Annotated in this window: 331 protein-coding genes, 11 tRNA genes and 3 pseudogenes; 140 read left to right on the forward strand and 205 right to left on the reverse strand. The window is 41.0% G+C overall.

Features of this window, described 5'->3' with window-relative positions:
* Nucleotides 1-118 precede the first annotated feature (118 nt).
* The 6 genes from PR725_RS01970 (at nucleotide 119) to PR725_RS01995 (ending at nucleotide 4,794) form a co-directional block, all read left to right on the forward strand.
* Nucleotides 119-970 (forward strand): MurR/RpiR family transcriptional regulator, encoded by an 852-nt coding sequence (locus PR725_RS01970; RefSeq protein ID WP_109912662.1) that lies wholly within the window; start codon nucleotides 119-121, stop codon nucleotides 968-970.
* 187 nt (nucleotides 971-1,157) lie between these two features.
* Entirely contained in the window at nucleotides 1,158-1,589 is a 432-nt protein-coding gene (locus PR725_RS01975) for a PTS sugar transporter subunit IIA (RefSeq protein ID WP_004907889.1), read from the forward strand.
* A 9-nt stretch (nucleotides 1,590-1,598) separates the two neighbouring features.
* Entirely contained in the window at nucleotides 1,599-2,072 is a 474-nt protein-coding gene (locus PR725_RS01980) for a PTS system mannose/fructose/N-acetylgalactosamine-transporter subunit IIB (RefSeq protein WP_109912664.1), read from the forward strand.
* A gap of 46 nt (nucleotides 2,073-2,118) precedes the next feature.
* The gene (locus PR725_RS01985) at nucleotides 2,119-2,910 is read left to right on the forward strand and encodes a PTS mannose/fructose/sorbose/N-acetylgalactosamine transporter subunit IIC (protein ID WP_004907885.1); all 792 of its coding nucleotides are present in this window, start codon (nucleotides 2,119-2,121) and stop codon (nucleotides 2,908-2,910) included.
* Nucleotides 2,907-3,737: a PTS system mannose/fructose/sorbose family transporter subunit IID gene (locus PR725_RS01990; RefSeq protein WP_004907883.1), complete on the forward strand. Its 831-nt coding sequence runs from the start codon at nucleotides 2,907-2,909 to the stop codon at nucleotides 3,735-3,737. Before PR725_RS01985 ends, PR725_RS01990 begins: the two co-directional genes overlap by 4 nt.
* A gap of 13 nt (nucleotides 3,738-3,750) precedes the next feature.
* Entirely contained in the window at nucleotides 3,751-4,794 is a 1,044-nt protein-coding gene (locus PR725_RS01995) for a tyrosine-protein phosphatase (protein ID WP_272567344.1), read from the forward strand.
* 194 nt (nucleotides 4,795-4,988) lie between these two features.
* On the opposite strand, the gene araD is transcribed toward PR725_RS01995, so the two are convergent.
* A complete protein-coding gene (gene araD / locus PR725_RS02000) occupies nucleotides 4,989-5,687 on the reverse strand; it encodes an L-ribulose-5-phosphate 4-epimerase (RefSeq protein ID WP_115168011.1) in 699 nt (232 codons plus the stop codon).
* A gap of 455 nt (nucleotides 5,688-6,142) precedes the next feature.
* Between araD and PR725_RS02005 the strand changes: the two genes are divergently transcribed.
* The 7 genes from PR725_RS02005 to PR725_RS02035 all read left to right on the forward strand — a co-directional run bounded on the left by PR725_RS02005 (nucleotide 6,143) and on the right by PR725_RS02035 (nucleotide 14,228).
* Nucleotides 6,143-6,955 carry a DeoR/GlpR family DNA-binding transcription regulator gene (locus PR725_RS02005; protein WP_004907878.1) on the forward strand — a complete coding sequence of 271 codons (813 nt, stop codon included), beginning with the start codon at nucleotides 6,143-6,145 and terminating at the stop codon, nucleotides 6,953-6,955.
* A 209-nt stretch (nucleotides 6,956-7,164) separates the two neighbouring features.
* Nucleotides 7,165-8,157 (forward strand): substrate-binding domain-containing protein, encoded by a 993-nt coding sequence (locus PR725_RS02010; protein ID WP_036958239.1) that lies wholly within the window; start codon nucleotides 7,165-7,167, stop codon nucleotides 8,155-8,157.
* Between the two features lie 157 nt (nucleotides 8,158-8,314).
* A complete protein-coding gene (locus tag PR725_RS02015; protein ID WP_004907876.1) occupies nucleotides 8,315-9,832 on the forward strand; it encodes a sugar ABC transporter ATP-binding protein in 1,518 nt (505 codons plus the stop codon).
* On the forward strand, nucleotides 9,825-10,814 hold the full coding sequence (locus tag PR725_RS02020) for an ABC transporter permease (protein ID WP_004259203.1): 990 nt from the start codon (nucleotides 9,825-9,827) through the stop codon (nucleotides 10,812-10,814). The genes PR725_RS02015 and PR725_RS02020 overlap by 8 nt, the downstream gene beginning before the upstream one ends.
* Before the next feature lie 13 nt (nucleotides 10,815-10,827).
* Nucleotides 10,828-11,862: an ABC transporter permease gene (locus PR725_RS02025; protein ID WP_004259206.1), complete on the forward strand. Its 1,035-nt coding sequence runs from the start codon at nucleotides 10,828-10,830 to the stop codon at nucleotides 11,860-11,862.
* Between the two features lie 18 nt (nucleotides 11,863-11,880).
* Entirely contained in the window at nucleotides 11,881-12,744 is an 864-nt protein-coding gene (locus PR725_RS02030) for an L-ribulose-5-phosphate 3-epimerase (RefSeq protein WP_109912666.1), read from the forward strand.
* An 11-nt stretch (nucleotides 12,745-12,755) separates the two neighbouring features.
* The gene (locus tag PR725_RS02035) at nucleotides 12,756-14,228 is read left to right on the forward strand and encodes an FGGY-family carbohydrate kinase (RefSeq protein WP_272567348.1); all 1,473 of its coding nucleotides are present in this window, start codon (nucleotides 12,756-12,758) and stop codon (nucleotides 14,226-14,228) included.
* A gap of 63 nt (nucleotides 14,229-14,291) precedes the next feature.
* On the opposite strand, the gene PR725_RS02040 is transcribed toward PR725_RS02035, so the two are convergent.
* Nucleotides 14,292-15,638 (reverse strand): phosphoethanolamine transferase, encoded by a 1,347-nt coding sequence (locus PR725_RS02040; protein ID WP_109912668.1) that lies wholly within the window; start codon nucleotides 15,636-15,638, stop codon nucleotides 14,292-14,294.
* Between the two features lie 473 nt (nucleotides 15,639-16,111).
* On the opposite strand from PR725_RS02040, the gene PR725_RS02045 reads away from it, so the two are divergent.
* Genes PR725_RS02045 through ghrB form a run of 4 tightly spaced genes read left to right on the forward strand, consistent with a single transcriptional unit; the run spans nucleotide 16,112 to nucleotide 20,158 of the window.
* Nucleotides 16,112-16,894 (forward strand): sugar phosphate isomerase/epimerase family protein, encoded by a 783-nt coding sequence (locus PR725_RS02045; RefSeq protein ID WP_272567350.1) that lies wholly within the window; start codon nucleotides 16,112-16,114, stop codon nucleotides 16,892-16,894.
* Nucleotides 16,895-16,898: 4 nt separating this feature from the next.
* Nucleotides 16,899-17,879, forward strand: coding sequence for a sugar kinase (locus PR725_RS02050; RefSeq protein ID WP_272567352.1), 981 nt, complete (start codon nucleotides 16,899-16,901; stop codon nucleotides 17,877-17,879).
* Between the two features lie 13 nt (nucleotides 17,880-17,892).
* A complete protein-coding gene (locus tag PR725_RS02055) occupies nucleotides 17,893-19,173 on the forward strand; it encodes an MFS transporter (protein WP_272567355.1) in 1,281 nt (426 codons plus the stop codon).
* A 10-nt stretch (nucleotides 19,174-19,183) separates the two neighbouring features.
* Nucleotides 19,184-20,158 (forward strand): glyoxylate/hydroxypyruvate reductase GhrB, encoded by a 975-nt coding sequence (gene ghrB / locus PR725_RS02060; RefSeq protein WP_115168017.1) that lies wholly within the window; start codon nucleotides 19,184-19,186, stop codon nucleotides 20,156-20,158.
* Nucleotides 20,159-20,210: 52 nt separating this feature from the next.
* On the opposite strand, the gene PR725_RS02065 is transcribed toward ghrB, so the two are convergent.
* From PR725_RS02065 to dsdC, 3 genes are all read right to left on the reverse strand, one after another.
* Nucleotides 20,211-20,678, reverse strand: a complete 468-nt coding sequence (locus PR725_RS02065) for a hypothetical protein (RefSeq protein ID WP_109912673.1) — start codon at nucleotides 20,676-20,678, stop codon at nucleotides 20,211-20,213.
* Nucleotides 20,679-20,803: 125 nt separating this feature from the next.
* Nucleotides 20,804-21,844: a LacI family DNA-binding transcriptional regulator gene (locus PR725_RS02070; RefSeq protein WP_109912674.1), complete on the reverse strand. Its 1,041-nt coding sequence runs from the start codon at nucleotides 21,842-21,844 to the stop codon at nucleotides 20,804-20,806.
* A 43-nt stretch (nucleotides 21,845-21,887) separates the two neighbouring features.
* Nucleotides 21,888-22,859, reverse strand: a complete 972-nt coding sequence (dsdC, locus tag PR725_RS02075) for a DNA-binding transcriptional regulator DsdC (protein ID WP_051128906.1) — start codon at nucleotides 22,857-22,859, stop codon at nucleotides 21,888-21,890.
* Between the two features lie 216 nt (nucleotides 22,860-23,075).
* On the opposite strand from dsdC, the gene dsdX reads away from it, so the two are divergent.
* Together dsdX and PR725_RS02085 are read left to right on the forward strand one after the other, a co-directional pair.
* Complete coding sequence (gene dsdX / locus PR725_RS02080; protein WP_109912675.1) at nucleotides 23,076-24,413, forward strand: D-serine transporter DsdX; 1,338 nt, start codon at nucleotides 23,076-23,078, stop codon at nucleotides 24,411-24,413.
* Between the two features lie 12 nt (nucleotides 24,414-24,425).
* Nucleotides 24,426-25,760: a D-serine ammonia-lyase gene (locus PR725_RS02085; protein WP_272567364.1), complete on the forward strand. Its 1,335-nt coding sequence runs from the start codon at nucleotides 24,426-24,428 to the stop codon at nucleotides 25,758-25,760.
* Between the two features lie 69 nt (nucleotides 25,761-25,829).
* Here the strand turns inward: PR725_RS02085 and PR725_RS02090 are convergent, their stop codons facing one another.
* From PR725_RS02090 to PR725_RS02115, 6 genes are read right to left on the reverse strand one after another with little or no spacing between them, the layout of a single operon-like run.
* The gene (locus PR725_RS02090; RefSeq protein ID WP_267751107.1) at nucleotides 25,830-26,891 is read right to left on the reverse strand and encodes an osmoprotectant NAGGN system M42 family peptidase; all 1,062 of its coding nucleotides are present in this window, start codon (nucleotides 26,889-26,891) and stop codon (nucleotides 25,830-25,832) included.
* 4 nt (nucleotides 26,892-26,895) lie between these two features.
* Complete coding sequence (locus PR725_RS02095; protein ID WP_109912678.1) at nucleotides 26,896-27,666, reverse strand: FadR/GntR family transcriptional regulator; 771 nt, start codon at nucleotides 27,664-27,666, stop codon at nucleotides 26,896-26,898.
* Nucleotides 27,667-27,696: 30 nt separating this feature from the next.
* Nucleotides 27,697-28,500: an ABC transporter ATP-binding protein gene (locus tag PR725_RS02100; protein ID WP_004907854.1), complete on the reverse strand. Its 804-nt coding sequence runs from the start codon at nucleotides 28,498-28,500 to the stop codon at nucleotides 27,697-27,699.
* Nucleotides 28,500-30,314, reverse strand: coding sequence for a dipeptide/oligopeptide/nickel ABC transporter permease/ATP-binding protein (locus PR725_RS02105; RefSeq protein WP_117162588.1), 1,815 nt, complete (start codon nucleotides 30,312-30,314; stop codon nucleotides 28,500-28,502). Before PR725_RS02105 ends, PR725_RS02100 begins: the two co-directional genes overlap by 1 nt.
* The gene (locus PR725_RS02110) at nucleotides 30,311-31,258 is read right to left on the reverse strand and encodes an ABC transporter permease (RefSeq protein WP_004907851.1); all 948 of its coding nucleotides are present in this window, start codon (nucleotides 31,256-31,258) and stop codon (nucleotides 30,311-30,313) included. The genes PR725_RS02105 and PR725_RS02110 overlap by 4 nt, the downstream gene beginning before the upstream one ends.
* A gap of 55 nt (nucleotides 31,259-31,313) precedes the next feature.
* Nucleotides 31,314-32,873: an ABC transporter substrate-binding protein gene (locus PR725_RS02115; protein ID WP_117162589.1), complete on the reverse strand. Its 1,560-nt coding sequence runs from the start codon at nucleotides 32,871-32,873 to the stop codon at nucleotides 31,314-31,316.
* A gap of 163 nt (nucleotides 32,874-33,036) precedes the next feature.
* Between PR725_RS02115 and PR725_RS02120 the strand changes: the two genes are divergently transcribed.
* The 8 genes from PR725_RS02120 to PR725_RS02155 all read left to right on the forward strand — a co-directional run bounded on the left by PR725_RS02120 (nucleotide 33,037) and on the right by PR725_RS02155 (nucleotide 42,317).
* Entirely contained in the window at nucleotides 33,037-33,699 is a 663-nt protein-coding gene (locus PR725_RS02120; RefSeq protein ID WP_109912682.1) for a DUF1028 domain-containing protein, read from the forward strand.
* Nucleotides 33,700-34,620: 921 nt separating this feature from the next.
* Nucleotides 34,621-36,039 carry an NAD(P)/FAD-dependent oxidoreductase gene (locus tag PR725_RS02125; protein WP_004907849.1) on the forward strand — a complete coding sequence of 473 codons (1,419 nt, stop codon included), beginning with the start codon at nucleotides 34,621-34,623 and terminating at the stop codon, nucleotides 36,037-36,039.
* Nucleotides 36,040-36,162: 123 nt separating this feature from the next.
* Nucleotides 36,163-36,663: a RidA family protein gene (locus PR725_RS02130; RefSeq protein ID WP_004259262.1), complete on the forward strand. Its 501-nt coding sequence runs from the start codon at nucleotides 36,163-36,165 to the stop codon at nucleotides 36,661-36,663.
* A gap of 242 nt (nucleotides 36,664-36,905) precedes the next feature.
* Complete coding sequence (locus tag PR725_RS02135; RefSeq protein WP_109912683.1) at nucleotides 36,906-37,877, forward strand: LysR family transcriptional regulator; 972 nt, start codon at nucleotides 36,906-36,908, stop codon at nucleotides 37,875-37,877.
* 164 nt (nucleotides 37,878-38,041) lie between these two features.
* Nucleotides 38,042-38,512, forward strand: coding sequence for a CYTH domain-containing protein (locus tag PR725_RS02140; protein WP_109912684.1), 471 nt, complete (start codon nucleotides 38,042-38,044; stop codon nucleotides 38,510-38,512).
* A 10-nt stretch (nucleotides 38,513-38,522) separates the two neighbouring features.
* On the forward strand, nucleotides 38,523-39,155 hold the full coding sequence (locus tag PR725_RS02145) for a hypothetical protein (protein ID WP_117162591.1): 633 nt from the start codon (nucleotides 38,523-38,525) through the stop codon (nucleotides 39,153-39,155).
* A gap of 90 nt (nucleotides 39,156-39,245) precedes the next feature.
* A complete protein-coding gene (locus PR725_RS02150; protein WP_109912686.1) occupies nucleotides 39,246-40,814 on the forward strand; it encodes an SLC13 family permease in 1,569 nt (522 codons plus the stop codon).
* Between the two features lie 39 nt (nucleotides 40,815-40,853).
* Nucleotides 40,854-42,317, forward strand: a complete 1,464-nt coding sequence (locus PR725_RS02155; protein WP_109912687.1) for a hypothetical protein — start codon at nucleotides 40,854-40,856, stop codon at nucleotides 42,315-42,317.
* A gap of 253 nt (nucleotides 42,318-42,570) precedes the next feature.
* On the opposite strand, the gene PR725_RS02160 is transcribed toward PR725_RS02155, so the two are convergent.
* From PR725_RS02160 to PR725_RS02290, 27 genes are all read right to left on the reverse strand, one after another.
* On the reverse strand, nucleotides 42,571-43,329 hold the full coding sequence (locus PR725_RS02160) for an iron ABC transporter ATP-binding protein (RefSeq protein WP_102138091.1): 759 nt from the start codon (nucleotides 43,327-43,329) through the stop codon (nucleotides 42,571-42,573).
* A gap of 1 nt (nucleotide 43,330) precedes the next feature.
* The gene (locus PR725_RS02165) at nucleotides 43,331-44,314 is read right to left on the reverse strand and encodes an iron chelate uptake ABC transporter family permease subunit (RefSeq protein WP_109912688.1); all 984 of its coding nucleotides are present in this window, start codon (nucleotides 44,312-44,314) and stop codon (nucleotides 43,331-43,333) included.
* Entirely contained in the window at nucleotides 44,301-45,263 is a 963-nt protein-coding gene (locus tag PR725_RS02170) for an ABC transporter permease (RefSeq protein ID WP_004907840.1), read from the reverse strand. The genes PR725_RS02165 and PR725_RS02170 overlap by 14 nt, the downstream gene beginning before the upstream one ends.
* Nucleotides 45,264-45,266: 3 nt before the next feature.
* Nucleotides 45,267-46,235, reverse strand: a complete 969-nt coding sequence (locus tag PR725_RS02175) for a siderophore ABC transporter substrate-binding protein (RefSeq protein ID WP_004907838.1) — start codon at nucleotides 46,233-46,235, stop codon at nucleotides 45,267-45,269.
* Nucleotides 46,236-46,603: 368 nt separating this feature from the next.
* Nucleotides 46,604-46,873 carry a helix-turn-helix domain-containing protein gene (locus tag PR725_RS02180; RefSeq protein ID WP_004907837.1) on the reverse strand — a complete coding sequence of 90 codons (270 nt, stop codon included), beginning with the start codon at nucleotides 46,871-46,873 and terminating at the stop codon, nucleotides 46,604-46,606.
* 14 nt (nucleotides 46,874-46,887) lie between these two features.
* On the reverse strand, nucleotides 46,888-47,730 hold the full coding sequence (locus tag PR725_RS02185; protein WP_004907835.1) for an MrpH family fimbial adhesin: 843 nt from the start codon (nucleotides 47,728-47,730) through the stop codon (nucleotides 46,888-46,890).
* A 17-nt stretch (nucleotides 47,731-47,747) separates the two neighbouring features.
* The gene (locus PR725_RS02190; protein ID WP_004907834.1) at nucleotides 47,748-48,278 is read right to left on the reverse strand and encodes a fimbrial protein; all 531 of its coding nucleotides are present in this window, start codon (nucleotides 48,276-48,278) and stop codon (nucleotides 47,748-47,750) included.
* Entirely contained in the window at nucleotides 48,278-48,763 is a 486-nt protein-coding gene (locus PR725_RS02195; RefSeq protein ID WP_227024197.1) for a fimbrial protein, read from the reverse strand. The genes PR725_RS02190 and PR725_RS02195 overlap by 1 nt, the downstream gene beginning before the upstream one ends.
* Before the next feature lie 10 nt (nucleotides 48,764-48,773).
* Nucleotides 48,774-49,328, reverse strand: coding sequence for a fimbrial protein (locus PR725_RS02200; protein WP_004907830.1), 555 nt, complete (start codon nucleotides 49,326-49,328; stop codon nucleotides 48,774-48,776).
* Nucleotides 49,321-49,902, reverse strand: coding sequence for a fimbrial protein (locus PR725_RS02205; protein WP_004907828.1), 582 nt, complete (start codon nucleotides 49,900-49,902; stop codon nucleotides 49,321-49,323). The genes PR725_RS02200 and PR725_RS02205 overlap by 8 nt, the downstream gene beginning before the upstream one ends.
* A 13-nt stretch (nucleotides 49,903-49,915) precedes the next feature.
* The gene (locus tag PR725_RS02210; RefSeq protein WP_109912689.1) at nucleotides 49,916-50,668 is read right to left on the reverse strand and encodes a fimbria/pilus periplasmic chaperone; all 753 of its coding nucleotides are present in this window, start codon (nucleotides 50,666-50,668) and stop codon (nucleotides 49,916-49,918) included.
* Nucleotides 50,669-50,703: 35 nt separating this feature from the next.
* Nucleotides 50,704-53,394 carry an outer membrane usher protein gene (locus tag PR725_RS02215; RefSeq protein WP_004907825.1) on the reverse strand — a complete coding sequence of 897 codons (2,691 nt, stop codon included), beginning with the start codon at nucleotides 53,392-53,394 and terminating at the stop codon, nucleotides 50,704-50,706.
* Between the two features lie 20 nt (nucleotides 53,395-53,414).
* Complete coding sequence (locus tag PR725_RS02220; RefSeq protein WP_109912690.1) at nucleotides 53,415-53,966, reverse strand: fimbrial protein; 552 nt, start codon at nucleotides 53,964-53,966, stop codon at nucleotides 53,415-53,417.
* A 79-nt stretch (nucleotides 53,967-54,045) separates the two neighbouring features.
* Nucleotides 54,046-54,576, reverse strand: coding sequence for a fimbrial protein (locus tag PR725_RS02225; protein ID WP_004907820.1), 531 nt, complete (start codon nucleotides 54,574-54,576; stop codon nucleotides 54,046-54,048).
* Between the two features lie 1,484 nt (nucleotides 54,577-56,060).
* The gene (locus PR725_RS02230) at nucleotides 56,061-57,218 is read right to left on the reverse strand and encodes a sugar diacid recognition domain-containing protein (RefSeq protein ID WP_109912742.1); all 1,158 of its coding nucleotides are present in this window, start codon (nucleotides 57,216-57,218) and stop codon (nucleotides 56,061-56,063) included.
* Between the two features lie 175 nt (nucleotides 57,219-57,393).
* Nucleotides 57,394-58,539, reverse strand: a complete 1,146-nt coding sequence (locus tag PR725_RS02235; RefSeq protein WP_004907817.1) for a glycerate kinase — start codon at nucleotides 58,537-58,539, stop codon at nucleotides 57,394-57,396.
* Nucleotides 58,540-58,619: 80 nt separating this feature from the next.
* Complete coding sequence (locus PR725_RS02240) at nucleotides 58,620-59,942, reverse strand: MFS transporter (protein ID WP_272567382.1); 1,323 nt, start codon at nucleotides 59,940-59,942, stop codon at nucleotides 58,620-58,622.
* Nucleotides 59,943-60,077: 135 nt separating this feature from the next.
* Nucleotides 60,078-61,580, reverse strand: coding sequence for a xylulokinase (locus PR725_RS02245; RefSeq protein WP_109912745.1), 1,503 nt, complete (start codon nucleotides 61,578-61,580; stop codon nucleotides 60,078-60,080).
* Between the two features lie 20 nt (nucleotides 61,581-61,600).
* Nucleotides 61,601-62,641 (reverse strand): zinc-dependent dehydrogenase, encoded by a 1,041-nt coding sequence (locus tag PR725_RS02250; protein ID WP_004907811.1) that lies wholly within the window; start codon nucleotides 62,639-62,641, stop codon nucleotides 61,601-61,603.
* A gap of 36 nt (nucleotides 62,642-62,677) precedes the next feature.
* A complete protein-coding gene (locus PR725_RS02255; RefSeq protein ID WP_196718271.1) occupies nucleotides 62,678-63,487 on the reverse strand; it encodes a class I fructose-bisphosphate aldolase in 810 nt (269 codons plus the stop codon).
* Nucleotides 63,488-63,517: 30 nt separating this feature from the next.
* Entirely contained in the window at nucleotides 63,518-64,477 is a 960-nt protein-coding gene (locus tag PR725_RS02260) for a D-2-hydroxyacid dehydrogenase (protein WP_272567387.1), read from the reverse strand.
* A 243-nt stretch (nucleotides 64,478-64,720) separates the two neighbouring features.
* The gene (locus PR725_RS02265) at nucleotides 64,721-65,974 is read right to left on the reverse strand and encodes an amino acid deaminase (protein WP_272567389.1); all 1,254 of its coding nucleotides are present in this window, start codon (nucleotides 65,972-65,974) and stop codon (nucleotides 64,721-64,723) included.
* Between the two features lie 21 nt (nucleotides 65,975-65,995).
* Complete coding sequence (locus tag PR725_RS02270; protein ID WP_004907804.1) at nucleotides 65,996-67,447, reverse strand: sodium:solute symporter family protein; 1,452 nt, start codon at nucleotides 67,445-67,447, stop codon at nucleotides 65,996-65,998.
* Between the two features lie 24 nt (nucleotides 67,448-67,471).
* Nucleotides 67,472-67,864: a RidA family protein gene (locus PR725_RS02275; protein ID WP_004259329.1), complete on the reverse strand. Its 393-nt coding sequence runs from the start codon at nucleotides 67,862-67,864 to the stop codon at nucleotides 67,472-67,474.
* A gap of 13 nt (nucleotides 67,865-67,877) precedes the next feature.
* Nucleotides 67,878-69,314, reverse strand: a complete 1,437-nt coding sequence (locus PR725_RS02280; protein ID WP_272524006.1) for an N-acyl-D-amino-acid deacylase family protein — start codon at nucleotides 69,312-69,314, stop codon at nucleotides 67,878-67,880.
* 18 nt (nucleotides 69,315-69,332) lie between these two features.
* Nucleotides 69,333-69,959, reverse strand: a complete 627-nt coding sequence (locus PR725_RS02285) for a 2-dehydro-3-deoxy-6-phosphogalactonate aldolase (RefSeq protein WP_272567393.1) — start codon at nucleotides 69,957-69,959, stop codon at nucleotides 69,333-69,335.
* A 33-nt stretch (nucleotides 69,960-69,992) separates the two neighbouring features.
* The gene (locus PR725_RS02290; protein WP_042851494.1) at nucleotides 69,993-70,988 is read right to left on the reverse strand and encodes a 2-dehydro-3-deoxygalactonokinase; all 996 of its coding nucleotides are present in this window, start codon (nucleotides 70,986-70,988) and stop codon (nucleotides 69,993-69,995) included.
* 245 nt (nucleotides 70,989-71,233) lie between these two features.
* Between PR725_RS02290 and PR725_RS02295 the strand changes: the two genes are divergently transcribed.
* On the forward strand, nucleotides 71,234-72,016 hold the full coding sequence (locus PR725_RS02295; RefSeq protein WP_226538021.1) for an IclR family transcriptional regulator: 783 nt from the start codon (nucleotides 71,234-71,236) through the stop codon (nucleotides 72,014-72,016).
* A 115-nt stretch (nucleotides 72,017-72,131) separates the two neighbouring features.
* Here PR725_RS02295 and narI read toward each other — a convergent pair whose 3' ends face one another.
* The 5 genes from narI to PR725_RS02320 form a co-directional block, all read right to left on the reverse strand.
* Nucleotides 72,132-72,809 carry a respiratory nitrate reductase subunit gamma gene (gene narI, locus PR725_RS02300; RefSeq protein ID WP_196719632.1) on the reverse strand — a complete coding sequence of 226 codons (678 nt, stop codon included), beginning with the start codon at nucleotides 72,807-72,809 and terminating at the stop codon, nucleotides 72,132-72,134.
* Nucleotides 72,806-73,531 carry a nitrate reductase molybdenum cofactor assembly chaperone gene (gene narJ, locus PR725_RS02305; protein ID WP_267751103.1) on the reverse strand — a complete coding sequence of 242 codons (726 nt, stop codon included), beginning with the start codon at nucleotides 73,529-73,531 and terminating at the stop codon, nucleotides 72,806-72,808. The genes narI and narJ overlap by 4 nt, the downstream gene beginning before the upstream one ends.
* Nucleotides 73,528-75,069, reverse strand: a complete 1,542-nt coding sequence (gene narH, locus PR725_RS02310; RefSeq protein WP_109912751.1) for a nitrate reductase subunit beta — start codon at nucleotides 75,067-75,069, stop codon at nucleotides 73,528-73,530. The genes narJ and narH overlap by 4 nt, the downstream gene beginning before the upstream one ends.
* A complete protein-coding gene (locus PR725_RS02315; protein WP_272567400.1) occupies nucleotides 75,069-78,830 on the reverse strand; it encodes a nitrate reductase subunit alpha in 3,762 nt (1,253 codons plus the stop codon). The genes narH and PR725_RS02315 overlap by 1 nt, the downstream gene beginning before the upstream one ends.
* 67 nt (nucleotides 78,831-78,897) lie before the next feature.
* A complete protein-coding gene (locus tag PR725_RS02320) occupies nucleotides 78,898-80,298 on the reverse strand; it encodes a NarK family nitrate/nitrite MFS transporter (RefSeq protein WP_102138107.1) in 1,401 nt (466 codons plus the stop codon).
* Between the two features lie 331 nt (nucleotides 80,299-80,629).
* Between PR725_RS02320 and narX the strand changes: the two genes are divergently transcribed.
* Together narX and narL are read left to right on the forward strand one after the other, a co-directional pair.
* The gene (gene narX / locus PR725_RS02325) at nucleotides 80,630-82,372 is read left to right on the forward strand and encodes a nitrate/nitrite two-component system sensor histidine kinase NarX (protein ID WP_102138108.1); all 1,743 of its coding nucleotides are present in this window, start codon (nucleotides 80,630-80,632) and stop codon (nucleotides 82,370-82,372) included.
* 21 nt (nucleotides 82,373-82,393) lie between these two features.
* Entirely contained in the window at nucleotides 82,394-83,050 is a 657-nt protein-coding gene (gene narL, locus PR725_RS02330; protein WP_004907776.1) for a two-component system response regulator NarL, read from the forward strand.
* A gap of 12 nt (nucleotides 83,051-83,062) precedes the next feature.
* On the opposite strand, the gene PR725_RS02335 is transcribed toward narL, so the two are convergent.
* The 7 genes from PR725_RS02335 to PR725_RS02365 all read right to left on the reverse strand — a co-directional run bounded on the left by PR725_RS02335 (nucleotide 83,063) and on the right by PR725_RS02365 (nucleotide 92,016).
* Nucleotides 83,063-84,217, reverse strand: coding sequence for a CdaR family transcriptional regulator (locus PR725_RS02335; protein ID WP_004907773.1), 1,155 nt, complete (start codon nucleotides 84,215-84,217; stop codon nucleotides 83,063-83,065).
* A gap of 14 nt (nucleotides 84,218-84,231) precedes the next feature.
* A complete protein-coding gene (locus tag PR725_RS02340) occupies nucleotides 84,232-85,407 on the reverse strand; it encodes a glycerate kinase (protein ID WP_123382221.1) in 1,176 nt (391 codons plus the stop codon).
* Nucleotides 85,408-85,440: 33 nt separating this feature from the next.
* Nucleotides 85,441-86,781, reverse strand: coding sequence for an MFS transporter (locus PR725_RS02345; RefSeq protein ID WP_123382220.1), 1,341 nt, complete (start codon nucleotides 86,779-86,781; stop codon nucleotides 85,441-85,443).
* A 123-nt stretch (nucleotides 86,782-86,904) separates the two neighbouring features.
* The gene (locus PR725_RS02350; RefSeq protein WP_109912755.1) at nucleotides 86,905-88,089 is read right to left on the reverse strand and encodes a thiolase family protein; all 1,185 of its coding nucleotides are present in this window, start codon (nucleotides 88,087-88,089) and stop codon (nucleotides 86,905-86,907) included.
* A 9-nt stretch (nucleotides 88,090-88,098) separates the two neighbouring features.
* Nucleotides 88,099-88,836, reverse strand: a complete 738-nt coding sequence (gene fabG / locus PR725_RS02355) for a 3-oxoacyl-ACP reductase FabG (protein WP_272567403.1) — start codon at nucleotides 88,834-88,836, stop codon at nucleotides 88,099-88,101.
* Between the two features lie 26 nt (nucleotides 88,837-88,862).
* Entirely contained in the window at nucleotides 88,863-90,431 is a 1,569-nt protein-coding gene (locus tag PR725_RS02360) for an acyl CoA:acetate/3-ketoacid CoA transferase (RefSeq protein WP_272567405.1), read from the reverse strand.
* Nucleotides 90,432-90,498: 67 nt separating this feature from the next.
* Nucleotides 90,499-92,016, reverse strand: a complete 1,518-nt coding sequence (locus PR725_RS02365; RefSeq protein ID WP_117162604.1) for a class I adenylate-forming enzyme family protein — start codon at nucleotides 92,014-92,016, stop codon at nucleotides 90,499-90,501.
* A 497-nt stretch (nucleotides 92,017-92,513) separates the two neighbouring features.
* Here PR725_RS02365 and yghU point away from each other — a divergent pair, with 497 nt between their 5' ends.
* The 13 genes from yghU (at nucleotide 92,514) to PR725_RS02430 (ending at nucleotide 102,887) form a co-directional block, all read left to right on the forward strand.
* Nucleotides 92,514-93,353, forward strand: a complete 840-nt coding sequence (gene yghU / locus PR725_RS02370) for a glutathione-dependent disulfide-bond oxidoreductase (protein ID WP_272567407.1) — start codon at nucleotides 92,514-92,516, stop codon at nucleotides 93,351-93,353.
* A gap of 586 nt (nucleotides 93,354-93,939) precedes the next feature.
* Nucleotides 93,940-94,206, forward strand: coding sequence for a helix-turn-helix domain-containing protein (locus tag PR725_RS02375; RefSeq protein ID WP_109912759.1), 267 nt, complete (start codon nucleotides 93,940-93,942; stop codon nucleotides 94,204-94,206).
* Between the two features lie 38 nt (nucleotides 94,207-94,244).
* Complete coding sequence (locus PR725_RS02380) at nucleotides 94,245-94,508, forward strand: helix-turn-helix domain-containing protein (protein ID WP_272567411.1); 264 nt, start codon at nucleotides 94,245-94,247, stop codon at nucleotides 94,506-94,508.
* Nucleotides 94,509-94,644: 136 nt separating this feature from the next.
* Complete coding sequence (locus tag PR725_RS02385) at nucleotides 94,645-95,181, forward strand: fimbrial protein (protein WP_109912761.1); 537 nt, start codon at nucleotides 94,645-94,647, stop codon at nucleotides 95,179-95,181.
* A 131-nt stretch (nucleotides 95,182-95,312) separates the two neighbouring features.
* Nucleotides 95,313-95,786 (forward strand): fimbrial protein, encoded by a 474-nt coding sequence (locus PR725_RS02390; RefSeq protein ID WP_228367289.1) that lies wholly within the window; start codon nucleotides 95,313-95,315, stop codon nucleotides 95,784-95,786.
* A gap of 89 nt (nucleotides 95,787-95,875) precedes the next feature.
* The gene (locus PR725_RS02395; protein ID WP_162598846.1) at nucleotides 95,876-98,398 is read left to right on the forward strand and encodes an outer membrane usher protein; all 2,523 of its coding nucleotides are present in this window, start codon (nucleotides 95,876-95,878) and stop codon (nucleotides 98,396-98,398) included.
* Between the two features lie 105 nt (nucleotides 98,399-98,503).
* Nucleotides 98,504-99,292 carry a fimbria/pilus periplasmic chaperone gene (locus PR725_RS02400; protein WP_109912762.1) on the forward strand — a complete coding sequence of 263 codons (789 nt, stop codon included), beginning with the start codon at nucleotides 98,504-98,506 and terminating at the stop codon, nucleotides 99,290-99,292.
* Nucleotides 99,293-99,322: 30 nt separating this feature from the next.
* Complete coding sequence (locus tag PR725_RS02405) at nucleotides 99,323-99,925, forward strand: fimbrial protein (RefSeq protein WP_110731624.1); 603 nt, start codon at nucleotides 99,323-99,325, stop codon at nucleotides 99,923-99,925.
* Nucleotides 99,926-99,934: 9 nt separating this feature from the next.
* Nucleotides 99,935-100,450 (forward strand): fimbrial protein, encoded by a 516-nt coding sequence (locus PR725_RS02410; RefSeq protein WP_227024196.1) that lies wholly within the window; start codon nucleotides 99,935-99,937, stop codon nucleotides 100,448-100,450.
* 13 nt (nucleotides 100,451-100,463) lie between these two features.
* The gene (locus tag PR725_RS02415) at nucleotides 100,464-100,946 is read left to right on the forward strand and encodes a fimbrial protein (RefSeq protein WP_227024195.1); all 483 of its coding nucleotides are present in this window, start codon (nucleotides 100,464-100,466) and stop codon (nucleotides 100,944-100,946) included.
* Nucleotides 100,946-101,461, forward strand: a complete 516-nt coding sequence (locus tag PR725_RS02420; RefSeq protein ID WP_110731623.1) for a fimbrial protein — start codon at nucleotides 100,946-100,948, stop codon at nucleotides 101,459-101,461. Before PR725_RS02415 ends, PR725_RS02420 begins: the two co-directional genes overlap by 1 nt.
* Before the next feature lie 77 nt (nucleotides 101,462-101,538).
* The gene (locus PR725_RS02425; RefSeq protein WP_227024194.1) at nucleotides 101,539-102,003 is read left to right on the forward strand and encodes a fimbrial protein; all 465 of its coding nucleotides are present in this window, start codon (nucleotides 101,539-101,541) and stop codon (nucleotides 102,001-102,003) included.
* Nucleotides 102,004-102,041: 38 nt separating this feature from the next.
* A complete protein-coding gene (locus PR725_RS02430) occupies nucleotides 102,042-102,887 on the forward strand; it encodes a hypothetical protein (protein ID WP_109912767.1) in 846 nt (281 codons plus the stop codon).
* Nucleotides 102,888-103,020: 133 nt separating this feature from the next.
* On the opposite strand, the gene PR725_RS02435 is transcribed toward PR725_RS02430, so the two are convergent.
* Nucleotides 103,021-104,763: a lysophospholipid acyltransferase family protein gene (locus tag PR725_RS02435; RefSeq protein ID WP_272567420.1), complete on the reverse strand. Its 1,743-nt coding sequence runs from the start codon at nucleotides 104,761-104,763 to the stop codon at nucleotides 103,021-103,023.
* 580 nt (nucleotides 104,764-105,343) lie between these two features.
* Here PR725_RS02435 and PR725_RS02440 point away from each other — a divergent pair.
* From PR725_RS02440 to PR725_RS02455, 4 genes are all read left to right on the forward strand, one after another.
* Nucleotides 105,344-106,750 (forward strand): cytochrome-c peroxidase, encoded by a 1,407-nt coding sequence (locus PR725_RS02440; protein WP_272567422.1) that lies wholly within the window; start codon nucleotides 105,344-105,346, stop codon nucleotides 106,748-106,750.
* Between the two features lie 308 nt (nucleotides 106,751-107,058).
* Nucleotides 107,059-108,330: a nucleoside permease gene (locus tag PR725_RS02445; protein ID WP_004907714.1), complete on the forward strand. Its 1,272-nt coding sequence runs from the start codon at nucleotides 107,059-107,061 to the stop codon at nucleotides 108,328-108,330.
* An 85-nt stretch (nucleotides 108,331-108,415) separates the two neighbouring features.
* Nucleotides 108,416-109,435, forward strand: coding sequence for an ADP-ribosylglycohydrolase family protein (locus PR725_RS02450; protein ID WP_004907711.1), 1,020 nt, complete (start codon nucleotides 108,416-108,418; stop codon nucleotides 109,433-109,435).
* Nucleotides 109,422-110,405 carry a PfkB family carbohydrate kinase gene (locus tag PR725_RS02455; protein WP_210782432.1) on the forward strand — a complete coding sequence of 328 codons (984 nt, stop codon included), beginning with the start codon at nucleotides 109,422-109,424 and terminating at the stop codon, nucleotides 110,403-110,405. Before PR725_RS02450 ends, PR725_RS02455 begins: the two co-directional genes overlap by 14 nt.
* Nucleotides 110,406-110,437: 32 nt before the next feature.
* On the opposite strand, the gene PR725_RS02460 is transcribed toward PR725_RS02455, so the two are convergent.
* From PR725_RS02460 to PR725_RS02600, 29 genes are all read right to left on the reverse strand, one after another.
* Complete coding sequence (locus PR725_RS02460; protein ID WP_004907708.1) at nucleotides 110,438-111,184, reverse strand: GntR family transcriptional regulator; 747 nt, start codon at nucleotides 111,182-111,184, stop codon at nucleotides 110,438-110,440.
* Between the two features lie 109 nt (nucleotides 111,185-111,293).
* A complete protein-coding gene (dmsD, locus tag PR725_RS02465; RefSeq protein WP_240105582.1) occupies nucleotides 111,294-111,932 on the reverse strand; it encodes a Tat proofreading chaperone DmsD in 639 nt (212 codons plus the stop codon).
* A 61-nt stretch (nucleotides 111,933-111,993) separates the two neighbouring features.
* On the reverse strand, nucleotides 111,994-112,845 hold the full coding sequence (locus PR725_RS02470) for a DmsC/YnfH family molybdoenzyme membrane anchor subunit (protein WP_196719623.1): 852 nt from the start codon (nucleotides 112,843-112,845) through the stop codon (nucleotides 111,994-111,996).
* 1 nt (nucleotide 112,846) lies between these two features.
* Nucleotides 112,847-113,464, reverse strand: a complete 618-nt coding sequence (locus PR725_RS02475; protein ID WP_004907698.1) for a DMSO/selenate family reductase complex B subunit — start codon at nucleotides 113,462-113,464, stop codon at nucleotides 112,847-112,849.
* Nucleotides 113,465-113,475: 11 nt separating this feature from the next.
* Nucleotides 113,476-115,920, reverse strand: coding sequence for a DMSO/selenate family reductase complex A subunit (locus tag PR725_RS02480; protein WP_109912774.1), 2,445 nt, complete (start codon nucleotides 115,918-115,920; stop codon nucleotides 113,476-113,478).
* A 408-nt stretch (nucleotides 115,921-116,328) separates the two neighbouring features.
* A complete protein-coding gene (locus PR725_RS02485; RefSeq protein ID WP_109912775.1) occupies nucleotides 116,329-117,069 on the reverse strand; it encodes an SDR family NAD(P)-dependent oxidoreductase in 741 nt (246 codons plus the stop codon).
* Between the two features lies 1 nt (nucleotide 117,070).
* On the reverse strand, nucleotides 117,071-117,322 hold the full coding sequence (locus PR725_RS02490) for an acyl carrier protein (protein ID WP_004907686.1): 252 nt from the start codon (nucleotides 117,320-117,322) through the stop codon (nucleotides 117,071-117,073).
* A 19-nt stretch (nucleotides 117,323-117,341) separates the two neighbouring features.
* The gene (locus tag PR725_RS02495; RefSeq protein ID WP_272567434.1) at nucleotides 117,342-118,151 is read right to left on the reverse strand and encodes a MaoC family dehydratase; all 810 of its coding nucleotides are present in this window, start codon (nucleotides 118,149-118,151) and stop codon (nucleotides 117,342-117,344) included.
* Nucleotides 118,148-119,401, reverse strand: coding sequence for a beta-ketoacyl-[acyl-carrier-protein] synthase family protein (locus PR725_RS02500; protein WP_109912777.1), 1,254 nt, complete (start codon nucleotides 119,399-119,401; stop codon nucleotides 118,148-118,150). The genes PR725_RS02495 and PR725_RS02500 overlap by 4 nt, the downstream gene beginning before the upstream one ends.
* Nucleotides 119,398-120,810, reverse strand: coding sequence for an efflux transporter outer membrane subunit (locus tag PR725_RS02505; protein WP_109912803.1), 1,413 nt, complete (start codon nucleotides 120,808-120,810; stop codon nucleotides 119,398-119,400). The genes PR725_RS02500 and PR725_RS02505 overlap by 4 nt, the downstream gene beginning before the upstream one ends.
* A gap of 2 nt (nucleotides 120,811-120,812) precedes the next feature.
* Nucleotides 120,813-122,786, reverse strand: a complete 1,974-nt coding sequence (locus tag PR725_RS02510; protein WP_109912778.1) for an ABC transporter permease — start codon at nucleotides 122,784-122,786, stop codon at nucleotides 120,813-120,815.
* Nucleotides 122,786-123,967 (reverse strand): efflux RND transporter periplasmic adaptor subunit, encoded by a 1,182-nt coding sequence (locus PR725_RS02515; protein WP_004907670.1) that lies wholly within the window; start codon nucleotides 123,965-123,967, stop codon nucleotides 122,786-122,788. The genes PR725_RS02510 and PR725_RS02515 overlap by 1 nt, the downstream gene beginning before the upstream one ends.
* A complete protein-coding gene (locus tag PR725_RS02520; RefSeq protein WP_109912779.1) occupies nucleotides 123,964-126,168 on the reverse strand; it encodes a peptidase domain-containing ABC transporter in 2,205 nt (734 codons plus the stop codon). Before PR725_RS02520 ends, PR725_RS02515 begins: the two co-directional genes overlap by 4 nt.
* Before the next feature lie 6 nt (nucleotides 126,169-126,174).
* Nucleotides 126,175-127,131 carry an ABC transporter gene (locus tag PR725_RS02525; protein ID WP_272567440.1) on the reverse strand — a complete coding sequence of 319 codons (957 nt, stop codon included), beginning with the start codon at nucleotides 127,129-127,131 and terminating at the stop codon, nucleotides 126,175-126,177.
* Entirely contained in the window at nucleotides 127,128-127,814 is a 687-nt protein-coding gene (locus tag PR725_RS02530; RefSeq protein WP_231136532.1) for a thiol:disulfide interchange protein DsbA/DsbL, read from the reverse strand. The genes PR725_RS02525 and PR725_RS02530 overlap by 4 nt, the downstream gene beginning before the upstream one ends.
* A gap of 79 nt (nucleotides 127,815-127,893) precedes the next feature.
* Nucleotides 127,894-128,091 carry a DUF4762 family protein gene (locus tag PR725_RS02535; protein ID WP_004907658.1) on the reverse strand — a complete coding sequence of 66 codons (198 nt, stop codon included), beginning with the start codon at nucleotides 128,089-128,091 and terminating at the stop codon, nucleotides 127,894-127,896.
* A 110-nt stretch (nucleotides 128,092-128,201) separates the two neighbouring features.
* Nucleotides 128,202-129,872 carry an O-antigen ligase family protein gene (locus tag PR725_RS02540; protein ID WP_110731618.1) on the reverse strand — a complete coding sequence of 557 codons (1,671 nt, stop codon included), beginning with the start codon at nucleotides 129,870-129,872 and terminating at the stop codon, nucleotides 128,202-128,204.
* Nucleotides 129,873-129,882: 10 nt separating this feature from the next.
* Nucleotides 129,883-130,446: a fimbrial protein gene (locus tag PR725_RS02545; RefSeq protein ID WP_004907651.1), complete on the reverse strand. Its 564-nt coding sequence runs from the start codon at nucleotides 130,444-130,446 to the stop codon at nucleotides 129,883-129,885.
* An 8-nt stretch (nucleotides 130,447-130,454) separates the two neighbouring features.
* Entirely contained in the window at nucleotides 130,455-131,576 is a 1,122-nt protein-coding gene (locus PR725_RS02550; RefSeq protein WP_004907648.1) for a fimbrial protein, read from the reverse strand.
* A gap of 2 nt (nucleotides 131,577-131,578) precedes the next feature.
* Complete coding sequence (locus PR725_RS02555; protein WP_110731617.1) at nucleotides 131,579-132,193, reverse strand: fimbrial protein; 615 nt, start codon at nucleotides 132,191-132,193, stop codon at nucleotides 131,579-131,581.
* Nucleotides 132,194-132,203: 10 nt separating this feature from the next.
* On the reverse strand, nucleotides 132,204-132,956 hold the full coding sequence (locus PR725_RS02560) for a fimbrial biogenesis chaperone (protein WP_109912784.1): 753 nt from the start codon (nucleotides 132,954-132,956) through the stop codon (nucleotides 132,204-132,206).
* Between the two features lie 41 nt (nucleotides 132,957-132,997).
* Nucleotides 132,998-135,475 carry a fimbria/pilus outer membrane usher protein gene (locus PR725_RS02565; RefSeq protein WP_110731616.1) on the reverse strand — a complete coding sequence of 826 codons (2,478 nt, stop codon included), beginning with the start codon at nucleotides 135,473-135,475 and terminating at the stop codon, nucleotides 132,998-133,000.
* A gap of 74 nt (nucleotides 135,476-135,549) precedes the next feature.
* Nucleotides 135,550-136,089 carry a fimbrial protein gene (locus PR725_RS02570; protein ID WP_004907638.1) on the reverse strand — a complete coding sequence of 180 codons (540 nt, stop codon included), beginning with the start codon at nucleotides 136,087-136,089 and terminating at the stop codon, nucleotides 135,550-135,552.
* Nucleotides 136,090-136,172: 83 nt separating this feature from the next.
* The gene (locus tag PR725_RS02575; protein ID WP_004907632.1) at nucleotides 136,173-136,715 is read right to left on the reverse strand and encodes a fimbrial protein; all 543 of its coding nucleotides are present in this window, start codon (nucleotides 136,713-136,715) and stop codon (nucleotides 136,173-136,175) included.
* A gap of 197 nt (nucleotides 136,716-136,912) precedes the next feature.
* Entirely contained in the window at nucleotides 136,913-137,233 is a 321-nt protein-coding gene (locus tag PR725_RS02580; RefSeq protein ID WP_004907630.1) for a helix-turn-helix domain-containing protein, read from the reverse strand.
* 866 nt (nucleotides 137,234-138,099) lie between these two features.
* Nucleotides 138,100-138,711, reverse strand: a complete 612-nt coding sequence (locus PR725_RS02585) for a sulfite oxidase heme-binding subunit YedZ (protein ID WP_109912787.1) — start codon at nucleotides 138,709-138,711, stop codon at nucleotides 138,100-138,102.
* Nucleotides 138,711-139,721, reverse strand: a complete 1,011-nt coding sequence (gene msrP / locus PR725_RS02590; RefSeq protein WP_181937062.1) for a protein-methionine-sulfoxide reductase catalytic subunit MsrP — start codon at nucleotides 139,719-139,721, stop codon at nucleotides 138,711-138,713. Before msrP ends, PR725_RS02585 begins: the two co-directional genes overlap by 1 nt.
* Nucleotides 139,722-139,806: 85 nt before the next feature.
* Entirely contained in the window at nucleotides 139,807-141,171 is a 1,365-nt protein-coding gene (locus PR725_RS02595; RefSeq protein ID WP_272567450.1) for a heavy metal sensor histidine kinase, read from the reverse strand.
* Nucleotides 141,168-141,839, reverse strand: coding sequence for a heavy metal response regulator transcription factor (locus PR725_RS02600; protein ID WP_109912788.1), 672 nt, complete (start codon nucleotides 141,837-141,839; stop codon nucleotides 141,168-141,170). The genes PR725_RS02595 and PR725_RS02600 overlap by 4 nt, the downstream gene beginning before the upstream one ends.
* 430 nt (nucleotides 141,840-142,269) lie before the next feature.
* Between PR725_RS02600 and PR725_RS02605 the strand changes: the two genes are divergently transcribed.
* The 13 genes from PR725_RS02605 (at nucleotide 142,270) to PR725_RS02665 (ending at nucleotide 152,326) form a co-directional block, all read left to right on the forward strand.
* Entirely contained in the window at nucleotides 142,270-142,818 is a 549-nt protein-coding gene (locus PR725_RS02605) for a tyrosine-type DNA invertase (RefSeq protein WP_004907617.1), read from the forward strand.
* A gap of 400 nt (nucleotides 142,819-143,218) precedes the next feature.
* Entirely contained in the window at nucleotides 143,219-143,533 is a 315-nt protein-coding gene (locus PR725_RS02610) for a helix-turn-helix domain-containing protein (RefSeq protein ID WP_004907614.1), read from the forward strand.
* Between the two features lie 10 nt (nucleotides 143,534-143,543).
* Nucleotides 143,544-143,774 carry a helix-turn-helix domain-containing protein gene (locus tag PR725_RS02615; RefSeq protein WP_109912789.1) on the forward strand — a complete coding sequence of 77 codons (231 nt, stop codon included), beginning with the start codon at nucleotides 143,544-143,546 and terminating at the stop codon, nucleotides 143,772-143,774.
* 163 nt (nucleotides 143,775-143,937) lie between these two features.
* Nucleotides 143,938-144,474 carry a fimbrial protein gene (locus PR725_RS02620; RefSeq protein WP_004907609.1) on the forward strand — a complete coding sequence of 179 codons (537 nt, stop codon included), beginning with the start codon at nucleotides 143,938-143,940 and terminating at the stop codon, nucleotides 144,472-144,474.
* A gap of 67 nt (nucleotides 144,475-144,541) precedes the next feature.
* Nucleotides 144,542-145,078 carry a fimbrial protein gene (locus PR725_RS02625; protein ID WP_004907606.1) on the forward strand — a complete coding sequence of 179 codons (537 nt, stop codon included), beginning with the start codon at nucleotides 144,542-144,544 and terminating at the stop codon, nucleotides 145,076-145,078.
* A 92-nt stretch (nucleotides 145,079-145,170) separates the two neighbouring features.
* Nucleotides 145,171-147,840 (forward strand): outer membrane usher protein, encoded by a 2,670-nt coding sequence (locus PR725_RS02630; RefSeq protein ID WP_272567458.1) that lies wholly within the window; start codon nucleotides 145,171-145,173, stop codon nucleotides 147,838-147,840.
* Nucleotides 147,841-147,909: 69 nt separating this feature from the next.
* Nucleotides 147,910-148,686, forward strand: a complete 777-nt coding sequence (locus PR725_RS02635; protein WP_228367295.1) for a fimbria/pilus periplasmic chaperone — start codon at nucleotides 147,910-147,912, stop codon at nucleotides 148,684-148,686.
* 39 nt (nucleotides 148,687-148,725) lie between these two features.
* The gene (locus tag PR725_RS02640; RefSeq protein ID WP_109912791.1) at nucleotides 148,726-149,334 is read left to right on the forward strand and encodes a fimbrial protein; all 609 of its coding nucleotides are present in this window, start codon (nucleotides 148,726-148,728) and stop codon (nucleotides 149,332-149,334) included.
* A 10-nt stretch (nucleotides 149,335-149,344) separates the two neighbouring features.
* Entirely contained in the window at nucleotides 149,345-149,881 is a 537-nt protein-coding gene (locus PR725_RS02645) for a fimbrial protein (RefSeq protein ID WP_226538001.1), read from the forward strand.
* 10 nt (nucleotides 149,882-149,891) lie between these two features.
* Nucleotides 149,892-150,389 (forward strand): fimbrial protein, encoded by a 498-nt coding sequence (locus PR725_RS02650; RefSeq protein ID WP_004907589.1) that lies wholly within the window; start codon nucleotides 149,892-149,894, stop codon nucleotides 150,387-150,389.
* A 2-nt stretch (nucleotides 150,390-150,391) separates the two neighbouring features.
* Entirely contained in the window at nucleotides 150,392-150,904 is a 513-nt protein-coding gene (locus PR725_RS02655) for a fimbrial protein (protein ID WP_042851490.1), read from the forward strand.
* 18 nt (nucleotides 150,905-150,922) lie between these two features.
* Complete coding sequence (locus tag PR725_RS02660) at nucleotides 150,923-151,453, forward strand: fimbrial protein (protein ID WP_004907582.1); 531 nt, start codon at nucleotides 150,923-150,925, stop codon at nucleotides 151,451-151,453.
* A gap of 6 nt (nucleotides 151,454-151,459) precedes the next feature.
* Entirely contained in the window at nucleotides 151,460-152,326 is an 867-nt protein-coding gene (locus PR725_RS02665; RefSeq protein WP_004907580.1) for an MrpH family fimbial adhesin, read from the forward strand.
* A 317-nt stretch (nucleotides 152,327-152,643) separates the two neighbouring features.
* On the opposite strand, the gene dcuC is transcribed toward PR725_RS02665, so the two are convergent.
* A complete protein-coding gene (gene dcuC / locus PR725_RS02670) occupies nucleotides 152,644-154,014 on the reverse strand; it encodes a C4-dicarboxylate transporter DcuC (protein WP_004907576.1) in 1,371 nt (456 codons plus the stop codon).
* Between the two features lie 34 nt (nucleotides 154,015-154,048).
* Nucleotides 154,049-155,224, reverse strand: coding sequence for a cystathionine beta-lyase (gene metC / locus PR725_RS02675; RefSeq protein WP_272567465.1), 1,176 nt, complete (start codon nucleotides 155,222-155,224; stop codon nucleotides 154,049-154,051).
* 392 nt (nucleotides 155,225-155,616) lie between these two features.
* Here metC (PR725_RS02675) and purB point away from each other — a divergent pair, with 392 nt between their 5' ends.
* Nucleotides 155,617-156,984, forward strand: a complete 1,368-nt coding sequence (gene purB / locus PR725_RS02680) for an adenylosuccinate lyase (RefSeq protein WP_110731613.1) — start codon at nucleotides 155,617-155,619, stop codon at nucleotides 156,982-156,984.
* Nucleotides 156,985-157,061: 77 nt separating this feature from the next.
* Complete coding sequence (locus PR725_RS02685) at nucleotides 157,062-158,441, forward strand: MmgE/PrpD family protein (RefSeq protein ID WP_004907570.1); 1,380 nt, start codon at nucleotides 157,062-157,064, stop codon at nucleotides 158,439-158,441.
* A gap of 63 nt (nucleotides 158,442-158,504) precedes the next feature.
* Here the strand turns inward: PR725_RS02685 and PR725_RS02690 are convergent, their stop codons facing one another.
* Both PR725_RS02690 and PR725_RS02695 read right to left on the reverse strand, forming a co-directional pair.
* Nucleotides 158,505-159,389, reverse strand: coding sequence for a dihydrodipicolinate synthase family protein (locus tag PR725_RS02690; RefSeq protein WP_117162619.1), 885 nt, complete (start codon nucleotides 159,387-159,389; stop codon nucleotides 158,505-158,507).
* A 14-nt stretch (nucleotides 159,390-159,403) separates the two neighbouring features.
* Nucleotides 159,404-160,294 (reverse strand): LysR family transcriptional regulator, encoded by an 891-nt coding sequence (locus PR725_RS02695; protein ID WP_004907568.1) that lies wholly within the window; start codon nucleotides 160,292-160,294, stop codon nucleotides 159,404-159,406.
* Nucleotides 160,295-160,534: 240 nt separating this feature from the next.
* On the opposite strand from PR725_RS02695, the pseudogene PR725_RS02700 reads away from it, so the two are divergent.
* From PR725_RS02700 to PR725_RS02720, 5 genes and pseudogenes are all read left to right on the forward strand, one after another.
* A pseudogene (locus PR725_RS02700) lies at nucleotides 160,535-160,741 on the forward strand (hemagglutinin repeat-containing protein); the annotation flags it as partial.
* A 125-nt stretch (nucleotides 160,742-160,866) separates the two neighbouring features.
* On the forward strand, nucleotides 160,867-161,046 hold the full coding sequence (locus tag PR725_RS02705) for a hypothetical protein (RefSeq protein ID WP_272567470.1): 180 nt from the start codon (nucleotides 160,867-160,869) through the stop codon (nucleotides 161,044-161,046).
* A gap of 580 nt (nucleotides 161,047-161,626) precedes the next feature.
* Nucleotides 161,627-165,136 carry an AAA domain-containing protein gene (locus PR725_RS02710; RefSeq protein WP_272567471.1) on the forward strand — a complete coding sequence of 1,170 codons (3,510 nt, stop codon included), beginning with the start codon at nucleotides 161,627-161,629 and terminating at the stop codon, nucleotides 165,134-165,136.
* Nucleotides 165,137-165,385: 249 nt separating this feature from the next.
* On the forward strand, nucleotides 165,386-165,721 hold the full coding sequence (locus PR725_RS02715) for a hypothetical protein (RefSeq protein ID WP_272567474.1): 336 nt from the start codon (nucleotides 165,386-165,388) through the stop codon (nucleotides 165,719-165,721).
* Nucleotides 165,708-165,851, forward strand: a pseudogene (locus PR725_RS02720) (site-specific integrase); the annotation flags it as partial. The gene PR725_RS02715 and the pseudogene PR725_RS02720, both read left to right, overlap by 14 nt.
* Before the next feature lie 122 nt (nucleotides 165,852-165,973).
* On the opposite strand, the gene PR725_RS02725 reads toward PR725_RS02720, so the two are convergent.
* The 7 genes from PR725_RS02725 to PR725_RS02755 form a co-directional block, all read right to left on the reverse strand.
* Nucleotides 165,974-166,423 (reverse strand): IrmA family protein, encoded by a 450-nt coding sequence (locus PR725_RS02725; RefSeq protein WP_272567477.1) that lies wholly within the window; start codon nucleotides 166,421-166,423, stop codon nucleotides 165,974-165,976.
* 77 nt (nucleotides 166,424-166,500) lie between these two features.
* Nucleotides 166,501-167,019 (reverse strand): hypothetical protein, encoded by a 519-nt coding sequence (locus PR725_RS02730; RefSeq protein WP_272567479.1) that lies wholly within the window; start codon nucleotides 167,017-167,019, stop codon nucleotides 166,501-166,503.
* Nucleotides 167,020-167,350: 331 nt separating this feature from the next.
* Entirely contained in the window at nucleotides 167,351-168,034 is a 684-nt protein-coding gene (locus PR725_RS02735; protein ID WP_272567481.1) for a helix-turn-helix transcriptional regulator, read from the reverse strand.
* A 211-nt stretch (nucleotides 168,035-168,245) separates the two neighbouring features.
* Complete coding sequence (locus PR725_RS02740) at nucleotides 168,246-169,082, reverse strand: DUF932 domain-containing protein (protein ID WP_115164608.1); 837 nt, start codon at nucleotides 169,080-169,082, stop codon at nucleotides 168,246-168,248.
* 13 nt (nucleotides 169,083-169,095) lie between these two features.
* The gene (locus PR725_RS02745) at nucleotides 169,096-169,521 is read right to left on the reverse strand and encodes an antirestriction protein (RefSeq protein WP_272567483.1); all 426 of its coding nucleotides are present in this window, start codon (nucleotides 169,519-169,521) and stop codon (nucleotides 169,096-169,098) included.
* A 91-nt stretch (nucleotides 169,522-169,612) separates the two neighbouring features.
* Complete coding sequence (locus PR725_RS02750; RefSeq protein ID WP_272567486.1) at nucleotides 169,613-170,485, reverse strand: GTPase family protein; 873 nt, start codon at nucleotides 170,483-170,485, stop codon at nucleotides 169,613-169,615.
* Nucleotides 170,486-170,546: 61 nt separating this feature from the next.
* Nucleotides 170,547-171,479 (reverse strand): hypothetical protein, encoded by a 933-nt coding sequence (locus tag PR725_RS02755; RefSeq protein WP_272567487.1) that lies wholly within the window; start codon nucleotides 171,477-171,479, stop codon nucleotides 170,547-170,549.
* Nucleotides 171,480-171,916: 437 nt separating this feature from the next.
* Here PR725_RS02755 and PR725_RS02760 point away from each other — a divergent pair, with 437 nt between their 5' ends.
* From PR725_RS02760 to dsr2, 8 genes and pseudogenes are all read left to right on the forward strand, one after another.
* Complete coding sequence (locus PR725_RS02760; RefSeq protein ID WP_213637531.1) at nucleotides 171,917-172,504, forward strand: inovirus Gp2 family protein; 588 nt, start codon at nucleotides 171,917-171,919, stop codon at nucleotides 172,502-172,504.
* Between the two features lie 105 nt (nucleotides 172,505-172,609).
* Entirely contained in the window at nucleotides 172,610-172,819 is a 210-nt protein-coding gene (locus PR725_RS02765; protein ID WP_154602982.1) for a helix-turn-helix transcriptional regulator, read from the forward strand.
* A gap of 95 nt (nucleotides 172,820-172,914) precedes the next feature.
* Nucleotides 172,915-173,442, forward strand: a pseudogene (locus PR725_RS21845) (hypothetical protein).
* Nucleotides 173,443-173,698: 256 nt separating this feature from the next.
* Nucleotides 173,699-176,140, forward strand: coding sequence for an EcoAI/FtnUII family type I restriction enzme subunit R (gene hsdR / locus PR725_RS02775; RefSeq protein WP_272567492.1), 2,442 nt, complete (start codon nucleotides 173,699-173,701; stop codon nucleotides 176,138-176,140).
* A 71-nt stretch (nucleotides 176,141-176,211) separates the two neighbouring features.
* Nucleotides 176,212-177,684, forward strand: coding sequence for an N-6 DNA methylase (locus PR725_RS02780; protein WP_272567494.1), 1,473 nt, complete (start codon nucleotides 176,212-176,214; stop codon nucleotides 177,682-177,684).
* Nucleotides 177,684-179,453, forward strand: a complete 1,770-nt coding sequence (locus PR725_RS02785) for a restriction endonuclease subunit S (protein ID WP_272567496.1) — start codon at nucleotides 177,684-177,686, stop codon at nucleotides 179,451-179,453. Before PR725_RS02780 ends, PR725_RS02785 begins: the two co-directional genes overlap by 1 nt.
* A 47-nt stretch (nucleotides 179,454-179,500) precedes the next feature.
* Nucleotides 179,501-180,664: a DUF4268 domain-containing protein gene (locus PR725_RS02790; protein ID WP_272567498.1), complete on the forward strand. Its 1,164-nt coding sequence runs from the start codon at nucleotides 179,501-179,503 to the stop codon at nucleotides 180,662-180,664.
* 310 nt (nucleotides 180,665-180,974) lie between these two features.
* Complete coding sequence (gene dsr2 / locus PR725_RS02795) at nucleotides 180,975-184,592, forward strand: anti-phage defense-associated sirtuin Dsr2 (protein WP_272567501.1); 3,618 nt, start codon at nucleotides 180,975-180,977, stop codon at nucleotides 184,590-184,592.
* A 43-nt stretch (nucleotides 184,593-184,635) separates the two neighbouring features.
* Here the strand turns inward: dsr2 and PR725_RS02800 are convergent, their stop codons facing one another.
* Nucleotides 184,636-185,889, reverse strand: a complete 1,254-nt coding sequence (locus PR725_RS02800) for a tyrosine-type recombinase/integrase (protein WP_272567504.1) — start codon at nucleotides 185,887-185,889, stop codon at nucleotides 184,636-184,638.
* A 188-nt stretch (nucleotides 185,890-186,077) separates the two neighbouring features.
* Nucleotides 186,078-186,162: transfer RNA gene (locus PR725_RS02805), tRNA-Leu, on the reverse strand.
* 413 nt (nucleotides 186,163-186,575) lie between these two features.
* Between PR725_RS02805 and ampH the strand changes: the two genes are divergently transcribed.
* From ampH to PR725_RS02820, 3 genes are all read left to right on the forward strand, one after another.
* Nucleotides 186,576-187,799, forward strand: a complete 1,224-nt coding sequence (gene ampH / locus PR725_RS02810; RefSeq protein WP_004907539.1) for a D-alanyl-D-alanine-carboxypeptidase/endopeptidase AmpH — start codon at nucleotides 186,576-186,578, stop codon at nucleotides 187,797-187,799.
* 202 nt (nucleotides 187,800-188,001) lie between these two features.
* On the forward strand, nucleotides 188,002-188,445 hold the full coding sequence (locus PR725_RS02815; protein ID WP_123382204.1) for a hypothetical protein: 444 nt from the start codon (nucleotides 188,002-188,004) through the stop codon (nucleotides 188,443-188,445).
* A gap of 124 nt (nucleotides 188,446-188,569) precedes the next feature.
* The gene (locus PR725_RS02820; RefSeq protein WP_272567507.1) at nucleotides 188,570-189,067 is read left to right on the forward strand and encodes a hypothetical protein; all 498 of its coding nucleotides are present in this window, start codon (nucleotides 188,570-188,572) and stop codon (nucleotides 189,065-189,067) included.
* Nucleotides 189,068-189,127: 60 nt separating this feature from the next.
* On the opposite strand, the gene lptG is transcribed toward PR725_RS02820, so the two are convergent.
* Nucleotides 189,128-190,204 (reverse strand): LPS export ABC transporter permease LptG, encoded by a 1,077-nt coding sequence (gene lptG, locus PR725_RS02825; protein ID WP_004907535.1) that lies wholly within the window; start codon nucleotides 190,202-190,204, stop codon nucleotides 189,128-189,130.
* A complete protein-coding gene (gene lptF / locus PR725_RS02830) occupies nucleotides 190,204-191,301 on the reverse strand; it encodes an LPS export ABC transporter permease LptF (RefSeq protein WP_004907533.1) in 1,098 nt (365 codons plus the stop codon). The genes lptG and lptF overlap by 1 nt, the downstream gene beginning before the upstream one ends.
* A 339-nt stretch (nucleotides 191,302-191,640) precedes the next feature.
* Here lptF and pepA point away from each other — a divergent pair, with 339 nt between their 5' ends.
* From pepA to PR725_RS02850, 4 genes are all read left to right on the forward strand, one after another.
* Nucleotides 191,641-193,152, forward strand: coding sequence for a leucyl aminopeptidase (gene pepA / locus PR725_RS02835; protein WP_004907531.1), 1,512 nt, complete (start codon nucleotides 191,641-191,643; stop codon nucleotides 193,150-193,152).
* A gap of 339 nt (nucleotides 193,153-193,491) precedes the next feature.
* A complete protein-coding gene (locus PR725_RS02840) occupies nucleotides 193,492-193,941 on the forward strand; it encodes a DNA polymerase III subunit chi (RefSeq protein ID WP_110731595.1) in 450 nt (149 codons plus the stop codon).
* Nucleotides 193,942-193,978: 37 nt separating this feature from the next.
* Nucleotides 193,979-196,849, forward strand: coding sequence for a valine--tRNA ligase (locus PR725_RS02845; RefSeq protein WP_196718329.1), 2,871 nt, complete (start codon nucleotides 193,979-193,981; stop codon nucleotides 196,847-196,849).
* 161 nt (nucleotides 196,850-197,010) lie between these two features.
* Nucleotides 197,011-197,514 carry a GNAT family N-acetyltransferase gene (locus tag PR725_RS02850; RefSeq protein WP_110731594.1) on the forward strand — a complete coding sequence of 168 codons (504 nt, stop codon included), beginning with the start codon at nucleotides 197,011-197,013 and terminating at the stop codon, nucleotides 197,512-197,514.
* Between the two features lie 68 nt (nucleotides 197,515-197,582).
* Here the strand turns inward: PR725_RS02850 and rraB are convergent, their stop codons facing one another.
* A complete protein-coding gene (gene rraB / locus PR725_RS02855) occupies nucleotides 197,583-197,996 on the reverse strand; it encodes a ribonuclease E inhibitor RraB (protein WP_004907524.1) in 414 nt (137 codons plus the stop codon).
* 169 nt (nucleotides 197,997-198,165) lie between these two features.
* On the opposite strand from rraB, the gene argF reads away from it, so the two are divergent.
* Nucleotides 198,166-199,191, forward strand: coding sequence for an ornithine carbamoyltransferase (argF, locus tag PR725_RS02860; RefSeq protein ID WP_004907523.1), 1,026 nt, complete (start codon nucleotides 198,166-198,168; stop codon nucleotides 199,189-199,191).
* Nucleotides 199,192-199,236: 45 nt separating this feature from the next.
* Here argF and phnX read toward each other — a convergent pair whose 3' ends face one another.
* Both phnX and phnW read right to left on the reverse strand, forming a co-directional pair.
* Nucleotides 199,237-200,046 carry a phosphonoacetaldehyde hydrolase gene (gene phnX, locus PR725_RS02865; protein ID WP_004907521.1) on the reverse strand — a complete coding sequence of 270 codons (810 nt, stop codon included), beginning with the start codon at nucleotides 200,044-200,046 and terminating at the stop codon, nucleotides 199,237-199,239.
* 9 nt (nucleotides 200,047-200,055) lie between these two features.
* Nucleotides 200,056-201,159: a 2-aminoethylphosphonate--pyruvate transaminase gene (gene phnW, locus PR725_RS02870; protein ID WP_004907520.1), complete on the reverse strand. Its 1,104-nt coding sequence runs from the start codon at nucleotides 201,157-201,159 to the stop codon at nucleotides 200,056-200,058.
* A gap of 138 nt (nucleotides 201,160-201,297) precedes the next feature.
* Here phnW and phnR point away from each other — a divergent pair, with 138 nt between their 5' ends.
* From phnR to phnV, 5 genes are all read left to right on the forward strand, one after another.
* On the forward strand, nucleotides 201,298-202,017 hold the full coding sequence (gene phnR / locus PR725_RS02875) for a phosphonate utilization transcriptional regulator PhnR (protein ID WP_109912108.1): 720 nt from the start codon (nucleotides 201,298-201,300) through the stop codon (nucleotides 202,015-202,017).
* A gap of 127 nt (nucleotides 202,018-202,144) precedes the next feature.
* Entirely contained in the window at nucleotides 202,145-203,158 is a 1,014-nt protein-coding gene (locus PR725_RS02880) for a 2-aminoethylphosphonate ABC transporter substrate-binding protein (protein WP_272567515.1), read from the forward strand.
* Between the two features lie 6 nt (nucleotides 203,159-203,164).
* Nucleotides 203,165-204,274, forward strand: a complete 1,110-nt coding sequence (gene phnT / locus PR725_RS02885; protein WP_109912109.1) for a 2-aminoethylphosphonate ABC transport system ATP-binding subunit PhnT — start codon at nucleotides 203,165-203,167, stop codon at nucleotides 204,272-204,274.
* A 1-nt stretch (nucleotide 204,275) separates the two neighbouring features.
* On the forward strand, nucleotides 204,276-205,136 hold the full coding sequence (gene phnU, locus PR725_RS02890) for a 2-aminoethylphosphonate ABC transporter permease subunit (protein WP_272567517.1): 861 nt from the start codon (nucleotides 204,276-204,278) through the stop codon (nucleotides 205,134-205,136).
* Nucleotides 205,137-205,138: 2 nt separating this feature from the next.
* Entirely contained in the window at nucleotides 205,139-205,936 is a 798-nt protein-coding gene (phnV, locus tag PR725_RS02895) for a 2-aminoethylphosphonate ABC transport system, membrane component PhnV (RefSeq protein ID WP_004907512.1), read from the forward strand.
* A gap of 61 nt (nucleotides 205,937-205,997) precedes the next feature.
* On the opposite strand, the gene PR725_RS02900 is transcribed toward phnV, so the two are convergent.
* Nucleotides 205,998-206,354 carry a hypothetical protein gene (locus PR725_RS02900; protein ID WP_036958764.1) on the reverse strand — a complete coding sequence of 119 codons (357 nt, stop codon included), beginning with the start codon at nucleotides 206,352-206,354 and terminating at the stop codon, nucleotides 205,998-206,000.
* Nucleotides 206,355-206,630: 276 nt separating this feature from the next.
* Between PR725_RS02900 and PR725_RS02905 the strand changes: the two genes are divergently transcribed.
* The 6 genes from PR725_RS02905 (at nucleotide 206,631) to nrdG (ending at nucleotide 211,797) form a co-directional block, all read left to right on the forward strand.
* Entirely contained in the window at nucleotides 206,631-206,762 is a 132-nt protein-coding gene (locus PR725_RS02905) for a hypothetical protein (protein ID WP_255456629.1), read from the forward strand.
* 34 nt (nucleotides 206,763-206,796) lie between these two features.
* Nucleotides 206,797-207,732 carry an aspartate carbamoyltransferase gene (gene pyrB / locus PR725_RS02910; RefSeq protein ID WP_004907510.1) on the forward strand — a complete coding sequence of 312 codons (936 nt, stop codon included), beginning with the start codon at nucleotides 206,797-206,799 and terminating at the stop codon, nucleotides 207,730-207,732.
* 13 nt (nucleotides 207,733-207,745) lie between these two features.
* Nucleotides 207,746-208,210, forward strand: coding sequence for an aspartate carbamoyltransferase regulatory subunit (gene pyrI, locus PR725_RS02915; RefSeq protein WP_004907509.1), 465 nt, complete (start codon nucleotides 207,746-207,748; stop codon nucleotides 208,208-208,210).
* A gap of 162 nt (nucleotides 208,211-208,372) precedes the next feature.
* On the forward strand, nucleotides 208,373-208,759 hold the full coding sequence (gene ridA, locus PR725_RS02920) for a 2-iminobutanoate/2-iminopropanoate deaminase (RefSeq protein ID WP_004907508.1): 387 nt from the start codon (nucleotides 208,373-208,375) through the stop codon (nucleotides 208,757-208,759).
* 430 nt (nucleotides 208,760-209,189) lie between these two features.
* Nucleotides 209,190-211,328: an anaerobic ribonucleoside-triphosphate reductase gene (nrdD, locus tag PR725_RS02925; RefSeq protein ID WP_109912112.1), complete on the forward strand. Its 2,139-nt coding sequence runs from the start codon at nucleotides 209,190-209,192 to the stop codon at nucleotides 211,326-211,328.
* Between the two features lie 4 nt (nucleotides 211,329-211,332).
* Complete coding sequence (gene nrdG, locus PR725_RS02930) at nucleotides 211,333-211,797, forward strand: anaerobic ribonucleoside-triphosphate reductase-activating protein (protein ID WP_004907505.1); 465 nt, start codon at nucleotides 211,333-211,335, stop codon at nucleotides 211,795-211,797.
* Here nrdG and PR725_RS02935 read toward each other — a convergent pair.
* Nucleotides 211,794-212,231: a YhbP family protein gene (locus PR725_RS02935; RefSeq protein WP_109912171.1), complete on the reverse strand. Its 438-nt coding sequence runs from the start codon at nucleotides 212,229-212,231 to the stop codon at nucleotides 211,794-211,796. The genes nrdG and PR725_RS02935 overlap by 4 nt on opposite strands.
* 306 nt (nucleotides 212,232-212,537) lie before the next feature.
* Nucleotides 212,538-212,789, reverse strand: a complete 252-nt coding sequence (locus tag PR725_RS02940) for a DUF1471 domain-containing protein (RefSeq protein WP_004907501.1) — start codon at nucleotides 212,787-212,789, stop codon at nucleotides 212,538-212,540.
* 270 nt (nucleotides 212,790-213,059) lie between these two features.
* On the opposite strand from PR725_RS02940, the gene PR725_RS02945 reads away from it, so the two are divergent.
* On the forward strand, nucleotides 213,060-213,398 hold the full coding sequence (locus tag PR725_RS02945) for a GIY-YIG nuclease family protein (RefSeq protein ID WP_004907500.1): 339 nt from the start codon (nucleotides 213,060-213,062) through the stop codon (nucleotides 213,396-213,398).
* On the opposite strand, the gene PR725_RS02950 is transcribed toward PR725_RS02945, so the two are convergent.
* Both PR725_RS02950 and ubiT read right to left on the reverse strand, forming a co-directional pair.
* Nucleotides 213,371-213,874, reverse strand: coding sequence for a GNAT family N-acetyltransferase (locus tag PR725_RS02950; RefSeq protein WP_209101674.1), 504 nt, complete (start codon nucleotides 213,872-213,874; stop codon nucleotides 213,371-213,373). The two genes, PR725_RS02945 and PR725_RS02950, sit on opposite strands and share 28 nt — an antisense overlap.
* On the reverse strand, nucleotides 213,868-214,392 hold the full coding sequence (ubiT, locus tag PR725_RS02955; protein ID WP_004907497.1) for a ubiquinone anaerobic biosynthesis accessory factor UbiT: 525 nt from the start codon (nucleotides 214,390-214,392) through the stop codon (nucleotides 213,868-213,870). Before ubiT ends, PR725_RS02950 begins: the two co-directional genes overlap by 7 nt.
* Before the next feature lie 514 nt (nucleotides 214,393-214,906).
* Between ubiT and ubiU the strand changes: the two genes are divergently transcribed.
* The 3 genes from ubiU (at nucleotide 214,907) to PR725_RS02970 (ending at nucleotide 217,119) form a co-directional block, all read left to right on the forward strand.
* The gene (ubiU, locus tag PR725_RS02960) at nucleotides 214,907-215,902 is read left to right on the forward strand and encodes a ubiquinone anaerobic biosynthesis protein UbiU (RefSeq protein WP_004907495.1); all 996 of its coding nucleotides are present in this window, start codon (nucleotides 214,907-214,909) and stop codon (nucleotides 215,900-215,902) included.
* A gap of 17 nt (nucleotides 215,903-215,919) precedes the next feature.
* Nucleotides 215,920-216,795, forward strand: coding sequence for a U32 family peptidase (locus PR725_RS02965; protein ID WP_238562580.1), 876 nt, complete (start codon nucleotides 215,920-215,922; stop codon nucleotides 216,793-216,795).
* A 90-nt stretch (nucleotides 216,796-216,885) separates the two neighbouring features.
* Entirely contained in the window at nucleotides 216,886-217,119 is a 234-nt protein-coding gene (locus PR725_RS02970; RefSeq protein ID WP_226537978.1) for a hypothetical protein, read from the forward strand.
* Here PR725_RS02970 and PR725_RS02975 read toward each other — a convergent pair.
* Genes PR725_RS02975 through PR725_RS02985 form a run of 3 tightly spaced genes read right to left on the reverse strand, consistent with a single transcriptional unit; the run spans nucleotide 217,116 to nucleotide 220,398 of the window.
* Nucleotides 217,116-218,270, reverse strand: a complete 1,155-nt coding sequence (locus tag PR725_RS02975) for an ABC transporter permease (RefSeq protein ID WP_004907491.1) — start codon at nucleotides 218,268-218,270, stop codon at nucleotides 217,116-217,118. The genes PR725_RS02970 and PR725_RS02975 overlap by 4 nt on opposite strands.
* Entirely contained in the window at nucleotides 218,270-219,415 is a 1,146-nt protein-coding gene (locus tag PR725_RS02980) for an ABC transporter permease (protein ID WP_109912115.1), read from the reverse strand. Before PR725_RS02980 ends, PR725_RS02975 begins: the two co-directional genes overlap by 1 nt.
* Nucleotides 219,416-219,426: 11 nt before the next feature.
* Nucleotides 219,427-220,398, reverse strand: a complete 972-nt coding sequence (locus PR725_RS02985; protein ID WP_004907488.1) for an HlyD family secretion protein — start codon at nucleotides 220,396-220,398, stop codon at nucleotides 219,427-219,429.
* Nucleotides 220,399-220,941: 543 nt separating this feature from the next.
* Here PR725_RS02985 and PR725_RS02990 point away from each other — a divergent pair.
* Both PR725_RS02990 and btsR read left to right on the forward strand, forming a co-directional pair.
* Nucleotides 220,942-222,627, forward strand: a complete 1,686-nt coding sequence (locus PR725_RS02990; protein ID WP_004907485.1) for a sensor histidine kinase — start codon at nucleotides 220,942-220,944, stop codon at nucleotides 222,625-222,627.
* A 19-nt stretch (nucleotides 222,628-222,646) separates the two neighbouring features.
* On the forward strand, nucleotides 222,647-223,363 hold the full coding sequence (btsR, locus tag PR725_RS02995) for a two-component system response regulator BtsR (RefSeq protein WP_109912117.1): 717 nt from the start codon (nucleotides 222,647-222,649) through the stop codon (nucleotides 223,361-223,363).
* A 248-nt stretch (nucleotides 223,364-223,611) separates the two neighbouring features.
* On the opposite strand, the gene PR725_RS03000 is transcribed toward btsR, so the two are convergent.
* The 16 genes from PR725_RS03000 to rlmE all read right to left on the reverse strand — a co-directional run bounded on the left by PR725_RS03000 (nucleotide 223,612) and on the right by rlmE (nucleotide 241,913).
* Entirely contained in the window at nucleotides 223,612-225,537 is a 1,926-nt protein-coding gene (locus PR725_RS03000; RefSeq protein WP_109912118.1) for a DEAD/DEAH family ATP-dependent RNA helicase, read from the reverse strand.
* Between the two features lie 170 nt (nucleotides 225,538-225,707).
* Nucleotides 225,708-226,625, reverse strand: a complete 918-nt coding sequence (nlpI, locus tag PR725_RS03005) for a lipoprotein NlpI (RefSeq protein WP_004907480.1) — start codon at nucleotides 226,623-226,625, stop codon at nucleotides 225,708-225,710.
* Between the two features lie 93 nt (nucleotides 226,626-226,718).
* Nucleotides 226,719-228,842 (reverse strand): polyribonucleotide nucleotidyltransferase, encoded by a 2,124-nt coding sequence (gene pnp / locus PR725_RS03010; protein WP_004907477.1) that lies wholly within the window; start codon nucleotides 228,840-228,842, stop codon nucleotides 226,719-226,721.
* Nucleotides 228,843-229,244: 402 nt separating this feature from the next.
* Nucleotides 229,245-229,514, reverse strand: coding sequence for a 30S ribosomal protein S15 (gene rpsO / locus PR725_RS03015; protein WP_004905890.1), 270 nt, complete (start codon nucleotides 229,512-229,514; stop codon nucleotides 229,245-229,247).
* Between the two features lie 112 nt (nucleotides 229,515-229,626).
* A complete protein-coding gene (gene truB / locus PR725_RS03020; protein ID WP_272567535.1) occupies nucleotides 229,627-230,580 on the reverse strand; it encodes a tRNA pseudouridine(55) synthase TruB in 954 nt (317 codons plus the stop codon).
* Complete coding sequence (rbfA, locus tag PR725_RS03025; RefSeq protein WP_004905894.1) at nucleotides 230,580-230,990, reverse strand: 30S ribosome-binding factor RbfA; 411 nt, start codon at nucleotides 230,988-230,990, stop codon at nucleotides 230,580-230,582. Before rbfA ends, truB begins: the two co-directional genes overlap by 1 nt.
* Before the next feature lie 85 nt (nucleotides 230,991-231,075).
* Nucleotides 231,076-233,814, reverse strand: a complete 2,739-nt coding sequence (gene infB, locus PR725_RS03030) for a translation initiation factor IF-2 (RefSeq protein ID WP_109912120.1) — start codon at nucleotides 233,812-233,814, stop codon at nucleotides 231,076-231,078.
* A gap of 23 nt (nucleotides 233,815-233,837) precedes the next feature.
* A complete protein-coding gene (gene nusA, locus PR725_RS03035) occupies nucleotides 233,838-235,346 on the reverse strand; it encodes a transcription termination factor NusA (protein WP_004905898.1) in 1,509 nt (502 codons plus the stop codon).
* 23 nt (nucleotides 235,347-235,369) lie between these two features.
* Complete coding sequence (gene rimP, locus PR725_RS03040; protein ID WP_004907471.1) at nucleotides 235,370-235,822, reverse strand: ribosome maturation factor RimP; 453 nt, start codon at nucleotides 235,820-235,822, stop codon at nucleotides 235,370-235,372.
* 252 nt (nucleotides 235,823-236,074) lie between these two features.
* Nucleotides 236,075-236,151, reverse strand: a tRNA-Met gene (locus tag PR725_RS03045).
* Between the two features lie 59 nt (nucleotides 236,152-236,210).
* A tRNA-Leu gene (locus tag PR725_RS03050) sits at nucleotides 236,211-236,300 on the reverse strand.
* 115 nt (nucleotides 236,301-236,415) lie between these two features.
* A complete protein-coding gene (secG, locus tag PR725_RS03055) occupies nucleotides 236,416-236,760 on the reverse strand; it encodes a preprotein translocase subunit SecG (RefSeq protein WP_004905902.1) in 345 nt (114 codons plus the stop codon).
* Nucleotides 236,761-236,980: 220 nt separating this feature from the next.
* Nucleotides 236,981-238,318, reverse strand: a complete 1,338-nt coding sequence (glmM, locus tag PR725_RS03060) for a phosphoglucosamine mutase (RefSeq protein WP_004907470.1) — start codon at nucleotides 238,316-238,318, stop codon at nucleotides 236,981-236,983.
* Between the two features lie 4 nt (nucleotides 238,319-238,322).
* Complete coding sequence (gene folP, locus PR725_RS03065; RefSeq protein WP_004907467.1) at nucleotides 238,323-239,159, reverse strand: dihydropteroate synthase; 837 nt, start codon at nucleotides 239,157-239,159, stop codon at nucleotides 238,323-238,325.
* 66 nt (nucleotides 239,160-239,225) lie between these two features.
* A complete protein-coding gene (ftsH, locus tag PR725_RS03070) occupies nucleotides 239,226-241,235 on the reverse strand; it encodes an ATP-dependent zinc metalloprotease FtsH (RefSeq protein ID WP_004907466.1) in 2,010 nt (669 codons plus the stop codon).
* Nucleotides 241,236-241,283: 48 nt separating this feature from the next.
* Nucleotides 241,284-241,913, reverse strand: a complete 630-nt coding sequence (gene rlmE, locus PR725_RS03075; protein WP_004905912.1) for a 23S rRNA (uridine(2552)-2'-O)-methyltransferase RlmE — start codon at nucleotides 241,911-241,913, stop codon at nucleotides 241,284-241,286.
* 135 nt (nucleotides 241,914-242,048) lie between these two features.
* Between rlmE and yhbY the strand changes: the two genes are divergently transcribed.
* A complete protein-coding gene (yhbY, locus tag PR725_RS03080) occupies nucleotides 242,049-242,342 on the forward strand; it encodes a ribosome assembly RNA-binding protein YhbY (RefSeq protein WP_004905914.1) in 294 nt (97 codons plus the stop codon).
* A gap of 118 nt (nucleotides 242,343-242,460) precedes the next feature.
* On the opposite strand, the gene greA is transcribed toward yhbY, so the two are convergent.
* Nucleotides 242,461-242,937, reverse strand: coding sequence for a transcription elongation factor GreA (greA, locus tag PR725_RS03085; protein WP_004907463.1), 477 nt, complete (start codon nucleotides 242,935-242,937; stop codon nucleotides 242,461-242,463).
* Nucleotides 242,938-243,183: 246 nt separating this feature from the next.
* On the opposite strand from greA, the gene dacB reads away from it, so the two are divergent.
* Nucleotides 243,184-244,632, forward strand: coding sequence for a serine-type D-Ala-D-Ala carboxypeptidase (gene dacB / locus PR725_RS03090; RefSeq protein WP_164529235.1), 1,449 nt, complete (start codon nucleotides 243,184-243,186; stop codon nucleotides 244,630-244,632).
* Between the two features lie 60 nt (nucleotides 244,633-244,692).
* On the opposite strand, the gene cgtA is transcribed toward dacB, so the two are convergent.
* From cgtA to rplU, 3 genes are all read right to left on the reverse strand, one after another.
* On the reverse strand, nucleotides 244,693-245,868 hold the full coding sequence (gene cgtA, locus PR725_RS03095) for an Obg family GTPase CgtA (RefSeq protein ID WP_004907460.1): 1,176 nt from the start codon (nucleotides 245,866-245,868) through the stop codon (nucleotides 244,693-244,695).
* Nucleotides 245,869-246,033: 165 nt separating this feature from the next.
* Nucleotides 246,034-246,291: a 50S ribosomal protein L27 gene (gene rpmA / locus PR725_RS03100; RefSeq protein WP_004905922.1), complete on the reverse strand. Its 258-nt coding sequence runs from the start codon at nucleotides 246,289-246,291 to the stop codon at nucleotides 246,034-246,036.
* 19 nt (nucleotides 246,292-246,310) lie between these two features.
* Entirely contained in the window at nucleotides 246,311-246,619 is a 309-nt protein-coding gene (gene rplU / locus PR725_RS03105) for a 50S ribosomal protein L21 (RefSeq protein ID WP_004905925.1), read from the reverse strand.
* A 334-nt stretch (nucleotides 246,620-246,953) separates the two neighbouring features.
* Here rplU and ispB point away from each other — a divergent pair, with 334 nt between their 5' ends.
* Nucleotides 246,954-247,925 carry an octaprenyl diphosphate synthase gene (gene ispB, locus PR725_RS03110; RefSeq protein WP_004907459.1) on the forward strand — a complete coding sequence of 324 codons (972 nt, stop codon included), beginning with the start codon at nucleotides 246,954-246,956 and terminating at the stop codon, nucleotides 247,923-247,925.
* A 40-nt stretch (nucleotides 247,926-247,965) separates the two neighbouring features.
* Here the strand turns inward: ispB and PR725_RS03115 are convergent, their stop codons facing one another.
* Nucleotides 247,966-248,328, reverse strand: a complete 363-nt coding sequence (locus PR725_RS03115; protein ID WP_004907457.1) for a DNA-binding protein — start codon at nucleotides 248,326-248,328, stop codon at nucleotides 247,966-247,968.
* Between the two features lie 131 nt (nucleotides 248,329-248,459).
* Nucleotides 248,460-248,807, reverse strand: coding sequence for a DNA-binding protein (locus PR725_RS03120; RefSeq protein ID WP_109912123.1), 348 nt, complete (start codon nucleotides 248,805-248,807; stop codon nucleotides 248,460-248,462).
* A 516-nt stretch (nucleotides 248,808-249,323) separates the two neighbouring features.
* Between PR725_RS03120 and PR725_RS03125 the strand changes: the two genes are divergently transcribed.
* Nucleotides 249,324-249,596: a helix-turn-helix domain-containing protein gene (locus tag PR725_RS03125; protein ID WP_004907453.1), complete on the forward strand. Its 273-nt coding sequence runs from the start codon at nucleotides 249,324-249,326 to the stop codon at nucleotides 249,594-249,596.
* A 93-nt stretch (nucleotides 249,597-249,689) separates the two neighbouring features.
* Here PR725_RS03125 and metC (PR725_RS03130) read toward each other — a convergent pair whose 3' ends face one another.
* Both metC (PR725_RS03130) and PR725_RS03135 read right to left on the reverse strand, forming a co-directional pair.
* A complete protein-coding gene (metC, locus tag PR725_RS03130; protein WP_110731587.1) occupies nucleotides 249,690-250,862 on the reverse strand; it encodes a cystathionine beta-lyase in 1,173 nt (390 codons plus the stop codon).
* Between the two features lie 25 nt (nucleotides 250,863-250,887).
* Nucleotides 250,888-252,075: an amino acid permease gene (locus PR725_RS03135; RefSeq protein ID WP_227024203.1), complete on the reverse strand. Its 1,188-nt coding sequence runs from the start codon at nucleotides 252,073-252,075 to the stop codon at nucleotides 250,888-250,890.
* 260 nt (nucleotides 252,076-252,335) lie between these two features.
* On the opposite strand from PR725_RS03135, the gene PR725_RS03140 reads away from it, so the two are divergent.
* Nucleotides 252,336-253,310 carry a LysR family transcriptional regulator gene (locus PR725_RS03140; RefSeq protein ID WP_004905935.1) on the forward strand — a complete coding sequence of 325 codons (975 nt, stop codon included), beginning with the start codon at nucleotides 252,336-252,338 and terminating at the stop codon, nucleotides 253,308-253,310.
* A 72-nt stretch (nucleotides 253,311-253,382) separates the two neighbouring features.
* On the opposite strand, the gene mdh is transcribed toward PR725_RS03140, so the two are convergent.
* On the reverse strand, nucleotides 253,383-254,321 hold the full coding sequence (gene mdh / locus PR725_RS03145) for a malate dehydrogenase (RefSeq protein WP_004905937.1): 939 nt from the start codon (nucleotides 254,319-254,321) through the stop codon (nucleotides 253,383-253,385).
* 492 nt (nucleotides 254,322-254,813) lie between these two features.
* Between mdh and argR the strand changes: the two genes are divergently transcribed.
* The gene (gene argR / locus PR725_RS03150; RefSeq protein ID WP_004907450.1) at nucleotides 254,814-255,284 is read left to right on the forward strand and encodes a transcriptional regulator ArgR; all 471 of its coding nucleotides are present in this window, start codon (nucleotides 254,814-254,816) and stop codon (nucleotides 255,282-255,284) included.
* 87 nt (nucleotides 255,285-255,371) lie between these two features.
* Entirely contained in the window at nucleotides 255,372-255,824 is a 453-nt protein-coding gene (locus tag PR725_RS03155; RefSeq protein WP_232799074.1) for a DUF6122 family protein, read from the forward strand.
* A 5-nt stretch (nucleotides 255,825-255,829) separates the two neighbouring features.
* Here the strand turns inward: PR725_RS03155 and mpl are convergent, their stop codons facing one another.
* Nucleotides 255,830-257,212, reverse strand: coding sequence for a UDP-N-acetylmuramate:L-alanyl-gamma-D-glutamyl-meso-diaminopimelate ligase (gene mpl, locus PR725_RS03160; RefSeq protein WP_109912127.1), 1,383 nt, complete (start codon nucleotides 257,210-257,212; stop codon nucleotides 255,830-255,832).
* 163 nt (nucleotides 257,213-257,375) lie between these two features.
* On the opposite strand from mpl, the gene fbp reads away from it, so the two are divergent.
* Together fbp and ppa are read left to right on the forward strand one after the other, a co-directional pair.
* Complete coding sequence (gene fbp / locus PR725_RS03165) at nucleotides 257,376-258,383, forward strand: class 1 fructose-bisphosphatase (RefSeq protein WP_004907443.1); 1,008 nt, start codon at nucleotides 257,376-257,378, stop codon at nucleotides 258,381-258,383.
* Nucleotides 258,384-258,589: 206 nt separating this feature from the next.
* The gene (gene ppa / locus PR725_RS03170) at nucleotides 258,590-259,120 is read left to right on the forward strand and encodes an inorganic diphosphatase (protein WP_004905951.1); all 531 of its coding nucleotides are present in this window, start codon (nucleotides 258,590-258,592) and stop codon (nucleotides 259,118-259,120) included.
* 142 nt (nucleotides 259,121-259,262) lie between these two features.
* Here the strand turns inward: ppa and PR725_RS03175 are convergent, their stop codons facing one another.
* Genes PR725_RS03175 through tamA form a run of 3 tightly spaced genes read right to left on the reverse strand, consistent with a single transcriptional unit; the run spans nucleotide 259,263 to nucleotide 265,129 of the window.
* Nucleotides 259,263-259,610 (reverse strand): gamma-glutamylcyclotransferase family protein, encoded by a 348-nt coding sequence (locus PR725_RS03175; RefSeq protein WP_004907442.1) that lies wholly within the window; start codon nucleotides 259,608-259,610, stop codon nucleotides 259,263-259,265.
* Between the two features lie 3 nt (nucleotides 259,611-259,613).
* Nucleotides 259,614-263,390, reverse strand: coding sequence for an autotransporter assembly complex protein TamB (gene tamB / locus PR725_RS03180; protein WP_110731585.1), 3,777 nt, complete (start codon nucleotides 263,388-263,390; stop codon nucleotides 259,614-259,616).
* A complete protein-coding gene (gene tamA / locus PR725_RS03185; protein ID WP_004907439.1) occupies nucleotides 263,387-265,129 on the reverse strand; it encodes an autotransporter assembly complex protein TamA in 1,743 nt (580 codons plus the stop codon). The genes tamB and tamA overlap by 4 nt, the downstream gene beginning before the upstream one ends.
* 133 nt (nucleotides 265,130-265,262) lie before the next feature.
* Between tamA and msrA the strand changes: the two genes are divergently transcribed.
* Nucleotides 265,263-265,904, forward strand: a complete 642-nt coding sequence (msrA, locus tag PR725_RS03190; RefSeq protein ID WP_109912129.1) for a peptide-methionine (S)-S-oxide reductase MsrA — start codon at nucleotides 265,263-265,265, stop codon at nucleotides 265,902-265,904.
* A 253-nt stretch (nucleotides 265,905-266,157) separates the two neighbouring features.
* A complete protein-coding gene (locus PR725_RS03195) occupies nucleotides 266,158-267,525 on the forward strand; it encodes a hemolysin family protein (protein ID WP_109912130.1) in 1,368 nt (455 codons plus the stop codon).
* 75 nt (nucleotides 267,526-267,600) lie between these two features.
* Here PR725_RS03195 and PR725_RS03200 read toward each other — a convergent pair whose 3' ends face one another.
* The gene (locus tag PR725_RS03200; RefSeq protein WP_109912131.1) at nucleotides 267,601-267,807 is read right to left on the reverse strand and encodes a DUF1107 domain-containing protein; all 207 of its coding nucleotides are present in this window, start codon (nucleotides 267,805-267,807) and stop codon (nucleotides 267,601-267,603) included.
* A gap of 290 nt (nucleotides 267,808-268,097) precedes the next feature.
* Between PR725_RS03200 and PR725_RS03205 the strand changes: the two genes are divergently transcribed.
* On the forward strand, nucleotides 268,098-268,658 hold the full coding sequence (locus PR725_RS03205; protein ID WP_196718305.1) for a YtfJ family protein: 561 nt from the start codon (nucleotides 268,098-268,100) through the stop codon (nucleotides 268,656-268,658).
* Nucleotides 268,659-268,827: 169 nt separating this feature from the next.
* Here PR725_RS03205 and qseC read toward each other — a convergent pair whose 3' ends face one another.
* Both qseC and qseB read right to left on the reverse strand, forming a co-directional pair.
* Nucleotides 268,828-270,189 (reverse strand): quorum sensing histidine kinase QseC, encoded by a 1,362-nt coding sequence (gene qseC / locus PR725_RS03210; RefSeq protein ID WP_164529382.1) that lies wholly within the window; start codon nucleotides 270,187-270,189, stop codon nucleotides 268,828-268,830.
* Nucleotides 270,189-270,851 carry a quorum sensing response regulator transcription factor QseB gene (gene qseB / locus PR725_RS03215; RefSeq protein ID WP_004907431.1) on the reverse strand — a complete coding sequence of 221 codons (663 nt, stop codon included), beginning with the start codon at nucleotides 270,849-270,851 and terminating at the stop codon, nucleotides 270,189-270,191. The genes qseC and qseB overlap by 1 nt, the downstream gene beginning before the upstream one ends.
* A 180-nt stretch (nucleotides 270,852-271,031) precedes the next feature.
* On the opposite strand from qseB, the gene PR725_RS03220 reads away from it, so the two are divergent.
* From PR725_RS03220 to mqo, 4 genes are all read left to right on the forward strand, one after another.
* A complete protein-coding gene (locus tag PR725_RS03220) occupies nucleotides 271,032-271,436 on the forward strand; it encodes a YgiW/YdeI family stress tolerance OB fold protein (protein WP_042851727.1) in 405 nt (134 codons plus the stop codon).
* Nucleotides 271,437-271,550: 114 nt separating this feature from the next.
* Nucleotides 271,551-272,138, forward strand: coding sequence for a GDP-mannose pyrophosphatase NudK (gene nudK, locus PR725_RS03225; protein WP_110731584.1), 588 nt, complete (start codon nucleotides 271,551-271,553; stop codon nucleotides 272,136-272,138).
* Between the two features lie 319 nt (nucleotides 272,139-272,457).
* Nucleotides 272,458-272,847 carry a cupin domain-containing protein gene (locus PR725_RS03230; RefSeq protein ID WP_004907427.1) on the forward strand — a complete coding sequence of 130 codons (390 nt, stop codon included), beginning with the start codon at nucleotides 272,458-272,460 and terminating at the stop codon, nucleotides 272,845-272,847.
* 8 nt (nucleotides 272,848-272,855) lie between these two features.
* Nucleotides 272,856-274,349 (forward strand): malate dehydrogenase (quinone), encoded by a 1,494-nt coding sequence (mqo, locus tag PR725_RS03235; protein ID WP_117162647.1) that lies wholly within the window; start codon nucleotides 272,856-272,858, stop codon nucleotides 274,347-274,349.
* A 44-nt stretch (nucleotides 274,350-274,393) separates the two neighbouring features.
* Here mqo and cysQ read toward each other — a convergent pair whose 3' ends face one another.
* Entirely contained in the window at nucleotides 274,394-275,134 is a 741-nt protein-coding gene (gene cysQ / locus PR725_RS03240) for a 3'(2'),5'-bisphosphate nucleotidase CysQ (protein ID WP_004907423.1), read from the reverse strand.
* 124 nt (nucleotides 275,135-275,258) lie between these two features.
* On the reverse strand, nucleotides 275,259-275,879 hold the full coding sequence (locus PR725_RS03245) for a peptidylprolyl isomerase (RefSeq protein ID WP_004907421.1): 621 nt from the start codon (nucleotides 275,877-275,879) through the stop codon (nucleotides 275,259-275,261).
* 218 nt (nucleotides 275,880-276,097) lie between these two features.
* Between PR725_RS03245 and PR725_RS03250 the strand changes: the two genes are divergently transcribed.
* Nucleotides 276,098-276,697: a LysM-like peptidoglycan-binding domain-containing protein gene (locus PR725_RS03250; protein WP_109912135.1), complete on the forward strand. Its 600-nt coding sequence runs from the start codon at nucleotides 276,098-276,100 to the stop codon at nucleotides 276,695-276,697.
* A gap of 124 nt (nucleotides 276,698-276,821) precedes the next feature.
* On the opposite strand, the gene rplI is transcribed toward PR725_RS03250, so the two are convergent.
* From rplI to tsaE, 16 genes are all read right to left on the reverse strand, one after another.
* Entirely contained in the window at nucleotides 276,822-277,271 is a 450-nt protein-coding gene (rplI, locus tag PR725_RS03255) for a 50S ribosomal protein L9 (RefSeq protein ID WP_004907418.1), read from the reverse strand.
* A 38-nt stretch (nucleotides 277,272-277,309) separates the two neighbouring features.
* The gene (gene rpsR, locus PR725_RS03260; protein ID WP_000135199.1) at nucleotides 277,310-277,537 is read right to left on the reverse strand and encodes a 30S ribosomal protein S18; all 228 of its coding nucleotides are present in this window, start codon (nucleotides 277,535-277,537) and stop codon (nucleotides 277,310-277,312) included.
* Between the two features lie 4 nt (nucleotides 277,538-277,541).
* Nucleotides 277,542-277,859 carry a primosomal replication protein N gene (gene priB, locus PR725_RS03265; RefSeq protein ID WP_004907414.1) on the reverse strand — a complete coding sequence of 106 codons (318 nt, stop codon included), beginning with the start codon at nucleotides 277,857-277,859 and terminating at the stop codon, nucleotides 277,542-277,544.
* 8 nt (nucleotides 277,860-277,867) lie between these two features.
* Nucleotides 277,868-278,263 carry a 30S ribosomal protein S6 gene (gene rpsF / locus PR725_RS03270; RefSeq protein WP_004905988.1) on the reverse strand — a complete coding sequence of 132 codons (396 nt, stop codon included), beginning with the start codon at nucleotides 278,261-278,263 and terminating at the stop codon, nucleotides 277,868-277,870.
* Nucleotides 278,264-278,418: 155 nt separating this feature from the next.
* A complete protein-coding gene (rlmB, locus tag PR725_RS03275; RefSeq protein WP_004907412.1) occupies nucleotides 278,419-279,168 on the reverse strand; it encodes a 23S rRNA (guanosine(2251)-2'-O)-methyltransferase RlmB in 750 nt (249 codons plus the stop codon).
* 84 nt (nucleotides 279,169-279,252) lie between these two features.
* Entirely contained in the window at nucleotides 279,253-281,721 is a 2,469-nt protein-coding gene (rnr, locus tag PR725_RS03280) for a ribonuclease R (RefSeq protein WP_198635113.1), read from the reverse strand.
* Between the two features lie 42 nt (nucleotides 281,722-281,763).
* Nucleotides 281,764-282,186: a nitric oxide-sensing transcriptional repressor NsrR gene (nsrR, locus tag PR725_RS03285; protein ID WP_004907407.1), complete on the reverse strand. Its 423-nt coding sequence runs from the start codon at nucleotides 282,184-282,186 to the stop codon at nucleotides 281,764-281,766.
* Between the two features lie 329 nt (nucleotides 282,187-282,515).
* Nucleotides 282,516-283,817: an adenylosuccinate synthase gene (locus tag PR725_RS03290; protein ID WP_004907406.1), complete on the reverse strand. Its 1,302-nt coding sequence runs from the start codon at nucleotides 283,815-283,817 to the stop codon at nucleotides 282,516-282,518.
* Between the two features lie 280 nt (nucleotides 283,818-284,097).
* Nucleotides 284,098-285,099 (reverse strand): protease modulator HflC, encoded by a 1,002-nt coding sequence (hflC, locus tag PR725_RS03295; protein ID WP_109912137.1) that lies wholly within the window; start codon nucleotides 285,097-285,099, stop codon nucleotides 284,098-284,100.
* Nucleotides 285,100-285,101: 2 nt separating this feature from the next.
* The gene (gene hflK, locus PR725_RS03300) at nucleotides 285,102-286,307 is read right to left on the reverse strand and encodes an FtsH protease activity modulator HflK (RefSeq protein ID WP_109912138.1); all 1,206 of its coding nucleotides are present in this window, start codon (nucleotides 286,305-286,307) and stop codon (nucleotides 285,102-285,104) included.
* Nucleotides 286,308-286,407: 100 nt separating this feature from the next.
* Nucleotides 286,408-287,688 (reverse strand): ribosome rescue GTPase HflX, encoded by a 1,281-nt coding sequence (hflX, locus tag PR725_RS03305; protein ID WP_004907402.1) that lies wholly within the window; start codon nucleotides 287,686-287,688, stop codon nucleotides 286,408-286,410.
* Between the two features lie 92 nt (nucleotides 287,689-287,780).
* The gene (gene hfq, locus PR725_RS03310; RefSeq protein ID WP_004906005.1) at nucleotides 287,781-288,074 is read right to left on the reverse strand and encodes an RNA chaperone Hfq; all 294 of its coding nucleotides are present in this window, start codon (nucleotides 288,072-288,074) and stop codon (nucleotides 287,781-287,783) included.
* A 107-nt stretch (nucleotides 288,075-288,181) separates the two neighbouring features.
* Nucleotides 288,182-289,123 (reverse strand): tRNA (adenosine(37)-N6)-dimethylallyltransferase MiaA, encoded by a 942-nt coding sequence (gene miaA / locus PR725_RS03315; protein ID WP_109912139.1) that lies wholly within the window; start codon nucleotides 289,121-289,123, stop codon nucleotides 288,182-288,184.
* Nucleotides 289,116-291,089, reverse strand: a complete 1,974-nt coding sequence (gene mutL / locus PR725_RS03320; protein WP_196718308.1) for a DNA mismatch repair endonuclease MutL — start codon at nucleotides 291,087-291,089, stop codon at nucleotides 289,116-289,118. The genes miaA and mutL overlap by 8 nt, the downstream gene beginning before the upstream one ends.
* Nucleotides 291,090-291,100: 11 nt before the next feature.
* A complete protein-coding gene (gene amiB, locus PR725_RS03325; RefSeq protein WP_196718309.1) occupies nucleotides 291,101-292,387 on the reverse strand; it encodes an N-acetylmuramoyl-L-alanine amidase AmiB in 1,287 nt (428 codons plus the stop codon).
* 14 nt (nucleotides 292,388-292,401) lie between these two features.
* A complete protein-coding gene (gene tsaE, locus PR725_RS03330; RefSeq protein WP_004907392.1) occupies nucleotides 292,402-292,866 on the reverse strand; it encodes a tRNA (adenosine(37)-N6)-threonylcarbamoyltransferase complex ATPase subunit type 1 TsaE in 465 nt (154 codons plus the stop codon).
* A gap of 287 nt (nucleotides 292,867-293,153) precedes the next feature.
* On the opposite strand from tsaE, the gene queG reads away from it, so the two are divergent.
* Entirely contained in the window at nucleotides 293,154-294,335 is a 1,182-nt protein-coding gene (queG, locus tag PR725_RS03335; RefSeq protein WP_110731582.1) for a tRNA epoxyqueuosine(34) reductase QueG, read from the forward strand.
* A gap of 686 nt (nucleotides 294,336-295,021) precedes the next feature.
* Here queG and PR725_RS03340 read toward each other — a convergent pair.
* From PR725_RS03340 to orn, 4 genes are all read right to left on the reverse strand, one after another.
* A tRNA-Gly gene (locus tag PR725_RS03340) sits at nucleotides 295,022-295,097 on the reverse strand.
* A 39-nt stretch (nucleotides 295,098-295,136) separates the two neighbouring features.
* Nucleotides 295,137-295,212 (reverse strand) — tRNA-Gly (locus PR725_RS03345).
* A 40-nt stretch (nucleotides 295,213-295,252) separates the two neighbouring features.
* Nucleotides 295,253-295,328: transfer RNA gene (locus tag PR725_RS03350), tRNA-Gly, on the reverse strand.
* A 264-nt stretch (nucleotides 295,329-295,592) separates the two neighbouring features.
* Nucleotides 295,593-296,138, reverse strand: coding sequence for an oligoribonuclease (gene orn, locus PR725_RS03355; RefSeq protein WP_110731581.1), 546 nt, complete (start codon nucleotides 296,136-296,138; stop codon nucleotides 295,593-295,595).
* Nucleotides 296,139-296,248: 110 nt separating this feature from the next.
* On the opposite strand from orn, the gene rsgA reads away from it, so the two are divergent.
* From rsgA to PR725_RS03375, 4 genes are all read left to right on the forward strand, one after another.
* Nucleotides 296,249-297,301 (forward strand): small ribosomal subunit biogenesis GTPase RsgA, encoded by a 1,053-nt coding sequence (gene rsgA / locus PR725_RS03360; RefSeq protein WP_272567571.1) that lies wholly within the window; start codon nucleotides 296,249-296,251, stop codon nucleotides 297,299-297,301.
* 156 nt (nucleotides 297,302-297,457) lie between these two features.
* Nucleotides 297,458-298,354: an archaetidylserine decarboxylase gene (gene asd, locus PR725_RS03365; protein WP_004907387.1), complete on the forward strand. Its 897-nt coding sequence runs from the start codon at nucleotides 297,458-297,460 to the stop codon at nucleotides 298,352-298,354.
* Nucleotides 298,355-298,387: 33 nt separating this feature from the next.
* Complete coding sequence (gene mscM, locus PR725_RS03370) at nucleotides 298,388-301,729, forward strand: miniconductance mechanosensitive channel MscM (protein ID WP_109912145.1); 3,342 nt, start codon at nucleotides 298,388-298,390, stop codon at nucleotides 301,727-301,729.
* 8 nt (nucleotides 301,730-301,737) lie between these two features.
* Nucleotides 301,738-302,076 carry a hypothetical protein gene (locus PR725_RS03375; protein WP_004907384.1) on the forward strand — a complete coding sequence of 113 codons (339 nt, stop codon included), beginning with the start codon at nucleotides 301,738-301,740 and terminating at the stop codon, nucleotides 302,074-302,076.
* A 3-nt stretch (nucleotides 302,077-302,079) separates the two neighbouring features.
* On the opposite strand, the gene PR725_RS03380 is transcribed toward PR725_RS03375, so the two are convergent.
* The 5 genes from PR725_RS03380 to pldA form a co-directional block, all read right to left on the reverse strand.
* The gene (locus PR725_RS03380; RefSeq protein ID WP_109912146.1) at nucleotides 302,080-302,883 is read right to left on the reverse strand and encodes a tetratricopeptide repeat protein; all 804 of its coding nucleotides are present in this window, start codon (nucleotides 302,881-302,883) and stop codon (nucleotides 302,080-302,082) included.
* 256 nt (nucleotides 302,884-303,139) lie between these two features.
* The gene (gene yigL / locus PR725_RS03385; RefSeq protein ID WP_004907381.1) at nucleotides 303,140-303,952 is read right to left on the reverse strand and encodes a sugar/pyridoxal phosphate phosphatase YigL; all 813 of its coding nucleotides are present in this window, start codon (nucleotides 303,950-303,952) and stop codon (nucleotides 303,140-303,142) included.
* A gap of 13 nt (nucleotides 303,953-303,965) precedes the next feature.
* The gene (gene pldB / locus PR725_RS03390; protein ID WP_004907380.1) at nucleotides 303,966-304,961 is read right to left on the reverse strand and encodes a lysophospholipase L2; all 996 of its coding nucleotides are present in this window, start codon (nucleotides 304,959-304,961) and stop codon (nucleotides 303,966-303,968) included.
* Nucleotides 304,962-304,981: 20 nt separating this feature from the next.
* Nucleotides 304,982-306,808 carry an ATP-dependent DNA helicase RecQ gene (gene recQ / locus PR725_RS03395; protein WP_110731580.1) on the reverse strand — a complete coding sequence of 609 codons (1,827 nt, stop codon included), beginning with the start codon at nucleotides 306,806-306,808 and terminating at the stop codon, nucleotides 304,982-304,984.
* Nucleotides 306,809-306,918: 110 nt separating this feature from the next.
* Nucleotides 306,919-307,812, reverse strand: coding sequence for a phospholipase A (gene pldA, locus PR725_RS03400; RefSeq protein WP_004907375.1), 894 nt, complete (start codon nucleotides 307,810-307,812; stop codon nucleotides 306,919-306,921).
* A 154-nt stretch (nucleotides 307,813-307,966) separates the two neighbouring features.
* Here pldA and PR725_RS03405 point away from each other — a divergent pair, with 154 nt between their 5' ends.
* The 4 genes from PR725_RS03405 to PR725_RS03420 all read left to right on the forward strand — a co-directional run bounded on the left by PR725_RS03405 (nucleotide 307,967) and on the right by PR725_RS03420 (nucleotide 313,588).
* Complete coding sequence (locus PR725_RS03405) at nucleotides 307,967-308,437, forward strand: thioesterase family protein (RefSeq protein WP_004907373.1); 471 nt, start codon at nucleotides 307,967-307,969, stop codon at nucleotides 308,435-308,437.
* A gap of 156 nt (nucleotides 308,438-308,593) precedes the next feature.
* Nucleotides 308,594-309,487 carry an EamA family transporter RarD gene (gene rarD, locus PR725_RS03410; RefSeq protein ID WP_004907370.1) on the forward strand — a complete coding sequence of 298 codons (894 nt, stop codon included), beginning with the start codon at nucleotides 308,594-308,596 and terminating at the stop codon, nucleotides 309,485-309,487.
* Between the two features lie 928 nt (nucleotides 309,488-310,415).
* Nucleotides 310,416-311,768 (forward strand): APC family permease, encoded by a 1,353-nt coding sequence (locus tag PR725_RS03415; protein WP_004907367.1) that lies wholly within the window; start codon nucleotides 310,416-310,418, stop codon nucleotides 311,766-311,768.
* Between the two features lie 101 nt (nucleotides 311,769-311,869).
* On the forward strand, nucleotides 311,870-313,588 hold the full coding sequence (locus PR725_RS03420; protein WP_004907365.1) for an amidohydrolase: 1,719 nt from the start codon (nucleotides 311,870-311,872) through the stop codon (nucleotides 313,586-313,588).
* A 151-nt stretch (nucleotides 313,589-313,739) separates the two neighbouring features.
* Here PR725_RS03420 and PR725_RS03425 read toward each other — a convergent pair whose 3' ends face one another.
* Nucleotides 313,740-313,883, reverse strand: a complete 144-nt coding sequence (locus PR725_RS03425; protein ID WP_210850596.1) for a Hok/Gef family protein — start codon at nucleotides 313,881-313,883, stop codon at nucleotides 313,740-313,742.
* A 544-nt stretch (nucleotides 313,884-314,427) separates the two neighbouring features.
* Between PR725_RS03425 and PR725_RS03430 the strand changes: the two genes are divergently transcribed.
* Entirely contained in the window at nucleotides 314,428-315,564 is a 1,137-nt protein-coding gene (locus PR725_RS03430; RefSeq protein WP_272567581.1) for an RNA ligase RtcB family protein, read from the forward strand.
* Nucleotides 315,561-316,172: a peptide chain release factor H gene (gene prfH, locus PR725_RS03435; RefSeq protein WP_123382191.1), complete on the forward strand. Its 612-nt coding sequence runs from the start codon at nucleotides 315,561-315,563 to the stop codon at nucleotides 316,170-316,172. Before PR725_RS03430 ends, prfH begins: the two co-directional genes overlap by 4 nt.
* 83 nt (nucleotides 316,173-316,255) lie before the next feature.
* On the opposite strand, the gene PR725_RS03440 is transcribed toward prfH, so the two are convergent.
* The 9 genes from PR725_RS03440 to lptM form a co-directional block, all read right to left on the reverse strand.
* Nucleotides 316,256-316,525, reverse strand: a complete 270-nt coding sequence (locus PR725_RS03440; protein ID WP_110731577.1) for a hypothetical protein — start codon at nucleotides 316,523-316,525, stop codon at nucleotides 316,256-316,258.
* Between the two features lie 208 nt (nucleotides 316,526-316,733).
* The gene (locus PR725_RS03445) at nucleotides 316,734-317,318 is read right to left on the reverse strand and encodes a 2OG-Fe(II) oxygenase (RefSeq protein WP_123382189.1); all 585 of its coding nucleotides are present in this window, start codon (nucleotides 317,316-317,318) and stop codon (nucleotides 316,734-316,736) included.
* Between the two features lie 261 nt (nucleotides 317,319-317,579).
* Nucleotides 317,580-318,254 carry a hypothetical protein gene (locus PR725_RS03450; RefSeq protein ID WP_123382188.1) on the reverse strand — a complete coding sequence of 225 codons (675 nt, stop codon included), beginning with the start codon at nucleotides 318,252-318,254 and terminating at the stop codon, nucleotides 317,580-317,582.
* 230 nt (nucleotides 318,255-318,484) lie between these two features.
* On the reverse strand, nucleotides 318,485-320,647 hold the full coding sequence (gene uvrD, locus PR725_RS03455; protein ID WP_272567585.1) for a DNA helicase II: 2,163 nt from the start codon (nucleotides 320,645-320,647) through the stop codon (nucleotides 318,485-318,487).
* A gap of 87 nt (nucleotides 320,648-320,734) precedes the next feature.
* Entirely contained in the window at nucleotides 320,735-321,451 is a 717-nt protein-coding gene (yigB, locus tag PR725_RS03460; protein ID WP_004907349.1) for a 5-amino-6-(5-phospho-D-ribitylamino)uracil phosphatase YigB, read from the reverse strand.
* A complete protein-coding gene (xerC, locus tag PR725_RS03465) occupies nucleotides 321,451-322,380 on the reverse strand; it encodes a tyrosine recombinase XerC (RefSeq protein ID WP_042851726.1) in 930 nt (309 codons plus the stop codon). Before xerC ends, yigB begins: the two co-directional genes overlap by 1 nt.
* Nucleotides 322,362-323,066 (reverse strand): DUF484 family protein, encoded by a 705-nt coding sequence (locus PR725_RS03470; protein ID WP_272567590.1) that lies wholly within the window; start codon nucleotides 323,064-323,066, stop codon nucleotides 322,362-322,364. Before PR725_RS03470 ends, xerC begins: the two co-directional genes overlap by 19 nt.
* A gap of 24 nt (nucleotides 323,067-323,090) precedes the next feature.
* Nucleotides 323,091-323,915, reverse strand: coding sequence for a diaminopimelate epimerase (gene dapF, locus PR725_RS03475; RefSeq protein ID WP_004907339.1), 825 nt, complete (start codon nucleotides 323,913-323,915; stop codon nucleotides 323,091-323,093).
* A 21-nt stretch (nucleotides 323,916-323,936) separates the two neighbouring features.
* Nucleotides 323,937-324,122, reverse strand: coding sequence for an LPS translocon maturation chaperone LptM (gene lptM / locus PR725_RS03480; RefSeq protein ID WP_004906065.1), 186 nt, complete (start codon nucleotides 324,120-324,122; stop codon nucleotides 323,937-323,939).
* A 235-nt stretch (nucleotides 324,123-324,357) separates the two neighbouring features.
* Between lptM and cyaY the strand changes: the two genes are divergently transcribed.
* Entirely contained in the window at nucleotides 324,358-324,675 is a 318-nt protein-coding gene (gene cyaY / locus PR725_RS03485; RefSeq protein WP_004907335.1) for an iron donor protein CyaY, read from the forward strand.
* A gap of 51 nt (nucleotides 324,676-324,726) precedes the next feature.
* Here the strand turns inward: cyaY and PR725_RS03490 are convergent, their stop codons facing one another.
* On the reverse strand, nucleotides 324,727-327,303 hold the full coding sequence (locus PR725_RS03490) for a class I adenylate cyclase (protein ID WP_004907332.1): 2,577 nt from the start codon (nucleotides 327,301-327,303) through the stop codon (nucleotides 324,727-324,729).
* A gap of 592 nt (nucleotides 327,304-327,895) precedes the next feature.
* Here PR725_RS03490 and hemC point away from each other — a divergent pair.
* From hemC to PR725_RS03515, 5 genes are all read left to right on the forward strand, one after another.
* Entirely contained in the window at nucleotides 327,896-328,840 is a 945-nt protein-coding gene (hemC, locus tag PR725_RS03495) for a hydroxymethylbilane synthase (RefSeq protein ID WP_004907329.1), read from the forward strand.
* On the forward strand, nucleotides 328,837-329,592 hold the full coding sequence (locus tag PR725_RS03500) for a uroporphyrinogen-III synthase (protein ID WP_109912158.1): 756 nt from the start codon (nucleotides 328,837-328,839) through the stop codon (nucleotides 329,590-329,592). Before hemC ends, PR725_RS03500 begins: the two co-directional genes overlap by 4 nt.
* A gap of 3 nt (nucleotides 329,593-329,595) precedes the next feature.
* Nucleotides 329,596-330,864 (forward strand): uroporphyrinogen-III C-methyltransferase, encoded by a 1,269-nt coding sequence (hemX, locus tag PR725_RS03505; RefSeq protein WP_109912159.1) that lies wholly within the window; start codon nucleotides 329,596-329,598, stop codon nucleotides 330,862-330,864.
* Nucleotides 330,865-330,866: 2 nt separating this feature from the next.
* The gene (hemY, locus tag PR725_RS03510; protein WP_004907317.1) at nucleotides 330,867-332,060 is read left to right on the forward strand and encodes a protoheme IX biogenesis protein HemY; all 1,194 of its coding nucleotides are present in this window, start codon (nucleotides 330,867-330,869) and stop codon (nucleotides 332,058-332,060) included.
* Between the two features lie 318 nt (nucleotides 332,061-332,378).
* On the forward strand, nucleotides 332,379-332,606 hold the full coding sequence (locus PR725_RS03515) for a hypothetical protein (protein ID WP_004906084.1): 228 nt from the start codon (nucleotides 332,379-332,381) through the stop codon (nucleotides 332,604-332,606).
* 810 nt (nucleotides 332,607-333,416) lie between these two features.
* Here PR725_RS03515 and PR725_RS03520 read toward each other — a convergent pair.
* From PR725_RS03520 to trxA, 19 genes are all read right to left on the reverse strand, one after another.
* Nucleotides 333,417-333,493: transfer RNA gene (locus PR725_RS03520), tRNA-Pro, on the reverse strand.
* Between the two features lie 50 nt (nucleotides 333,494-333,543).
* Nucleotides 333,544-333,629, reverse strand: a tRNA-Leu gene (locus tag PR725_RS03525).
* A 15-nt stretch (nucleotides 333,630-333,644) separates the two neighbouring features.
* Nucleotides 333,645-333,720 (reverse strand) — tRNA-His (locus PR725_RS03530).
* A gap of 79 nt (nucleotides 333,721-333,799) precedes the next feature.
* Nucleotides 333,800-333,876: transfer RNA gene (locus tag PR725_RS03535), tRNA-Arg, on the reverse strand.
* A gap of 167 nt (nucleotides 333,877-334,043) precedes the next feature.
* Nucleotides 334,044-335,420, reverse strand: a complete 1,377-nt coding sequence (gene thrP / locus PR725_RS03540; protein WP_117162654.1) for a bifunctional threonine/serine APC transporter ThrP — start codon at nucleotides 335,418-335,420, stop codon at nucleotides 334,044-334,046.
* Between the two features lie 291 nt (nucleotides 335,421-335,711).
* Nucleotides 335,712-336,479, reverse strand: a complete 768-nt coding sequence (gene wecG, locus PR725_RS03545; protein ID WP_109912161.1) for a lipopolysaccharide N-acetylmannosaminouronosyltransferase — start codon at nucleotides 336,477-336,479, stop codon at nucleotides 335,712-335,714.
* A 9-nt stretch (nucleotides 336,480-336,488) separates the two neighbouring features.
* Nucleotides 336,489-337,844, reverse strand: coding sequence for an ECA oligosaccharide polymerase (gene wzyE, locus PR725_RS03550; protein WP_272567597.1), 1,356 nt, complete (start codon nucleotides 337,842-337,844; stop codon nucleotides 336,489-336,491).
* A complete protein-coding gene (locus tag PR725_RS03555; protein WP_004907311.1) occupies nucleotides 337,841-338,923 on the reverse strand; it encodes a TDP-N-acetylfucosamine:lipid II N-acetylfucosaminyltransferase in 1,083 nt (360 codons plus the stop codon). The genes wzyE and PR725_RS03555 overlap by 4 nt, the downstream gene beginning before the upstream one ends.
* Entirely contained in the window at nucleotides 338,920-340,170 is a 1,251-nt protein-coding gene (gene wzxE, locus PR725_RS03560; protein ID WP_004907309.1) for a lipid III flippase WzxE, read from the reverse strand. The genes PR725_RS03555 and wzxE overlap by 4 nt, the downstream gene beginning before the upstream one ends.
* Nucleotides 340,170-341,300: a dTDP-4-amino-4,6-dideoxygalactose transaminase gene (rffA, locus tag PR725_RS03565; RefSeq protein WP_004907307.1), complete on the reverse strand. Its 1,131-nt coding sequence runs from the start codon at nucleotides 341,298-341,300 to the stop codon at nucleotides 340,170-340,172. Before rffA ends, wzxE begins: the two co-directional genes overlap by 1 nt.
* Entirely contained in the window at nucleotides 341,287-342,027 is a 741-nt protein-coding gene (gene rffC / locus PR725_RS03570) for a dTDP-4-amino-4,6-dideoxy-D-galactose acyltransferase (RefSeq protein ID WP_109912164.1), read from the reverse strand. The genes rffA and rffC overlap by 14 nt, the downstream gene beginning before the upstream one ends.
* Nucleotides 342,005-342,886, reverse strand: a complete 882-nt coding sequence (gene rfbA, locus PR725_RS03575) for a glucose-1-phosphate thymidylyltransferase RfbA (RefSeq protein WP_109912165.1) — start codon at nucleotides 342,884-342,886, stop codon at nucleotides 342,005-342,007. Before rfbA ends, rffC begins: the two co-directional genes overlap by 23 nt.
* A gap of 8 nt (nucleotides 342,887-342,894) precedes the next feature.
* A complete protein-coding gene (gene rffG / locus PR725_RS03580; RefSeq protein WP_181937065.1) occupies nucleotides 342,895-343,968 on the reverse strand; it encodes a dTDP-glucose 4,6-dehydratase in 1,074 nt (357 codons plus the stop codon).
* Complete coding sequence (gene wecC, locus PR725_RS03585) at nucleotides 343,959-345,221, reverse strand: UDP-N-acetyl-D-mannosamine dehydrogenase (RefSeq protein WP_004907293.1); 1,263 nt, start codon at nucleotides 345,219-345,221, stop codon at nucleotides 343,959-343,961. Before wecC ends, rffG begins: the two co-directional genes overlap by 10 nt.
* Nucleotides 345,218-346,348: a non-hydrolyzing UDP-N-acetylglucosamine 2-epimerase gene (gene wecB / locus PR725_RS03590; RefSeq protein WP_109912166.1), complete on the reverse strand. Its 1,131-nt coding sequence runs from the start codon at nucleotides 346,346-346,348 to the stop codon at nucleotides 345,218-345,220. The genes wecC and wecB overlap by 4 nt, the downstream gene beginning before the upstream one ends.
* A gap of 97 nt (nucleotides 346,349-346,445) precedes the next feature.
* Nucleotides 346,446-347,504 carry an ECA polysaccharide chain length modulation protein gene (gene wzzE, locus PR725_RS03595; RefSeq protein ID WP_004907286.1) on the reverse strand — a complete coding sequence of 353 codons (1,059 nt, stop codon included), beginning with the start codon at nucleotides 347,502-347,504 and terminating at the stop codon, nucleotides 346,446-346,448.
* Nucleotides 347,505-347,533: 29 nt separating this feature from the next.
* On the reverse strand, nucleotides 347,534-348,619 hold the full coding sequence (gene wecA, locus PR725_RS03600; RefSeq protein WP_004907283.1) for a UDP-N-acetylglucosamine--undecaprenyl-phosphate N-acetylglucosaminephosphotransferase: 1,086 nt from the start codon (nucleotides 348,617-348,619) through the stop codon (nucleotides 347,534-347,536).
* Between the two features lie 629 nt (nucleotides 348,620-349,248).
* On the reverse strand, nucleotides 349,249-350,508 hold the full coding sequence (rho, locus tag PR725_RS03605) for a transcription termination factor Rho (RefSeq protein ID WP_004906109.1): 1,260 nt from the start codon (nucleotides 350,506-350,508) through the stop codon (nucleotides 349,249-349,251).
* A 719-nt stretch (nucleotides 350,509-351,227) separates the two neighbouring features.
* Entirely contained in the window at nucleotides 351,228-351,554 is a 327-nt protein-coding gene (gene trxA / locus PR725_RS03610; protein WP_004907277.1) for a thioredoxin TrxA, read from the reverse strand.
* A gap of 117 nt (nucleotides 351,555-351,671) precedes the next feature.
* Between trxA and rhlB the strand changes: the two genes are divergently transcribed.
* Together rhlB and gppA are read left to right on the forward strand one after the other, a co-directional pair.
* Nucleotides 351,672-352,958 (forward strand): ATP-dependent RNA helicase RhlB, encoded by a 1,287-nt coding sequence (rhlB, locus tag PR725_RS03615; protein WP_004907274.1) that lies wholly within the window; start codon nucleotides 351,672-351,674, stop codon nucleotides 352,956-352,958.
* An 11-nt stretch (nucleotides 352,959-352,969) separates the two neighbouring features.
* Nucleotides 352,970-354,472 carry a guanosine-5'-triphosphate,3'-diphosphate diphosphatase gene (gene gppA / locus PR725_RS03620; RefSeq protein ID WP_004907271.1) on the forward strand — a complete coding sequence of 501 codons (1,503 nt, stop codon included), beginning with the start codon at nucleotides 352,970-352,972 and terminating at the stop codon, nucleotides 354,470-354,472.
* Between the two features lie 52 nt (nucleotides 354,473-354,524).
* Here gppA and rep read toward each other — a convergent pair whose 3' ends face one another.
* Entirely contained in the window at nucleotides 354,525-356,549 is a 2,025-nt protein-coding gene (gene rep, locus PR725_RS03625; protein WP_109912167.1) for a DNA helicase Rep, read from the reverse strand.
* Between the two features lie 233 nt (nucleotides 356,550-356,782).
* Here rep and PR725_RS03630 point away from each other — a divergent pair, with 233 nt between their 5' ends.
* Nucleotides 356,783-356,920 (forward strand): hypothetical protein, encoded by a 138-nt coding sequence (locus PR725_RS03630; protein WP_211889174.1) that lies wholly within the window; start codon nucleotides 356,783-356,785, stop codon nucleotides 356,918-356,920.
* Nucleotides 356,921-356,931: 11 nt separating this feature from the next.
* Here the strand turns inward: PR725_RS03630 and ilvC are convergent, their stop codons facing one another.
* Complete coding sequence (ilvC, locus tag PR725_RS03635) at nucleotides 356,932-358,404, reverse strand: ketol-acid reductoisomerase (protein WP_004907263.1); 1,473 nt, start codon at nucleotides 358,402-358,404, stop codon at nucleotides 356,932-356,934.
* Between the two features lie 173 nt (nucleotides 358,405-358,577).
* On the opposite strand from ilvC, the gene ilvY reads away from it, so the two are divergent.
* Nucleotides 358,578-359,474: an HTH-type transcriptional activator IlvY gene (gene ilvY / locus PR725_RS03640; RefSeq protein ID WP_004906122.1), complete on the forward strand. Its 897-nt coding sequence runs from the start codon at nucleotides 358,578-358,580 to the stop codon at nucleotides 359,472-359,474.
* Here the strand turns inward: ilvY and ilvA are convergent.
* The 6 genes from ilvA to ilvL all read right to left on the reverse strand — a co-directional run bounded on the left by ilvA (nucleotide 359,466) and on the right by ilvL (nucleotide 366,045).
* Complete coding sequence (gene ilvA, locus PR725_RS03645; protein ID WP_110731572.1) at nucleotides 359,466-361,040, reverse strand: threonine ammonia-lyase, biosynthetic; 1,575 nt, start codon at nucleotides 361,038-361,040, stop codon at nucleotides 359,466-359,468. The genes ilvY and ilvA overlap by 9 nt on opposite strands.
* 2 nt (nucleotides 361,041-361,042) lie before the next feature.
* Nucleotides 361,043-362,893 carry a dihydroxy-acid dehydratase gene (gene ilvD, locus PR725_RS03650; RefSeq protein WP_123382184.1) on the reverse strand — a complete coding sequence of 617 codons (1,851 nt, stop codon included), beginning with the start codon at nucleotides 362,891-362,893 and terminating at the stop codon, nucleotides 361,043-361,045.
* A gap of 67 nt (nucleotides 362,894-362,960) precedes the next feature.
* On the reverse strand, nucleotides 362,961-363,887 hold the full coding sequence (locus tag PR725_RS03655) for a branched-chain amino acid transaminase (protein WP_004907252.1): 927 nt from the start codon (nucleotides 363,885-363,887) through the stop codon (nucleotides 362,961-362,963).
* 11 nt (nucleotides 363,888-363,898) lie between these two features.
* Nucleotides 363,899-364,168 (reverse strand): acetolactate synthase 2 small subunit, encoded by a 270-nt coding sequence (gene ilvM, locus PR725_RS03660; RefSeq protein WP_004907250.1) that lies wholly within the window; start codon nucleotides 364,166-364,168, stop codon nucleotides 363,899-363,901.
* Entirely contained in the window at nucleotides 364,165-365,811 is a 1,647-nt protein-coding gene (gene ilvG, locus PR725_RS03665; protein ID WP_004907245.1) for an acetolactate synthase 2 catalytic subunit, read from the reverse strand. Before ilvG ends, ilvM begins: the two co-directional genes overlap by 4 nt.
* Before the next feature lie 132 nt (nucleotides 365,812-365,943).
* Entirely contained in the window at nucleotides 365,944-366,045 is a 102-nt protein-coding gene (gene ilvL / locus PR725_RS03670) for an ilv operon leader peptide (RefSeq protein WP_071524553.1), read from the reverse strand.
* A gap of 479 nt (nucleotides 366,046-366,524) precedes the next feature.
* On the opposite strand from ilvL, the gene PR725_RS03675 reads away from it, so the two are divergent.
* The gene (locus PR725_RS03675; protein ID WP_117162660.1) at nucleotides 366,525-368,051 is read left to right on the forward strand and encodes a YifB family Mg chelatase-like AAA ATPase; all 1,527 of its coding nucleotides are present in this window, start codon (nucleotides 366,525-366,527) and stop codon (nucleotides 368,049-368,051) included.
* A 78-nt stretch (nucleotides 368,052-368,129) separates the two neighbouring features.
* Here PR725_RS03675 and PR725_RS03680 read toward each other — a convergent pair whose 3' ends face one another.
* Complete coding sequence (locus PR725_RS03680; protein WP_004907240.1) at nucleotides 368,130-368,468, reverse strand: DUF413 domain-containing protein; 339 nt, start codon at nucleotides 368,466-368,468, stop codon at nucleotides 368,130-368,132.
* A gap of 112 nt (nucleotides 368,469-368,580) precedes the next feature.
* Between PR725_RS03680 and hdfR the strand changes: the two genes are divergently transcribed.
* Nucleotides 368,581-369,423 carry an HTH-type transcriptional regulator HdfR gene (gene hdfR / locus PR725_RS03685; protein ID WP_042851484.1) on the forward strand — a complete coding sequence of 281 codons (843 nt, stop codon included), beginning with the start codon at nucleotides 368,581-368,583 and terminating at the stop codon, nucleotides 369,421-369,423.
* Nucleotides 369,424-370,114: 691 nt separating this feature from the next.
* Here hdfR and PR725_RS03690 read toward each other — a convergent pair.
* Nucleotides 370,115-370,190: transfer RNA gene (locus tag PR725_RS03690), tRNA-Trp, on the reverse strand.
* Between the last annotated feature and the right edge of the window lie 3 nt (nucleotides 370,191-370,193).

Genomic DNA, 370,193 nt, shown 5'->3' on the forward strand with positions numbered 1-370,193 from the left:
CATAAATTCATTTATCGTGACATGAACCCAATAAAGAAAAGTCACCATTTCCCTATTTTTAGGATATGGTAGGATCCGTTTCTTGATGGCAAATTTTAATTTATTAGCAGGATAAATAATGATAGACCTAAAACTTAGAGAGGCCAGAGACAGCCTTTCCACCAAAGAAAAACAAGTCGCTGAGTACATTATTGCTAATAAGAAAAACATGCAAAGTATTAGCATTCAATCCCTTGCCCAAGAAAATAAGGTCAGTACCACCACTATTTTGCGCCTGTGTCATAAGTTAGGCTACCAAGGTTTTAGTGACCTAAAAATTGATTTAATTTCATCGATTAATCACAAATCTTACGGTACCCTATTACAAGAAGATATTGATATTAATGACTCGATGGAAACCGTTAATCACAAAGTAGGACTGATTGAAAAATCATCCATAGAAGAAACTTGTGCTTTGGTTAATTTAAATGCCTTTAAGCAAGCAAATGAGTTAATTAGCAAGAGTAAAAAAATTGTAATTTATGGTGCTGGTAGTAGTGGATTAGTTGCAAAAGAATTTGAATATCAATTAATTAAAATAAAAAAAGATGTTAATTGTCACCTTGATTACAGCATTCAATTTAGTATCGTGAATACGTTAGATCAGAACGATCTTGTCATTGTCATATCTCATTCCGGTGAAAACCACGAATGTATCAAGCTACTCACTCTTGCCAGAGAATTGAAAGTTCCGACCATTGCTATCACAAAAATGGGACAAAGTTCAGTATCAACCTTAGCTGAGACTATCTTGCATACAATATCGACTGAAAATATTTCAAGGATCATCCCCATTCGCTCAAAAATATCCCAACTCACTGTAATTAATATGTTGATTACTAACTTATTTATCAAACAGTATGATGAAAGAATTCAAAAACAAATTAACACTCGTGCGGAACGCTTTACTCGTCTAAATAGCAATAACTGATCAGCTTTCTCCTTCTTAATATCGCCTATGTGGCTCTGAGTAGCCACTTCGATCTTGCTCACAAAAATGACCCTTTCTAGGGAGCTCCCTCTTTTCATTCCTATTTTTTGTGATATTGTTACTTTAAAATAAATATATAAAAGTAATTTTATTACTAAAATAAAAAAGATAAATACAAGGGGAAAAAATGAGCTCTCAAATACCTATCATACTGGCTAGCCATGGGCCTTTTGCACAAGGATTACTGGAATGTGCTGAAATGCTGATCGGCTCGCAAGAAAATATCAGCGTGATTTCGATTCAAAGAGAAAGCAATATTAATGAGGTAAAAAAACATTTATTTGAAACATATCAGCATGTTAATAAAGGCAATGGCGTTTTAATTTTGGTCGATTTATTAGGCGGTTCTCCTTGCAATTTAGCCAGTGAGCTCGTTATTACTCAAAATGATGTCGTGCTGTACTGCGGAATCAACGTTCCGACTTTTCTCGAAATACTCAGCAACCGAGACCTGCCTTTACATGAACTTCATCAAGTCATTAATGATGTATTCCCTGACAGTTGCATTAATGTCGGTGAACAACTTAAGCCATTAGCACAAAACGATAGCGAACTTTAGGAGAATCCCATGCCAATTAATGTTGCCCGAATTGATGACAGACTTATCCACGGCCAAGTTATTACTACTTGGGTTAAAAATTTTGATATTGAGCAGGTGATTATCGTCAACGACAAAGTTGCCAATGACACCGTTCAACAATCCGTTCTTACTATGGCGGCGCCACCAGATCTAAAAGTCGTCGTTTTTGGTGTCGATAAATTCATTGAAGTCTTAAAAAAAGCAGAAATTAAACGCCGCACTATGTTGCTGTTTACTAACAGTATTGATGTGAATAGGCTCGTCGAAAGTGGCTTAAAATTGGAAAAACTGAATGTCGGCGGAATGCGCATGCAAGAAGGCCGTCGTAATTTATCTCGTGCGGTTGCTGTGACACCGGATGAAGAACAAGCCTTTAGGTCGCTCATCAACAATAACGTTACTGTTGAAATTCAAATGGTTCCTAAAGATCCCATTGTTGAATTAAAAACATTACTCAATTAATTCATCTAATCATACTTATTTTCACTCAATAAGTGAGGAGCCTATTATGTTGGTAGAGGCCATTTTAATTGCGATTTGGGCAGGTATTTGCTCATTGGATGATGTCGGTCCGCAAATGCTAAGACGCCCATTACTCACCGGTACTGTGGCCGGTATTATCATGGGCGATATGGTTCAAGGGTTAGCCATTAGCGCCACATTAGAATTAATGTGGATGGGAATTGGTAATGTTGGTGCTTATTCTGCACCCGATATTATCGCCGGTTCAATTATTGGAGTTGCGCTCGGTATTGCTTCCAATGGCGGAATTGCAGCGGGTATCGCCCTTGCCGTACCAGTCTCTATTCTATGTCAGCAATTACTGATTATCTGGCGTTCTTTTGCTAGTTTTTTAAATGTCTGGGCCAGTAAATCCATTCTTGATGGCAACTACAGTGGCCTAACAAAAGTGCATTATTTCTCGACGCCACTGTGGTTTTTTATTCGTGCCATTCCCTGCTTTATTGCGGTTTATTTTGGTAGTGACTTAGTCAATAGCATATTAAATGCCGTACCTGAAAGTATTCTTACCGGTATGGGTGTCGCATCTAAACTAATCCCTGCTGTCGGTATCTGTATTCTGTTACTCATGTTACTTAAAGGCAGAATGTGGTTTTTCTTTCTGCTCGGTTTTATGCTCACAACCTATTTAAAACTACCAATTATCCCAATTACTTTTATCGCTCTGGCATTTGCTGTGCTTTATGACATGGCATTTGCCAACAGCTTGCGCCAAACACCAGAAGAAAAAACAGCACCAACTTCCCATAAAAATGAAGAAGAGGAGTATGACCTATGAGTGAAATAACCACCTCTGAAAATAAAAAACTCACGAAAAAAGAGCTTAATGGTATGTTTTGGCGAATTCAAACCATGTCATTCTCATACAACTACGAAAAACTGCAAACAATTGGTTTTGCTCATTGTATGGTACCCGTTCTCGATAAACTTTATGAAAAAGCAGATCAAGAAACACGTATTAAAGCCATGCAACGCCACTTCGAGTTTTTTAATACACAAATTAACGCAGGTGCATTAATTCTCGGTGTCACCGCAGCATTAGAAGAAAAAACAACAGAAGAAGAAAAAGAGGCAGTCATTTCTGTAAAAGCTGGTTTGATGGGGCCATTTGCAGGTCTTGGTGATAGCTTATTAAAATTTACATGGCTGCCCATTTGCGGCAGCATCGGAGCCGCATTTGCGCTGCAAGGTAATATTATCGGCCCTATATTAATGTTTATTCTGTTTAATATCGTCAATATCGGTACCAAATATTTCTTTATTCATTATGGCTATAACAAAGGCGTTGATTTAATCGAGCAATCGAAAAAATCAAATATTATTCAGCGAATTACTAATATAGCGAACGTTGTCGGGGTCATGGTCCTAGGTTCCTTGATAGCGACGACCGTCAAGCTTTCCACTCCGCTAACCATCGCCGTCGGTGAACAATCTATCAAAGTACAAGAGATGTTTGACAAGGTAATACCTAACTTACTCACCCTTCTCTTTGCACTCGGTATTTTCTTCCTTGTTCGTAAATTTCAAGGAAAACATACCGTTGCACTCATTGTTGCCATTATGGTTTTAGGTGTTGTTTGTTCCGTGTTCGGAATTTTAGGATGATAAAGGGAAATATATGGAAATCGAAGTCAACAGAGTGAATGAATCAACACTCGAAATAAAGTTTAGTGAAATTCCATCCTCTCCTCTGGCATTATATTGGACGGATAAACCTGATACTCAGGTTTATCCTGAGAATTTCATTACAGATAAATTAGAGAATACCATTACAGTTCAAGACCCATTAAATGCTAAACAACGCATCTATTTTATTTTACAAAATGCCAATGGACGTAAATTATTCGCTGAAAGAACATTACCTATTGAGGGATTAAATAACTTCCGTGATTTTGGGGGTTATACCACAACAGACGGAAAACAGGTGAAATGGGGAATGTTATACCGTTCCAACCATCTATTTAATTTGAATGAACAAGCGGTAAATTATATTTCCCATCTAGGGATTAACAGCATTATCGATTATCGTACTCAAAATGAAATTAATAAATCGCCCAATTGCCATGTTGGTGAAAAGAAAACCTACCATCTTGATGCAACGGCTCAAACTGCTGAATTAGCAGCACAATTTGCCGCATCACCAGATAATGAAGATAAAGCGTTAATCGAAAGTGTTATCCAGCATATTCCGAAAGAGATGATTAACGGCGATGGGTTACAAATATTAGAACAATATCGCCAATTTGTAGTGAGTGATAAGTCAAAATCCGCCTTTAAGCAAATGATAGAAGTCTTATTAGATAGTCATAATGCCCCAAATATTCAGCATTGCCGCGGCGGAAAAGATCGAACCGGTTATGGCGCATTACTGGTACTTTCCATGTTAGGTGTTCCGAAAGAAACCATTGTGCAGGACTATATGCTCACCCATTTTAACCGGCTTGAACGTAACGAAATTAAAATGGCAGGATATCGGAAAATAACTCAAGACAAAAATATACTGGATTATTTACTTTCACTGATTGATACTCAAGAATCATTTATTATAGAGGTATTTAATACGATGGAAGAAATATCCGGCTCTGTAGAAAACTATATTAAAAATGAACTTAAATTCACAAATAATGATATTAAGCAACTTAGAGAAATATACTTAGTTTAAATAAATTCACTTGTTATATAAACAACCACAGGCTTAATAAAATAAAGCTGAGTGATGGCTGTATTTAATAAATAGTAAAATAGCCACATAGCCTATTTATTGTGGCTATTTTATTGACGAAAAAATCCGTTATTGGTTATAAAATCAATAATTACTTTTATTCGCCTGTTTTATTCAATAAATTTTTAACTGCTTTATTTTTGCCCGTAATACGCATTTTTACCGTGTTTACGTAAATAATGTTTATCTAATAATACTTGTTGCATTGAACCTATTTGTGAACTTAATTGACGGGTAAATAAATTCATATAGGCAATTTCTTCTAATACCACGGCATTATGCACTGCATTATCGGGGCTTGTTCCCCAAGCAAATGGGCCATGGCTATTCACTAATACCGCTGGAATATCTTTTGCTGACAGCCCTTTTTCCTTGAAGGTTTCGATGATCACATGGCCTGTTTCTCTTTCATAATCCCCTTCAATTTCACTTTCTGTCATTTTACGGGTACAAGGGATTTCACCATAGAAATAATCAGCGTGGGTTGTCCCTAAGGCACTCAATGGCTGCCCTGCTTGAGCCCAAATAGTGGCATGACGGGAGTGAGTATGAACAATACCGCCAATTTCAGGGAATGCTTGGTACAGCGCCAAATGCGTGTCAGTATCTGAAGAAGGTCGATATTTCCCTTCTACCACTTCTCCACTTTCTAACGAGACCACCACCATGTCCTCTGCTTTCATGGTTTCATAGTCAACGCCAGAAGGTTTTATCACCATTAACCCAGCTTCACGGTCAATACCACTCACATTACCCCAAGTAAAAGTTACTAGGTTATGTTTGGGTAAGGCGAGATTCGCTTCAAAAACCTGTTGTTTCAATTGTTCTAACATAACAACTCCCTAGTTTGCTAAAATATGCTTTAATATCAACAACAAAAATTTATTATGGTGATGTTTTTTGTGTGTTGATAACCTATATCTACCTATTAAGGTAAACAGATTTAGGCCATTTAAAAAGCACCTCACTTTACAAATTCGCAACAAAACAGCCTAACTCAGGCATAATCGGTCACATTCAGTCAAATAAAGTCACCACCAGAATGTGGTTAATTGACCGAGTTAGCCCAATATTTTTTGTTTATTGTGAGAAAAACAAAAAGACACCGCCAATATAGTGATATGAGTCTAATTATTATGTAATAAAATTATTATAAATTCATAAAATGAAGATCAAAGTCACTTTAATCGGCTTTGTTTTTTTCAAAAAGAGATTACTTGAATCCAATCACGACAAAAAAAAAGCAACACGGGCAGAATGAATACCGTGGAAATAATAGGAGCTAAATATGTTACAAGCCGAACGCCATAAATTAATATGTTCTCATGTTTCGCAGAATGGTTCGGCGTTGGTACGTGATTTAGCCCAATTATGTCTCGTGTCTCAAGAAACTATTCGTCGCGATTTAACGACTCTTGAGCGAGAAAATAGGATCATCCGTAGCTTTGGAGGCGCGGTGGCCATCGACCAAGAAGAAATGCCGATGGTGAATGTTATGCCATCTTCGGTCAAACTCAGTCAAATGGTTGATGGCGCAGAGTCTTTTCGTAAAAGAACTGAAGAGCATCCTGATGCCAAAATGAAAATTTCGAAGGCTGCACTAAAATTAATCCAGCCTGGTGACTGTATTATGCTAGATAACAGCAGTACTTGCTGGTTTCTAGCGCGGCAAATACCCGATATCGACATCACCGTGGTGACAAACTCGGTCAAAATTATCCAAGCATTGGCCTGCCGTGACCGAGTTCGTGTTATTGGTATTGGTGGGGAATATTCAGAACGTCATGATGATTTTCATGGCCCAATTGCAGAAAGTATTATTCGTAGCTTTCAGATAAAAACCTTATTTCTTTCATGCCAAGGATTCAATATCGAAAATGGTATTCGCGATGGCAGTGAAATAAACTCAAAATTAAAAAATATTATGTTACAGGTTTCTGAAAATAAAGTTTTGCTCGCGGATAATAGTAAATTAGGAAAGTATGCATTTAGTCAGGTTTGTACATTTGATGATATTGACGTATTAATCACAAACAAACTAAATGATAATAATTTTCAAAAACAATTCTCTAATCTTAAAATTATCGAGTGTGACAAATAATTTATAAAAATAAAAATTATATAGCTGTAATGTAAGTAAAAATAATAAGTTCCATTTTATTTTCTGTATTAAATAAGTGCAGGGATATTATTTACTCATAATTCCTAGCACTTAATTATAGGCATATCTAAATATGAGAAATTCATTATTTCTAAAAATGAAAATTCTTGATTTAGTATCCATCTACACTAAGGAATACAACTATGAACATGAAGAAGCTAGTTTTACCTTGTTTAATGAGCGTTGCACTATTTTCAAATGTCGCGATGGCTGAATCACAAAAAGCACAAAAGCCCTTTACCATGGGTGTCGTCGTGAAAGTCGGTGGTATTCCTTGGTTTAATGTTATGGAACAAGGTATTACTGAAGAAGGCAAAAAACTGGGAGTAAACGCCTTCCAAGTTGGCCCAACAACCGCTGACCCTGCAGAACAAGTTCGTGCTATCGAAGATTTAATCGCCAAAAAAGTAGATGTCATTGGCGTTGTCCCTAACGACGCTAAAGTTCTTGAACCTGTATTAAAGCGAGCTCAAGACGCTGGAATTAAAGTCATTACCCACGAATCACCAAACCAAAAAAATGCAGATTGGGACTTTGAATTACTTGATACCCAAAGTATGGGGGCTAACCATATGAGAGATATGGCGGCATGCATGGGCGAAGAAGGCAAATATGCCATGTTTGTGGGAAGCCTGACAGTACCATTAGTGAACGAATGGGCCGACGCGGCAATTGCTTACCAAAAAGCAAATTACCCGAAAATGCAAATGGTCGATGACCGCTTTGGTGTTGCCGAATCCGTTGATGACTCAATGCGCACAGCCAATGATTTATTATCTAAACACAAAGACTTAAAAGGCATCATGTCATTTGGTTCACAAGGCCCTATCGGTGCAGGCCGTGCCATTGATAAACGCCGCAAAAATGATGAAACCTGTGTATTCGGGACATTTACGCCAGGCCAAGGCATCAAATTACTGGAAAAAGGTGCAATTGATGGCGGCTATATTTCCAATCCAAAAGTCGCAGGACAAGTATTTGTACAGGTTGCGACTGCCATGATGAATGGTGAAGAAATTAAAGATGGCGTGTCTATTGGTGATATGGGTGAAATCAAAGTCAGTGGTAACACCATTTTGAGTGATAACCCCGTTAATTTGAATATTGAAAATACTAAAAAATTAGTCGAAGTCGGTCTGTAATTTCACCCTGTTAAAATAACATTCACAACAAAAATACAATATTTATCAATATATTAAATTTTATGTTCTTTGAGTTCGAGTTGCCTGTACTAACACAGCAGCTCGAACTCATCACGAACAAGCCAACACCAATTTATTTGCAGTAGGAATTGTACTTATGACAAGCACCTCAAAAGCTGACAAATCCGATCCACTCATTACCTTGCGAGACCTTTCCAAAAGCTTCGGTGGTCACCGTGCATTACGCAATATCGATTTGACGCTCAACAAAGGTGAAGTGCACTGTTTAGCAGGCACCAATGGGTGTGGGAAAAGCACATTAATTAAAACCATCAGTGGTGTCTATGCCCCTGATGACGGTAGCAAAATTGAAATTGATGGAAAAAGCTATCATCGGCTGACGCCAGATAAAGCCCGTGAATTAGGTGTACAAGTTATCTACCAAGATTTGTCGTTATTTCCAAATTTAACCGTTGCCGAAAATATCGCTTTTGAGCTGAATCTCAAAGGCTATTTTGGCTGGTTTCGCAAAAAACAACTGCGCGAAAAAGCGTTAGAAATCCTCAATGAGTTGGCTTTCACCATTGACCCTGACACACCGGTACAATTCTTACCCATTGCTCAACGCCAACAAGTTGCTATCTGCCGAGCTTTAGTCGCCGATGCACGTCTGGTGATTATGGATGAACCAACAGCTTCATTGACCCGTACAGAAGTCAACCAACTACTCTCAACAGTTAATTACCTAAAAGATAAGGGAATTACCGTTGTTTTTGTGAGTCATCGACTAGAAGAAGTCAAAGAGATCTCTGACCGCATCACCGTGATCCGTGATGGTCAAAAAATTGGGACATGGCCTGCTGAAGGCTTAACTACACGCAAAATTACTGAATTAATGACTGGCTTAGACATTGTCCATGAACGTAAGCCACCAAATAACGCGGAAGACCGACGCACTGTACTCGAGATAAAAAACCTCAGTCGAGCTGGGCAATATCGTGATATCAACTTAAATTTAAAACGCGGCGAAGTATTAGGTTTATGTGGTTTGCTTGGTTCAGGCCGCACCGAATTAGCGCTATCGTTGTTTGGCATTACCCATCCAGACAGCGGCGAATTATTCATCGAAGGCAAGCCTGTTAAGTTAAAAAATAACACCGACGCTATTAAGCGTGGTATTGGTTATGTATCTGAAGACCGCCTGACTTTAGGCGCTATCTTACAGCAATCCATCGCAGACAATATGGTGATTTCGATTCTTGATCGACTCAAAACACCATGGCATTTAATCGATGAAAAACAGTGCCAAGACATCGTACAAGAGTGGATAGCCGACTTAGATATTAAAGTCACCGACCCAAATAACGCCCTTTCAACACTTTCAGGCGGTAACCAGCAAAAAGTGGTACTTGCCAAATGGATTTTAACACGCCCTAAAGTACTGATTTTAGATTCGCCAACCGTTGGCGTCGATATCGGTGCAAAAGACAGTATTTACAAACTCATTCACCGTTTGTCAGGTGTCGGTATCTCTATTTTATTAATTACCGATGAAGCCTCCGAAGCTTATTACAATTGCGACAGAATTTTACATATGAAACAAGGCTCTATCGTCAAAGAAATTGTGACAGATTCCATCAATGAGCAACAATTGGAGGAAATCATCAATGGCTAATTGGCAAAAATTACGACCACAATCTGTCGAAGGCTGGCTGACTTGGGTCATTCTTATCATGGTGGTGTTCTTCACATTGATGAGCCCGCAATTTCTGACTATTCAAAATTTACTCGACCTCAGTGAAAGCTATGCGGTGACGGGTATTTTCGCCTTGGGCTTATTTGTGGTTCTTGTCACTGGGGGCATTGATATTTCGTTTGCTGCTGTGGCTTCCGTAGTGCAATACGTGATTGCGACTTGGTTATTACAAGGTTTTATTGCAAGCCCTGCGGTCAGTATCACATTAGCGATTATCATCGGTATCGCCTTTGGATTAATCAATGCCATTTTAATTTATTCGCTGAATGTTGTGTCGATCATTATCACCATTAGTATGCAATCACTGCTGTTTGGGATGCTGATGTGGTTAACCAATGGGCACAGTATTTATGACTTGCCTGATTGGTGGGTTGACCCTGTGACTATCTTGCCTTTTGAAGTGGATGGCGAATATTACCAAGTTGGCTTGCCGTTAATTGTGATGCTTGGCATTGCCTTCTTAACGTGGATTTTGATGAATAAAACCCACATCGGCCGTCAGTTATACGCTGTAGGCGGAAGTCAAGAATCTGCATCTCGTATTGGTATCCGTGTTTCAGTGATTTACTTGTTTGCCTATGGCTACCTTGGTGCAATGGCGGCGATTGGCGGCATGTTGCAAACCTACCGAATGAGCGAAGTGGTACCGAGTGCCCTTGTGGGCGGAGAGCTGGATGTGCTTGCTGCAGCTGTATTAGGTGGCGCCAGTTTATCCGGCGGACGAGGCTCTGTGATAGGTACACTAATGGGCGTTTTCCTGATTGGTATCTTGAAAAACGGCCTAAACCTGATTGGTGTTTCAAACTACTTCGTCAATATCGTCATTGGGCTGGTTATTCTCATTGCGATTTGTATTACTCACTACAAAAAACGTAAAGAGACGGACGTAGGTTTTGTTTAACAGGAATATCACCATGAAAAAAAATGCTTTTTTTAAAATTGATGGCTCTGTTATCGGACTGCTTTCAATCTTTGTTCTGGCTATCGCCGCATTTAGTATTGCCATGCCAGGTCACTTTTTTACCCAAAACACGTTTTTAAGTATCACTTTTCAGTTACCTGAATTGGGCTTACTTACCTTTGCCATGTTTGTACCTATGTTAAGTGGCGGCTTAAACCTTGCAATTATTAGTACCGCTAACTTAACCGGCCTGTTTATGGCTTGGGTGTTTATCAATTACCTTCCGGTGGATGCAGGAACGGGTACACAGCTGATGTGGTTAGTCTTCGCATTAATAGGCGCAACCGTAATTGCGGTCATTATTGGTAGCTTAACGGGACTGATGATCTCCCACATCGGGGCACACCCTATTCTAGTCACTCTCGGCACCATGACGATTATCAGCGGTATTGGTGTTTACCTCACCAAAGGAGCGGCACTGAGTGGCATGCCGCCCATTGTTCGTGCCATTGGTTCCGATACCGTGCTTGGGGTGCCAATCGCGATGATTATTTTCATCGTTACCGCAATTCTCTTAGCGCTTTTTCTAGGCTGTACTCGGCTAGGTAAAAATATCTATATGAGTGGCAGTAATATCAATGCAACGTGGTTCAGCGGTATTCGTACCGACCGTGTCATGATTGCGATATACACCATTTCTAGTCTGTTATGTGTGTTAGCTGGGCTAATCATGATGGCTCGCTTTAACTCTGCACGTATGGGCTACGGAGATTCCTATTTACTGCTCACCATTCTTGCCATCGTATTAGGTGGAACTAACCCATTTGGGGGGGTTGGTAAGGTTAGCCGAGTGTTCTGTGCCTTATTGGTTTTACAGGTCATTGCGACAGGTTTAAGCCTGCTAGGCGTGAGCCTACACTTTAACCTCGCTGTTTGGGGGATCACGCTCATCTTGGCATTAGCATTCAAGTTCTTCAAAGAAAAATGGAGTGCTAAACGTGCGATGAACCGCAACCAACGCCTTAATAAAGCATCGACACAAAGTTAATTTTTCAAGGGGAAAACCATGCGCAAGCATCCAATTGGTATTTATGAAAAAGCATTACCGAAAAACAGCAGTTGGTTAGAAAAATTAGTTATCGCAAAATCTGCGGGTTACGATTTTGTGGAAATGTCAGTAGATGAAACTGACGAGCGTTTAGCTCGGTTAGACTGGAGCACCGCAGAACGCCTGGAAGTTGTTAGCGCCATTCAAGAAACAGGCATTCGCATTCCAAGTATGTGTTTATCCGGCCATCGCCGCTTTCCTTTCGGTAGCCATGATGAAGCCACCCGTATGATGGCCTATACCTTAATGGAAAAAGCCATTAAGCTCGCTCAAGACTTAGGTATTCGTACTATACAGCTTGCGGGTTATGACGTTTACTATGAAGAGCAAGATGCCGAAACGATTGCTAATTTCGAAAAAGGCATGCAATGGGTCAGTGAAATTGCAGCCGCTTCTCAAGTGATGTGTGCAGTGGAAATCATGGATACGCCTTTTATGAATTCCATTAGCAAATGGCAAACGCTTTCCGATAAGATTCGCTCACCTTGGTTCAGTGTGTATCCTGATGTCGGTAACTTAACCGCATGGGGTAATGATGTCGAAAAAGAATTCACCCAAGGAATTGAACACGTCGCAGCGATTCACTTAAAAGATACGTATGCAGTGACCGAAACCTGCAAAGGCCAATTTCGTGATGTGCCTTTCGGCGAAGGCTGCGTAGATTTTGTTAATTTATTCAAATTATTAAAACGTTTAAATTACCGCGGTTCCTTCCTAATTGAAATGTGGACAGAAAAAGCCGATGAGCCGCTGATTGAAATTATCAAAGCCCGTCATTGGATGGAAGACAAAATGCAACAAGCAGGCTGGTACAACGCCTAAAGGAGCCGATAATGAATGCATTTTTTATGGGTGTTGACCTTGGTGGTACCGTCATTAAAGCGGGTATCTACACCGCAGAAGGCCTAGAAATTACCGTTGCTGAACATTCTTTTCCCACTGAGAGTCCACAAGCAGGTTTTAGTGAACGTAATATGGAGATGCTGTGGGAAGCGACTTGCAGCGTGATCCGCCAAGCGATTCAAAATAGCCAACTCAGTCCCGCCCAAATTTCCGGTGTCAGCTTTTCTTCTCACGGCAAAGGGCTGTATTTACTCAATAGCCAAGGAAAACCGGTTAGAAATGGGATTGTGTCATCTGATTCACGCGCTCAATCTATTGTTGATGAATGGCACCAAGACGGCACTGCGGATAAAGCTTATCCATTGAGTTTACAGCAATTATGGGCTTCTCATCCTGTGGCCCTACTACGCTGGTTAAAACAATACGAGCCTGATAATTATCGTGATACTCAGCATGTTTTGATGGTCCACGATTACATCCGCTACCGTCTAACCGACCAAATTGCCTGCGAAGAAACCAATATTTCTGGTAGCCAATTATTTAACCAAACCCTGTCGAGCTATGATCCTAAATTATGCCAACTATTTGGTATTGATGAAGCAAATGACAAGCTGGCCCCAGTAATTAACTCAGCGCAATTAGCAGGAACGGTAACCCACAAAGCTGCTGTAGAATCTGGGCTTGTGGAAGGAACCCCTGTATTTGGTGGCTTCTTTGATGTCGTGGGTGCAGCGTTGGCGTCAGGGGTGAGTCAAAAAGATAAACTCAGCGCCGTAGCCGGAACTTGGACCATTTCAACACGTGTCTTCGATGAAATCGTGCCTTCAGATTACCCATACGTATGGAGTAAATACTGTATTCCAGGTACCTATTTTGTCCACGAAGGCAGCCCGACTTCCGCCAGTAACCTCGCGTGGTTCACTCGTCACTTCTTCAATCAACGTTTGCAAGATTATGATGTACTAAATCACTGTGTGGCTGAAGGGGCAACGCGGCCAAACGATATTCTATTTTTCCCTTGGCTGTACGGTTCTAACTACCACAGTAATTTGCACGGTGGTCTACTCGGATTAAGTTCACACCATACGGATGCCGATATTGTTTATGCTATCTATCAAGGGATTGTATTTTCACATTTATTGCACCAAGACCGTATCGTTAGACTTGATAATACAACTGAATCTATTCGCTTCACGGGTGGCCCAACACAGTCACCATTGTGGATGCAAATGTTCTGTGATGCCAGTAACTTGCCGTTAGATGTCGTCAACGTACAGCAATCAGGTTGCCAAGCTGCAGCACTTTGTGCCGCTGTCGGAACAGGTTACTACTCAGGTTTTGATGTCGCCATTGCAGCAAGTACCCCTAAAATCACCACTTACCAACCAAACACCGTTGGGTATCAACAGTTACGTGATAAATTTGCCCGTTTTAAAGCGGTTGCCGATGCATTGAGTCAATAACCTATTGAATAAAGATAATAAAGGCAGAACAGATAATTCGGTTCTGCCTTATTTTTTGACAAATTAATTGTCAGCGACGACTTGGGTATTAACTGTGGCTGGTGATAATACGGTATCCTGCGGCAAGCTATCGTACTTCACAAACTCATCCCGTGGGAAAACAAAGACATCAATATCTTTTTCAGGTGTGATAGTCTCCGCTACGATACTTTTCGCTGGGGATGTTAGGTTAGTTTCTACGCCTAACCACGACGCGAAATAATCAAATAAATTCCACTCACTTAACGTTTCATCGCGAAATTCACGTTTAGTATCATCCGAATTGATGACCACTAATGGAACTTGATATGCCCCTTTCACGAGTTGACCATGACGTAAGTATAGATTTCCTTCTTTGATATACCCTTTATACTCTGCTTCCAGTGCTTTTACGTGCTGTTTATTAGCTTTGACTAGCCCTTGCCCATGGTCAGAAAAATATAAAATGGAGAATGGGTTATCCCCATTTTTATTATTTTCTTGCAAGATACTATAAATATCGCTAATAAAATCATCACTCAGTTTAATCGCTGAAACATAACAGTTCGCTATACTTCCCCAGCCCGTATCAAATTGCTCAGGGTTAATGTTGTAATTATTTTTAACGAGTTCACAAGCTCCTTTCGGCCAACCATCATGGTGAGGCCCCCACATATGAACAAAAATGACTTTTTCTTTATCGGATGGGTTATTTAACGCGGCTTTAAAGGCAGGTAACATTTTAAAATCATTGGTGAGTTTATTCACACTGTCATCAACGACAACCTTTTCTTGCACGAAAAGGTTGTCAAAACCAGGCTTGCTGTCTCTAACCGGTAAAAAATAATTCGCCTTTAGAAAATAATTTGTAAAGCCAATTTCATCATCACCAAAGCTGCCATTATTACCGATGTAATAGGTTTCATAACCCGCTTTGTTGGCTAAATCAACAACCGAATTATTATTGTAATACGGCTTTTCATGGTGCTGTGTGATTGTATTTAAATCATTTTTCGCTAATGCACGCGTTAAGGTCGGTACCGTATTGGATGCTGCACTAATAAAATTATTGAAAAAACGTCCATTTACCGATGAAAGAAATGGTGTATTTTCTAATGGATAACCATAAGTATTCATATAATTTTTATTGGTACTTTCACCAATAATGACGACTTTTATCTTATATTTATCATCATTTTTTTTAGTAATTTGAATATCACTAGCCGTATTCACCCCATAGCAAAGATCTGCATTGCTTTTTGCTGCTTGGATTAACTCTGGTGTACAGGCTTTTTTATAGACTCCCGCACTTTCATTAGTATTTGCTTGAGCCCATGTAACGCTAGCTAACAGAAGCGCACTACAAAGTGCGGTTAATTTCATTACTTTCATATTCAGAACCTCATCTTCGTAACTTATTATTTTTTATGAGTTGCTGTGGTGTAGTCAGGGTAGAGTTTGTGAAATTAATGCAGTAATTGCACTAAAATTTCACACCTTGATTAATATATTGAAATATTATTTCATTGAAAGGCGAAGAAGACGAAATTGAGATACCGATAACAATAATTAATTATGAAGAATCACGCATTTATTAGGTACATTTTCATATTGCCTGTATATAAAAAAATAATAATCAATTAGTTATGGAATATAAATGTATTGATCAGAAAGAATAATAGGCGTTACACCCATTACATCTAGAGTTGTGATAAAGATCGGCAATTAAACATTTGTCGCTATTGGGTTAGTGATATAGCTCTGATTTTGCTCTTTTGTCACTAGAAAGCACAATGGAACCGGTTCCATAATGAGTTATTCGCAATGACAAATAGGCTAATGCCCTATTCAGAGAGAGGAAAGTCATGAGCAAACACATTATTGTTGTCACCGCCGCCTATGGGGCACAAACCGTAAAACAATTAGGTGGCCAACAGGCTGTATTAGATATTATTCAAAACAGCCATGCGGATGGCGCAGAAATTCGCCAAGAACTCTTACTACCAAGCGATAATCTTTCGGATATTGCCAAAGGGTTACAATCAAGGCAGCTCACCGCCGTTTATTCCGTGCCTGACACGCTATTTCAGCAACGTAGCCCTATCGCTATCACTAAACTACAAGGCTATTTTGAAGATGCCAAACAACTTAATGCTCGCTTTTTAAAACTATCACTCGGTGAATTACCAGAAAATTATGATTTATCGGAAGTCATTAATCTTCTCAATCAATACAACACGCAGTTAGTGATCGAGAATGACCAAACCGAAGTCGGTGGCCATATTGCGCCTCTTGAACGTTTTTTTGCTGATGTAAACCACCAAAATATGCCTATAAAAATGGCGTTTGATATGGCGAACTGGTACTGGCATCGGGAAGATCCGTTAAAAGCTGCACATATTTTTGCTTCCCAAGTCGCTTACATTCACGTTAAAGCCTGCCAATTGCGTAGCAATAAACGCGTTGCTGTAGCACTTGATGACAGCGACGGCACATGGAAAGAAGTACTCAACCTTCTACCAGATGACGCTCCTTGTGGTATCGAGTTTCCGCTCGAAGGGCATGATTTACACGCAGTCACTGAATACTATGTTTCTCTATTAAAGAACTTCTCTGTTAAAAGCTCTCTCAGTGAAAGGGGAAATTAATTTAATGAAAAATCAATTAGATGTAGTTACTCTTGGCGAAGCCATGATGATGTTCGTCGCCACGCAAACAGGAAAATTGCATGAGGTCGAAAACTTTGTTCGCCGTGCTGCAGGAGCAGAGCTCAACGTTGCTGTTGGCCTTTCACGCCTTGGGTTAAGAACAGGATGGATAAGCCGCTTAGGTAATGACTCTTTCGGGCGTTTTATCCAAGCCACATTAGATAATGAACATGTGGATACTCAATGTGTTACGGTAGACTCTCATTACCCAACAGGCTTTCAACTTAAATCTAAAGCTGAAAATGGAACCGATCCCATCGTGGAGTATTTCCGTCAAGGCTCTGCGGCAAGCCATTTAGATTTAACCGATTTTAATGAAAATTATTTCTTATCCGCACGCCATTTGCATTTAAGTGGTGTGGCAGCCGCGCTTTCACCCACCAGCTACCAACTGTCACTGTATGCCGCGAAATGGATGCGAAATGCAGGTAAAACACTATCATTTGACCCAAACTTGCGCCCTTCTCTATGGAAGAGTGAAACAGAAATGGTGAAACAGCTCAATCAACTCGCATTTCAAGCTAATTGGGTTTTACCTGGCTTAAAAGAAGGCAAAATTCTGACAGGTTTCGACCAACCCGAGTCTATTGCTGATTTTTATCTCGCTCACGGTGTTGAAGCTGTTGTGATTAAAACCGGAAAACACGGCGCATATTATAAAACAGCGGATAACCAGCAGGGCATATCTCCTGCCGTTCATGTTAAACACGTCATTGATACCGTTGGAGCTGGCGATGGCTTTGCCGTTGGCGTCATTAGCGCCTTACTTGAAGGCTTAACATTACCGCAAGCTGTTGCAAGAGGTAATTTTGTTGGAGCAAGAGCCATTCAAGTTATAGGTGATAGTGAAGGTTTACCAACCCAAGCGCAACTGCAGCATGAAATGGCATTACTCTACGCAGCCACCACTAAAGCGGTATGTTAAAAGGAAATCGATTATGACAATGAATACTCCAGCAATGTCACGTTGGTGGCGCATCATGCCAATCGTGTTTATCACCTATAGCCTTGCCTATTTGGATAGAGCAAACTACAGCTTTGCCGCCGCCGCAGGTATCAATGCCGACTTAGGTATTACCAAAGGGATGTCGTCGCTACTCGGCTCATTATTTTTCCTTGGCTATTTCTTTTTCCAAATACCTGGCGCTATTTACGCGGAAAAGCGCAGTGTCCGCAAACTGATTTTTGCCTGTATTTTTCTCTGGGGAATTTTTGCTAGCCTAACAGGGATGGTCAGCAATATTCCGATGTTGGTAATTATTCGCTTTAGCCTTGGAGTCGTTGAGGCCGCAGTCATGCCTGCGATGCTTATCTATATCAGTAACTGGTTTACTCAGTCAGAACGGTCACGCGCCAACACCTTTTTAATTTTAGGCAACCCAGTTACAGTGCTGTGGATGTCTGTGCTATCCGGTTACCTCATTCAGGCATTCGGTTGGCGGGAAATGTTTATCATTGAAGGGGTTCCTGCGATTTTGTGGGCTTTTTTCTGGTGGAGAACTGCACGTGATAAACCCAGCCAAGTGAGCTGGCTCAGCCAGACTGAAAAAGAGACATTAGATAAAATTCTTAGTGACGAACAAAAAAATATCAAGCCTGTTCGCAATTACCGCGAAGCTTTTAAGTCTCGTAATGTGATTTTACTATGCGCTCAATATTTTTGTTGGAGCATTGGGGTGTATGGTTTTGTACTGTGGTTGCCATCTATTATTCGTGGGGCATCCAACCTTGGAATGGTAGAAACAGGCTGGCTTTCTGCCGTGCCTTACCTTGCTGCAACCTTAGCCATGATCCTCGTGTCATGGGCATCTGACCGTATGCATAACCGTAAACTATTCGTTTGGCCAATGCTTTTGCTTGGGGCGGTTTGTTTCCTCGGCTCATATCTGCTCGGTAGCACGAATTTCTGGTTCTCTTATACCTTATTGGTGATTGCAGGCGCTGCAATGTACGCTCCGTATGGGCCCTTCTTCGCTATCATTCCTGAAATGTTGCCAAAGAACGTTGCAGGTGGTGCAATGGCATTAATCAATAGTATGGGCGCATTAGGTTCATTCTTTGGTTCATGGTTTGTTGGCTATTTAAATGGGGCGACCGGTAGCCCAATTGCTTCGTATATGTTTATGGGGCTCGCACTATTAGCCTCGGTCTTCTTTACCTTAATTGTCAAATCAAGCCAAGAACAAAATAGTGATGCGGTCATCACGAAACATGCTTAAAAGGGATACTATGAAACAGAACATTATTTTATATAAATCCATTCCCGCGGATCAACTTGAGCGGCTACAACAGCACTTTAATGTCACTGCATTTGACAGCATTACACCTGAGAATCTCGCTAACTTTAAACAAGCGTTATCCAGCGCTGACGGCATTATCGGGGCCAGTTATCCTATTACCGCGGGTGACATTGCCAATGCCCCAAATTTGAAAGCGGCATCGACCATTTCCGTTGGTATCGACCAATTTGATATTGATGCAATGAATACCAGAAAGATCGCCTTGATGCATACGCCTAATGTATTAACCGAAACAACTGCGGATACCATTTTTACGTTAGTGCTTTGCAGTGCACGCCGCATTATCGAAATGGCTGAAATGGTAAAAAATGGCCAATGGACAAAAAGCATTGGTGAAGATGCATACGGCAGTAATGTGAATGGTAAAACTATCGGCATTTTAGGTATGGGACGCATTGGCTATGCCGTTGCCAAACGCGCTCATTTAGGCTTCGGAATGCCGGTTCTCTATTACAATAACCATACCCATCCTGATGCAGAAAACCAACTTAACGCACGCCGTTGTGACCTCGATACGTTGCTGGCAGAATCTGATTTTGTCTGTGTCGTGCTGCCATTATCAGCATCAACCGAAAAGTTGATCGGTAAAAATGAGTTGGCAAAAATGAAACCCAGTGCATTTTTGATCAACGGTTCAAGAGGCCGGATCGTTGATGAAGCCGCGCTGATCGACGCATTAGAAAGAGGCACAATTCAAGGTGCAGGTTTAGATGTGTTTGAAGTTGAACCCCTTCCCTGCAACTCTAAACTACTCACGCTACCTAATGTCGTCGCACTGCCGCATATCGGTTCTGCGACCCATGAGACCCGCTATGCGATGGTAGAATGTGCCGTCGATAACTTGATTGCAGCCTTAAATGGCGATCTGAGCAAGAACTGTGTAAATCCTGAAATTAGGAAATAGCAGAAATACTATCGAGCCCTAATCATATAAATTAGGGCTTTTAAATAAAGAGTTAGTGGCTATGGGTACTGCCCTGACGAGCAAAATTTGTTCGCTCGCACTCCGTCAGAAACTGGATAGAATTAAGTTTACTGGTTGACGGCGCTAAATAATATAATCCGATGGTTTTTTGGCTGGGTGAGTAAATCTCCAACATGCCATTGACATCAGAATAAAAATCACCTTTGTTGATCACAACATTAAAATCTTTTATTTTCTCAACACGTTGCTGCTCTGTGCTTTTCACTAGCGGATAACTCATATACTCATAGCCAACAAAATCAACAACATTAATTTGATTATTATTGAAAAAGATTTGAACTTTACTGGCACCGGTGGGGAAGAAAAACTTACCATTACGCTCTATCGTGATGTGATTATAACTTTGGTCAACTTGGCAGGTATATTCTTTAACCTGACTTCTGGTGCTACACCCCGCTAAAATAAGGCTAGCTAGCAATAATATCCCTATCTTTTTCATATGTTCCCTACACTCTCAAAATGGTTATAACGTAATCTACATGCCAATATACCTGCAATACACCTTAAGCTAAATTGAAAAATGGTAACCAAATCTTAAGAGCCGAACAATTTAGCGTTCAAAAGCTACAATGTCGTCGATTTACGGATCAGCAATTCCCCATTAAATAAGTATTGCATTGGAGGTTTATCCGGGTTTTCCAGTTTTTCTAATAAGCACTCCACCGCCTTGTGCCCCATTTCCGCTGTCGGTTGAGACACCGAGGTCACCCCTTGCCCAGCTAATGCAGCCCATTCGAGGTTATCGAAACTTAAAAAGCCAATATCTGTCCCCCAGCGTAACCCTTGTTTATTCATGACATACGCCAGCTGCAAGGTCAGTACGCCATTGGCGGCGACAATCACTTTACGCATACCACGATGTGCAGTACAAAAATCAGCAACGATGGCTTCTAATTTTGCCGGATCAGGCAAGGTGACTTCATGAAATTCGCTTTGAATATGTTGATGATTCTGCGATAACGCTTGGAATGTCTGTAAGCGCTCTTGGCGTGCACTGTTATACACAATAGGCTCAGTAACGAAGCAAATCGCTTCGAACCCTTGTTCAACCAGATGATTAAAGGCCATTTGTGCGGATGCGGGGTTATCTAATCCAACCATATCGCTGGGAAAATTGTCGATTTTTCTATCTAATAAGACAAAAGGCAGGGTGGTTTCTTTCAGTACGTCAATAAATTGTTCGTTAACACCCGCTGAATTTATGATAAGCCCATCCACGCGGTAACCTTTTAACAGTTGAATAAATTGGCATTCACGTTCAATGCTGTTATCCGCATTGCAAACGACGGTCATAAAACCTTGTTTGATTGACTCGGCTTCCACCCCTTTTAGCACTTCAACAGAGAATGGATTACCGATATCGGCAATAATCAAACCGATCAAGCCTGTCCGCCCATGTTTCAAGCTACGCGCCATTTGGTTTGGCCGATAGTTTAATTCACGAATAGCGCTTTCAATACGTTGACGCAAATTATCTGAAAGCAAATGAAATTCACCATTCAAATAACGTGAGATACTGGTTTTCCCTGCCTGAGCTTTGGCAGCGACATCTTTGATCGTGGCAACTTTTTGCGTTTTCGGGGCCATAGCTTTCGGTTTTTCCATTCTCTAAAAACATCACCAAGTGGTTATCTTACTCGAATAAGTGTCATTTTACTTGCGGTATTGCGTTAACTTGCTGTTTTAGCCATTGAATAAATATATCTGCCTTTGGGTTTCGTTTTTCATTCAACATGGCAAAATAATAGCGTTGTTGGCACTTCAGCGAAATATCGCCAAATGGCATCACCAGTTCTTGTCGCTTCAGCCGTTTTTCAACCAATTGTTTACGCCCCATTGCCACACCGGCATGGTTCATTGCGGCAACAATCGCTAAATCGGAACGATCAAAGCACAGGTTGCGACGATGTGGAAACAGTGCCAACTGGTAATGCTCACTCCACGCTTTCCATTCATCATAATCGGAGTTGCTACTCCATGCCTGACGGTCATGTAATAAAGTGCAATTTTTTAGTTGATGAATATTATTAAGTAAATCATATTGCTGCGCGTATTGCGGGCTACAAACAGGCACAATAGATTCAGTCATCAAATCCTCACAATACAGATTAGATCTTGTCATATCATCATAATAAATAGCAATATCAATACCATACCCACGAAAATTAACATCATCGTTTCCCGTTAAGAGATTCAACTGAATTGAGGGGTATTGATTAGCAAAATCTGCAATTTTGGGGATTAACCAGCACTGAGCGATAGATGGCCGTGAATACACCGTCAGTTCACCCGAGATTTCTTGGTTTTTGATATCAATGATTTCTTGGTTAATATCATCCAAATTTTTACGTAGAGCCCAGTAAATTCGTTCCCCGTCAGAGGTTAGCTCAATACGCCGATGAAAACGCTCAAATAATTTAAACCCCAATTCCCCTTCTAACATGTTAATTCGGTGACTAACTGCACTTGGTGTTAACGAAAGTTCCTGCGCCGCTAAGGCAAAAGAAAGATGCCGTGCTGCTGCTTCAAAGGTATGCAAGCGCGATAGTTGATAACTTGATAGCCGTTTATTCCATTGAATAAATCCAGATTGCTCAAATTGATTGAAATTTGCCGACACAATGCCCCCAATAAAAACCATGATGCCTAATAATCCCTATAATACCCATTTTAAGATGAATTTAGGTGTCCCAAAGACTCTAAAATCCAATTTACATGACTAATATCACAGCCTTGGGTTAATTTAGTTCATCTAAACTGCATGTTTCATCGTTTGTCACCTCTGAATATTTATTATCCAATAGAAGAACAACAACAAGATGATCAGAGGTAGGATATGGACTCTACAATGTGGATGATTGGTACTTTAGTTATCAGTATTTTACTAATCATCGTTTCAATTATTAAGTTTAAGTTTCACCCTTTTTTAGCACTTTTACTCGCCAGCTTCTTTGTCGGTATCTCCATGCAAATGAACCCATTAGAGATGGTCAGCGCCATCGAAAATGGCATTGGGGGTACACTTGGGTTTTTAGCCGCTATTATCGGTTTGGGGACTATACTCGGTAAAATGATGGAAATCTCCGGTGCAGCAGAGCGCATTGGGGTGACATTACAAAAGAGCCGTTGGTTAACGCCTGACGTTACCATGGTGCTGATTGGCTTAATCTGCGGTATTACGCTGTTTGTTGAGGTGGGCGTTGTCCTGCTAATCCCATTAGCTTTTTCTATTGCGAAAAAAACCAATACCTCGTTATTAAAACTGGCTATCCCATTATGTACCGCACTGATGGCGGTACACTGTATTGTACCACCACACCCTGCGGCTCTCTTTGTCACAAATGAATTAGGTGCTGACATTGGTACAGTGATTGTGGCAGGGCTCGCAGTAGGCTTAGTCGCGTCATTAGTGGGTGGGCCGCTGTTCCTTAAGTTCTTAGGTGACCGCTTACCATTTAAAACGGTGCCAGAAGCCTTCTCTGACCTCGAAGTACGAGAAGAGAAAGATTTACCGTCTCTCGGTGCCACACTGTTTACCGTTTTACTGCCAATTATCCTCATGTTGATCAAAACAGCCGCTGATTTAAACATGAGCAAAGATAATCAGTTATTTACCTTTTTACAGTTTATTGGTAACCCAATAACCGCTATGTTTATTGCCGCTTTTGTCGCTTATTACATGTTAGGGATCCGACGTAATATGGGAATGAGCGTATTACTCAGCAAAACCGAAGAGAGTTTTAGCTCAATCGCTAATATTTTATTGATTATCGGTGCGGGAGGGGCATTTAACGGTATCTTAAAAGGCAGTGGGCTGAGTGACTCCTTAGCGATGGTGCTATCGGGTATTGATATGCACCCAATCTTACTGGCCTGGCTAGTGGCAATCATCCTGCATGCCGCAGTCGGTTCTGCCACTGTTGCGATGATGGGCGCAACTGCGATTGTGGCTCCGCTAATGCCAATGTACCCGCATATTAGCCCAGAAATCATGACATTAGCCATTGGTTCAGGCGCAATTGGTTGCACTATCGTCACTGACTCGCTGTTCTGGTTAGTCAAACAGTACTGTAATGCCACTTTAGCCGAAACATTCCGTTTTTACAGTGTCGCCACGTTGATTGCATCTTTCGTCGCGCTGGCAGGGACTTTTGCACTTTCATTTGTGATTTAAAAGAGAGTAATTATGACTCAGATAAATGTTGATAAGTTAATTGCTGACTACCCTTTAGTTCAGGACTTAATCGATTTAAAGCAAATTGCGTGGTTCAACCCAAATGTCACGACGACACAAGCGGGTTTGCCTTATGTCGGGCTAACCATTGAAGATGTGCAAGATGCAGAAGCGCGCTTAAATCGCTTTGCGCTTTATTTGATGAAAGCGTTTCCAGAAACTCAAGCAACACAAGGAATTATCGAATCTGAAGTTATCGATATTCCAAACATGCAAGCCGCGCTGGAAAAACGTTATCAAACACCAATCGCGGGAAAAATGTTACTGAAAAAAGATAGTCACCTGCCAATTTCGGGGTCAATTAAAGCCCGAGGGGGGATCTATGAAGTACTCACTCATGCGGAAAAACTTGCCTTAGCCGCCGGTATTTTATCGACAGATGATAATTACGAAATTTTATTCTCTGAACAATTTCGCCAATTCTTTAGCCAATACCGTATTGCAGTCGGTTCAACCGGTAACCTTGGTATGTCCATCGGCATTATGAGCGCTAAACTCGGCTTTAGCGTCAGTGTGCATATGTCCGCAGATGCGCGTCAATGGAAAAAAGACAAGTTACGTTCCCATGGTGTGAATGTGGTGGAATATGAACAAGATTATAGCATCGCCGTCGAACAAGGCCGTAAAGAAGCCGAAAAAGATCCTAACTGCTTTTTTATTGATGATGAAAACTCAACCACCCTGTTTCTCGGCTATGCTGTCGCAGGCCTTCGTCTAAAAAGACAATTTTTAGAGCAAGGGATTACTGTGGATAACGACCACCCGCTATTTGTCTATTTACCTTGTGGTGTCGGCGGTGGCCCCGGTGGTGTCGCTTTCGGGTTAAAACTGGCCTTTGGTGATGCCGTCCATTGCTTATTTGCCGAACCAACGCACTCGCCTTGTATGCTGCTAGGAGTGCATACTGGCCTACATGATGGTGTGTCAGTCCAAGAAATTGGTATTGATAATATCACCGCCGCAGACGGGCTGGCAGTTGGCCGTGCATCCGGTTTTGTGGGGCGTGCAATGGAGCGGCTTATTGATGGTTATTACACCATTGACGATAGCGAAATGTATAACCTGTTAGGTTTACTCAACCAAACTGAGTCGATTAAATTAGAACCGTCAGCCTTGGCAGGTATGACTGGCTGCGTACATGTCACGCAAAACACGGGTTATTTGCAATCCAAATCCCTCACGCCGACGAAACTGGCCAACGCAACACATCTTGTATGGGCAACGGGGGGCGGTATGGTGCCTGTGAATGAGATGCAAAAATATTTATCACAAGCCAACCTAAGTTAACAATTAATGTATTCAACGCCCTCTTCGCGTTCAATGAGAAGAGGGCTTTTTAGTATCAACCACACCTTATTAGCTTTGTAATAATTGCCCCGGTAATGGCACTAAATTACTTTCAATATAACGTCTCACTAAGGTCGCGAGCGCCACTAACGAGTCCAAATGAGTCCTTTCCCAGCCGTGGGAGCTGTCTAGTGCGAAACACGCTAAAGCCGCACGAATATCCCATCCGGCATCAATGGCCGCAGCACTATCAGAACGATAATGTTTAAACGTATCGCGGACGTGAGGAATATCATACTGCTGGCATAATTGCAGCAAATGTCGTGTAATTGCCAAATCAAACGGGCCGGTTCTGTCACGAAAGGCTAAAGTCAATGCGTCATCTCGTGTGGTTTGATCTGGGGCAGAAACTGAGTTATCAATCGCTAACAATTCTTGAACTTGCGAACCAAAACCGTGTGTACCGCCAATTCCGACCTCTTCTGAAATTGTGAACATCATTTGGCAAGGCACCTCAGGCACAACGCCATCATCCACCAGTGATTTTAATGCGGCTAACATCACCGCACATCCAGCCTTATCATCCAAATGACGCGATACAATAAAGCCGTTATCAATAAATTCGGGTTGTGCATCAACCGCAACAATATCACCGACATTTAAGCCATGGGATTGTAAATCAGCGAAATTATAACAAGGGGCATCAAGGCGAATTTCTAAATTATCCCAATCCGCAATTTGAGTATCAACTTCAGTATTAAAGCGATGCCCAGACGCTTTTAATGGCAAAATAGTGCCGCGATATTGGTGATTGTCACTAAATACCGTCACCCTTGCACCTTCCGCAAAGCGTGCTGCCCATGTGCCTGTATTACGCAGTGCCAAGCGCCCATTTGGTTTGAGTTGTGTCACCATCGCCCCAAGCGTATCAAGGTGTGCGGCTAATGCACGTTTAGGTTCTTCAGAGCCAAGCGTAATATATAGCACTCCACGGCGTGTATATTTCGGCGTGAATCCCAACTCAGTCAACCATTGATGTGTCCGCGCAACGGCTTGTTCAGTCATCCCAACCGGGCTAGGCGTACATAACAATGTTGTTAATACAGAGGTCAGATATGCTTTATCTATCATTACGTTACCTATCTTCACTTAAAAAACGTTCTTGCAATGTGGCTTGTAGCGCTAACATAGCTTTTTCTGCGTAGGCCATGTGTGCTTCCATCACCGATTGAACCTTCTCGGCGTCTTTACGGCGTAAAGCCTCGATTAATTGATATTGGTATTCAATACCTTGGCGCCTGTCGACGGGCTCAGGTTTTAAATAAATGTCCTTACAAACCGCTAAATCTTTGAGTAAACGCTGTAAAAAGTGGCAAATAAACACTAATAAAACGTTATCGGAATAGCTGGCAACCACCGCATGAAAATCCAGTTCTGCCATCCGTTGCTGCCAACGTTCGTTTTCATCTGCGGGTTCATGGTCATAAATGGCGATGGTATCGTATAGCTTCTGGATACCGTCATTATCGATGTTGTCAATCGCACTAACCGCAACCACCGGTTCTAGTAATTTACGTAACGTATAAATATCTTTGATTGATATATCCCGCGTAAACAAATAGTTCGATAACAAACTCATTGCTCGCGATTCAGTCATGGAATCAATAAACGCACCACCACCCGGCCCGGTTTTCGTTTTAATTAACCCTTGAACTTCCAGTGATTTCAGTGCTTCTCGCACAGTACTTTTGCTGGCGTTGTAATGTTCAATAAGTTCTTTTTCTTGTGGCAAACGGTCACCGGGTATGAGGTTATCGGCCATGATAGTTTCTTTTATTGCATTGACGATTTCATCAGTCCGCTTAATACGTACTGGTTCTATCGTTGTCGGCTTATTGGTGCTCATATTAGGTTCTCAACTGGTTTAAATAAGTTTCTAAGCGACTGAATCAACACGAATACGAGGGGCACTAGCCAATAAATTTCGCGTATATTCATGCTCCGGTGCGGCAAATAAGCTGCGGGTATCTCGACATTCTAGCAAATCCCCTAAATAGAGTACGGCGACTCGATCTGCTATTGATTCCACTACCGCTAAATCGTGACTAATAAATAAATAGGATAACGAAAACTGTTGTTTAAGTTGTTCTAGTAACAACAAAACTTGCGCTTGTACCGAAACATCCAACGCACTAACCGGCTCATCTAGTACTAATATTCGTGCATCTGCGGCTAAAGCTCTCGCAATGGCTAACCGCTGTGCTTGCCCTCCCGAAAACTCATGGGGATAACAAGCTAAAGCATCGATTGGCATATTGACGGCCTCAAGTAATTCCGCCAGCCGAGCCGCTCTTTGTGATGAGTTCATGTGTTTTAAATATTTCAACGGAACAGACAAAGTTTCTCCAATGGTTTTTCGCGGGTTCAAAGATGCGACAGGGTCTTGAAAAACATACTGAATGGCTTGCCCAAAAGCTCGCGCACCTTGCTGCTGCCACTCTGCACGAGTTTGTCCTAAGACAGTAATATCTCCTGAGGTCTCGCGGTCCAAGCCAACTAAAATACGTGCTAAAGTACTTTTTCCTGAGCCACTCTCCCCAACCACCGCCAGAGTTTCACCTTCATAAAGTGATAAAGAAATATTTTTTAATGCATGAACTTGGCGCCCTCGAGGGTGAAATAGGCTTCTTGGCTGCCCGAAGGTTTTCACTAACTGATTAACCTCAATCACTTTTTTCATTAAACCTCCTGTGCCGATGTCAAATCATTACTATCGGGCTGATGACCATAGAGTTGTTGGACTTGTTTTAAAAACCCACGTCCTTCCCCTAACTTAGGTACACTGGCGATCAGACGTTGTGTATAAGGATGCTGAGGCTGCCGTAATACCGTTTGCGTATCACCGGTTTCGACTATCTCACCTTGCTGCATCACCGCAACACGGTCGCAAATTTGGTTAATGACCGCAAAATCATGGGTAATAAATAAGAGCGCAACACCGCGATCACGGCGTAGCTGGTCAAGTAATTCTAGAATTCGCGCTTGTACTGTGACATCTAATGCGGTGGTCGGCTCATCAGCAATAATCAACACGGGGTCATTAGCCAGAGCCATTGCGATCCCTACCCGCTGGCGCTGTCCGCCCGAAAGCTCATGGGGATAGGCATCGAAACGTTCTCGCGCATCTGGGATCCCGACGCTGTCCAACAATTCAATGGCTTTGTTTTTCGCCTCATAGAGTGACAAAGATTGGTGAGCGGTGATGGCCTCACGTAATTGCACACCGATGGTAAACTGGGGATGGAGCGTCGTCAGTGGGTCTTGGAAAATATATGAAACCTTCGCACCGCGACGGCGCTGCATAACAGATAGCGGCAATGACAGCATTTCTTCGTGTTCCACATAAATTCCCCCCGCCGTAATCAATGCCGGAGGTGATGCGAGCAGCCCCATCACAGATAAAGCGGTGACACTCTTACCCGAGCCGCTTTCCCCAATTAACCCTAGACACTCCCCCGCCCCAACAGTAAAACTGATCCCTTTTACAGTTAAACGTAATTGATTTCCTTGGCGAAAAGCAACCGACAAATCTTTGACTTCTAATACCGCTTGTTCACCTCCCGTTTTCGCAGGAATATTAACTCTATCGGTTTGTGTCATTGGTTGTGATCGCTGTAAGGCTCCCGATTTTAACCGGGGATCAAGAATGTCACGCACGCCATCCCCTAGCAGGTTAAAACTAATCACAATAAGAAAGATCATAATACCGGGTACCAATGCCACATGAGGAGCGACAAACATCTGTGCGCGCCCTTGTCCTAGCATTGAACCTAAGTCTGCATTAGGTGGCTGAGTACCTAGCCCTAAAAATGACAAACCTGCCGTCTCTAAAATCATCCAACCGATGGTCGTTGACATAGTAACCACAATGATTGGCAAGACATTCGGTAACACTTCCGTTAATAGGACTTGTAAATGGTTTTTACCTGACAACCTAGCTGCTTGAATAAAATCCCTATCGCGTAAACCCACTGTTAACCCACGAATATTCCTAGCAAAAAAGGGAATATTCACTAATGCGATCGCATATAACGCATTGAGTAACCCTGGCCCAAGTACCGCGACAATGGCTAATGCCAATAGAATGTATGGAAATGCCATTAGCATATCAATACAACGCATCAATAATGTATCGGTGCGATGGCCGACATACCCAGCCACTAAACCAATCAGGGTGCCGAATATTGCAGCGATTAGTGTTGCTGAAATACCGACTAATAGAGACACTCGCGTTCCCCACAGCAATCGAGATAAAATATCTCGCCCTAAATGGTCAGTACCTAATAAATGACCAGACGAAAAAGCGGGAAGTAGCCGATTAACTAAATCAGTTTCATCAGGATTAGCAAGGGGGAGCCAAGGCGCTAAGAATGCCAAGAGCATAATGATAGATAAAGTAAATAGCCCCAAAGTTGCTAGGCGGTTCGCTAGCAGTAACGAGCCGACCGATTGGTGATGACGATGCTGAATAACAGGGGTCACAGATTGGCTCATGATTTCAACCTCGGGTCTAATATGGCTTGCGCAACATCCGCAAGTAAATTGATAAAGACATAGGACGCCGCGGCAATCAATACGCCCCCTTGGACTAAAAATAAATCACGGGTTGCCACAGCCTTCACCAACATGGCGCCTAGCCCCGGCCATTGAAAAACGGTTTCAATATATACCGCCCCACCAAAAACAAAGCCTGCTTGGATACCAATGACGGGAATAACGGAAACTAATGCCATACGAAATGCATGGCGGAAAATCACTTTGCGCTCACTTAAGCCTTTTGCCCTTGCGGTGCGAATAAAATCAAGTCGCAGTACTTCTAACATTGCTGTGCGCGTCAAACGTGCTATCACCCCTGTCGCAACCAATGAAAGCGTCACAGCAGGTAAAACAAGGTGATGCAATAAATCGCTCAGGCCACCGCCTTGCCAAATATCGTACATTCCAGATGCCGGAAACCATTGTAATTGAACAGAAAAAAGCATAATCATCAATAAACCAATCCAAAAAGATGGCATTGAGATACCCAATAAAACGGCGAGTGTAATAAATCGGTCACTCCAACTAAATTGACGAATGGCAGAAAGAACCCCGGCCAATAGCCCTAAAATTGAGCTGAGTAACAGCGCACTTCCGCCCAAAATTAATGTGGCAGAAAATCGCTCTAAAACCTCATCAACAACAGGTCGGTTAAGGACAAATGAGCGGCCAAAATCTCCCGAAATCAAATTATTCATCCAAATAAAATATTGCTGATATAACGGCTTATCCAACCCAAGCTCTGTTTTTACTCTAGCCACATTTTCAGGAGTCGCCCAAGGGCCAAGCAGTGCTTGAGCTGGCTCTCCAGGGATCATTGCCATGATAAAAAAGACAATTAACGTCAAACCAATCAGTATGGGTATGGTCGCTAAAATGCGTTTCAAACAGTATAACCACATAGTTTTTCCCCATAAAATCAAATAATTAATTGAATAGCTAACTCACATTAATTAATCAATCTTTACGAACGTCTTTAAGTAATAAGTTAAAATTAGGCTGCAATTTGAAATGCTTAACATGCTCATTAGCGACCGCATTTTGCTTCCAGTTCGCCACAAACAACCAAGGTGCATCTTGATGAACAATTTTTTGAACTTGTCGATATAACTGAGCGCGCTCCTCAAGGTTATTTGTGACCCGCGCTTTATCTAACAATTCATCCAGTTGCTTGTTACTGTAATAACCGGAGTTAAATCCGCCTTTATCCGGCCAAGAAGCGCTATGCAAGGTTAAAAAAGGTAAGGTATCTGGGTCATTCGTCATCCACGCCATTTCGGCCATATGCGCTTGTTTGAGGCCTGCATTGACCTTGGATAAGTAGGTATTCCACTCAAAGGTTTGAATTTCGACAGCTAAACCAACCGCTTTTAGGTCAGCTTGAATAGCAGTAGCCATAGGAATCGGGTCTAACATTCCTGAGCCCCCTTCGGTGACATAAAAAATAATTTTTTGCCCTTGTGCCCCCGCTTCTGCTATCAATTGGCGAGCTTTTTCAGGGTCATAAGGGTAAGCGTTGGTTTCTTCATCAAATGCCCAATCGAAAGCTGATGGAATCGGACCTTGTGCGACGCCTGCGGAGTCCTGAAGAATATATTTCACAATATTTTCTTTATTTACCGCGTAGTTAACTGCTTGCCTTACACGCACATCATCAAACGGTGGCTGAGACGCATTAAGCATGGCATACCAAACATGAGGTCCTACAGCTTCATAAACATGGAAGCGGTTGTCATTAACAAATAACGGGACATTATCAGCAGGGACTTCAACCATGGCATCAATCCCCCCTGATAACATTTCGGCTACCCGGGTATTGGCGTCAGTAATAGGCCGAAAAACAACATGTTGTAAGCTGGGTCTACCATCCCAATAGTCTTCATTAGCGGATATGACAACCCTTTTGTTTGCCGTCCATTCATCAAATTTAAAGGGGCCTGTTCCGCTGGGATGGCGACTAAAGTCTTTGTCATATTGCTTTACTGCTGCGGGTGAAACAATCAGCCCTGCGGGTGTGGCTAAGTTTGATAAAAACGGGGCAAACGGTTCTTTTAAGGTAAAAACCACAGTCTTGTCATTCGGGGTTGTAATCTTGTCTATCGCAGAGAAAAAAAACGATAATGGGAATGGCCCAGTATGGTAATACGGGTGCTGGTTATCCAACATTCGTTCAAACGTGAATTTGACTGCATCCGCGTTGAAGGGGCTGCCATCATGGAACTTTATATTCTCACGCAAGTGGAAAGTGTATGTGAGGCCATCATCACTAATAGACCATGATTGGGCTAAAGCAGGTTCAAGCGTTAATGTGCCATCAGCATTACGAACTAACCCTTCGTACAAGTTAACCAAAATTCGGGAATCATTCGCAGCGGTTGCAACTTGCGGGTCTAATGACTGCGGCTCTGCAACTTGCCCTAATAACAAAACATTCGGGTGGTTCACCGCCAATGTCGGTAGCGAAATAAAGCATAAAAGCCAAAAACTGGCTATCCACCTACATAAACGCATATTCATTCGCTCCTCCCCGAGTACTGACATTGCCATATGATTGTGAAGTGTGATTTGTGTCAATTTTGTTAATAATTTTATCTTTTTCTTTATTTATGATGATAAATTATATTTCAAGCAAGAATTTATAATGATAAATTTGATCAAGGTCTAATTTATGAGGTGCAAAATGACATTTTCAATTGTGGCGCGCTGCCCATTGACAGGAAAAATAGGTGCAGCGACGGCAACAGGTGGTCCTGCGGTTGGAGCATTAGTCTTACACGGTAAAAGCCAAACGGGAGCCATCGCCACTCAAGCAATGACAAACCCAATTGCAGGCTTAACCGGTATTGAATATTTGCAGCAAGGCCATAATGCAAATAACAGCTTAGACTACCTTGTAACGCAAGATATTGAGCGGAAGCAACGACAGCTGATTGTTCTTGATAATCATGGAGGTACAGCTGATTGGACCGGCCAAAATTGCTTACCTTGGTGCGGAAGTTTATCGGAGCCTAACTTAGCCATTGCTGGAAATATGTTAGTTGGAGAGCAAGTCCTGAATGCCATTTATCAGAGCTACCATAACAACTCACATCAAGCTCTGGCTGATCGATTACTCATCGCCATGCAAGCAGGTGCAGATAAAGGTGGTGACTACAGAGGGATCCGTTCCGCTGCATTAAAAGTATGGAATAACCGACAATATCCAGATATCGATATTCGCAGTGACTGGTCAGAAGCACCGCTATCAGCGCTTTCCATCATTCTTCAACAGGTTCGTTCCGAAGATTATGCTGATTTTTTTGCACAAATTCCTACAGGAAATGAATATATCACTCGTAATTGATGCTATTTAGGTGTGTATCGACTAATAATGTAAAATAATTTAATGATATACACCCTGAAACAAAATGGTTAATAAATCATTTTATTATTAACTCAATGAATAATTATGTATTTTTTTATTATTCTTAATTCTTTCATTCATCCAAAAAAACTATTTTATAATATATTCTTAATAATTGATTTCTATCTTGCAGCATCTTAATCATTTGCTGCACAGTAGTGGAAACCAAAGTCTCTAATTATTTAGCTATAATACTCAAAGTAATCAAAGTGACTGGTTTTTCGTAATCTACAAATGCACTTTGTTAATTTATCAAGATTATTAACCTTAATAACAATTAGGTTATTACCCTCACTCAGTTACTACGCTAAAAAATAGATGAAAACAAAATAATCATAATTATCAATAAATTAAAAAACACCACCTAGATGTATAAAATACATACAAATAAGTGAGTATTTTTAAATCAATATGAATTATATTGCTCTGACTCTACGTATAATTAATAATCAAACGAACAAAAAATAACTCATTTATTTCATTTAAAACATATTTTTTATATTCACCCCCCCCTTTAGCATTTAAGGGATATTCAGCACTTTCTTCTGTGATGAAATATTCATCCCTTATTTTGGTTTCACTCTTTATAACACTATTTAAGCGAAATATTTATATTTACACCCGTACACTTTTCATGACAGTTAGTTATAAAAAATAATAAATCACAAATTAGAAAAACAGCATAATCTCCGACAAACCCTTTACAACACTGACAATATCAATTTACTTTCGCGAATCATTCACCCAACTTTATTAACAAATGCTACCCATACTTAATAATTATGAAATATATGATAAGATCATAATCTCAATTTGAAATTATTTACTATATAAAAAACAAGATTGTTATTGAGGTTATAGATGAAAATCTCGAGAAGAAAGCTATTATTAGGGGTTGGTGCTGCTGGTGTTTTAGCAGGGGGTGCTGCGGTTGTTCCTATGATCAATCGTGAAGGTCGTTTTGAATCGACTAAATCACGTGTACCAGCTGTTGCTGGCACAGAAGGCAAATTACCAGAGTCTGCAGATGCAGTCATCATCGGTGCCGGCCTTCAAGGGATCATGACTGCAATTAACCTTGCTGAAAAAGGTCTTAATGTTGTTATCTGTGAAAAAGGTGTTGTCGGTGGTGAGCAATCAGGCCGTGCATATAGCCAAATTATCAGTTATAAGACTTCCCCAGCTATTTTCCCTTTACACCATTACGGAAAAATTCAATGGCTTGGCATGAACGAAAAAATCGGTGCTGATACCAGCTACCGTGTTCAAGGCCGTGTTGAAGTACCTTCAAGCGAAGAAGATTTAGAAATTTCAAGAGCCTGGATTAAATCTGCATCTGAAAACCCAGGTTTCGATACACCTTTACGTACCCGTATGATTGAAGGAACTGAACTGGCGAATCGTCTGGTTGATGCACAAACTCCATGGAAAATCGGTGGATTTGAAGAAGACTCAGGTAGCCTTGACCCTGAAGTTGTCACACCAACCATGGCAAACTACGCAAAATCAATCGGTATTCGCATCTACACCAATTGCGCAGTACGTGGTATTGAAACGGCGGGCGGCAAAATTTCTGATGTTGTCACAGAAAAAGGTGCAATCAAAACTTCTCGTGTTGTTCTGACGGGCGGTATTTGGTCGCGTCTGTTCATGGGTAACTTAGGCATTGATGTTCCAACACTGAACGTTTACCTATCACAACAGCGTATTACTGGCGTACCAGGCGCACCAAAAGGTAACGTCCACTTACCTAACGGTATTCACTTCCGTGAACAAGCTGATGGTACCTACGCCGTTGCGCCACGTATCTTTACTAGCTCTATCGTAAAAGACAGCTTCCTGTTAGGACCAAGATTCCTACACGTATTAGGCGGCGGGGAATTACCATTAGAGTTCTCTCTTGGTAAAGATTTATTCAACTCCTTCATGATGGCAACGTCTTGGAACTTAGACGAGAAAACACCTTTTGAAGAGTTCCGTACCGCAACTAATACACCAAACAACGAACACTTAGATGGCGTTCTGGAAAGACTGAGAAAAGAATTCCCAGTATTTAAAGAGTCTAAAGTGGTTGAACGTTGGGGTGGTACCGTTGCACCAACGGATGATGAAATTCCAATTATTTCAACAATCGAGCAGTATCCAGGACTAGTCATCAACACCGCCACAGGCTGGGGTATGACGGAAAGCCCTGCATCTGGTCGATTAACGGCAGAATTGTTAATGGGCGAAACACCATTTATTGATCCTACGCCGTATAAACTTTCCCGTTTTAGCTAAAAAACAGGAAAAAAAGCGATTTTTACTGTGGATCTATTAGCGAATAGTTTAAAGTTACATGAAAGTTTAATTTTTGATAAAACTAATAGATCCTATTTACTTTGATAATGTTAAGGAGTTTACATGCGCTATAAAACTTTATTGCTTTCTCTGCCTTTGATTTTAGGTGTAGCAAGTGCGAATGCAGCCGATGATGTTAAACGCGTTCCAGTGAAAGGATTCCCTATCTCTGAATCAGTAGAAATCAACGCGGGCAACCTCATTTTCCTAAGCGGAAAAGTTCCTTCTAAAATCTCTGCTGACGCAAAAGAAGGCGTTTTAGAGTCTTATGGTAATACCGAAGCACAAACAATCAACGTATTAAAACAAATCCAAGCTAACCTCGAAGGTATGGGCTTGACGATGAATGACGTTGTTAAAATGCAAGTATTCTTAGTTGGTGGTGAAGAAACTCAAGGTACTATGGACTTCGCTGGCTTTATGGCTGGTTACAACAAGTTCTATGAGTCTGAGAAAATTACTAATCTGCCAGCTCGTTCTACCTTCCAAGTCGCTAAACTGGCTAACCCAGCTTGGAGAGTAGAAATCGAAGTGACAGCGGTACGCCCTGCTGCAAAAAAATAAGTTCTTCTAACGAAGAATAATCAATAATGGGGCATAATCATTATGCCCCATTATATTTCCCCCTAATAACCCTATTCCATTCTTTTTTTGATACATTACTTCACGCTACCGCTATTATTTATCCCCCTATCCTCTGTGCGGTCACAAATTATCACTCCTTTTCTGTGCAACCGTTTCACACCTACTTATAATTTCAAAGAACGGATCAGGGCTGAAAAATATGACATCGCGGGTAAACAAAAATGACTCACAATACTGTCAGTCGAATGAATTTAGACCATCTTAAAACTTTTCATTACGTGGCTAAAAGTGGTAGCTTTACTCAAGCAGCACATATTTTATTTTTGAGCCAACCAGCTGTTAGCCAACAAATCCAAGGTTTAGAAAATTCTCTACGGGTTGCTTTATTTGATCGTTCCCGAAAAAAAATCACCTTAACCAGTGAAGGAAAAGTACTCTATAGCTATACCAAAAGATTATTTTCATTATTTGATGAGATAGAGCATGTCTTTCAAGATTTAAATTTATTACAAACTGGAACGCTAACAATTGCAGCAACTGCTGTTATGGGCAGTTATTATTTGCCAGATATCCTAAAACAATTTAATACTCGCTATCCGCTGATTCATATAAAAATAAAAATTGGCAATTCACAGCAAGTGATGGATTGGGTAGCAGAACAAGAGGCAGAAATTGGTTTAGCAGGCCGAGTCCCTATTGTACCGAATGTAAACCAAGTATTCTTACACCGGGAGCCCTATATCGCCGTTGTCGGTCCCAATTCTCCACTTCTACAACTTCAGCGTCCATTAACAATAGAAGAGTTCACAAACGCTTCTCTCGTGATGAGGGAAAAGGGAACACGCACTCGTGCTAAAATTGAAGATTGGCTAAAAGCACATATTGCACTCCATGATTCCCCTCCCCCTATTATTACTGTCACTAATTTAGAGGCGACAAAAAGATTAGTCGCAAGTGGTTTTGGGATTACCGCGTTGCCTTATTTAAGTGTTATCGATGATATTAGTGTTGGAAAATTGATCCAGCTACAAATTAATGCCTTTGATGTTGATGCAGATTATTATTTAACTTATCAAACTAATCGTTCGCTTTCCGCAGCTGCTTTTCAATTTATTATGCTATTACGCGAAATATCTGACGAAATATCATTAAATAGTGATATAGCGCAACTTATTCATACCGAAAATATCTAAATCGCATCAATTATACAACAGATAAGCAACTATAATATTTACTTATATTACGCATACAACTTGCTGATTTTTGGTTCCTCTATGAATGTGCAAAGATGGTTTTAAATAAAATGCATGGTTAATAATAAAAATTAACCACTTTGTTCTTCTCAGGAGTAATCATAATGGCTAAAGAAATTGAACGTAAATTTTTAGTATCGGGTGATTCATGGAGAGAATTAGCCAATGGTGTTCGTTACACCCAAGGTTATTTAAATAGCCAGAAAGAACGTACCGTTAGAATAAGAACTATCGATGATAAAGCCTTCTTAACAATTAAAGGAATTACCGTCGGTATTACTCGAACTGAATATGAATATGAAATTCCCCATGCTGATTGTGTTGCTATGCTGACGCAATTAGCAGAACAACCCATTATCGACAAGAAACGTTATAAAATCCCCTTCGATGGCTTAATTTGGGAGGTAGATGAATTTTTTGGTGTTAACGAAGGGTTAATTGTTGCTGAAGTCGAACTTAGCGATGAAAACCAATCCTTTAAAAAACCCGAATGGGTAGGCGACGAAATATCTTCAGACCCCAAATATTTTAATTCTAATCTTGTTGCTAATCCTTATACCACATGGAAAAAATAAGGGGAATTTTATGAATACATTAACTAAAAATATTGCGATATCAGAAGAAGATGCAAGTAAAATAGTACCTCGAGCAGAATTTAGAATATTTGGACATGACCTTATTAACGAAATAGAAACTAAAATTTGGGATGTCAAAGCAACCTTATACGCTGCGCGAAAAATGCCAATAGAAACCTATTTTTTATCTGAAAAAACGAATGATGCCAATGTAAAAGTACGTGATGGATTATTAGATATTAAAGTTAAAGTTGGTGAAACAAAAGAGGGCTATGAAATATTCCAACCGAGAGGTAAATTCCAATTTCCAGTAAAAAAAGAAGAATTAAATATTATTTTATCTCACCTTGAAGTTGATATTCCTCTCGATAAAGACAGCTATGAAATTGAGGAATTCAAAGCTATTGTGCGCCAACACCCTTGTCTCAATGCAGTCACCGTTGAAAAAATGCGCTATGGCTTTATGGTCGATGGCATTATTTGTGAGTTTGCACGCGTTTGGTTCAATGGGGCACTAATGGAAACCGCTTGTTGTGAAAGTGAAGATTACGAAAAAATGCAAGCCGTCGTTAATGCCTTAGGTATCAACAAATTACCTAATACAAATTATTTGAAAGCCGCCAAGCGTGTTGTTGGCATGTAACTCTTTTATGTAATGCATATCGTTGTTCATCTATATGGGTCGAGTCAAATAACACCGACCCTTGAATGATAATAATAAAAGGAGATATGTATGTCAGCAAATAGTAAGCCAAGCTTTGACCCACTTGATATGCGTAATTATTCATTAGAAAAATTCCGTGATATCAAAGCTGGCGCACTAATGCAAAATCTCAAACTCATTGGTGTACCTTTAGCTATTCTCTCATTTCTATTTTTCGAATTACAATGGTGTGGGACAATCGATGTATTTGAAGCACAAACAAAAGTTCCGGCAGCTCATTGCTATAGTGCAATGGGGATTTTTGTTGCTTCACTGATTTTATGGCTCACTGAAGCTATTCCAAATTATCTCACGTCATTAATTGTCGTTGTTGTCGTTATCATTACTGGTGTGATGAAAATGCGCCCTGCCTTCGCGATGCTAGGTGAACCCGTCATGATTCTAAATATTGCCAGCTTTATCCTAGCGAGCGCATTAGTTACGACAGGTTTGGCAAAACGTATTTCACTCATGCTAGTACTCAAAACTAAAAATCATTTAACCATGTTATTCCTATGCTTTGTGGCATTAAACTTGATTTTTGGTGCATTTATTAGTGCAACCTCGGCAAAAACGGCACTACTGCTGCCATTATTTATGGTGATTTCGGCTATCTACGGTGCCACTGGTGGTGCTCAGCGTAACAATGTTGGCCGTAATATGGTGCTCCTTAACTTACTGGCGAATAATGTCTCCGCTAGCGCATTCTTAACAGGTTCTGCGGCCAATTTATTAGCGGCAGCAATGCTAGAAAAAGCAGGTGCATTAGTCACTTATCAAGATTGGTTTATTGCACTATTCCCATTGGCTGTCATTCAATGTTTAGTCGCATGGTGGACTGGGACTCGGTTTATTTTTAGGATTACAGATGAAGAAAAAACACCGAAACTCGAAGGTGGCATGGACCGCTTACGCTCGGAATATAATGCATTAGGTAAAGTCAAAATCAGTGAAATTAAAGCAGGGGTCGTATTTATTCTTGTTTTACTATTATGGTCCACGGGTAAATGGACAGGCTTACGAGCTGAAGTTGTCGCATTAGCAGGTGCTTGTATTGTCCTGATGCCCTCTTTTTCACGGCTGCCAGCAATGGGTGTCATGAAATGGAATGATGCTGATATTCCATGGCACATGTTAATGTTTAGTTTTGGTGCTTACGTATTAGGCGGTATGATGGACCAGACGGATATTGTCGGCCTTTATGTCCACAAAGCCTTTGACCATTGGAACATAGACCCTCAAGGTGCTGGAAAACTGCTTGTTTTCGCTGTATTAAGCGCAGTATTTGCACTCACCACATTGATTAGTGAAAGTAAAACAGCACGTACAATTATTTTATTCCCTATTATTATTGCCATTGCTCAACGATATAACTGGGATTTAGTTGGCTTCTGTTTACCAATGGCGTTTATGATTAATCAGGTTTATGTTCTCTATTTTAACTCTAAGCCTGCTAATATCAGTTATTTGACTGACCAATATTCAACCGGTGACTCATTTAAATATGGTATGATTCAACTCATTCTTATCTGGATACTACTAATACTATGGACACATTACATTATGCCACTCATGGGATTTAATAGTTATCTTTGGTAAAGATAGAATATTGGCCAAAAGAACAGTGTGAAGGAAAATATGATTAAAGAATCTCTCAAGATCCATGGAAAAAAACAGTTTGAAATCAAACAAAAAGTGTTGTTTCCACGTAAGTCTAAAGAGATCCGTTACCAAGTAGAGACCTTTTTCTTTTTGCCTTCATCATTACAGATTAACCCAGACCTCTACACAGCATCAAACCTCCAGCGCAGCCTCAAAAACTATATTCGGCTGCGCCCACCGACCGTAAAATTATCATCACTGACTGATGAAAACGGGGCATTAGATGAACTAAAACAGTGGTTACAACAATGTACGCCACAAAACTTACCTTCATTAGACGAGTATGAAAATAGGCTAAAGCGCTATGCTTTAACCTTCAAAAGAACCGTTCGTTTGAATGTTAAAATGGTAAGCCAAAATCCCCAACGGCAAACGCCTGAATACTTAGCTGAGTTCATGGCAAACATCGCAAAATGTCTCTGTACTTATCGGGAATTAGCAACACAGTCAACCAAAATTGAAGAAGCAATCCATTCCAATGCATTTTCTTATTGTGACGAATTCATGACGTATTACACCATGAATTATTTACGTGATTTATTAGCCGATAAGCAAATGCCATTGCGCGAAGAAATACGTCATTTCTGGTATCAAGAAATGCGTTACCTAAAGAAACAATACCCTGATTGTTTTCCTAGTGATGAGACGGATGCTGAATTAGTCACATATCGCCGTAATTTATTGAAAAAATATATCAATCGCTATCTCTATTTAGAAATTCGCCACAAGCGAGGACTTCCCCTGTTATTACACTCTATTTATGGTATTGCTGCTGCAATTTCAATGCTTTTCGCAACTGTTATCGCCTTTTTCTGGCAAGGAAAATATGGGGCTTTAAGTGCCAACTTATTTTTGGCTATGGTCATCGGCTATATCTTCAAAGATAGGCTGAAAGAAGTAGGTCGAGAGCAGCTGTATCGCTTATTTCAAAAATGGATCCCTGACCGGCAATTACGTATTTACCGCGAAGGAGTGAAAGCACCAGTCGGTATTTGTAAAGAGTCTTTTCGTTTTATTAATGAAAATATGCTTTCCCCAGATATCCGTGAAATGCGGCAAAAATCGCATTGGGTCAATTTAGTTAACGTCCAGCGAATGGAAGATATTCTGTATTACCGCAAAGATGTATTGCTACATAACCGCCAATCCGTGTTTGAAAAAAACCAATCATCAATCGCAGATATTACGCGTTTTAATATTTCGGATTTCCTAAAATATATTGATATTAGCTATGAAGAACTCACTGTGAATGATGATGAGCCTGCGATTATTGGTGAAAAGGTGTATCACATTTACCTTTGCCGTCGCGTCACAATTAACAAAAAAACTTATAATGAGCTAGCTCGTTTAGTGGTGAATGCCGATGGAATTAAACGCTTAGAAGTGTTGCAGTCACTAGATTTACTGACAACCGATGAAGATATTGAAATTTCACCATAAATATTTTGTTTTTTTATTTTCTTCTCAAGAAAAATATTCTAATTCACGATAATTTTCTAAATCATTCGAACTGTAGCAAGGCGGCAAGAGAAGATATCTCGGGGAGCATACAAAGGTATGTGACCCGAGTAGCTGAACGTAGCCAACACCGCTACAGCTCGAAGGATGACGAAAATTGGGAACATACAAAAGTATGTGACCCAGAGTAGCTAAACGTAGCCAACACAACTACAGTGCGAAAGATGACGCAAATTTAGTAGTAGAGAGCAATATACTGATCATCCACCCGCTTAATATCCACTGGCGTATCAAAAATATCCTCAATAATTTCAGATTTCATGATCTCTTCTGGTTTGCCATGATAAGACAGACGCCCGTTTCTCAGTGCAACAATGTAATCTGAATAAACAGAAGCGAAGTTTATATCGTGGATCACTAGGATAATGGTTTTCCCTAGTTCATCAGCCGCTTTACGTAATAACTTCATCATAATCACCGCATGCTTCATATCGAGATTATTGAGTGGTTCATCCAGTAAAACATATTCTGTATCTTGGCATAAAACCATTGCAACATAAGCTCGTTGGCGCTGGCCACCCGATAATTCATCTAAATAACGGTGGCGCAAATCTGACAAATTGAGAAAAGAGAGTGACTCATCAATTTTCTTTTTATCATCAATAGTTAAACGGCCTTTCGTGTACGGATAACGCCCAAAGCCAACCAGCTCCTCGACGGTTAATCGACTCGCAAATTGGTTCTCTTGGCGCAAAACCGATAAGCATTTTGCTAATTTATCACTGGGTGTTGTTGAAACATCAAGCTCATTCACTTTGACATAACCGCCATCATCGGGCTGTAACAAACGCCCAATAATCGACAGCAGTGTTGATTTACCTGCACCATTAGGCCCGATGATTGAGGTAATACCGCTATTTTTAATTGTTGTTGTCACGTTATCTAAGACTTTAGTATCTTGATAACTTTTCGATATCTGACTAATTTCAATCATACTAAAACCTTCTTAACACCATATAAATAAAGAAAATTCCGCCGACAAACTCGATAACGACTGATAATGTTCCCGCCATATTTAAACCGTACTCAAGAATCAACTGGCCGCCAATCAGCGCAATGACACCAAGTAGAAAGGAAACGGGGAGCAAATAGCGGTGTTGGCTACTGCCAGCCACTAAATAAGCTAAGTTCGCGACCATCAAGCCTAAGAATGTTAAAGGGCCAACCAGTGCCGTAGAAACAGCAACCAAGATTGAAATAAGTAACAAAATAACCGTGACTTGCTGGCGATAATTAATCCCTAAGTTCACCGCATTGGCTTGCCCTAACGCGATAACATCAAAACAATAGCGCATGCGCCACAACAAAACCCCTACCACCGCTGTAATCAGCAGTGTGAATACAATCAGCTCAGGCGTCCCCTTCGTAAAGGTGGCAAACATCCGGCTTTGTAAAATGGAAAATTCATTGGGGTCCATTAAACGCTGTAGTAATGTCGCTACACTGCGAAATAATGTGCCAAGAATGATACCTACCATCAATACTAGGTTGATATTCATTTTAACTGACACAAATAACCAGCGATAAAGCAGAACAGAGAACAACACAAGTAATGTGGACTCTAATAAAAATTTACCAATATTCAATAACCAAGAGGATGGAAAGCTATCGGTATAGAAGACAAAAATGGTTTGTAATAATATAAATAATGCTTCTAACCCCATGATAGATGGGGTCAGTATCTTATTATTAGCAATAGTTTGAAAGAGAACTGTTGAAACCCCAGCAGCGAAAGCCACCACGATCATCGTGAGAACAATATAGCCTCGATGCGGCAAAATATAGGCAAGGTTACTGCCCAAATTGACCGTCATATAAAGAATAATGGATAACAATGACAAAGCCAGTAGTATCCATATTCTTTGCAACGGCGTTACCCTTTTCTTCGGTAACGCTATTGATGTATTAACTTTTTGCATAACGTTGTTGCTTCAACAATAAATATAAAAAAATCACCGCGCCAACAACACCTAAAATCACACTTGCAGGGATTTCAAATGGATAGCGAATTAAACGCCCAATAATGTCACACAGTAAAACTAAACCACCACCAGCAATACAAATCCAAGGGATGGTTTTACGTATGTTATCCCCCATCACTAAGCTCACGAGATTTGGAATAATTAAGCCTAGGAAAGGTAACGCGCCGACCACCACGACCACTACGCCGCTAATTAAAGCGATAATCGATAAACCGATGGTCATTACTTTGCGATAATTTAGGCCAACATTAATTGAAAATTCACGCCCCATACCGGCAACCGTAAAGCTATCGGCAATCCAGCAAGCAATTAACGTTAATATTCCTACTAACCACAATAGTTCATATCGGCCTTGAATGATGCTAGAAAAGTCACCGCTCATCCATGCACCAAGTGATTGTAATAAGTCGAAATAATAAGCAGTAAAAATGGTCAATGCGCTAATCACTGCACCCAACATAATCCCTACCAATGGGACTATCAGGGCGGATTTTAAAATGACACGACGCAATAGCACCATAAACAACATGGTGCCAAGAAGCGCAAAACCGCTAGCGACCACCATCTTAGTCATAATACTTGCTGCAGGGAAAAGCACCATAACGACCAATAAACCTAAACTGGCTGACTGGGTTGTCCCTGCAAGAGAAGGTTCAACAAAGCGGTTTTGTGTTAATAATTGCATGATTAGCCCAGCAACGCTCATGGCGCTACCTGCTAAAATCAAAGAGACGGTTCGGGGAATTCGGCTAATAAAAAAGATGTCTTGCATCTCTGGGTCGGTGAAAAGCGAAACGGGTGACACGTCACCCGCTCCAATAAACAAGCTTAATACCGCTAAAACCAATAACGCGATAATTCCACAAAAAAGATAAAGCGTTTTCATCGGTTATTTTGCTTGGCTCTTCTCTAATGCTGTATTGATATCGTCCATTAACTTAGAGTAAGTTTGAATACCACCTGCAATATATACGGCAGTTGGGTCAAGGTATGTAATTTGGCCTTTTTCCCACGCTGCGGTTTTTCTCACTAATGCGTTATCTAATACTTCTGCTGCTGGCTGTGCATCTGTTTTACCAATCGCGCTATCACGGTCGATAACAAATAACCAATCTGGGTTTAATTTCACCAGTAACTCTGCATTAACGATGTTACCGTGGCGACCCGTGTTTTCTTCAAATACATAAGCAGGTTCAAAACCTAATACATCAAAGATAAAGCCGAAACGAGAACCCGGACCGTATGCGGAAATTTTACCGCCACTGACTAAGATCACCATCGCTTTACCCGCGGTAGGTGCTTTAGTTTTGATACCTTCAATTTTAGTATTGAAGTCAGCAATCAATTTTTTGGCTTGTTCTTCTTTACCAAACAATGCACCAAGTTCATTAGTACGCTCAGTTAAGCTACCAATAAAGTTTTTGTTATCAATGTCTAATGAGATAGTTGGAGCAACGCCACTGAGTTTGTCATAAGCATCACGGGCACGGCTTCCACCTAAAATCAGGTCAGGTTTAGCATTACTTAATGTTTCATAAGCGGGTTCAAATAATGTTCCGCCATTGACGTATTCAGAACCACTATATTTCGTTAAGAATTCAGGGAAGCGAACGTTGGTTTGTGGAACACCCGCAACTGGGGCTCCAAGTGCATCCATGATGTCCAATGTTTCCATGTTCATCACAATGACTTTTTGAGGATGACGAGGAATTTCAGTTTTGCCTTGGGCATGTTCTATCGTGATAGTTTGTTTTTCTGCAACTTGTGTTGTTTCTGTCGTGTCTTTCGCGTTATCACAACCGGCTAATACTAACGCAGATAACAAAGCAATACCCGAAACTAATGATTTTGCAAACATCTAATTTCCTCCGTCCATCGATAAAAGTACTGATGATTAAATTTTGTGATTCACAATTTGGCGTATATTACACGCAAACAAGCGCAAATGATATTAGTTTGCATTTGCATTCACTAAAAAGTTGTCTTAACGCACAAAAACATCAATTCAATGAATTGACCACGTAGGTTTTAATGTTTAAACAAAGAGGATAGATATAGAAAATCAGGAAAATAGAGTAAAACGTGATTTGACTGCACTTCATTGGGTAAAATAAATAGGTTGAGCCTGCGACTGTATTTGTTTGCTTAACTATTTTTATGACAGCAGACGATATAAATCCGTAATCTCAACCTATATACCATTAATTCCCATTTAAATGCGCATGATTACATGTCATCTAATTGCCCATTTTCATTGAGCTGAGAACTAATATCTTCAAGAAACCAATCAATTGGCGTTTTCATCAAAAATGCAAGTTTAAATAAATGAAACAAATCAATCTTGATTTTACCTCTTTCATAGCGTGAGATTTGCTGTTGACTAACACCTAACAATTGAGCTAACTGAAACCCTGTATATCCCAGTTCTCTACGTTTTTCTAAGATCCTCTGACCTACCATATAATGGATTTTTTCGCTGCCATTTTCTGAATACATATTATCACCATTTATTAAGGCACAGTTAAAATAAGGGCTGCGGCACCTTCAAACTGACCAGCTTGAACTCGGCCATTGGTACCTAATACGGCTTTTAGGGATACCGAGTTTGTTCCACCTGCAGGCACATGGATTTTGTAACCATTTTCCCCTGGAGTATCATTCCCACCTAAATACAAATTCGCATATAAGCTATTATCTGCTCGTAAATTTACACGTCCATTTGTCACGTTCACACCAGTGGCAATCACCAAAACATCCATCGCTAAGTTACATGTCACACTAACGTTCACTTGTTTTGATTGGCCAGCGAGATCAGCTTCGCTAATTGGGCCAAAGTTAATATCCGGGATGTTATTGTTGATCTTACAAGCTCCTATTGGTGGCGGAGCTATACCACATTGAGAACCAGGAAGTAGACCTCCTCTGCTTGTAACACCAGTGCGATCTTGGTAAAACAGCCCCACACACTCTTGATTATTCTGTAACCTAACTCCGGTATGAACAGCCCACTGTGTTGCTGGAGCTGTCGCTCTTGCCAAAACCCCGGGGATATTCTGAACATCTATCATATATCGATACTTAGAAATTTCGGCCAAATTGACTGTTGCAGCCCCCGGTGTTCCATCAGCGGTATGCTTATGACTTATGGTGAGATAGCATGTCGACCACCCATAACAAGGATTAGGCGTACTCGGCGATTCAGGATCCCAACGAGCAATCACATATTTATAATCTGCATCTCCGTTATTTGGATTATTACCGGGTCTTGATTCAGTGATATAGGAAAAAATATAAGCTGATGCAGAAGGCGAAAACATGACTGCACCAATTAATAGCGATAAAAATACTTTCATATTAGTTCACAGCCTTATTATTCATAATCTAATTTAAATGTTGCTACAGCACTGTAAGGCCCTACTTTTATTGTCTTATCAGCAATAGCATCCGGTTCACCTTTTAAATAGGCATAGAACCGCAATTGGTTAGCGCCATCTTGTAGCGTTAGCTTCGAGCCTTTCTGTTCAATAGCCAGTGGTGTTTTATCTGAATTTTGCAGCCCCACCGCGAAACCCGATGCAACACTACTTGTTGATAATGCTAAAAAACCAGGAAGTGCAAGATTAGGTGTCCCTGAAAAAGTCACTTCCACAAATTTGCCTATTGTCGTGTCACAGTCAGACAACTTAATCACAAACTCTTTAGGCGGAGTTTCACCATAGGCATAAAAGTTTTTCTCCGGTGTATCAAAAAAATCCATCGGAATGTTTTCATCACCCGGTAAAATAGTGCAAGGCTCCTCCACTAAATTACCGATAACTCTTAAATTATCAGGCACAGCAAAAGCAGCATTAAAGTTAATAAGTAAGGCGCCTGCTACTGCACATTGGATTACTTTGTTCATTATTGGTACTCCGCTAGCAATGTGCCTGTTGCAGTAAAGCCCCCTTCAGGCAACGTCACTCCCAATCGCTTGACAGGAACAACCTCTAAAACAGGCGGTTGCCCATAAGTAATTTTCAATGGTTTATTGATTTCAAAACCTAAACCATTTTGGGTAATACGCATGCCAAGATCTCGAATATTGGTTTCCAGTGCCGACTTATCAAAATCTGTTGCTGTCCCTTTGATAGTTAGCATTAAGTCCCAACCTTTTAAATTGTCTTCACACTTCAAAGCGTAATTAATAGGTTTCGTAAATCTGATACCATCAATCTTATGTAAACCAATATCTTTGTATTCAATAACGTGGACTTTATCTTCAAAAACAGTGCAAGGCGGTGGAATTAGCAAGGTTCCAGTAAACTCCACATCATTTGCCATCACGGCACTGCTAGGTATAACTAACAAACTCATTATCAGAGGAAGTCTTTTCATTATTCTTTGCATTATTTTTCCCTCACTGATAATCAAGTTTGATAGTGACGCCTGCATGAAAAACCCCACCCTTTGTCAGAGTTGTGGATAAATCACGAACAGGTATGGCTTCAAATTGAGGCGCATTTGGGTACACAAACTTGACCTCTTGGTTCAATCGAAGCTTGCTTCCGTTATAACGAAAAGCAATCCCTAAACCCGGAAGATCTGTTTCAATTGCCCCACTATCAAAAGATGCAGGAATACCAATCAACGTCATTTTCATTTGTGATGTTGGCCTTTTTTCACAATTAATATTGTAATTTATGGGCTTCGAATAGGCGTTACCGTCAATTCGGGTACTCATGATCTCATCAAAATTAACTTTGATTATATTTCCACCATTAATTTTGCAAGGCGGTGGAGCCAAAACAACCCCTTTAATCGGTACAGTTATCATACCGGGTGTAACTGTTGCCCGTGTATTTCCCGATGGGCTAATACGTGAATCAGGTAATCCTGCATAAGAAACCGATGTAAAAAATAGTCCAGCGAGACAAGATGCCAGCAGGTACCGCTGCTTGTTTAAATCACTCATAATCCACCTTAAAGTCCATTACGGCGCTGAAACTTCCTTCAGTCAATTTTTCAGGGGTTCTCACTGGCGTTACAAAGTATTGAAGAGTACCCTGCGGTGCATCGAGAAATTGAGGACGACCTCGGCTTCCTAGCCTGATGTCTTCTCGTTGTGCATCTGTCACTTCTAACGCCAAGCCAGAGACGCCTTTTACACTTAACATTTCTGGAAAATGTTGATCCGATACGGCAACAAAAGAGACAGTTATCACCGGTTGCATTGCATCCCAAAGCGATCTTCCCGTTCTTGTGTCTTTCATTCGGCTTTCCGTGCGAATGCAATGTCTAAATTCTAATTCGAATGAAACTGGCTCAGCTCTATCACCAGGTTTACGCAGTGAATAAGAAGGAATCTCCCCTAGAGACACTTCTTGGCGCATTGAATTAGTCACATCCATCGTACAAGGTGCTTCGGTCATCATGCCATTGACTGTCAATGTTCCATGTAATCCATCAATATCCCAACTGTCTGCTCCAAAGGTGAACACTGGAACTAGACCGAATAAGATAGTGCTGAACAGGAGAGTCCTTTTCATACGTTATTCCCCGTTATCTATCCGTCGAAGATTCAACTTTGCAAGTTGTACCAGCGCAACCAAACGTCAGTTTAGGCCTTCCACCATAATCGTTGATATAAGTTAGAACGGGTTTTGCCCCCATCGCACTTGCACTACCTTTAAGCATCCCATTACTTTTTGGTGAGATCATGACAGGCTCAAACTGTTTCACCGTGTCTCCGCCCACTTTTGTACTTGCGTCTACAATGGTGACGAAATAAGGGGTTGGATTCGTGACTTCGTAGGCATCACCTTTACGTGTTAGCGTAATTTTCTCTTGCCATGGATTCTCTAAATCCGTGCGTGTGGCATATAACGCTTTTGGTCGATAAAACAATTTAATTCGCGTCTGTAATGCAATTTGTAATACGTTCGCTTCTTTACTACGTGGTGGAATTTCACGTAAATTAAAGTAATAAACACTCTCTCTGTCCTGAGGCAATGTCGCGATATCAGGAAGAGCTTGAATTTTAACTTGGCTACCTTCACCCGCTTCTACACGTTGAACCGGGGGTAAAACTGTGAGTGGGCTTTCAATTTTGTTACCATTTGCATCTTCAATCCACCCCTGTGCAAGGTATGGTAACTCTGTGTTTTCATTCTTAATATTCAAGCTAATGGTCTTTTCAGCCCCATTATAAATGACGCGTGTTCTATCGAGGGCAATCGCGGCCAAAGCCTGCCCACATAGCACCGCGGATAACGTGATTGTTGTAGTAAAAAATGCAATTTTCTTAATGTTCATATGTACCAACTAGTTATAAAATCAAGCAATTTGGGTTACTCGGTATAATCTACGCTGTAAGCAATATCCGGTGGTTTCAATAACCAACGCTGACTGGGTGCTACGCCCTGTTTAATCGGTGCAGGCTTGTAAACTGGTGCTGGCTGCCCAACAGGAACGGCTTTTGCTGGCATATACCCAGGTTCAACACTGGGGCTGCTTGTACACGGTAATAACAGTGAGTTAAATTCAGCCGTTGTAATATTTTCTGGAACCTGAATTTTGCACTGCGTGCTTCCATCCCAATGCACATCTAAAACTTCATTTGGATTGACACCAGAGATATACACAGAGCCATTATCAGTCACGATACCGAGCTCTCTATTTTTTTCATTTCTCACTGTGGCGCCAAATGGCGGATAACTTCCATCGGCCAATGCCAATCTCACCATAGTTTTAATACCCGATAACACTTCAAACTCACGATAAGCAACCGCCCCTTCGGTCAGCGTAATTGGCTGAGATGTCCGAATAGCTTCCACATTGTCAGGCAATTGAGTCACATCAATATGTGTATTAGTACGGTAATAATCACTGATATCAGCAACTACCGCTTTACCAAAAATATTGGTTTCCGTGGTCGGCCCGAAACCTTGAATAGGCACATTTTTCACACCTTCAGTACCCACCATCACACGGCTACCACCTGGGGTATTAATACGGTGCAGTGCGGCACCATGCCCTGTGACTGTTGCACCACCTTGTAGAGAAAAGGCGGCTGAAGAAGTATCACCATTGATATAGCTGGTACTTGCAGTTACTGTTGCTAAATCAGCGTAACGCGTATAGAAGCCATCAATAGTTCCACGACCTCGGCTACTCACCCCAGTACCAACACGATAGTTGGTCTTATCATCAACGGAGTCGAAATAGCTGACAGTGTGTGAGTTACCATCTCTCGTTATCATATTGTTGTAGCTAATTGATGCTCTATCTGCCCATGGCAAAGAGAGGTTCATGTATAGCCCATCGTCATTATTTCTATTATCAAATTTGTTGCGGAATGCCGTTAAACTTAAATTGATATTTTTAAAACGACCGATATTGAAATATTTCGCAATAGAAACGTTATAACGTTTTGCCGCTGGCTTATTCCAATAGGTTTCGTGGTTATAGTTCAGATACGCGGTTAGGTCTGCATTCGTGAAATACTTATTAAATGTAATCGTATATAGCTCTTTACTATTATCGAACTCCACACCTCTATAACGACGATCGAGGTATTGGTTCATACTCATAAAGTCACGTTCAGAGAATCGGTATCCAGCAAAGGTTACTTGGCTATCATATTCTTCAAAACGTTTTGAATAACTTAAGCGATACGATGCACCCGTATAGATTTTGTTATCTGTTTTCAGTTTTGCTCGTGACTCGGTGATATCGAATGAAATTGCACCGAAGGCAAGTAAATCTCGACCAACACCCAGTGATAACGCGTTATAATCACCCGCTGCTATACCACCACCAAATAATGACCAACCGTTAGAAACCCCCCAACTAAACTCCCCCGTAACAAACCCTTGCCCTTCGGTTTCATGTTCCATATTATTCGGTCGACCACCCGCTATCTTAAATAGCACTGAGCCTGGACGTGTTAAATAAGGAATAGAGGCGGTATTCATTTGAAACTCTTGTACAGAGCCATCTTGCTCTTCTACTCGTACATCTAACTTACCGCTAACCGCATCACTTAAATCTTGAATACGGAAAGGTCCCGGAGCGACTTGCGTTTCATAAATAACGCGCCCTTGCTGAGTTACAATCACTTTTGCGTTGGTTCTTGCAACACCTGTTACCTCAGGTGCATAACCACGTAGATTTGGTGGTAGCATTCTCTCATCTGAGATCAGGCTCACCCCCATATAACGGAATGAGTCAAACAAACCTGAGCGTAAAAATTGCTCACCCATCGTTAGCTTTGCATTTAACTCTTTGATTGCTCGATAAGCATAATACTGGCTCCAATCCCATTTACGATCGGTTGACTGCCCATTAGTCCGATTATAACTAGCTTGCCAATCAGCCCTAAAACGCCACGCGCCGAGGTTAAAACCTGTTGTACCATTACCAGTAACCGACTGGGTATTGGCTGAATCCGCAGGCCTTGTCACGTTAGCATTCAAGTTATAGTCAAAAATTAGAGCGGGCACCCCTTCATCCCAACGAGATGGTGGATCCCAGTTATCAGAAGTAAACTCGATATAAGCCTGAGGTACCGTAATTGTGATAGTTTCTTTAGCTAAAGAGCCATTTATTGTCATTCCTGGAATCGTTTCTGGAATTAAACATTGGCCATTGTTAGAAAACTCAACCTTCTGTTTCCATTCATCGCGCAAAGCGATATGGTCGACAACATCTGGCGTTAAACAAGGCTCTGTCATACTTGGATCATTAGGATCCGCGATATATTCAATATCAAAAGTGTCAGCTAAGTCGCGACTATTTAAATTAATTTTAAATGGATACTTCCCTGGCATGACATAGCCTGCTCGAGAGAACTCATTTAAGGAAATATTGCTTTTATCCTGAAGGTCTAAAACATCCGTATTAAACTCAATATTATCATTATTCGCATTAGCTAAATTTATATGAGCAATAGCTATAAACACCATGGTAGCAACAGGCGTTAAAAAATAACTTACTGAGTTATTAAATACTTTATTTTTACTTTTTAATCGCAGAGCCATAATAGTCCCTTAGTAATAACTCAGTAATAATCCATTTTAAAACGGATAGTTGTCTGATAATTTCCTGGTTTTAAGCGTTTATTATTAGGTACTACCTGCACCTTATAGTGCAGAGTTGTCTCCCCTGCTCTGATGGGTAAATCCGGCATTGCCTTACCAGGTATTGCAACATTTCCAGCTGTGTCAGAAATTTTTACTGACAATCCGTTTGCATGCCCGAAAACATCGAAGCTGCGGCCATCTGTCGGGCCATCAAATGTAATATTGAAAGTTTGCCAATTAGGAGTTCCAGGAGTTACCGGTGTTAGAACACAATTGATAAGGCGTATAGAGAAATTACTTGCAGGGCTTTCTCTATCGTTAATTATCTGGCTAACCGGTACAGTTGTTATGTTAACTGATTGATCTCGGCTATCTGCATCAATTGCACAAGGGCTCTCAATAATTGAACCACCCATAGTGACAGTTCCTTTGAACTGACTTTGTGCCCGAGAATTTTGATTTTGCGCACTCGCTATCGGGGCAAATATCATTCCTGAAAGCACCATGACAATGATGCCAAAGTGATTCATAGCGACTCCATTTCAACTTAATAACCAATTTCAACGCATTAAAATTAGTGCCCATACATCCTTGTACGGGCGGTACCAATTACTGGTAGCTCAGAGCAAATGTTGCGATTGCGTCAAATTCACCTGGTACAGCTGGTTTATTTGTTGCATCAGCATCACCTTGCAAATACGCTTGGAAGCGCAGTGTGTTTGCACCAGTGAATAAAGCTTGAGATGGAGATTTAGCACCTAAAGCAATTTTAGTACCGTTGAAATCAGTGATCACGATACCTGCGTTTTTTGCAGTACCAGCGATAGCTAAACCATCAGTTACAGAAGCACTTGGCGTACCAGTAAATGTAGTTTGAACAGTTTTCAGAGTCGTGATATCACACTGCTCTAATTGGATGTTGAAATCGCGAGCAATACTTTTACCGCCACCGTTTAATGCAGATGTTGCGATAGCACCCATTGGTACTTCAAATGCTTGAGAACCTGGTGGAATTGAGCAAGGAGCATCAATGATTGAACCTTTAAAAGTGACTTGGCCGCCACCTTGGTTTGCAGAAGCAGAACCAGCAACCACTGCCAGACCTAAACCTAATACTAAAGCAAGTTTATTTAATTTCATTTTATACATTTCCATTAGATAAAAAGACAATACAAATTAAAATAACAAGTTATTATTAATCTGATTATTTTAATTTTTTTCTTAAAATATATTCGGTTAGTAAACATTAAAGATTGACACTAATAACCATTCCTATTTATCAAACTCCATTAATAAATAAGACAATTAAACAATGCATCAATGCGTTGCCATTATTATATCTCATTTTAATTATGTCAAATCCACCAATTAATTAACAACCTTCACTGTAAGTTAGTGATATATATATAATATCCACAATATACTCTATTTTGAATACACCATTACAGGATAAACAAGTGATGCATACCTAATTAAATTGATTTTTTCTTAATAAAAAACCACAAAATAAACCCATTCAATATTAATAAAGTTTTTTATACTCATAAAACGGGTTCTTATTAGTGAAAAAAAATGGTTAGGAAAATAACGCTAACATTAAAACAAGCCTAAATTATTAAAACGAAATTTTTATCGGTGGATAATTAATCAGAAATATCCCAAAAAAAGAATTAAATAATTTCATAATATTTCTTAATTCATTAATTGTTACATTTATCTTGAAAATTAAAAAATAAAAATAATGGTATCAATATCAAATATATATCCAACAATTAACATACATAAAAATATAGAAATCAGCGAAAAAAGAACAATATCATAAAACATTTTTTTAAATTAAAATAAAAATAGAAACAATTAAGTGAAAATTTAAAAAAAGGCATGATCGAGAAAAACCTTGGCATTACAAAATATTTCAAAAGGTAATTAAAGGTAATTTTTAATTAATTTATAAATACAAAAACCTTATCTTAAGACCTGAAAATTTCAAAAAAAATATTTTCAATAACAATTGAATTATTTCATAATGAAATTAACCCATTTAATTAAGATAAGTTAGATAAAATAATTTATTAGAAAACTCACAATGAGTAAGTATGATATCTTAAATTGTTATCGATAATTACATCACTGACATAATAGTGAAATTAAATATAGAGACCCTACATTTAAGTAAAAACACTAATCAAGTAAAACATAATTCATCTTTATTTTTAACATTATCGACATACTTATTTTCGCATTTGTAGGTAGCTAAAAACTTAATGTACTACTCAAGAACAAAGGAACTAAAATATGATGAAAGTAGATATTATTGAGTCAAATATAAAATAGATTGATCTCAATCAGATTAAGAACAATCTATGCTAGCTTAGTTTGATGTCAATACGTCTTTATTTTCTTGATAGGGTATTCATTGAGATGGTACATGTGAGTAGGCAAGAAGCCATATCATGCTCTAAGCATCGGTGGGTCGGCAGATAGTCTCTAACTAGTCAAAATATAAGATAAGAAGTAGAAATTTTACTGCCACTTCGTGGCGTCAGAGTTTGAGGCGATTGCCAACAAGGCTAACATATTCTTCTCTTACTCCATGAGAGATGATCATCAATAGTGTTATTGGATTAATTTTTCAGCTGTAGAGCAACATACAATAGAACCTTACTTTCAATCGTTAGTAGATCTAATTTTGTTATCTCAGATATTCTTTTTAAACGATAATCTAATGTATTTCTATGAATAAATAATTCTTTAGCTGTTTCACGAGATAATAAATTATTTTTAAACCAGACTGTTAATGTTTTAATCAATACACCATTAGAATCTTCATGTAATAATGTATTCAATGGTTTTAATAGTTCTTCTGAAGACCATTTAAAATTTAACCCGTATAATAATACCGGTAGCATGATATCTTGGTAACAATAAATTTTTAACTGGGGTTTTTTAGCTTTCCCTACTTGCATGGTAATTTTAGCTGTCTCATATGATTTTTTAATTGATTCCTCTGCAGGATCTAAAAAGAAATTACCTAATGATATTTTCACTTGTAATTTAAATAATTTAAGAATATCCGATTCTAATTTTAAAATTTTCTTTTTTGCAGTGTCAATATCCCAGCGATTGAACTTATTTAATGCAGGAGTTAAGCAGACAATTTCCGTCAAAGATTGAATAGCGACTAAGTTATCAGGATTATTATACTCTATTAATTTTTTAATTTCTTGTAATTCACTAAATGCACTATTTACACCTAATTGTCCGCTATCTACTTCAATAATAATAGCGACTCGTGGAATAGAAAAATTAATATTAAGCTTTTTAGACCATTCAGTTATGTTATCAGGAATGGTTCCATTTTCAATATACGCTAGAATAATTTCTTCTTTAAAACGATCGTTTAAATTCAAATGGTTATAAATCTCTGCCTGCTCTAACATCATTACTGCCGTCATGGAAACCAGCTCCCCAAATTGTTTAATTTGGGTTGGCTCTCCGGTTAATCCTATTACACCAATAATTTTACTATTCAAATAAAGAGGTAAATTAACACCTGGTTTAACCCCATGTAAATGATTCGCAGTGGCGTCATCAATAACAACTGTTCGCTTTTGCTTTATTGCGAGTAATGCACCTTCATGGAATTCACCCAATCTATTACTATCTCCACTTCCTATAATACATCCAGTTTCATCCATAACATTAATATTACAATCAATAATTTTCATGGTTCTATCAACAATTTCTTGCGCTAATTTGGAGGTAAGACAATAATCATACATATTTCAACCTCTTTTACTGGTGCTGTAAAATAGAAACAAACTTTCCAATCATAAATTTTAATAATGTTTATTTTTAATTTAATTAACTCCAGTATTCAATATTCCTTGAAAAAATCAAGAAAAATAAATTTCATTTAAAATACAGCAAACAAAGCTAAATTTTAAAACTATTATTTCAATTTTTATTATCTATTTTAATATTCAGCGTATTCGCAATATTTTTAGTACAATTAAATAAATTACTTTCAGCATTATTTAAAGCTTCTTTTAGTGAACTAATTTTATGTAAAATACTAAACGCTGAATCAATACCATATTGTTGTAAATGACTGAGGTCATCACCAAGGCTTCCAACAATGGCAATAACGGGTATTTTATGTTTTCTCGCTAACTGAGCAACGCCAAAAGGCACTTTGCCATTTAAACTTTGGCTATCTAACCGCCCTTCACCTGTAATAACTAAATTTGCTCCTACCATGTGTGATTCAAGGTTCAAGGTTTGTGCAATAATATCGAAGCCAGGCTTGAGTTCCGCTTTGAGAAAAGCAAGTAAGGCTGCTCCCATTCCTCCTGCAGCACCGGCTCCTGCAATATAATGAACTTCAACATGCAAATCTCGCTTAATGATATCTGCAAAATGTTCTAAATTTTTGTCTAACATTTCAACATGTTCATTTGTCGCCCCCTTTTGAGGGCCAAATATCACAGATGCGCCATTTCTCCCTATTAATGGGTTCGAAACATCACAAGCAATACTAAATTGGCACGCTTTTATCCTCGGGTCCATTGTGCTGACATCAATACTCGCTAAATCGGCAAGTGCTTGCCCTCCTAATTTGATTTGTTGCCCATGAGAATCTAATAATTTGGCCCCAAGTGCTTGCAACATTCCTGCTCCGCCATCATTGGTTGCACTTCCACCTATACCAATAATAATCTGCTTTACCCCAGTATCTAGGCAGGCCTTTATCAACTCTCCTGTGCCATATGATGTCGTTAGTAATGGATTTCTTAATTCAATAGGGACTAGCTCTAGCCCACTTGCCGCAGCCATTTCAATAAATGCTTGCTGTTTATTTTGAGATAAACCATAGAATGCCTGAACACTCGTACCTAAAGGACCAATAACATCAAGATGATAGATTTCCCCATTGGTAGCCTCAACCATCGTGACAACTGTACCCTCACCACCATCCGCAATAGGGCACTTAACATAAGTTGCATGCGGAAAAACCTCTTTGAACCCGTTTTCAATAACCGTTGCGACTTTCAATGCAGATAAACTCTCTTTAAATGAGTCAGGTGCAATGACTATTTTCATAAAAATAATCCTTTAGAAATTTTTATTATCAATAAGTTAAAAATTCAGGTGGGTACTCGCCCACCTGATACGACTTTTTATTATTTCGGTTCATCGAGTAAGAGGATCATAATTAAGCCAATCACCGCACAGATACCAAAGTAAGAGAAAACAGCATCAAACTTACCGGTCATATCTAACAATAACCCTGCCATCATAGGTGAAACGAAGCCACCTAAGTTTCCTCCACTATTTACAACAGATATCGCAATTGGATAGTTATTATTATCAGCGACTCCCATTGGATAAGCAGTAAATGCAGGCCAGCCAATATTCAAGAACAAACCAACCGAGAAAAGGGCAAGTGCAACTGCGCTCGTGCTTTCGGGTACATTCAACATCACTAACATCATCGCAATCGTCGCTACTGCGGTAAAAAGCATGGTGGGTTTGCGACGACGACCAAAAACTTTATCAGAGATCCAGCCACCAAAAATCGAGCCGATAAACCCACCAACAAATGGCATTGATGCAACAAAGCCCATTTTCATAAATGAAAAGCCTTTTTCATTTACCAGATAAGAAGGTATCCAGGTTAATATTCCATATAAAATACTGACCATCATGAAATAAGAAATAGTATTACACCAAATATTTTTAGATTTAAATATTTGGAAAGCTGAACTTAATGGAGTGACTGATTTAACACGAATAAATTTATCTAGCGTATTAAATTTAGGACTCAGAACAATATTGCCTTCTATTTTCTTTTCTGCAATTTCTGAATTATCGGCACGAATATAATCTAATTCACTTTGCGAAACAAAACGACTTTCCTCTGGTTTTGTTCTAACAAATAAATACCAAATAATTGCAAGAAAAATACCGGGAATAGCGAACAGAATAAAGACCCAACGCCATCCATAAGTTAATGCAATCCAAACAACTAATGGTGGAACAATAATCGGAGCAAACATCGTTGAAGCAATATAAACGCCAGTGGCGGTTGCTTTTTCTTTTGCTGGAAACCAGTTATTAATTGTCGACGTTAGCCCGACAGGAGTTGGTGCTTCGGCCATACCTAGGCCAAGACGCAACCACTTAATTGCAAAGGCAGATTGGGCTAAGCCAATAAACCAAGTCATGGCAGAAAAACCGAGAATGGATAATGACACCATACCTCTTATCCCACGTTTCGCCATCCAAAAGCCTGCGGGTATTTGACATAAAGCATAACCGAGGAAAAACATACTCGCGAGAGAGCCCGCTTCTAAATTAGTTAATTTAAACTCATCAGTAATAAAAGGTAGAACCGCACCAATATTACTTCTGTCTGCATAATTTACAGCATAGACGATAAAAATCAGGGCTAATACCACCCAACGATAATTCGTCTTTGGCCTAATCGGATTTGAATTTATCATTATTTTCGCTCCAGAGCAGTTTATTATTTAATACACGTTTTATTACCTGCTTTTTTAAGAATGAAACGATCCCTGCTAATTCATTAAAATTAACATTTAGGAACGTTATTTAATTTAAACTTACTTCAACTAATTTTATTTACTCGACAAGCTATGCATTGTTTCTTTTAATAAAGGATACAGCCCATTGTAAATATTAAACTGCTTGTTATAAGTATCTTGTGTTTTTTTATCTTGATTTGGTGTGAATGTGATATCTTCTGTTTTTATAATCGGTAAATCAGGGTCATTAATGCCACAGAAAAAACCGGCTCCTGTCGCACCAACCATTGCCGCGCCAAAAGCCGCTGCATCTGCTGTTTGGGCAATATTATATTCAACCTGAAGAATATCCGCTTTAATTTGAGTCCATAACGTATTACGTGATCCTCCCCCTACGCTGAGTAATTCATCTAATATCACTCCCCATTTTTCATTAGCAATATTCAAAATCTGTTTTAAACCATATGCTGTACCTTCAAATGCCGCCCTGACCATATCATCGCGAGTATGATTTAGCCGTAAGCCTATCCATGCTCCCGATGCATTAACATCCCAAATAGGACTACGTTCTCCAGCTAAATAAGGCAGATAAATTAAGCCATTAGCACCAGGTACTGATGATTTTGAAAATATCTCCAACTGTTCATGGTCATTAACTTCCGGCCAAACCGCCTGGTTTAGCCAACTGAATGTCCCCCCAGTTGTCGACATCGCTCCATGGGCCAACCATTGATTGGGAACGATGTGATATCGGTTCATAAAACGAGGATCAAAGTTCGGCTCTTCTAAGCAAAACGTAATGACTCCTGATGTTCCTGTTGATTCAAAAGCTGTTTCAGGGTCAAGTAACCCAACGGCAAATGCAGCAGCAGCAGTATCTGCCGACCCTAAAATAATTGGCGTATTTTCTTTCAACCCCGTTTCTTGAGCGGCTTCTTTACTCACCTTACCAACCACAGAAGTGCACTGGTAAATTGGCGGTAAAATATCGTGATTAAACTTCCAATACCTTAATAGTTCTTTTGACCACTTAGGTGCTTTAGACAAAACGACTGCGCCAGAATACGCGGCTTGGGTCGGGTCAATGGCGGCTTTTTGACTTCCTAACTTTAAAGATAAAAAGCTATTAAGTAGAACGACCTTATGAACTTTTTGCATTAATTCCGGCTGTTGTTCTTGTAGCCATCCTAACGTTCCCACCCAACATGCAGACGGACTTGGACTATTACAAGAAAGTGCCCGAACATGCGTTATATTTTCCCCGAGTGTTTGCTGTATGAAACCTTCGGAACGCCCATCAAGATAAGTAATCCCATTTGCAACAGGCTTATGATGTTTATCCAATAAAACCAGCGTTGGGCAAGCAACAGAAAAACTCACAGATACGATATTCTTTACTTGAGAAGTCACTTCTTTAACTGCATCTGCGGTCTTTTTCCAAAAGTCATTTAAGTCAATTTCATGATTTTTGGGAGATTTGGAAATAATATTGGTATCACGTGAAGCCTTTGCCAATAATTCTCCATGGAAATTAAATGCACAAACTTTCACGCTACTGCTACCTGCATCAATTCCCAAATAGACACTGTCCATCATGCTGCCTCCAACGCCTGCTTTTAATTGTTATGTATAATAATTTTAATCGCGTCACCTTTTTGAGCGGTTGCCATGGCCTCGTTGATCTCATCTAAAGCAAATCGGTGAGTCACTAATTTCTCGATATCAATTAAGCCCGAAGAAATCAGTGTCAAGGCTTGCTGGTAGCCTTCTCGACTTAACGCACTGGCTCCTGTAAGAATAAGCTCGTTGTAGTGAATAATATTGACATCAATTTGCGCCATATCATCCTTTGAAAAGCCGGCAAACAAGTTAACTCGTCCTCCTTTTCTAGCGAGTTCCAATGCGGGATTAACTAATCCAGGAATGCCAATAGCAATAATCACCACATCTGCGCCCACCCCTTCCGTCAAGCCTTTTACTACATCCAGTAAGTTTTCTTGCTGGCTATTGACGACACGTGTGGCACCGCAATTTAACGCAGCCTGTTGGCGTTGTTCATTGAGTTCACTAACAACAATATTTGTCGCACCTGAGAAGCGCGCAAGTTGCACATGCATTAACCCGATAGGCCCCGCACCAATAATGACCACCGTATCACCAAGCTCAATACCCACATTTTTTTGTCCATTGATACAGCAAGCTAACGGCTCAGCTAATGCTGCGGCTTCAAAAGACATCCCTTTCGGTATCTTAAAGACATTACCCGATGACAAAGCAACCTCTGGTATTCGAACATATTCCGCAAAAGCGCCATCAAATTCATAACCGATTGCTTGGCGGTTTAAACAGACATTTTCTTTACCGATACGACAATAAACACAAGAACGGCATGGCACGACAGGGTCAACAGCGATTGCGTCCCCGACGTTTAGGTCAGTCACATTTTCACCGACTTCGACAATTTCCCCTGAAAATTCATGCCCTATTACAGAAGGGTAACGCACGCCTTTGGTTTTTTTACCGGAAATAATCCGTCCGTCAGTTCCACAAATCGCGGCTGCCTTGACTTTAATAACCACATCGCCTTTACCAACTTGTGGATATTTAACGTCTGCCACTCTAAGTTCATTAGGCGCATACAATACCGCTGCTTTCATTTTTTCCTCCCCATGCATGACAGCTATGACCGTTGGTTATTTGCCACCCGCTTGCTTATATTCCGCGATAGCTTGGTCAACCGAACAATCATCATTGATTAATGCATTCAGAGCCTTAATGACTGCTGTTGGGTTTTCGTGCTGCCATACAAAGCGCCCGTATGTCACACCACCAACACCAATATCTAATGCTTTACGTGTATTTGTTAGGAAGCTAACAAGATCGCTCCCCATATCACCACCAGCTAAAGCAACCATAGCTGGGCAACTATCAACGACAGATTTAAATGTCTCAGGGGAACCAGACCAGAGTGTTTTGATGATATCGACACCTAGCTCAGCGCCTGCGCGAACACAGTAAGCGAGATTTTTCGCATCAAAACTGTCTTCAATCATTGGGCCTTTTGGATAAATGTGTGCGACTAAAGGCAGTCCTGCGGAAGCAGCGGCTTTCGATACTTGGCCTAAAAATGTCAATTGCTGTGCCTGTTCTGGCCCGCCCATAATACAGCCGACTGAAATTGCGTCTGCTCCTAAACGAATGGCTTCTTCAACGTCAGCAACGGGTGTGTCATAAGCTTCATGGTAAGGTATGGAGTAACTTGTCGCTTTCATGATGATAGAAACATCGGAAGCAACATATGGAGGATAAACTTTTTCAATAATACCTTTATGCATCGTAATAGCATCAGGTGCACCCGCAACAACCTGTTTCATGACGGATTTAATATCACCAATTCCCGGTAATACACCACGTGTAATCGGATGATCCATGGTAATTGCAAGAAGACGGCTAGATTTTTTATTTAATAATCTTTTTAAACGGATTTCTTTTCCTAAAAACATATTGATGACCTCTTTAAATCAATGAGTGAATTAATTAACTAAATTTTGAGGATGGCCAGATAAAAAGGCTTCGATATTGTCCATCATCATGTCTGATAAGGTTTGTATGGCTTCAAAACTAGCCCATGAGATATGAGGAGTAAGAATAAAATTTGATAACTGGGTTAATTTCATCATATAACTTTCTTTTTCAGGTGGTTCTGAAATACAAACATCAAACCCAGCACCTAATATTTTATTATTTATTAGAGCGCCATATAATGCTTCTTCATTAACGATCCCACCTCGTGCAGTATTAATTAAAATACAAGACGGTTTCATCTGTTCGAATTCTGGAAAGCTAATTAAATCCTTGGTGGATTTGAGTAATGGACAATGAATAGAAATAATATCGCTTTTCGCAATAACATCTTCAAAAGGTGTATATAGTGGGCCCATATTATTCGTGCCCTTGTATGTGGAAAATAACACCTTCATACCAAAAACTTTTGCGATATCAGCAACTGCCTTACCTAAGACACCATCACCAATAATACCAAGCGTCGAGCCAGCTAAGTTATTAATTTTATAATCAAAATAACAAAATTGACCTGATTCTTGCCAGCGACCATTTCGTACTGATTGTGCATAGGCTAATAAGCTACGACGTAAGGCTAAAATCAAGGTAAACGTATGCTCAGGAACTGTATTTATTGCATAAGTCCTGATATTAGAAACTAATATATTACGCTCATTGCAAGCACCAATATCAATCACATCCGTTCCTGTTGCAGCGACAGAAATAAATTTAAGTCTCTTTGCAGCTTCAATAACTTTTTTAGTTATTCTTACTTTATTGGTAATAATAATGTCTGCATTTTTTACTCGCTCAATAATTTCATCTTCCGATGTTTTCCCATACAGTTCTAAACTATATTCTTTATTTATTTTCTTAATATTTATTCCTTCGGGGAAAGTTTCATGATCGAGAAACACGATTTTAACTGTCATTTTTATTACCACCCAATTAACTAACAAAATGAATATCAATTAGACTTTTTGATTTAATAAAATTATATAATTCACTTATCAGGAAGGCATTGTAAGAATGACTAGTTTTCAATGTAAAAAATTGAATATAATTGTGCATATGCACAATTTGTTATGAATTCGATCACAAGAATGTGATGAATAAAAAATCGGCCACTTAAAACAAGTGACCGATTTAAAATAAAGTGAGTTAATAACTCAACATTAGAAAAAGGTTGGCATTTCCTCTATAACATCATATTTATCATCAACAAGATAAATCACTTTCCATTTATCAAATGTAATACAGGGATGAGATGTCCCAAATACCAGTATATCACCAACTTGGAAATCACAATTTTCATCAAAAGATAAAATGGCATGTTGGTCCATTAAACCAACTGTTTTCGCACTATTAGTTTGAAAATAGACTGGCTTCCCCTCTCGGTATTGCATTAGAGGCTGAGGCAAACCTGCATCAAAGGCGACATCTCTTTTGCCAAAATTAACAATCGCTCGTCCCCTCTCAGGTACTGACTGAATTAATGCCACAATTTCCATCGCTGGCATCAAATCGCCATCTAACTGGCAGGCCATACTATCTCTAACTTTCAATGCGTTCTGAGCTTCATCATAAATACCGTGGTCATGTGTAATATAACATCCAGGGCGGATCACAAACCGAATAGGTTTAGAAAGATGAAACTCTGCCATTTTTTTACTGACCAGATCATACCAAACTGAACCTGCCCCAGTTATTAATAGCTCCCCTGAATAACGTGCAAATACACCTAAGTTATCCAGTTTTTGACTGGTGGTTAACACTCGCTGTAAAAATTGCTGTATCTCTTCAATATCCTTTTGAGCATCATCACTATGAATAACGCCTTCATAGAATTCAATGCCAGCAATCATTAAAGAAGGGAGTTTGGTTAACTCATTTGCCAATATGATGGCTTCTTCTTCACTTCGACATCCACAGCGTCCACCATTAACCCCTAACTCAATCAGCACATTTATGGTTAAATCTAACGATGAAAAAATAGCCGCCAGCTGTTTTGCATGAATCACGCTATCAACACAACAATAAATATTGGCTTGATTTAATTGCACTAACTCTGCAAGTAATCGAATATTGGTTTTACCCACGACTTGATTCGCAATAATGATATTCTGAACACCTGACTCCACTGCCACCTTGGCTTGATAAGCTGTTCCTACACTTAGCCCCCATGCACCTTGAGCAATTTGTCGTTTAAAAATGGCAGGCGTCATGGTGGTTTTACCATGTGGAGACAACGAAACATTCGCCACATTCGAATAATGCTGCATCCATGCAATATTATTTTCCAGCTCATTACGCTTCACTACCACCGCAGGCAAACACACATCCTCATGTAGAATGTTTACCGAAATACCTTCCTGATTTAATGTGGCTGATTTATGCCCTACGCCTGCTAACACATTCAGTTTCGTCATTTTTTTCCCTCAACTTGCTGGTTACTGGCTTTTGGCTGTGTTTTCTCTCTCGTGAGTAATATTTTCTAGTACTTCTTCACGACTGAGTTTATTTTTTGGTGTTATCAATGTCACAACAACCGCGCAGACCAAACTGATGGCTAATGCAGGGATTACTGGGTTGCCTAATTTTGCAGACCACTCTGGCGTCAAGATAATCGTTAATGATGTTGAACTCCCCGCAACCAATGCAGCAATACAGCCTTGCCAGTTAAAACGATGCCAGAATTTACCCAATAACACGGTTACACACAGGCCTGACATAATCATTGATATCATTTTGGTAATGTAGCCGATAATGTCATTCGAAGTTAATGCAAAGACAAGTGCTAACAAGATGACGCCAAGTAAGAAGATACGAGATAAATTGATCGCTTTCTCAGGTGGAGGCATCCTACCTGTTACCATCGTATAGATATCACGTAGGATAATAGAAACACCCGCGATAGCATCTGAGCTGCCTGATGACATATTGGCAGACATACCTGCAATCAATACCACCATCGCTAACACGTGCGGTAAAGCATTAGTTGCATATAAGAAAGCAAAGCTGCTGTTTTCTAAATTCGGCTCCATCACATGCGTTGCCATCCCGATAATCGCAGGTAGGAACGAAAACCCCATATACAGTAACCCTGTAATAATAAAGGACTGGCGGATAGCTTTAGTTGATGCTGCTGAATAAATACGTTGGCGATATGACGGTGTCGCTAATACACCAATGCCAATGACCACAGCCAATGATATCGCAGGTAAAACGCCTAATTTACCAATACCGAATAAAGTAAAGGCGTCAGGGTCTGTACTCTTAACAACAACATCCCAACCACCAACATAGCTTACCGAAGCAACCGCTAGAATGATAAACCCGAGGAATAAAACAATTGATTGCAGTGTATCAATCCATGAAACCGCTTTATAGCCACCAATCCCCACGTAAAAAACAAAGCCAACTGCGATAATGATCTTCGCAACAGTAATATCAATATCTGCCGCCCATGCTAGGTATAAACCGCCGCCAAGAATATGAGCGCCCAGCCAGCCTATCGATGCTAAAAATATTAATAACGCAACCAAGTTTTTCACTAAACGGCTGCCGCCTGTGTAATAGCAGATCTCTTCACTCATGGTCATAAAGCGATAATTTCTTACTGGCGCAAATAACCAAGCCGTTAGTAAGATCCCCGTCGCTCCACCAATCCCATACAACATTCCCGCCCAACCATTGGAATAACCAAAACTGACTGCACCAATACTTGAGCCCGTTCCCACCATCGTACCGACAGTTGAACCGAGAGTGAGTAGCATAGGGAGCTTTCTGCCCCCAAGAATGAAGTCTTCACCGGTTTTTTGATGCCTTGTGACGTACCAACCCACAAACATCATCACAAATGCATATAACAAAAACCACATTAAGAAATTATTATGTTCCATAGTAGCCTCTCATCGCCTTAGCAATTAAGATTTGAATTTGCTGTTGAAGCAGGTGATATCCACTTCAACCATACAATCGACGACAAGGTCAGCGACAAAGCACACCCGCGCAGGTGGGTTATCTGCAAAGAATTGCTGAAATACTTTATTAAAAGATTGGAAATAGCGCGCATCACTTAATACCACTTTCATATGCACAATATCTTGCGTAGCAAATCCCGCATCTTTCATAATGTTTAAACAATTCTCGATAGCCAATTTAGATTGCGCGATAATTCCGCCATCAATCACTTCCCCGTCAATCATGGGTGTTTGCCCTGAAACATACAGCCATCCGTCAGCTAACACGGCTTTAGCAAAAGGCAATGATTGCCCGCCAGTACCTTTTGAGCCTTCAATTCCGAATCTTTTAATCATTTTTATCTCTCTTTTATTTATTTCTTTCTAAGAATTTACCTGCTCTATTCCCTGTCATTTCTTTTTTGGTATAGGTCAGAACACCATTAACAAACACATATTCAATGCCATCTGCTTTTTGTTTTGGGTCTTGGAATGTGGCTGTTTCATTAATTTTTTCAGGGTCAAATACAACGATATCTGCGAAATAATTTTCTTGAATAAGGCCCCTATCCTTTAAAGAAAAACGTTGTGCTGACATGCCTGTCATTTTGTAAATCGCGGTGGTCATTGGGAAAAGCTGCTCATCACGGCTATAGTGGCTAATAACTCGAGGGAAAGTTCCCCAAAGACGAGGATGTGGATTAGGGTCACGTGGTAAGCCATCAGAACCCACCATACTGCTTGGGTGCTGTAACACACGACGCACATCGTCTTCGTGCATTTGGAAATAAATAGCTCCCGCAGGAACAATTTTTTCTGCAACTTGGAAAATATCGCTACTCCACATTGCGGCTATTTCTTTTAATGTCTTACCCGCGACTTCAGGAAATGGTGTCGACCAAGTTACTAGAATGTCATAGTCTTCAGTAACTTGTGTGATATCTAAGTTTGATGAACCCGCACGATATGGATAACAATCGCAATTGATATCCTGCATGACTTGGTATTTTTCAATGAGAGCCAGCGTTTCTTTTGTGCGTCCCCAGTTTTTTGCCCCAGCACACTTATGGTGGGAAATTTGCACAGGAACTTTTGCATGACGACCAATATGGAAGGCTTCATGCATCGCATCAATGATACCGTCATATTCAGTTCGCATATGAGTGGTATAAATTCCCTGATGCTCTGCTAATAATTCAGCCAACTCACAAATTTCTTCGGTCGAAGAATTAATCGCGTTACCGTAAGATAAACCAGTGCTTAGCCCTAAAGCCCCTTCATCTAACGCACAGGCCAATACTTGCTTCATATGAGCGATATTGTCTGGCGTCGCGGGCTTTAATAAGTCTGTTACACAATTATTTCTTAAAGTTGTATGCCCTATTAATGTCGCGACATTAACAGTTGGCTTCACATTATTAATTTTTTGTTTATAACTGGCTAAATCAGCAAATTGAAATTCGCTTAATTCACCTAATAAATTAATTGGGTCAGGAACTTCGTCCTTTAATGTTGCACACGCTGCACTGATACCACAATTACCGACAATAATTGTCGTTACACCTTGCGATGTTTTTTCGATATATTCAGGCTTATCAATCACAATTAAATCGTCATGAGTATGCACATCAATAAATCCAGGTGATAAAATTAAACCTGAGCAATCAATTATTTTTTCAGCATCTTCACTTATATTTTTTGATATTTTAATAATCCGTTCATCTTTAACGGCAATATCACTGACAAACTCAATTTTACCACTACCATCTATTACAGTGGCATTTTTAAAAACATAATCGTATTTCATTTGAATATCTCTTTAAGATTAATTAGTTTGATTTTTAAATGCGATATATGCAGATATAAATGCTTTCGCTTTTTCTCTGGTTTTCTCTGGTGTTTGGCCTATTCGATAAAGATCATTTCCCAACCCTGCACCATGGCAGCCAATACTTAGGTATTCATGCAAGTTATTCGGCGTGATACCTCCTACCGCATAAATGGCAATATTTTTTGGGATCACTGACATCAGCGATTTCACATAATTAACCCCAAAAGGCGCAGTAGGAAAGATTTTTAAATTAACAGCACCAGCGTCAATCGCGGTAAAAGCTTCTGTTGCTGTTGCACAACCTGGAAATATTTCCATCTTATTTTCAAGAGCAGTCGTGATCACAGAAACGTTAATGTTAGGTGTGACAATAATTTTAGCGTTCATTATTGCCAACTTTTCAACATTGCTTTTATTGATCACAGTACCGGCACCGATTTTTAATTTATCGCCGTAGTTTTCAATCGCTAATGGAATACTTTTTTCCCACTCGGGAGAGTTAAGAGGAATTTCTATATAATTAAAACCTTCATCTGCAAGGATAGCGATATGTTCTAAAACTTCGTCAGGTTTTATTCCCCGTAATATTGCAATAAGCGGTATTTCATTTTTAGAATTCATAACAATCACCTAATAAAAAACCATTAATAATATTTATTTGCATTGCGTTTCTTTTAATATTGAAATTGCACCCAATCCAGAAAAAGGCTGTTCCTTTTTATCGTCTAATAGGTGTATTTCCCCAGTGAAGTAACTATCATTTTTAATTAACTCTTTAAGTGCATCCGCTAAAATAGGTTTTCCACTAATAACAATTTTTATATCGCTAGTAATATTAAGAGCTTGGCTATGTTTTATTGCGAGTAAATCTGACGCCAAAATAGCTCCCAATAAAAAACTTGAGCGTTGGTCAAGTGTCGCTTCCGTGAAAAGGTCTAGTAGCCTCACCGAAAAACAACTTCTCGCAATCCCTACTTGCAGACTAAGCTCAGCACCTTTGCGTAAATATTCTTTATCTAAACATTGAACAAATTGGTGTTCTAAAGAACTGGCTAAGATAGTCTGGTGCGTTAATGTATCGAAGATTTCCCCTGCCATCGTTGTTGCCAATGCAACCACATTATTATTTTCATCAAGACGTACAAACTTAGAATGCGAGCCGGGCAAAATGACTAAGGCAGGGCCAAGATCCGGTTGCTGTGTTAGAATGCCAAAAACTTCAACTTCTTCACCACGCATTACATCTATACTTTCAATTGAATCAAACGTCATATTTGCCACGTTATTTTTAACGCCTGGTATAAAAATAATCGGTTTTTCACTGATCTCCTTGATAACACAAGGCATTGTGGCTTTAGCAAGTTGCTGCATTGAAACCGGGGTCACTTGGTGAGGTAAGTGACACAGCCCAATTTCGGATGTAATCATGCCAGATGCAACGAGCTGATAATTTTCTCTTTCTTCAGCACTCACTCCTAACAACAGCTTATCTAGTACTATTTTTATTGATTGAATTAACAGCGTTTTATCGCCATTTTTTGCACAATCCCTAATACCAACTTCAACACTTTGTTCACGAACAACCGCGTTATTTTTCCATGCTCTAACTCGGGTATTCGTTGTCCCTGTATCAATGGTCACTATCAACATGTTTATCCCTTTAAAATAACGGAACGTCGTTCCTTTTTTAATAACATACATTAAAATATAGGAATGTCGTTCCGTTTTTATAAGAATAACGACAGCGATCACAATCAAAAAATCAAATTCAATGAAGATCAATACATTACGTACTGCATGTTTTTTCAGAGAAAAAAATTGCATCGAGGTAAAAATGGAACGACGTTTAAATAATGAGTACAATGAAAGAGCTTAGCGTGAGTGAGGAGCCTACGATGACGAAAGAAAGTCAAGCAAACTCGTCGAGTATCGACAGAGTACTGACCATACTTGAAGAGATTAGTAACCATTCTGACGGAATTTCTTTGGCCGAATTGGTCAAGAATACGGAAATTCCAAAAACCACGGCTTTTCGCGTATTAGAAACACTAAAAGAACGCCAATATGTCAGCTTAGACCATCTTACAGAACGCTATAACCTTGACTTAAAAAGCCTCGAATTAGGCATTAAAGGCTTAATGAATGTTAATTTAGTCGAAGTTTCAATCCCTTATTTAAAAACGTTGTCGAGTTCAACGTTTGAAACTTGCTTTTTAGGGGTTTATAACAGTGGCCATGTGGTCTATCTCTATAAAAGTGAAGGAACGCTATCCATTCAAACTTCCGCAAAACTGGGTGCTCGACTACCCGCTTATTGTACTGGTATAGGGAAAGCTTTATTAGCCTTCCAACCGTTAGAAGAAATTGATGCAGTACTGGATAAACCGTTAACCAAATACACTGAAAAAACAGTTATCGACCGCATGAAACTGTATGAAGTTTTGGCCGATATTCGTATAAAAGGTTTTTCTTTAGATAATGAAGAAAATGAAGAAGGGCTCACCTGTGTTGCTAGGCCGATATTTAATTATACCGGTAATGTGATCGGCGCGATTAGTGTCGCTGGGCCGACTCACAGAATGGTTTCCAAAATAGACCGTGTTAATGAAGAACTTGCCCACGTTTGCTTACTGATTTCCCGCCGCCTTGGCTATATCGAGCCAACCAGCACTAAATAAAACAAAAAACCCCATCTCATATGAGATGGGGTGCCAAAATAGCAATATTTGTTGTTTACACAAGAACAAGTTGTACAAAAGCAATGTACTGGCCCACCTCCTTGTGGAACCCAACCTAATGGCGATTTCTCACCAATTGATACCGACGAGTCAGGTATTCGATAGGTGCACTCCAAATGTGCACTAAACGGCAGAATGGGAAGAGTAAAAATATCGTCATCCCCAACACAATATGCAGTTTAAAAACGATGCCAACACCTTCAAGGTAATTGGATGCCCCCCAATGGAATGTCACAATAGACTGCGCCCATCCCACTAATTTCAGCATTTCGCTGCCATCCATATGTTGTGCTGAGAATGGAATGGTAAGTAATCCTAAGCAAACTTGCACCACCAGCAAGGTTAAAATCATGATGTCACCGAAGGATGAAGTTGCCCTCACTCGTGGGTTTGTTAGGCGGCGCTTCAATAGCATCGCACCACCAATTAACATCATCACACCTGCTGCGCCCCCACCAATCATTGCCATTAACTGCTTAATATGCATTGGCAAGAAAGATTCATACATCCAGTGAGGCGTTAGCATGCCTAAAAAGTGGCCGACAAAAATCCCAATAATCCCCAAATGAAATAAGTTTGATGCCAAACGCATATTCTTTTTATCCAACATTTGGCTGGAACCCGCTCGCCACGTGTATTGCCCATAATCGTAACGTAACCAACTACCGACAATAAATACCGTCCCAGTGATATAGGGGTAAATATCGAAGAAAAATTGATTGATAAAATTCATTTTTGAACTCCTACATGGCTGCTGCCCACACTGAGATCCAAATACTGTGGTACCACCGCATTGGCGAAGCGATGTTGATGTGCCGCCACTTCGCTACCACATGTTTTTTCATCGGCAAAAAATTTCACTTGCTCCTCTTCCCAAACCGCATCTAATGCCTCTGGGGTGTCATCCCGTGCTTCGGTTGCCACTTGTTTGCTTAATTGCTCCGCCGCAATATCGCTATGAGAAAGCTCAAGTAAAAAATCAAATAAAACAGAGAAACGGCTTTCTCGCTGTTTCAGCCTTTCCCCTAACAACGCTAAAATTGGCGCAATATCCTGCAACCCCTCGATAGTTTCATTGGTCGGTAATACCGTTAGATATTCCAAATAAATGGGCAAATGGTCAGGTAATTCACGGCAATCAATTTGCAAACCGTGTTGCTGATATTGAGCCATTAAATCCACCATCGCTTGTCCTCGGTCTCGGGACTCACCGTGCACATGCTCAAATAGCAATAATGATGTTGCGCGGCCTCTATCAAACAGCTCACAATATTGCGCCTGCATATCAAGTAAGTCTTCGTTAAGATACTCGCGCACAAACACCATCAATTGAACAGCCCGTGTGACAGGCAGCTCATCAGCCTGTTCTAGTGCTTCAATGAGCTCATCGCGATGTAACCAAAGTGCTTCAGAAGGGTATTCCAATAACCGAGAAATCACTTTTAGTGTCATCATAGTGCTTTCTCCTGATTATTTTTTGGTGTGATATCAATGGCATCAATTCGCCTGCTATTAAATAAATTCGCTTTGCTATCGCTGCCATGGCAACCATCACCAAAACTAAAGCCACAAGCTTTAGCTTCAGGGAATGCTTCGCGTGCCAATTCTCGATGACTGGATGGAATGACAAAACGGTCTTCATAGTTAGCAATGGCTAAATAGCGGTACATTTCTTGTGCCTGAGCTTGTGTTAAGCCAACTTGTTCTAACGCGCTGGTATCACATTGGTTTTCCACGGTTTCTGCCCGTTTGAAATGGCGCATCGCTAACATACGTTTTAACGCCAATAACACCGGCTCGGTATCCCCCGCCGTTAACAAATTCGCAAGGTATTGCACTGGAATACGTAAGCTTTCTACATCCGGCAATACACCGTTATTGGCTAAAAGCCCTGAATCTGCCACTGACTGGATCGGTGACAAAGGTGGCACATACCACACCATTGGTAACGTGCGATATTCAGGATGCAGTGGCAGAGCTAAGCGCCATTCCATCGCCATTTTGTACACTGGGGATTTCTGTGCCGCATCGATCACACTTAATGGGATCCCTTGTTTTTGCGCTTCTTCAATCACTTTTGGATCATGAGGATCAAGGAAAACATCAAGTTGGCTCTGGTAAAGGTCAGTTTCCTTTTCTACACTGGCCGCTGACTCAATTTTGTCCGCGTCATACAGCAATACCCCTAAATAACGGATACGACCAACACAGGTTTCAGAGCAGACCGTTGGCATGCCTGACTCAATACGTGGATAACAGAAAATGCATTTTTCTGATTTACCACTTTTCCAATTGAAATAGATTTTTTTATACGGGCAACCGGTTAAACACATACGCCAGCCGCGGCATTTATCTTGGTCAATCAACACAATACCGTCTTCTGAGCGCTTATAAATTGCCCCACTTGGGCAGGTCGCGACACACGCTGGGTTTAAACAATGTTCACAAAGGCGTGGTAAATACATCATGAATGTATTTTCAAACTGCCCATACATCTCTTTTTGAATATGTTCAAAGTTTTTATCTTGGGCTCGCTTGGCGAATTCACCACCTAAATCATCTTCCCAGTTTGGTCCCATTTTGACGTTACTCATTCGCTCACCCGTAATTAATGAACGAGGACGTGCTGTCGGTACGTGCTTACCTTCTTTGGCATTTTTTAAATGGCCGTAGTCATAATTAAATGGCTCATAATAATCATCCAAGGCAGGTACATCTGGGTTAGCGAAGATTTTCGATAAAACACCCACTTTGTTTCCCATCCGTGGAACCAATTTCCCCTTAATGGTGCGGATCCAGCCGCCTTTCCATTTCTCTTGGTCTTCCCAATTTTGGGGATAACCAATACCCGGTTTGGTTTCGACGTTATTAAACCATGCGTATTCTACACCTTCGCGGCTAGTCCACACGTTTTTACAGGTCACTGAACAAGTGTGACAACCAATACATTTATCAAGGTTTAGCACCATGCCGACTTGAGAACGAATTTTCATTATGCTTTCTCCTTTCCGCTCAAGGTCTGCTGGTAGGCATCACCTTCACCATCCAGCCAGTCAACCTGTTTCATTTTGCGAACAACCACAAATTCATCACGATTAGAACCTACTGTTCCGTAATAATTGAAGCTATAGGCAAGGTGCGCATAGCCACCGATCATATGGGTCGGTTTCGGGCAAACACGCGTGACCGAGTTATGAATTCCACCACGTTGAGCCGTAATTTCAGAGCCGGGTAAGTTGATCAGCCGTTCTTGGGCGTGGTACATCATGATCATGCCATCAGGAATACGTTGGCTAACGATCGCTTTGGCGGTTAATGCCCCATTACTGTTAAAAGCTTCAACCCAATCGTTATCTTCAACACCCAGTTCACGAGCATCTTCTTCGCTAAGCCAAACAACTGGACCACCGCGGCCTAACGTCAACATTAATAAGTTGTCGCTGTAAGTAGAGTGGATCCCCCATTTTTGGTGCGGTGTTAAAAAGTTCAGTGCTTTCTCAGGAAATCCATTCGATTTTTTCCCCATAAGAGGCTGAGCCGCTCGAGTGTCAATCGGTGGGCGATACACCACAAGGCTTTCCCCAAAGGCGCGCATCCATTCGTGATCTTGATACAATTGCTGACGACCACTGAGCGTCCGCCATGGGATCATTTCATGTACGTTGGTATAACAGGCGTTGTAGGAAACATGTTCATCTTCCAACCCTGACCATGTAGGGCTTGATATAATTTTACGCGGCTGCGCAACAATATCGCGAAAACGGATTTTTTCGTCTTCTTTATAACGAGCAAGATGAGTATGGTCGCGGCCCGTTACTTTGCTTAACGCATCCCATGCTTTTACTGCCACTTGCCCATTAGTTTCAGGCGCGAGTGTTAAAATGACTTCTGCGGCATCAATCGCTGTTTCAATTTTTGGTCGCCCTGCATTAGCCCCCTCAGGCTGAGTTTTATTGAGCTTTTTCAGGAAATCAATTTCATCTTGCGTATTCCAACTGATGCCCTTACCACCATTACCCAGTTTATCCATGAGTGGGCCAAGAGAGGTAAAACGTGCATAAGTGTTTGGGTAGTCACGCTCAACACAGATAATATGTGGCGCTGTTTTCCCTGGAATAAGCTCACACTGCCCTTTTTTCCAATCTCTAACATCAAACGGTTGTGCCATCTCGGCTGCACTATCATGTTGAATCGGCAACGTCACCACATCCGTTTCTTTGCCTAAGTGCCCAACGCTGACCTCAGAAAATGCTTTGGCAATCCCCTTATAAATTTCCCAGTCGCTTTTGGATTCCCAAGCTGGGTCGACCGCAGCTGACAATGGGTGAATAAATGGATGCATATCCGAGGTATTCATATCGTCTTTTTCATACCAAGTAGCGGTCGGTAAGATAACGTCCGAGAACAGGCAGGTGCTCGACATTCTGAAGTCGAGAGTCACCACTAAGTCAACTTTCCCTTCTGCCGCTTTATCTTGCCATTCCACTTCTTCAGGTTTGACGCCGCCTTGTTGGCCTAAGTCTTTGCCTTGAATACCATTTTCAGTACCCAATAAATATTTCAATAAATATTCATGACCTTTCCCTGCAGACCCCAATAAATTTGAACGCCAAATAAACAGGTTATGTGGGAAATTTTGAGGATCATCAGGTTGCTCTGCTGCAAAGCGAATATTCCCTTCTTTCAATTGCTTAACAGTATAGTCTGTGGGTGACATACCTGCATTTTGTGCATTCTTCGCAATATTTAATGGGTTTACATTTAATTGTGGCGCTGACGGCAGCCACCCCATGCGTTCTGCACGTACATTCATATCAACTAAACTGCCGCTAAAGGCGTGTTTATCGGCTAGAGGCGACAGCAACTCTTCTGTTCCCACCGTTTCGTAACGCCATTGGCTTGAATGGTTATAGAAAAAAGAGGTGCTATTCATATGACGAGGTGGACGCTGCCAGTCCAAACCGAATGCTAAAGGTAACCAACCCGTTTGTGGACGTAATTTTTCCTGCCCAACATAGTGAGACCAGCCGCCGCCGCTCTGCCCAACACAACCACAGAAAATCAACATATTGATAATCGCACGGTAAGTCATATCCATGTGGTACCAGTGGTTAATCCCTGCCCCGACAATCACCATCGCACGACCGTGAGTTTTCTCTGCGGTATCCGCAAATTCACGGGCGATACGAATGATATTTTGGCGGCTAACCCCAGTGACTTTTTCTGCCCACGCCGGTGAATACGCTTTCATATCATCGTAATCAACCGCACAGTTTTCATCACCAAAACCACGGTCAATACCGTAGTTAGCAAGCATCAAATCATACACACTAGTAACCAGTGACTCGCTGCCATCGGCAAGCTGAATACGTTTCGCAGGTAATTTATGCAGTAAGACGTCTTTCAGTTCAACGCTTTGAAAATGCTCACTTTCTAAACCACCAAAGTATGGGAAGCCAACCTCAACAAATTCATCATGGCTATCTGCCAAGCTGAGTTTCATTTTTATGTCATGTGCATCTTGTCCCGCACGCGGCTCTAAATTCCATTTTTGGCTATCATCCCAACGGAATCCCATTGAACCTTGTGGAGCACATAATTCGCCCGTCTCTTCATCAATCGCGATGGTTTTCCATTCGGCATTTTTCTCTTCGCCTAAAGAATCAACGAGATCCGAAGCACGCAGCATACGCCCAGCAACATAGGCACCATTTTCGTGCTTATCGAGCATCACCAACATAGGCATATCGGTGTAAGTTCGCACATATTCACGGAAGTATTCTGCTTCACGTTTTACATGGAACTCATTGAGGATCACATGCCCCATCGCCATTGCCATGGCGCTATCTGTTCCTTGTTTCGGGTTCAACCAATGGTCACATAATTTGGCAATTTCCGCGTAATCCGGCGTCACCGCGACTGTTTTAGTCCCTTTGTAGCGGACTTCTGCAAAGAAGTGAGCATCTGGCGTACGGGTTTGCGGAACGTTAGAACCCCAAGCAATAATGTAGGATGAGTTGTACCAGTCCGCAGATTCAGGTACATCAGTCTGTTCGCCCCACGTCATTGGGGATGCAGGTGGCAAGTCACAATACCAGTCATAAAAGCTCAAGCATGAGCCACCAATTAATGATAAATAGCGCGCCCCCGAGGCATAGGAAACCATCGACATCGCAGGAATTGGTGAAAAGCCAACAATGCGGTCAGGACCAAATTCTTTAATCGTCGCGACGTTTGCCGCTGCAATCAGTTCATTCACTTCCTGCCAACTTGAACGAACAAAACCACCGCGACCACGAGCTTGTTTATAGCTTTGTGCCTTTTGCGGATCATTGATAATAGATAGCCACGCTGCAACAGGGTCTTGATGCTCTGCTTTTGCTTCACGCCACAATTTAAGTAAGCGCTTACGCATCATTGGGTATTTAACACGGTTTGCGCTATATAAATACCAAGAGTAGCTCGCCCCACGAGGGCATCCTCTTGGTTCATGATCAGGTAGGTCTGGGCGAGTGCGTGGGTAATCCGTCTGTTGGGTCTCCCAAGTGACTAACCCATTTTTGACATAAATTTTCCAGCTACAAGAGCCAGTACAATTAACACCATGGGTGGAACGCACGACTTTGTCATGCTGCCAACGGCTACGATAACCATCTTCCCAATCACGATTTACATTTAATTCTTGCCCGTGATCACCTGAAAAGGTCTCGCCTAACTGCTTAAAATACCGAAATCTATCTAAAAACTTGCTCATCGGATTGCCTCCAAAGAGACGGCGACCGGCGCCGTACATTGCTAAAATTGATTTTTATGACTTGTTATTATTTGTGTTTACGGCCATATACCAGCCATGTGATAAACACACAGGAAAGATAAAATACAAAAAACACTTTCATCGCATCTGCCGGTGACCCCGTCAGTGTTAGTGATGTACCGAACGCTTTTGGAATAAAGAAGCCACCTATTGCCCCAATTGCAGAAATAAACCCTAGAGCCGCAGCACTTTCTGTTACCGCCTCTTTTTGGGCTTCTTGCTCTGAAGCTCCTCTTAAGATGGCTTTGTCCATAGTTAATTTACGGAAAACGACAGCAATCATTTGGAAGGTTGAGCCACTACCTAGCCCTGCCGTTAAAAACAACACCATAAATACGCCATAAAATGCTCCAAAAGAGCCTCCTTGGCCGTTTTCTGGTAACGTAAAAAATAGCAAGCCGGAGAAAACCGCCATGACCACAAAGTTCAGTAATGTGACTTTCACACCACCAAAACGGTCAGACAACATGCCGCCGACTGGACGAGCTAGAGCTCCGAGGAAAGGGCCAAAAAAGGCAAACTTCAAAATAATGACGTCTGGGAACTGCGTTTTCGATAACATAGCAAAACCGGCAGAAAAACCGATAAATGAGCCGAATGTTGCCAGATATAACAGGCTTAATACCCATAGATGACCCCGTTTCAAAACAGGTAACTGCGCTTTAAGAGATGCCTTATTCGCCGCTAAATCATTCATGCCAAACCAAGCCATCACAGTAAAAAGCAGCAGAAATGGCACCCAAATCCAAGCGGCATTTTCTAACCACAACGTTGAGCCATCCGGCTGAGCCGCTCCAGCTCCACCCACAAAAGTAAATACGCCAACACCTACAATGAAAGGAGCCACCAATTGCATGACACTGACCCCTAAATTACCTAACCCACCATTTAGACCAAGTGCCCCGCCTTGGCGAGCTTTAGGAAAGAAGAAGCTGATGTTGGCCATACTGGACGCAAAGTTAGCGCCAGCAAAACCACAAAGTAGGGAAATAATGACAAAGACTTGATAAGGCGTGGCAGGGTTTTGAATCGCATAACCTAGCCAAATACATGGGATCACTAAAAATAGTGTACTAATCGCCGTCCAGCGACGCCCACCAAAAATAGGAATAACAAATGAATAAGGGACTCTTAATAAAGCGCCTGAAACGGAAGGTAATGCGGTTAATAAAAATAATTGGTCTGTCGTAAAATTAAAACCCACTTTATTTAAGTTAACTGCAACTGCACTAAATAACATCCATACGCAAAATGCGAGCAATAAACATGGAATAGAAATCCATAAATTACGATTTGCAATACGCTGCCCTGTTTGCTGCCAAAACCGAGTATCTTCAGGACGCCAATCCTGTATAACTCCGTTATTTGACGGTGCAACTACGTTATTAACATTATCTCGTTGAGACATAAATCACCCCGATAAATACAATTTCTGTTCGCAGTGTGTGGCGAATAGACCACCGTGAAGCTGATCTAAATCAAGAGAGACTTAAATGAAATATTCGCGTTTTTTTTCGTTAACCACTAGAGGGGTATTAGGAGTACAAGCCAATAACAAATTGAATTAAAACAAAAAAATTTATTACTCGGTAATTTTATGTATTGGAATTTAAAGCGAATATTTCAATGGGATATTAAGGAGTAATACCGAAGTGGCATATTCAATTTTATATAATAGAGAAACAATATCTACGTTATCAAAAATAATGAATAAACATGTACCGTAGAAAGGATTATTTATGTCTATTGCTTATCACCGATTTTCAATCATTAACCAAGTTATTGGTTTAATGTTATTGATTGCCGTACTCGGTATTATTGGCATGACAATCTCAAATAGTATGATCATTAGTGTGCAAGGAAATGCACATGCAATTAATAAATCAGGCTCATTGCGGATGCAAAGCTATCATTTACTTTCATTAGTACCACTCAACCAATATTCTGACGTATATGTAAGTGAACTTGAGAAAAATTTATTAAGCGATGAACTGACACAAGTCGTCGAAATAGAAGATTTAAAACCGCAATTTTCTGAGATTTATCAATATTGGGTTACAGAATTAAAACCTGCACTTAACCATGCAGTTTCGCCTAATGATGCACGGCTTGCGGTCGTTACTTTTGTTAATAAGCTTGATGCATTAGTTCGCAATATTGATGAAAAAACAGAACGAAAGATAACCTATGTAGCAATCACTCAAATGGTATTTATTAGCCTCGTTTCGTTGCTACTTATTTTTGCTATCTGCCATTTTAGAAAGAAAATTTATACACCTTGGCTTAAGTTACTTCATATGGTGAATGCGATTAGTCACCAAGATTTTAGTCAGCGCTTTCCTGCAGGCAAAAAACAAGATGAGCTAAATTCACTGGGCCAAACGTTAAATCAAATGTCGGATGAGCTTGCACAAAGTTACCATCAATTAGAATCCCGAGTTATCGAAAAAACGGCTGACCTGCAAAATAAAAATAAAGTATTACTCTATTTATACCAATCTAATCGCACCTTACATGCCATTGGGCCATTATCAGTCAGGTTAGAAAAAGTATTATCTGAGCTTAAAAGCTTAATACCGCTACAGAATATCAGCTTGAGACTATACGAAGAAAATAATGATACCTACTTTCATGAAATTCATTGCCCAGAAAACGAAGAGCACTCTCTCAAGTCACCCAAGGTAACTGAACAACTTAAAGTAATATCATGGGAGATTTCCGATAACTTACAGCGTTATGGCATGATTTTGGCTGAAATAGATATAAATCAGCCATTATCTGAAGAGCAAAATAATTTAGTGCTGATGCTAGTTAAACAAATTGCTGGAATGCTAGCGATGGAGCACCAATTAGAACAACAACAGCAGTTACTGATTATGGATGAACGCTCGGCGATTGCGAGAGAATTGCATGATTCAATCGCACAATCATTATCTTGTCTCAAAATGCAAATTAGTTATCTGCAAATGCAACCTAAAACATTGCCAACTAAGCACCAAGAACTATTAAACGAAATGCGTAATGAAATAAATTCCGCTTATAGCCAATTACGTGAACTTTTAACAACCTTCAGGCTAAAATTAACTGAACCCGGCTTATTCCCGGCTTTAGAAAGCACAATCCAAGAATTCAGTCAGCGCCTTGGTTTTCAAATTGGATTAAATTACCAAATTCCAGCAAAAAGCCTCTCCCCACATCAATCTATCCATATTATCCAGATAATCCGAGAAGCTTTAAGCAATATTCTCAAACATGCTAATGCAAACTGGTCACAAGTCTCATTAATTGAAAATAACGGATTAATCACCATGACGATAGAAGATAATGGGGAAGGGATTCAGCCTCAGCCAACAAAAAATAACCATTACGGATTGATTATTATGAGAGAGAGAGCTCTGAGCCTAAATGGGAAATATCAAATTTCGCCAAGAGTTCAAGGAGGCACTACTGTTAATGTCGAATTTCCACTGACTGTGGCTTAATTGAATTGGAGTAACTCATTAATGAAAAATGAAAATAAACTAACTGGGCAATCCACCATTTTACTGATTGATGACCACCCGATGCTACGTAACGGAGTTAAACAATTAATTAGTTTAGAACCCACATTAAAAGTAATTGGTGAAGCAGACGATGGAATAACGGGTATTAAAATTGCTGAAGAGCAAGACCCCGATTTAATCCTATTAGATCTCAATATGCCGGGTATGAATGGCTTTGAAGTACTCGATAGTTTACGTAGCCGCGAACTTTCAGGCCGTATTATCTTATTTACAGTATCCAATTACGGTGAAGACTTAATTAATGCATTAAAACGAGGTGCTGATGGCTATTTACTGAAAGACATGGAACCCGAAAAATTAATTATTGCATTAAAAGAAGCAGCAAGTGGTAAAATGGTCGTTAGCCCAACGCTCGCCTCTATTTTAGCTGAATCCTTAAGAGATAACCGAGCCTCTACAGAGCATAATTTATCGGCATTAACCCCAAGAGAAACCCATATCTTAGATTTAATCTCTCAGGGGCTATCAAATAAGATGATTGCTAATAAATTACAAATCACAGAGAGCACCGTCAAAGTCCATGTCAAACACCTACTAAAGAAACTCAATTTAAAATCACGCGTTGAAGCGGCTATTTGGGTTTTACAACAAAAGTAATGACACTGCACCTTAACTTAATGCATCAAGCCATGGCTGTTGTTTTGGGTAACGTCGACGATAGCCATGCATAGCAACAGATAATTGAATCAGATCCGTAAACCTTGTCGGGTCCAAACTGGTTTGCTTTTTAATTTGCTGTAACCGATAACTTAATGTATTTCTGTGAATGCCTAATTGCTGTGCGGTACTGCCTATTTCCCCATTTTGCGATAGGAATAACTCAAGGGTTTCAATTAAAATATCCCCCGAATCATGCAACAATATTTTATGGCAAATATCCAAAAAGAAATTAAATAGATAGCTATTTTCCAATTCATTAAAGAGGCATAAAGATGCCATTTCTTTAAATAGAAAAACTTGTTTATCGGGCACAGTTAGCCGGCCAACTTCAATGACTGAACGTGCGAAATGAACGGCATCCCTCACATGTTCCTGCGTATCTGCCTGGACACCAACACCAATATAATATTGGCTAAGCTGGCTATCTAGAATGAAATGAAGATTAGGAATAAATGATTCATTTTGATAATGAGTTGATGGAAATAGCATCAAAATTTCGCGGCTATTAAGCAATAACACATCACTTTTTTCCATGGCTGATAATTCAGTAATGATCGTATCGAGTATTTCAGGACGATACTGAATAGCTTCAATATTAATAATCACAGGAATAGTCGGTAAAGTGAATGCAAAACCAGAGTTATGCAGTTTGAGTAACGCACTGCGCCCCTGTGCTTGCGTTGTACTTTCTATAAACTGGACAAATAACATATCTCGCAAACGGTGCTGCCAGTTAATACTACGCCGCTCAATTTCTTGTTGAATTAGCAGCTCAGCCGTCAGTATGGCAAGCTCAGCATAACGCTGGATCACAACAGGGTCACCACTCACCCCAATGACTAATTCCACTTTATCTGCCACAACAATCGGATGGTTTATCCCCGGAGCTACATTCGAATAAGCTCGTGCTTCATTTTCATTGTAAATAGTGATCCGTTTGCCGCAGCGAATCACTTCCACTGCGGCTTCATGAATTTCACCAATACGCTTTTTTTCCCCTGAGGCGATAATCACGCCCTGACTATTAATCACATTGACGTTGTGATGGATAATCCCCATTGCACGCGTGACAATATCATTGGCTAATTTTTCAGTCAGTAGCATCTTACCGCCTCACTTTAGGGTTTTATTTGCTTATTCGGATTCGCTAGTACGGTTCGCAGCAAATTTTCTGCTGTATCTGCCAAGTAACGCTCACCATTTGTCATGGCTTGCTCAAGGGAAATCGGCCCAGGGCACAATGACCACATTGCGCTAATACCATGTTGATATAGGATACGGCTATCTTCACTGTATCCTCCGCAAAGCGCAATAACAGGCACACCATAATGACTGGCCATACGAGCCACTCCCACAGGAGCCTTACCGTTCGCACTTTGGCTATCAAGCCGCCCTTCTCCTACAATGACTAAGTCCGCTTGTTGAATATAGGATTTCGCACCAAGGAGCCCCAAAACGAGATCGATTCCTTTTTCGAGCTTTGCCGAAACAAACCAACGAAGCCCCGCACCTAATCCACCCGCAGCGCCACTGCCCGCCTCCAGCGAAACATCTTTTCCCGTTATTGCTGACATTAATTTCGCATAGTGAGCCATTCCCATTTCAAGCTGATCAAGTGTGGCTTTGTCCGCTCCCTTTTGAGGACCATAAATATAAGTCGCGCCGTTATTGCCTAATAAAGGGTTTTCAACATCGCAAGAAACATTAAATTCAACCTTAGCGGCTCGCGAGTCAAATTTATCAAAATTAATCTTTGCAATATTAATGAGGTCTTTACCGCAAATTGGCGCCTCAATAAGCTGAGAATTTTTATCATAAAACAAAGCACCTAATGCTTGAGCAAACCCTGCACCACCATCATTAGTTGCACTTCCTCCTATCCCTATGACAATACGAGAGCAACCCATATCGAGTGCATGCTTGACCATTTCCCCCAAACCATAAGTCGAGGCATTTTCAACGCGACGGTGCTCGCGTTGAACTAATTCCAGCCCACAGCATTGTGCCATTTCAATAAAAGCAGTTTTTTCCTCCAGCACTAATAATCCTGCATCAACCTTACTACCATAAGGTCCAGTACAGCTAAAAATATAAGGTGTTACACCAGAAAGCGCCGGGCTATGTTCCAGTGACTCCAACAAACCTTCTCCGCCATCAGATATGGGTAATAACGTCATATCTAACGTCATATCTAATTCAGAGGATACACGCTTGAAACCCTCAGCAACGGCTTGACATGCTAACCTTGCAGAACAACTTCCCTTAAAGGAATCAAGTGCGATAACAATTTTCATGCAGACTTTCCTATTGTAAATGGCGATGTTGAATTATTTGCTTTCCTCTGAAGCCGATACTTGTAATGGTTGAGGTTCGCTCATACCGTTAGTATTCACTCGTGAAGCAATAATCGTTCCGATAACTAACAAACCGACACCAAACCATAATCCAGAAGTCGCTGTTCCAGTGTAATCCTCAAAAAAACCAAGAATAAACGGGCCGAGGAAACCACCAAATAATCCTAAGCAGTTCAATAATGCTAAACTTCCCGCCAGCATACTGCCACTCATATAAGTGGGTGGAAGAGAGAAAATAATCGATTGAACCACAAAAAACATAAATGCAGTCAAGCAAAAGCCTATTAAGCCGACAACTGGGCCTCCCAGTGCACCTATCACTAATCCAACCGCCATCACGGCATAACCTGAAATTAAAATACGTGATGAACGACGCGGTGTATTGGCTTTTCTCGCCACAAAAATGCCACCAATTGCAGCTGAAATCCAAGGGATCGCCGTTAATAAGCCAATTTGAATCGGTGTCAGTTTGCCATACTCACCTATAATAGTAGGCAAAAAGTAACTTAAACCATAGACGGAGAACTGGTGAGTAAAATAGATAGCAACAATCATCATAAAGGCTTTATTTTTAAATGCCGCCTTAAGTGAGAATTTACTATTACTCACACTAATGCTGTTTTTATCTTGGTCGTGTTTATATTTAATATAATTCCGATCATCCTCATCTAACCATTTCGCATCTTCCGGTTTATTCGGCAACACAAACCACACAACAAATGCGAGGATCACCGCGGGTAAACCTTCAATAACAAACATCCATTGCCAACCATGGAAACCTAATAAGCCATCCATACTCAGCAATAAGCCACTTAGCGGTGCTCCAATAATATTCGCAAGACAGACCCCAAGTAAAAATAACCCCGTTGCTTTAGCTCGTTCCTCTTGGCTAAACCAATATGTCATATATAAAATAACCCCGGGATATAAACCCGCTTCAGCTGCTCCCAGTAATAACCGTAAGATATAAAAAGAAGTCGGCCCTGTCACAAATGCCATCGCCGCAGATAATAACCCCCACGTGATCATGATCCGCGTGATCCAAAAACGCGCGCCTACTTTTTCCATGATCAAATTACTTGGGATCTCAAGAATTGAGTAGGTTAGGAAAAAAAGCCCTGCTCCGATACCAAATGCGGTTGCAGATAATCCTAAATCAATCGACATCGCATTTTTTGCCATGCCAATATTCGTTCGGTCAATAAAGCTAATAATGTACGCTAAAATCAACAACGGCATCAGGTTACGGTATATCTTTGCGTTGGTTTTTTTCCCCTGAGCCGCATAATCTAACTTTGCATTTGTAGAAAACATAGATAAGATCCTCATGTTGTAGTGAAACAGGTACGGCTCTTGGTTCTAAGTGACCCATACCTGTAGCTTTTACTTCAGCAACAGCCCGACGCCCCACGTCGGGCTTTCTGCTTGCAGTTTTTCTTATTCTCTTTCGAACAACATTGAAATCCCTTGGCCACCACCAATACACATCGTGACTAACCCGGTGGCAACCTGACGGCGTTCCATTTCATACATTAACTTCACGGGCAAAATAGCCCCACTGGCACCCACTGGGTGACCCAAAGCAATTGCGCCACCATTCACATTCACCTTAGTGCTATCAAGAGATAAATCATTCATAACTGCGATAGCTTGTGCCGCAAATGCTTCATTTAGCTCAATTAAGTCAATGTCTTTTACATTCATCTTGAGCTTTTCCATGAGTCGGCGCGTCGCTGGTGCAGGCCCAAAGCCCATAATGGCCGCTTCACAACCCGCTACTGCCCAATCGACCACTTTCATTTTTGGTTTCAGCCCACGTTTTTCTGCTTCTTCACGTCGCATCATCACTAATGCCGCAGCGCCATCATTAATCCCTGACGAGTTTGCCGCCGTGATCACACCGTCGGCTTTAAATGCAGGGCGCAACTTAGCCAATTTGTCACGTGGTGTATCACGTGGATGTTCATCGGTATCAAAAATACGTGTGCCTTTACGGCCTTCCGGTATTTCTACTGGCAATATCTGGTCAGCAAAATAACCCGCTTGAATCGCTTTTAACGCTTTTTGCTGGCTGTCCCATGCAAAATCGTCCATCTCTTCGCGGGTAATATTGAACTGTTCTGCAACGTTTTCTGCAGTCATTCCGTTGTGATAAGGGCCTTCTGGCCAAGTTAGGATGGACGTTAATCCATCCTCGAGCACATCATTCCCCATGCGGTAGCCATAACGCGCTTTGCGTAAGTAGTACGGCAGCATCGTCATATTTTCTGTACCGCATGCCACCACAACATCGGATTGACCAGTCTGCAGTAACATCATGCCATCGGCTAAAGCTTGTAACCCGGAACCACATTGGCGGTTAACCGAATATGCTGTAGTTTCTTTTGGTAGCCCAGCTCGCAGCTGGCAAATACGGGCGATAAAACCACTTTCTGCAATTTGCCCAACATTACCCACAATGACTTCATCGACATCTTCGGGAGCAATTCCAGCTCTTTTCACGGCTTCACGGATAACCGCGGCCCCAAGGTCGTGCTGATGCGTATTTGCAAAGCTTCCTCCCATCGTGCCAATTGCTGTTCTCACACCACTGACAATGACAATATCATTCGCTTGTTTCATTATTTCCCCCTATAACACCATTCCGCCGCCAACATTGATCACTTCCCCATTGATATAACGCGCTTTATCAGAGGCTAAGAATGCAACACATTGGCCGACATCACGTGGATCGCCAGCAAAACCCGCAGGGATCTTGCTAATCATGATGTCCCAAACTTTTTCAGGTACACCACGAGTCATATCTGTATCAATAAATCCTGGGCAAATCGCATTTACTGTGACACCTTTACGGGCTAGTTCACGGCAAGCCGTTTTAGTCAGACCAATAACCCCAGCTTTGGACGCGGCATAGTTGGCTTGCCCAACATTCCCAAGCCAACTCGCCGAGGAAATATTGACAATTCGGCCACTTCCTTGCTCACGCATTAATTTTGCCGCTTCTTGCATGCAGTTAAATGTCCCTTTCAGATTGATATCAATCACTTTGTCCCAATCATCTTCCGTTAATTTATGCAGCATGCCATCTCGGTTGATCCCCGCATTATTCACCAGTACATCAATCGCCCCAAAATGTGCTAATGCGTTAGAAAATAAGGCATTCACCTCTTCACGTTTATCAATGTCGCAAGGAATGAAAATGGCTTGATGGCCTTGTTCTTGTAGCTGTTTTGCACTTTCTTCACCTGATGACATGGCTAAATCAGAAATAACAACTTTTGCCCCTTCTTCTGCAAGTACCTGAGCAATCGCAAAACCAATACCTCTTGCAGAACCCGTCACAATGGCAACTTTATCTTTTACTAACATGGATAAATTCCTCTTTAATATTGAAACTACAAATACGAAATCAGACCAAAAGGCGCCTCTTCAAATAATGAAGAGTCCATCACTTTCAGATCAGCCGAAATTTCAGGTACGAAGTCCATATGGGCAAGAATGTCACGCTCTAGGTCAATACCGGGGGCAATTTCAACCAGTACTGGTGTTTTCCCCCCTAAAGTGAACACCGCACGCTCCGTGACAAAATGCATGGTTTGGTTGATATTTCGTGCGACATCCGCATTCCATGAAATTTGCCGTACTTGGTTAACTAACTTTCTAATATCCCCTTCCCGCACAATAGTTAATTGCCCATTTTCACAACGAATATCTAACCCTTTTGCCGTGAACGTCGAGCAAAACACTACGTGCCGAGCATTTTGGGTAATATCAATAAACCCACCTGCACCAGGGCAAATATTGCCTAACAATGTCGCATTGACATGACCACTGGCATCCATTTCCCCTGCGCCCATATAGGTGATATCAACGCCTGCCCCGTTGTAGTACAACATTTGGTCTTGGTGACTAATCATCGCTGACAAGTTACGGCCTATGCCAAAATCAATACCGCCGGCTTGAACGCCCCCCCAGATCCCTGACTCCACGGTAATATCAACCCGCTTGGTTGCATTTTCTTCCTGAATAATTGAACCAATAACATCGTTTGGAATTCCCGTTCCTAAATTAATCACACAGTTTTCATATAGATAACGGCATGCAATTCGCCCAATCAATTTGCGAATATCTAAAGGTAATGGCGTAGTTTGTTGGATAGGCGTACGAATATCACCGCATAGCGTTGGGTCAAAAAACCAGCTTGAGGATTGGCGATGGTCTTCTTCAGGGTTATCACACACGACAATGTGGTCAATAAAGCTGGCGGGAACCGTGACACGCTTAGGATGTAAAGTCCCTTCTTCAACACAATACTTCACTTGTGCAATTACTTTGGCACCAAAGCGTTTAGCAGCCAGTACCGCATGTAAAACTTCTAACGCCATGGCTTCTTCATCGGTGGTGAGGTTACCTTTACTATCCGCATGGGTTCCTCTGATCACCACCACATCTAAAGGAATTTCTGGGTACCATAACCATTCTTCCCCTTTGAAATTCACTTTTTCAACTAAAGGAGGAAGCGCCAACGTTTTAACGTTCATCCTCCCGCCTTCAAGATCAGGGTCGATAAATGTCCCTAACCCCACTTTGGATAAGCGTCCTGGTAAGCCTGCGGCCATTGCGCCATATAAATGCACCATTTGCCCTTGCGGAAGACAATACGCTTCGACTTGATTGTCATTAATCATCTGCATCCATCTAGGCGCTAACCCCCAATGAGAACCAATAATCCGTTTCACCATTCCTTCATGGGCAAAGTGTTGATTCCCGCGAATACGGTTACATTGCCCAGCCGCATGAACGAGAGTTAATTGATTTGGTACGCCCTCGGATAAAAAACGTTGTTCAATTGCCGATAAAATAGATTCAGCAGCACTGGTTAATGTCATTCCCACAGTACAAATTGTATCGCCATTATTAATTAATTTAGCGGCATCTTGTTTAGAAATAAATTTATTATTCATGATAAAACCTACCTGAAGGCTAATATTTCATAGCCCCTTTTTGATTAATTAAAAACTAATTTAGATTTTAGTTATTTAAAGAGTAATAGCGTAATTTCAAATCTTTCTTACTTATTTTCCCATTCCAAGTTCTAGGGAAATTACGTGTAAACATAATTCTTACTGGAACTTTATACGTTGGCACTCTATCTTTTAACCATTCAATAATTTCTTTACTGGTTAAACATACTTGGTTCTCAGGAATAATAAATGCAATGGGTTCTTCGCCATATATTGTACTTTCAATTGGAATGACCGCGACCTCATTAACGCCTGGGTAATTAGAAATCAAATCTTCGATTTCAATAGAATATATTTTTTCTCCACCACGGTTAATCATGTCTTTAATTCGATCTTGAATATAAAGGAAACCATCATCATCCCTATAACCAATATCGCCGGTAAAAAACCAACCATCATTAAACGACGTGCTATTCGCAGGGCTATCAGGCCAATAACGTTGGATAACAACATCCCCCTTAACCCAGATATTGCCAGTACTGTTAGCAGGTTTATCTTCACCTTTATCATCTCTTATGGCCACCTGTAACCCAGGAACCGGAGTGCCTGAGCTCGCCTTTTTATCACTGTACCGAATATCTTCACGAAATACGGTGGCTGGGGATGATGTCTCTGTCAAACCATAAATAGAATGAATGGATGTTTTAGCGAATAGATAAGAAAGCTCTTTAATCGTGCCTTCATTCAAATGACCTGCACCACAAGCAATCATTTTTAATGAATTAAATCTTTCCAGATTAATACTTTTATTTTCTTTTATTTTTTGAATTAATAATATAAACACAGTTGGAGAACCATGTAAGAATGTGATTTTTTCTTTTGCAATTGTTGAAATAATATCTTTTGCATTAAATTTCTTTTGAAGATAAACCGTCCCACCAATATGAATAAATAACGCTAAAATAGCAGAAAGCCCAGTAATATGATAAATCGGTACTGCTAAAATTGTTTTATCGTGTTCAGATAACTTTAATGTTTCCTGATAGGCATATACTGCAGACAATATATTCTTGTGTGTGATCACCGCACCTTTTGGTGCACCTGTTGTACCCGAAGTAAATATCACAACCGCGGGGTCTTCCTCATTAACTTGGTTGGTAAAGTTAATTTCTTCAGTAAGTATTAGATTACGCCACTGAGAAAGACTCATCCCTTTTGTACTGAACTGAGCTAACCATGGTTGATATGTGTCATCCCAAAAAATAGCATCCGCATTAATACAAGATAAATGCTCTTTGCCTTCAAACTCTTTCATTTTAGTACTTAAAGGAATGACCTGAATGCCCAGCCCTACAGCAGCATAAAATAATTGGCAAAATTCAATCGTATTTCCCCAGCCGAGTACTATCCGATCACTTTTTTTCAACTGTGCGGCTGTAGTTAGCCACAACATTGTTTGGTTTACTTTCTCAAGTAATTGGTGATAACTCCAACTTTGCTCTTCAAATACAATCGCAACAGCGTCTGGCTGCACTTTTGCTCTTTGTAATAAGCTTTGGTAGATGTTTGAATTTGGCGCAAGCATGGACACACTCCGATACACCTGAATATGACTGATATGCTATCAATGTATAAAATACACTCCAGCAAATTAGTGCCAATCTTCACAAATTATTCACACCCTTTTTTTATTTGAATTAGTGATCTGCACAACGAATTTGTTAACAATTTTGTTACTTACGTCTTATTTTAAGCGCTGGTTTTTATTGAACATGAAGATATTTACCTTTTGTTATTATCTAACCATTCAAAATGCATATTAATTTCGATGAATAACTCAACTATGATTGTGCGTATAAACAATGACCCCCAGACTAAAAAGTCGCTCAGCAGTAATACTTAACTCATCTGCTTATCCTCTATATGTTCTTGCACTCTGTGCTATTTAGCCCTCTCACCAAACCAAATACGATAAAAACAGTGGAGAATTCACTAGAGATTGCTACAGTGTAAGACCTTCATAATGAAAAAATTGATGAGAAAAAAAATCGCCACCTTTGCAAACGGTTAAGGAGATAACTCATGGCAAACACCCCCTATATTCCCCCAAAAGTCTGGCAATGGGAGCAAGGTAACGGCGGAAAATTCGCCAATATTAATCGTCCAGTTTCCGGTGCAACTCACGAAAAATCTTTACCTATAGGTAAGCACCCACTACAGCTATATTCCTTAGGAACGCCGAACGGGCAAAAAGTCACTATCATGTTAGAGGAGTTATTAGCCCTTGGCATTAAAGAGGTAGAATATGACGCTTGGTTAATTAACATTGGTGAAGGCGACCAATTTAGTTCTGGTTTTGTTGAAATTAACCCTAACTCAAAAATTCCCGCTTTAGTCGACAGAAGCGGCAAGGAGCCTATCCGAGTATTTGAGTCAGGCTCGATTCTGACCTATTTAGCCGAAAAATTTTCTGCTTTTTTACCCACAACTCAGCCGGAACGAGCTGAAACCTTATCCTGGTTATTTTGGCAAATGGGCTCAGCACCTTTTGCTGGTGGCGGTTTTGGGCATTTTTATGCCTACGCACCTGAAAAGTTTGAATACCCAATTAACCGCTTTGCCATGGAAACTAAACGTCAATTAGATGTGTTAGACAAGCGTTTAGCAGAACATAAATATGTTGCAGGGGAAAACTACAGCATCGCTGATATCGCCATCTGGCCATGGTACGGTGCATTAGTGAAAGGTTGGCTTTATGATGCCGCAGAATTTCTATCTGTCCATGAATATAAAAATGTTATTCGTTGGGCTGATGAAGTCTATGCACGCCCAGCAGTACAGCGAGGTCGCCGGGTTAATCGCCTACAAGGTGACCCTGCACAACAAGTACGCGAACGCCACGATGCGAGTGATATAAGCTAGTTATTAAGTTTATTACCATTACCAATACTGAGATTTATCGATTTTAAGTCTCAGTATTCCCCAACTAGCACAGTATTATTCCCCTAAAACCAAATACCCTTGGTTAAAGTCACAACTGTTTAAATAACATATCCCCATTAAAATATCTAAATATGAAGGTAATAAATCACATTCAGATAGTCTTATTTATACAATTAATACTAATTCTATTAGTATCCCTCCAAAAATAATGTTCCAAAATGAACAGAAATATCTTAATAAATGCAAAATTCACAACCATTTTAGTAAGAATAATCTTATATTGATATTTTGTTTCAAAAAAAATCATATTAACAATATGTTATAAAAATAACCATTCAATTGATAATGTTTTTTATTTTTATTTAAGATTCAAGCTATTAAACAAGTCATTATTAGAGCATCACTTATTTAGCTTGTAATTAGATACATGTATTGTAATTAATCGATTTTATCGATTTAGCATACTGATTATTTATATTTAGAAAATACCTTTATCAAGAGTAATCTATATTCACAAATTAAACAGCAATCCAAAAATTGAAATTTAAATTGGTATCCTAATAAAATGAAGGACTCTATTTTTACTTGCTTAACTGTTTTAGAAAACAAAAAAAACATTACGCATATAGTTGCCAAGAATATTGGTAAAAAAATTAAATTGCTAAGATCAGAATATCAGTTAAGTGGATCTGATTTAGCCAGAATTATAGGTATATCTCAACAACAATTATCACGTTACGAAAATGGCCTTAGTGATATATCAACATCTAAAATCATGTTGATATCCGTGTATTTTAAGGTAGATGTCTGTTACTTCTTTAAAAAAGATTAACTCATCATATTTTCAATCCTCACATTTAGGTAAAGCAAATGAATGATGAAGAAAATATAAATATAAAATTAGGATATTTAATAAAAAGATTGAGAAAGAAAAAAGGAATTAGTGGAGCTGAATTAGCAAAAAAACTAAATGTAAGTCAACAACAAGTATCAAGATATGAGCGAGGAGCAACAAAACTAAGTTTTGAAAAATTAATCGAGTTAACAATCCATATTGACCTAGATTTATCTAAATTAAAGTCAGAAATTGAAAAAGAAATCTTATATATCAATGATTCAAGAGCATTATTGTAATATTCAATGACAAACGAAATTATTATTAATTAATAGCAATTAACTCTGATTGTTATTAATTAATCTCACTATGAAATTAACATAATGAGATTAACAATAATCATATTTATATATTTAACAGTAAAGGAAAAGATTGATGAAAATCAAAAGTATTGCAATGGCAACCTTATTAGTTTTAGGCGGCGCTTCTGCAGCAAATGCGGCTGACCAAGGCCACGGTAAAGTTACTTTTAAAGGTGCGATTATTGAAGCACCATGTTCAATTGCACCAGAAAGTATTGACCAAACAATTGAATTAGGCCAAATCTCTAATATGGCTTTAGCCGATGGCGGAAAATCATCACCTAAGGCATTTGAGATCGCACTACAAAACTGTAACGTTAGCAGCTTAACTAAAGGTGTTCAATTAACCTTTACTGGTGCATCTGCTGCATTCGATGAAGATAATAAAACGTTAGGTATTGTAGGTACAGGTAGTGGTGCAGGCGTTCAAATCACTAGCGGTAACGGTGAAGTTGTTACGATTAATACAGCAACGCCATTCCAACAAATTCAGGATGGTAGTAACACATTACAATTCTCTGCATACCTGAAAGGTAATGGTGGTGATGTTTCAACTATTACTGCTGGTGAATTCAGTTCCGTAGCAGACTTCACTTTATCTTACGAATAAAATTAGCCACCTTCTAATTTTAACCTAAAAACACATGGATAGGTTTTTAGGTTCATTGGGCATAATGATAGAGCGAAAATATGCTATATAAATTTTCATGGTTGACATTCATTCTATTATTAGGAACTAGTTTGTCATCATATTGTTCGGCTGAATCATTAATTACAATGAATGGAAGTATTATTGAGACCGCCTGTTCTATTGATATAAGTAGCAGAGATCAAACCATTGAAATGGGAAGCTTATCTATATCGCAAATGATTCGTGATGGCCAAAGTAACAAAAAAAAATTTTCAATAAAATTAATTAATTGTGTACTCGAAAGAACTGAAACAAAAAAACCAAACTGGCAATATTTTACAGTAACATTTGATGGAGTTCATGATGGTAATTTGTTTACTGTCAATGGACAAGCAGAAGGGTTTGGCATTGAAATTAGTAGTGCTGATGGTGAAGTCGTTTATCCAGGAAAGGTAATGTCATCGCAAGAATTAACTGATGGCAATCGTGATTTAAATTACAACCTACGATTAATAAGAAATAATAAAGTTTTAGAACCAGGTAATTACTTTAGTCTAATAAAGTATAAATTAGATTATGAGTAATATCGAAAATAACGCTGTCCACATGAACATTTTTCCAAATAGGAGACACCTTCTCTTATTATAAATGAGTTTGAATAAGGTCAAGTATAATGGCGCATCATAAAATCCATATTAAATTATCATCAGCTAATCGATTATATATATTAGCTGGCATGATAACTATCATCTGTAATACTGGATTCGCCTCTACTAATATAGAATTTAATACAGATATTTTAGATATAAATGATCGTGCTAATATTGATCTAAGCCGTTTCTCTAAAACTGGTTATTTTATGCCAGGAGAATACACTTTTAGTGTTCATGTAAACAAGAATATATTATCTGAGCAAAGTATTTTTTATTATAACTCAGATGAAGATATTGATGACAGTAAAGTATGTTTAGATCCCAGCTTAGTTGATAAGTTTGGACTAAAGCCCAAAATATTATCATCGTTGACCTGGTGGCATAATGACTCCTGCCTAGATTTAAACAGCTTATCTGGTGCAACTACAAAGGCCGATTTATCGACATCAACGCTATATATTAATATTCCTCAAGCCTATTTAGAATATACAGCAGATAATTGGGATCCACCCACTCGTTGGGAAGATGGTATATCGGGAGCTTTATTTGATTACAATCTAAACGCGCAAGCGAATCAACAGATACGTAGTCACCAAAGTACAAGCTATACCACTAATGGTAACGGAGTGGCAGGAATAAATTTAGGTCCATGGAGATTCAGAGCTGATTGGCAAACGCGGTTTGAGAAGCGTCCATCTTCTGAGTCAACACATTCTTTTGATTGGAATCGTTTTTATATTTTTCGGGATATCAAATCATTAGGAGCAAAGCTAACATTTGGTGAATCTTATTTAAATTCCGATATTTTCGACAGTTTTAGATTCACAGGGCTCAGTTTAGTTACTGATATTAATATGTTGCCCCCCAATTTAAGGGGATATGCTCCTGAAGTTACAGGAGTGGCCAATAGTAATGCAACCGTTATTATTAGCCAACAAGGCCGCACTATTTACCAAACTCAAGTTGCTGCTGGCCCCTTTCGCATTCAAGATCTCAATGATGCTTTATCGGGTGAATTAGATGTAAGAGTAGAGGAACAAAATGGTAAAACGCAAACTTTTACAGTAAATACCTCGAGTATTCCCTACCTTACTCGACCAGGGCAAGTTCGTTATAAAATTGCTGCAGGGCGACCTAGTGATTCCAATCATCGAATTAATGGTGATAATTTCGCTAGCGGCGAGTATTCGTGGGGAATTAATAATGGTTGGTCTTTATATGGTGGCACGATTGCTTCACAAAAATATATCTCAGCAACGTTGGGAATTGGTCGCGATCTCATGCAATTTGGAGCTCTTTCATTTGATGCGACAAGAACACATGCAAAAATTAAAGAAATCACTTCAAATAACGAAACGAGTTATAACGGAAACTCTTATAGATTGAGTTATTCAAAGCGTTTTGAATATTTTAACAGCCAAGTTACCTTTGCGGGTTATCGTTTTTCAGAAAAAGACTTTATGAGTATGTCTGAATACCTCAATGCAAAAATGAGTGGCGTTCGACAATATAATAGCAAAGAGATGTATACCATTTCTTATAATCAACAGTTTAGCGACAGTGGATTGAGCACATACTTAAATTTTTACCACCAGACATATTGGAATCAACCCGATAATAACCGCTATAGTTTATCATTAGCTAAATATTTTGATCTCGGAAAATTTAAAAATTTAAGCGTTAACTTGACAGCATTCCGTACTAGCTACCAAAACACAAATGATGATGGCGTTTATATTGCGTTATCTGTGCCTTGGGGTGAAACCTCTACAGTCAGTTTTAACAGTAGCTGGGATAAAAGTAATACAACGCAGAATATAAATTATTATGACCGCATTAATGAGCGTAGTAACTACCAAATTAATACTGGGGTCGCACGGTCAGGAGCAATTATTGGCGGGTACTATACATATCAAGGTGATATGGCTCAGGTTAATGCAAATGCGACATACCAACAGAATCGTTACCGTTCCGCCGGGCTATCAATACAAGGTGGATTAACGGCAACACAACATGGGGTAGCACTCCATAGAAGTAACCAATTGGGTGCTTCGCGTGTTTTTGTTGACACCAGTGGTGTCCCGAACATCCCTTTGCGTGGTAATGGAATTGTGACACGGTCAAATTATTTTGGCAAAGCTGTCATTGCTGATGTTAATAGCTATTACCGTAGCAATATTAATGTGGATTTGAATCTTTTACCTAATAAGGCAGAAATTACCCATTCTGTAAAACAAGGGACATTGACAGAAGGCGCTATTGGCTATCGCCAGTTTGATGTTATAACAGGTAACAGCGCAATGGCGACTATTCGTTTATCGGATAATAGTGCTCCTCCATTTGGCGCTATTGTATTAAATGCACGTAAACAGCAAGTTGGAATAATTAGTGATGAAGGTAGCGTTTATTTATCAGGTTTAAATCCTAAAGAAAAATTGAATATTTCTTGGGATAATGAAATACAGTGCAATATAACATTACCGGATAGTGTTTCATCAGAAATAAATTTAGCAAATACATTACTATTACCATGTATAAAATAACATTTCACACATGTCATTATAAAACCATTAATGCTAGTTATTTAAACCAATAAAGTAAGCAATAATATATTTTATCAAATTAAACTTAAAGAGATTATATCGTTTATGAAAAAATTAAATATAAATAAAAAGGATACCCATCCTAACCAAAAATTAGTTAATAGTTATAAAGTTATATTGGCAGCTATTTTTTTGATGAGTATATCGACAGCAAATGCGGCTATCTCCTTAGATCGCACTCGTGCAATTATTAATGGTAATGAGAAATCGATTAGCCTGAATATTAGTAATGAAAATAAAACATTACCTTATCTTGCTCAAGGTTGGATTGAAAATGCACAGGGTGAAAAAATTAATGATCCATTTACTGTTTTACCTCCAGTACAACGTGTTGAGCCTGGAGATAAAAGTCAAATAAGAATTCAACCCTTAGCTAGCATAGAAAAATTACCGCAAGATATTGAGTCAGTATATTATTTTAATTTACGTGAGATTCCACCGAGAAGTGATAAAGCAAATACGTTGCAACTTGCATTACAAACACGAATAAAACTTTTTTATAGGCCAACACCTATCATTCCAACTAAGAATGATATCGATAACCCATGGCAAGAAAAATTGGTTTTAAAACAGCAAGGCGGCAAATATATTGCATTTAATCCGACGCCTTATTATATAACCATTATTGATGCAGCAAAGAAAATTAAAGGTGATACCGTAAAAGGCTTCGAGCCAATTATGATCGCTCCCAAAAATAGCCAGCCGTTAGGTGTCGATGTTGCAACATTAGGTAATACCCCAGTACTAACATATATCAATGACTATGGTGGCCGTCCTAATCTTAGTTTTAACTGCCAAGCAAATGAATGCAAGGTATCTCCAAGTAATAAATAATCTATCTATCAAATAGTAATAGAGGAAGGTATGAGTAAAATAGTGAGTTATAGCGCTCCTTTAATAGGGATTATTTTCAGTACACTTGCCTTTCAGACATTAGCTACTGATATTGGTAAAGTTGATAATTGGGATGTTGATGGTGCCAATGGTGTTTTACAGGTTAGAGGTGTGCTTACCGAAAGTGCATGTAGATTAGCCACGCAATCTGCATTTCAAACAGTAGATTTGGGCACAAATAGTTCTTCAGCATTTAAATTTCTAGGGCATAAAGGCACACCTGTTCCTTTTAATATTCAATTAGAAGATTGTTTAAGGAGTGAAAGTCGTAATCATGATCAACAAGGTAATATAACTTGGAGCTCTGACATACCAGCCGTAAGAATTCGTTTTCTTGCTGTATCAGATAATACAGATAGCAAATTAATAAAAGTAAATGGTGCTGAAGGCATTGCTCTTGAGTTAAATGATGAAAATTTTAAAAAAATTAAACCAGGTGTTTTTACTAGGCCAAAACTATTATCAATGGGCAATAATAAATTAACCTATTACATTACTCCGGTGAGAATTAATAGTCATTTTAATGCTGGTAACTATCAAGCAAATATAAGATTCCAATTAGTCTATGACTAGGATAAAAATATGAAACCATCATATCAATACCTATTATTTAAATCGCAAGTTTTTATTAGCATTATTTCTATATTAATATGTTTTAATACAGCCAGCGCTTCAATGGCTTCTATTGGTTTAACAATTACAGTCATAGAACCCCCTAATTGTAGTTTTGTAGGAGGAAATACATTAAATGTTGACTTTGGCGATGTCCAGCAAGATTTAATCGATGGGGCATCATATAAAAAAACGAATGTTAACTACAATTTACAATGCACAAATTTATCTACTAATCTATTAAAAATGAAATTGAGTTGGACTAACTTTAGAGTTAATGGTGTTGATGCAATAAAAACGAATAGAGATAACCTTGGTATCGCCATTTATCAAGATAATAATATAGTATCCAACAATTCAAATATTCATTTTATTTATGGTGCTATGCCCTCTATTTATGCTGTTCCCATAAAACCAAGTGGTTCAATGCTAAGTGACGCTGGGGATTTTAATGCAGAAATGATTATGACAATTGAATATCAATAAATTAAGAGCCAATATGAAAATTAAATTTTTATATATATTAATAGTTTTTAGTGCTTTTTCTTATTCATCTTCACTCACTGTGGAGTTTAATGGAAATCTAATTATCACGCCTCCTGAATGCATTTTAAATAACAGTCAAAAATCAATGATTCATTTTGGAGATATCTTATTAAGCAGGATTGATGGAGTAAATTATAAACATAAATTACCTTTTGAATTAACTTGCACTAATTTAGCCATGAATAACCTAACGTTAAGTATTCAAGGTGACCCTAGTAATTTTAATAATGGCATTCTCAAGACCAGTAACCCAAAGCTAGGATTAAGCTTCTATATTAATGGTATAAAACAAGATATTAATAAAAAAATAAATTTTAATTATTTAGAATTACCATCATTAGAGGTTAGTCCTGTACAAAATGTTGCAACAAGTTTTGATGGTTCCGATGGCGGAGATTTCACTGCACTAGCAACTCTTAATGTGGACTATCAATAATGAAAAACAACTCAATAAATAATAAAATTCAGTATCAGATATGTTGTTTTCTTTTAATATTCTTAGCAAATATAACCTATGCTAATTGGGGATTTGATGGTTCGTTAATTATACCGCCAAAATGTCGATTAAGTCATAGCGATCCTATCAAAGTTTCATTTGGTAAAGTCGGTGTTAATAAGGTTGATGGAATACACTATAAGGAAAAAATTCCTTATGAACTTATTTGCGATGGCGATCTAACACAACCTTGGAATATCTCTTTAACATTATCTGGTATAGCAGCAGGTGCAGGTTTTGATGATGCAACACTGCAAGTTAAATCTGATCAAAATGGAAATAATGTAGGTATCCAAATTCAAAAGGATGGACAACCTATCACTTTAAATAAAGCATTTGTAATTGATCAAAAGACATTACCCGCTTTATCCGCTGTTATTGTCAAAAAAGCAGGAACTAAACTTATTGGAGACACATTCAATGCTACAGCGACATTAACCATTACATTTCAATAGGAATTATGATGTTCTCGACAATAAAATATTATAATTTATTATTTTTAACAGTATTTATATGCTACTCCTTACCATCTATGGCCGAAACAATTAATTTTGATGGTATATTTGTTGAAGATACTTGTGACCTATATCCCGGAGATGAACTAATTACATTAGATTTCGGAACAATCGCAGATAAATATCTTTATTTAAATAGCCGCACGCTAAGTGAATCATTTAGTATTCGATTAATTAACTGTGACTTATCTTTAGGTCGTGAAATTAATGCTTCATTTAATGGCAATGAAAACTCTTTTTTACCTGGATATCTTGCACTAGACCCAGCAAGCCAAGCTAATGGTATTGCTATTGGTTTAGAAACAGATACTGGAGAAAAAATCGATATAAACAAAAAAGATCACACACAAAAATTGTCAGCAGGTAATAACGAAATAAAACTTAAAGCCTTTATCCAAGGAGAGCATTCTGCATTAGCAAATAAAACAATTTCATATGGAACATTTATATCAACGTTAACATTCTTTTTAGAATACAACTAAAAGTATAAAAGCTACATTTAAATCATAGGTATTCAAAAATGAAAATCTCAGCAATAATTCGCGATTATAAAGCTACAGTAATAAAAATAATTTTTATTACTGTATCAATCTTTATTTATAATATAAATGCTTATTCTGTAAGTTGGGGCGCATTTACTCAAAGAAATGGTAATGATGTTACTATTCAATGGGGATGGCCTAATGAAGATAGCAATAGTGTAATTTGCTTTAATCCATCAGGTTGTGTTGTAACCGTTGGCCCATATGATTACCGGGGATCTAGCGCTGATCCTAAAACATTTGGAGGTATAAATTTACCCTATGGCATGCAACAAAAAGTCATCATCCGCAATAATGGGACGGCACTGGATGCTTTTAATGCTTGGAAACTACAATACGGCACCGCCAATACACAAACAGTTACTGGCATGTGGGGTAATTATCCAAATACAGACTTCTCATCGGTTTGTTACGGGTTCCAAGTTTTTCAAATCTCAACTTGGGGAACTTCTTATGGCACTTTATTGCCTAGTGCTGCCTGTGGGGTAGTACCGCCATCAAACACTTCTTGTAATTTTAGCTTCCCTACGAGTATTGATCTGGGTTCCGCAGTTAGTGGCCAAAATGGCTCTTGGTCTGGAGAAGCTACAGGGGCTTTTAGCTGCACCAATATTGTTGATATAAGGGCTAGCTTATTAGCTACTCCCTATTTAAGTAATCTTCCTGTTGATATTTCAGTCAATCAAGTTTCACTGGATATCAATAATAAGAGCGTTGCTAGAGGGCAAATAGCACCACTTAATTTTAAGGCAACCACAACAGGTAAGTTCACATCTGCAGGTAAGTTTAACGCTAATGCAGTTATTTTGTTTTCTTTCAATTAGCAAACACATTACTAATATGAATGTTAAATAAATAAAGCACAGCAAGAACTGCCAATAATAACTTTATTAACTGATAGTTACCTATAAAAGCAAAGCCGTTCCTGTACCTTAATGGCCCAATAGTGAAAGAGGGTTAGTCCCCCTCTTCCACTTGCCCTTTATACTCTTCTTGTGAAACCAAATGTACCCCTATATATCGCTGATAACGTGCGGGTTTTAATTTGGTTAAGTCCACCAGTACCAAGCCATCGATACAATCATTGAATGCGGGGTCTGTACCGAAATCCATAAACTGTACGCCACCCGGCTCGCATAATTCAGTATATTGCTTATAAAGCGTCGGAATTGAACAGCCAATGTTATTGAGTAAGCTTTTCAATTTAACTAAATCTTCGTGGTAATTGCCCCCTGAAAATTGGGCTAATACCTGTGGCAAAGAAGCTGGATACGGCTGATGTGACTGTGCAATGCTGTGTTGCGCCGAAAAATAGAGCCGATAAAAAGTAATCAGTAAGTCACGCGCCGCAATCGGCATTGAGCCAGACATAGATACAGGACCAAAAAGATAGCGATATTGTGGGTATTTCGCCAAATACGCGCCAATACCTAACCATAAATAATCTAAACCCCGTTTTCCCCAATATTTAGGCTGAATAAAGCTCCGACCAAGCTCAATACCTTGCGCTAATATTGGCATCATGGCTTGGTCATAATGAAATAAGCTAGAGCTGTAAATACCCTGCAAACCTTTGGTCTCAATTTGCTTTTTAGTGGGTATAAACCGATAAGCCCCTACAATATCAAGTTCACTTTCATCCCATAATACCAGATGATAATAATCGTTATCATAGCTGTCTAAATCACGGCGCTTACCTGAGCCTTCCCCTACAGCACGAAATGCAATTTCGCGTAATCGCCCTATTTCTCGCAAAATCGGCGACCTTACTTCTTGGTTTCGGTGATAAAGGTAAATCGCTTTCCCATCAGGGGATGTTCCTAGCCGCTCACATGCCACCAACGCTTTTTTTAATTCAATTCTGTCTTCTGGTAAAGCAATTGGTGATTCGCTGGTAAATAGCCCTTCCTTACCTTTTCCCAACAAATAGACATGGCGACGAAAGCGCCCTGCTAGCTCATGAGCCGCTGTATGGCCATCATGCCAATGAATAAATGGGATGCTGCCACCAATACGAATTTTTAATCTTTTTCCTCGCTGCTTAAACATTTCCCTGACTAACATTAAAGTCGATAACGGCTTGTAAACCAACGAGGTTAAATAGAATAAATGGCTATTTCGCCCTTGAATATGAATGGGGACAATAGGTGCTCTGGCCTTTGCGGCTAAACGCAAAAAACCTGTACGCCAGTGGCCATCACGAACCCCTTTACGGCCAAACCGAGAGACTTCACCCGCAGGAAACACAATTAATGCCCCTTGTTTGTCCAAATGCCGTTGTATTGCTTCAACTTGCTGCCGACTGGTTCGGTTATTCATGTTGTCCACTGAAATAAATAAGCTTTTTAGTGGCTCTATATAATTGAGGAACTGATTTGCCACGATTTTGACATCAGGACGAACGGCAGCAACTGCACGTAATAGTGCAAGACCATCGAGTAAGCCTATCGGGTGGTTAGCAACTAAGACAACAGGACCTTGAGTTGGAATATTTTCTAAGTCTCCCTCAACCATTTCGCAAGAAATATCAAAGAACTCCATGATTTGTTCAATAAGATCCAAGCCCTTTAAGTGCGGATAATCTTGGGCAAATTGGTGAAATTCTTGTTCAAACAGCAGCTTTTTTAATAAACGACGTTTCCATTTGCCTGGTGTTTGATGAGGAAAAATATCGTGCAGCAGGGTATCGACACTAAACATAATGCTATCTCCTAACTGAGTTACGACGAACTTAAGTCAGACTCATAACAACAATATGTTTATTTTATGACAAAATGGTGAAAGCACAAAAATGATGATGTAGATCATTACTTTTCATTTACTAATATTATAGTTATCTAAAATCAATAATTTTTCCGAATATTGCTTTCTTGAATAATTTATATTTTACTCATTTTATAATATGCATTTATTCCACAACAATTAAAAAAGTATAAAACTAAATTTTTTGATTAGTTTTACTTAATTTATTTGAATAATTCAGAATTTATTATTTATAAATACCCACCAATTAAATTGAACTAAAAATTTATTACAATAAGATCAGAAACAAACAATACCCTTTAAATTCAATTAAATAAAAATTAATTATAAGTTTAATTTTTAACTTTTTTCTTATTGATAGGCAAATCTTATTTCAGCAATTGCTTAAACCGATGGCCATCATTGATAAAAATCAAGAACCTCTCGACCTTATTTATACATGATAGTCCGGCTGTAGAATTATATTAATTAAAAAATATTTAAATATATTTGACCGCAATCTTTCAAGGATAGTGTAATGAAAAAACTTACTCGCATTACGGTCGCTGTCATATTTTTGCTTTTACTCGGTTATTTTGGGTTATCTGGATATGTGTGGTATCACGATAATCAACGAAGAGAAAATAATGACATTCAGACATCTAAAATTGCAGAAAATAATCAAGTTCTCAAATTCTTCGCTGAAAAGGGATGCGATTACTGTCACACGCCGTCAACTGATTTACCTGCCTACGCATCGTTCCCCATTGCTAAGCAACTGATGGAATACGATATTCAGCTAGGTTATAAATCATTCAACCTTGAGGCTGCTCGCGCTGCACTCATCGCAGGAGAACCTGTACCACAAAGTGAATTAAATAAAATTGAGTGGGTTATGCAGAACCATACCATGCCGCCAACTCGTTATGTTGCACTTCATTGGGCAAGTAGCGTCAGTGATGAAGAGCGTAATAGCCTTTTGAATTGGATAGCTAAACAGCGAGAAGAGCACTATGCCAGCCAAGATACCGCTGCTGAGCACCGTAACGAACCAATTCAACCAATTCCAAAATCACTGGATGTTGATGATGCAAAAGTCGCATTAGGTTTCCGCTTGTATCATGATGCGCGCCTGTCAGGGGATAGCACGATTTCTTGTGCGCACTGCCACGCACTCAATGCAGGTGGTGTTGATGGCCGTAAAACATCAATTGGTGTTGGTGGCGCAGTAGGCCCAATCAATGCGCCAACGGTGTTTAACTCTGTATTTAATGTCGAGCAATTTTGGGATGGTAGAGCGCCTGATTTACAAGCGCAAGCCGGTGGCCCACCATTAAATCCTATCGAAATGGCATCAAAATCATGGGATGAAATCATTGAAAAATTGGATAAAGACCCTGTCTTAAAACAAGATTTTAATGCAGTTTACCCAGAAGGGTTTACGGGTGACACCATCACAGATGCGATTGCTGAGTTCGAAAAAACCTTAATCACCCCAGACTCTCCGTTTGATAATTGGTTAAGAGGCGACAAAACTGCATTAACCGCACAACAGCTCCATGGTTACCAGTTATTTAAAGAGAACAAATGTGCAACCTGCCATGGTGGCGTGATCTTAGGTGGTCGTTCCTTCGAACCTCTGGGCCTGAAAAAAAACTATGAGTTCGGTGAAATTACCGCACAAGATATTGGTCGCATGAATGTCACCTCTGATGAGCGCGATAAGTTACGCCAAAAAGTCCCAACACTGAGAAATGTTGAATTAACCGCGCCATACTTCCACCGTGGAGATGTGGCTACCTTAGATGAAGCAGTGAAACTGATGCTGCGTTATCAAGTCGGTAAAGAACTGCCACAAAAAGATGTCGATGATATTGTTGCCTTTCTTGAAAGCTTAACGGGTGTGTATACACCGTATGTACAACAAGGTGAATCACAACAGTAAATATCAATAGCTAATTGATATGAAAAACCAATAGCACCGCTCAAATAATAGCGGTGCTATTTTTTTATTTAAACTGCCGTATAGGCTACCTACAACCCCGACTTAACCTATATTCAAAGCAATTCACGTTATCGCGTATCTATTTCCCACTGTGTTATTACTTAAACGATCCCAGTTTCCCAATTTATACGAAACAATGTTAACTAGCTCAAAGTTTTCATTGAATGGTATTTAAAAGGTATTATTAAGTGGTATTGTCATTGCTGTACCCTACAATACCTATAATTAGCCGTATAAAGGAATGAAAGATGAAAAAAACAACAGCAAAACTCTCATTCATGATGTTCATTGAATGGTTTATATGGGGGGCTTGGTTTGTTCCCTTATGGCTATTTTTGAATAAAAGTGGCTTCACCCCTTCTCAAATAGCATGGTCTTACGCCTGTACAGCCATTGCTGCAATTATCTCTCCCATCCTTGTAGGCTCAATTACTGACCGATTTTTTGCCGCGCAAAAAGTCCTGGCGGTACTGATGTTTGCAGGGGCAGTCTTTATGTTTTTCGCAGCTCAGCAAACTGAATTTTCTAGCTTTTTCCCTCTACTCTTGGCGTATGCATTGACTTATATGCCAACCATTGCGCTCACCAATAGTATCGCTTTTTCCAATGTGGAAGATGTGGAACGTGACTATCCTCGTATTCGTGTAATGGGGACTATCGGCTGGATTGCATCAGGCATTGCATGTGGATTTTTACCTTCCATGATGGGCTTTGGTGATATTTCTGCGACTAATATCCCGCTCTTAGTGACAGCCGCTAGCTCCGCTTTACTGGGCTTTTTTACCTATTTCTTGCCAGACACCCCACCAAAAGGAACTGGCAAAATGAGTATTAAAGTCATGCTCGGATTGGATGCCATTGTGCTGTTAAGAGACCGTAATTTCTTAGTATTTTTCGTGTGTTCATTCCTCTTCGCCATGCCTTTAGCTTTTTACTATATTTTTGCTAACGGCTACCTTACTGAAGTTGGGATGAAAAATGCCACCGGATGGATGACCTTGGGGCAATTCTCTGAAATCTTCTTCATGCTTGCTTTGCCCTTCTTTACTAAACGTTTTGGTATCAAAAAGGTATTACTTCTTGGTTTAATCACTGCAGCTATCCGTTATGCTTTCTTTATCTATGGCGATGCAGACCACCTATTCACCTACGGATTACTCTTCCTCGGTATTTTATTACACGGTGTTAGCTACGATTTTTACTATGTCACCGCATATATTTATGTCGACAAAAAGACGCCTGTGCATATGCGAACAGCGGCTCAAGGCTTAATTACTCTCTGTTGCCAAGGCTTTGGTAGCTTACTGGGTTATAGCCTAGGTGGGCAAATGATGGAAAAACTTTTTTCTTACGGTGAACCTGTCAACGGCCAGACCTTTAACTGGGCCGGTATGTGGGGCTTCGGCGCTGCTATGATCGTCGTAATCACGGTTGTTTTCATGTTGATGTTTAAAGAGTCGAGCCGTGATATTCAAGAAATTGATATTAATAAAAGTGGCATAAAACCCACATCCAATTAGTTAAGCAATCATTAATTAAACGCCTTTATTGACCGACTGCCAACACATAAGGGCGCTGTTTTTAGCCAAAATTGAAGGAATTATAATGAACAAAGAGAACCGTATTTTAGGCACGTTTTATGGCCAAGCCTTAGGTGATGCAATGGGAATGCCTTCTGAATTATGGCCTCGCTCTCGTGTTAAAGCACATTTTGGTTGGATAGACCGCTTCTTACCTGGGCCAAAAGAAAATAATGCAGCTTGCTACTTCAATACGGCAGAATTTACAGATGATACCTCAATGGCGCTCGCACTTGCGGACGCGATTATAGAATGTGATGGCAAAGTGAGTCCTGAACTTATTGGCCGTAATATTTTAAAATGGGCAGAGCAATTTGATGCCTTTAATAAAAATGTCTTAGGGCCGACCTCTAAAATTGCATTAAAGGCAATAAAACAAGGGACTCCGATTTCTCAGTTAGAAAACAATGGCATGACAAATGGTGCCGCAATGCGAGTTTCCCCACTCGGTTGTTTGCTGCCAACTCATTCTATTGATGAATTTATTGATGAAATTACACTCGCCTCATCGCCAACGCATAAATCGGATGTGGCAATTGCGGGGGCGGTCGCTATTGCTTGGGCAATTTCTAAAGCGATAGATGGCGAAAATTGGCCGCAAATTCGCGACCAATTACCTGCTATTGCGAAGCTAGCACAAGAAAAGCATGTCACAACCTTTAGCCCATCAATAGCTGCACGTATTGAACTTGCTTTACACACGGTGAAAAACACGATTGGCGCCGAGCAAGCAATGGAACAGCTTTATCAACTCGTTGGCGCTGGTACGAGCACCATTGAGTCAGTTCCTGCCGCCATTGCTATGGTTGAATTAGCGGAAACTGATCCCAACCGCTGTGCCATTCTGTGTGCTAATTTAGGGGGGGATACCGATACCATAGGGGCAATGGCCACCGCCATTTGTGGCGCCCTCCATGGCGTTGATGCCATCGATAAACAGCTCAAAAAACAATTAGATGATGTGAATCAACTTGATTTTACACAGTATAGCCAAGCCTTTATGGCATTGAGAACTGCAAGAGAAAAAGCTTATGAAAACTGCTGAACTTATTGCCCATCTTCCATTGCAAGCGGAGCATCGTCCTGTCTGCCTAATTGGCGCTGCCGTTATTGATGTGATTGCAGATGCATATTCACTGCCTTATCGCGGAAGTGATATCGAATTGCACCAGCAGAGTGTCAATATCGGTGGATGTGCTCTGAATATTGCGGTGGCCTTGCAGCGTCTTGGTATCCAGTCTCTCAATGCATTACCTATTGGGCAAGGTGTATGGGCAGATATCATCCGCAACCAACTCAATAAAAAAGGTGTGAGTTCCGTTATAGAAACGAATAAAGGTGATAATGGCTGGTGTTTAGCCTTGGTTGAACCCGATGGAGAAAGGACATTTCTTTCAATTAGCGGTGTAGAAAACCAATGGGAACGCCAAACCCTAGATGAATTGCGAATTACATCTAACACTATCATCTATCTTTCTGGCTACCAACTAGCCGCAAAATGTGGCGAAACTCTGCTTTCATGGCTGGAGTCGCTCTCCGATAACGTCACTTTATTTATCGATTTTGGCCCTCGGATCGCCGACCTTTCGAAAACACAATTATTACGATTAATGGCTTTAAAACCAATCATTTCGTTGAACCGCCAAGAAGTCGAACATATCGTCACATTATTCCCTGATATCGCGCATCAAGGAATGGATACAGAAGCATTAGCCAATATTTGGCATTCTCAATTTTTAGTTCCCGTGATTGTTAGAGTCGACAAAGAAGGCGCGTTCTTTCAAGAAAGTGGTCGTTCATCAGGCTGGGTGGCACCATTTGAAACCACCGTTGTCGATACCATTGGAGCAGGAGATAGCCATACAGGAGGCGTGATTGCGGCATTGGCGTCCGGCTGGGCACTAGAAGACGCCGTGTTACTCGGAAATGCTGTCGCATCCTATGTAGTTAGCCATCGCGGAGGGGATTGTGCGCCTTCGTCTGAGCAACTCACCGCATATTTACAGCAATATTAATCATCAGAGAAAAAAGAGGCCTAGCCTCTTTTTTACTCTTCAGAGACAAATACATACATATCACTGCGACACTGATTAAAACTGTATTCAATGGGCACATTTTTATGGTCGAAAGCCACCTGCTTAATCACTAAAATAGGTACGGTCTTTTCCAATTTAATGTGCGTTTGGAAGTCTTCATCTGGCATTCGAGCACTCACCTTGCTCTTTGTTCGTGTAGGATAAATATTTTGGCTGCGAAAATAATCGTACAAAGATAAGCCAATATCATCGACATCACCAATCAGCCCAATAGGAACATATGACTCCTCAATAGAGACCGGCTGTTCATCCACATAGCGAATACGTTTTAACATAAATACATTACTATTGATGGGGAGCGCTAGTGACTCTGCCACCTCCTGTGAACAAGGCACGATACTTTTATTGACCCAAAGTGTGTTTGGTTTTTTTCCAAGTAAAACAACTTGCTGTGAAAAACCTTTAGCTTCTTTGAGTGAATACTCAAACTTATCACTAATTTGGGTGCCATAACCTTGTGACCGAATGATAACGCCTTCTTGTTCAAGTAGCTCTAACGCTTTTCGAACGGTAATACGTGACACCCCTGTCTGCTGACCTAATTCCCTTTCACTGGGTAGCATATCACCTTGATGCAAAACCCCTGTTCGCACAGCAAATTTCACCGTTTCAGCAAATTTTACATACAAAGGTGTATTGTCTATTTCAGCAAGACGGGTACAAAGTTGTTGGATCAGAGATAAATGCGCATCATTCATATTGAGTTAGTCACCTAAAAATCGCAGCAATAATCAATAGTACCACTATCCATAGATTTATTGCAGGCAATTGAATTAGATAAATTTATTACCAATGAAAAACAGAATGCTACAGGGTACTATTTCTGGTGAGGTACACGTTTTTCTCTGATATAGGTAAAGTCAATTGCTGTTGATACCCATCCAGTGTTTCTTTCGATAATATCGCCAATGCGCGGTAAAAATCGCTGTTAGCCGAATCTATCAATACTTCGAGAAAATGTGCCGACCAAGGTAATAAGTGCCAAGCGAGCAACTCTTCTAAATCTGCTCTGCGATTTTGCTCAGCCAGCCAAGCCGCTAACATCAAAATCAACCCAAAGTGGTCTTCAGGCTCTTTTTGTGTCGTTACGGGTTCAACACCTTTAATACGCATCCACTGACGCAATTCAACGGTTGAGTCGCCAAAAACAATCTTTTCTTTATCTAGCCAAACCGAACCCCAAGGGGGAGCAGGTAAAGCATAAGGCCCAATAAACAAGCGCTGCCATGCTTCACTCAGTGGTTCATTCCCCTGAGCACTGGATTGCAAAAGCTGGCTAATTTTTACTAAGGAAGGTAAAGCAAATGGCCATTCGTTATGCCAAGTCGGCTCCTGTAAAATCGCGATAATTTCTGTATTGTTTTCATTCTCTGGGGAGAAATAAAATAAAGATCCCAAAACCCGCCCTGTCACTGCGACGTATTCAAGAAAGTGCGCTTGTTGCATATTGATTGTCTCTGAAATTATCAGCGCAGGGAAATCACACCCTGCGCTGAAAGTTTACTAATTAAGCTACAGCCATGCCGACTGTCATATGTAAACCATAGAATAGCCCACGACCGATAAATTCACCAACCAGTACCAGCACGGTACCAAGAAGTAAGCTCAAAACCGAAGGCTGATTTTGTCGCACAACAGGCAAAATCCATAACAACAGCCCAATACTTGTCACCACGATGCGTACCACTTGTAAAACACCAAAGTCAGGGACTAAATCCACAGCTTTCTGTACTGAGGTGGTGATAAGCGCAATCTCACCACTTTGCAGTAGTACTGATGCAATAGTCACGATATAAGCAACGACACTAATTGCCGCTAATTTACCACTATTAAATGGAAATTTAGCAACTCGTAATAGTAAAGTACCTAAAATTGGCCCCACAACAAACAGAGTCATAAAGAAGCCGATAGTGGTATGTGGCGTGTTCCATGTCGGTACTGTGCTTATCATATAAACTCGTGTCATTGCCCAAACAAATAGCAATCCCATCAACATGGTGATGATTAACCACACCTTATCGAGTCCTGTTGGCATCTTTTTGATTGCGGAGAACAACCACCATAAACCACCTAAAGCAAAGAAAATAGAGCCGAATAACACTTCGTTACTCAGTGACGAGGCAAATACACGGTTCATCGAGTTAAATGCACGCATCGGTGAGCCCATATGCATCATAGAAGCGAGAAAACCTAAGCCCATCAATACCCATAATGCCAACATCGCATTCACAATACGCTGTTTTTGGGGTTTATCGTCTGTCGATAACCATGCAAGCCCCGTTACAATCACACCACCTGCAATACTTTGGCCTAATACCGTAAATAAAATTAGCGGCCATTCATGTAATCCATTGCCCATGTTATACCTCCCGAGGATTGGCTAAATGGCCTGTCGTATCATTGACAGGGCGACTATTGGCATTTGGTTTAATGACAAGATTGGGCTTGGTATAGTGCGCTTCAGGTAGTGGCGCAATCTCGGCCAAATTGCCATGTTTTTCACGTAATTCATCAATGGGGCCAAAGTCTAATGCACGCAATGGGCAAGACTCGGCACAAATCGGTTTTTTACCAACTGCAACACGCTCATAGCAACCATCGCACTTGGTCATATGTCCTTTTTCGCTATCAAATTGCGGTGCACCATATGGGCAAGCCATATGACAATAGCGGCAGCCAATACACACGCTTTCATCTACAACGACAAAGCCATCTTCACGTTTGTGCATCGCGCCGCTTGGGCACACTTTGACACAAGCAGGGTCTTCGCAGTGGTTGCATGAAATCGACAAATAATAACTAAATACGTTTTGATGCCACACACCGTTATCTTCTTGCCAATCTCCCCCTGCATATTCATAAATGCGCCTAAAATTCACCGCAGGAGATAAATTTTTGTAGTCCTTACACGCTAACTCACATGTTTTGCATCCCGTACACCGTGCGGAATCAATATAAAAACCATATTGTGTTGTCATGATTTATCCCCCTATACCCTTGCCACTTCAACCAAATTACTGTGTTGCGGATTACCTTTCGCTAACGGTGACGGGCGTTGAGTCGTCAGGACGTTTAGGCTACCACCATGGTCTACCTTGTTTTCATCAGGTGCGTACCAAGCCCCTTCCCCCATTGCGACAACGCCTGGGATGATGCGTGGAGTCACTTTGGCAGTGATCTGTACTTCCCCTCTATCGTTGTAAATTCGTACCATGTCGCCATCTTTAATATTGCGACGTTTTGCATCAATAGGGTTGATCCACATCTCTTGTAAACAAGCCGCCTTGATCACATCAACGTTACCGTAGGTGGAGTGAACTCGTGATTTATAGTGAAAACCACTCAATTGCAGTGGGTATTTTTCGGTGAGCTTATCATCATGGCTTTCAAAGCCTGGGGAATACATTGGAAGTGCTGATATCAAATCACCTTCCGCTAGAGTCCATGTTTTCGCAATATCCGCTAAGCGAGATGAATAGATCTCAATCTTTCCTGACGGGGTATTTAATGGATTACCAATAGGGTCTTCACGGAAGGCTTTGTGTGCTACAAAATGCCCTTGCGGGTCCATTTTTTTATAAATTCCTTGCTGCTGGAATGTCTCAAAATCAGGTAGCTCAGGTAACTTTTGTCGTGAGATTTCATACAAATGGCGTAGCCACTCTTCTTGGGTTCGCCCTTCGGTGAATTTCTCTTCAACGCCCATGCGACGCGCAATTTGTGTACACATTTCATACACTGTTTTACTCTCAAAACGCGGTTCGATAGCTTGGCTGGCGAAAATGACATACCCCATATTACTGGCGGCACCATCCAAACAAAAATCCATTTGTTCAGAGGCGGTGCAATCTGGTAGGACTAAATCCGCATATTTCGCTGAGGCGGTCATATGGTTATCAATCACTACTATCATTTCGCATTTTTTATCATCCTGAAGAATGTCATGCGTTTTATTAATATCAGAGTGTTGATTAATTAAGCTGTTGCTGGCGTAGTTCCAAATAAACTTAATCGGAACATCCAGTTTATCTTTGCCGCGTACGCCATCATGAGTTGCGGTCATTTCTGGGCCGCGCTCTATTGCATCAGTCCATAAAAATACGGAAATGCTTGCTTTGACTGGGTTTTCTAACGTTGGCATCCGCTCAAATGGAATATCATAATTCCCTTCACGAGCCCCTGTATTACCACCATTGATGCCAACATTACCGGTTAAAATCGGTAACATCGCAATCGCACGTGCGGTTTGTTCACCATTCGAATGACGTTGCGGCCCCCAACCTTGGCTAATATACGCAGGTTTTGCAGAACCGATTTCACGCGCGAGTTTAATGATTTTATCAGCCGGAATACCGGTAATCTGCGCAGCCCATTGTGGTGTTTTTTCTACGCCATCATCCCCTTGGCCTAAAATATACGCTTTATAGTGGCTGTTTTTCGGGGCATCTGCTGGCAGGGTTTTCTCATCATAACCTACACAATATTGGTCTAAGAAGGGTTGATCAACCATATCTTCAGTGATCAACACATGGGCGATCCCTGCCACTAATGCGGCGTCTGTTCCTGGGCGGATTGGGATCCACTCATCTTCACGCCCTGCTGCTGTATCAGTATAACGCGGGTCGATCACTATCATTCTTGCATTAGAACGCTCACGAGCTTGTTCTAATTGATAAGTAATCCCACCACCGCTCATACGGGTTTCTGCAGGGTTGTTACCGAAGAGAACCACCAGCTTTGAGTTTTCGATATCGGAAACGCTATTACCCGCTCCGCTACCATAGGTATACGGCATTGCACAGCTGATTTGTGCCGTACTGTAGGTTCCGTAATGGTTTAAATAGCCGCCCATACAGTTCATCAAACGGGCGATGGGTGAATTCGCTGGCGGCCATGAACGTGCGACTGTGCCACCTAATGTGCCAGTACCATAGTTCAAATACACTGCTTCATTACCATAATCGGCAATAATTCGTTTTAGGTTACCACTGATTAGATCGTAGGCTTCATCCCAACTGATTTGTTTGAATTTACCTTCACCACGCGCCCCAACGCGCAACATTGGGTATTTCAAGCGGTCAGGGTTATAGACACGACGGCGCATTGAGCGACCACGTAAACAGGCTTTAACTTGGTGATTATTGCCGTAAACATCATCTCCGGTATTATCGGTTTCGACATATTTGATTTCACCATCAACCACATGCATACGCAGTGGGCAGCGACTCCCACAGTTAACAGTACATGCGCTCCAAACTATTTTCTCTTCAGGTATGGTTGTTTTGGATGCGGTTTCACTGGTATTAGCAACACTATTAAAAGGTAAACTTAGCGCTCCACTTGCAAGTGCGAGTCCCCCGACGGTACTGGTTTGCATTAGCTTCCTGCGGCTGATCTCCGATTGGAGTACTCCCTCAGATAATGCTTTACTCATATCTGCCTCACTTTACATTGCTTCAGCGTTTTAAAATGGTTTTCTGAAATTTATTTTTATCTTTAATTTATTTATCTACTCTCAAAGACCATTCTATCGCTGAGGCTTGGTAGGGCATTGTGCACGATCAACAATCCAATACAAATTGTGTGGTTTTGATACGTTATATCGAGTCATTCAAGCCAGACTAAAATTAAAATAATTATTTTTAATATTTAATTATGAATTAAATTGAAATAAATATAATTCCATTCTTCTTTAACTTGAGTTTACTGTTTTTCATTTATTTCCGAGTCTCTATCCATAAAAAATCCCCTTAAACGAAAATTGACTAAAGCGTTTAAGGGGAAACATAGAAACTAACCTTATCTAGTGACTTTTTTCTTTTAACAGCACTTAAACTGTCGATTATGCCGTTAACCCACCATCTAAGACCAATGTTTGCCCGGTTAGGTACTGGCTGTTATTACCAATCAAAAATTCAACTAGATCTGCCACTTCTTGAGGTTGCCCTAAGCGACGTAAAGGGATGTTTTGGCACATAGCTTTTAATTTAGCTTCAGGCATTGCACGGGTCATATCACTATCAATAAGCCCCGGAGCAATACAATTCACACGTAATCCAAAACGCCCAACTTCATGAGCCAATGAACGCGTCAACCCCATCATCGCCGATTTACTCGCCGCATAAGCTGTTTGACCAATATTGCCTTTTAACCCAGTAATTGATGACATCAATACGATTGAGCCACTCCCCGCCATCAACATGGCAGGTAATAATTTACGGTGCCAATTCATCACGGAAATGACGTTGTTCTCTAGCACGTCTCGCCAGATTTCAGCATCTTGATGAATATGTAAGGCATCCCTAGTGATACCTGCATTATGAATAATCGCCGTAGGCGCTCCAAATTGTTCCAATAACGAGCTAGAAAGCGCATCAACTTGGGCTTCATTTTTACCATCACACGGGGATCCTTTCACCCATGTATCTAAATCGGGGTTTTCAAGATTCGCTTGAGTTTCATTAACACCATCAACGCTACGCCCAGTAAAAACCACATTCCAATGGCGTCGCAATTCGCTAACCAGTGCAAGTCCAATTCCTCGGCTTCCTCCCGTCACGAGTATCCATTGATTATTTGCCATTTTAAGATTTCGACTCCTTATCAATATGTTCACACAACGCTTTCACCGAAATTTCTGGATGTTCTAGGAAAAATTCCGCATCTAAAGCAACATTAAAGTCACGTTTAACCAGCACCATAAGTTCAACATAATCTAAGCTATCGAACTCTAACTGGACTAAAGTCATCTCCGCATTCAGCTCTTCTGCTTCTAAATCTTTTGCGTCACAGATCATGTCACTAATTTTGGTATAAATTTCTTGATATTGGCTCATTTGTTTTATCCTTGCATTCTTATTGAGTTATTGAATTAACTTTCAATGTTATTGAATTATTTATTATTTTTTCTCTGTAACGAGCAGCGATACTAATACTCACTAATCGACCACTCTCACTATCGGCGATCACTAAGGCCGGCAAAATACGTAGGTAAATAGGCTCAGGAGAGGTGATAGGAACCCATTTAGTCAGAAGTTCACGGTCAAACACCACCTCTTGATGGGTTTGTACGATAGGATAACGGCAAAAAATATCTTTCAATGTTGAGCCGACCGGCAGCCATTGTGCGATCTCTTGTTGTTCAAATAACGAGCTATCATGAATTAAGTACCAGAACAAAACTGCGTCAATAAACTGCCATTCATACATTTCGTTGGAAAACTGAGAAAATATTGACTGCAATTTCACCATCTCTGCGGTCGAAATCGTTATCTCATTGGCGATTTCATGTAATACAGGTGGAGGACTGTTCGACAATTGGCAAGTTAAGCAATTTTGTTGTGTATCAGAAGAAAGTAAAGCTACAGACCCCGCTTTATTTCGTGCAACTAATTGATAATCTTTATCGTTCCACAGGGGATTACGCAGTCGCACAACACATTTGATAAACTCAGGGGCGGTAACCTCTTTTGAAGCCAATAATGGATGATTTAATGATTCACTCGCGAATTGTTTCACATCGAGTAATGCACGCATGCCATGCACACTCAGTTGATCTCCACCCTTTGCTTTGACCCATTCAAGGTCGAAATGAATCGGGTTATCATCACCAGAAAATGAGGCCCACTGTTTTGCATCCTCAAGGGTATAGCGTAAAGTCCTCATGACGCTTTCTCTAAAATCAGTGCCGCATTTGCCCCACCAAAACCAAAACTTAGGTTTAATGCACGCTTAACTTCACCAATGCGGTGTTCATTAGGGATATAATCGAGGTCACATTGCGGGTCCGAGTGGTGCAAGTTCGCAGTTGCAGGCATCACACCATGCGCCATCGCTTGCAAGCAAATAATGGTTTCAAAGCTGCCAGCAGCGGCAATTAAATGTCCCGTATAGGATTTCGTACTGGATATTGGGACTTGGTAAGCTGCCGCACCTAATGCCTTTTTCAATGATTCTGTTTCATTTAAGTCATTAAGAGCCGTTGAGGTTCCATGGGCATTGATATAATCGAGAGATTCAGGAGCAGCTCCCGCTTGTTGTAAAGCCATTTCAATGGTTTTCACTCGGGCAACACAATCTTCTGCTGGTGATGTAAAATCAAAGGCATCAGAAAAATTCGCATACCCTGTAATCTCGCCCAAAATGGTGGCGCCACGAGAAATAGCGCTCTCACGCTCTTCTAAACACAACACGGCCGCACCTTCAGAAAGGACAAAACCACTGCGATCTGCGCTAAATGGGCAACTGGCACGAGTCGGGTCTTCCGCTTCACGTGTTAAAGCACCAAGAACATCGATATTCCATACAGCACAATCTGTCCGCAAGGACTCCCCTGCACCAGCGAGCATCATATCGGCTCGTCCATGACGAATCGCTTCAAAAGCATCACCAATCGCAATAGTGCCTGTCGCACAAGCCGCGATGGTGGTATTTTGATATCCACGCAAATTCCAAAACTGGCTGCAAGCCGCCGTTGTCACATTTGGCATTGCATAAAAACAGTTGAAAGGCGAGGTCATCCCTGTCGCTTCAAATTCACTTACTGACATATAACTTTCATCAAGCCCTGCCCATCCTGTTCCCATAATGACACCGCACATCAGTGGGTCATAAAAATCAGTTAATGGCGTGCCTGCGAAGGCCATATCCATGGCTTCCCGCGCTGCCCCCAAGGCTAAACGCGTATGGCGTGGTAAACGACGACGAATAGCCGCGGGAACCCCTTTTAAGCTAGGTTCATTATCAATAAGCCCTAAAAAATGACTGTGGATATTTTGCGCGGTTTTATCAACGTAACGATAACCGAGCTTTTTATCCATAATTGCTTGCCAACATGCCGAAGCCGTATCACCCAGAGGAGTGACAGCCCCATAGCCTGTGACAACAACGCGTTTAAAGTGAGATTTTTGGTTCATAATGGGTTGTCCTCCTGTCGAGCGCTACCGCCACCTTGTGCTAGCCAAAGTTGTAGCGTTGCATAAAGATAATCGTATTGATTTTGCGCTAATGAGTTCTCAATAGTTAAAAGGTCATCTTGCGCATTAAGCAGTGTTTGATAATCCACAGCACCGGCTCTGTAACGGCTGTTGGTTAGTTTTAGTCGCTGCTGGCTAAGTGATAATGACTGCTGCAATTGCTGACGAATTTCATCCGCGGCAAAACGGGCCTCCATCGCATTATCGACTTCTGACAAGGCGGTATAAGCCGCACTACGAAATGCCACCGCAGCTTGTTGCACTTGTAAGTCGGATTGTTCAATGGTCAATTTCACTGTGTTCCACTGAATAAATGGCAAAGAAATCGAACCCCCAACAACCCGTGTCGGGTCACTAAACCATTGAGAAAACAGCTGGCTACCCGCATTAAGCGCACCTTGCAAAGACAGTGTCGGGTAGAAGCTCAATTTAGCAGCGTCAGAATCAGCAAGCGCGGAACGTAAACGTGACTCGGCGGCTTGAATATCCGGCCGCTGTGCTAATACGGCCAACGGTGTCGCGTTAAGAATTTCAATCCGTTGATTTCGATTAAGTGCGCTAAGCTCACGCACATGTTGCTCTGCAGGGCGGTTTAACAATAGTGCTAATGCATTACGGGAACTATCACGCTCTTTAATGAGTCGTCGCAATTCATTTTTTCGACTAATCACCGTTTGCTGTGATTGTAAAAAATCCAGCTGGCTAACTTTTCCTGCCAAATACCATGACTTAATTTGCTGCTGACTTTTTTCTGCAATCTTTTGGCTTGCTATCAGGTTATCAATCTGTTGATTTAACAGCGCAATATTCCAATATAATTGTGCTGTCGTATTAATAACCGCTAATGCTGTTGCATGGTAATCCTGTTCGGTTGCTATAGCTTCCCACTCATTCTTTTCACGAATACGTGCCAGTTTTCCCCATAAATCGATTTCATAATTTAAGGTTAGGTTTGAGCTATAGCTTTCTTGAGGGGAAGTGCCATGGCGAATGGATTTCGTATTACTTGCTGAGCCGCCAAGGGAGAAATCCGGGGTTATATTGGTATTTGCTAACCCAGCAGTACTTCGCGCAAGCTTTAATTTAATTGCCGCGGTAGCTAAATCATTATTATTTTCTAGTACCTGATTGATCAGTTGGGATAGCTGAGGATCTTTAAACTTATCCCACCAATTTCCAGCAACATTCCCCCCCTGCACTGACGTAATCACGTCATTCGCACCAGATTGGCGTATTTTATCATCCCACTTCTGAGGCAATGTGAGTTCAGGGCGTTGGTATTCGGTACGCGTAAAACTGCCGCAGCCATTAAGCAAAAATAAAGCAGAAATAATATAAAGTGATTTGATATTCATTCGCGTGCCAATGCCTCCGTTGGGTTGAGTTTGGCAGCTCGACGGGCAGGAAAATAACCAAAAACCAAACCAATTAAAGCAGAGAAACCGCACGCTAATAAAACAGGGAACAGAGTAAACACCATCGTAAATTCAGTGGTGAAATAAGAGAAAATCCACCCCGTTAACCATGAACCGACAATACCAATTAAGCCGCCAAGCGAGCAAATCATCACAGCTTCTATCAGAAATTGGTTCATAATATCTTGAGGACGCGCACCGACGGAAAGGCGGATCCCGATTTCATGAGTTCGTTCCGTTACAGAAACCAACATGATATTCATCACCCCAACGCCGCCAACCAATAAGGAAATAGCGGCAATCGAAGTGATCAGTAATGACATAGAATCGGATGTTTTTTGTAATGCATTGGCGAGTTGGTCATCCGACTGAATAAAAAAGTCCTTTTTACCATGTTCGCGTAATAACAAACGCTCAACCTGTAATTCAGCTTGCTGAGAGGTTAAGCTTTCAGGGAAGCGCAGTGAAATAAACTCAATAGGTTTGTCCCCGACCACACGTTGCTGTAACGATGAGTAAGGTACCCATCCCATAACAAAGCCACTCGACATTTTGGGCCCCGGTTTACGGGCAATACCAATAATTCGCCATGGTGAATGGCCAATCTGCACAATTTGCCCTAACGGTTCTTCTTCTGGCTGAAAAAGTACTTCTCGGCTTCCTTCATCCAATACAATAACGGGCTCACTGTCAGCCATATCGAGCGTACTGAATAAACTGCCATGTAAAAGCTGAAACCCTTGTGCCGCAAAATACTCTTCTGAAACACCATTAAGCATGATGGAGTTATCCAAGCCTTTATTAACGACCATCGTCATGCTACTCGCGACGGGAGAAACAGACTCAATCCATGGCAGTTGCTTTAGGCTTTTAACATCATTTAACGATAACGCACGCTCCATATCAGGCCGCTTTGCCCCCCACCCAGTACCGGGACGAATTTCCAGTGTCGTGCTACCAAGCTTCCCGATTTCATCCATGATGGAGCGTCTTGCACCTTCCCCCACGGCCATTGATGACACCACAGAAGAAATACCAATGATAATTCCCAACATCGACAAAAATGCACGCATACGATGACCGAGTAAGGCCCGCCATGCCATACGAATGGACTCAATAATATTGCGCCACACCGATGCACGGCCATTATCTTCAACAGAAGGAAGCTGGTGCCGTTGTTTTGTGTCTGTCTGTGCTTGGTTCTGCTTATCAGAAACAATTTTTCCATCACTAATTTCAATAATTCGCTGAGTTTGCTGAGCGATATTTTGATCGTGGGTCACAATCACAACAGTGTGCCCATCGAGATGAAGCTGATGTAAAATATCCATCAATGCATGGCCACTGGCGCTATCTAATGCCCCTGTAGGTTCATCTGCAAGAATTATTTGTGCACCATTGACCAAGGCGCGACAAACACTAACACGCTGCTGTTGCCCACCAGATAGCTGATAAGGTTTGTGATCCAAGCGTGTTTGTAACCCTAACTTTTCTGCTAATAAAGCAACTCGTGCGCTCCGCTCATCTTCTGGCATTGCCGTATACAAAGCAGGGATAGCAATATTTTCCTCTGCAGTCAGGTAGGGCATCAGGTGATAACGTTGAAAAATAAATCCAAGATATTGGCTACGTAATTCCGCCAGTTGGTCACTGTTCACCTCATGAACCGCAATCCCATTGATAAACACTTCTCCTTGAGAAGGCTTATCTAAACAACCAATGATATTCATCAGAGTCGATTTACCTGAACCTGATGCGCCAATGATAGCGACCATTTCTCCTTGGTTAATTGATAGCGAAATATCATTCAAAACAGGAATAGTTTGCGTACCTGCTGAAAACTCACGGTAAACATGATGAAGTTCAATCAGGGGGCGGGTAAAAGATACATTTCGTGTCGTCGCCATCATTAACTCGCCACATTATCTGATTGAATAACAACGTGTTCACCCTCGCTAATCCCCTCAAGTACTTCGACGAAATGGCGATCATTAATCCCCACTTTGATAGTGCGAATTTCCGGTTTTTCATTGTTGATCACGGTCACTTCATATTGGTTTGCACCTACCGCTCGCCCCAGTGCGCTAACGGGGAGTCGTAACGCATCTTTCGCTTGTGCAACACGAATAAATACTTGAGCTGTCATTGATGTCTTTAATGCACGATCGGCGTTATCGACCTCAAATGTTCCATTGTAATAAATTGCACTGTTCTGTTGCCCCCCAGAATTATTGTTATTTTCATCAAGCGCTTCGGGAGGAATGGGTTGAACATACCCCATGGTACTTTCGTAGTGCGTTTCAGGGTCCGCAATCACATAGAATGTGAGGGGTTGACCTGGGCGAATTTTTTGAATATCCGCTTCCGAAATTCGTGTCTGAACCTGCATTTTATCTAGGTTCGCCAGCACTAAAATGGTCGGTGCTGTCTGTGAAGAAACGATGGTTTGCCCTTCGTTCGCCACAATACCCAGTACTTCGCCACTAATCGGCGCGATGATCCGTGTAAAATTGAGGTTAGCTTGTGCAGTTTGCACGTCCATTTCTGATTGCGTGATTAACGCCTCATTGACATTAACCTGCTGTAATTGCGCCTCATATTGGGCTTGTGCTTGTTCATATTCACTGCGAATACCAGAGCCATCTCTCTGCATCACCACTTGGCGCCGATAGGCTTTGATATACTGTATTAATGTCGCTTCTGCAGCCCGTTTTTGCGCCTGAGCACTGGATAACCGAGCGGTTGCATTTTTGAGCTCAGACTGCTGGATAGTTGGGTCGATTTCTGCCAACAATTCCCCTTTAACTACTTTGTCGCCTTGTTTTACATACAGTTTTTTGATTTGCCCGTTAACCTGAGCCCCTACGTTAACTTGCATTGAGGGCTTTAATGTCCCCGTGACCATGACAACTTTTTCAATATCGCCACGTTCCACCGATAAAATTACGTTTTCATGCAACGCTGGCGCGGGTGATTGCCAAACAAAACGGCCGATCACCACGATCAACACAAGTAGTGCTACCAACCCACCTAAAATGCGTAATCGTTGAGTCGTTAAACCCAATTTTGGTGCTACGTGGCGAGAGGTCATGAGGGAGTTCCTTCCATTGCCGCTAACAAAGAAGGTTCAGGTTGAGGCGTACCTGTTGTCACACAAGGGGCTTTATTAGGGCTGTTCTCAAGACTTAATTTCCCATCAACTATTCGGTAAAGTGCATCGAAATTAGCCGCCAGCTCTTCACTGTGAGTGACAACAATCAATGTCTTACCTGTTTTCTGGCAATGTGACTGAATGGTCGCCATGACTATTTTCGCCGTTTCTTCATCCAAATTGGCGGTGGGCTCATCCAATAACAAAATAGGACGGGCACTGTATAACGAACGAGCCAATAACAAACGTTGACGTTGCCCAAGTGACAGCGCCGCATGGCTTTCTCTTATTAACGCATTAACCCCACCAGGTAATTGATTAATCACTGCACCGAGAGCCAGTTTATCAAGCAACACTTCGACTCTTTTTTTATCTTTTTCGCGGAAGTTAGGGTCAAATAGCGTGATGTTATCTAAGACGGTCGCATTAAATAAAATATCTTCTTGGCTTTGCAAGCAAACCAATTGCGTAAGCTGCTGCACACTGACAACCTCACCGTTGGACTCGCATACTCCTTGCTGTGGACTGAATAAACCCGCGATTGTCCGTAATAATGTGCTTTTTCCTGCTCCTGACTCCCCAACAATGGCAACCTGCGTACCTGAAGGTAAGTCTAATGACACATTATTTAAAATCGGTTTCGCAGGGTCATAACTGAAATGAATCCCATTGAAAGATAAGTGAGGGGCTTTTCCTAGCACTGCGGCTTGTTTTTCGTGGAATGGCGCGGTGTCCTGCTCACTTTTCTTAGGGAATAAAGAATGGGCACGTGTATCAATAATATGCAGTTGCGACTTATGGATAATCGCATAAAAAATACGCGTCACATAATTGGTGAAAATTTGACGCAAGAAACTATAAGCAAAGAAATCCCCCAAAGAAATTAACTCATTGGCCACCATGGGTAAAACCACTAACATAAAAATGACCATCTCCAAACTACCGGTTAATTGATAGATGCCATCTTTAATTTGTTGATACACATTTCTGCGTTGCATACAGGTAAACAATTCACGGCTTAACCATGCAAATTGCGCCTTACGCTGATTTTCTATCCCTGCTGTTTTTATGGTCAGAATGCCCTGCAGCGTCTCCATAAAAAAGTCATTTAATTCTGCTGATTTTAACTGTAACTGTTGGGTATACCACCGATCACGAATTATCGCCCATACACTAATTAAGCCCATCACGGTAACACCCGCAGCTGAAATAGCCGCTAATACGGGCGCAATCCAAAACATGGTACCTAATGCTATCGCACAAATAACCCAATCCGTTCGTAGCCCGTTATCCAGCTCGATTTTTTCGGTTAATGCCCCTTGCCAAGCGACAAAACGGCTAAACACATCCCCGGGGGCGCGTTTTTCAAAAAAGCGCAATGGATTACTCAATAAACGTGAAAAACCCACCCCGCTTTTAATCAACACAAAGTGTTTTACGAAACGCTCGCTTAGTATTCTCACGCCGAGTGCTAACAGTGTTGCAACCACAAAGGCAACAATGAACCAGCCGTAAGGGAAAATGGCATTTTTAGCGTCGGAAAAAGCTTGGTTGATCGCATTGCTCACCATTGCTGGCATTAAAAATAGCGTTAAAGAAACCAAAAAAGCGAATATCATCAACCAATAAACACCACGAATTTCTGAGGTTTCTTTCAGACTCATTGCATGAGGGGCTTTTTTCCCTGTAGTCCCATCATTTCTGTCTTCTGGTGCGAGTGATTCAATTTTTTCCAGCGCAGTATCTGGTTCTAAAATTAATGCGTAACCGCTGATTTCCGCTTTTAATGCAGAGAAAGGTAACCACTGCTGCCCAATTGCAGGGTTCATCACGCACACGTTATTTCCTTTGCGATAAGCAAGCAGTACAAAATGGCTTGCTCCGTAATGTAAAATAGCGGGAAGTGGTAAGCTATTGAGCTCTTGGTGCTCAAATAGCACTGGTGTCGTCGCAACACCGTAATTAGCTAAAATGGACGAAAGGTCAATCAAAGAAGTTCCATGATCCGATGCTGGATACACCTCTCGCAGCGTTTCAAGAGAAACATTGAGACCTTGAGTTTGTGCTAACATCGCAATACATGCTAAGCCACATTCATTGGTTTCTTCTTGAGAAACAAAATTTGGAATAATATTTTTCATTATTATTTAATGGCTAATAAAATAAAGTGAATGGCTATGCCATAAAAGCCAATCATTGGGATAATGACGAACCGCATTTTCAATGATGGCGGGCATTTGAGTTGCAACATCTTTTGCTGTAACAGGCGGATAAACCTTGATTTTTAAACCGTTTTGGTAGTACAGATGATAAAAAACCACCTGTGCCGAAATCGCACTGGATAAACGCACTACACCATTGTGCAGCTTTGCTGCACGGTTAAATAAATGGCACGATAATTTGCTCGACGCCCCTTCTTCTGTTTGAACCGTGTAATCAGGGGTGATATCAGGAAAAACAATTATATTCTTTTGCCCTGTCGCCGCTTCTGTCATCGCAGTCATTAACTGGCTAGCTAATACTTTATTCCCTTGATGAATAGAACAATACGATAAATTCACCTGCCCTAACTCACGTGCCGAGGCGTTATACTTCTGCTGTTCTGCACTCGACGAAACCACCACCGTCGCATTGCCTGGAGTCACCCCCGCGCCAACCATGGTAGCTAAAACATCAGAAACCATATGCAATGGAGCAAGTACAACGGGGTTATTTTGTTGGTGCAAAGGCGCAACGACGCTATCAAGTTCAAGGGTACAAACTCGAACTTGCGCCATGATTTTTTGGTTTTGTCCCCATGTGGCTGCCTCTTCCAAAATGAAGCGTCGAACAGCTATCCAGCTCATATCAATATGCCCTTTCGTTTCCATTAAACTACGAAAGTTTTCCGTGGCGACTTTATTCCGATTACGATATTGACGACCTAATAAGCCGACGCGACATAATAAATTGGAGACAAATAATACCGATGTGATATAGCCTCGGCGCAATAACAACCGTAAAAAGGCAAGTCCACTATGATTAAGTTTTTGATATCCTTTTTTAAACGGCATCAAACAGTTTTTCACTGTAAATACCGTCCAGACAATGCAAAACCGGATCACCGTAACTCCTTATTGCTTTTGTCTAATAACTCAAGCATATAAGCAGTAAAGTCTGCAAAATCACGGTCTTGATAGACGACATAGCGTTTATTGATAATAAATGCAGGTGTTCCAGTAATTTGATAAAACTTGCTAATTTCAAGCATGTTTTTCAGGCGTTCTTGAACCGCTTGGCTCTCACTGGTTTTTAGGTATTGGGTTGAATCAACATTGTGCTGTTTTAACCATTGGTTTAAGACATCTTTATTAGCTAAATCAAGCTTATCATTGATAACTGCGGTATAAAGATCCTGACGGTATTGAGATTCCACCCCCATCTCTTCCAACGTCGCAAAAATAGGCGCATAGGCAGCAAGCCCCATATTATTATCCATGGCTAAATGCACGACTTTAAAGTTGACGTTCTCAGGGAGTGTTTTTTCGAATTGACTGACATTATCATGATTTACGGCACAATAATGGCAACCATAAGAAAGGACTTCTATGATACTGTTATTTTCTTTTATTGGACTCAATAAAACTTGTTCACTATTAAATTCAATAAAAGAAGAGCTTTGTGCATCATCATTTGAGAAAGTGTTAAAAACAAAAATATGATAGAACAAAACCGTCATGAGTGAAGAAGCGATAATAACAAATAGAGTATAAAGTGTAATAGTTATTGGTTTAAAACGAGTATTCATAACAGTTAATTCCATTCCGGTACGAAAAATACATGGGGATAGCTCCCCATGTATCAATTAATAAAAATCAAATTTAATACTATGGAGCTGTTACATCACAGTTTGATGCACCAACAGCTTTTGCTTTGTATGTTTTATTACCGTGCTTATCAGTACAAGTGGTCACTAATTGGCAAGATTTAACACCACCAACAGTGATGCTCTCGTAAGAATTAGTACAAACTTGTTTTGTTCCACCAACTACAGCAGCAGCTTCGATAGCATTTAACTTTTTCATGTTATTTCCTTTAATATAGATTTTAATTAATAAAACGCCCTATTTATTGATAATTAACACCAATAAATCCTTTAGATTTTTAATTAACACACGAATTACCGCATGAATAATTAAAAATTCAACCCTTCTAATTTCTCATTATTATCAAATAAAAAAATCGCTTTTTCTTTGACGCTTTTTGTTTTCTCTTTCTCACCTAATTCATTTAAAACAAGGATCCAAGAAAAATAAACATTAAGATCTGGGCAAGAACGCGAATAGTTTTCTGCCCAAGATGAAAATAAATTCAAATAATAAGGGTTTTGTGTCTCGTTATAGCGTAATAAATACCCCATATTAAGATCTAATTTGTAACGATCATCGATTAAATAGTATTTCCATTCACTATAATCAGGCTCATTCATTGAAAGAAGATACTGCTGTCCTGTTTTTTCTATATATGTTAAATATTGCTGTGTTTGCAAAGTAAAATACAATAACCCCATGGATAACAAACCACCTAACGCAATAATTGTTTTCGAAAAATACCCTACAAACTTATTCAATGAATATTTTTTAGTTGGAACATCGGCACAACGTATTAACAATATCAATACCACACCATGAGGTATGGATAGCCACAATGGAAACTCTGTCATCATATGAAAAACAATTGGTAACGCAATAACTAAAAAAACATAATTGTTATTTTTATTTTTTAATGAAGAACAAAGTAGATGCACACCACCAATAATAACTAACAATATTGCCGCAATACCAACTAACCCACCTTCAACCATCCAACGCAATATCTCATTGTGTGGATGTGAAATAACCTTTTCACTGGTTCCTAGCAAACCACCACCAAAACGCTCTAAAAATACAGATTCAAAACTACCAACCCCAGAGCCAAATAAAATATTTTCGCTAAATAAATATAAACTATGTTGCCATAGCACCCATCTAATATGTGATGTTTGTAATTTACTTTCAGAAAAGTCAGAAATATTAAAACTAACTTTTATTCCATAACCAATAATAAGACCGATAACAATCGCTATTAAAGAGTAAACAATATATTGACGATGATACTTTGCGAAAAAATAAAAAACAATAACAATTAATAATAAATTTAAATATCCAGTTAATGATTGGGACAATGGCAATACCATGCTCATTAAAATGAGACTCACAATGATAATGGCAAACGCATACCGTGTGACAGTTCTCATTAAAATAAACATGCCTATTGCACTGGCAATACCAACACAAATAAAACTAGAAAGAACATTAACTTGTTGGAATACACCATATGGCCTATCCCCTGATATCGGAAAAAAATTAAAAACCTGTGCTATTGAATATAGACTCTCAATAATAGCAGCAAATAATACACTGCAAACAATTATTTTCAATACAGTTTCTGAAATATTTATTTGCAATAAAGCTTGATAAAAAAACAACGCCCCCAATAACCAATACGCAGTCAAGTACGCATTAAGCTGGTAATTTTCTGGCGCAAAAAAACACAAGCCTAATAATAAGACTAACCCAATCGTAATATAATTACTCGACTTAGAATAGTATAAGGTTAAATTTTTAATTTGTGTAATACTAATCATCACAATAAAAAAAGCAATAAAAAAACCACTAATTATATTGAATGGCAATGACAAACCTGTTCCGCCCATATTCGGCAGATAAATATGCAATATAATGCCAAAAAATATAACGACAAAAACTAAAAGTACCCATGGATAACTTTCTTTTTTATTATCTTTAATTTTGATTGCAAACATCATGTTTCATTCGTTATTGATAATTTAATGTATAGTATGCAGTGCTATAAAAATTCCCATAGGTAATCGTTTCGTTAATTCTCGCTTCTGGCTCAGCTTCGACATAAGCCTTGAATTGAATTTCCGTATCATTTTTTGCCAAATTTTGCGCTAATGATGGCGTATTCAATTCTATGGGTGTTTCATTTAAGTTTAATAACCCAATACCGATTCCGCTTGCCTCACTTTGGTCACTAATCGCAAGATGGTCAGGAAGATTTTTATTTTCAATTCCATTAAAAGTCACTGTCACCGATTTAAATATGGTCGTATTACAATTCGTTAAATGGATTGAGAAAATTAAAGGTTTCGACTTACCTTCTTTATAAAGGTCTTTAACCGAAATTTGTTGAAAATCAACAGGGACCTTCTCACTTCCCGGCGCTATCTGACATGGCGTAGCAACAACCATGCCTCTGAATGAATAGCTTCCCATATTACTCGGGATCACACTTGCACTCACCGACCCTGAGATTAGTAAATATAAGCCAATCGACAATAAATATTTATTACGCTTTATCTGATTATTATTTCGCATGATCGGCCTCATTGGAATTCAGCAAGAATTGTCCCGGTACTTGTAAATTCACCTTCTTCCACGCTGCTACCAGGCGCAGCTATTGGCGCAGCCGTTAAGTTCCAAGTGCCTTGGTTATTGATAAAATTAGGCACTTGATAAGCTTGGTTTGGTCTTACCAAGGTTCCGGTCAAATTATCAGTCACCACAATGCCAAGATTTGTGCGTTTCACACCGTTCTTTAACGTACCGAAATAATCAGGGTTAAAATCCGCGCTGCCTGACGCTCCTGGCAACAATGACAGCTTAATATTTAAATCACCTGTCGTAAAACTGCCACCGGTACATTTAACTGGGATCTTAAAGGGCTGAGCATAATTAGTGCCATTTAACTGTTCACTCGTGTTTGCCACATCAAGAAAATTAATATCTATTGGGTTGCCTTCATTAATCGTACACTCATCAGCAACCGTGATAATTCCTGCCCCTAAAACGACTCGAGTTGATGGAATTGGCGCATAAGCTGTACTGCCATTCGCTGGACTGCCTTTTTTAGCAAAAACCTGCACCAGTTCCGCTTGGTTGATGGTAATGCCATTAATAATCGGTTTTTTCAGTCTAAACGTGATTGTTCCACTCGACCCTGTCCGTAGCTCGACACCATAATCACGGCTATTAACACTCGGTGGTCTACACTCTATTGGGTCAGAACCCCCATTCCACATATCCTTCACTGGAACAGTGACTTTCTGACCAACCCTTCCCCCTATTTGAATTTCAACTTTTACATCAAAATATTCATTAAGGTTCAGGTACCCCGGGTTTTGCATTGATGTAGGAATAGTTGACATTAAATCAAATGTCATTCCTGAATCAGGACCGGTATTCCCAACCCCTCCTGGATTCATGTAGCTTTGGCAGTAAATATCAAAGTAAGGCCAGTTACCCACATCAAAATTGAATACCGTTTCTGCATCCTTCTCATTAACGAGTAATTGATTATTCATTCTCGCTTCGAATGTATAAGTTCCCCCGTCCGGTATAGCGGAACCGTGAGGATAACCTAAAGCAGATAACGGCAAGACCCCTATTGTGAGTAAACCAGCCACAATAGTCATATCTTTTAGTTTTTTGTTGTTGGATACAAACATGGTTATAAATACTCCAGTTTTAGCCTAACTAATCCGCTAAAGGTTCCCGCCGAAACAGACCGTGCTGTAGATTCCAATGATGCATTAAGTGTGATGTTATTATCGCCAGGTTTGATCACCCATGAACTTGTTGGCTGGTTGACCATTAGGTTTTGATGTTCTTTACTAGAAATACGCAACCCGGCACCTCGAATATCACCTGTCACTCGCACCAGATCAGGGTTAAAAAAATCCGCATCTCCCGCAATGCTCAATGAAACAGCGCTTTCTCCCGTCAAGTAATAACGCTGCGCATTTTGAGTTGCTTCTCCGGCAGAATTCACAAATGACTTGGATGCTCCGCGTTGGCAATCTTTGAGGCGAATATTAAATGCAACAGGAGTACTTCTATCGCCAATACGATGAAACTCTCTAGCATTGATTTCACCTAAATCGACATACTGCTCTTGTGTTTCTAATTCAAGAACACAAGGCGATGCATAGACGCTCCCTGTAAAATGCACAGTACTATGTACGTCTAGCAATGTTTGGCGGGACAGCTTTTCATCCGCAATTTCTGCAACTGCGGAGAAACTTCCTAGCCCCAATAACACTATCCCTAAGCACCTAATGTTCATATCAATACTCCTAGCGAATCTGTTGCTCTGGTGGTAACGCTTTACACGTATTTCCGCTACAACTGTATTTAAGTTCTGGATGACCACCATAATCATTCACATACATCATGGTGAAACTCTCGCCTGAACTATTGACCTTAATATCGAGATGCGATTTAGGTGCAATCATCACCCCTGGAAAATCAGTTAGTTTTTTTCCACCTTCTGCCACCGGTTTATTATTAAGGCTAATAATGGTCACAAAATAAGGGGTTGGGTTTTCAGCACGCCAATTATTTCCCTGTTTATAAAATATGACTTGGTCTTGCCAAACTGCACTTTTAGACTCAGGAATAATGGCTGTCGGCCGATAAAATAATTTAATGCGCGATTGCATCGCTAACTGTAAAACATTCGGTTTATCGGGTTTTGGCGGAACTTCGCGCACATTTAAATAAAACAGGCTTTCTCGGTCTTGGGGTAACTTATCTATCTCGGCTGTTTTTGAAACACGGGCAACCCCTTTTTGCCCACCATTAATGCGCTGTAATGGTGGCAATACAACTAATGGCGATGTGATTTTTTTCCCATTGGCATCTTCAACCCATGACTGAGCAAGAAAAGGAATACTTGAGCTGGTGTTTGATAAATTAGCACTCGCAGAATTTTCATCGCCTGTAATAATCAGTCGTGTTCTATCCAGTGAAATACCCGCATATGATTGCCCTACGCCAACCATCATAACTAGCAAACCACCTACCCATTTATTTATACGAATCGCCATTTTCTCTACCTTATAGAATACTTTTTCAAACTGTCATTACATTATTGGCAAGGCAGCAAAACTGACATACCCGAATTAATTTTTTCAGGCAGTTGAATTTTACATTGCGCTTTTCCGCCCCAAGATACCGTTAATGTTTCTTTAGGATTTACTGCCATCAAATACGCCAATCCATTTTCCATCAGCATGGCAATGTTAATGCCATCAGCGTTTGTCACATCAGCACCAAATGGAGGTACCGTATCGTTATAACGAATAGTTGCTATGAGCTTTTCACCTTCTGCAACATCAAAGCGCTGATAACCTATTGCGCCTTCTGTTAATGTCGATGTTGCTATCGCCTTATTGGTATCAACGTTATTTTTTAACTTATCGACATCAATACGCGTGTCGAAGCTGTAATAGCTGACAATATCAGGCACAACAGAAATACCGGCCCAGTTAGTTCGTGTTTTTTCATGGTTAAACGGCACGCCACCAACACCGTTGGTATCGACCATAATTCTTGCTGTATCCGTTGTACCGGTACTGTTATGTAATGCAGCTCCATGCTTGGTAGCAGTGAAACCACCGCGCAATGTCCCGTTGATCGATGCCGTTTGTCTTTCTTGATAGCTGACATTAGTATTAACTTCAGCAAGTTGCGTCCGTTTTTGATAATATCCATCAAACCGTACGCGATCATCACTGCTTCGACCGGCTCTAACTCGCCATAAGTTATTCATATCCCTATTGTCACTGTAAGACAGCATGTGGCTGGTCTTACTGCCACTATTTTGCAAGTCATATCCCGCCCAACGGCTATCACCAACAGGCACTGAAACCGAAAGTGAAATGCTATCGTCACGTCGACCCCGATAGTCAGAACGGTAGGCCGCAATATTGGTTGAAACACCATTGATGCCCATTAAACGAAATGTTCGACCCACAGATAAGCCATATCTATCTTGAGATGTCTGGTCCCAAAAGGTCTGATGGGTATACGTTAAGAATACTGTTGTTCTCCAATCAGGATCATCAGCCCAAAAAGTTTTATTCCCTGTTACGGTATACATCTCTTTTTGACGGCCAATACCCAGATATTTGTTTTCACGCTCATCTAAATATTGCGACAGTGTTCTAAACTTATCCTGCGAGAAGCGGTAACCCGCAAAAGTAATCGTGCTGTTAAGTTCATCAAATGACTTTGAATAACTCAGGCGATAAGAAGAACCCGTTTGCGTGTTATCACCTGGCATTCGGCTAATGGATTGTGTGACATCCGCAGAAAGTGCCCCAAATACAGATAAATCACGGCCTAATCCAGCAGATATAGCGGTATAATCCCTACCCGCAAAAAGTAGACCACCAATGAGTGACCAGTTATTGCTCAGCCCCCAAGAGAAATCTCCCGTGGCAAACATTGGCCCCTCAGGCTTATGATTAAATCGTGATGGTTTACCGACCGAAGCGTTATAACGCACATAGCCCGGACGCGTTAAATAAGGGATATTTGCCGTATCAACTTGAAAAGTCGATACCTCACCGTCATCACCTTCAACTTTGACATCTAGGGTTCCACGAATTGAACTTTGCAAATCCTGAATACTGAATGGCCCCGCAGGTACCGTCGTTTCATAAACGACACGCCCAGCTTGGGTTACAACAATTTTTGAATTGCTTTTCGCAATACCATTAATCTGTGGTGCGTATCCTCGCAGATTTGGCGGTAACATACGCTCATCACTGGCAAGGTTAAAGCCAGTGAAACGAATCGTGTCAAAAACTTGAGAATTTAAATAAATTTCACCCAGTGTCAGCTTAGCCGCCATGTGGATCAGAGGGCGATATGCATAAAACTGGTTCCAATCGAATTTTCTATCGCCACGCTCGTTATAATTAGCTTGATAATCAGCTCTAAAGCGCCACGCTCCTAAGTTAAACCCGGTTTGGCCATATGCTGACAATGAATGCTTATTCGTATGTGTCGTCAAAGAACGTGAAATTGACCCTGTCAGGTTATAATCAAATATAAGGCCTGAAACCCCTGAATCCCAACGCTCAGGCGGCACCCAACTAGGATCGGAATATTTCATCCATGCTTGTGGAATAGTGATATCCAGTTTGCCTTCATGATTATTAATTTTAACACCTGAAATAGGTAAAATATTTGAACATTCAGGAGATATGGCTTGGATTTTTTTTAACGCATCTTCTTTGAGCGCTAACATTTCAATTTGCTTAGGGGTAAAACAGACTAATGATTTTTCACTATCTTGAGGATCGGTAATATAAGTGACCTTCTGCTGCGACAATGATTGTCCATTAATATAGACATCCAATAAATAAGTTCCTGGAAATACGAAGTTATCTTTAGAGAATCGAGTTAAATCAATATTGTTACGATCACCAACATCTAATACGTCAACATTAAACTCAACAAGATCATTTGCAGACATATTTGGTGAATAGCAAAGTACTGCAATATATATTGCAAATAGTTTTTTTATATTATTTATATTTCCATTTAAAATAATCATTTTAGTTACTCAGTATTCACTCATTAGGCTAGATATTTAGCTCAATTCTCTTTTATATGTAATTATTATTAGCTTTAGAAATAATCCATTCTAAATCGTAGAACTCCTGCGAAATCACCTGCCTTAATATGCTTTTGATAAGCAACTAAAATTGCAGTAAAATCTAATCTATTACGCCCTTCTAATAATGTGTAATCCGGCATTTTTCTATTAAGTTTAAGTATTTCACCGTGAGAGTCCCTAAATTGAATTCCAAACCCTTCTGAATCACCACTCACTTGTAAAAGTTGATCATCATTAACAGAGGTTCCCATCATGGTTATTTGCGCGCGCGATGCACTACCTTTGTCATTAGAAGGCAACGTACATCCAACAAGTTTTATAGCAAAATTCTTACTCACCAACATATTGACTTCAGGCGTGATTTCTCGGGCACTGATTTCCCCAAAATTAACCCAAAGCTCTCGGCTTTCAGGATCAATCGTGCATGAAGCTTCTATTAATTCACCTTGCATTACAATATCACCAGGGGTGTTATTGCCGGTCATTCCCCAACTTAATAGAGGCCATAACAAACTAGAGCCTAGTGCTATTTTTGCAACCCGAATTATCATGGACAATACCATTTAGTTATTGGTAGATTTTATTAATGCGGAGTATTAAATACTCCGCATATTGATATAAAACCAATTACAAATTATTGGTAATCAATTTTGAAATTGATAGTTGAATCAAAGCTACCTGGAGTCACTGCATTAGATGCATTATCAGATTTTAAATAAGCAACGAATGGAATAGCAGTTTTACCTTCAGTTAAGTTAACTGCAGTAGAAGCTTGTCCCCAAACAACATCTTTATTTCCATTGTCTCTTAAACCAATACCAGCACCACTTGCAGTACCTGAAGTGAATGCCGCTAATGTATTATCATTAGGGTTAATAGTTGATGGTGTGTAAGTTACAGTTGCAGTTTGTGCAACAGTAGTATCACAACCTTGCAGAACGATATCTTTCTTAATATTACCTGCACGCTCACCATTTTTTAAATTAGAAACAGGGATCTGATAAAAGTTTACTTTTACAGGACTTGATTCTTCACTTAAACCACAAGCAGAATTCACTAATTCACCTGAAAATTCGATAGTACCGTTAGTAGGTGTACCCGTATAAGCTGCCATTGCTGCGAACGAAGCAAAGCCTGATGCAAATACAGCACCCATTACAAATTTATTCAATTTCATGATTATTTAATCCTGTATAATACTTGTATAATGTATGTTTCGCCATAAGAGTTGTTAATAACAACTTTAGATAAAAGTAATCATTATTTTAATTAAATTAATGATTACTTTTAATAAAGTTATCATATGAATAGGCTAAATTTATTATATTTACTAATTACACTTCACCAAAAAGATTTGATTTTTTATTGGCCGAATTAACGCCACATTTTTTTAGTGTCTTTATCTAAGATAGCAAAATAATTATTTTCATTTTTTATGGTATACTGTAATCTTTCATTATCGTATCTATCTATTACATGATTAAAAAGGTCTCTCCATGACTTATTGAATATCACTAAAATTGTATCCATCATTTCAAATGTCAGCTTTGTTTTTCCCGTTTCATATCGGGATATCTGCTGTTGGCTAATATTCAACTTTTTTGCCAAATCTTCCCCTGTTAAGTTTTGCTCTTTTCTAATTCCTCTCAAATACTGCCCTATTTCTTTATTTATCTCATTAGAAAAATAAGTCATTTAATTTAACCTTTATATTAAAAATTAATTATAGGCACCATCTGAACCATAGATACCGTCCTAAAATTTTTGATGATTATATGTCTGATTATTTATTTTGTATAATCGATAGGGCAAATTGATTACCATTAAAATCATTTATCGCTCTATTAACATAGGATAAATGTAACAGAAAATAACCACACTGAAATTTATAATATAAATAACAGCATGTTATAGACATAAAACTTCAGCCAATCACCTTTCAAATTACATTTTGATACATTTGAAAATATTAAAACATATCTTTTACTAATCAGATGTATTTTATGGTTAAATTTCAACCATAAAATACAACTTAAAAAAGTAGTATTACTCGAATTTTGAGTTTGTAAATTATTAAATATTTTTTTTAAGATTTATCTTAACTTCATTATTTACAAACACCAACAAATTAATTATAAATAATTGTAAAGTTTATCAACGAAATTATATCTCACAAAAATCATCACCCACATATAATAAATCCCGATATTACCCAAAAATAAGGATATTAATTACGCAAATAACGAGTATTTAAAAATTATATATCAATGTATAACTTTAAGCTTTAAAGAAATTCTAATGAAAACTTCTTTTAAATATTTTTATCTATAGAAAGGTGAGAGCCTTGCTAGCCACACTAAGTTTAAGATCAATTCAAAGAGTGACGATTTAACGGTTATCGTAAGAAGGGGTTGAGTAAGGTGGTAAAGTATTATCATAAAACGAAGCATAGATTTGCTTTACACTATATTGTAATGCACACCAAATGCCTAATCCTAGCAAACCGCAGTATTAGGCATTTTATAATACCAAGTAAGAATACAATTTAAGCACGCCAACCTTTATGAAGGTTTTATTCGTTGTGATTGCTGGTTCCACATGCGATACGCAAATGCACTCCCAACGGCGGCTAAATAGATAAATGGTTCAGGTGTTAAGGTTTTTAATGACAGCATATAGTGGCAAAATGCGAGTAAAATCGTTGGGTAAAGCAGCATATGAATTCTTTTCCACCATACGCCCAAATAAAGGCGTATACGGTTGAATGAACTGACCGCCATCAACAATAAACACAACCAAGCTACCGCGCCAATCACTAAATAGAGTCGCGAAAAAATCTCTTCGAAAAATAGCGCTAAATTATTTACACCAATTTCCAGTAATAGATAGCTACTTAAATGCAGCACAGCCCAGAAAAAACACCATAACCCCAGTAATTTTCGCGTTTGAAACAATGCCGTAAATCGCAATAGTTTTGCAGCCAGAGGGATCAATACAATAACGAGGAGCAAACGTAAAGCCGCTATTCCTGTAAAATGTTGGATATCTTTGGCGGGGTCAGCTCCAAGCTGTTGGGTATCGACTAAAAAAATCAGCCATACCAAAGGGAGCAAAGCAAGAAGATGAAAGCTCCCTTTGGTTAATCCAACAATAAACTTATTGTCTTGGGGCATCAATAATCTCTCCGCAAGTCCATTCCTTGATACAAGCTTGCCACTTGTTCACCATATCCATTAAACAACAATGTTGGTTGGCGAGTCACTTGGCCTAAGCCTCCTGCACCAATAAAACGTTCGGTGGCTTGTGACCAACGAGGATGGCTTACATCTGGATTCACATTGGCAAAAAAGCCATATTCGCTCGGTGCTGATAGGTTCCATGTAGTCTCAGGCATGTGCTCAGTAAGGCGAATTTTGACGATAGATTTAATTCCTTTAAAGCCATATTTCCATGGTACGACCAACCGGATCGGTGCTCCGTTTTGGTTGGGTAATGTTTTGCCATAAACGCCAGTCGCCAGCAAAGTCAGTGGGTTCATGGCTTCATCTAAGCGTAGCCCTTCAACATAGGGGTACGATAAGCCACCACCAATATAACGACTTTTTTGTCCTGGCATTTGTTCTGGAGCGTAGCGTGTTTCAAAAGCCACATATTTGGCTTTGCTAGTGGGTTCAACTAAAGCCAATAATTTCGCTAAAGGAAAGCCAACCCATGGAATGACCATCGACCAAGCCTCAACACAGCGCATACGATAAATACGCTCCTCTAAGGGAAACTTAGTGTTTATATCATCTAAATTAAGGGTCAGGGGACGATTTACTTCTCCATCAATCGTTACCGTCCACTCATCCGTCACTAAAGTATGGGCATTCTCGGCAGGATCGGATTTACCCAACCCAAATTCATAAAAATTATTATAACCAATCACTTTATCTTCAGGTGTGAGGGTTAATGATGGCTGAAACTCTTCAGGTTGAATAAATGTCAGCGGTTTTCTTGGCGTCATCGGAGGTGCTGGTGTATCGTCACTGAACCAAGAAAACAGCCCCGCATTGGCCGTCGCCGCAACGGTTAAACCAGCGGCTCCAATGCCTAATGCCTTAAGTAACTGACGGCGTTTCATAAAAAAGAGGGATTCATCCGTGATTTGAGATGCGGGAATTTTAGGTAACTTTTTCATCATGCGCTCCATAGCAAAAGGGAAATGAGATCAGTTATACCGAAAGCGCAGTAAAAATGGCTGACAGTAAGATGACAAATTTGTCATCTTACTTAATTGTAGGAAATTTCAGTGTAATAGTACTGGTTCCTGTATGATGTTCAAAACTCACTGACCCGCCATGTAATTCCACTATCGCTTTCACAATCGCCAACCCTAGCCCAGTTCCTTCTGTGGTTCGAGCATTATCCCCACGCCAAAAACGGGTGAAAATTTCATCACTGTTTTGTAGAAGTTCTCCTTGATTAGTGATTTTAATTTCCCGTTGTTGCGAAAGCGTATTAATTTGGGTAACGACACGGGTGCCCGGGTAAGAATATTTAATCGCATTGGAGACAATATTCACTAAAACTCGGCTGAGTAATACAGGGTCAGCATCAAGCGTCAGGGATGAGGGCTCGCTATACAGTTCAATCTGTTTTTCTTCTGCATAGGCAGAAAAGAGTTCATAGACATCGTTAACTAACGTATATAAAGAAAGGTTTTCTCGATTTAAGGTAATATTTTTATTTTCAGTACGGGCAATAAACAAAGTACTTTGGATCATTTGTGACAGTTTATCGAGCTCTTCAATATTACTGACTATCATCCCTTCATATTCGCTAACACTACGCGAGCGCTGGAGTGTAATTTCATTTTGTACCCGAATCGCATTAATTGGGGTTCTCAGTTCATGCGCCAAGTCATCGGCAAATTGAGTAAGTTTGACAAAATCATGCTTTAAGCGCTGACGCATCGTGTTCATCGATTCGCCCAGCTCTTTCAATTCCTGTGGTAGCTGGTCAATATCGATTGGGTCATTTAACGCATGAACGTCTGTTTTGACCGTTATCTGGCTCAATGCTTGAATGTCGGATAACCCTTTTTTCAACAGCCATAAGCTGAGCAGCCCCATCAACAAAATTGAGAGGGCAGAAATCACTACGCTTTGGGTGAGATATTGAGTCAACACGCCACTACGGTCGACAGATACTTTACCAAGTACCACATGGAGCGGCCCTTTTGGGGAATTCATCGAGAAATAAACCGCAGAAATAGGGATACCTTGAGCGGTTTGCCAATGGTTGATGGCATTAATATTTAGCTGTTCAAGTTTGACTAACTGAAGAGGTTGAGAACCCAGTAATTCGCGATTGGTGGTGACCAATATGTGCCCTGCCGCATCAGAAATTTGGATTAAGTCTTGTCGCATATCCATCATGCTTTGAAAATACATGGGGAGTGTTTTGATATCAATGCCACCAGCAATGAGTTTAGCAAGTTGCTCCGCGCGGTTAACCAGTAAGTTATTATCTTGTTCAGATAATTCATTTTTGAGTGAATGATACAAAACCCATGTCACCACTCCGGCATTAGCAATCATAAGAATGATAAACAAAGAAATAAGTTTAAAACGAAGTGACTTCTTTTTCATTCTATCGGCCTATTTAAGCGGTATCCCATCCCACGAATAGTTTCAATGAGTTTAACGTCAAATTCATCATCGATTTTTTTTCTCAATCGACGGATTGCCACATCAATAATATTCGTGTCACTTTCAAAATCGATCCCCCAAACTTCGCTAGCAATTAAGGTTCTAGGTAAAATTTCATCACAATGTAGAACAAAGAACAGTAATAAGGAAAACTCTTGCCGAGTTAAGATGATTTTCTTTCCAGCCCGCTCAACATCATGGCGAGTTAAGTCGATTTTTAAATCCGCAATAACCATGGTGGTTGAGACTGGCTGGTTAACTTTTAATTGGTTTTTAACCCGAGCTAATAATTCAGAAAATGAAAACGGCTTAACGAGATAATCATTAGCACCCAGCTCTAAGCCTTTAATTCTGTCATCAACGGCATCCCGTGCAGTGAGGCAGATAACAGGAATATTTTTTGCTGTGCGTAAGATTTTTAAAATCTCCCAGCCATTCATACCGGGCAGCATGATGTCGAGGATCACCAACTGATAACTGTTTTCTAAAGCAAAATAGAGACCGTCGCGACCATCATCAGCCACATCCACAAGAAAACCTGCTTCTTCTAACCCATTTTTGACCCACCCTTGGGTTTTTAGGTGATCTTCAATTAATAGTATTCTCATGAGAACCTAACAGTGACTTTATTTGACTTAATTTCATTTCATCTTAAAGAAATTTTCAATTTAAAGATATGGGTAGGAATTTAACCATAAAATACTCAGAGAAAACATGACACTAGCTCCTTAAAAATAACTCGTAGAATGATTAATAGCTCGGTACGAAAAATGGAAATTAGCTGCTTTCATCGACGAGTAAGTATTGTTTTACAAGTAAATAATCTCTTTTCTCTCACATTTATAAAGCAGAATAAAAACTGCTTAATAAAATATAAAATTTTAGTTAATTAATCTTTGATTACTGACCTGACGGATAATAAATAATTTTTTATTTCACCTATAGAATAAAAGCATTATATTTATCTAAAAAAATTAATATGTTAGGCCGATTAATTTAGATATGATTGACCTTTTTTGACTAAATGGGGAAATGTTCATGTCCACTCGTAAGTATTTAACTCAACAGGAAATATCTCGACTTTTAGCTGCTTGTCATTTGTCGCGACATCCCGAACGTAATTCTTGCTTAATTTATATGTGCTTTATACATGGTCTAAGGGCAAGCGAGGCCCTATCACTAAAATTATCTGATCTTAACTTAGAAAGTAATGAGCTTTATGTACATCGTTTAAAGAATGGTTTTTCAGTTAATCACCCACTGATTGATGAAGAGATCCCACTCATTAAAGCTTGGCTAAAAACTAGAAATACATGGAAAGGGAAAGAAAGTCAGTGGTTATTTTTATCTGAAAGAGGGACTGCCATGACTCGTCAGCGCTTTTATCAACTTTTTTCACGACTTGGTGAGCTAGCTGAGCTAACCCTAGGTATTCATCCCCACATGTTACGACATGCATGTGGTTATGCATTGGCGGATAGAGGCGCCGATACACGTCTAATTCAGGATTATTTGGGACACACGAATATACAACATACCGTACGATACACAGCAAGTAACCCAGCAAGATTTCGGGGAGTATGGTGAGATAAAGGCGTTAAAAGAGTTGTCAAAATGCACCAAATTGACAAACGTAATGAATTAGGTGCATCTTAAGTTAAATGAAAATACACGTCAAATACGTAGCGTGTAAATAACGCTATGTATATATTACTAAAAATAAGCACATTCCATTATTAAAAGATCATTGAATTTATTAATTTTTTCACACGTTAAAACTCTCCGTAACATCTCAAACTTACACATTGTAATATTCTGAAATGTTTTATTTGGAATAATCTTCCGATAACTTTAAAAATAAAATATAAAATATAAGTTAATAAGTAATTAACGGAATATTTAACTAACAATATACAACTATTGTCAATTTGGTGCATTTTGACAACAGTTAAATTAATAAATCATTCAGTTTCATGAGGAGGATTTTATGCAATCTAACTTATCTCCTAAAGAAATTGTTGGGAGCAATATACATAAAGCTCGCCGAGCTAAAGGGCTAAGTGGTTCTGAGCTAGCTGACTTACTTTTATGCTCACAGCAGCATGTTTCACGTATTGAGCGCGGCGTTATTCGACTACACCTAGAGCAAATTAAGCAAATTGCGAACTCACTTGATATTGATATTAATTGTTTATTAGATGGCGTTGGATTTCAAAATAACTCAGTAAATTATATCCATAATATGGAATGTTATTTTAAAGCTGAAGGATGGTTTTCAGGATCTAGTCAATTTATGAAATAGGCTTAACCTTATGTCAGAAAATATAATAAAACCAACATTTAATATTATTGTAGGAAAGAAAATAAAAAGATATAGAAAAGAAATGAAATTAACTGCTGAGGAGTTAGGGAGATATATCGGCGTAAGTCAACAGCAAATTTCCCGTTATGAATCAGGAATTAATCATATTAATATTGATTTTCTTTCTCAATTATCTGAGTTATTTAAAGTACCAATTCAATTTTTTTTAATAGAAGACTAAATATATTTTTTAATTATTAAAATTTAATTTTTAGTATTTGATTTTTTTAAATCAAATACTAGTGCTTTGTTTTTTCCAGTTCATTGCAAATAGAGTGTCTGCAATGAGCAATGAAAATTGACACTCATTCTTTATTTAACAAAAAACATAGGACTTTATATTCATGAAAATGAAATCTATTGCAATGGCAACTTTTATGGCTCTGGGTTTAGCTTCTGCAGCAAATGCTGCTGATCAAGGCCACGGTAAAGTAACGTTCAAAGGCGCTATTATCGATGCACCATGCTCAATCTCTCCTAGCTCAATCGACCAAACAGTTGAATTAGGCCAAATTTCTAACATGGCATTAGTTGATGGCGGTAAATCAACTCCACGTCCATTCGAAATCACTTTAGAGAACTGTGATATCACTAAACTGACTAAAGGTGTTCAATTAACCTTTAGTGGTGCTGCTGCATCTTTCGACAATACCAATAAAACACTGGGTATTGTTGGTACTGGTGCTGGCGCTGGTGTTCAGATCACTAATGGTAGCGGCAATGTGGTGACTTTAGGAACAGCTGCACCATTCCAACAAGTTCAAAATGGTAACAACACACTGAATTTCGCTGCTTACTTAAAAGGTAATGGTGGCGATATCGACACTATCACTGCCGGTGACTTTAGCTCAGTAGCGGATTTCACTCTGTCTTACGAGTAATTCATCTTGAGCCAACAAATTAATTTGTTGGCTCATTCCGACTGAATTGGGTGTAAGAGAGGGAGCAATGAATAATTCGATAACCAGTGGAGTGTTTTCATTGATCTTAAGTATAGGCACGTTGGCTGCGGTATCAACTGCCCATGCTCAAGGCTCAGTGAGTATGAATGGAAGCATTATTGAAACAGCATGTGCAATTGATGTCGGCAGCCGTGATCAAACTATTGATATGGGAAGTATTGCGCTGACTCAAATTCGCCGTGATGGGCAAGGACCTGCTCGCCCTTTTGTTATCCGATTAGTGAATTGTGTTCTTGAACGCCAAAATCCTGACAAACCGAATTGGCAATATTTTCGCGTAACATTCGATGGCTCCCATGATAGGGGGTTATTTGGTGTAAACGGACAAGCTCAAGGTGTTGGATTACAAATTCAACGTGAGGGAGATGGTGAAATTGCCATACCAGGCCAAGGAATGTCAATGAGCGCACTAACAGCTGGAACAAAAGATCTCACCTATCGGCTACGGTTGGTGGCGAATAACCGCCCATTGGCATCAGGTCAATACTACAGTCAATTACGTTTCAAACTGGATTATGAATAGTCGGTTCCTCTAAGAAATGAAGATCTCCTTTGTAGGACGAGCTTCGTGAGCGAAATGACATTACGGATAAAAGAACGCAAAAGAAGGTCGAGATGATGACCCTGAATTTCATTCACACGCCTGTGTTACGGATAACTCGGCCTTGCAGATTAGGGCTTTTAGTCGCGTTGGCTATTAGCTTTGGTGGTCACGCATCCGATATTACATTTAATATGGATATGCTAGACGTCAATGATCGTAACAACATTGATTTAAGCCAATTTGCGCGTCCAGGCTATCTCATGCCTGGTGAATACAGTTTTACGGTTTTCTTAAACAAGCAAAGCATGCCGGAAGAAACTGTCTTTTACTATGCGCCTGAAGGTGAGTCGGATGAAAGCCTCCCTTGCCTGAACCCTGCTTTAGTTGAAAAATTCGGTATCAAGCCTGAATTGATGTCGACATTGAAGTGGTGGCACGAAGGACAGTGTCTATCACTTGAAAGTTTACCCGGAACTGAGGTTAAAGCCGACCTTGCGACTTCGGCTATGTATATTAGTTTGCCGCAAGCCTACCTCGAATATACCGCTGAGAATTGGGATCCTCCCGCACGCTGGGAAGAAGGGTTACCCGGCGCATTGTTTGATTACAACCTAAATGCACAAGTGGGCCAGCAAACCCGCTCTGGACAACAAACCAACTACAGTACCAGCGGTAATGGGGTTGCTGGTGTTAACTTGGGTGCTTGGCGTGTTCGCGCTGACTGGCAAATGCGTATTGATAAGCAGCAAGGACAAAGCACGACCACATCACTAGATTGGACTCGTTATTATGTCTACCGAGCAATCAAATCATTAGGTGCAAAACTCACTTTAGGTGAGGATTATTTAACCTCTGATATTTTTGATAGTTTCAGATTTACAGGGCTTAGCCTGGTTACCGATACCAATATGCTTCCACCCAATCTACGTGGATACGCACCAGAAATTACTGGGGTCGCAAAAAGTAATGCGACAGTTATTGTGAGCCAGCAAGGACGAATTATTTATCAAACTCAAGTCGCTGCGGGTCCATTTCGTATCCAAGACTTGAATGATGCATTAGCTGGGCAAATCGATGTTGAAGTTAAAGAACAAGACGGCTCAACACAGAATTTCACTGTCAATACTGCAAGTGTTCCGTATTTAACACGTCCGGGACAACTGCGTTACAAATTAGCCGCTGGGCGCCCAACAAATTGGCGCCATCATGTTAGTGGCGATACCTTCGCAAGTGGCGAGTTCTCTTGGGGAGTTAACAACGGCTGGTCACTGTATGGGGGTGGAATTGGTGCGGAAAACTATGCATCCGCGGCTATAGGGATTGGTCGTGACTTAATGGTATTCGGTGCATTGTCATTCGATATCACTCATGCTCGGGCGCATCTAACCAACTTAAGTGATATTAGCAACAAAACGTATCGTGGGAGCTCATATCGTTTAAGTTACTCTAAACGTTTTGATACCTATAACAGCCAAGTGACATTTGCAGGATATCGATTCTCTGAGCAAGGTTTTATGAGTATGTCTGAGTATTTGGATGCGCAGGAAACAGGTGCTCGCCAATACAACAGCAAAGAAATGTATACCATCTCTTATAACCAACAATTTTCAGAGTTAGGACTAAGTGCGTTCATTAACTATTACCATCAAACCTATTGGGATCAACCTGATAACGACCGCTATAGTATTTCGTTAGCGCGCTACTTTGATATTGGTAAATGGAAGAATCTTAGCCTCAACTTGACGGCCTATCGAAATCGTTATCGTGAAAGTAATGATGATGGCGTATATGCGTCACTCACCGTGCCTTGGGGTGAAAAAAGCTCCGTTAGTTATAACAGTAGTTGGGATAAAAATGATAACTCACAACGTGTGAGTTACTACAGCACCATCGATGAGAGAAATAACTATCAGCTAAGTACCGGATGGGCGCGTTCAGGTGCGCTCGTGAGTGGCTATTACACTCATCAGGGGGACTTAGCACAGCTCAACGCAAACGCAACGTACCAACAAGACCGTTATCGGTCTGCGGGGTTCTCTTTGCAAGGTGGTTTCACCGCAACAGAGAAAGGTGCCGTACTGCATCGTGGTAGTCAAATTGGCGGTACTCGCATATTTGTTGATACCGATGGTGTACCTAATATTCCACTACGTGGTTACGGCTCTATTGTGCGTACCAACCGCTTTGGACAAGCCGTTATTAGTGACGTGAATAGCTATTACCGTAACCAAATTAGCGTTGATTTGAATGCATTACCAGATGAAGCGCAAGTGTCTCAATCTATAAAGCAAGGCACTTTAACAGAAGGGGCAATTGGCTACCGTCAATTTGATGTTGTCGCAGGAAACAGTGCGATGGCGTTGTTAAGGCTATCGGACAATAGCACACCACCTTTCGGAGCAATAGTCTTAAACGGTCGTGGTCAGCAAGTCGGTATGGTGGGTGATGATGGAAATACCTATCTTACTGGTTTAAATGCAAAAGATACCTTGCAAGTTCGTTGGGATGACCAAGTGCAGTGTGAAATCACACTCCCTAATACCTTGCCAGAAGATGAATATTTACAGGCAAGCTGGTTACTACCGTGCCACAAACCGGGAGCAAAAGCCGCATCGCCAGCGACCATAAAGACACAATCAGCGAGTCGTGCATTAGAAGCAATGCCGAAAGCAGCAGAACTTGTTGTGCCTGTAGTTGAAAGAACGGCGCCAAAGGAACCAAGTCGCTGGTTACAAAAATAATAAAAATGGTGGTACGCAAAGAGCGATGAGTGCTCCTTAACCATAGAAGATAACAATATGATGAATAACATGATGAAAAACAAATTGATGAACAAAAAAAATGCCCATAGAGCAGTATTCGCATTGGCTGGCGTTGTGTTGACTTCAACAACGCTATCTTCTGCTCAAGCGGCAGTTGCATTAGATAGAACTCGAGCGATTATTACGGGAGACGAAAAATCGATCAGTTTAAATATCAGCAATGAAAACAAACAATTACCTTATCTCGCTCAAGGTTGGGTGGAAAATGAGAAAGGTGAAAAAATAAGCGATCCATTTACGGTATTGCCACCGGTGCAACGTGTTGAGCCAGGGGCAAAAAGCCAAATCAAAATCCAAGCACTGCCAAGTGCAGCGGCACTGCCGCAAGACAGAGAATCCGTGTATTACTTTAATTTGCGTGAGATCCCACCAAAAAGTGATAAGCCCAATACACTGCAACTGGCGTTACAGACACGTATCAAATTGTTTTATCGACCGAAAGCAATCATTCCGACACGTGAGCAAATGGATAACCCATGGCAGGAAAAAGTGACTCTTACTCGCCAAGGTAACCAGTATACGATTAATAACCCAACTGCCTATTACGTTTCTTTTGTCGATGCTGTTCCCAACAAAAATGGACAAACGGTCGCAGGGTTTGAGCCAGTGATGGTGGCACCAAAAAGCAGCAAAGCACTGAACGTCAGTGCAGACGCATTAGGTAATAAACCTGTGCTGACCTATATCAATGATTACGGTGGTCGTCCAACACTGTCGTTTACATGTCAGGGAAATAGCTGCCATGTGGTACCTGAAAAAAAATAGACTGATTTGAAATGTGCGATGAGATAGCAGGAGAATATCATGGCAAACACAAGCAGGATGCTCCGTTATGTGGGCTTAGGAAGTTTAGCGCTGAATTTATTCAGTAACATGGCGATGGGAACAGCTCTAAATAAAGTTGATAACTGGGATGTAGATGGTTCACATGGCACGCTATATGTCCATGGGGCCTTGACGGAAAGTGCTTGTCGTTTAGCAATGTCATCAGCATATCAAACTATTAATTTAGGTACTGTGGGAACCGGACAGCTTCAGCATGTCGGGCAAACAGGTAATCCTGTTGCGATTGAGCTACGTTTAGAAGATTGTCTAAGTGGTGAAAGCCGCAGCCGCACTGCACAGGGGAATCTTTTGTGGAGCCAACAAATGCCTTCAATGAAGATCCGCTTTTTGGCTCCTATAGATACTCAAGACCCGCGCTTGGCAGCTGTTATCGGTGTTCAGGGGATTGGCCTGCAATTAAGTGATGCAGCGCGTTCACCAATTAACTTAGGTGAGTACAGTACACCACAGTTGGTTTCACCTGGACAAAACCAATTAACTTACTATGTAACGCCGGTACGTACCTCCGCTCAACTAAATGCTGGAGCTTATCAGGCGTTAATTAGATTTCAGGTAAGTTATGAATAGGAGCATGGAGATGAGAGGAACTTATTTTCTTACGATATGCTTTAAAGCGCTTGTCCTCGCTGGGGTAATTCTCTTTGGTGCTCTGATTTCACTCAGTTTTTCTTACAATGCTATCGCTGCAAACCTAAGCACTAATATCCAAATCCGCGTGACGGTATACGGTGAGCCGGAATGTACCCTTGGCGGTGCAACAACGACTTCGGTAGATTTTGGCGATATACATCAGGCAAAGATTGATGGTGCTTATGGGCGCTCACCTATTAATTACAACTTGATATGTAATGGCTTATATAAGAATACATTAAAGATGACGCTGAAATGGACTGATAGGCAAATTAATGGTGAGTCATCCGTGACAACCAATCTCCCGAATTTAGGTATTGCCATTTACCGTGATGGAACCCGCCTTAGTAATGGTGCGACATTCAATTTTAATTATGGAAGTTCGCCTGCTTTGTATGCCGTCCCCGTTAAGCCTACAGGAGTAAACTTAACATCAGGTGGGGATTTTACGGGCAATCTTACGATGGTATTGGATTACCAATAGGATGATATCAATGAAATTATTCCGTTATCTTCTCTCGGTCTGCATGATGCTTAGCCTGTTTAGCCAAAGCCAAGCAGCAACACTTGGTATCCAGCTAAAAGGTCGATTATTGGTAACACCGCCCGAGTGCATTTTGAATAACAACCAACAAGAAACTATACATTTTGGCGATATATTGCTTCCGCGTATTGATGGAGTTCAATACAAGCGTACTGTACCGATGAGACTCAGCTGCACAAATCTAGCGAAAAACGCTATAAAACTCACGCTTGTCGGCGATGGAACATCATTTAATAGCAATGGCGCATTAAAAACGAGTAACCCAAAACTCGGGCTTTCCTTTTATGTGAACAATGCTAAGCAAGTTATTAACCAGCCTTTCAATGTGTTATATACAGCGCTGCCAACCTTGGAGGTTGCTCCAGTAAAAAACAGTAATGCCAATTTTACCAATACCGATGGCGGATTTTTTACAGCGCTGGCAACACTGAAAATTGAGTATCAGTGAGAATGATTATGTGGAATAACAATCAAATTAAGCATTGGATGGCAGGATTTATAATGGTGATGTCCATATCTTCAGCGCAAGCAAATTGGGCATTTGATGGTACGTTAATTATTCCTCCTGTTTGCCAATTAAGCCATGACGACCCGATAAAGGTTTCATTCGGTAAAGTCGGTGTACGAAAAATCAATGGTACCGCCTTCAAGCAATCTATTCCTTTTCAATTAGATTGTGTTGGCGATATGACACAACCGTGGGATATCAGCTTGATATTCGGAGGAACACCTGCGGGAAGTGGATTTGATAATGCGACATTAAGAACGGTGACACCGTTGAATAATGGCAAATTAGGAATTCAAATTCAGAAAAATGGCCAACCTCAACCATTGAATGAACCCTTTTTGATTAATGCAGCTTCACTACCATCCCTTTCAGCGGTTCCTGTCATGCGCTCAGGAAGCGAACTCGTAGGGGATAATTTTACTGCATCAGGCACGTTAACCATTATTTTTGAATAGGAGGCGGCAGTCATAACTATGAATATTAAACGTAATATGAGCTTTGCCTTTGGCTTATGGTTTTTGGGTGCCACTGCCGCTTTTTCTGCAAATGTGGAATTTGATGGCACGCTAATTGAAGATGCTTGTGACGTTTATCCTGGCGACGAATCGATTGAATTAGATTTCGGAACGATCGTGGATAAATACCTGTATCTGAATACTCAAACAAATAGCCAACCTTTTACCATTCGCTTAATCAATTGCGATTTAGCGTTAGGCCATGAAGTGAAAGTCACATTTATGGGCGCAGAAAGTTTGGCTTTACCTGGTTTATTAGCGTTAGATGCTGGAAGCCAAGCAACAGGTGTGGCGGTTGGTATTGAAAGTATTTCCGGTACAGCAATCAAAATTAATAGTGGCAGTTATACCCAAGGGTTGTATACCGGAAATAATAATGACCTACGATTTCAAGCGTATGTGAGAGCTGAGCCAGTTGCATTGCAAAATAAATCAATTGTGCTCGGTTCATGGGCTGCGAGTGCCACGTTCAAATTAGATTATGAGTAAATCATTATGTATGCGAAAAAAGCAAAAATATACGGAATGTTAAATACAAGCCGTTTGAGTATTTTATTATTAATCATCGCATTAGCGTCTCTATTTCCTTCTCGCCCTGCCAATGCGATTGCGTATGTAATGCCTGTGAGTATGACCTCTGGAGCTTGGCCTCGTGTTGAGATGGACATTCTTTCTTGGAGTGAAGCAAGTGGTGTTACTAACCCTTGTTATGGATCAACCGAGTGCTGGGTAGGCCCTGATGTTCTGTATGCATCTGGTGCGCCATCGTTGAGTGGATCTTGCTTAGATTATGGTAACTGCATTCGAATTAACCAGTATCGAACAGCGGAAGAAGTCGCAGCGGCTTTTCGTAGTGCAAAAGGAATTCCTTATCGTGCATCGTTTGTCATTGATAGCCCAAATGCAACTTGTATTGGATTATTCTATGTTAACCATAAACCAACCCCGGGAGTTAGGAATGCAATCCAGTGGCCAGGTAGCGTCTGTGGTAAAATTCCACCTACAAATCAAACATGTAGTATTTCTTTGCCTGCTTTTGTTAATCACGGGGCGCTCAGTAACACGAGTTTAAATGGTAAAACAAACTCAGTTTCTGGCAATATCACTTGTACACAGGCGACAAATATCAATTTATTTGCTCGTTCAACCACGGGTGAGCGTTATGTATATTTAAATTCGACTTCTAACTTTTATTCAAATCCATTAATTAATAATCAAAATGGCTGGAATGGCGCGAACATGAACATTTCTGGGAATAATGCGGCGAATTCATTTACATTCACTTCTGAATTACATGCATCAGGAACGGTAACACCTGGGTATTACACTGGAAATGCAGTCGTCATTATTGCATTTAATTAGTTAATCAAAACCTTCTAACCCAATTCACTGACTTGATAGTTGAGCAGCGTATTTTTTAATAAAATACGCTGCTTTTATGAATATTAATTAGTTTTGCTTTTCATATCTGGGCACTAATATTTCTTTCAGTGCCTGATTTTTCGACCTTATTACTAATAATCCAATCAACGGTTACTGCTACAAAAATATTCACATACCCATACTATCATTGATGATAGTTTTTGATAAAAGGATGAATAATAGCCCTCCAATCAATAAAAAAAATCCCTTAAACCAAAGAGTAACGAAAAGTTTAAGGGATAAATGCGCAAGTCTAATTAGAAGTATAAGAAGTAGAAAGTTACAACAAGGTTAACTATTGCGGCAACTGCCATTGGGATTGCCGTCCGTTTTACTATTTGAAACGGTGAAACCCCTGCAATCCCTGCAATTGCAACAATTGCTGCAGTGATAGGTGAAACTGTACGTCCAAAGCTTGTCATGATCTGCATTGGTAAAATGAGCGTCACCACATCCACTTTGAGAAAAGCAGCAATTTTCGGTGTCAATGCAGCAAAAGAGAAGAATGCTGCATTCCCTGAGCCCATTAGGAACGCCGCAAGTGCAAGGATGGCACTCATAACAATAATCATCGCCCCGATACCAAAGCCAGCATCTTGAGCAGCACTAATTAACGTATCCACCGCTCCACTTTTGAGTAATCCATTTGCGAAAAACTCCCCTGAAACAATCAAAGAAACCACTAAAACAAACTGTTTCCCCATGCCTTCAAAGAACAACATAAAGCTGTCCATGACGGCTTTCGCATCACGTAAACGGACGTATTCAAAAATCAGTGCAATGACAGTGCTGATGATCATCGCAGTGGTGACTTCCAACTTAATGTATGGATGTAATAATGGGCTAAATCCGATAATTAAGATCAATGGAATAACTGGTAACAACGCATAAGACAATGGAACTTTATTACCGCTATCTTCTTTAATAGAATCAATTTTGCTCAAGTCAAAAACAAACCCCTCACGCTTATCCCACCAACGCTGGATAAAGAAATGGGTGATTGCCACTGCGATAATAATAGGGATAGTTACGGGTAATTGATACTGAACAAAATAAACGGCGGGTTCAATATCTGCTGTTTTCGCTGCCATAATGACATTACCGGAACCGGGTCCATGGTCAATAAATTGGCAACAACCGATAACTGCTAAAGCAGAAAGCGGGCTGATACCTGAACGAATTAATATTGGGTACATAGTCACCATTAGTAGCATCCCCAACCCGGCATGGCTTGGAATGAAAATAACGAGAATTTGCGTTACTAAAAATGAAATCACTAATAACAAATAAGGTGATTTAATAGTCTTTAGTGGCTTTTCAAAAATGGCAAATAATGCGCGACTTGCCCCCACATGCTCCATATAACGGGAGAATCCAGCAATCGCCATTAATGTTAACCCTAGACCTGCTAATCTAGAACTCATGATATCAGTAAAAATTTGGAAGATATCAAAGTACTTAAAATGCGTAGTTTTGTTTTCTGGTAACAATGAATTAAGATCTAAAGATGCGGTTAGGAGCAGCAAAAGCAAGCCCCCTAGCAACAAGACTGGCTGAGGCTTATAACCTCGAGCCAGCAGGTAAACAACCAGCGCTGTAACTAGCGCGGCAATGATTAAACCTGTCATAGAAGAATTCCCCAGTATTGGTGCAGCTTTATTGTTATTGGTTTAATGTTGAAAATGCTTGTGTAATATCGGATATCAAATCATCCACAGACTCCAAGCCAATATGTAAACGAACAAAAGGCCCGTGGCCTTCACGCCAATCTGATGCTGTTCTTGCACCGACTACGTTAGCGGGTAGTGCGAGGCTTTCGAACCCACCCCACGATGCACCGATACCAAACAGGGCTAAAGCATCAATAAAGTTTTCTGTTTGCTTCGCGGTATATTGTTTTTTGAATTCAATGGTTAATAAACCGTTACTACCTTTGCAGTCACGCTTCCATAGATCATGTCGCGGATGAGATGGTAATTCAGGGAACCAGACTTTTTCCACTTCAGGACGCGTTTCCAGCCATTGTGAAATCGCTAACGCGGCTTTGCCATGCGCAGCTAATCGCTGCCCTAAAGTCCGCATTCCTCGTAAAACTAAAGCTGCATCATCGGGGCTACTGGCTTGACCTAAAGCTTCTGGCAAGGCACCAATTTGTTTCCAAGCTTTTTCTGTCGCGACCATAATTCCCATCATCACATCAGAATGCCCGCAGAGGTATTTTGTTGCTGCAATTACAGAAACATCCGCGCCTAATTCTAGTGGGTTATAAAGCCATGCTGAGCCCCAAGTATTATCAACGCCGACAGGGATATCTCGTTCATGTGCGATGCGGCATATTTCAGGTAAATCCAACATTTCATAAAGTAATGAACCTGGGGACTCAACAAAAATAAGCTGTGTATTACTCTGAATTTTTTGTTCAAAATCTGAGCCATCTGTTTTAAAGAAGCTATAGGCAATATTGTTTGGTTTTAAAAAAGCATCGGCAATTTTTCGCACAGGCTCATAAACCGAATCCACAAACAATACATGCCCACCACTATGTACATAGCCCATAATAGTGACGGCAATCGCGGCTAGACCTGTAGGAAATAACTGTGCTCTATAACCTCCTTCTAATTCAGTCACCAAGCTTTCAAGTGCAAATGCTGTTTCTGTACCTCGCGCACCGTAACTTAAAACACGTTCCGTTGCGCGGCGATCGCGAACATCACGCCAGCTTTTAATTGAATCAAAAACAATAGTGCTCGCTCGCATTACTGGTGGATTGATTGGTCCTGATATTGTAATAGTTTGTCGTCCACTATGTATCAATTTTGTATATTTATTTAATGTCATTATTTATTTCTCCAAATATAGGAATAGATCCCCTGATAATTAAAAGGAAGATTATTTATTTTTAATAATTTTTAATTCATATTATGTATATCAAATTACTTTTCTTTTAAAACATGTCTTATTTAAAAAGATGATCTTCATCATACAAATGAGCATTAATTAAATTAATGAAAACTTAAGAGAAAATTAAGAATTAAAATCGATAGATAATAAACAATAAATAAAAATACAACACATTGATTTTAATGAAATTATAAACACATAAGAAAGCCTTTAATTAACATTAATCTTATTAAGGTGTTTATTTTTATTATTTATTGCATAAATAAAGAAACTCTCTAACAAATAATTGCTTTTTAATTTTCAATATTATTCTTACACAGGGGAATATTATGGGTACTAGTGTTTTTGATTCGGTATTATTAAAGAACTTATGGTCTACAGAAGAAATGCGAGCTATTTTTTCTGATAAAGTCAGAATGCAAAATTGGCTTGATTACGAAGCAGCATTAGCAATTGAACAAGCTGAATTAGGCTTGATTCCAAAGCAAGCTGCGAAGATCATTGCTGATACAGCAAAACTGGAAAAATTAGATATGGATTTCATCTTAGAGCAAGTGCGTTTAACTCGTCACCCACTTGTTCCAACCATCCGTGGTTTAGAACATGCTTGTCCTGAACATTTTGGTGAATACGTCCACTTTGGCCCCACGACACAAGATGTTATGGACACAGGCTTAGTGCTTCAACTTAAAGAGGCTCATAAAGTTTTTTTACGTGATATCAAAATATTAGGGCGTTCTTTATTATCGTTAAGCGAAAAGCATCGCAATACACCAATGGCAGGACGAACCTTAGCCTTACAAGCCTTACCGATTACCTTTGGACACAAAACTGCAATTTGGTTAACGGAATTAGCACGCCATTATCAACGATTAAAAGAAATCGAACCTCGCTTATTCGTTGGTAGCGTTGTTGGCGCTGTTGGAACTAAGGCCTCATTGAGCGACAAAGCAGATGAGCTTGAAGTTCGTGTATTAAATCGGCTCGGTTTAGGCACTCCTGAAATCTCTTGGCAACCCGCTCGCGACCGATTTAGTGAATATGGCATGCTGATTGGTTTAATTAGCGGCACGTTAGGAAAAATTGCCAATGAAATTTTATTATTAGCTCACAATGAAATTGATGAACTTTCAGAGCCTTTTAGTAAAGGTCAAGTTGGCTCCTCAACGATGCCACACAAGCGTAATCCTGCCATTGTCGAAAATGCAGCATGTGTCAGTAATACATTGAAAGCTAATCTTTCAGTGCTTACCGACATGATGAAACACCAACACGAAAGAGATGGTGCGATTTGGAAGATGGAATGGAAAGTGATGCCAGAAATGTGCCTGATGCTTTCGGTGATCTTCGATAACATGAAAACGGTATTAGGGGGATTAAACGTGCATGTCGATAAGATGCGCCAAAATTTAGATATTTTAGGTGGATTTATGCTCGCTGAGCGCGTCATGTTTGCTTTATCAGACAAAGCGGGTAAACAAACTGCCCATGAAATTGTTTATGAAGCTTCTATGTCTGGCCAAGAAGAAGGCATCACTTTTATTGAGGCCATTAACCGTGACACGCGCATTCGTGACCATATAACGCAAGAAGAACTTGATGCCCTATTAGATCCAACGACCTATGTGGGAAATGCTCCTGAACAAGTCACTCGAGTAATAGAACAAACCAAAGCATCCGGTTGGCTTAATGACTAATTCATTTTAGCAAAGTTTAAATCTTTACTTTCTTAAAGCCAGTCAAGTGCTGGCTTTTTCATTCACCGGAGGTATCTATGACATTAAGCCAACAGCTAAGCCAATTTATCACATCCCTATCATTTTCTGATATTCCACCGCAGGTTGTTGAACGCGCCAAGTATCATTTACTCGATACATTAGGCGTTGCACTTGCCGGAAGTCTCCAACAAAGTGCAACACAATGCCGTAAGGGAGTCGCTTATTTACCTGATCATCAAGGAAAAATTCCAATTTGGGGAAGTAACCAAACCGTTTCAACTACCACCGCCGCTTTAGTAAATGGTATTTCTGCACATGCATTAGATTTTGATGATACACACACCGACTCAATCACTCACGGTAGTGCCGTACTTACCCCTATCGCCTTTGCACTCGGCGAACATTTACAAGCAACAACGCAAGAGCTCATTACTGCATGGATTATTGGCTGGGAAGTTGCTGCCAGAGTGGGATTAGCAAGCCACAGCGGGTTCCATCAACGCGGCTTCCATTCTACAGCCATAGCTGGTATTTTTGGCTCGACAGCTTGTGCATCTTCATTACTTAAATTAACTCGGGAACAAACGGTTCATGCTCTTGGACTAACAGGAAGCCAAGCCAGTGGTGTTGCTGAATACCTAACCAATAGCTCGTCTGCAAAATGTTTTCATGCGGGCTGGGCTGCGCAATCAGGCATTATTGCAGCTTGTTTAGCTAAAGGCGGAATGACAGGGCCAGAAACTATTTTTGAAGGGCGCTATAGCCTGTACCAAACACATGGTCTTCGTGAAAATGCGCATCCCGAGCAAGTCACCCAAGACTTAGGTAATATTTGGCAGTTCATGAATGTTTCCATTAAACCCTACCCTGCTTGCCATTTTGCTCATGCCACTGTCGATTGTGGGAGACGATTATTACAACAAGGAATAACCCTCGAGCAAATTGCTAAAGTAGAATGCGTTGTCGATCCCGTTGCAGCTGCCTTAATTTGTGAGCCACCAGAACAAAAATGGGCTCCTCAGAGTGCCTATGCAGCGAAATTTAGCCTCCCGTGGTTGTTTGCCGCAGGCTTTATCGAAGACAAATTAACATTAAGTTTGCTCTCAGCCCAAAATTTACAGCGAACAGATATCCAAAACCTCGCGAAAAAAGTCAGTTATCGTTATCCCACTGAAAATGAAATTCCTTTTCCAACCTATTTTCCCGGCTTAATTTTTGTCACATTAACTAATGGTGAGACAATAACGGAACGACTAGATATCCAATACGGTAACCCACAAAATCCAATGTCGTTGGAGGATATTGTGAGCAAATTTTATGACAATGCAGAGTTGGTAATGAAAAATGAACAAGCTGCGCAGCTTGCTAAAAGTGTATTGTCCTTCGAAACGAAAACTATACAGGCTATCACACAGTTATTGCGTGTCGGTATTTAATAATACCGACTAACGAATAGAAGCCCACACTAAATGGGCTTCTATTTTTCTTTCCCCTTATTATTATTCATTTAACTGAGCAATAATTTGCTGTAAATGAGCAATAGCAACATCATTGAGAGGTTCTTGTGGAAGGATCGGGTCACCAACATTAAATCCTTGAATGTTTAAAGATGCTTTAATACATGATGCTAATGCATATTGCGTAAAAGCTTCGTTGATTTGCCACATTTCTTTCTGTTTTGCTAACGCTGTATCCCAATCCCCTCTAGTGGCCAACTCATATAGTTCAACACATTGTTTTGGCAATACACAGGCAGGACCCGCCATCCAGCCCACGCCACCTAATTTAATGACTAATAAAGGAATATGAGCTGAAGCACTAAAAATTTTAACTCGCTCACCGAAGGTGTTGAGCATTGTTAATAACCTTCCAGTATTACTCGATGCATCTTTAACATATTCGATATTAGGGATATAACTTAATTCATTCAAAAGAGAAATTGACAGCACATCCCCTAATAAACCAGGATTGGTATAGACCGTCATCGATTTTTCAGGAAAAGACTCTGCTATTGTCTGGAAATAACTCAATTGAGCTTTGTCACTCAGAGGGTACATTTTTTGGGATATCAGTACCATACCATCCACACCTAACTTGGCATATTGCTCTGCTTGTGAACACGCATCTGATGTTGAGAAACCGGCGACCCCCGCTAATACGGGTACCCGCCCCGCGGCTTGATCAACCGTAATGCGAACGACTTCATTTCGCAATTCTTGTGACAAATATGCGTATTCACCTGTACTCCCTAACGGACTCAACCCGTGAACTCCGCTCGAAATAAGATGTTCAATTAGATGACGAAGGGATGATTCAAGAATAACCCCTTTAGCTTGGTCAACTGGTGAAACAAGATAAGGAAAAATACCGTGAAAATGGGTCATAATCACTCCTAATTTTAGTTGTTATGGGAGATAACGTCTGTTTGTTCATTTTTTAATGAGTTAAAAAGAATTTGGGCGGCTTTAGTTGGGCTTTTTGAGTTGAGGTACAAGTTATATCGAATTGCCGGAAGTGCTGGTAACCCTTCATCTTCACCGAGTATGCGTAAATCCTCCCCTGAAAGTTCAATTGAACGCGCCATAATGCCCAATCCCGCCCTAACCGCAGCACGTGCACCAGATAATGTTGTTGCCATGTACGCAATTCGCCAAGGTATTTGCTGTTGATCGAGGTGATTGATCATCATCTCACGGTAAGTGCTCGGTTCATCTAGCACAACTAATGGCAGTGGCTGCTCTAAATTAAAGGTAAAATGCTTCCCGCAATACCATAGCGAAGGGGAAACACGTAAGACAATTTTAGGGTAACCAACATGTTCCTCGGTTGAAATGGCCAAATCGAGTTCATTATCCTCTAACATTGACATAAGAAATGGGCTACGTTTGACAATAATATCCATGATCAAATTTGGATAAGCCCCTGAAAATCTGGCTAGTAAATCAGGTAATATGGTATTCGCTGTGTCATCTGGCGAACCAATTTTTAATACCCCGTCAATTTCTTCATAAACTAGCGATAAACATGCCTCATCATTAAGCCGCAGAATACGACGGGCATAGCTCAATAGCTGTGTACCAGAATCTGTCAATGCTTTGTTTCTGCCTTGCCGCACAAATAACTCCTTGCCAATGAGTGACTCCAACCTTTGCATTTGTTGACTCACCGCTGATTGCGTTCGGCAAACAGATTCTGCAGCGGCGGCAAAAGTTGCACCATCAACAACCGCAATAAAAGTACGAAGTAAGTCAAGCTCCAAATTAAAAATAGGGCGTTTAGCAGCTGGCATTTTAGTTATCTCTTTTCTTAAGGTATAAGATATCATTAAACAAGAGTGTTTAATTTACATACTAAGAAAAAAGCCTTAAAGAATCTATGTTAGAGCTCAATTGTTTGGCTCTAAATTGTAGCTACTTAATAATAAATTTGGCCACTTGAATATCCGCCATAACACGTTAATCTTGCAGAATTAAGAAAACAAAAAACCGTCGAAGAACAGCGTAGCAGTAAAGGCTTTTTAAGCGCCAGCAGTGAGCGCACTATCCAACACGATGAGACCACTCGTGAAAAAGGCTGCTTGCTCAGTGGCAAAAAAGTCACCATTACCGCAGGGAACGACCTGAACGTTAAAGGCTCCTCGGTGGTCGCAGAAAACGATGTCAGCTTAACCGCTGGCAACAAACTGCATGTGGGCGGAGCTGATTGCTCAAAAAGACTTGAACCTCACGGGCGATAGCGTCCAAATCGACCCGGGCTATGATGCCAAACAACAAGAGGTCAGCGTCGAGGCAGCTACAAGGCCTGGCAGTTGATAATTTAGCAGGTGCATTGGCAAATGCCTCGCCGCCGTACTAAGCGACATTGATAAAACAGCAAGTAGATGAAGATAATAAAGCCGCGAATGCCATGGCATATGCTGCGTTATGCGCTGTAGTCGCTGAGCTGAATAATCAATCCGCTGCTGCGGGTGGATTGTGCAATATTCTTTATCCTCTCACCTCTGAGCAGGCATATACTCTAAATAATTCGGATTACGTGTAGGCAGCTAGTGAAGATAGCCGAGGAGCATAGATAACTATGTGACTCGGATAGCTGAACGAAGCCAACAACCATGTAATTCGAAGTATGACGAATATACATTCATTATCGAAGCGACGTATATACTCACTCGGAGGTTAATGTGGGTTGAGTTAAGTTGACATGCATTGACTGAAAATGCGGGGGAAAGCCTTGCAAGCACTGGATTTCAGATACAAAAAAAGACGTCGGTTGACGTCTCTTGATGTTCTTATGGTGCGAAGGCCGGACTCGTACATAACACTTAACCTCATGATCTAAATTAAAATATAAAAGTATAAAATTATTTATACCAACGCATATACCAACAGATGAAATTCTTACTTTTTCTGATAGTTATCTAATACAAGTAATCGTGATGCAGATGGAACAGCACAAGCTTATAAGCTATCAGATAACTAACTCTGCATCTAGACCTCTCATCCAGAATTAAAACTAAGTTAAATTTTATATTGAAGTTATCCTGTGAGTATGGAGAATAACGCTGTATATATAAATTTATCTTATTATAATCAATTAAATATTATTATTTTTAGGACAGGAAATGGATGATAACTATCTAAAATTAGCCTCTTATTGGCGAAATTCACTAGCTGATGCGGAGTCAGGAAAAGGGGCTCTAGAAAAACTAGACACGAATAATTTGACTAAGTGGGAAAGTGTTTCATCAGGTCGCCTTGATGACATTATTACTGAGCGTTTTTTTTCCGATGAAAAAGATGATGTAAACACCGTAGATGTTATTTTACGCCCAAAAGTTTTTATGCGGCTAATACAACATGGAAAAGAGCGCTTTGCTGGCAGTCCAACATTTGTCACCCCGCTTGTGACACTAGCAAAAATAAATCGAGAAGGTTTTTTATTTCCAACATCAACTACCGTCATTCCTAGAGATCTACTTGAACCGCTGTCTCATGGTTCATTCTCTATTGGTGAAATATCTGAGTATGATAAATATAAAACGACGAATACATCATCATCTATGCATTATGATGAATCTCATTTAGAAACAGAAGAAACTGAAGAAGAAAAAGAGAAAAGATATGAAGGCTATTTCCAAGGGTGGGGATCATATTTAGATGATTCATCTAAGCTATTAAATAATATAGCTGACTCTTGGATAAACTCTCATGAACAGTATGAACTTGCCGATTACGGATATATACTAAAAAAAGTAGAACCTAAAGGCGCTAGTACTCATATTCTTTCTCTTTATGACCACTTACTTGTAAATAAGAAAGAAGTCCCATTATTTGAGCGATTCGCTAACTTCGCTTCTCCTGAAATCGAGCCATTAATTTCGACTGAAGATACCTTTACTTATCGATTAGGTCATTCTGGGGATAAGTTCCCTTTAGCGCTGGCTCAGCGAGATGCACTAGGTCATTTTCTTAATGCCAATGACGGCGATATTTTAGCCGTCAACGGCCCTCCCGGCACAGGAAAAACGACTTTACTTTTATCCATTATTGCAACACTTTGGGCTAAAGCCGCGCTCGAAAAAACAAATCCGCCAATTGTACTTGCGACTTCTACGAATAACCAAGCCGTCACAAATATCATCGAAGCATTTGGAAAGGACTTTTCCGAAGGAAATGGTGCTATGTCAGGTCGTTGGCTGCCAAACATCAAAAGTTTTGGTGCTTATTTCCCTTCAAGTACCAAGAAAGCAGAAGCAATCAATAAGTACCAGACTGACGATTTTTTTAAAGAAATAGAATCTAAAGAATATATTGAAAGAGCACTAGATTTTTATTTAAATAAATCCAAATTGGCATTCCCCAATAAAGATTGTTCAACCCCTGAAAAAATTATCGCGTTGTTGCATGAACAACTCTCCGAGCAGTCCAGTAAGTTAGTTGATATAAAGCAAACTTGGGATTCTCTACAAGAAATTCGAGGGAAAATAGCCCAAATATCCGATGATATAAATTCTTATCTTAATGACCAGACCGCACGGCTAGCAAAAACACAATCTAAAATAAATAGATTAAAAACGGCTTCGGTAGAATGGGATAAATATAGAGCAAATGAATCCCTATTTATTTCATTATTTTCATGGCTACCACCTGTCCGTAAAAAGCGTTACTACCAAGTTAAGCTGTTCCTTGCTGATAAATTAGGCAGTTTAATTATTGAAAAAGAACCAACTGAAATCAATGATATTGATGGTTTAATTAAAACGTTACTCAATAGTGAAGAGCAAGAACAAAAGAGTTATCAAAATAATATCGATCGCATACATCAAATTCTCCAACAAGAAAAAGATATATTTTCCAAATGGCTCACCATTGCTTCTGAACTTGGATATAAACAGGGTGAAGAACCAAGCTTGTTGCAAATTGATGAACTGGCTGACACACAAATCAGATTTCCTCTATTTTTGCTAACCACTCATTATTGGGAAGGTCGTTGGCTCATTGATGTACTCAATATTGATGATCTTAATAAGGAGAAAGGCAGGAACGGACTTAAAACAGTGGAACCTCGTTGGCAACGTAGAATGATGTTGACACCTTGTGTGGTCATGACTTGCTATATGCTCCCTTCCCATATGGTTATATCTGAGCATAAAGGTCAGAAAGGTTTCGAAAATAGTTATGCATATAATCTTGCTGATTTACTCATTGTAGATGAAGCAGGTCAAGTGTTACCTGAAGTCGCGGCAGCTTCTTTTTCGTTAGCTAAAAAAGCACTCGTTATCGGAGACACTGCACAAATTCCCCCAATATGGAATATCACACCATCAATTGATACAGGAAACATGCTGGAAGAAAAAATTCTGGCCGAAAATACACAAGAACAAATCAATGCAGAATATGAATCAGTAACTGAAATTGGAAAAAGCGCAGCTTCTGGTAGTGTGATGAAAATTGCACAATTGTCTTCACGCTACCATTATGACACTGATTTAGAGAGAGGCATGTATCTCTACGAGCACCGACGCTGCTTTGATAATATCATCGGGTACTGTAATGAGCTTTGCTATCAAGGCAAATTATTACCAAAAAGAGGAAATAGTGATAACCATTTATTCCCTGCAATGGGCTATCTCCATATCGATGGAAAAGGCGAGCAAAGAAATACGGGAAGCCGCTTCAACCTATTAGAAGCAGAGATAATTTCAGCTTGGTTAATAGAAAATCAACAACGTATTGAAAATCATTATGGAAAACCTATTCAGCAAATAGTTGGAATAGTAACGCCATTCAGTGCTCAAGTTTCAACTATTAAAGATGCTCTTAGTAAACAAGGAATTACTACTGGAACTAGTGAAGGAGCCCTCACTGTTGGTACTGTTCACTCACTTCAAGGTGCAGAAAGAGCTATTGTTATATTTTCCCCTGTATATTCAAAACATGAAGATGGCGGTTTTATCGATAGTGATAACAGCATGCTGAATGTTGCCGTTTCACGCGCTAAAGATAGTTTTCTCGTTTTTGGCGATATGGATTTATTTGAAATCCAACCCCCTTCTTCACCAAGGGGATTGCTTTCCAAGTACTTATTCTTAGAGGAAGGGAATGCCTTACACTTCGAATACAAAGAAAGGCAAGACTTACAAAAATCGAATACTCAAATATACACACTTCACGGTGTGAAAGAGCACGATGACTTTTTAAATCAAACAATTAGTAATACTGAAAATCATATTACTATTATATCCCCTTGGCTAAATTTGCAAAAACTTGAACAAACTGGATTCATTGAATCTATGACTCAAGCGATAGCCAAAGGTATCCAAATAAAAGTGATCACAGATAAAAATTACAATATCCAACACGCCGATCCTGAAAAACGTAAAGAAAGAGAAACCAATCTTTATAGCGCTTTGGAACAATTAGATTCTTATGGCATTGCTACAAAACTAGTGCGACGAGTTCATAGTAAAATTGTTATCGGAGATGATAATTTACTCTGCATTGGCTCATTCAATTGGTTTAGCGCATCTCGTGAAGCCAAGTATGAACGATATGATACCTCTATGGTTTATTGTGGTGGAAGTTTGAAAGAAGAAATTCAAGCTATCCACAACAACCTTGAACGACGGTAACATCAATGTATTTGCTCAGACTTAAACTGATAAGGTTCATAGGTAGAACAACACTATTAAACCTGACAGTCAGGTCTGAGCGATGAACGGAAGTTCGTTTTCAGGTAACATAATCATATACAAGAGGATCTCTAAAAGAGAATACGACGTCTAAGTGGGGTACTTACAACGATTCTTGCCGTGTTCACAGTAAGCGCTCTGTTTGGCGTATTTTTATTCAAATAGCAAACACTAATAAAGGAAATTTTCATGAGCAATATTCCATCTATGCCGCAGTTAGGGATTTATGTCTCAAAAATCGATCCCGCCCTGCGCATCACTGTAACCGACGTTGATATTGTTGATGACGATGATGATTCTCCTGATGATGAATTGTTTTATTTAGTCCGCTGGATCGAGGGGGAAGATGAAAGTGATATGTCTGCGATAGAATTTGAGCTAGACCCATTCGAATGGCAGGCTTTCGCTGAGTCTGAGCAATTAGTGTTTGAGCGAGATCCATACATGGATTCAGTCCCCGAAAATTCAAACCTTGCGAAAATTCGGGATTTACTCATGAATACTAAACAGAATGACCGTTCGTAAGCACCCATCAGGAAAGAGGCTTAGTGAGTGTTATCTATTTGGGGCAAACTGCAAACGAGTTCGCAAGCAATTTGCCACCAAAGGTGAATCACTTTCACATGAACGCTATTTAACAAGTAACGTGTCTGACCTGCCGCCCGTTGATCAACTCAGACTCTTGTTAGCAACGTCCGCTTTAGCACAGAGTAGCCAGTCAGGTTAGATTTATTTTTTCGTCCCCACTATGCCAGATCAAATCTGAGCTAGTAAACATTATTTTCCCCCTGCCACCGACATCTTCGCCAACTCTGGATTATTAGCCTCAAAGATCGATAGCGGCAATTCAACCTTACGACCATTCTGATCTTCCACCGCTTTAACAACCTCAAACTCAGCAACATCCTCACACGGAATTTCTAATCCTGCAAAAGTGGCTCGAGATGCACTGGTATCACCAAACGGATCAACTTCCAACACTGCATCACCTAATACCTTTCCTTGCCTATCTTTCATTCGTAGCGTTAGCTCAAGGGCACCAAATTCGGCGTGGTCTAACACCATATGGCTACCGCCATTATCAAGGGTAAATGAGTAACCACAATAACCTTGATTAATAAAGTTTGAGCTCGTATGTGTAATACTTGCGTAGCGCTGTTCTTCTGCCATTGCGAACGTACTCAAAGTCAACATACTCGCTATAATCAATAGATTGATTTTATTCATAAATAATTCCTCATTAAAAGTCATAACATCCTGACTATGAATGGTATTAAAGGGCACATGATTGTGCCCAAGCAAACTTAATATTTTTTATTTTGGATAGCTTCATAGGCTTTCATATCGGTTTGTAACCCGCCTTGCGTTCTATCTTTTTCTTTCCAACGAGGACGATTCTTACCCGAAAACTCTTTCTTCTGGCTCCAATAACCAATAGGGTACTGAGCCACAATCGTTCCTCCAACACCAATATTGACGGTAGAGTATTGACCATTATTAATGGTTCCTTTTTGGATGTAGGCGTTAGGGCTACACGTGCCAGTATCTCGCTGCTGCCAAAAACCGTCAGTTCTTGCCACGATATAAAAATCACCGAACGCGCAACCCGAAGCAGATTTACGATTCAGCACGGCAACATAATGTTTGGTTGAGCCCACTATTTTACAGGTGCTGTTTTGGCTGCCACAGACTTGCCATAAAGTTTTACCACCGTCACCTATGTATTCCCAAATCGTATCTTTAGGCGGCTTGCTGGCGGCAAAGGCTTGTGAAGCGATAAGACATAATGATGCGGATGTAATAAGAGCTAAATATTTTTTCATTTAAAATTCCTTTCAATATTATTAGATACGTCAATATTGACGCAAGATAAGCACTACTTAGTGGATGCTTAGTTTTCTCTGGTGTGGCGTATTAAGTGATCAGCTCATGAATGACTGAATGTTTCTTTACCGTGAAATTGCAGTCTCTCCTTAATCTCACTGGAGATAGGCTTTTGATTTTGAATAGGTGTTACCCATTCAAAATTACAGTCGCGGCATATCCAGCCCGTGCCCCATGCAATGATGTCTTGCTCAGAAGAACAGTGGGGGCAATGTGTGGGATGCGATGCTGGTGGTGTTAATAACGTCATGGTCGTCTCCTTTCTTTGCATTATGGAAGAGAGGTAAGTAATTGTGATATCAATCGAAAATGCGGTAATGCTGCGATAAAACTGTTTTGTTGTGACAGTTGCATCACTGCGTGTTTTGGTGTGAAGGGGGTATTTAGCGGCTGAACTTGCTGGATATCATCCAACAATAAAACATGCACTTGCTGGTGATATTCCGCTAGTAAATACCACTGTCCTTCACGGTAAATCAGTTGATAAGGTTGTAGCGGATTAAAACGACGCTCAGGTGTGAGTAAGCTAATGGAGTGTCTGCCTGTAATGGCATACACCAATTGATAGAAATGGTCTGCATGTAAAGCCGAAATCTTATGGGCGTGGTGCCAAATCAGACAAGGTGCATGAGGCTGCTGAGTTAACAGTAACCCGAGTAAGCGGCTGTCTAGCCCCGGAAACAATCGCGTCATTCCAATCTGTTTCACAAAGGTCAGAATATCTTTGTCTCGGTAAGCTTTTAGCGTATTGATAGGCAAGCGATAACAACCTTGCCGACCTTCTACACCTAGATAAGCCAAGCGTTCACGAAAATCACGCTGTAACGTGCGTTCAGAAACATTGAACTCTTGGGCTAAACATGAGAGCACAAGGCTTTCTCCTGCCATTAAGCGAGCAATCAGCGTAGAGAGTCGCACAGCCATGCGGTCATATTTTCGGTTGGTCTGAAACATAACGTATTGCTCTCAATAACAGACGTTAGAAAATTAAGAAGTGAGGAAGTTTAACTTAGGGGATTGACAGGTTATGTCTGTTGGGAAAAATTCTCATTGGGCTTTTTAGTGAAAAATGACTATAGGTAATTCATTGATAAATAACGTCATGCTGTTTATTTAAACAATGTAGAAGCGAAGCATAGCGACACAACCTGTCAGGGCGGGAAAATTAGTTGGGCTGGCGAGGGGCAAGTTGGTTAAATAAGGTATCCGCCATCACCCACAGGGCTTTATTGAGTTTGATATCACCATCAATCCCATTCACTGAACGAGTACGAGCGCGTTTACCTTTTGCGGTTCTGCCTGATAATCCTCCTTTAATCAGGTTTTCTTGTAGACGTTGGTACACCGTCCAGAGGTCTTCTTTCTTATCTTCAACGCGTCGAGGCTGTAGAATTTGCTCTCGTGTGACGGGCTGGAACTCTTCACCAAAGCGGTAGGTCAAAGCCGCTTCAGCAAAGGCTTGCTGGGCTGGTGGGGGTAACAATAACGACTGCATACTTTCGCGTTTTTCAGCCACTTGCTCAAACGTATCGAGTACCTCATACGCCCCTTCAATCACTTTCCCCACCACATCCCCTTTATGGGGGACACGCACTTCACCCAATACATCACCGCACACCAAACCGTTAGAACACACGGCTCTAAAAAGACCCGGCAACATCTGATAACTGCTCGAACCATCATGGCTATTCAACAAAATAATTTCAGGGACTTGTACACCCGTGATTTGGTCATGTCGCCGCAGCCTCAACATGTGCTTTGTATGCTCTCGGCGGCTGACATCACGTACTCGAGTCTGGCAAGCAAAGAACGGATAGAAGCCTTCTTTTTGCAGGCTATCTAACAAAGTAATGGTCGGGATGTAGGTATAGCGTTCACTGCGTGAATCGTGTTTTTCTTCAGAAAATACGCTCGGTACAGTACGGAATAATTCTTCGATGGTCAGTGGACGCTCACGACGAATACTGTTAGCAGAACCAAAACGCGAAGCTAATAAACTCATGATAGGCTCCTGATTAATCAATTAAGTGGAAAATGGCTGCAGATTCAGAATGTTGTAGCGCATATTCACGCAATTGATAAAAGCGGTCACACATCACTTCGCTTTCTGTTTGGAATGACCAGATACTGTACAGGATCAGACACACCACAATCCCTGCCGCTTCTTGGCTCACCGTGGCTTCATTGCCGTTGTGCATGTTGAATAGGGTTAAGGTGTCTTCGTTTATATCGGGGTAGATAAAGGCACCACCATTATTGAGCGCACCATATTCCCAGTAACCGCCATGATATTCATCGCAGAATTGGCCCATCGTGGTGAAGATCACTACTTCAAAGGTGGCCCAGCCTTTTACTGCACCAAAATGATTGAACCAAAAATCAAGGCGTTGTTCATCGGGAACGAGTGTCATTGTGATAGCAGATTCAATTGTGTTACTCATAAGTTGATACTCCAATAAAAAGAAATAAAAAAGCGCCAACCCCGTTAAGGAGCGGCGCTTGATGTCATCAATGTTGTGTTAATTTAAGAAGTTAAAAGAACAGGCTCCACAGGGATTTAGCGACGGAGACGATGCTGTTTTTGACGGTGCTGATCGTATGTTTTATCAATGGGGGTAATGGAATGATATCGATTATGGTATCGATGATATCACTGACACATTGCCCAAAATCGTTACGTGCAGAATTTTCCACAGATTGCGTTCGGTAAGCGCTGTTCAGTTGCCTAGCTACCCCGCTACTGGCTTGCGCCGGTAACGCCTGTATTAATTGCTCAGCTAACTCAGTGAGTTGATAGTTTTCGACAGCAGAAACCGTCATCACCGGATGATACGGCTTGAATGCTGTTATCACGGCTTGCTGCTTCAATTCTAAGTTAGCCACTTGTTCAAGGGATGGCTGGTGGTTGTGTTCATCCCACTGGCGGCAGGGCTCTATTTTGTCAGCCTGATTCAATACAAACAGAAATCGTTCAGATTGGTAGCCACATTGCTCAGTAAGAAAGCGATAACACTGTTCATCAGAAGACCATGCCCTATCATCCGCTTTGAGTATCCAGATAATTAAATCCAGTTCTGGCAATAAGTTACGATAGAGCTGGTGGTATTCTCTATCTCGCTCAAGGCTTTCCCCTATGCCGGGTAAATCAACAAAGGTGAGTGTATGGTTGTTCATCGTCATACTGAAGCGTTGGGCTTGGCGTGTGCAGCCTGAAACATCATTCACAGGTGATAGTGAGGATTGGAACAGTGCGTTGATAAGACTGGATTTGCCCGCTCCTGTTTTACCCATTAAACCAATGGTGGGTGAGTAGTTGATTAGGTGGTTGAGTTGGTTGAAAAATCGGTTTTTAAATGAAGCAGGAAAGGCTGAAATAACCCTTCCTAATTCAGGATATTGGTTCATATTACATCCTTGAAAGAATCACTGTTACTATTCAAGTTAATAATATATATCTGAGATTTATTTAATTCTCTTTTTGGGTAAGACGAACAAACTCTTCTAATGGCTCTAAAGGCAAATCAATTTGGTTGATCATAGCCTCAATAATTTCGTTAATATTTTTATTATGATTTTTGGCTATTTTTTTTAATTTCAACATTGATGGTTTTGAAATATACGTATTCAGTACAGTTTTATCTTTAACTCCATCACGATACTTCTTTTGGCTCCACGCTTTCCTTGTTTGAGATAAAAAAAGTTTGACTTTTTCTACACTTGAAATAACAGCCCAATAATCAAAACATGAAGAAATTATTTTCCATTTCTGATTTTTAATAAGTAAATTAACATCATCATCAGAAGAAATATTTTCACGAATCATTCTCTCAGCGATCCATTTTAATGCTTCAGTCCTTCTTGGTAAAAATGAAAAAGGCTCTGGGTATTCTTTAAAAACAGATAAAGCCTCATCTCTCATAAAAAAAACCACCTTATTAAAATCTTTAGGATTTACAAATAAAACAACAAAGTCCAAAAAACAAACAATATAATGAAAAGGGATATCCCTACCCATTACAGGAATCAAATTCAATGGTGAGTAATTATACACCCCAGTCATAATTGATTTGTAATCATTTTCTATAAGGTGTTTATTATACGACTTCATGAGAAAGTTCAAGATAACAAAGGACATTCTATCATTCGTTAAAAAAGACAATTGTTCTATTGGAATAATCTTTTGCTCTATCTTTCTTAAATAATAATCAACATTTTTAAATACACGCCCGACATGCTGATTTAACTCACTAAATAATACATTCACATTCTTATTCTTTGCCTCAGATATCATTTTATGAAGATCATTAATTGATAGTGTCTTTTCTGAAAGCATACAGAATAGAACAGCATAATATTGCCTGCATTCAAAATAATTATCATTTACATCTATATTTACCATGCATTCTCTCCACGTAGTATTTTTCGCATACCTTTACGTTGTATTTTACGTAGCATTTTAAGTGTCATCATACAACATAAAAACTAGTATTTATGTGCCAAAAATCACTATATCTATACAAATTCCCCTTAGAGTAAAGATGAATCTTTAGATAAACTAATATCAGAGTAAATCCACCGGAAAAAGGAGCAGTTCATCTTTGTTCAAAAACGCTCTGTCACTGTCATTGATGATGAGATATAGAAGAGCCATACGGTGTTGGTATAGTATTATTTTTATAAAGAAAAACACTCATCACTACCACACCTAAAATATTAAACATTACCCTGTCACTGACTCACTCATCCATATATTCATCATCTCAGCTAAATGATGAACTTCTATTTTTAACAACACCCATTCTAGATATGAAATAAAACCAACCAAAGGTATCAATCATGTCTAGTTACACCTACAATGAGCATTACACTCAAAAGATAAACTACACCATCCGTAAATCACTCTTAACCTATAATAGAGTTACCGCTATTAGAGTTGACTTACGTTTTCCTTCATCAAATACACTTCACTCAGATGACTCCAATGCCATAACCCGATTTATTGAATCGTTAAAAGCCAAAATAAACGCGGATCTAAAACGTAAAAACAAAGCATGGAAACGCAATCATTCATGCTTGTTATTTTATGTATGGGTCAGGGAGTTTGGTGAGATAAATAACAAAAAACATTACCATGTACTTTTGCTATTAAATAAAGATGTTTATTGGAGTCTAGGTGATTTCATCAAAACTGAAGGAACACTCTATACATTAATACAGCAGGCATGGTGTAGTGCTATAGAGGTGAACTATCCTGATGAACGTTATTTAGTTCATATCCCAGATAACGCCGTTACTTGGCTAGATAATAATGAAGCCTACAATGAAAATACGATATTTGAATTAAACCAGCGCTGTCGTTACTTAGCAAAAGAGCATACGAAATATTATGGTGATGGTGAGCGTTCTTTTGGATGCAGCCGTTAATCTACCAATAAAAAACATGAGGGGGATATCTTTTGGAAGAGAGATATCCCTAAACATTCATCGATATCCCTTCTGCCTTTTAACTTTAAAGACAGGAGTTCAATAATGAGCACTCAAGCGATTCCCTTATTAAATGACCAATTCGTTGATATGAAATTCATTACCCGTTTAACGGGACTAACAGACAAGTGGTTTTATAAATTGATCCAAGATGGAGAGTTTCCTAAACCAATAAAATTGGGGCGTAGCTCTCGTTGGTTAAAGAGCGAGGTCGAGAGTTGGTTACAAGCACGTATTGCCGAATCCAGAGCTTAATCATCACATCGAGCCCCTATTCTACGTTAGTAACACTAACATTTAAATCACACTGAAAATTCAACAATGAAAAAGTATCATGACTCTCATGAGGCATAGCTACGTCACTACTTGAGCTGGCTAGCTTTACCAAAATCGCCGTTTATCGGGGAATGTGCAATCCCTTAATCAAGCATAGCCACCAGCTGATAGTAGCTGATATACGCTTTCCAGATACCGACAGCACGCCCGCTGTCGTTCTTGGCATGCCTGTACCGTTTAATCCACGGTAGAACGTTCCCTGAGCCGTTATCAGTACAGTCTGATATGGATTGATTGATAACCGCCTGCTACGTTATCACCCCATGTTAGAGGGGATTCTTCTCAGCGAGTGCGTCCGCCTTGGGCAACGTTCATTTGCGAATAAGCTGATTAGCCTGTTCAACCAGTTTAACGACTCTGATCTACGCCATAAACTAATGTGGCTGTGCTGGTATGATTTGATGCTGGGCTTTCCGTTAGATGATTGGCTGAATACCTTGAAGATGAAAACTGAAGAACAGCTGGTGGAATGGATAATTGGCAGGCAGATGGAGAACTGGGGACTGACGAGGATAATGGATGATTATGTGTTGTTTGGTTAGTAATTAAATCAGTGCCATTAATCATGTATGTAGACACAAAATGACAATATAATTATCTGACGCTTTATTGGCTATATAAAAATAGAATACCTTACAGGCTTGCATCATTCGTTATCAAAACCGAATGAATCAACGTCCCCAGATTACGAATCGTAATAGTAGTATCACTAATCACACTCTGTTAGTTATAACCTAACTCATGCCTATATTCTGTGTATAATTAAGCACTAATCCCAATTTCGTTGAGAGAGCTGCTATGGCTAGCATGAATAAAAATCATCTGACTGAAACAGACATCATTACAAAATATATCCTCCCTGCAGTTAAAGATGCAGGCTGGAACCTGATGTCGCAAATCCGCCAAGAGGTCAAACTTCGCGATGGTAAAGTGGTGGTTCGTGGTAAGTTAGCAGCACGATTGACAGTGAAATCAGCCGATATAGTGCTCTATCATAAGCCAGGTCTACCCCTTGCCGTCATAGAAGCTAAAGCGAATAAACACGAAATGGGGAAAGGGATGCAGCAAGGGCTAGATTACGCACGCCTACTCGACGTCCCTTTTATTTTTGCTTCTAATGGCGATGGTTTTATCTTCCACGATAAAACAAATCCAGTACAGCTTGAGTCAGAAATAACACTCGACGACTTTCCAACACCAGAACAGCTTTGGACTAAATACTGTACTTGGAAAGGTTTTACTGCCGAGCAGCTACCCATAATTAGTCAAGATTACTACGATGATAGTAGTGGAAAATCCCCTCGTTATTATCAACTACAAGCCATTAATAAAACCGTAGAAGCCGTTTCTGCTGGACAAAAACGCGTATTACTCGTGATGGCGACGGGTACTGGCAAAACTTATACCGCATTTCAGATTATCTGGCGATTATGGAAAGCTAAAAATAAAAAACGCATTCTGTTTCTTGCAGACCGCAATATCCTTGTCGATCAAACTAAAAATAACGACTTCCAACCTTTTGGCAGTGCAATGGCAAAAGTGACAGGTAGAACGATTGACCCAGCCTATGAAATTCAACTTGCACTCTATCAAGCAATTACTGGTCCAGAAGAACACCAAAAAGCCTTTAAGCAGGTAGCCCCCGATTTCTTTGATCTGATTGTTATCGACGAGTGCCACCGTGGTAGCGCATCAGAAAACAGCGCATGGCGAGAAATTCTTGAATACTTCAGCAGTGCGACCCAAATAGGCTTAACTGCAACACCAAAAGAAACCGATGACGTTTCCAGCACCGATTACTTTGGCGACCCAGTTTACACTTATTCACTTAAAGAAGGTATCGAAGACGGCTTCTTAGCACCTTATAAGGTGGTTCGAGTCGATATTGATGTCGACTTACAAGGCTGGCGTCCCACAAAAGGTCAAGTTGATAAACAAGGCCAGCTGATTGATGACCGAATTTATAATCAAAAAGACTTTGACCGCACTATGGTGATCGATGAGCGCACCCAACTGGTGGCACAAACAATCACTGATTATCTAAAACGCACCAATCCAATGGATAAAACCATCGTTTTTTGTAACGATGTTGACCACGCTGAACGTATGCGCCGTGCATTGGTAAACCTAAACCCAGAGCAAGTGCGAAAAAATGAAAAATACGTGATGAAAATCACTGGCGATGACGACATCGGTAAGGCGCAACTCGATAATTTTATCAATCCGAAAAAGCCTTATCCAGTGATTGCAACCACCTCTGAACTGATGAGTACCGGAGTGGATGCTCAAACCTGCAAACTGGTCGTGCTAGACCAAAATATTCAATCCATTACCAAATTCAAGCAGATCATTGGGCGTGGAACACGTATTAACGAAAAGTTCGATAAACTCTGGTTCACCATTCTCGATTTCAAAAAAGCCACCGAACTGTTTGCAGACGAACGCTTTGATGGCTTACCTGAAAAAGTGATCCGCACAACACCTAACGATATTTCTGATCCCGAGTCTGATTTCAATGATGTATTAGAAGATGAGGTTCCAGAAAACGAAGCGTTAGATAACGATATATTTACCGGCGCAGAAGAACCGTCCGCTCACTATGGCGACACATCAGAAAGTGCTAGCGGTGCTTTTGAAGAAAGCGACGAAAACAGAATTCGTAAATATCATGTCAACGGAGTTACCGTAAAAGTACTGGCAAAACGTGTCCAATATTACGATGCCGATGGTAAATTAGTCACCGAATCCTTTCAGGACTACACCCGTAAAACGCTACTCAAAGATAAAGACTTTGCCTCTCTTGATAACTTCATTCGAAAATGGCACTCTGCTGAACGCAAACAGGTTATTATTGATGAGCTCCAGCAACTCGGCGTACTTTGGGAAGTATTAGCAGAAGAAGTGGGCAAAGACCTTGACCCATTCGATCTCCTTTGTCATGTGGTTTATGGTCAACCGCCCCTAACACGTAAAGAACGGGCTGACAATGTGCGTAAACGTAATTACTTCACCAAATATTCAGAACCTGCACAGCATGTACTCAATACCTTGCTGGATAAATACGCAGATGAAGGCGTTCAGGAAATTGAAGACATTCAGGTACTAAAACTGAAACCGTTCGACAGCCTAGGCCGTCCGCTAGAAATCATCAAAAGTAGCTTTGGTAATAAACAAGCTTACGAGCAGGCAGTCAATGAACTGGAAGATCAAATTTATCAGTTACCACCTCGCCAGGCCTAATAACCCATATTATTTTACCACCGTGAGTAATCAGCTCTCGGTGGTTTCATTTTTACCAATGGAATACCAACATGTCGATTAGCTCAGTAATTAAATCCTTACAAGACATCATGCGCAAAGATGCAGGTGTAGACGGTGATGCTCAACGCCTTGGGCAACTGTCTTGGCTATTATTTCTGAAAATATTTGATACTCAGGAAGAAGAGCTGGAACTCGAGCAAGACGATTACCAACTCCCCATTAATGCGCGTTATTTATGGCGTACATGGGCAGCAAACAACGAGGGAATTACTGGGGATGAACTGCTCGAATTCGTCAATGACGATTTATTCCCTGCTTTAAAAAATCTCGCCGCGCCTATTGATAAAAACCCACGTGGTTTTGTGGTAAAACAAGCGTTTAGCGATGCCTATAACTACATGAAAAATGGTACGCTTCTACGCCAAGTCATCAATAAACTGAATGAAATCGACTTCAGCAGCAGCCAGGAACGTCATCTGTTTGGTGATATCTACGAGCAGATCTTGCGCGATCTGCAAAGCGCCGGTAATGCGGGCGAGTTCTATACCCCGCGTGCGGTGACGCGTTTTATGGTCAACCGCATCGATCCGAAGCTTGGCGAGTCGATTATGGACCCGGCATGTGGTACTGGCGGCTTCCTTGCTTGCGCGTTCGACCATGTGAAACAACATTACGTTAACACCACTGAAGATCATAAAACGCTACAACAACAGATCTTTGGTGTAGAAAAAAAACAGCTCCCACATTTGCTGTGTACCACTAATATGCTATTGCATGGTATTGAAGTTCCAGTACAAATTCGTCATGACAACACATTGAACAAGCCACTGTCCGCTTGGGATGAACAACTCGATGTCATTATTACCAACCCACCGTTTGGTGGCACTGAAGAAGACGGGATCGAGAAAAATTTCCCTGCGGAAATGCAAACCCGCGAAACCGCCGACCTGTTCTTGCAATTGATCATTGAAGTGCTTGCGGATAAAGGCCGAGCAGCTGTGGTTCTGCCGGATGGCACATTGTTTGGTGAAGGCGTCAAAACCAAAATCAAAAAATTGCTAACCGAAGAGTGCAATCTACACACCATTATACGTTTGCCAAATGGCGTATTTAATCCATATACCGGAATCAAAACCAATATCCTCTTCTTCACCAAAGGCCAGCCAACCAAAGAAGTTTGGTTCTACGAACACCCCTATCCAGAGGGAGTTAAAAACTACAGTAAAACCAAACCGATGAAGTTTGAAGAGTTCCAGACTGAAATCGACTGGTGGGGCAATGAAGCTGATGGTTTTGCCAGCCGTGAAGAGAACAATCAGGCGTGGAAAGTCAGCATCGACGACATCATCGCCCGCAACTTCAACCTTGATATCAAAAACCCGTATCAAGGTGAAACGTTCAGCCACGATCCCGATGAACTACTGGCGCAGTACCAGAAACAGCAGGCAGAAATCAGCGAGCTTCGTAACCAGCTACGCGATATTCTCGGTGCCGCACTGGCGGGTAACAAGGAGGCGAACTGATGACCGTTGAGAAGCTGATCACCGACCATATCGATATTTGGTCTTCTGCACTGCAAACTCGCTCCACCGCAGGGCGTGGCAGCAACGGTAAAATTGACCTTTATGGTATTAAGAAACTTCGCGAACTGATCTTAGAGCTGGCAGTTCGTGGCAAATTAGTACCGCAAGACCCAAATGATGAACCAGCATCTGAGCTGTTAAATCGTATTGCTGCAGAAAAAGCAAAACTGGCGAAACAAGGTAAAATTAAAAAACAGAAATCGCTGCCAGAAATTAGTGAGGATGAAAAACCGTTTGAGTTGCCGCAAGGGTGGGAGTGGACTTCATTAAATCAAATTGCATTAATTAATCCCAAAATAGAAGTAACGAATGATGAGCAAGAAATCTCTTTCATCCCAATGCCTTGTATTTCAACACGATTTGATGGAACACATGACCAAGAAATAAAGAAATGGGGAGAAGTAAAGAAAGGCTATACGCATTTTGCGGACGGAGATATCGCTTTGGCTAAAATAACACCTTGCTTTCAAAATAGTAAGGCTGTCATTTTTAATAGCTTAAAAAATGGTGTGGGTGTAGGTACAACAGAATTGCATGTTGCTCGCCCATTAAGTTCAGAGCTAAATCGTCAATATATTCTCCTTAATATAAAATCACCTCATTATTTAACTATTGGTGAATTACAGATGACTGGTTCAGCTGGTCAAAAACGTGTGCCACGAAGTTTCTTTGAGAGCTACCCCATACCGTTCCCACCAATTACTGAACAAGCAAGAATAGTAGAGACATTCTCTGTATTGATGTCCCTCTGCGACCAACTGGAGCAGCAATCGCTAACCAGCCTTGATGCACATCAACAACTGGTAGAAACCCTACTGGAAACGCTGACCGATAGCCAAAATACCGAAGAACTTGCCGAAAACTGGGCGCGAATCAGCCAGAATTTCGACACACTGTTTACCACCGAGGCGAGCATCGATGCGTTAAAGCAAACCATTTTGCAACTGGCTGTGATGGGTAAACTGGTGCCGCAAGATCCCAACGACGAACCTGCTTCTAAACTGCTGAAACGTATTGAGCAAGAAAAATCGCAGATGGTGAAAAACGGTAAAATTAAAAAACAAAAACCATTGCCGCCGATTAGTGATGAAGAAAAACCGTTTGAGTTACCGCAGGGGTGGGAGTGGTGTCGGTTGGGTACGTTATTTAATTTTCAAAATGGCTACGCATTTAAAAGTGAATGGTTTAGTGATAATGGAATTCGATTAGTCAGAAATGCCAATATATCCCACGGGTATATTAACTGGGCTGATTCAGTGAAATTACCTGATTCCAGGCTATCAGAGTTTGAAGGGTTTAGTTTGAATGTTGGAGATATTGTCATATCACTTGATAGACCTTTAATTAATACCGGATTGAAATATGCATTTATACGCGAGTGCGATTTGCCCTGCCTTTTATTACAGCGGGTGGCTAAGTTTAGCAGTATTGGAAATATGATTCTTAGTGGCTTTTTGAGTAAATGGTTAGAGTCTAATTATTTTATCAATGCCATTGATCCAGGTCGAAGTAATGGTGTACCACACATTTCTACCAAGCAGCTTGAAATGACCCTTTTCCCTCTATTATCTCAAAATGAGCAGGATAAAATAATTTCCAAAGCTAATGAGCTTGTTCAAGTTTGTGATTACCTCAAATCCTGCCTGCAATCCGCCCAACAAACCCAGCTCTACCTAGCGGATGCACTCACAGAAGCTACATTAAACTAAGAAACTGACGATACCTAAGACTGAGCAAAAAATAAAAGAGGCAACCAATGTATAAAGTCGATAAGCAGGAAAATACCCTACATTCTTTACAAGAAGTGTCTTTTAGTAGCTTAGGTTTCCGTGAACGTGAACATTTACAAGAATGGTTAGCTAAAAATCCGCAAGCATTAACGAAAAAAGAAGACGTTAACGATGAACTATTAATTATACAAAAAGAATTTGCTGGATTTGATGACACTAAAGAGCGTCTTGATCTACTTGCATTAGATAAAGATGGTAATTTGGTAATCATTGAAAATAAGCTTGATGACTCAGGCCGAGATGTGGTTTGGCAATCACTAAAATATGCGGGGTATTGTGCTAATTTACGTCAAGAAAGCATTATTGACATATTTCAGCGCTATCTCAACCAGTATGAACCAAATGAAACGCGCTCAGCATCTGAAATCATTGTTGAATTTATTGGCCGTGAAGTTGTACTTAACCGCAAAGGCACACAACGTGTCATCATGGTAGCTGCTCATTTTCGCAAAGAAGTGACCAATACCGCATTATGGCTGATGCAGTTTAATATTCGTATCCAATGTTTTAAAGTCACTCCTTATTGCTTTGGTAACGATGTATTTATCGATATTCGACAAGTTATCCCAACGCCTGAAGCCGAATCGTTCATGATCGGCATGGCACAAAAAGAAGCAGAAGAACAATCATCAGGTAATGATCTTCAGCAGCGCCACTACTTACGACGTGAGTTTTGGACGCAAGCACTAGAAGAGTTTCGTTGCAGTCGCTGCGATCTTTTTAATAATCGGTCACCATCAACGGATCATTGGTTAGCTGCAGGGTCGGGTCTTAGTGGAGTACCTTATGAGCTGATTTTTTCGCAAAAAGATGCCCGAGTACAACTCAATCTTTCTCGATCTGATGCACAAGAAAACACTTGGTTGTTTGAACATTTACTCGAACAAAAATCACAAATTGAGCATACCTTTGGTCATAAATTAGAATGGAGACCATTACCAGAGCGAAAAAGTTGCCAAATAGTATTCCTTCAATCTTTTGATGGCATGGATAAAGAACAATGGCCAACCATCATAAATTGGATGATTGAAAATATGTCCAAATTAGAACTTGCTTTAAGACAGCCTCTTGCAGAACTTTCTATTCAGCTAAAACAAAGTGGCCTAATCACAGAGGGTGAAGAAGAATAAATCTTAGGTGAAAAGGGTTTAGACAAATTAGGTTCTATTAGTTTATGAGGAAAACTGGGGAATATCACATTTCCCCAATATCGCCCATGAAAGTAAAAAACCAGTATATTCATCTTTCTAAGATTTTTTGCTCATTGACGTGAACAGTCCGGAAAACTCGAAAATCTTTTGGAACTAAGACGGGTATACTTATCATGAATATGACAGAACAGTATATCCTATTAATTATAGTACAAAAAAAACAAGAGTGATTTATAATTAAATATATTATTAGGCTTCTCATTTTAACCATGTATAAAAAATGGAATATATGATGATAAATAAAATAAAACCATTATTAAATAATATATCAGCCCGCCTTTGGGATGGACGAGCAGCCATATTGATAGGAGCAGGATTTAGTCGAAATGCAACACCATTAACTAATAAAGCAAGAAAGTTCCCCATGTGGAACGACTTAGGCGATATTTTTTATGAAAGTGTTTACTGTGAAAAAAATTCCAATAAATACTCGAATGTATTGAAATTAGGAGATGAAGTCCAGGCTGCGTTCGGTAGAGCTATACTTGACAAATTAATAATGGATAATGTACCGGATAAGGAATATGAACCGTCTAAGTTACATGTTTCTCTTCTATCCTTGCCTTGGATTGATGTTTTTACAACTAACTACGATACCTTACTTGAACGCGCTTGCGTTAATGTTGATTCTAGAAAGTATGATATTGTACTTAATAAAAGTGATTTGATGAATGCTGAACGCCCAAGGATTATAAAATTACATGGTAGTTTCCCTTCAGAAAGACCTTTTATAGTTACGGAGGAAGACTATAGAAAATACCCTTTAGAAAATTCTCTATTTGTAAACACCGTTCAGCAGTCATTAATTGAAAATACACTATGTCTAATAGGATTTTCCGGTGATGACCCTAATTTTCTTAATTGGATTGGTTGGATAAGAGATAATCTTGGCGTAGAGAACTCACCCAAGATATATTTGGTAGGGCTTTTTTCATTTAATGAAGCACAACGTAAACTTTTAGAAAAAAGAAATATATCTATTGTTGATTTAAGTTTCCTTGGTGATTTTGGGAAAGACCACTATTTAGCACATCAAAAATTCATTCAATTTCTTTATGATTCAAAAAATAAAGAGAATTTAATAGAATGGCCTATAGAGAATAATCAAGATTTAATATCTTTTAATGATAATTCCGAATCAAAACTTAGAAAAATTAAAGAATGTATTAGCAACTGGTCTCAAACACGAAAGTTATACCCAAATTGGTTAATTTTGCCTGAACCAAATCGACGCCGTTTATGGCAAAATACGAGAAACTGGTTACATATAGTTAATCATAAAATTACATGGGAAAACTCTAGCGATCTAGATTTTGGCTATGAGATTACATGGAGACTAAATAAAGCTTTAACTCCTATTTTCAAGGATACTTTTGAGTTTTTATTTAAATTGGTTGATAAATATTCGGTTAATTATATAGATAAAAATAATAAAATCATTGAATTTGACGAAAAATATTCTTTTATAATCATAAGCTTGATGAGATTTTGCAGGCAAGAAAGCTTTATTGACAAATGGGAAAAATTAAACGATATCTTGATTCAAAATATAGACCGACTAACTCCAGAGGTTAAATCAAACTATTATTACGAAAATATTTTATTTTTATATTTCAACTTAAATTTTGATGAAGCTAGAACCAAACTTTCCAATTGGGAAATAAATAAACTTCTTCCTCATCATGAGATAAAAAAAGCCGGGTTGCTTGCTGAATTTGGAATGCTTGATGAAGCGATCAATCATCTTGAAGAAACACTATCTACAATTCGGAAAAATAGTCTTCTTTCATCAAGAAATATTGACTATTCTAGTGAATCACAAGAAGCATATGGAATTTATATATTACGTATATTTAAACATAGTTGGCGTTTAGCCAGTAGAGATGATGATTATTCATCTGAATATAACGCTAGACTAGCAACACTATCACAGTATCGTAGTGACCCTGAAAAGGAAATAAAATATCTAGATATTAAACTTGAATCATTACCTGGTATCCTAAGAAATACTAATGACTCAGATTTTGATCTTAATAGAAGGTCAGTAGAAACATATTTTGGAGAAAGTTCAACAGATACAAGATCATTAGATGCTTTTAGCTTTTTCCTCCTAGCAGAAGAACTTGGCCTTCCTTTTCACATTCCAGGAATGAATATTTTTAGTGAAATTGTCGAAAATGCGGCTCGCCATATATACCCATTCTCCCCTGAGTGGGCTATTTTTTCAATATTCAGAACATTTAATAGAGATAAAGCAAAGAGTTTGTTTAATAGAAATAGAATTTCTTCTCTCGAACCGAAAAAGGTTGAGAGCCTATTTGATGGGTATTATAAAAAATATGAACAGATAGTCACTAAAAAAATAGATGATAGGTTAAATGATGATCTTGAGATAGAAATTTCCACCCTAACAATTATTCCTGAAATTCTATCAAGATTGGTTACGAAAGTATCATTTGAAAAAAAGAAAGATATTATAAATCTCTTATTTAAATTATTCAATTCAGCTAATTTTCATGGGTATGCTGATACTAAGGATTTATTAAAACGCACTATTTCAAATTTGAACGACCACCAAAAAATATCTCTTATAGATGTTTTTATTGACTTTCCTTCAGCGCCACCTAATGGCCAACTACCTATTAATCAACAGTATGGTTTTATTACACCATTTGAATGCCTTTTAGAAACCAGCATCAAAATATCAAAGGAAATATCTAAAAAAATTAAATCTGAAAAACTAAAAAAAGATATTCGCGACTTAAAAAGTGAGAATCATGAATTAAGGAAAGCCGCATCACAAAAATTAATATTATTATATAATCTGGATATGCTTAATAAGTCTGATATAAACAAACTTATAAAAAATCTTTGGTCAAAAACTGATGATTATGGATTTCCTATTGATAGCGGATATTACAAATTTTTCTTTATAAATAATCTTCACCCAGAAAATGAAAACATAATAGAAAAGTTCTTACCTATAATTGAATCATATGAATTCCCTATTCAAGAAGGAACCAGCGTTAGCATTAAAAATGGATTCAATGAATATTGTACAGAACTCAATGGATCGTTGCGCTACATAAATCTACCAGAACAAATTCTATCTGAAATTATTTTAAGAATGACCAATTGGTATGATAAAGATAGAATATGGCTTAAAGAAAGAGATCATATATCTAAAGAATTTATATTTAGATTTAGACATATCACAAACATTGTGACTACAATTTTGGAAAATCATAAAGAAAAGCTAAATGCGGGTACAATTAATTCAATTTCAAACCTACTAGAAAGGATGAAAAGTGATAAAGTACCTGTCAATTCGGCAGTAACAATGCTATTACTAAAGGATAAAAAAAGCCAAACTGAAACGTATAAATATATAGAAAATGGGCTATATAGTTTTAATGGTGATGATGTTATTGAAGCAATTAACTCCATTTATGTGCTAATTAGAAATAATGAATATCCATCAAATATTATTGAAATTCTTAGTGATAAAATTGCATGGAATAGGGACCCTAAACTTCCTGAATGTTATGATTTAGTTGGATTCATTATTAATTCTTCTAATTTTTCTCTTTCAGATGAAATTATAGAAAAAATTCTTCTTGGGTTAGCACATATAATAAATATTGACGATAATAGCTTTAATAATAATAATGATTATTTGAATCATCTTGAAAAAAAACTTAGTGCAACAAAATTAGCTGCTTTTATATATAGAAGGAATGAGTCATTAAGCTTGAAGCAATCTCATCTAATTCAAGATTGGGAAAATATGTGTAATTCTAGAAATGAGTTTGACGAAATTAGAAATGAATGGAACAATCACATCTAATTAAATGCAGAACGCCCAACGTAAATTGGGTGTTCTGTTCTAATTATGCCCTTTTAACATAGTTAAATGGTGACGTTAATTCCATTCTATTCGCACCCAGATAATCAGCCCACCATTGCACCATCAAGCGTCTTTCCTCAATATGTTCTGCTTTATGAATATAAGCAGCCCTAACTGAATTACGCTCTTGATGGCTCATTTGCCTTTCTACTGCATCCTTCGACCATAGCCCTGACTCAATCAACGAACTACACGCCATCGTTCTGAAACCATGCCCACACACTTCTGTCTTAGTGTCATAGCCCATCACACGTAATGCATTGTTTACCGTGTTCTCACTCATTGGCTTTCTAGGATTATGATCGCCGATAAAAATCAGTTCGTGGTTGCCGCTGAATTGATAGATCTGTTTTAAAATCTCAATGGCTTGTCTACTTAAAGGAACTAAATGAGGTGTGCGCATTTTTGATCCACGATGGGAGTGTTTAACCCCTTCTATCGCTTCGCGTTCAGCGGGGATCGTCCACATGGCATTTTCAAAATCGATTTCATCCCAACGAGCAAAGCGCAATTCACTGGAACGAATGAAGACTAACAAAGTAAGTTTAACTGCAAGTTTAGTTAAAGGCCTTCCCTTATAATCATCGATGCGTTGTAAGAACTCAGGTAAGCGTTTAAGCTCTAAGGCGGCTCTATGGACTCGTTTACCAGTGGCAACTGCACCAGCCATATCTTGCGCTGGGTTATAGTCGATTAAACCACTTTGTACGGCATAGCGCATAATGGCTGTTACACGTTGTTGTAAACGTGCAGCCAACTCAAGACGTCCAGACATCTCTACGTCTTTAATCGGTTCGAGTAGATCGCGAGTTTTTAGTTCGGCAATATTACGTTTACCAATAGCAGCAAAGATATTGTCTTCAAGGCTTTTGAGGACTCGATGGCTATGCCCTTCCGACCACTTCTTATTGGTTGCATGCCAATCACGTGCAACCTTCTCGAATGTATTAAATTCTTTTTGTTGCTCTTCTTTCACTTCTTTGCGTTTTTCGCTTGGATCAAATCCATTAGCAATTAACTTTCTGGCGGCATCTCTTTTCTCTCTAGCTTCTGCGAGTGAGATTTCAGGGTAAACACCCAGAGCTAACATTTTTTGCTTACCGCCAAAGCGATATTGTAAACGCCAATATTTTGAGCCGTTGGTATGTACCATCAAGTGCATACCATCACCGTCTGTTAATTTATACGATTTATCCAAAGGCTTGGCAGCCCTGACTTTAGCATCAGTAAGAGCCATAATTTATCTCCTTCTGTTGGTACAAACTATTATCGAATCGAGAGATACCAACACATATACCAACAGCAGGTACTTGATGTGGGTTGACCTTAGTATACTTGGGAAGACTGAAAAGTGGGGAAAAGCCTTGTAAAACTGGGATTTCAGATACAAAAAAAGACGTCGGTTGACGTCTCTTGATGTTCTTATGGTGCCGAAGGCCGGACTCGAACCGGCACACCCGAAGGCGGTTGATTTTGAATCAACTGCGTCTACCAATTCCGCCACTCCGGCACGAAGTGATGTGTTTCTTGGAAAACGCTGCCATTATACTTGCCTTGTGCCTACTGGCAACACTTATTCGTGAAGATTCAGTTTGTTCGCTTAAAAAAAAAGCATATTCCTTAGATCTTATAAAATCACAAGGAAAGCTTCTTTTGTTTATATATCTATTAATGAGTATGTTAACTTCTCCCAAATTATTTTTCTTATCACGAGGCTCTGTGACTGGCGGCAGGTCATTATTTTTGTTAGTTTATCTGCAATCTAATGTCAATATTTAAGGTTTAATCATGGGTTTTGTTGGGTGGATAGCAACAGGTATCTTTATTGGCATCTTAATTGGTGTGGTAATGAAGATTTTCGCGAAGAAAAAATAATATGGCTGAAAGGCCATTTGCAAACAATCATATCGGCTGGCTTCCAACATGAAGAAATCATTTCTAAAAGTTCTGTCTGTATCTGCATTATCCTTAGTGTTAATGGCATGTTCAAGTAAGACAGAAAAAGCACCAAAGTTTTTGCAAAGTAATGATATTGAATCCTCTGACTGGCAAGTTTTTGAGGGAGATAGAAGGACTTACGAGCGCGTCGCTAAGATTGTCGATTTATACGCTAATCGCATTTTTAATGAAAGCAATGCACGGGGCATGGCTATCATTGTTATCGATAATAATCAGGCGTTATCGCGTTATTATGGTGAAACCGCACCGGGTAATGGTAAAAAACCTGGTCCAAACTCATTAATTCGCATTGCATCAATTACAAAATTAATGACAAGCGAAATATTAATTAAACTTGAACAAGATAAGAAACTATTAATTACGGACCCATTACAACAATACGCTTACCATGGCGTTACTGTTCCTGATAATGCCAGCGGGCAACCTATTCGCTTATATCACTTAGCAAGCCATACCAGTGGCTTACCTCGCGAACAACCCGGTGGGAAATGGGGACGTCCTGTTTTTATTTGGCCAACTCAAGATAACCGCTGGACCTGGCTAAAAACAGGTAAGTTAGATGCAACACCGGGAACAGAAGCTTCTTATTCCAACTTAGCGTATGACTTATTGGCAGATGCGATGGTTAAAGCTTCAGGAGTCTCTTACCCTCAGCTATTTAACCACTATGTTACTTCTCCCGCCAAAATGACGAATACCACTTACACCCCCAATAATGCACAATGCGCGCGGTTAATGGAAGGAACGAAACCCAGCCCTTGCCATAACACTCTTGCAGCAGCAGGAAGTGGTGGTGTGTATTCCACCCCTGCAGATATGCAAAAATGGATGCAGCAATTTTTATCGACAGACAGTAACCTAAGAAAAGTCACCGCAGCCCGTGAACAAGGCATCTATTTTCCCCGTGAAAAACTTTTAGAAATTAAAGGGATGGATGTTGCAGGCCATGCTGATGGATTAGGCCTTGGGTGGGTGTATATGAAACCGAAAAATGGCATTCCTGGTATTTACCAAAAAACAGGTGGCGGTGGCGGGTTTAACACCTATATGGCGATGATCCCACAGCAAAATATTGGGGTATTTGTGGTAATGACCCGCAAAGATAACAGTAAATTCAGTAAATTAACGATTGGTGTTAATGAACTAGTCGCCTCATTATCTACTAACCATGCGTATGGGAAACATTGAAGGAGTACCGCCGAAGTGTTACAAACAATGGCGAGTTACACCCCGACCCTAAAACGTGGATTTACCCGCGTTATCTCATTAATTGCGACAACAGCCTGATAAATTCAGGCTGTTTTTGATAATTTTACTATCCATTTTTAAAATCAATTCATTCAGATTACCGATAATCTTTTAGCCTTCCATTAACACATGCGGAGCTAAAATGAGAACAAAAAACCACGCGATAACATCAAGTTGTCAGGCTACACAATACCCCAAAATTAGCCAATTTGAATTGATAGAAGTTTTAAATAGTATTAAAGACCATTGTACTAAAAAACCAGAGTATGTAGAAAATAGGTCTATTGCTATTCAATATCCCTACAAGTATTTCGAAGGCTCAGAATTACAAGCTATCAAAGCTTGCCGACAAGAAGAAAGACGAATATATCGGGAAAAGTGCCAAGCTGCTTTTAAATTTAAACGACAAAATAGTATGAAAGGTGGAATTTTTTCACTTGCTCAGCAATTAGCAAACCGGAGTCGCCAAAATATTTTAGCTATTGATGACCAAAGTAATATCCCAGGTGCCAGAAAAAAGTTATTTCAACCGCAAACAAGGATAGTAGCCTTTATCAGTGCATTAGGTTATGCAATAGCTGGTTAATAATAACAGTACTAATCCGCTATTATTCAAGCTATTTCTTAAGTTTATTATCGTTTTATGCAATGCTATAAGCTAATTCAAGGCTAATCTTAATCCCTCTTCTACTTTGTGAATAGGAATTAAAATGCGTATTTCTCCATTTTTTTTGCATCATATAACACGGCCCTGTACCATTAAGCAGGGCAAAGTTTCTGAGTTAGCTCTCCAACTTAGAGGAATCTATAACCACCAAAACATATTCCCTGCTCCGCAAAAACCGACATCAGTAGAAATCGGTCTTGAATCACTCAATTCTCATCCCTTAAAAAACAATCAAAAGAAATTAGAACAAACACCTGAATATAAAAAACTTGTCAGAGAAGCACGAAAAGAAGCACAAACTGCATTCACAAAGCAAGAATGGAAAAAAGCTTATCTTGTTCGACAATCATATACGGCGAATGGCGGTATTTTTTCTTATGCTCAACAGTTAGCTAATAAAAGTCGATTTAATGTTGTTGGGATCAAAGGCGAATATATCAGTACATCTGCAGATAATAGACGACAACAAGCTTTATTCCGTCCTCAAAACAAACTATTAAGAATTATCAGCAAATTAGGGAATTTATTACTCAGTAAATGACGAGAAAAGAAAAAGGCTGTGATACCCAAAGATACACAGCCTTTAATGACCTATAAAACGTTATTTTCGTTTTACTAATAGTACGATACTAACAATTAAAAATAGTAAGCTCGGCAAAATTGCTGCAACAATGGGTGGCACCGAATAAACTAGGCTCCAATTACCAAACCCTTGGTTAAGCACGTAAAACAAGAACCCACCCACAATACCTGAAATAACGCGAACTCCCATAGGAACGGTACGTAGCGGCCCAAAGATAAATGAAACTGCCATTAACATCATGACGGCTGCGGATAATGGCGCCAGTATTTTTTTCCACATACTGAGCTCATAAACCGCGGCAACTTGGCCACTTTCTTTTAAGTACGAGACATATTGATATAGGCCACGGATGGAAAGCGAGTCAGCATTCAGTGAAACTATTCCTAATTTTTCTGGGGTGAGATTGGTTTTCCAATCAACCGTTAATCGCTGTGAACCTGTAATTTTTTTCTCACTACTTAGAATTGACTCGTCCACTTGAGATAATACCCAAAGCTGATTTGTCGAGTCATACTCGCCATTCGCAGCAAACATCACTGACTTCAATTTACGTTGGTCATCAAAACGATACACCGACACATCTTGAATCGATGTCGCATTATTAATCCGCTGAATATGGATAAAATCGTTGGCATCTTTTGCCCACATACCTTCATCTGTCACAACTAATGAATTACCCACGATTTTTTCTGCGCGATAATTTCTTGCCCACTGCTCTCCCGCTGGTGCGATCCACTCACCGATAAACATGGCGACAATGACCAATGGAACCGCCGTTTTCATCACCGATAATGCGATTTGCAAGCGAGTAAAACCAGAAGCTTGCATAACGACTAGCTCACTACGTGAGGCCAGTGCCCCTAACCCCATGAGCGCACCTAACAACGCCGCCATTGGAAAGAAAATATCAATATCTTTTGGAACAGTTAATAAGGTGAATACACCTGCACTCAATGCCGTATAGTCGCCATCACCCACTTTGCGAAGCTGCTCGACAAATTTAATGATCCCAGCTAGGGAAACGAGCAAAAATAGCGTCACTAAAATCGAATTTAAGATGGTTCGACCGATATACCTATCTAAAACACCAAACATCAGGCAACCCCTTTACTCAATTTAAGACGCATACGGCGCATTGGGACGGTATTCCACGCATTTAGGACTATCGCTAATACCAAATACCCCACATTCACCGCCCACATGGTATACCTTGGGTCAAGGTCGCCCTTATCAGCACTGTTACGCAATGTACTTTGTAATAAAAAGAAAATGAGGTACAGCAACATTGCAGGAAGCATACTGAGTACCCGCCCCTGACGTGGGTTAACCTCGCTTAATGGCACAACCATCAAAGCCATGACGACAACGGAGAAAACAATGGTTAAACGCCAATGAAACTCAGCGTTCACCTCAGGCGTATTTTCAGACCACAGTTGCAGCATATTTTTTTGCTCGACTCTGTCACTACGCGTTTCTGCAGTTTGGTGATCAACAATGGCTTGGTAATTAACAAAGTCAGTTATGCGAAAATCACGCAGTAACGCGGTTCCTTCATAACGAGTACCCTCATTTAAAACAACGACTTGTCGACCATCAGGATCTTCTTTCATATAGCCGCTATCAGCAACCACAACAGAAGGCCGTTGTTCATTAGCGGCGCGTAGTTGTGCAAGAAATACATTCTTGAAGTTGTTACCTTTTACATCACCAATGTACAGCACATAGTTGCCATCTTTAGTGGTTTTAAATTGCCCTTCGACCATTGCAGCTAACCCGGGATTGGCTTTCGCATCAGCCAATACCTGCTCTTGATATTGAGATGACCACGGCAACATCCACGTAATATTAGCAATCGCGACCATAGCGGTAATGACTGCAAGGACTAACGCAGCTTTCACTAAAACACTTTTACCTAAACCGCAGGCATGCATTACCGTGATTTCACTTTCAGTATAAAGTTTACTGTAGGTCATCAAAAGCCCAAGAAATAGGCTCAAAGGTAAGATAAGCTGAGCCATTTCAGGCACACCTAACCCCAGCAAAGGAAGTACTAAGTTTGAAGGAATATTGCCCTGAACCGCAGCGCCAAGAATATCTATCGACTTCTGACTAAAAAAGATTAGCATCAATACAAAAAGTATGGCTAACTGACTTTTCAGGGTTTCCCGTACCAAATATCTAATAATGATCACGCTTATTACGCCTGTGAAAACTTGTCTTTTGGGAAGAAAATGGCTAAGTTCGTTCGATGTCTGCCATTTACTAACATATACTCTAGTTTATTGTATGGCTAGAATGATATAAAAGCATTATCTATACTGATTGAAATATCAGAACATGCTTAATATTCGAGAAACCAGATATACCCGCCATACTTCATGGTGTATCGCGATTAACAGCATACAATGTGAGCTATTTCGCGTATAGATGGTTAGTTTAACATAAAGAGTTCATTCTCTATGAGGTAGATCATGCGAAACGCTAATTTTAGCGGGAGCATCGGCCTTTGTCTTTAAGATTCAGGAGAACGCATGGAGTTTAGTGTAAAAAGTGGTAGCCCGGAAAAACAGCGCAGCGCATGCATTGTTGTCGGAGTCTTTGAACCACGCCGTCTGTCCCCAATTGCTGAACAGCTGGACAAAATAAGTGACGGATATATCAGCGCCCTGCTGCGCCGCGGCGAACTTGAGGGTAAAGTGGGGCAATCCCTGCTACTCCATCATGTACCCAACGTTCTGTCTGAACGCATTCTACTTATCGGTTGTGGTAAAGAACGCGAATTAGATGAGCGCCAATTTAAACAAATTATTCAGAAAACAATCAGCACACTGAATGAAACTGGCTCAATGGAAGCCGTCTGTTTCTTAACTGAATTACACGTCAAAGGTCGTAATAATTACTGGAAAGTGCGCCAAGCCGTCGAAACAGCCAAAGAGTCGCTGTATGTATTTGATCAACTGAAAAGTAATAAGACAGAGCATCGCCGTCCGCTACGCAAACTGGTTTTCAACGTGCCAACTCGCCGTGAATTAACTAGTGGTGAACGTGCTATTTCCCACGGCTTAGCGATTGCTTCAGGTGTTAAAGCGGCGAAAGATTTAAGCAATATGCCGCCAAACATCTGTAATGCAGGTTATTTAGCATCTCAAGCTCGTCAATTAGCTGATATTTCAGACAGTAAACTCACCACTCGAGTGATTGGTGAGGAGCAAATGAAAGAACTTGGAATGAATGCCTATCTAGCGGTCGGTCAAGGTTCACAAAATGAATCGCTAATGTCCATCATGGAATATAAAGGCAGTCCAGACCCAGAAAGCAAACCTATCGTTTTACTTGGTAAAGGCCTAACCTTTGACTCCGGCGGTATTTCAATTAAACCATCCGAAGGCATGGATGAAATGAAATACGATATGTGCGGTGCTGCAAGTGTATATGGCGTCATGCGCTTTATCACTGAATTGCAATTGCCAATTAATGTGATTGGGGTTCTTGCTGGCTGTGAAAACATGCCTGGTGGCCGTGCTTATCGCCCAGGTGATATCCTTACTACCATGTCTGGGCAAACCGTTGAAGTCCTCAATACCGATGCCGAAGGCCGTTTAGTTCTGTGTGATGCACTCACCTATGTTGAGCGTTTTGAGCCAGAGCTGGTTATCGATATAGCCACTTTAACAGGGGCTTGTGTGATTGCATTAGGTAGCCATTACACTGGGTTGATGTCAAACCATAATCCACTGGCTCACGAGCTATTAAATGCTTCTGAGCAAGCAGGCGACCGTGCATGGCGTTTACCATTAGCAGATGAATATTTTGACCAAATCACACCAAATTTTGCTGATTTAGCCAATACCGGTGGACGTCCAGCGGGTGCTATCACCGCAGGTTGTTTCTTGTCTCGCTTTGCGACGAAATATAACTGGGCACACCTTGATATCGCAGGAACTGCTTGGCGTTCAGGTGCAGCGAAAGGGGCCACTGGCCGCCCTGTTTCCATGCTAGCGCAGTTCTTGTTGAACCGTGCAGGCCTTAATGGTGATGAATAACCCGATTTAGCATTTTAGCTGTACATCACTCGTAAAAATATCCCGATGAGCACTTATGCGATTCGGGATATTATTTTTGGCTTTTCGATACACATAGAAGCCATTTTGAGGCAGCAATAAAAAAGGTTATAATTCAACATAGAAATAATTTTGAGCTATGCCACCAAAAAACTTAACCAACACCCCTACAAATTGAAGGATGGCAATTTACGCTATACCCTAAATAATTCAGTTTGTAGGTAGGCGGCAAGCAATTGAGGCCTTGGGAGCATACAAGAGTATGTGACTAAGGCGAAAGCGCGTAGCCAACACCCCTACAAATTGAAGTATGACGGGTATATGAAAAAAGGTACATTTTACCAACTAGAACAGACATCACCACATTCTGAACTTGAAGCCCATGAATGGTTAGCTTGTGAGCTTGCCGCTCAGATGTGGCGCAGTGGAAAGCGTGTTTTGGTTGCTTGCGAAACACAGCTACAAGCAGAAAAGATTGATGAGGCCCTTTGGCAGCGTGATCCACACCAGTTTGTCCCGCATAATTTGGCAGGGGAAGGCCCGCGTTATGGTGCACCGATTGAAATTTGCTGGCCGGCCAAAAGAGGCACAACACCTCGCGATATACTGATTAATTTACAAAATCAGTTCGCAGATTTTGCCACGGCTTTCCATGAAGTGATAGACTTCGTACCTATTGATGAAACTTTAAAACAGTTGGCGCGTGAACGGTATAAAACGTACCGTAGCGTCGGCTTCAATTTGACTATGGCGACGCCGCCAACTTACTGAATACAAAAAGATAATGGAAAAGAAACCAGATAGCCCAATGAATGAGCCCTCGCTCGATAAAACATATAACCCCGCAGAGATTGAGCAGTCACTGTATGCTCACTGGGAGAAAAGCGGTTATTTTAAACCTAATGGGGATACCACCCAAGACAGCTTCTGTGTCGTCATTCCGCCACCGAACGTCACTGGTAGCCTGCACATGGGGCATGCCTTCCAGCAAACTATCATGGATACCATGATCCGCTACCAGCGTATGCAAGGTAAAAATACCTTATGGCAAACGGGAACAGACCATGCGGGTATTGCAACTCAGATGGTCGTTGAGCGAAAAATTGCAGCCGAAGAAGGTAAAAACCGTCACGACTACGGCCGCGATGCGTTCATTGACAAAATCTGGGAATGGAAAGCGGAATCTGGCGGTACAATTTCACAACAAATGCGCCGTTTAGGCGACTCTGTTGATTGGGATCGCGAGCGTTTTACCATGGATGAAGGCTTATCTAAAGCTGTTAAAGAAGCATTCGTTCGTCTCTATAAAGAAAACTTAATTTATCGTGGCAAACGCTTAGTCAACTGGGACCCGAAACTGCACACGGCAATTTCTGACTTAGAAGTTGAAAACCGTGAAGTTAAAGGTTCTATGTGGCACCTGCGCTACCCACTGGCTGACGGTGCAAAAACCGCTGAAGGCAAAGACTACTTAGTGGTCGCGACCACTCGTCCTGAAACCATGCTAGGGGACACTGGTGTTGCAGTTAACCCTGAAGATCCACGCTATAAAGATTTAATTGGCAAAGAAATTATTCTGCCAATCGTTAACCGCCGTATCCCAATTGTGGGTGATGAACACGCCGACATGGAAAAAGGCACTGGTTGCGTGAAAATCACGCCAGCTCATGACTTTAATGACTATGAAGTCGGTAAACGCCATCAGTTAACGATGATTAACATGATGGACTTAGACGGTAACGTTCGTAACGAAGCAGAGGTTTTCGATACCAACGGTAACCCATCTACGGCTTATAGTTGCGAAATGCCAGAAGCGTATCGTGGGATGGAACGTTTCGCGGCTCGTAAAGCTATCGTGGCAGAGTTCGAACAACTTGGCCTGCTGGTTGAAGTAAAACCGCATGACTTAACAGTGCCTTACGGTGACCGTGGTGGCGTGGTTATTGAACCTATGCTGACCGACCAATGGTACGTGCGCACCGAGCCTTTAGCTCGTGATGCTATCAAGGCTGTTGAAGATGGCCGTATTCAGTTCGTTCCTCGTCAGTACGAAAACATGTATTTCTCTTGGATGCGTGATATTCAAGACTGGTGTATTTCTCGCCAACTTTGGTGGGGTCACCGCATTCCTGCATGGTATGACGAAAAAGGCAATGTCTATGTGGGTCGTGATGAAGACGAAGTCCGTCGTGAAAACAACTTAGGTGCAGATATCGCTCTGCGTCAAGATGATGACGTACTGGATACGTGGTTCTCTTCCGGTCTGTGGACATTCTCGACTCTCGGCTGGCCAGAAAATACCGATGCACTGAAAACCTTCCATCCAACAGATGTATTGGTCAGTGGCTTCGATATTATTTTCTTCTGGATCGCCCGTATGATCATGATGACCATGCATTTCATCAAAGATGAAAACGGTGAACCACAAGTACCATTTAAAACCGTTTACATGACAGGCTTGATCCGTGATGAAGAAGGCCAAAAAATGTCAAAATCCAAAGGGAACGTTATTGACCCACTGGATATGATTGACGGTATTTCTTTAGAAGACTTACTTGAAAAACGCACTGGCAACATGATGCAGCCGCAATTGGCTGAAAAAATTGCTAAACGTACTCGTAAAGAATATCCAGAAGGCATTGAAGCCCACGGTACTGACGCCCTACGCTTTACTTTAGCCGCATTAGCTTCAACAGGTCGTGACATCAACTGGGATATGAAACGTCTATCCGGTTACCGTAACTTCTGTAATAAATTATGGAATGCGAGCCGCTTCGTATTGATGAATACCGAAGGCCAAGATTGCGGCCAAAACGGCGGTGAAATGAGCTTCTCATTGGCTGACCGCTGGATCATGGCGCAATTTAATCAGACTGTAAAAGCTTACCGTGAAGCGTTAGATACTCACCGTTACGATATCGCAGCGGGTATTTTGTATGATTTCACATGGAATGAATTCTGTGACTGGTACTTAGAGCTGTCTAAACCTGCAGTTCATAAAGGTAATGAAGCGCAAGTTCGTGCAGCGCGTTTCACCCTGATCGAAGTGCTGGAAGGCTTATTGCGCCTTGCTCACCCAATCATTCCATTTATCACTGAGACTATCTGGCAACGAGTGAAAGTCGTTAAAGGTATTGACGCTGATACCATTATGTTGCAAGCGTTCCCTGAGTTCGATGCCGCTAAAGTCGATGAACTTGCGCTGAGTGACCTTGAGTGGATCAAAGAAGCGATTATTGCCGTTCGTAACATTCGTGCAGAAATGAATATTTCACCAGGTAAACCGCTCGATGTGATGCTGCGTGGTGCTTCTGCTGATGCAAAACGCCGTATCGAAGAAAACCAAAGCTTTATCAAATCAATGGCGCGTTTAGAAAGCATCCGCGTGCTATCTGAAGGCGAAGAAGCACCGGTTTCTGTCACCAAACTGGTTGGCGGTGCTGAGTTACTGATCCCAATGGCGGGTCTGGTTGATAAAGACGCGGAACTGGCTCGTTTAGATAAAGAGCTGGAAAAAGTGGTGAAAGAAATCGAAACCATTGAAAACAAACTGGCAAACGAAGGTTTTGTGAGCCGTGCGCCTGCTGCCGTTGTTGAAAAAGAGCGTGAACGCTTAACTGCCAATATTGAAGCAAAAGCTAAAATTGAAGCACAAAAAGTGACGATTGCCTCTTTGTAATCATTAAGCTTTAAGTATCTGTCCCTGACTCGTCGTTGATGAGTCAGGGCTTTTTTGTATTAGGGCATTGAAAATATTAAAAATGTGCCAATATCATACATATTGCGACTACCAATGCCGCAATGAAAAATATAATTAATACAAATAAAAGAGATGTTCCCATGACAACAGACACAAACCAAACCGTTAAAGTTCGTTTAATTCAACCTCAAGACAACCCTGGGATCGCCGCCGTTATTCGCGAAGTTTCCGCTGAACATGGCTTAACTGCGGACAAAGGCTTTGCCGTTGCTGACCCTATTTTAGATACCTTATTTGAGGTGTATAGCAAACCGCGCAGTGCTTACTGGGTAGTTGAAATGGATGGCAAAATTGTTGGCGGTGGCGGTGTTTCACAAGTTGCTGGTGGTGATAGCGAAACAGCAGAATTACAGAAAATGTATTTATCTTCAGTACTACGCGGCAAAGGCTTAGCGAAGCAAATCGTACTGATGTCTCTGGAGTTTGCTAAACAGCAAGGTTACACCCGTTGCTACCTAGAAACAACCAAAGAGCTCCAAGCGGCTATTAAGTTATATGAAAAATTAGGGTTTGAATTTATTGATGAACCGTTAGGAAATACGGGTCATAGTGACTGTGAAATTCGCATGTTAAAGGCATTATAATTCTACGCTAAACGAAAAAGGATAGTTTTTAGCTATCCTTTTATGCAGTTGCATGATGCGACTAATAATTAATGAACGCGATCTTCAGGGTCGATATCGTCACCGTCTTCGTCGTCATATTCTGCGTCTGGGTCTTCAAAATACGTGCCCCAACCATCATAGTTGATGCCCATTTTCTCAGCCAGTTTCATTAATTGTTCAACTTGTGCGTCAATCAGCTCTGCATTTAAAGCACTTTCACTGATCACATCGCAGCACATCAGGGTTTCACCCGTTTCAATTTCGAGTTCTTCCGCATCTGTGACTTCATAGCCTAGTTTAAAAGCTTCAACAGCCGCTTTTTCTAACAGTGCAAAGTTGTCAGCAGAGAAATGATGCTCAATCGCATACAGTGCATCAGGATCGCTGCCATCTTCCAATAATTCTTCGATAATTAAGCGAGTTTCTTCGTACTGCGCATCCAATTCAGCTTTATCTACCATATCCACACCCCTTTTATTTCTTTGTCGCTCGTCTTTCTTTGCGCCATTCTCCCATACGGTTGACAGTGAAACCATATATTTAAAGATAATTTCTTTTGCGTTGGGGGTTGATTTTGAATTTTTATGAATATAAATTGAATATTAATTCAAAACAAAAAGGCTACCAATTATGAACCCCCTATATAATAAACCTTTTCTAAGGTTACTTGATTTTACTTCTAGCGAAATTCATTCACTTTTAAAACTCTCTTCTTGGCTAAAATCAGAAAAAAAAGCCGGTACAGAACAGCCCCTCCTTTCAGGTAAAAACTTTGCGCTTATTTTTGAAAAAGATTCAACGCGGACACGCTGTGCATTTGAAGTTGGTGCATTTGACCAAGGCGCTAGAGTCACTTATTTAGGGCCTTCTGGTAGCCAAATCGGCCACAAAGAAACCATGAAAGATACCGCTCGAGTATTGGGCAGGATGTATGACGGCATTCAATACCGTGGGTTCGCTCAAAGTACAGTAGAACTCTTAGCCGCGCACTCGGGAGTGCCTGTATGGAATGGACTAACTAACGAATTCCATCCCACACAGTTATTAGCCGACCTGCTAACCATTCAAGAGCACCGACCAAATACACCATTATCTGAAATTAAATTTGCCTATTTAGGTGATGCACGCAATAACATGGGGAATTCGATGCTAGAAGCTGCTGCGCTTACAGGTTTAGATTTACGCCTTGTTGCGCCGAAAAGCTGCTGGCCAGAAGAAGAATTAGTGAATACTTGCCAAGCACTGGCTCAAAAAACGGGTGCGAAAATCACACTCACGGAAGATGTCGCCGAAGGTGTTAAAGATGCCGATTTTATCTATACCGACGTGTGGGTATCGATGGGAGAAGCCAAAGAAGTATGGGCACAGCGCATTAATTTATTAAAACCATACCAAGTGAATATGGATGTGATTAAGCTCACTGGCAACCCGAATGTTAAGTTCTTACACTGCTTACCTGCATTCCATAATGAAGACACCACATTGGGAGCGCAACTTGCTAAAGAATTCAATATGTTTGGTGGGTTAGAAGTCACGGAAGAAGTCTTTGAATCTCCTTACAGTATTGTCTTTGATCAAGCAGAAAACCGTTTACATACCATCAAAGCGGTAATGGTGGCGACATTAGCGCCAGAACTTCCTATTAATGTTTTTTAAATTCCTACCCTCAACTCAACAAAATGAGTTGAGGGTAACCTATCATTATGGACGTTCACCTTTCGCCAAACGCTGATTGATACAATCAATAACCGATGGCAAATCCGCTAACGTATCAATCACATAATGAGCACCAGCAGCATACAATTTCTCGGCGGCTTGTTGTTTTAACGAGTTAACCGTATCTACAGTCATCTCTTGATACTCTTCCCATGTTTTACCAAACTCATTACCCGAGATAGACAAACCAACACTCCACATCCCGGCATTACGTCCTTCTTCAATACCAGGAACAGCATCATCCACTTTAATACAAGCTGATACGGAGCCGATACCTAACTTAATCACGTTCTGAAGTGCCATCCAAGGCCCCGGTCGCCCACCCGCGGGAATATCATCGCTCGCGACCCAGTAGTCAGGTTGATAGCCCAACACCTTTGCTGCTGGAACTAACTTCTCCATCACGGCACGAGGGTAACCTGAACAAGAACCAATTTTAATGTTTTGGCTGCGTAATGTAGCAATTGTGTCGACAACTCCAGCGATTGGCGCAGCAAAGTCAACCACTTTAGCAATTTGCAATGGCATAAAGGCCGCATAGATTTTATCGATATCCTCACTACTCATTGAGCGGCCAAACTTCGCGTTCCATAAAGCGTCTACCTCAGGCAATTTACCCAGTGCTTCAATATGCTGCCATTTTCCTAGCCCCATAGGAATGCGCGCTTGAGCCAGTGTGATATCCATATCGAACACAGATTTAAATGCTTCAATGAAAATCTGAGTAGGCGCAAAAGAACCAAAATCAACAGTGGTACCCGCCCAATCAAGAATAACAGCTTCAATACGGTTCATTTCTTTCCCTTATTTTTCCCAGTAAATGGCTTTTTCTATTGCTACCAACAAGGCATCAATGTCTTTTTCATAAACTTCACCAATGTTTCCAATGCGGAAACAATCACTTTGCGAGACCTTGCCCGGATAAATGACAAAGCCTTGTGATTTTAAATTTTGATAAAATTGCTTGAATTGGTAATCAGGCGAATTTGGTGAGTAAAATGCGGTGATAATCGGCGAATGGAGACCATCTTCTAACAATGTGGTAAAACCCAATTGACGCATACCAACCACCAGCTTATGTTGATTTTGTCGATAACGTTGAAAACGCGCGGCTACGCCACCTTCTTGAGCTAACTCTTTAAGTGCTTGGGCAAATGCTAATACCGTATGGGTTGGAGACGTAAAACGCCATTTACCATGGAAATCTTCCATACAGCGCCACTGCGCATACAAATCTAGCGATAATGAACGGGAACGCCCTTTACAGACTTCAAGTGCATCAGCACGAGCAATGACAAAAGCAAACCCCGGAACTCCCTGAATACACTTATTTGCCGAACTAATGAGAAAATCAATGTTAAGCTCAGCAATATCCATGGGAATTCCGCCAAAACTGCTCATTGCATCCACGATATAACATTTTTGATACTGTTTCGCTAACTTCGCGATTTTCTCTATCGGGTTTAAAATCCCAGTCGTGGTTTCACAATGTACCATCGCAATATGAGTGATTTGGTTATCTTGTTGTAATAACTGCTCGACCCGTTGCAGATCAGGCAAAGCCACTTCACCACAATCATAAACACAATGGGCAACACCTAAGCCTTGGGCCATTTGTGCCATTCGAGCACCATAGGCGCCATTACTGATAATCAAAACTTTCTCTTTATCGCCGATAGCACTACCTAAAACAGCTTCAACCGCATAGCTTCCACTTCCTTGAAGTAGTACCGATGAATACCCTGCGTTGGCCGTTGCCAGTGCCACTAATTGTTGGCGAATATGTTGTACAACGCCTAAATTGTAATCATCATCCCATGTGCAGCTATCAAACAACATGGCTTCTTTCACCGTTTTAGATGTCGTGAGCGGTCCCGGTGTTAATAGCAAATAATTATTGTTTGTCATTCAATTCACCTTTGGTCTATACCAGATTGCTATTATAATGGTCGTAGGCGACTCAAAAGGTCAAAGGAAAAGTGTGCGTGAAACAAAAAATTCATATAACTATGTATAATATGATTGAAACAATGATAGGAAATAACCATGAAATTATCAGCGGATGAAACCCCACAATACTTGCTTATCAAAGCCCAACTACAGGAAAGGATTCAAAATGGTTCGTTAAAATGTGGGGATAAACTCCCCTCTGAACGCGAACTTTGCGCCATTTTCAATACTACTCGCGTCACTATTCGCGAAAGTTTGGCGCAGTTAGAATCCAGTGGAGTCATTTACCGCTCTGAACGCCGCGGTTGGTTTGTCACACCTGAGCGCCTCTGGTTAGATCCAACCCAAAATACCAATTTCCATAAACTTTGCCTTGAACAAGGTCGCCAACCGAAGACAGTCTTACTGAATGGAAAAGTCATTCCCGTTCCTCTCGAAGCGATGACTCCCTTAAAACTTCAATCGTTTGAACAAATTTATTTACTCACCCGCCTACGTTTTGCTGATGACAGACCTGTTTGTTACTGTGAAAACCATTGCTTACCTGCTCGCGTTCCTGAGCTGCTACGTTACGATCTCAATGGCAGCCTAACGGAGGTATACGAAGCCCATTTCAATTTAATTTATACCAGCATGCATTTGTCTTTTTACCCAACAGCAATGCCGGCGCAAGCAGCACAAGCACTGGGGGTTACCGTTGGTCGCCCAGCCCTATTGTTGCAGCGCTTAAACTATGACCAACATGGCCGAATTTTAGATTATGATGTTGAGTACTGGCGTCATGATAGCTTGCGCATCGAAGTCGATACTTTGTGATTATTTCTGCCTATAGAAAATAATTTTAGCTATTTATCTGCATTTCATCTTTCTGTCATATAAACCCGTTAGCGTAAAAAACATCTGGTATATACCAGAATACATTTTACCTTAACAGGAGAAAACCATGAAACGCACCTACTTAGCTGGCCTATTAATGGCAACCCTTTGCTCTACCTCTGTTTTTGCTGCTGATGTTGTGACTGTTTACTCCGCTGATGGGCTTCACGATGGCAACAACAGTTGGTATAAAAATCAGTTCGAAGCATTTACCAAACAAACCGGTATCAAAGTACAGTATGTCGAAAGTGGTTCAGGGGCGATAGTTGAAAGGCTCGCTAAAGAGCGTACCAATCCACAAGCCGATGTGCTGATTACTGTTCCTCCCTTTATTCAACGTGCCGCAAAAAACCAGTTATTAGCTGAATTTACGCCAGAAAATGCAGCAAATATTCCTAATTCCAATCACTATTACACACCGTTAGTCAATAATTACCTGACCTTTATCTATAACGCTAAACTGCTTAAGTCTCCTCCTGAAAATTGGGACTCCCTACTCGATTCTCGCTTTAATAATAAACTGCAATATTCAACACCGGGACAAGCAGGGGACGGCACCGCAGTGATGTTACAAGTTTTCCACAGTTTTAATGGCAAAGATGCAGGGTTTGATTACCTCGGTAAATTGCAGGCTAATAACGTTGGCCCATCGGCCTCCACAGGTAAACTCACCGCACTTGTCAATAAAGGGGAACTGTATGTCGCTAATGGCGACTTACAAATGAATTTATCTCAAATGGCACGTAACCCGAATGTCCAAATTTTCTGGCCAAAAGATGCCAATGGGGAACGTAGTGCACTGGTTTTACCTTATGTTATCGGCTTAGTTAACAACGCCCCTGAAACAGAAAACGGCAAAAAGCTGATTAATTTCCTTTTAGATAAACCCTCACAAAGCCTAGTCAGTGAGCTTTCATGGGGAATGCCTGTTCGTTCAGATATCACACCATCTGATAAGCAATACCACACTGCTGTCCAAATGTTAGACGGTGTGAAAACCTGGCAGCCTAATTGGAATGAAGTTGAAGTTTCCCTATCCGATGATATTTCACGTTGGCAAAAAGTCACTGATGGTGAGTAACTTGTGATGTTGATGAAACGAAAAGCCACTACTGCAATGCAGCAAAACGAGCACTCAGGGATCAAACTCGAGTCTTTGCGGGTGTCCTACCACAACAATGTGGTATTGAAACCCTTGGATCTCACTATCGACCCCGGTGAAATACTCGTCTTAATCGGCCCTTCAGGATCGGGGAAAACCACGGTATTACGTGCTATTGCCGGGTTTGCTCAACCTGATAGCGGGCGCATCTTATTAGGTGATATGGATATCACCCACCTTCCCCCCTACCAACGTGGACTTGGTATGGTTGTACAAAACTACGCATTATTTCCCCACATGAAAGTGGAAGAAAATGTGGCATTTGGCTTACGAGCTCAAAAACAACCTAAAGCACTCATTAATGAGCGAGTCGTTGAAGCCCTTAAAATCGTCGGAATGACGGATTACGCAACCCGCTACCCTCACCAACTTTCAGGAGGTCAGCAACAGCGAGTGGCGATTGCTAGAGCGATTGCCGTAAGGCCTCGTGTTCTGTTACTCGACGAACCACTTTCCGCGCTAGATGCGCAAATTCGCCATAATATGGTTGAAGAAATCGCCCGGTTACACCGTGAACTACCTGATTTAACCATTCTTTATGTGACCCATGACCAAACGGAAGCTCTCGCGCTTGGTGATAAAATTGGCATTATGAAAGATGGCTATTTAGTCGCACATGGTGAGAAAAATGCCTTATATCACTGCCCCCCCAACCGTTTTGCAGCTGAGTTTTTAGGCCGAGCCAATATTCTTGCCGCGACAGCACTTGGCTTTTCAACAACTCCCGGAAAAGTAAATGTCAGTTGTGGTGGAACATTGCTGGAAGCTCATACATTAGGTATGCGAGCTGGCACCCACAAATGGGTGTGTATCCGCCCACAACACATTACGCTAGTACAAAACGCCAATACCACCAATCAATTACAAGTCACATTAACGTCTATTCGTTGGCAGGGGGATTTAACGCATTTAATTTGTGATGTTGCGGGTGAAACCGTGAGTGTTGCCATCACCCATTTGGCCTCACCGCCTAAAATCGGCGATAAACTCACCTTATGGTTTTCACCAGTAGATACCGTTTTAATTGAGGAATAACATGTCACATATTAGCGTGCCAAAAGGTTCATCAATAACAATAAAGCCCATTTATTGGATATTACCGCCATTACTGGTGTTAGCTACGCTGTTTTTTTATCCCTTATTGTTGATAGCGCAACAAGCACTACAAAATGAGGCGGGAAAATGGGGGGTAGACGCATTTTGGCAACTTATTGAGTCAAAGCGCTTTATTAATGGGTTATGGAACACACTCTACATCGCCATTTTGGCCACTTTAGGTTGCCTTGTGATAGGTAGTATCTTATCACTGATCTTAGTGTTTATTCCTTTCCCGGGAAGTCGTTTTATCACGCAAGTGATTGATACTTTTATTGCTCTACCGACCTTTTTGATTACACTCGCTTTTACCTTCATTTATGGTTCTGCAGGGCTACTCAATGGCACCTTGATGGCATTGTTTGATTTCGAATTGCCGCCCGTTGAGTTCCTTTATTCAATTCATGGCGTGATCTTAGCAGAAATTACCGTTTTTACCCCTTTGGTGATGCGTCCCCTTATGGCGGCACTGCGCCAAATCGACAAGAGCCAATTAGAAGCCGCCAGTATTTTAGGCGCACATCCTGCACGGGTTATCGCGCAAGTTATTTTCCCAGCAGCACTTCCCGCTCTATTAGCAGGGGGTAGCCTGTGCCTGCTGTTAACCACCAATGAATTTGGCATCGTACTGTTTATCGGGGCGAAAGGCGTCAATACCTTACCGATGATGGTCTATAGCAAGGCAATATTAGAGTCAGATTATGCCGTAGCATGCATGATTGCCTTAATTAACATCTTGCTTTCACTCGGGTTATTTTTTCTCTACAGAATGGCAACCACTCGTCTTGGTGTAAGGAATTAATTATGTTGATTTGGTCTAAAAAAGGACGAGTTACTGCTACTATCATTGCCATCAGCTTATTTAGTTTATTGTTTTTACTGCCTTTAGTGATGATTTTAATGTCGAGTTTCAGCCGCCAATGGAATGGCATTTTGCCTTCAGGCTTTACTTTTGAACATTTTGTTAACGCATTTAGTGGGCCAGCTTGGGACGCCATGTTATCCAGCCTAGTGGTTGGTTTTAGTGCCAGTCTATTTGCGCTGTTTTGTGGGCTTTGGGCTGCGTTAGCATTAAGAAGACACAGTGGGAAAATACAAAAGTGGCTGAGTATTGCATTTTACCTCCCCAGTGCCATTCCTTCTGTTTCTATCGGGCTTGGGATCCTTGTGGCATTCAGCCAAGGCTATTTACAGATGAACGGCACCTTTTGGATTGTATTTAGTGCCCATTTTGTGTTGATTTCGGCTTTTACTTTTAGCAATGTTTCCACTGGCTTAGCACGTATTTCTCCCGATATAGAAAACGTAGCTTTTAGCTTAGGCGCTTCCCCTTGGTATCGTTTATGCCATGTGACCTTACCACTCTTGATGCCATGGATGATTTCAGCACTGGCATTAAGCCTCTCACTGTCTTTAGGGGAACTTGGCGCCACGATGATGTTATATCCCCCCGGCTGGGCGACATTACCTGTTTCAATTTTCAGTTTAACCGATAGAGGCAATATTGCAGATGGTTCGGCACTAACGATTGTATTAGTTTCGATTACATTATTACTAATGATGAAATTAGAGAAAGTAGCGAAAAGACTTGGGCAAAAATAAACGTTGTCATGCTAAATAGCCAAGTAAACTGCGCCTACTGGGCTATTTAGCTGCTTGTATGCTATTCCCACATATACTTATCTTTTTTTGTCCAGCCTTTAGACACCATGCATTCCAAGTAATAATTATTACGGGTGTCTTCATTGACATCAATCACATAGCTTTCCATAACTGGTGTTTGTTCTTTATAAGTTTTGTCTTTGCCACAATCATCATCTTTTTTGCATTTTTTTTCGACATAAGACATAACAGAGCGCTGCGCAACTTCATTTTTGATTGGGTACAAATGAAGGGCTTCAGGTTTACAAACTGCATTCGCCTCAGCTTGAGTGAATTTTGAACCGCCGGAAACAGGTACCCAAACAGATGAACAGCCAGAGAGAAGGAATGCCAATAGAATAAAAAGTCGTGATTTCATAATGAGCATATTTAATTAAAAAGAAAAATTATCTTACTCGCACATAAAATAAGTGTAAATAAATGTACTGTATATTCAATCATGTGATTTAATTTTGGTTTAAAAAACACCAATACTCAGCGCATTCCCTATTGAGAGATACTATTTCTCCCATTTTTCAGTTAGTTCAAATATTCACCAAAACGCAAAAATAAAAAAAATGTATTTTTCTTTATGCAAACGCTTGCGTCATGGAATCAGATGCGTATAATGCGCCACAATTTGCCGGGAGAAACCATGAACGTTGCTGCTCTATTTTTTACAGAGAACACCTCCACTGCACTGCCTTCTGGCGGTCTGGACAGCCTGTTTTTCCCCTTCTTATTTATAAAAAAGCCCCTCAATGAGGGGCTTTTTTTTGGCCTATAGACCTAATATGTCTTGCTGACACAGGAGAACAACAATGCCGAACCCTTTATACCACCGCGATATCATCTCGATTAATGATTTAGACCGTTCAGATCTTGAATTAGTACTTAACGTCGCTGCTTCATTAAAAAAGCAGCCACAACCCGAGTTCCTAAAACATAAAGTTATCGCAAGCTGTTTCTTTGAGGCCTCGACACGCACGCGCTTGTCATTTGAAACAGCTATCCACCGTTTAGGCGCTTCTGTTGTTGGCTTTTCTGACAGCACCAACACCTCCCTCGGTAAAAAAGGGGAAACATTGGCCGATACTATCTCTGTTATCAGCCAATATGTGGATGCTATCGTCATGCGCCATCCGCAAGAAGGTGCCGCTCGCCTCGCTAGCCAGTTTGCAGGCCATATTCCTGTCATTAATGCAGGCGATGGCTCGAACCAGCATCCGACGCAAACATTACTCGACTTGTTTACTATCCAAGAAACGCAAGGCCGTTTAGAGAACCTACAAATTGCCATGGTTGGTGACTTAAAATATGGTAGAACCGTGCATTCTCTTACACAAGCACTGTCTAAATTTGAAGGTAATCACTTCTACTTTATTGCTCCCGAAGCGCTTTCAATGCCAAACCATATTCTGCACATCTTAGAAGAAAAAGGCGCAACCTACAGCCTGCACAATAACATTGATGAAGTGATGCCAGAACTCGACATTCTGTATATGACTCGCGTACAAAAAGAGCGTCTCGACCCTTCTGAATACGCGAATGTGAAAGCCCAATTTATTTTAAGTGCCGCTGACCTGCATTGTGCAAAACCGAATTTAAAAGTCTTACATCCATTACCTCGAGTTGATGAAATCGCGGTTGATGTAGATAGCACCCCATATGCTTATTATTTTCAACAAGCAGGCAATGGGATTTATGCAAGGCAAGCATTGCTATCACTGGTTTTAAATAAAGAATTGGCTATCTGAGGAGGAAATCATCATGACACACGACCATAAATTACAAGTTGAAGCAATCAGCCACGGTACAGTGATTGACCACATTCCTGCTCAAATTGGCTTCAAATTACTCAAACTGTTCAAACTGACCAAAACGGATGAGCGCATCACCATTGGTTTAAATTTACCTTCAAGCAACTTAGGCAAGAAAGATATTATCAAAATTGAAAATACCTTTTTAACTCCTGAGCAAGCTAACCAATTAGCTATGTATGCCCCTGAAGCCACTGTGAATCGCATTGAAGATTACCAAGTGGTCGAAAAGCTTGAACTCACACTGCCTCAGTATATCGACAATGTGTTAATTTGCCCAAATAGCAACTGTATTAGCCATAATGAGCCCGTATCAAGCAGTTTCCGAGTGAAAAAAATCGGCAAAGAAGTCGCACTGACGTGTAAATTCTGCGAAAAAGAGTTCGATAGAGACGCTGTGATCAATAACCAGTAGGTTGTTTTTGCGTAGACTCCGGTGTTGTCTAGGTGCAATCCATGTTTATAATAGCGCCTAATACCCCATAAAGTTATACTCAAAGTCACACCAAGCCACAAACACTGCTGTGGCTTGCCACATGATGAGTATTTTCTCTTTACGTGATGAAACGGAGTAGTTATGTCATACGAAATCAATACAGAAAACGCACCAGCAGCGATCGGTCCTTACGTTCAAGGCGTAGATTTGGGTAGTATGGTTATCACATCAGGTCAAATCCCTGTTGACCCTAAAACCGGTGAAGTGCCTGAAGATATCGCAGCACAAACTCGCCAATCACTGGCTAACGTAAAAGCAATTTTAGAAAAAGCTGGCTTAAGTGCGGCTAATATCGTGAAAACAACGGTATTTGTAAAAGATTTAAATGACTTCGCGACAGTGAATGCCACCTATGAAGAGTTTTTCAAGCAACATAATGCACCATTCCCAGCTCGCTCTTGTGTTGAAGTTGCTCGTCTGCCAAAAGACGTAAAAATTGAAATCGAAGCAATCGCAGTACGTAAATAACGATTAGTTCGAGCCAAACACCCCATGCTTTGAGTGGGGTGTCTTTATTTTTCCCGCTGATTTTGTCACCCCAAACGTATTACCGTCCTCATAAAACTTCCCGATTGTACACTATAACTCTACTTTTCCCGTTTTCCGCTGATGGAAATTCGATTACACACACTTTATTTGCATGATTAAAATGAATCCTAGTAACTGAAAAGATTTATTTCCTCTGCGCTTTTGATCTTCATACAAATTATTTTTTTCTTTGTTTTAAATCAAATGTTAGCGATCTAAATAAAAGCAATATCCCACATATTGTGCTTTAATTACACCAATTGACACAACATATAGTATTTATTCACATTTTATCCACAGATTAGTACCCGTGATAAACATGGCGAATAGCTGAAGTCGTATTGTGGATAACTTAACAAGGAGAATGCCCGTGGGAACGGTTGTTATTAAAAGAGATGGTTGTCAGGTCGGTTTTGACCTTCCACGAATTCAGGAAGCCGTTAAACGCGCAGCGGCTGCTGTGAATGTTAAGGATGACGATTATTGTCTTCAGGTTGCTTCTGTCGTCACAGAACAACTTTGCAGCCGTGACCGAGTGGATATCGCTGACATTCAAGATGCGGTTGAAGACCAACTAATGGCCGGGCCTTATAAAGACTTAGCTCGTGCTTATATTGAATATCGCCACGATAGAGACAGCGAACGTGAAAAACGCAGCCAATTGACTCATGACATTCGTGGGCTAATCGAACAAAGTAACGTCTCTTTACTCAATGAAAATGCCAATAAAGACAGTAAAGTGATCCCGACACAACGCGATTTACTCGCGGGTATTGTCGCTAAACACTATGCAAAACAGCATATTTTACCAAGAGATGTCGTTATCGCACACGAACGCGGTGAAATTCACTATCATGACCTCGACTATGCTCCCTTCTTTCCAATGTTTAACTGTATGTTAATTGACCTTGAAGGCATGTTAACCAACGGGTTTAAAATGGGAAATGCCGAAATAGAGCCGCCAAAGTCTATTTCAACCGCAACAGCCGTTACCGCACAAATTATTGCCCAAGTTGCAAGCCATATTTATGGGGGCACAACCATTAACCGTATTGACGAAATTTTAGCGCCATATGTGGCAATTAGCTTCGAAAAACACCTAAACGTCGCCAAAGAATGGGGAATTGCAGACGCAGAGGGTTATGCACACAGCCGCACCGATAAAGAGTGTTACGACGCCTTTCAATCTTTAGAGTATGAAGTTAATACACTTCACACTGCGAATGGCCAAACCCCATTTGTCACCTTTGGTTTTGGCCTTGGAACCTCTAAAGAAGCACGATTAATTCAGCAATCTATTCTGAAAAACCGCATTGCGGGCCTTGGCAAAAATCGTAAAACGGCGGTTTTCCCTAAGCTCGTATTCGCAATTAAAGATGGCCTAAACCATAAATTGGGTGACCCTAATTACGACATAAAACAACTCGCTTTAGAGTGTGCCAGTAAGCGCATGTACCCCGATATTCTTAACTACGACCGTGTCGTTGATGTTACTGGATCATTTAAAACGCCGATGGGCTGCCGCAGTTTCCTGGGGATCTATGAAGAAAATGGGCAACAAATTCACGATGGGCGCAACAATTTAGGCGTTATTAGCCTCAATTTGCCTCGTATTGCTATCGAAGCACAGGGCAGCGAAGATGCGTTTTGGGCATTACTGGATGAACGTTTAGCCATTGCCAAAAAAGCCTTAATGACTCGCATTGCCCGTTTAGAAACCGTAAAAGCGCGTGTTGCCCCAATTTTGTATATGGAAGGCGCCTGCGGAGTTCGCTTAAAAGCGGATGACAACGTTGCTGAGATCTTCAAAAATGGTCGCGCGTCCATTTCGTTAGGTTACATTGGGTTGCATGAAACCATCAATGCACTTTTTGGCACACAGACCCATGTCTATGATGACGAAAAATTACGTGAAAAAGCCGTCGAAATTGTCAACCACTTACGCCAAGCCACTGATGAATGGAAAGCCCAAACAGGCTATGGTTTCAGTTTATACAGCACACCAAGTGAAAACCTATGTGACCGCTTCTGCCGTCTCGATACCGCTGAATTTGGTGTGATACCAGGTGTTACCGACAAAGGTTACTATACAAACAGCTTCCATCTAGATGTTGAAAAACAGGTGAATCCTTACGATAAAATTGATTTTGAAGCGCCTTACCCTGCACTCGCGAATGGCGGTTTTATCTGTTATGGCGAATATCCAAACTTACAACATAATGTTAGAGCCTTAGAAGACGTGTGGGACTACAGCTATCAACATGTGCCTTATTATGGTACTAACACACCCATTGATGAGTGTTATGAATGCGGTTTTTCCGGTGAGTTTTCCTGCACCAGCAAAGGCTTTACCTGCCCTGCTTGTGGTAACCATGATACTAACCGAGTTTCGGTTATCCGCCGTGTGTGTGGCTATTTAGGCAGCCCAGATGCAAGACCATTTAATGCAGGTAAACAAGAAGAAGTAAAACGCCGTATTAAGCATTTAGGTAACGGTCAAATAGGTTAATACTATGAATTATCACCAATATTATCCTGTTGATGTCGTCAATGGCCCCGGAACTCGCTGTACACTGTTTGTGGCAGGGTGTGTTCATCAATGCCGTGGTTGTTACAATCAAAGTACATGGCGAGTTGATTCAGGTGTGCCATTCACCCAAGAAATGGAAGATCAAATTATCCAAGATTTGCAAGACACGCGTATTCGTCGACAGGGTTTGTCCCTGTCGGGCGGAGACCCGCTACACCCAGCCAACTTGCCTGCGGTGCTCAAGTTGGTTAAACGCGTAAAAGCCGTTTGCCCAGATAAGGATATTTGGTTATGGACAGGATACATATTGAGTGATTTGACGCTTGAACAACAAAAAGTGGTGAGTTTAGTTAATACCGTAATTGACGGTAAATTTGAACAGGATTTACATGACCCACGCTTAATTTGGCGCGGTAGCTCCAATCAAGTGATCCACAAATTGCGTTAAATTTGGCATTCCCAATGTAGTTTGGTACCAAAACCTAATTTGTTATCGACCATTTTGACATTCCGCAAGTGAAGCTGCCAAACAGGCAGTTTCGCTACTAATGCCACAGGGAAACGACGACAGTAAAAACCGCGGGCAAGCCGTTCTTCCTCACCTTCTAATATTTTAATTTCACCTGTAAATTGAATACCTTGTATTGCATTAACGGCTTTGGTTTGCGCTGATATTGTGCCAGCCACTTGCGGGTTAGCCACCATCAATTGCCCATGCCTTGAATTCGCGTCTGTCATTAAAACCAGGCACATCGTTTTCGCATCAAATGCATAGTAACAACTGGCAGGCCAGATATCATTGTTATGGTGAGTAAAAAGAGAGAAAACGTGTTGGCGGGCAATATAGCGCTGGATGTGCTTTAAAGTTTGTTCAGGCGTCATAGCGGTTTCCATGTAAACCCGTTCAGAACAAGCTTTTGGGGGATTCCCCTTAAGCTTGCTTAAACCGTTCTGAACGTAGGCATAAAATTCGCTATTACTATACTCTAACTAGCTGAAATATTAACCTAAATATTTTTAGGCCTATACGCCAACTAAATTCGAGTCTTTACTCTAAATAATTCGAGTTGTAGCTAGGCGGCAAGTGAACGAGGCGCTAGGAGCATACATAAGTATGTGACTAGTGCGAATGAACGCGGCCAACAACGCTACGGCTCGAAGTATGACAAGTAAATATGATGAATAGGGTTATTTATAGATAGCCGCGGTACCATTCATTGAGTTTTCACCACCAGCAGAAATCACACGGAATGAAGTTGCACCAGCTTCATCAGCTTTTTTGGCTAATTGTGCGGTCAGGTCATTGACACTCACTGCACCTGTTACTGAGACATAACCCGCAGCTGGCTGACTAGTATGTTGAACTTCTTCAGCAGCCATTGAACCGAATGATGCAGCACCTAAAGCTAAAGCAGCAGCAAATAATGTTGATTTTTTCATTGTATATTCCTTCTTGTAAACTTGATTTTTAGTTGGGATTTTTACTGTCCCTCTGTGATATGGATCATATTATGCGCTTTAGTTTGAAAAGAAAATTAGCTAATTTTGCTATAGTTATTCAAATAATTTGAATCATAACTTAGATTGAGGTTACAAATTTGTGACAGTTTCATATCATTTTTTATTTAAATTTTAATATGTTATAAATATCTTACTTAACGAATATATTCGTTGTTCACCCAATATTTTTCCCTTATAAATCAGCACAAAATGATAAAAACAACACTAAATAATAGCCAATTAGAACAAAATGACTGGTATCTTTACTTGGTGAGAGAGAAAAATAACGCCTTGTATTGTGGTATCACCACCAATGTGCAACGTCGTTTTGAGCAACATAAAGCAGGAACAGGGGCAAAAGCATTGAAAGGGAAAATGCCACTGACATTAGCATTCTCGTGTTTTATTGGTTCTCGTTCAGCAGCGTCGAAAATAGAATATCAAGTTAAGCAACTGAATAAAAAAACAAAAGAAAGGCTGGTCATAGACCAGCCCGATGACTTAGTTAACTACTTAGCTAACTATAAATTATTGAAGTGTGAAGAGTAAGTCACCAAACCTTGGTGTTCTCCAATTTCACCATTCTCTAAGCCACAAACCAAAAAATGAGCTTGTTGTTCAGGCCATTGGCAGCTTATACCGTGACTTGCAGCGGGTTCAAAACCGAAGCGCGAATAGTAGAGTTCATCCCCCAGTACAACGACTGCACCATAACCAAACTCATTGAGGCTATCTAACCCTTCATAGACCAGTTTTTCTGCAATCCCTTGGCCTTGATGCGCTTTATTTACCGCTAATGGTGCAAGGCCAACCCATTGCACGTCTTCATCGTTAACGTCGACAGGCGTGAAGCCTACATAGCCAATCACTTCACCATCATCATTTGTTGCCACAACCCCGAGAGTTAGCAAACCATCCTCACGTAAATGTTGAACAAGATTAGCTTCTGCTTCAGTTGGAAACGTTTCACGCAATAATTTATCAATACCCATTGCGTCGACAGGGATTTCAACTCGAATTAGCATGAAGTTAACGCAGGCGACTTATGCTCTACGTCCTCACTTTCATGCACGGTTTTAATTACATCAGCCAATTGTAATAAAGCAAAACGCAACGGAGCTGGCATATTTTCGAGTTCAAAAGCATCCATTAAGTTTTTCACATAGAGGCCAAGCTCTGTATCCCCTTCAATCACCAACCTACGTTGGAAAAAGAGCGTATCAGGGTCTTCTTTACGCGCGGCGATCAGTACTAGATCATTCGCATTACCACTCACACTAACATCAGCCTCTGCATGCTGTTTGACGGACAGTTGGCCACCTTGCAAACTGATAAACCAGACTAACGCTAAGTCACGAACTTCAACCTTTAGCCATTTGTCCTCGAGAAAATCAAGTTCCCCTTCTTTCACTGATTCACGAAATTGCCAGCTTAGTAATTGCTCAAGAACTTGGCGCTGCAATGCGAATGGGGTTACTTTTAAAGGCAGTTTCAAAAATGAAGGGCCTTTCGTGATGAGTTGAGAACGAATTTTACCTAACACAGTACTGACTCCCGTAGTAATTGTCTGCCCGTTTTCGTGTAACTACTTAACAGCAGTAGCAGCTCGAATTATTTAGGGTAACATATTGCATATTTAGACGATTAAATTTTCGACGCTAATAACCCCATTTATTGAAGCCATTAACCTAACATTTGACTCACGATAAGTTATCTTGCCAAAAAATGTTATTATTGGCTTGATCCTATATCAATTTTTGCCCATCCCGCCAATATTTATTTCTCACTTCCCATGGATAAAAAATCATCCCTAATTACCTATCCGTTCAAATAAACGATCAAAAACTAGTCATAAATAATTCATATACCCTATTTATAAAACTTATCCTCTTTCATTTGGTAAAGTTGCTTTATTACCCACCAGCCCCCTTATTTCCCTAACGACCTTAATTAACGAATACTGATATCCATTAACAATTTCTCTGCTCTAAATCAAAATCTATAACAGTTCTGTTGACTAGAATGTCAGCTGTTAAATTTTACACAGGGATAGGACAATGGAATTACTCTGCCCCGCAGGGAATTTGCCCGCTTTAAAAGCGGCGGTCGATAACGGCGCTGATGCCGTTTATATTGGACTAAAAAATGATACCAATGCACGGCATTTCGCAGGACTTAATTTTACTGAAAAAAAACTGCATGAAGCTGAGCGTTATATCCATAACCGTAAACGAAAATTACATATTGCGATTAATACGTTTGCACATCCTAATGGTTACGAACGTTGGCAAAACTCCGTCGATCTTGCCGCAGATCTTGGTGCTGATGCCTTGATCTTAGCCGATATTGCCATGTTAGAGTACGCTGCAAATAAATACCCACATATTGAAAGGCACGTTTCTGTCCAAGCCTCAGCGACCAATACTGAAGCCATCCGCTTCTATGAACGTAATTTCCAAGTCCACCGCGTTGTCCTTCCACGTGTGCTATCTATTCACCAAGTAAAACAATTAGCCAAAAATAGCCCTGTGCCACTGGAAGTGTTTGCTTTTGGTAGTTTATGTATCATGGCTGAAGGGCGCTGCTATCTGTCTTCTTATCTCACAGGTGAGTCACCAAATACGGTAGGCGCATGCTCTCCAGCCCGTTTTGTTCGTTGGCAACAAACGGAAGAAGGAATGGAATCACGCCTCAATAATGTGTTGATAGACCGTTACCAAAAAGATGAAAATGCAGGCTACCCAACGCTATGTAAAGGACGTTATCTTGTCGATGAACAGAAATATCATGTCCTTGAAGAGCCTACCAGCCTCAACACCATTGAATTATTACCTGAACTGATGGCAGCAAATATTGCCTCTGTCAAAATTGAAGGCCGCCAGCGCAGTCCTGCTTATGTGACTGAAGTGACGCGTATTTGGCGCCAAGCCATCGACCGCTTCAAATCCAACCCTAACAATTTTGTCACTGACCCGAAATGGCTAAAAGCGTTAGGTGGGCTGTCTGAAGGAAGCCAAACCACATTGGGTGCCTATCATCGTAAATGGCAGTAATTTAAAAGGTAAATATCATGCAGTACTCGTTAGGATCTATTCTTTATTACTGGCCAAAACAAACGCTGGAAGATTTTTATCAACACGCCATGGAAAGTGACGCTGATATTATTTATCTCGGTGAGACGGTATGTAGTAAACGTCGTGAAATGAAGCCCAATGACTGGATAGAACTCGCGCAACAGCTTGCCAAGAGCGGCAAACAAATTGTCCTGAGTACCCTTGCTCTCCTTCAAGCACCTTCAGAACTTAAAGAGATTAGCAAGTTAGTGGATAATGGCGAGTTTCTCGTTGAAGCCCATGATTTTGGTGTGATCAACATGTTAGTCGAAAGAAACCTTCCTTTTGTCGCTGGTCACGGTTTGAATTGCTATAACGCACAAACCTTAAATATTCTGTTACGCCAAGGTATGGTGCGCTGGTGTATGCCTGTAGAGTTATCGCGTGACTGGCTGGTTAATTTGCTAAATCAGTGCGATGACATCGGTATTCGTGGCAAATTTGATGTTGAAGTAATGAGCTACGGTCACTTACCACTTGCCTATTCCGCACGCTGCTTTACTGCGCGCTCTGAAAATAAGCAAAAAGACGAATGCGAAACTTGTTGTATAAACTACCCACAAGGGCGCAAGGTGCTTTCTCAGGAACATCAGCAGGTGTTTACGTTGAATGGTATTCAAACGCTCAGTGGTGCTTGCTATAACCTTGGCAATGACCTGTATTCAATGCATGACCTTGTGGATATTGTACGCATATCCCCTGAAGGTATTGAGTCACTTGAGATATTCAAGCAATTTAAAGCGAATGAAAATGGGGATATTCCATTGAATATTTCAGATAAAAATTGCAATGGTTATTGGCGACAAATTGCAGGATTGTCGATGGTGCCTTAAATCAATTACCCACCTTATAACCACCTATCCTCAGGTACAATGCATTTGCATTACACTGAGGATAGACTGGAAAGTTTTGAGGTAAATAAAATGATTGATATAGACCCAAGCACCGTGTCTTTACGTGCAAAATCCCACCTTACCGAATGCAGCCAAACAACTATCCCTGCGGCTATACGTGATGCCTATCAAGTATTTGCCTCAATGCTAAGTACAGGTAGCCCTCCTGATGACTGGGAAACCTTAAGCCAAGAAGCAAAAATGGCAACAAAAGCCGTTGATCCCAACTCAGCAATAGGTTTCCTACTCAAAAATAACGGTTAATGCCGATGCCTGCGCCAACGGTTAAACATATGGCTAATATGGCGTAATTCTCCATCTCGGAGCATACCAATGAATACCCCAATAACCGTGTAAATAACGCCTAAAATCAACATCATCACGATATCCATAAGTACATCACTAAACGGTAATCCCATTTGGTTAAGGCCTGCCATGGCGTTTGTAGCCCATGTAGATGGTAATGCAGAGGCAATCATACGTACCCAATCAGGCATCGCCTGTAGTGGCCAAATCGTGCCTGACATATAAAACACCGGGGTGGTAATAAATGCCAAAGTTAAGTAAATCATTTCAACACTGCGTAAACATTCCGTCACTAACTTGCCAAGCCCTAAAACAGCTAATAGGAATGGGAACGTGAACATCCAAATTACATACAATGGCGCTTCTTGTCGGTAGCCCAATACCCATGGCCAAAGCGCGAAAAATACAGTGGATAAAAATAACCAGATCGGAATTAAAGCAGATAACGCCCCTAAATAAACGGCTAATGGCGGCTTTCCTTTAGGCGTAGAACGCACCGCGATACTGACTCGTACACAGGCAATCAGTAAGGAGTGCTGCAATAACATCACCAATAAGCCAGGAAAAACGATCGCTGCAAAGCTGATCCCTGGGTTATACAATGGCTCAGTTTCACTGCGGATAGGGGTAATAATCACTTTAGCCTGCTCTTGGCTATAACCTGCTTTAGTGAGTAATTGGGTGTTATAAGCATTGAGCAGGGTTTGGTAGGCTTTTGATAACTCTTGCTGAATTTGCCCACTCGCTAGCCGGTTGGTTCCATCTCCATACACTGGCACCGTGATATTTTTACCGCTCAGTAAATGTTGTTGGAAATCCGTTGGAATGATAATTATCGCGAATAGTTTTCTCGCGATCATATCTTGACGCGCTTGAGCAAGGTTATCATAACTTTGCAATTCCACTTTCGGTGTCGCATCGAGGTCACGGATTAACTCGCGGCTTGCTGTGCTGTGATCCATATCAATCACAGCAACAGGTAAATCCCAAAGAACGGGCTTTGCATAAACTAAGCTCATGACGCACAGAGAAACCAACAATAACAGCCACATCGGTTTTTCCAGCATTCCCAGTAGCACTTTACGAAAGGTTGCAAAATAAATAGCCATCAGACAACCCCTCCTTGGTTTTCTAACCGTTTGACTAAACGCTTACGAATTAAAAAGCCAATGACAAATGGGTAAATCAATAAGAATAGACACACTTGAACAATGCGAGCAAAGGAAATCTCCCGCAAGAAAATATCAAACATGGCATTTAACGTATGTGTAAGTGGTTCAATATTCGAAATAATTTGTGCAGGCAATATCATTGACAGTTCCGGTACCGCCATACCCGAAAAGGCCAAAGCGATACTCACCAGCATCCCTATCAAGCTATACGCCATAATGGCACTTGAGGTAAAACTAAACAGCAATAAACCAATACTCTGCGCTGCTATGACATAGAAAAACCCTAATATAATCATATACAACGGGTTTCCTACCACTTTAGCATCAAAAATAGTAACTAATGCCGCAATCTCTACAGCAAGTAATATACTGAAAAATAAGGTATAAGGGGCTAACTTCCCAAGTAACGCCATCACAAACGGTTTAACACTTTGTAAGGTAGAACCTCGTGACATCGTATAGATTGTTGCGGTAACAACAAACAGCTGGAGCATATGAATGGTTGCAGCAAACTGCTGATAATAAATATAACTACCGCTCGGGTTAAATAAACTGTCATAAGAAAGTGTCACTTGGGCTAACGGAGGCAACGCCTTTCCCATTGACTTGGCCATTTCTTGGCGATACTTCGCATTCAGCTCTGCCACTAACCCACTAAAATCTTGAATCGCATAACTGCCTGATGCATAGAAGAGCGCATTATAATACATACGTAGCTCAGGTTGACGCCCCCGTAAGACATCTTCTTCGAAGTTATGAGGAATGTACAATAACGCGTAATCTTTTGAACTACCGAGTCTTTTTAATGATGTACTGAGATTGTCATCAATGGTTTTCACATCCGCATGTGAACCCGCATCGAGGTCACGAATAATTTGCCGAGACACTGGGCTATGGTTATTGTCCACCACAGAAACGGGTAAATCCATCAATGTCCCCTCTGAAAAGTTAGCACTAACTAACGTAAACAGCATTAATGGAAACAGCCAGCTTAACCAATGAAAAACAGGGCTACGAATAGCCATTTGGGTTTCACGGCTAAAGGCGTGCTCAAAACCGTGCCAAGCGAACTTAAATTTCATGGCAACACCTTTTACTTATCCCAGTGCCATAATACACTCATACCAGGCCTTAGCCCTTCAATCGGCTCTACAGGGTATAAACGAATTTCAAATGTTTTTAAATCGAAGTCACCGGTTGCACGTGTCGCTCGTTTTGTCGCATAGTCACCTTTCGGTGCGATATAGCGAACCTCAGCCTCAATTAACTTATTCCCCAAGGCAGGCACATCAAGTTGCACTTTGTCGCCTTTTTTCACATCAACTAAAATATCTTCACGCAAGTTATAGACAAAATAAGCTTGAGGAAGTCGAATTAATGAAATTAAAGGACTACCGGCATTGAAAAGTTCACCTATTTCAGCAGGAATAGGGCCAACTTCGCCATCTACAGGGGCTTTTACTTGCAAGTCATCAATTTGTACTTGGATTTCAGCAAGTTTATGTTCTGCTTGTTGTAATGCCGCTTCATATTGTTGGCGTTGCTCTATACGGTCACCATGTAAGCCCTCATCTAAGCGCGCTTTTGCACTTTGCACTTGCGAAAAAGCCACATCTTTGGCTTTACGTGCATTATCAAGCTCATTCGCGGAAACATACCCTTTACCTTTCAAATTACTCAAACGAGCATATTCACGAGACGCATTTTGATATTGAGAATTGGCTTGTGACAATGAGGCTTGTAAATCGCGGATGGTTTCAACACGAGTCCCATTCATGGATTGTTCTAGTTGCGCTTTTGCTTGGTCTCTCGCGGATTTCGATGCCTCATATTGCGCTTGCAGTTCTGGGCTCTCTAGAGTTATCAGTAATTGCCCTTGTTTGACATCATCGCCACGCTCTACGTGGCGTTCTATCACTCGTCCTTTTGCCTTCGAGGTGACGATTACCTCGGGTGCATCCACCTCTCCCTGTAACAATAAATATTGGTTATGGGAATGAAAAAGTGCCGCTGCTGCGATTAAGATAAGCATCAGCAAAATCAGTGCTATTGTTCTTTTTTTCATTATTTATGTGAACCTTAAATAATAACGGGGGAAACTATCATCCCTAGAGTATGACAAGAAAGTTAAATACAGCGTTAATAAATTCGTGCGCAAGATCACGAAAAGGTAGGACATTGACTAATATTGAAGCGATTTCTACCTTATGTCAAATAATGATGAGTGCACTTTTCTCAAATGCCGATTACTTAGCCAATGACTTACGGTATAATGACTAGCCAAATAAATACTAAAAATAGATAACAATAGTAAATAACTCAACCCCAAATAAGAATCCCACAACGTGAACACGACGAGCCATGCTCTAAATAATTCGCGATGTGGGTAGGCGGCAAGCGAGACTATCTTGGGAAGCATACATCAGCATGTGACCCGAGTAGGCGAGAGCAGCCAACACCCCCACAACGTGAAACATAACGAGCCATGCTCTAAATAATTCGCGATGTGGGTAGGCGACGAGGAAGCGAGACCCTAGGAACATACATCAGTATGTGACTAGGGCGAGATGACGAAGTCAACACCCCCACATCACGAATTATGACGAGCATGTACGAATTTGATTTAATATTACTCCTACTCCAGCAAATGTGTGTCTACCTCGTTATTGCTTGGGCGCTTAGCCGCACACCATTAGTTATCCCTCTTCTGAAGGTGACCATCCGCTTACCGCATAAAGTCATGTGCTACCTGATTTTCTCGGTATTTTGCATTATCGGTACTTATTTTGGTTTGCATATCAATGATTCTATTGCCAATACTCGCGCTATTGGAGCCGTACTTGGCGGCCTATTAGGCGGCCCTGTGGTCGGCTTTGCTGTCGGTTTCACTGGTGGGCTGCATCGTTATTCATTAGGAGGGATGAGCGCCTTTGCTTGTATGGTCTCGACCATTGTTGAAGGATTGATTGGCGGGTTAGTTCATCGTTACTTTATGAAACGTGGCGAAATTAATAAAATTTTTAATCCTATGATTGCCAGTTGTGTCACTTTTATCGCTGAAATCATACAGATGCTAATTATTTTATTGCTGGCGAAACCTTTCGATGAAGCGCTAGAACTCGTTAAAAATATCGCTGCACCGATGGTGATCGCGAATACTATTGGTGCGGCAATGTTTATTCGAATTTTACTCGACCGCCGTGCGATTGTTGAGAAATACACTACCGCGTTCTCTGCTCAGGCACTAAAAATTGCTTTAACAACTGAAGGGATTCTGCGTAAAGGCTTTAATGCTGACAACAGCATGAAGGTCGCTAAGATTATTTATCAAGAGTTAGAAATTGGTGCTGTCGCCATTACAGATCGTGAAAAAATACTCGCGTTTATTGGCATTGGCGCTGACCACCATCGACCCGGGACACCGATTTCGTCAAGCCAATCAAGGCAAGCTATTGAAAATAATGAAGTCGTCTATGCTGACGGCAATGAGACTCCGTATAAATGCTCATTAAGCCCCACCTGTAAACTCGGCTCTGCGTTAGTGATCCCATTACGCGGAGAAAACGAAAAAGTGATTGGTACCATTAAACTGTATGAAGCGAAAAATAGCCTGTTTAGTTCCATAAACCGTACTCTCGGTGAAGGAATTGCCAGCTTGTTTTCTGCACAAATTTTAGCGGGCCAATATGAACGCAACAAACAATCATTGTTGCAATCCGAAGTTAAGCTGCTTCACGCTCAAGTAAATCCTCACTTTTTGTTCAATGTGCTCAACACTCTGCAAGCCGTGATCCGTAAAGATAGCCAACAAGCAGGCCAGCTTGTGCAGTATATTTCGACGTTTTTCCGTAATAACCTAAAACGGCCCGAGCAAAGTGCCACACTCGGCGAAGAAATTGAACATATCAATGCCTATTTACAGATAGAAAAAGCCCGTTTTCAAGAAAGCTTACAAATTCATATTGAGATCCCTGATGAAGTCAAACAGGTTGAACTGCCTGCATTTACCCTACAACCATTGGTTGAAAATGCAATTAAACATGGCACCTCACAGTTATTAGAAACGGGTTATATTACAATACGTAGTTATATCGGCAGTGAACATGTGTATATCGAAATAGAAGATAACGCAGGGCTATATAAGCCTGCAAAACAGTCTGATGGCTTAGGGATGGGCTTAGTCGATAGGCGCTTACGTTTAAAATATGGTGAGCAATATGGCATCAGCGTAGAACACGAGCCAGAAAAATTCACCCGAATGAAAATTCGCCTGCCTTATTTGGCTACAACATAATAATGATTAAATTACCTCTATGAATGTATTGATTGTTGATGACGAACCTCTTGCACGGGAAAATGTGCGTTGCCTGCTCGAAGAATACGATGATATTGAAATTATTGGCGAATGTGCCAACGCAATAGAAGCGATTGGCATCATCCATAAAAAAAAGCCTGATGTGGTCTTTTTGGATATTCAAATGCCACGCCTAACGGGTTTAGAAATGGTACGCATGCTAGATCCAGAAGACCGCCCTTATATTGTCTTTCTTACCGCTTTTAATGAATTTGCCATTCAGGCTTTTGAAGAACATGCTTTTGATTACTTGTTAAAACCCCTTGAAACAGAACGATTAGAAAAGACCTTAAACCGCCTACGCCAAGGCAAGCAAAAACAAAATCTAGAGCTGTTAAGTAACAATGAGCCACTAAAATTTATCCCTTGCACTGGCCATAGCCGTATTTATTTAATGAAACTTGATGAAGTGCTATATGCCACCTCGCGAATGAGTGGCGTGTATGTAATGAGTACGCAAGGATTGGAAGGTTTTACAGAGCTCACTTTACGAACCTTAGAAACTCGAACACCTTTAGTGCGCTGCCATCGCCAATATTTAGTCAATATGACCCAATTAAACGAAATTTTATTTGGTGACAGTGGGCAAGCGGAGTTAGTACTGAGCTCAGGTGAGCGCATTCCTGTTAGCCGTCGTTATCTAAAACCACTAAAAGAGGCATTGGGGTTAGCTTAAAATCATAATATGAAAAATTGTTCTCTAACATGTATAACAATTTGAAAACACAACAATCAGATGCTTTATTAAAACTGATTATGGCCGCTAAAAATAACGTGGATAATAATCGTATAATGACAGTTAGTGAAGCTAGAAGAAGGTTGATTGAAAGAAGGGCTAAACAAACTTAAATAAAAAAACCCGCACTTCAATGAAATGCGGGTTTTGTGTTTTAGTAGGGAATTAATCCCTATAAAACCAAGTCATTATGCGTTATGGCTGCTGCTACGACGACGAGGTGCCGCATTAGTGCCATCTTGGCGTGGAGCAGAGTTACCACGGTCACGGTTACCACCGCCACGACGCTCACCGCCGCCACGACGTTCACCACCACGGTCATTACGACGACCTGCACCGAAGCCACCTTCGCTACCGCCATCACGACGACCACCACCACGACGCTCACCACCGCCACGACGTTCGAACGGTTGTGCATCACCGATCAGCTGCATTTGAGTTGGTTTATTCAAAATGCGTGCGCGACTTAAATGAGTTAACACGTCCGTTGGCATACCTTTTGGCAATTCAATTGTCGAGTGCGTTCCGTACAATTTGATATTACCGATATAACGGCTGCTGATATCCGCTTCGTTAGCAATCGCACCAACAATGTGACGAACTTCCACACCATCATCACGGCCAACTTCGATACGGTACATCTCCATATCACCCACATCACGACGCTCACGACGACCGCCACGCTCACCGCGTTCTGCACGGTCAAAACCATTACCATTGCTATTACGGTCACGACGATCACCACGACGATCATCACGGTCGTTGAATTCACGACGTGGGCGACGCGGTGCATCTGGTGGCAAGATCAGCGCACGTTCACCTTGTGCCATTTTCAGCAAGGCTGCCGCTAAGGTTTCCATATCAACATCTTCTGATGGGGACATTTTCGCTAACAGTGAACGGTATTGGTCTAAATCGCTGCTTTCTAATTGCTGTTGAATTTTCTCAGCAAATTTCGCCTGACGACGTTGGCTAAGCAGATCGGCATCTGGTAACTCAACTTCAGGAATAGTCAGTTTCATCGTACGTTCAACGTTACGTAGCAGACGACGTTCACGGTTCTCAACAAACAGTAACGCACGGCCCGCACGGCCCGCACGACCTGTACGACCAATACGGTGAACGTAAGACTCCGCATCCATTGGGATGTCGTAGTTAACAACTAAGCTAATACGCTCAACATCCAGACCACGCGCTGCAACGTCAGTAGCGATCAAGATATCTAGACGACCATCTTTTAAGCGCTCTAACGTTTGCTCACGCAGTGCTTGGTTCATGTCACCATTCAATGCGGCGCTGTTGTAGCCATTGCGTTCTAATGCTTCAGCCACTTCTAATGTTGCATTTTTGGTGCGTACGAAAATAATCGCAGCATCAAAGTCTTCTGCTTCTAAGAAACGTACTAACGCTTCATTTTTACGCATGCCGTACACAGTCCAATAGCTTTGAGCAATATCTGGACGAGTGGTAATGCTAGCCTGAATGCGAATCTCTTTCGGGTCTTTCATAAAACGACGTGTAATACGACGAATTGGTTCAGGCATTGTTGCAGAGAACAGCGCAGTTTGGTGCTCAGCTGGAATTTGGCTCATGATGTTTTCAACATCTTCAATGAAGCCCATACGCAGCATTTCATCAGCTTCGTCTAAAACTAAGCCTTTTAATTTAGAGAGGTCTAACGTGCCACGTTTTAAGTGATCCAGAAGGCGGCCTGGTGTACCCACAACAATTTGCGGTCCTTGGCGCAGCGCACGTAATTGTACGTCATAACGTTGGCCACCATACAGGGCAACAACGTTAACGCGATTCATATGTTTAGAGAAATCGCTCATTGCTTCCGCTACCTGAACAGCCAACTCACGAGTTGGTGCAAGGACTAAAATTTGCGGAGCTTTTAAATCTGGGTCGATGTTATGCAGTAATGGCAAACTAAATGCAGCAGTTTTACCGCTACCTGTTTGTGCCATACCTAATACATCATTACCATCCATTAACAATGGAATACATTGTTGTTGGATTGGTGATGGTTTTTCATATCCCAGGTCGTTTAGTGCTGTCAAAATAGATGCTGATAAACCTAACTCAGCAAAAGAAATATCGGTCTCAGTAGTCATGTAAAGGTGCCTCATACATAATGGCAGCCAGTTTACATAACCATGCGAAAATCATTTCGGTCATTTTCATTTAAAATGTGAACTGGCTCAAATTGTGTTTATTAAACGAACAAATAGGCCGTCATCCCGAGGGATGATGACTTAAAAAAATATCGTGAAATGTTCGTCAGCTATTGCTGGCCCGATTCTAAAAGGTCGTCTTGTTCTTGGCCTAACAGCGCCAATTCCAACAATGCATAGCGGTGTTCAACAAAGCTGTGAGCGTTGTTAGCTACCGTCAGTTTGAATAACGCAACTGCGCTATCCTTATCCCCCAGACTTAGGTAATGCTTACCTAAATAGAAGTTAGTTTCACTGAGATGCTCAGCGAGCGAAGTGTTATCCGTAGACGTTTCTTTCAAACGCGCCATCAATGTATTTTCATCGATATTGCCAAGATAGAATTCTACGATATTCCAGCCCCATTGCCCTTTCTCCGCTTGGTTGTAGCGGGCGGCAAGATTATCTTGCGCCATACGCGGGTCTATGTCTTTCTCTACGAGATAAAGCCACAGAGTACGAAAAGGATCATTTGGATCTATCTGATAATACGCCAGCAGATCATCCTGCGCTAGTTTGTATCGTTCACCGTAATATAATGCGATGCCACGATTCATTCGCGCGAAATTGTAAGTTGGATCAAGCTCTAAAACAGAATCAAACGCTTCATAGGCAGCATCATAATTGCCTGCCTGCGTAAAATATATTCCTAAAAAATTAAAAACTTCAGGAATATCAGGACGAATGGCTAACGCAGTTGAAAAATCATTACGCGCCAGTGCCCTTAAACCGAGACTATCATACAACACACCGCGCTCATATAAAAGCTGTGCGTATTCATCATCGGTTAAAGACCGGCTCGCAAGGATTTGTTCCATACGAGCCAGTATCACTTCTTGTTGCAATGAAGGTTGAAGTGGAACGGCAAATACCTCGTTCTTTCGCCAATCTTTGCTACTACATCCAATAATAACAAAAAAGATAAGCGCCAAGAGCACACGCGGTAACGTGCGATAATCTCTCACCCGAAGACAGATACTGTTCGACATACTCCGCCCTTACATTACCACGCTTTACAAATTATGGTTTCAGCAAATTTAGGCTGATAGCGCCCTAACTTAATAGAGCGCGGTTAGGTCAGCTTACTCTGCTGAGTCCTGCGGCTGTGCAGTTGATTCTTCAGTTGCTACCGCTTCTTTCATGCTAAGACGGATACGACCTTGACGGTCAATTTCCAATACCTTAACAGGAACTTCTTGACCCATTTGCAGGTAATCTGTCACTTTCTCAACACGCTTGTCCGCGATTTGAGAAATATGAACCAGACCTTCTTTACCCCCACCAATCGCAACGAATGCACCAAAGTCGACGATACGGGTTACTTTACCTGGGTAAATGCGGCCCACTTCAACTTCTGCAGTAATGTCTTCGATACGACGAATGGCTTCTTTCGCTTTCAGGCCATCAGTTGCGGCAATCTTAACAGTACCATCATCTTCGATTTCAATCGTTGTGCCAGTTTCTTCCGTTAATGCACGGATCACTGAACCACCTTTACCGATGACATCTTTGATTTTGTCTGAGTTAATTTTGATCGTGTAAATGCGTGGTGCAAATTCAGAGATCTCTTCACGTGGACCATTAATTGCTTGTTCCATTGTACCAAGAATGTGCAGACGTGCACCTTTTGCTTGGTTCAGAGCAACTTGCATGATTTCACGTGTGATACCTTCGATTTTGATGTCCATTTGCAGTGCACTGATACCTTCACGGCTACCAGCTACTTTAAAGTCCATGTCACCTAAGTGGTCTTCGTCACCTAAGATGTCAGACAGAACAACGAAATCGTTACCTTCTTTCACCAGACCCATTGCAATACCTGCAACAGCGGCTTTAATTGGCACACCAGCATCCATCAGTGCTAATGATGCACCACAAACAGATGCCATTGATGATGAACCATTAGATTCAGTGATTTCAGATACAACACGGATAGTGTATGGGAAATCAGCGTGGTCTGGCATTACTGCTAACACACCACGTTTCGCTAAACGGCCATGGCCGATTTCACGACGTTTTGGTGAACCCACCATACCAGTTTCACCAACAGAGTATGGAGGGAAATTGTAATGGAATAAGAAACGGTCAGTATATTCGCCCATTAATTGGTCGATAACCTGCGCATCACGTTCTGTACCTAACGTTGCCGTTACCAGTGCCTGAGTTTCACCACGAGTAAACAGTGCAGAACCGTGAGTACGTGGCAGAACTCCTGTACGAACGTCCAGAGCGCGAACCATATCTTTTTCGCGGCCATCGATGCGTGGCTCACCACGGATAACACGGCTACGAACAACTTGCTTTTCTAAGCTTGCTAAAATGTCAGCAACTTCAGAAACATCAACGTTTTCGTCTTCAGCAACTAATACTGCAGTGACTTCTTCTTTGATTAAGTCAACCTGCGCGTAGCGCTCTTGTTTCTCAGTGATGCGGTAAGCGTCGCCCATACGGCTTTCAGCTAATTGTGCAACACGGTCATGCAGAGCTTGGTTAACTGGCTCTGGCTGCCAATCCCATTTCTCTTTACCCGCTTCTTTCACTAATTCATTGATATTCTGAATAACAACTTGTTGTTGGTCGTGGCCAAATACCACTGCACCTAACATTTGCTCTTCGCTTAATAAATCAGCTTCAGATTCAACCATTAATACCGCGTTATCAGTACCTGCAACCACTAAGTCCAAACGGCTGTTTTTCAGCTCGTCTGCTGTAGGGTTCAGAACATATTGGTCATTGATAAAACCAACACGTGCCGCACCGATTGGGCCATTAAATGGAACACCTGACAGTGCTAATACTGCAGACGCACCGATCATCGCAACAATATCTGGATTAACTTGTGGGTTAACAGACACAACAGTCGCAATGATTTGAATTTCGTTATAAAAACCTTCTGGGAACAGAGGGCGTAGAGGACGGTCAATCAGACGAGCGATTAACGTTTCACCTTCACCAGGACGACCTTCACGACGGAAGAAGCTTCCTGGGATACGGCCCGCTGCATATGTACGTTCTTGATAGTTAACAGTTAAAGGGAAGAAGTCTTGACCTTCTTTCACTTTTTTCTGTGCAACTGCAGTCACAAATACTGCAGTGTCATCCATGTTAACCATAACAGCAGCAGATGCTTGGCGTGCAATCATACCTGTTTCAATCGAGACAGTATGTTGACCGTATTGGAATTTACGAACAATAGGATTTAACACTATATTACCCTTTTTGTAAGGCTACCTGAGATTCTCAGGGAGCATTGGCTTACTCTTCCTACTACAGCCTCGCGACTAATGAGAATACTGATATTCCAGTGATCAGCTCTCTCATTAGCCGCGCGAATCGGATGCAGCGAAGAGGCATTAATAAAACAGCTTACTACGACTTATAGCTTAGCATTTAAGTTAAGTATAATTCGAGTATTACTTCAACTTTCAAAATAACTTTTAGAAGAAAAGGGGCCTCTGGCCCCTTTTCTCTGAAACTGACTCTACTCGTCATACTTCAAGTTGCAACGTTGCTGACTACATTCACTTGTACTAGCCACATACTGATGTATACACCTAGCAACTCACTCATTTGTCGCCTAGCTGCAACTCAAATTATCTAGAGTAAGGTTAGCGACGCAGACCTAAACGCTCGATAAGAGCAGTGTAACGCGCGATATCTTTACCTTTCAAGTAAGCTTGTAAGCGACGACGCTGAGCAACCATACGCAGCAGACCACGACGGCTGTGGTGATCTTTTTTGTGCTCTGCAAAGTGGCTTTGCAGGTGGTTGATTTGTGCAGTCAGCAGAGCGATTTGAACTTCGCTTGAACCAGTGTCATTTTCACCGCGGCCGAACTCAGCAACGATTTTAGCTTTCGCTTCATTACTTAGAGACATAATAAACTCCAAAATGATTAATGTAAGTGATGAGAGCCAATCTCTAATTTAGCATCTCAAGATTAAGCGCCGCTATTCTACGCTGCTTAAGGCAGCAAAGCAATAAGCGCTACTACGCGGGCTGTTCATTTTCCACAACCAAACGCTTCGGTGCGATACGTCCATCCTCACTCACCAGAGCAATACCGATAAACCGCTGCGCTGTACCACAAGTGACTCGAACCATACCGTCTTCTTCAAGGCCTTCAACCGCAGCTCTTACAGGTTGCCCCTGTTTAAAGTAAGCCGCTGTTTCCTCTGTAATATTTACAGCTGGGAAATGAACGACTGCGGTATCCATTGGCAATAATAAAGTATCAAGCAAGGACTCAAAAGACCCTTCACCTGCATCTACTTTTGCTCGTAAAGCGGCTAATTGCTCTAATGTTACCATTCGCTCATAAGGATAATTAGCCACTTGCACTCGACGCAAGTAAATCACATGCGCACCACAGCCTAACATCTCACCTAGGTCATCAATAATGGTACGAATATAGGTTCCTTTAGAACAGTGTATCTCCAGCTCTAATTCATTGTTTTCTAAACAAATAAACTGCAATTCATACACTGTAATTGGACGAGCTTCACGCTCAACCGTAATTCCTTTACGCGCATATTCATACAATGGACGACCTTGATGTTTCAGCGCAGAATACATTGAAGGAACTTGTAATGTATCACCGCGGAAAAACGCTAAAGCGTCATCCAATTGCTGCTGTGTAAACTCTACGTTACGCTCACTGATAATTTCGCCGTGTGAATCTGACGTGTCAGTACGTTGTCCAAGACGAGCAATGACGCGATAACGTTTATCTGAATCGAGTAAAAACTGGGAAAATTTCGTCGCTTCGCCGAGGCAAACAGGCAACATACCTGTTGCGAGAGGGTCAAGTGCCCCCGTATGCCCAGCTTTATTGGCATTAAAAAAGCGCCGCACTTTTTGCAGCGCATCATTTGAAGAAATATCCGTGGGTTTATCCAGCAGCACTACACCGTCAATATTACGGCCGCTACGACGACGCCCCATTATTTTTCCTCTTTATCACTAACATCCGCACGACGTTTTTCATCATCGCGGATCACATTTGACACTAAATTAGACATCCGCATACCATCAACAAGAGAGTTGTCATACTCAAATGTTAACTCAGGAATAATACGCAAACGCATTGCTTTTCCAATTAATGAACGTATAAAGCCTGATGCTTCATTTAATGCTTTAATGCCGTCTGCAACCATTTCTTCTTCACTTTTATCATTAGCGATATTGAAGAAGGTCACAAAGACTTTACCGTATGCAAGATCGCGAGATAACTCGACACCTGAAACAGTAGCCATACCAATACGTGGGTCTTTGATCTCACGTTGTAAGATGATCGCAATTTCTTTTTGCATCTCTTGCGCAACGCGCTGAGCACGACTGAATTCTTTTGCCATCGTTATATCTCCTGACAATAAAGGGGGCTATCGCCCCCTTATAACACTATTTTGTAATCACGATACTTCGTGGGCTCCCACAAAATTAACCGTCGATAGAACGCTTAACTTCAATGATTTCGAAGACTTCGATCATATCGCCAACGCGAACGTCGTTGTAGTTCTTAACGCCGATACCACATTCCATACCGTTACGAACTTCATTGACGTCATCTTTAAAGCGACGCAGTGATTCTAATTCACCCTCATAGATAACGACGTTATCACGTAATACACGGATTGGGTTATTACGTTTGATGGTGCCTTCAGTGACCATACAACCAGCAACAGCACCGAATTTCGGTGATTTAAACACATCACGAACTTCTGCCAGACCAATAATTTGCTGTTTGTACTCAGGCGCTAACATACCGCTCATCGCTTGTTTGATTTCATCAATTAAGCTATAGATAACAGAGTAGTAGCGTAAGTCAACACTTTCACTTTCAATCACACGACGAGCAGAAGCATCTGCACGTACGTTGAAGCCTAAGATAATAGCATTCGATGCCGCAGCTAATGTTGCGTCAGTTTCAGTGATACCACCGACACCAGAACCGATGATCTTAATTTTAACTTCATCAGTCGACAGCTTCATTAGAGAGTCAGTAATCGCTTCACAAGTACCTTGAACGTCGGTTTTCAGAACGATGTTCAGCTCAGATACTTTACCTTCTTCCATGTTAGCAAACATGTTTTCCAGTTTAGATTTCTGCTGGCGAGCTAATTTAACATCACGGAATTTACCTTGACGGTACAGGGCAACTTCACGTGCTTTTTTCTCGTCACGTACAACGGTGGCTTCATCACCCGCCGAAGGCACGTTAGATAAACCTAAAATCTCAACAGGCATAGAAGGACCTGCAGATTGAACTTCTTTACCTAATTCGTTACGCATTGCACGAATACGGCCATATTCGAAACCACACAGGACGATATCGCCTTTATTCAATGTACCTTCTTGAACCAGGATTGTTGCAACTGGGCCACGACCTTTGTCTAAGTACGATTCAACAACGACACCGCTTGCCATACCTGCATATACCGCTTTCAGTTCTAAGACTTCAGCTTGCAGCAAGATAGCATCGAGCAGCTCATCAATACCGGTACCTTTCTTCGCAGAAACGCTGATGAACTGAGTATCACCACCCCAATCTTCAGAAATAACACCGTACTGAGACAGCTCATTTCTAACGCGATCTGGGTCTGCTTCTGGTTTATCAATTTTATTTACCGCGACAACAATTGGCACACCTGCCGCTTTCGCATGCTGAATAGCTTCAATTGTTTGTGGCATAACACCATCGTCTGCGGCAACAACCAGAACAACGATATCCGTTGCCTGAGCACCACGAGCACGCATTGAAGTAAACGCGGCGTGACCTGGGGTATCTAAGAAGGTGATCATACCCTTGTCAGTTTGTACGTGGTAAGCACCAATGTGCTGAGTAATACCACCCGCTTCACCTGATGCTACTTTCGTTGAACGAATGTAGTCAAGTAGAGAGGTTTTACCATGGTCAACGTGACCCATAATGGTCACAACTGGCGCACGTGGCTCTTGAAGTGCAGAACCCGTGTCACGGTCATTCATTACCGCTTCTTCTAATTCGTTTTCACGACGCAGAATAACTTTGTGGCCCATTTCCTCTGCGACTAACTGTGCAGTTTCTTGGTCAATCACTTGGTTGATAGTCGCCATGGCGCCCATCTTCATCATAGTTTTGATGACTTGAGAACCTTTTACTGCCATTTTATTAGCAAGTTCACCAACGGTGATCGTTTCACCAATTACCACATCACGGTTAACCGCAACGGCTGGCTTAGTAAAGCTTTGTTGTAAAGAACTACCTTTACGTTGCTTACCTTTGCTGCGACCTGAACGGCCAGCGGCACGTTCTTCTTCGCGATCTGCTTTTTCAGAAAGTTTATTACCTTTCTTTTGGCGAGGTGCTTTTGCAGTACGATTACGTGAACGACGGCCTTCTTCTTTCTCATCACTTTCATCTTCGGCTGCACGAGCGTGCGTCGAAGTTGTTGTGTGATAATCGCTATCTTCTTCAGTTTTCGTGTCTGCAGTCCACTTTTCACCGTTTTCTTCAGCCATTTTGCGTGCTTCTTCAGCCACGCGACGTGCTTCTGCTTCAACTTTGCGCTGAGTTTCTTCTTCAGCTTTACGTTTTAGCTCCGCAGCTTCAGCTTCACGGCGTTGTTTGTCGGCATTACTTTCTACAGCTTTGCCTGCTTTTTGTTGATTTTCGCTTGGTTTCACTTTTTCTCTTTCCGCTGCTTCGCGCGTAGCTTTATCTGCTGCTTCACGTTTTGCTTTCTCTTGGGCTTCACGTTTTGCCTTTTCTTCCGCTTCACGTTTAGCTGTTTCTTCTGCTAATCGTTTTGCTTCTGCTTGACGTTGTGCCAGTTCTTCAGCTTCGCGCTGTGCCTGCTCTTCCGCTTCACGCTGCGCCTGCTCTTCCGCTTTTGCTTCTTCAGCATCACGGTTCACATAAGTGCGTTTTTTGCGGACTTCGACATTTACCGATTTGCTTTTGCCACCGGTGACGGGGACACTCAGCGTACTACGAGTTTTGCGCTGTAGTGTCAATTTGCTTGGCTGACCCGCTACTCCGCCTTGTTCACGGTTTAAATGGCTCAGTAAAGCTTCTTTTTCTGACTGGCTAACAGAGTCATTCTCACCTTTTTTGATCCCTGCTTCAGCAAATTGCTGTACCAGGCGATCAACTGTGGTTTGAATTTCCGTTGCCAATGTTTTTACAGTTTCTGTCATGCCGTTCCTTCCTGCTACAGTGTTTACGCATCGTTACCGAACCAGCAAATATTACGTGCGGCCATGATGAGCGTACCTGCTTTCTCATCATCCAGACCTTCAATATCAATCAGGTCGTCGATGCCCTGCTCAGCAAGATCTTCCAGTGTACAGATTCCACGAGTAGCCAAATTATAGGCAAGAGTACGATCCATACCTTCAAGATTCAACAAATCTTCTGCTGGCTGATTATCACCTAGGCTCTCTTTTTGAGCCAATTCTATTGTGGTGAGGGCCGCTTTCGCTCTTTCACGTAGAACTTCAACAGTCTCTTCATCAAGACCATCAATTTCCAGAAGTTCATTAATAGGCACGTAAGCCAGTTCTTCTAACGTCGAGAAGCCTTCTTCAACAAGTGCAGTGGCAAACTCTTCATCAATATCAAGATGCTTGGTGAATGTATCAATAGAAGCATGTGCTTCTGCCTGATGTTTTGCATTAAGCTCTTCTGCGGTCATGACGTTTAATTCCCACTTGTCATCACCACGGTGTTTTTTCAGTAATTGCGCTGCCAGACGCACGTTTTGACCGTTACGTCCAATGGCTTGCGCCAGATTACTGCTTTCTACGGCAACATCCATCGTACATTTGTCTTCATCGACCACGATAGATGCAACATCAGCCGGAGCCATTGCATTAATAACGAATTGAGCTGGGTTATCGTCCCATAACACAATATCAATTCTTTCGCCGCCTAATTCACTAGAAACGGCTTGAACTCGCGCTCCACGCATACCAACACAAGCACCAACAGGGTCGATACGCTTGTCATTAGTTTTAACCGCAATTTTTGCACGAGAACCTGGGTCACGGGCAGCGGCTTTGATTTCAATAATTTCTTCACCGATTTCTGGCACTTCAATGCGGAATAACTCAATCAGCATTTCAGGGCGAGAACGCGTAACAAAAAGTTGTGCGCCGCGCGCTTCAGGACGAACATCATACAGGACTCCGCGGATACGGTCACCTGGACGGAAGTTTTCACGTGGCAACATATCTTCACGCAGAATCACAGCCTCAGCGTTATTGCCTAAGTCTAACGTGATATTTTCACGATTAACTTTTTTCACCTGAGCAGTGATAATTTCACCTTGTTGCTCACGGAATTGGTCAACAACCATCGCACGCTCTGCTTCGCGTACTTTCTGTACGATAACTTGCTTAGCTGTTTGAGTGGTAATACGGTCAAATACAACAGACTCGATTTGGTCTTCGACGTACTCTCCAAGCTGCAGTGCAGGATCTTCGTATTGAGCCGCTTCTAACGTAATTTCACGCGTTGGCATTGTGACTTCTTCGACAATTAACCAACGACGGAAGGTGTCGAAATCACCTGATTTACGGTCAATTTCTACACGGACATCAATTTCTTGCTCGTATTTCTTTTTAGTCGCCGTCGCTAATGCAGTTTCCAGAGCCTCGAAGATTTTTTCACGAGGGAGGGATTTTTCGTTAGAAACCGCTTCTACAACAGCCAGAATTTCTTTATTCATCCTAGTTGCCTCATTGAACTTTATTAAAAGTGGGGTACCAAGTTAGCTTTCTGGATGTTGCCGAGGGCGAACACCTCATCCTTACCATCTACAGTAACCGTAATCATTTCACCGTCTATGGCCTTAATAACGCCTTGCCACCTACGGCGGTTCTGCATTGCTATACGCAAAGTCAATGCCACCTCTTCACCCATAAAACGCTCGTAATGCGCAATAGTGAATAATGGACGCTCAAGCCCTGGTGACGATATTTCCAGGTTATAAATGACAGAAATTGGATCTTCAACGTCCAATACTGCACTGACCTGATGGCTGACATCAGCACAATCATCAACAGTGATGCCTTCTTCACTATCGATGAAGACACGCAGTGTCGATGTGCGACCACGGATAAACTCTAAGCCAACAAATTCAAAGCCTAGCGCCTCCACCGGTGCTGAAATCATCTCTGTTAATTTCTGTTCTAATGTGGACAAGCCCACCCCCAGACATAAAAAAAGGGCTATAAAAGCCCAGTTAATTCGATTGTCAAATAACAAAAAACCCCGAAATTCGGGGCTTTATGCAACTGGACCCTGTAGTGCACGGGTTCACCATATTCTTATTATACCTGTAAAATCTAGAGAAATCGATGAGAAATTTTGAGAGCTGTTAGATAACTGCACTTGATTGCTACACCGGATAACTACTATAGACTAAGATACTGACAAGGTATATTGAATAAGAAATGGTTGCGGGAGCCGGATTTGAACCGACGACCTTCGGGTTATGAGCCCGACGAGCTACCAAGCTGCTCCATCCCGCGTTCGAAAACGTGTCATATTCTACACAGATAACCTGCAAATCACAAGCTATCTAAAATAATGGTGCCGAGGACGGGACTTGAACCCGTACGCCCGTTTTGTAGGCACTACCACCTCAAGGTAGCGTGTATACCAATTTCACCACCTCGGCACTGAGGCGAGGTTATCAATAGTTAATCAATAACCTCAAATTTTAACTTCTCACTCATCGCTGAGCTTACTACTTAATGATGGCATTAGTTGCCTTCATTCGGAATCTTTCACACTTAACGAGGGATATCGCTCGTTGGTGTAGCTGGTGCTGCCGGAACGTCTGTTGGTTGCTCGACTTTTGTAGGTTCACTAATGTTTTCCCACTTACTACCACTACCAGTTCCGTACTTGTTAGCAGTCATATTGCCAAGTATCAAACTGATGATGAAAAACACAGCAGCCAAGATTCCAGTCATACGGGTCATGAAGTTACCTGAGCCCGATGAACCAAACAGTGTTGCAGAAGCGCCCGCACCGAATGAAGCTCCCATGTCAGCACCTTTACCTTGCTGTAACATAATCAGACCAATAAGCCCGATAGCCGCTAGCAAGAAAATAATTAAAAGAGCTACATACATTTGAGTTACCTATTCAGTTGCGGTGCATAGCCTAATGCTATGACCTTTATCACTGCACACCTACTCATTTCGACCGTGAAAGAATACTCTTACGGGATTGAGCAGGTGCGAATACTAACCAAAGCTGAGCCGACAAGCAAGTCTATTTTGATTCCATTTGATTATTTGCAGAAAAAAACAACAAATCATCAAAATATCGCTCAGCTTCACCCATAATAACTTAGCCCGCTGCTTTTACAGCATCCGCAATATAGTTTGCCATTGCAGTCACATCAGCTTCATTTTCACCTTCAACCATGACACGGATTAACGGCTCTGTTCCTGATTTTCTCAGTAATACACGGCCTTTTCCTGCCAATTGTTTTTCAACTTCTTCGTTCGCTGCAACCACCGCATCACTTTGTAGTGGATCGTGTTGGCCTTTGAAACGGACATTGACTAACACTTGAGGTAATAATTTCATACCACTGCATAAGTCATGTAAGCTCATATGGTTACGTACCATAGCACTTAATACCTGCAAGCCTGCAACAATCCCGTCACCAGTAGTCGTTTTATCCAATAAAATCACGTGGCCTGAGTTTTCAGCCCCCATGCGCCAACCTTTTTCCTGTAATTTTTCGAGGACATAGCGGTCGCCCACTTTTGCACGCTCAAAAGGAATTCCTAGCTGTTTCAGAGCGATTTCTAATCCCATATTACTCATTAGTGTTCCGACTACGCCGCCTTTTAGCTGGCCTTGACGTAGCGCTTCACGAGCAATAATAAAGAGGATTTGGTCACCATCGACTTTTTCACCGAGGTGGTCAACCATGATAATGCGGTCGCCATCACCATCAAATGCCAAGCCAACGTGTGCTTTTTCTTCCAGTACTTTTTGTTGCAATTGACGCACATCCGTTGCACCACATTCTTCATTGATGTTGATCCCATTAGGATCACAACCGATAGTGATAACCTCAGCCCCTAATTCACGAAACACATTTGGTGCGATGTGATAAGTCGCCCCGTTAGCACAGTCAATCACTATTTTTAAACTTGCTAGGCTTTGTTCGTTCGGGAACGTACCTTTACAAAATTCAATATAACGGCCCGCAGCATCGACAATACGGTTTGCACGGCCTAATTCTGCTGATTCAACGCATGTGATCGGCTTTTCCATTTCAGCTTCAATAGCTTCTTCGACTTCATCAGGCAATTTGGTTCCATCAATTGAGAAGAATTTAATCCCATTGTCATAATATGGGTTATGAGATGCTGAAATGACAATCCCCGCTTCTGCGCGGAAAGTACGTGTTAAATAAGCGACCGCAGGGGTTGGCATTGGGCCAGTGAAAGATGCGGATAAACCTGCAGCAGCTAAGCCAGCTTCTAGCGAGGATTCCAACATATAACCAGAAATACGCGTATCTTTACCAATAATAATTTTACGAGAACCATGACGTGCGAGAACTTTTCCTGCCGCCCAACCTAATTTTAAAACAAAATCAGGGGTAATTGGGCTATCGCCCACTTTGCCACGAATACCATCAGTACCAAAATATTTACGGTCGCTCATACGCTTATTTTTCCTTTTCTGACAGAGTCATCTGTACCACTTGCATCGCTTGCACGGTTTCTTTGACATCATGAACTCGAATGATGTGTGCTCCTTGCATCGCAGCAATCACTGCGCAAGTTAGGCTGCCTGCGAGACGTTCTTGTGGTGGAACATTTAATAATTGTCCAATCATAGATTTACGTGACATCCCTGCCAATAGCGGTAGTCCGAAATTATGAAATTGCTCTAAGTTTGCCAATAACTGGTAATTATGCGACAAGTTCTTACCAAAACCAAAGCCTGGATCAAGGATAATTTGCTGTCTCTCTATCCCTGCAGTCACGCATCGGGTGATTTCAGCGTCAAGATAGTCTTTTACTTCACGCACCACGTTTTCATAATTTGGTGCTTCTTGCATCGTTCTTGGCTGGCCTTGCATATGCATAATGCAAACGGGTAAACCTGTTTTCGCAGCAACTTCTAATGCACCTGGCTCATGGAGCGAACGAATGTCATTGATAATATGCATGCCTGCGTTTGCAGCTTCGGCCATGACTTTCGCTTTCGAAGTATCAACTGAAATCCACACATCAAAACGCTGTGCTATCGCTTCAACAATGGGAATAACTCGGTCAAGTTCCTCATTCACAGAGACTTCAGCGGCGCCAGGACGGGTCGATTCGCCACCAATATCAATGATAGCCGCGCCGTGTTGAACCATTTTTGCCACATGCTCAAGCGCATCATGATAACGATTATGAGTGCCACCATCTGAAAATGAATCAGGAGTGACATTCAAAATCCCCATCACCTTTGGTGTGGATAAGTCAAGAACACTGCCTCTCGCTTTGATTTGCATTGTTATTTTTCCTTAACGAAAAAAACCCCAGCGAACTGGGGTCTTAGTATTTTATTTCACGACCGCTTATTGTGGTTTGCTGTCGTTATTATCTGATGGTTTTGATTCATCAGTATTATTACTATTATCGGTATTACTTGGTTCTTCAGCACTGTTATTAGGTTCTTCAGATTGAGGTTTTTCGGCTGTTTTTGCTACATTTGCCGCACCTTTACCAAATGTTCCCGTCACATTACTGACTTTTTTATCTTCATCCCAACCCGCTGGTTCACGAACTGGACGACGATTCATTAAATCATCAATCATTGGCATATCGATAGTTTCATATTTCAGTAATGCATCTTTCGTTGCATGTAGAATATCGATATTGTCTTCCAGTGTTTTGTAAGCCAGTTGGTAACAGTGGTCTAAAATTTTCTTAATTTCTTCATCAACAATACGTGCTGTTTCATCAGAAATTCCAGAACCATTACCTGAAGAACGACCTAAGAACGCTGGACCTTCTTCTTTCGAGTATTGCATTGGGCCTAAACGGTCTGAGAAGCCCCATTGCGTTACCATGTTACGTGCCGTATTAGTTGCAAACTGAATATCTGAAGATGCTCCCGTCGTTACTTTATCGCGACCGTAAATCAGTTCTTCAGCAATACGCCCCGCATAGGCTGTCGCAATCATACCTTCGAGTTTCAAGCGACTACGGCTAACTTCATCACCTTCCGGTAAGAAGAAGGCCACACCCAGTGCTTGACCACGTGGAACAATTGTGACTTTGTGAACAGGGTCATGCTCTGGCATTAAATGACCGATAATCATATGACCACCTTCATGGTAAGCCGTTGATTCTTTTTGCTCTTCGGTCATCATCAGAGAACGACGCTCTGCACCCATCCAAATTTTGTCACGCGCTTTTTCGAATTCAACCATGGAAACGACACGCATGTTTGCACGTGCGGCAAACAACGCGGCTTCGTTAACCAAGTTTGCCAATTCAGCACCCGAGAAGCCAGGTGTTGCACGAGCAAGAATGAAAGTATCTACGCTTGGATCGATAGGAACACGACGCATATGTACTTTCAGAATTTGTTCACGGCCACGAACGTCTGGTAAGCCAACAACTACCTGACGGTCAAAACGACCTGGACGTAATAAAGCAGGGTCAAGTACGTCAGCACGGTTAGTTGCTGCGATAACAATAATACCCTCATTACCTTCAAAACCGTCCATTTCAACTAGCATTTGGTTCAGTGTTTGCTCACGCTCATCGTGACCACCACCAAGACCGGCACCACGTTGACGACCTACTGCGTCAATCTCATCGATAAAGATGATACAAGGCGCTGCTTTTTTCGCTTGTTCGAACATATCACGAACACGAGAAGCCCCCACACCCACAAACATTTCCACGAAGTCTGAACCGGAAATAGTGAAGAATGGGACTTTTGCCTCACCAGCGATAGCTTTTGCCAGTAATGTTTTACCTGTTCCTGGAGGCCCTACCATCAGGACGCCTTTTGGAATTTTACCGCCAAGTTTTTGGAAACGAGCAGGTTCACGCAGAAACTCTACGATTTCGCCTACTTCTTCTTTGGCTTCATCACACCCAGCAACGTCTGCAAATGTTGTTTTGATCTGATCTTCTGTCAGCATGCGGGCTTTACTTTTGCCAAATGACATCGCCCCCTTGCCGCCACCGCCTTGCATCTGGCGCATGAAGAAAATCCAGACACCAATCAACAGAAGCATTGGGAACCAGGAAATAAAAATAGATGTCAGTAAGCTAGGTTCTTCTGGTGGTTCACCAACAACCGTCACATGCTTATTCAGCAAAGTGTCTAACAGCTTCTCATCCTGCATAGGAAGATAAGTTGTATAGCGGCTATTATCAGCCTTTCTGACGTTCAGTTCACGACCGGTGATACGAACTTCACGCACCTGATCCTGGGCTAACTCATTGATAAACGTAGAATAATCGACTCTGCGACTATTCGAATCGCTTGGGCCAAAACTCTGGAACAAGGACATCAGAACAACTGCGATGACTAACCAGAGAATCAGGTTTTTCGCCATGTCACTCAAGGGATTAACCTCATATTACAACTGTGTTAACAAATAACGCTCAGGGTACTATAGTTTTAGCCCTGTCGCTACAATGTATACTTCACGTGACCGTGCCCGCGAAGATTCGGGTTTACGAACTTTTACTTTCGTAAACAGGGAGCGGATATCCCTAAGGTAATCGTCAAAGCCTTCTCCCTGAAACACTTTAACAATGAAACTCCCCCCAGGCGCCAATACAGCACGGCACATATCCAATGCTAATTCAACTAGATACATAGAGCGAGGAATATCAACCGCTGGTGTCCCACTCATATTTGGCGCCATGTCAGACATGACCACCTGTACTTTTTTGTCGCCAACGCGTTCTAACAAAGCGGCGAGAACGGCTTCATCGCGAAAATCCCCTTGTAGGAAATCAACGCCAACGATTGGGTCCATCGGCAATAAGTCACAAGCAATAACCCGCCCATTATGACCTATTTGGCTAACAACGTATTGCGACCAACCACCAGGGGCTGCTCCTAAATCAACAACGGTCATACCTGGTTTAAAAATTTTATCACCTTGCTGGATTTCTTCCAGCTTAAACCATGCACGTGAGCGTAGCCCTTTTTTTTGTGCTTGCTGAACATATTTATCACTAAAATGCTCTTGCAACCAGCGACTTGAGCTTGCCGAACGTTTTTTATTGGCCATTGTGCTTTCCAACTATACTAAAAGAACTTCACCTAACTTGCTGCTTCTTTACCATCAAAAAGATATAATTGATGGTGATAGATATCAGATGGCGGTAGAATAAGCCATTTTCAATACTAACCAAGCAAAAAATCAATGAATCTTAATAAAAAACAAATTCAGCACCTAAAAAGTCTCGCTCACCATTTAAACCCTGTTGTTATGATCGGCAACAATGGTTTAACCGAAGGTGTTTTGGCTGAGATTGAACTCTCATTAGCGCATCATGAGCTTATCAAAGTCAAGATCGCAGGCGAAGACCGTGATACTAAAAATTTGATCGCTGATGCGATTGTTCGCGAAACTGGTGCAGTAAATGTACAAATCATCGGTAAAATTCTTGTTATCTACCGTCCTTCGGCAGACCGCAAAATCATTTTACCTAAATAATTTCCCATCATTTATATAAAAATGCCATTGAAAGCATGTTTTATATGATGAAAAAGGCCGCCTGCGGCCTTTTTCTTTAAATCAGGGAAATAATATAACCAATTCAGGGAAATAGGAATCAGATATACTCAACTTTAAGAATTTCGAACTCAACATCGCCACCTGGGGTTTTAATTGAGACCACGTCATCAACTTCTTTACCCACTAAACCACGTGCTATCGGGGAGTTAACAGAAATCAGATTGATCTTAATATCTGCTTCGTCATCACCAACGATACGATACGTTAGCTCTTCATCGGTATCAACATTCAGTACTGTCACAGTTGCGCCAAAGATAACGCGACCATTATTGACCATTTTAGTTACATCGATCACTTGAGCGTGAGAAAGCTTACCTTCGATTTCTTGAATACGGCCCTCACAGAAACCTTGTTGCTCACGTGCTGCATGATATTCTGCATTTTCTTTTAAGTCACCGTGCTCACGCGCTTCTGCAATAGATGCAATAATTTCTGGGCGACGGACAGATTTAAGGAATTCAAGCTCTTCTCTTAGCTTATCCGCACCAAGTACCGTCATCGGGATCTGTTTCATTAATAAATACCTCGGTTCAATCCTATCTAAAAACAAGTATCTTCCTGATTTTGTAACAACAGTACACCGAACACCTACGTAAAACCGGGGGGTGTTCTAGTAAAAAAACGCAATCAGACTTATGTACTCATTTATCTTATCATAATGTACGCTATTTTAACTGAGACTTAATAACGGGTCACCGTTTACTTTCTTGGGCATTACACTTTAGTATGTATTATATGTCCACCCTAATGCGTGAAATATATGTCATTATTAACTTTAACCAGAAAATGGATCATCTCTTTAGGAATTACCTTAGCCAGTACGCAAGTTTTTGCGATTCCTATTGATGAGTACAAACAATATTTACCTGATGGCACTAACCTTGCTCTGGTCGCGCAAAAAGTGGGAAGTAGCACCCCATTAATTGATTATAATGCACAGCAAATGGCATTACCTGCAAGTACACAAAAGGTTGTGACCGCTCTTGCTGCCCTATTACAACTGGGGCCTGATTACCGTTTTGTCACCAATTTTGAAACTGATGCAAAACTTAGCAACAACACATTGACTGGCGATTTAGTGATCCGCTTCAGTGGTGACCCAACACTAACCCGTCAACAAATTCGCAATATGGCTAATGCGTTAAAGCAGCTTGGGATCCATAAGGTTGATGGCGATCTCGTCGTTGATATTTCTGCTTTTACTAGCCATGACAAAGCGCCTGGTTGGGTTTGGAATGATATGACCCAATGTTTTAGTGCGCCACCTGCAGCTGCTATCATTGACCGCAACTGTTTTTCAGTTTCTCTTTATCCCGCAGAAAAAGCAGGTGACTATGCCTTCATTAAGGCGGCTAGTTTTTACCCTGTCAATATGTTCAGCGAAGTCAAAACATTAGCTAAAGGCTCCCCTGAAGCACGCTATTGCGAACTTGACGTCGTTCCTGGTGAACTAAACCGCTATACCCTGACAGGTTGTTTAACCCAACGCAGCGAGCCCTTACCACTTGCCTTTGCGGTGCAAAACGGAGCGAGTTACTCAGGGGCGATTGTCAAAAATGAGTTAACCACTGCGGGTATTGAGCTCAACGGCCATGTGAAAAAGCGCACATTCCCAGCGCCTCAATCACAAGTGTTAGTCAAAACTGAATCTAAACCACTGCATGACTTGTTAAAAGTGATGCTAAAAAAATCCGATAATATGATAGCAGACACTGTTTTTCGTACTATCGGTCGAGAATATTATGGCGTCCCAGGTACTTGGCGATCAGGATCCGATGCGGTAAGACAAGTACTGAAGCAAAAAGCGGGGATCGATCTTGGCAATACTGTGATGGTTGATGGTTCAGGACTGTCTCGCCACAATTTGATCACGCCTGCAACAATGATGGAGATCTTGCAATTTATCGCAAAAAACGATCAACAGCTCGATTTTATCTCCATGCTTCCACTTGCAGGTCATGATGGTACATTGCGTTATCGTGGCGGCTTTGATGAAGCTGGTGTAAATGGTAAAGTTTCCGCCAAAACGGGGGCATTGCAAGGGGTCTATAATCTCGCAGGTTTTATCACAACTGCCAGTGGCCAGCGTGTTGCTTTTGTGCAGTTTATCTCTGCTTATGCAGTACCGCAAAACCAGCAACGTACTCGTCGAGTACCATTAGTACGGTTTGAAAGCCGTTTGTATAAAGATCTGTATCAGAAAAACTGATCATACGTGATTTAGATATTAAAAAGGCGCTTTCGCGCCTTTTTATATTTCTAAGATAAACTATTTTTGATAAATGATTTCGACACCTTCGTCGTCATCTTCATCCCAATCGTCATCCCAGTCATCATCAAAATCTTCAGTACCAGAAAGTTGTTCCTTATGATAATCATCCCACATGAATTCAACTTTTTCAGGTTGCTGTGCATCTTCAGTTGTTGCCATATCACGTGGTTGAGTATTCATAAATTCCATGATATCCCAACAAAGTGCTTTCACACCTTCATGGTTAACCGCTGAAATCATGTAGAATTTATCTTCCCAGCCCATCGCTTTAGCAATTTCTGCCGCACGCTGTGCTGATTCCTCTTCACCTAAGATATCAATTTTATTGAAGACTAACCAACGTGGTTTTGCTGCCAGTTTTTCACTGTATTTTTCTAACTCACTGATGATGATCTTCGCATTTTCGACAGGATCAGACTCATCAATAGGGCAAATGTCAATCAAGTGAAGTAAGACACGACAGCGCTCTAAGTGTTTCAGGAATTGGATCCCAAGGCCTGCACCTTCTGCTGCGCCTTCGATCAATCCTGGAATATCGGCAACCACAAAGCTTTGCTCGTTATCCATACGCACGACACCCAAGCTTGGGACTAAAGTGGTAAATGGATAATCAGCGACTTTTGGTTTTGCTGCTGATACAGAACGGATAAATGTTGATTTACCTGCATTTGGCATACCAAGCATGCCCACATCTGCTAACAGCATCAATTCTAACAGTATTTCGCGGGTTTCACCTTTAGTCCCCATAGTACGTTGACGTGGAGCGCGATTTACTGAAGATTTAAAACGAGTATTCCCAAGCCCATGGAAACCGCCTTTAGCGACCATATGACGTTGATCATGACGTGTCATATCACAAAGTACTTCGTTGGTCCCTAAATCGCGTACACGCGTTCCTACAGGTACTTTTACAGTGATGTCTTGACCACGTTTACCTGTACATTCACGGCTTTGGCCATTTTGGCCACGTTCTGCACGAAATGATTTTTCAAAACGATAGTCGATTAGCGTGTTGAGGTTTTCGTCTGCTTGTAAGTAAACGTCCCCACCATCGCCACCGTCACCACCGTCCGGTCCCCCTTTAGGGATGTATTTTTCACGGCGGAAGCTGACACAACCATTGCCACCATCTCCTGCCACGACCAATATTTTGGCTTCATCTACAAATTTCATAATTCTTTCTCCGCTTCTGAGCCGCATAACGCTGGATGGCTGTTCTACTCAGAGATGGTGTATCTTTAATACGTGTGTAGTTCATTAAAGATCAAATATCTGAATATAAAAAGCCCCGCAAAAGGTTTTTGCAGGGCTTTAATTCTGAATTAAAGGTCAGAAAACTTATTCAGCTTCGATGCTGATAAATTTACGATTGTTTGGACCTTTAACTTCAAATTTAACTTTACCGTCCGCTAATGCGAACAGAGTGTGGTCACGGCCACAACCTACGTTGTTACCTGCGTGGAACTTAGTACCACGTTGACGAACGATGATGCTACCTGCTAATACAGCTTCACCACCAAAACGTTTAACACCTAAACGTTTTGCTTCTGAGTCACGACCGTTACGAGTCGAACCACCAGCCTTTTTGTGTGCCATTAATCTGCTCTCCTAAATCTTAAGCGATGACAGTGATCTTAACATCAGTGAACCACTGACGATGACCCTGTTGTTTACGGCTATGTTTACGACGACGGAACTTGACGATTTTAACTTTTTCGCCACGACCGTGTGCAACCACTTCCGCTTTCACTTTAACGCCTTCAACGACAGGAGCGCCGATTTGGATCTCATCGCCATTAGCAACCATCAGAACTTGATCAAATTCAACAGTTTCACCTGTTGCGATGTCCAGCTTTTCTAGGCGGACAGTTTGACCTTCGCTAACTCGGTGTTGTTTACCACCACTTTGGAAAACCGCGTACATATTAACTCCGCTTTCCGCGTACCCGCTAAATATTTCAATTCCAGAGTACGCTATAAAATATTCACAATAGGGCGCGAATTCTACGCAAAAAAGCAGCAGAACACAAGCCAATAATGCGGTTAGATGACAAAAAATACGACTTTTTTCTCAATAACCGTTTTTGAGCATTGATTTCGTCCCTATTCACTCAATTGTTACTTATTTAAACATTTTTTGCATCACACCTGATAATCTTATAATTAATAATGTTATGCTAGAAAGATAACTGTTCTATCGGTCTCCCATTTTTTTATTTCGGGAATGAACCAAAAACTAATAATATGAATAAATTACGATGAATTTAGAATCTATTATTGAACTGACAACTGAGGATATGTCAGCGGTAAACGAAGCCATCCTCAGTCAATTGAATTCAGATGTTACACTAATTAACCAGCTTGGTTATTACATAGTCAGTGGTGGCGGTAAAAGGATCCGGCCAATGATCGCAATACTTGCAGGTCGATCCTTAGGCTATTCGGGTCATAAACATACCCAAGTTGCTGCATTGATCGAGTTCATTCATACAGCAACATTGCTGCATGATGACGTCGTTGATGAATCTGATATGCGTCGTGGAAAGCAAACTGCAAATGCTGTTTTTGGTAATGCCGCGAGTGTCTTAGTAGGTGATTTTATTTACACTCGATCATTCCAGATGATGACGGATCTTGATTCAATGCGAGTGCTAAAACTAATGTCTGAAGCGACGAATGTGATCGCTGAAGGCGAAGTTTTACAGTTGATGAACTGCAACGATCCTAACATTACTGAAGAAAACTACATGCAAGTGATCTACAGTAAAACCGCACGTCTGTTTGAAGCAGCGGCTCATGCATCTGCGATTTTAGCCAATGCAACACCAGTGCAAGAAAAAGCACTACAAGATTATGGTCGTTATATTGGTACCGCTTTCCAGTTAATTGATGATCTCCTCGATTATGATGCAGACAACGCTCAACTGGGAAAAAACACGGGTGATGACTTAGATGAAGGTAAGCCTACACTTCCCCTACTTCACGCGATGCAAAATGGTAACGAAGAAGAATCAGCATTGATCCGCCAAGCCATTGAACAAGGTAATGGACGCCATCTGTTAGATACTGTTCTTGCAACCATGAAACGTTGTGGTTCTCTTGAATATACTTATGAAAGAGCCCAAGAAGAAGCACAAAAAGCGATTGATGCCTTACATGTCATTGAAGATTCAATTTATAAAGATGCATTGATCGGCTTAGCTTATATCGCAATCCAACGCCATTCTTAGTCACTAAAAAAGATAAAGCGGATCAAGAAAAGGGGAAACGCTATTTTTCCCCTTTGTCTTCTTCATCAATTTGAGCAAGCAGTGATGACAGACCATAACGCAGGATGTATTTCACTATTTTATTGCGCTCAGGCTCAGTCAGTTGGTAATACGCTTCCGACCAGATTTGCAATGCATCGGTTCTTTGGCTTTGATAAGTTACCGAAGGCTCATGCAGGCTAAGCTGCCCTTGGATTTCCCCCGGTAAGCTTTCAAAGTAATACTCAACAGCCTTACCCTGTACCCCTCTTTTACGGCGGTTTTTCCAGCCTTCTCGTCTTGCCATTAGGTTAATTCCCTGGGGTGATGTAGGGAGCCCTTCTAACCCTGCTAATTCTTTGGCAGTGAACCACAATTTTTTCATTTTCACTTCACGCTTATATTATGAAACCCGCTGTTGCAGCTTTGCTAAAATGTCATCAGTTAAAAAAATTTTTAAATTCAATATAATATTATTTTTATATATTAATTATTTACACCTTAAGTAATTGTAAATTATTTATTATTAATTAAATTAATTAGCGCTAATGCCCCTTCACGCATAATAAATGTCAGGATAATGTCTCTCTCCTCATTGGAAAGCTGGTTATAAGCTTCCTGCCAAATAAAGGCATTATCATTTCTTTTTACTTGATAAGGTGGTGAAGTTTCGTTAGCAAACTGACCTTCAAAAATATCGATAGGTAAAGAACTAATATGGTATTCCAATGCTTTGCCTTGAATACCCCGCCTTTTGCGGTTTAACCAGTTTTCACGCCTTGCCATTGCATTAATACCTTGAGTTGTCATGGGAAGCCCTTGTAACCCAACCAACTCTTTTGCCGTTAGCCATTCCTTGTACATGCTGACCCTCCTAGTCATGATGACAATTTAATTTTCAGTTGTTGAAAACTATCTATATTTTCTCAAAACCTTATTGACTCATTCGTTTTATTTATACCTATAAATAATAATATACAAATTATATTTGTTATTAGCATTCTAATTTCTTTTAATAACAGATAATTAAATAATTTACTTGCTAATAATTTAACTAATTTTATTAACTAATCTAGATATATTACTCGTACAAGTAAAAAGTAGCATTAAATACGCTATTCTTGTCCCTAACTAGAAAGAGTTAGTTTTAACATCAAAGTTTTATCCTAATTCACAGTTATTCATTCTGACTTTCTATTTAATTTCATAAAAACCACGATAGTTTCATAAAATGAATTTTTAAGAAAAAATCAGAAATTATTTTGGGAAATTTCTGTTATTTTATTTCCAATAACTAAACGGATGTACTGAATGTATCATAATTTTCGGTTACTCGTACCACTAACTCTACATGATTCTAAGTGAAAAAAGGACTAAAAAATGATTTTACGGAAGTCGGACTGGCACCCTGCAGACATCATTGCAGCTTTACGTAAACGTGGAACTACACTTGCCGCAATTTCACGCGAGGCAGGGTTAAGCTCTTCAACGTTAGCAAATGCACTATCACGTCCTTGGCCTAAAGGGGAATGGATCATTGCAAATTTCTTAGCGATCCACCCTGCTGAAATTTGGCCAAGTCGTTATTACGATCCAATTACAGGGGATTTATTAGAAAGAAAAGTCAGAGTAAAAACACCAGTGGAAGATTAAAAACTGAATGAAATAAATTATAAGGCCGTGAATAATAAATTAATTTATTCACGGCGTTATCTTTTGATGGCAAATCAATAAAAACAGCTTTGTTTACTTCATTCGCGCGAAACCATCAGCAAGGTCTTGTTTTAAATCATCTAAATTTTCTAAGCCAATCTGCAAGCGCAATGTCGGCCCTCCAGGATTCCAATTAGTCACAGTTCGATATTCAGCACAGTTAAATGGAATAATTAAGCTTTCAAATCCCCCCCATGAATACCCCATACCAAAAATTGATAAACCATCCAGCATTCTTGCAATATCTGTTTGGGTATATTTAGGATCAAGTACAATGGAAAATAGCCCCGATGAACCTGTGAAATCCCGCTTCCAAATTTCATGGCCTGGGCAATCCGCAAACGCAGGGTGCAAAATACGAATCACTTCGGTGCGTTCTTGCAGCCAATGTGCAATATTTAAAGCTCTTTCTTGGGCTTCTTTTAAACGAATAGGTAAGGTTCGCAAACCACGTAACGCAAGAAAACAGTCCTCTGCTCCCGGCAGCATGGCCATGTAATCATAAGTTTCACGTAATTTCGGCCACCACGCTTGGTTTGCTGAGACAACTCCCATTAGCAAATCAGAATGGCCACCTAAATATTTAGTACCCGCCTCCAGCGAGATATCACAACCCAGTTCATGAGCTTTAAAAAATAGAGGTGTCGCCCATGTATTATCAATAATCGTCGCAATATTATGGCGCTTTGCAACCTCAACAATTGCAGGAACATCCTGAATTTCGAAACTTTGAGAACCCGGGGATTCTAAAAAAATTGTGCTGGTATTTGGCGTTACTAGTTTTTCAATATCAGCACCAATCATCGGATCATAATAGGTCGTGATGATCCCCATTTTATCCAACAAACCATGGCAAAATTTACGTGTTGGCCGATAAACACTATCAGGCATTAATAAATGGTCACCTGTTTTCAAGGTTGTCAGCAATGCCAATACAATCGCGCCTAAACCAGATGGTGAAAGCACCGTACCTTCAGCTCCAGCAAGAGCAGACCAAGCTTGCTCCAATTGCTTAATTGTTGGCGTGCCCGCTGTGCCATAATTAAATTCCGCCCTATCATTAATTAAAGCATCAACCGTTGGAAATACGACCGTTGAGCCACGATAAATGGGGGCATTTACAAACCCAGCTTGCTTAGCGGGGTCTCTCCCTAACTGGGTAACTTGTGTATCAACATGAAATTCAGATACCGCTTTTTTCTTCATGAGATCCTCTCAACAACATTATTATTTATTCGAAAAATTTAAAGAATGGAGATAGGCATAACAACACACCAAAGAAAATGATGAACCACACTGTTGGGCCTTTAAATTTGTGTAATGCAGGGACTTTGTAAACTAGATAGCAAGGAATTAAACAAGAAACGATACCAAATAATGGGCCACCAAGTTGCATAAAAAATAGAATTGAGAACCGTGTTGAAACCCAAAACCACAGTGCAATGATAACGCCTAAGCATACCCCATAATGTAGCACTGTTTGGTTGATACGTTCTTCAGGAATAAATCGACTCAGTAAATTGACTACGATGCCTTTTATCGCTTCTTGGAAGCCTAAATAAATGCCTAAGAATGCCGTCAAGATAGCAAAAATATTGAGTAATGCGGTCATTACTTTTACAACGGCACCGGGTATCACTTGCGCAGCAATCGCTAATGCTGAAATATTTTGTTCAAAAGCCGATACCGCTTGCTCATGGCTAATTGAAAAAGTAAAAGAAAAAGCAAAAAACAAGACTGCAACAGCGAGAATAATATATGCAACACGGTTAGCGCGTATTGCACGGTATGTCGCAATGCGTTTATCACTTTCTATTTTACGATACGCAATATTCATAGGACTCAATATTTGCACAAATAATATAGAAAATAGGGTAAATGGGAGTGTTAAAAAAACATCCCGCATAAATGGGAGAAAATCAGGAAAAGCCGTGATATTCGCAAAATTCCAATATGGCACCATCACTATACCAAGCAGTACGATAATGCCAAATTTTACAATAACCATTGGACCAGAGACTTTAAACAGTAACCGCTCCCCTTGTGCAGCAATGGCGACTAATACCGAAATAATAATCAGCCCATACCAAACAGAATCAGATAATAGCCCTTCCGTTAATCCAAACGTTTTAATGTAGGAAGCGCTATCGAAGGTGACCGCCAGCGAGTAAGAAAACATCCCGTGCAATAACATCAAGAAATAGGCAATTCCTAATGCTATCCCCCAGTTTTTCCCCAAATATTGTGTAATAACACTCGCGTAATCATTACATTCTTCAGATTCTGATAATGTTCTTAGATATAAATTTTGTAGCCAATAAATTGCTGGATAAGAAAGCATTGTCGCTGCAATAAAGACCCAAATACCTTTGATACCAATTTGCACAGGCATAAAAACAATTCCTGAACCAATTGCCATGCCAATGCACAAAATAACCCAACCAACATCATATTTTGTAAAGGGGATCTTTTTCGTATTAATCGGATTATCTGCACTTGCCTGAATACTATTAGACATAGTCTATTCCTCAACGTTATAGATTTAATTATTAAAAAAGTTAGGAACAACATTATTGTGTAGGAACTAGGTTTCTTTTTAAAACTGGTGTGGCATGAGTAAACTGCGATAAATTCACAATTATAGTATGCTGGAATAAACGGGTTTAATAGGGCATGACAATGCTAATAAATAAAAACACTTTTGCGTTTAAAGCAAAAATTGACAGCTACGCGATTTTTCGGCATTTAGAGTTATTCATTAAAATCGTCGAGTGCAATAGCTTCAGCCTTGCCGCCAAGAAGCTGAATGTAACACCATCGTCAGTTAGTCGAGGTCTTCAACAACTCGAAGATCAGTTGGGGGTTGTACTCCTAAAGCGCACAACGCGAAATTTTATTTTAACGGATGCAGGGCGCTATTTATTGCAACGATCGCAAAACTTATTGGCCGATCTCGATGACTCATTGGTCAATACCGCCAGCTTCTATCAACATGCTCAAGGGCAATTAAAAATTACCTGTTCTATTGCATTTGGAGTCTGTCATTTAATGCAAATATACAGTGAATACCGAGAAACCAATCCGAAAGTGAGTTTGTCTGTTGACCTTAATGATGAGCTCATTAATTTAAATGAAGTCGATTTTGATATTGCGTTACGAATTACCAGCCATCCCCCCGAAAACTTTGCGTTACGAAAAATTTGTAATATTAATTGGGTATACTGTGGGAGCCGTACTTATTTCGAACGATATGGTATTCCTCAATCTCCTGCCGATATTGCATCACACAATTGTTTAATTAACCCAAATATTCCTGACACTTGGCGCATGACAGATAAAGACGGTAGCGCATATCCTCTAGAAATTAATAATATGATTGAGGTAAATAGTAGCTTAGGGTTATTAGAGGCGGCTCGCTGCCATCAAGGTATCGTTTGTTTACCAACTTATATGCTAGGCAATTATATTGAAAATGGGGAATTGCTCCCTGTTTTATTGGATTATGACCCTAAATCCACTCCATTTGCCCTATATGCCTTATACCACCCAGCCCACACTCACTCACCTAAAATCAGGACATTTATTGATTTTTTAGTAGAGAAAATACCATCAGATCCGCATTGGGACCATTGGATGCGGCAGCATGCTTCATGATGACTTACCAATAAAAAAGGTTGAGTTCAAAACGAAACTCAACCTTTTACTATTAGGAAAAATTAATTGGCATTAGCCATTAATGAATTTTTCACCTAATTCGATATCTGCTTTTAATACATCTAGCATATCTTTCAGTGCTTTTTCTTCAAATGCACTTAATTTACCGATTGGTAAATGCTTTTCGATACCGTTTTTGCCTAAAACAACAGGTTGTGCGAAGAAGCGAGCATGTTCACCATCACCTTCGGTGTAAACACATTCAACCACATTGCTTTCGCCTTGGAGACCACGAATTAAAGATAAACCTAAACGTGCAGCTGCTTGGCCCATAGATAAAGTTGCAGACCCGCCACCCGCTTTCGCTTCAACGACTTCTGTACCTGCATTTTGAATACGTTTAGTTAACGCAGCAACTTCCTCGTCAGTGAAGCTAACACCTTCAATTTGAGATAACAGAGGCAGAATGGTCACACCAGAGTGGCCGCCGATCACAGGCACTTCAAGATCATTAACATTTTTGCCTTTTAATTCAGCAACAAACGTATTAGAACGAATGATATCTAATGTCGTCACACCGAATAAACGGTTTTTATCATAGACGCCTGCTTTTTTCAGGACTTCTGCAGCGATAGCAACGGTGGTATTCACTGGGTTAGTGATAATACCAATCAATGCTTTAGGGCAAGTTTCAGCAATTTGTTGGATCAGGTTACGGACAATACCCGCATTGATGTTAAATAAGTCAGAACGGTCCATACCTGGTTTACGAGCAACACCCGCAGAAATAAGGACAATGTCAGCACCTTTCAATGCAGGTTTTGCATCTTCGCCAGCAAAACCTGTCACTTTAACATCAGTAGGGATATGGCTTAAGTCAGCAGCAACACCTGGAGTGACTGGTGCGATGTCGTAGAGGGAGAGTTCTGAACCTGCTGGGAGCTGGTTTTTGAGAAGAAGGGCGAGAGCCTGACCGATACCACCTGCTGCACCTAGGACTGCAACTTTCATTCTGAAACTCCTTAATTTGTACTTTAAAAAGATATCACTTTATTTGTTATACACTTAACACATTACGTATAAAAAACAATTTGTTAACAGATAGAGAGAGAGTTTAACGCAAGAGAACTTGTTTAATAATTGCCAGTATTCTAAACAAATTCCTTATCTGTTAATGAGATAACGGGCACTTTTTTAACAAATAGTTTTTCTAGCTATTGCATTTCGCACAATAAGTTGTTTTTAGTGTATATTATTCAATCAAAAACATTTTTATTAACAATAAATTTACAACGAATATCTGAAAAATTCATTGCTCTATCATGCTAATTTTTCATTTCTATAATTTACGATAAATAAATACTTCTGACTATCAACTCAAAACGCGCTTACCTAACTTCAAGTGATTACTGGTTATAAAATCATCATAACGCAATTTTGTTGCATAAAAATGCACTTTTACGGATAATACAACTTAGTTCAATGCAAAAGAATGGGTTAATTATGCGCACTCCGTCTAAACAAGAAGACTTGGTTAAGGCTTTTAAAGCCCTACTTAAAGAAGAAAAATTTAGCTCGCAAGCTGAGATCGTCACGGCTTTGCAAGAAGAAGGCTTCGAAAATATTAACCAATCAAAAATTTCCAGGATGCTAACTAAATTTGGTGCTGTTCGCACCCGTAATGCAAAAATGGAAATGGTATATTGCCTACCTACAGAGCCCGGTGTTCCTACCGCCACCAGCCCACTCAAAAATTTGGTTTTGGATATAGACTATAACCCTTCTGTTGTCGTGATCAGAACGAGCCCAGGGGCTGCACAGCTTATTGCACGCTTGTTAGATTCATTAGGTAAAGCGGAAGGAATTTTAGGTAGTATTGCTGGTGATGATACTATCTTCTCAACGCCAGCAAACAATTTTACCACAAAAGAGCTATATGAAGCGATTTTAGCGTTGTTTGAACAAGAGCTCTAATCCATACTAATTTAAGCATCAAAAGAGGGAAATTGAATTTCCCTCTTTTTGTTTTTATCTATTTCTATTCGATTTTGGGACATCATTTTGCTATTTGATATTTTTCGTAACTTCATACACTACGGCTTTCATTTTCTGATGCCAATTGCCTTTGGTTACCTGTTTTGGCGAAAAAATTGGAAACTAGCCGCCCTGATTATGATTGCCACAATGGCTATCGACTTAGATCATCTGCTGGCTGATCCGATTTTCGACCCAGAGCGCTGTGGCATCGGATTCCACCCGCTTCATTCTTTTTGGGCTGCTGTTATCTATGTGGTGTTATTATTCATGCCATCATGGAAACTTAAAGCCATTGCCGTTGGTTGTTTATTCCACCTTTTTACTGACTCACTAGATTGTTATATGGGAAGCTTAAAAAAAGAAATGAATAGCCCAATAACATTAAGTCTCGTCATAGAACAGCTCCCATTAGGTATGCCAAACATAAAAAAACCCAGCAATCATAAGAATCACTGGGGTTATCAAATAGCTAGCTAATAGAATTAATCATCTTGCTCTGTTTCTGATTTGGCTTTCAAACCTGCGAGTAATTTGCCATGAATACCGCTGAAGCCACCGTTGCTCATCACCAAAATATGATCGCCCGGCTGTGCGGTTTCAATAATCATATTGGTGAATGCCTCAATATCTGCACTCCAACGCGCGGGTTGAACACATTTTTCAGCGATGTCTGTGACCATCCAAGGGATATTGGCAGGTTGGAACAGAAATACTTCATCTGCACGGCCTAGCGCAGGCGCAATATCATTTTTATTGATACCCATTTTCATCGTATTCGAGCGAGGTTCGAGCACCGCAAGAATACGTGAAGTTCCGCCAACTTTGCTGCGAAGTGCTTCTAACGTCGCTAAAATAGCAGTTGGGTGATGTGCAAAATCATCGTAAACACTGACACCATTTTCAACACCACGTAGCTCAAGGCGACGGCGTGCATTGATAAAACGATTCAAAGCGAGGCAAGCTTCTTTTACTGGAACGCCCACATGGTGAGCCGCTGCAATCGCCATCAGTGCATTTTGGATATTGTGATTACCCACTTGTGACCAAGTGACTTCTCCAACTTTTTCTTGTTGGTAGTACACAGCAAAGTGGCTGCCATCGTGGCTGAGCTTCTCAGCTTGCCATCCGCCATGCTCTCCACCCACCAGCTCTTGTTCACTCCAGCAGCCCATTCCAATCACTTGTTTTAAATGATTGTCGTTGTCAGGTGTGAAAATTTTGCCGCTGGCTGGCACAATACGTACAAGATGATGGAACTGTTTTTGAATCGCTTCGAGGTTTTCAAAGATATCCGCATGGTCGAATTCAAGGTTGTTCAATACCAAGGTTTTCGGGCTGTAATGCACAAATTTAGAACGTTTATCAAAGAATGCACAGTCATACTCATCCGCTTCGATAACAAAAAACGGGCTTTCACCTATCTTAGCGGAGACATCAAAATTCCCTGGAACACCGCCAATTAGAAAACCAGGCTTGTAACCACAGTCTTCTAAAATCCATGCAAGCATTCCCGCGGTGGTTGTTTTACCATGAGTTCCCGCCACAGCCAGTACCCAACGTTCAGGTAAGACATGGTCATGAAGCCACTGTGGGCCAGATGTATACGGCAAACCTCTTTCTAACACGGCTTCGACACAAGGGTTACCACGCGTCATTGCATTACCAATCACTACCATATCCGGTATTGGGTCAAGCTGAGCCGGATCATACCCTTGAATGAGTTCAATTCCTTGATTTTCAAGTAATGTGCTCATCGGTGGATATACATTGGCATCCGAACCCGTCACTTTATGTCCTAAAGAACGAGCCAATATTGCTAAGCTTCCCATAAAGGTACCGCATATACCTAAAATATGTATGTGCATTCTTTTTCATCCAATTAGCATGAGGTTGGTCACTATTCTACCCATCAAAAACAGGTTTATAAATGCATTAACCTATTAATCTTTTTTTTATTTAGTTAAACTCTTCCCGCGCGAGGGTAAATGCCCCGCAAAACCTCTGTCAATTTTATTCAGGACCTTCGTCATGAAAACATTAGGCGAATTCATCGTCGAAAAGCAACAAGATTTTCCTCATGCAACAGGTGAGCTGACTTCTTTATTATCAGCTATCAAACTGGGCGCTAAAATTATCCATCGTGATATTAATAAAGCTGGACTTGTCGATATTCTTGGCACTAACGGTGTTTCGAATATTCAAGGTGAAGTTCAGATGAAGCTTGACCTGTATGCAAACGAAAAACTGAAAGCGGCTTTAAAAGCACGCGGAGAAGTCGCCGGTATCGCCTCTGAAGAAGAAGACGAAATTGTCATTTTCGAAGGAGACCGTGCAGAAAACGCAAAATATGTTGTTTTAATGGACCCGCTTGATGGTTCTTCGAACATCGATGTAAACGTTTCCGTTGGAACAATTTTCTCCATTTACCATCGTATTACACCGATTGGCCAACCGGTTACAGAAGCCGATTTCCTGCAACCAGGTAATCGCCAAGTGGCTGCGGGCTACGTGGTTTATGGTTCATCAACAATGTTGGTTTACACCACTGGTGTTGGTGTTCATGCGTTTACTTACGACCCATCATTGGGCGTTTTCTGCTTATCTCATGAAAAAGTGATGTTCCCCTCCGAAGGGAAAATGTACTCCATCAACGAAGGAAACTATATCAAGTTCCCGATGGGTGTTAAAAAGTACATTAAATATTGCCAAGAAGAAGATAAAGCAACAAATCGCCCGTATACCACTCGTTATATCGGTTCTTTGGTTGCAGACTTCCATCGTAACTTGCTCAAAGGGGGAATTTATATTTACCCAAGTACCGCAAGCCATCCAAATGGAAAACTGCGCCTTCTGTACGAATGCAACCCAATTGCATTTTTAGCAGAGCAAGCCGGTGGTAAAGCCAGTGACGGAGCAAACCGCATTTTAGATATCATGCCTAGCGAATTACACCAACGCGCACCGTTCTTTGTCGGAACTGAGTCGATGGTAGAGAAAGCAGAATCATTTATGCGTGAATTCCCTGACACGGAATAATCTAATTCATTAATTATAAGGCGGGGCTTCCCGCCTTTTTTGTTCCTTTTTTTCACCAACTAGTGAGTTTTACCCCTCTTTACGGCTATAATGTTCCCCACGCTATCTACCCGAGTATTTAATTTGTCTGAAGGCCGCCATAAATGTGATGCCCTCCAACAAGTTAGCAAGGGTAAATTCATTATTCACACAAAGGATACATTTAAATGGGCCTGAACAATGTACCGGCAGGTAAAGATCTGCCAGAAGATATCTATGTTATCATCGAAATTCCAGCGAACGCAGATCCTATCAAATATGAAGTTGATAAAGAGTCTGGTGCGCTGTTTGTAGACCGTTTCATGTCAACAGCGATGTTCTATCCATGCAACTATGGTTACATCAACAACACCCTGTCTCTAGATGGCGACCCAGTTGATGTATTAGTCCCAACACCATACCCATTACAACCAGGCTCAGTCATTCGTTGCCGCCCTGTTGGCGTACTGAAAATGACTGACGAATCTGGTGAAGATGCAAAATTAGTTGCTGTTCCGCACACTAAATTAAGCAAAGAGTACGATCACATTAAAGATGTGAACGACCTGCCAGAATTACTGCGTGCTCAAATTACTCACTTCTTTGAACATTACAAAGACTTAGAAAAAGGTAAGTGGGTTAAAGTTGATGGTTGGGAAGATGCTGCGTCTGCAAAAGCAGAGATCATCGAATCTTTCGAACGCGCTGCAAAAAAATAATCTCCCTCTCGGAACATTATGAAAGCTCTGGTTAATACCAGAGCTTTTTTATGGGCCCTAACAAGCCAATTCGTTGATAAAAAACGCCAGCAATAATGCTGGCGTTTTTTATTTTTACGACTCGATAGTGGTTATTGAGCCGTTATACTTCTTCATCACGTTTCAGCCAATCGCCACTTTTTATTTGGCGTAGACCATCAACAGAATGTTTATACAGATAAATCCAAGCGTTGCCATACGGCGTTGGGATGAGCTCCCTCACATAGTCTTGAGAGTTTTTCTTTAACTCATCTAACTCTGTCAAAATGGACGGGTTGATTCGATAAACCTCGCACTCTATTGCCCCATCTCCTTTGACAACCGCAGGATAATATCCAAGATCATACAGTTCATAGCCTTCTAGCTTATGCTCACCGAGTAGCTGAGCATAAGTCATCCAGTGATGATTTCCTTGCTTTTGTCTTAAGCTGCCATAAACAATTACACGCATAATCTAAAACTCAAATTGGTAGAGGAGATCCAATGCCTGATTAACACCAGACACAGCTTCTAAATACAGTTTTGGCATCAACCGATAACGTAAAGTTAACGTCGCCAATGAGTCAAAGATACCAACTCCATACTTCACTTGTAAATCATTAGTGATCTTACCACTTACAACGACTTGAGAACCATCCCCCACACCTTGGGTATCGACGGCTAAATCAGAGACTCCAAATGTCTCACCTATTTTACCCACGAGTTGCCCACTTTGTGCTACACCTAAGCCTATTAACATAGATGTCATTTGTGAACCATTTGCGTCTCCACTATCTAAGCCCTCTCCTCTTAATAAATAAGACAGCGCTTCTTGTTGTGTTTTCGCCGGTTCAGAGAATATTTCTACTTTCGGTTTATCCGCAAGCCCTGTGACCTTCACCCCAGCAATCACGCCATCTGCCGTGTTGTCTGGGTTACGAATGGCTTCTAAGTTTAAGAATGGTTGGTCCGCAGGGCCTGAGAATTGAATTTGGCCTTTACGGACAATCAAATCTTGCCCATAAGCACGGAAACGACCGGCTGGAATATCCACTTGGCCATTGATGTGCAAGCCATGGATATTCTGAACCACTTTCAATAAACCCGTCAGGCGCGCTTTTAAGCCAAACGCATCCAATCGAACATCATTACCAATTTTAATATCTAAATTGGTCTGAATAGGAATGGATGGCGCTTTTTGTTCAATTGGCTGCAGGTTGCTATCTAACATCACCACATCCGATGATGGGCTTACCGCTGACTCAGGGAGTTCTTGAACAGTAATTCGTGCCCACGGAATATTGACGGTACCGTTTAGCGTGAGTACCGAAGGTGATGCATCAAATACAATGTCCGGTTGAACATCAATTTGGATCATCGGCGGTAAAGAAACTCGAAGGTTATTACCTCGTGCCATGACTTTTGCACGCCATGCATTAACATTGCGCCAATCTGCATCACCATCAATGTTCAGATAGCCTTCTGGCGTGTTTATCTGACCATTCATTACTGAGCTTGTGCCGTTGAAATTAATACCTAAATGACCACTTTTGATATCAAACGGGATCATTGCCGATCTCACTTCTAAGCTCGAAAGCGCTAAATTACCATTTAATAATGGGTTATTCGCTGACCCACCTAAACGTAAGTTCGCACTCAAACGCCCATTCGCCACTTCCTTCTGGCCCAGCAACGGCTTGATTAAATCTAATGTCACTGAATTGATTTCAACATTACCCGACAGTAAGCGGCGCTTTTCAATATCAGAAATTTGAATATTGCCGCGCATTTGGCCATTATTCGTTAGCCCAAACAACCAGTTAAGGTCTGCCTTGCCATTTTTCAAGCCCGCGCTTAACGTTAAGGTATCAAAAGCAACAGGTAAACGAGTGCCATCCACAAACTGAACCGCTTTGACATCATTTCCTCGCAAGTCCAACTTCACTTGCGGCATACTGCCATCTGCTTTCCAAATCGCATTGGCTTTACCCGTAAATACGCCGCTGACTCGAGTATCTTGTGGCATAAACGGTTTGATCATCGCGAGGTCAAAACGTTCTAGCACGATATCTGCGCTACCACTTTTACCTGCTTTAATCGGTTTTGGTACACACAAACGGGCATTCGGGTTGACCCAACAATGGCTGCCGATAGTCACTTCTTGCGTTTGGTTAGCATAATTGAGTGACATCGCTTGGTTTAAGCGCCATTCACCCACCACCGTATCAAATAAGGTATTGGTTAAATTCCCTTTCCACACTTCAGTCTGCCGGTCAAAACTACCTGCTAATGCTAATTGCCCAGAAACCGGTTCGCCCTTCATGTTCAACTTAAGCGTGTGCTGTTTTTCACTTCCTTTCGCGTCTAAAGTTAGGTTATTGACGACAAGATCACCTTGCTTCAACTGACGAAGAACAACGGATAAATCCCCTTTAATTTGCTCGCCTGTTGCTACATTTCCTTTGATAACAACATTCTCGATAGCAAGGTCATCCTGCCACTTCACGCCGCGTGCCGTAAGGTCAACAAGGGCTTCTGGTGTCTGTAAATTACCACGCAATTTCACATCACCGGCAATCACTCCCCCTAAGCCGGGTAGCAAGCCATTGAGAGCAGGGGCATTAATTTTGGCATCAAGGTTCCATTTATCGGCAAGAGAGCCTTTTACATCGACATGGTTTTTACCCAGTGCCAAATTAAAGTTTGGAATATCCCATTGACCAGCTGCGTTACCTTTGGCTTTACCGCGCGCTTTTAAGAGGTTATTTTTAACATTGCCGTCTAAAACAATTTCAGGAATATCCAACTGCCAACTACCGCCGTATAAACTTCCGCGCGTGGCAATTTTACCTTCCACTTTAGCAGGCCATTCAGGGTACTGTTTGGCAGTATTAATACCTGAAAGGGTCAATACTGCATTCCAACTAATTGCCTTGCTCCAGTCCGCAACGCCAGTAATATCAGCATGACCTTGCAAAGCAGCTAAACGTAAGCGAGTTAAATTAATTTGCTCTTCATTACCTTTCGCATCTAATAGCAAGGTCGAAGGTGGTAAATCCTGCCCAGTGATAGCTGAACGTACAGACATATCATAAGCGGATGGGCGGCCGTTCAAGCGTATGCGTGTGCCATCTAATTGATACTGCGCTTCTCCGACTAAAGGCCACGTTAACTTATCGCTTTCTAGTGTGAGTAGAATCGGCAAGTCTGCTTGTGACAAATCCGTTTCTGCATCTAATTTTGCATTAATTGGCCCATGTAAGTTCAAGGCCAATTTTAGTTCATCAATCAAACCGCCTTTTAAGGAGAGGTCTATTTTTTGCCCATTTAAATCTTCTAAACGGCTTTCACCCACGACTGATAATGAGACTGGCCATTTATCTTGCAAAGTTGCCGAGCCAGATAACGCAATATTCCCTTGCGGTGCATCGACTTTTAGCTGTTTAACGAGGACTTGTTGCCCTTCATTCGAAAGACTAAGGTGCAATTGGTTAATTTTTAGCTCAGCCGCCCCCGTTAACTGAAAATTCGAAGCATTAATTCCATCAACATTTAAATCAACAGGTAAAATAACTTCTGGTAATTCAGCGAGTAACGGTTTAGAAAATAGCGTTTTTAATTCGTCTGCCAATGATTTTTGTTCGTTAATCGGCATTGGGTCTGGCTGTTTCTCTTCAACGACGGCATCTGATTTGGTTTCAGGTAAATTAATCGCCAAATCAATGATGTCGGTTGGAATGATCGTGATCGCTTTTCCTTCCCACGTTACCCCTGTAGTAAATTTCGCTAAATCGATATCCATGCCATCTACATTGACGTGTGTTGAAACCAAAGCCAATTGATTCAAACGAATGGTCAAAGGTGCCTTGAGTTCAGTCAGTGGTTCAGATGGTGGCGTTTCTTCTGAAGGGGGGAATTGAGTGGTATCGACAGTAACAGTGACATTTTCCGTGCCTAAGTTGTCGACACATAGCTCACGGCTTGTTAAACAACCTAGACGTACCGCTAAATTTAATTTCCCCGCATTAACATCGATGCCTGGCATTTGATATTTAACGCCACTTAACGTTAAGTCACTAATATCACCGTCAATTTTATCAATGGTTAATTCAGGAACAAAACGTGTCGCTGTATTTAATGCAAAGTGAAGACCTGATTGCGTTCCAATCACCCAACTGAGTGCGGCAACAACCAGAACAAGAATTAATAAAATGGAAAGACTGGTCCATTTTAGCCACTTCAACCACCTCATAGCTCAGTCCCCAAGCCGATATAAAACTGTATTTTGTTGTTATCTGGATCGCCAATAGGTTTGGCTAAATCTAATTTTATTGGCCCAACCGGTGAGACCCAACGGATACCGACTCCCGCACCTGTTTTAAAATCATTGTCCTTAAAGTTATCAACAGCTTCACCGCTATCAATAAAGGTTGCTCCCCACCAATTTCCGGTAAAGTTATATTGGTATTCCACAGAGCCTACGGCCAATTTTGATGCCCCTGTCAACTTACCTTTGCTATCTTCTGGAGAGATTTTTTGATACCCATACCCACGCACACTGCCATCACCACCCGCAAAGAAGCGTAAGTCCGGTGGAACTTTATCGAAATCATTGGTTTCAATCCAACCGATATTTCCACGAACAATAAAGCGATGACCTTCCCATGGCGTTCTGATCCACACATTTTTGGCTTGTAGTACCGCAAAGTCGATATCTGAACCCCAAATTTTATTCGAGTAATCAATAGAGTAACGTTGGCTATCCCCCCACGTTGGCATCACACCGCCGCGTTGGCGAATTCGGCTCACATAGGCCCCGGGATACAGCAACATCGTCGTATTCGTCACGTTGGCTTGGGTAAAGTTACTCAGCATCCAACGCATATTCACACCATATTGCCAACCGGATGAATAATCCCAGTTACGAGACACATTCAAGGTTGTTGTATTCGCTTGCGTATCATTTAAATCTGTCCGTTTAAAGCCCCCTTGAACCGCATAATATTGCTCAAGTGGGTTCGCTTTTAATGGAATTTTATAGCTTGCATCTATTAATTGTTCTGGTTGGGATAAACTAATATTTGACGTTAAACTCTGCCCACGAGAGTTAATCCAAGGCTTATTCCATGTCGTTTTAACGCGAGGGCCTACATCTGTTGCATAACCCCCACCGAGCTCAATAAAATTTTTGGCTCTAGGCGTCATCACCGCTTCCATCGGTAATTCATAGGAGTTATCTTTTCGGGCACTCACGATACGCGGAGTCACAATCGCAGAAGAGAACCACCCTGTTTCAGCTAATCGGCGGTTAAATTCAGCAAGTTGCTCTGATGTGTAGTATTCCCCTTTTTTGAAAGGCGCAAGGTTGTTCAGATAATCTTCACGGATTTGTGAGCCTGAATAAGAAATGGCGCCAAACCGATAACGTTCGCCACTGTTAAAATCAAAATCCCAATAAGCCGCATGGTGGTCAAGAGAAATACCCAGTTGGCTTTTCTCCATCATCGCATCAAAATAACCTTTGCGAACGGCTAAACTGCTAAAGCGCCCTTTAAATTCTTCGTATTCACCATCATTTTGAACTGTATCGAGCTTTGGCGTATATTGTTTGAGCATCTTTTCATAGTCAGGGTCCGTTTTAGCGCCACCTTGCAATTCAACATTCACCCCTTTTAATAAAATAGGTTCCCCAGGAGTGACTTTGGCGGTTAAAACAGAACGAGCAGGGGGTGTTTTTTCTTCGTAGCTAAATTCAACCGTGGGTTGGTAATAGCCTAAAGGCTTTAAACCTTCTTTAATTGCTTTCTCAACACGGGCTCGAAAACGACCGTTTGGCACAACTTCATCTTGCGATATATTAGACAGTTGTACACGAACGTTTTGATTAAGTTGTCCTTCAAGGCCTTCAATATTAAGACGAAGATTAGCTGCGTGTACCACTGGCACTGCCGCAGTTAGGCAGAGAAAACAAATTAGAGGGTATTTCGACACGCCTACTCCTAAGGTGATTGTTCGATTGACTAAATACTTCATATCAATTTATTTTGAGTAAAATTCGCCATAGACACAAGTTTTTATCCCTATTTTTAGATTATTTGTGTGGTCACTATATATAGGAATCATTATGCCTTTTAATAAATTTCACTCTGCAAGTATTGCACAACCTCTGCCCGGCAGAGCAACTGCTATGACCTACTCACCATATCATGCGCTTAACCATCATTCGATTGAGATTATTCCTAAGAATATGGAAATTGCGTATTTTGCCATGGGCTGTTTTTGGGGAGTTGAACGATTATTTTGGCAGCAAGCTGGGGTTTATTCAACTTCTGCGGGGTATTGTGGTGGTGTGACCCCTAACCCAACCTACGAAGAAGTTTGCTCAGGACGAACTGGCCACGCGGAAGCAGTACGGGTTGTTTTTGATCCGCAAGTTATCAGTTACTCCCAATTATTGACGTTATTTTGGGAAAACCATGACCCAGCACAAGGCATGCGCCAAGGGAACGATATGGGCAGCCAATATCGCTCTGCCATTTATACTGTGTCAGACGAACAAGATAAGCAAGCGATGGACACACTGCAAGCTTACCAAAATGCAATGAAAGCGCAGCATGACACTCGTGTAATCACGACCGAAATAGCGCCATTAGACACTTTCTATTTTGCCGAAGATTACCACCAGCAGTACTTACACAAAAACCCGAATGGATATTGCGGATTAGGAGGAATTGGTATCTGTTTACCACCCTCGTTAAACAATTAAATCAATAAGTTATTACAGTGAGTTCATCTTCCCAACCATTCAAGCTGCTTTTCAATATGACTTAAAGCAGCCTGAATGATGATGAATATCTAGGCAGATAAATCACCTCAGTGCTATACTAATGCAACATATCAACAATTTGCGCATATCGCGCAACATATATTTGCATACTCAATATATTTAAATACACGAGACTATGCCTTCAGAGATTTTTGAATTTTATGGATTCTTCCTTTGATTGGCTGGATAACTTATGCTCAACAGTTTATTAATTGTTCTATTATTATGTGCAATCAGCGCATTCTTTTCTTTGTCAGAAATTTCTCTGGCGGCTTCCCGCCGCATTAAACTTAAACTTATGGCCGATGAAGGCAACATTAATGCGGCTCGCGTGCTTAAATTACAAGAAATGCCGGGAATGTTTTTTACCGTCGTTCAAATTGGTTTAAATGCCGTTGCTATCCTTGCCGGTATTGTGGGAGAGTCTGCTTTTTCTCCAGCTTTGTACGATATCTTTATTCAATTTTTATCGCCAAGCTGGGCTCAGCAAGTTTCATCAGTACTGTCGTTCACCATTGTGACGAGCTTGTTTATTTTAGTGGCAGATTTAACACCTAAACGTATCGGTATGGTAAAACCTGAAGCCATTGCGATTCGCATTGTGAATCCAATGCGCTTCTGTTTAGTGGTACTGGGCCCATTCGTCTGGTTTTTTAATGGCCTTGCGAACCTCTTTTTTAAGTTATTCAAATTACCGACGTCACGTAATGAAGATATCACTTCTGATGATATTTTTGCGGTCGTTGAAGCGGGTGCTGTAGCGGGTGTATTACGTAAGCAAGAACACGAATTAATTGAGAATGTGTTTGAGCTGGAATCACGTACTGTGCCATCAGCCATGACCCCACGTGAGAGCATTATTTATTTTGACAAAGATGAGTCAGAAGACAGTATCAAACATAAAATTTCAACCCAACCCCATTCTAAGTTCCTAGTGTGTGCAGGGGATATCGATCATGTTATCGGTTATGTTGATTCAAAAGAATTACTTAATCGCGTGCTCAATGGGCAGAGCTTAAGTTTAAAAGATGGTGCTCACATTAGAAATACGCTAATGATCCCTGACACTCTCTCATTATCAGATACCTTAGAAGCATTTAAAACAAACGCCGTCGATTTTGCTGTTATTCTTAACGAATATGCATTAGTCATGGGTATCATTACCATCAATGATGTAATGATCACTTTAATGGGAGACTTAATTGGTCCAGGACAAGAAGAGCAAATCGTGGTACGTGATGAGAATTCTTGGTTAGTTGAAGGTGGAACACCGATCGAAGATGTGATGCGCATTTTGGATATTGATGATTTCCCTGACTTTAGCAACTATGAAACCATCGCAGGGTTTATGATGTACCGGTTAAGAAGAATGCCAAAGCGGACAGATTATGTGAAATATGCGGGATACAAATTTGAAGTTGTCGATATTGATAATTACAAAATTGACCAATTACTCGTAACTCGTCTTACTACGGTGCCATCACCTGTCGTTGTACAGCCCGGAAAAAATACTATTGAAACGGCTGACGCAAAACAACAAACAAAAGATACTGAACATTAGTGCTTGATGGCGAAGCCGTTTCTTTCAATGCGCCACCCATGTGGCGCGTTGTTAACCAAAACCTTCTTGATTAACCTACCCCATTTCTGCCTGCAATAATGAAACCTGTTTGTTGACCTCACTCATCACATTGTAATGGCGCTTATCACTAATTTTAGGTGGTAGAATTTTCCCATAGTTAAACTCAAATGCCCCAAAATCCTTAATATAGAGCCGGCCACGGAATAGCGTTTTGACGTAAAGAGCAATCTTTGATGGGTTATAACGGTTAAAAATTTTCATTAGAACTTTGCCTCCCCTTTGTTCTTACGATATTCAATAACTCATACCGTACAATAATCATAGACCAGAAATTTTCACTTTGGTTCTAAAATTGCAGTTTTATTCAATTTACTGACATAACATGACACTGTAAACTAACTGTTAAAGCCCTATAAACATTGTTTTTATTCTGAATTTTAAAAAAATGTTAAATTACCTCTTGTAACTCATCCGATGAGCTATGCTATAAATAGCAGTAATCAGACAAACCGTTAGGCTCACATGACAAAATAATCAATCAAGGGGCTGTTATGATAAGAAATTATTTACTTTTAATATGCTTGCTAGGGGCATCAGCGATAGCTTCTGCTGCAAATATTCAATTAAACCAATCTGTTCCTACCATTTCTGTCACCGACAAAGGTGAGCTTGTCATAAATAATGAAGGGAAATTGGATTATCAACCGTGGAAAAGCCAACAGCTCGTTGGAAAAGTACGGACAATTCAACATATTGCTGGCCGTTCTTCCGCAAAAGAGCTCAATGCCCCTTTAGTTGAAGCCATCAAACAAGCCAAATTCCCGCATGATACCTATCAAACAACAACAATCATTAATACTGATGATGCAATGTTCGGTACGGGTGTATTTGTTAAAAATAGTGTTGAAGATAGCAAAAAAGAGTTCCCTTATTCACAATTTATTGTTGATAGCGAGGGTACGGTGAAGAGTGCATGGGGTTTGAAACCAGAAAGTTCAGCAATTATCGTATTGGATAATCACGGAAAGGTGTTGTTTTTCAAAGATGGTGAATTAAATCCCCAAGAAATTCAAAAAGTCATTAGTTTGTTAAGCTCATCACTAAACCAATAAGGTCAAACTTTTACTATTATGTAGTGTGCGTAATTTCGCACACTACACCTACAATTCAGTCTATCTCTATTACGTCAAAAATAGTGAGTTATGCTAAAATACCCTTACATTAAACATGCATAATTATGATTGTTTTTTTCATAAATAATCATGACTAATGTGCGCATTATCACGCTTTAGTTTCATTCCAATACACTTTGGCGCAAAACCCGCCATTAGTGCCATGAGTAAAAATAACCTGCAAATGATGCAATTGCGCAATCCGCTTAACAATAGAGAGTCCTAAACCACTCCCTGTCTTTTCTTGTCCTGGTGGACGATAAAAACGCTCACCTAGACGCTGTAAAACTTCAGGTGTCACACCATTACCATCATCTTGAATTTCAAGGTGGTCAGCATACAAAATGATCTCCACTCGCCCAGCTATTTTTCCATAACGTATTGCATTATTGAGTAAATTTCTCAGCAACGCATTGAGTAGTAATGGCTGACCTTGAAAATCAGGGGGACGACTTATTAAGGTGTTTATTATCGTTGTTTGCTGCTCTTGAGCTTCGGGTTCAACATCCTTTATTGCTGTTTCAATTAATATGGGCCAAGATACCGCCGTAATATCATCAAGTTGCGAGGATGACTCTAACCGAGACAACATGAGTAGTTGGTCAACAAGCCTTGTTGCCCTATCAATACCTTCCGATAAATTAGCCACTGCATGATTACGGATATCTGTATTATTCCCCGCAATTTGTACCACTTCCGCCTGTACTCTTAATGCTGCGAGTGGGCTACGTAATTCATGAGCGGCATCCGATGTAAATTGTCGCTCGCGAGCGAACATGTCATTAATACGGCCAAATAGCACATTCATGGAGTCAATAATGGGTCTTACTTCACTGGGGATGCGCGTTACTTGTACTGGGGTTAATTCATCTGGCTTTCGGTGATATAGCTGCTTTGCTACATCCCTCAATGGACGTAAAGCACGTGTGAGCAGCCATAAAAATAGCAATAACATAATTGGCAAAGCCATCAACCAAGGCATAAATTGTGCAACCATAATATCGGTCGCCATTTCTTGCCGGTACTCCCACTCTTGCCCTACTGCAATAACATATTGACCATCTTGAGATTTTAACCACACCAAACGCCAAGGGTCGTCACTTCCTTGGAGCATCCCATCGGTAAACCCTTCTCGCTTAAATTGGTAGACAATATCTCTACCGTTATCACCGTCGTTTAATACCATTTCGCCATTCTGTGAAAAGATAGCAAATGCCAATGCATCGTCATCCTGATGGCCACGGTTCTTGCGCAATAATTTTTTGGTTTTAGTCAGGGAAGGCCGGCTCAATTCAAAGTCTGATGGTAAAACAGATAGCCGTTTAGCAAACGCCATTTGCTGGGTATCAAATAGCTCATTAATCGTTTTATAGCTTTGGTACCACGCTAACGAACTGGCGATCCCCCATGTCAGCAAAGCTAACAGGAGCAGCATTAAAGTGAGTTTCAGCCTAAGACTAAATGTCTTCATCATTTATCATCACCTAATCGATAGCCAACACCATGAATGGTTCGAATAAACTTATTACCTAATTTACGCCTTAAATGGTGGATATGTACCTCAACAGAATTGCTAGAGACCTCTTCATCCCAGTTATACAATTTTTCTTCAATTAAAGGACGAGAGAAAACTTTATTTGGGTTATGCATAAATAAAGATAGTAAGGCAAACTCTTTACCCTTTAGCTGTACAGGTTCGCCTTGCTGTGTCACTGTCATTGCAATCGGGTCCATTTCAACATCACCATGTGTAAGCTTAGACGATAATTGCCCACTTCGACGACGGATCAACGCTTGTAAACGTGCCATAACCTCCATTAAAGCGAAAGGTTTACAAAGATAATCATCAGCCCCTTGTTGTAACCCTTGAACACGTTGATCCAGTGCATCTCGTGCCGTCAAAATCAAGACAGGTTCATCACGCCCCTCCTTGCGCCAATATTTTAAAATATCCATGCCATCAATATTTGGTAATGAAAGATCGAGTACAACAGCATCATAGGGTGCATCAAATAAAGCGATTTGCCCTTGTTTACCATCCATAAACCAATCAACCGTAAACCCTAGCTGTGTTAATCCCACTTTTAGACCATCACCAATTAGCCTGTCATCTTCAATTAATAGAATACGCATAATATCCTCCACCTCAGCATATTATTATATTTATCCCATCAGTCTTGAGATGACTAGCTATAATTAATAAAATTAAAAATATAATTCGTTAATTATGTTTCTTAAGATCCTGTTAAGATTTACTTGGTTTAATACCCTCCATACAAACAACAAGTTCATGTCCATTTGGAGATACTGATGATGAAAAAATTACCTGTAATCGCTTTAGTTGCTGCACTCGCAAGTGCCCCTGTTTTCGCTGCAAATGGTGGATTTGATGGCCCAGGTGCAGCCATAAATACAACGACTCAAACGACTCAAACGGGTGGTTTCATCGGCCCAAATAGTGGGGAAATGACGGTCGCAAAAGCACTTGATATGTCAGATGATAGCTGGGTTATTTTACGTGGTAATATCGTTAAACAACTCGACAATAAACATTATGAGTTCACTGATGGTACTGGCACCATTAATTTAGAAATCAGTGAAAAGCGTTGGAACGGTATCAACGTAACGCCAAAAGACAAAGTTGAAATTCGCGGTAAAATTGATAAAGACTGGAATTCAAGAGAAGTCGAAGTTAAACAAATCCAAATCATTAAATAATTCACAGCTTTACAATGGGATCTGCTTTAAAGTAGGTCCCATCTAAATCCTATTTCATACAGAAATTAACAGTGTTAAATTAACAAAATCATTTTTGCTTACTAAGGCTGCTTAATGACTGTAAAACTCCCCAACATACGTAATATTCGAGAGAAACTGCTTTCAGACAATTGGTATATTTTAAAAAAATATACTTATGAGTTACAACGACGAGACGGTAGTTGGCAACAACAAGAACGCGAAGTCTATGATAGAGGCAATGGTGCCGTTATTTTGTTATATAACAAAATAAAGAATAGCATTATATTAATTCGCCAATTTCGTATGCCAGTCTATATAAATGGCTATTCTGATTTTCTAATTGAAGCTGCCGCAGGTTTACTCGAAAACGCCTCACCAGAAACACGAATTATTGCTGAAGCCGAAGAAGAAACGGGTTTTAAAGTCGATAAAATTCAAAAAGTTTTTGAAGCCTTTATGAGCCCAGGCTCTGTCACCGAAAAACTCCACTTTTACATCGCTGAATACAGTGATAATAATCGTCAAAACGCGGGTGGTGGACTTAAGGAAGAAGGCGAAGATATTGAAGTTTTAGAGTGGCCTTTCTCTAAAGCCATTGATGCGATTAACACGGGAGAAATTGTTGATGGTAAAACCATCATGTTGATCCAATACCTCGCCCTAAACGCTATTCTCAAATAGCTAATCCAGCTCTGATAGCTCATAATGATAAAATAAAGTCATAGTGAGCTTTCCTATTTTTTATCAATCATTAAACGAACGATAAAAATAAAAACAATCGTAAAAAGATAATCAACTTTTATTATTTTATTCTTTTATTAAAAAATAAAACCATAATTCCAAGATAAAACATATTTCACTTTGACCTATCCGCTAAAAAACCTTAAATTTAAATAATATTTAATTTTATTTATCATCATTTTAAGAGTCTTATTTTTGTATCCAATTAATATCAAATAATTGTTATACACTACAATCGGTGATTAAGGAGCTAAATAAAATGATACGCTGCGTTCGTATGTGGACAGGAGAAGATGGAAATTCTCTATTTGAAGAAGGCACTCTTGAGCTCAATAATGTCACAGGAGGAGATAGCCAAACCTCCGCCATTGCAGCCAGTGAACTGACCTTCCGTGAAACAGTTTCCGGCGGTTCTTTTGATTGGCATCAAGACCCTGTTCCTCGTTATGTCATTACCCTTTCCGGCACTTTAGAATTCGAAACTAAAGATGGTTCTAAATTTATCATCAATCCTGGTGATATCTTACTTGCGCAAGATAATACAGGAACCGGCCATAAATGGCGGCTTATTGGTGATGAGCCATGGCGTCGTGCTTATGTTGTCTATCAAGAAGGTACCAATCTTAGCTTTACTCCAACAAAAAAATAGAGGCCATCATGAATAAACCGATTGCTGAAAATGTCGATATTGCTCTCATCGGCGCAGGGATCATGAGTGCAACGCTTGGTACATTTCTCAAAGAACTAGAGCCTTCGCTAACGATTGCTGTTTTTGAAAGGCTAAACGACTGTGCCCAAGAAAGCTCCCATCCGTGGAACAATGCGGGAACAGGTCATGCCGCTAACTGTGAGATGAACTATACTCCACCAAACCCAGATGGTACGGTGGATATCAGTAAAGCGCTTGAAGTCAATACGGAGTTCGATCTCTCTCGCCAGCTTTGGTCTTATCTAGTCACCAAAGGTAAAATTAAAGATCCACGTGACTTTATTCACCCATGCCCACATATGAGCTTTGTTTGGGGTGAAGACAATGTAAAATTCTTAAAACAACGCTACCAACAGATGTCAGCTCACCACTGTTACCACAATATGGAATACAGTGATGATCCAAAACAGATCAACGAATGGGCACCACTGATCATGGAAGGCCGTGATCCTAAAGAAGCGATTGCGGTTACCCGTGTTAATACTGGTGCTGATGTTGATTACGGTGCACTAACGCATTTATTAATTGCACAATTAAGCGAACAATCCGGTTTTTCAATTCACTATAAACATGAAGTCATCGATGTTAAAAAGACCCCCGATGGCAGATGGAATATTGAAGTTAAAAATCTACTCACGCATGAAAAAACGATCACTTCCGCGAAGTTTGTGTTCGTTGGTGCAGGCGGGCGGGCAATCGAATTACTGCAGAAATCTGAGATCCCTGAAGGAAAAGGGTATGGTGGATTCCCTGTTAGTGGTATCTGGTTGCGTTGTGATAACGAAGAAATTGCTTCTCGCCACCATGCAAAAGTTTATGGTAAAGCAGATAAAGGCTCACCACCAATGTCTGTTCCACACTTGGACACTCGCATTATTGGAGGTAAACGTTCTCTATTATTTGGGCCTTATGCCGGTTTTTCGAGTAAATTCCTTAAGCATGGCTCTTATTTAGACCTGTTTGAATCGGTTAAATTGAATAACATTGAACCAATGCTTGCGGTTGCGAAAGATAACTGGTCACTCGCAGAATACTTAGTAGGCCAAGTTCTGCAAACTTCTGCTCACCAATTTGCCATGTTGCAACAATTCTACCCAGAAGCACAGCATGAGGATTGGAAAGAGGTGGTTGCAGGGCAACGAGTACAAATTATTAAGCCTGACCATGATAAGAAAGGGGTTTTAGAATTTGGTACAGAACTGATTACCAGTGCGGATAAATCATTTACTGTATTGATGGGCGCATCTCCGGGGGCCTCCACTGCGGCATTTATTGCACTAAATGTATTAAAAACCTGTTTTGATGACCAACTCAAAGCCGATGGATGGGAAACACGTTTAAAAGATATAATTCCAACCTATGGGATTGATTTAAAAACGGATGCAAAAGCCTGTTTAGATATTCGTACAGCTACTGCCAAAGTGCTGAAACTAGATAATTAGTTATTAATTAGGTTGGGAAATCACTTCCCAACCTTTACCAATATTTAGAATAAAATGACCCGAAAACCTGGGTTCAAAAAGGATTCTCGCGGTGTGTAGTCTAACGTTTTTCCGTGCCAATCAACGACTTTCGCACCTGCACCAATGGCAACCGCATGACCCGCAGCAGTGTCCCAAATATTCGTAGGCCCAAAACGTGGATAAAGCTGTGCTTTTCCTTCCGCAACCAAACAAAATTTGAGTGAAGAACCAATTTCTACTGTCGTGTGTTCACCCATTTGTTTTAAATAATCCATTAATTCATTGTCTTGATGAGAACGGCTAATAACAATCACCGGAGGCTTAGCATCATTCACATGAATAAGTTGCTTGTGGCCACCTTCTTCCTTCCAGGCTTGATTTCCTTCCGCATAATATAGCAACCCTTTCGCGGGGGCATATACCACCCCCATCGTTGGTACGCCATTCTCAATCAGTGCAATGTTAACCGTAAAATCCCCATTACGATTAATAAATTCTTTCGTTCCATCCAATGGGTCAATCAACCAATAACGTTGCCAATTCTGCCTGGTTGACCACTGTGGAGGGTCTTCTTCAGACAGTTGAGGGATATCAGGGGCAATGCGAGCAAGGCCTGCTGTAATCACATTGTGGGCGGCAATATCAGCCTCGGTCACAGGCGAATTATCACTTTTATGTTCAACCTGTAAAGGTTCTTGCGCATTATAAGTTTCCATAATCGCATAACCCGCTTCTTGAGCTAATTCGCAAATTTGCTGTAGCATATTATTCACCTCTCTGATGACCCTTTATAGCAAGAGTAGCAATTGTGTGAAATTAACGCCATAAAAAAAGCCCCAAAGTCCAAAGACAATGAGGCTTTTTAGCTGTGAACTAAATTAACAGAAATTATAAAATTTCAAGTAATTCAACTTCAAATACTAATGTGCTGAATGGCGGGATTGATGCGCCTGCACCACGCTCACCATAAGCTAATTGATGAGGAATATACAATTCCCATTTAGAACCAACTGGCATCAGAGTCAATGCTTCAATCCAACCAGGAATAACACCACTTACAGGAAATTCTGCTGGCTGACCACGTTGTACTGAGCTATCAAACACAGAGCCATCAATTAAACGCCCTGTGTAATGAACACGTACACGGTCTGAGCGGGATGGGATAGCACCATCACCTTGGTTAATCACTGAAAATTGTAAGCCTGACTCAGTCGTTGAAACACCATCACGTTTTTGGTTTTCATCTAGGAATTTTTGGCCTTCTTCCGCTAATGCTGCCTGACGAGAGACACGGACAGCGTCGGCACGCTCATGCACTTCACGCAATGCTTTGTGCAGAGTTTCAACAGGTACCGATGGCATATTGCCTTCTAAAGCATCAACGAGACCTGCTAGGATTGCATTTGGCACTAAACCTTCTAGCCCTGACTCTAATAATTGCTGCCCAACTTGTAGACCTATGCCATAACTCGCTTGAGCTTCTACCGAATCGAAATTTTGGTTTGCCATGAAAATACCCATATGATTTTGAGAAAAACCAAGAATAGCAGCCTCACCCTTATGGGTAAACCCAAACAATGAATCTAAAGAATAAAACTGATTGATTCCCGACAAATTTATTCAGTGTTCTCTGAAAAATTCAGCTAAACGCTAAAAATGTCTAAAAAGGGTGCTAGTATGCGTATTAATACGGTCTAATTTACTCATTGCCTCATCAAGGAGGAGTGATGTTTAAACTTTCAAAATTTCATCGCTATGGTATTGCACTGCTCGCCCTAATTGTCGTGGTCGCTTTTTTTTGGCCTACAAGTGATAAATCCCCCAGCGATATTGTTCAAAACCAACCGATTGTCATTCCCCCACCCACTACCCCTGAGGTCATGCCTGAATCTACTATTACACCACCAGTACCAGAGCCAGTGCCGACACCTGAAGGTAATTCCCCACTTTTACCTACTGAGCCTGAGATTATTCCAGAACCTATTGAGCCCACACCCAATGAGCCTCCAATAGTGACTTCACCAGAAAAAGCGCCTGAGCCCAAAACCACTCGCCCTTCAACTAGCGAATGGCAAAACTACCGAGTTCAAAAAGGGAAGACTCTCGCACAACTGTTTCGTGATAATAACTTACAAGCCAATGACGCTTTTATTATGGCTCGCGTAGAAGGTGCAGAAAAACCACTGAGTAATTTACGTCAAGGGCAAAAAATTCGATTAAAAGCCAATTCAAAAGGTGAAGTTCAATTATTAGAAACTACCGGTTCTGATGGAAAAACCTATAGCTTTGCGCGATTAAGCGATGGGAGTTATTACAGAACGCCTTAGTATTAGTGCAAAAACGCTTATGAAATAAAAAAAACAGATATCTAAAAAGCAAAAAACACCGGACTTAGCCGGTGTTTTTTATTTGCACCATGGATAACCCAATGATGCATATCATCATTATTGATTACTCAGCAACGATGATAACGTTCAGCTCTGCGAAAACATCGCTGTGTAACTGGAAGTGAACTTCGTGGTCACCAGTAGTACGCAGAACGCCGTTTGGCAGACGAACTTCACTTTTCGCGATTTGAACGCCAGCCGCAGTAACTGCGTCAGCGATATCACGAGTACCGATTGAACCGAACAGTTTACCTTCGTCACCAGCTTTAGAAGCTAAAGTTACAGAACCCAGTGCAGTAACAGCTGCTGCACGAGCCTGTGCTGCTGCCAGAACGTCAGCTAATTTAGCTTCCAGTTCAGCGCGGCGAGCTTCGAAAAATTCAACGTTTTTCTTAGTTGCAGGAACAGCTTTGCCCTGTGGTACTAAGAAGTTACGAGCATAGCCCGATTTAACGTTAACTTGGTCACCCAGGCTACCTAGGTTAGCTACTTTATCAAGCAGAATAACTTGCATTACCTTATCCTCTATTAGTCGTTAATGGACTGTACCAATTACTGATGACGATCAGTGTATGGTAACAGAGACAGGTAGCGAGCGCGCTTGATAGCACGAGCGAGCTGGCGTTGATATTTTGCACGAGTACCGGTGATACGGCTTGGTACAATTTTACCACTTTCAGTGATATAGTTTTTCAGCGTTGCGATATCTTTATAGTCGATCTCTTGAACGCCTTCCGCTGTGAAACGGCAGAACTTGCGACGACGGAAATAACGTGCCATATGGCTAGTCTCCAGAATCTATCAAATCAATCTGCTCGGCATGGAGGACAATCTTGCTGATCCCATTGCGACCCTGATGGGTACTAATGAAACCGCTTACTGTAATCCAACTGCCGACCGTTATACTGTGAGTATGAGCTTGTAAGGTTTGTCCGCTGGCGATAATGGGCATTCTGCACCATGCTTGCCTTGACAACCCCGCTTCCTGTTGCTCCGAACGATGTTCTAAAACAAACTGGCAGTGAGGAATGCCTGACGGACTCACTTTTCGAATCAATGCTTTACAGACTGTGCCTGTGAGCACCAAACGATTAGTGGTCACTTGCGCAATTACTCTTCAGAATCCCCAGTTTCTTCTACTTCTTCATCCTGATATTCATCAGACATGTCACGGCCACGACGTTCGTCTTTAGCTTTGACCATTGGAGAAGCTTCTGTTACTGCGTGTTTTAAGCGCATAACCATGCTGCGGATAACGGCATCGTTGAAGCGGAAGTTAGTTTCCAGCTCATCAATCGCTTCCTGCGGCGCTTCTACGTTCAGAAGAACATAGTGTGCTTTGTGCAGTTTGTTGATTGGGTAAGCCAGTTGACGGCGGCCCCAGTCTTCCAGACGGTGAATCTGACCTTGTGCGTTAGTGATAACAGCACTGTAACGCTCGATCATGCCCGGAACCTGTTCGCTTTGGTCAGGATGGACCATAAAAACGATTTCGTAATGACGCATTAGTAGTTGCTCCTTACGGATTATTAGCCTCCTGTCTGGGTTAACCGCGGCCCGCGGAGGCAAGGAACTTGTTGAGTGCGGCTAAAAAATTGACGCGTAACTATACCCATCCCTGATATAAAACTCAAGAGATGGATGCAATTTTACGCTAAATATTATTTTTCTACAGAAACGGATAAGCGCTGACGCACGGCTTCAAACAAGCAAACCCCTGTTGCTACAGAGACGTTCAATGATGACACAGAACCTGCCATTGGAATGCTAATTAACTCGTCACAATGCTCACGAGTTAAACGACGCATACCTTCACCTTCAGCTCCCATCACCAGAGCTATCGGGCCCGTTAACTTGCTTTGATATAAATTGTGGTCAGCTTCACCTGCCGTTCCCACAATCCATACATTGTATTCTTGTAGCAAGCGCAATGTCCTTGCTAGATTCGTCACACGAATAAGAGGAATATTTTCTGCCGCACCACAGGCCACTTTTTTCGCAGTTGCATTAAGCTGAGCGGATTTATCTTTAGGAACAATCACAGCATGAACACCTGCCGCATCAGCGCTACGTAAACATGCACCTAAGTTATGTGGGTCTGTCACGCCATCCAATACCAATAAAAATGGCGATGGTGTGCTCTCCAATAAATCAGGCAGGTCACCTTCTTGATATTGTTTACCTGGTAGTACTTTCGCAATGATGCCTTGGTGAACCGCACCTTCAGTTTGGCTATCCATCCATTGACGATTCGCCACTTGAACGACGACACCTAATGCTTCAATTTCATGCACCAACGGCATTAATCGGCGATCTTCACGACCTTTCAGAATATAGACTTCTTTGATGCGTTGCGGTGAACGCTCCAGTAAGGCTTTCACTGCGTGAATGCCATAAATCATTTCGCTCATAAATTTCTTATTTATATAAATAGTAAAGTGGCGCTAATACGCCACTTTGGTTAATAACGATGGTTCATAACTACAGCAATACCATTATCCCTCTTGTTTTTGGGATTTTTTTGCAACACGCTTAGCTTTTAATTTTGCTGTAATTTTTCTGGTTTTATCAGACGGTTTTTTGCCTTTTCCTTTCCCTTTCGCCTCGGGCTTAGCTTCAGCTTTTTTCCCTTTTTTCTCTGAGCGACGAAATGCAGAATCAGGCTCGAAGTTTTTATCTTTGCTCGCATCCGCTTTTCGACGAGCTGGACGCGTCGCGTTTTTCACTTCTTGCTTCATTTTGTCCCGCGCTGTTTTACCCGGGTTTTTCGCTTTACGAGTAGTTGAAATTAAAGCGAAATCAATGGTGCGCTCATCCATATGCACAGCTTCGACACGAATTTCCACTTCATCACCAAGACGGTAAGTGGTACCTGATGACTCACCAATTAAACGCTGACCGACCGCATCATAACGGTAGTAGTCATTATCCAACGTTGAAATATGCACTAAACCATCAATAAATAAATCATTAAGACGCACAAAGAAACCAAAACCAGTGACGCTTGTGATTAAACCTGTAAAGGTTTGGCCAACTTGGTCTTGCATGAAATCACATTTAAGCCAGTCAGCCACATCACGCGTCGCTTCATCCGCACGGCGCTCAGTCATTGAACAGTGCTCACCAAGCTGTAACATGCTATCCATATCTGAATGCCAGCCACCTGTTTCCGTCCAGCGCTTATCTGAATGACCATGTTCTTTCGCCAGTAAATATTTTATCCCACGATGTAACGTCAGGTCAGGATAACGACGAATTGGTGATGTAAAGTGAGCATACGATTTCAAACCTAAGCCAAAGTGCCCGCGGTTTTCAGGATCATAAATCGCTTGTTTCATCGAACGTAAAATCATGGTTTGCAGTAATTCATGGTCAGGGCGCTCAGCCACTTCATTCATTACCTGCGCATAATCTTTCGGCTCTGGCTTCATTCCACCCGGTAGGGTCAACCCTAATTCACTGAATACTGAGCGTAAATTCATCACGCTTTCTTCTTTAGGACGGTCATGCACACGGTATAAAGCAGGCTCTTCGTTTTTCTCAACAAACCGAGCCGCCGCAATATTAGCCAAAATCATGCACTCTTCAATCAATTTATGTGCATCATTTCGCTCAACCGGTTCGATACTTTCAATACGGCGTTCTGCGTTAAAAATAAATTTCGCTTCTTCGGATTCGAAGGAAATTGCACCACGCTCAATACGTGCAGCATCCAGTGCTTTATATAATTGGTGCAGATGCTCAATATGCGGCACTAAGGCTTTATAATGCTCACGCAGCTCTTCGTCTCCTTCCAAGATTTTCCACACTTTCGTGTAAGTTAACCTTGCATGAGAGCTCATAACCGCTTCATAGAACTTGTATGACGAAAGCTTACCGGATGCCGATACTGTCATTTCACACACCATACACAGGCGGTCAACACCAGGATTCAGTGAGCACAGGCCGTTCGATAAGACTTCCGGGAGCATAGGAACAACTTGAGATGGAAAATATACCGAGTTACCGCGACTACGAGATTCTGTATCTAGAGCTGTTTGCGGACGGACATAATAGCTGACATCCGCAATCGCCACCCATAAGCGCCAACCACCGCCTTTTTTCGGTGCACAATAAACCGCATCATCAAAGTCGCGGGCATCTTCGCCATCAATGGTCACTAAAGGGAGATCACGTAAATCAACGCGCCCTTTTTTTGCAGACTCAGGGACATTCTCACTCAGGTCCGCAACTTGTTTTTCAACTTGTGGTGGCCATGAATGTGGAATTTCATGGGTACGTAAAGCGATCTCTACCGCCATACCTGTTCCCATTGTTTCGCCTAATACTTCAATGATATTCCCCACCGCTTGCGAGCGACGTTGTGGGCGGGTGACTAATTCAACCACCACCACATTTCCCATACGAGCGCCAAGGACGCGATCTTTCGGAATCAAAATATCAAAGCTTAAACGGCTATCATCCGGTACGACAAACCCCATACCCGATTCAATAAAATACCGGCCAACAATTTGGTTATTACGCGGTTCTAACACACGAACAACACGAACCTCTGTCCGCCCCTTACGGTCTTGCCCATAAGGTTGCGCTAGAATAACGTCACCATGTAGGGCGCGTTTCATTTCGTCTTGAGATAAATAGTAATCTTCTTTTTTACCCTCAACACGCAGGAAGCCGTAGCCATCACGATGGCCAATCACTTTCCCTTTTAATAAGTCTAAACGCTCCGGCAATGCATAACACTGACGGCGAGTGAAGACTAATTGCCCATCCCGTTCCATGGCTCTTAACCGACGACGCAGTGCCTCTAATTCATCTTCTGTCGATAAATTCAATAATTGTGCGATTTCTTCGCGATTAGCGGGTGCAGTACGCTTCGAGATAAGGTCAAGAATGTATTCTCGACTTGGAATTGGGGACTCGTATTTTTCTGCTTCTCTTTCCTGAAAAGGATCTTGTGACATCGTTACCTCCGTTGTCATCAGAATTCATAACTACCGCAAATGCTAGTCAAGCAGTAGTTGATAGAGCGGGCTGTTATCTTTCACCATGTCCGCCAGCGTGTATTGATCAAGTTCTTGTAAAAACTGCTGTATTGCTTGGTGTAGCACACCTTTTAAACGACACGCAGGTGTAATGTGGCAAAATTCGCCACTACAATTAACAAGAGTCAGGGGCTCTAATGCTCTGACAACGTCCCCTATACGAATTGATTCCGCTGGTTGTCCTAGTGTAATCCCGCCATTTTTGCCACGAGTGGCTTTAATATAACCTAGGTGACTGAGCTGATTAATAATTTTTACCATATGGTTACGCGATACACCGTAAACCTCGGTGACCTCTGTAATACTGGTCATTTTCCCTTCACCTAGGGATGCCAGGTAAATAAGAGCTCGTAACCCATAATCTGTAAAACTAGTCAGTTGCACAATCACCTCAAAATTTTAGCTATAACGCTGTTGGCCGCAAATCATTGGCCTAAAAAATGCGACTCATTTTAAAATTCACGCTTGCTATTTCTAACCCAACACATTCAGTTTTCTGAACAAAATATAGCATGCTAATAAATTATATGTCGTTAAATAAAGTTTAACGTATAACACAAGTCAAATATGCACTTAATTGCACATAATTTGCACACAAAAGTGACTTGATTCAATCATTATGGGGAGTTTTGACTGTTTTATCAAAGAATCTGCATAGTGGAAGGAGGTAAAGCAGTAAAAAACTGCGCCTGTATTAGGCGCAGTCAGTGTTATTACTCAACGTCAAATGGATCACGCAGGATCATGGTTTCTGAACGATCTGGACCGGTTGAAATAATATCAACTGGAATACCCGTTAGTTCTTCAACGCGTTTGATGTAATTCAGAGCTGCTTGTGGCAGTAATTCTCTTTGTTTCACACCAAAAGTTGTTTCTTTCCAACCTGGCATTGATTCATAAACTGGCTCTAAGCCATCCCACTCATCAGCAGCTAAAGGCGTTGTTTCAAGCACTTTGCCATCTGGACGACGGTAGCCTACGCAGATTTTGACTTCTTCTAAACCGTCTAAAACATCCAGTTTAGTCATACAGAAGCCTGACAGTGAGTTAATTTGTACCGCACGATTAATCGCAACGATATCTAACCAACCAGTACGGCGTTTACGACCCGTAGTTGCACCAAATTCTTGGCCTTTTTCACGCAGGAACTCACCCACTTCGTCAAACAGCTCAGTTGGGAATGGACCTGCACCAACACGCGTTGAGTAAGCCTTGATGATACCTAATACGTAGTTGACATAGCGAGGGCCTAAACCAGAACCTGTCGCTACACCACCAGCGGTCGTATTTGAAGAGGTTACATAAGGATAAGTACCGTGGTCGATATCTAATAATGTCCCTTGTGCACCTTCAAACATCACTAATTCATTCTTCTGATTTGCTTTATATAGCAGATCAGAAACATCAATTACCATGCCAGTCAGGATATCCGCTACAGCCATAATATCATCTAACGTTTTTTGGTAATCTACAGCAGGTTCTTTATAATAATGAACAAGTTGGAAGTTATGGTATTCAACGATTTCTTTTAATTTTTCTGCAAACGTGGCTTTATCAAACAAATCACCAACGCGTAGACCACGACGTGCAACTTTATCTTCATAAGCAGGACCAATACCACGACCTGTTGTTCCAATCGCTTTGGAACCACGTGCTTTTTCACGCGCATTATCTAATGCGATATGATAAGGCAGGATCAGTGGGCATGCTTCAGAAAGACGTAAACGTTCCCGAACAGGAACACCGCGGTCTTCCAATTCTTTCATCTCTTTCATTAATGCGTCTGGCGCTAAAACAACACCATTAGCAATAATACTGATGACATTTTCACGAAGAATACCGGATGGAATTAAGTGGAGAACGGTTTTTTCACCGTTTACAACAAGAGTATGGCCAGCATTATGGCCGCCCTGATAGCGAACTACGTATTTAGCACGCTCTGTCAGCAAGTCAACGATCTTGCCCTTCCCTTCGTCACCCCATTGGGTGCCCAGTACGACAACGTTCTTACCCATTTTGAAATACACTCGGTTGCTTAAAAATGAATTCTACCATCAAAAATGAACTGTTCCAGTGATATTTTGGCAATACAAAAATTTTTTTCTGGAAAGCAAGTAAAATGGTATTTTTTATTTCTGCCGTAAACTCAAAATGAATGCCATCAGTTGAGCAGCTCAAATTTTCCCTGAAAAATCTTATACTTAAAACGACAGGCGAAAAAAAGCCCACCGAAGCGGGCTTTTCTTTAATAGATTAACAGTTATTTTGCTAGGTTGCACGCAACTTAGCTTGTTATTAATCTGTCGCGCGAAGCTTAGTTGGTGCCTTCATAAAGCGGAAGAAGTCAGTGTCTGGACTCATGACCATCACGTCATCACCACTCTTAAAGCTTTGTTCATAAGCACGTAAGCTACGAATAAACGCATAGAACTCTGGGTCTTGGTTGAATGCATCAGCAAACAATTTTGTTGCCATCGCATCACCTTCACCTCGGTAAGTCAGTGCGGTACGCTCCGCTTCAGCCAACGTTTCTGTTACTGTTTTATCTGCAACAGCGCGGATCTTAGTCGCTTCTTCTTGACCTTGTGAACGGTGTTGACGTGCAACTGCTTCACGTTCTGCACGCATACGCGCATAAATAGCTTCAGAAACTTCGTTTGGTAGCTCGATACGTTTAATACGTACGTCGACAACTTCAATACCTAACGCCGCCATACTGTTTGCATTCACAACCAGTGGCTTCAGGTTTGTTTCTTCTTCAACACGTTTTGCTGCATCCGCAATCGCTGCATCCGCTTCTTTGGTTGCATCGTCAGTTGCTGTACCTTTGTTCAAAGCATCACGGACATCAATGGTCAAACGGCCACGTGAGTCAGTAATGATATCTTTTACGCTTAAGCGACCAAACTCAGAACGTAAACGGTCACTAAATTTACGTTTTAACAGGGTTTCCGCTTGGAATGGATTACCACCGCCAGTCGCTACATAGTAACGACTGAAATCAGTAACGCGCCATTTCAGGTAGGAATCCACCATTAAGTCTTTGTTTTCACTTGTCAGATAGCGGTCAGCCTGAATTTCCAGTGTCTGAATACGTGCATCCAACATTTTTACCGTTTCAATAAATGGTACTTTGAAATGCAGACCCGGCTCATAAATGATCGGTTTGTTTTCAGAATCACGCAGAACCTTACCAAAACGCAAGACAATGCCGCGATCAGTTTGAGGAACAATAAAGATAGATGCGTATGCGACTGCCAAAATGGCCAGAACGATAACAATTAGCGATTTACGCATGATTATTGTCTCCCTACTCTAACTGCATCACCACGAACAGCACTGTTTGGCTGAGCTGATGTTGCGCCATTAGATGACGCGTTATTATTTGGCGTCGCCATTCTGGCTGATGGACTGACTTTCGGTGCTGATGTAGCGTTCGTATTAGCACCACGCATGATTTGATCAAGCGGCAGCACTAACATGCTGTTGCTCTTATCATTTGCTATCACTTTACGTGTATTACCTAATACACGTTCCATCGTTTCGATATATAGACGTTCACGGGTAATCTCAGGTGCAGCACGATATTCAGGCAACATTTTTGCAAAACTTGCCACCTCACCCTCTGCTTTGAAGACCACACTGGCTTTATAAGCTTCAGCTTCTTCAATTAAGCGTTGTGCGTTACCTTTTGCCAGAGGAAGAACTTCGTTTCGATAAGCATGTGCTTCACGAATGGTTTTTTGTTCTTCTTCCCTTGCTGCAATTACATCATCAAATGCGGCTTTAACGTCTTCAGGCGGACGCGCTGCCTGGAAGTTGACGTCAAGCAGTGTGATACCCATTTTGTATGGCGCAATTGTTGCTTCGAGCTCTTTCTGTGTAACATCACGGATAAAAGCACGATTCGTAGTCAGTACTTGCTCCATCGCAGACTGACCAATTACACCACGCACAGCACTATCTAGCGCCTGACGCAGACTATTGTCTGGGTTTGTGACACTAAATAAATATTGCGCAGGGTCGGTAACACGATATTGAACGTTCATTTCAACGCGGATCACGTTTTCATCTGACGTTAACATCATGCCATTTGTCGCTTGTTCACGTACGGTTTCTACGTTGACAGGAATAACTCTATCAATGAAGGTTGGTTTCCAGTTCAAACCAGGCCCAACAACACCACTATATTCACCAAAACGTAATACTACGCCACGGTCACTTTCTTTGATGGTGTAGAAGCCTGAACCTGCCCATACAACAACGATAGCAGCAAGAGCTAACATACCTAAACGGCCGCTGATTTGTGATGGTTGTTTATTATCGCCATCACCACCGCTGCCTTTATTTCCACCAAGCTTGCTGCCTAGTTTACGAAAGAGATCGTCGAGATCATAAGCCCCACGTTTTCGACCACCTTTGTTCCCGCCAGAGTTGCCGCCTTTATTGCCGCTTCCCCACGGATCGCGGTCTTGTCCGTCATTACCGGGCTGATTCCACGCCATGTTTTAGCTCCATTCTTTATGATTGATTTTCAGGGCTAAGAGCGATAGGGCTCTTAATATCAATTCCATTGCCTAACTACATCATTAATCACCAAAACAATTAAATAACGTAGTCAGGTAATTGCTGCTCTTGTTTGCACAGACGCCGCCAATCCACCATTGGCATACGCACCTCAAGGCCAATTGAGCCGTCTTCTTCCTGCCATTCACGTTCGATTGACTGAAGTTGGTAGAAACGGCTACGTAAACGGCCTTCATTCGGTGGTAAACGCAATTCAACATGTGCGATTTCACCTGAAAGACGTTCCGTCAATGCCTGTAGCAGCAATGAGATACCATCGCCCGTTTGCGCTGAAACCCAGACACGAACCGGCTTGTTATCCTCATCTCTGTCAATACGCGGGACAAAATCCTCCAGCATATCAACTTTGTTCATCACTAAAAGTGTTGGTATTTCATCCGCTTCGATTTCTTCTAACACACTTTCAACTGCATGAATATTTTCATCCAAGCGATTATCAGCTGCATCGATAACGTGCAGCAGTAACGTTGCTTCACGTGTTTCTTGCAGGGTTGCTTTAAAAGCTGCAACCAAATCATGGGGTAAATGACGGATAAAACCCACAGTATCTGCAAGAACGACAACACCAACATCTTCTACATCAATACGACGAAGTGTTGGGTCAAGTGTTGCAAATAACTGGTCAGCAGCATAAACATCAGCGGCCGTCATGCGGTTAAACAAACTAGACTTACCAGCGTTGGTATAACCGACAAGCGAAATAGTCGGGATATCAGCCTTACTTCTCGCTTGACGCCCTTGTTCACGCTGTTTTTCCACCCGACTAAGACGAGATAAGATTTGTTTAATTTTATCTCTTAATAGCCGGCGGTCAGTCTCAAGTTGAGTTTCACCGGGACCTCGTAAGCCAATCCCGCCTTTTTGTCGCTCTAAGTGCGTCCATCCCCTCACTAAGCGAGTCGATAAATGCCTTAACTGAGCCAATTCAACTTGAAGCTTACCTTCGTGTGTACGTGCGCGTTGAGCAAAAATATCTAAAATTACCCCTGTACGGTCAACCACCTTACATTGGCAAATCCTTTCGAGATTACGTTCTTGAGCAGGGCTTAGAGTATGATTAAACAACACCACATCTGCACCACTTTCCTCAACAGCTTGGGCGATTTCTTCTGCTTTACCTTCCCCAACAAAAAACTTTGGATGAGGGGCTTTACGACTGCCCGTGACTATTTGTACTGGTTTTACGCCAGCAGATGTCACAAGTGACTCAAATTCTGCCAGATTATCAACATCTTTTTCTTGAGAAAAAAAGACATGGACTAATACAGCTAGTTCACCGCCTTCATACCTATCAAACAAGGTGTAACCTCTTAGGCTAAACAATAATTGCAAAGGAAAAACACAGGTACAGTCTCCCTACCCATGCTTTCCTTGTCTTTTAGCGTACAAACTTACTCAGTTACTTCGCCATCTTGCGCTGCAGGGTTACCTGAATGGTAATTACCATTGCCAGTGCTACCCGCAGTACCGCTATGATGAGAAACAGGGCGAGCAGGGACAACAGTCGAGATAGCGTGCTTATAAACCATCTGGCTAACTGTGTTTTTTAATAAAATGACAAATTGGTCAAAAGACTCAATTTGCCCCTGCAATTTGATGCCATTAACGAGATAAATAGAGACCGGAACCCTTTCACGACGTAATGCGTTCAGGAACGGATCTTGCAAAGATTGCCCCTTAGCCATTCTATGTTTTCCTTATTTTGTTGTTTTTAAAAGAGAATCTTTTAGATTCCAAAAAGTAACTACTCAAAAATTGCGCTTAACGTTCTAATTGTACACAAACATCAGTCCTATGCACGCATAACCTGCATAACGGTGCTAAGCGCTTGCTGAGGTTGTTCACTATCTAACCAATGAACATTCTCCCAGCCTCTTAACCAGGTAATTTGACGTTTTGCCAATTGGCGAGTTGCACAAATTCCCCGATAAATCATTTCATCATGGCTAATTTCACCATCTAAATATGACCACATTTGCCGATATCCCACACAACGGATTGAAGGGAGGTCAACATGTAAATCATTTCGTTGATGCAATTTGCGAACTTCTTCTTCAAAACCCGCATCTATCATCAGATGAAAACGTTGTTCTATGCGCTCATGTAAAATTTTACGATCTTGTGGCGCAATAGCAAACTGAAACACATTATAAGGTAATTCTTCCCCAGCTGTTTGTGTCATTTCAGTCAAAGTTTGTCCCGAAATGAGATATACCTCTAAAGCACGGGATAATCTTTGTGGATCGTTAGGGTGGATCCTTGCCGCGGCAACTGGGTCAGCTTCAGTAAGACGACGATGAATTTCTCCCCATCCTTGTTCTTTCGCAATGTGTTCAATTTCAGCACGAACTGTTGGGTCAGCTGAAGGAAGTGGTGAAAGTCCTTCTAATAAGGCTTTAAAATACAACATAGTGCCGCCAACTAATAACGGAATTTTACCTTGTGAGGTAATTTCAGCCATGGCATTTAATGCGTCACGGCGAAAATCGGCAGCGCTGTATGGTAGAGACGGATCGAGGATATCAATCAGACGATGGGGAGCTTGGCTGAGTTCTTCCGCTGTTGGTTTTGCTGTGCCAATATCCATTCCTCGGTAAATTAATGCCGAATCGACACTAATAATTTCCACAGGCAAATGCTTGCGAAGTTCGATCGCCAAAGCGGTTTTACCTGAGGCCGTTGGACCCATTAGGAATATTGCGTCAGGTTTTTTCTGAGTTGCTAAATCACTCATTTGTTAGTGTAGCTACCACGGATTGTAAATTAATTAATTGTAATAATGTTGGTGGGGGATTTTTTACCCACTGAGGGCATACCCGCTCAACATCAGCCAGCAACTGAACAGCCTGTGCTAAACTCCAACTTTCTTCTGTTTTAACCTGTGAAACTGCTTTAGCGAGCCATTGTGCAATCTCTTCGTCAGTGACACTTTCTTTTCTCGATAAAAAATCGAGTAGTTCAGAAAAAAGCTGTGATAAATTTTGTGTTCTTAATGGTAACGATACCGTATGAATTGTTACTTTTCCATGTAATATCGTGGCTTCGATACCAAATATTGTCAATTGTTCCTTGTACCGCTGTAAAACCTCTATTTCATCATTTTTAAGTGACACTTTTAGAGGTATTAACAATGGCTGAGGCTTTAAGGCTCCGCCACCCGGTGACAATTGTGACAATTTCAATAAATAATTAGCTTCCGTTAAGGATAACAGGATTAGCCCCAACGAAGACTCAATTAATGCAAAGTTTTTTGCGTAAATTGTCAATACCTTGCCAAAAAGGTAGTTATCCGCATTTTTTGCTACAGGTTGTGACGATATTGGTGGCGAGTTTATCGGTTTACGCTCAGGAAAAAGCGGTTTTTTATCTTCAGAGGCAACGGGAATTGACATTAAGCTCTGATACAGCTCACCCGCTTTTTTGTCATACGTTGAACCAAACGTTTTTGCTGGCGCATTTTCTGAAAAACCTGACGTTGTCTTCGGTGAAGAAAAAGCGTGATTTGCGGCACTATCCTTTAAGTGGCTGGGCTGGTCATAAGGTATTTTAGACTCTCGAACGGTATTTTCAATGAGCGTATGATTTTCTGTCTTATGTTGCTGCTTGGGAGTCACGTTTGGTGAAGAAAAATAGTTTTCCCCCGCAGAAGGTCGATTTTCTAACCCTATATTTGCTGGTTCAATACCCGGAAGCTCATCAATAGATGCAGCTTCTAATAATACCGTTCGTACCGCTTGATAAATAAAATCATGTACCAAGCGAGCTTGGTGAAAACGAACCTCATGTTTTGCTGGGTGTACGTTAACATCAACTTGTTTTGGATCAATCGTCAAATACAAGACATAAGCAGGCTGTTGGTTTTCGTCTAAATGCCCTTCATAGGCTTGGCGAATAGCATGGTTAATCAGGCGGTCACGCATCATACGGCCATTAACATAGCAATATTGCGTTTCGCTACCTGATGTCATTGATGGAGAAACAACCCACCCTTTGATAGCAAGGTCGCTATGTTCCCAAGATAACGCCAAAGCGCCTTGCAGAAAACCCGTACCGCAAATCGTCCCGAGACGCCGCTCTTGCTGCGCTTCATCATGAGCGGCTCGATATTGCTTTACTAATTTCCCGTTGTGAGTCAGGTTAATAGCCACATCAGGACGAGAAAGTGCAATTCGGCGAACAATTTCATCAATATGGCCGAACTCGGTTTTTTCTGTGCGCATAAATTTACGGCGAGCTGGCGTATTATAGAATAAATCTAATACTTCAACCGTTGTGCCATTGGGATGCGCTGCAGGTTTAACCATCACCTCCATATCCCGGCCTTCGGCATATGATTGCCATGCTTCTGTTTGGTCTGCGGGCTTGGATGTCAATGTTAAACGTGAAACGGAACTGATACTCGCTAGCGCTTCACCGCGAAACCCCATACTCATAATAGCTTCAAGGTCATCCAAAGTGGCAATTTTACTGGTCGCATGGCGAGCTAATGCGAGAATCAGTTCATCTTTACCGATACCACAGCCATTATCACGAATACGGATCAGTTTTTCTCCACCACGCTCAATGTCGATATCAATACGCGTTGCCCCGGCATCAAGACTGTTCTCAACGAGCTCTTTAACCACTGACGCAGGCCTTTCGACCACTTCTCCTGCCGCAATTTGGTTGGCTAGCTGTGGGGAGAGAATATGTATTGCCATGTCTTCCCCCCTTATTGTGGTGCCGCTTGTATTGGATTCGCCAAGAAATATTGACGTAATCCTAAATGGATAGCTTCTGCGACTTTGTCTTGGAATTCATTAGATTTTAGCAACTGTTCTTCTGCCGTATTACTAATAAAACCAGTTTCGACTAAAATCGATGGGATATCTGGGGAGCGCAATACACCTAAACTTGCATGCTCAGGTGTTCTTTTATGAATATTACCCACTTTTCGCAGCTGTTCGATCACTTTAACCGCAACATCGTACCCCACACGCTGAGAATGGCCGAATTGTAGATCTAAAACAGCTTGGCTTAAATAAGGGTCCGCACCACTAAGCGCATCACCCGCCCCACCTAATAATTCAGATTGTTTTTCACGTTGTTCGAGCCAACTACCCAGCTCACTGTTTGCACGTCGATTAGACAATACCCACACTGATGCTCCTCGTGCACTGCTATTCGGAGCCGAATCTGCGTGAATTGACACCAACATATTAGCCCCTTTCTTACGTGCCACATCAGAACGACCACTAACGGAAATAAAATAGTCTCCATCACGTGTCATCGCAGGTTTAAACATTGGGTCGGCTTCAAGACGTTGGTATAACTTACGTGCAACACTAAGAGTCACATCCTTTTCTTTATAACCATTCTTACCAATCGCACCAGGGTCTTTTCCACCGTGCCCTGCATCAATCGCAATAACTACCTGCTTGCTGCCCTTCGGCATATTTTTATATTTAGTCGGTGTTGGCGTGGCAACAGGCGCAGGATTATTTATCTTCAATGGCTTATCTTGAGCGCTATTTGCCGCTGCTTTAATCGTATTATTGGTTTGATTAAAGGAAGTAGAACCGGATGAATTTCCCGTCGATATCATTAATACCAACTGATATTCACCTGAAACTTGTTTAAGTACTGCTTTCGTTTTAGCTGCACGAGATAGCTCTAAAACTAAGCGTTTGTGTTGATTATCAGAAGGTTGGCTTGCCCGTACTAGTTTTACAAGATCCCCTGCGGGAACTTTAAGCGGTAGGCCAATAATCTCGCCTCGCTGTTTGATATCAACAACAAGGCGCTCAGGTGAATGCAATGGGAAATAGGAGTAATCAGGCTTACCATCAACAAAGCTTAGTACCACTTCTGCTTGTGATGGACTATTGTTAACTTGAATATTCGATAATGTTGCCGCTTGTGTTTTTGCAGCAAACAGCCACATAACGGATACCATAAACAAGACGAAAACAGTAAAAAAACCCTTTTTTGTTATTCTGTGCATTGATGCATTCAACATGAGCAATAGCTTCCTTAGAGTAGGGGTAATGCTTCTAACAACGACTCCCCATTGGCAGAAAAAGCAACAAAGTGAGCCTGACGCCCTTCGCCTTGATAGGTCAGATGGAGCTCAAGATCCGCTTCAGGTAAAAAACCTTTACCTTGTTGCGGCCATTCGACCAAACAGATCGAATTTCCAGAAAAATAGTCACGAATTCCCATAAATTCAAGTTCTTCAGGATCGGCTAACCGATAGAGATCAAAGTGGAAAACTTGACGATCTGCTAATTCATAGGGTTCAACCAATGTGTAAGTTGGACTTTTTACATGGCCTTGATGACCTAGCGCTTGTAAGAAACCTCGGCTAAAGGTGGTTTTCCCTGCACCAAGATCACCGTATAAGTGAATCACAGTGCTTTGATGGCAAGCCTTAGCGATAGCATTACCTAACGCAACAGTTTGCGCTTCATTGGCAAGTTGTATTGTACATTCTTTCATATTGTTCTTTTATTATGTCATTAATAGGCGGTGTCGCCTGTTTATCCTTTAAATGCATAGTTTATATTGCTGATCAAAATGCATAAAGAGATATCAACAAACATCAATATTACCGCTTATATTAACCTAAGATGGGGCTTTTTTCTTAATTAACATTGCTTGAATGATGAGTTCAGAAATATCCTATAATTGTTCTCAATATTGACGGTATTTTTCATGCATTTTGATGAACAACGCAGGTCATGATAGAGTGCCTGCCGTTTTAATCTTTATCAAGATAGGATCTGATGGCAAGATACCTCGATCTCGATCTTCTCGCTCAGAATATTAAACAATGGGGCATTGAAGCAGGTTTCCAACAAGTAGGGATCTGCGATACTGACCTTTCTGCGGAAGAGCCCAAATTACAAGCATGGCTAGACAAACAATTTCATGGCGAGATGGAATGGATGAGCCGCCATGGAATGATGCGAGCCAGACCACACGAACTGCACCCAGGCACGTTACGTGTCATTAGTGTGCGTATGAATTACTTGCCCGCCAAAGCCGCATTTGCCAGTACATTAAATAACCCCGAATTAGGTTATATCAGCCGTTATGCCCTAGGACGAGACTACCACAAGCTATTAAAAAAACGCCTAAAACAACTTTCAGATCGTATTTTAGACTATTGTCGTGAATTTAACGGAGTGATACTGCCCGATGGCACCAGTAGCGATGATCTTAATTTTCGACCTTTTGTCGATTCCGCTCCAATCTTAGAACGCCCTCTTGCAGTTAAAGCAGGTTTAGGATGGACAGGGAAACATTCATTAGTCTTAAATCGTGAAGCAGGATCTTGGTTTTTTCTCGGTGAGTTATTGATTAACTTACCCGTTCCTGTTGATAAACCTGTCGAAGAAGATTGTGGTCGCTGTGTTGCTTGTATGACAACCTGCCCAACAGGTGCGATTGTTGAACCTTACACCGTCGATGCAAGACGCTGTATTTCTTATCTCACAATCGAGCTAGATAGTGCTATCCCAGAAGAATTTCGTCCACTCATGGGAAATCGGATCTATGGTTGCGATGACTGCCAGCTCATTTGCCCGTGGAACCGTTTTTCCCAGCTTACTGATGAAGATGATTTTAGTCCAAGAAAGGACTTACATACACCAGAGCTACTTGACTTGTTCTCATGGGATGAAAAAACCTTTTTAAAGGTGACCGAAGGCTCTGCAATCCGCCGCATTGGTTATATTAAGTGGCTGCGAAATATCAGTGTGGCACTAGGTAATGCACCTTATCAAGACCGTATTGTACTGGCTTTACAAAATAGATTGGGGATCAACGAAATGCTAGATGAGCACTTCCAATGGTCTATACAACAACAGCTTAACCGACGCGATGCAAACCAAGTCACAATTCAAACTTCACAGCAAAAACGCCTTGTACGCGCTATTAACAAAGGTTTACCGAGAGACGCCTAGAAAAAAGCCTGCTATATATCCGGAATGAAGAATTGTCAAATTGATGTGAATAAAATAAAAAATGCTTACCTGACAATAGGTAAAGAATTTGCAAGCTGTGCTAGCCTCATTTTGACAAAATAATTCACAGACCAATAAAATCAACAAGTTATAATAATACAACTTAAACGCTAGAATTAAATAGCACAGCAGGAATTTGTTAATTAGCCTGTGGATAACTCTGTGTAATAAGTTATTTCAAATCGCAATAAAAACTCAGATTGATTGAGTTAGCTGTGGATAACTTTCTAATGTCGCGTTGAAAAGAAAAACACTGATTTTACGTTAACTAGCAATACAAAAGTGACCAAAAAGTAAGATTAAAATGAAAAAACACTCGAAGTAAATAAAAAAGCATATTTTTGTTTATTATTTAAACTTCATGTTTTCATCTTAGAGATGGAAGTAAAACACCCTATTGCTAAGGGGTGGCTATTCTATGGCGCCCTGAAAATGAATGCAAGCACAAATCTGGATATGATCCAAAAAAGATCGCGAAACCCTTTTAGATCCCAGTGTTCAAGGGATAAAAACAGTGAACAAACGCAGTTCATATGCACTAAGTGATTTTACTTAAATAAAATTAAGTTAAATGAATATTATGTGAGATTTAATTAAGAAGAAAAGTTAAGAGATAAAGAAAATATTGGAGCGGGAAACGAGACTCGAACTCGCGACCCCGACCTTGGCAAGGTCGTGCTCTACCAACTGAGCTATTCCCGCATTTGGTGGGTACTATCGAACTAAAACACTAAGAAAGTTTGGAGCGGGAAACGAGACTCGAACTCGCGACCCCGACCTTGGCAAGGTCGTGCTCTACCAACTGAGCTATTCCCGCATCACGAAAATAGTGTTCTAGCTAAAACATCAAGAAAATTTGGAGCGGGAAACGAGACTCGAACTCGCGACCCCGACCTTGGCAAGGTCGTGCTCTACCAACTGAGCTATTCCCGCATCACATTTCTGGATGTTTCACGTGCCGACTCAATAACAAAAACTTCATCGGTACGGGGAGCGCATTATACGAAAAATTCAGATACTAGCAAGCCCTTGCGCTCAAAATTTTTATTTTTTTATTCGTTTGCTGACAATTCAATCACAATGGTGATTTTATCAACACCCGTTGTAATAAACTGATTTCAATACGTTAACATTGTTAACTTATTGAGAAAAAACCGCGAATGAAAGTCGCCAATGGCGACTTTCATAACGAATCATTTATTCTTTAATAAATGTTTCCCGATAATAAGCCAGTTCAGCGACCGATTCACGAATATCATCAAGAGCTTGGTGGGTATTTTTCTTCGAAAACCCTGCTAAAATTTCAGGTTTCCAGCGACGTGCAAGTTCTTTAAGTGTACTAACATCAAGATAACGATAATGAAAATAGCGTTCTAATTCAGGCATGTAGTTAAATAGAAAACGCCTGTCTTGCCCAACACTATTCCCACAAATCGGTGATGCCCCTTGGGGAACCCATTTTTCTAAAAACTCAATGGTGGCTAGCTCAGCTTCACGCTCACTCACGGTACTTTTGCGCACACGTTCAACTAAACCACTATTGGTGTGAGTGCTTACATTCCACTCATCCATTAAAGCAAGTTGTTCATTCGTTTGATGAACTGCAATTACAGGGCCTTCTGCTAAAATATTAAGATGGCTATCTGTTACAATAGTCGCTATTTCAATAATACGATCACGAACAGGATCGAGCCCCGTCATTTCTAAATCGATCCAAATTAAATTATTCTCATTCTTTTGCATGATATACCCTAACTGCATTCTATGAAGTTAAGGTATGATAGCACTCTTCATGCCTTCAGTGACAGGCGTGAGTAACCCCTAAAATACAGCCCATAGTAAAGAGAGGACAGGTGGCTAAACAGAAACTTTCGAAAGGCCAACAGCGCCGAGTTCAAGAAAATCATCAAAAAAGACTTAAAAAGCAAAAAACAGTTGAAATTGATGATAGCCAATTAGGTGAAGCACAAGAAGGCTTAGTCATTAGCCGTTTTGGGCAACATGCTGACATTCAAGCAAGTGACGGGACTATCCAGCGCTGTAACTTGCGTAGAACTATTTCATCCCTCGTAACAGGGGATAACGTGGTGTGGCGGCCAGCCTTGAACACACAGAGCGATATCAAAGTAAATGGCATCGTCGAAGCTGTTCATGAACGCCGTTCTGTTCTAACTCGTCCCGATTATTATGATGGCTTAAAACCGATTGCTGCTAATATTGACCAAATTGTCGTAGTTTCCGCTATTTTACCTGAGCTTTCGCTGAATATTATTGACCGCTATTTAGTTGCCTGCGAAACCACAGGGATTAAGCCTGTTATCGTTCTCAATAAAGTCGACCTACTCGACGACGAAAACCGTGAGTGGGTAAGCGATTTAATGACGATTTATAGCAATATTGGCTACCAAGTTCTCGAAGTTTCAAGCCATACCAACGAAGGCATGGAAGCACTTACTAACGCGCTAGCAGGTAAAGTTTCAGTATTTGTTGGGCAGTCTGGTGTGGGCAAATCAAGTTTATTAAATGCATTACTCCCTCACAATGAAGAAATGATTTTAGTCAATGAGGTTTCAGACAACTCAGGGCTAGGGCAACATACAACAACAACAGCTCGTTTATACCACTTCCCGTTGGGCGGCGATGTGATTGACTCCCCTGGTGTGCGCAAATTTGGTTTATGGCATTTAACAACGGAACAAGTGACCAAAGGATTTGTCGAATTTAAAGATTACCTTGGTGGCTGTAAATTCCGTGACTGTAAACATTTAGATGATCCAGGTTGTCTGTTACGTGAAGCCGTAGAAGCAAATAAAATTGCTGAATCACGTTTTGAAAACTACCATCGCATTTTAGAAAGCATGGAACAAATCAAACCTCGTGGCAATTTTACGGCAAAAGATAAATAATGTTAGTGAGTGCTTACAATTAACTCCCTAACGCTAAGACAGCTCTAAATAATTTAATTACGGTTAGCCTGTTACGCGACCGTTTGAAATATGATGAGTAAACTGTGTACAATAGCCGCCCTTTTGCTAACATACCTTTAAAAATCAGAGGTTAACGTGCTAGATAAAATTAAAATTCGCTTGCAATATATGCTTCCAAAACAATGTCTTACTGAATTTGCAGGCTGGTTTGCAAGCCGCAATGCGGGTTTCATGACACAATGGGCAATTAAACTGTTCGCAAAAGCCTATAAAGTCAACATGAATGAAGCGCAAAAAAGCGAACTTACTGCTTATGCCACTTTTAATGATTTCTTTATCCGTCTGCTAAAAGAAGGCGCACGCCCGATTGTCGAAAAAGAGCACCAACTTGCTCAACCTGCTGACGGTGCAGTTAGCCAATTAGGCCCGATTAATGATGACCTTATCTTCCAAGCTAAAGGCCATAATTACACAGTGGAAGCGTTACTTGCAGGCCAATACCAATTAGCGGAACGTTTTCGTGGTGGTGACTTTATTACCACTTACCTCTCCCCGAGTGACTATCACCGTGTACACATGCCGTGTGACGGTTTGCTCAAAGAGATGATTTATGTTCCTGGCGATTTATTCTCTGTAAATCCGTTGACGGCACAAAATGTTCCCAATCTATTTGCACGTAATGAACGCTTGATTTGTGTCTTTGACACCCCTGTCGGCCTAATGGTACAGATCCTCGTCGGTGCAACCATCGTTGGTAGTATTGAAACCGTATGGAGCGGTTGCGTTAACTCCTCTCGTGAAGGCGTCATTAAGCGTTGGGTTTACCCTGAGTTAGACTCTGAAGGGGCTGTTTTCTTGAAAAAAGGTGAGGAAATGGGACTGTTTAAATTGGGTTCAACAGTGATTAATTTATTTGAACCTAACAAAGTGACATTTAATTCATCACTAATCCCCGGTTATGCAACTCGCATGGGCGAATTACTCGCTGAAACTGTTGCAAATACAGTGACAGAAGAATCCATCGACGTTTAGTTAAATTATTATCTCTTGAAGGAGCTCCTCACTGTGCGTGTGATTATCAGTTTTTTTCTTAGTCTGTTAATCGTTTTCTCTTCCGTTGCAGCACCAACTGCAGCGCAGGATGAAGCACAGATTAAGCAGGAGCTCAAACAACTTGAGTCAAGCACCAACCCCAAAGATGCAGAGATAGCACAAGCATTACAGGGTGCTTTGAATTGGATGAGTGAAACACGAGAGTCCGATGCAAAAGCCAAATCTTATCAAGAAGCCATTGATAACTTTCCTAGAATTATCAAAGAAATAAGACAAAAAATTCTTAATGAAAGTGATGAGCCGGCCCCAATACCAGTGGGTATCAGCTTAGGTGAACTTGAACAACGTATTATTCAGCTTAGCAGCCAATTACTCGATCAAAGCCGCTTAACTCAGCAAGAGCAAGATAAAGGCCGCGAAATCAGTGAATCATTAAATATTCTGCCACAACAGCTTTCTGAAGCCAGACGTTTACTCACTGAAGCCACTTCGCGCTTTCAGTCTCTGAGTACACCGTCAACGCCATTAGCCGATGCCCAGTATACATTGGCTCAAGCCGAAGTAAGTGCTCGCAAGTCAACGGTTAATGAACTGGAAATGGCGCAGCTTTCTGCCAATAACCGCCAAGAAATCTCACGCCTTACGTTGGAATTATACAAAAAACGCTATCAACGTATGGAACTTGAGTTACAAAACCTACGTGATTTCCAAAATACCCAACGCCAACAAAAAGCAATTTTAGCGTTAGAACACACGGAAATGTTGGCCGCACAAGGGGAACTAACGCCATTTTTAACTGAGCAGCTTGATATTAACCGCAAAATGTCTCAGGAATTAACCGCTCAGGCACAGCGCATGAGCGCTATCACCAATAGCCAAGCAGAAATTTCAACCAGTATCCGTGATGCTCGCCAAGCACTCACAACTATTCGCGAGCAAGCTCAGTGGATCAGCAGTTCAAGTACATTAGGGGAAGCTCTCAGAACACAGCTTTCTCGTTTGCCTGATATCCCCAAAAGCCAACAACTTGATCGTGAAATGGCTGATTTACGTGTACAACGCTTAAATTATGAAGATAGCCTCGATAGATTAGGTAAAGTAGATACAACCGAGCAAGAAACCGAGCATGAGCTTAATGCAGCTCAAGTGCAAGTTTATCAGTCATTAATTAAAACCCGCCGAGAGCTACTGACCTCTTTAATTTCAGGCCTCGATGCTGAAATGTTAGAGCTAACGAAGCTTAATGTCGCTACTGGGCAATTAACCGATGCATTAAAAGAAGTCAAAGATGCTTCCAACCGTTATCTTTTCTGGGTCGCAGATGTTCCACCAATAAGCATCAGCTATCCTGTCATGTTAGTAACTGATATTACTCAATTACTTTCACTGGATACCTTGTCCCAACTTGCTGGTGCACTGAACGTTATGCTGACAACTCAAGATACCTTTTTGTATCTTCTTGGTTCGATAGCATTAGTCATTTTCAGTATTAGCACGCGTAAGCACTACCAAGCATTTCTTGACCGTTCCAGTTTACGTATTGGTAAGGTGACACAAGACCGGTTCTACTTAACCATTCGAACTATTTTCTGGTCAATTATTGTTGCTCTTCCTCTACCTATGATGTGGTCTGCCATCGGCTATGGCTTACAAAGTGCATGGCAATACCCCATGGCCGCGGCGATAGGTTATGGTGTCAGTGCGACGACACCTTTATTGTGGCTGTTTATGATCAGCGAAACCTTTTCTCGTCCAACCGGGCTATTTATTTCTCACTTCGGTTGGGACAAAGATTCCGTTAAACGTGCGATGCGTTATTACCGAATGGCGATTTTTGTCATCGTTCCATTAGTGATGGCAATTATTACCTTTGAACATTATAGCGATAGGGAATTTGCAGCCAGTATTGGTCGTTTCTGTTTTATCTTTTTATGTGTCGCACTTAGCTTAATTACCAACAACTTGCGTCGTTCACAAATCCCTCTCTATTTAGATAGACATGGGTCCGGTGAGAATATCGTTAATAAGGCCTTGTGGTGGATGATATTACTCGCACCTATTGTTGCTGGGTTCTTCTCCATTTTAGGTTATTTCTCAACCTCACAGGCCCTGCTTGCACGTTTAGAAACTTCTGTCGCCATTTGGTTTGTCATCCTTATCGTTTATCATACTATTCGCCGTTGGATGTCGATGCAGCGCCGTAAATTAGCCTTCGAGCGTGCGAAACAACGCCGTGCTGAGATATTGGCGCAACGTGCTAAAGGTGAAGACGATAGCCAGCAAGCAAACGCCAGTAGCGAAGGAAATATTGATATCGAAGAACAGGTTATCGACTTGGATACCATTAGCACCCAATCTGTGGGGTTAGTTCGTTCGATTTTAACCATGATTGCCTTGGTTTCATTAATTTGGCTATGGTCTGAGCTACATACTGCATTCTCTTTCCTTGAAAATATTCGCTTATGGGATGTGACCTCAACGGTTAATGGCGTTGATACGGTACAACCTATCACCATGGGCTCTATTTTCATTGCTATTTTGACTATTATCGTTACTGCCCAATTAGTTCGTAACTTACCCGCTTTACTTGAGCTGGCAGTACTCCAACATTTGGATTTAACGCCAGGTACCGGTTACGCTATCAGCACACTAACCAAGTATACGATTACTATTATCGGGACCATTGTTGGCTTCTCTATGTTAGGGATTGAGTGGTCAAAACTACAATGGCTTGTAGCGGCGATGGGGGTCGGGCTTGGTTTTGGCTTACAAGAAATCTTCGCTAATATTATCTCAGGGTTGATGATCTTATTTGAAAAACCGATCCGGATTGGAGATACAGTAACTATCCGTAACTTGACCGGCAGTATTACCAAGATCAATACCCGTGCAACCACGCTAACAGATTGGGACAGAAAAGAAATTATTGTGCCAAATAAGGCATTTATTACTGAACAATTTATTAACTGGTCACTTTCTGACACGATCACACGTATTGTCATGACGATTCCTGCACCTTCTGATGCCAATAGTGAATTAGTGACAGATACTATTTTACGTGCAGCTCAACGCTCTACGATGATTTTAGACAACCCGGCACCTGAAGTATATCTTGTTGATTTACAACAAGGTATTCAGATTTTTGAATTACGTGTCTATGCCGCAGAAATGGGCCACCGGTTACCTGCGCGCCATGAAATACATCAAAACATCCTAGTATCCTTTGCTGAACAAGGGATTACCTTGCCATTCCCACCATTCCAAGCAAGGGTGGATGTCCGTGATAACTCTCTGCAAAGTGCGACAAACAATCTTTCAGGACGTAATCCAAGCCGTAAATCTGGGGAACTGTAAGCCGTATTATGCCATTACAATTAGATGAAAAAGACGAATTAGTGATCTTGAGGATCGCCCAACTTGAACGTGTTGGGTCGATTTTATTCTTTTTGATTCCATTAATTATCTTATTAATTGTTGGAAAAGCTTTTGCATTTAATACGCTATATCTTTGGCAAGTGTATTGTGCGGTTTATATCGTCGGGTTTCGTGTACTTTGTGGCAAGCTATCATCGAAACAGCAGCAGCTTGCCATTCGTCGAGGCTGGGGAAATAACCGTTTTTATCGGCTTTCTTGGTGCTATCTTGTATTATCGGTTGTCATACTGGTGGGATACAAAATCGTATCCCACACATCTGCTTAATCGTTAGCTGGCTTTAAAACCATACGATTTAATATAACCTTCCGCTAATTTTTGTGCCTGCTGTAATTCTTCAGGACTTAACTGCTCCGCAATCTTATTCTGTAGACGATGACTTTCTGCGTTACCACTGTAAACCGCAGTTGCAAGCCATGCGTAGGCTTGCTGCAAGTTTTTCTTCACGCCACGTCCTTCAGAGTACATGACACCTAAGCGGTCTTGAGACTTAGCATCTTTTTGTTTCGCGGCTTTTCTAAACCAGAAGACCGCCTTCTCATCATCTAAATCAACACCACTACCAATCGAGTACATTTGGCCTATCTGGAATTGAGCCAGTATATTCCCGCCCTGCGCAGCTTTTCTAAACCAAAATGCCGCTTTTTCTAGGTTTTGAGTAACACCTAAGCCTTGCGCGTACATCATCGCCATGTTTGTTTCAGCTCGGGTATCACCTTGAGCAGCGGCTTGTTCGTACCACAGCATCGCTTTGTCATAATCACGACGCACACCAAAACCATTTACGAACATCGTGCCAAGGCGGAATTGCGCATCTGAATTCCCTTGGTTTCCTGCCTTGATGAACCACTCAGCCGCAGCTTTAGAATCTTGAGAAACACCTAACCCTTTAAAATAACGCTCACCTAGCTGGAATTGGGCTTTAGGGTCACCTTTTTGCGCTAACTGCGTAATTTGTTCAATCGAGGGCTCTTGTGCTACTGTTGCCGATGCTGGCGCAGTGGTAGGTTTAGCAGTTAAAACGGAACTAAAACAAATCGAGCCTAACAACAGTACTAACGCAATTCTTTTCATCCTAAGGAACCCTCAACAGTGCAGTATGCAACCTGTGAAAACAGTGCTATCCATTAATATCGACCTAAACACTCATCCCCCTAGTTTAAATTTACTTTTTGTCAGAAAAAATAGGAAAAGTGACCTAAATTTCACAAAAAGCACGTTTCGCTGTATTTTCACTGTGGGAACTTACGTTTCTAGTCTAATTGCGATAATAAAAAACCAGATAAACATATTGCCTATCTGGTTTCTCTATTTCAAATAACAAAATGAATTATGCGTTATTAAGGTATTTATTTCTCAGATAACGAGCAACAGCATCATCACTATTCGAGCCAATGACTTCCATGTGTGGTAACGCATCTTTTAGCAACTGATGTGCATTTTGCATGATGCAGCCTTTTCCGGCCATCGTCAGCATTTCTTTGTCATTCATACCATCACCAAACGCAATACTATCACTCGGTGTATAGCCATGTAGAGCAGCTACTTGCTTCAAAGCTTCCCCTTTAGAAACAGTACCAGCCATAACTTCTAAACAGCTACGCAGTGAAAACGTTACATTCACTCTATCTTGCCAGCGAGCTTGAATACGGCGTTGTAAATCCACCAGCAAATCATGATCTTCACTGGTGTAGTAAACTTTACAGACCTCAGAGGTGACAAAATTGTGGCGGTCAAACAACTGGTAGTTAAATACCGATTCTTTAAAAAATTCTTTTTGTTCAGGGCTTTCACGGTTGATAAACCAATCATCACCATGGTAGTAATTAGTGACAAGCTCAGGGTTATCAAATTCCATTAAACACAGCTCATGAGCAATTTGAGGGGCAACATTGTGCTCAAAAATTAAGTCACCACGGGTATTATGGATCCGCGCACCATTAGACGTGATCATATACGCATCGATGCCTAAACCATCACGGATTTGAGCAACATCCACATGGTGACGGCCTGTTGCAAACACAAAATGCACATCTTGCGAAGTTACTAGCTGTTTCAAAGTGTCTTTTGTATAAGACGTTAAGTCATGATTGGGAGATAACAGTGTCCCATCCAAATCGGAAGCAACTACAGGATATTTCATATTCAAACCCTAACTAATACTGCTCAAAAAAATCACAGATAGCATTGAGCGCCATCGCTCTTAATGCATCCACTTCAAATAGGATTTCATGGTGTGCCCCTTCAATAATGAGAGGTAATTTTTCTTCTCGTCCTATTTGCGCTTTTTGTCGGCTTTGACAAAAAGCTTGTAGCTCTTTATTGCTGACCACTTTTTCTTCACTGGCTTCCAACACCATCAGTGGCACATCAATTTCTCCCGCTTTCGCAATTAGCTCATCGCCAATCACAAAACTTTCACGTAGCCAATGATAAGTTGGCCCACCCAAGCGTAATTCAGGATAATCGGCATAATAACGTAAGTAGCGCCGATAACGCTCCGAGCTGTGTGTTAATACATTGATTAAATAAGGTAATGGCTGCCATTTCCCAGTAGAGGCCGCGTAATCATTACGAACGCTTTCGCGCGATTCCGCTCTATCAACAATAAAGCTCGCCATCCAACGAGGCATGGGTAAATTAATACCAATCATCGGTGCACATAAGGTTGCGGCATCAAATGTGACGTTATCTCGCAACAAATACCCTGCTAAAATAGCACTTCCCATTGAATGTGCTAATGCATAACATTTTGGGTAATGCCGATATTTAACCTCAAGCTCAATGAACTTTTCAAAATCGTCAATGTAATCAGTGAATTTTTCAACATGGCCTTTTTGAGGATCAGCTAACATGCGCCCTGATCGCCCTTGACCACGGTGATCAATAATAAAAACATCATAGCCTAAATGATAAAAATCATAAGCCACTTCAGGGTACTTCACATAGCTTTCACTACGCCCCGGTGAAATGACTATCGCTTTATGGTGCTTTGGATGAATAAAACGGACATAGTGAATGGGAATATCATCAACTCCCATAAATTGAGATTCTTCTCGATGTTGCCAGAAATCTAAAAGCGGGCCATTTGTAAAAGCAGAAAATTGAGTTTCTCGATTCAGCCAACTCTCTTTTAGGTTTTCAGGCGTCATCCTGCAGTTTCCTTATTTATTCATTCATAACCTTCAAGATGGTCTTGGATAAGTGCCATAAATGCCACTCCAAAACGTTCGAGTTTACGCTCGCCAACACCATTAATTAACAATAATTCGGCTGGTGAAGTTGGAGTGTGCTCAGCCATTTCAATTAATGTTGCATCATTAAACACGACAAATGGTGGAATATTTTCTTCATCTGCAATGGACTTACGTAATTTACGCAGTTTCGCAAATAATTTTTTATCATAATTGCCATGATAAATTTTGTTTTGTTGATTACGGCTTTTTACCACTAAAACACGCGGAACTGCTAGTTTTAGTGCCGCTTCACCCCGTAATATAGGCCGTGCAGCCTCAGTTAATTGAAGCGCTGAAAAATGCGTAATATTCTGAGTGATCATACCTAAATGGATCAATTGGCGAATCACACTAACCCAATGTTCATTACTTTGTTCTTTACCGATACCGTAAACAGGCAGTTTGTCATGGCCTAAATCACGGATACGTTGATTATTAGCACCACGCAATACCTCTACAATATAGCCGATACCAAACCGCTGACCAACACGATAAATACAGGATAGCGCTTTTTGCGCATCCACTAACCCATCGTACTGTTTTGGCGGGTCTAAGCAAATATCACAGTTACCACAAGGCTGCTGACGATTTTCGCCAAAATAATTGAGTAACACCAAACGACGGCAGGTTTGTGCTTCAGCAAAAGCCGCGATGGCATTCAGCTTATGCCGTTCGATATCTTGCTGCATACCTGCAGGTTTTTCCTCAAGGCAACGACGTAACCATGCCATATCGGCCGGGTCATAAAATAAAATGGCTTCGGCCTCAACACCGTCACGCCCTGCTCGCCCTGTTTCTTGATAATACGCTTCGATATTACGTGGAATATCGAAATGAGCAACAAACCGAACGTTTGATTTATTAATTCCCATCCCAAAAGCCACTGTCGCCACGACAACTTGCAGATTATCTTTTAGAAATGCGTCTTGTACCCACTCCCGTTGAGCAGCCTCTAACCCTGCATGGTATGCTGCAACGCTTAGGCCTCGTTTTTGCAAGCGCTCTGTCGTTTCTTCAACCTTACTGCGACTGTTACAATAAACAATACCCGCTTTTCCTTTTTGGCCTTTAATAAAAAACCAAAGTTGATCTAACGGTTTATATTTTTCGACTAAGGTATAACGAATATTTGGCCTATCAAAGCTACTCACATGAACTAATGGCTCATGTAGCTCCAATAAGCGAATAATGTCTGCACGTGTGGTTTCATCTGCAGTTGCGGTTAACGCCATCACGGGTACATTAGGTAATGATTGCCGTAATTGGCCTAGTGCACGATATTCAGGGCGAAAATCGTGTCCCCATTGAGAAATACAGTGGGCTTCATCCACGGCTAGCAAAGTGATATTCCACCCTGCTAATTGGCTTAGGAAATAATCAGTTAATAGCCGTTCAGGGGCAACATAAAGTAATTTTATTTCCCCCTGACTGCACAGCTCCATGATTTGACGCTGTTCTTGTGACGTTTGTGATGAATTTAAACATGCCGCATTAACCCCATGTAACCTTAATTGGTCAACTTGGTCTTTCATTAATGATATTAATGGCGAAACGACCAGTGTGACCCCCTCTTTAACTAAAGCAGGGACCTGGTAGCAAAGGGATTTACCGCCCCCTGTTGGCATTAACACTAAGCAATCACGGTTATCTAAAATGGCCCCAATGACAGCATCTTGCCCGGGGCGAAATGACTGATAACCAAATGTACTATTAAGCACATGTTCAGCCAATGAAAGTTGGTTAATGACGCAAGCTGTGGACACAAACTTCCTCAATCGATAAAACAAGCCGCTGCCCAATTGAGCAGCGAATTTGTTGATTTATGACTTGGTATTTCACTCAGAACTGAATAGAGCACTGAGTTTTTCTTCCATTACAACATATCGTTTAGCATAACACCGATACCAAAACGGGTTTGGCGATAATTGTAGTCTATCATCGACTCACCATATCCGCTAAACAACTGGGTATAAAAACGCACATGTTTACTAATTGGATAACTCCACCCCAACTCTGCACCACCGTAACCGGTATTCCAGTTATAGCGTCCAGTCGTAGTAAATACGCTATCTCCCAATGCATATCCTACCTTTAAGCGATAGTAGCCCATGTATTTGGTAATATCAGAATTATCATCACGCCCTTCACTTTCATGAATGCGGTACCAAGGTTTAAGGTCAACTTGCCAATTACCATTTTGCGCCATTGCCCTCGCATATACACGGTTCCAGCTGCGAGAGGTCGGTTCTGAGCGCCCATTTGACTCGTGGTTAAAGCCCGTTTCAATCTCACGTAACGTCCAACCCGCAAATTGGTAGTCAGTTAGCCAGCCAACAAACACCTGAGGCTCATAGTTGGTTTCTCTAAATGGTGAAGATTCTTTTTTATTGCTTAACTGCCACCAAGAACGTTGAGTATAAGAAACGGCTAAAATGGAATCATCACCAGCAATACCGGCCCATAATGGAAAAGCTAAACTTAGTTGAAATTTAACTTCATCCTTTAACGCATCATCGCCCCAATTATAGCTAGAAATCGCTTTTTTATTCATCGAGGAGGTATAGGTATAAATGATGTAATTCGATTCATACGGATACAATACAAATGGATTATCATGGTGTTGTAGTAATCCTGAAATGATGCTTCCACGTATTGGTAGGGTATTTTTGACATCTTGTTCAGGCTGAATACTTGTATTTTCAGTCGCAAACAGTGAAGCAGACCAAAAGCTGAGCACTGCACTTAACAAAATCGGTAAAGCGCGCATTAGTCATTCCTATTTCAACATCGTCCAAAAAAAGTTTGTCCTATTTTACACACAAAACTGAATAACTGTTGAAAGATTATTCATTCGTTTGTTAGAGACATAATTTACACGTAATGTTAACTTATTATTTACATATTTTTAAAGGATGAAAACGATGAATGACCGTACTTATACTTTAGAAGAAGCCAGTGAGTTAATGAGCCATGCATTTATTTATAAAATGCCATTTAACCAATTACTTGGGATTAAGTTAATGAGTCTAAATGATGATTTTGTTCAGCTTACCGTTGAAAATCGTCAGCAATTAATTGGTAATTTCACTCAGAACATTTTACATGGCGGTGTGATCGCTTCGGTTTTAGATGTTGCAGGAGGCATGGTGTGTATTAACCGTATTTTGCAGCGCATTAATCCATTAACTCATACTGAGATTGTCGACAAAATGTCTCGCATGGGAACAATCGACCTACGAGTTGATTATTTACGCCCTGGTCGAGGCCAACTTTTTACCGCCAGTGCCAGCTTATTAAGAGATGGTAATAAAATAGCCGTTACACGCTGCGAACTTCATAATGAAAACAATCAGCATATTGCGACAGCAACGGCAACTTACCTGGTGGGATAAAATAGATACAAATAATTAGTCACCTACTAAACTAATAACTTGTAAAAAAACCTGAGCAATGTCACATTAGTGGTATCAAAAATCGAGCTGCTTAAATCGGCTCGGTCTCTCTGTATAAGTATCTTTTTAGTCTTTAATTCAATTTCAGAGCCAACAATGAGCCAGCAAAATACTACCAAAGGCGTGTTATGTGCCTTAGGCGCCTATTTTATTTGGGGTGTCGCACCTATTTATTTTAAAAGTATCCAAGAAGTGCCCGCAGAAGAAATCCTGACTCATCGTATTATTTGGTCATTTTTCTTTATGATTTTATTATTAACCGTTTCACGCCATTGGAGTTATGTCCGCCAAGTACTGAAGCAACCAAAGAAAATATTAGTTCTTGGGGTGACGGCAACGACAATTGCATGTAACTGGTTAATTTATATTTGGGCAGTTAATAATGGTTATATGCTACAAGCTAGCTTAGGTTACTTTATTAACCCACTAGTTAACGTACTGTTTGGAATGCTATTTTTACAAGAACGTTTTCGCCGTATGCAGTGGATTGCTGTTGGTCTTGCACTAACGGGTGTATTGATCCAGCTTTGGCAATTCGGCTCAGTGCCTGTGATTGGTCTAAGTTTGGCCGTTACATTTGCTACCTACGGTTTATTACGTAAAAAATTAGGTGTCGATGCACAAACAGGGATGACATTCGAAACACTTTGGCTACTTCCTGTCGGTATTATCTTCTTATTATTTTTTGCAGATAGTCCAACTAGCGATATGGCAATGAATGATTGGCATTTAAATGCACTGCTAGTTGCCGCAGGGGTAATTACAACTGTGCCACTGTTACTATTTACAGAGGCAGCTAACCACTTAAGGCTGTCAACTCTAGGCTTTTTCCAATATATGGGGCCAAGTATTATGTTCTTACTCGCCGTGTTTATGTACGGTGAAGTGATGACACCTGAATTGTTAGTCACCTTTGGCTTTATCTGGGTTGCATTAATTTTATTTACATTAGATGCTTTATATACCCAGCAAAAACTGAGAAGAAAATAACGGATAACGGTTTTCAGAAACTCAGATGACCGATAAATAGCGTTAATATTAAATGCCGACTCTCGTTTTATATTTTAAACGAAGTCGGTGTTTCATTATATGGAACTTGAATAGTAAGTTTAATTAATGCAAATAGGCTATTTAATTTTATAGCCAATTCTTTGCCTGCCTCATAATAAATTAAGCTTAAATCAAATCTCGTTGTTCTTATCTATAATACCCATTGAGAAAAATAAATTTAACCATATAAAATCAATAAGTTAAACGAAAAAAATTCACCTTGATTTTCTATCCATAATGGCTATTATTTAATTTATCTTAAATCCACTTCAATTAATAAACATATCCATCAAACAACTCTTTGAAATAAAAGTAGTTGTTTATTTTTTTCAATTAATGATTGCTTAATAGGGACTTGGTAATTATATTGTACGCCGCTTGTATTCACCCCAGCGGATGGTGATGGTCCGATTCATCACTGACGTTTCATTAAAGTGCGCACGATGACATTTCATTTTAAAAATGTCCTGGTGCGAGGTTTTCTGAAATTGAATACAGCCGGTTCTAAAATTTAATTTAATACAATCATGTAGCGTTACGACTCTAAATAATTCGAAAATACAACTAGGCGGCAAGCAAAAGAGTAGCTAGGAGCATACAAAAGTATGTGACTAGTGCGAGCGAGCAAAGCCAACGACGTTGTGATTCGAAGTATGACGAGTACGACTCTAAATAATTCGAAAATACAACTAGGCGGCAAGCAAGGGAGTCGCTAGGAGCATACAAAAGTATGTGACTAGTGCGAGCGAGCAAAGCCAACGACGTTGTGATTCGAAGTATGACGAGTACGGCTGCATTTTAGGTTCACTCGGCCTGTGCATTCAGACAGAGTTAACGTTGTTTAAGGGCTTTTGGGAAGGGCTTAAAAATGCAACAGAATACCGTTCAAATGAAACGCGTACTGACCACACCTGCGTTAGTTTTTTTCGGGCTGGCTTATATGGTGCCACTCGGAATTTTCACCACCTATGGACAAGTAACTGTATTAAGTGAAGGCCATCTGCCTGTCGCTTATTTAATTACATTAGCTGCCGTCTTTTTCACTGCCATGAGCTATTGCCGCATGACAAGCGCACTTCCGCTTTCAGGATCTGCTTATTCATACGTGCAAAAAACCTTTGGCGGCACACTCGGGTTTTTAGTGGGTTGGGCACAACTGCTCGATTACCTCTTTCTACCTATTATTAACTACATTGCGATTGGGATCTTTGTTCACGAAGCGTTCCCCGATATCCCAATGTACGTCATTATTTGCAGCACAATTACAATTGTTAGCATCATGAATATTTTGGGAATTAAATTAGTTTCCTCAATGAATATGCTAATCATTTTAATGCAATTTGTATTTATTGCCGTGTTCCTATACTTGAGTTTTAAAACTTCATTTGTATTGGATACGGACGCTTTATTGGCGCCGATTACGGTCATGTCAGAACAAGTATCAGGGTTATTTGCAGGCGCAGCGGTACTTTGCTTAGCCTTCCTTGGCTTTGATGCGATCTCCACCATGGCAGAAGAAACCAAAGATGCACGTAGTGCGCTACCAAAAGCGATTTTATACACCGTGTTTATCGCAGGTACGCTGTTTGTCATCATTTCCTATGGTGCGCATCTGGTTTATCCGATGTGGCAAGATTTTATTCCTAATACCGATATTGCTAGCCTTGCGGTAATGAAACAAGTTGGTGGAGCGATGATGGCATCTAGCTTTATCACCGCTTATGTTATTGGTGTATTTGCCTCAGCAATGACCTCACAAGCCAGTATTGTACGCATTTTCTATGCGATGGGTCGTGAAGGTGTATTACCTCGTTCGCTGTTTGCTTATCTACATCCAAGGCTCAATACACCGATTTACTCGATTATTTTTGTTGCGCTAGCATCACTGCTTTCATTAGTGCTTTCGCTCAGCATGGTCGCTTCAATGATCAGTTTTGGTGCCTTAATTGCGTTCACTTTTGTGAATTTATCGGTCATTAAACATTTTTATATTGACCGTAAAGCACCACTGGATAATACAAAAATTATCACTTGCCTGATTATGCCTTCTATTGGTGTTATCCTAACATTATGGTTATGGACAAGTCTTGATAGCGAAGCCTTTAAAGTGGGTTTATGGTGGTTAGCTGCAGGTGCAATTTACTTAGCACTTCTGACCCATGGTTTTACTCGTCGTCCACCTGCAATCTCTGACGATGAAACTGAAATGATTATTAACTAAGCATTTCAAGTCTTATAAATGATTACGGGGGAGCACTTGCCTTCCCCGTTGTTTTTTTAGCGTTGGTGCCACCAAAGCACCACTGATACAGACGGTTTACAATGAATAATCAATTAGCTGACGTTATTTACTTTAACGGTTATATATATACTGCAGATGATAAAAATCGCGTTGTCGATGCGGTTGCTGTTCGTGATGGCTATATTCTTGCCACAGGCACCTCTGATGAACTTCATCAATATGTTGGTCCTGAGACAGAGAGTATCGATCTCGAAGGCAAAATGATGATGCCTGGCATCATTGATGGTCATATGCACCCTTTTTGGGGCGGTATTCAACTCTTCGGTTGCCATTTAAATTATGAATCGTTAACTATCGACCAAATTTTAGCACGCGTACAAGATCACCTCGATAAAGACCCGCGTACCGGGGAAAATGATTGGCTCAAAGTCACTGCATGGCTGCGCCAAGGTATGATCCCTGCAGGTGTTGATATGTACCGTGAAGATATGGACAAACTCAATACGAAACGCCCTGTCGTCTTGTTTTCAAATGACTGCCATACATTGCTAGCAAATAGCCGAGCCCTCGAATTATTCGGTATCACCAAAGATACGCCTGAACCAACTGATGGTAAGATTGGTAAATACGAGAATGGTGAATTAAACGGTATTTTAGAAGATGCTCCCGCTATGCGTGCTGCCGATAGCATTCCTTCAATTCGTGACGACCAAGCTATTGAAGTTGCTGAATTAGTACAGAAAGTACTTAATCAGCAAGGTGTGACAATGGTGATGGATGCACGCGTTTCAGAACAACAGCTTGAAGCCTTTTCTCAATTACAACAACGTGGCGACCTTACGATCCGTTTCCAAGCTGCCCGTGAAATAACCCCTGATGAAACACCGGATGTTGCCTCAGTAGCGGCAGCTGTTGATAAAGCCGTTGCATTTGCCAAAAAATGGCACCAAGCCGATTGGACGCCAGCCCCTGGCATTGGCTTAAATAATATTAAAATGTTTGTTGATGGTGTGATGCAATTTCCAACAATGACAGCATCGTTATTGCAGCCATACCGTATCAATCAAGGCACGGATGACGCTCCGAATTGGGTAGAAACCGATAACTACGGTGATCTCTATTTCACGGCTGAAATTCTAGATGAATTAATGGAAAAAATTGCCGCAGCGGGCTATGACCCACACTTGCATACCGTTGGTGAAGGTGCCGTTTCTATCGTTTTAGATGCGATTGAAAAAATGCGTGCTGCTCACCCAGAAAAAGATATTCGCCCAGGGCTTGCTCATAATGAATTAGTCCATGCTGATGACTATGCCCGTTTTGCGCGCTTAAAAACCATCGCTTGCTTATCTTTCCAGTGGGCCGCCCCAACGCCAGAACTCGCCGCTTTTGAGAAAAAAATGCTCGGTGATGAACGTTTTGAGCAACTTGAACCCATCGCTAAATTTGTCGACGCTGGCGCGGTTGTTGCATTTGGTAGTGACTGGCCAATTGATGATTTCGACGAGTGGTATGATTTAAAAGTGGCTGCAACACGCCGTGGTCGTGACATAAATGGGCAAAAAGCGCCAAGACTTGATAATGACCGAGACTTAACGGTCATTGAGGTTTTACGCTCTGCGACGATAGACTCAGCTTATGCACAGCACCGTGAAGATGTACTTGGTTCATTAGAAGCAGGAAAATTTGCAGATATGATTGTGCTAGATCGCAATGTCTTTGAGATCCCTGCAGATGATATTGAGAATGTAAAAGTATTACGTACTATTATTGGCGGAAAAACTGTACATATTGCTTAATAATTTAATTATTTAGATAGCTAATTAAATAAACACCCCAAAGATTAAATAATATCTTGGGGTGTTTTTAATTGGGCATTTAATTCCAAACCTGAATACGCACAATTAAATCGGGAAATTACGAGGGAATAACTTCCCTCGTAAAGCAACATTACTCTTCGTAAGAAAACGTTGTTTGAACAACTGTATTTCCATGACTAATCACGATTAGACAAAGCCTATCTTGCATTAATACTGAAATACTGAACACGGTAATAAACGCAAAAACAAACGCCATCACTGCGAATTTGCTCATTTCCCTTGACCTCTTAATGGTTAAGAGGCACAATCTCAACTGTTCAGGTTTAGATCGGGCCTCGTTGGTTAATAATAACTAACGGGGCTTTTTCCTTTCTAATCCAAACATTTCTTCCAACTTAATATGCTTAAACCAGAAAGGCTCAAGCACCCGCCAAAATAATAACAAAGTTTTATATCTCACTCACGTTTAATTCCATAGAAATAAATAAAAATATAAATTTAATTATCTAATAGTTTATTTAAATAATTATTAGGTAAATAATCATTAATAGGTTTAAATTATTTACTTATATTTTTATCTCAGAAAATGACTAAAAATCCGTAATGCTAAAAATAGCGCTTGCAAAAGAAAAAAGTTACCGTTAGTATCCGCAGCGTTTTATATTCATCTACTAACTGCAAGGAGGTTTACCATGACAACAATTAATCAAACTCTTTGCGGGCACACTCAGAAATAGTCACTCTCGTTAGTTAATCTATTTTCTTAAATTTGCCTGCTAATCACCTTATTTTTCAATTAAAAAATGAGTTAATAGCTTATGGGCAATACCTTACATACTGTGGATCAGCAAGTTAGCTACATCGCCACAGAATCAACATGGATTGAAAGCAAAGCAATCCAACAATTACAAACAACCGCAAACTTACCTGATATGGTATCCGTTGTCGGCATGCCTGACTTACATCCTGGTCGCGGCTATCCAATTGGTGCTGCATTTTTCTCTACCAAGCGTTTTTACCCTGCGCTGGTTGGTAATGACATCGGTTGTGGAATGACACTGTTTCAAACGGATATTAAAAAATCGAAAGTTAACCTCGATAAACTCGAAAAACAACTTTTTGAAATGTCAGATCATGCGCCTCTATCTTGGCTTGAAGAACATGTCCCAGATAACATGCAATCACATGACTTTATGCCATCATTAAGTTCTATTGGTGGCGGGAATCATTTTGCTGAGTTTCAAGCCGTTGACGAAATATTAAACCCAGAATTATTCGGTATGAGTGGCTTGAATAAACAACAATTACTGTTATTAGTTCACAGTGGCTCTCGTGGTTTAGGCCAATCAATTCTTCGTCAACATGTAGAAAGTCATAGCCATGATGGGCTTATAGATAGCTCTCAAGATGCTAAAAATTACTTAGAAGCGCATCAAAATGCCTTAGATTTTGCCCAACTAAATCGCCAAATGATCGGTTTACGTATGCTGCAACAAGTAAAGTCAAAAGGTAAATGCGTTCTCGACCTTAATCATAACCTAGTTGAATCTTGTAAAATCAATGGCATTGATGGGTGGATACATCGAAAAGGCGCCACGCCATCAGATCGCGGGCTAGTTGTTATCCCTGGTTCTCGAGGTGATTACAGCTATCTGGTATCCCCACAGCCAAGTGAAGTTTGTCTGAATTCTCTTGCTCACGGAGCTGGCCGCAAGTGGATGCGAACTGAGTGTAAAGGGCGCTTATCTCATAAATATACACCGATTCAATTATCAAGAACGGCATTAGGCAGTCGTGTTATCTGTGCAAACAAACAATTGATTTACGAAGAAGCCCCACAATCTTATAAATCCATTGATACTGTAATTGAAAGCATGGTGAATATTGGCATCATCCAAGTTATTGCACGACTTAAGCCGGTTATCACCTATAAAACCAGTGGAGATTGCTCATGATATTGCTACAATTTTCCGCTGCTCAGGGGCCTGAAGAATGTTGTATTGCTGTTGAAAAGGCCCTTGCCCGCTTTCTACAAGAGGCTAAAAAATATCATATCGCTTATGACGTACTGGAGTCATTTCCCTCTAAAAAAGGGCTAAAATCTGCCTTAGTTTGCCTAGAAGGTGAAGATGCAGAAATATTGGCCCAGTCTTGGTGCGGTACAGTCCAATGGCAATGCCAAAGCCCTATTAGGCCGCGACATAAACGTAAAAATTGGTTTTTGAGTGTCACCCGTTTCTCTCCCATTAAACCAATTGAAGAGAGTGAAATTGAATTTGAGTTCACCAAAGCGCAAGGGGCCGGAGGGCAGCATGTTAATAAAACGTCCTCAGCGGTTAGAGCTAAGCATGCTGCTACGGGAATTACAGTTAAAGTTCAATCTGAACGTAGCCAACATGCAAATAAAAAACTCGCAAAACAATTAATACAATGGAAGCTTGATGAGTATCAATCGAAACAATCAAATGCATTAGATAAACAGCGCCATCAATCTCACTATCAAATTGAGCGAGGAAATGCGACTATGACTTTTGTAGGAAATGAATTTAAACGATTAATGTAAAATTAGTGCCACTTCGAATTAGAGGTGGCACATAATTTAATGTAATATTAAACAATATCCAATGATTCGATTTCTAAAGTAGATTATTTAAAATCATAAAGAATCGAATTATTCAATTTAGAGGAGTAGCAACCCATCTCAATAACCGAGCAATGGTCTTTTGGTACTGGGAAATAATTTACACTTTGTATTAATGATGACATATCATTATTAGAATTAATCATCACGGTATCACCAATATTTTTTTCGCTTAATTCCTTCAAAGCTTTTTCTAATTGGCGATTATACTCCGCTATACTAACACCTTGTTGAAATTGTTTAGAACCATAACCAAACTTATCAGTGCCGTTCATTTATAAACTCCTTTTTATATAATTTAGTCACACAGCAGAAAATATAATTTAATATAAAAAAACCAAAGTTCAAATAAATTTAACATCAAGAAAAACAGAAAATCAAATAAATATATTAAAATAACTATTATAAAATTTGTTATGTGTATAAATAATGAGAATACTTCTATCAGCCACCTCTATAAGAGGTGGTAATAGCCTGAACGGGTTAAAGTATTTTTTCAGTTAAAAACCACCCCGCGATACTTTCGCGAGTTTGTTCTGTCGGGAGCACTTCATGAGGAAATTCTTCTGACATGAAAAAGATCATACGACCTGCAATGGGTTCTAACTTAAACAATTGATTATCTTCTTGGTCATAGACAACCAATTCACCACCATCGCTAGGGTGCCATTGTTCATTCATATATAGAACTGTCGTAATTTTTCGTCGACCGACACCTCTTGGGTTATCCACGTGTTTCTTATAAAAACCACCATTTGGATAACGGCAAAAATGTGTTTCAAAATCACGTAGACCAAGATAAAGCTGACAGTTAAGTTCTTGCCTGACCTGCTCCATTTTATTGAGATAATGAACTATAGAACTCCCCATTTCGGGCTCCAACCAAACCGTTTGGTCGCCGCGAATCGCTTTATTACCTTGTAATGAATCTCGATGCCCAATACGCGCATCTTGTAATGTATTGGGTATGCATTGTTTTATCCTTTGGATATCTGACAAGGTCAGAAAATCGTCCCACACATACCAGCCTTGTGAGGAAAGCGAATCAATAAGTTTATTAATTGACATGATGAATGTTAGGAAGGTTACTCGGTAAAACTTTATACGGCAAAAAGATGTAAAAATAAAATTAAAAACTTGAATCCTGATAATGAAAACAATCAATCAATACCAATCACTAAAAATATAATGTTAATTATCATAAAGTAAGTAAAAATCACAATACTCACACTTATCATTCAACCATACAATAAAATTAAAAAAGGTATTCAACTCTTTGTTGAATACCTTTAATTCCAGAAGTAAAACGATTAGTTAGCTTAAATGCCTCTATAAGTACTGCCCTGTTCTATCTAAACCACCATAGTTATGGTGAGTAATACTCTTCATTTTTATTGATAATTCTATTACAGCACTCATTTTATCAGGCATAGAAAAAGAAGCCATTTGCTCGCTAATGGCTTGCTGATTACTAGCTTGGACTAATGGCTTCAATCTAGCTTCTTTATATTCGCTATTTATTTGATTTGTTAGTTCCATAACTCTAGTTAACGCTTTTTGTATTTTAATACTCTGATTATTGAAACTAATAATGTTACCCTTTGCTGAATCAGATAGTTTATTTTTTGTTTTATGTGACACTATTGAAGTTAAATTAACCATACTTATTCTTTCATTCATCGTAGAATCAGCTTCAGGATTTAGTTCTGAACCGCCAATAATATTATCCGTTCTAATTTTAATTGTTTTATTCACTAGTTTGAGTGTTCTTTGGTATTTTACCTTACTAATTAAAATCTCTTTTAATTTATCTTTCATTTCTCTTACTAATGGTTCTGACGATACTCCATCATCTGTATACTTTCTTTCTTTCAACTCTGCAATTTCTTGTCTTAATGAGTCCTCTACGCTTTTTATTTTTTTTATTCGATTTTCTATTGATAGAAGTAATGACTCAATTTCTTTATGCTTTTCATTATTTTTAATATCAAAATTAGCACCCATATTTTTATATCCCTTAGTGTATTAATACTATAAAACTGATATGTACCGCAAAAAATGATACATGAGCAGGTAATAAATAACTAATTTAGTATTTATATAATACAACAGACATAGACCTAATTTAATTATCATAACAATAATAAATAATTAGCGAGTTAATTACTTATTATTGCTATGCAAAATATCACTGAATTAACTATCAGTGATATTTATTATTGGTAATATGATTTTTATATATTTTCTAACCGCGCATAAGACGCTACCAGCCACTTAATCCCTTGACCTTGGAAGGCGATTTGCAAGCGACAGTGCTCCCCACTGCCTTCAAGGTTAATAATCGTGCCTTCACCAAATTTAGGGTGCATAACACGCTGGCCTAGGGCATAACCCGAATCATTTTGACTAACCGGTGTACCAAGGCGCTGATGGCTAACGGGTCTTGAAACCTGCGCTCTCAAGCGAACTTCCTCAATACACTCTGTCGGTAACTCACCAATAAAACGAGAAGGCCTGTGATAAACCTCTTTGCCATATAAACGACGGCTTTCTGCATAAGTAATCGTGAGTTTTTCCATTGCACGGGTAATACCGACATAAGCAAGACGACGCTCTTCTTCAAGACGACCACTTTCATCCATCGACATTTGACTTGGGAACATGCCTTCTTCCATGCCCACAATGAATACAACTGGAAACTCTAGGCCTTTAGCTGAATGCAAAGTCATTAATTGAACAGCATCTTGGCTGACATCCGCCTGCCCATCTCCAGCTTCCAATGCCGCATGAGAAAGAAAAGCCTGCAATGGCATTAAGTCTTGGTCTTCGTCTTGATAGCTGAAATCACGGGTTGCATTGACTAACTCTTCCAAGTTTTCAATACGAGCCTGTGCCTTTTCACCTTTTTCTTGCTCATACATCGCACGCAAGCCTGAGTCATTGATCACTCTATCTGCCTGAACATGTAATGGCATATCTTGAGTTTCTTTGGCTAACGCATCGATTAATTCTAAGAAACGCTCAATTGCGGCCGCTGCACGACCTCCCAACACCTGCTCGCGAAGTAAGTACTCACAACTTTCCCATAGTGTTAGCTGTTGATCCCGTGCAGTTTGGCGAACAGTATCTAATGTTCTATCACCGATGCCACGGGTTGGTGTGTTTACCACTCGTTCAAAAGAGGCATCATCATTACGATTTGCTATTAATCTCAAATAAGAAAGTGCATCTTTAATCTCTTGGCGTTCAAAGAAACGTTGCCCACCATAAATACGATATGGCATTGCACCTTGGATGAGCGCTTCTTCCAATACACGAGACTGGGCATTACTACGATACAGCATGGCACAATCTTGTAAGGCCCCACCATTTTCATGCCATTGTTTGATGCGGCCAACCACATAGCGTGCTTCATCTAACTCATTAAACGCACAGTAGAGGGATATTGGCTCGCCATCTCCGCCTTCCGTCCATAAATTTTTCCCTAAGCGGTCACTGTTATTCGCAATCAGTGCGTTCGCCGCTTTTAAGATATTATTCGTTGAACGGTAGTTTTGCTCTAGACGGATAGTTTCTGCGCCAGGAAAATCATTGAGAAAGCGCTGGATATTTTCGACTTGCGCACCACGCCAGCCATAGATTGACTGGTCGTCATCACCAACAATCATGACTTTGCCTGTATCTCCAGCGAGTACACGGATCCATGCGTATTGGATATTGTTGGTATCTTGAAATTCATCGACAAGAATATTGGTAAAGCGCTCACGATAATGCTGCAATACGTGAGGCTTGTTTAACCACAATTCATGGGCGCGTAACAATAATTCCGCAAAATCCACCAGCCCGGCTCTATCACAAGCTTCTTGGTAAGCTTGGTATACCTTTAACCATGTGGCTTCAACTGGGTTACCATAGGCTTCAATGTGCTGAGGCCGCAGACCTTCATCTTTTTTGCCGTTGATGTACCACATCCCCTGACGTGGCGGCCATTGTTTTTCATCTAAATTCATCGCCTTAAGTAAACGACGAATTAAACGGTATTGGTCATCACTATCTAGAATTTGGAAGTCTTGTGGTAAATTGGCGTCCATATAATGTTGGCGCAATAAACGATGCGCTAAGCCGTGGAATGTTCCTATCCACATACCGCCTTCACTAGTACCAATCAATTGATTGATTCTATGGCGCATTTCTGCCGCTGCTTTGTTCGTGAATGTCACTGCCATAATTGAAAATGGAGAAGCATTTTCCACAGACATCAGCCATGCGATTCGATGCACTAGCACCCGAGTTTTACCACTACCAGCCCCCGCAAGGACAAGTAAATTGGTACGCGGTGCGGCAACCGCTTCGCGCTGTTTGTCGTTAAGACCTTCAAGCAGATAAGAGACGTCCATAGTTACCATCAAAGCAAAACAGTGGCTAACACCACTGTGAGGTTGTTGACAATGGCGAATGCCACTGTTTTTTTATACAGTAAATGATTATACCAATGATAAGAGAGAATCCAACCGCGAAATTTCCACATGCGGTAATAAACGCACCTCTTTCTCTTCCATCAGTGTTTTTTGGTTTGTGTTGATCCAGCAAGCTTGCATGCCACTGTTAATTGCACCTTCAACATCCGTTAGCAAGTTGTCACCAACATGAAGAATAAATTGTGGCTCAATCTCAAGCCGCTTCGCGGCTAAACGATACATATCGCAAAATGGCTTAGAGCGCCCGTCAGGCCCTGCTTTCAAGACAAATTGGAAATATTGACCTAACCCGCACGCTTCCGGTTCTGCATTTCCATTAGTGATCGCCACCAGCGGAATTTTTTCTGCCAGTTGGCACAGTGTTTCATGAGTAGACTTTGGGACATCAATTCTATTTCGCCAATAAGTGAAATGCGCCATGATGTCATCTGCCCCTTTTTGTGCGGCTTCTTTTGAGTAGCCATAATGGCAAAACATCATTTTGGAAGAAAGCCAACGCCAGCGTGAAATATCATGATAGATATCAGGTTCTTGCTCTTCGACAAGACGACGAAAAGCATAAAGATCTTCATTACTAAAATGATTAAAACGCGGGTCATATTCACGGACAAAACGTAAAACTTCTTCTTCCGTTTTATCAATAACTGGATGGTTATCGTAAAGCGTGTCATCCAAATCAAACGTGATCGCCAGAATGGGTGATAACGGACGGTAAAAATGCATTAAGGTTTCTCCCTCTTTGCTCTTGGATGAGCCACATCATAAACATTTGCTAAGTGCTGAAAATCAAGGTGCGTATAGATTTGTGTTGTCGATAAATTTGCATGCCCAAGAAGTTCTTGCACTCCACGTAAATTCCCACTTGATTCAAGGATATGTGTCGCAAAAGAGTGGCGTAATTTATGCGGGTTAATGTGGCTATTAACCCCTTGCTTTATACCCCATTGCTCAAAACGTTTCTGTACGTTCCGATTCGAAATACGTTTACCACTTTGGGTTGAAATAAAAACAGCGTCATCTTCTGGCTCATAGAGCTCTCGCATCTCAAGCCAACGCTGTAGCCAACTCACGGCAGTTTTTCCCATTGGCACCCTGCGTTCTTTACTCCCTTTCCCCATAACCCACACTTCACCCGTATTTAAATCAAGATGGCGAACATCTAGCCCAACTAGCTCAGATAAACGTAACCCTGCGCCGTACATCACTTCAAGCATCGTTCGGTCACGTACGACGAGCGGGTCACCACTCTCCATATTCAAAAGTTGGGAGACTTCATCCACATCCATATTTTTAGGAAGACGCTTTTTGGATTTAGGGGCATGAACGGCTTTTGCGGGATTTGCGGGTAATTCCCCTTGGTGCACCATCCAATCAAAAAAACTGCGCAGTGATGATAACCGCAACGCCATACTTGCGGCTTGTAAGCCCGATTTACGACTTTTAGCGGCAACGTTGCGCACAATCGTTGCATCAACTTTTTGCCATTCGTGGATATTTAGTGAGACTAACATTTCCACAATAACACTCAATTGGCGACGATAATTAGTTATCGTGACAGGGCTTAGCCGACGTTCAACACGCAGATAATACAGAAAGGCCTCAATTTGGGTCATCAGCCCTTCAGGCTGATTTTTTATAGGCGTTCTATCCATTGGCATAATAACCTCGGTAGAATCTGAGCGACTTTCTCCAACATGACCGTTCCCATACCATGTTGATAATGTTCACGATCCCGACTAGTAAAGATGACCATACCGGATTCACCATGCTGACCAAACAGTAAAATAGCGACTGAACCGACATTTAATGCATCAGGTAAAAGTAATTGAATTTCAGGGCCATTCAACCGACCGAGGTAGTTACGTTTATCGCCAAATCGTTGAATTCTCACGGGTTCAAATACACGACGCGAAATAACTAATTGATGCGCATCCAAAGGAGCGGATAAATGCCAGCTGTCACTAAACAAACGCACTTGAGCACCGGATAAACCCAGTTTTTTTGCCCAACGATTTAGCGCTAGCAGCATTTGCTGTAAACTTTCTGCTGATGACATTTCAATCACCAACACTAACAATTCATCAAAAAGCTCCACATTTTCGTGAGCTTGCTCAACCATAAAACGAATATCTTGTTCGAGCTCTTTGATTTTCAACCGTTGACGACTCATCACTAACTCAGGTAATGAGATAGCTTCCCGCACAACATGGGGTACTTTTAGCTGTTCCAACAGTTGCGCATTACGAAGAAAAAAATAGGGGTTTTCCGTTAAGTAGCGCACGACATCGACCTCATCAATTTGATGAGCCAATTCCTGTGCTTTTTTGGTTTTATCCATTTTTCCCTCTTCAGCTATTCAAAATTATAGTTGAATGACTCCGTCATAAACATGCGTTGCAGGGCCTGTCATATAAAGTGGCGCCCCAGGGCCTTCCCAGGAAATATCTAATGAGCCCCCTGGTAAATCAACTTTGACCCGCTTCGCCAGTAATCCTTGACTAATTCCAACCGCGACAGCGGCGCATGCCCCGCTACCACAAGCTTGAGTTTCCCCAGCCCCACGTTCATAAACGCGCAAGCGGATGTGGTCAGCACTGATAATTTCCATAAAGCCAATATTGGCACGTTCTGGAAAGCGCTCATGATTTTCTAAAGCGGGACCTAAAACTTCGACTTCTGCCGTATGAATACTTTCAACTTGAATGACACAATGCGGGTTACCCATTGAGACCACCCCACACAGAACTGTACGTTCTTGTGCTCGAATAATATAGGTTTTTTCTTCTTTAACTGCGCGAAATGGCACTCTCTGTGGTTCAAAATCAGGCACGCCCATATTAACGCAGACATCATCATTCTCATTTATGGTTAATGTCATACGGCCGGACTGAGTACTGACTTTGATTTTTTGCTTATTCGTTAAACCTTTAAGCCTGACAAAACGAGCAAAACAACGCGCACCATTGCCACATTGTGCAACTTCACTACCATCTGCATTAAAAATACGATAATGGAAGTCAAGGTCAGGGTCATAAGGTGCTTCAACCAATAGTAGTTGATCGAACCCAACTCCTGTGTGTCTATCCGCTAACCGACAAATCAATTCAGGCGAAAAATATACATTTTGTGTAACGCCATCGACAACCATGAAGTCATTGCCTAAGCCATGCATTTTAGAAAATTGCATTTCACGCTCCATAGAGGTGGCTTACTGATTATTTGTTGTTTGAGCAGGCTCTTTGGCAGTGCTGTCTTGTGCGGTAGGTTGCACATCAGATGCCTTAGCCGGTGCTGCAGTTTCTTCCGGCGGAAAATACAACGGGCCTTTTAAGCCACAGCCAGAAAGGGTAAATAAAACAACTAGTGCACTAAGCCCAATTAAACTTTTTTTCATTCTTTTTCGCCCGTATTGCTCACTTTTGACATCTGATAATTTACACAATAACAGGAGTGGCCTTGCAAATCACGCCTGTTTATCTAGCATGCTGATATTATATACTTTAGGCTAAATTTAGTCTGAAGTTTTTAGTGGGTATGCTTAGATTGACCCTGATGCAGATTCCCTCCTATAATTTCAGCTAACAATAATAATTTCAATTAACCCATTGTGAGCAAACAGGAAATTAATCGTGAATGACAGCGAATTTCATCAGCTAGCAGAAACGCTACTGAGCACCATCGAAGAGCATTTAGATAATTATGAGGGTGATGCCGATATTGATTGTGAAATCAATGGGGGTGTGATGACTCTTAGCTTTGAAGATGGCAGTAAAATTATTATCAACAAGCAAGAAGCATTCCACCAAATATGGCTAGCGACTAAACAGGGTGGGTACCATTATGATTATCAACAAGGTAATTGGGTTTGTGACCGCTCTGGGCATGAATTTAAAGCTAAATTAGCCGAGGCAATTGCCTTTCAAAGCCAAGAGCCCTTTTCATTTTAAGCATTACAAGTTTCGAAGGTGGGCAGCACGCTATACTGCCTGCCATTAATATCAATAATAGTGCGCTTGTGGGTGCGGTGATTGGTTCGAATGCACTTCATACCCAACGTCATCATCTTCTTCCGCTGTGAATGGCCATGTTGCCCCGGAAAATGCAACAACTTGATTTTTACCATCTTGATTAATGATTTGGTAAAATTGCGGTAAATTGAAATTGATAAAGTTTGCGCCATAGGTAAACCGGTCATGGGAAGAAGAATAGAATTTACTCACGTCACGAACAAGATCTTCTTTCGACCCCTCACAGTGAGAATAAATTTCAACCCGATTCGCCTCATCTAAAACATAAATATTAAAACCGGTATTATCTGCCGTATTTTCAAAGAAAAACTGTACAATCCCTTCACTCGCATAGCCATCAACAACTGCAGGTAAATGGTTATCACTCTTCGCCTGAAGTTTAACGGGCCAGCCATGTAGTTTGTTATGGGAGATAGCCCCGTAGAACTCAACCGCATTCTCAAGTTTTTGTACCGATACGTTCAGACGCTCAAAGAATAACCCCCACGTCTGCCCCGCGATACGCAATGCTTTAAAACGCCCAGGGTCATTTCGGTTACTTGACAAACGCAATTCAACACACTCAGATACCAACTGTTGTACACGAGTACGGATCAACCCACGTAAGTGCTCACTATAACAAAACACCTCAACCGCTTCAGGAGGCGATGCATCTTGATGCATTTTTCCTAAAATGGTTTTAAGTGCTTCTAACATGCACTGTTCTCCGCTGAAATGTAGCGTTCTTACCTCATTCCACGAATTACGATACAACAAATCAATACTACCAATCAGGCACTGTTGTGATTCTCCAAAACTGAAAATATCCAGTTTTCTAAAATCAACATGGACAACTTGCTCAGAATATACCTGTGTTGGATCTTTTTCTAAGTTAACAATGATTGCAAGATGGCGAATTTCACATGGACTATAAAGCGCTTTTGGCGTTGGGGCTGGTAACCTGATAGGGAAATGGCTTGAAACATCGTGCATCAGTTCAAGCAATTTTCGTTCATCACACTGGGATTTCCCATTATGCATGTAAACCTGGGTGGTTTCAGTCAGCAAACCATTAAAATAAGCCCATGCCACTAATTTATTTAAATAGCGGTTATATTCAAGAGGTTGATGGCCAATAATGGCATCAATATTTGGCGCTTGGTTATACAAATACCAGCCGCTACGGTTAGCTCGCCCCTCTGGCACATAAATAAAGGTTAAATGCGCTTCGCTCAAATCAGGTGAGATTTGTGGATTAACTAACGTCACCTTACCCGGGAGAGCTTCGAAAGCCGCATATAATTTACGGGTTAATACTCCAATATCTTGTGGGCTTGCACTAACACTTAAATTATTTCTACGGGCAAAGCGAATGAGGTTACGATAGCTTTGCATCATCGTATCAAGTAACTCGTTATGTGCTTCACGGACACGCTCAATTTTCCATTGATTGCGTGTATCGAGTATCGACAAACGCTCTGATCCCCACCCCCATGATTCAACCAATTGAGACAACACATCACGGCGCCAACCTGCGCAAGTATTCCCCTCTTCTTCAGATAGTTTTTCGCATACTTTCAGGTAGAAACAACGGCGGATAAGGTCAAGACGGGTTAAATCATTAATTTCAGTCAGGTAACGTGTCACACGCTCTAACATTAAGCAGTATGAGTCCAAGCCATAACACACAATTTCGCCTGCATGTAAATGACGCTTAAACTCCATGGCTAATAATTTACCGTTAGGGTAATCCCATGAATAGGATTCCAGCAAAATACTCTTCAATACCGCTTTATAAGGGGAATCAACACTTTTATACAACTGCCATAGGCTTGCACCGAAATATTCCGCGGCAGAAAGCTCACTTAACCCGCCTAAATCAAGCCATTCGTTCGGTGTTAGCACTCCTTGTGCATATAACCCCATAACATATTCATCGTAATGCTGCTCTTCTTCAACCGGCACCATGGTCCACAGCAAACGTTTACCCGCCATACGTACAGCGGTTCGATAAAATTCATCTAACAATAGGATGTGTTGCGTTGAACCACAGTTTTCCCCACCAATATGCCCACTGGCATGATGGCGAAAACGATTTTCATCGATTAAAAACACAGTGACATCAATCCCTAAAGATGCTGCCCACTGTTCAATTAAGGTGCATTTTTTTTGCAAAAAACGTTTTTCTTCGTGGTCCAACCAAGACGGATGACAAACCCAAACGTCGATATCTGAACACTGGCTTTGCCCAACAGATGAAGTGCTACCCATCGAATAAATGCCTGTAATCGGTAATTCACCGTTCGCTTCAGTTTCAATCGCGGGTAAAAAACGTTCAAAAGGTGCCAACCATTTTTTTTGCTCTGCATCAGGAGAGAAAAAGCAGACACCATGAGGGACATTACCTTCAATAAAACCAGGCATCATGGGATGATGATAATGAAACAAGACAGGCAGCAAGCTATAAACCTTCGAGAAGGTTTCACTCATAGAAGCTGTTGCACGTTCTAACCGTAATTGGTTTATTGCATCCAGTCTTTGTTTTAAGGTTTCAATATAGAGATACAAAGGTTACGCCTGATTGAATGAAAGTAATACAAACCTGAGAATTTCCCAGCACCCAACAGATAGAGATAGATTTAAAATAATTTTCAAATGGATTGTCGGAAACGTGATCAATTTAACACCTTGCATCAAAAGGGTAAAGTAGATCACATAATTTTACGCGCTTATTTTTGATACAAAATGCTTTTCAACATATTGTATAAAAAGGCTTTTTATTTTTTAATCTGTAAAATATCCCTTGTTTTTCAATGGAATAATTTCTTTTTACTCTGTTGTTTAGTAAAACAGCAAAACCAAACGATATTAAGTACAATACGCACAGCGTCTGTGCTTACACGCTTCAACACGAATTAATAGAAAACACAGATTGTTCCACACAAAAAATAGCACGATAAGCTAAAGAAATTGCTTAATAGCTATTCTAGGTCATCTCATTTTGAATCACTTTCTTGCATCATGGTAGAAAAAGTAAATCGGCTATAAACAATTCAGAGCGCGGTTTTGCACCCAGCTGGAAAAAATATCCTTAACATGTTAAAACTAATGCCAATTGTATGGTTAATCTGCGGCACTCTTAGCCAGAGAAAACAGTAAAATGACATCAACAAATATCGTGCGTATTGCGACGCGCAAAAGCCCTTTAGCCCTATGGCAAGCGCACTTTGTCAAAGATAAATTAGAGCAGCTTCACCCGGGCTTACAGGTTGAATTAGTGCCTATGGTGACAAAAGGCGACATCATTCTTGATACCCCTCTTGCTAAGGTCGGCGGGAAAGGTTTATTCGTCAAAGAATTAGAACTTGCCTTGTTGGAAGGACGCGCAGACATTGCCGTTCACTCGATGAAAGATGTCCCTGTTGAATTCCCTGAAGGCTTAGGATTAGTCACGATTTGTGAACGTGAAGACCCTCGAGATGCCTTTGTCTCAAACCACTACGATAATCTTGATGCATTGCCAAAAGGCAGTATCGTCGGAACATCGAGTTTACGTCGTCAATGCCAATTAAGGGAACTCCGCCCTGATTTAGTCATTCGCGACTTACGTGGTAACGTAGGTACACGCCTATCAAAATTAGATAACGGTGAATATGATGCCATTATTTTAGCCGTTGCTGGGTTAAAACGCTTGGAGTTAGACACTCGAATTAAAACGGCTCTTGCACCTGAGCAATGCTTACCTGCAGTTGGCCAAGGTGCTGTCGGTATCGAATGCCGTTTAAATGATAGTAAAACCCGCGAATTACTCGCGAAACTCAATAATGACTCAACATCAACCTGTGTTCTGGCTGAACGAGCAATGAATATGCGCCTTGAAGGCGGTTGCCAAGTTCCGATTGGCAGTTACGCTATTTGGCAAGATGACAAAATATGGCTACGGGCCTTGGTAGGAGCGCCAGACGGTAGTGTGATTATTCGAGGGGAACGACTCGTTTCTCCGAGTGAAGCTAATCAAGCGGGTGTATCATTGGCTGAAGAATTACTTGAGCGTGGTGCAAGGGAAATTCTGGCGGATGTTTACCAAGGAAACCCGCCTGCATGAAGGTGCTTGTCACTCGCCCTGAACCAGCAGGTTCGGAGCTGATCACAGCAATCACCGCCAAAGGGGGGGAAGCCTTCTCCTCTCCTTTAATTCGCATTGGGCCTGGCTCTGAGTTAAATACCCTTATACCTCAACTTGATAGCCTTACTGCGAATGATTTAGTCTTTCTTTTATCTAAAAATGCAGTCGAATATGCAAATTTAACACTTGAACAAATGGCGCGTAGCTGGTCAGATAAGTTATCTTACTATGGAATTGGCCGCTCTACAGGGCAGTATTTTCAACAAGTAACAGGAAAAAACATAAGTTGGGCTGAACAAGGTGAAACCAGTGAAGTACTACTGACACACCCTGAACTTCAATTTCTCGAAGGGAAAAACGCTCTATTATTACGAGGAAATGGCGGACGAGAGCTTCTCGCATCAACATTAAGGGCTAGGGGCGCAAAAGTCAGCTATTGTGAATGTTATACAAGGCATCCTGTTTACTATGATAGAGCCCTGTTCAATCAGCAATGGTTTCAAACGGGTATTACAGATGTTGTGATCACGAGTGGTCAAATGTTAGCCTTGTTAGACGAATTAATCACTGAAGAATACCAAACTTGGTGGTTTTCCCGCCGCCTACTTGTCGTCAGTGAACGGATTGCAGACCAAGCCCGCAGAGGCGGATGGCAAAAGGTCTGTGTAGCTAATAGCGCAGATAATAATGCTTTATTAGAAGCATTAATTTCAATCGATATGGGATGCTAATTTATGACGGAACACGATAAAACAACCGAGACGGTTACCCCAGAAGCTGGTGCAGAACAACAGCGCCCAAAAACTAAACCTTCTTCGGAGCAAAAACGTTCTGGTCTAATAGGCGGTGTAATTGCTATTGCTATTATCATCGCTATTGGTGGCGGATTATACTATTTCACCCAACAAAGCACTGCCACTTTAGTAAATGAAAACAATGAATTAAAACAAAAATTAAGTGATTTAATCGAACAGCAAAATTCAGACAGGCAACGGTTAAACGCTTTAGTTGCGGCTAATACTGAAATAAAAAGCCATTCTCGTGAATATGAAGAGAATCTCAACCGTCGCATGCAAGAGCTACAAGCGCACGTCACGGCATTATCCAGCGCTGATGTTAAAAGTTGGCTTCTCGCACAAGCTGACTTTATGGTTAAAATGGCGGGAAGAAAGCTGTGGAATGATCGCGACCCTGTGACCGCAGCGGTTCTATTAAAAAGTGCTGACTCAAGTTTAGCCGAAATGAATGACCCGAGCCTACTCGACATTCGTAAATCAATTAACAGTGATATGGCTAAATTAGCCGCAATCAATCAAATTGACTATGACGGTATTATCTTACGTTTAAACCAGCTCAGTAATGAAGTGGACAACTTACGTTTAGCGGATTTAAACAGCGGCGATGCGAAAAATGAAGATAACGCGGATGTCAGCGAGGATATTTCGGATTGGAAACAAAATTTGGCTCGTAGCTGGAAAAGTTTCGCAAATGACTTCGTCACCGTACGCGCTCGTGATGGCTCAGAAGCCCCGCTTTTAGCTCCAAATCAGGATATTTATCTACGAGAAAACATTCGCTCTCAACTATTAATCGCAGCACAAGCCGTGCCACGTTATCAAGAAGCCACTTACAAACAGTCATTAGAGCAGGCTTCGACTTGGGTAAGAGCCTATTTTGATACTGAGGCGCCTGAAACTAAAGCTTTTCTATCAACCATTGATGACCTAATCAATCAGCCGATTGATATTGATATGCCTGATACTTTAGAAAGCCAAGAAAAGCTAGAAAAAATCATGCAAACACGGGTTCGTAGCTTACTTTCTCAGTCGTCTGACAATGCAAAAGTTAGCGATGGTGCCGTTGATGCCGCAGCGGATGCAACTGAAGCGCCAACAGAAGCCGCAGCAGATGCCGCAGTTCCCGCCACGGATACGCAAAAAGCGGAGTCAGCTGACAATGCACACCCTTTTGAATCAGCAGACCCTGCTGGTAATAGGGGGTAATTATGATAAAAGTCTTGATCCTATTTATAGTACTTATTGCAGGGATAATCTTAGGCCCATTATTAGCGGGTCACCAAGGTTATGTTTTTATCCGTACAGATAATTATGACATTACGACCAGTGTAACCAGCCTCGTTTTGGGCTTTATCTTGCTCCAGTTTGTGCTGTTATTCCTTGGTTGGTGCTACCGCCGCTTTATCAGCACGACATCACGTACCCGAGGTTGGGTAAGTGGTCGTAAATACCACAAAGCACATACCCAAACACAAAAAGCGCTGCTGAAATTAGCAGAAGGTGATTTCGAGCAAGTTGAAAAATTAATGAGCAAACATGCTGATTTTTCTCAACAGCCGGTTATTAACTACCTCATGGCAGCCGAAGCTGCTCAACAGCGTGGTGATGAATATCGCACTCACCAATACTTGGATAGAGCTGCCGAAGCCGCAGGAAGTGACCAGCTCCCCGTTGATATCAGCCGTGTCCGTATCCAATTAGCGGAAGGAGAAGTCCATGCTGCCCGTAATGGCATTGATAAACTTCTCGACAAAGCTCCAAGGCACCCTGAGGTGCTGCGCCTAGCAGAACAAGCTTACTTACGCTCAGGCGCCTATCAGTCGCTGATTGAATTACTTCCTGTCATGGCTAAAGTACAGTTACACAATGAAGATGAGCTCGATGCATTGAAATTAAAGGCTTACAAAGGGTTGATGAACCAATATATGGCTGAAGGAGGTAGTGATGGGCTAAAAGCTTGGTGGAAAGCACAACCTCGCCGAGTTCGACATGAAACCGCATTGCAAGCTTTCTTAGCAGAGCATTTGATTGAATGTGGCGATACTGCAAGTGCAGAAAAAATGATTATTGACGGTTTAAAACAGCAATATGATGAACGCTTGATCCTGTTGGTGCCAAAACTGAATAGCGAACGCCCTGAAGTTATAGAAAAAACCCTTTTACATCTGCAGAAGCAGAACGGTGCCACCCCGTTACTTAACAGTACATTAGGCGTTTTATCGCTACAGCATGCCCAATGGGACAAAGCTGAAAATTACTTTAAAGCCGCTTTAGCTCAACGTTTTGATGTACAAGATGCATCATGGTTAGCTGATGCTTTTGACCGGCAGCATAAGCCTAGCGATGCCGCAAAAATTCGCCAAGATGCATTAAACCATTCATTAAAACAAGAACGGAAATAATATTCTTGTTTGGCCTCATCTAAAAACTCCACTCATTTTGGTGGAGTTTTTTTATTCATAAGCTTAACGGCGACTAATCTGACCTTCCCCAATAAAAACGTAAAAACAATTTAAATACATCGCGTTAATCGTATTAAATCATCATAAAAGGAAAATATGAGGTTTATAATTGGCAACATTGCAGGTAAATAATTCAATGTTTAATCAATAATCATTATTTAAGGATAAGGAAAACACACTTCGCTATGTTATAAAATAAACACATAGTGTATAAAGCTTTATATACATCTTTGCTTTGCATGAATTAGGGATATCGATATGAATGTAATTAAAACTATTTGGCGCTGGATTATTGCAACCCCAAACCGTTTACAAATATTCTTTGATCTTCTGCTGTTAGTATTATCACCTTTTGTTTTTATTATGATTATTGGTTTTAATACCGAAGATCTTAGTAAAGACATTTTCATTATTACATTCATTATCCTCTGCTATACCTATATTACTCGCTGGTTCAGTAAATGGTTTAGTAAAGGTAGAAGCTAATAGCTATCTTATTTTCAGCCTCTTAGTCATTTTCTAGGGGGCTAAGTGTTTTGTACAGACAAAAAAAAACACCTGCACAAGGCAGGTGTAAAATACAATCAGGTCTACAGACGGATGGTGCCTCACTCAACGTTTCGCCCGTTCGTTGATGGTAAGAGGATGAGCTCTTGATCATCTAAAGTGGACAATAGGCACCGATAATCGGCTTTGCGTCATCTCTGGGTTTATGAAGCTTCGCTGTCATAAGAAGTGAGATGAGCATCTACATATACAATAATGCACAATACGTGCCAACTTTTTTAAAACGGTATTTTTTTAGCTCACTCTTTTGGTTTCTTTCCTATCCCTCGGTTTTACACAACTATTTTTCTTCTTGGTAGTAAACCGCTCTATCTTTAAAAAATTCACTAATATGTTGCCCGAAACTTACCACTCTATTTTGTCGCAGTTTAGAGACATCATAAAACAGTTATTTATATTTCCTTATAAATCAACTAGTAAAGTGTCACCTTTTGACGACATTGATATGATGGGTTGTATCTATTTTACGACACAAGTAAGATAAGCTGCTAAATTACAAATAAAAACAAGCAATTAACCATACCCCTGTCATTCGTTGAAGAAACGCCCCCGAGTATACTCTAAGCAATTCAAGTTATGGCTAAGTGGCAAGTAAAGATATTCCGATGAGTACGAATAAGTATGTGATTTGGGTAGATGAACGAAGCCAATAACGCTACGGTTTGAAGTGTGAAGAGTGAAGAGTATAAAACGCAAAAAACCCGTCGATTAAGACGGGTTTCTTTAAATTGGTCGGCGAGAGAGGATTCGAACCTCCGACCCACTGGTCCCAAACCAGTTGCGCTACCAAGCTGCGCTACTCGCCGAAATTTTTGTAGTACTTATTAATAGTGAATAGTACTATTACATTTCTTCGTGGTGCGAAAGGGGGGACTTGAACCCCCACGTCCATAGGACACTAACACCTGAAGCTAGCGCGTCTACCAATTCCGCCACCCTCGCAATGTCACAAAAAAATGGGGTGGCTAATGGGACTCGAACCCACGACAACTGGAATCACAATCCAGGGCTCTACCAACTGAGCTATAGCCACCATAACTTCACTTTTTTCAAAGCGTTGCTATATTACTACATACAACGTCATTTTGCCAACCGTAGCGAAGCGCTAAAACTGGTGCGCCCGACAGGATTCGAACCTGAGACCTCTGCCTCCGGAGGGCAGCGCTCTATCCAGCTGAGCTACGGGCGCTTAACGCCGTTGCGGGAGAGGATAGTACGGATTTATCCTCCCGCTGTCTAGTCCTTTTTGAAATAAAAATATCGATTGCTTGCCTTTTATCCATTTCGTTGAGAAAGAGAGCATATTTACCCTCTTTTTCGCTATGCACCTAATAAAAATCTATCAAAACCCCGCCGTTAAACTTTTCCGTTACGGTTATTGAACAGGCGAATGATGAAATAAAGGAGAGAAACACCTCCTAAGAAGATGGCTCCAACGATTAAAGATAAGCGAGTATCTGGGTTAATCGCCATTCCAATCAAGACGCAGGCTAAAAAGAGCAAGGTCGCATAGTTAACCCATGGAAAAAGAATCGATTTGAAAGGATGCCCTACAAGTTTTTCTTTGTTTTGTTGACGAAAACGGATTTGGCTAGTCAATAACACCAGCCAAGGCACCATTCCTGGTAACACACTCGCACTATAGACATAAACAAAGACTTTCTCTGGATTCGGTATAATGTAATTCAAGCTTGATCCCGCGACTAAGCATAGGATAGTAAAGCCCACGCAACGTGCCGGTACGCCATTTTTTGTTAATTTCAATAATGAGCGAGGCAATTGTTTATTTTGTGCTAAAGCGTACAGCATGCGCCCGCCACTATACATGCCACTATTGCAACCAGATAACGCCGCAGTTAACACCACAAAGTTAATTACCGCCGCTGCGGACACAATTCCCACTTTCGCAAAGGTAAGGACAAACGGGCTACCTTGTGAACCCACTTCCGTCCACGGAAATAGCGTCACAACAATAAAAATAGCACCTACATAAAAAATTAATATGCGCCATAAAATATTATTGATCGCTTTTTTTAACGTGACTTGCGGATTTTTCGCTTCACCCGCGGTGATCCCAACCAGCTCAACCCCTTGATAAGAGGCCACAACGATACACAAAGCAAATAAAAAGCCTTTCCAGCCCCCGGCAAAGAAACCACCATGTTCAGTGAGATTCGCAAGCCCAATCGGCTCAAAGTTATTACCCAGACCAAAAAAAATCAGCCCTAAACCAATTAAAATCATCACCACAATCGTAGTGACTTTGATCATGGCAAACCAAAACTCAAGCTCGCCATACAGCCGTACAGCGGCTAAGTTCGCTAATGCCACTAATACCACCGCGATAATGGCAAAAATCCATTGAGGCATATCAGGGAACCAATATTCGGCATATACACCAATCGCAGTGATCTCTGAAATACCAACAGCCACCCACATAAACCAGTAGCCCCAAGCAGTCAGGCACCCCCAAAACGGACTTAAGTATTTATAACCAAATGAAGCAAAAGAACCCGTTACAGGCTCAAGAAATAGCATTTCCCCCATTGAACGCATAATGAAGAAAACAAAAATCCCGGCGATGATATATGCCAGTAAAACCGAAGGCCCCGCCCATTTCAGCGTACTGGCCGACCCCATAAATAAACCAACGCCAATGGTTCCCCCGAGCGCGATAAGCTCGATATGGCGCGCTTCTAACCCACGTTGAAGCCCCTGCTGTGGATTTCCCATACATACCCCTGTCAAAATTAGATAATTAAAATGCAGTTTTAATTGAAACTCAGTTAGTAATAATCACTGCAATTATTCGAAAAGTATCAATTAGGCGATTAAAAAAATGCCATAGCCGCAAGATTGAGCACAAACTGATGCGAATATACTTATTTTTGAGGGATTATAGAAATATTTGAAGGAAGAGACCAGCTATTCGGAACCGTGCGAACTGTAAGTAAGCCTGTTAAGCCTACTTACAGTGAGTTAAATTCATTGAAAATAACAATATAAATCAAACTACTACAAAAACTACAGCTTACCACCGTAATAGTAGCCTAAAAATTTCAGTAATTTAAACTGTCGAGTAATACGGGAAGGTTGAGATAATAAGCGATATAACCATTCTAGACCTAAGTTTTGCCACACTTTCGGGGCGCGTTTAACATGCCCTGTAAACACATCATAAGTCCCACCAACACCCATATATAACGCATCTGGATACACACTTCGGCAATCCCGCATAAAAATTTCTTGTTTCGGCGACCCCATCGCAACGGTGACAATTTTAGCGCCACTTGCGCGAATACGTTCGAATAATGCGCTTCGGTCTTCAGCGGTAAAATAGCCGTTTTGCGAGCCAACAATGTTCACATTCCACTGCGAGCGTAGTTTGCTTTCTGTTTGCTCTAGAATCTCGGGTTTACCACCCACTAAGAAAACTGGCGTGCCTTCTTTACCGGCCCTTTCCATTAGCCCTTCCCATAAGTCAGCACCAGCGACACGAGAAACTTCAGCTTGTGGGTATTTACGACGGATAGCACGGACAATACTAATTCCGTCAGCATATAAATATTCAGCTTGGCCTAGTAATGTATTTAAAGCCGTATCTTGTTCAGCGATCATCACTTTTTCTGCATTAATCGCAACAAGTGTTCCCGTTTTTGTTTCTCCACCAGCAAATAAATAGTCTAAAAAATGGGCCATATTTTTAAAACCCCAAATATTATGACCACGAATACTATATTGTGGAATAGATGACTGTGTAACGGATGAAGACTGAGTTGATGACGATTCCATGATACTCCTTTAGCGGCTTTCACGCTGTTGGCTTCTTAAAAAAGAAGCTGTTTTTGTGCGAATAAGCCCTGCACTTTCAAATAACCAATACAGTAATTTTGCTAACACCAGACACAGTCCGAATATTAAGCAGAAGAAAACCACCCGTGAGACGAAAGAATCCACGCCTTCACGAGCCAAAACAATAATGTTGAAAATGGCGCCAAAACAAAATGCCTGCATAATGGCTGCCTTATAGCGATTTGGTTCTTTCAGGCTCATGCCATAGATCCAATCAAACCATTTGATGATAAGCCCCACAACTATAGCTCCGAGGGGTATAAAAATCACTCCGCCCATCACCACCAATGAACCAATCAGTGTTGGAGAAATTGCCAGCCCAGAATGGTTGTTCAGTACTTCCCACGTAAAATAATTGGCAGAGTTCAATACCGCGTCTGGGCGTTCAGGCCAAACCCAAGAAGGAATGAAAACATAAAAGTCACGGATAATCGGAGCTAGACCTTGAAAATCCATCTCATCATAATGGCTTAGTAGTAATGCTAAGTTTTCCCACGGGGAGAATGTATCCCGCGTTAAATACAAGAAAGTGTAATATGCTTCAGCACCACTGACATCTAAGCCATAGCGTTTTAAGGCTAACCAGAACATTCCTACAATACTGGCGACCCCAGCCGCGGCTAGCATCCACAGCGTAATCCAACCTCTGACAATCCCAATAAATAAGAAGAGTGCGAAAGCAATGATGATGTTCGCTCTCGTTCCTCCGACAATAACATAGGTCAAGAAACCAAATGCGACGGTACTAACGAGGAAGAAAATCCAGCGTTTCTGTGTTGGTCGCAAGAAATAAACAATCAACATTGCCGGTATGAAGAAATAGAAAAAGCGTTTTAATGCCACGCCAGAAACCTGGCTGGAGAAAATTTGGCTATAGGATTTTAGCTTAAATAGCAAAAAACCGTTCTGCATGAAAAAGATACCTACTGTCACGACTGCAACCAGTATCAATAACAGACAGGTTAGATTCGTTTCCACTTTGTTCATGCTAAACAACGCACGCCGTGGTGCGTCTGGTTGCCTAGAAAGTCGAGTTTTATAGGCAACATAATAAATCGCATAAAAACTAGTCGCTGCTAGTTGAGCGTAAAGTAAATAATCAGCCTTCACAACGGCAACATCAAATTGAAAAACTAACGCGCAGGTTAATGGGAAACCAAAGTAAAACGTCAATAAATACAGCATGGAAAAGAAAATATTGAAGTTAAACCGAGCCCGTAAAAACTCTTTGTATAACAAAGTACCAATAAAAATAATTGATATCAGGTAGACCAGTGCTAAGCCGCCCAATTCCGTCAGCGTCATGCTCGCTCCTCCACGGCACTGAGAACGGCTTTCCAGCCCTCAATAAAGTTGGGAGCAAAAAATTCAATATGGTGTTTATCTAATAGGCTCATTTGGCGCTGAGCTTCATCCACTAGCGGTGTCGTCAGGTTGTCACCATAGAAAAAGACTGGGACATTTTGAGCAGTTAAATCCTGCCAAAAGGTATTTTGACGGCTAATTACAAATGGAATGCCAAATTGGATTAGCAAACAAACGGTGCCAACACCTTGCTGGCGATTAAAAATAAAATAGCCAAGGTCACAGGTTTTGAGCAAATTAAGGTACTCGCTAAATTCCATGCGCTCTTTCAGGATTTCCACTTGCCCTGAGGTAAACTCACTACTCGCAGCCTGTTCAACTTGTTGGATATAACTTTGGTTATTGGCAGGATAGCCCATAGGGACAATAACCTTAACCTCATCACCAAATTGCTGTTTAATCGCACTCAGAGCCTCTACATGGCGATTAGAACGGTCACCTGAGTTACCCAGTAAAATAGTCAATTGAGAGCCTTCACGTACCTTAGGCTCGCTTATTGTCAATGCAGGGTCCATTCGTGTTGGGAAATACAACACTGACGCAGGCACTTTAGGGTTCGACTGGTGGAAATAGCACAAATCCCCACGTGTTGCACACACATGCCCTACTTTTTTCTGCGCTAAACGACGCAAAATATAGAATAACTTAAATTTTAGAGCGCTAGACTCTTCATAGAGGTCAGCTCCCCATATATGCCACCAAAACTGGTGGGATTTAATTTGCCCAAATAATAGTGCTAGCCAAATAGGGGCGTTAAATTGCCCATGAAAGAAAAAGCGAGTACGGCGGTCTGCCTTGGCACGCTGTATAACACTATTAGCAATGGCCTGTTTATTCGCAAAAACATCTATTTTTAGCTGAGGATAAGCGTCAGCAAGCTGCGCATCATCGCTTACCACCATAAAATGCGGCTTTGATGACGGAGCCATTTCTTGGCAAATGACGTCATTAAAAAACGTCAGTACCGTCTGGTTGTGGTGTGGGAGATTCGATCCCAGTACATGTATTAAGGTTGTCATGCTCGCCTACGGTAAATCAAAAATACGCAACAACATAAAGTAAAATAGACAATATAAGTGGCCATATAAGCCTGAGTTGCGCCTACTGCACCATGTTCAGGGATAAGCCAATGCGCAAAGCCCGTTAATAATATAAACTGACTAACTTCAGTGAGGACATAAAAACGCAATGCGGCTTTGGCAATGACCAAATAGCCAAATACGTACGCCCCCACTTTCAATACATCACCGACTAGCTGCCATGCAAACAGGTCTCTCATTCCGGTAAATTCTTTTGAGAACAGCAACCAAATCGCAAAATCACGTAGTAACCAAACCGTAAAACTCACAACGGCAACGGCAGGTAAAACAAATTTCAATGCCTTAACAATCTCTGCGGAAATTTCATTTTTATGCTGCAAACGCGATAGCGTCGGCAATAAATACACTGAAAATGTCGCGGTAATAAACTGCAAATAGGCATCTGAAATGGTGGTCACACCGGTCCATAACCCCACTTCATCCCAACTATAGGTTTGGGCGAGCAGATTTCGCATCATGATATAAGCGACTGGCAGTGTGACTGCGGTTAGCATCGCCATGACCGTAAATTTGCCTAAATTAGTCGCAATCGCTTTGTCCCATGCTGGCTTCAATGACGATAACGCAAATTGCTTGCGTTTAATTATCATCCCAGCCGCAGGCAGTACCACTAGCGCAGGGACTAATGCTAACCCTGCTAATGCACCTTCATACCCGCCAACTAGATAGCATAAATAATAAGCAATTACACCAATTACACTACCAAAAATAATGGCTAATGCGTTTGCTGATGCGTCTCGGTAACCCTTCAAAATAGCCAAAAAATAGTTCGCATACGCGATACCCATTTGAATTAAGGCAACAATTTGAATAACCGAACTGTATTTTTCGCTATCAAATAACGCCATGCTGATTGGCGCACTGCAAAGCAAAAAGATAAGCGCAAGTAGCGCTGAAAACCCAAGAATAATCGTCGATGAAGTTCCCAGTACTGCACGTAATTTTTGTGAGTCTTGGTGGTGCTCTGCTACATATTTTGTGACGCCATTGAAAATTCCTGCACCTGATAATACCCCTAGTACAGTAATCAATTGGCGGAAGTTACCCGCCAGCCCCACACCGCTGGGGCCAAATGAGACTGCAAATAATTTAACAATTAACAGGCCCACCCCGATTTTAATCAGGGTAGACCCAGCAGTCCAAACCGATGCTTTAGCGAGAGACATTAGGCAAAGAACGCTTTGATTCGCTCAATGACTGTCTGCTGCTCGTCATCAGTCATGTTGTAGAACATCGGTAAACGCACTAAGCGGTCACTTTCTGATGTCGTGTATTTATCTTCACCATGGAAACGGCCAAACTCAATACCTGCAGGGCTCGTGTGCAATGCAACGTAGTGGAATACCGTCAAAATACCATGAGATTTCATGTAATCGTTGAATTCAGTACGCTCTTCGATATCTTTGAGTTTGATATAGAACATATGAGCATTATGTTTTAAGCCTTCCGGCACAGTTGCTAGGACTAAACGCCCTGCATCAACCAGTGGCTGCAACGCTTCATCATAACGTTTCCATAGTAGTAAACGGCGGTCATTAATTTTGTCTGCTTCTTCTAACTGCGCCCATAAGTAAGCCGCTTGCAAATCAGACAACAAGTAGCTTGAGCCGATATCACGCCACGTGTATTTATCGACTTGACCACGGAAAAATTGGCTACGGTTTGTCCCTTTTTCACGGATCACTTCGGCACGGCTAATCAGGTCTTTATCATTGATAAGCGTAGCTCCACCTTCACCGCCTGAAGAGTAGTTTTTAGTTTCATGGAAGCTATAGCAGCCAATGTGGCCGATAGTCCCCAGTGCTTTGCCTTTATACGTCGACATCACACCTTGCGCCGCATCTTCAATCACGAATAAATTGTGTTTTTTTGCGATAGCCATGATGGTGTCCATTTCGCAAGCAACACCTGCATAGTGGACAGGAACGATGGCACGTGTGCGCTCAGTGATTGCAGCTTCAATTTTAGTTTCATCGATATTCATGGTATCCGGACGGATATCAACAAACACGATTTTAGCGCCACGTAATACGAATGCGTTAGAGGTTGATACAAAAGTAAAGCTTGGCATGATAATTTCATCACCTGGCTTAGTATCAATCAGGATCGCTGCCATTTCTAATGAGGCCGTACAAGATGGCGTTAACTGCACTTTTGGGCAATTAAATCGTTTTTCCATCCATTCTTCACAACGTTTCGTGAAGCCACCGTCACCACACAGTTTGCCACTTTCCATGGCTTGTCTCATATACTCTAATTCAGTACCTACAACGGGTGGTTTATTAAATGGAATCATGTTGTCCCCTGTATAACCAATAGGCGGTACTGGCAATTGCTGCACCGCTACGTGAATAAAGATTTAATGCCGCAACATTACTGATTTGCGTGGCCACATTTAACTGTCTTTTTTGGTGTTCCACACACCAATTAAATGCTGCTGACATCAACTTACGCCCCACACCTTGCCCTTTCGCTTCTGGCATTTTCGCTAGTAGGCCAACCCGTGCCGTTTCTGCATCAAGGTGCCGCAAACTCACGAAGCCCAATACCGCACCAGACGCATCTTTAACCAGTAAACAAGTGTGGTCAAACGTACCCAGAACTGATTTTTCTATCCACAACGCATAAAACTGCCCGCTATCACCATCACGGTACCAAGGTGCTCTAAAGCGGCTTTTGCTAAAGACAGACTCAGCGGCTTGCCGCAACGTAGGGATATCATCCACTTGTGCAACAATAACGTGGTCTTCCGCTGTTAAACCAGCCTTTAAATAAGCATTTTCTGTGCCAATAGTAAGAGCGAAATCGATTTCACCTTCAACAAATGAAAACCCCATACCAGCTAAATCATCAATCAGCTGCGTTTCAGACGCTGCGACTTTTGCTTGCACTATATTGTATTCATCCATTTGATAAGCAAGGAGAGTTTCGAGGTTATCCCCTGTAAAATTCAACTTTGCTGTTGAGCGATGAAAAAATTCGCTCTCCCATGGCAAGCTCTCAATACTGGCGCGGACGGACACGTAATAAATCCTCTAAATATTGCCCATAACCTGTTTTTTTCAGCTGTTGCGCTGAAAAAGCGACTTGTTCGTCTGTCAACCAGCCATTACGCCATGCTATTTCTTCTAAACAAGCCACTTTGAAGCCTTGGCGTTTTTCAACGGTTTGTACAAAAGTACCCGCCTCAATGAGGCTATCGTGAGTGCCTGTATCCAACCAAGCAAAGCCACGACCGAGCAATTCAACGTTTAATTCACCACGTTCTAAATACATTTGGTTAATTGACGTAATTTCTAATTCACCGCGTTCAGAAGGTTTAACTTGTTTTGCAAATTCAACCACTTGTGAATCATAGAAATACAACCCTGTCACCGCCCAATTGGATTTAGGTTTAAGCGGTTTTTCTTCAATAGACAGTACTTTAAAATTATCGTCAAATTCCACAACACCAAAGCGCTCAGGGTCCATCACTTGGTAACCAAAAACGGTTGCGCCATTTACTCGTTTAGCAACAGATTTTAATTTTGGGCTAAATGAATGGCCGAAAAAGATATTGTCGCCCAATACTAAGCAGCATGAATCACCATTAATGAACTCTTCACCAATGATAAACGCTTGCGCAAGGCCGTCTGGTGATGGCTGTTCCGCATAGCTCAGCTCAATCCCAAACTCATGGCCATCCCCTAATAAACGTTTAAACATCGGCAAGTCGTCAGGGGTAGAGATAATTAAAATCTCACGAACTCCCGCTAACATCAAAACTGAAAGCGGGTAGTAAATCATCGGCTTATCGTAGATAGGCAATAACTGTTTAGAAATACCGCGAGTAATAGGGTGCAAACGCGTTCCCGACCCTCCAGCTAATATAATACCTTTCATACTGTCACCTAATTTCCTAGACCTAAACGTTCGCCCGCATAGGAACCGTCTTGTACGCGACGCCACCACGTTTCATTGTTCAAATACCACTGCACCGTTTTGCGAATACCTGATTCGAAGGTTTCTTGTGGCGTCCACCCCAATTCGCGCTCAATTTTCGCAGCATCAATCGCATAACGCATATCGTGGCCCGGCCGGTCTTTCACATACGTGATTAAGTCACGGTAGTGCGCCACACCTTCAGGCTTTTGCGGACGTAGCTCTTCAAGCAGTTCACAAATCGTTTCTACAACGTCAATATTACGGCGCTCATTATGGCCACCGATATTATAGGTGGTGCCAGGTTGCGCGGTTGTAGCAACTAAATGTAGTGCTCGTGCATGGTCTTCAACAAACAACCAGTCACGAATTTGCTCACCTTTACCATAAACAGGCAGAGGCTTACCCGCTAAGGCGTTCAAAATAATTAATGGGATCAATTTCTCTGGAAAATGATACGGCCCGTAGTTATTTGAACAATTAGTGATCATCGTTGGCAGGCCATAAGTTCTTTGCCAAGCACGAACTAAATGATCACTCGATGCTTTCGATGCTGAATATGGGCTACTTGGTGCATAAGGCGTTGTTTCTGTGAAGAAACCATCAGGTCCTTCTAAGTCACCATATACTTCATCTGTTGAGATATGATGAAAACGGAAAGCTGCTTTTTTCTCATCATTCAATGCGGACCAGTAATGGCGTGCCGCCTCTAACAGTGTGTAAGTGCCCACAATGTTCGTTTCGATAAATGCCGCTGGACCATCGATAGAGCGGTCAACATGGCTTTCTGCCGCTAAATGCATCACTGCATCGGGTTGATATTTTTCAAAAACGGCATCTAATGCAGCTCTATCACAAATATTCACCTGCTCAAAAGCATAGCGCGGGTTGCTCGCAACCGTTGCGAGGGACTCTAAGTTACCTGCATAGGTTAAACAATCCAGAACCACTGCGCTGTCGTCAGTATTTTCAATAATATGACGAACAACAGCAGAGCCGATAAACCCGGCGCCTCCAGTGATTAAAATGCGTTTCAACGCCATACTCCTTTTGTATCCACAACCCATTTTTGTGGGATTGCAGAACCTTGGATGCCTTTGAACATATTGTGGTCAACTAACATTAAGATCACATCCGCTTCATTAACGGCTTTTTCAATCGAAACCAGCTCAGAAATACCTTTTAAAGAGGTTGGTAATTCGTGAATGTGTGGCTCAACTGCATACGTTTTACCTGGGTTCCAGTTCGCCACCATTTTGGTGATGTGCATCGCTGGGCTTTCACGTAAATCATCAATATTGGGTTTAAATGACAGGCCAAAACAGGCGATTGTCACTTCACTGGCTTTTTTACCCGTTTCCACTAAGCAATCGGCTACAGCCGCTTTTACTTGATCAACAACCCAAATTGGTTTGCCATCATTGACTAAACGAGCGGTATGAATAAGGCGTGATTGTTTTGGATTTTGTGCGACGATAAACCATGGGTCAACCGCGATGCAGTGCCCACCAACACCCGGACCTGGCTGCAAAATGTTAACACGTGGATGGCGGTTCGCGAGGCTGATTAATTCCCACACATTGATGTCTTGCTCAGCACAAATTAATGATAATTCATTCGCAAAAGCAATATTCACATCACGGAAGCTATTTTCCGTTAACTTACACATTTCCGCGGTTCTTGAGTTAGTAATTACACACTCACCTTCAAGGAAAATATTGTATAGCTCACTTGCGCGCAAAGAGGATTTTGGCGTCATACCACCAACAACACGATCATTTTTAATTAATTCGACCATCACTTGGCCCGGTAACACACGCTCAGGGCAGTATGCCACATCGATATCTGCATCTTCGCCAGCTTGATGAGGGAAAGTTAAATCAGGACGAGCTGCGGCCATCCATTCGGCCATTTGCTCTGTTGTACCTACTGGCGATGTCGACTCAAGAATGACTAAATCGCCTTTCTTCAGCACGGGAGCAACGGATTCTGCGGCTGCACGCACATAGGCGAGATCAGGTTCGTGCTCGCCTTTAAATGGCGTAGGCACAGCAATCAGATAAGCATCCGCAGGTTGTGGCTTAGTAAAGGCTTTCAGGTGGCCTTCTTCAACCGCTTTTTTGACCACGATATCCAGTTCTGGCTCCACAATGTGGATTTTTCCCTGATTAATAGTATCAACGGCATGTTGGTTCACATCGACACCAACCACTTGTTTTTTACGTGATGCAAAGGCGGCTGCTGTTGGTAAACCGATATAACCAAGGCCAATAACAGAAATAGTTTCAAAACTCATAATTTCACCTGATTACTTTTCAATGCTGCAAGAATACGCTGACAAGCATGACCATCCCCATATGGGTTATGTGCGCGGCTCATTTCGTGATATTCCGCGTCATCTGTCAGTAACCGATTAACTTCTTTCACAATTTTTTGTGTATCTGTTCCCACAAGACGAACAGTACCTGCATCAACAGCTTCAGGTCGTTCTGTGGTATCTCTCATCACCAAAACAGGTTTACCGAGAGAAGGCGCTTCCTCTTGAATACCACCTGAGTCTGTTAGAATCAAATAAGCATGGTTCATCAAATAAACAAACGGTAGGTAGTCTTGAGGGCTAATTAAAATAATATTATCAATATCATGCAATATACGCTTAACAGGTTCACTCACATTTGGATTTAAGTGAACAGGGTAGACAACTTGCACGTCTGGATGCGCTTGTGCAATTTCTGCCAAAGCATGACAAATACGTTCAAAGCCACCACCGAAACTTTCACGACGGTGGCCTGTGACTAAAATCATTTTTTTATTTGAGTCGATAAACGGATAATTTGCGGCCAGTTTTTCCATCATATACTGGTCGCTCATGACTTTATCACGTACCCACAATAACGCATCAATCACACTATTACCGGTGACAAAAATATGGCTGTCAGGGATTGATTCTTTTAACAAATTTTGGCGTGAATTTTCGGTTGGGGCAAAGTGGTACATCGCTAAATGCCCTGCAATTTTACGATTTGCTTCCTCAGGCCATGGAGAATACAGGTCTCCGGTACGTAACCCAGCTTCAACGTGCCCAACGGGTATACGATGGTAAAATGCCGCAAGGCTAGTTGCCATCGTTGTCGCTGTATCGCCATGAACGAGAACAACATCCGGTTGAAAATCAGCAAAAACGCTTTTCAACCCTTCTAGAATACGACAAGTGATATCCGTTAAATCTTGCCCTGGTTTCATAATATTGAGATCGTAATCTGGCGTGATCTCAAACAGTTTCAGTACTTGATCTAGCATTTCACGATGCTGCGCTGTAACACAGACTTTGGCTTCAAAGTCTGCATCCCCAGCCAATGCATGAACCAGTGGTGCCATTTTAATGGCTTCAGGTCGTGTGCCGAATACAGTCAATACTTTCACAGTGACTCTCTTATATTTATCTTTCGCAGTGAGCTGCTTTTGTAATCTTAATAACTTTATATGCCACTGATGAATTCACCAGTGGCTTATCCCAAAATCAAGATGGGCGGCGGCGAGCAAGTACCACTCCGGCACCTACTAACATCCCTATGGCTCCCCACAGAACCATCATAAAGGCTCGACGAGGACTATCGCGTTTAACAGGCTCTTCTGGAGTTCGTAAATAGCGATATGCTTGAAAATTATCTTGGAGGGTGGGCCCTACGCTCAATGTTGATAACATGGCAATATTTTGGTCGTAATCACTGTCGTGATCGGGCCCGGTTGCTTTCAATGTTTCAATCTGTGCTTGTAATAAAGGGGCACCTAACATAAACATTTTAGAATCTGGAATTTCATCCACAGGTGTTGCGCTTTGATTACGTACAATACCTTGTTTTTCAGCAACTTTTAGTGCTTGCTCCAGCGCGTTTAAACGTCGTTCGTAAGCGGCCTTTGCCACCATATCTTCGCGTTTAACCAATGCTTTCATGGATTGCATCTTCGTTGCCCAAGTACCTTTAATTTCATCGTTAAGATTAGTTGTGGCACGTTGGTTAGCAAACTGAGTGTATTGACGTAATAGCTGGTTCGCATCTGCGGATGTTTCCGCCACTAATTTAATGCTATCGGTTAAATTTTTGACTTCATCTGCTGGCGTAAACTCAATATCGTTAATGAGCTCATCCAATAATGCGGCATCTGCTTTAGGGTCATTCTCTAAGCGCTGCTTATAGTAATCCGTAGTTAGCCAAAACTGACGACGTGTATCATAAGAGCCGAGCTGCTTTGTGAATTCTTGATAAGCTTCTTTTGCAATTGTCGGTAATTGCCCTTCTTGTCCCGTATTATTAATACGGGAATCGAGGTTGCGCAGAAACTGCTGCTGAGAATAATAACTTCCCAGATTATTGACGGTTGGTAAATCCGTAATTGCTGTCGCACTCCACTTAGGCTGCATAAAATAGGACGCTCCCAAGGCAATTGCAGCAAAAATAACGGCAAATGCAACGATCCAAATTTTACCTTGCCACAATGAGCGACATAAACCACGGATATCCAATTCCGGCTCTATTGGCGATTGATGCTGACTCGGTTGTGTTTCTGAGTTATTCACTGCACAGAACCTCTATTTTCGTTTTGTCGTTACCGTACTGCTCCTCTACGTGCTCTACGTCTCACTCGCTTAATAAAACGGGCGACTTTCCAAGCTCGTTTGATGCAGTAACCATACATCATAAATACAAGCAAAAATAATGCCAACATTACCCATTCAGGTACAAATGTTAAGTGCTCACCAATAATACCAACACACGCTAAAGCAGCCGCTGATAATGTAATCAGCACAAATGCCCCTTTTGGTGTAAAACCAGAACGCATAATTAAATGATGAATGTGCTGGCGATCAGGTGAAAATGGGCTCATACCTTTACGAATACGGCGATACATAATGGCAACCATGTCCATTAGAGGGATCGCAATAATCCATAAAGCCGTAACTGGGTTAATCGGATGGACTTCCTCTTGCGTCGAAGCCACAAGGATCCAAATAATCGTGAACCCAATCAGTGTACTTCCCGCATCCCCCATGAAGACTTTAAAACGGCGACCTAACACGCCTAAATTTAAAAGAATATAAGGAAGAATAGCTGCAATAAAGGCAAAACACCAAAATGCTAACGCATAGTTACCGTTTTGATATAGCAAAAAGCCGAGAGCACCAAAAGAAACAGAAGATAAACCACCGAGTAACCCGTCAATACCATCAACCATGTTAAAAGCATTGATTGCTGCCCATACTGCAAATAAGGTAACGATATAACCGAATGGGCCAAGTACGAGTTCCCATGGTCCAAAGGCATGACCGAGTGACTCAAGTTTCAATCCTGCCGCTGTCATCATAACAACGGCAACGACTGCTTGAATACCAGCCCTTAATTTCACACTGATATCAAACCTATCATCTAATGCGCCAATAAAGACCAATAACCCCGCACAAGCGATATATAGCCACTTATGAGGAATGTATTCACCTGTAATATAAAATGCAAAACAGATCCCAAAGAAAACGGAAATTCCCCCAACAAGGGGAACTAATCCTACATGTTTCTTTCTGAAATTAGGCTTATCAACCAACCCGATTTTTATTGCAACAACTCGAGCCAGAAAAATAAAAACTAATGAAAACAAGAAAACGTAGAAGAGATTGGTTACAAAGTGTATGGTGTCCACTGTTCGACTCTCTTAATCTTTATATTTAACTTTCAAAACTAAATTTTTTTTGGCAAATGCCGATAAACAAGCAGGAGCCAATGCATTATCATCTTGGTACTGAAATCTGCTATAAGACGAATCTTTATTCATAAAGAAATTCCTGCAACATTATTAGTTCTTACACTTTATTAGGGTGTTTGATTTAATAACGAAACATCCCGTAATTTTATACTGAATAGCTGCAATATGCATGCCATAAAAACAACACTCTAGAATCGAGTTAATCGACTGGTGCTTAAATAAGCACTCGATGATTAAATAATAAAGTGATGAAAATAAATTTAACACTAGTCACAAAACAAATATAAACATAACATTTTTCTTTTGATTCATAATGTTAACATCATATTACTGATATTTTTATAGTGCATTATTAATTTTTAATAAAAACTTCGCCTATTTATTTAACGTTATTTATAAACAAAGTAATAAAACATCATCTTAATCTATTGAAACTAAATCGGCAAAATATTAGGCCTGATTTAATATGATATGTTTTAATTTTTATGAACTAACGCGGTGTATAAAAACAAAAAAATAGGTGCCATAACTGGCACCTATTTATAAAACACAGCGAACCTTAACGGCTAGGCTCTTTTCATAAAGTCAAAGAACTCTTCGTTGGTTTTCGTCATCGCTAACTTACTAATGAGGAACTCCATCGCATCTATTTCGCCCATTGGATGAATAATCTTACGTAAGATCCACATTTTTTGTAATTCATCTTGCGATGTAAGTAACTCTTCTTTACGCGTACCTGAACGATTGTAGTCTATTGCAGGGAACACACGTTTTTCTGCAATTTTACGAGAAAGGTGCAGTTCCATGTTACCTGTACCTTTAAATTCCTCGTAAATAACTTCATCCATTTTCGAACCGGTATCAACCAGTGCCGTTGCAATGATTGTCAGGCTTCCACCTTCTTCAACATTACGAGCAGCACCGAAGAAACGTTTTGGACGGTGTAATGCATTCGCATCCACACCACCGGTTAATACTTTACCAGACGAAGGTACTACGGTGTTATATGCACGGGCTAGACGCGTAATAGAGTCGAGTAAAATGATAACGTCTTTTTTATGTTCAACTAGACGTTTTGCTTTTTCAATTACCATTTCAGCAACTTGAACGTGACGTGCAGCAGGCTCATCAAATGTTGAAGCAATAACTTCACCTTTGACCAAACGTTGCATTTCTGTCACTTCCTCTGGGCGCTCATCAATTAGCAGAACCATCAGAACGCAATCAGGGTAATTGTGTGCAATATTTGCTGCAATATTTTGCAGTAACATTGTTTTACCCGCTTTCGGTGGAGCAACAATCAAACCACGTTGACCACGACCGATTGGAGCCGCAAGGTCCAATACACGTGCAGTTAAATCCTCAGTTGAACCATTACCACGTTCCATACGCAGACGACGGTTTGCATGTAATGGGGTTAGGTTTTCGAATAGAATTTTACTGCGGGCATTTTCAGGTTTGTCGTAGTTAACTTCATTGACTTTCAGGAGAGCAAAGTAACGTTCACCTTCTTTAGGTGGACGAATTTTCCCTGAGATTGTGTCACCTGTGCGTAGGTTAAAACGGCGGATTTGGCTAGGAGAAACGTAGATATCATCAGGACCTGCGAGGTAAGAACTGTCTGCTGAACGGAGGAAACCAAATCCATCCTGCAATATTTCCAGTACGCCATCGCCGAAAATATCTTCGCCACTTTTCGCATGCTGCTTCAAGATAGAGAAAATAATATCCTGCTTTCTCATACGGGCTAAGTTCTCTAGCCCCATGTTTTCGCCTAACGTAATCAATTCTGATACTGGCGTATTTTTTAATTCGGTAAGATTCATAATGGTGGGTTCTTTAACTCGGGGTAATTCTCGAACTATGAACGTAAATTGACGGCAGCTTATTATTAAGTGCCAGTTTAACTTTATACTGCCCTGTTGCTCACTAATTTTTACCAAAAGCAAACAACAATGCAAAAAAATCTTGTGCTAGCCATTACTAAGATTGCTCTAACATCTGACTGCATCTCATCTTGATGATGTGTGACATATTATTAGAAACACACGCAATATTAGCAATAGTTTTTTGTACATTTAGGACAACATCCATCCCAATATCGCAAATTTAATGGCAGATTAGCATTAAAAAACACATAACTGCTAAGTGCCAACCTTCTCCCACTTCATTTTTACATCCCTATGATATAAAAATATTGAATTTCATTATGTTCGTTTACGCACTATCTTTAATTCATATGAGAGATACATTGAAATCAAAGATATTGAATACGACTATAACTCAATGTCTAAACTTTCAATTTTCATATTTAAAATCATTACGCCATCAGTTTTTGATCAATAACAATCATTACGAAACAATCATCACAATACTAAACTAACAAGCTATATATGTAAGATAAGAGCAATGGAATACAAGGTAATTCATATGGGTGCTATACGAGGAATGAGGATAACTTATCATGCTTAAGTGAAGACGTCTAGCGGCTCTCTAGATAAAATAGATATACCGCTAAACGTTTTAGCTTACATATAACGATAACTTACAGATTTTCGTCTAAAAATTCTTTCAGTTGCGTTTTTGATAATGCACCGACTTTCGTTGCTGCGACTTCACCATTTTTGAATAAAAGCAAGGTCGGGATACCACGAATTCCATATTTTGGAGCGGTACCTGGGTTTTCATCAATATTCAGTTTTGCGATAGTCAGTTTGCCTGTATATTCTTCAGCAACTTCATCAAGAATAGGCGCGATCATTTTACAAGGACCACACCATGCTGCCCAAAAATCGACGAGAACAGGTGAACTTGCGTTCAGAACTTCAGTTGCAAAACTTGCATCAGTTATATGTATAATTTTATCGCTCATGTTGTACTCCAAAGGATCATCTTTTGCAGACTTAGTGTAACATTATTGGCAGCAGTATGCTTTATTTCAAAAGATACACTTTCGTAAACCAACCGTTAACTGATATTCTAACATACTATGAGTAAAGCACACTTGACAGAAAAGAAGTTTTCCGACTTCGCATTGCACCCTAAAGTCATTGAAGCACTGAATAAAAAAGGCTTCAATTTTTGCACGCCTATACAGGCGTCCACCTTGCCTTTTACTGTCGAAGGCAAAGACGTGGCGGGTCAAGCGCAAACTGGTACAGGTAAAACGTTAGCTTTTTTAACGTCTACATTTCATTATTTATTAACTCACCCAGCTATCGAGGGTAAAAAAGCGAACCAGCCTCGTGCACTAATCATGGCGCCGACACGCGAACTCGCAGTACAAATTTATTCGGATGCTAAAGAGCTAGCTGAGTACACTGGCCTGAAAATGGGGCTAGCATACGGTGGTGACGGCTATGATGAGCAACTTAAGGTTTTACAAAACGGTGTTGATATCCTCATTGGTACAACTGGCCGTTTAATCGACTACGCAAAACAAGGCCATGTCGACCTAAGTGCGATTCAGGTTGTGGTACTTGATGAAGCCGACCGCATGTATGACCTTGGATTTATTAAAGATATCCGCTGGATTTTCCGTCGTATGCCAGGTGCCGCAGAAAGGCTTAATTTGCTGTTTTCTGCAACTTTATCTTACCGAGTCAGAGAATTAGCCTTCGAACAAATGAACAACCCTGAATATGTTGAGGTCGAACCTTTGCAAAAAACAGGTCACCGTATCAAAGAAGAGCTATTTTACCCTTCTAATGAAGAAAAAATGCGCCTGCTCCAAACGCTCCTTGAAGAAGAGTGGCCAGAGCGTTGTATTATTTTCGCCAATACAAAACACCGTTGTGATGATATTTGGGCGCATTTAGCTGCCGATGGCCATCGTGTAGGTTTATTAACTGGCGATGTCGCACAGAAAAAACGACTGCGTATATTAGAGCAATTCACACAAGGCCATTTAGATATTTTAGTGGCAACTGATGTTGCAGCTCGTGGTTTACATATTCCATCAGTAACTCATGTATTTAACTACGACTTACCTGATGACTGCGAAGATTACGTACACCGTATTGGCCGTACGGGTCGTGCGGGTGAAAGTGGAAACTCAATTAGCTTAGCGTGTGAAGAATATTCACTTAACCTGCCTGCTATTGAAGAGTATATCCAACACTCAATCCCTGTTAGTAAATATAACAGTGATGCATTATTGAGTGATTTACCTGCGCCAAAACGCCGCCATCGCCCACGCCCTGGAGGCCCACGTCGTAATTCGAATTCGCAGCGTCGCCACAATGGCCCACGTAACAACCATAAACGTCCAGGCTGAGTAAAAACGATATGCTGAAATCTTCTTCTCTTTATGCCGCCATCGATTTAGGCTCAAACAGTTTTCATATGCTAGTCGTACGTGAAACTGCTGGTAGCATTCAGGTAATCTCTAGGGTTAAGCGCAAAGTTCGTCTTGCCGCAGGTTTAGACAACAACAACCTGCTTTCTGAGCAAGCAATGGAGCGAGGCTGGCAATGTTTACGCCTGTTTTCGGAACACTTACAAGATATTCCGAATACACAAATTCGTGTTGTCGCAACTGCGACTTTGCGTTTAGCTAAAAATGCCGATATTTTCATCGAAAAAGCCAGCCAAATTTTAGGAAACCCTGTAAAAGTTATTCAAGGAGAAGAAGAAGCTCGCTTAATTTATCAAGGTGTTGCACATACAACTGGCGGGCCAGACCAACGCTTAGTAGTTGATATTGGCGGAGGAAGTACTGAGCTCGTTACAGGTACAGGCGCAAAAGCGGAGCAACTCTATAGTCTTGAAATGGGTTGTGTAACTTGGCTTGAGCGCTACTTTGGCGATAGAAGTTTAACAGAAGAAAACTTCTCAGCAGCTCAAGCCGCTGCCCATAATGTCATCGCCCCTATTGCAGATGCACTTAAGACACATGGGTGGAAGATTTGTGTTGGTGCATCCGGCACCGTACAAGCGATTCAGGAAATCATGATTGCCCAAGGCATGGATGAACTGATCACACTTTCTAAATTACAACAGCTTAAGCGTAAAGCCATTCAATGCCAAAAACTTGAAGAGCTTGAAATTGATGGCCTAACCTTCGAACGTGCTCTTGTTTTTCCAAGCGGATTATCTATTTTGATCGCTATCTTTGAAGCATTAGAAATTGATAACATGACACTCGCTGGCGGAGCACTTCGTGAAGGGCTTGTCTATGGCATGCTACAGCTTCCTATTGAGCAGGATATTCGCGCTCGTACCGTTCGCAATATTCAGCGGCGCTTCCAAGTCGATATCGAACAAGCAAGCCGAGTTCGTCAACTTGCAGAATATTTTTATTTACAAGTCGCGAAAGATTGGGGCTTAGATACACGTTGTCGTGATTTACTATCCAGTGCATGCGCGTTACATGAAATTGGCTTGAGTGTTGATTTCCGTAAAGGCCCCGAGCACGCTAGCTACCTCATAACACACCTTGATTTACCTGGTTTTACCCCAGCTCAAAAGCGGTTACTTGCTGCATTATTGATAAACCAGCAAGGCCCTGTTGATTTAACGCCATTAAGCCAACAAAATGCGCTCCCTATGCAGCATGCATATAATTTATGTCGTTTACTTCGCCTTGCCATTATTTTTGCGAGCCGTAGACGTGATGACACCTTGCCAGCACTAAGGCTTAATGTGAATGCACAAAGGTTAACCATCACGCTGCCTTATCGTTGGTTATCCGATCACCCTCTACGAGCGGAAAATTTACAGCAAGAAGTTCAATGGCAGGGCTATGTAAATTGGGCTTTAGAGTTGGAAGAACGTAATAGTTCAAATTGATAATATTTTCCACACTAGACCTACTCTAGTGTGGAAATTCAATTAGTTGCGGTTACTCACTTTTTTTATTTAACCCTAAACGCGCTTTAATATCGGCTAAAGCTGATTGCCCCTTCTGCATACGTTCCTGCGCACTAACCACTTTACGCTGCTGCTCCCATTGTAAATCATCTTGAGGCAATTCAAGGAGAAAACGGCTTAATTCAGGACGGATCAATTCACCATATTGGCGACGCTCACGACAATGAGAAAAGAATAGCTCTCTTTGCGCCCGCGTAATTCCTACATAAGCTAAACGGCGTTCTTCATCAATATTGTTTTCATCAATACTACTTTGATGTGGTAGCAGCCCTTCCTCCATGCCAACCAAAAAAACATAAGGAAACTCAAGGCCTTTAGAGGCATGTAACGTCATGAGCTGAACTTGGTCTGATTCTTCATCATCCTCACCACGCTCCATCATATCGCGCAGCGTAAAACGTGTAACCACTTGGCTCAATGTCATTGGGTCATTGAGCTCATCGCCTTCAACCATTTCACTCATCCATGTGAATAGTTGGTTGACGTTTTTCATTCGCATTTCGGCAGCTTTAGTACTGGTCGACGTTTCATATAGCCAGCTTTCATAATCCATTTCACGCAGTAAGTCACGCACCGCAATTAAAGGCTCACGCTCCGACGTTCGTACAATACTGTCCATCCAATGAGTGAAACGCTGTAATGCTTCTAATCCTTTGCCTTTTAAGATTTGTTCAAGCCCTAAATCAAAGCTGGCTTGATATAAACTTTTACCCCGCTGGTTTGCCCACTCCCCAAGTTTTTGGATAGTTTTAGGGCCAATTTCTCGACGCGGAGTATTAACAATACGCAAGAATGCACTATCATCTTCGGGGTTAGTAAGCACTCGCAAATAAGCTAACAAGTCTTTGATTTCAGGGCGAGAGAAAAATGAAGTCCCCCCTGAAATCCGATACGGAATACGGTTTTGCATCAACATTTTTTCAAAAATACGTGATTGATGGTTGCCACGATACAAAATGGCGTAATCTTTATATTCCGTCTTATTAATAAAGTGATGTGCGATAAGCTCCCCAATCACTCTTTCAGCTTCATGATCTTCATTATTCGCGGTCAGGACTTTAAGTGGCGCTCCATACCCTAATTCAGAAAATAATTTTTTTTCAAATACATGAGGATTATTGGCAATTAAAATATTCGCCGCTTTTAAAATTCGTTCTGATGAGCGGTAATTCTGCTCAAGCTTAATGACATTTAATTTAGGGAAATCTTGATTCAATAAAACCAAGTTTTGTGGCCTTGCTCCACGCCATGAATAGATTGACTGATCGTCATCGCCCACAACCGTAAACCTTGCTCGCTGCCCCACAAGCAATTTAACCAACTGATATTGACTCGTATTGGTATCTTGGTACTCGTCCACCAGCAAGTAACGAATTTTTTGCTGCCAACGCTCGCGAACTTCTTCATTTTGGTATAACAACAAGGTAGGCTTGCTGATTAAATCGTCAAAATCCAGCACATTGCAACTTTTCAGATGAAGTTCATAGCGGCGATAACACTCCGCAAAGTGATGCTCTTTCTCACTCCGTGCTTGGCCTATCACTTGTTGTGGCGAGATAAGATCATTTTTCCAATTTGAGATCGCTGAGATCAATTGTTTGAGTAAGTCTTTATCCTCTTCCAATAAATCAAAGGTAAGTTCTTTCAATAATGCCATCTGATCTTGGTCGTCAAATAGCGAAAAATTGGCTTTAATACCCAGCGCTTTATATTCACGCTTAATGATTTCCAACCCTAATGTATGGAAGGTGGATATGATCAAACCGCGTGCTTCTTTTTTCCCCAAGGTTTGAGCCACGCGCTCTTTCATTTCCCGCGCCGCTTTATTGGTGAAAGTCACCGCTGCAATTTGTCGAGGCTGATAACCGCATTGGCGAATTAAATGCGCAATTTTATTCGTGATAACACGCGTTTTACCTGACCCAGCCCCGGCTAACACAAGGCATGGACCCTCTACATATTCAACTGCCTGCTGCTGGCTTGGGTTTAATCGCATGGTTTTCTACATCACTTAGTTATTCAAAAAGGAATTCGCTACAGATTGTAGCAGAAACCGACCCAACTCTTGAGCAACGATCTTCTCTATTTATAAAAAACAAAAAACCACATCATTCATCAGAAAGATGTGGTTTTGTTCTTTTTCTTTTATACCACCAATACATTTTTCTAAACTATTCGCGTTAGAGGAAGGCGGCAAAGGAGGCTATCCCAAGGAGCATACACGAGTATGTGACTTGGGTAACCGAGTGTAGCCAACGCACCTATCACGCGAAGAGCGACGAAAAATTAGGTTATCCCAAAGAGAATACACAAGTATGTGACTTGGGTCACCGAGTGCAGCCAACGCGCCTATCACGCGAAGAGTGACGAAAAATGAGTTAGCCGACCGCAATCTTCTTCATATCCGTCATATAACCTCGTAACGTCTTACCGATTTTCTCAATCGGATGGTTACGGATAGCTTCGTTGATATCACGTAACTGTGCGTTATCAGTGCCATTATCTGCAACTGGCTTCGCTAAATCGCCCGCTTGTAATTTCGTCATGAATTCTTTCAGCATTGGCACAGCTGCAAATGAGAACAGATAGTTACCGTATTCTGCTGTGTCTGAAATAACCACGTTCATTTCATATAAACGCTTACGAGCAATGGTATTTGCAATCAGTGGTAACTCATGCAGGGACTCATAGTAAGCTGATTCTTCTAAGATACCCGCTTCTAACATCGTATCGAACGCTAATTCAACGCCCGCTTTAACCATAGCAACTAACAAAACACCGTGGTCAAAGTATTCTTGTTCGGCAATTTTCCCTTCATATTCAGGGTAATTTTCGAATGCCGTTTTGCCTGTCTCTTCACGCCATGTCAGCAAGTTTTTATCATCATTTGCCCAGTCTGCCATCATGGTTGCAGAAAATTCGCCTGAAATGATGTCATCCATATGTTTTTGGAACAATGGCGCCATGATAGTTTTCAGTTGTTCAGATAATGCATAAGCACGAACTTTTGCAGGGTTAGATAAACGGTCCATCATCAGCGTGATACCACCTTGTTTCAGCGCTTCGGTGATAGTTTCCCAACCAAACTGAATTAATTTACCTGCATAGCCTGGCTCAACACCGTCAGCAACCATTTTGTCATAGCTCAGTAATGCGCCTGCTTGTAACATACCACACAGAATAGTTTGCTCACCCATCAGGTCAGACTTAACTTCTGCAACAAACGAAGACTCCAGAACACCGGCACGGTGGCCACCAGTCGCTGCCGCCCATGCTTTAGCAATCGCCATCCCCTCACCTTTCGGGTCATTCTCTGGGTGTACTGCAATCAGAGTTGGAACACCAAAACCACGCTTGTATTCTTCACGAACTTCGGTACCTGGGCATTTTGGCGCTACCATCACAACAGTAATGTCTTTACGAATTTCTTCACCAACTTCAACAATGTTGAATCCATGTGAATAACCCAGTGCTGCACCTTGTTTCATCATAGGCTGAACAGCGCGAACAACGGCTGAATGCTGTTTGTCCGGCGTTAAGTTAACAACCAAATCAGCGGTAGGGATCAATTCTTCATAAGTGCCAACTTTGAAGCCATTTTCTGTCGCTTTACGCCATGAAGCACGTTTCTCTGCAATTGCTTCATCACGTAATGCATAAGCAATATCTAAACCTGAGTCACGCATATTCAGGCCTTGGTTCAAACCTTGTGCCCCACAACCAACGATGACGATTTTTTTACCTTTCAGGAAGCCCGCTTCATCCGCAAATTCTTCGCGCTGCATAAAACGGCACTTACCTAATTGAGCTAACTGCTCACGTAAATTCAATGTGTTAAAATAATTCGCCATTGTCATACTCCATTGTTCTGTTGTGTTCGTTATGTCAGACAGTCTGCCTGTCGCTCATTTTTGAGCGTTTATGGATTTACTATATGCGATGTTTAGCATTGCTTAAATTGATATATTAACAATACAATGTTGCAATATCTGCAACATCATTAATTATGTTATTAGAGGGCAAAATGGACATTCGTGATCTCAAGCTTTTTTTGCATTTAGCACAAAGTTGCCACTTCGGGCGCACATCTAAAGCGATGCATGTCAGCCCTTCCACATTGTCTCGCCAAATACAACGCCTCGAAGAACAGCTTGGTCATCCGCTATTTGTGCGCGATAACCGCTCAGTTAAATTGACCCAAGCAGGAGAGCACCTTAAGCAATTTGCCCAACAAACATTATTGCAATATCAACAACTACAACATGCTCTCAATCAGCAAAGCCCATCACTTAGTGGAGAACTGCATCTTTTTTGCTCAGTTACGGCAGCTTATAGCCATTTACCCGAAGTTTTAGATAAATTCCGTGCGCTACATCCACTAGTTGAAATTAAACTCACGACAGGTGACGCAGCTGATGCCGTTGAAAAAGTGGAAACTCATGAGGCTGATCTTGGTATTGCAGGGAAACCTGAGCGCTTACCCGATAACGTCCGTTTTGCAAAAATCGGCGAAATCCCTCTCGTTTTGATTGCCCCATCACTACCCTGTGCAGTACGAAGCATGGTAACAGAGGCTGAACCTGATTGGTCTACCGTCCCTTTTATCCTGCCTGAGCACGGCCCATCCCGTAAACGTATCGAGCTCTGGTTCCGTCGCCATAATATCAATAACCCTGTCATTTATGCGACGGTCTCAGGCCATGAAGCTATTGTATCAATGGTCGCTTTGGGGTGCGGTATCGCCTTAATTCCCAGTGTGGTTGTTGATAACAGCCCAGAACCCGTACGCAGCCGTATTTCACAGCTCGATAATATTTCAATGGTAGAACCTTTTGAGCTCGGCGTTTGCCTATTAAGCAAACGCCTGAGTGAACCATTAATTAAAGCGTTTTGGGAGTTACTCCCAGACAATTCAATCTAAAGTTCTTTGGTTATCTTGTGGTGCTAAGAAAAAACGGAAAGAGGGGTTTCCTGTTTCATCATGATATTCATAACCTAGCGCATCAAGATGCCTATCAAAACGCACTTCTGGCCCAGCCAGTTCAAATGCCGCCAGCACACGTCCATAATCTGTACCATGGCTACGGTAATGAAATAACGTTATATTCCAATGAGTCCCTAGGGTTTCTAGGAATCTCAACAATGCACCTGGAGACTCTGGAAATTCAAAGCTATATAACCTTTCGTCTAATGGCTTTGATGGACGCCCACCAATCATATAACGCACATGAAGTTTTGCCATTTCATCATCTGATAAATCATCGACTTCATAGCCGTGACTTCTAAGCTCTTGGATAATCTCCGAGCGCTCGCCATCACGGCCACTTAAACGCACCCCAACAAAAATACATGCGCGTTCAGGGTCCGCATCCGTATAGCGATAATTAAACTCCGTAATGGCTCGATGGCCTAATAACTGGCAAAAACGTAAGAAACTGCCTTTTTGCTCAGGAATGGTTACTGCGAGTAAAGCTTCTCGTTGTTCACCAATTTCACAGCGTTCAGAAACATAACGCAGCCCATGGAAATTCATATTCGCACCGGACAAAATATGCGCTAAACGTTCACCTTTAATGTTATGCTGCTGTACGTATTTTTTTAATCCGGCCAATGCTAAAGCGCCCGAAGGCTCTGCTATCGCGCGAACATCTTCAAAAATATCTTTCAATGCAGCACAAATGGAATCACTGTCAACAGTGATAACATCGTCAACATACTGCTGGCACAACCTGAAGGTTTCATCTCCAATACGCTTTACTGCCACTCCTTCTGCGAATAGGCCAACACGTGGTAAATCAACAGGATGCCCAGCCTCTAACGCGGCTTTTAAACAAGCGGCATCTTCAGACTCCACACCAATGATTTTAATTTCAGGCATTAACTGCTTAATAATCACAGCAACGCCCGCAATTAACCCACCGCCCCCTACAGGAATAAAAATTCGATCTAAATGCACATCCTGTTGCAATAGCTCGAGAGCTATCGTAGCTTGCCCCGCAATCACTGAAGGGTGGTCAAAAGGTGGAACGAAGGTATAGCCATCCTCTGCGGCCATTGCAATGGCTTTCGCTTTCGCTTCATCAAAATTAGCGCCATGTAAAATAGCTTCACCACCAAAGCTTCGTACTGCATCCACTTTGATATCCGCTGTCGCAACTGGCATGACTATTTTTGCTTTCACACCAACACGATTTGCTGATAACGCAACGCCTTGAGCGTGGTTCCCCGCAGAAGCTGTCACCACACCTTTGCTTTTTTGCTCTTCGGTTAAACTCGCAATCATGGCGTAAGCCCCACGAAGCTTAAAGCTATGTACTGGCTGCCTATCTTCACGCTTGACTAAAATGGTATTCCCCAAGCGTGAAGATATTTTATCCATCTGTTGAAGAGGCGTTACTTGCGCAGCTTCATAAACCGGCGCACTCAGCGCCGCTTTTAAGTAATCTGCTCCGGTTGGGGCAACCGGTAATGGTTTTGCTGCTGCCACAATCAGCCCCCTAATTTCGACTTGTCACGAACAGCACCTTTGTCTGCACTCGTCGCCAATGAAGCATAAGCGCGCAGAGCAAAAGAAACCTCACGCTGACGATTACGCGGAGTATAAGCTTTATCGCCTCGAGCTAATTCCGCTTCACGGCGCTGACTCAATTCGCTTTCACTCACATCCAGCACCATCGTTCTTTTTGGAATATCGATATCAATAATATCGCCATCTTGAACTAATGCGAGTAAGCCACCACTCGCTGCTTCTGGTGAAATATGACCAATAGAAAGCCCTGAGCTACCGCCAGAGAAGCGACCATCTGTTATCAATGCACAGCTTTTGCCTAATCCCATTGATTTCAGGTATGAGGTTGGGTACAGCATTTCTTGCATGCCCGGCCCCCCCTTAGGCCCTTCATAGCGAATAACAACCACATCGCCTTCAACGACTTTGCCACCCAGAATAGCTTCTACTGCGTCATCTTGGCTTTCAAAGACTTTGGCAGGGCCACGGAATGTTAAACTGCCTTCATCAACTCCAGCGGTTTTAACAATACAGCCATCTTCTGCAATATTTCCAGACAGGACTGCCAGCCCCCCATCCAAACTATACGCATGCTCAATACTACGGATACACCCATTCTCACGGTCAGTATCCAATGACGGCCAGCGGCAATTTTGTGAAAAGGCTTTTGTCGTGCGGATACCGGCAGGGCCCGCGGAAAACATCGATTTAACAGCCTCATCCTTTGTTAACATCACATCATATTGCGCTAATGTTTCTTGGAAGCTCAGACCTAAAATATTCGTCACGTTTTCTTGCAATAAACCTGCACGGCTCAGTTCACCTAAAATACCGATGACACCACCAGCACGGTGAACATCTTCCATATGGTATTTTTGTGTACTCGGTGCAACCTTACACAAATGTGGGACTTTACGTGATAAACGGTCGATATCATCCATGGTGAAATCGATCTCTGCTTCTTGAGCTGCTGCAAGTAAATGCAGGACTGTGTTAGTTGAACCACCCATGGCAATATCCAACGTCATCGCATTTTCAAATGCAGATTTATTAGCGATATTGCGTGGTAACGCACTTTCATCATCTTGTTCGTAATAGCGTTTGGTTAATTCAACAATGCGCTTACCTGCATTGATAAATAAAGTTTCGCGGTCTGCGTGAGTCGCTAACAATGAGCCATTTCCTGGCTGAGATAACCCAAGCGCCTCAGTTAAGCAGTTCATTGAGTTTGCAGTAAACATTCCTGAGCAAGAGCCACACGTTGGGCATGCTGAACGTTCTATTTGCTCACTATCTGCATCACTCACATTAGGGTTAGCCCCTTGAATCATGGCATCAACTAAATCGAGCTTGATGATTTGATCTGAAAGCTTGGTTTTACCTGCTTCCATTGGACCGCCCGAAACAAAAATAACCGGAATATTCAGACGTAATGACGCCATCAACATGCCTGGGGTGATTTTATCGCAGTTTGAAATACACACCATGGCATCCGCACAGTGTGCGTTCACCATATATTCAACAGAATCCGCAATTAATTCACGGGAAGGTAAGGAATACAACATTCCGCCATGTCCCATGGCAATCCCATCATCAACAGCGATTGTATTAAACTCTTTCGCAACACCACCTGCATTTTCAATTTGCTCTGCAACTAATTTGCCTAAATCACGTAAATGTACGTGGCCTGGAACAAACTGTGTGAATGAGTTAACAACAGCAATAATGGGCTTTCCAAAATCAGCATCGGTCATGCCTGTTGCACGCCATAATGCACGAGCCCCAGCCATATTACGACCATGAGTTGTTGTTGCTGAACGGTACTTAGGCATATCTTTAACTCCCGTGTTTAAAACAGGCGGGGAACGTCCGCCTGTAACATCTATTTAAATTTAATTATTAAGGGTTTACTGGATCTAACCAGCCCCATTTATCTTCTGTTGTACCATCAAATAAGCCAAAGAATGCCTGCTGAATTTGCTTGGTTACTGGGCCACAACGGCCAATGCCAACTTGGATACCATCAACACTACGAACCGGAGTGATCTCTGCAGCGGTTCCTGTCATGAAGACTTCATCAGCAAGATAGAGAGATTCACGTGATAGTGTTTGCTCACGTACTTCGATACCCAAATCTTTTGCTAAAGTTAAAATCGCATCACGCGTAATACCTGGTAATGCAGATGATGTGAACGGAGGTGTATACAGGATGCCATCTTTCACCTCAAAAATATTTTCCCCAGCACCTTCGGAGAGATATCCGTGAACATCTAATGCAATACCTTCTTGGTAACCATGGCGACGAGCTTCGCTACCAACTAGTAGAGAAGATAAATAGTTGCCACCTGCTTTTGCCCCTGTAGGAATGGTGTTTGGTGCAACACGATTCCAAGAAGAGACCATCGCATCAATACCTTGGTCTAACGCTTCTTCACCTAAATACGCTCCCCATGGAAAAGCGGCTAAAATCACATCGGTGTTATAACCGTCTGGAGGGTTAACACCCATACCAACATCACCAATAAACACTAATGGACGAATATACGCACTGACTAAGTTATTTTTACGCAGAGTTGCACGACATGCTTCCATTAACTCTTCCACGCTGTAGCTGACAGGCATACGGTAAATTTTTGCTGAATCATGCAAACGTTGCATATGCTCACGGTGGCGGAAGACCACAGGACCTTTGTGCGAGTCATAACAACGGACACCTTCAAACACTGATGTACCATAGTGCAGAGCATGAGACATAACATGAACCTTTGCATCAGCCCATGGCGTCATTTCACCGTTAAACCAAATAAAGTCAGCTTTCTTAGTCATTTGTATATTCCTTACATTGCACTTTGTGTGCGTAATAGTCGTGATTCTTGTTGTAGTACTTCAACTTCTGTAATGTCCGAAAGCTTGGTTAACTGTGCACAAAGCTGGGTTAATGGCCTTTGACTACTTACAGTAAGTTCAATATTAACATTGTCGCCGTCTGTCGATTGTCCCATATTCATGGCATTAATACGAAATCCACGATGGCGAGTGACCCTTAATATACGCTCTAAAACCTCAGGACGGAAACGGGCCAATATCGAGATTTGGTGTTGCATCATAATGGTTTCTCCATCATTTTTTCATTACTAGCCCCAGGCGGAACCAACGGCCAGACGTTTTCTAGTTCATTAATTGATACCTGTAATAAATAGGCACCTTCGCTATTAAGTAATTCATCTAATGCCGCATTAACTTCCGACTTATCTGTGATCCGTTGGCCTTTAATACCAAACGCGCTGGCTAATGCCACAAAATCAGGGTTGTCTGTTAAAATAGTTTCGCTATAACGCTGTTCGAAAAACAGTTCTTGCCACTGGCGAACCATGCCTAAGCGCTGGTTATCGATTAAAAGAATTTTTACAGGAAGTTGCTTACGTTTGATGGTTCCCAGCTCTTGGACATTCATCATGAATGAGCCATCTCCTGATACACAAACAACCGTATCTTCAGGCCTAGCAACCTGTGCTCCAATTGCCGCAGGGATACCAAACCCCATGGTTCCAAGCCCACTTGAGGTTAAGAAATTTTCAGGGCCATCAACGGTGATATGTTGTGCTGACCACATTTGGTGTTGCCCTACATCGGTAGTAACAACCGTATTTGGCTGCATTTTATCCGACAGTTGTTTCAGTAACAGTGGTGCATAAATAGGCTCACCAGGATGGTCATAACGCCAACCGAATTCTTTTTTAAGTTGCTGAACTTCCTGCTGCCAAGGTGCTATTGATTTTTTAAGCATTAATTCAGGTAGTAATACTTTTGCATCACCATGCAACGCAACATGCGTTTGACGTAATTTGTCCAATTCTACGTGGTCTATATCGATATGAATCACTTTGGCGTTCGGTGCAAAAGTATTTAACTTACCTGTTACCCTATCATCAAAACGAGCACCAACAGCGATGAGTAAGTCACAGCGCTGCACAGAAATATTGGCCGCTTTAGTACCGTGCATACCTAACATACCTAAATAGTTTTCATCTAAAGGGCTCACAGCACCAAGCCCTTTTAATGTTGCAACTGAAGGAATACCTGTAAACTCAATAAATTCGCGTAATTCTTTTACGGCACCTGACATTCCAACACCGCCACCAACGTACAACATAGGCTTTTCTGATTGTTCTAATAGCATTCTTGCCTGTTGGATTTCTGATAAAGGTGACGTGACTTCTTGCTCTACCGGCATTAAAAACGGAGACAACTCAGCGTGTTGTAGCTGAATATCTTTCGGAATATCAATCAGTACAGGGCCTGGTCGCCCACTATTTGCGATTGCGAAAGCCTCAGCAAGAATGCGAGGTAAATCCTCGATGTCTTCAACCAAAAAACTGTGCTTAGTACAAGCTAAAGATAACCCTAAGACATCGATTTCTTGAAAGGCATCGGTTCCGATAAATTCAGAAGCTACTTGACCGGTAATGGCGACAACAGGAACAGAGTCTAATAATGCATCCGCTAGCCCCGTGATAACATTTGTTGCGCCAGGCCCAGATGTTGCAATACACACCCCTGTCTTTCCTGTTGATCGTGCATAACCAATTGCCGCGATTACAGCTCCTTGCTCATGTCGACACAACAAATGCTCAACTCCACCATCATACAATGCGTCATAAACTGGCATAATTGCGCCACCAGGATACCCAAATACGGTATCAACTCCCTGTGTTCGCAATGCTTGAACTAACCATTGTGCTCCGTTCATGCTTTATCTCCTGTCTGTCTACTTTATCTATTTGTATTTGTTATGTTTTATTTAGTGTGCTTGCATCAATCAACATTTATGTCAAAAAAAACCCCGCGCCTTTCGGTGCGGGGTTCTCGTGAGATCTGGCTGTTATTTTAGCCTTCGTCGTCCAAGTGCAGCCCCGCACGGTGGGATAATAATCACCACCACGCTAATAATAATTAGGCTAACTGCTTGGATAAATGCGTTCATGTGTTTTACTTTTTCAATATTCTTAATCATCTATTATTTAGAGTTATCATTTTAAAGGCGTTTTGACAACTTTTATTTAATTTATTTATTTTCAAAACATTAAATTACTTTAAAATCATATAATAACAATGAAATTAGCATTATAAACTACTTAAATAGCCATTCCTCAGTAAAATTCAATAGAATACATAGCATAATCAGCTACATCATCCATATTAGTCATTTGGCACCATTAAAACTCACCCCACATAACTAATTACTTTTTCTTATGCATAACCAAGCTCGGCACAGTATCCTCGCTTCATAAAACTAACACAATCCCAGTTATAACCTAGCTTCGAAGCCACTCGTAGTAAATTGAAACAACTCAGTAACTAAGTAATTAAATTATCGATCGGCTTCGCAAACATGTTATCTATTCAAGATAAATCAAATTATTTTTAGCAGAATATTACTCTGTAAATAATATTGGAGGGCTCATGACATTAGCGATTGTTTACACTAGAGCATCAATTGGGTTAGAAGCACCTCTTGTTACTGTTGAAGCACATATTAGTAATGGGCTCCCAGGTTTAACACTCGTTGGGCTACCAGAAACGGCCGTAAAAGAAGCAAGAGATAGAGTTCGAAGCGCTCTACTAAATAGCGGATTTGAATATCCAGCTAAAAAAATGACGGTTAATTTAGCTCCAGCTGACTTACCAAAAGAAAGTGGTCGGTATGATCTTGCAATCGCGATTGCCATACTCGCATCATCAGGACAGCTCCCCCACGAGCCATTAAAACAGTATGAATTTTTAGGTGAACTTGCTTTATCTGGCGATGTTCGCTATGTCAGCAGTGCTATTCCTGCCGCCCAATCAGCATTAAAACAACAACGCTCCTTAATACTATCTATGGAGAATCAACATCAATTAGGCCTACTCCCAGATAATAGCGTTTATTTCGCAACATCCTTATTGGAGCTTTGTCATTTTTTACATAACAAAAACACATTGCTTTGTAATCAACAAATTCACCAAGCACCTCTCTCAATCAAGCAAGAAGGTGATATTAACGATATCATTGGCCAAGAACATGGTAAACGAGCATTAGAAATCTGTGCCGCTGGTGGGCATAATTTACTCTTATTGGGTCCGCCAGGAACAGGAAAAACGATGTTAGCCAGTCGGCTAATGACTTTACTTCCCCCATTAACCTCTCAGGAAGCGTTAGAAGTTGCTTCATTACATAGCTTGAGTGAAAATACAAAAGAAGACATGAATTGGCCGATAAGGCCTTTTAGAGCGCCCCATCATAGCGCATCAATTGCAGCTTTAATTGGCGGTGGCTCTCTTCCCAAGCCTGGCGAGATCTCACTTGCACATCACGGTGTTTTATTTTTAGATGAATTACCAGAATTTAGCCGCTCAGTACTCGATTCTTTACGAGAACCACTAGAATCCCGAAAAATTAGTATTTCTCGAGCAAAAGCAAAAGTTTGCTATCCCGCTAGTTTTCAGTTAGTTGCAGCTCTAAACCCTAGCCCAACAGGTCATTACCAAGGAGAAATGAGTCGTTCAACTCCTTCCCGTATCCTACGTTACCTTTCACGCATATCAGGGCCTTTTATTGACCGGTTTGATCTCTCTATAGAAATTCCATTGTTACCTCTCGGTTCATTGAGTAGCCAAACCAATCAAGGTGAAACAAGTGAACACGTCAGACAAAGAGTTATCGAAGCCAGAAATAGGCAACTTAGGCGAGCCGGAAAAATTAATAGTTTACTAACGCCAAGAGAAACCACACAATTTTGCCTACTAACCGCAAAAGATGCATTATTCTTAGAACATGCATTAAATAAGTTAGGTCTTTCCATCCGAGCTTGGCACAGAATATTAAGAGTTGCCAGAACAATAGCCGACCTTAATGCCGCAGAAACTATTGAGCGTTCTGATTTATTAGAAGCTCTAGGGTATCGAGCGATGGATAAGTTATTGCTTCATTTGCAAAAACAAGTAAGCTGAGAAGAATGGACAGATAACTACTTTATTATCTCGTAAAAATAAAGGGACCGTAGTCCCTCTTATCATACGATGATGATATTAATCATCTGTATCAGTGTAGTCTTCCGATGGATCTATCTGCGGTTTACCGCCAGATAAAGTATGGAAGCGTTTTGGACGGTTAATACGGCTAGAATATTTTGCCCAAACTTTTTCTTCTGGGGTAGCAGGTTCACGCTCACCACGGCATACAGCGACGAAAAGTTTTTCTTCTTCTGTTTGAGGTTCGCGTTTACCTATATCAAGCTCATTAAAAGCTTGGCCGAGACGTTCTAGCAACTGAGCTTCTTTGATGGTGAAATCACCATGACGAGAAAAGCCACGTGGGTAATGTTTATTATCAAAAAAACGATTAGTCGTGATGAAGCTATCTGCCATCTGACACACTCCTAACTTATTACAGTCAAACTCTATATGGCGCGGAGTATTAGACAGCATTGACAATCTGTAAAACAAAACATTTAAATCATCACGACAAAAATAATTGGAGATGCATGTGGACAGCGAGTTATTGAGAACTTTTTTAGAGGTCAGTAAGACTAGGCACTTCGGTAGAGCCGCAGAATCACTCTATTTAACGCAATCAGCGGTTAGCTTTCGTATTAGACAATTAGAAACACAGCTAGGTACAAGCTTATTTACTAGGCATAGAAACAATATCCGGTTAACAGCCGCGGGAGAAAGGCTTGTTCCATATGCCGAATCGTTAATGAATACCTGGTTGCAAGCTAAAAAAGAAATATCTCATGCCTCACAACACACTGAGCTTTCTATTGGTGCAACAGCTTCACTTTGGGAAGGTTATCTAACTGACTGGGTAGAAGAACTTTATAATCAACATGATGAACTGCGGCTCGAAGCTAGGGTTTCAACGCGCCAGTCTCTTGTTAAGCAACTACATTCTAGAGAATTAGACTTATTAATCGCAACTGAACCCCCAAAAATGGATGAGTTTGAAAGCACTATCATCGGTACGATTGATTTACAGCTTATGGCTTCCCAAAAAAATATTGCATTAACAAAATATAATTTTATAAAGCTAGAGTGGGGGGTTGATTTTCATCCCAAAAATGAACCATCACTAACCCAAGATGATACACCCGTAATGATCACGACCTCTGCCCATATTACCCGCCAATTACTTCCTGTATCGCTTTCAGCGGCATTTTTACCTGCTCATTGGGTATATCAATATCCAGGCCTAAAAACGCTCTCAGAAACCTCAATAAACAAACCTTTGTATGCAGTCTGGCTCCAAAAAAACGATCAGCAAGCTCTTATCAATCAACTGATTAAAACGCCAATAAAAAATGCACAGTTAAGTGAACAATAAAAGAAGAAGGTGAGTAACAGAATTCACTCACCTTCCTACTACTTTATAAACAAACTATGTTCCACTGCACAATGTTCTTAATTGATGCTTCTTTTTATCTTTTAATAAGATATACCAATCACGAATAACTCATCGGCATTTATTTATACAATATAAACAAAATGATTTTTTGAGATTAATAAAGCTAAACCAGCAATTCTCGGTATACGACATTTATCTAAATTAAAGATTGAGCACATTAAAATACCTTTCAACCCACAAATACTATTGAAAAACATAAAGTAGCAAGTAACAACTTACTCATTAGGTGAAAATGCATATAAGCTGATAAAAATAAAAGAGAAGGTAGTTTGGAGGGAAATTAGGTAATATCATCAATACATTTGAGTGGTAAATGTAATTAAAAGGTATAAACAGTAAGTAATAACTCGCCTATTTTTAGTATTAATAAAGAACATCAAAAGATTGGATGAGAGAAAAATAAATCAGGGAGCTTATTTCTTGCATTTAAAGTGATGAATACAATTGAAGTATATAAAACAGTGGGATAGTAGATTAGCTAAGATCAAATGAAAATTAGCAAATAGGGGAAAAGTAACTCTATATTTGCTATTAGATAAATAAAGAAAAACCCGATTAAGCTAATCGGGTTATCAATAGATACTTCTTTTATTATTACTTAATTGGTAACTGGCAGGGGCGGAGAGACTCGAACTCCCAACACCCGGTTTTGGAGACCGGTGCTCTACCAATTGAACTACGCCCCTAAA

The organism is Providencia sp. PROV255 (assembly GCF_028478065.1).
GTDB lineage: Bacteria > Pseudomonadota > Gammaproteobacteria > Enterobacterales > Enterobacteriaceae > Providencia > Providencia rettgeri.

Coding starts and splice junctions, on each gene's coding strand:
- PR725_RS01970 (WP_109912662.1), top strand. CDS start 119: ATGATAGACCTAAAACTTAGAGAGGCCAGAGACAGCCTTTCCACCAAA.
- PR725_RS01975 (WP_004907889.1), top strand. CDS start 1,158: ATGAGCTCTCAAATACCTATCATACTGGCTAGCCATGGGCCTTTTGCA.
- PR725_RS01980 (WP_109912664.1), top strand. CDS start 1,599: ATGCCAATTAATGTTGCCCGAATTGATGACAGACTTATCCACGGCCAA.
- PR725_RS01985 (WP_004907885.1), top strand. CDS start 2,119: ATGTTGGTAGAGGCCATTTTAATTGCGATTTGGGCAGGTATTTGCTCA.
- PR725_RS01990 (WP_004907883.1), top strand. CDS start 2,907: ATGAGTGAAATAACCACCTCTGAAAATAAAAAACTCACGAAAAAAGAG.
- PR725_RS01995 (WP_272567344.1), top strand. CDS start 3,751: ATGGAAATCGAAGTCAACAGAGTGAATGAATCAACACTCGAAATAAAG.
- araD (WP_115168011.1), bottom strand. CDS start 5,687: ATGTTAGAACAATTGAAACAACAGGTTTTTGAAGCGAATCTCGCCTTA.
- PR725_RS02005 (WP_004907878.1), top strand. CDS start 6,143: ATGTTACAAGCCGAACGCCATAAATTAATATGTTCTCATGTTTCGCAG.
- PR725_RS02010 (WP_036958239.1), top strand. CDS start 7,165: ATGAAGAAGCTAGTTTTACCTTGTTTAATGAGCGTTGCACTATTTTCA.
- PR725_RS02015 (WP_004907876.1), top strand. CDS start 8,315: ATGACAAGCACCTCAAAAGCTGACAAATCCGATCCACTCATTACCTTG.
- PR725_RS02020 (WP_004259203.1), top strand. CDS start 9,825: ATGGCTAATTGGCAAAAATTACGACCACAATCTGTCGAAGGCTGGCTG.
- PR725_RS02025 (WP_004259206.1), top strand. CDS start 10,828: ATGAAAAAAAATGCTTTTTTTAAAATTGATGGCTCTGTTATCGGACTG.
- PR725_RS02030 (WP_109912666.1), top strand. CDS start 11,881: ATGCGCAAGCATCCAATTGGTATTTATGAAAAAGCATTACCGAAAAAC.
- PR725_RS02035 (WP_272567348.1), top strand. CDS start 12,756: ATGAATGCATTTTTTATGGGTGTTGACCTTGGTGGTACCGTCATTAAA.
- PR725_RS02040 (WP_109912668.1), bottom strand. CDS start 15,638: ATGAAAGTAATGAAATTAACCGCACTTTGTAGTGCGCTTCTGTTAGCT.
- PR725_RS02045 (WP_272567350.1), top strand. CDS start 16,112: ATGAGCAAACACATTATTGTTGTCACCGCCGCCTATGGGGCACAAACC.
- PR725_RS02050 (WP_272567352.1), top strand. CDS start 16,899: ATGAAAAATCAATTAGATGTAGTTACTCTTGGCGAAGCCATGATGATG.
- PR725_RS02055 (WP_272567355.1), top strand. CDS start 17,893: ATGACAATGAATACTCCAGCAATGTCACGTTGGTGGCGCATCATGCCA.
- ghrB (WP_115168017.1), top strand. CDS start 19,184: ATGAAACAGAACATTATTTTATATAAATCCATTCCCGCGGATCAACTT.
- PR725_RS02065 (WP_109912673.1), bottom strand. CDS start 20,678: ATGAAAAAGATAGGGATATTATTGCTAGCTAGCCTTATTTTAGCGGGG.
- PR725_RS02070 (WP_109912674.1), bottom strand. CDS start 21,844: ATGGAAAAACCGAAAGCTATGGCCCCGAAAACGCAAAAAGTTGCCACG.
- dsdX (WP_109912675.1), top strand. CDS start 23,076: ATGGACTCTACAATGTGGATGATTGGTACTTTAGTTATCAGTATTTTA.
- PR725_RS02085 (WP_272567364.1), top strand. CDS start 24,426: ATGACTCAGATAAATGTTGATAAGTTAATTGCTGACTACCCTTTAGTT.
- PR725_RS02090 (WP_267751107.1), bottom strand. CDS start 26,891: ATGATAGATAAAGCATATCTGACCTCTGTATTAACAACATTGTTATGT.
- PR725_RS02095 (WP_109912678.1), bottom strand. CDS start 27,666: ATGAGCACCAATAAGCCGACAACGATAGAACCAGTACGTATTAAGCGG.
- PR725_RS02100 (WP_004907854.1), bottom strand. CDS start 28,500: ATGAAAAAAGTGATTGAGGTTAATCAGTTAGTGAAAACCTTCGGGCAG.
- PR725_RS02105 (WP_117162588.1), bottom strand. CDS start 30,314: ATGAGCCAATCTGTGACCCCTGTTATTCAGCATCGTCATCACCAATCG.
- PR725_RS02110 (WP_004907851.1), bottom strand. CDS start 31,258: ATGTGGTTATACTGTTTGAAACGCATTTTAGCGACCATACCCATACTG.
- PR725_RS02115 (WP_117162589.1), bottom strand. CDS start 32,873: ATGAATATGCGTTTATGTAGGTGGATAGCCAGTTTTTGGCTTTTATGC.
- PR725_RS02120 (WP_109912682.1), top strand. CDS start 33,037: ATGACATTTTCAATTGTGGCGCGCTGCCCATTGACAGGAAAAATAGGT.
- PR725_RS02125 (WP_004907849.1), top strand. CDS start 34,621: ATGAAAATCTCGAGAAGAAAGCTATTATTAGGGGTTGGTGCTGCTGGT.
- PR725_RS02130 (WP_004259262.1), top strand. CDS start 36,163: ATGCGCTATAAAACTTTATTGCTTTCTCTGCCTTTGATTTTAGGTGTA.
- PR725_RS02135 (WP_109912683.1), top strand. CDS start 36,906: ATGACTCACAATACTGTCAGTCGAATGAATTTAGACCATCTTAAAACT.
- PR725_RS02140 (WP_109912684.1), top strand. CDS start 38,042: ATGGCTAAAGAAATTGAACGTAAATTTTTAGTATCGGGTGATTCATGG.
- PR725_RS02145 (WP_117162591.1), top strand. CDS start 38,523: ATGAATACATTAACTAAAAATATTGCGATATCAGAAGAAGATGCAAGT.
- PR725_RS02150 (WP_109912686.1), top strand. CDS start 39,246: ATGTCAGCAAATAGTAAGCCAAGCTTTGACCCACTTGATATGCGTAAT.
- PR725_RS02155 (WP_109912687.1), top strand. CDS start 40,854: ATGATTAAAGAATCTCTCAAGATCCATGGAAAAAAACAGTTTGAAATC.
- PR725_RS02160 (WP_102138091.1), bottom strand. CDS start 43,329: ATGATTGAAATTAGTCAGATATCGAAAAGTTATCAAGATACTAAAGTC.
- PR725_RS02165 (WP_109912688.1), bottom strand. CDS start 44,314: ATGCAAAAAGTTAATACATCAATAGCGTTACCGAAGAAAAGGGTAACG.
- PR725_RS02170 (WP_004907840.1), bottom strand. CDS start 45,263: ATGAAAACGCTTTATCTTTTTTGTGGAATTATCGCGTTATTGGTTTTA.
- PR725_RS02175 (WP_004907838.1), bottom strand. CDS start 46,235: ATGTTTGCAAAATCATTAGTTTCGGGTATTGCTTTGTTATCTGCGTTA.
- PR725_RS02180 (WP_004907837.1), bottom strand. CDS start 46,873: ATGTATTCAGAAAATGGCAGCGAAAAAATCCATTATATGGTAGGTCAG.
- PR725_RS02185 (WP_004907835.1), bottom strand. CDS start 47,730: ATGAAAGTATTTTTATCGCTATTAATTGGTGCAGTCATGTTTTCGCCT.
- PR725_RS02190 (WP_004907834.1), bottom strand. CDS start 48,278: ATGAACAAAGTAATCCAATGTGCAGTAGCAGGCGCCTTACTTATTAAC.
- PR725_RS02195 (WP_227024197.1), bottom strand. CDS start 48,763: ATGCAAAGAATAATGAAAAGACTTCCTCTGATAATGAGTTTGTTAGTT.
- PR725_RS02200 (WP_004907830.1), bottom strand. CDS start 49,328: ATGAGTGATTTAAACAAGCAGCGGTACCTGCTGGCATCTTGTCTCGCT.
- PR725_RS02205 (WP_004907828.1), bottom strand. CDS start 49,902: ATGAAAAGGACTCTCCTGTTCAGCACTATCTTATTCGGTCTAGTTCCA.
- PR725_RS02210 (WP_109912689.1), bottom strand. CDS start 50,668: ATGAACATTAAGAAAATTGCATTTTTTACTACAACAATCACGTTATCC.
- PR725_RS02215 (WP_004907825.1), bottom strand. CDS start 53,394: ATGGCTCTGCGATTAAAAAGTAAAAATAAAGTATTTAATAACTCAGTA.
- PR725_RS02220 (WP_109912690.1), bottom strand. CDS start 53,966: ATGAATCACTTTGGCATCATTGTCATGGTGCTTTCAGGAATGATATTT.
- PR725_RS02225 (WP_004907820.1), bottom strand. CDS start 54,576: ATGAAATTAAATAAACTTGCTTTAGTATTAGGTTTAGGTCTGGCAGTG.
- PR725_RS02230 (WP_109912742.1), bottom strand. CDS start 57,218: ATGTATGATTATTGTCTTACCTCCAAATTAGCGCAAGAAATTGTTGAT.
- PR725_RS02235 (WP_004907817.1), bottom strand. CDS start 58,539: ATGAAAATAGTCATTGCACCTGACTCATTTAAAGAGAGTTTATCTGCA.
- PR725_RS02240 (WP_272567382.1), bottom strand. CDS start 59,942: ATGATAAATTCAAATCCGATTAGGCCAAAGACGAATTATCGTTGGGTG.
- PR725_RS02245 (WP_109912745.1), bottom strand. CDS start 61,580: ATGATGGACAGTGTCTATTTGGGAATTGATGCAGGTAGCAGTAGCGTG.
- PR725_RS02250 (WP_004907811.1), bottom strand. CDS start 62,641: ATGAAAGCAGCGGTATTGTATGCGCCTAATGAACTTAGAGTGGCAGAC.
- PR725_RS02255 (WP_196718271.1), bottom strand. CDS start 63,487: ATGTTTTTAGGAAAAGAAATCCGTTTAAAAAGATTATTAAATAAAAAA.
- PR725_RS02260 (WP_272567387.1), bottom strand. CDS start 64,477: ATGACAGTTAAAATCGTGTTTCTCGATCATGAAACTTTCCCCGAAGGA.
- PR725_RS02265 (WP_272567389.1), bottom strand. CDS start 65,974: ATGACGAAACTGAATGTGTTAGCAGGCGTAGGGCATAAATCAGCCACA.
- PR725_RS02270 (WP_004907804.1), bottom strand. CDS start 67,447: ATGGAACATAATAATTTCTTAATGTGGTTTTTGTTATATGCATTTGTG.
- PR725_RS02275 (WP_004259329.1), bottom strand. CDS start 67,864: ATGATTAAAAGATTCGGAATTGAAGGCTCAAAAGGTACTGGCGGGCAA.
- PR725_RS02280 (WP_272524006.1), bottom strand. CDS start 69,314: ATGAAATACGATTATGTTTTTAAAAATGCCACTGTAATAGATGGTAGT.
- PR725_RS02285 (WP_272567393.1), bottom strand. CDS start 69,959: ATGAATTCTAAAAATGAAATACCGCTTATTGCAATATTACGGGGAATA.
- PR725_RS02290 (WP_042851494.1), bottom strand. CDS start 70,988: ATGTTGATAGTGACCATTGATACAGGGACAACGAATACCCGAGTTAGA.
- PR725_RS02295 (WP_226538021.1), top strand. CDS start 71,234: ATGACGAAAGAAAGTCAAGCAAACTCGTCGAGTATCGACAGAGTACTG.
- narI (WP_196719632.1), bottom strand. CDS start 72,809: ATGAATTTTATCAATCAATTTTTCTTCGATATTTACCCCTATATCACT.
- narJ (WP_267751103.1), bottom strand. CDS start 73,531: ATGATGACACTAAAAGTGATTTCTCGGTTATTGGAATACCCTTCTGAA.
- narH (WP_109912751.1), bottom strand. CDS start 75,069: ATGAAAATTCGTTCTCAAGTCGGCATGGTGCTAAACCTTGATAAATGT.
- PR725_RS02315 (WP_272567400.1), bottom strand. CDS start 78,830: ATGAGCAAGTTTTTAGATAGATTTCGGTATTTTAAGCAGTTAGGCGAG.
- PR725_RS02320 (WP_102138107.1), bottom strand. CDS start 80,298: ATGTCTCAACGAGATAATGTTAATAACGTAGTTGCACCGTCAAATAAC.
- narX (WP_102138108.1), top strand. CDS start 80,630: ATGTCTATTGCTTATCACCGATTTTCAATCATTAACCAAGTTATTGGT.
- narL (WP_004907776.1), top strand. CDS start 82,394: ATGAAAAATGAAAATAAACTAACTGGGCAATCCACCATTTTACTGATT.
- PR725_RS02335 (WP_004907773.1), bottom strand. CDS start 84,217: ATGCTACTGACTGAAAAATTAGCCAATGATATTGTCACGCGTGCAATG.
- PR725_RS02340 (WP_123382221.1), bottom strand. CDS start 85,407: ATGAAAATTGTTATCGCACTTGATTCCTTTAAGGGAAGTTGTTCTGCA.
- PR725_RS02345 (WP_123382220.1), bottom strand. CDS start 86,781: ATGTTTTCTACAAATGCAAAGTTAGATTATGCGGCTCAGGGGAAAAAA.
- PR725_RS02350 (WP_109912755.1), bottom strand. CDS start 88,089: ATGAAACAAGCGAATGATATTGTCATTGTCAGTGGTGTGAGAACAGCA.
- fabG (WP_272567403.1), bottom strand. CDS start 88,836: ATGTTAGTAAAAGATAAAGTTGCCATTGTGACGGGTTCTGCAAGAGGT.
- PR725_RS02360 (WP_272567405.1), bottom strand. CDS start 90,431: ATGAATAATAAATTTATTTCTAAACAAGATGCCGCTAAATTAATTAAT.
- PR725_RS02365 (WP_117162604.1), bottom strand. CDS start 92,016: ATGCTTGCGCCAAATTCAAACATCTACCAAAGCTTATTACAAAGAGCA.
- yghU (WP_272567407.1), top strand. CDS start 92,514: ATGGCAAACACCCCCTATATTCCCCCAAAAGTCTGGCAATGGGAGCAA.
- PR725_RS02375 (WP_109912759.1), top strand. CDS start 93,940: ATGAAGGACTCTATTTTTACTTGCTTAACTGTTTTAGAAAACAAAAAA.
- PR725_RS02380 (WP_272567411.1), top strand. CDS start 94,245: ATGAATGATGAAGAAAATATAAATATAAAATTAGGATATTTAATAAAA.
- PR725_RS02385 (WP_109912761.1), top strand. CDS start 94,645: ATGAAAATCAAAAGTATTGCAATGGCAACCTTATTAGTTTTAGGCGGC.
- PR725_RS02395 (WP_162598846.1), top strand. CDS start 95,876: ATGGCGCATCATAAAATCCATATTAAATTATCATCAGCTAATCGATTA.
- PR725_RS02400 (WP_109912762.1), top strand. CDS start 98,504: ATGAAAAAATTAAATATAAATAAAAAGGATACCCATCCTAACCAAAAA.
- PR725_RS02405 (WP_110731624.1), top strand. CDS start 99,323: ATGAGTAAAATAGTGAGTTATAGCGCTCCTTTAATAGGGATTATTTTC.
- PR725_RS02410 (WP_227024196.1), top strand. CDS start 99,935: ATGAAACCATCATATCAATACCTATTATTTAAATCGCAAGTTTTTATT.
- PR725_RS02415 (WP_227024195.1), top strand. CDS start 100,464: ATGAAAATTAAATTTTTATATATATTAATAGTTTTTAGTGCTTTTTCT.
- PR725_RS02420 (WP_110731623.1), top strand. CDS start 100,946: ATGAAAAACAACTCAATAAATAATAAAATTCAGTATCAGATATGTTGT.
- PR725_RS02425 (WP_227024194.1), top strand. CDS start 101,539: ATGGCCGAAACAATTAATTTTGATGGTATATTTGTTGAAGATACTTGT.
- PR725_RS02430 (WP_109912767.1), top strand. CDS start 102,042: ATGAAAATCTCAGCAATAATTCGCGATTATAAAGCTACAGTAATAAAA.
- PR725_RS02435 (WP_272567420.1), bottom strand. CDS start 104,763: ATGTTTAGTGTCGATACCCTGCTGCACGATATTTTTCCTCATCAAACA.
- PR725_RS02440 (WP_272567422.1), top strand. CDS start 105,344: ATGAAAAAACTTACTCGCATTACGGTCGCTGTCATATTTTTGCTTTTA.
- PR725_RS02445 (WP_004907714.1), top strand. CDS start 107,059: ATGAAAAAAACAACAGCAAAACTCTCATTCATGATGTTCATTGAATGG.
- PR725_RS02450 (WP_004907711.1), top strand. CDS start 108,416: ATGAACAAAGAGAACCGTATTTTAGGCACGTTTTATGGCCAAGCCTTA.
- PR725_RS02455 (WP_210782432.1), top strand. CDS start 109,422: ATGAAAACTGCTGAACTTATTGCCCATCTTCCATTGCAAGCGGAGCAT.
- PR725_RS02460 (WP_004907708.1), bottom strand. CDS start 111,184: ATGAATGATGCGCATTTATCTCTGATCCAACAACTTTGTACCCGTCTT.
- dmsD (WP_240105582.1), bottom strand. CDS start 111,932: ATGCAACAAGCGCACTTTCTTGAATACGTCGCAGTGACAGGGCGGGTT.
- PR725_RS02470 (WP_196719623.1), bottom strand. CDS start 112,845: ATGGGCAATGGATTACATGAATGGCCGCTAATTTTATTTACGGTATTA.
- PR725_RS02475 (WP_004907698.1), bottom strand. CDS start 113,464: ATGACAACACAATATGGTTTTTATATTGATTCCGCACGGTGTACGGGA.
- PR725_RS02480 (WP_109912774.1), bottom strand. CDS start 115,920: ATGAGTAAAGCATTATCTGAGGGAGTACTCCAATCGGAGATCAGCCGC.
- PR725_RS02485 (WP_109912775.1), bottom strand. CDS start 117,069: ATGGCAAATAATCAATGGATACTCGTGACGGGAGGAAGCCGAGGAATT.
- PR725_RS02490 (WP_004907686.1), bottom strand. CDS start 117,322: ATGAGCCAATATCAAGAAATTTATACCAAAATTAGTGACATGATCTGT.
- PR725_RS02495 (WP_272567434.1), bottom strand. CDS start 118,151: ATGAGGACTTTACGCTATACCCTTGAGGATGCAAAACAGTGGGCCTCA.
- PR725_RS02500 (WP_109912777.1), bottom strand. CDS start 119,401: ATGAACCAAAAATCTCACTTTAAACGCGTTGTTGTCACAGGCTATGGG.
- PR725_RS02510 (WP_109912778.1), bottom strand. CDS start 122,786: ATGATGGCGACGACACGAAATGTATCTTTTACCCGCCCCCTGATTGAA.
- PR725_RS02515 (WP_004907670.1), bottom strand. CDS start 123,967: ATGACCTCTCGCCACGTAGCACCAAAATTGGGTTTAACGACTCAACGA.
- PR725_RS02520 (WP_109912779.1), bottom strand. CDS start 126,168: ATGAAAAATATTATTCCAAATTTTGTTTCTCAAGAAGAAACCAATGAA.
- PR725_RS02530 (WP_231136532.1), bottom strand. CDS start 127,814: ATGAATACTCGTTTTAAACCAATAACTATTACACTTTATACTCTATTT.
- PR725_RS02535 (WP_004907658.1), bottom strand. CDS start 128,091: ATGAAAAAGTTAAATGCTATCGAAGCTGCTGCTGTAGTTGGTGGAACA.
- PR725_RS02540 (WP_110731618.1), bottom strand. CDS start 129,872: ATGATGTTTGCAATCAAAATTAAAGATAATAAAAAAGAAAGTTATCCA.
- PR725_RS02545 (WP_004907651.1), bottom strand. CDS start 130,446: ATGCGAAATAATAATCAGATAAAGCGTAATAAATATTTATTGTCGATT.
- PR725_RS02550 (WP_004907648.1), bottom strand. CDS start 131,576: ATGTTTGTATCCAACAACAAAAAACTAAAAGATATGACTATTGTGGCT.
- PR725_RS02555 (WP_110731617.1), bottom strand. CDS start 132,193: ATGAACATTAGGTGCTTAGGGATAGTGTTATTGGGGCTAGGAAGTTTC.
- PR725_RS02560 (WP_109912784.1), bottom strand. CDS start 132,956: ATGGCGATTCGTATAAATAAATGGGTAGGTGGTTTGCTAGTTATGATG.
- PR725_RS02565 (WP_110731616.1), bottom strand. CDS start 135,475: ATGATTATTTTAAATGGAAATATAAATAATATAAAAAAACTATTTGCA.
- PR725_RS02570 (WP_004907638.1), bottom strand. CDS start 136,089: ATGATAATTCGGGTTGCAAAAATAGCACTAGGCTCTAGTTTGTTATGG.
- PR725_RS02575 (WP_004907632.1), bottom strand. CDS start 136,715: ATGAAATTGAATAAATTTGTAATGGGTGCTGTATTTGCATCAGGCTTT.
- PR725_RS02580 (WP_004907630.1), bottom strand. CDS start 137,233: ATGACTTATTTTTCTAATGAGATAAATAAAGAAATAGGGCAGTATTTG.
- PR725_RS02585 (WP_109912787.1), bottom strand. CDS start 138,711: ATGCCCCAAGACAATAAGTTTATTGTTGGATTAACCAAAGGGAGCTTT.
- msrP (WP_181937062.1), bottom strand. CDS start 139,721: ATGATGAAAAAGTTACCTAAAATTCCCGCATCTCAAATCACGGATGAA.
- PR725_RS02595 (WP_272567450.1), bottom strand. CDS start 141,171: ATGAAAAAGAAGTCACTTCGTTTTAAACTTATTTCTTTGTTTATCATT.
- PR725_RS02600 (WP_109912788.1), bottom strand. CDS start 141,839: ATGAGAATACTATTAATTGAAGATCACCTAAAAACCCAAGGGTGGGTC.
- PR725_RS02605 (WP_004907617.1), top strand. CDS start 142,270: ATGTCCACTCGTAAGTATTTAACTCAACAGGAAATATCTCGACTTTTA.
- PR725_RS02610 (WP_004907614.1), top strand. CDS start 143,219: ATGCAATCTAACTTATCTCCTAAAGAAATTGTTGGGAGCAATATACAT.
- PR725_RS02615 (WP_109912789.1), top strand. CDS start 143,544: ATGTCAGAAAATATAATAAAACCAACATTTAATATTATTGTAGGAAAG.
- PR725_RS02620 (WP_004907609.1), top strand. CDS start 143,938: ATGAAAATGAAATCTATTGCAATGGCAACTTTTATGGCTCTGGGTTTA.
- PR725_RS02625 (WP_004907606.1), top strand. CDS start 144,542: ATGAATAATTCGATAACCAGTGGAGTGTTTTCATTGATCTTAAGTATA.
- PR725_RS02630 (WP_272567458.1), top strand. CDS start 145,171: ATGATGACCCTGAATTTCATTCACACGCCTGTGTTACGGATAACTCGG.
- PR725_RS02635 (WP_228367295.1), top strand. CDS start 147,910: ATGATGAAAAACAAATTGATGAACAAAAAAAATGCCCATAGAGCAGTA.
- PR725_RS02640 (WP_109912791.1), top strand. CDS start 148,726: ATGGCAAACACAAGCAGGATGCTCCGTTATGTGGGCTTAGGAAGTTTA.
- PR725_RS02645 (WP_226538001.1), top strand. CDS start 149,345: ATGAGAGGAACTTATTTTCTTACGATATGCTTTAAAGCGCTTGTCCTC.
- PR725_RS02650 (WP_004907589.1), top strand. CDS start 149,892: ATGAAATTATTCCGTTATCTTCTCTCGGTCTGCATGATGCTTAGCCTG.
- PR725_RS02655 (WP_042851490.1), top strand. CDS start 150,392: ATGATTATGTGGAATAACAATCAAATTAAGCATTGGATGGCAGGATTT.
- PR725_RS02660 (WP_004907582.1), top strand. CDS start 150,923: ATGAATATTAAACGTAATATGAGCTTTGCCTTTGGCTTATGGTTTTTG.
- PR725_RS02665 (WP_004907580.1), top strand. CDS start 151,460: ATGTATGCGAAAAAAGCAAAAATATACGGAATGTTAAATACAAGCCGT.
- dcuC (WP_004907576.1), bottom strand. CDS start 154,014: ATGACAGGTTTAATCATTGCCGCGCTAGTTACAGCGCTGGTTGTTTAC.
- metC (WP_272567465.1), bottom strand. CDS start 155,224: ATGACATTAAATAAATATACAAAATTGATACATAGTGGACGACAAACT.
- purB (WP_110731613.1), top strand. CDS start 155,617: ATGGGTACTAGTGTTTTTGATTCGGTATTATTAAAGAACTTATGGTCT.
- PR725_RS02685 (WP_004907570.1), top strand. CDS start 157,062: ATGACATTAAGCCAACAGCTAAGCCAATTTATCACATCCCTATCATTT.
- PR725_RS02690 (WP_117162619.1), bottom strand. CDS start 159,389: ATGACCCATTTTCACGGTATTTTTCCTTATCTTGTTTCACCAGTTGAC.
- PR725_RS02695 (WP_004907568.1), bottom strand. CDS start 160,294: ATGCCAGCTGCTAAACGCCCTATTTTTAATTTGGAGCTTGACTTACTT.
- PR725_RS02710 (WP_272567471.1), top strand. CDS start 161,627: ATGGATGATAACTATCTAAAATTAGCCTCTTATTGGCGAAATTCACTA.
- PR725_RS02715 (WP_272567474.1), top strand. CDS start 165,386: ATGAGCAATATTCCATCTATGCCGCAGTTAGGGATTTATGTCTCAAAA.
- PR725_RS02725 (WP_272567477.1), bottom strand. CDS start 166,423: ATGAATAAAATCAATCTATTGATTATAGCGAGTATGTTGACTTTGAGT.
- PR725_RS02730 (WP_272567479.1), bottom strand. CDS start 167,019: ATGAAAAAATATTTAGCTCTTATTACATCCGCATCATTATGTCTTATC.
- PR725_RS02735 (WP_272567481.1), bottom strand. CDS start 168,034: ATGTTTCAGACCAACCGAAAATATGACCGCATGGCTGTGCGACTCTCT.
- PR725_RS02740 (WP_115164608.1), bottom strand. CDS start 169,082: ATGAGTTTATTAGCTTCGCGTTTTGGTTCTGCTAACAGTATTCGTCGT.
- PR725_RS02745 (WP_272567483.1), bottom strand. CDS start 169,521: ATGAGTAACACAATTGAATCTGCTATCACAATGACACTCGTTCCCGAT.
- PR725_RS02750 (WP_272567486.1), bottom strand. CDS start 170,485: ATGAACCAATATCCTGAATTAGGAAGGGTTATTTCAGCCTTTCCTGCT.
- PR725_RS02755 (WP_272567487.1), bottom strand. CDS start 171,479: ATGGTAAATATAGATGTAAATGATAATTATTTTGAATGCAGGCAATAT.
- PR725_RS02760 (WP_213637531.1), top strand. CDS start 171,917: ATGTCTAGTTACACCTACAATGAGCATTACACTCAAAAGATAAACTAC.
- PR725_RS02765 (WP_154602982.1), top strand. CDS start 172,610: ATGAGCACTCAAGCGATTCCCTTATTAAATGACCAATTCGTTGATATG.
- hsdR (WP_272567492.1), top strand. CDS start 173,699: ATGGCTAGCATGAATAAAAATCATCTGACTGAAACAGACATCATTACA.
- PR725_RS02780 (WP_272567494.1), top strand. CDS start 176,212: ATGTCGATTAGCTCAGTAATTAAATCCTTACAAGACATCATGCGCAAA.
- PR725_RS02785 (WP_272567496.1), top strand. CDS start 177,684: ATGACCGTTGAGAAGCTGATCACCGACCATATCGATATTTGGTCTTCT.
- PR725_RS02790 (WP_272567498.1), top strand. CDS start 179,501: ATGTATAAAGTCGATAAGCAGGAAAATACCCTACATTCTTTACAAGAA.
- dsr2 (WP_272567501.1), top strand. CDS start 180,975: ATGATGATAAATAAAATAAAACCATTATTAAATAATATATCAGCCCGC.
- PR725_RS02800 (WP_272567504.1), bottom strand. CDS start 185,889: ATGGCTCTTACTGATGCTAAAGTCAGGGCTGCCAAGCCTTTGGATAAA.
- ampH (WP_004907539.1), top strand. CDS start 186,576: ATGAAGAAATCATTTCTAAAAGTTCTGTCTGTATCTGCATTATCCTTA.
- PR725_RS02815 (WP_123382204.1), top strand. CDS start 188,002: ATGAGAACAAAAAACCACGCGATAACATCAAGTTGTCAGGCTACACAA.
- PR725_RS02820 (WP_272567507.1), top strand. CDS start 188,570: ATGCGTATTTCTCCATTTTTTTTGCATCATATAACACGGCCCTGTACC.
- lptG (WP_004907535.1), bottom strand. CDS start 190,204: ATGTTTGGTGTTTTAGATAGGTATATCGGTCGAACCATCTTAAATTCG.
- pepA (WP_004907531.1), top strand. CDS start 191,641: ATGGAGTTTAGTGTAAAAAGTGGTAGCCCGGAAAAACAGCGCAGCGCA.
- PR725_RS02840 (WP_110731595.1), top strand. CDS start 193,492: ATGAAAAAAGGTACATTTTACCAACTAGAACAGACATCACCACATTCT.
- PR725_RS02845 (WP_196718329.1), top strand. CDS start 193,979: ATGAATGAGCCCTCGCTCGATAAAACATATAACCCCGCAGAGATTGAG.
- PR725_RS02850 (WP_110731594.1), top strand. CDS start 197,011: ATGACAACAGACACAAACCAAACCGTTAAAGTTCGTTTAATTCAACCT.
- rraB (WP_004907524.1), bottom strand. CDS start 197,996: ATGGTAGATAAAGCTGAATTGGATGCGCAGTACGAAGAAACTCGCTTA.
- argF (WP_004907523.1), top strand. CDS start 198,166: ATGAACCCCCTATATAATAAACCTTTTCTAAGGTTACTTGATTTTACT.
- phnX (WP_004907521.1), bottom strand. CDS start 200,046: ATGAACCGTATTGAAGCTGTTATTCTTGATTGGGCGGGTACCACTGTT.
- phnW (WP_004907520.1), bottom strand. CDS start 201,159: ATGACAAACAATAATTATTTGCTATTAACACCGGGACCGCTCACGACA.
- phnR (WP_109912108.1), top strand. CDS start 201,298: ATGAAATTATCAGCGGATGAAACCCCACAATACTTGCTTATCAAAGCC.
- PR725_RS02880 (WP_272567515.1), top strand. CDS start 202,145: ATGAAACGCACCTACTTAGCTGGCCTATTAATGGCAACCCTTTGCTCT.
- phnT (WP_109912109.1), top strand. CDS start 203,165: ATGTTGATGAAACGAAAAGCCACTACTGCAATGCAGCAAAACGAGCAC.
- phnU (WP_272567517.1), top strand. CDS start 204,276: ATGTCACATATTAGCGTGCCAAAAGGTTCATCAATAACAATAAAGCCC.
- phnV (WP_004907512.1), top strand. CDS start 205,139: ATGTTGATTTGGTCTAAAAAAGGACGAGTTACTGCTACTATCATTGCC.
- PR725_RS02900 (WP_036958764.1), bottom strand. CDS start 206,354: ATGAAATCACGACTTTTTATTCTATTGGCATTCCTTCTCTCTGGCTGT.
- PR725_RS02905 (WP_255456629.1), top strand. CDS start 206,631: ATGAACGTTGCTGCTCTATTTTTTACAGAGAACACCTCCACTGCACTG.
- pyrB (WP_004907510.1), top strand. CDS start 206,797: ATGCCGAACCCTTTATACCACCGCGATATCATCTCGATTAATGATTTA.
- pyrI (WP_004907509.1), top strand. CDS start 207,746: ATGACACACGACCATAAATTACAAGTTGAAGCAATCAGCCACGGTACA.
- ridA (WP_004907508.1), top strand. CDS start 208,373: ATGTCATACGAAATCAATACAGAAAACGCACCAGCAGCGATCGGTCCT.
- nrdG (WP_004907505.1), top strand. CDS start 211,333: ATGAATTATCACCAATATTATCCTGTTGATGTCGTCAATGGCCCCGGA.
- PR725_RS02935 (WP_109912171.1), bottom strand. CDS start 212,231: ATGACGCCTGAACAAACTTTAAAGCACATCCAGCGCTATATTGCCCGC.
- PR725_RS02940 (WP_004907501.1), bottom strand. CDS start 212,789: ATGAAAAAATCAACATTATTTGCTGCTGCTTTAGCTTTAGGTGCTGCA.
- PR725_RS02945 (WP_004907500.1), top strand. CDS start 213,060: ATGATAAAAACAACACTAAATAATAGCCAATTAGAACAAAATGACTGG.
- PR725_RS02950 (WP_209101674.1), bottom strand. CDS start 213,874: ATGCTAATTCGAGTTGAAATCCCTGTCGACGCAATGGGTATTGATAAA.
- ubiU (WP_004907495.1), top strand. CDS start 214,907: ATGGAATTACTCTGCCCCGCAGGGAATTTGCCCGCTTTAAAAGCGGCG.
- PR725_RS02965 (WP_238562580.1), top strand. CDS start 215,920: ATGCAGTACTCGTTAGGATCTATTCTTTATTACTGGCCAAAACAAACG.
- PR725_RS02970 (WP_226537978.1), top strand. CDS start 216,886: ATGATTGATATAGACCCAAGCACCGTGTCTTTACGTGCAAAATCCCAC.
- PR725_RS02975 (WP_004907491.1), bottom strand. CDS start 218,270: ATGGCTATTTATTTTGCAACCTTTCGTAAAGTGCTACTGGGAATGCTG.
- PR725_RS02980 (WP_109912115.1), bottom strand. CDS start 219,415: ATGAAATTTAAGTTCGCTTGGCACGGTTTTGAGCACGCCTTTAGCCGT.
- PR725_RS02985 (WP_004907488.1), bottom strand. CDS start 220,398: ATGAAAAAAAGAACAATAGCACTGATTTTGCTGATGCTTATCTTAATC.
- PR725_RS02990 (WP_004907485.1), top strand. CDS start 220,942: ATGTACGAATTTGATTTAATATTACTCCTACTCCAGCAAATGTGTGTC.
- btsR (WP_109912117.1), top strand. CDS start 222,647: ATGAATGTATTGATTGTTGATGACGAACCTCTTGCACGGGAAAATGTG.
- PR725_RS03000 (WP_109912118.1), bottom strand. CDS start 225,537: ATGACTACTGAGACCGATATTTCTTTTGCTGAGTTAGGTTTATCAGCA.
- nlpI (WP_004907480.1), bottom strand. CDS start 226,625: ATGTCGAACAGTATCTGTCTTCGGGTGAGAGATTATCGCACGTTACCG.
- rpsO (WP_004905890.1), bottom strand. CDS start 229,514: ATGTCTCTAAGTAATGAAGCGAAAGCTAAAATCGTTGCTGAGTTCGGC.
- truB (WP_272567535.1), bottom strand. CDS start 230,580: ATGGGGCGTCGTCGTAGCGGCCGTAATATTGACGGTGTAGTGCTGCTG.
- rbfA (WP_004905894.1), bottom strand. CDS start 230,990: ATGGCAAAAGAATTCAGTCGTGCTCAGCGCGTTGCGCAAGAGATGCAA.
- infB (WP_109912120.1), bottom strand. CDS start 233,814: ATGACAGAAACTGTAAAAACATTGGCAACGGAAATTCAAACCACAGTT.
- nusA (WP_004905898.1), bottom strand. CDS start 235,346: ATGAATAAAGAAATTCTGGCTGTTGTAGAAGCGGTTTCTAACGAAAAA.
- secG (WP_004905902.1), bottom strand. CDS start 236,760: ATGTATGTAGCTCTTTTAATTATTTTCTTGCTAGCGGCTATCGGGCTT.
- glmM (WP_004907470.1), bottom strand. CDS start 238,318: ATGAGCGACCGTAAATATTTTGGTACTGATGGTATTCGTGGCAAAGTG.
- folP (WP_004907467.1), bottom strand. CDS start 239,159: ATGCAAATCAAAGCGAGAGGCAGTGTTCTTGACTTATCCACACCAAAG.
- rlmE (WP_004905912.1), bottom strand. CDS start 241,913: ATGGCCAATAAAAAACGTTCGGCAAGCTCAAGTCGCTGGTTGCAAGAG.
- yhbY (WP_004905914.1), top strand. CDS start 242,049: ATGAATCTTAATAAAAAACAAATTCAGCACCTAAAAAGTCTCGCTCAC.
- greA (WP_004907463.1), bottom strand. CDS start 242,937: ATGAAACAGATCCCGATGACGGTACTTGGTGCGGATAAGCTAAGAGAA.
- dacB (WP_164529235.1), top strand. CDS start 243,184: ATGTCATTATTAACTTTAACCAGAAAATGGATCATCTCTTTAGGAATT.
- cgtA (WP_004907460.1), bottom strand. CDS start 245,868: ATGAAATTTGTAGATGAAGCCAAAATATTGGTCGTGGCAGGAGATGGT.
- rpmA (WP_004905922.1), bottom strand. CDS start 246,291: ATGGCACACAAAAAGGCTGGTGGTTCGACTCGTAACGGTCGTGACTCA.
- rplU (WP_004905925.1), bottom strand. CDS start 246,619: ATGTACGCGGTTTTCCAAAGTGGTGGTAAACAACACCGAGTTAGCGAA.
- ispB (WP_004907459.1), top strand. CDS start 246,954: ATGAATTTAGAATCTATTATTGAACTGACAACTGAGGATATGTCAGCG.
- PR725_RS03115 (WP_004907457.1), bottom strand. CDS start 248,328: ATGAAAAAATTGTGGTTCACTGCCAAAGAATTAGCAGGGTTAGAAGGG.
- PR725_RS03120 (WP_109912123.1), bottom strand. CDS start 248,807: ATGTACAAGGAATGGCTAACGGCAAAAGAGTTGGTTGGGTTACAAGGG.
- PR725_RS03125 (WP_004907453.1), top strand. CDS start 249,324: ATGATTTTACGGAAGTCGGACTGGCACCCTGCAGACATCATTGCAGCT.
- metC (WP_110731587.1), bottom strand. CDS start 250,862: ATGAAGAAAAAAGCGGTATCTGAATTTCATGTTGATACACAAGTTACC.
- PR725_RS03135 (WP_227024203.1), bottom strand. CDS start 252,075: ATGGCAATTGGTTCAGGAATTGTTTTTATGCCTGTGCAAATTGGTATC.
- PR725_RS03140 (WP_004905935.1), top strand. CDS start 252,336: ATGCTAATAAATAAAAACACTTTTGCGTTTAAAGCAAAAATTGACAGC.
- mdh (WP_004905937.1), bottom strand. CDS start 254,321: ATGAAAGTTGCAGTCCTAGGTGCAGCAGGTGGTATCGGTCAGGCTCTC.
- argR (WP_004907450.1), top strand. CDS start 254,814: ATGCGCACTCCGTCTAAACAAGAAGACTTGGTTAAGGCTTTTAAAGCC.
- mpl (WP_109912127.1), bottom strand. CDS start 257,212: ATGCACATACATATTTTAGGTATATGCGGTACCTTTATGGGAAGCTTA.
- fbp (WP_004907443.1), top strand. CDS start 257,376: ATGAAAACATTAGGCGAATTCATCGTCGAAAAGCAACAAGATTTTCCT.
- ppa (WP_004905951.1), top strand. CDS start 258,590: ATGGGCCTGAACAATGTACCGGCAGGTAAAGATCTGCCAGAAGATATC.
- PR725_RS03175 (WP_004907442.1), bottom strand. CDS start 259,610: ATGCGTGTAATTGTTTATGGCAGCTTAAGACAAAAGCAAGGAAATCAT.
- tamB (WP_110731585.1), bottom strand. CDS start 263,390: ATGAGGTGGTTGAAGTGGCTAAAATGGACCAGTCTTTCCATTTTATTA.
- msrA (WP_109912129.1), top strand. CDS start 265,263: ATGCCTTTTAATAAATTTCACTCTGCAAGTATTGCACAACCTCTGCCC.
- PR725_RS03195 (WP_109912130.1), top strand. CDS start 266,158: ATGCTCAACAGTTTATTAATTGTTCTATTATTATGTGCAATCAGCGCA.
- PR725_RS03200 (WP_109912131.1), bottom strand. CDS start 267,807: ATGAAAATTTTTAACCGTTATAACCCATCAAAGATTGCTCTTTACGTC.
- PR725_RS03205 (WP_196718305.1), top strand. CDS start 268,098: ATGATAAGAAATTATTTACTTTTAATATGCTTGCTAGGGGCATCAGCG.
- qseC (WP_164529382.1), bottom strand. CDS start 270,189: ATGAAGACATTTAGTCTTAGGCTGAAACTCACTTTAATGCTGCTCCTG.
- qseB (WP_004907431.1), bottom strand. CDS start 270,851: ATGCGTATTCTATTAATTGAAGATGACAGGCTAATTGGTGATGGTCTA.
- PR725_RS03220 (WP_042851727.1), top strand. CDS start 271,032: ATGAAAAAATTACCTGTAATCGCTTTAGTTGCTGCACTCGCAAGTGCC.
- nudK (WP_110731584.1), top strand. CDS start 271,551: ATGACTGTAAAACTCCCCAACATACGTAATATTCGAGAGAAACTGCTT.
- PR725_RS03230 (WP_004907427.1), top strand. CDS start 272,458: ATGATACGCTGCGTTCGTATGTGGACAGGAGAAGATGGAAATTCTCTA.
- mqo (WP_117162647.1), top strand. CDS start 272,856: ATGAATAAACCGATTGCTGAAAATGTCGATATTGCTCTCATCGGCGCA.
- cysQ (WP_004907423.1), bottom strand. CDS start 275,134: ATGCTACAGCAAATTTGCGAATTAGCTCAAGAAGCGGGTTATGCGATT.
- PR725_RS03245 (WP_004907421.1), bottom strand. CDS start 275,879: ATGGCAAACCAAAATTTCGATTCGGTAGAAGCTCAAGCGAGTTATGGC.
- PR725_RS03250 (WP_109912135.1), top strand. CDS start 276,098: ATGTTTAAACTTTCAAAATTTCATCGCTATGGTATTGCACTGCTCGCC.
- rplI (WP_004907418.1), bottom strand. CDS start 277,271: ATGCAAGTTATTCTGCTTGATAAAGTAGCTAACCTAGGTAGCCTGGGT.
- rpsR (WP_000135199.1), bottom strand. CDS start 277,537: ATGGCACGTTATTTCCGTCGTCGCAAGTTCTGCCGTTTCACAGCGGAA.
- rpsF (WP_004905988.1), bottom strand. CDS start 278,263: ATGCGTCATTACGAAATCGTTTTTATGGTCCATCCTGACCAAAGCGAA.
- rlmB (WP_004907412.1), bottom strand. CDS start 279,168: ATGAGCGAAATGATTTATGGCATTCACGCAGTGAAAGCCTTACTGGAG.
- rnr (WP_198635113.1), bottom strand. CDS start 281,721: ATGTCACAAGATCCTTTTCAGGAAAGAGAAGCAGAAAAATACGAGTCC.
- PR725_RS03290 (WP_004907406.1), bottom strand. CDS start 283,817: ATGGGTAAGAACGTTGTCGTACTGGGCACCCAATGGGGTGACGAAGGG.
- hflC (WP_109912137.1), bottom strand. CDS start 285,099: ATGCGTAAATCGCTAATTGTTATCGTTCTGGCCATTTTGGCAGTCGCA.
- hflK (WP_109912138.1), bottom strand. CDS start 286,307: ATGGCGTGGAATCAGCCCGGTAATGACGGACAAGACCGCGATCCGTGG.
- hfq (WP_004906005.1), bottom strand. CDS start 288,074: ATGGCTAAGGGGCAATCTTTGCAAGATCCGTTCCTGAACGCATTACGT.
- miaA (WP_109912139.1), bottom strand. CDS start 289,123: ATGAGTGATTTAGCAACTCAGAAAAAACCTGACGCAATATTCCTAATG.
- mutL (WP_196718308.1), bottom strand. CDS start 291,089: ATGGCAATACATATTCTCTCCCCACAGCTAGCCAACCAAATTGCGGCA.
- amiB (WP_196718309.1), bottom strand. CDS start 292,387: ATGTTGAATGCATCAATGCACAGAATAACAAAAAAGGGTTTTTTTACT.
- tsaE (WP_004907392.1), bottom strand. CDS start 292,866: ATGAAAGAATGTACAATACAACTTGCCAATGAAGCGCAAACTGTTGCG.
- queG (WP_110731582.1), top strand. CDS start 293,154: ATGGCAAGATACCTCGATCTCGATCTTCTCGCTCAGAATATTAAACAA.
- orn (WP_110731581.1), bottom strand. CDS start 296,138: ATGCAAAAGAATGAGAATAATTTAATTTGGATCGATTTAGAAATGACG.
- PR725_RS03375 (WP_004907384.1), top strand. CDS start 301,738: ATGCCATTACAATTAGATGAAAAAGACGAATTAGTGATCTTGAGGATC.
- PR725_RS03380 (WP_109912146.1), bottom strand. CDS start 302,883: ATGAAAAGAATTGCGTTAGTACTGTTGTTAGGCTCGATTTGTTTTAGT.
- yigL (WP_004907381.1), bottom strand. CDS start 303,952: ATGAAATATCCTGTAGTTGCTTCCGATTTGGATGGGACACTGTTATCT.
- pldB (WP_004907380.1), bottom strand. CDS start 304,961: ATGACGCCTGAAAACCTAAAAGAGAGTTGGCTGAATCGAGAAACTCAA.
- pldA (WP_004907375.1), bottom strand. CDS start 307,812: ATGCGCGCTTTACCGATTTTGTTAAGTGCAGTGCTCAGCTTTTGGTCT.
- PR725_RS03405 (WP_004907373.1), top strand. CDS start 307,967: ATGAATGACCGTACTTATACTTTAGAAGAAGCCAGTGAGTTAATGAGC.
- rarD (WP_004907370.1), top strand. CDS start 308,594: ATGAGCCAGCAAAATACTACCAAAGGCGTGTTATGTGCCTTAGGCGCC.
- PR725_RS03415 (WP_004907367.1), top strand. CDS start 310,416: ATGCAACAGAATACCGTTCAAATGAAACGCGTACTGACCACACCTGCG.
- PR725_RS03420 (WP_004907365.1), top strand. CDS start 311,870: ATGAATAATCAATTAGCTGACGTTATTTACTTTAACGGTTATATATAT.
- PR725_RS03425 (WP_210850596.1), bottom strand. CDS start 313,883: ATGAGCAAATTCGCAGTGATGGCGTTTGTTTTTGCGTTTATTACCGTG.
- PR725_RS03430 (WP_272567581.1), top strand. CDS start 314,428: ATGGGCAATACCTTACATACTGTGGATCAGCAAGTTAGCTACATCGCC.
- prfH (WP_123382191.1), top strand. CDS start 315,561: ATGATATTGCTACAATTTTCCGCTGCTCAGGGGCCTGAAGAATGTTGT.
- PR725_RS03440 (WP_110731577.1), bottom strand. CDS start 316,525: ATGAACGGCACTGATAAGTTTGGTTATGGTTCTAAACAATTTCAACAA.
- PR725_RS03445 (WP_123382189.1), bottom strand. CDS start 317,318: ATGTCAATTAATAAACTTATTGATTCGCTTTCCTCACAAGGCTGGTAT.
- PR725_RS03450 (WP_123382188.1), bottom strand. CDS start 318,254: ATGGGTGCTAATTTTGATATTAAAAATAATGAAAAGCATAAAGAAATT.
- uvrD (WP_272567585.1), bottom strand. CDS start 320,647: ATGGACGTCTCTTATCTGCTTGAAGGTCTTAACGACAAACAGCGCGAA.
- yigB (WP_004907349.1), bottom strand. CDS start 321,451: ATGCATTTTTACCGTCCGTTATCACCCATTCTGGCGATCACGTTTGAT.
- xerC (WP_042851726.1), bottom strand. CDS start 322,380: ATGGATAGAACGCCTATAAAAAATCAGCCTGAAGGGCTGATGACCCAA.
- PR725_RS03470 (WP_272567590.1), bottom strand. CDS start 323,066: ATGGATAAAACCAAAAAAGCACAGGAATTGGCTCATCAAATTGATGAG.
- dapF (WP_004907339.1), bottom strand. CDS start 323,915: ATGCAATTTTCTAAAATGCATGGCTTAGGCAATGACTTCATGGTTGTC.
- lptM (WP_004906065.1), bottom strand. CDS start 324,122: ATGAAAAAAAGTTTAATTGGGCTTAGTGCACTAGTTGTTTTATTTACC.
- hemC (WP_004907329.1), top strand. CDS start 327,896: ATGACATCAACAAATATCGTGCGTATTGCGACGCGCAAAAGCCCTTTA.
- PR725_RS03500 (WP_109912158.1), top strand. CDS start 328,837: ATGAAGGTGCTTGTCACTCGCCCTGAACCAGCAGGTTCGGAGCTGATC.
- hemX (WP_109912159.1), top strand. CDS start 329,596: ATGACGGAACACGATAAAACAACCGAGACGGTTACCCCAGAAGCTGGT.
- hemY (WP_004907317.1), top strand. CDS start 330,867: ATGATAAAAGTCTTGATCCTATTTATAGTACTTATTGCAGGGATAATC.
- PR725_RS03515 (WP_004906084.1), top strand. CDS start 332,379: ATGAATGTAATTAAAACTATTTGGCGCTGGATTATTGCAACCCCAAAC.
- thrP (WP_117162654.1), bottom strand. CDS start 335,420: ATGGGAAATCCACAGCAGGGGCTTCAACGTGGGTTAGAAGCGCGCCAT.
- wecG (WP_109912161.1), bottom strand. CDS start 336,479: ATGGAATCGTCATCAACTCAGTCTTCATCCGTTACACAGTCATCTATT.
- wzyE (WP_272567597.1), bottom strand. CDS start 337,844: ATGACGCTGACGGAATTGGGCGGCTTAGCACTGGTCTACCTGATATCA.
- PR725_RS03555 (WP_004907311.1), bottom strand. CDS start 338,923: ATGACAACCTTAATACATGTACTGGGATCGAATCTCCCACACCACAAC.
- wzxE (WP_004907309.1), bottom strand. CDS start 340,170: ATGTCTCTCGCTAAAGCATCGGTTTGGACTGCTGGGTCTACCCTGATT.
- rffA (WP_004907307.1), bottom strand. CDS start 341,300: ATGATTCCATTTAATAAACCACCCGTTGTAGGTACTGAATTAGAGTAT.
- rfbA (WP_109912165.1), bottom strand. CDS start 342,886: ATGAAAGGTATTATATTAGCTGGAGGGTCGGGAACGCGTTTGCACCCT.
- rffG (WP_181937065.1), bottom strand. CDS start 343,968: ATGGCGTTGAAACGCATTTTAATCACTGGAGGCGCCGGGTTTATCGGC.
- wecC (WP_004907293.1), bottom strand. CDS start 345,221: ATGAGTTTTGAAACTATTTCTGTTATTGGCCTTGGTTATATCGGTTTA.
- rho (WP_004906109.1), bottom strand. CDS start 350,508: ATGAATCTTACCGAATTAAAAAATACGCCAGTATCAGAATTGATTACG.
- trxA (WP_004907277.1), bottom strand. CDS start 351,554: ATGAGCGATAAAATTATACATATAACTGATGCAAGTTTTGCAACTGAA.
- rhlB (WP_004907274.1), top strand. CDS start 351,672: ATGAGTAAAGCACACTTGACAGAAAAGAAGTTTTCCGACTTCGCATTG.
- gppA (WP_004907271.1), top strand. CDS start 352,970: ATGCTGAAATCTTCTTCTCTTTATGCCGCCATCGATTTAGGCTCAAAC.
- rep (WP_109912167.1), bottom strand. CDS start 356,549: ATGCGATTAAACCCAAGCCAGCAGCAGGCAGTTGAATATGTAGAGGGT.
- ilvC (WP_004907263.1), bottom strand. CDS start 358,404: ATGGCGAATTATTTTAACACATTGAATTTACGTGAGCAGTTAGCTCAA.
- ilvY (WP_004906122.1), top strand. CDS start 358,578: ATGGACATTCGTGATCTCAAGCTTTTTTTGCATTTAGCACAAAGTTGC.
- ilvD (WP_123382184.1), bottom strand. CDS start 362,893: ATGCCTAAGTACCGTTCAGCAACAACAACTCATGGTCGTAATATGGCT.
- PR725_RS03655 (WP_004907252.1), bottom strand. CDS start 363,887: ATGACTAAGAAAGCTGACTTTATTTGGTTTAACGGTGAAATGACGCCA.
- ilvM (WP_004907250.1), bottom strand. CDS start 364,168: ATGATGCAACACCAAATCTCGATATTGGCCCGTTTCCGTCCTGAGGTT.
- ilvG (WP_004907245.1), bottom strand. CDS start 365,811: ATGAACGGAGCACAATGGTTAGTTCAAGCATTGCGAACACAGGGAGTT.
- ilvL (WP_071524553.1), bottom strand. CDS start 366,045: ATGAACGCATTTATCCAAGCAGTTAGCCTAATTATTATTAGCGTGGTG.
- PR725_RS03675 (WP_117162660.1), top strand. CDS start 366,525: ATGACATTAGCGATTGTTTACACTAGAGCATCAATTGGGTTAGAAGCA.
- PR725_RS03680 (WP_004907240.1), bottom strand. CDS start 368,468: ATGGCAGATAGCTTCATCACGACTAATCGTTTTTTTGATAATAAACAT.
- hdfR (WP_042851484.1), top strand. CDS start 368,581: ATGCATGTGGACAGCGAGTTATTGAGAACTTTTTTAGAGGTCAGTAAG.